Source organism: Paenibacillus cellulositrophicus, from assembly GCF_009363095.1.
In the GTDB taxonomy this organism is placed as follows: domain Bacteria; phylum Bacillota; class Bacilli; order Paenibacillales; family Paenibacillaceae; genus Paenibacillus_AQ; species Paenibacillus_AQ favisporus.
Window position 1 is genome coordinate 4,950,364 of the sequence record NZ_CP045295.1, and the last position, 461,373, is coordinate 5,411,736.

The 461,373-nt window shown below is 54.2% G+C and carries 423 protein-coding genes, 5 tRNA genes, 3 pseudogenes, 4 riboswitches and 2 other annotated features (2 of these 437 cut by a window edge); of the genes and pseudogenes, 302 read left to right on the forward strand and 129 right to left on the reverse strand.

The genetic code is table 11. The features are described 5' to 3' along the window. Positions 1-558, forward strand: partial view of a S8 family serine peptidase gene (locus tag GCU45_RS22630; RefSeq protein WP_167527196.1) — the final stretch only. 1,089 nt of this gene lie to the left of the window's left edge; 558 of the gene's 1,647 nt are visible here — the last part of the coding sequence; its start codon lies beyond the left edge, outside the window; it ends in the stop codon at positions 556-558. A 121-nt stretch (positions 559-679) separates the two neighbouring features. Here the strand turns inward: GCU45_RS22630 and GCU45_RS33870 are convergent, their stop codons facing one another. Then, positions 680-841: a hypothetical protein gene (locus GCU45_RS33870; protein ID WP_163878816.1), complete on the reverse strand. Its 162-nt coding sequence runs from the start codon at positions 839-841 to the stop codon at positions 680-682. A 137-nt stretch (positions 842-978) separates the two neighbouring features. On the opposite strand from GCU45_RS33870, the gene GCU45_RS22635 reads away from it, so the two are divergent. Both GCU45_RS22635 and GCU45_RS22640 read left to right on the forward strand, forming a co-directional pair. Next, positions 979-1,599: an NUDIX hydrolase gene (locus GCU45_RS22635; RefSeq protein WP_145136354.1), complete on the forward strand. Its 621-nt coding sequence runs from the start codon at positions 979-981 to the stop codon at positions 1,597-1,599. Between the two features lie 30 nt (positions 1,600-1,629). Further along, a complete protein-coding gene (locus tag GCU45_RS22640; protein ID WP_152400741.1) occupies positions 1,630-2,559 on the forward strand; it encodes an AEC family transporter in 930 nt (309 codons plus the stop codon). Between the two features lie 29 nt (positions 2,560-2,588). On the opposite strand, the gene GCU45_RS22645 is transcribed toward GCU45_RS22640, so the two are convergent. After that, the gene (locus tag GCU45_RS22645) at positions 2,589-2,861 is read right to left on the reverse strand and encodes a SemiSWEET family sugar transporter (protein ID WP_152400742.1); all 273 of its coding nucleotides are present in this window, start codon (positions 2,859-2,861) and stop codon (positions 2,589-2,591) included. Between the two features lie 115 nt (positions 2,862-2,976). On the opposite strand from GCU45_RS22645, the gene GCU45_RS22650 reads away from it, so the two are divergent. Beyond that, positions 2,977-3,273, forward strand: a complete 297-nt coding sequence (locus tag GCU45_RS22650) for a DUF6509 family protein (protein WP_116232126.1) — start codon at positions 2,977-2,979, stop codon at positions 3,271-3,273. 90 nt (positions 3,274-3,363) lie between these two features. Then, complete coding sequence (locus GCU45_RS22655; RefSeq protein ID WP_152400743.1) at positions 3,364-3,903, forward strand: hypothetical protein; 540 nt, start codon at positions 3,364-3,366, stop codon at positions 3,901-3,903. 43 nt (positions 3,904-3,946) lie between these two features. Here GCU45_RS22655 and GCU45_RS33875 read toward each other — a convergent pair whose 3' ends face one another. Both GCU45_RS33875 and GCU45_RS22660 read right to left on the reverse strand, forming a co-directional pair. Then, the gene (locus GCU45_RS33875; RefSeq protein WP_167527197.1) at positions 3,947-4,084 is read right to left on the reverse strand and encodes a hypothetical protein; all 138 of its coding nucleotides are present in this window, start codon (positions 4,082-4,084) and stop codon (positions 3,947-3,949) included. Next, a complete protein-coding gene (locus tag GCU45_RS22660) occupies positions 4,077-4,628 on the reverse strand; it encodes a hypothetical protein (RefSeq protein WP_152400745.1) in 552 nt (183 codons plus the stop codon). The genes GCU45_RS33875 and GCU45_RS22660 overlap by 8 nt, the downstream gene beginning before the upstream one ends. A gap of 319 nt (positions 4,629-4,947) precedes the next feature. Here GCU45_RS22660 and recQ point away from each other — a divergent pair, with 319 nt between their 5' ends. After that, on the forward strand, positions 4,948-6,804 hold the full coding sequence (gene recQ / locus GCU45_RS22665) for a DNA helicase RecQ (RefSeq protein ID WP_152400747.1): 1,857 nt from the start codon (positions 4,948-4,950) through the stop codon (positions 6,802-6,804). Between the two features lie 18 nt (positions 6,805-6,822). After that, positions 6,823-8,592: a B12-binding domain-containing radical SAM protein gene (locus tag GCU45_RS22670; protein ID WP_152400749.1), complete on the forward strand. Its 1,770-nt coding sequence runs from the start codon at positions 6,823-6,825 to the stop codon at positions 8,590-8,592. 143 nt (positions 8,593-8,735) lie between these two features. On the opposite strand, the gene GCU45_RS22675 is transcribed toward GCU45_RS22670, so the two are convergent. The 4 genes from GCU45_RS22675 to GCU45_RS22690 all read right to left on the reverse strand — a co-directional run bounded on the left by GCU45_RS22675 (position 8,736) and on the right by GCU45_RS22690 (position 12,454). Next, positions 8,736-9,659, reverse strand: a complete 924-nt coding sequence (locus GCU45_RS22675; RefSeq protein WP_208837061.1) for an alpha/beta hydrolase — start codon at positions 9,657-9,659, stop codon at positions 8,736-8,738. A gap of 72 nt (positions 9,660-9,731) precedes the next feature. Next, entirely contained in the window at positions 9,732-10,700 is a 969-nt protein-coding gene (locus GCU45_RS22680; protein ID WP_152400751.1) for a type I phosphomannose isomerase catalytic subunit, read from the reverse strand. Positions 10,701-10,917: 217 nt separating this feature from the next. After that, positions 10,918-11,499: a tRNA 5-(aminomethyl)-2-thiouridylate-methyltransferase MnmM gene (locus GCU45_RS22685; protein WP_152400753.1), complete on the reverse strand. Its 582-nt coding sequence runs from the start codon at positions 11,497-11,499 to the stop codon at positions 10,918-10,920. A 1-nt stretch (position 11,500) separates the two neighbouring features. After that, complete coding sequence (locus GCU45_RS22690; protein ID WP_152400755.1) at positions 11,501-12,454, reverse strand: tRNA modification radical SAM protein MnmL/YtqA; 954 nt, start codon at positions 12,452-12,454, stop codon at positions 11,501-11,503. Positions 12,455-12,834: 380 nt separating this feature from the next. On the opposite strand from GCU45_RS22690, the gene GCU45_RS22695 reads away from it, so the two are divergent. Together GCU45_RS22695 and trmB are read left to right on the forward strand one after the other, a co-directional pair. Further along, positions 12,835-13,032: a hypothetical protein gene (locus GCU45_RS22695; protein ID WP_076173251.1), complete on the forward strand. Its 198-nt coding sequence runs from the start codon at positions 12,835-12,837 to the stop codon at positions 13,030-13,032. Positions 13,033-13,230: 198 nt separating this feature from the next. Further along, positions 13,231-13,992, forward strand: coding sequence for a tRNA (guanosine(46)-N7)-methyltransferase TrmB (gene trmB, locus GCU45_RS22700; protein WP_152400757.1), 762 nt, complete (start codon positions 13,231-13,233; stop codon positions 13,990-13,992). A gap of 22 nt (positions 13,993-14,014) precedes the next feature. Here the strand turns inward: trmB and GCU45_RS22705 are convergent, their stop codons facing one another. Together GCU45_RS22705 and GCU45_RS22710 are read right to left on the reverse strand one after the other, a co-directional pair. Continuing rightward, entirely contained in the window at positions 14,015-15,148 is a 1,134-nt protein-coding gene (locus GCU45_RS22705; protein ID WP_152400759.1) for an MGDG synthase family glycosyltransferase, read from the reverse strand. 51 nt (positions 15,149-15,199) lie between these two features. Beyond that, positions 15,200-15,727: a phosphatase PAP2 family protein gene (locus tag GCU45_RS22710; protein WP_076173248.1), complete on the reverse strand. Its 528-nt coding sequence runs from the start codon at positions 15,725-15,727 to the stop codon at positions 15,200-15,202. Positions 15,728-16,533: 806 nt separating this feature from the next. Between GCU45_RS22710 and GCU45_RS22715 the strand changes: the two genes are divergently transcribed. From GCU45_RS22715 to GCU45_RS22755, 9 genes are all read left to right on the forward strand, one after another. Further along, complete coding sequence (locus GCU45_RS22715) at positions 16,534-17,772, forward strand: glycosyltransferase family 2 protein (protein WP_105445856.1); 1,239 nt, start codon at positions 16,534-16,536, stop codon at positions 17,770-17,772. Positions 17,773-18,042: 270 nt separating this feature from the next. Then, positions 18,043-18,540, forward strand: coding sequence for a translation initiation factor IF-3 (gene infC, locus GCU45_RS22720; protein WP_076173246.1), 498 nt, complete (start codon positions 18,043-18,045; stop codon positions 18,538-18,540). Positions 18,541-18,558: 18 nt separating this feature from the next. Next, positions 18,559-18,759, forward strand: a complete 201-nt coding sequence (gene rpmI, locus GCU45_RS22725; RefSeq protein ID WP_076173245.1) for a 50S ribosomal protein L35 — start codon at positions 18,559-18,561, stop codon at positions 18,757-18,759. Between the two features lie 30 nt (positions 18,760-18,789). Continuing rightward, positions 18,790-19,149 carry a 50S ribosomal protein L20 gene (gene rplT / locus GCU45_RS22730; RefSeq protein WP_094595540.1) on the forward strand — a complete coding sequence of 120 codons (360 nt, stop codon included), beginning with the start codon at positions 18,790-18,792 and terminating at the stop codon, positions 19,147-19,149. Between the two features lie 573 nt (positions 19,150-19,722). Then, entirely contained in the window at positions 19,723-20,760 is a 1,038-nt protein-coding gene (locus tag GCU45_RS22735) for a BMP family ABC transporter substrate-binding protein (protein WP_076173243.1), read from the forward strand. Between the two features lie 127 nt (positions 20,761-20,887). After that, on the forward strand, positions 20,888-22,423 hold the full coding sequence (locus tag GCU45_RS22740) for an ABC transporter ATP-binding protein (protein ID WP_152400760.1): 1,536 nt from the start codon (positions 20,888-20,890) through the stop codon (positions 22,421-22,423). Further along, entirely contained in the window at positions 22,423-23,502 is a 1,080-nt protein-coding gene (locus GCU45_RS22745; RefSeq protein ID WP_076173241.1) for an ABC transporter permease, read from the forward strand. The genes GCU45_RS22740 and GCU45_RS22745 overlap by 1 nt, the downstream gene beginning before the upstream one ends. Before the next feature lies 1 nt (position 23,503). Further along, complete coding sequence (locus tag GCU45_RS22750; RefSeq protein WP_076173240.1) at positions 23,504-24,466, forward strand: ABC transporter permease; 963 nt, start codon at positions 23,504-23,506, stop codon at positions 24,464-24,466. A 244-nt stretch (positions 24,467-24,710) separates the two neighbouring features. Next, positions 24,711-25,040, forward strand: coding sequence for a hypothetical protein (locus GCU45_RS22755; RefSeq protein WP_152400762.1), 330 nt, complete (start codon positions 24,711-24,713; stop codon positions 25,038-25,040). 55 nt (positions 25,041-25,095) lie between these two features. On the opposite strand, the gene GCU45_RS22760 is transcribed toward GCU45_RS22755, so the two are convergent. After that, positions 25,096-25,542 (reverse strand): GNAT family N-acetyltransferase, encoded by a 447-nt coding sequence (locus GCU45_RS22760; RefSeq protein WP_105445852.1) that lies wholly within the window; start codon positions 25,540-25,542, stop codon positions 25,096-25,098. Positions 25,543-26,130: 588 nt separating this feature from the next. Between GCU45_RS22760 and ilvB the strand changes: the two genes are divergently transcribed. The 3 genes from ilvB to ilvC all read left to right on the forward strand — a co-directional run bounded on the left by ilvB (position 26,131) and on the right by ilvC (position 29,507). Next, the gene (gene ilvB / locus GCU45_RS22765; protein ID WP_152400765.1) at positions 26,131-27,873 is read left to right on the forward strand and encodes a biosynthetic-type acetolactate synthase large subunit; all 1,743 of its coding nucleotides are present in this window, start codon (positions 26,131-26,133) and stop codon (positions 27,871-27,873) included. Between the two features lie 2 nt (positions 27,874-27,875). Further along, positions 27,876-28,361: an acetolactate synthase small subunit gene (ilvN, locus tag GCU45_RS22770; RefSeq protein ID WP_076173236.1), complete on the forward strand. Its 486-nt coding sequence runs from the start codon at positions 27,876-27,878 to the stop codon at positions 28,359-28,361. A 153-nt stretch (positions 28,362-28,514) separates the two neighbouring features. Continuing rightward, entirely contained in the window at positions 28,515-29,507 is a 993-nt protein-coding gene (gene ilvC / locus GCU45_RS22775; protein WP_076173235.1) for a ketol-acid reductoisomerase, read from the forward strand. 100 nt (positions 29,508-29,607) lie between these two features. Here ilvC and GCU45_RS22780 read toward each other — a convergent pair whose 3' ends face one another. Continuing rightward, complete coding sequence (locus GCU45_RS22780) at positions 29,608-30,588, reverse strand: aldo/keto reductase (RefSeq protein ID WP_152400767.1); 981 nt, start codon at positions 30,586-30,588, stop codon at positions 29,608-29,610. Positions 30,589-30,841: 253 nt separating this feature from the next. On the opposite strand from GCU45_RS22780, the gene leuB reads away from it, so the two are divergent. The 6 genes from leuB to GCU45_RS22810 all read left to right on the forward strand — a co-directional run bounded on the left by leuB (position 30,842) and on the right by GCU45_RS22810 (position 37,762). Next, positions 30,842-31,921 (forward strand): 3-isopropylmalate dehydrogenase, encoded by a 1,080-nt coding sequence (gene leuB / locus GCU45_RS22785; protein ID WP_076173233.1) that lies wholly within the window; start codon positions 30,842-30,844, stop codon positions 31,919-31,921. Positions 31,922-32,214: 293 nt separating this feature from the next. Then, complete coding sequence (locus GCU45_RS22790) at positions 32,215-32,763, forward strand: peroxiredoxin (RefSeq protein ID WP_152400769.1); 549 nt, start codon at positions 32,215-32,217, stop codon at positions 32,761-32,763. Between the two features lie 318 nt (positions 32,764-33,081). After that, a complete protein-coding gene (locus GCU45_RS22795; protein ID WP_076173231.1) occupies positions 33,082-33,489 on the forward strand; it encodes a hypothetical protein in 408 nt (135 codons plus the stop codon). A gap of 387 nt (positions 33,490-33,876) precedes the next feature. After that, positions 33,877-34,986, forward strand: a complete 1,110-nt coding sequence (locus tag GCU45_RS22800) for an ATP-binding protein (RefSeq protein WP_152400771.1) — start codon at positions 33,877-33,879, stop codon at positions 34,984-34,986. A gap of 105 nt (positions 34,987-35,091) precedes the next feature. Then, complete coding sequence (locus GCU45_RS22805) at positions 35,092-36,636, forward strand: leucyl aminopeptidase (protein ID WP_167527198.1); 1,545 nt, start codon at positions 35,092-35,094, stop codon at positions 36,634-36,636. A gap of 160 nt (positions 36,637-36,796) precedes the next feature. Further along, positions 36,797-37,762, forward strand: coding sequence for an aldolase catalytic domain-containing protein (locus tag GCU45_RS22810; protein ID WP_089545713.1), 966 nt, complete (start codon positions 36,797-36,799; stop codon positions 37,760-37,762). Positions 37,763-37,829: 67 nt separating this feature from the next. Here GCU45_RS22810 and GCU45_RS22815 read toward each other — a convergent pair whose 3' ends face one another. Beyond that, positions 37,830-38,072 carry a hypothetical protein gene (locus GCU45_RS22815; protein WP_076173228.1) on the reverse strand — a complete coding sequence of 81 codons (243 nt, stop codon included), beginning with the start codon at positions 38,070-38,072 and terminating at the stop codon, positions 37,830-37,832. Positions 38,073-38,080: 8 nt separating this feature from the next. Beyond that, complete coding sequence (locus GCU45_RS22820; RefSeq protein ID WP_105445850.1) at positions 38,081-38,404, reverse strand: YbjQ family protein; 324 nt, start codon at positions 38,402-38,404, stop codon at positions 38,081-38,083. 256 nt (positions 38,405-38,660) lie between these two features. Here GCU45_RS22820 and GCU45_RS22825 point away from each other — a divergent pair, with 256 nt between their 5' ends. From GCU45_RS22825 to GCU45_RS22835, 3 genes are all read left to right on the forward strand, one after another. Further along, on the forward strand, positions 38,661-40,718 hold the full coding sequence (locus GCU45_RS22825; protein ID WP_244364656.1) for a putative bifunctional diguanylate cyclase/phosphodiesterase: 2,058 nt from the start codon (positions 38,661-38,663) through the stop codon (positions 40,716-40,718). A gap of 74 nt (positions 40,719-40,792) precedes the next feature. Continuing rightward, positions 40,793-40,866: transfer RNA gene (locus GCU45_RS22830), tRNA-Pro, on the forward strand. 65 nt (positions 40,867-40,931) lie between these two features. Continuing rightward, positions 40,932-41,005, forward strand: a tRNA-Gly gene (locus tag GCU45_RS22835). Between the two features lie 409 nt (positions 41,006-41,414). Here GCU45_RS22835 and GCU45_RS22840 read toward each other — a convergent pair. Continuing rightward, positions 41,415-41,639 carry a hypothetical protein gene (locus GCU45_RS22840; RefSeq protein WP_244364222.1) on the reverse strand — a complete coding sequence of 75 codons (225 nt, stop codon included), beginning with the start codon at positions 41,637-41,639 and terminating at the stop codon, positions 41,415-41,417. A 229-nt stretch (positions 41,640-41,868) separates the two neighbouring features. Further along, positions 41,869-43,032 (reverse strand): ROK family protein, encoded by a 1,164-nt coding sequence (locus tag GCU45_RS22845; RefSeq protein WP_152400777.1) that lies wholly within the window; start codon positions 43,030-43,032, stop codon positions 41,869-41,871. A gap of 188 nt (positions 43,033-43,220) precedes the next feature. Between GCU45_RS22845 and xylA the strand changes: the two genes are divergently transcribed. The 4 genes from xylA (at position 43,221) to GCU45_RS22865 (ending at position 51,498) form a co-directional block, all read left to right on the forward strand. Further along, positions 43,221-44,537 (forward strand): xylose isomerase, encoded by a 1,317-nt coding sequence (gene xylA / locus GCU45_RS22850; RefSeq protein WP_116232147.1) that lies wholly within the window; start codon positions 43,221-43,223, stop codon positions 44,535-44,537. A 172-nt stretch (positions 44,538-44,709) separates the two neighbouring features. Next, the gene (gene xylB / locus GCU45_RS22855) at positions 44,710-46,206 is read left to right on the forward strand and encodes a xylulokinase (RefSeq protein ID WP_152400779.1); all 1,497 of its coding nucleotides are present in this window, start codon (positions 44,710-44,712) and stop codon (positions 46,204-46,206) included. Between the two features lie 629 nt (positions 46,207-46,835). Further along, a complete protein-coding gene (locus GCU45_RS22860) occupies positions 46,836-49,244 on the forward strand; it encodes a glycoside hydrolase family 95 protein (protein WP_152400781.1) in 2,409 nt (802 codons plus the stop codon). 220 nt (positions 49,245-49,464) lie between these two features. Beyond that, positions 49,465-51,498: a beta-galactosidase gene (locus GCU45_RS22865; protein ID WP_152400783.1), complete on the forward strand. Its 2,034-nt coding sequence runs from the start codon at positions 49,465-49,467 to the stop codon at positions 51,496-51,498. A 93-nt stretch (positions 51,499-51,591) separates the two neighbouring features. Here the strand turns inward: GCU45_RS22865 and GCU45_RS22870 are convergent, their stop codons facing one another. The 3 genes from GCU45_RS22870 to GCU45_RS22880 are packed head-to-tail and all read right to left on the reverse strand — an operon-like array spanning position 51,592 to position 53,991. Beyond that, positions 51,592-52,263, reverse strand: a complete 672-nt coding sequence (locus tag GCU45_RS22870; RefSeq protein ID WP_152400785.1) for a response regulator — start codon at positions 52,261-52,263, stop codon at positions 51,592-51,594. 8 nt (positions 52,264-52,271) lie between these two features. After that, positions 52,272-53,492, reverse strand: a complete 1,221-nt coding sequence (locus GCU45_RS22875; protein ID WP_152400787.1) for a sensor histidine kinase — start codon at positions 53,490-53,492, stop codon at positions 52,272-52,274. 46 nt (positions 53,493-53,538) lie between these two features. Further along, positions 53,539-53,991 (reverse strand): CcdC protein domain-containing protein, encoded by a 453-nt coding sequence (locus GCU45_RS22880; RefSeq protein WP_167527199.1) that lies wholly within the window; start codon positions 53,989-53,991, stop codon positions 53,539-53,541. Positions 53,992-54,590: 599 nt separating this feature from the next. Between GCU45_RS22880 and abc-f the strand changes: the two genes are divergently transcribed. From abc-f to zapA, 4 genes are all read left to right on the forward strand, one after another. Next, positions 54,591-56,432 (forward strand): ribosomal protection-like ABC-F family protein, encoded by a 1,842-nt coding sequence (abc-f, locus tag GCU45_RS22885; RefSeq protein WP_152400790.1) that lies wholly within the window; start codon positions 54,591-54,593, stop codon positions 56,430-56,432. A 189-nt stretch (positions 56,433-56,621) separates the two neighbouring features. Further along, positions 56,622-56,911 (forward strand) — a binding site (T-box leader). Between the two features lie 150 nt (positions 56,912-57,061). After that, on the forward strand, positions 57,062-58,096 hold the full coding sequence (gene pheS / locus GCU45_RS22890; protein ID WP_145025495.1) for a phenylalanine--tRNA ligase subunit alpha: 1,035 nt from the start codon (positions 57,062-57,064) through the stop codon (positions 58,094-58,096). 41 nt (positions 58,097-58,137) lie between these two features. Further along, positions 58,138-60,588 (forward strand): phenylalanine--tRNA ligase subunit beta, encoded by a 2,451-nt coding sequence (pheT, locus tag GCU45_RS22895; RefSeq protein ID WP_152400792.1) that lies wholly within the window; start codon positions 58,138-58,140, stop codon positions 60,586-60,588. Positions 60,589-60,702: 114 nt separating this feature from the next. Then, positions 60,703-64,176, forward strand: coding sequence for a cell division protein ZapA (gene zapA / locus GCU45_RS22900; RefSeq protein WP_152400795.1), 3,474 nt, complete (start codon positions 60,703-60,705; stop codon positions 64,174-64,176). Positions 64,177-64,306: 130 nt separating this feature from the next. Here the strand turns inward: zapA and GCU45_RS22905 are convergent, their stop codons facing one another. Next, positions 64,307-64,693, reverse strand: coding sequence for a cupredoxin domain-containing protein (locus GCU45_RS22905; RefSeq protein ID WP_076170696.1), 387 nt, complete (start codon positions 64,691-64,693; stop codon positions 64,307-64,309). Between the two features lie 254 nt (positions 64,694-64,947). On the opposite strand from GCU45_RS22905, the gene GCU45_RS22910 reads away from it, so the two are divergent. Further along, positions 64,948-66,063 carry a GGDEF domain-containing protein gene (locus tag GCU45_RS22910; RefSeq protein ID WP_152400797.1) on the forward strand — a complete coding sequence of 372 codons (1,116 nt, stop codon included), beginning with the start codon at positions 64,948-64,950 and terminating at the stop codon, positions 66,061-66,063. A gap of 50 nt (positions 66,064-66,113) precedes the next feature. On the opposite strand, the gene GCU45_RS22915 is transcribed toward GCU45_RS22910, so the two are convergent. Continuing rightward, the gene (locus tag GCU45_RS22915) at positions 66,114-66,467 is read right to left on the reverse strand and encodes a phage holin family protein (protein ID WP_076170692.1); all 354 of its coding nucleotides are present in this window, start codon (positions 66,465-66,467) and stop codon (positions 66,114-66,116) included. A gap of 159 nt (positions 66,468-66,626) precedes the next feature. Between GCU45_RS22915 and GCU45_RS22920 the strand changes: the two genes are divergently transcribed. From GCU45_RS22920 to GCU45_RS22935, 4 genes are all read left to right on the forward strand, one after another. After that, positions 66,627-68,993, forward strand: coding sequence for an endonuclease MutS2 (locus GCU45_RS22920; RefSeq protein ID WP_152400799.1), 2,367 nt, complete (start codon positions 66,627-66,629; stop codon positions 68,991-68,993). Between the two features lie 38 nt (positions 68,994-69,031). After that, on the forward strand, positions 69,032-69,460 hold the full coding sequence (locus GCU45_RS22925; RefSeq protein ID WP_105441850.1) for a DUF350 domain-containing protein: 429 nt from the start codon (positions 69,032-69,034) through the stop codon (positions 69,458-69,460). 103 nt (positions 69,461-69,563) lie between these two features. Continuing rightward, positions 69,564-70,142: a hypothetical protein gene (locus GCU45_RS22930; protein WP_152400800.1), complete on the forward strand. Its 579-nt coding sequence runs from the start codon at positions 69,564-69,566 to the stop codon at positions 70,140-70,142. A gap of 78 nt (positions 70,143-70,220) precedes the next feature. Beyond that, entirely contained in the window at positions 70,221-71,441 is a 1,221-nt protein-coding gene (locus GCU45_RS22935) for an MFS transporter (protein WP_145025479.1), read from the forward strand. A gap of 116 nt (positions 71,442-71,557) precedes the next feature. Here the strand turns inward: GCU45_RS22935 and GCU45_RS22940 are convergent, their stop codons facing one another. Next, complete coding sequence (locus tag GCU45_RS22940) at positions 71,558-72,799, reverse strand: NAD(P)/FAD-dependent oxidoreductase (RefSeq protein ID WP_152400802.1); 1,242 nt, start codon at positions 72,797-72,799, stop codon at positions 71,558-71,560. A gap of 155 nt (positions 72,800-72,954) precedes the next feature. Between GCU45_RS22940 and GCU45_RS22945 the strand changes: the two genes are divergently transcribed. The 9 genes from GCU45_RS22945 (at position 72,955) to GCU45_RS22985 (ending at position 78,629) form a co-directional block, all read left to right on the forward strand. Beyond that, positions 72,955-73,191 (forward strand): hypothetical protein, encoded by a 237-nt coding sequence (locus GCU45_RS22945; RefSeq protein ID WP_152400805.1) that lies wholly within the window; start codon positions 72,955-72,957, stop codon positions 73,189-73,191. Positions 73,192-73,213: 22 nt separating this feature from the next. After that, entirely contained in the window at positions 73,214-73,606 is a 393-nt protein-coding gene (locus tag GCU45_RS22950; RefSeq protein WP_152400807.1) for a spore coat protein, read from the forward strand. A 248-nt stretch (positions 73,607-73,854) separates the two neighbouring features. Beyond that, positions 73,855-74,355: an Lrp/AsnC family transcriptional regulator gene (locus GCU45_RS22955; RefSeq protein WP_152400809.1), complete on the forward strand. Its 501-nt coding sequence runs from the start codon at positions 73,855-73,857 to the stop codon at positions 74,353-74,355. Between the two features lie 13 nt (positions 74,356-74,368). Further along, a complete protein-coding gene (locus GCU45_RS22960) occupies positions 74,369-75,580 on the forward strand; it encodes an aminotransferase class I/II-fold pyridoxal phosphate-dependent enzyme (protein WP_076170674.1) in 1,212 nt (403 codons plus the stop codon). Between the two features lie 114 nt (positions 75,581-75,694). Then, positions 75,695-75,958, forward strand: coding sequence for an aspartyl-phosphate phosphatase Spo0E family protein (locus GCU45_RS22965; RefSeq protein ID WP_076170672.1), 264 nt, complete (start codon positions 75,695-75,697; stop codon positions 75,956-75,958). A 93-nt stretch (positions 75,959-76,051) separates the two neighbouring features. Beyond that, positions 76,052-76,594 carry a hypothetical protein gene (locus GCU45_RS22970; RefSeq protein WP_076170670.1) on the forward strand — a complete coding sequence of 181 codons (543 nt, stop codon included), beginning with the start codon at positions 76,052-76,054 and terminating at the stop codon, positions 76,592-76,594. A 77-nt stretch (positions 76,595-76,671) separates the two neighbouring features. After that, entirely contained in the window at positions 76,672-77,241 is a 570-nt protein-coding gene (locus GCU45_RS22975) for a cob(I)yrinic acid a,c-diamide adenosyltransferase (RefSeq protein ID WP_076170668.1), read from the forward strand. Continuing rightward, a complete protein-coding gene (locus GCU45_RS22980) occupies positions 77,238-78,254 on the forward strand; it encodes an RluA family pseudouridine synthase (RefSeq protein ID WP_152400810.1) in 1,017 nt (338 codons plus the stop codon). Before GCU45_RS22975 ends, GCU45_RS22980 begins: the two co-directional genes overlap by 4 nt. A gap of 15 nt (positions 78,255-78,269) precedes the next feature. Next, on the forward strand, positions 78,270-78,629 hold the full coding sequence (locus GCU45_RS22985) for an arsenate reductase family protein (RefSeq protein WP_116232167.1): 360 nt from the start codon (positions 78,270-78,272) through the stop codon (positions 78,627-78,629). A 95-nt stretch (positions 78,630-78,724) separates the two neighbouring features. On the opposite strand, the gene GCU45_RS22990 is transcribed toward GCU45_RS22985, so the two are convergent. Beyond that, entirely contained in the window at positions 78,725-79,567 is an 843-nt protein-coding gene (locus GCU45_RS22990; RefSeq protein ID WP_152400812.1) for a Gfo/Idh/MocA family oxidoreductase, read from the reverse strand. Between the two features lie 24 nt (positions 79,568-79,591). After that, the gene (locus GCU45_RS22995; RefSeq protein WP_152400814.1) at positions 79,592-80,653 is read right to left on the reverse strand and encodes a Gfo/Idh/MocA family protein; all 1,062 of its coding nucleotides are present in this window, start codon (positions 80,651-80,653) and stop codon (positions 79,592-79,594) included. Between the two features lie 313 nt (positions 80,654-80,966). Between GCU45_RS22995 and GCU45_RS23000 the strand changes: the two genes are divergently transcribed. Then, complete coding sequence (locus GCU45_RS23000) at positions 80,967-81,827, forward strand: 5'-3' exonuclease (RefSeq protein WP_089550059.1); 861 nt, start codon at positions 80,967-80,969, stop codon at positions 81,825-81,827. A 171-nt stretch (positions 81,828-81,998) separates the two neighbouring features. Continuing rightward, positions 81,999-82,880 (forward strand): ROK family protein, encoded by an 882-nt coding sequence (locus GCU45_RS23005; RefSeq protein WP_152400816.1) that lies wholly within the window; start codon positions 81,999-82,001, stop codon positions 82,878-82,880. A gap of 168 nt (positions 82,881-83,048) precedes the next feature. Here GCU45_RS23005 and GCU45_RS23010 read toward each other — a convergent pair whose 3' ends face one another. Continuing rightward, positions 83,049-83,843 (reverse strand): SDR family NAD(P)-dependent oxidoreductase, encoded by a 795-nt coding sequence (locus GCU45_RS23010; RefSeq protein ID WP_152400818.1) that lies wholly within the window; start codon positions 83,841-83,843, stop codon positions 83,049-83,051. Between the two features lie 185 nt (positions 83,844-84,028). Here GCU45_RS23010 and GCU45_RS23015 point away from each other — a divergent pair, with 185 nt between their 5' ends. Both GCU45_RS23015 and GCU45_RS23020 read left to right on the forward strand, forming a co-directional pair. Then, a complete protein-coding gene (locus tag GCU45_RS23015) occupies positions 84,029-84,862 on the forward strand; it encodes a helix-turn-helix transcriptional regulator (protein WP_152400819.1) in 834 nt (277 codons plus the stop codon). 177 nt (positions 84,863-85,039) lie between these two features. Next, complete coding sequence (locus tag GCU45_RS23020; RefSeq protein WP_152400821.1) at positions 85,040-86,047, forward strand: HRDC domain-containing protein; 1,008 nt, start codon at positions 85,040-85,042, stop codon at positions 86,045-86,047. A gap of 125 nt (positions 86,048-86,172) precedes the next feature. On the opposite strand, the gene corA is transcribed toward GCU45_RS23020, so the two are convergent. Beyond that, entirely contained in the window at positions 86,173-87,108 is a 936-nt protein-coding gene (gene corA / locus GCU45_RS23025; protein WP_152400823.1) for a magnesium/cobalt transporter CorA, read from the reverse strand. Positions 87,109-87,532: 424 nt separating this feature from the next. Beyond that, positions 87,533-87,659: riboswitch (SAM riboswitch) on the forward strand. Between the two features lie 122 nt (positions 87,660-87,781). Here corA and metA point away from each other — a divergent pair. The 20 genes from metA to GCU45_RS23120 all read left to right on the forward strand — a co-directional run bounded on the left by metA (position 87,782) and on the right by GCU45_RS23120 (position 111,664). Further along, a complete protein-coding gene (metA, locus tag GCU45_RS23030; RefSeq protein ID WP_105441839.1) occupies positions 87,782-88,717 on the forward strand; it encodes a homoserine O-acetyltransferase MetA in 936 nt (311 codons plus the stop codon). 24 nt (positions 88,718-88,741) lie between these two features. Continuing rightward, complete coding sequence (locus GCU45_RS23035; protein ID WP_152400825.1) at positions 88,742-89,926, forward strand: PLP-dependent transferase; 1,185 nt, start codon at positions 88,742-88,744, stop codon at positions 89,924-89,926. Beyond that, positions 89,923-91,104, forward strand: coding sequence for an aminotransferase class I/II-fold pyridoxal phosphate-dependent enzyme (locus GCU45_RS23040; RefSeq protein ID WP_105441838.1), 1,182 nt, complete (start codon positions 89,923-89,925; stop codon positions 91,102-91,104). Before GCU45_RS23035 ends, GCU45_RS23040 begins: the two co-directional genes overlap by 4 nt. A 186-nt stretch (positions 91,105-91,290) precedes the next feature. Next, positions 91,291-92,424 carry a cyclic dehypoxanthinyl futalosine synthase gene (gene mqnC / locus GCU45_RS23045; protein ID WP_089545734.1) on the forward strand — a complete coding sequence of 378 codons (1,134 nt, stop codon included), beginning with the start codon at positions 91,291-91,293 and terminating at the stop codon, positions 92,422-92,424. A gap of 429 nt (positions 92,425-92,853) precedes the next feature. Then, the gene (locus GCU45_RS23050) at positions 92,854-93,753 is read left to right on the forward strand and encodes a putative sporulation protein YtxC (RefSeq protein ID WP_152400826.1); all 900 of its coding nucleotides are present in this window, start codon (positions 92,854-92,856) and stop codon (positions 93,751-93,753) included. A gap of 410 nt (positions 93,754-94,163) precedes the next feature. Continuing rightward, a complete protein-coding gene (gene thrS / locus GCU45_RS23055; RefSeq protein ID WP_089545737.1) occupies positions 94,164-96,104 on the forward strand; it encodes a threonine--tRNA ligase in 1,941 nt (646 codons plus the stop codon). A gap of 395 nt (positions 96,105-96,499) precedes the next feature. Beyond that, on the forward strand, positions 96,500-97,045 hold the full coding sequence (locus GCU45_RS23060; RefSeq protein ID WP_116232664.1) for a 3D domain-containing protein: 546 nt from the start codon (positions 96,500-96,502) through the stop codon (positions 97,043-97,045). A gap of 196 nt (positions 97,046-97,241) precedes the next feature. Continuing rightward, positions 97,242-97,418 carry a hypothetical protein gene (locus tag GCU45_RS33880; protein ID WP_167527201.1) on the forward strand — a complete coding sequence of 59 codons (177 nt, stop codon included), beginning with the start codon at positions 97,242-97,244 and terminating at the stop codon, positions 97,416-97,418. Positions 97,419-97,634: 216 nt separating this feature from the next. Next, on the forward strand, positions 97,635-98,741 hold the full coding sequence (gene liaF, locus GCU45_RS23065; protein ID WP_152400828.1) for a cell wall-active antibiotics response protein LiaF: 1,107 nt from the start codon (positions 97,635-97,637) through the stop codon (positions 98,739-98,741). 4 nt (positions 98,742-98,745) lie between these two features. Then, positions 98,746-99,759, forward strand: a complete 1,014-nt coding sequence (locus GCU45_RS23070) for a sensor histidine kinase (protein WP_152400831.1) — start codon at positions 98,746-98,748, stop codon at positions 99,757-99,759. Positions 99,760-99,803: 44 nt separating this feature from the next. Further along, positions 99,804-100,460 carry a response regulator gene (locus GCU45_RS23075; protein ID WP_152400833.1) on the forward strand — a complete coding sequence of 219 codons (657 nt, stop codon included), beginning with the start codon at positions 99,804-99,806 and terminating at the stop codon, positions 100,458-100,460. A gap of 135 nt (positions 100,461-100,595) precedes the next feature. Next, positions 100,596-102,272, forward strand: coding sequence for a S1C family serine protease (locus GCU45_RS23080; protein ID WP_152400836.1), 1,677 nt, complete (start codon positions 100,596-100,598; stop codon positions 102,270-102,272). Between the two features lie 144 nt (positions 102,273-102,416). Next, on the forward strand, positions 102,417-103,106 hold the full coding sequence (locus GCU45_RS23085; protein WP_076170639.1) for a response regulator transcription factor: 690 nt from the start codon (positions 102,417-102,419) through the stop codon (positions 103,104-103,106). 3 nt (positions 103,107-103,109) lie between these two features. Then, positions 103,110-104,561, forward strand: coding sequence for a sensor histidine kinase (locus GCU45_RS23090; RefSeq protein ID WP_152400839.1), 1,452 nt, complete (start codon positions 103,110-103,112; stop codon positions 104,559-104,561). Between the two features lie 47 nt (positions 104,562-104,608). Further along, positions 104,609-105,553: a 4-hydroxy-3-methylbut-2-enyl diphosphate reductase gene (locus GCU45_RS23095; protein WP_152400841.1), complete on the forward strand. Its 945-nt coding sequence runs from the start codon at positions 104,609-104,611 to the stop codon at positions 105,551-105,553. A 349-nt stretch (positions 105,554-105,902) separates the two neighbouring features. Then, a complete protein-coding gene (gene aroF, locus GCU45_RS23100) occupies positions 105,903-106,961 on the forward strand; it encodes a 3-deoxy-7-phosphoheptulonate synthase (RefSeq protein WP_076170636.1) in 1,059 nt (352 codons plus the stop codon). Positions 106,962-107,221: 260 nt separating this feature from the next. Beyond that, the gene (gene glnA, locus GCU45_RS23105) at positions 107,222-108,646 is read left to right on the forward strand and encodes a type I glutamate--ammonia ligase (RefSeq protein ID WP_152400843.1); all 1,425 of its coding nucleotides are present in this window, start codon (positions 107,222-107,224) and stop codon (positions 108,644-108,646) included. Between the two features lie 848 nt (positions 108,647-109,494). Next, on the forward strand, positions 109,495-110,583 hold the full coding sequence (serC, locus tag GCU45_RS23110) for a 3-phosphoserine/phosphohydroxythreonine transaminase (protein ID WP_152400845.1): 1,089 nt from the start codon (positions 109,495-109,497) through the stop codon (positions 110,581-110,583). 158 nt (positions 110,584-110,741) lie between these two features. After that, positions 110,742-111,206, forward strand: a complete 465-nt coding sequence (trmL, locus tag GCU45_RS23115) for a tRNA (uridine(34)/cytosine(34)/5-carboxymethylaminomethyluridine(34)-2'-O)-methyltransferase TrmL (protein ID WP_076170633.1) — start codon at positions 110,742-110,744, stop codon at positions 111,204-111,206. Positions 111,207-111,409: 203 nt separating this feature from the next. Then, complete coding sequence (locus GCU45_RS23120; protein ID WP_076170632.1) at positions 111,410-111,664, forward strand: AbrB/MazE/SpoVT family DNA-binding domain-containing protein; 255 nt, start codon at positions 111,410-111,412, stop codon at positions 111,662-111,664. Between the two features lie 351 nt (positions 111,665-112,015). On the opposite strand, the gene GCU45_RS23125 is transcribed toward GCU45_RS23120, so the two are convergent. Further along, positions 112,016-113,083 (reverse strand): phosphodiester glycosidase family protein, encoded by a 1,068-nt coding sequence (locus GCU45_RS23125; RefSeq protein ID WP_152400847.1) that lies wholly within the window; start codon positions 113,081-113,083, stop codon positions 112,016-112,018. Further along, entirely contained in the window at positions 113,080-113,487 is a 408-nt protein-coding gene (locus GCU45_RS23130) for a hypothetical protein (RefSeq protein WP_234490003.1), read from the reverse strand. The genes GCU45_RS23125 and GCU45_RS23130 overlap by 4 nt, the downstream gene beginning before the upstream one ends. A gap of 297 nt (positions 113,488-113,784) precedes the next feature. Between GCU45_RS23130 and GCU45_RS23135 the strand changes: the two genes are divergently transcribed. Next, positions 113,785-114,441: a response regulator transcription factor gene (locus GCU45_RS23135; RefSeq protein ID WP_076170630.1), complete on the forward strand. Its 657-nt coding sequence runs from the start codon at positions 113,785-113,787 to the stop codon at positions 114,439-114,441. 97 nt (positions 114,442-114,538) lie between these two features. Then, positions 114,539-115,762 (forward strand): aminotransferase-like domain-containing protein, encoded by a 1,224-nt coding sequence (locus GCU45_RS23140; protein WP_152400849.1) that lies wholly within the window; start codon positions 114,539-114,541, stop codon positions 115,760-115,762. Here the strand turns inward: GCU45_RS23140 and GCU45_RS23145 are convergent. Then, positions 115,759-116,535: a DUF2161 domain-containing phosphodiesterase gene (locus GCU45_RS23145; protein WP_076170628.1), complete on the reverse strand. Its 777-nt coding sequence runs from the start codon at positions 116,533-116,535 to the stop codon at positions 115,759-115,761. The two genes, GCU45_RS23140 and GCU45_RS23145, sit on opposite strands and share 4 nt — an antisense overlap. A gap of 288 nt (positions 116,536-116,823) precedes the next feature. Here GCU45_RS23145 and GCU45_RS23150 point away from each other — a divergent pair, with 288 nt between their 5' ends. From GCU45_RS23150 to GCU45_RS23175, 6 genes are all read left to right on the forward strand, one after another. After that, the gene (locus tag GCU45_RS23150) at positions 116,824-118,719 is read left to right on the forward strand and encodes a PrkA family serine protein kinase (protein ID WP_145160279.1); all 1,896 of its coding nucleotides are present in this window, start codon (positions 116,824-116,826) and stop codon (positions 118,717-118,719) included. 284 nt (positions 118,720-119,003) lie between these two features. After that, complete coding sequence (locus GCU45_RS23155) at positions 119,004-120,011, forward strand: globin-coupled sensor protein (protein ID WP_152400851.1); 1,008 nt, start codon at positions 119,004-119,006, stop codon at positions 120,009-120,011. A 148-nt stretch (positions 120,012-120,159) separates the two neighbouring features. Further along, complete coding sequence (locus GCU45_RS23160) at positions 120,160-121,182, forward strand: LacI family DNA-binding transcriptional regulator (RefSeq protein WP_152400852.1); 1,023 nt, start codon at positions 120,160-120,162, stop codon at positions 121,180-121,182. A 198-nt stretch (positions 121,183-121,380) separates the two neighbouring features. Continuing rightward, the gene (locus GCU45_RS23165) at positions 121,381-122,079 is read left to right on the forward strand and encodes a response regulator transcription factor (protein ID WP_152400854.1); all 699 of its coding nucleotides are present in this window, start codon (positions 121,381-121,383) and stop codon (positions 122,077-122,079) included. Next, on the forward strand, positions 122,076-123,545 hold the full coding sequence (locus GCU45_RS23170; protein WP_152400856.1) for a sensor histidine kinase: 1,470 nt from the start codon (positions 122,076-122,078) through the stop codon (positions 123,543-123,545). The genes GCU45_RS23165 and GCU45_RS23170 overlap by 4 nt, the downstream gene beginning before the upstream one ends. A 152-nt stretch (positions 123,546-123,697) precedes the next feature. Further along, a complete protein-coding gene (locus tag GCU45_RS23175) occupies positions 123,698-124,804 on the forward strand; it encodes a TolB family protein (RefSeq protein WP_167527202.1) in 1,107 nt (368 codons plus the stop codon). A gap of 9 nt (positions 124,805-124,813) precedes the next feature. Here GCU45_RS23175 and GCU45_RS23180 read toward each other — a convergent pair whose 3' ends face one another. Further along, a complete protein-coding gene (locus GCU45_RS23180) occupies positions 124,814-125,236 on the reverse strand; it encodes a hypothetical protein (protein ID WP_152400860.1) in 423 nt (140 codons plus the stop codon). Between the two features lie 447 nt (positions 125,237-125,683). Between GCU45_RS23180 and GCU45_RS23185 the strand changes: the two genes are divergently transcribed. The 3 genes from GCU45_RS23185 (at position 125,684) to GCU45_RS23195 (ending at position 127,432) form a co-directional block, all read left to right on the forward strand. Beyond that, positions 125,684-126,157, forward strand: a complete 474-nt coding sequence (locus GCU45_RS23185; protein WP_152400863.1) for a MerR family transcriptional regulator — start codon at positions 125,684-125,686, stop codon at positions 126,155-126,157. Beyond that, positions 126,141-126,575, forward strand: coding sequence for a hypothetical protein (locus tag GCU45_RS23190; RefSeq protein ID WP_208837063.1), 435 nt, complete (start codon positions 126,141-126,143; stop codon positions 126,573-126,575). Before GCU45_RS23185 ends, GCU45_RS23190 begins: the two co-directional genes overlap by 17 nt. A 263-nt stretch (positions 126,576-126,838) precedes the next feature. Continuing rightward, a complete protein-coding gene (locus tag GCU45_RS23195) occupies positions 126,839-127,432 on the forward strand; it encodes a hypothetical protein (protein ID WP_152400864.1) in 594 nt (197 codons plus the stop codon). A 60-nt stretch (positions 127,433-127,492) separates the two neighbouring features. Here the strand turns inward: GCU45_RS23195 and GCU45_RS23200 are convergent, their stop codons facing one another. Next, positions 127,493-128,929, reverse strand: coding sequence for a SpoVR family protein (locus tag GCU45_RS23200; protein WP_152400866.1), 1,437 nt, complete (start codon positions 128,927-128,929; stop codon positions 127,493-127,495). A gap of 264 nt (positions 128,930-129,193) precedes the next feature. Here GCU45_RS23200 and GCU45_RS23205 point away from each other — a divergent pair, with 264 nt between their 5' ends. The 10 genes from GCU45_RS23205 to GCU45_RS33885 all read left to right on the forward strand — a co-directional run bounded on the left by GCU45_RS23205 (position 129,194) and on the right by GCU45_RS33885 (position 141,575). Next, positions 129,194-130,981: a sensor histidine kinase gene (locus tag GCU45_RS23205; protein ID WP_152400868.1), complete on the forward strand. Its 1,788-nt coding sequence runs from the start codon at positions 129,194-129,196 to the stop codon at positions 130,979-130,981. Then, positions 130,974-132,518 (forward strand): response regulator transcription factor, encoded by a 1,545-nt coding sequence (locus tag GCU45_RS23210; protein ID WP_152400870.1) that lies wholly within the window; start codon positions 130,974-130,976, stop codon positions 132,516-132,518. The genes GCU45_RS23205 and GCU45_RS23210 overlap by 8 nt, the downstream gene beginning before the upstream one ends. 244 nt (positions 132,519-132,762) lie before the next feature. After that, a complete protein-coding gene (locus GCU45_RS23215) occupies positions 132,763-133,746 on the forward strand; it encodes an ABC transporter permease (protein ID WP_116232201.1) in 984 nt (327 codons plus the stop codon). A 16-nt stretch (positions 133,747-133,762) separates the two neighbouring features. Further along, complete coding sequence (locus GCU45_RS23220) at positions 133,763-134,662, forward strand: carbohydrate ABC transporter permease (protein WP_076170554.1); 900 nt, start codon at positions 133,763-133,765, stop codon at positions 134,660-134,662. A 108-nt stretch (positions 134,663-134,770) separates the two neighbouring features. Next, on the forward strand, positions 134,771-136,468 hold the full coding sequence (locus GCU45_RS23225) for an ABC transporter substrate-binding protein (protein WP_152400873.1): 1,698 nt from the start codon (positions 134,771-134,773) through the stop codon (positions 136,466-136,468). A 502-nt stretch (positions 136,469-136,970) separates the two neighbouring features. Beyond that, a complete protein-coding gene (locus GCU45_RS23230) occupies positions 136,971-138,698 on the forward strand; it encodes an ABC transporter substrate-binding protein (protein WP_152400875.1) in 1,728 nt (575 codons plus the stop codon). A gap of 209 nt (positions 138,699-138,907) precedes the next feature. After that, positions 138,908-139,585, forward strand: a complete 678-nt coding sequence (gene pnuC, locus GCU45_RS23235) for a nicotinamide riboside transporter PnuC (protein ID WP_152400877.1) — start codon at positions 138,908-138,910, stop codon at positions 139,583-139,585. Further along, positions 139,582-140,589 carry an AAA family ATPase gene (locus GCU45_RS23240; protein ID WP_152400879.1) on the forward strand — a complete coding sequence of 336 codons (1,008 nt, stop codon included), beginning with the start codon at positions 139,582-139,584 and terminating at the stop codon, positions 140,587-140,589. The genes pnuC and GCU45_RS23240 overlap by 4 nt, the downstream gene beginning before the upstream one ends. Positions 140,590-140,819: 230 nt before the next feature. Beyond that, positions 140,820-141,374 (forward strand): riboflavin biosynthesis intermediates N-glycosidase, encoded by a 555-nt coding sequence (locus tag GCU45_RS23245; RefSeq protein ID WP_152400881.1) that lies wholly within the window; start codon positions 140,820-140,822, stop codon positions 141,372-141,374. A 54-nt stretch (positions 141,375-141,428) separates the two neighbouring features. Beyond that, on the forward strand, positions 141,429-141,575 hold the full coding sequence (locus GCU45_RS33885) for a hypothetical protein (RefSeq protein WP_167527203.1): 147 nt from the start codon (positions 141,429-141,431) through the stop codon (positions 141,573-141,575). A 106-nt stretch (positions 141,576-141,681) separates the two neighbouring features. On the opposite strand, the gene yhbH is transcribed toward GCU45_RS33885, so the two are convergent. Beyond that, a complete protein-coding gene (gene yhbH / locus GCU45_RS23250; protein WP_089545766.1) occupies positions 141,682-142,839 on the reverse strand; it encodes a sporulation protein YhbH in 1,158 nt (385 codons plus the stop codon). Between the two features lie 238 nt (positions 142,840-143,077). Beyond that, a riboswitch (TPP riboswitch) is annotated at positions 143,078-143,187 on the forward strand. Between the two features lie 143 nt (positions 143,188-143,330). Between yhbH and thiE the strand changes: the two genes are divergently transcribed. The 6 genes from thiE to GCU45_RS23280 all read left to right on the forward strand — a co-directional run bounded on the left by thiE (position 143,331) and on the right by GCU45_RS23280 (position 151,293). Continuing rightward, positions 143,331-143,978 (forward strand): thiamine phosphate synthase, encoded by a 648-nt coding sequence (gene thiE / locus GCU45_RS23255; RefSeq protein ID WP_145025390.1) that lies wholly within the window; start codon positions 143,331-143,333, stop codon positions 143,976-143,978. Continuing rightward, the gene (thiS, locus tag GCU45_RS23260) at positions 143,962-144,159 is read left to right on the forward strand and encodes a sulfur carrier protein ThiS (RefSeq protein WP_089545768.1); all 198 of its coding nucleotides are present in this window, start codon (positions 143,962-143,964) and stop codon (positions 144,157-144,159) included. The genes thiE and thiS overlap by 17 nt, the downstream gene beginning before the upstream one ends. An 8-nt stretch (positions 144,160-144,167) precedes the next feature. Then, positions 144,168-144,947, forward strand: a complete 780-nt coding sequence (locus tag GCU45_RS23265; protein WP_152400883.1) for a thiazole synthase — start codon at positions 144,168-144,170, stop codon at positions 144,945-144,947. Between the two features lie 26 nt (positions 144,948-144,973). Next, positions 144,974-146,119, forward strand: coding sequence for a glycine oxidase ThiO (thiO, locus tag GCU45_RS23270; RefSeq protein ID WP_152400885.1), 1,146 nt, complete (start codon positions 144,974-144,976; stop codon positions 146,117-146,119). A gap of 542 nt (positions 146,120-146,661) precedes the next feature. After that, the gene (locus GCU45_RS23275; protein ID WP_152400887.1) at positions 146,662-147,891 is read left to right on the forward strand and encodes an S-layer homology domain-containing protein; all 1,230 of its coding nucleotides are present in this window, start codon (positions 146,662-146,664) and stop codon (positions 147,889-147,891) included. Positions 147,892-148,416: 525 nt separating this feature from the next. Beyond that, positions 148,417-151,293 (forward strand): DUF5704 domain-containing protein, encoded by a 2,877-nt coding sequence (locus GCU45_RS23280; protein ID WP_152400889.1) that lies wholly within the window; start codon positions 148,417-148,419, stop codon positions 151,291-151,293. 80 nt (positions 151,294-151,373) lie between these two features. On the opposite strand, the gene GCU45_RS23285 is transcribed toward GCU45_RS23280, so the two are convergent. From GCU45_RS23285 to GCU45_RS23305, 5 genes are all read right to left on the reverse strand, one after another. Further along, entirely contained in the window at positions 151,374-152,219 is an 846-nt protein-coding gene (locus GCU45_RS23285; RefSeq protein ID WP_425281302.1) for a carbohydrate ABC transporter permease, read from the reverse strand. Positions 152,220-152,273: 54 nt separating this feature from the next. Continuing rightward, a complete protein-coding gene (locus GCU45_RS23290) occupies positions 152,274-153,155 on the reverse strand; it encodes a carbohydrate ABC transporter permease (RefSeq protein WP_076170538.1) in 882 nt (293 codons plus the stop codon). Positions 153,156-153,359: 204 nt separating this feature from the next. Next, positions 153,360-154,697, reverse strand: a complete 1,338-nt coding sequence (locus GCU45_RS23295; RefSeq protein ID WP_152400891.1) for an extracellular solute-binding protein — start codon at positions 154,695-154,697, stop codon at positions 153,360-153,362. A gap of 119 nt (positions 154,698-154,816) precedes the next feature. Next, positions 154,817-155,611, reverse strand: coding sequence for a response regulator transcription factor (locus GCU45_RS23300; RefSeq protein WP_152400894.1), 795 nt, complete (start codon positions 155,609-155,611; stop codon positions 154,817-154,819). Between the two features lie 2 nt (positions 155,612-155,613). Further along, the gene (locus GCU45_RS23305) at positions 155,614-157,389 is read right to left on the reverse strand and encodes a sensor histidine kinase (protein WP_152400896.1); all 1,776 of its coding nucleotides are present in this window, start codon (positions 157,387-157,389) and stop codon (positions 155,614-155,616) included. Between the two features lie 255 nt (positions 157,390-157,644). Here GCU45_RS23305 and GCU45_RS23310 point away from each other — a divergent pair, with 255 nt between their 5' ends. The 14 genes and pseudogenes from GCU45_RS23310 to GCU45_RS23375 form a co-directional block, all read left to right on the forward strand. Beyond that, entirely contained in the window at positions 157,645-159,207 is a 1,563-nt protein-coding gene (locus tag GCU45_RS23310) for a response regulator (protein WP_152400897.1), read from the forward strand. 4 nt (positions 159,208-159,211) lie between these two features. Continuing rightward, positions 159,212-161,014: a sensor histidine kinase gene (locus tag GCU45_RS23315; RefSeq protein ID WP_152403278.1), complete on the forward strand. Its 1,803-nt coding sequence runs from the start codon at positions 159,212-159,214 to the stop codon at positions 161,012-161,014. Between the two features lie 26 nt (positions 161,015-161,040). Continuing rightward, positions 161,041-162,585, forward strand: coding sequence for a response regulator transcription factor (locus tag GCU45_RS23320; protein ID WP_152400900.1), 1,545 nt, complete (start codon positions 161,041-161,043; stop codon positions 162,583-162,585). Positions 162,586-162,716: 131 nt separating this feature from the next. Next, positions 162,717-164,411, forward strand: coding sequence for an ABC transporter substrate-binding protein (locus GCU45_RS23325; RefSeq protein ID WP_105441796.1), 1,695 nt, complete (start codon positions 162,717-162,719; stop codon positions 164,409-164,411). A 90-nt stretch (positions 164,412-164,501) separates the two neighbouring features. Beyond that, entirely contained in the window at positions 164,502-165,461 is a 960-nt protein-coding gene (locus tag GCU45_RS23330; protein ID WP_152400901.1) for an ABC transporter permease, read from the forward strand. A gap of 2 nt (positions 165,462-165,463) precedes the next feature. Continuing rightward, positions 165,464-166,423 (forward strand): carbohydrate ABC transporter permease, encoded by a 960-nt coding sequence (locus tag GCU45_RS23335; protein WP_186320158.1) that lies wholly within the window; start codon positions 165,464-165,466, stop codon positions 166,421-166,423. A 157-nt stretch (positions 166,424-166,580) separates the two neighbouring features. Beyond that, positions 166,581-167,597 (forward strand): endo-1,4-beta-xylanase, encoded by a 1,017-nt coding sequence (locus GCU45_RS23340; RefSeq protein WP_152400903.1) that lies wholly within the window; start codon positions 166,581-166,583, stop codon positions 167,595-167,597. 465 nt (positions 167,598-168,062) lie between these two features. Then, on the forward strand, positions 168,063-169,349 hold the full coding sequence (locus GCU45_RS23345; protein ID WP_152403281.1) for a glucuronoarabinoxylan endo-1,4-beta-xylanase XynC: 1,287 nt from the start codon (positions 168,063-168,065) through the stop codon (positions 169,347-169,349). Positions 169,350-169,804: 455 nt separating this feature from the next. After that, entirely contained in the window at positions 169,805-170,302 is a 498-nt protein-coding gene (locus tag GCU45_RS23350) for a MarR family transcriptional regulator (RefSeq protein WP_152400905.1), read from the forward strand. Between the two features lie 2 nt (positions 170,303-170,304). Further along, a complete protein-coding gene (gene sufC, locus GCU45_RS23355) occupies positions 170,305-171,132 on the forward strand; it encodes a Fe-S cluster assembly ATPase SufC (protein ID WP_152400907.1) in 828 nt (275 codons plus the stop codon). A gap of 18 nt (positions 171,133-171,150) precedes the next feature. After that, the gene (gene sufD, locus GCU45_RS23360) at positions 171,151-172,443 is read left to right on the forward strand and encodes a Fe-S cluster assembly protein SufD (RefSeq protein ID WP_152400909.1); all 1,293 of its coding nucleotides are present in this window, start codon (positions 171,151-171,153) and stop codon (positions 172,441-172,443) included. A gap of 19 nt (positions 172,444-172,462) precedes the next feature. Beyond that, on the forward strand, positions 172,463-173,860 hold the full coding sequence (sufB, locus tag GCU45_RS23365; protein ID WP_152400911.1) for a Fe-S cluster assembly protein SufB: 1,398 nt from the start codon (positions 172,463-172,465) through the stop codon (positions 173,858-173,860). 13 nt (positions 173,861-173,873) lie between these two features. Then, a complete protein-coding gene (locus tag GCU45_RS23370) occupies positions 173,874-174,347 on the forward strand; it encodes a CBS domain-containing protein (RefSeq protein WP_152400913.1) in 474 nt (157 codons plus the stop codon). A gap of 62 nt (positions 174,348-174,409) precedes the next feature. Then, a pseudogene (locus GCU45_RS23375) lies at positions 174,410-174,547 on the forward strand (phosphodiester glycosidase family protein); the annotation flags it as partial. Between the two features lie 140 nt (positions 174,548-174,687). On the opposite strand, the gene GCU45_RS23380 reads toward GCU45_RS23375, so the two are convergent. Continuing rightward, positions 174,688-175,923, reverse strand: a complete 1,236-nt coding sequence (locus tag GCU45_RS23380) for an MFS transporter (RefSeq protein WP_152400914.1) — start codon at positions 175,921-175,923, stop codon at positions 174,688-174,690. A gap of 484 nt (positions 175,924-176,407) precedes the next feature. Here GCU45_RS23380 and GCU45_RS23385 point away from each other — a divergent pair, with 484 nt between their 5' ends. From GCU45_RS23385 to fba, 15 genes are all read left to right on the forward strand, one after another. Further along, positions 176,408-177,586, forward strand: coding sequence for an ROK family transcriptional regulator (locus tag GCU45_RS23385; RefSeq protein ID WP_152400916.1), 1,179 nt, complete (start codon positions 176,408-176,410; stop codon positions 177,584-177,586). A 24-nt stretch (positions 177,587-177,610) separates the two neighbouring features. Beyond that, a complete protein-coding gene (locus GCU45_RS23390; RefSeq protein ID WP_152400918.1) occupies positions 177,611-178,618 on the forward strand; it encodes an asparaginase in 1,008 nt (335 codons plus the stop codon). A 249-nt stretch (positions 178,619-178,867) separates the two neighbouring features. Next, a complete protein-coding gene (locus tag GCU45_RS23395; RefSeq protein WP_152400920.1) occupies positions 178,868-180,517 on the forward strand; it encodes a peptide ABC transporter substrate-binding protein in 1,650 nt (549 codons plus the stop codon). A gap of 124 nt (positions 180,518-180,641) precedes the next feature. Beyond that, positions 180,642-181,577: an ABC transporter permease gene (locus tag GCU45_RS23400; protein WP_076170525.1), complete on the forward strand. Its 936-nt coding sequence runs from the start codon at positions 180,642-180,644 to the stop codon at positions 181,575-181,577. Between the two features lie 13 nt (positions 181,578-181,590). Continuing rightward, the gene (locus GCU45_RS23405) at positions 181,591-182,505 is read left to right on the forward strand and encodes an ABC transporter permease (RefSeq protein ID WP_244364657.1); all 915 of its coding nucleotides are present in this window, start codon (positions 181,591-181,593) and stop codon (positions 182,503-182,505) included. Between the two features lie 12 nt (positions 182,506-182,517). Then, positions 182,518-183,528, forward strand: a complete 1,011-nt coding sequence (locus GCU45_RS23410; RefSeq protein WP_145160212.1) for an ABC transporter ATP-binding protein — start codon at positions 182,518-182,520, stop codon at positions 183,526-183,528. Further along, a complete protein-coding gene (locus GCU45_RS23415; protein WP_152400922.1) occupies positions 183,525-184,553 on the forward strand; it encodes an ABC transporter ATP-binding protein in 1,029 nt (342 codons plus the stop codon). The genes GCU45_RS23410 and GCU45_RS23415 overlap by 4 nt, the downstream gene beginning before the upstream one ends. After that, complete coding sequence (pepV, locus tag GCU45_RS23420; protein ID WP_152400924.1) at positions 184,540-185,973, forward strand: dipeptidase PepV; 1,434 nt, start codon at positions 184,540-184,542, stop codon at positions 185,971-185,973. Before GCU45_RS23415 ends, pepV begins: the two co-directional genes overlap by 14 nt. A gap of 42 nt (positions 185,974-186,015) precedes the next feature. After that, positions 186,016-187,473, forward strand: a complete 1,458-nt coding sequence (locus tag GCU45_RS23425) for a leucyl aminopeptidase family protein (RefSeq protein WP_152400926.1) — start codon at positions 186,016-186,018, stop codon at positions 187,471-187,473. Beyond that, positions 187,470-188,174, forward strand: a complete 705-nt coding sequence (locus tag GCU45_RS23430) for a copper homeostasis protein CutC (RefSeq protein ID WP_145160206.1) — start codon at positions 187,470-187,472, stop codon at positions 188,172-188,174. Before GCU45_RS23425 ends, GCU45_RS23430 begins: the two co-directional genes overlap by 4 nt. Positions 188,175-188,206: 32 nt before the next feature. Next, positions 188,207-189,163: an ROK family protein gene (locus GCU45_RS23435; RefSeq protein ID WP_425281220.1), complete on the forward strand. Its 957-nt coding sequence runs from the start codon at positions 188,207-188,209 to the stop codon at positions 189,161-189,163. 279 nt (positions 189,164-189,442) lie between these two features. Beyond that, on the forward strand, positions 189,443-190,504 hold the full coding sequence (locus tag GCU45_RS23440) for an SIS domain-containing protein (protein ID WP_152400930.1): 1,062 nt from the start codon (positions 189,443-189,445) through the stop codon (positions 190,502-190,504). A 20-nt stretch (positions 190,505-190,524) separates the two neighbouring features. Beyond that, the gene (locus GCU45_RS23445; protein ID WP_152400932.1) at positions 190,525-191,310 is read left to right on the forward strand and encodes a DeoR/GlpR family DNA-binding transcription regulator; all 786 of its coding nucleotides are present in this window, start codon (positions 190,525-190,527) and stop codon (positions 191,308-191,310) included. 30 nt (positions 191,311-191,340) lie between these two features. Further along, on the forward strand, positions 191,341-192,345 hold the full coding sequence (locus GCU45_RS23450; RefSeq protein ID WP_152400934.1) for an ROK family protein: 1,005 nt from the start codon (positions 191,341-191,343) through the stop codon (positions 192,343-192,345). Positions 192,346-192,367: 22 nt separating this feature from the next. Further along, positions 192,368-193,231, forward strand: coding sequence for a class II fructose-1,6-bisphosphate aldolase (gene fba / locus GCU45_RS23455; RefSeq protein ID WP_076170514.1), 864 nt, complete (start codon positions 192,368-192,370; stop codon positions 193,229-193,231). Between the two features lie 87 nt (positions 193,232-193,318). Here the strand turns inward: fba and GCU45_RS23460 are convergent, their stop codons facing one another. After that, positions 193,319-193,993: a TetR/AcrR family transcriptional regulator gene (locus GCU45_RS23460; protein WP_152400937.1), complete on the reverse strand. Its 675-nt coding sequence runs from the start codon at positions 193,991-193,993 to the stop codon at positions 193,319-193,321. Positions 193,994-194,277: 284 nt separating this feature from the next. Between GCU45_RS23460 and GCU45_RS23465 the strand changes: the two genes are divergently transcribed. The 6 genes from GCU45_RS23465 (at position 194,278) to GCU45_RS23490 (ending at position 199,889) form a co-directional block, all read left to right on the forward strand. After that, the gene (locus GCU45_RS23465) at positions 194,278-195,030 is read left to right on the forward strand and encodes an SDR family NAD(P)-dependent oxidoreductase (RefSeq protein WP_145136115.1); all 753 of its coding nucleotides are present in this window, start codon (positions 194,278-194,280) and stop codon (positions 195,028-195,030) included. Positions 195,031-195,189: 159 nt separating this feature from the next. Continuing rightward, complete coding sequence (locus tag GCU45_RS23470) at positions 195,190-196,359, forward strand: DUF4349 domain-containing protein (protein WP_152400938.1); 1,170 nt, start codon at positions 195,190-195,192, stop codon at positions 196,357-196,359. Between the two features lie 146 nt (positions 196,360-196,505). Continuing rightward, positions 196,506-197,186: a Na-translocating system protein MpsC family protein gene (locus tag GCU45_RS23475; protein ID WP_152400941.1), complete on the forward strand. Its 681-nt coding sequence runs from the start codon at positions 196,506-196,508 to the stop codon at positions 197,184-197,186. A gap of 114 nt (positions 197,187-197,300) precedes the next feature. Continuing rightward, positions 197,301-197,687: a response regulator gene (locus tag GCU45_RS23480; RefSeq protein ID WP_167527204.1), complete on the forward strand. Its 387-nt coding sequence runs from the start codon at positions 197,301-197,303 to the stop codon at positions 197,685-197,687. A gap of 85 nt (positions 197,688-197,772) precedes the next feature. Further along, positions 197,773-198,549, forward strand: coding sequence for a delta-lactam-biosynthetic de-N-acetylase (gene pdaA, locus GCU45_RS23485; protein WP_152400943.1), 777 nt, complete (start codon positions 197,773-197,775; stop codon positions 198,547-198,549). 182 nt (positions 198,550-198,731) lie between these two features. Beyond that, a complete protein-coding gene (locus GCU45_RS23490; protein ID WP_152400945.1) occupies positions 198,732-199,889 on the forward strand; it encodes a phosphodiester glycosidase family protein in 1,158 nt (385 codons plus the stop codon). Between the two features lie 36 nt (positions 199,890-199,925). Here the strand turns inward: GCU45_RS23490 and GCU45_RS23495 are convergent, their stop codons facing one another. Together GCU45_RS23495 and GCU45_RS23500 are read right to left on the reverse strand one after the other, a co-directional pair. After that, positions 199,926-200,777, reverse strand: a complete 852-nt coding sequence (locus GCU45_RS23495) for a DegV family protein (protein WP_152400947.1) — start codon at positions 200,775-200,777, stop codon at positions 199,926-199,928. Between the two features lie 49 nt (positions 200,778-200,826). Further along, complete coding sequence (locus GCU45_RS23500; protein WP_152400949.1) at positions 200,827-201,264, reverse strand: hypothetical protein; 438 nt, start codon at positions 201,262-201,264, stop codon at positions 200,827-200,829. Positions 201,265-201,495: 231 nt separating this feature from the next. Between GCU45_RS23500 and GCU45_RS23505 the strand changes: the two genes are divergently transcribed. Beyond that, a complete protein-coding gene (locus GCU45_RS23505) occupies positions 201,496-201,876 on the forward strand; it encodes a DUF423 domain-containing protein (RefSeq protein ID WP_152400951.1) in 381 nt (126 codons plus the stop codon). Between the two features lie 107 nt (positions 201,877-201,983). On the opposite strand, the gene GCU45_RS23510 is transcribed toward GCU45_RS23505, so the two are convergent. After that, positions 201,984-202,514, reverse strand: coding sequence for a hypothetical protein (locus tag GCU45_RS23510; RefSeq protein ID WP_152400953.1), 531 nt, complete (start codon positions 202,512-202,514; stop codon positions 201,984-201,986). Between the two features lie 216 nt (positions 202,515-202,730). Between GCU45_RS23510 and GCU45_RS23515 the strand changes: the two genes are divergently transcribed. After that, complete coding sequence (locus GCU45_RS23515; RefSeq protein ID WP_076170502.1) at positions 202,731-203,033, forward strand: YunC family protein; 303 nt, start codon at positions 202,731-202,733, stop codon at positions 203,031-203,033. 121 nt (positions 203,034-203,154) lie between these two features. Here GCU45_RS23515 and mtnA read toward each other — a convergent pair whose 3' ends face one another. Both mtnA and mtnK read right to left on the reverse strand, forming a co-directional pair. Then, positions 203,155-204,240 (reverse strand): S-methyl-5-thioribose-1-phosphate isomerase, encoded by a 1,086-nt coding sequence (gene mtnA, locus GCU45_RS23520; protein ID WP_145136099.1) that lies wholly within the window; start codon positions 204,238-204,240, stop codon positions 203,155-203,157. Continuing rightward, entirely contained in the window at positions 204,237-205,460 is a 1,224-nt protein-coding gene (mtnK, locus tag GCU45_RS23525; RefSeq protein ID WP_152400955.1) for an S-methyl-5-thioribose kinase, read from the reverse strand. Before mtnK ends, mtnA begins: the two co-directional genes overlap by 4 nt. 321 nt (positions 205,461-205,781) lie before the next feature. Here mtnK and GCU45_RS23530 point away from each other — a divergent pair, with 321 nt between their 5' ends. The 6 genes from GCU45_RS23530 to sufB (GCU45_RS23555) all read left to right on the forward strand — a co-directional run bounded on the left by GCU45_RS23530 (position 205,782) and on the right by sufB (GCU45_RS23555) (position 212,030). Continuing rightward, a complete protein-coding gene (locus GCU45_RS23530) occupies positions 205,782-206,243 on the forward strand; it encodes a Dps family protein (RefSeq protein WP_076170500.1) in 462 nt (153 codons plus the stop codon). A gap of 616 nt (positions 206,244-206,859) precedes the next feature. Further along, positions 206,860-207,642, forward strand: coding sequence for a Fe-S cluster assembly ATPase SufC (sufC, locus tag GCU45_RS23535; RefSeq protein ID WP_076170499.1), 783 nt, complete (start codon positions 206,860-206,862; stop codon positions 207,640-207,642). Between the two features lie 25 nt (positions 207,643-207,667). Further along, entirely contained in the window at positions 207,668-208,972 is a 1,305-nt protein-coding gene (gene sufD / locus GCU45_RS23540; RefSeq protein WP_152400957.1) for a Fe-S cluster assembly protein SufD, read from the forward strand. Next, a complete protein-coding gene (locus tag GCU45_RS23545; RefSeq protein ID WP_152400960.1) occupies positions 208,969-210,180 on the forward strand; it encodes a cysteine desulfurase in 1,212 nt (403 codons plus the stop codon). The genes sufD (GCU45_RS23540) and GCU45_RS23545 overlap by 4 nt, the downstream gene beginning before the upstream one ends. Further along, positions 210,180-210,611: a Fe-S cluster assembly sulfur transfer protein SufU gene (sufU, locus tag GCU45_RS23550; protein WP_116232670.1), complete on the forward strand. Its 432-nt coding sequence runs from the start codon at positions 210,180-210,182 to the stop codon at positions 210,609-210,611. The genes GCU45_RS23545 and sufU overlap by 1 nt, the downstream gene beginning before the upstream one ends. 21 nt (positions 210,612-210,632) lie before the next feature. Then, positions 210,633-212,030, forward strand: coding sequence for a Fe-S cluster assembly protein SufB (gene sufB, locus GCU45_RS23555; RefSeq protein ID WP_076170496.1), 1,398 nt, complete (start codon positions 210,633-210,635; stop codon positions 212,028-212,030). A gap of 189 nt (positions 212,031-212,219) precedes the next feature. Here the strand turns inward: sufB (GCU45_RS23555) and GCU45_RS23560 are convergent, their stop codons facing one another. Next, on the reverse strand, positions 212,220-213,269 hold the full coding sequence (locus tag GCU45_RS23560; protein ID WP_152400962.1) for an HD-GYP domain-containing protein: 1,050 nt from the start codon (positions 213,267-213,269) through the stop codon (positions 212,220-212,222). Positions 213,270-213,358: 89 nt separating this feature from the next. Further along, positions 213,359-214,087, reverse strand: a complete 729-nt coding sequence (gene moaD, locus GCU45_RS23565) for a molybdopterin converting factor subunit 1 (RefSeq protein WP_076170494.1) — start codon at positions 214,085-214,087, stop codon at positions 213,359-213,361. 130 nt (positions 214,088-214,217) lie between these two features. On the opposite strand from moaD, the gene GCU45_RS23570 reads away from it, so the two are divergent. From GCU45_RS23570 to GCU45_RS23615, 10 genes are all read left to right on the forward strand, one after another. Then, positions 214,218-215,654 (forward strand): bifunctional metallophosphatase/5'-nucleotidase, encoded by a 1,437-nt coding sequence (locus GCU45_RS23570; protein WP_425281303.1) that lies wholly within the window; start codon positions 214,218-214,220, stop codon positions 215,652-215,654. Positions 215,655-215,675: 21 nt separating this feature from the next. Further along, positions 215,676-216,503 carry an undecaprenyl-diphosphate phosphatase gene (locus tag GCU45_RS23575; protein WP_105441764.1) on the forward strand — a complete coding sequence of 276 codons (828 nt, stop codon included), beginning with the start codon at positions 215,676-215,678 and terminating at the stop codon, positions 216,501-216,503. A gap of 134 nt (positions 216,504-216,637) precedes the next feature. Then, entirely contained in the window at positions 216,638-217,720 is a 1,083-nt protein-coding gene (locus GCU45_RS23580; RefSeq protein ID WP_244364660.1) for an HD-GYP domain-containing protein, read from the forward strand. 298 nt (positions 217,721-218,018) lie between these two features. Beyond that, positions 218,019-219,152: a radical SAM/CxCxxxxC motif protein YfkAB gene (yfkAB, locus tag GCU45_RS23585; protein ID WP_152400966.1), complete on the forward strand. Its 1,134-nt coding sequence runs from the start codon at positions 218,019-218,021 to the stop codon at positions 219,150-219,152. Positions 219,153-219,186: 34 nt separating this feature from the next. Continuing rightward, entirely contained in the window at positions 219,187-220,530 is a 1,344-nt protein-coding gene (locus GCU45_RS23590) for a hemolysin family protein (protein ID WP_397351435.1), read from the forward strand. A gap of 10 nt (positions 220,531-220,540) precedes the next feature. Further along, positions 220,541-221,572: a sporulation integral membrane protein YtvI gene (gene ytvI, locus GCU45_RS23595; protein WP_076170488.1), complete on the forward strand. Its 1,032-nt coding sequence runs from the start codon at positions 220,541-220,543 to the stop codon at positions 221,570-221,572. Between the two features lie 246 nt (positions 221,573-221,818). Beyond that, complete coding sequence (locus GCU45_RS23600) at positions 221,819-222,061, forward strand: spore coat associated protein CotJA (RefSeq protein WP_145136083.1); 243 nt, start codon at positions 221,819-221,821, stop codon at positions 222,059-222,061. Continuing rightward, positions 222,045-222,320 carry a spore coat protein CotJB gene (locus GCU45_RS23605; RefSeq protein ID WP_145946985.1) on the forward strand — a complete coding sequence of 92 codons (276 nt, stop codon included), beginning with the start codon at positions 222,045-222,047 and terminating at the stop codon, positions 222,318-222,320. The genes GCU45_RS23600 and GCU45_RS23605 overlap by 17 nt, the downstream gene beginning before the upstream one ends. A gap of 35 nt (positions 222,321-222,355) precedes the next feature. Further along, positions 222,356-222,925 (forward strand): manganese catalase family protein, encoded by a 570-nt coding sequence (locus GCU45_RS23610; protein WP_145946986.1) that lies wholly within the window; start codon positions 222,356-222,358, stop codon positions 222,923-222,925. 123 nt (positions 222,926-223,048) lie between these two features. Next, positions 223,049-223,735 (forward strand): HAD family hydrolase, encoded by a 687-nt coding sequence (locus tag GCU45_RS23615; protein ID WP_152400968.1) that lies wholly within the window; start codon positions 223,049-223,051, stop codon positions 223,733-223,735. Positions 223,736-223,798: 63 nt separating this feature from the next. On the opposite strand, the gene GCU45_RS23620 is transcribed toward GCU45_RS23615, so the two are convergent. Genes GCU45_RS23620 through GCU45_RS23645 form a run of 6 tightly spaced genes read right to left on the reverse strand, consistent with a single transcriptional unit; the run spans position 223,799 to position 230,443 of the window. Further along, entirely contained in the window at positions 223,799-224,932 is a 1,134-nt protein-coding gene (locus tag GCU45_RS23620) for a YheC/YheD family endospore coat-associated protein (protein ID WP_116232255.1), read from the reverse strand. Then, the gene (locus GCU45_RS23625) at positions 224,914-225,435 is read right to left on the reverse strand and encodes a GNAT family N-acetyltransferase (RefSeq protein WP_089545810.1); all 522 of its coding nucleotides are present in this window, start codon (positions 225,433-225,435) and stop codon (positions 224,914-224,916) included. The genes GCU45_RS23620 and GCU45_RS23625 overlap by 19 nt, the downstream gene beginning before the upstream one ends. A gap of 22 nt (positions 225,436-225,457) precedes the next feature. After that, positions 225,458-226,564: a YheC/YheD family endospore coat-associated protein gene (locus tag GCU45_RS23630; protein WP_152403285.1), complete on the reverse strand. Its 1,107-nt coding sequence runs from the start codon at positions 226,562-226,564 to the stop codon at positions 225,458-225,460. Between the two features lie 2 nt (positions 226,565-226,566). Beyond that, on the reverse strand, positions 226,567-227,943 hold the full coding sequence (locus GCU45_RS23635) for a YheC/YheD family endospore coat-associated protein (RefSeq protein ID WP_145946989.1): 1,377 nt from the start codon (positions 227,941-227,943) through the stop codon (positions 226,567-226,569). Next, positions 227,943-229,064 (reverse strand): YheC/YheD family endospore coat-associated protein, encoded by a 1,122-nt coding sequence (locus GCU45_RS23640; RefSeq protein ID WP_152400970.1) that lies wholly within the window; start codon positions 229,062-229,064, stop codon positions 227,943-227,945. Before GCU45_RS23640 ends, GCU45_RS23635 begins: the two co-directional genes overlap by 1 nt. 11 nt (positions 229,065-229,075) lie before the next feature. Then, entirely contained in the window at positions 229,076-230,443 is a 1,368-nt protein-coding gene (locus GCU45_RS23645) for a YheC/YheD family endospore coat-associated protein (RefSeq protein ID WP_152400972.1), read from the reverse strand. Between the two features lie 290 nt (positions 230,444-230,733). Between GCU45_RS23645 and GCU45_RS23650 the strand changes: the two genes are divergently transcribed. The 3 genes from GCU45_RS23650 (at position 230,734) to GCU45_RS23660 (ending at position 232,916) form a co-directional block, all read left to right on the forward strand. Then, a complete protein-coding gene (locus GCU45_RS23650) occupies positions 230,734-231,081 on the forward strand; it encodes a YlbF/YmcA family competence regulator (protein ID WP_089545814.1) in 348 nt (115 codons plus the stop codon). A gap of 84 nt (positions 231,082-231,165) precedes the next feature. Then, positions 231,166-231,453 carry a hypothetical protein gene (locus tag GCU45_RS23655; RefSeq protein ID WP_076170477.1) on the forward strand — a complete coding sequence of 96 codons (288 nt, stop codon included), beginning with the start codon at positions 231,166-231,168 and terminating at the stop codon, positions 231,451-231,453. Between the two features lie 128 nt (positions 231,454-231,581). Beyond that, the gene (locus GCU45_RS23660) at positions 231,582-232,916 is read left to right on the forward strand and encodes a DRTGG domain-containing protein (protein WP_152400974.1); all 1,335 of its coding nucleotides are present in this window, start codon (positions 231,582-231,584) and stop codon (positions 232,914-232,916) included. Positions 232,917-233,103: 187 nt separating this feature from the next. Here the strand turns inward: GCU45_RS23660 and GCU45_RS23665 are convergent, their stop codons facing one another. The 3 genes from GCU45_RS23665 to GCU45_RS23675 are packed head-to-tail and all read right to left on the reverse strand — an operon-like array spanning position 233,104 to position 234,299. Next, positions 233,104-233,442, reverse strand: coding sequence for a YtpI family protein (locus GCU45_RS23665; RefSeq protein ID WP_306434115.1), 339 nt, complete (start codon positions 233,440-233,442; stop codon positions 233,104-233,106). 23 nt (positions 233,443-233,465) lie between these two features. Further along, positions 233,466-233,969, reverse strand: coding sequence for a sporulation membrane protein YtrI (locus GCU45_RS23670; protein WP_076170475.1), 504 nt, complete (start codon positions 233,967-233,969; stop codon positions 233,466-233,468). A 3-nt stretch (positions 233,970-233,972) separates the two neighbouring features. Further along, a complete protein-coding gene (locus GCU45_RS23675) occupies positions 233,973-234,299 on the reverse strand; it encodes a YtrH family sporulation protein (protein WP_076170474.1) in 327 nt (108 codons plus the stop codon). Between the two features lie 155 nt (positions 234,300-234,454). Between GCU45_RS23675 and GCU45_RS23680 the strand changes: the two genes are divergently transcribed. From GCU45_RS23680 to GCU45_RS23740, 13 genes are all read left to right on the forward strand, one after another. Next, positions 234,455-238,123: a DNA polymerase III subunit alpha gene (locus tag GCU45_RS23680; protein WP_152400976.1), complete on the forward strand. Its 3,669-nt coding sequence runs from the start codon at positions 234,455-234,457 to the stop codon at positions 238,121-238,123. Positions 238,124-238,344: 221 nt separating this feature from the next. Beyond that, positions 238,345-238,851 carry a phosphatidylglycerophosphatase A family protein gene (locus tag GCU45_RS23685; protein WP_152400978.1) on the forward strand — a complete coding sequence of 169 codons (507 nt, stop codon included), beginning with the start codon at positions 238,345-238,347 and terminating at the stop codon, positions 238,849-238,851. Between the two features lie 135 nt (positions 238,852-238,986). Further along, a complete protein-coding gene (locus tag GCU45_RS23690) occupies positions 238,987-239,175 on the forward strand; it encodes a glutamate decarboxylase (RefSeq protein ID WP_076170471.1) in 189 nt (62 codons plus the stop codon). A 78-nt stretch (positions 239,176-239,253) separates the two neighbouring features. After that, positions 239,254-240,144, forward strand: a complete 891-nt coding sequence (accD, locus tag GCU45_RS23695; RefSeq protein WP_076170470.1) for an acetyl-CoA carboxylase, carboxyltransferase subunit beta — start codon at positions 239,254-239,256, stop codon at positions 240,142-240,144. Beyond that, a complete protein-coding gene (locus GCU45_RS23700) occupies positions 240,145-241,128 on the forward strand; it encodes an acetyl-CoA carboxylase carboxyltransferase subunit alpha (protein WP_076170469.1) in 984 nt (327 codons plus the stop codon). Positions 241,129-241,264: 136 nt separating this feature from the next. Next, positions 241,265-242,689, forward strand: coding sequence for a pyruvate kinase (gene pyk, locus GCU45_RS23705; RefSeq protein ID WP_105441753.1), 1,425 nt, complete (start codon positions 241,265-241,267; stop codon positions 242,687-242,689). Positions 242,690-242,868: 179 nt separating this feature from the next. Beyond that, entirely contained in the window at positions 242,869-243,378 is a 510-nt protein-coding gene (locus GCU45_RS23710) for an acyl-CoA thioesterase (protein ID WP_076170467.1), read from the forward strand. After that, a complete protein-coding gene (locus GCU45_RS23715) occupies positions 243,375-243,776 on the forward strand; it encodes an FxsA family protein (RefSeq protein WP_076170466.1) in 402 nt (133 codons plus the stop codon). The genes GCU45_RS23710 and GCU45_RS23715 overlap by 4 nt, the downstream gene beginning before the upstream one ends. A gap of 339 nt (positions 243,777-244,115) precedes the next feature. Then, complete coding sequence (gene citZ, locus GCU45_RS23720; protein ID WP_152400980.1) at positions 244,116-245,231, forward strand: citrate synthase; 1,116 nt, start codon at positions 244,116-244,118, stop codon at positions 245,229-245,231. A gap of 124 nt (positions 245,232-245,355) precedes the next feature. Then, on the forward strand, positions 245,356-246,648 hold the full coding sequence (gene icd / locus GCU45_RS23725) for an NADP-dependent isocitrate dehydrogenase (RefSeq protein WP_152400982.1): 1,293 nt from the start codon (positions 245,356-245,358) through the stop codon (positions 246,646-246,648). A gap of 15 nt (positions 246,649-246,663) precedes the next feature. Continuing rightward, positions 246,664-247,605, forward strand: coding sequence for a malate dehydrogenase (gene mdh, locus GCU45_RS23730; protein ID WP_145946997.1), 942 nt, complete (start codon positions 246,664-246,666; stop codon positions 247,603-247,605). Positions 247,606-247,740: 135 nt separating this feature from the next. After that, positions 247,741-248,166 (forward strand): hypothetical protein, encoded by a 426-nt coding sequence (locus tag GCU45_RS23735; RefSeq protein ID WP_076170462.1) that lies wholly within the window; start codon positions 247,741-247,743, stop codon positions 248,164-248,166. Positions 248,167-248,401: 235 nt separating this feature from the next. After that, the gene (locus tag GCU45_RS23740) at positions 248,402-249,277 is read left to right on the forward strand and encodes an SDR family oxidoreductase (RefSeq protein WP_076170461.1); all 876 of its coding nucleotides are present in this window, start codon (positions 248,402-248,404) and stop codon (positions 249,275-249,277) included. A gap of 178 nt (positions 249,278-249,455) precedes the next feature. Here the strand turns inward: GCU45_RS23740 and yfbR are convergent, their stop codons facing one another. Beyond that, complete coding sequence (yfbR, locus tag GCU45_RS23745; protein WP_152400983.1) at positions 249,456-250,115, reverse strand: 5'-deoxynucleotidase; 660 nt, start codon at positions 250,113-250,115, stop codon at positions 249,456-249,458. A 244-nt stretch (positions 250,116-250,359) separates the two neighbouring features. On the opposite strand from yfbR, the gene pnpS reads away from it, so the two are divergent. From pnpS to GCU45_RS23795, 10 genes are all read left to right on the forward strand, one after another. Continuing rightward, a complete protein-coding gene (pnpS, locus tag GCU45_RS23750) occupies positions 250,360-252,165 on the forward strand; it encodes a two-component system histidine kinase PnpS (protein WP_152400985.1) in 1,806 nt (601 codons plus the stop codon). A gap of 165 nt (positions 252,166-252,330) precedes the next feature. After that, the gene (locus GCU45_RS23755; protein ID WP_076170458.1) at positions 252,331-253,065 is read left to right on the forward strand and encodes a response regulator transcription factor; all 735 of its coding nucleotides are present in this window, start codon (positions 252,331-252,333) and stop codon (positions 253,063-253,065) included. Positions 253,066-253,218: 153 nt separating this feature from the next. Beyond that, positions 253,219-254,409 (forward strand): methyl-accepting chemotaxis protein, encoded by a 1,191-nt coding sequence (locus GCU45_RS23760; protein ID WP_167527205.1) that lies wholly within the window; start codon positions 253,219-253,221, stop codon positions 254,407-254,409. A gap of 145 nt (positions 254,410-254,554) precedes the next feature. Then, positions 254,555-255,310 (forward strand): phosphate ABC transporter ATP-binding protein PstB, encoded by a 756-nt coding sequence (gene pstB, locus GCU45_RS23765; RefSeq protein WP_076170457.1) that lies wholly within the window; start codon positions 254,555-254,557, stop codon positions 255,308-255,310. 49 nt (positions 255,311-255,359) lie between these two features. Continuing rightward, positions 255,360-256,019: a phosphate signaling complex protein PhoU gene (gene phoU, locus GCU45_RS23770; RefSeq protein WP_145160147.1), complete on the forward strand. Its 660-nt coding sequence runs from the start codon at positions 255,360-255,362 to the stop codon at positions 256,017-256,019. Between the two features lie 179 nt (positions 256,020-256,198). Continuing rightward, positions 256,199-258,865, forward strand: coding sequence for a DNA polymerase I (polA, locus tag GCU45_RS23775; protein ID WP_152400990.1), 2,667 nt, complete (start codon positions 256,199-256,201; stop codon positions 258,863-258,865). A gap of 126 nt (positions 258,866-258,991) precedes the next feature. After that, positions 258,992-259,825: a DNA-formamidopyrimidine glycosylase gene (gene mutM, locus GCU45_RS23780; protein ID WP_152400992.1), complete on the forward strand. Its 834-nt coding sequence runs from the start codon at positions 258,992-258,994 to the stop codon at positions 259,823-259,825. Positions 259,826-259,966: 141 nt separating this feature from the next. Beyond that, positions 259,967-260,737 carry a manganese efflux pump gene (locus tag GCU45_RS23785; RefSeq protein WP_152400993.1) on the forward strand — a complete coding sequence of 257 codons (771 nt, stop codon included), beginning with the start codon at positions 259,967-259,969 and terminating at the stop codon, positions 260,735-260,737. Positions 260,738-260,751: 14 nt separating this feature from the next. After that, positions 260,752-261,348, forward strand: a complete 597-nt coding sequence (gene coaE, locus GCU45_RS23790) for a dephospho-CoA kinase (RefSeq protein WP_152400995.1) — start codon at positions 260,752-260,754, stop codon at positions 261,346-261,348. After that, positions 261,345-261,908 carry a lytic transglycosylase domain-containing protein gene (locus GCU45_RS23795; RefSeq protein WP_076170451.1) on the forward strand — a complete coding sequence of 188 codons (564 nt, stop codon included), beginning with the start codon at positions 261,345-261,347 and terminating at the stop codon, positions 261,906-261,908. The genes coaE and GCU45_RS23795 overlap by 4 nt, the downstream gene beginning before the upstream one ends. 91 nt (positions 261,909-261,999) lie before the next feature. Here the strand turns inward: GCU45_RS23795 and GCU45_RS23800 are convergent, their stop codons facing one another. Continuing rightward, positions 262,000-262,218, reverse strand: coding sequence for an alpha/beta-type small acid-soluble spore protein (locus GCU45_RS23800; RefSeq protein ID WP_076170450.1), 219 nt, complete (start codon positions 262,216-262,218; stop codon positions 262,000-262,002). Positions 262,219-262,432: 214 nt separating this feature from the next. Here GCU45_RS23800 and nrdR point away from each other — a divergent pair, with 214 nt between their 5' ends. Together nrdR and GCU45_RS23810 are read left to right on the forward strand one after the other, a co-directional pair. Next, positions 262,433-262,900 carry a transcriptional regulator NrdR gene (nrdR, locus tag GCU45_RS23805; RefSeq protein ID WP_076170449.1) on the forward strand — a complete coding sequence of 156 codons (468 nt, stop codon included), beginning with the start codon at positions 262,433-262,435 and terminating at the stop codon, positions 262,898-262,900. A 224-nt stretch (positions 262,901-263,124) separates the two neighbouring features. Next, positions 263,125-263,197, forward strand: a tRNA-Ala gene (locus GCU45_RS23810). A 50-nt stretch (positions 263,198-263,247) separates the two neighbouring features. On the opposite strand, the gene GCU45_RS23815 is transcribed toward GCU45_RS23810, so the two are convergent. Continuing rightward, positions 263,248-264,126 (reverse strand): AraC family transcriptional regulator, encoded by an 879-nt coding sequence (locus GCU45_RS23815; RefSeq protein WP_152400997.1) that lies wholly within the window; start codon positions 264,124-264,126, stop codon positions 263,248-263,250. 161 nt (positions 264,127-264,287) lie between these two features. Here GCU45_RS23815 and GCU45_RS23820 point away from each other — a divergent pair. Together GCU45_RS23820 and GCU45_RS23825 are read left to right on the forward strand one after the other, a co-directional pair. Continuing rightward, positions 264,288-265,471: pseudogene (locus GCU45_RS23820) on the forward strand (Gfo/Idh/MocA family protein). A gap of 49 nt (positions 265,472-265,520) precedes the next feature. Further along, positions 265,521-266,606 carry a Gfo/Idh/MocA family protein gene (locus tag GCU45_RS23825; protein ID WP_152400999.1) on the forward strand — a complete coding sequence of 362 codons (1,086 nt, stop codon included), beginning with the start codon at positions 265,521-265,523 and terminating at the stop codon, positions 266,604-266,606. Positions 266,607-266,711: 105 nt separating this feature from the next. Here GCU45_RS23825 and GCU45_RS23830 read toward each other — a convergent pair whose 3' ends face one another. Together GCU45_RS23830 and GCU45_RS23835 are read right to left on the reverse strand one after the other, a co-directional pair. Continuing rightward, positions 266,712-267,158, reverse strand: a complete 447-nt coding sequence (locus GCU45_RS23830) for a GNAT family N-acetyltransferase (protein ID WP_152401001.1) — start codon at positions 267,156-267,158, stop codon at positions 266,712-266,714. A gap of 197 nt (positions 267,159-267,355) precedes the next feature. Next, complete coding sequence (locus GCU45_RS23835; protein ID WP_152401003.1) at positions 267,356-267,934, reverse strand: TetR/AcrR family transcriptional regulator; 579 nt, start codon at positions 267,932-267,934, stop codon at positions 267,356-267,358. Between the two features lie 185 nt (positions 267,935-268,119). Between GCU45_RS23835 and lpdA the strand changes: the two genes are divergently transcribed. Further along, positions 268,120-269,508 (forward strand): dihydrolipoyl dehydrogenase, encoded by a 1,389-nt coding sequence (gene lpdA, locus GCU45_RS23840; RefSeq protein WP_152401005.1) that lies wholly within the window; start codon positions 268,120-268,122, stop codon positions 269,506-269,508. Between the two features lie 89 nt (positions 269,509-269,597). On the opposite strand, the gene GCU45_RS23845 is transcribed toward lpdA, so the two are convergent. Next, on the reverse strand, positions 269,598-270,095 hold the full coding sequence (locus GCU45_RS23845; protein WP_152401006.1) for a MarR family winged helix-turn-helix transcriptional regulator: 498 nt from the start codon (positions 270,093-270,095) through the stop codon (positions 269,598-269,600). Positions 270,096-270,342: 247 nt separating this feature from the next. Continuing rightward, on the reverse strand, positions 270,343-271,485 hold the full coding sequence (locus GCU45_RS23850; RefSeq protein WP_152401007.1) for a family 8 glycosyl hydrolase: 1,143 nt from the start codon (positions 271,483-271,485) through the stop codon (positions 270,343-270,345). 305 nt (positions 271,486-271,790) lie between these two features. Here GCU45_RS23850 and GCU45_RS23855 point away from each other — a divergent pair, with 305 nt between their 5' ends. The 5 genes from GCU45_RS23855 to gdhA all read left to right on the forward strand — a co-directional run bounded on the left by GCU45_RS23855 (position 271,791) and on the right by gdhA (position 276,447). Next, entirely contained in the window at positions 271,791-272,369 is a 579-nt protein-coding gene (locus GCU45_RS23855) for a TetR/AcrR family transcriptional regulator (protein WP_152401008.1), read from the forward strand. 125 nt (positions 272,370-272,494) lie between these two features. Then, positions 272,495-273,049 carry an NAD(P)H-dependent oxidoreductase gene (locus GCU45_RS23860; protein ID WP_152401009.1) on the forward strand — a complete coding sequence of 185 codons (555 nt, stop codon included), beginning with the start codon at positions 272,495-272,497 and terminating at the stop codon, positions 273,047-273,049. Between the two features lie 54 nt (positions 273,050-273,103). Then, positions 273,104-273,817, forward strand: coding sequence for an SDR family oxidoreductase (locus GCU45_RS23865; protein WP_152401010.1), 714 nt, complete (start codon positions 273,104-273,106; stop codon positions 273,815-273,817). 131 nt (positions 273,818-273,948) lie between these two features. Further along, positions 273,949-274,932, forward strand: a complete 984-nt coding sequence (locus GCU45_RS23870; protein WP_145947017.1) for a diaminopimelate dehydrogenase — start codon at positions 273,949-273,951, stop codon at positions 274,930-274,932. Positions 274,933-275,082: 150 nt separating this feature from the next. Further along, positions 275,083-276,447, forward strand: coding sequence for an NADP-specific glutamate dehydrogenase (gene gdhA / locus GCU45_RS23875; RefSeq protein ID WP_425281304.1), 1,365 nt, complete (start codon positions 275,083-275,085; stop codon positions 276,445-276,447). A gap of 190 nt (positions 276,448-276,637) precedes the next feature. Here the strand turns inward: gdhA and GCU45_RS23880 are convergent, their stop codons facing one another. Next, complete coding sequence (locus GCU45_RS23880; RefSeq protein WP_152401011.1) at positions 276,638-277,894, reverse strand: cytochrome P450 family protein; 1,257 nt, start codon at positions 277,892-277,894, stop codon at positions 276,638-276,640. 242 nt (positions 277,895-278,136) lie between these two features. Here GCU45_RS23880 and GCU45_RS23885 point away from each other — a divergent pair, with 242 nt between their 5' ends. After that, on the forward strand, positions 278,137-278,754 hold the full coding sequence (locus tag GCU45_RS23885; protein ID WP_152401012.1) for a TetR family transcriptional regulator: 618 nt from the start codon (positions 278,137-278,139) through the stop codon (positions 278,752-278,754). Positions 278,755-278,829: 75 nt separating this feature from the next. After that, on the forward strand, positions 278,830-278,973 hold the full coding sequence (locus GCU45_RS23890; protein WP_208837064.1) for a hypothetical protein: 144 nt from the start codon (positions 278,830-278,832) through the stop codon (positions 278,971-278,973). A gap of 180 nt (positions 278,974-279,153) precedes the next feature. On the opposite strand, the gene GCU45_RS23895 is transcribed toward GCU45_RS23890, so the two are convergent. Continuing rightward, entirely contained in the window at positions 279,154-280,131 is a 978-nt protein-coding gene (locus GCU45_RS23895; RefSeq protein ID WP_076170434.1) for an aldo/keto reductase, read from the reverse strand. 181 nt (positions 280,132-280,312) lie between these two features. Next, on the reverse strand, positions 280,313-280,930 hold the full coding sequence (locus GCU45_RS23900; RefSeq protein ID WP_152401013.1) for a LysE/ArgO family amino acid transporter: 618 nt from the start codon (positions 280,928-280,930) through the stop codon (positions 280,313-280,315). 126 nt (positions 280,931-281,056) lie between these two features. Between GCU45_RS23900 and GCU45_RS23905 the strand changes: the two genes are divergently transcribed. From GCU45_RS23905 to GCU45_RS23915, 3 genes are all read left to right on the forward strand, one after another. Next, a complete protein-coding gene (locus GCU45_RS23905) occupies positions 281,057-282,505 on the forward strand; it encodes an aminotransferase-like domain-containing protein (RefSeq protein WP_152401014.1) in 1,449 nt (482 codons plus the stop codon). Between the two features lie 161 nt (positions 282,506-282,666). After that, the gene (locus GCU45_RS23910; RefSeq protein ID WP_152401015.1) at positions 282,667-283,506 is read left to right on the forward strand and encodes an alpha/beta fold hydrolase; all 840 of its coding nucleotides are present in this window, start codon (positions 282,667-282,669) and stop codon (positions 283,504-283,506) included. Between the two features lies 1 nt (position 283,507). Next, positions 283,508-283,981, forward strand: coding sequence for a PAS domain S-box protein (locus tag GCU45_RS23915; RefSeq protein WP_152401017.1), 474 nt, complete (start codon positions 283,508-283,510; stop codon positions 283,979-283,981). A gap of 55 nt (positions 283,982-284,036) precedes the next feature. Here the strand turns inward: GCU45_RS23915 and shc are convergent, their stop codons facing one another. Then, complete coding sequence (shc, locus tag GCU45_RS23920) at positions 284,037-285,965, reverse strand: squalene--hopene cyclase (protein ID WP_152401020.1); 1,929 nt, start codon at positions 285,963-285,965, stop codon at positions 284,037-284,039. A gap of 77 nt (positions 285,966-286,042) precedes the next feature. Next, complete coding sequence (locus GCU45_RS23925; RefSeq protein WP_152401023.1) at positions 286,043-286,954, reverse strand: alpha/beta hydrolase; 912 nt, start codon at positions 286,952-286,954, stop codon at positions 286,043-286,045. A gap of 137 nt (positions 286,955-287,091) precedes the next feature. Here GCU45_RS23925 and GCU45_RS23930 point away from each other — a divergent pair, with 137 nt between their 5' ends. The 4 genes from GCU45_RS23930 (at position 287,092) to GCU45_RS23945 (ending at position 290,890) form a co-directional block, all read left to right on the forward strand. Continuing rightward, positions 287,092-287,943: a helix-turn-helix transcriptional regulator gene (locus GCU45_RS23930; protein ID WP_152401025.1), complete on the forward strand. Its 852-nt coding sequence runs from the start codon at positions 287,092-287,094 to the stop codon at positions 287,941-287,943. Between the two features lie 130 nt (positions 287,944-288,073). Continuing rightward, a complete protein-coding gene (locus GCU45_RS23935) occupies positions 288,074-289,303 on the forward strand; it encodes an MFS transporter (protein WP_152401027.1) in 1,230 nt (409 codons plus the stop codon). A 17-nt stretch (positions 289,304-289,320) separates the two neighbouring features. Then, positions 289,321-290,313 (forward strand): quinone oxidoreductase family protein, encoded by a 993-nt coding sequence (locus GCU45_RS23940; protein ID WP_152401030.1) that lies wholly within the window; start codon positions 289,321-289,323, stop codon positions 290,311-290,313. A 121-nt stretch (positions 290,314-290,434) separates the two neighbouring features. Further along, positions 290,435-290,890, forward strand: coding sequence for an SRPBCC domain-containing protein (locus GCU45_RS23945; RefSeq protein WP_152401031.1), 456 nt, complete (start codon positions 290,435-290,437; stop codon positions 290,888-290,890). Between the two features lie 138 nt (positions 290,891-291,028). On the opposite strand, the gene GCU45_RS23950 is transcribed toward GCU45_RS23945, so the two are convergent. The 3 genes from GCU45_RS23950 to GCU45_RS23960 form a co-directional block, all read right to left on the reverse strand. Continuing rightward, a complete protein-coding gene (locus tag GCU45_RS23950) occupies positions 291,029-292,012 on the reverse strand; it encodes a glycoside hydrolase family 43 protein (protein WP_152401033.1) in 984 nt (327 codons plus the stop codon). Between the two features lie 218 nt (positions 292,013-292,230). Next, on the reverse strand, positions 292,231-293,301 hold the full coding sequence (locus GCU45_RS23955; RefSeq protein ID WP_152401035.1) for a hypothetical protein: 1,071 nt from the start codon (positions 293,299-293,301) through the stop codon (positions 292,231-292,233). Continuing rightward, the gene (locus tag GCU45_RS23960; RefSeq protein ID WP_152401037.1) at positions 293,291-293,866 is read right to left on the reverse strand and encodes a sigma-70 family RNA polymerase sigma factor; all 576 of its coding nucleotides are present in this window, start codon (positions 293,864-293,866) and stop codon (positions 293,291-293,293) included. The genes GCU45_RS23955 and GCU45_RS23960 overlap by 11 nt, the downstream gene beginning before the upstream one ends. Before the next feature lie 268 nt (positions 293,867-294,134). On the opposite strand from GCU45_RS23960, the gene GCU45_RS23965 reads away from it, so the two are divergent. Beyond that, positions 294,135-294,341 carry a zinc ribbon domain-containing protein gene (locus GCU45_RS23965; protein ID WP_089545849.1) on the forward strand — a complete coding sequence of 69 codons (207 nt, stop codon included), beginning with the start codon at positions 294,135-294,137 and terminating at the stop codon, positions 294,339-294,341. Between the two features lie 74 nt (positions 294,342-294,415). Here the strand turns inward: GCU45_RS23965 and GCU45_RS23970 are convergent, their stop codons facing one another. Beyond that, positions 294,416-294,853: a GNAT family N-acetyltransferase gene (locus tag GCU45_RS23970; RefSeq protein ID WP_152401039.1), complete on the reverse strand. Its 438-nt coding sequence runs from the start codon at positions 294,851-294,853 to the stop codon at positions 294,416-294,418. Between the two features lie 189 nt (positions 294,854-295,042). On the opposite strand from GCU45_RS23970, the gene GCU45_RS23975 reads away from it, so the two are divergent. From GCU45_RS23975 to GCU45_RS24015, 9 genes are all read left to right on the forward strand, one after another. Next, positions 295,043-296,200: a YhgE/Pip domain-containing protein gene (locus tag GCU45_RS23975; protein ID WP_152401041.1), complete on the forward strand. Its 1,158-nt coding sequence runs from the start codon at positions 295,043-295,045 to the stop codon at positions 296,198-296,200. 69 nt (positions 296,201-296,269) lie between these two features. Continuing rightward, positions 296,270-296,797: a PadR family transcriptional regulator gene (locus tag GCU45_RS23980; RefSeq protein WP_152401043.1), complete on the forward strand. Its 528-nt coding sequence runs from the start codon at positions 296,270-296,272 to the stop codon at positions 296,795-296,797. An 82-nt stretch (positions 296,798-296,879) separates the two neighbouring features. Beyond that, positions 296,880-297,115, forward strand: a binding site (T-box leader). Positions 297,116-297,209: 94 nt separating this feature from the next. Next, entirely contained in the window at positions 297,210-298,772 is a 1,563-nt protein-coding gene (locus tag GCU45_RS23985) for a 2-isopropylmalate synthase (RefSeq protein WP_076170417.1), read from the forward strand. Positions 298,773-298,849: 77 nt separating this feature from the next. Further along, positions 298,850-299,323: a YbaK/EbsC family protein gene (locus GCU45_RS23990; protein WP_152401044.1), complete on the forward strand. Its 474-nt coding sequence runs from the start codon at positions 298,850-298,852 to the stop codon at positions 299,321-299,323. 268 nt (positions 299,324-299,591) lie between these two features. Beyond that, a complete protein-coding gene (locus GCU45_RS23995) occupies positions 299,592-300,260 on the forward strand; it encodes a helix-turn-helix transcriptional regulator (protein WP_105441721.1) in 669 nt (222 codons plus the stop codon). A 352-nt stretch (positions 300,261-300,612) separates the two neighbouring features. Next, a complete protein-coding gene (locus tag GCU45_RS24000; RefSeq protein WP_152401046.1) occupies positions 300,613-301,704 on the forward strand; it encodes an alanine racemase in 1,092 nt (363 codons plus the stop codon). Positions 301,705-301,730: 26 nt separating this feature from the next. After that, complete coding sequence (locus GCU45_RS24005; protein ID WP_152401048.1) at positions 301,731-302,942, forward strand: M20 family metallopeptidase; 1,212 nt, start codon at positions 301,731-301,733, stop codon at positions 302,940-302,942. Next, positions 302,942-303,403, forward strand: a complete 462-nt coding sequence (locus GCU45_RS24010; protein ID WP_152403286.1) for a RidA family protein — start codon at positions 302,942-302,944, stop codon at positions 303,401-303,403. Before GCU45_RS24005 ends, GCU45_RS24010 begins: the two co-directional genes overlap by 1 nt. Before the next feature lie 255 nt (positions 303,404-303,658). Next, the gene (locus tag GCU45_RS24015) at positions 303,659-304,864 is read left to right on the forward strand and encodes an acyltransferase (protein WP_152401051.1); all 1,206 of its coding nucleotides are present in this window, start codon (positions 303,659-303,661) and stop codon (positions 304,862-304,864) included. 121 nt (positions 304,865-304,985) lie between these two features. Here the strand turns inward: GCU45_RS24015 and GCU45_RS24020 are convergent, their stop codons facing one another. Further along, the gene (locus GCU45_RS24020) at positions 304,986-305,903 is read right to left on the reverse strand and encodes an NADP-dependent oxidoreductase (protein WP_152401053.1); all 918 of its coding nucleotides are present in this window, start codon (positions 305,901-305,903) and stop codon (positions 304,986-304,988) included. 144 nt (positions 305,904-306,047) lie between these two features. Here GCU45_RS24020 and GCU45_RS24025 point away from each other — a divergent pair, with 144 nt between their 5' ends. The 4 genes from GCU45_RS24025 to GCU45_RS24040 all read left to right on the forward strand — a co-directional run bounded on the left by GCU45_RS24025 (position 306,048) and on the right by GCU45_RS24040 (position 310,525). Continuing rightward, positions 306,048-306,920, forward strand: a complete 873-nt coding sequence (locus GCU45_RS24025) for a LysR family transcriptional regulator (protein ID WP_152401054.1) — start codon at positions 306,048-306,050, stop codon at positions 306,918-306,920. A 116-nt stretch (positions 306,921-307,036) separates the two neighbouring features. Beyond that, complete coding sequence (locus GCU45_RS24030) at positions 307,037-307,906, forward strand: LysR family transcriptional regulator (RefSeq protein WP_341874522.1); 870 nt, start codon at positions 307,037-307,039, stop codon at positions 307,904-307,906. 222 nt (positions 307,907-308,128) lie between these two features. Continuing rightward, entirely contained in the window at positions 308,129-309,028 is a 900-nt protein-coding gene (locus GCU45_RS24035; RefSeq protein ID WP_152401058.1) for an NAD-dependent epimerase/dehydratase family protein, read from the forward strand. Between the two features lie 426 nt (positions 309,029-309,454). Continuing rightward, positions 309,455-310,525: a bifunctional 3-deoxy-7-phosphoheptulonate synthase/chorismate mutase gene (locus GCU45_RS24040; protein WP_076170406.1), complete on the forward strand. Its 1,071-nt coding sequence runs from the start codon at positions 309,455-309,457 to the stop codon at positions 310,523-310,525. A 149-nt stretch (positions 310,526-310,674) separates the two neighbouring features. On the opposite strand, the gene GCU45_RS24045 is transcribed toward GCU45_RS24040, so the two are convergent. Then, on the reverse strand, positions 310,675-311,520 hold the full coding sequence (locus tag GCU45_RS24045) for a LysR family transcriptional regulator (protein ID WP_152401060.1): 846 nt from the start codon (positions 311,518-311,520) through the stop codon (positions 310,675-310,677). Positions 311,521-311,639: 119 nt separating this feature from the next. Between GCU45_RS24045 and GCU45_RS24050 the strand changes: the two genes are divergently transcribed. After that, on the forward strand, positions 311,640-312,761 hold the full coding sequence (locus GCU45_RS24050) for a Gfo/Idh/MocA family protein (protein WP_152401063.1): 1,122 nt from the start codon (positions 311,640-311,642) through the stop codon (positions 312,759-312,761). Between the two features lie 131 nt (positions 312,762-312,892). Here GCU45_RS24050 and GCU45_RS24055 read toward each other — a convergent pair whose 3' ends face one another. Then, positions 312,893-313,366 carry a MerR family transcriptional regulator gene (locus GCU45_RS24055; protein ID WP_152401065.1) on the reverse strand — a complete coding sequence of 158 codons (474 nt, stop codon included), beginning with the start codon at positions 313,364-313,366 and terminating at the stop codon, positions 312,893-312,895. Positions 313,367-313,557: 191 nt separating this feature from the next. Here GCU45_RS24055 and GCU45_RS24060 point away from each other — a divergent pair, with 191 nt between their 5' ends. Continuing rightward, complete coding sequence (locus GCU45_RS24060) at positions 313,558-314,694, forward strand: NADH-dependent flavin oxidoreductase (protein WP_152401067.1); 1,137 nt, start codon at positions 313,558-313,560, stop codon at positions 314,692-314,694. A gap of 85 nt (positions 314,695-314,779) precedes the next feature. Here the strand turns inward: GCU45_RS24060 and GCU45_RS24065 are convergent, their stop codons facing one another. After that, positions 314,780-315,637 carry an EamA family transporter gene (locus GCU45_RS24065; RefSeq protein WP_341874523.1) on the reverse strand — a complete coding sequence of 286 codons (858 nt, stop codon included), beginning with the start codon at positions 315,635-315,637 and terminating at the stop codon, positions 314,780-314,782. Positions 315,638-315,659: 22 nt separating this feature from the next. Continuing rightward, positions 315,660-316,622, reverse strand: a complete 963-nt coding sequence (locus GCU45_RS24070; protein WP_152401070.1) for a metallophosphoesterase family protein — start codon at positions 316,620-316,622, stop codon at positions 315,660-315,662. Positions 316,623-316,872: 250 nt separating this feature from the next. On the opposite strand from GCU45_RS24070, the gene GCU45_RS24075 reads away from it, so the two are divergent. Continuing rightward, positions 316,873-317,652: a DeoR/GlpR family DNA-binding transcription regulator gene (locus GCU45_RS24075; protein WP_152401072.1), complete on the forward strand. Its 780-nt coding sequence runs from the start codon at positions 316,873-316,875 to the stop codon at positions 317,650-317,652. A 286-nt stretch (positions 317,653-317,938) separates the two neighbouring features. Further along, positions 317,939-318,292 (forward strand): DUF2512 family protein, encoded by a 354-nt coding sequence (locus tag GCU45_RS24080; protein WP_076170396.1) that lies wholly within the window; start codon positions 317,939-317,941, stop codon positions 318,290-318,292. Positions 318,293-318,380: 88 nt separating this feature from the next. On the opposite strand, the gene GCU45_RS24085 is transcribed toward GCU45_RS24080, so the two are convergent. Then, complete coding sequence (locus GCU45_RS24085) at positions 318,381-318,593, reverse strand: hypothetical protein (protein ID WP_105441705.1); 213 nt, start codon at positions 318,591-318,593, stop codon at positions 318,381-318,383. A 249-nt stretch (positions 318,594-318,842) separates the two neighbouring features. Between GCU45_RS24085 and GCU45_RS24090 the strand changes: the two genes are divergently transcribed. The 9 genes from GCU45_RS24090 (at position 318,843) to ptsP (ending at position 327,723) form a co-directional block, all read left to right on the forward strand. Beyond that, entirely contained in the window at positions 318,843-320,978 is a 2,136-nt protein-coding gene (locus GCU45_RS24090; protein WP_244364225.1) for a BglG family transcription antiterminator, read from the forward strand. Between the two features lie 24 nt (positions 320,979-321,002). Continuing rightward, positions 321,003-321,446 carry a PTS sugar transporter subunit IIA gene (locus tag GCU45_RS24095; RefSeq protein WP_152401074.1) on the forward strand — a complete coding sequence of 148 codons (444 nt, stop codon included), beginning with the start codon at positions 321,003-321,005 and terminating at the stop codon, positions 321,444-321,446. Then, complete coding sequence (locus GCU45_RS24100) at positions 321,443-321,706, forward strand: PTS sugar transporter subunit IIB (RefSeq protein ID WP_152401076.1); 264 nt, start codon at positions 321,443-321,445, stop codon at positions 321,704-321,706. Before GCU45_RS24095 ends, GCU45_RS24100 begins: the two co-directional genes overlap by 4 nt. Before the next feature lie 35 nt (positions 321,707-321,741). Then, positions 321,742-323,040, forward strand: coding sequence for a PTS ascorbate transporter subunit IIC (locus GCU45_RS24105; RefSeq protein ID WP_089545874.1), 1,299 nt, complete (start codon positions 321,742-321,744; stop codon positions 323,038-323,040). Between the two features lie 138 nt (positions 323,041-323,178). Further along, on the forward strand, positions 323,179-324,171 hold the full coding sequence (locus GCU45_RS24110) for a phosphotriesterase family protein (RefSeq protein WP_152401078.1): 993 nt from the start codon (positions 323,179-323,181) through the stop codon (positions 324,169-324,171). Between the two features lie 12 nt (positions 324,172-324,183). Continuing rightward, a complete protein-coding gene (locus tag GCU45_RS24115; protein ID WP_152401080.1) occupies positions 324,184-324,942 on the forward strand; it encodes a creatininase family protein in 759 nt (252 codons plus the stop codon). Beyond that, positions 324,939-325,673, forward strand: coding sequence for an SIS domain-containing protein (locus GCU45_RS24120; protein ID WP_152403291.1), 735 nt, complete (start codon positions 324,939-324,941; stop codon positions 325,671-325,673). Before GCU45_RS24115 ends, GCU45_RS24120 begins: the two co-directional genes overlap by 4 nt. Before the next feature lie 26 nt (positions 325,674-325,699). Then, positions 325,700-325,969: an HPr family phosphocarrier protein gene (locus GCU45_RS24125; RefSeq protein ID WP_076170389.1), complete on the forward strand. Its 270-nt coding sequence runs from the start codon at positions 325,700-325,702 to the stop codon at positions 325,967-325,969. Then, positions 325,969-327,723 carry a phosphoenolpyruvate--protein phosphotransferase gene (gene ptsP, locus GCU45_RS24130; RefSeq protein WP_152401082.1) on the forward strand — a complete coding sequence of 585 codons (1,755 nt, stop codon included), beginning with the start codon at positions 325,969-325,971 and terminating at the stop codon, positions 327,721-327,723. Before GCU45_RS24125 ends, ptsP begins: the two co-directional genes overlap by 1 nt. 354 nt (positions 327,724-328,077) lie before the next feature. On the opposite strand, the gene GCU45_RS24135 is transcribed toward ptsP, so the two are convergent. Next, complete coding sequence (locus GCU45_RS24135; protein ID WP_152401084.1) at positions 328,078-328,833, reverse strand: YqjF family protein; 756 nt, start codon at positions 328,831-328,833, stop codon at positions 328,078-328,080. Between the two features lie 143 nt (positions 328,834-328,976). Between GCU45_RS24135 and GCU45_RS24140 the strand changes: the two genes are divergently transcribed. Further along, positions 328,977-329,318 carry a KGG domain-containing protein gene (locus GCU45_RS24140; protein WP_145135924.1) on the forward strand — a complete coding sequence of 114 codons (342 nt, stop codon included), beginning with the start codon at positions 328,977-328,979 and terminating at the stop codon, positions 329,316-329,318. 71 nt (positions 329,319-329,389) lie between these two features. On the opposite strand, the gene GCU45_RS24145 is transcribed toward GCU45_RS24140, so the two are convergent. The 5 genes from GCU45_RS24145 to GCU45_RS24165 form a co-directional block, all read right to left on the reverse strand. Then, positions 329,390-330,679 (reverse strand): phytoene desaturase family protein, encoded by a 1,290-nt coding sequence (locus GCU45_RS24145; protein WP_152401086.1) that lies wholly within the window; start codon positions 330,677-330,679, stop codon positions 329,390-329,392. 244 nt (positions 330,680-330,923) lie between these two features. Further along, positions 330,924-331,835, reverse strand: a complete 912-nt coding sequence (locus GCU45_RS24150; RefSeq protein ID WP_152401088.1) for an aldolase — start codon at positions 331,833-331,835, stop codon at positions 330,924-330,926. A 103-nt stretch (positions 331,836-331,938) separates the two neighbouring features. Next, positions 331,939-332,064 carry a paeninodin family lasso peptide gene (locus tag GCU45_RS24155; RefSeq protein WP_105441696.1) on the reverse strand — a complete coding sequence of 42 codons (126 nt, stop codon included), beginning with the start codon at positions 332,062-332,064 and terminating at the stop codon, positions 331,939-331,941. Between the two features lie 15 nt (positions 332,065-332,079). Next, entirely contained in the window at positions 332,080-334,029 is a 1,950-nt protein-coding gene (locus GCU45_RS24160; protein WP_152401090.1) for an asparagine synthase-related protein, read from the reverse strand. A gap of 140 nt (positions 334,030-334,169) precedes the next feature. Continuing rightward, positions 334,170-334,640: a VanZ family protein gene (locus tag GCU45_RS24165; RefSeq protein WP_167527206.1), complete on the reverse strand. Its 471-nt coding sequence runs from the start codon at positions 334,638-334,640 to the stop codon at positions 334,170-334,172. 374 nt (positions 334,641-335,014) lie between these two features. Between GCU45_RS24165 and GCU45_RS24170 the strand changes: the two genes are divergently transcribed. The 16 genes from GCU45_RS24170 to GCU45_RS24245 all read left to right on the forward strand — a co-directional run bounded on the left by GCU45_RS24170 (position 335,015) and on the right by GCU45_RS24245 (position 352,285). Then, positions 335,015-335,767 carry a YveK family protein gene (locus GCU45_RS24170; RefSeq protein WP_152401093.1) on the forward strand — a complete coding sequence of 251 codons (753 nt, stop codon included), beginning with the start codon at positions 335,015-335,017 and terminating at the stop codon, positions 335,765-335,767. After that, positions 335,748-336,437, forward strand: coding sequence for a CpsD/CapB family tyrosine-protein kinase (locus GCU45_RS24175; RefSeq protein ID WP_152401096.1), 690 nt, complete (start codon positions 335,748-335,750; stop codon positions 336,435-336,437). Before GCU45_RS24170 ends, GCU45_RS24175 begins: the two co-directional genes overlap by 20 nt. 251 nt (positions 336,438-336,688) lie before the next feature. Further along, the gene (gene galU / locus GCU45_RS24180) at positions 336,689-337,579 is read left to right on the forward strand and encodes a UTP--glucose-1-phosphate uridylyltransferase GalU (RefSeq protein WP_152401098.1); all 891 of its coding nucleotides are present in this window, start codon (positions 336,689-336,691) and stop codon (positions 337,577-337,579) included. Between the two features lie 17 nt (positions 337,580-337,596). Then, a complete protein-coding gene (locus GCU45_RS24185; protein WP_152403293.1) occupies positions 337,597-338,295 on the forward strand; it encodes a sugar transferase in 699 nt (232 codons plus the stop codon). 24 nt (positions 338,296-338,319) lie between these two features. Beyond that, positions 338,320-339,495: a glycosyltransferase gene (locus GCU45_RS24190; protein ID WP_167527207.1), complete on the forward strand. Its 1,176-nt coding sequence runs from the start codon at positions 338,320-338,322 to the stop codon at positions 339,493-339,495. Between the two features lie 28 nt (positions 339,496-339,523). Further along, complete coding sequence (locus GCU45_RS24195) at positions 339,524-340,897, forward strand: O-antigen polymerase (protein WP_152401102.1); 1,374 nt, start codon at positions 339,524-339,526, stop codon at positions 340,895-340,897. Positions 340,898-340,923: 26 nt separating this feature from the next. Beyond that, positions 340,924-341,982, forward strand: coding sequence for a glycosyltransferase family 4 protein (locus tag GCU45_RS24200; RefSeq protein ID WP_244364227.1), 1,059 nt, complete (start codon positions 340,924-340,926; stop codon positions 341,980-341,982). Next, positions 341,954-343,129: a glycosyltransferase family 4 protein gene (locus tag GCU45_RS24205; protein ID WP_152401104.1), complete on the forward strand. Its 1,176-nt coding sequence runs from the start codon at positions 341,954-341,956 to the stop codon at positions 343,127-343,129. Before GCU45_RS24200 ends, GCU45_RS24205 begins: the two co-directional genes overlap by 29 nt. A 38-nt stretch (positions 343,130-343,167) precedes the next feature. Then, positions 343,168-344,616 carry an oligosaccharide flippase family protein gene (locus tag GCU45_RS24210; RefSeq protein WP_152401105.1) on the forward strand — a complete coding sequence of 483 codons (1,449 nt, stop codon included), beginning with the start codon at positions 343,168-343,170 and terminating at the stop codon, positions 344,614-344,616. A gap of 44 nt (positions 344,617-344,660) precedes the next feature. Continuing rightward, positions 344,661-346,031 (forward strand): sugar phosphate nucleotidyltransferase, encoded by a 1,371-nt coding sequence (locus GCU45_RS24215; RefSeq protein WP_152401107.1) that lies wholly within the window; start codon positions 344,661-344,663, stop codon positions 346,029-346,031. A 31-nt stretch (positions 346,032-346,062) separates the two neighbouring features. Then, positions 346,063-347,406 carry a UDP-glucose dehydrogenase family protein gene (locus GCU45_RS24220; RefSeq protein WP_152401109.1) on the forward strand — a complete coding sequence of 448 codons (1,344 nt, stop codon included), beginning with the start codon at positions 346,063-346,065 and terminating at the stop codon, positions 347,404-347,406. A 15-nt stretch (positions 347,407-347,421) separates the two neighbouring features. Further along, positions 347,422-348,585, forward strand: a complete 1,164-nt coding sequence (locus GCU45_RS24225) for a nucleotidyltransferase domain-containing protein (protein WP_152401110.1) — start codon at positions 347,422-347,424, stop codon at positions 348,583-348,585. A gap of 35 nt (positions 348,586-348,620) precedes the next feature. Further along, positions 348,621-349,658, forward strand: a complete 1,038-nt coding sequence (rfbB, locus tag GCU45_RS24230) for a dTDP-glucose 4,6-dehydratase (RefSeq protein ID WP_244364229.1) — start codon at positions 348,621-348,623, stop codon at positions 349,656-349,658. 18 nt (positions 349,659-349,676) lie between these two features. After that, positions 349,677-349,982, forward strand: a complete 306-nt coding sequence (locus GCU45_RS24235) for a lasso peptide biosynthesis PqqD family chaperone (RefSeq protein ID WP_152401114.1) — start codon at positions 349,677-349,679, stop codon at positions 349,980-349,982. Further along, complete coding sequence (locus GCU45_RS24240; protein WP_152401116.1) at positions 349,969-350,463, forward strand: lasso peptide biosynthesis B2 protein; 495 nt, start codon at positions 349,969-349,971, stop codon at positions 350,461-350,463. Before GCU45_RS24235 ends, GCU45_RS24240 begins: the two co-directional genes overlap by 14 nt. A 13-nt stretch (positions 350,464-350,476) precedes the next feature. Next, on the forward strand, positions 350,477-352,285 hold the full coding sequence (locus tag GCU45_RS24245; RefSeq protein ID WP_152401119.1) for an ABC transporter ATP-binding protein: 1,809 nt from the start codon (positions 350,477-350,479) through the stop codon (positions 352,283-352,285). 140 nt (positions 352,286-352,425) lie between these two features. Here the strand turns inward: GCU45_RS24245 and GCU45_RS24250 are convergent, their stop codons facing one another. Continuing rightward, positions 352,426-353,253, reverse strand: coding sequence for an NAD(P)-dependent oxidoreductase (locus tag GCU45_RS24250; protein ID WP_244364231.1), 828 nt, complete (start codon positions 353,251-353,253; stop codon positions 352,426-352,428). A 64-nt stretch (positions 353,254-353,317) separates the two neighbouring features. Beyond that, entirely contained in the window at positions 353,318-353,707 is a 390-nt protein-coding gene (locus GCU45_RS24255) for a MerR family transcriptional regulator (protein ID WP_145947077.1), read from the reverse strand. Positions 353,708-354,103: 396 nt separating this feature from the next. Here GCU45_RS24255 and GCU45_RS24260 point away from each other — a divergent pair, with 396 nt between their 5' ends. Then, positions 354,104-355,324, forward strand: coding sequence for an acyl-CoA dehydrogenase family protein (locus tag GCU45_RS24260; protein ID WP_152401121.1), 1,221 nt, complete (start codon positions 354,104-354,106; stop codon positions 355,322-355,324). Between the two features lie 196 nt (positions 355,325-355,520). Here GCU45_RS24260 and GCU45_RS24265 read toward each other — a convergent pair whose 3' ends face one another. After that, the gene (locus GCU45_RS24265; protein ID WP_152401124.1) at positions 355,521-356,474 is read right to left on the reverse strand and encodes a substrate-binding domain-containing protein; all 954 of its coding nucleotides are present in this window, start codon (positions 356,472-356,474) and stop codon (positions 355,521-355,523) included. A gap of 223 nt (positions 356,475-356,697) precedes the next feature. On the opposite strand from GCU45_RS24265, the gene modA reads away from it, so the two are divergent. Continuing rightward, the gene (gene modA / locus GCU45_RS24270; RefSeq protein ID WP_152401126.1) at positions 356,698-357,555 is read left to right on the forward strand and encodes a molybdate ABC transporter substrate-binding protein; all 858 of its coding nucleotides are present in this window, start codon (positions 356,698-356,700) and stop codon (positions 357,553-357,555) included. Between the two features lie 3 nt (positions 357,556-357,558). After that, positions 357,559-358,272: a molybdate ABC transporter permease subunit gene (gene modB / locus GCU45_RS24275; protein ID WP_152401128.1), complete on the forward strand. Its 714-nt coding sequence runs from the start codon at positions 357,559-357,561 to the stop codon at positions 358,270-358,272. 33 nt (positions 358,273-358,305) lie between these two features. On the opposite strand, the gene GCU45_RS24280 is transcribed toward modB, so the two are convergent. The 9 genes from GCU45_RS24280 to GCU45_RS24320 all read right to left on the reverse strand — a co-directional run bounded on the left by GCU45_RS24280 (position 358,306) and on the right by GCU45_RS24320 (position 366,628). Continuing rightward, positions 358,306-358,593 (reverse strand): hypothetical protein, encoded by a 288-nt coding sequence (locus tag GCU45_RS24280; RefSeq protein ID WP_152401130.1) that lies wholly within the window; start codon positions 358,591-358,593, stop codon positions 358,306-358,308. 360 nt (positions 358,594-358,953) lie between these two features. Then, a complete protein-coding gene (locus GCU45_RS24285; protein ID WP_152401131.1) occupies positions 358,954-360,669 on the reverse strand; it encodes an adenine deaminase C-terminal domain-containing protein in 1,716 nt (571 codons plus the stop codon). 18 nt (positions 360,670-360,687) lie between these two features. Beyond that, positions 360,688-361,743, reverse strand: a complete 1,056-nt coding sequence (locus GCU45_RS24290) for an ABC transporter ATP-binding protein (protein WP_152401133.1) — start codon at positions 361,741-361,743, stop codon at positions 360,688-360,690. Positions 361,744-361,759: 16 nt separating this feature from the next. After that, on the reverse strand, positions 361,760-362,548 hold the full coding sequence (locus GCU45_RS24295; protein WP_116232370.1) for an ABC transporter permease: 789 nt from the start codon (positions 362,546-362,548) through the stop codon (positions 361,760-361,762). A gap of 4 nt (positions 362,549-362,552) precedes the next feature. Further along, positions 362,553-363,374, reverse strand: a complete 822-nt coding sequence (locus tag GCU45_RS24300; RefSeq protein ID WP_076170355.1) for an ABC transporter permease — start codon at positions 363,372-363,374, stop codon at positions 362,553-362,555. Between the two features lie 15 nt (positions 363,375-363,389). Next, positions 363,390-364,334 carry a nucleoside hydrolase gene (locus GCU45_RS24305; protein ID WP_152401135.1) on the reverse strand — a complete coding sequence of 315 codons (945 nt, stop codon included), beginning with the start codon at positions 364,332-364,334 and terminating at the stop codon, positions 363,390-363,392. A gap of 132 nt (positions 364,335-364,466) precedes the next feature. Next, positions 364,467-365,510 carry an ABC transporter substrate-binding protein gene (locus GCU45_RS24310; protein ID WP_145137863.1) on the reverse strand — a complete coding sequence of 348 codons (1,044 nt, stop codon included), beginning with the start codon at positions 365,508-365,510 and terminating at the stop codon, positions 364,467-364,469. A 363-nt stretch (positions 365,511-365,873) separates the two neighbouring features. Beyond that, complete coding sequence (locus tag GCU45_RS24315; RefSeq protein WP_152401136.1) at positions 365,874-366,221, reverse strand: Na-translocating system protein MpsC family protein; 348 nt, start codon at positions 366,219-366,221, stop codon at positions 365,874-365,876. A 221-nt stretch (positions 366,222-366,442) separates the two neighbouring features. Beyond that, positions 366,443-366,628, reverse strand: coding sequence for a hypothetical protein (locus tag GCU45_RS24320; RefSeq protein WP_152401138.1), 186 nt, complete (start codon positions 366,626-366,628; stop codon positions 366,443-366,445). Between the two features lie 156 nt (positions 366,629-366,784). Here GCU45_RS24320 and GCU45_RS24325 point away from each other — a divergent pair, with 156 nt between their 5' ends. Together GCU45_RS24325 and GCU45_RS24330 are read left to right on the forward strand one after the other, a co-directional pair. Next, positions 366,785-367,384: a phospholipase D-like domain-containing protein gene (locus GCU45_RS24325; protein ID WP_152401139.1), complete on the forward strand. Its 600-nt coding sequence runs from the start codon at positions 366,785-366,787 to the stop codon at positions 367,382-367,384. Between the two features lie 109 nt (positions 367,385-367,493). After that, positions 367,494-368,123 carry a nitroreductase family protein gene (locus GCU45_RS24330; RefSeq protein ID WP_116232374.1) on the forward strand — a complete coding sequence of 210 codons (630 nt, stop codon included), beginning with the start codon at positions 367,494-367,496 and terminating at the stop codon, positions 368,121-368,123. Positions 368,124-368,258: 135 nt separating this feature from the next. Here the strand turns inward: GCU45_RS24330 and GCU45_RS24335 are convergent, their stop codons facing one another. After that, on the reverse strand, positions 368,259-369,149 hold the full coding sequence (locus tag GCU45_RS24335) for a LysR family transcriptional regulator (RefSeq protein ID WP_152401141.1): 891 nt from the start codon (positions 369,147-369,149) through the stop codon (positions 368,259-368,261). 161 nt (positions 369,150-369,310) lie between these two features. Here GCU45_RS24335 and GCU45_RS24340 point away from each other — a divergent pair, with 161 nt between their 5' ends. The 3 genes from GCU45_RS24340 to GCU45_RS24350 all read left to right on the forward strand — a co-directional run bounded on the left by GCU45_RS24340 (position 369,311) and on the right by GCU45_RS24350 (position 372,979). After that, positions 369,311-370,534: an amidohydrolase gene (locus GCU45_RS24340; protein ID WP_208837066.1), complete on the forward strand. Its 1,224-nt coding sequence runs from the start codon at positions 369,311-369,313 to the stop codon at positions 370,532-370,534. 106 nt (positions 370,535-370,640) lie between these two features. Next, the gene (locus GCU45_RS24345; RefSeq protein ID WP_152401145.1) at positions 370,641-371,864 is read left to right on the forward strand and encodes an amidohydrolase; all 1,224 of its coding nucleotides are present in this window, start codon (positions 370,641-370,643) and stop codon (positions 371,862-371,864) included. 350 nt (positions 371,865-372,214) lie between these two features. After that, positions 372,215-372,979 carry a class I SAM-dependent methyltransferase gene (locus GCU45_RS24350; RefSeq protein ID WP_152401147.1) on the forward strand — a complete coding sequence of 255 codons (765 nt, stop codon included), beginning with the start codon at positions 372,215-372,217 and terminating at the stop codon, positions 372,977-372,979. 222 nt (positions 372,980-373,201) lie between these two features. Here the strand turns inward: GCU45_RS24350 and GCU45_RS24355 are convergent, their stop codons facing one another. After that, positions 373,202-374,221, reverse strand: a complete 1,020-nt coding sequence (locus tag GCU45_RS24355) for an aldo/keto reductase (RefSeq protein WP_152401148.1) — start codon at positions 374,219-374,221, stop codon at positions 373,202-373,204. A 605-nt stretch (positions 374,222-374,826) separates the two neighbouring features. Here GCU45_RS24355 and sigZ point away from each other — a divergent pair. The 6 genes and pseudogenes from sigZ to GCU45_RS24375 all read left to right on the forward strand — a co-directional run bounded on the left by sigZ (position 374,827) and on the right by GCU45_RS24375 (position 379,796). After that, positions 374,827-375,564, forward strand: a complete 738-nt coding sequence (gene sigZ / locus GCU45_RS24360; RefSeq protein WP_167527208.1) for an RNA polymerase sigma factor SigZ — start codon at positions 374,827-374,829, stop codon at positions 375,562-375,564. 161 nt (positions 375,565-375,725) lie between these two features. Beyond that, on the forward strand, positions 375,726-376,967 hold the full coding sequence (locus tag GCU45_RS34275; protein ID WP_244364233.1) for a hypothetical protein: 1,242 nt from the start codon (positions 375,726-375,728) through the stop codon (positions 376,965-376,967). A 3-nt stretch (positions 376,968-376,970) separates the two neighbouring features. Further along, a pseudogene (locus GCU45_RS34430) lies at positions 376,971-377,177 on the forward strand (stalk domain-containing protein); the annotation flags it as partial. 69 nt (positions 377,178-377,246) lie between these two features. Further along, positions 377,247-377,708: a hypothetical protein gene (locus tag GCU45_RS34285; protein WP_244364235.1), complete on the forward strand. Its 462-nt coding sequence runs from the start codon at positions 377,247-377,249 to the stop codon at positions 377,706-377,708. Between the two features lie 183 nt (positions 377,709-377,891). Next, the gene (locus GCU45_RS24370) at positions 377,892-378,503 is read left to right on the forward strand and encodes a TetR/AcrR family transcriptional regulator (RefSeq protein ID WP_152401151.1); all 612 of its coding nucleotides are present in this window, start codon (positions 377,892-377,894) and stop codon (positions 378,501-378,503) included. An 84-nt stretch (positions 378,504-378,587) separates the two neighbouring features. After that, entirely contained in the window at positions 378,588-379,796 is a 1,209-nt protein-coding gene (locus tag GCU45_RS24375; protein WP_152401153.1) for an MFS transporter, read from the forward strand. A 210-nt stretch (positions 379,797-380,006) separates the two neighbouring features. Here the strand turns inward: GCU45_RS24375 and GCU45_RS24380 are convergent, their stop codons facing one another. The 5 genes from GCU45_RS24380 to GCU45_RS24400 form a co-directional block, all read right to left on the reverse strand. Continuing rightward, the gene (locus tag GCU45_RS24380) at positions 380,007-380,711 is read right to left on the reverse strand and encodes a rhamnogalacturonan acetylesterase (RefSeq protein ID WP_244364237.1); all 705 of its coding nucleotides are present in this window, start codon (positions 380,709-380,711) and stop codon (positions 380,007-380,009) included. Positions 380,712-380,812: 101 nt separating this feature from the next. Next, entirely contained in the window at positions 380,813-382,234 is a 1,422-nt protein-coding gene (gene uxaC, locus GCU45_RS24385) for a glucuronate isomerase (RefSeq protein WP_152401155.1), read from the reverse strand. A gap of 52 nt (positions 382,235-382,286) precedes the next feature. Beyond that, positions 382,287-383,774: a UxaA family hydrolase gene (locus tag GCU45_RS24390; protein WP_152401157.1), complete on the reverse strand. Its 1,488-nt coding sequence runs from the start codon at positions 383,772-383,774 to the stop codon at positions 382,287-382,289. Between the two features lie 11 nt (positions 383,775-383,785). Further along, positions 383,786-385,195, reverse strand: coding sequence for a tagaturonate reductase (locus GCU45_RS24395; RefSeq protein ID WP_152401161.1), 1,410 nt, complete (start codon positions 385,193-385,195; stop codon positions 383,786-383,788). Between the two features lie 120 nt (positions 385,196-385,315). Further along, positions 385,316-386,314: a LacI family DNA-binding transcriptional regulator gene (locus tag GCU45_RS24400; protein WP_152401163.1), complete on the reverse strand. Its 999-nt coding sequence runs from the start codon at positions 386,312-386,314 to the stop codon at positions 385,316-385,318. Between the two features lie 160 nt (positions 386,315-386,474). Between GCU45_RS24400 and GCU45_RS24405 the strand changes: the two genes are divergently transcribed. After that, positions 386,475-388,718, forward strand: coding sequence for a helix-turn-helix domain-containing protein (locus GCU45_RS24405; protein ID WP_152401165.1), 2,244 nt, complete (start codon positions 386,475-386,477; stop codon positions 388,716-388,718). A gap of 66 nt (positions 388,719-388,784) precedes the next feature. On the opposite strand, the gene GCU45_RS24410 is transcribed toward GCU45_RS24405, so the two are convergent. After that, positions 388,785-389,675 (reverse strand): carbohydrate ABC transporter permease, encoded by an 891-nt coding sequence (locus GCU45_RS24410; RefSeq protein WP_105441654.1) that lies wholly within the window; start codon positions 389,673-389,675, stop codon positions 388,785-388,787. A 292-nt stretch (positions 389,676-389,967) separates the two neighbouring features. On the opposite strand from GCU45_RS24410, the gene GCU45_RS24415 reads away from it, so the two are divergent. The 7 genes from GCU45_RS24415 to GCU45_RS24445 all read left to right on the forward strand — a co-directional run bounded on the left by GCU45_RS24415 (position 389,968) and on the right by GCU45_RS24445 (position 398,721). Continuing rightward, entirely contained in the window at positions 389,968-390,933 is a 966-nt protein-coding gene (locus tag GCU45_RS24415) for an ABC transporter permease (protein WP_373309525.1), read from the forward strand. A gap of 77 nt (positions 390,934-391,010) precedes the next feature. After that, positions 391,011-392,540: an extracellular solute-binding protein gene (locus tag GCU45_RS24420; protein ID WP_152401167.1), complete on the forward strand. Its 1,530-nt coding sequence runs from the start codon at positions 391,011-391,013 to the stop codon at positions 392,538-392,540. Between the two features lie 162 nt (positions 392,541-392,702). Beyond that, positions 392,703-393,848: a glycoside hydrolase family 88/105 protein gene (locus tag GCU45_RS24425; protein ID WP_152401169.1), complete on the forward strand. Its 1,146-nt coding sequence runs from the start codon at positions 392,703-392,705 to the stop codon at positions 393,846-393,848. Continuing rightward, positions 393,845-395,215 carry a glycoside hydrolase family 28 protein gene (locus GCU45_RS24430; protein WP_152401171.1) on the forward strand — a complete coding sequence of 457 codons (1,371 nt, stop codon included), beginning with the start codon at positions 393,845-393,847 and terminating at the stop codon, positions 395,213-395,215. Before GCU45_RS24425 ends, GCU45_RS24430 begins: the two co-directional genes overlap by 4 nt. A 3-nt stretch (positions 395,216-395,218) precedes the next feature. Then, positions 395,219-396,109: a dienelactone hydrolase family protein gene (locus GCU45_RS24435; protein ID WP_152401174.1), complete on the forward strand. Its 891-nt coding sequence runs from the start codon at positions 395,219-395,221 to the stop codon at positions 396,107-396,109. A gap of 36 nt (positions 396,110-396,145) precedes the next feature. Next, the gene (locus GCU45_RS24440) at positions 396,146-397,129 is read left to right on the forward strand and encodes a pectinesterase family protein (RefSeq protein ID WP_152401176.1); all 984 of its coding nucleotides are present in this window, start codon (positions 396,146-396,148) and stop codon (positions 397,127-397,129) included. Beyond that, on the forward strand, positions 397,126-398,721 hold the full coding sequence (locus GCU45_RS24445) for a glycoside hydrolase family 43 protein (RefSeq protein WP_152401178.1): 1,596 nt from the start codon (positions 397,126-397,128) through the stop codon (positions 398,719-398,721). Before GCU45_RS24440 ends, GCU45_RS24445 begins: the two co-directional genes overlap by 4 nt. A 70-nt stretch (positions 398,722-398,791) precedes the next feature. Here GCU45_RS24445 and GCU45_RS24450 read toward each other — a convergent pair whose 3' ends face one another. From GCU45_RS24450 to GCU45_RS24475, 6 genes are all read right to left on the reverse strand, one after another. Further along, positions 398,792-399,901: a Ger(x)C family spore germination protein gene (locus tag GCU45_RS24450; protein WP_167527209.1), complete on the reverse strand. Its 1,110-nt coding sequence runs from the start codon at positions 399,899-399,901 to the stop codon at positions 398,792-398,794. Further along, on the reverse strand, positions 399,898-401,001 hold the full coding sequence (locus GCU45_RS24455) for a GerAB/ArcD/ProY family transporter (protein ID WP_152401181.1): 1,104 nt from the start codon (positions 400,999-401,001) through the stop codon (positions 399,898-399,900). Before GCU45_RS24455 ends, GCU45_RS24450 begins: the two co-directional genes overlap by 4 nt. Beyond that, positions 400,998-402,446 carry a spore germination protein gene (locus GCU45_RS24460; RefSeq protein WP_152401183.1) on the reverse strand — a complete coding sequence of 483 codons (1,449 nt, stop codon included), beginning with the start codon at positions 402,444-402,446 and terminating at the stop codon, positions 400,998-401,000. The genes GCU45_RS24455 and GCU45_RS24460 overlap by 4 nt, the downstream gene beginning before the upstream one ends. 87 nt (positions 402,447-402,533) lie before the next feature. Next, positions 402,534-403,526, reverse strand: a complete 993-nt coding sequence (locus GCU45_RS24465) for a helix-turn-helix transcriptional regulator (protein WP_152401185.1) — start codon at positions 403,524-403,526, stop codon at positions 402,534-402,536. A gap of 70 nt (positions 403,527-403,596) precedes the next feature. Next, entirely contained in the window at positions 403,597-404,097 is a 501-nt protein-coding gene (locus GCU45_RS24470) for a DinB family protein (RefSeq protein ID WP_341874524.1), read from the reverse strand. Positions 404,098-404,222: 125 nt separating this feature from the next. Continuing rightward, positions 404,223-404,795, reverse strand: a complete 573-nt coding sequence (locus GCU45_RS24475) for a TetR/AcrR family transcriptional regulator (RefSeq protein WP_152401187.1) — start codon at positions 404,793-404,795, stop codon at positions 404,223-404,225. Positions 404,796-404,953: 158 nt separating this feature from the next. Here GCU45_RS24475 and GCU45_RS24480 point away from each other — a divergent pair, with 158 nt between their 5' ends. Further along, entirely contained in the window at positions 404,954-405,919 is a 966-nt protein-coding gene (locus GCU45_RS24480; protein WP_152401189.1) for an NADP-dependent oxidoreductase, read from the forward strand. Between the two features lie 8 nt (positions 405,920-405,927). On the opposite strand, the gene GCU45_RS24485 is transcribed toward GCU45_RS24480, so the two are convergent. Beyond that, positions 405,928-407,388: an MFS transporter gene (locus GCU45_RS24485; RefSeq protein ID WP_208837067.1), complete on the reverse strand. Its 1,461-nt coding sequence runs from the start codon at positions 407,386-407,388 to the stop codon at positions 405,928-405,930. A gap of 89 nt (positions 407,389-407,477) precedes the next feature. On the opposite strand from GCU45_RS24485, the gene GCU45_RS24490 reads away from it, so the two are divergent. Beyond that, on the forward strand, positions 407,478-407,804 hold the full coding sequence (locus GCU45_RS24490; protein ID WP_167527210.1) for an ArsR/SmtB family transcription factor: 327 nt from the start codon (positions 407,478-407,480) through the stop codon (positions 407,802-407,804). 126 nt (positions 407,805-407,930) lie between these two features. Here GCU45_RS24490 and GCU45_RS24495 read toward each other — a convergent pair whose 3' ends face one another. Together GCU45_RS24495 and GCU45_RS24500 are read right to left on the reverse strand one after the other, a co-directional pair. Next, on the reverse strand, positions 407,931-409,292 hold the full coding sequence (locus tag GCU45_RS24495) for a sensor histidine kinase (RefSeq protein ID WP_152401193.1): 1,362 nt from the start codon (positions 409,290-409,292) through the stop codon (positions 407,931-407,933). Next, on the reverse strand, positions 409,282-409,971 hold the full coding sequence (locus GCU45_RS24500; protein WP_076170323.1) for a response regulator: 690 nt from the start codon (positions 409,969-409,971) through the stop codon (positions 409,282-409,284). Before GCU45_RS24500 ends, GCU45_RS24495 begins: the two co-directional genes overlap by 11 nt. Before the next feature lie 362 nt (positions 409,972-410,333). Between GCU45_RS24500 and GCU45_RS24505 the strand changes: the two genes are divergently transcribed. The 10 genes from GCU45_RS24505 (at position 410,334) to GCU45_RS24550 (ending at position 419,413) form a co-directional block, all read left to right on the forward strand. After that, complete coding sequence (locus tag GCU45_RS24505; protein WP_152401195.1) at positions 410,334-410,558, forward strand: DUF5957 family protein; 225 nt, start codon at positions 410,334-410,336, stop codon at positions 410,556-410,558. Beyond that, positions 410,539-410,937, forward strand: a complete 399-nt coding sequence (locus GCU45_RS24510; protein ID WP_152401197.1) for a DUF6220 domain-containing protein — start codon at positions 410,539-410,541, stop codon at positions 410,935-410,937. The genes GCU45_RS24505 and GCU45_RS24510 overlap by 20 nt, the downstream gene beginning before the upstream one ends. Before the next feature lie 101 nt (positions 410,938-411,038). Next, on the forward strand, positions 411,039-411,941 hold the full coding sequence (locus tag GCU45_RS24515) for a LysR family transcriptional regulator (protein WP_152401198.1): 903 nt from the start codon (positions 411,039-411,041) through the stop codon (positions 411,939-411,941). A 177-nt stretch (positions 411,942-412,118) separates the two neighbouring features. Beyond that, positions 412,119-412,913, forward strand: a complete 795-nt coding sequence (locus tag GCU45_RS24520; protein WP_152401200.1) for a DUF2935 domain-containing protein — start codon at positions 412,119-412,121, stop codon at positions 412,911-412,913. Positions 412,914-413,145: 232 nt separating this feature from the next. Beyond that, complete coding sequence (locus tag GCU45_RS24525) at positions 413,146-414,258, forward strand: Gfo/Idh/MocA family protein (protein ID WP_105441635.1); 1,113 nt, start codon at positions 413,146-413,148, stop codon at positions 414,256-414,258. A 55-nt stretch (positions 414,259-414,313) separates the two neighbouring features. Then, positions 414,314-415,066 (forward strand): sugar phosphate isomerase/epimerase family protein, encoded by a 753-nt coding sequence (locus GCU45_RS24530; protein ID WP_152401202.1) that lies wholly within the window; start codon positions 414,314-414,316, stop codon positions 415,064-415,066. Positions 415,067-415,157: 91 nt separating this feature from the next. Next, positions 415,158-416,093 (forward strand): AraC family transcriptional regulator, encoded by a 936-nt coding sequence (locus tag GCU45_RS24535; RefSeq protein WP_152401204.1) that lies wholly within the window; start codon positions 415,158-415,160, stop codon positions 416,091-416,093. 33 nt (positions 416,094-416,126) lie between these two features. Beyond that, complete coding sequence (locus GCU45_RS24540; RefSeq protein ID WP_152401206.1) at positions 416,127-417,182, forward strand: oxidoreductase; 1,056 nt, start codon at positions 416,127-416,129, stop codon at positions 417,180-417,182. 27 nt (positions 417,183-417,209) lie between these two features. Then, on the forward strand, positions 417,210-418,034 hold the full coding sequence (locus GCU45_RS24545; protein ID WP_152401208.1) for a sugar phosphate isomerase/epimerase family protein: 825 nt from the start codon (positions 417,210-417,212) through the stop codon (positions 418,032-418,034). After that, complete coding sequence (locus GCU45_RS24550; protein ID WP_089545972.1) at positions 418,034-419,413, forward strand: MATE family efflux transporter; 1,380 nt, start codon at positions 418,034-418,036, stop codon at positions 419,411-419,413. Before GCU45_RS24545 ends, GCU45_RS24550 begins: the two co-directional genes overlap by 1 nt. 40 nt (positions 419,414-419,453) lie before the next feature. On the opposite strand, the gene GCU45_RS24555 is transcribed toward GCU45_RS24550, so the two are convergent. Further along, complete coding sequence (locus GCU45_RS24555) at positions 419,454-420,083, reverse strand: hypothetical protein (RefSeq protein WP_152401210.1); 630 nt, start codon at positions 420,081-420,083, stop codon at positions 419,454-419,456. A 483-nt stretch (positions 420,084-420,566) separates the two neighbouring features. Continuing rightward, positions 420,567-420,754: riboswitch (cyclic di-AMP (ydaO/yuaA leader) on the forward strand. An 87-nt stretch (positions 420,755-420,841) separates the two neighbouring features. Further along, a riboswitch (cyclic di-AMP (ydaO/yuaA leader) is annotated at positions 420,842-421,006 on the forward strand. A gap of 183 nt (positions 421,007-421,189) precedes the next feature. Here GCU45_RS24555 and GCU45_RS24560 point away from each other — a divergent pair. Then, positions 421,190-422,005, forward strand: coding sequence for an alpha/beta fold hydrolase (locus tag GCU45_RS24560; protein WP_167527211.1), 816 nt, complete (start codon positions 421,190-421,192; stop codon positions 422,003-422,005). A gap of 161 nt (positions 422,006-422,166) precedes the next feature. Here the strand turns inward: GCU45_RS24560 and GCU45_RS24565 are convergent, their stop codons facing one another. After that, positions 422,167-423,012 carry an SDR family NAD(P)-dependent oxidoreductase gene (locus GCU45_RS24565; protein ID WP_425281223.1) on the reverse strand — a complete coding sequence of 282 codons (846 nt, stop codon included), beginning with the start codon at positions 423,010-423,012 and terminating at the stop codon, positions 422,167-422,169. Positions 423,013-423,287: 275 nt separating this feature from the next. On the opposite strand from GCU45_RS24565, the gene csaA reads away from it, so the two are divergent. Then, positions 423,288-423,617, forward strand: a complete 330-nt coding sequence (csaA, locus tag GCU45_RS24570) for a chaperone CsaA (RefSeq protein ID WP_076170310.1) — start codon at positions 423,288-423,290, stop codon at positions 423,615-423,617. A 30-nt stretch (positions 423,618-423,647) separates the two neighbouring features. Then, entirely contained in the window at positions 423,648-424,160 is a 513-nt protein-coding gene (locus tag GCU45_RS24575) for a DinB family protein (RefSeq protein WP_152401215.1), read from the forward strand. Positions 424,161-424,218: 58 nt separating this feature from the next. On the opposite strand, the gene GCU45_RS24580 is transcribed toward GCU45_RS24575, so the two are convergent. Next, a complete protein-coding gene (locus tag GCU45_RS24580; protein WP_152401217.1) occupies positions 424,219-425,097 on the reverse strand; it encodes a LysR family transcriptional regulator in 879 nt (292 codons plus the stop codon). 183 nt (positions 425,098-425,280) lie between these two features. On the opposite strand from GCU45_RS24580, the gene GCU45_RS24585 reads away from it, so the two are divergent. Continuing rightward, the gene (locus GCU45_RS24585; protein ID WP_167527212.1) at positions 425,281-426,501 is read left to right on the forward strand and encodes an MFS transporter; all 1,221 of its coding nucleotides are present in this window, start codon (positions 425,281-425,283) and stop codon (positions 426,499-426,501) included. A 68-nt stretch (positions 426,502-426,569) separates the two neighbouring features. Here GCU45_RS24585 and GCU45_RS24590 read toward each other — a convergent pair whose 3' ends face one another. Further along, positions 426,570-426,908: a VOC family protein gene (locus GCU45_RS24590; RefSeq protein WP_089550074.1), complete on the reverse strand. Its 339-nt coding sequence runs from the start codon at positions 426,906-426,908 to the stop codon at positions 426,570-426,572. A 150-nt stretch (positions 426,909-427,058) separates the two neighbouring features. Between GCU45_RS24590 and GCU45_RS24595 the strand changes: the two genes are divergently transcribed. Together GCU45_RS24595 and GCU45_RS24600 are read left to right on the forward strand one after the other, a co-directional pair. Continuing rightward, positions 427,059-427,526 carry a GNAT family N-acetyltransferase gene (locus GCU45_RS24595; RefSeq protein ID WP_152401221.1) on the forward strand — a complete coding sequence of 156 codons (468 nt, stop codon included), beginning with the start codon at positions 427,059-427,061 and terminating at the stop codon, positions 427,524-427,526. A gap of 473 nt (positions 427,527-427,999) precedes the next feature. Further along, the gene (locus GCU45_RS24600; RefSeq protein WP_089545987.1) at positions 428,000-429,022 is read left to right on the forward strand and encodes a methyltransferase domain-containing protein; all 1,023 of its coding nucleotides are present in this window, start codon (positions 428,000-428,002) and stop codon (positions 429,020-429,022) included. A gap of 77 nt (positions 429,023-429,099) precedes the next feature. On the opposite strand, the gene GCU45_RS24605 is transcribed toward GCU45_RS24600, so the two are convergent. Beyond that, positions 429,100-429,990, reverse strand: a complete 891-nt coding sequence (locus tag GCU45_RS24605) for a LysR family transcriptional regulator (RefSeq protein ID WP_116232418.1) — start codon at positions 429,988-429,990, stop codon at positions 429,100-429,102. Positions 429,991-430,136: 146 nt separating this feature from the next. On the opposite strand from GCU45_RS24605, the gene GCU45_RS24610 reads away from it, so the two are divergent. Further along, complete coding sequence (locus tag GCU45_RS24610) at positions 430,137-430,799, forward strand: O-methyltransferase (RefSeq protein WP_089545990.1); 663 nt, start codon at positions 430,137-430,139, stop codon at positions 430,797-430,799. Between the two features lie 3 nt (positions 430,800-430,802). Here GCU45_RS24610 and GCU45_RS24615 read toward each other — a convergent pair whose 3' ends face one another. Together GCU45_RS24615 and GCU45_RS24620 are read right to left on the reverse strand one after the other, a co-directional pair. After that, the gene (locus GCU45_RS24615; RefSeq protein ID WP_167527213.1) at positions 430,803-431,372 is read right to left on the reverse strand and encodes a TetR/AcrR family transcriptional regulator; all 570 of its coding nucleotides are present in this window, start codon (positions 431,370-431,372) and stop codon (positions 430,803-430,805) included. Between the two features lie 239 nt (positions 431,373-431,611). After that, positions 431,612-432,355 (reverse strand): SDR family NAD(P)-dependent oxidoreductase, encoded by a 744-nt coding sequence (locus GCU45_RS24620; RefSeq protein WP_152401225.1) that lies wholly within the window; start codon positions 432,353-432,355, stop codon positions 431,612-431,614. A gap of 310 nt (positions 432,356-432,665) precedes the next feature. On the opposite strand from GCU45_RS24620, the gene GCU45_RS24625 reads away from it, so the two are divergent. Further along, entirely contained in the window at positions 432,666-434,474 is a 1,809-nt protein-coding gene (locus GCU45_RS24625) for an Ig-like domain-containing protein (protein ID WP_152401227.1), read from the forward strand. Positions 434,475-434,649: 175 nt separating this feature from the next. On the opposite strand, the gene GCU45_RS24630 is transcribed toward GCU45_RS24625, so the two are convergent. Continuing rightward, positions 434,650-435,396, reverse strand: coding sequence for a MerR family transcriptional regulator (locus GCU45_RS24630; protein ID WP_152401230.1), 747 nt, complete (start codon positions 435,394-435,396; stop codon positions 434,650-434,652). Positions 435,397-435,559: 163 nt separating this feature from the next. Between GCU45_RS24630 and GCU45_RS24635 the strand changes: the two genes are divergently transcribed. Then, complete coding sequence (locus tag GCU45_RS24635; protein ID WP_152401232.1) at positions 435,560-436,789, forward strand: MFS transporter; 1,230 nt, start codon at positions 435,560-435,562, stop codon at positions 436,787-436,789. A 28-nt stretch (positions 436,790-436,817) separates the two neighbouring features. Here GCU45_RS24635 and GCU45_RS24640 read toward each other — a convergent pair whose 3' ends face one another. Next, on the reverse strand, positions 436,818-437,282 hold the full coding sequence (locus tag GCU45_RS24640) for a MarR family winged helix-turn-helix transcriptional regulator (protein ID WP_167527214.1): 465 nt from the start codon (positions 437,280-437,282) through the stop codon (positions 436,818-436,820). Between the two features lie 133 nt (positions 437,283-437,415). Here GCU45_RS24640 and GCU45_RS24645 point away from each other — a divergent pair, with 133 nt between their 5' ends. The 12 genes from GCU45_RS24645 to GCU45_RS24700 all read left to right on the forward strand — a co-directional run bounded on the left by GCU45_RS24645 (position 437,416) and on the right by GCU45_RS24700 (position 450,049). Beyond that, positions 437,416-438,495 carry a glycoside hydrolase family 113 protein gene (locus GCU45_RS24645; protein ID WP_208837068.1) on the forward strand — a complete coding sequence of 360 codons (1,080 nt, stop codon included), beginning with the start codon at positions 437,416-437,418 and terminating at the stop codon, positions 438,493-438,495. A gap of 129 nt (positions 438,496-438,624) precedes the next feature. Beyond that, positions 438,625-438,978: a winged helix-turn-helix transcriptional regulator gene (locus GCU45_RS24650; RefSeq protein ID WP_234489423.1), complete on the forward strand. Its 354-nt coding sequence runs from the start codon at positions 438,625-438,627 to the stop codon at positions 438,976-438,978. A gap of 155 nt (positions 438,979-439,133) precedes the next feature. Next, a complete protein-coding gene (locus GCU45_RS24655) occupies positions 439,134-439,901 on the forward strand; it encodes a MerR family transcriptional regulator (protein WP_152401239.1) in 768 nt (255 codons plus the stop codon). Between the two features lie 191 nt (positions 439,902-440,092). Then, positions 440,093-440,464, forward strand: a complete 372-nt coding sequence (locus GCU45_RS24660) for a GntR family transcriptional regulator (protein ID WP_152401241.1) — start codon at positions 440,093-440,095, stop codon at positions 440,462-440,464. Continuing rightward, positions 440,461-441,357, forward strand: coding sequence for an ABC transporter ATP-binding protein (locus GCU45_RS24665; protein WP_152401243.1), 897 nt, complete (start codon positions 440,461-440,463; stop codon positions 441,355-441,357). Before GCU45_RS24660 ends, GCU45_RS24665 begins: the two co-directional genes overlap by 4 nt. Beyond that, positions 441,354-442,040, forward strand: coding sequence for a hypothetical protein (locus GCU45_RS24670; RefSeq protein ID WP_152401245.1), 687 nt, complete (start codon positions 441,354-441,356; stop codon positions 442,038-442,040). The genes GCU45_RS24665 and GCU45_RS24670 overlap by 4 nt, the downstream gene beginning before the upstream one ends. Positions 442,041-442,289: 249 nt before the next feature. Further along, positions 442,290-443,294, forward strand: a complete 1,005-nt coding sequence (locus GCU45_RS24675; protein WP_152401246.1) for a LacI family DNA-binding transcriptional regulator — start codon at positions 442,290-442,292, stop codon at positions 443,292-443,294. A gap of 352 nt (positions 443,295-443,646) precedes the next feature. Then, positions 443,647-445,059 (forward strand): ABC transporter substrate-binding protein, encoded by a 1,413-nt coding sequence (locus GCU45_RS24680; protein ID WP_152401248.1) that lies wholly within the window; start codon positions 443,647-443,649, stop codon positions 445,057-445,059. 142 nt (positions 445,060-445,201) lie between these two features. Beyond that, positions 445,202-446,284 (forward strand): carbohydrate ABC transporter permease, encoded by a 1,083-nt coding sequence (locus tag GCU45_RS24685; RefSeq protein WP_152401250.1) that lies wholly within the window; start codon positions 445,202-445,204, stop codon positions 446,282-446,284. Position 446,285: 1 nt separating this feature from the next. After that, positions 446,286-447,377, forward strand: coding sequence for a carbohydrate ABC transporter permease (locus GCU45_RS24690; protein ID WP_152401252.1), 1,092 nt, complete (start codon positions 446,286-446,288; stop codon positions 447,375-447,377). Between the two features lie 64 nt (positions 447,378-447,441). Further along, entirely contained in the window at positions 447,442-449,781 is a 2,340-nt protein-coding gene (locus tag GCU45_RS24695; protein ID WP_244364239.1) for a glycoside hydrolase family 65 protein, read from the forward strand. A 183-nt stretch (positions 449,782-449,964) separates the two neighbouring features. Further along, a tRNA-Leu gene (locus tag GCU45_RS24700) sits at positions 449,965-450,049 on the forward strand. A gap of 127 nt (positions 450,050-450,176) precedes the next feature. On the opposite strand, the gene GCU45_RS24705 is transcribed toward GCU45_RS24700, so the two are convergent. Beyond that, entirely contained in the window at positions 450,177-451,106 is a 930-nt protein-coding gene (locus GCU45_RS24705) for an AraC family transcriptional regulator (protein WP_152401256.1), read from the reverse strand. Between the two features lie 158 nt (positions 451,107-451,264). Here GCU45_RS24705 and GCU45_RS24710 point away from each other — a divergent pair, with 158 nt between their 5' ends. Then, entirely contained in the window at positions 451,265-452,449 is a 1,185-nt protein-coding gene (locus GCU45_RS24710; RefSeq protein WP_152401258.1) for an MFS transporter, read from the forward strand. Positions 452,450-452,527: 78 nt separating this feature from the next. Here GCU45_RS24710 and GCU45_RS24715 read toward each other — a convergent pair whose 3' ends face one another. Further along, the gene (locus GCU45_RS24715; protein ID WP_152401260.1) at positions 452,528-453,214 is read right to left on the reverse strand and encodes a TetR/AcrR family transcriptional regulator; all 687 of its coding nucleotides are present in this window, start codon (positions 453,212-453,214) and stop codon (positions 452,528-452,530) included. Positions 453,215-453,372: 158 nt separating this feature from the next. Between GCU45_RS24715 and GCU45_RS24720 the strand changes: the two genes are divergently transcribed. Then, entirely contained in the window at positions 453,373-454,725 is a 1,353-nt protein-coding gene (locus GCU45_RS24720) for an MATE family efflux transporter (protein WP_152401262.1), read from the forward strand. Between the two features lie 183 nt (positions 454,726-454,908). Here the strand turns inward: GCU45_RS24720 and GCU45_RS24725 are convergent. From GCU45_RS24725 to GCU45_RS24750, 6 genes are all read right to left on the reverse strand, one after another. Then, positions 454,909-454,982 (reverse strand) — tRNA-Pro (locus GCU45_RS24725). Positions 454,983-455,162: 180 nt separating this feature from the next. Further along, the gene (locus GCU45_RS24730) at positions 455,163-457,214 is read right to left on the reverse strand and encodes a sulfatase-like hydrolase/transferase (RefSeq protein ID WP_341874525.1); all 2,052 of its coding nucleotides are present in this window, start codon (positions 457,212-457,214) and stop codon (positions 455,163-455,165) included. 581 nt (positions 457,215-457,795) lie between these two features. Beyond that, a complete protein-coding gene (locus tag GCU45_RS24735; protein WP_152401264.1) occupies positions 457,796-458,740 on the reverse strand; it encodes a metal ABC transporter substrate-binding protein in 945 nt (314 codons plus the stop codon). A 66-nt stretch (positions 458,741-458,806) separates the two neighbouring features. Further along, complete coding sequence (locus GCU45_RS24740; RefSeq protein ID WP_076170286.1) at positions 458,807-459,670, reverse strand: metal ABC transporter permease; 864 nt, start codon at positions 459,668-459,670, stop codon at positions 458,807-458,809. Then, positions 459,670-460,428, reverse strand: coding sequence for a metal ABC transporter ATP-binding protein (locus GCU45_RS24745; RefSeq protein WP_152401266.1), 759 nt, complete (start codon positions 460,426-460,428; stop codon positions 459,670-459,672). The genes GCU45_RS24740 and GCU45_RS24745 overlap by 1 nt, the downstream gene beginning before the upstream one ends. 248 nt (positions 460,429-460,676) lie before the next feature. Further along, positions 460,677-461,373, reverse strand: partial view of a LysR family transcriptional regulator gene (locus tag GCU45_RS24750; protein WP_167527215.1) — the 3' portion only. It continues 212 nt past the right edge of the window; only the last 697 of its 909 coding nucleotides appear in the window; the start codon falls outside the window, past its right edge; its stop codon occupies positions 460,677-460,679.

Sequence of the window (461,373 nt, forward strand, 5' to 3'; positions counted from 1 at the left end):
AAGTCGCTGCTCTCCTTTTACTCCGATGCCTCCCTAATCGAACTGAGACAACCACTGTATAAATGGCTTCAGCATCCCGATGAAAAAGTTCGCTGCGTGTCTGCCCTGCTGCTGTCAGAACATCCGGAGTGGTATACGACCGAGTTGGTACGGGACGTGCTGCGGGACCCAAGTCCCCATGTTCGCATGGCTGGGGTGTATGCGATCCAGAGGCACCCAGAATGGTGGGATAAAATCACAGAAGAACTCGTTCCATTGCTCGGGGATCCGAGCTTGGATATTCGGTATTGGGCTGTCCGTCTCGCTGCGAACATCAACGATTCACTGTTTGTCCGGCCCTTGATAGCGGGGTTAGCTGAGGAAGCGAATCATCAACGGGCTTCCACCTTTGGCGAGCGCTGCAGTGCACTGGAACGGATTACAGGGGTACAATTTCCACCCATACCGGAATGGAGGGAAGGACAAGGCACCTATTCCGAGCGAAGCACTGAGGCACGCTTGTCCATGACCCGCCGGTGGGAAAATTGGCTGAAGACGCAGCGTGATCAACACAAATAAAGCAGAAGCACCCTCTGGGGCACCCCTGCTCAAATACGCTCAAGGTATACTTTTGGAAAATATGTTCAGATTCCCCCGAAGGCATGGTACTATCAAAATACGCGCCCCGCGGTCTTCTATGTTAACAGGACAATGGATGGATCGATGTATTGTTGAGGCGTTCGAGCTTGCGGATAATTTCCTTCTGCCACCGGGTGTCTTGCAGCTGCTTCGCCAGGTTTAAAAGGTCAAGATAATCGTCAACCCGTAAGGAAGCGTATTTTTGATCAGGGGCTTTCACCATGGTCGTCGACTCCTTATGATATGTTAATGAATGATAACTCGAGATCATTGTATCACACATTCATTCTCAATGATAATCTTTCTCACTAATTTTTTATGAAAAAATGTTGAATTCGATTCACAAGAGGAGACCTGCCGATGAACAAACCGTTGAAATGGCTGGAGTGGGCCAAACAGATTCAAGCCGTGGCCCAGACAGGATTGGCATACTCGCGGGACGTATATGACCTGGAACGCTTTGAACAGCTTCGGGCGCTGAGCGTAGAGATTATGCGGGAGTACACCAATGTTGAGACCGAACTGCTGACGGCACTTTTTGCTGGGGAAGACGGATACGCCACACCGAAGGTGGATGTGCGAGGGGTGATTTTTCAGGAAAATCAAATTTTGCTTGTCCGCGAAAAGGCAGAAGGGGAATGGTCGCTGCCAGGCGGTTGGGCGGATATCGGGCTGTCCCCTTCCGAAATTGCCGTGAAGGAAGTACGGGAGGAGTCCGGATTTGTGGTTACACCGACCCGGCTCCTGGCCGTGCTCGACAACCTGAAGCATAATCCGCCGGGCCCGTATCATGTGTATAAAATATTCATCGCCTGCGAAATCACCGGCGGCGAAGCGGCTGAAGGGGTAGAGACGAGCGGCGTTCAGTTTTTTGCAGAGGACGACCTTCCCGCCCTGTCGCAAATCCGTAATACGGATGAGCAGATCAGGCTGATGTTTGAATTGATGCGGCATCCGGAGAAGGCCCCCGTCTGGGATTAAACATCGCATAAAGACAGGAAAGGATTACATATGCTGCAGACGTTTGTGACTACAGTGTACCAGGTGTTCCTCCCGATATCGCTGCCGGTAATCGGAGGGGCGCTGATCAAGCATTTTAAGCCGATCGATACCAAGCCAATCTCTACACTGTCCCTGTACCTGCTGAGTCCGGCTCTTATTTTCGAAACGCTGATTGGGGCTGACATCAGCTACGGTGAGATTACGGATACGGTTCTGTTCACGGTCCTTAATATGCTGCTGCTGTGGGGGATTGCCGTAGGGATTGGACAAGCTTGGTCGCTCCCGGCCGCCGAACGGTCAGGCCTCACGCTGACGGCGCTGTTTACGAACTGCGTCAATTATGGTCTGCCGCTGGTGCTGCTGGCCTTTGGTCAAGCGGGGCTGGATAAGGCATCAGTGTACGTTATTCTGCAGATCATCATCGTCAATACGCTGGGCGTGTATTTTGCCGCACGTTCGCAGTTTTCCGTAAAGCAGGCGGCGCTGTCGATCTTCAAGCTGCCGTCGATCTACGCGGCTGTGCTTGCCGTGATTTGCCGGACAGCGCATGTGGAGCTGCCGCAGGAGCTGAATCAAGGAATATCGATGATTTCGGGCGCGTATTCCTCGGTGGCTCTGTTTATTTTGGGGGCGCAGATGGTCAGTGTCAGGAGCGGGAAGACAGCTTATACGGCAGCGATGAACAAAGCCTTCTACGCCGGTTTGGCAATGCGCCTGGTGATCTCGCCGGTGGCGTCCGCGCTGCTCTTATACCTGCTCGGCATTCAGGGCGTATTGTTTAACGTTATGCTGGTGCTAAGCTCCATGCCGGCCGCAGTTAACGCGGTCATATTGGCCGAGCAGTTTGATGCGGCACCCAAAGTTGTGACCCGGTGCATATTATGGACGACGCTCGCTTCCTTTGTATTGCTGCCGCTGATGATCGGATGGCTGGGTTGATGGAGAAGATAGTATGCGTTAGTATTGCGCTACGGCCGCTTGCGGTATTTTAAAATGCAGCCGATCATAATCAGCATCAGCACCAGCGACAGCGTATTGGTGATCAGAAACGGAATGCCGACACCGTCCTGCGCGATATGAATGGCATAGACCTCCATCAGGCCGATGCCGGCTACGAGCGATCCGAACGTTTTCAGGCTCAAATCCGCGACCGATTTGGTCCGGATGACCTGAATAATTTGCGGAATCCAGCCGAACGCCAAAATAAATCCGCCGATGAGCTGCATGACTGCGTAAATCATGGCCAACGCCTCCCTTTATGAGGCTATTATATGCCCGGCGGGCTCGTGTCCGTGAATGGACCGGGACAGGTCTGGTACAATAAAGAATAGGATAGATGAATGAAAGGATGACAACATGCTGACGATAACGGAATACGAAGCGGAGAAGATCAAGGACCCGTTCCGCATTTTGCAGGGAACCCGCTATGAATTCAAGCTCGACATCGAGGTGCCTGATGACGATGAGCTTTATACGGAGAATGGACTATATGTCCGGGTCATTTACAAGGTCGACGAGGACCAATCCGCGATCGTGAAATACGAAATTTATGAAAAAACGACGGGGCAGTACCTCGATTTTGACCTGGAGGAGGACGAAGTGGAGCTGCTCGAAAACTTCTGCCGGGATCACCTGGACGAGGTCGACGAATAACTCTGCGAACCTCCGCAACTTGGAGTGGAGTGATCACGTCATCCGCTGCCGGGTACATTACATATAGGATGAGTCTGGGGAGTGATGAGGATGAAGCATACGGTACAGACGGTTCCCTACGGGTACGTGCCTCCGGTGCAGAAGCGTAAGGGGACGCTCATTTATTACGATACGTTTGAAGAGACTGATGAAGAAGGTCTGAATGAAGCGGAGTCGCTGGCCGGCGTGCTGTCCTTTTCCAAGCTGGTGCTGTATCCGCTGCATGAGGAGACGGTGCGGAGAATGACCAAGGAACCGGTCAGCCCGTTTTATAAACGGGAGAAACGGCTGGAAGCCTGGAGATCTGAAGGACACGGGAAGACGGTCATCGAGAACTGGGAGGGACGCCGAAAAAAATACACGCCGGTGGAAGCCGCCCTTCGCCATCTGACGGAGAAATATCCTGCGCCGCATTTTCTGCTGTTGACGCCGGATATGGCGAATCGGTTTGCCAGCTACAGTACCTTTGGGGAGTGGATCGTCAAGCTAAGGCTGCTGCTGACGGAGGAGCCGGAGGCGGTGCATCCAAAGCTTGAGCAGTACAGCCACCGCTGGGATACCGCTCAAGGAGCAGTCTCGAAGCAGCGCTGACCTGATTAGCCGCGCCGGATCCATCCGATGTTTAACGAACTTTTTACGAGGCGCAGCTCCACAAAAGCTGAATATCGCCGCTAAGCGGCAGTCCGCCGGTGCATATGGCCCCATCGATCATGGGAGGCGCCTGGCGGGCTGCCGACTTCTTTTCGGCCATGAACAAGCGTCCCTTAGTCATAACCGCCTTCAGCTGCCGGCAAGGCCTGATAGGCCTCTTTGGCGTTTACGATGGATTGAATGAAATTTCTTAATTCCAACAACGCGATTGCATCGTCGGACAGTTCGCAATTCCGGTCCGTCCACGAGAATGACTCCGTTTTACCATCGACGGTTACCGTCCACGCATCTTCATTGCTTGGCGACTGGGAGCAATTTCGGCTTGTAGCAAATTTCTTCGGTGCTATGATGTTTATTTCTCTCATTTTGCCGTAAATCTCCCGCATTTCATCTTGGGTGAATTTGAGATGAGCCGTTGCGGTACCTTTCGTAATTAAATCTTTCGTTACGGTCCCTTGAAAGGTGTTTATCTCATTTTTAGTGACATCGCCATAACCAAAACGGACAACGAAATTAAAATCATCCGGCATGTCTGCGGGCATACCATCTTCCTGATTTGCCATCTCTGCTGACGGTGCAGCGCTACCTTTATCCAAATCAGAATCCGGAGAGCACCCGGCCAGAAACGTCATAGCGATAAGCAGAGATAACAATCCTCTTTTCATTGCACTCCCTCCCCATGTATCTTTTATGACGAGAACCGGTCGGCAGGAGTTGCATCCCATTCTCCGCTTAAGCTGCAACCACTGCTGGCACATTCTGTTTTACCAACAAGAAATGCACTCCCAGCACGGGCAGAATCCCTTTACCACGGTTGCTCATTCCCGGAAACCCCGGTAAACTTATAATTGGACTGAATCAAGTCATTCTCGAAAGTCATCATGTATCTATTCCCTAAAGTCAAAGGTTGAGTTTACAAATGTGGCGCAGCCTTGGAAGCTGCTTGGTCCGCCGCTGAATTTGCATTGTTAGGAGTTCTTATTTATGAGTGTGGAGACCCTTTCTTTGGAACGGGCACAGGAAATGCTGCAAAAATATTACGGCTACCCAGACTTTCGGGAAGGCCAGAAACATATCGTAACCAGCCTCCTGAAGTATCAGGACACGCTGGGCATCATGCCGACGGGCGGGGGCAAGTCGATCTGCTATCAGATTCCGGCGCTGTTGCTGCCGGGCCTGACCTTGGTCGTATCGCCGCTGATCTCTCTGATGAAGGATCAGGTCGACGCGCTGACAGCGATGGGCATCGCCGCTGCATACATCAACAGTACGCTCACCGGCAAGGAAGTGAACGAGCGGATCCGCGCGGCCAAGCGGGGGGAGCTGAAGCTCCTGTACGTGGCGCCGGAGCGGCTTGAGCTCGACTGGTTCCGCGACGAAATGGCCCAGCTGGAAATTTCCTGCGTGGCCGTCGACGAGGCCCACTGCGTGTCGCAGTGGGGGCACGACTTCCGGACGAGCTACCTGTCGGTAGCTCCGTTCGTGGAAGGGCTGCCTGAGCGGCCTATCCTGGCAGCGTTCACTGCGACGGCTACCCCGGAAGTGACCGAAGACATGGTCCGCCTGCTGAGGCTCCAGGAGCCGGAAGTGTTCGTCACCGGGCTGGGCCGGGACAATCTGGCCATGTCGGTGCTGCGCGGGGAGAACAAGCGCGATTTTGTCATGAACTACGCCGAGGCGCATAACAGCCAGCCGGGAATTATTTACGCGGCGACGCGCAAGGACGTGGACGATTTGTACCAGCGTCTGAGCAGCGTGGGCTTGGCCGCAGGCCGCTATCATGCGGGGATGAGCGATGAAGAGCGCGCCGCCAACCAGGAGGCTTTTCTGTACGACGACATCCGGGTGATGGTTGCCACCAACGCGTTCGGAATGGGCATTGACAAGTCCAACGTCCGGTACGTCATTCACTACAACATGCCGAAAAACATGGAGGCTTACGTCCAGGAGGCCGGACGCGCCGGCCGGGACGGCGAGCCGAGCCAATGTATTCTGCTGTTCAGCCCGCAGGATATTATTACGCAGAAGTTTCTGATCGAGCAGAACCCGCAGGAAACGGACCGCAAATCGAACGAATACCGCAAGCTTCAGCAAATGGTCGATTACTGTTATACGACCCGCTGCCTGCGCAGCGCGATGCTGGACTATTTCGGCGAGTCTCATGAAGACAAGCCCTGCGGGATCTGCAGTTCCTGTACGGATGATCGCGAGCTGGTCGATATGACGGTCGATGCCCAGAAAATTTTCTCCTGCGTCCACCGGATGCGCGAACGCTTTGGCGTATCGCTGGTGGCGGCGGTGCTGAAGGGATCGAAGAATAAAAAGGTGCTGCAGTACGGCTTTGACAGCCTGTCCACTTACGGGACGATGGCGAACCGGACGGAGAAGGAAATTTCCGAGATCATTAACGTACTCGCCTCGGAGGGGTACCTGGCGCTTTCGGAAGGCCAGTACCCCGTGCTGCGGCTGCAACCGCTGGCGGCCGAAGTGCTGAAGGGCCAGCGGCAGGTGCTGCAGCGCACCGCGCGCCCGGCAGCGGCGCAAACGGGTGGCCGAAGCTCCCGCAGTCGCGACGTCTCGCCGTCGGCGGTCAACGAGACCGTGTTCGAGCAGCTGCGCCTGATCCGGCGCGAGCTCGCGGGCAAGGAGCATGTGCCGTCGTATATTATTTTCAACGATGCGACGCTGCGCGAGATGAGCGTGGTATGCCCGCAGACCGAAGATGAAATGCTGAATATTAAAGGCGTCGGCGAAGTGAAGTTCCGGAAGTACGGCAGACCGTTTCTTGATTTTTTCCAAAATCAGAGCGATGATGCCTACGCCGGCGGATATGATGAATAAGAAGAAGGTCGTGAACCGATGAAAGTCCTGTTATCCACCCTGAATGCCAAATACATCCATACCTGCCTGGCCATCCGCCTGCTCAAGGCATACAGCCAGCATGAATTTGATATCGAGCTGGCCGAGTATACGATCAAAGACCCGGTCATGAACATCGTGTCCGACCTGTTTCAACGGAAACCCGACGTCATCGGGTTCTCCTGCTATATTTGGAATATCGAAGAGACGCTGAAAGTGATTGAGATCGTGAAGAAGGTCATGCCGGAAGTCACGATCGTGCTCGGCGGACCGGAAGTGTCCTATGACACCCAGTACTGGATGGAGCGGATGCCGGCGGTCGATTTCATCGTCATGGGCGACGGCGAAGAGACCTTCCACCATTTGCTGCAGGTGATCGAAGGAGACCGCAAGTTCCATTTTGTCTATGGTGTTGCTTACCGGAAGGGCGACGAAGTGATCATCAACCCGCCGCGGCCGAAGAGCGATCTCAATACGCTGCCCACGCCGCACCGTTTTCCCGAGGATATCCCGAATTTGGGGAAGCGAATCGTCTACTTCGAGACGAGCCGCGGTTGTCCGTTCCAGTGCCAGTTCTGCCTGTCCAGCATCGAGAACGGCGTCCGGTATTACGACATCGAGCGGGTGAAGTCCGATATTACGTATTTGATCGACCACGGCGCAAAGATCATCAAGTTTCTGGACCGCACGTTTAACATTAACCATCAGTATGCGCTGGAGATGTTTGATTTTCTCATTAAAAATAACCGCGGCTGCGTGTTCCAGTTCGAAATTACGGCAGACATCATGCGTCCCGAAGTGCTGCAATATCTTGCCGACAACGCGCCCCCGGGGATTTTCCGGTTCGAAATCGGCGTACAGTCGACGAACGATCCGACCAACGTTATCGTCAAGCGGCGGCAAAATTTCGAGAAGCTGTCCCGGACCGTCAGCATCATTAAAAACAGCGGCAAAATCGACCAGCATTTGGATCTGATCGCCGGTCTGCCGGAAGAGGATTATGAAACGTTCCGCAAGACATTTAACGACGTGTTCGCCCTGGGACCGGAGGAGCTGCAGCTCGGTTTTCTGAAAATGCTGCGTGGCACCGGCCTGCGCCGCGATGCCGGCAAGTACGATTACACGTACATGGATCAGGCGCCTTACGAAATTCTTGGCAGCCACAAGCTGCCATTTGCCGACATCGTCCGGCTTAAGCGGCTGGAGGATGTGCTTGAGAAATACTGGAACGCGCACCGGATGGATCATACGCTGAACTATCTCATGACCCATGAATTTCCGTCACCGTTCGATTTCTTCCAGGAATTCGGCGACTATTGGGAAGGGCAGGGCTGGCAGAAGATCGGCCATCAGCTCGAGGACCTGTTCACGCGTCTGGCCGCCTTCCTGAAGCAGCGAGAGACGAAGCGCATGGATGTGATTCTGGGGCTGATGAAGCTGGATTATTTCCTCAACCATAAGTACAAGCCGCGTAAAATTTGGTGGGAGCAGCCGCTCGCCAAGGACGATTGGAGCAGCCTGATGCGAAAGGTCACGGAGCATCCGGAGCTCGTCTCGGGGAACTTCGCTTCCCTGGGCTTGTCCGAACGGGAGCTGCAAAAGCATGCAGTGCTTGAAGTGCTGCCGTTTGCGCTGGATGACTTGCTGGCCGGCAGAGACAACGGAGCGGAGGCTTCCGGGGGGACGGTGCTGATCGTGCTGTACCAGCAGAACGAGAGCGAGCTGCCTGTGTTCTACACGATGAAGCTGCAGCCGGCGGAGTTGCTGTAGTTGAACGCGTTAAGATCGGCAAATTTTGAGCGTCGATAATATGCACAGAAAAGCCGCTGCACGGGGTTATGACCACCGTGCAGCGGCTTTTGTTCATTCAGGCCTTGAACCTGCGGGTATTTCTTCGAAATAGGGGAAGGGCACTACACATGCCGCTCCAGCCAATCGAGCAGCTCGGTCATGACCTCGTCCCGGTTCATCTCGTTCAGCATTTCATGGCGTCCGTTCGGGTACAGCCTGCATTCCACATCCTTGATGCCGATGCTGCGATAAATGTCCTCCAGCCGCCGGACGCCCTTGCCTCGTTCCCCGACCGGATCGAGTTCCCCGCTGAAGAGGTACACCGGCTTATCCCGGGGAATGCCATCATAGCTGCCGGGATTCTGAATATCCTGCAGCAGGCTGAAGAAGTCGTAGAAGAATGAGGTCGTGCAAATGGCTCCGCAGTACGGATCTTCAATGTATTTATCGACTTCCTTCGGATCCCGGGAGAGCCAGTCAAACCGCGTCCGGGTCGGGGAAAAGCTGCGGTTGTAGCTGCCGAAGACCATTGCGTTCAGCAGGATGCTGCGGTGCGACTCCCCCTGGAGTGCTCCTTGCAGCCTGGCGACCGCTTTGCCGGCGTTCAGCATGCTCCGCGGCCCGTTCGTACCGGACAGAATAAAGCCAGTATACGGTCCGCCGTCCGTCTCCATCACCCGCTGCACGAGGAACGACCCCATGCTGTGCCCCATCAAAAAATGGGGAATATCCGGGTGCCGGTCACGAACGATGCCGCCGAGCTGCTGAATGTCCTGGAGCATATGCCGGAAGCCGTCCTTGCCGGTATGGCCGAGCCGCTCCACACTGCCGGCGGTCAGGCCGTGCCCGCGCTGGTCGTGGGCATATACGGCATAGCGGAACCGCGTCAGCAGCGCGGCGAGCCGTTTGTAGCGTTCGGCCGTTTCGCACATGCCGTGGGTGATCTGCAAGACGGCCTTCACTCCAGCCGGCTCGTCGGGAAGCCAGGCATAGATATGGATCTGCGTGCCCAGCGGATCCGTCATCGTAAACGTTTGTTCCCGCAATGGAGGTCACTCCTTCATTCTTTCGTGAATGACAGACCAATCAGAAGAAATGCCCCGTGCCTTATATCAGGCTTAAGGCAGGTAGGAACGGAGAACGGTAGCATTTCCTCTTAGCTCATATTGACCGAGATTAGCCGGTAGCAGGAAGCATTGGCCGGCTTTGTAGTCCTGTGAGCCGCCGTCCCAGGCGATGAAGCCGCTGCCGTCGCATACGACCAAGATGGTGAAGCTATCTGGAGTGGTGGAGAGGCTCCAGGATCCGTCCACAATTCCCTTTTCCACGATGAAATAAGGGGACTTCGCCAGCTGCAGCCATTCGCCCGCAGCGCTGCCGGCGGTCTTCATCGTTGTGGCCCCGGATCCTTCGTAGGCGATGACGTTCAGCGAATCTTCAATGTGCAGCTCCCGCGGCTTGCCGTCCAATCCCGGACGGTTGTAGTCGTAGAGGCGATATGTCGTATCGGAGTTCTGCTGGATTTCCGCTACGACTACACCGGCGCAAAGCGCATGCACCGTGCCGGCAGGGATGTAGAACGTGTCTCCGGCTTCGACGGAAACTTCCTGCAGGCTGTCCATGACGGTTCCGTTCTCGAGCGCTTCTTTCATTGCCTCGCGTGTAACGCCTTCCTTAAGGCCATAGATGATTTTGGCGTCCGGCTTGGCGTCCAGCACGTACCACATTTCCGTCTTGCCGAGCTCGCCTTTCGGCAGCCCCTCATAGTCGTCGGTCGGATGCACTTGGACCGACAGGTCGTCATTGCAGTCCAGCAGCTTGATCAGGAGTGGGAAGCGGCCGTTTTTCTCGGAAAATCCCTTGGCGCCGAACCACTCCTTGCCGAATTGTTCGCGGACTTGGTCCAGGCCTTGGCCTTTCAGCTCGCCGTTAATCACGGTTGTCGTGCCGTTCGGATGATCGGCGATCATCCAGCCCTCGCCGATATGTCCCTCCGGAATCTGCAGCCCGAACTGCTCGAGCGCTCGGCCTCCCCATACGCGTTCTTTAAACTCCGGCTGAAATAATAATGGATAAGGTTGTGTCATGTCTTCATCGTTCCTTTCTTGGGTTCGTGTGATCGCTTGGGATAAACCGCTACTATGTAAAACAATACCTTGGGCCGGGCTGATCCCCTTGGACCGGAATCCATCCGGATGAAGAGGGCGGCCGGGCCCCGGGCACAAACGGTTTCAATGTGTTCAGCATGCCGCGCCGCCTGGTGGGAGGAAGCTCGCGGCACGAGCCGCACAAGCGGCCAGCGCGCTATTTTTTCTCCAGCGCAATGACATAAGGGGCATCCGCGCGCTGCAGCTGCCTGTATATGACGGCCTGAGCCGACGACTGCGGCAGGGTGGTGGCCCAAGCCGTTACCTCCTGGGCCTCCAGATCGCCGCCGGCATGGCCCGGATACAGCACGGCCGTCATAATGCCCCGCCGTCTCAGCAGGGACAAGCCGGCTTCCAGCGCTTCAATCGTGCTGTCCGGCGTGGTGATGACGGCTTTGTCCGCCTCCTCGGCAGGCAGGTAGCCGAGGTTGAACATCACCGCCCCGACCCGGCCGTGCACGCCCTCCGGCAGCGCCTCCCGCATCGCGGCATGGCTCTGCAGGTACAGCGTCACCGGAGCGATCCGCTCCGGTGTTTCCTGCGCCAGCCGTTGCCGGGTCAGGGTCAGCGCCTGCTCCTGCACGTCAAAGCCGTAGACGTGCCCCTTGGGACCGACCGTCTTGGCCAGAAAGTGCGTATCGGCCCCTGTACCGATCGTGGCATCCACGGCAATATCCCCGGGACTCAGACGCTCGGCGATTTGTTTGTGGGCAAAGCTAAGAACGGAAAGAAACCCCATGCTATACTTTCCTCCAATACTTACCCTGCCAGCTGTCCCGTGCCTCGAGCTCGGCGTCGATGCCGTTCAGCACTTCCCATTTTTCCTGAGACCACATTGGGCCGATCAGCAGTTTCCGCGGAGCGTCGCCCGTCAGGCGGTGAACGATCATTTCGGGCGGCAGAAATTCAAGCGTGTCCGCAACCAGCTTAATATATTCATCCTGTTCCAGGAAGCGGAGCAGATCCGCTTCATACTGCCTGACCATCGGCGTACCCTTCATCAGGTGAAGCAGATGGATTTTGATGCCTTGAACGTCCATGTTCGCCACGGCACGCCCGGTCTCCAGCATCATTTCGTGGGTTTCCTGCGGCAGGCCATAAATGATATGCGCGCATACCCGGATGCCATGCCTCCGCAGCTTCTCCACGGCGTCGATGAAGCACTGGGTGTCATGCGCACGGTTGATCAGATGGGATGTCTCCTGGTGAATGGTCTGCAGCCCCATTTCGACCCATAGATAGGTCCGCTCGTTCAGCTCGGCCAAATACTCGATCACATCGTCCGGCAGGCAGTCCGGCCGCGTGGCGATGGACAAGCCAACAACGCCCGGCTGTTCCAAAATGACTTCATAATACTCGCGCAGCACATCGACGGGGGCGTACGTGTTGGTATAGGCCTGGAAATAACCGATATATCGGGCGTGCGGCCACTTCTCATGCTGTTTGTCCCGGATGCTGTTAAACTGGGTGATCAGGTCGTCGCGCCGGCTGCCGGCAAAGTCGCCCGAGCCCCGGGCGCTGCAGAAGGTGCAGCCGCCCCTCGCAATTGAACCGTCGCGGTTGGGGCAGGTGAATCCGGCATCCAGCATGACCTTGAACACTTTATCGTTAAACTGTTCCCGCATCTCGTAATTCCACGTATGGAATCTTTTATCGCCCCACAGCAGGGGAGAAGAAAGGGTTGGGCTGTTCATGGATGGTACTCCTTTATTGTGCATTGCAGCTTACGCTTGCTCTATTGTAACAAAAATCAGGCCTAAAGGGTATGAGGAGGCCCGTGGGAAACACTGAGACTTACGGGCTTTTCTCCCCTTGGATTTTGAGCCGTTATTTAATATAGAGGTTCTCCATGATTCGGGGCGAAATACCCGGATATTTCAGGTTCATAGACTGCAAAAAAATGTTTCAAAAACAGCGCCGCTATGCCGCTAATCAGGCGAATATTCCATTGATAAAACTTACATGAAGTGTTATATTTTAATTAGCGTCAGCACCCCGTTTTCGGGGTAAATATCTTATAGAATTCATAAAAGATTGACGTCATGGCCAACATATTAACCGTGAGGTGATAATGATGAATTCTTCAACTGCTGAGACACAAGGTAAAGGCAAGATTTCTGTAGAGCTGACTCCTGATGAGGCGCTTGCCCTGACAGGCGTAGAGTTTAACGGCAATCCGGAAGTGAAAGCGGCTGCCCGCCGCAAAATTCGCAACGCCTTCGAAAAGACATTTGATTTTCAGCATCAAGATGCGGTAGACTATCAACAATGAAACCGTTGGACCCCAATTCCAAATAGATAATGGAAAAGAATTCCGAATTCCTCGTGTTCGCATGAGAGAGACCGGGATTCTTTTTCTTTTGGGGCAAGTCAAGCTTTGCCTCTTTACATTTCGGCTTAAGTTCGGCACAATATTGCAGTAGCCGCAAGTGCCGCGGCAGGACGGAAGTATAACTAGCGGAGGTATGAGATGCGTTTACGCGGAAGAAAAGGAATCCGGGAAAGTCTGGAAGAACAGCAGGGCTTCGTTGTTCTGGACCCCCGGTCGTATAAAGGAAAATGGTCATCGCTCTTTGGCAACGACCGGCCGATCTACGTGGAGTTTGGCATGGGCAAAGGACAGTTTATCAGTCAGATGAGCTATCGCAACCCGGACATTAATTTTATAGGCATCGATATGTATGATGAACTCATTCGCCGGGCCAGCGAGAAAGCCAAGCTCGCCTGGGCCGAACGGGAGGTCGAATATCCGCCGAATCTGCGGCTGGCGCTGGCCAATGTCGAATATGCGGAGGAAGTGTTTGCGCCGGGAGAACTCGAGCGCATTTTCCTGAATTTCAGCGATCCTTGGCCGAAGGCCCGACATGCCCGCCGCCGTTTGACACATCCCCGTTTCCTCGACAAATACTGCGGTCTGCTCAACGATAACGGTGAAATTCATCTGAAGACCGACTCGCAGACGCTGTTTGAATTTTCGCTGAATTCCTTTGCGGATTACGGTCTGCAGATGACGAACATCTCGCTGAATCTGCACCGCGAGGGACCGAACGAAGAGCATGTCATGACCGAGTATGAGACTAAATTTGTAGGTCAGGGCATCAACATTCACCGCTGTGAGGTGATTGTGGGCAAGGAAGCGCTGAGCCGGTATCAGAAACAGCGGCTGGACAAATACGGACTGCGGCCGGACAAGCCGGGGCAGCCGGAAGAGGCTTTCAGCGACCAACCATAAATACAAAATAAGGTGCCTTCCCTCAGGAAGGCACCTTATTTGATTCCAGCATGTCGATGATGCTCTGGGCGCTTTGCATCGGCCGGTAGCGGTCAATGCTCTTCAGCTGCTCTTCGCGGCGCTGCTGGATCGAATCGTATTCGTGAATCAATTTGTTCATCCACTTCGTGATGACCTCCAGAGAGGAGATCGGCTCTCCAAGGCCCTGGGCTGTGAAGTACTGGCAGTTCTCTTCTTCCTGTCCGGGAAGCGGGTGATGGAAGAGCATCGGGATGCCCTTGGCCAAACCTTCCGTACAGGTCATGCCGCCAGGCTTCGTCACGAGCAGATCGGAAACTTCCATCAGCTTATCGACCTCGGGGGTAAACCCGATCAGCCGGATGTTGGGATGGTTGTAGCTCGGATCCTGTTCGAGCTTGCGGAGGACCTTCTCGTTGTTGCCGAGGCAGAACACGATTTGAATCTGGTCCCTCCAGCGGGTCAGGTAATTGTTGATGACTTCGTCATTCATAATGCCCCAGCCGCCGCCCATGACCATCACCGTGGGCATGTTCTTCAGCCCGAACTTCTCCCGGATCTCTTCCTTGACCGGATGCTCCCAGAAGTTCGGATGCACCGGAATACCGGTGACCTCGATTTTGGATGCGGCGACGCCCTGCTCCAGCATCTTCGATTTCACTTCCTGGGTGGAGACTAGGTAGCGGTCCACTTCCGGGCTGATCCAGGTGCCGTGGGCATCGTAATCCGTGATGACCGTGCACAGCGGGATCTTGGAGCCAAGCCTTTTCAAGCGGGAAATGACCGCGCTCGGAATCGGGTGCGTGCAGACGACGATGTCGGGCCGCAGCTGATTGACGATATTTTTTGTATGTGTATAAAAAATGCGGTGAAGCGCTAATGTCGTAAACCGGTTCAGTGACTTTTTATACTGGTGCCTGTACATCATTCCAACCAGCCTCGGCTGCGAAAGAACGGTCTTCTTGTAGGCGGTAATAATGAGCGGTGCGACCTTGGGATTCAGGAAGCTTCCGAGCTCAAGCACTTTGGTTTGCACACTCGGCGACAGCTTGCGCAGACTGCTTGAGAGTGCGTAAGCAGCTCGAGTATGTCCCGCACCGAAGCCTTCAGATAATAACAATACTCTTTTTTTCATCACTCTCAATTCACCTGTTCCTGCATGTTTTTCCTTATACCCACCATATCGACTTTAGGGCCACAATGCAACTGTTGCTGTAGCTACGGAAGTACCAATTACAGCTCCCGCAAGCACATCGGATGGGTAATGAAGTCCCAAATACATCCGGGAAAATCCGACCACGAGGCTTAAAGCCAAAAAAAGCGCGGTCCACTCAGGATGCCCGATCATCATAGGAACTGCCAAGGAAAATGCTGCCGTCGTATGCCCGGATGGAAACGAATGGTCCACCAGCGGCTTGCGAAAGGTGCGGGTTCCCGGCAGGGCGAGATGCGGCCTGACCCGGGGGTACATCTTCTTGGCTGCCGCCACCGGAATGTGGCTGACGGCCAGAGCGACGGCGGCCTGGGCGCCTTGGGTGCTCCATGACGGCGGGGCCAGGCCCCAGCACAGGAGGCAGGCACAGATCGTAAACGTAGCCCCTCCGAGATGCGTCAAATAATACAGCCAAAAATTGAAAAAACGATTATGAAGACGTCCGTTGATCCATTGGAAAAGACGCCGGTCCCATAATTGAAGTTTCTTGAACAAACGTCTCATTCCATCCCTCCGTGTACAGCCAATCTTCTATGAAATAATGGCAGATCATGGACAACTCATGCGATGTTTTTCTAAATTTTATCATATTTCCGAAGGGAGCAGAAACTATAACTTCGTAAGTCCCCTTCTTATAATATATAACCCAATTCAGGGTCGTTATTTGACACCGCCCGAGAACTTTGTCGGGAATCGGCCGATCTTGTCCAAAGCCATTTTTCGCGGAAAAATGGGGCCCGGCAAGGAATTGGCCAATTTTGACTTCCCCCTGAGGAACCTTTACAATGATTCAAACGGGTGCAATCCGTTTATAAAGAATTGATGTTTAAAGTATAACTTTTCTTGGCTTTATCTCGTTTATTTATAAAGTATGCCGATAATCATGGAAACTGATGACTAAAAAAAGGGGGGACCTGAGAAATAAAAACCCGGAAAAGAGATGAAAATAAGAACTAACAGTCATGAATAGGAGCCCGTAAGGGGCTGAACCGTCAGGAAACCGCCTCATTACCGTTTTTTTAGACGATTACGAGGTTTTACGGTTTTGACAAATGACTGAAAAGTGTGGAAAATCGATAGGGTCATCCGAAGCGTTAACAAAACGTAAAAGAATGTAAAAGGTCAAAAGGGTCATAAAGAATTAGAAAAGGGTAACGGCTTTACCGTAATCTATATAGAATGAACTAAAGAAATGAACATTACAGGGCCGTACTGGACCGTTATAACAGGAAGTTCAACAAACTTTAGTTCAATCTATCTACAGAGAGAAACATGATTATGAGGGGTAAAAAAGGGGGGTTCTGAGAGTCATGTTAGACGCCATTTTTATCGCGCTCCAGGTTTTGCTGGCCGCGATCGGTGTGTACCAGTTTGTATTTTCCGTTTTGGGACTGTACAGGAAAAAGAGGAAGCAGCATTTTGAACCGACCAAGTCCTTCGCTGTGCTCGTTGCAGCGCACAATGAAGAGCAGGTCGTCGGGGCTCTGATGGAGAACTTGAAGCAGCTGAATTATCCGAAGGAGCTGTACGACGTGTTTGTTATCTGTGACAACTGCACGGACGGTACGGCACGCATCGTGCGCGAGCATGGCATGAACGCCTGCGTACGCACCAACAACAACCTTCGCGGCAAGGGCTACGCCATCGAGTGGATGCTGAAGGAATTGTGGGCCATGCCCCGCCAGTACGATGCGGTCGTCATGTTTGACGCCGACAACCTGGCAGATACGAATTTCTTGAGAGAAATGAACGACGATTTGTGCTCCGGCGCACGCGTCATTCAAGGATATATCGACACCAAGAATCCTGAGGATTCCTGGATTACGGCTGCTTACGGGATTTCGTATTGGTACATCAACCGTTTGTGGCAGCTGTCGCGCCATAACATGAACATGGCCAACTTCCTCGGCGGTACGGGGATGTGTTTTGAAACCAACCTGCTGAAGGAAATGGGCTGGGGGGCCACCAGCTTGGTTGAAGACTTGGAGTTTACGATGCGCAGCGTGAAGCGCGGCGTCTATCCAAAATTCAACTACGACGCCAAGGTGTTCGACGAGAAGCCGCTGACGTTCAAGGCTTCCGCAAGACAGCGCCTGCGCTGGATGCAGGGACACTTTACGGTGGCGCGCCGCTATTTCTTCCCGCTGATCTGGCAAAGTATCAAGGAACGCAGCATCGTCAAGCTGGATTTGGCGCTGTACGGGGCGAACGTATACATCGTTCTCTTGACATTCCTGATGACGGCTACGATTTGGGTGGACAATACGTTCTTCGACGGTCCGAACATCGCCAACCTCTACGGCTATCTGCCGTTGTGGCTGAGCTTTGTGGCGATCGGTGCCAACGTCTTTACGTTCCTGGCTGCGATGATTTTGGAGAAGGTCACCTTCAAGAAGGTCTATTTGTACCTGGTGCTCTTCCCGATTTATCTGATCTCCTGGTATCCAATCACGTTCTATGCGTTCTTCACGCAGAACAACAAGCAGTGGAGCCATACCCAGCATACCCGCGTGGTAAGACTGGAAGAGGTGCAGAGCAAGCAGGGGTAAACGCATGGAACCGGGTTGACATTGTCCGGGCCCTGTGTTAAATTATTTGAGTGCTTTAAATACGAAATGGATTCAAAGCAGAAGCTCCAGCTTCTCACCTGACCGACGAAGGTTGGCGGGTTACTGATCCAATGATTTGTGAATGCGATATTTCATGAAGAGTTGATCATAGGGATGCTGGGTGCTGATACCCGCATCCCTTTTTATTTTGCTTCTGCACACGGAAATACCTATTAGATCTGGAGGTGGACGGTTATCAGTAAGGAACATATGATCAATGAGGAGATCCGGGCGAAGGAAGTTCGCTTGGTAGGCGCTGAAGGCGAACAGATTGGCATCAAGCCCCTTCGTGAGGCTCTGCAGATGGCAGCGGATTTGAATCTGGATTTGGTGAATGTGGCGCCGCAGGCGAAGCCGCCGGTGTGCCGCATCATGGATTACGGCAAGTTCCGCTACGAGCAGCAGAAGAAAGAGAAGGAAGCCCGGAAGAATCAGAAAATCGTTGATATTAAAGAAGTATGGTTCCGAGCAAACATTGATGAGCACGACTACCAGACTAAGCTCCGCAATGTCGTCAAGTTCCTGAAGGAAGGCGACAAGGTCAAATGCTCTGTTCGTTTCCGCGGACGCGAAATCGCGCATGCGAGCATCGGCCAGAAGATTCTGGAGCGTGTAAGGGAAGAAGTTGCCGAGCACTCCAGCGTTGAGCGTCAGCCGAAGCTGGAAGGACGCAGCATGATTATGATTTTGGCTCCAAAAGCCCAATGATCCTGAGGAGGAAGTACAATGCCTAAAATGAAAACACACAGCAGCCTTAAAGGCCGCTTCAAAGTTACCGGTTCCGGTAAAGTGACTCGCTACAAAGCTTACAGAAACCATTTGCTTTCCCACAAGTCCAAGCGCGCTAAACGCGTATTGGCAGGCAACCCAGAAATGGCGCCGGGGGACGTAAGACGCTTGAAACAAGGCTTGGCGAACTTGAAATAGTTAATCACACATTTTTGGGAGGTTTATATTATGGCAAGAGTAAAAGGCGGATTCGTCGTTCGTCGTAGACATAAAAAAGTATTGAAACTTGCAAAAGGTTATTTCGGTTCCAAACACCGCATTTTTAAAACAGCTAACGAGCAGGTTATGAAATCCCTCGTGTACGCATACCGTGACCGTCGTCAGACGAAACGGAACTTCCGCAGATTGTGGATCGTGCGTATCAACGCTGCAGCCCGCATGAACGGACTGTCTTACAACAAACTGATGCATGGTCTGAAACTGGCTGGCGTGGACATCAACCGCAAAATGCTGGCTGACCTGGCCGTTAACGACATCAACGCGTTCAACTCGATCGCATCGGTTGCCAAAGAGAAAGTCAACGCGTAATATACTTGTAATGCATATTAAAACCGCCCTAACCGGCGGTTTTTTTAAGATATAAGAAAGAAAATACATCAGAGACTAAACTACCTTATATCGCAAGAAAGACCTCCGCTAAAAGCGGTCTGGCTTCATAGAACGTACACCGATAGACGTGTTTCTTTAGATATAAGAATCATATCCCCAACAAGAAAAAGCCCCGCTTGCTAACATAAATCAGAACCTAGAGTCGCTGGTGCCGGGTGCCGCACTCATGAATGGGTATGAATGTTAATTTCACGCATCTTTTCATTCGAGAATCGACATCAGGTGAGCTTATAGACAGCTACTCTTCCATGGAAATAACAGGTTGTGTGATTTATGGCAAAATAAAGCGTTTTCCCTTGATTTTTCACTAAAAAAGTTTTATTTTCTGACGTAAATTTGCTGGATTTTGGCGTAGGTAAAATGTATAATCTGTTCTGTGGAATGTCCGACATTTGAACAAGCCTTCACAAGCAATTAATTGACCATAGATCAATTGCTGAAGGGCGAAGACAGGTGCAAGGATATAATTCATTCTAGGGGGACTATAAGTTAATGAAGAAAATGTTCAAATTGTCGCTGATTATGCTGCTTGCATTTTCAGTTGTACTGGCCGGCTGCGGTAAAAAGAACGAAGATACGAGCAGCTCGTCCGGCGGCAGCGAAGAAGGCGGCGCAGCAAAATCTAGCGTGAAGGTCGGTCTCGTGACTGACGTGGGCGGGGTTAACGACAAATCTTTTAACCAATCCGCTTGGGAAGCATTGGAAGCATTGAAGAAGGACAAAGGGATCGAAGCCCAGTATCTGCAAAGTAAGTCCAAAGAAGATTATGTTCCGAACCTGAACAAATATGTCAAAGGCAAATACGACCTCACTTGGGGGATCGGTTTTGACCTTGGCGTTGATATGAAAACGGTAGCCGATCAAAATCCGGATGCCAAAATGGCCATTATCGATGCTGAAGTCGATGCGCCTAACGTTCATTCCGTTACGTTTGCGGAGAACGAAGGGGCATTCCTCGTGGGTGTAGTAGCAGGCTCCATGACAAAAACGAACAAAATCGGTTTTGTCGGCGGTTCCGAAATTCCGGTTATCAAACGCTTTGAAGCCGGCTTTAAAGCTGGCGTTGCCGCAGCGAATCCGGATGCGAAAGTGATCATCAACTACACCGGCGCATTTGACAAGCCTGACCAAGGTAAAGCGGCTGCAGCCACGATGTACAACGACGGCGTTGACATTATTTTCCATGCTTCCGGTGCAACAGGTACAGGCGTGTTTAACGAAGCCATTGCCCGCAACAAAGCAGGCCAAAAAGTATGGGTTATCGGCGTAGACAAAGACCAATCCCTGGAATTTGGAGACGAAGTAACGCTGACATCTATGGTTAAAGGCGTAACGACAGCTGTAGACAAAGTAACAAGAGAAGTTATCGACGGCACGTTCAAAGGCGGTCATGAGACACTTGGCCTGAAGGAAAACGGCGTAGGTTTGGCCGACACTTCGAGCAAAAATGTCCCTGCAGATGTCCTGAAAAAAGTGGATGAGTTCAAGCAAAAAATCATCGACGGCGAGATCAAAGTTCCAGAAGAATAATTCCATAACGATAATTTGAACTGATATAATTCATGTGTACCAAACGGCAAGGCTGGTTATTATGACTAGCCTTGTCTTACGTTATGGCCCAAACAGAGGCCGCAAAATATGTGATAAGGGTGATCTCATGGATGCAGCGACCCCTGTCGTTGAGTTGAAGCAAATTACCAAACGCTTTCCCGGCATCGTTGCCAACGACTCGATCAGCTTGAAGCTGCACAAGGGCGAAATCCATGCACTGCTCGGTGAGAATGGTGCGGGGAAGTCGACCTTGATGAATATCGTGTTTGGCTTGTACCAGCCTGATGAGGGCAGTATCGAAGTGAACGGCAAGCCCGTCATCATTGACAGTCCTAATAAAGCGATCGAGCTGGGCATCGGCATGGTGCATCAGCATTTTAAATTGGTTCAGCCGTTTACGGTAACCGAAAATATCGTACTGGGGATGGAGCCCAAAATTGCCGGGGTGCATCTGAACTACAGAGCTTCGGTTGCCAAGATCAAAGCCCTCTCCGACCAGTATGGTTTGAGGGTTAATCCGCATGCCAAAATTCATGACATATCCGTCGGGATGCAGCAGCGCGTCGAGATCTTGAAGACGCTTTACCGCGGCGCTGACATTCTCATCTTTGACGAGCCTACGGCCGTGCTCACACCGCAGGAGATCGGCGAACTTATGGGCATTATGAAGCGGCTGGTTGCCGAAGGTAAATCGATTATTTTAATTACGCACAAGCTCAAGGAAATTATGCAAATTTCCGACACGGTGACGATCATCCGGCGGGGGAAAGTCATCGACACCTTGAAGACGTCCCTGACGAATCCGAACGAGCTTGCCGAGAAAATGGTGGGCCGCAGCGTCTCCTTTAAGGTGGACAAGCAGCCGTCTGTACCGAAGCAAACCGTGCTTAATGTAAAAAATCTGGTGTCCAAAAACAAAGAGGGGATTCCCGTTCTGAACGGGCTTGATCTTGAGGTGCGTGCAGGGGAAATTCTCGGCATCGCCGGCGTTGACGGGAACGGGCAGAGCGAGCTGATCGAAGCGCTGACGGGCCTGAGCAAGGTTGACAGCGGCCTGATCGAAATCAACGGCAAAGATATTACCAACAAACCACCGCGATTCATTTCGGAAAGCGGAGTGTCGCATATTCCGGAGGACCGTCATAAACACGGTCTTGTCCTTGATTTTTCCATGAGTGAAAATATGGTGCTGGAAACGTATTATAAAGCCCCTTACAACAAAGGCGGCTTCTTGAACAAAAGCGCCATTGACGACCAGGCGAAACGCCTGATCGAGCAATTTGACGTCAGAACGCCGAGCATTGAGACGAAGGCTCGTGCTTTATCCGGCGGTAATCAGCAGAAGGCGATTATAGCCCGGGAAATAGATAAAGATCCGGATCTGCTCATCGCAGCGCAGCCGACGCGGGGACTTGACGTCGGTGCGATAGAGTTTGTGCAGAAGCAGCTTGTTGCTCAGCGGGACAAGGGGAAAGCCGTGCTGCTGATCTCCTTCGAGCTGGACGAGATCATTAACGTGTCCGACCGGATTGCGGTTATTTACGAAGGACAGATCGTCGGCGAAGTGCGGCCGGAGGACACGAATGACCAGGAGCTGGGTCTGATGATGGCGGGCAGCAAGGTTGCGGGAGGTAAGGCCTAATGAATAAATTATTTAAAATTTTTACCGTCAACAGCCTGTTGACGCCTCTCGTATCGATTGTGCTTGGACTCATCGTAGGGGCCATCATTATGCTGATCGGGGGGTACGATCCGATTCTGGCGTACAGTTCCCTGTTCAGCACCGTATTTGGAAACCTGTACGATTTCGGGGAAACGATCCGCGAAATTACGCCGCTAATTATGACCGGTCTTGCTGTCGCATTTGCGTTTCGGGCAGGCCTGTTCAACATCGGGGCGGAAGGGCAGTACATCGTCGGTATGACCGCCGCGACAGCAGTCGGGATCAAGCTGACCGGGCTGCCGATCGTTTTGCATGCCATCGTCGCGATCATTGCCGGCGGATTGGCCGGAGGGATCTGGGCGGGAATTACCGGCTATCTCAAGGCCAAACGGGGCGTGAACGAAGTTATTATTTCGATCATGCTGAACTGGACCGGCCTGTATTTGAGTAACTATATCGTGAGAAACTTCCTGCTTCTCAAGGGCCAACAGCGCTCTGAGGACATCCAGGATACGGCGTCGATTTCGATCGGCTGGTTGTCCGACATGTTCAGCGATGCGCGTATGCACTGGGGAACCGTCATTGCGATTCTAGCAGCTGTGTTTTTCTATGTGTTCATGTGGAAGAGCAAGCAGGGGTATGAGCTGCGGGCCGTAGGACATAACGGGGATGCCGCGAAATATGCGGGCATGAACGTGAAGAGCAATATCGTGAAAGCCATGTTCATCAGCGGTATTTTCGCCGGATTGGGCGGTGCCTTTCAGGTGCTTGGCGTATTTCATTACCAGGCGATCTTCACGGGGTCTCCGGGCGTCGGCTTTGACGGAATCGCGGTCGCGCTGATCGGCATGAACCATCCATTCGGCATTCTGCTGTCCGCCGCCTTGTTCGGTACGCTGACTTACGGTTCCGCGGGCATGAGCTTTGGTGCGGACGTTCCGCCGGAAATTATCCGGATCGTTATCGGATCCATCATATTCTTTATTGCTGCACAAGGCATTGTGCGCTGGGTTCTGAAGCCCTTCTATCTGAAGCGCAAGAAAGAGAAGGTGTTGTAAAATGGATTGGATCACAACAATTGGCCAGCTGCTGAATACGACGCTCGTTTTTTCGACAGCGCTTATCTTTGCTGCCATGGGCGGCATCTTCTCTGAACGCTCCGGTGTAACGAACATCGGGATTGAGGGTTTGATGACCTTCGGTGCGTTTGCGGCCGGCGTCGCTTCCTATTACGCGGAAGATGCAGGCATGGGGGCAGCATCCCCCTATATCGGCATGCTCGCTGCGATCGTGATCGGGCTAGTCGCTTCGCTGATTCATGCCGTTGCCTCGATCACCTTTAAGGCGGATCAGGTGATCAGCGGCGTCGTGATCAACTTCCTGGCAACAGGAAGCACGCTGTATATGGTCAAGCTGATGTTTGAAGGTGCGGGAGAAACTCCACTGCTGATGGAGAGTCTCCAAAAGTGGAAGATTCCTCTCCTTTCCAAAATTCCGATTATCGGGGAAGGCATATTCAGCAATTACCCGACAACATATCTGGCTATTATTGTCGTCATCGTCGCTTCGTATATCTTGTACAAAACCTCCTTCGGCCTTCGTCTGCGCGCGGTCGGAGAGCATCCAAGCGCCGCCGACACGGTTGGCGTCAAAGTGCGCCGGATGCGGTATATCGGGGTCATGATCAGCGGTGCATTGGCTGCGCTTGGCGGAGCCACGGTTACGCTCACGACGACGAGCACGTTTTCGCATAATACGATTTCAGGCCAAGGTTTTATCGCGATCGCTGCGATGATTTTCGGGAAATGGAATCCGCTTGGTGCGTTCGGAGCAGCTGTTTTTTTCGGCTTCTCCCAGGCCATCGGAAACTACTTCCAGCTCTTCGATTGGGCGCATGACATTCCGCAGGAATTTATTTACATGCTCCCGTACGTACTCACCGTTATCGTTCTGGTGGCGGCCGTGGGACGCTCGTCTGCGCCGGCTGCGCTGGGGGAACCGTACGATCCGGGAAAAAGATAACGATCGAACCGCAAAAAAGCTGCATTCCATTCAACTGGAGTGCAGCTTTTTTTTGATTAGCATCCAGCAAAGCAGGGCGGCATGACATTGAAAGCAGCGGATTTCTCCGGACAGGTGTATATGCTACCAATGCTGGCACCCGCGATACCTGCTTCACCCATCTTCCCGGGAACCGGGCTATGGAACAAGCGCCGTGCGGGGCATTCGAATAGATTGATGTGAAGACCATTGGAGGAGGGATTACATGCAACAGTCTGTGACTCGTAAACACGCCCAGAAGTTTGTTGGTAAACATATTGTAGCTGCCAAAAAAGACGGAAGCTTGGTGACCGGAAAATTGCTGCGCATCTCGGGCAACCGCCTAATTATGCAGCGGGATAAAGGGAAAAAGGTTCACACCAAAGCGATCATTCCGCTCGTCTTGTTTGACCTGCTGGCGATCGGAACGGCTCCATACGCCTACGGCCCTTACGGGGGATACGGCGGGGTTCCTTATGGCGGCTACGGCCCTGGATACGGCCCTGGTTTCGGCCCGGCCGGATATCCGAAACCTTACGGCGGTGGATTCTGGTAAACCGTTATAATCGGCACGCATGTTAAAAGGGTTGTAGGGTATTTCCACCGCGATGCTAGGAAAGCCGCTTTTCCAATTCGTGGCACTGGTTTTTGGCGTGGTACTTGATGTTGAAATATCCCAATTTTTGGTAGAATATCATTCCATTCGCATTCCCGGAATCAACCATGACTTTCGACCGTTTGCACCCGCGTGACAACGCAAATCTTTCCGCATGGGCCATCAAGAGGTTTCCCCATCTTTTGCGTTGTGATTCGGGTGCAACGGCCAACATATCGATATAGAGCAGATCGCCGTGAAGCATAAAGTGGACAAATCCTACCGGATCCCCTTCGTAGTAGGGGGAAGCGATAAGTGTCACGCCGCGGTTCATGCGCCCGGGAAGATCCTTTCGCACCTGCTCCAATTGGCTTTTGGTCATATGGGACAGCGGGACAAGCTGGGTCTCGATTAAATGCATGATGACAGCATCGTCCTGCTTGGGTCTGCGGTATCTAATCATAGAGTCTGTCCTCCGTTCTGCTGCCCAATTCATCCATGAGCGACATACGTCATCATATGAAAATAGGGGTGGGCGGTGTGCCGAAAGTTCCCGGAAAAATGGAGGACAAAAGCGGACATGTATTTTTTTATCCGAATCTGGGTATTGACTATAGAATCGATGGGTCATATAATGTGTCTAAACATTTTATCGAGTATACAGTCATCGGCAATGAAGAGGACGAAGTTTAAAGGGCTCTTTTGAACAGAGAGTGAGAGGATCTGCTGCAACCTCCGCCAAAACCCCTTTTATACGAGCTCACCTCGGAGCTGTTCTCCTGAAAAGCGCTAAAGCCTATTAGGGAGAATCGTCAGGTCCACGTTACGGACTCAAGGTATGGAAACGGATGAGCCATCGATGATGAGGCACCGTTCCTGATTTTCTATACCTGCTGAGGCTGTGCACTGTGAAGTGCGGAGCAAATATGGGTGGTACCACGGAAGAACAACCTTTCGTCCCTCACACAAGAACATTGTGTGATGAGGGATGGAAGGTTTTTTTGTTTACCATCACAAAAAAATGAACGTATTCTTGAGAGGAGGATGACTGATGAGCGCGCAAATTCCTGAAGTGCGGTCTACAGAACAATTACGTGAGAAATGGATGAAGCCGGAAGTCATTTCCGGCTCGGAAATACTGCTTCGCAGCCTTCTGCTGGAAGGTGTCGAGTGTGTTTTCGGGTATCCGGGCGGGGCAGTGCTTTACATTTACGATGCGATGTATGGATTTAAGGATTTCAAGCATGTGCTGACTCGTCACGAGCAGGGAGCGATCCATGCAGCAGACGGTTACGCACGGGCAAGCGGCAAAGTCGGCGTGTGTATAGCAACATCGGGACCGGGGGCGACCAACCTGGTCACAGGAATTGCCACCGCTTATATGGATTCCGTCCCTCTGGTTGTTATCACGGGTAACGTCGCAACGAGCCTGATCGGAACGGATGCTTTTCAGGAGGCCGACATTACCGGTATCACGATGCCGATTACGAAGCACAGCTATCTCGTCAGAGATGTCAAAGATCTGCCGAGAATTATTCACGAAGCATTCCACATCGCTTCGACCGGCCGCAAAGGTCCGGTGCTGATCGACATTCCGAAGGACGTATCGGCGGCACTTACACTGTTCGAACCGGGAAACAGCATTAACCTTCGCGGATACAATCCGCGCCTGGTGCCTAACAAGCTTCAGCTCGACAAGCTGGTTGCAGCGATCGAAGAGAGCGAGCGCCCGATGATCATTGCCGGCGGCGGCGTGATCTACTCCGGCGGACATGAAGCACTGTACGAATTCGTGAAGCGGACCGAAATTCCGATCACGACCACGCTTCTCGGTCTGGGCGCATTCCCGAGCGGAAATGAGCTCTGGACGGGCATGCCAGGGATGCACGGAACTTACGCCTCCAACATGGCGATTCAGGAGTCGGACCTGCTGATCAACATCGGCGCGCGGTTCGATGACCGGGTAACAGGCAAACTGAACGGATTTGCCCCGAAAGCGAAAATCGTGCACATCGACATCGATCCGGCGGAAATCGGCAAAAACGTGCCGACGGACATTCCGATCGTAGGCGACTGCAAGACGGTGCTGGAAATGCTGAACAACGATGTGAAGCGGGCCGGCAAGGCTGAAGCCTGGAGAACCCAGGTTCAGCAGTGGAAGCTGGAGCATCCGCTCCGCTACGCTGATTCGGATACAGAGCTCAAGCCGCAATGGGTTATCGAGCTGCTGAACGATACGACGAAGGGCGAAGCGATCGTCACGACCGACGTAGGCCAGCATCAAATGTGGGCTGCACAGTACTATAAGTTCAATCAGCCGCGCTCCTGGGTGACCTCAGGCGGCCTCGGAACGATGGGATTTGGACTTCCTTCCGCTATCGGTGCCCAAATGGCCAATCCGGAAAGGCTCGTCATTTCGGTGAATGGTGACGGCGGCATGCAGATGTGCTCTCAGGAGCTTGCCATCTGCGCCATCAATAACATACCGGTGAAGGTCGTCATCATCAACAACCAGGTGCTCGGTATGGTTCGTCAGTGGCAGGAACTGATTTACGATAACCGTTACAGCCATATCGACCTGGAAGGAAGCCCGGATTTCGTCAAACTGGCCGAGGCTTACGGAGTGAAGGGACTTCGGGCGACGAACAAGGAAGAGGCCAGAACAGCCTGGAAAGAAGCGCTCGAAACACCGGGACCTGTCGTTGTGGAATTTGTGGTCAGCAAGGGTGAGAACGTGTATCCGATGGTAACTCAAGGCTCGACCATTGATCAAATGTTGATGGGGGATGCATAATTATGAGCATGAGACATACCATTGCCGTTCTAGTGAATGACCAGCCGGGCGTGCTGCAGCGGGTATCCGGACTGTTTGGACGCCGCGGGTTCAACATTGAGAGCATTACGGTCGGGCAGTCGGAAGAAGCGGGGCTCTCCCGCATGGTCATCGTCACGATCGGTGACGACATGACGCTGGAGCAAATCGAGAAGCAGCTGTACAAATTGATCGATGTCATCAAGGTTATCAACCTTAGCTCCAAGCCAATGGTAGCGCGGGAGCTGGCGCTGATCAAAGTCAGCGCGGAGCCGGCGGAACGTCCGGAAATCCTCGGCGTCGTGGAAACGTTCCGCGCTTCGGTCGTCGACATCGGAAGCGGCAGCATTATGGTTCAGGTTGTCGGGGATTCCTCGAAAATCGACGCCATGATCGAGCTCTTGAAGCCGTACGGAATCCGGGAGCTGTCTCGCACCGGAGTCACCGCCATGATTCGCGGAAATGCATAATCATACACAACAACATATTCATTAAATTCCCGCTAAAGAGCGGGGGTTTGAGAGGATCGTATCCCGAAAGCGGGACAAACCGGGTGCAGGGTCCTTTGAAACACCCGCTCTTTATGAAGGGTTCTTTTTAAAAACAAAGGAGGATTTATTCACATGCCAGTTACAACTTATTACGAGCAAGACGCAGAACTCAGCGCTTTAAAAGGAAAAACCGTTGCCGTTATCGGATACGGAAGCCAAGGCCACGCACAGGCGCAAAACCTGCGTGACAGCGGTGTCAAGGTCGTTATCGGTCTTCGCGAAGGCAAATCTTTCGATAAAGCCAAAAACGACGGTTTCGAAGTTCTGTCCGTTGCCGAAGCAACAAGCCAAGCGGACGTGGTACAAATCCTGATGCCGGACGAAACTCAAGCATCCGTGTATAAAAACGAAATCGAGCCTAATCTGAAAAAAGGCGCTGCGCTCATGTTCTCCCACGGCTTCAACGTCCATTTTGGACAAATCGTCGCTCCTAAAGATTCCGACGTGCTCCTGGTTGCTCCAAAATCCCCAGGTCACATGGTTCGCCGTACGTATGTCGAAGGCTTCGGTGTTCCTGGCTTGATCGCCATCGAGCAGGACGCTACTGGCAATGCGAAGCAAATCGGACTGGCCTATGCAAAAGGTATCGGCTGTACCCGCGCAGGGGTTATCGAAACCTCCTTCCGCGAAGAAACCGAAACCGATTTGTTCGGTGAGCAAGCCGTACTTTGCGGCGGCGTAACTGCGCTGATCAAAGCCGGATTCGAAACGCTGGTTGAAGCTGGATACGCTCCGGAAATGGCTTACTTCGAGTGCCTCCACGAAATGAAGCTGATCGTTGACCTGATCTATGAAGGAGGCATGGCTAACATGCGTGACTCCATCTCCAATACGGCTGAGTACGGTGACTATGTAACTGGACCTCGCATCGTAACGGAAGAAACGAAGAAAGCGATGAAGGAAGTGCTGTCCGACATCCAACAAGGTAAATTCGCCCGCGACTTTATCCTTGAGAACCAATCCAACCGTGCATTCCTGAATGCAACGCGCCGTAACGAAGCTAACCATCCGATCGAAGTTGTCGGCGGTCAGCTGCGTGAAATGATGCATTGGATCAAGAAATAACATACGGCACTCATCCATAAATATAAAAGGCGGATCCCCGGATATAGAGGGGATCCGCCTTTTGCATTTCGGGAGCAGCGATGTAAGCCGTTATGCCCGTTTACCAGGCATACGCCTCGGGAGCGGCGCCGCCCGGTCCCGGGAAAATTTCGTCCAGCCGCTTCAGCACGGCTTCATCCAGCTTGATTTCGAGCGCGCCGAGGGAGCTTTCGAACTGCTCCAATGTACGCGGCCCGATAATCGGCGCCGTCACCGCCGGATTGCTCAGCAGCCAGGCAAGCGCGACGTTGTCCTGCGGCTCGCCGAGCTCATTGCACAGTTCGGCAAACGCCTCGAGCTTGGCGCGATGCTTCTCGATGCGCTCCGCGCTTCCGCCGCTGCGCGTGCCTTCCAGCTTCTTCAGCGCGTTGCGTCCGAGCAATCCGCCGTCGAGCGGGCTCCACGGGATCACGCCGAGGCTGAGGCTTTGCGCAGCCGGCAGCACTTCCAGCTCCGGAAGGCGGCAGTTCAGGCTGTATTTATGCTGCTCAGACACCAGGCCGAGGAAATGGCGGTTCTTCGCTTCGCTTTGGGCGATGGCCAACTGCCAGGCAGCAAAGTTGCTGGAGCCCACGTAGCCGATTTTGCCCTGGTTCGCCGCGATTTCAAAAGCGCCCCACAGCTCGTCCCAAGTGACATTCGGGTCGACATGGTGCATTTGGTACAGCTCGATATGGTCGGTCTGCAGGCGCCGGAGTGATCCTTCCAGGTGTCTGCGGATTTTGTACGAGGACAGGCCGCGCGCTCCGTTCGGACCGTCCGCCGGGTCGCTCATGTCGCCATGAACCTTGGTGGCGAGGACCACCTTTTCGCGGCGGCCGCCGCCTTGGGCAAACCAGCGGCCGATAATGGTTTCGGTCAAGCCGGAATTTTCGCCCCAGCCGTAAATGTTAGCGGTATCAAAAAACTGAACGCCGGCGTCAAGCGCCGCGTCCATGATGCGGAACGCTTCCTTCTCGTCCGTCGCCGGACCGAAATTCATCGTTCCCAGGCACAAGCGGCTCACTTTTAAACCCGATTTTCCCAAATACGTATACTGCATGAATCCGTTCAACTCCTTTGCGATTGAAGAGTATAAGTCCAAACAATACCATTGTACCCGGATTAATCAGGAAAAGAAATGTGCCTTGTTAAGGCAGGTATAGAATAATTTAATCCATTCGGTCAGCTTATAGGAAAATACTATTAAGGTCATAGATTCTATATCTTGGTCAATGCTCTCCTTCATGTGTTACAACAGTATATAGAGAATTAGGACAGTGAAAACGCAGGTAACTGAAGGAGTGACTGAAATTATGGCAGAGGTTAAAAAGATTGCAGTAATCGCAGGGGACGGCATCGGGCCGGAGGTTGTCGCAGAAGCGGAGAAAGTGCTCAAGCGCACGGAGGAGCTGTTCGGCTATTCGTTTGAAACGGAGCATGCGCTGTTCGGGGGAATCGCAATCGACGAGAAGGGAACCCCGCTTCCGGAAGAGACGCTGGCGGTATGTAAAAATGCAGACGCGGTGCTGCTTGGAGCGGTAGGCGGACCGAAATGGGACAACAATCCGAAGGAACTCCGTCCGGAGACTGGCCTGCTCGGTATCCGCAAGGCGCTCGGATTGTTCTCCAACCTGCGTCCGGCCGTGGTGTTCGACTGCTTGAAGGACGCCTCGACGCTGAAGCCTGAGGTGCTGGAAGGCACGGACCTGATGGTTGTACGGGAGCTGACCGGCGGCATTTACTTCGGTGACAAGCTGAGACGTCAAGGCGAGCATGGCGAAGAAGCGGTGGACACTTGCGTGTACAATGTGGCGGAAGTGGAACGGATCGTGCGCCAAGCCTTTGAAATCGCCCAGAAGCGCCGCAAGAAGCTCGCTTCCGTCGATAAGGCGAACGTGCTCGAAACTTCCCGCCTGTGGCGTGAAGTGGTGAATCGGGTCGCTCCGGATTATCCGGATGTGGAGCTGGAGCATGTGCTTGTCGACAACTGCGCCATGCAGCTGCTGCGCCGGCCAGCCAGCTTCGACGTCATCGTGACGGAGAACATGTTTGGCGATATTTTGAGCGACGAAGCGGCCATGCTGACCGGGTCAATCGGTATGCTGTCGTCCGCTTCGATGGGAGAAGGCGCGTTCGGCTTGTATGAGCCGGTTCACGGCTCCGCACCGGATATCGCGGGTCAGAACCTGGCGAATCCGATCGCCACGATTCTGTCACTGGCGCTGATGTTCCGCCTCACGTTTGGATACGGCGATGCGGCAGACGCGATTGAAGCAGCTGTGGCTGACGTGCTGAATGCCGGACATCGCACAGGCGACATCGCTGTGGATAAGAGCAAGGCGATCGGCACACGGGAGATGGGCGACCTGATCGTGGCTGCGATGAAGAAGTAATTTTCAACATAATATTGAGGTCGTTTTAGCGCTATATAAATGAAGGGATTTTTTTGGAAAGGGTGCTGCCGGGTGATCGGCGGCCCCTTTTTTAACATCCGTCTGCTGAAGATTCGTTGAAAAGTTCACGATATTATCTTATTTATAATTATTATAAATAAATAACGTATATAATCTTGACTTTGATTTCGTCGAATGATACCATTTGAAATGTAGATTCCACTTGGGATGCAATACGATACTTAATCTAGAACAGAGCAGTTGTTCTTTATATTAAAGGAGGAATTTTTGACATGGCAGAACGTTTAGTAGGTAAACCGGCTCCTGAATTTACGATGGAAACTGTAACAGGTGACGGCGCGGATTTCAGCAAAGCAAGCCTGACTGACTATCGCGGTAAATGGCTCGTATTTTTCTTCTATCCACTCGATTTCACTTTCGTATGCCCTACGGAAATCACTGCGCTGAGCGATGCTTACGAGCAGTTCAAAGCGCTTGACGCTGAAATTCTGGGTGTGAGCACGGACTCCATCCACAGCCACAAGGCTTGGATCAACACACCGCGCGACTCGAACGGTCTTGGAAAAATCAACTTCCCGCTGGCTTCCGACATCACGAGATCCGTTGCAAAAGACTACGGCGTGTACATCGAAGAAGAGGGCGTTGCTCTTCGCGGTCTGTTCATCATCAACCCTGAAGGCGAGCTGAAATATCAAGTGGTTAATCACAACGATATCGGCCGCAGCGTTGAAGAAACCCTTCGCGTCCTCCAAGCGCTGCAATCCGGCGGATTGTGCGCAATGAACTGGAAACCAGGCGACAAAAATCTGGTAACCAACTAATTTTTAAATATTCGGACAAGCCCCCTTTGCCTTGCTTGATGCAGGCCAAGGGGGTTTTTCATCAACTGTGGTTTTGGGTTTAGAATGCCTCGGAGAAGTTGAAATATGGCTATGAGCGGCATAACGTCTTGTTTTGGCATTAATATAGAATGAACTCATCTATTTAGCAGGATTTGAACAGGGCGATATAGAAAACCAAAGAGCAGGCATACATGATAAAACTTGGGTCCCGTCAGGGTTGAAAAAAAGGAATTGTCGAGCTTGGAATCGAATACATTATGAAGAAATACGGTGGAATCCAGAGGAGGGTGAACTGGAATGAGTTATTGCTGCGGAGCAAGTATGGTTGGAACGAAAGGTACACTTAAACATTATCGCACTCAAGTCCATAATGTTCCCCTGTTGTTCTGTCCCGTGTGCCACCGGGTTGAGGTTCATTACAAGGTTGAGAATGAATACGAAATTTTGGCCGAATATGCGCATGGTGACGGGGCGGCAGAAATTGACTTTCAGGATTATGTGATCGAGGACGAAGAGACCATTTTTGAAAATGTGGTCAACTGTGAGAAGGAAGATCCGAAAGACATCATTCAGAGCCAGATTGACATGGCCCTTGATTTGTTGACGGTCGCCAAGCAAATTCAAGACGAGAAATGGCAGAGCGAGCTGAAGAAAAGACTCGCGGTCATGAGCCAGCGCCGGCTGCGTCTTCAGCATAAATCATAAAATTTCATCGGATACCCGGGCCTGCCGTCGAATCGGCGGAAATCGTCCCGGCTGAGCGCCCGGTCACGACATAGCATCAGGTACAAAAATAAATTTTTTGTGTCTGATGCTTTTGTTTTAAGATTCGCTTTCGCAAGAGACGACATCCTTATTTTTACAGGAGAAACTTCTGCATAAGCGGGGACTTTCGGCTAAGAAGGAGCACCGATTGACGGCCATCATTTTCAGGCTGGGACCATTTTTTCTTTTTTCGACAGTATCTCTTGTTGAGTTTTCCGGCGAGCTTGTCTATGATTAAACTAATCTTTATTACTGGCCAAAAGATGGAATATCTGCCTGCTAACGATTTGCCAATTCCGTCATTTCCTTATAAAGGGGGGGCATCGTGTGAGCGAAATCCAAGAGACGTTGTTGCAGTCCCTGGAGGCGTTTCAATCTACGCAGCTTGTGAAGAACAAGTACGAGAACATTTTGGAGCACTTGGACAGTGGGGTAATTCTTTTCGACAGTGAGGGCGTTTTGACCTTTATTAATGTGCAAATGGCGAGGTTGTTGGAAATTTCCCGTAAGTCGTTGACTGGCCTAACCTTGCTTCAAATTTTGCGTCATCCCCAGTTAAGCCGGTATAAGAAGAAGAAAATATTACGTATTTACCGCGAAACCATTTTTCACCGAAAAAGATACCATGAGCTAAGTGATGAAACCGGACGCCAGTGGCTTCTTACGGTCACCTACGGCGATCAAATGGACGGTGATTTTTTATTTAGTGTCAAGGATGTATCCGATTTCAAGCAGATCGAACAAACCGCCTACCGAAACGACAAGCTGGCGATGCTCGGCAAAATTTCAGCATCGATCGCCCACGAAATCCGCAACCCGCTCACGGCCATCCGTGGATTCATTCAGCTGCTGAGACCTCATTTGACCAAGCTCGGAAAAGACGAGTATGCCCGCATTATATTGACCGAGATCGACCGGGCGAACGACATTATTTATGAATTTTTGAATTCGTCCAAGCCATCTGCACCGCAAACGACCGTCATCCCGGTTTCGTCTTTGCTGAAGGAAGTTGTTCTCCTTACGGAGAGCGAAGCGCTGATGAATGGCTGCGAGGTTGTTTTGCTCGATGAGTCTACGCCCCTTCATATTTCCGTCGATGTGAAGCAGATTAAGCAGGTTATTCTCAACATCATTAAAAACGCCATGGATGCGATTGCTGATCAGGGACATGAGCATACCGGGAGGATTGAAATCCGCACGCGCAAGGACCATAAAAACGTGAATATATGTATTTCGGATAACGGAAAGGGTATGGATCATATCACGCTGAGCCATTTATTTGATCCTTTCTTTACGACCAAGGAAAGCGGGACAGGCCTTGGTCTGTCCGTCAGTTACCGGATCATCAAGAATCACCGGGGATATATCTCTGTGGACAGCAAAGTAGGGAAGGGAACAGAGTTTGTGATCTCGCTTCCGATCGTTGAAATGTCCTGATTCGGCACAGCAGGAACATTTTGTCTTTGGAGTTGCTTTGGACAACGGTGGAATAATATATATGACTATCGTCCGAAAACTTGAAGACAAAGGAAGATGACGCCGATGAATGGACATCCGTTTTCCGAAGGACAAGATATTACGGTCACATGGAAGGATCATACGGAAGCTACTCAGCTCAGTATGGATGCGCTTGTTGTTATGGTTTCCCAAAAGGACTTTGAGGATAACGCACTTTCTCCCAGTCTTGCACCCATTGTGCAGCAGCTCAGGGACAGCCGCCTGTTCGGTGCTGCCTTCAATCAAATCCACGCACTGCCTGTGCCTGATTCAAGCGGCCATCGCGCCGTTATTCTAGTCGGGATCGGCGAACGTTCGCTGACCTCCGAAGAACTCAGGCTTGCTGCCGCCCAGGCGGCTAAAACCGCGCTCAAAATCCAAGCCCACAGCCTGGCATGGGAAGTGCCGATGACCATGATGCGATTTACTGCGGAACAGAACACGATAACTGCGGCCCAGGCCCTGACCGAAGGGTTCATTCTGGGCGCATACCGGATCAAGCAGTACAAACGAAACCATCCGACGTACCTTGGAATTAAAGAGCTGGTGCTTTTTCGAAAAGGAAACGCAGATCCCCGGGAAGCTGAAGAATGGCGTCAAGGCATTGTCCGTGGGAAAGCGGCAGCCGAAGCTACCTGTTTGGCGCGGGATTTAACGAACCTCCCTGGAAATATGCTGGTTCCAGAAGATCTGGCGAAGCATGCGCAGCGGATTGCCCGGAAGCATGGCATGGAATCACACACGCTGGATGTCGAAGAGCAAAAGGCGCTCGGTATGGGTGGATTGCTCTCGGTTGGCCGGGGGAGCATTCAACCTCCGCGGATGATCGTGATGAAGTATCAAGGAAGGGACAGCTGGGATGACGTTATAGGGCTTGTCGGCAAAGGCATTACGTTCGATACTGGTGGCATCTCTCTGAAGAAGCGGCTCGGCATGGAAGAGATGATCAGCGATATGGCCGGAGCCGCTGCGGTGCTGGGTGTCATGAACGCACTTGGAACGCTGAAGCCGAAGGTAAACGTTGTGGCTGTCATTCCGAGTGCTGAGAACATGCCTGGAGGCGGTGCCTTTAAGCCGGGGGACGTGATCCGGTCGTTCAGCGGGCGGACGATCGAGGTGCTGAACACTGATGCGGAAGGCAGAGTGGTGCTCGCCGATGGCATGACTTATGCCAGGCAGCTCGGAGCGGTCCGTCTGATCGATGTGGCGACGCTCACAGGCGCCGTCGTGACGGCTTTAGGGGATGTGGCGACTGGAGCGGTAACGAACGATGACACTTTTCTCCAGGAGCTGATCCTCGCTTCGAAAAGATCCGGTGAAAAAGTATGGCCGCTTCCTGCTTACAAGGAATTTTGGGATATGCTCAAGAGCGACGTGGCGGACATTCGTAACAGCACCGGAGGCAGGGGGGCTGCGATTACGGCAGGCCTGTTTATCGGAACCTTTGCCGAAGGGCTGCCGTGGGTTCATCTCGATATCGCCGGAACGGCCTACGCCCAAAAAGAGCGGGGTGTGAATCCCAAGGGAGGCACCGGGGTGATGGTCCGGACCCTGCTGGAGTGGATTTTGTCTCAAGCAGCATCCTCATAATACCATGAACGTAAAGCGGAATCCTGAGCGGGATAGCCGCTTTATTTCGTATGCCGTCATTTTGCGGTCATAACTGTCAGGACAATTAACCTTTACTTTTCTGGTCACCTTCAAGTATGATGAAGGAATAAATTTTATGCCGGAAGGAGAAGCTTGTTGGATGAAAACGAACCCTTGTAAAATTGTCGATTGCACGATTCGCGATGGGGGACTGGTTAATAACTGGGACTTCAGCGTCGAGTTTGTACAAACTTTATACGCCGGACTGAATGAGGCCGGTGTTGACTATATGGAAATCGGCTACAAAAATTCACCCAAACTGCTGAAGGGCGCCGAATCTGCCGGACCTTGGCGCTTTTTGGACGATTCCTTCCTGCGTGAAGTGATCCCCCAGAAGGGCAAAACCAAGCTGTCCGCCCTCGTGGATATCGGCCGTGTCGATGAGAATGATATTTTGCCCCGCGAAGAGAGCATGCTGGATTTGATCCGTGTTGCTTGCTACATCAAGGACGTGGATAAAGCGCTGGAGCTGGTGCAGACGTTCCATGAACGTGGTTACGAAACGACGCTGAATATTATGGCTTTGTCCAACGTCATGGAGAACGAGCTGCTGGAAGCCTTCGAAATGATCCGGGAGAGCGTGGTCGATGTCGTCTACATCGTCGACTCCTATGGAAGCCTTGACCACAAAGACATGGAGTACTTGGTCGAGAAGTTCAAGAAGCACCTGCCGAACAAGCGCCTTGGCGTTCATACGCATAACAATATGCAGCTGGCCTTCTCCAACACGCTGACCGCCGCGGAGCTGGGCGTAGAGCTGCTGGATGCGTCTGTATACGGAATGGGCCGCGCGGCTGGCAACTGCCCGACCGAGCTGCTCGTCACTCATCTGAAAAATACCCATTACAACCTTCGTCCGGTGCTGGATTTGATCGAACGCCTGATGATTCCGCTTCGTGAGAAGGAGGAATGGGGCTACCTGATTCCTTACATGGTTACGGGAACGCTGGGGGAGCATCCACGTTCCGCCATGGCGCTCCGGGCATCGGAGGATAAGGACAAGTACGTGGATTTCTATGACAAGCTGACGACTCCGGAAGTCAACTTTGATCCGAAACACAAGTAAACCGCTTCATTTGATTCATTGGAAAAAGGGCTGCCCGTCACAAGTATCGGGCAGCCCTTTTTTGGCTTCAATCGAGTCTGATATATTCGCGTTCACCGGTACGGTGATTATAATAGACCTGGTATTTATGACCGTCTTTCGGGTCAATAAATACTTCCGAAGTCGGCGTAAACGATCCGTTCATGATGTCCCTGCTGCCCCCGCTGTCGTCCCGGCGGCGGTATCTCTTGTCGAAGAAGCGCCAGCTTACCCATAACAGCAGCAGAAAAGCGACCAGCTCCAAGGCGTATATGAGCAGAATAATGACCATACCTCCCATCAGCTAACAGGACGGGTTCTAACGACCGTGCCGTAGGCAACAATTTCGCTCATGTTATTGCCGATATCCCCGCTGTCAAAGCGCATCATCACGATGGCGTCACCGCCCATGGCATGCGCGTTCTGCACCATCCGGTCCACCGCCTGCCGCCGCGCATCCTCAATCATCTGGGTGTACTGCTTCACCTCGCCGCCGACAAGGCCCTTGAGGGAAGCCATAATGTCCCCGCCGATGCCTCTGGCTCTAACGACGACTCCAAACGTGGTGCCGAGTACCTCGATAATTTCATGATTGGCTACATTTTCGGTTGTTGTAATGATCATACAATGCCACACCCCTTAGGTATTATAATCTACAATACGGATGAAGGAGGATAAGGATTCATTTTTTTTGCAAAACGACTCATGTCGAACGATGGCCCCAATGCAAAATTATTGTCTAATGTTAGCAGGAATGTCGGCATAAACGTGGAATTATTTAGCATGAAATTCATATATAAATATTTCAGAAAAAGCCCGGGGGTCAGAGGACTGCATGCATACCAGAGTAGAGAAAAGACGAACAATCAGGACTGCCTTGGTGGGAATCTTGTTTTTTGTTGCGGTTCAGATCGTTCAAACTGCATTTTTATACAGTAATGATGGCGCCGGCTGGTTCAAGACGGTTTATGTCCTTGCCGGCTGGAGCAGCGTAGCTGTCAGCTTTGCCGTGTTCGCCCAAGGATGGCTGTTATTTTCGCACAAACTGTCGCGGCATAGGCTGTATACGGCTGCGCTGTTTTTGTCTCTGGCTGTGTTTGACTTTTTGCAGACGGTCAGCTTGCTCGGAATTCCTCTATTCGGCTATGCATTAAACCAGGACGATGCCATGTGGCTGCTTATCATCTCCAAGGGGGCGTGCGCCCTCGGGCTCCTGTCGATTTATAATCTGAAAGACACGATGGTGTCGATTACCCATAAACGCTTCGCATTTATGATCACGTCGGTCGTGATCGTATTTGGTGTGCTTGCCTTTTTCCTGTGGCATCAGAAACTTCCTTTGCTGATGAACCATGGTAGTATCAATTGGCTCAAAAAATATTTGGACCTGGCGATCATTGCGGTATGCCTGATTGGCATCGGATCGATTATGTACCGGGGCAGAAAGGACCGGGCCCCATCGCTGCTTATTATTATCCGGGCGCTGATATACTCCGCTCTCGGACAGGGGCTGATGATGACGGCGAATCATACATACCAGTGGAATTACCTGCTTGGCACCCTTTCCGGAGGTGTGGCTTACTATCTGATGCTCAAAGGGGTTTACCGCCTGACGATCGAGGATCCATTCCGGGAACAACAGCGGGTGGAGGCGCGGATGAACTATCTGGCGTTCCATGATGACCTGACGGGACTTCCGAACAAACGCCGGTTGACTCAGCGGATTTCCAGTAAGATCAAAAATGCAGGTCATGAAATGACAGGGGTCGTCGTTTTTAACGTCAACCGCTTCAAAAATATCAATGATTCTCTTGGGCATCAGGCGGGGGACCGGATTCTGCAGCTTGTCGGCAACCGTCTCAAACGGAATACCCGGTCCAGGGAGGAAGTGTTCAGTATGGGCGCCGATGAGTTCGCCATCATCCTGCCTGCGCTTGCCGGCGTGGAAGAGGGGATGGAGCGGACCCGCTATTTGCTGAAGCTCTTTGAAAAGCCCGTCGTCATCGAGGAAAATGATTATCATATCACGCTCTGCGCAGGGATGGCGGTCTTTCCGCAGGACGGAGACACGGCCGAGGAGCTGATTCAGCATGCGGACACCGCCGTTCATCATGCCAAAGACTATGGAGTCGACGTCCGTCACTTTGTCCCATCCATGCAGATGAAGGCGAAGGAGCGGCTCCGCTTGGAGAACGACCTGCGTAAAGCAATCGAGCGGGAAGAGTTTTACCTTGAGTACCAGCCGCTCGTTCATTTGGAGAGCAGCGAGATCGTCGGTATGGAGGCGCTGCTGCGCTGGCGGCATCCGAAACGGGGATTCGTTTCGCCGGCCGAATTCATTCCGCTGGCAGAGGAGAGCGGTCTGATCGTTCCTCTAGGCGAGTGGGTTCTCCGCACGGCTTGCATGCAGAATAAAAAATGGCAGCAGGCGGGGTATAAGCCGATCTGCGTATCGATTAATCTATCCATGCGCCAGTTTCTTCAGCCCCAGCTGGCTGAACGCATCGGGTCCATCCTGGAGGAAATCGGCTTGGATCCAAAGTACGTCGAGCTGGAAATTACGGAAAGCATGACGTTTGACAAGGAGACGGCCTTTGACCAGCTTCGGCGCTTGAAGCAGCTCGGCGTCTTCATCAGTATCGATGACTTCGGGACGGGGTACAGCTCGCTGCATTACTTGAAAAACATGCCGATCGACCGGCTGAAAATCGACCGTTCCTTCGTCCACGAAGTGATGAGCGACCATAACGATGCGGCGATCGTCTCCACGATCGCATCAATGGCGCATCATCTGCAGCTCAAGGTAACGGCCGAAGGCGTAGAGAATGAGGAGCAGCTCCATTTCTTGAAAGAACAGCGCTGCCACGAGGGACAAGGCTACTATTTCAGCAAGCCGATTTCGCCTGAGGATTTCGAACGGACCTTTCTGCTGAATTAAAAAAGTATTGCAATCCCGCGGCATCCGTGGTATATTATTTCTTGTCTTCACAAGATGATATATCTTGAATGCAACGGGATGTAGCTCAGCTTGGTAGAGCACCTGGTTTGGGACCAGGGGGTCGCATGTTCGAATCGTGTCATCCCGATACTAGACATTCACCCTGAGAAAGTACGAGATTCGCCTTGGCGGCTTTGCTTTTACAGGTGATATGCGGGTGTAGTTCAATGGTAGAACTTCAGCCTTCCAAGCTGATAGCGTGGGTTCGATTCCCATCACCCGCTCCATATTAGTTAAAACAAACAACGCCGATGGCGTTTTTTTATTTTGGAGCGGTTGTGTGGGAGAGAACCCACGCGCGTGGGTGCGACCGTCCGTGTAGGCATCTATGAAGGGACTGATCAGGACGCGCGTCAACATCTACCTTGAGGGCGAGCTGAAGGCTCGCTGTTGGATCGGGATGTTGAGTATTCCCATCACCCGCTCCATAAACAAAAAGGGTAACGCCGGAAGGCGTTTTTTTGTTGTTGAGCGGTTGTGTGGGAGAGAACCCACGTGCGTGGGTTCGACCGTCCGTGCAGGCATCTATGAAGGGACTGATCAGGACGCGCGTCAACATCTACCTTGAGGGCGAGCCGAAGGCTCGCTGTTGGATCGGGATGTTGAGTACCGTCCGTGCAGGCTCCCTTTTTTATGCTATATTTTTCCTTGCTTTATCCAAGTCCAAATTCGATATGAACCAAACAATGCCGCAAATAGTATAAGAAGCAGCATGAATACCCAAATGCCAAGTCGATTGATATCTCTTAGACCATCTGCATTAATAAGTATAAAGGTTCCAACACCTAAAAAAAGAAGATACATAAAAACGTTTGGAATAATCCAGCCAATCCTGAGTTTAATGTTTTTATTGTTCAACATATCCACCTCCATATGACACCATCTTACGAGCTTTTGAGTAATCTGGATATTATAAAAATTAGCATCTTACATGCCTCTACAGGACGCGCGTCAACTTCTAGTTGAGGGCGAGCTAAAGGCTCGCTGTTGGAACAGGATGTCGATTACCGTCCATGCGGACATTTACCCCGCACCATAGATGAAAAGGGCCGGAGATCCATGGATCTCCGGCCCTTTTTTATACCCTCGGTTACAGCGTGACGCGCGCGTGGCCGAGAAAATGCATGACGGCGGCGAAGCCTGCGCCGATCATCGTTCCCCGGCTGCCAAGCCGGGAGAAGGTGATCTCGAGCTGCTGCTTATGGTAAGGCAGCGTCCGCTCCGCGACGACCGCCTGCATCGGTCCGGCCAGCCAATCCCGGGCTTCGGACAGCGCCCCGCCGATCACGATGAGCTCGGGATTGAAGCTGTTGATGAGGTTGGTTACGCCGATGCCCAAATATTTGCCCATCTGGGCGAATTGTTTCCGGGCAGCCTCGTTTCCCTCGGAAGCCAGGCGCACCAGCTCCGGCGTATTGTGGGCCGGCAAGGCAGTGCCGGCCGTATCGTACGTTTTCTCCGAGGCGTAGAGCTCCCAGCAGCCCCGGCTTCCACAGGTGCAAGGCCTTCCGTCGGCTTCGATGCACATATGGCCGGTCTCGCCGGCGTACCCGCGCGCGCCTTTGTACAGCTCTCCTCCGATGATAATGCCGGAACCAATACCGGAGCCCGCACTGATGTAGAGCAGGTGGCGCACATCTTTTGCTGCCCCGAAATTCAGCTCGCCCTGCGCGCCGGCGTTCGCTTCGTTATCAATGGTGACAGGCACCGAAAAGGCTTCCTCCAGCAGCTGGCGCAAATGAACCATTTCCCAGCCGAGGTTGGGAGCAAATAAAACGATCCCGTTCTCATCCACCATGCCGGGCACACCCACCCCGATCCCAACGGTGCCGTATGGCGTGTCCGGAGCCGTTTCCATAAGATTGGAGATCACCTTCTTCATGGCTTCAAGCACATAAGACAAATCGTGACGCGCAAGCGTATGATCCCGCTCTTCCAGTACGTTGCCTCCCAGGTCGCACAGCACGGCCGTCAGCTGCTTCACCCGCAGCTCAATGCCGATGACGGTGCCGGCCATCGCGTTAAAATGCAGCAGCAGCGGCTTACGCCCACCGCTGGACTTGCCCGGCCCGACCTCGGTGACCAGCTGCTGTTCGCACAGCTCGGCTACCAAATTGGAGACGGTCGCCTTGTTCAGACCGGTCATTTCCGATACCCGGGCTCTGGAGAGGGTGGAGGAATGCTTGCGGATCGTGTGAAGCACAAGCGAGCGGTTTATTTTTTTGACCAGAGCCTGGTCGCCGGTGACTTTCATGTATATCGCACATCCTTCGAGTTATCCCATTAGCACATAATCAATTAGTCTAGAGCCATCCGCGGCAAAAAGCAACCCGAAATCACCTTTTCAAAAAAACTTTGTTTAACCAATATACAAAGTCAAACCGATGTGTTACTATGTTCCTGTAAACGTTTGCGACAAGCAAATTTTGAGGAGGATTATACATGGCATACTTTGAGAACGTTGGGAAGATCGCTTATGAAGGAAGCCGTTCGACCAATCCGTACGCGTTCAAATTTTATAACCCGCAAGAAGTGGTAGCAGGCAAAACGATGGAAGAGCATCTTCGCTTTGCGATGGCTTACTGGCATACGCTGACTGCCGGTGGTTCCGATCCGTTCGGCGTAGAGACCGCTGTCCGCAGCTGGGACAAATACGACGGCATGGACAAGGCCAAAGCCCGTGTGGAAGCCGCTTTTGAATTTTTGGACAAAATGAACCTGCAGTTTTTCTGCTTCCACGATATCGACATCGCACCGGAAGGAAGCAGCCTGCGTGAGTTCTACAGCAACATCGACACAATCGTCGACCTGATCAGCCAAGGCATGAAGACCTCTGGCAAGAAGCTGCTGTGGAACACCGCCAACATGTTCACAAACCCACGCTACATGCACGGTGCCGGTTCTACTTGCAACGCGGACGTGTATGCCCATGCTGCAGCCCAAGTCAAAAAAGGCCTCGAAGTCGGCAAACAGCTCGGTGCGGAAAACTACGTATTCTGGGGCGGACGCGAAGGGTATGAAACCCTGCTGAATACGGACCTCAAGCTTGAAATGGACAACATGGCCCGCCTGTTCCACATGGCTGTGGATTATGCGAAGGAAATCGGCTTTGACGCCCAGTTCCTGATCGAACCAAAACCGAAGGAGCCGACGAAGCATCAGTACGACTTTGATGCGGCGACGACGATTTCATTCCTGCAAAAATACGATCTCGACAAGCACTTCAAGCTGAACCTGGAAGCCAACCATGCAACGCTGGCCGGACACACGTTCGAGCACGAGCTTCGCGTAGCCCGTATCAACGGTATGCTCGGATCCCTGGACGCCAACCAGGGCGACATGCTGCTCGGTTGGGATACCGACGAGTTCCCGCTGAACATTTACGATTCCACGCTTACGCTGTATGAAGTGCTGAAGAACGACGGTCTCGGCAAAGGCGGCATTAACTTCGACGCCAAAGTACGCCGTCAGTCGTTTGAGCCGGAAGATCTGTTCCTGGCGCATATCGCAGGTATGGATACTTACGCAAAAGGCTTGAAGGTAGCCGCTAAGCTGATCGAAGATCGCGTGTTCGACGACTTCATCGACAAGCGCTACGCCAGCTTCAAGGAAGGTATCGGCGCAGACGTCGTATCCGGCAAAGCGACCCTGGCTTCCCTGGCCGAGTATGCGCTGAACAATGAAAATCCGCGCCGCAACGAGTCCAGCCGCCAAGAGCTGCTGAAAGCTCAGTTGAACCAGTACATCCTGGCTGAGTAGAAGCAAGCATCAGGCACAGCTGTTACAAAACCGATCATGAAATCTCTTTGAAATGCAACGAAGGTTGCCTGAAGAAAGCTTCTTCGGGCAGCCTTTTTTTGAACCGGATTTCCATGCGGAACATCCTTGGTTAGTCGTTGATATCCATTCGATCCATACAGGAGGAAAAAGTATGAAATACGTTATTGGTGTTGATTTGGGAACAAGCGCCGTCAAGACGGTACTGGTGAATCCCCAGGGAGAAGTCGTGCACGAGCACTCTGAAGCTTACCCGCTGAGCAGACCTGAGCCGGGCTGGAGCGAGCAGAATCCGGAGGATTGGGTGGACAAGACGCTGGTCAGTCTCCGCAGACTATTGGAAAAGTCGGGTGCCGACCCGCAGCAGGTGGAGGGCCTCAGCTTCTCCGGCCAAATGCACGGCCTCGTGCTGGTGGATGCGGAAGGCAAGGTGCTGCGTCCGGCCATTCTATGGAATGACACGCGCACGACAGCGCAGTGCCGCAAGATCGAGAACACGCTGGAATCAAAGCTCCTCGGTATTGCCAAAAACCGCGCCCTGGAAGGCTTTACGCTGCCTAAAATTTTGTGGGTGCAGGAAAACGAACCGGACGTTCTATCCCAAGCCAGCTTGTTCCTGCTGCCGAAGGATTACGTGAGATACCGGCTCACCGGCGAATATGCGATGGATTACTCCGACGCCGCGGGCACGCTTCTGCTGGATGTCTCGGGCAAAACATGGAGCCAGGACATTGCCGCAGCATTTGATCTGCCGCTGTCGCTCTGTCCTCCGCTCGTGGAATCCTTCGATCAAACGGGCACGCTGCTGCCTGACATCGCCGAGGCGTCCGGCCTGCTGCCGTCGACCAAGGTATTCGCGGGCGGAGCGGACAATGCTTGCGGCGCCATCGGTGCGGGCATTTTGCAGGAAGGGCAAACGATGTGCAGTATCGGCACATCAGGCGTCGTCCTCTCTTTTGAAAGCCGCAAGGAACTGGAGGTCGACGGCAAGCTGCATTTCTTTAATCACAGCGAAAAGGACGCGTACTATGTTATGGGCGTCACGCTTGCGGCCGGTCACAGCCTGACCTGGTTCAAGGAAACGTTCGCCAAGGAAAAAAGCTTCGATGAGCTGCTTGAAGGCATCGGGTCCATTCCTGCAGGCAGCAGCGGCTTGCTGTTCACACCGTACATTTCCGGGGAACGAACCCCGCATCCGGACGCGGATATCCGCGGAAGCTTTATCGGCATGGACTCCGGCCACACGCTTTCCCATTTTGCCAGAGCGGTGCTTGAAGGCATTACGTTCTCGCTGCGGGAATCGATCGACATCGTACGCGAATCCGGCAAAGAGATCCATGAGGTCGTGGCCATTGGCGGCGGTGCGCGGAACGAAACGTGGCTGCAGATGCAGGCGGATATTTTCAACGCGACGATCATCAAGCTCGAAAGCGAGCAAGGCCCGGCGATGGGAGCGGCGATGCTGGCTGCATACGGCTGCGACTGGTTCCCGTCGCTGACGGACTGTGCGAAGGCGTTCATCCGCCCGGCCAAAACGTACGCGCCAAATGCGGAGCGGGCCGAATTGTACAGCGGCTTGTTCAGCCTGTACCAGGAAGTATACAGTCAAACCCGCGAGCTGAACCGCAAGCTGGTTCCTTACCGAAACTAGGAAGCCGGTGCCTCCCTTGCGCGGATGAGATGCGGAAAGCCCTGCTTAATGTCTAATTTAGACATGATTTTTTATCGAATTTTCGGGGTACTGCAATCGCTTTCAGAACTTTAGAATAAGGTTAGATCATCAATACCTTGCCTATATGGCGGTAAAAATAGCGGGGAATACCCGAGACTGCGGACCGGAAGGCTCTGTTCGGCTTGGCGTGTGCTGCCAATAACGTTTTGACAGATCATTCAATTAAAATGCTGAAAAGCAAATAGGGCGGGAAGTCCGATCCAACACATCGGGCTTCCCGTAATTTCTTAAGAGATCAGAAAGTATAGACTCCAGAGCCATTGCTTCCTGATCTCGCAAGAAAAACCTCCTCTAGAAGCGGTCTGTCTCCTTTGAAGGTACGTCGATAGACGTTTTTCTTCAGAGATCAGAAAGTATAAGCTTCGGAGCTTCTGCTTTCTGATCTCGCAAGAAATACCTCTTCAAGAAGCGGTCTATCTTCTTTGAAGGTACGTCGATAGACGTTTTTCTTCAGGCAGCCTGATATACGAAAGCACACGCTTCGGCCGCCGGTCCGGCAAGGTACTCGACGAAACAACCGTTCATCGCGGATAAAGGGAGAGATAAGCGTGGAGCAGAGCAGCAAACGCACCGTCAATAAAAGGCTGTGGTACCGCAAGCCGGCCTCCGTATGGGAGGAAGCGCTGCCGATCGGAAACGGACGGCTGGGAGGCATGGTGTTCGGCGGGGCGGAAGAAGAGAAAATTCAATTGAACGAGGACACGCTGTGGTCCGGATTTCCCCGGGACACGGTTAATTATAATGCTCTGCGGCATCTGGAGCCGGCCAAGGCATGGGTCGCCGAGGGCCGGTATGCCGAAGCGGAGGCGCTGATCGAATCCGGGATGCTGGGACGACGCACGGAATCCTATCAGCCGCTCGGCGATTTGCATTTTGCGTTTGGCCGCATGGATCAAATTAACGATTACGTGCGGGAGCTGGATTTGGAGCATGCGGTCGCATCGGTTTCTTTTCAAACCGGCGGGGTGCGCGTCATCCGCGAAGCTTTTGTCAGCCGGCCGGATGAGGTTATCGTCGTCCATTTCCGGGCGGAGCCCGCAGAGAGCGGGGGTTCGGCCGGGAAGGCGGAGCTGCCGGAGTTGACGGCATGGCTCACCTCTCCGCATCTTAGCAATGTGAGCGCGGAGCCGGCGTCTTTGGTCCTGACAGGACAAGCTCCGTCGCATGTCGCGGACAATTACTTGGGGGATCATCCTCAGTCGGTTCTCTATGAAGAAGGACTGGGACTCCGGTTTGCAGCCGTGCTGACGGCGCGGACCGACGGAGAGGTGCAGACGGAAGAAGGGCGGCTGCGGATCGAAAAAGCGAGCACGGTCACCTTTGTGCTGGCTGCGGCGACCGATTTCGCAGGCTTTGACGTCATGCCGGGCGCATCCGGCATCGATCCGGTACGCTTGTGCCGGGAACATGCCGACGCGGCGGACAGTGATTATCTGCATCTGAAACAGCGGCATTTGGATGATTACCGCGCGCTGTTTGACCGGGTGGACCTGCAGGTGGGGCTGAGCCCACAGCTGCCGCAGGCTGAAGCGGAAATGCCGACGGACGAGCGCCTGCAGCTGTATCGCCAAGGAGGAGTCGATCTGGCCCTCGAAACGCTGCTGTTCCATTATGGACGCTATTTAATGATTGCCGGTTCGCGTCCGGGTACGCAGGCGCTGAATCTGCAGGGCATTTGGAATCCGCACAAGCAGCCGCCTTGGAACAGCAATTATACGACGAACATTAATGCCGAAATGAACTATTGGCCGGCCGAGGTGTGCGGTCTGGGAGAATGCCATGAGCCGCTCTTCGACCTGATCCGGGAATTGAGCGTCACCGGCAGCCGGACCGCGGCGATCCATTACGGTGCAAGAGGCTGGACGGTACATCACAACACCGATTTGTGGCGGATGTCGACGCCTTCGGATGGGCGGGCCATGTGGGCGTTCTGGCCGATGGGCGGCGTGTGGCTGTCCAGACATCTGTGGGAACGGTATGCGTTCCGGCCGGATGCGGCCTACCTGCAGGAGGTGGCGTATCCGCTGATGAAAGGAGCCGCCTTGTTCTGCTTGGACTGGCTTGTCCAGCTTCCAGACGGACGATGGACGACGGGTCTCTCGACTTCACCGGAGAACGTCTTCCTGACCGAATCGGGAGAGCCTTGCAGTACGGCTGCCGGATCGGCGATGGATATGGCGCTCATTGACGAGCTGTTCGGACACTGCATCAATGCAGCTGAAGTGCTTGGGATTGATGAGGATTTCCGGCAGGAGCTGTCTTCAAAACGGGAGCGGCTGGCACATCCCGGCATAGGTCCGGACGGGCGGATGCGGGAATGGGAGCGAGATTTCGGCGAGAATGAGCCGGGGCACCGCCATGTATCCCATCTGTACGGAGTGTACCCGGGAGACGCTGTAAACGAGAATACGCCGGAGCTGATGCAAGCCGCCTCCTTGTCGCTGAAGAAGCGGATTGAGGCGGGAAGCGGGCACACGGGCTGGAGTGCGGCCTGGATCTTTAACCTGTACGCGCGGCTTAAGGAGCCGGCGAACGTATACCGCTCCATCCGGCGGATTCTCAGCGACTCCAGCCTGCCGAACCTGTTCGGCAACCACCCGCCGTTTCAGATTGACGGCAATTTCGGTTATGCGGCCGGCGTTGCGGAAGCGCTGCTGCAAAGCCACCAGGGCGAGATCCGGATGCTGCCGGCTCTGCCGGAAGCCTGGAACGAAGGGGAAGCCAAAGGACTGCGGGCGCGAGGCGGCTTCGTGGTGGACATGAAGTGGAGCGCTGGAACGATCGAGGAAGCAGGAATAACCTCCACGCATGGCGGGACCTGCCGGATCGCGGACCATTCCCTGTACCGGGTGCAAGGACCAGATGGGCAGGAGCTACCGGCTGACGGATTTATTACGGCAGCAGGCGAAACATACCGCATTACACCACGGGACAAGGAAAAGGTATCGGTGAGTTGAAGCTGAGGCTGAAATGAAAGCTAAGGAAGCCGAAGGAAGCAGGAGATAACCGAATAAAACCGAAGAAAACCGAAGAAAGCCGAAAAAACCGTAGGAAATCTTCTACGGTACAAGAAGCCGGTGAAGACATTTTATTTGTTACGGGCTAAGAGTTACAGGCTAAGTCACGAGCCAAGGTTACGGGCTATCGACGAATCAACAAGAGAAAGGAAGTGGGTACGTGATTAACGATAAGCTGCCTAAGATTTGGTATGGCGGAGATTATAACCCTGAACAGTGGGGGCCTGAGGAATGGAAAGAGGACCAGCGGATGTTCAAGCTGGCCGGGATCGACGTGGCGACGATCAACGTCTTTTCCTGGGCGTTAAACCAGCCTGACGAGGACACTTACGATTTCGGGTGGCTCGACGAAACGATGGACCGTCTGCACAAGGACGGCGTTGGCGTCGTACTGGCGACGAGTACTGGGGCGCATCCGGCCTGGATGGCCAAGAGGCATCCGGATGTGACCCGTGTCGATTTTTACGGACGGAAAAGAAAGTTCGGCGGAAGGCATAACTCCTGCCCGAACAGCCCGACTTACCGAAAATACTCCCGCTTGATGGCGGGCAAGCTCGCCGAGCGCTACAAGGATCATCCGGCGCTGCTGCTTTGGCACGTATCCAATGAATACGGCGGTTTCTGTTACTGCGACAACTGTGCCGCCGAATTCCGCGTTTGGCTGCAAAAGCGTTACGGCACCCTTGATGCCGTCAACGAAGCATGGAACACCCGCTTCTGGGGCCACACTTTTTATGACTGGGACGAAATCGTGCTTCCGGACGGGCTGAGCGAAGAGGGGGAAGGCAACGTCAGCGCGTTCCAGGGCATTTCCCTGGATTACCGCCGGTTTATGTCCGATAGTCTGCTGGAATGCTACAACATCGAGGCGGAAGCGATCCGCGAGCATTCGAAGGACGTGCCGATCACGACCAACCTGATGGGTTTGTTCCCGCTGCTCAACTACTTCGACTGGGCGAAGCATATGGATATCGTCTCGTGGGATAACTATCCGTCTCTGACGACGCCGGTCAGTGAAACCGCCATGACGCATGACTTGATGCGCGGCCTGAAGCACGGGGCGCCGTTCATGCTGATGGAGCAGACGCCGAGCCAGCAGAACTGGCAGGCATACAACTCACTCAAGCGTCCCGGCGTGATGCGACTGTGGAGCTATCAGGCCGTTGCCCGCGGCGCGGATACGGTGATGTTCTTCCAAATGCGGCGCTCCAAGGGCGCCTGCGAGAAGTTCCACGGTGCTGTCATTGAGCATTCCGGTCATGAGAATACGCGGGTATTCCGTGAGGTGGCGCAGCTCGGTGAGGAGCTGGGCCGTCTTGGAGACACGCTGCTGGATGCTGTGACGGAAGCTAAGGTTGGCATCGTGTACGACTGGGAAAACCGGTGGGCCATGGAGCTCTCGAGCGGTCCGACCGTTGAGCTGAATTATGTGCGCGAGGTGCATAAGTTTTACGACGCCCTCTTCAAGCAGGGCATCGAGGCGGACATGATCAGCGCCCAAGCCGACTTCAGCAAATACGACATCGTGATCGCGCCGGTCATGTATATGGTCAAGCCGGGCTTTGCCGAGAAGTTGGAGGCTTTCACCGCTGCCGGCGGCACGTTTATTACGACGTTCTTCAGCGGCATCGTGAACGAGACCGATCTCGTGACCCTCGGCGGATATCCGGGCGAACTTCGCAAGCTGCTCGGCATCTGGGCGGAGGAAATCGACGCACTGCCGCTCGGACAGTACAATGAAATCGTCATGAAGCAGCCGTACGGCAAGCTCACGGGCAGCTATAAATGCGAGATGCTGTTTGATCTCATCCATGCCGAAGGCGCGGAAGTGCTGGCCGAGTATGGCTCGGACTTCTACAAAGGCATGCCTGCGCTCACAGTGAACCGCTTTGGCGAAGGTAAAGCGTACTATGTGGCGACCAGCGCGGACAGCGACTTCATGGAAGGTTTTCTCGGGGCCGTCTGCGCCGAGAAAGGCGTTCAGCCGCTGGTGCCGGAGCTTCCGGCCGGCGTAGAGGTTGCCCGCCGCGTGAAAGAAGGACGTTCGTTCCTGTTCGTGCTGAACCATAACGCGGAGAGTGCGACAGTCCGCACGGGGGACGTCAAACGCCGGGATCTTCTCAGCGGCGTAACCGTGGACGGGGTGGCCGAGGTACCGGGACGCGGCGTCCTGATTCTGGAGGAAGCAGAGTAAAGACAAGGTATCGCGGCTAAAATACGGTTCCACTCCAATACAAGCAGGCTTTGCGGGACATCCCGGCAAAGCCTGCTTTTTTGTAAGGGCAATTTACTGCACCCATTGATTGCGTATGGCCAGCACGACGGCCTGGGTGCGGTCCTCGGCCCCGATTTTTTGCAGGACGCGGTGAACGTGGGTTTTGACCGTGCTTTCGCTGATGTGGAGCTTGGCGGCGATATCTTCGTTTTTCAGGCCGTAGGCCATTTCCTGCAGCACTTCCAGCTCACGGTCAGTCAGCGGGTCCGGCAGGGACAGCCGCATGTCCTGCCGGTCTTGGAACGATTCCGTCTGGCGCAGCGCCTCCGAAATCATCCGGGCCGCGGCTCCCGTCCGGTAGATGGCTTCGCCGCGGCTCGCCGCTCTGATGGAATGGAGCAGCTCCTCCGGCGCCGCATCCTTCAGCAAATAGCCGACGGCTCCGGCCCGAATGCCTTCGTACACGTATTCCTCGAGATCGAAGGTGGTGAGGATGATGACTTTGCACTCCGGCACCTGCCGCCGGAGCTCCCGTGTCGCCTCGATCCCGTTCATGCCGGGCATTTGCACGTCCATCAGGGCGATATGCGGCCGCGTTCGGAGCGCAAGGTTTACGGCTTCGCGGCCGTCACCCGCCTCCCCGCACCATTCCATGTCCGGCTGCGCCTTAATAATAAACCCGATGCCGTGTCGGATCAGGGGCTGGTCATCCGCGATGATGGTGCGGATACGTTCTGGGTCCATATTAGCATTCATTCCCCTCTGTTATTGGGTGTCGCTGTGGAAAACGGCAGGCTTGCGGTAATCTCCAGGCCATGGGGAGCGAGGGAGGTGACCGTCAGGCGTCCGCCGGCTTTTGCACATCGCTCCCGCATGGCGGTCAGTCCGAATCCCGGCTGGATTGGACCTTGCGCCACGCCGTTATCCCGGATGGTCAAGACCAGGCCTTCCTTGTTACCTATAAGCCGGACCTCAGCTTGGGTGGCCTGGGCATGGCGCATCATGTTGGTCAGTGCCTCCTGAAGGATGCGGTAAAGGACGTACAGCTGCTCCGGGGCGATGGTGCCGGGGATATCCATGGTAAAGGCCACCGGAATCCCGCTTCGCTCACTGAAGGCGTCCGCCAGCTTCCTGAGCTCCTTCAGTCCTTCACCGGGCCGGACGAGCCCCATTTCGTGAACGACCGTTCTGACGTCCTGAAGGCATCCACGGGCCACATCCGTCACTTGCTTGAGCGTCGAGCGGGCTTCGTCCGGCGCCGCTTCGATCATATACGGCAGCGCCTGCAGCTGCACGATCACGGAGGTCAGGCCGTGACCGATGCTGTCATGGATATCGGCTGCGATCCGGCTGCGCTCCTCCAGTACCGCATAGCGCAGAGCCTGCTCGGAAGTCTCCTCCAGCTCTTCGTGAGCTTGGCGCAGGCTGCGGTAAGCCGCCTCCAGCTCCTGATGAGCGGACGTCAGCTCCTGCAGATGCGTTTCTTTCATCGTTCGGGTCGTTCTGCGTAGCCTGCCGGCCAAAAATAGAAGATAGACCGCCGCGAGAATCAGGCATTGGGTCATCACTGCTTCCAAAGTCTGATGCTGATCCAGCAGGATCCACGCTGCGGCAGCTATATTTAGAACGGTATATGAGGCCGAGTACGATGCCGGCAGCCGGTAGCTCACCCATCCCAGCAGAAAAAAGACGATAATATACAAGCTGCCGTCAAGCCCCAGGATGACCCCAATGGAAGAGATACCAAGCAAAGCACACACGGCAAAAGCGGGAGCCGGCCCCCGGCGGGTAAACCACCGGGAACGCCATTGCAGGCATAGCGCGGCCAACGTCAACAGCACGCCGGGAACGAACGCACGGGGCTCACCGTACATGCCGTTCTGAATCGCGGAATACACGATTAACAAACTCAGCAGCGCCCTTCTGGCCGGATTGGAAGACAGTATTGTTCGTTCATCGTTGCCTGTTTCCATAGCAGGTCTCCTTTAGCTGGCACATGGACGCCGGTGTTTCAGTTCTTTATGCCCGTTGTCCCATCATCGCCTGATATCTCCGGTAAATGACGTACCGGCGTGCGCAGATGGAACCGAGCGGCATGAACATCAGCGCATTGGCGATGTGGTAGAAGGCGTGTGACTGCCCCCAGGACTGTGCAAGCACCCGCAAAACCAGCACGGCGAGAAACAGCAGGATGCTAGCAATGGACCCCTGCACGGTAACTTGGCCGTCCGTTCCCATGCGCATTTTTTCCATTTTACCCCGGATGATACCTGTTGCCAAACCGGCAGCGGCAAACACGGCGAACAGCACGACTTCAACCGGACCTACCGATGCCCACGGGATGGACGAAAGGGCCATTCCTCCCCATAACAAGGGAACGATCCACATGCTGGAAGGGCGGAAGGTTCTTTCCCTTGCGGTAAGCCAAATGACAAGCAGAATGATAATAATATAAGTTGAGTATTGATCCATCGCTAACACCTCATTCATTTTTCGTGATGAGTCCAGCATACCAAGGAGGACCGGCCGCGTAATCGAACCGTGTGGTGATTTTTTTCTGCCGATGTACATCCGGAGATGTACATGACTACGGACGAACAGGTTTGGGCTTTTCTTTTTTCGATAATTTTGTTAAAATGGCAGCAAGCATTTCATCCTGAAGAAAACGAGGTAACCACACAGCCGATGGATAAACATGACTGATCTCTCTAATCTGCAAACCAACTTAATGTTGAAACCATGCAGTTTCTGCGCCTGCCGCAGGGAAGAGAATCGTTATGTCTATTTTCAGAGACTGGATACCTCACCGATGGATACGGATAATGCTTTTTTGTGCGTTTTTGACGTGTTCATGGGGTAATATCGTGCCCGGATCATCATGTTCGGGGCGATATTTCGAACGGGTAAACCCTTTTTTGACATAGACAATGATAACGAATTTCCTGCCGTAGGCGATGCTGCCTGCGGCTTTTTTGATTCGTGAAATGGATCAGAGGCCGGGGCTGGACTGAAACGGCTGGTTTGTCTGAAACGACGGAAATTCAAATTTATGTTTTAAAGGGTGATGCTTAATGTTGAATATCGTAAAAACGAAACATATAGCCAAAGAATTTAAAGGGAAGTCCGTTTTTGAAAATATAGACCTGGAAATCTATGAAGGCGAGAGGTTGGCGCTGTTCGGCGTCAATGGCGCGGGGAAGACGACGCTGCTGCAGATTCTGACCGGGCAGCTGGAGCCGGACCGGGGCACCGTGGAACGCGGGGTCCCGCTGGAGCAGTGGGGATACATGACGCAGACGTCGGAAGAGTTGATGCATCTGACCGCACTGGATGCGGCGGGGCGCGAAAGCGGTGAGCTGTGGCAGATCAAGCGCCGGCTGAAGGAACTGGAGCAGGGAATGGCGACGGGCGAAGTCGGTCCTGAGCTCCTGGAGGAATACGGCCAGCGGCTCGAGCAGTATGAGCTCAGCGGCGGTTTTGACTGGGAGACGGGGCTGGAGAAGCATTTGACCATGCTCCACATCGGTCCCGAGCTGTGGCAGGTCCCTTTTGCCGATCTGAGCGGCGGCCAGAAAACCAGGGTCAGGCTGGCGGCACTGCTGGTCAAAAGGCCGGAGGTGCTGCTCCTTGACGAACCGACCAACCATCTGGACGAGGAGAGCATGAACTGGCTGGAGGATTGGCTCCGTCACTACGAAGGCACCGTCATTGTCGTTTCCCATGACCGGACCTTTTTGGACCGGGTGGTGACAGGAGTCTGCGAACTGACCGAGAGCGGACTGAAAAAATATAAGGGCGGATACTCCGATTACCGGCGGGAAAAGGACCGCGAACTTCGGGAGCAGGAGGCGCTCTATAAGAAGCAGAAGCAGGCCCGGGAAGCGTTGGAGGAATCGATCCGCAAATACCAGGAATGGTTCCACCAGGCCGAGAAATCGGCGGATAAAAATACGGAAACGAAGGCGGCGCTGCCGTACTACAAAGCTAAAGCCAAGAAAAACATCTCCAGGTATCACGCCAAACAAAAAGAGCTGGAGCGGCTCGAGAGTGAAAGCGTGGAGAAGCCGAAAAGCGGACCGAAGGTCAACCTGCAGCTGGGCGAGGGCGGGTTCTCCGCCCGTGTGCTGGTGCGGCTAGAGCAGCTGTCCTTCGGCTACGGGACGAAGAGGCTGTTCGACAAGTTCAGCCTGATCCTCTCCCGCGGCGACCGGCTGGCCGTGCGGGGCCCGAACGGGGCGGGCAAATCAACCCTGCTCAAGCTGATTATGGGCGAGCTTGTGCCAAGCGAAGGAACGGTATGGCAGCATCCGGCCCTGAAGATTGGTTACTTCTCGCAGGAGCTGGAGGTGCTGAACGAAGAGGAGACGCTGCTGGACAGCCTGCTCCGCCTGCCTTCGATGACCGAGACGCATGCGCGGACGCTTCTGGGCTGCTTCTTGTTCAAGCGGGAGGACGTGTTCAAGCGAATCGGGGATTTAAGCATGGGGGAGAAATGCCGTGCGGCTTTCGTGCAGCTGTATTTCTCCGGGGCCAATCTGCTCGTGCTGGATGAGCCGACGAACTATTTGGACATCTCGACGCGGGAAGTGATCGAGGAGGCGTTATCCGCATATCCGGGTGCTCTGGTCGTCGTGTCCCATGACCGGATGCTGATCCGCAAGCTCGCGGACCGGCTGCTGACCGTCTCCCATACGGAAGAACCGCATCTGTTTGAGGGCACGGTTCAAGAAGAGGAGGAGCAGCTGGCCAGGCATAACGGAGCGTTGAAGGAGGATACTGACCGGGAAAACGCCCGGCTGGCACTGGAATGGGAGCTGACCCGGCTGCTGAACGAAGACGGCGGGAGCGACGAGGAGGCTGCGGCACGGATTACGAATATCCGCAGGCTCCGGAGCGAGCTGGAACAGCTCTAATTTGAGGAATGAAGTCTGGTTCCGCCAAAAATGGGCATGCTGAGAAGGGGAACGCCTATTGATTTAGGCGATTCGGACTTGTCAATACAGCTTTTTTTGCCTATAATTATTGACTATAGTCAACGGACTGATCCCGGTGAATGAATGACCCGTATGGATCAGCCATTGCAATCCAATTTATGTGTCAAGATAAATGCGTTGATGGAGATAAGTAAGCAGTGCCTCTTTACAGGGAGGGGACGCCGGAGATTGAGAGCGTCTCTACAGAAACAGGCTGCTGAAATTCCCTCCGGAGCAGTTCCTTGAACGAATCCACGCGCCAGCATGTTTGCTGACAGGATTCCGCGTAGGGGATAACGGTTTTCGATCCGTTACATCGAGTAAGAGTGAGATCAAGCTTGCCAGAGGTGCGCGTGTGCGTATCAAACGGCTTTTCGCTTGTCTAACAAGGGTGGTACCACGGTCTTTTCGTCCCTTTTCGGGAGAAAAGGCCTTTTTGTATTTCTTGGGAATTTTTTCTGAGGATCCCCGCCAAGTACCTGAGCAGTCACCCGGGGCAAAAGCCCTGCTTTGCGGGGCGTTGTTGGTCAAAAATGTATTGGCGATTTCAAGAAGGAGGCAGGAAGTTCATGAAAGAAAAGCTGGAAGCATTGCGGCAGGAAGCGATCGCGCAGCTGAATGACGTGGCTGACGTACAGACGCTGAACGATTTGCGCGTGAAGTATCTGGGAAAAAAAGGGGCGCTGACCGAGATTTTGCGGGGCATGGGCGCGCTTAGCGCGGAGGAACGTCCGCTGATCGGCCAGGTGGCCAATGATGTGCGCGGAGCGATCGAAGGACTGATCGAGTCCAAGCAGCAGGCTTTCCAAAAGGCCGAAACCGAGCAGCGCCTGCAGGCGGAGAAGGTTGACGTTACGCTCCCCGGCCGTAAAATGACCCAAGGCGGCACCCATCCGCTCAACAAAGTCATCCAGGAAATCGAGGAGATTTTCATCGGTATGGGCTACCACATTGCGGAAGGACCGGAAGTGGAGACTGACTATTATAACTTTGAAGCGCTGAACCTGCCGAAGAACCACCCGGCCCGCGACATGCAGGATACGTTCTACATTACCGAGGAGCTCTTGATGAGAACGCAGACGTCGCCGGTGCAGATCCGGACGATGGAGAGCATGCAGGGCAAGGTGCCGGTGAAGATCATCTGCCCGGGCAAAGTATACCGCAGAGACGACGACGACGCGACGCACTCGTTCCAGTTCTACCAAATTGAAGGCCTGGTGATCGGCGAAAACATCCGTATGAGCGATTTGAAAGGCACGCTGCTGCAATTCGTCCGCGAAATGTTTGGACCGAACACGCAGATCCGCCTTCGTCCAAGCTTCTTCCCGTTCACAGAGCCGAGCGCGGAGGTCGACGTAACCTGTGCCAGATGCGGCGGCAGCGGATGCCGGGTGTGCAAGCATACGGGATGGCTGGAAATTCTGGGCTGCGGCATGGTGCATCCGGAAGTGCTGCGCAAGGGCGGCTATGATCCGGAAGTGCACAGCGGCTTCGCGTTTGGCATGGGGCCGGACCGGATTGCGATGCTGAAGTACGGAATCGACGATATCCGTCATTTTTATGGCGGCGATGTGGCATTCTTGAAGCAGTTTGCCCGCATGTAAGCGTAAGGTTAGCGAATACGGGAAGAAGGAAGGGAACGTAAGTGAAAGTATCAACTGAATGGTTATCCGATTATGTATCACTGGAAAATGTAACGGCCGAAGAGCTGGCCGAGCAGATTACGCGCGCGGGCATCGAGATCGACGAGGTTGAGCACCGCAATCACGGCATTTCGAAAGTCGTCGTGGGTTTTGTAAAAAGCAAGGAGAAGCATCCCGATGCGGATAAGCTGAACGTCTGCGTCGTTGACGCGGGACAGGGCGAAGACCTGCAGATCGTCTGCGGCGCGAAAAACGTGGATGCCGGACAAAAAGTACCCGTTGCCCTGGTTGGCGCTCTGCTGCCCGGCGGGCTGGAGATCAAAAAAGCCAAGCTGCGCGGCGTCGCTTCTCAAGGCATGATCTGCTCCGCCAAAGAGCTGGGCATGAACGACAAGCTTCTGCCGAAGGAGCAGCAGGAAGGCATTCTCGTCCTGGAGGAGAACGCGGAGATCGGAACGCCGATCACCTCCGTGCTCGGCCTGGACGACAAGGTACTCGATTTTGACCTGACGCCGAACCGTTCCGACTGCCTCAGTATGCGCGGAGCGGCTTACGAAGTGGCGGCCATTTTGGGCCGTGACGTTAAGCTGCCTGATCCGGAAAGGGAACTGGTTGAGGTCGCTGACGCGGCAAGCAGCCATATCTCGGTCAAAATCAGCTCGCCTGAGCACTGCAGCCATTACACCGCGCGTTATATTACGGGCGTAAAGATCGCGCCGTCGCCGCAGTGGATGCAGAACCGCCTCATGGCTGCTGGCGTCCGTCCGATCAACAACATCGTGGACATCACCAACTATGTCATGCTTGAATACGGTCAGCCGCTGCATGCATTCGATGCGGACCGCCTGACAGGCGGGGCCGTTGACGTCCGCCTGGCCCGTGAAGGTGAGACGCTCGTGACGCTGGACGGCCAGGAACGCAAGCTGGAGCCGCATATGCTGCTCATTACCGACGGCGTGAAGCCGGTTGGATTAGCCGGCGTCATGGGCGGATTGGATTCCGAGGTTACGGACAGCACCGTGAACATTTTGCTCGAATCCGCCAAGTTTGACGGAGGCACCATCCGCAAGACTTCCCGCCAGCTCGGACTGCGCTCCGAAGCGAGCCAGCGCTTCGAGAAGGAAGTCGATCCGGGTGCGGTCATTCCGGCGCTGAACCGGGCTGCGTCGCTGATCGCCCGTTATTGCGCAGGAACGGTTCATAAGGGCATCGTCGAAGCCGGTGCCGCGCAGGCGGAAGAAAAGGTGATTGTTCTGTCCTTCGACAAGCTGAACCGGTTCCTTGGAACGGAGCTGTCGATGCTGGAAGTGAAGACGATTTTTGGCCGTCTGCATTTCCACGCTGCGGATACCGCCCAGGGCATCTTGGAAGTGCAGGTGCCGACGCGCCGCGGAGACATAACGAAAGACGTCGACCTGATCGAAGAAATCGCCCGCCTGTACGGATACGACAATATCCCGACGACGGCGATCGAAGGGCCTACAACGCCGGGGGGCTATACGAAGCCTCAGGCGATCCGCCGCGAAATCCGCAGACTGTTCACCCATGGCGGATGGCAGGAAGTGATCAGCTATTCCTTCACCCATCCGGAGCTGGCCGCGCTGTTCCCGGCCTTGACGGAAGGAAGCGTGCCGGTGAAGTTGTCGATGCCGATGAGCGAGGAGCGCAGCGTGCTGCGTACGAGCATTCTGCCGCAGCTGCTCGATATCGCGGTGCACAACGCGAACCGGAAGCAGTACGATCTGGCGCTGTTCGAAGTGGGCAACGTGTTCTTCTCGCAGGAGGAGACGCTGACGGTTCAGCCAAAAGAGCTGAACGTGCTGTCCTTGCTGCTGTGCGGCAGCCGCGGGCAGAAACAGTGGAACCATGCGCCGGAGAAAGTCGATTTCTTCGACCTGAAGGGTGCCCTGGAGACGCTGTTCGGGGATTTGGGTCTGGAGGGGGCGATCCGGTACGTGGCGAACCAGCCGGCCGGATATCATCCCGGACGTTCAGCTTCCGTCTACCTGATCAATGGCGGCGGAGAGCAGGTGCTGATCGGAACGCTCGGTCAGGTGCATCCCGAATTGCAGCAGGAGCGCGGACTCGGCGATGTGTACGTTGCCGAAATTCTGCTGCAGCCGCTGTACGATCACGCCGATTTCGATATCCGATATCAGGAGCTTCCGCGCTTCCCGGCTTCGGAGCGGGATATTGCAGTCGTGGTGGACAGCGCTGTGGAAGCGGGCTCCCTGCTTGAGACGATCCGCGAAGCCGCGGGCGAGCTCCTGCAGAACGTACAGGTATTCGATGTGTTTACCGGAAGCAAGCTCGGCGAAGGCAAGAAGAGCGTCGCGATTTCGCTCGTCTACCGCCACAATGAGCGCACGCTGACGGATGAGGAAGTCACCGCGGCGCATGCCGGAGTCGTCAGCGCCCTTGAGCAAAAGTTTCAAGCGGAATTAAGAAAATAGCAGGAATTGAATCCAATCACATCGAATCCTTAGACACAGAGATTCGATGTGATTTTTTTATTGGAGAGAACAAGACATCTTAGAGTCAACACACATATGAAGGAGGGCACAACTGTGACTACACCTGATCGTACACGCGTCTCCGTGGAAATCTACGGGACTTCTTATAAACTGGTCGGCAGCAGTGCCGATTATATGCGAAAGATTGCTAGTTATGTCGATGAACGGATGAATGCCATTTCCAAAAGCAATTCCCGGCTGGACACCCCTAGGATTGCCGTTCTGGCCGCGGTTCATATGGCTGAGGAAGCCGTGCAGATGCAGGATCTCCGCAACGAAGTGAAGATGCTGACTGGCGAGCGCAGCGAGCTGAGCTCGCAGCTCACCAGGCTGCAGTCCCAGCGGGACGAGCAGCTGGCGGAAGTCAACAAGCAGAAGGAAGAAGCGCAGCAGATCAAGAAGGAGAAGGAAGAGCTGCAAAAGCGGTTGGAGCAGGAGAAGGCTGCGCTTGCGAAAGAGCTGGAGCAGTCCAAGTCCGAGCTTACGGCGCGGCTCGAGCAGACCCGGAATTCTTTGACGAAGGAGCTGGATCAGCTACGCGCTTCGCTGAAGCGGGAGACGGAACAGAAGGAATCTTTGCTCCGCAAGGAGAAACAGGCCGCTGAGCAAATGCAGAAGGACAAGCAGGCTGTGGAGGAACGGCACAAAGCTGCCGTGCTGGAGCTGGAACGGAAGCATGCGGCAGCGCTGCAATCCGCCGAACAGAAGCGGGTCGGAGCGTTGAAAGAGGCGGAGGAGAACAACCGCGCAAAGATCACCGAGCTGGAGCAGAAGCATCAGGGAGCCGTCAAGGAGCTCGAAGAGAAGCATGCAGCCTTTATTCAGGAGCTGCAGGAGCAGCTGACCGAGCTTCGCGGCAGCAGCGGCGAGCTTCAGGAGAAGCTGCAGAACATGGAGCAGGAGCTGAAGAACGCCAAGGAGGCCTATTCCAGACTGCGGCAGCAGCATCAAGTCGTGCTGGTGCGCGAGGAGGAGGCCAAGGCGCAGGTGCAGGCTTTGACCGAGCAGGAGGAAGCGCTGAACGGACAGATCAGCAAGCTGAAGGACGAGGCGGCCGCTTCGGAAGAGGAACACCGCCGCATGCAGAAGCTGCTTGAGGATTACAGCGAGGCTTCCAAGAAAATGACCGGCGAAATCGCCCAGCTGACGGCCGAAGCCGAAACCCTTCAAGGCACGATCGAGAAGCAGAAGGAAGAGATCGGCGAATTGGAGCTGCAGGTGCTGGAAGCCGGCGAGCAGAACGAGACGCTGGAGACGGGCATGGCTTCGCTGCATGACGAGCTGAGCGTGCTGAAAGAGCAGGCGGACGGCGAGAGTAAGCTCCGCGAGGAAGCTGAGCAGCAGCGGGAAGTGCTCCGGCAGGAGCTGGCCGCGAAAGAGGAACGGCTGCAGCAGCTTGCTCAGGAGCTGGCAGATAAACAGCAGCAGCTCGTAGCCCAGGTGCAGAAGCTGCAGGCGCAGGAGCGTTCTTCCTCGGAACAGGGAGAGGAACTTCAGCGTTTGGAGAAGCAGCTGGAAGCCCAGCAGGAGATGCTGGCCGCGAAGGAGCAAGAGCTGGAATCGCTGAAGCAGGCGCTGCAAGGGCGGGAGCAGGATCTGCAGGATTACGGCCGGCAGATCGAGGCCAAAGAGGAGCAGATTGCAGGCCTGGAGCGGCAGTCGAGCCAATATGCGCAGCAGCTCAAGGACCTTCGGCTTCAATTGGAGGAACAGCAGGAAATGTATCTCGAGCTCGAAATCCAATCGGAGGAGCAGCAGGAGAACGTACAAAACCTGCAGCAGGAGCTGGAGAGAAGACGGGAAGTACAAGCGGAGCTGGAGCTTCAGGCGGAAGAGGAACGGAAACGTTATGCCGGCCTGAAGGAGCAGTGGGACGAGCAGCAGGCAAGGTATACCGAGCTGCAGAGCCGTTCAGGCGAATACGAGCAGCACTGCGGCGAGCTGCGGAAGCAGGTAGCTGAGCATGAGGAGCAGTACGAGCTCGCCCAGCTTCTGCTCGAAGAGCAGCAGGAGCAGTATGCGGCGCTGCAGCAGGAGCTGGAAGAGCAGCGTGAGCAGCAGCAGACAGCCGCTCGGGTGCTGAAGGAGCGCGAGGAGCAGAATGCAGCGCTGCAGCAGGAACTGGAAGAGCAGCGGAAGCAGCAGCAGACGGCCGCCCAGGCGCTGAAGGAGCGCGAGGAGCAGTACGCATTGCTGCAGCAGGAGCTGGAAGAGCAGCGTGAGCAGCAGCAGACAGCCGCCCAGGTGCTGAAGGAGCGCGAGGAGCAGTACGCATTGCTGCAGCAGGAACTGGAAGAGCAGCGTGAGCAGCAGCAGACGGCCGCCCAGGCGCTGAAGGAGCGCGAAGAGCAGTATCGAGCGGTACAGCGGCAGCTGGAAGAGCAGCGGCAGGAGCACCAAACGACCCGCCAGGCGCTGGAAGACCTCGAGAATCAGTACCTGGAGGTTCAGGAGCAGCTCGAGGAACAGCAGGCGGAGCATCGGACGGCCCGCCGGGCGCTGGAAGATCTCGAAGAGCAATATTTAACCTTGCAGCAGCAGAGCGAAGGTCATCAAGAGGAGTATCATGCGCTGCAGCTCCGGCTGGAAGAACGGCAGGAGCAGTATCACGAGCTTCGGATGGAATATGATGACCACCAGGAGCTGTATCAGGAACTGCAGCAGGCGCATGACGCCAGAGCAGAGCAGCTGGCGGATTTGGAGCAGCAGCTGGAGGACAGCCGGGAAATGATCGGGCGCCTGCGGCTGCAGTCCGAGGAATATGCCCGCGACAGCGGCACATTGCGCCAGCAGCAGGAGCAAGCTGAAGCACGGTTTGAAGAGCTGGAGCTTCAAGCCAAGGACGTTCAGGTTCAGTACGAAGAGCTGCAGCGGGTGAACCGGGCAGCTCAGGAGCAAAATGAACAGCTGCGGAGCCAAACCGAAGCCCAGCGCGAACAGTACAACAGCTTGAACCAGCAGTATCAGGGCTTGCAGCGGCAGTATGAGGAGCTGCAGCGCCAGGTGAAGGAGGCGCAGAGCCGCCAGGAGGATACCGAAATCGAATACCTGCTTCTGCTGGAGGAGAAAGAGGCCGCGGTGAAGAAGCTGGAGGAAGCATCGCTGCAGCTGGATGAAGCGGCCGACCGGGAGACCGAGCTGCGCGGACTGCTGCGCAGTGCCGAGCAATCCATGCAGTCTTATCAGGATAAGCTGAAGGATATGATGGACCAGCAGGAAGCGTGGGGCAGCCGGGAGCTGGAGCTGCAAGAGGAGCTTGAGGCTTGGCAGCAGCAGATCGCTGCCGGTGAGCAGCAGCTTACCCGGATCCAGAGCGAGAAGGAGTCGGTCGCGGATGAGCTTCGCCAGGTGGGCGAAAGCTTTGAGCTGGTGACGCATCAATACCGCCTGCTGCAGGCAGAGCATGAAATTCAGCTGGAGAAGACCGGCAAGCTGGAGGAAGAGTACCGCTTGCTCAAGGACGAGTATTCCAAGCTGCAGACCGAATATAACGAGTGGATCGAGCTGATAGAACAGGATCAGAGCTGACCTCTATAGACCACCCACATTTCACACTTAAATGAAAATCCCCTCGGAGTAAGCGGCAGGACGGATCATGCATCATCCTGAAGCATACTTCGAGGGGATTTTAACTTTTGGGTTCAAGTCTGCCTAACTTTTATTCCACAATGACTTTGGCAATCATGCCGGAATGTCCCGCTCCGCAGAACACTGAGCACGCCATTTCGAACGTGCCGGCTTTTTCCGGCGTGACGACCGCGGACTTGTTTTTACCGTCAAGCTGAAGCTCGAGACCCGGAATGAGAACGCCGTGGTTTCCCTCATCGTTTTCAAGCGTAATTTTGACAGGTACGCCCTTTTTGAGATGATATTCTTTTTGATCGAATGCATAGTTTGTCGCCTTGATCACCAATTCCTCGCTCGGGGCTACACCGGTTTCGGTGACTCCGCTGCCCGATGCGGAATCGCCGCTCTTGGATTGTCCGCAAGCAGCCAGCACCAGAAGCAGCACGCAGGAAAGGACGACAGCCAGGGTCTTCTTCACTTGTGATCCTCCTTTATGTATACCTTCATCATTTTAATTGGTTCCATGCCTTATCATACCTTAAATTGGATATGTCTGGGCGAGGCTCATTTGAAAAATTGGTGAACGCAGCACCCGCTGATTTTGCCGCGCCCAGGAAAAGGATCAGCTGGAAAAAAGATAGTGCTTATCTTGGATTTAAGATATAATGAGCATTGACGATGTACGAAACCCGCAAATATTCTTGTTTAGAAGATTAGGGGAATGACATTCCAATGAATCGCACGGGGTTGATTTTGGAAGATTTATGGCATCGCAAAATATTGAACGCCTATTGGATTGTGACGCTGATGTTTTTCGCGGCAGAGGTGGTTCTGCTGCTGCTGGGCTGCATTCCTTCCGTGACCGCCGGGGACGGGCCGGAGGACTGGCTGCGTCTGGGCATCCCGGACGGCTGCATCCTGCTGCTCATGCTGGCGGCACAGACCTGGCTGCGATTCGAACCTAAATACCGGAAGCAGGTTGTGGTCGGCTGCGGATTTTTGCTCTCCTACCTGTTCTATTTCATCATTCAGCCGATCGTGGACGGGGCACAGATGGCGCTCCTTCTGCCCGTTCTGATTTCCGTCGTTTATTTTGACCGCAAACTTCTATATGGCTTTGGCTCGTTAACGATCCTCCTTTACTGTCTCATCTATCTCACCGAACGCTCCCTTTATCAGAAACCCATTCAGGAATTCATCCAAATCCAAAGCGTGTTTATTGTCAGCATCATGATTGGTCATACGATTTTGGTCCGGGTCAAGGAATTTATGCGCCATCTGGAATCGGTCATGAAGTCGGAGCAGCAGCTCCTGGTGGAAAGAACGATATCGGACAAGCTGCTCAAAATCGATGCACTGACCGGGCTATACAATCACAAGGCGTTTCACGAATACCTGGAGGCTTTGCTGGAGCAATGCGAGAAGTATCAGCTTCCGCTGCAGCTGGCAATTATCGATATCGATAATTTTAAAAAGGTCAACGATAATTACGGGCATCGGGTGGGCGATATCGTGCTGAAAGAGGTTGCTTCGAAGGTGATGTCGACGATGACGCCGAATGATTTTGCCGCCCGCTATGGCGGAGAAGAATTTGCCATTATTATGGCGGATAAGACATTGGAAGAAGCAGAACGCATGGCTGAGCAGCTGCGTGAACGGATCGCCAGAACCGAGCTGCCGCATACGGTGAAGCCGGTTACGGTGAGCATCGGACTTTGCAATTTTCAGCAGGGGGATGACAAGGAATCATTATTTCGAAAAGCAGACATGGCGCTGTACCAGGCCAAACGGACGGGAAAAAATAAAGTGGTAACCGCGGGTGAAGACGCAGCCGATTATGCCGGATAAAAAAGGAAAGACCCCTGTCCTTAGGCAGGGGTTTTCATTCGGGAAACGGTTTACCGCTTGTCCCTTCCGGCATTAAATGCGGACACCGGGATAAACAGGTCGATAATACCGATGACGAGGGCGGCGAGAATGGCGCCAAGGATGGTAACTTCAACGCCGCTGACAATAAATTGGGCGATGTATATGACGAGGGCACTGACGATGAAACCGACGATCCCGCGTCCAAAGGGAGTAACCCTTTTGCCGAAGATTCCTTCAATAATCCACCCCAGCAGTGCGATAACCAAAGCGAGCAGCAGAGCGCTCCAGAACCCTCCGACGGAAAACTGGGGAACGATCCAGCCTACGATCAGCAGGACGATGGCAGACACGATAAAGCGAACGACATGACCCAGAAAATGCATGCAACTGGCCTCCTTTACACATGGTTACTGTGTTATGCAAACCTTATTGTATTCAATTTTCGCCATGTTATGTATGGAATGATTTAGCGCTGCAAATGGCGAAGCGGCAAACATTTCGTATATAATAAAGGCATTGCACGAGAGGAGTAGTGAATACTGTTGGACGACAAGATTTTGCATACGCTCGAATACCGCAAGATTTTAGATAAATGCGCTGCCTATACCCAAACCTCGATGGGGAGGGAAGCGGCCGAATCGTTGAAGCCCGATACCGATCTGGAATCGGTAAAGCGTTTGCTTCAGGCAACCGACGAAGCGTATACCGTGGACCGGCTGAAGGGAAATCCGTCCTTCGGCGGCATCACGGACATCGCCGCTCCGCTGAAGCGCGCCAGAATCGGCGGCACCTTAAGCCCGCATGAGCTGCTGGCCATCGGCAACACCGTGAACGGTTCGAGACGGATCAAGCGGTTCATCGCGAATGTTCACGAAGACGAGCCGATTCCCCTGCTGGAGGGGATCAGTGAAAATTTATCCGAGCAGAAGCCGCTGGAAGATGCTATTAAAGCATGCATCGACGAAAGCGCCGAAGTGCTTGATTCTGCCAGTCCGGGGCTAGCCCAGGTTCGGCGGGAGCTGAGATCCGGCGAGGTGCGGATCCGGGAGAAGCTCGATTCGATGATCCGTTCCTCCAGCGTGGCCAAAATGCTGCAGGACCAGCTTATTACGATCCGGGGGGACCGGTTTGTCATTCCGGTTAAAGCGGAATACCGTTCGTATTTCGGCGGAATCGTGCATGATCAGTCCGGTTCGGGGGCGACGCTCTTTATTGAGCCGGAATCGATCGTGGCGATGAACAACAAGCTGCGCGAAACCCGGATGAAGGAAGAACGCGAAATTGAAATTATTTTGCAAAAGCTGACGGCGCTCGTCGGTGAACAAGCGGATCTTCTTCTGCTCGATATCGATCTGCTGGGACAGCTCGACTTTATTTTTGCCAAGGGGCGTCTGGCGCATGTCATGAAGGCCAGCCAGCCGAGAATGAACGACCGTGGATACTTGAAGCTGAAGAAAGGACGGCATCCGCTGATCGACATGGAGAAGGTTGTGCCGATCGACGTGGAATTGGGCAACTCGTATACTTCCATTATCGTGACCGGGCCGAATACCGGCGGTAAGACCGTCACGCTGAAGACGATCGGATTGCTGAGCCTGATGGCGATGTCCGGCCTGTTTGTTCCCGCGGAGGAAGGAAGCCAGCTCTGCGTGTTCGACGCCATTTACGCCGATATCGGGGACGAGCAGAGCATCGAACAGAGCTTGAGTACGTTCTCAAGCCATATGACCAATATTATCCGTATTTTGAACCATATGACGCCGAAGAGCCTGGTGCTGCTTGACGAAGTGGGGGCCGGAACCGATCCGGCCGAAGGCTCGGCGCTGGCCATTTCCATTCTGGAGCATATTCACAGCCTGGGCTGCCGGATGGTGGCTACTACCCACTACAGCGAACTCAAGGCTTATGCCTATGAACGCAAAGGCGTCATCAACGCCAGCATGGAATTTGACGTCAACACGCTGAGTCCGACTTACCGGCTCCTCGTCGGCGTTCCCGGACGAAGCAACGCGTTTGCGATTGCGGAGCGGCTCGGACTTCCGCATGTGATCCTGGATTATGCCCGCGGGGAAGTGAAAGAAGAAGATCAGCGCGTCGAGCATATGATCGCCTCTCTGGAGGAAAACCGGCTGGGCGCCGAAAGCGAACGCGAGAAGGCCGAGAAACTGCGCCAGGAGATGGAGCAGCTCCGGAGCCGGCATCAGCAGGAACTCGAGAAGCTCGAGGAGCAGCGCGACCGGCTGATCGAGAAGGCCCGGGGCGAGGCCAAGGAAGTCATTGCCAAAGCCCGCCGCGAAGCGGAGCAGATCATCGCCGATCTGCGGCAGCTGGCCAAAGAGGAAGGGGCTTCGGTCAAGGAACATAAGCTGATCGCCGCCCGCCGCCAGCTGGATGAGGCTGAACCGCAGCAGCGTAAGAAGGGAGCGGCCAAACCGAAGGCCAAGGCCCCGCGCCAGATCGAGCCCGGCGATGAAGTCATGGTCTACAGCCTGAACCAGAAGGGCCATGTCGTGGAGCTGTCCGGCGCGAAGGAGGCCGTGGTGCAGCTCGGCATCATGAAGATGAAGGTCAGCCTGGACGACCTCGAGCTGGTGAATGCGAACAAACCGGCCGAGAAGCAGGTGCAGCGGCATGCGACTACGGTCAAGCGCACGCGGGATGACAACATCCGCAGCGAGCTGGATCTGCGGGGTGCGAATCTGGATGAGGCGCTGATCGAAGTCGACCGTTTTATCGACGAAGCGTTTTTGGGCAACCTCGGCCAAGTATACCTGATTCACGGGAAAGGCACGGGAATTTTGAGACAGGGAATCTCGGAATATCTCCGCAAGCACAAGCATATTAAAAGTTACCGTCTGGGAAATTACGGCGAAGGCGGAACCGGCGTGACGGTGGTTGAGCTTAAATAATATGGGTGTGAGCCTGAATTTCGGCCGGGAACAGGGGGATGTTGGGAGTGAAGAACGGGGCTGATCTGTTGTTGGCCTATCCGATCGGTACGCTGATTGGTTATTTTTCCGTAGCGATTCTGGGCTTGATCGTCTTTCTGTACTGTTTTGAAATCGTGGCGAGGTACAAATGCTGGGATGAAATCGGACGAGGCAATATTGCCGCCGCTTTGGCTACCGGAGGCAAAATATTCGGCCTTTGCAATGTGCTGAGGTACAGCATCGAGTCCAAAACGTCGATCTATGACATGATGAAGTGGGCCTTCTACGGCTTTCTGCTGCTGTTTATCGCCTACCTGCTGTACGAATTTTTAACCCCGGTGTTTTCCGTGGACGAAGAAATTAAACGGGATAACCGGGCGGTCGGCCTGATCTCTATGCTGATCCCGGTGTCCCTTTCATATGTGATTGGAGCCTGTTTAATGTAGGAGGAACACATGAAAAATTTGGCGAGGATTTTGTTCGTCGCTGCGGTCGCCTTCTTTGTTGTGGGCGTCGTATATTTGATGAAACATTAAGGAGATGGATCATATGGAAACCACGGTTTGCCCTTGGTGCCAGACGGAAATCGTATGGGACGAGGAACTGGGCCCCGAGGATGAATGCCCTTACTGCCACAATGAGCTGAAAGGTTACCGGACGCTGAGCATCCAGCTGGGTGCGGATGAAGAGGAAGCGGACGTAGACGAAGAGCATGAGGGAATCGAAGGTACGGATTGGGAGCTCCCTGAGGATGACGATAAAGCCGTTCCTTTTTGGAATGAGGAAGACATGCAGCAGCTGCCGCCGTCGATCCGGACGCTCGATAAGTATGAGGACAGCCATGACCTCATGAACTACGAGGAGACAGTGGAGCAAATTCTGGATGAGCAGGAGGAAGTGCCGGAATGCCCGAAATGCCGGGATTACATGGTGCTTGCCGGCACGCATCAGGTGGGGGACCCATTTCAGCCCGCGGCTTTCGGCGTGCTCCAAGGTCCGGTATTGACTCCGCCTTTTCAAGTTCAAATGTATATTTGCACGGGATGCTTCCATGTCGAATACAATCTGGCCGAGGAAGACCGGCTGCGGATGGTCGACCACTTGAGCCAAGAGAAGAAGAATTCGTAAAAAAAGCAAACCGATCGATGATTTGCCCCCTTTTAGGGAACTACTAATGAGGTAGACCCGGATATGAAGGGGGTAATTATGAAATCAAAATCATCTGCGCGGCTGAATCGGCAAACGATACTGCTGCTTGCCGTTAACGGGCTGATCGTTTTATCCGGCGCCTTGTCGGGCACGTTTCTCAACGTATATTTATGGAAAAGCAAACAGGATTACGCGATGATCGGATGGTTTACCGTCGCCCAGCAGCTGGCCGTCGGGCTCACCTTTTGGCTGGCAGGCAAATGGGTGAAGGAGTATAACAAAATGAACGCCCTCAGGCTGGGGATCGGGCTGACGGGCCTTTTTTATTTGCTGGTTCTGTGGGTTGGGGAAAAGGCAATTTATTATATATGGCCGCTCGGAATACTGCTTGGGATTGCGATCGGGCTGTTCTGGATTGCTTTTAACGTGGTGTATTTCGAAGTCACCGATCCTGAGAACCGGGACCTGTTTAACGGGTGGGTCGGCCTGCTCGGCTCCATTACGGGCATTGTCGGGCCCTGGTTTTCCGGCCTGCTGATTTCCATGCTGAAGGGCGACCGGGGATATCGGATCATTTTTACGACGTCCCTGATCATTTATGCGCTCGGCGTGGTGCTGAGCTTCTTTTTGAAAAAGAGAAAAAAGGGCGGAACCTATGCCTGGCTCGAGCCTGTGAAGCAGCTGAAGGACAAAGGCAGCCCCTGGCGGCTTATGGCCCCCGGTCTAGCGGCGCAGGGGATTCGGGAAGGGGTGTTCGCCTTTCTGATCAATCTCCTTGTGTTTGTTGCCACGAAACAGGAGTCGAAGCTGGGTCAGTTCTCGCTCATTACGTCCGCAGTCTCCCTGGCCACGTACTGGCTGGCGGGCAAATGGTTCAAACCGGCCTACCGGAGCGCGGGCATGCTGGTGGGCGCCCTGCTGCTGTGGGTGGTCATGGTGCCGCTTATCTGGAAGGTCAATTATTTCACCCTGCTGTTGCTCGGCATAGGTACGGCTATCTTTATGCCGCTGTACATCCTGCCGATGGTCTCATCCGGCTTCGACTTGATGGGGACCAGCGACGAAAACGTGGAAAAGCGGGTCGAGCTGGTCGTTCTACGTGAGCTCAGTCTGATGGTCGGCCGCCTTCTCGGTACGATGATATTCATCATTGTGCTGTCCTTCAGTAAAGACCAGAGCACTATTACCGTGCTGATGCTCGTGCTCGGCGCATCACCGATCCTCAGCTGGATCTGCGTGAGACGGCTGCTTAAGCCGGGGAAATCGGCACGCACTTGAACAATCGCGTTACACAACAAATCCCCTGATTCCTTCATTCGGAGTCAGGGGATTTTTCTGTAGGGAAGAGATCCAACTTCTGGAAGCCCAGACTGGCTGCGTGGTTAACCCGCCAATCAGGAGCCGGGAACCTGAGCATTGGGGGACGGTTTGGAGGTCCGCTCCAATGAGAAAATTTCCAGCTCGGGGCGCGTTTTCCCGCAAAGAACATCGCTTAGCAGATCCGCCGCAATCATGCAGTAGACGGTCCCGTTGCCGCCATAGGCTTCTATAAAATAACTATGAGGAAACCGGGAATGTGGACCGATCATGGGCAGTCCGTCGTGGGTGAGCCCGAACAGGGAAGCCCATGCATAGTCGGCTTGGATGCCGGCGTAACGGGGAAAAAGGGCTTTAATCTCGTTCAGCAGCATTTCGCTTTTATGCCGGATCCGGCCTTCCCTCTCCTCCGGAGCGACCGGGTGCTCGTCCAGGCCCCCTGCCACGATGCGGTTGTCCACGGTGGTCCGCATGTAGAGATACGGCCGGGCCGTCTCCCAGATCAGGCAGCGCTCGTGCCATCCGGTAAAATCGGGTACAGGGCTCGTGACGATCGCATAGGTCGTCTGAAGCAGCGCATTGCGGTCCGGTTTCTCTTCCTGTGTTTCATAGCCGCTCGCATGGACGACTTTACGGGCGAAGATCCGGCCGGTGCGTGTATAACAAACCACGCCGTCTTCTTCATATTCCAAATGAATGACCGGGCTGTTTTCGTACACCCGTACCCCATGATCCGCCGCGTATTGAACGAGGCCATGAACGAACCGGAACGGGTTGACTTCGGCATCGCCGGTCATATACAACGCCGCGGGTTTGGAGAAGGGAAAGCGTGACGCGATATCGGATGAATTCCAATAAGTCGGTTCAAAACCGTGCTCGCGAAGGGTTTCATATTCCTCTTTCAGGTAAGGCATGTCCTCGACGCTGCTGGCATAATATAGGCTGCTGCGCGGAATTAGCTCGGGTTCCAGCTTGAGCCCGCCGGCTGCTTCCTTGAGCTTACGCATCGCGTCCCTGCACATTTGGTAAAAGGTGATGCCGGTCTGTTCGCCAAACGTATGGATAATGGAGGTCAGCGATTTATCGTTGGAGCTTTGAAGCAGTCCGGTGTTGGCTGAAGAGCTTCCTTCAGCGATCCGTCCCTTCTCGAGCAGAACCACCTGAAGATTGGTCCCGGACAGCTTGTGGGCGAGAAGGGCTCCACCCATCCCGCCGCCAATGATCAGTACGTCGCAGGTGAGATCCTCCGCAAGCTCCGGATAAGCGGGTGCCGGCTTCAATGTAGACGGCCATGCCAAGTTCCCTTTATTCAGAATCATATGTTTGTTTCGCCCCTTATCGGTAGTATTCAAAGTATTTGCTCCGCATGCACAATTTATAGCTGAGTGGAAGAGGCCATGCCTGACAATACATAGAAAAGCTTTCCCGGGACATAATACGGATGGAGTTAGAGATATCCAGAGGAGGAATACCGATGCAGTCCAATCAAATGCAGGCGATTACCGGCAAGGAGCTGGAATATATCGTCGATTCGATTTCCAATGAGGATCTGCTGATCAAGCAGTGTGCGGCAACGGCCGCTGCTACGCAGAACCCGACGATTCAGCAGGTGTGCCAGCAATACATCCGGTCGATGGACCACCATATCGATTTGCTCGTACAGGCCATTCAGCAGCACCAGCCGCTGGCACCGACGAGTCCCCAACAATGATAGCTTAGGAGGCATTTGCGCAATGTATTATCAAACTTCCAATAACTCGCAGTTCATGCAGGACGAGGACCTCTTGTACACAATCCTGGCCGATCTGAAAAGAACGGTCCGCGAATACACCACGGCAACGACGGAATCCTCCTGTCCGACCGTGCGGCAGATGTTTACGCAGCTGACGAACGATACGCTCCGCATGCAGGGAGATTTGTACAATCTGATGAGGCAGCTGAATATGTACTCCACGTCATCCAAGGCGCTTCGCCAAGATGTGGACAAGTCGATTCAGGATGCGCGAAATTTACAGCAAAAGAACCGTCAGTTCGTGCAGCAAAAAACAAGCAGCATGGGCCAATATGCCCAGGCATCCAATCCGTACCAGCAGCAGCAAAGCTCCCAAAACCCGTATTACATGTAATTTGCCGGAGGTGAAGGCGCCGTTTAGTTCTCATGTGTGGCGTCACCAAGCGGATAACAATAAGTACCCAAAATCCTGCTTCTATGAAGCATGGACCCATTTTGCCGTCTCCATTTCGGCCCACGCCGGGGAGACGGTTTTGCTTTGCATGCATGATAATTTCATGTAATATTAGTATTAATCTCGAACCCGGGTCCTTTGTCGTAATAGTGAAGAAGGCCCGTGGAACAAGCGCTGGAGGATGCTGTATGAAACAACTGACGGATTTGAAACTGAAGGTCCTCGACCTGTTGAACGAAGACGCGAGACGGTCCCCGGCCCTGCTGGCAACACTCATCGGTGTTGAAGAGGAAGCGGTCAAGGAAGCGATCGCGGAGCTGGAACAAGACCATGTCATCGTAAAATATGCGGCGGTCGTGAACTGGAGCAAGATTGAAGACGAGACGGTAACCGCCTTGATCGAAGTGCAGATTACGCCCGAGCGCGGGCGGGGCTTTGAAGGGATCGCGGAGCGGATCTATTTGTATCCGCAGGTCAAATCCGTGTATCTCATGTCGGGAGCCTACGACCTTCTTGTGGAAGTGGAAGGGCGCAACCTGCGGGAAGTGGCCAACTTCGTTTCCGAGAAGCTGTCGCCGATTGATTCGGTATTGTCGACGAAGACAAATTTCATTTTGAAGAAATATAAGCAGGACGGAATTATTTTTGATGACCGTGAAGAAGATAACCGTCTCATGATCTCACCGTAAAGGAAGATGTGTCATGATCGTGAATGAAGAAACGAAGAAACAGCAGAATTCGAAATCGATGCAATCGTATTTGGCTCCTTTGGTCCGCGATATTCCGCCATCCGGAATCCGCCGATTTTTTGACCTGGCCGAAGGAAGCAAAGACATTATTACGCTGGGCGTAGGGGAACCGGACTTCACGACTCCATGGCATGTGAGAGAAGCCTGTGTGTATTCCCTTGAGCGGGGGCGCACGGCCTACACCTCCAATGCCGGGATGATCGAGCTCCGGGAAGCTATCGCCCAGTATTTGTATGACAGCTTTCAGGTCTCCTATCAGCCGTCCAACCAAATTCTAGTGACGGTCGGCGGCAGCGAGGCGATTGATCTGGCGCTGCGTGCGCTGATCGTGCCTGGGGACGAGATTCTCATCCCCGAGCCCTGCTACGTATCCTACTCCCCTATCACCTCGATCGGCGGCGGGGTTCCGGTTGGCATCGAGACGTTCGCAGAGAACGACTTCAAGCTGACGGCAGAGGCGCTTGAGGCCAAAATCACGCCGAAGTCCAAGGTGCTGATTTTATGCTACCCGAGCAATCCGACCGGCGCCATCATGACGTATGAGGACTGGCTGCCGATCGCCAAAGTGGTGGAGAAGCATGATTTGATCGTCATTTCCGACGAGATCTATGCCGAACTAACGTACACGCAGAAGCATGTCAGCTTCGCCTCGATTCCGGGCATGATGGACCGGACGGTTCTGGTCAGCGGCTTTTCCAAGGCGTTCGCCATGACCGGCTGGCGTATGGGCTATGCTTGTGCCCATCCCGACCTGATCGCCGCCATGCTGAAGATTCACCAGTACACAGTGATGTGTGCACCGGTGATGGGGCAGGTGGCTGCGCTGGAGGCGCTGACCAACGGGCTGGAAGAGAAGGACCGGATGATCGAGTCCTACAACCAGCGGCGCCGTTTGATCGTGCAGGGCTTCGTCGATATCGGACTGCCGTGTCATGAGCCGCAAGGTGCCTTTTATGCCTTCCCTAGCATCGCTGAGACCGGGCTGTCCTCGGATGAGTTTGCCCAGCGCCTGCTGATGGAAGCAAAGGTTGCCGCAGTGCCTGGAACGGCATTCGGACAAGGGGGAGAAGGCTTTCTCCGCTGCTCGTACGCCACCTCCGTCGCCCAGCTGACTGAGGCTCTGGAGCGTATTGGAGAATTTGTCCACAAACTGAAAACCAGCTGAACAATAATTCCCTGTTTCTAGTAGAATTTAACATAAATTTCACTTTTATTTATTTATTTGTATGTTATAATTCTATTTTGGGAGCAAAAATTGACTTGCCAAGGAGGGATGACCTTGTTTTGCGCTGAATACGATTTGCCTGCATTCCGCGGACATTACGCAGCTGAAGGCAGCAATAATGTAAAATGGTCAACCAAAACGACAGATCAGACGAAAACTTTATCCTTGGAAGACGAAATCATGATGCTCCGCAAAAAAATGGAACAGATCTTTATGCAGGAACAGTCTTTTACATCGGAAATCGTAATCGAAATCAGCAGTTTGCTGGATTTGAAAATAAACGAATATATGAAAAGCTGCCCGAAGAAGAAGTCTTAATCGGCAGGCGGAAGACCCCGGAACGGGGTCTTCTTTTTTTCTCTCATCAGGTTGTGATATATTGAACCTATCGGAGAAAAGGGGGAGCAGGAGTTGAAGGTATACGGGAAGCTGGCGCTGCTGGTTGTCTTTGCCGTTTTATTGCTGACGGGCTGCGGCAAGGGAGATAAAAACGCGTTATCGGTCTTTATGATTGACAATCAATCCGATCCGTCTCAGGTGTATGAGAAGGTGCAGGACAAGCTTCAGGAAGTGATGGGGCCCGACCTGAAGGTCAAAGTATCGGCAAGTCCGATTTATAACCCGGAGAAGCTGATGGTTGAATATGCTGCCGGCGGGCATGACATCATTTTTCTGCCGGAGGACGATATGAAGAATTACGCCAAAATGGGCGGCCATACCGTGCTCGATTCGTATTTTGACCCGAAAAAATATCCGGACGGCGTGTTCGCGAGCAACGAGGAAAAAGAAGACGGCACGACGGATACGACCGAGCACCTATACGGCATTCCTGTCCGCGAAATGAAGTTTTTCAAAGACCAGAAGTACGTTCCGGAAAAGCTGTACGCCACGATCCCGATCTCGGCCAAGTCGGTCGACAATGCGGTAAAGGCGCTCAAGGCATTGACGGAGTAAAGAAGCCAGCACAGGGGACGCGGCTTCCGCGATTCCTTTGATGTATGATAATACGCGATAAAGGGGAGAAGAAGCCCGTGAGAATCTACACACGCACAGGCGATGAAGGCGAAACGTCCGTCATTGGCGGGCGCGTTCTGAAGGACGACCTGCAGGTCGAGGCCTACGGCACGATTGACGAGCTGAACTGCTTTGTGGGCCAGGCGATCAGCCTGATGGAAGCGGAGTCATTGCAGGACCTGAAAGAAAATATGATCGAGATTCAGCATGAGCTGTTTGACTGCGGCTCCGATCTGGCATTTGTGAAGCTGAGCGAGAGCAAATACAAGGTCGGTCCCGACAAAGTGACGCGGCTCGAGCAGTGGATGGATGCTTACATGGAGGAGACGCCGGAGCTGGAGCGCTTTATTTTGCCTGGGGGCACCCTGCTGGCATCCACGCTGCACGTATGCCGCACGGTCTGCCGCCGCGCAGAGCGCAGAGTCGTGACGCTGGGGCGGGAGAAAGAAATTAATCCCGACGTACGCAGGTATTTGAACCGTCTGTCGGACTACTTCTTCGTTGTGGCCCGGACGGCCAACGCCCGCAGCGGCGTGGCGGATATCGAATACGTGCGCAGCAAAAAGGTATTCGGACGAAAAAAATGAGCGAATACTATCCCCCGATTTCATATACCGTCCCGCCTTCGGAAGACGGGTGGCTGCTGAAGACGATTCTGCAGAAGAGACTCCACGTATCCCGCAAGCTGCAGTCCCGCCTGAAGCTGACGGAACAGGGGATTACCGTGAATGGCCAAAGAGTGTACATCAGCGTTCCGGTCAGGGATGGGGATGTGGTGGAAATCCGGATGGAGAAAGAAATTTCGGATGATATTCTGCCAGAGCCCATTCCTTTTCGCATTTTGTACGAGGATGAGCACCTGCTGATCGTGAACAAGGAAGCCGGCATCATCGTGCATCCGACGCACGGACACTATACGGGAACCTTGGCGAACGGCGTGGTTCACTATTGGCGGGACAAGGGCGAGGCGTTCCGCTTCCGAGCCGTGCACCGGCTGGACCAGGAAACGTCGGGCGTCATCGCTATCGCCAAAAATCCGTATGTCCACCAGCATATTTCAGAGCAAATGATCGCAAACGAGGTGGACAAAAGGTACCTGGCCCTCGTTCATGGCGTTCCGTCTCCGGAAGAAGGGGAGGTGGACGGACCGATCGACCGCGACCCGGAGGAGCCGCATCGGCGTATCGTCACGCCTGACGGGTATCCGTCGCTGACGCGGTATAAGGTTGTTGAGGCGTACGGCTCGTCTTCTTCGCTCGTTCAGCTGAAGCTGGAAACGGGCAGAACCCACCAGATCCGCGTCCATATGACCAGCATCGGCTGCCCGCTGATCGGCGATAAGCTGTATCGGCATCCGGTTTACCAGGTACTTCCGCCTGAGGAAGAGGGGGCACCGGAGACCGTTCTGCCGCAGGGATTAACCCCATCCGAGCGGACCGTGGTGCTGCTGGATCACAGCATTTCGCGGCAGGCGCTCCACGCTTGGGAGTTATCCTTCCAGCATCCCGTCACCCGGGAGCGGATGACCTTTCAGGCACCGCTGCCGCCCGACATGACCCGTCTGATTGCCGAGGCGAAGCAACATGAACTTGATCAATGAAAAGAGTGAGTAACGATGAGCAAATTGAAAGTATACCATTATCCCAAATGCGGTACGTGCCGCAGTGCGGTTAAATGGCTGGAAGCGCACGGCCACGAGCTGGAGCTCCAGCATTTATGGGAGGAGCCGCCGGCTCCGGACGAGCTGTCCCGCTTGGTCGAGAAGAGCGGGCTGGATTTGAAGAAGTTTTTTAATACCAGCGGAGAGGCGTACAAGGAGCTGGGTCTGAAGGACAAGCTGCCGGCCATGAGCCGGGAAGAGCAGATCAAGCTGCTGTCCAGTAACGGCCGGTTGATCAAACGTCCGATCGTAACCGACGGCAGCAAGGTGACGGTCGGCTTTAAAGAGGACATGTACGAGGAGAACTGGGCGTAGCCTGGGATTCCGTAAAAAACGGTGGCATGACCGACAGGGGAGGGTCCTAGCATTTCCCTGAGGCTTTGCCACCGTTTTGTTTGTTGTTCGGGGATCTATTCCGAAGGGAGCTCTACCCATTGATAGGGAGTTTCCTTCGCCTTGAAGCCCTGTTCGATGATCGTGATGACTGCTACCGTCTCGGCCGGATCGACAGGCGGAACGCCGGTTTCGAAGAAGCGGACGAGCGCTTCAGCGAACAGCCCGAAATAATCGGAGTCCGCTTTCAGCATGTTCGTCTCACCGGATGTATAGCTGACCGTCAGCGAAAAGGGACATTCCCCGCCGAGATGATGGATCTCGGCCTGGCGGCCCCCGCTGAATCCGATCAGCCACGATGGGGCGTTAGGCGTTCCGGTATACATCATCCGGCGGACGCCGGGGCCCAGCAGCGAGACGATCGGTTCGATCTGGTGGATCGAATAGTTGTCGTATCGCCCCGGCCCGAAGCTGATGATGTTTTCGATGCGGGCGCGCTCGGCCCCGGCGTACTCCGCGGCGAAACGAAGCGCCGAGCTGGAGAACAGCGGCGTCCCGTGCTGCTCAGCTAGGTTGAACAGGCGCCGAGCGGTCTGGCGGTCCGGGGCAAAGGTTTTGTCAATATAGGTAGGCTTGCCGGATTGAAGCGGAAGCTGGGCGAGCGGCTCGTGGTATTGCGGATGGTCGGGCGAAAGGACAATGATGTAATCGCTTCGATCCACGACCTCGGCAATCGAAGGAAGCAGCTCGACCCCTTTGTCTTCACTCCACTGTACGTTGGTGCGCCCGGAAGGCGAATCAGCCATTCCATAGGCATAGGCCACCTCCATGGTGCCGCCCGATGCCTGTTCAATCCACTTCGGATAATGCTCGGCATGCCATTCATCGAGGTAATAATCGATAAAACCGATCGTTTTCAAGCAGCAATCCCCCTCAGTCGCTTATTACAGCTCGATCTCCCTGCGCTGCTCGGAAGAGTCGTAGATTGCCTGAATCATCTTGGAGGTGACGATGACGGTATCGATATGGGACGGCAGCTTTACGCCGGTCTGGATGCATTCGAGAAAGCCGTTGATTTCGTTTTCGAAATGGTCGCTCGATGAATACTTGGGCTTCGTTTCCAGCAAAGCTCCGTCCTTGGCCCCATAAATGGTGAAGTCGCCTCCGTATTGTAGGCGGATCCCTGCTTTGTCGCCCAGAAAATCGATGTAGGTTTCGGGCGTGCCGATGTTCTGCGCCCAGGCGCCGTTGATCGTAATGCCCGGCCCTTCGGTGCGGATCATGGCCGTGACAAAGTCGTCGACATCATACGTACCGGCGTAATTCGGGGGTCCTGCCCACATGTTCAGGTAGGCGTAATTCGGCAGGTCCCGCCCCAGCTTGGAGTAGGCCTGGCCGGATACCGTCAACGGACGCGGATCTCCGGCGCAGTACATGACGATGTCCAGATAATGGACGCCCCAATCGATAAGGACGCCCCCGCCGGCAATTGATTTGGTGGTAAACGCGCCGCCAAGTCCCGGGATGGAGCGGTGAGCGCGGAAGCTTGCATAGATATGGTACAGTTCGCCAAGCTCGCCGCTTTCGATCAGGTTTTTGATCATGTTCACGCTTTTGTTGAACCGGTTCACGACCCCGATATTCAGCACTTTGCCCGTTTCGTGCTGTACTTTCTGCATCTCCAGCGCTTCCGCGTAGGTGCGGGCCGCAGGCTTTTCGCACAGGACATGCTTGCCCGCCCGCAAAAAATCGATGGAGATGGCGGCATGAGCATCGTTAGGGGTACATACGGAGACGGCATCGATCTCGGGATCGTCCAGAATGTCACGGTAATTTTCCACGGCGGTGCCGCATTCATAATCCTTGACCGCCTGCTCCGCCTTCTTCTTGTCCGAGTCGCAAAAATATTTGATTTCGGCGTCCGGATGTTTCAAATAGTTGGGGATATGCGCCGCTCTGGCAATGGTCCCGCAGCCGATGACAGCAACCTTGATCGTTTTTCCCATATTCATTCCTCCTGCTTGTTAGGTGGGTTTATCCTTTTCAAGATTCGATATTTGGAGAATAACTCCTGCCGGATAGTTCAGGATGAAGGGAGATCTTCTTCACAAATTTTATGTTACAGGCTGTCTGGTTTATGACTTGAACGGGCGGGACAAAAAGCAGGAATAAGCCGGGAATGGTGATATCAGGAAGGGCCTCATGCCCTGGCGGATATGCTATACTAGAGGAAGCAGTGCCGAACCTTGGAATCCAGGGGAAACAGGCAGACAAGGGGAGAAACAAGAAGTGACAGCAAATGAACAACGCCAATCCGTGATGCTCGTGGATGGCATGGCCTTATTATTCAGAGCTTATTTCGCTACCGCGTCCAGCGGCTACATTCGCCGAACGAAGGCGGGAGTTCCGACAAACGCGATCTACGGCTTTATTCGTTATTTTTGGGATGCAGTGCAAACGTTTAATCCGACCCATGTGGTCTGCTGCTGGGATCTCGGCGGCGGTACGTTCCGCGGACAGCAGTTTGCCGCTTATAAGGGCAACCGTCCGGACGCCCCGGACGATCTGATTCCGCAGTTTTCGATGATCCGCGATGTGATGGACAGCCTCGGCGTTCCGAATATCAGCGCGGAAGGGTATGAAGCGGACGACTGCATCGGGACGCTGGCCGACCAGTTCGGACGGGAGATGGATGTGATGGTCCTGTCCGGCGATAACGATTTGCTGCAGCTCGTCAGCGATCGGACGACGGTCATTATTATGAAAAAAGGGCACGGCAATTACAAAGTGTATACACCGGAATCCCTGTATGAAGAGAAGCAGCTGCGCCCGCGGCAAATTATCGACGTGAAGGCGCTCATGGGCGATACGAGCGACAATTACCCCGGCGTGAAGGGCATCGGCGAGAAGACGGCGATCAAGCTTGTGCAGGAATACGAATCGGTTGAAGGGATTCTCGAAAATCTGGACCAACTGTCCAAGAGTGTCCGCGCCAAGATCGAGGCTGACCTCGACATGCTGCACCTTTCGCGCAAGCTTGCCGAGATTCACTGCTGCGTGCCCGTCGCCTGCTCGCTGGATGTGTGCCAGCTGTCTCTCGATCACCATCAGGTGATCAGCAAGTTTGAAGAACTGGAAATGAAGAGCCTGTGTTCTCTTATGGGACTGGCCATCAGCTAAATGGGTACAGAGTGCTGGCGTTTTTGGAGCGCCGGTTCTTTTGTGCTCTATTCGATTGACTTTCAAGGATTAACTGGGCTATAATGCCCGTGATTGTTTTGATATAAAGATAGAAGGTATATGGCATTTATACAGGGCTTGGGAGGCCCGCTGCAGGAGGGAACGACTACGATGAGTCTATTAGGAGCAATTGAAGCAGGGGGAACGAAATTCGTATGCGGAATCGGCCAAGAGGACGGTACCGTTGTGGAACGGATCAGCTTCCCGACAACGACACCGGAGGAAACGATGGCCCAGGTGGTCGATTTCTTTAAGGGCAAAGACATCGCGGCGATCGGAGCAGGTTCATTCGGGCCGATTGACCCGGTGAAGGGAAGTCCTACATACGGACGGATTACGACGACGCCGAAACCTTATTGGAGCAATTTCGATATGGTAGGACATTTGCGCTCTCACTTCGATCTGCCGATCGAATTTGATACCGATGTGAACGGGGCCGCCTTGGGCGAAGCGACTTGGGGAGCAGCCCAGGGGCTCGAAAGCTGCCTGTACATTACCGTTGGCACGGGCATCGGCGCCGGTGCGGTTGTGGGCGGCGAGCTGATCCATGGCCTGTCCCATCCGGAAATGGGACATATTCTGGTCCGCCGTCATCCGGAGGACAAGTTCGAAGGCTTCTGCCCATATCATGGCGATTGCCTGGAGGGGCTGGCAGCCGGACCATCCTTATCCAAACGCTGGGGCGTTCCGGGTGTGGAATTGACGCCGGACCATCCGGCTTGGGCGATGGAAGCTTACTATCTCGCTCAGGCGCTGATGAACTACATTTTGATCCTGTCTCCGCAAAAAATCGTCATGGGCGGCGGCGTCATGAAACAGCTGCAGCTGTTCCCGCTGATTCATGCCGAGCTGCGCAAACAGCTGAACGGCTACGTACAGGTTCCAGCCATCATGGACGATATCGAGAATTACATCGTTCCGCCTCAGCTTGGCGACAACGCCGGCCTGTGCGGCGCGCTCGCGCTCGCCAAGAAGGCGCTGGCTGCGGGTTAAGCCGAAGGCTTGATCGACTGACGGGTTTTCATGAGATGGTGAATAGAAATAAGAAAAGAGGGCTGAAAGGCCCTCTTTTTTTGCGTTTATGCTGAAGTTTGCACCTAACCTGAAAATAGCAAACGCAGCAGCTTGCTCTATGCTGTGTCTAAGGGGAATTTCGTAGACTTAAGCGCTTAGCCCCCCGTCAACCGGCAGTATCACCCCGGTAACATAAGCTGCGCGGTCGCTTAGGAGCCACGCGGCGGCCTCTGCAATTTCTTCCGGCTCCGCAGCCCGGCGCAGCGGCGTCCGGGCATTCAGATGATCGATGACCCCAGGCTGCTCCGATTCCCATCCCTGAATCATTTCGGTCATCGTCGTACCTGGAGCGATCGCATTGACCCGGATGCCTTCCGGGCCGTATTCGATCGCAGCCGTTTGCGTAAGGCTGTTGACCGCACGCTTCGCCGCACCGTAAAGGGATAACGCGGGGTTCCCCTGCAAGCTGCCGACGCTGCTGGTATTCACGATCGCCCCACGGCCTGAGGTGCTGCGGATCGCCCGAATTTCGGCAACCATAGCCCGCCATATGGCTTTGTAGTTTACGTCCTGAATAAAATCAAAGCCTTGCTCCTCCGTCTCGGCGAGCGGTCCCGGAGGAATGGCAGCTCCGGCATTATTAAAGGCGATGTCGAGGCGGCCGTAACGGTCAAGCGTCGTCTGCACTGCGTGCTCGATGCTGCCGGCTTCCGCGAGGTTCGCAGTGACGTAATCCGCTTGTCCGCCTGCAGCCCGGATCTCCTCCGTCAAGGCCGCGAGGTTGGACTCGGTTCTGGCGATCAAGGTTACGGTTGCTCCTTCCCTGGCGAACAGCCTGGCGGCTGCGGCGCCGATCCCGCGGCTGGCCCCTGTAATGATCGCCACTTTATCGTGGAGCAAACCCTGCCGGTTTTGAAGATGCTGAGAAGTGATCTGATTCATGTTTTTGCCTCCTTGGATTGATCCAGAGCTCTTTTTCAATGGCCCCATGCTGTCTTAACGGCAGTTAGATGACACGGCTCTGAAATTGACTCACGTTCTAAGGCTGAGTATACTTTGGGTGAATTGGCGTGAGAAGAGGCGGCTTGAACATAGGTTTCGGAACACCACGATGAGGAGTGATCGATATGAACGACCAAGATCGTCGCACAGCGCTCGGCCAGTTTTTACGGGGCAAAAGGGAGAGCCTGTCCCCGGAGGATTATGGGCTGTCCACCGGTTCGCAGCGGCGCACCCCTGGGCTGAGGCGGGAGGAAGTGGCGCTCCTGGCCAATATGGGGACATCGTGGTATATATGGCTGGAGCAGGGCCGGGATGTACACCCTTCCGTACAAATTTTGGACAGCTTGTCCCGGGCGCTCCGGCTCAGCGCGAATGAACGCCGTCATCTGTTTCTTCTCGCGGGCGAATCCCTGCCGCCGCTTGCCCTGCCGGAAGAAGTCGTGAGCCCGACGCTGCAGACCGTGCTGGACGACCTGAATCCGATCCCGGCCTACGTCATGGGCAGACGGTGGGACTTTCTGGCCTGGAACGCGATGGCCGGCGACATTTTTGCGATGGATATCCCGGCTCCGCCGCATCATTACAACTTGGTATGGAGGCTGTTTACGCTCCCTATAGCGAGGCAGCGTTACCTCGATTGGGAGTGGGTGGCCAGAAGCGTCATATCGGAATTCCATACGGCGAGAGCCCGTTATATGGAGGATGAAGGAATGGATGCACTGATCCGGGACCTGAAGGAGGCAAGCCCGGATTTTTCCCGGCTTTGGCTTCAGCACGATCCAGCAGAAAAAATGGAAGGCCATAAAGAAATCGAGCATTCGGTCATGGGACACCTGGAATTCGAGCATATTACGCTCCAGGCGCCCGAAGATCCGGATTTGAAAGTCATGATTTACAGCCCTTCCCCGGAGACCCGGGTAAAGCTGCAGGAATATCATTCCGCGCTGAGCCGCAGCTGAGCGGCTGCTCGGCTATTTCGGAAATTTGGCGAAAAACCCATTGACCATTTTACATAATATGGTATGATCAACTATAACAGCACATCTGCACGAATGGGGAAGCACCTCTCTTAATTTAAGAGAGGTGCTTTTTTGCGTTGTGCTGATTACCCTACGTGGATGGAGGAATTGGTGAACATGCAAATCGTTTTTATGAACCGGCTTGTGAAGGATGCGGGAAGCGAGGGAGAAAAGCTCGCGCAGGTATGGATCGGCGAAGAGGAGGGAACCTGGCATCTCGGATGGAGAGATCTGGATATGACTGGGGAAGCCATAGATACCGCTTGGTATGAAGGCGGATCCTGGAATGAGATGCTGTACATTTACAGACACGGCCTGGCGGTCAAGCTCGGCGAAGGATTCCGCCCGCTGATCGACGGCACGTTCCATGAGGAGGAGGAGCTGAAGGGCCGCAGCCATGCTGTACAGAAGCTGTACTGCTATAGCGAACTGCACAACAACGAGGAGCTGTACGCCGAACTCACCGCCTGGCGGAGAAGGAAGGCGGCCAGCGAACGCAAGGCTCCTTATTTTATCGCCAGCAACCGGGTGCTCCGTCTGATCAGCGCCTTCGTGCCGCATACGATCGAAGAGCTGCTGCAGCTTCCGGGCGTGGGAGAGAGCAAGGCGTCGGAGTACGGAGCCGACCTGATCGAGATTGCGGGAACGGTGCAGCGCAGCCACGAATTTCCGCTGGATTGGGTAAATGACGCCCTGGATGACCAGTCATATCTATCGTGGACCTACAAGCAGAAGGAGCATAAGTACAAGCAGGACCTGGATAAATACCGTACCCGGCGCACCATGCTGAAGGGAATTTATGAAGGGATGAACCTGCAGCAGCTGGAACAGGAATGCGGTCTGCCGCGCAGAGATTTGGTGGAGGCGCTGGAGCAGCTGGAGAAGGAAGGGTATGATACCGAGCGGCTGATCCAAAGCGAGCTGGAGGAGGTGCCGAACGAGGAGCAGGAGCGGGTATGGGCCGCGTTGGAGGAGCTGGGCGATGCGCTCTTGAAGCCGGTGCTGCTGCAAGTATACGGCGAGGATGCCGCCGCGGGAAGCGGCATGGAGCAGCGTTATGAGCGGATCCGTCTGATCCGCATCCGGTTCCGCCGGCAGCCCGGCAGCCGTAGAAGCGTGGGGTGAACGGGATGCTTCCCGGCCGGAGTTACGGATGGTGAATATGCAAAAAGGACGAAGGCTCTAACCGCATGCGGCCGTCTCCTTCGTCCTGTTTTCCAATGCATGATGATGGGGTGATGCGCTGACTTTCAAATCCAGTCTTTTTTCTTGAAAATGACAACCATGCCGAGACCAAGGACGAGCATGATGCCGAGGATCATGAAATAACCGTATTTCCAATGAATTTCCGGAATGTTATCGAAGTTCATGCCATAGATTCCTGTAATGATCGTTAATGGCATGAAGATCACGGTCATGGCCGTAAACACTCTCATGATCTCGTTCGCGCGGTTGGCGATACTTGACTGGTAGGCCTCGCGCAAGTTGCTCATCAGATCGCGGTACGTATCGAATGTTTCGGAAATTTTGACCGCATTTTCGTAAATGTCGCTGAAATATTTTTGCAGCTGATCGTCAATCAGCCGGAGGTCTTTTTTATTTAACGTATTGATGACATCCTTTTGCGGACCCAGCACTTTTTTCAGCCACAGAATCTCGCTTCGCAGACCGATAATTTCGTTCAAATGGGACTTTTTCGTGTGCATGAGAATGTCTTCTTCGAGCTTCTCGATTTTGGCTTCGATCCGGTCGCCGACCACAAAGTAGTTGTCAACCACGAGGTCGATCAACAGGTACAGAAAACGGTCCGGTCCGCTGACTTCCTGTTCCCACAGGATCGGCTTCAGCGACCGCAGCTCGTTGATTTTCTGTTTCGTCACCGTAATGATGAAGTGTCTTCCGAGGAAAACGTTCAGTGCGCGCAGAAAAATCTCCTCGTCGTCAAACCGGATGCTGTTGACCACGATAAAATAGTGGTTTTCGTAAATTTCGATCTTCGGGCGCTGCTCCTCGTCGCTGAGACAGTCTTCAACCGCCAGATCATGCAGCGAAAACAGCGGCTGCAGCTCCACGAGGTCGTCGACGTCGGCGTCGATCCAGTAAAAGCCGGCCAAAGGCGGGGTTAGTACAGTTTGCAGGTCATCGATCGGAGTAAATACTCCTTCGTTTACCAACCGGATTTTCATATGACTTCACTCCTTGCTCAAGATGTTTGAGCATAGAAAAGAAATCAGCGCTGCCGGTCAGCGGGATTTGGGGGAGTACTGAATAAACGTACGGGCATGAAAACGAAAACTTCCCTCTGCCGGCAAGCTGATCTCAGGTCTATGCAGTTGTGTTTTCCATGCATTCAGCTTCGGGCTCGGGTCGCCTTCCATCTTTCATGTCACCTCAGTCATATCGGGGTATGAAACACTTGTCTAGTATAACGCCGGGTTTTATTCCTTTCAAGAACAAAATGGCGGCCGGCAGGTCCCGATAACAGGGTATGGAAGCGACCTTCGATCGGTGCACGAAATGCTGCCGAAAATGACAAATCCGCGTCTTGACGAAGGATGGGCTTATGATTTAAAGTAAGGAACAAGGCAATGTAAAATTGAATACAGCGAAATCTTATCAAGAGCAGGTGGAGGGACTAGCCCGATGAAACCCGGCAACCGGCGGTATTTACGCACGGTGCTAATTCTTGCAGGAACATGGCAGCGGCCTTTAGGCGTTGTCTCCTGACAGATGAGAGAGGCGCGGTAATGAGCGTGTAATGACCTTTCTCTTTTGTGTGGGAAAGGTCATTTTTGTATACTCGGCTTCTTCTCAAGCTACGATTTTCGCGGTCTTCAGAAAAAAGGAGAGATGATAACGATGCCGATCAAGATTCCCGACACTTTACCGGCGAAAGAAGTTCTTACCCGGGAAAATATTTTCGTCATGGACGATACCAAAGCGTATCACCAGGACATCCGTCCGCTGCGCATCGCGATTCTCAATCTGATGCCGACTAAGGAAACGACAGAAACCCAGCTTCTCCGCCTGCTTGGGAACTCGCCGCTGCAGGTCGACATTGTGCTGCTTCATCCCGGCTCTCATATTTCCAAGAACACGCCTTCGGAGCACCTGAAGTCGTTCTACAAAACGTTCGAGGAAGTGAAGCACCGCCGTTTTGACGGTATGATCATCACCGGCGCACCGGTCGAAAAAATGGATTTTGAAGATGTGAACTATTGGGATGAGCTCCGCGAGATTATGGACTGGACCAAAACGAACGTCACTTCGACGATGCATATCTGTTGGGCCTCCCAGGCCGGATTGTTCCACCACTACGGCATTCCGAAGTGGGACCTGAAGGAGAAATGCTTCGGCGTATTCCCGCACCGGGTGATGAAGAACAACGTGAAGCTTCTCCGCGGCTTCGACGATGTATTCTATGTACCGCACTCCCGCCACACCGAGGTGCGGCGCGAGGATATCGAGCATGTTGAAGAACTGGAGATCCTCTCGGAGTCAGAGGAAGCCGGCATTCATATGGTAGCAAGCAAGGACGGCAAGCAGATCTTTGTGGCAGGCCACTCCGAATACGATCCGGATTCGCTGAAATGGGAGTATGAGCGCGATATCGCGAAAGGCATGGACATGAAAATTCCGGTCAACTACTACCCGAACGACGATCCGAATCAGGCTCCGCTCGCCATCTGGCGTTCGCATGCCAACTTATTATTCGCAAATTGGCTGAATTACTATGTATATCAGGAGACTCCTTATGATATCGGGGAGAGTCTTGAAGTCTGGCCGCAAATTTAGTCGACCCTACAGGAGGATACGCACATGGAAAAGGAACCATGGAAAATTGAAAGCAGATTGGCCCAAATCGGCTCCGTCGAAGAACCCGTGACCGGAGCGGTAAACTTCCCGATTTATCAGGCAACCGCCTTCCGCCATCCGAAGCTTGGGCAAAGCACCGGTTTTGATTACGCCCGGACCGCCAGCCCGACCCGCAAAGTGCTCGAAGCCGCGGCAGCGAAGCTGGAATCCGGGGACGCCGGCTTTGCCTGCAGCTCAGGCATGGCTGCGCTGCAAACCATCTTCACCCTATTCAGCCAGGGCGATCACCTGATCGTTTCGCTGGACCTGTACGGTGGTACATACCGCCTGCTGGAAAGAATTCTTTCCAAATACGGGGTTACCGCGACGTATGTCGACACCAACAATCTGGACGAGCTGGAACAGTCCAGACGCCCGAACACGAAAGCGGTGTTTATCGAGACGCCGACGAATCCGCTCATGATGATTACTGACATCGAGGCCGTCTCCAATTGGGCCCACCGCCACGGATTGCTGTCCATCGTGGACAACACGCTCCTCACGCCGTTCTTCCAGCGTCCGATCGAGCTCGGCGCGGATATCGTCGTGCACAGCGCAACCAAATACCTGGGCGGACATAACGACGTCCTTGCAGGCCTGATCGTGACCAAAGGCAAAGAGCTGTCCGAGGAAATAGCGTTTCTGCACAATTCCATCGGGGCAGTGCTCGGGCCGACGGATTCCTATCAGCTCATGAAAGGAATGAAGACGCTGGCCCTGCGGATGGAGCGCCATGAAAGCAACGCCACAGCGATGGCCAAGTACCTCCGGACGCATCCTGCGGTTGCTGAAGTATTCTATCCGGCGCTTCCGGACCATCCGGGACATGACATCCAAAGCCGGCAGTCCCGGGGGAATACGGGGATCTTCTCTTTTAAAGTGAAGGATGCCCGTTACGTAGAGCCCGTGCTTCGCCACATCCAGCTGATCGCCTTTGCGGAAAGCCTTGGCGGCGTCGAGTCGCTGATGACCTATCCAGCCGTGCAGACGCATGCCGATATACCGGAAGAAATCCGCAAAGCCGTCGGCGTCGACGACCGCCTGCTCCGTTTCTCGGTGGGCATCGAGCATATCGATGACCTGATTGCGGATCTGGGCGGCGCATTGGATGCCGCGATCAAGGAAGTGGAAGGGAGCAGCCAAGGATGAGTGATTTGGGCAAAGGACATCAGGACAAAGGCAAGCAGGAGCGGAAATTCGCGACCAAGCTGCTCCATTTCGGCTCGGAAATCGATGGTGCGACGGGAGCCTCCAGCGTGCCAATCTATCAGGCGTCTACGTTCCACCATGCAGATATCTTCAATCCGCCGGTGCATGATTACAGCCGTTCGGGCAATCCGACGCGCCAGGCACTGGAGGACTATATCGCCCTGCTCGAAGGCGGGGTGCGCGGGTTCGCCTATTCGTCGGGCATGGCGGCCATTTCGAGCACGTTTATGCTTCTGTCGGCCGGCGACCACATGATCGTGACCGAGGACGTATACGGCGGAACCTACCGCCTGCTTACAAGCATTTTGAACCGGCACGGCATTGAGAGCACTTTCGTCGACATGACCGACCTGGATCAGGTGAAGGCTGCATTGAAGCCGAACACGAAGGCTGTATATATGGAAACCCCGTCGAACCCGACGCTGAAAATTACCGATATCGAAGCCGTCACCAAGTGGGCCAAGGAGCATGATCTGCTCACCATGGTGGATAACACGTTTATGACGCCGTATTACCAGCGTCCAATCGAGGTGGGTGTGGATATCGTACTGCACAGCGCCACGAAGTTCCTTGGCGGACACAGCGACGTGCTGGCCGGTCTGGCCGTCGCCCGTACCGAGGAAATCGGCCGCCAGCTGAAGCAGCTGCAGAACGGCCTGGGAACGGTGCTGGGCGTACAGGAGAGCTGGCTGCTGATGCGGGGCATGAAAACATTGCAGGCACGCATGAAGCACAGCGAAGAGAGCGCGGCCGTACTGGCCGCTTGGCTCAAAGGGCGCCAGGATATTACGCAGGTCTTTTACCCGGGGCTCATCGATCATCCCGGCAGAGAAATTCACGAGAAGCAGTCCACCGGCTACGGGGCCGTCGTCTCGTTTGACGTGGGCTCCGGCGAGCGGGCCAAGCAGGTGCTGAACCGCGCGCAGATCCCGCTCGTGGCCGTCAGTCTGGGCGCGGTGGAGAGCATTTTGTCCTATCCGGCGATGATGTCCCATGCGGCAATGCCGGCAGAGGTTCGGCTGGAGCGCGGCATTACCGACGGGCTGCTCCGCTTCTCGGTCGGCCTCGAAGACGTCGACGATCTGATCGCCGATCTGGATCAGGCGCTTCAAGGTTAAATCATCAAGCAGGCACCGCTTCGGCGGTGCCTTTCCTTCGTCCAGCCCGGGACGCCCGCGTCAGCCCGCGTTCGGCCAACGGATTCTATGAATTTCGTTTGCCCTGTGCGCCAATTGTGTTAAGATGGTATTGGTCATGTTTTAATTTATGTTACAAAATTCACATATGATAGGAGGCTGCCAAATATGAGTGCGGTTGACCGTATTCTGGATAAAGCACTGCGGGGCGAACGCCTGAATTTGGAAGACAGCGTGACATTGTTCGAAAGCAATGAAGTGGAGAAAATGGGTCATGCTGCCGATATCATGATGAAGAGGGTTCATCCCGATCCAATTACGACTTTCGTCATCGGACGGAACGTCAATTATACAAACGTGTGCGATACATACTGCACATTTTGCGCATTTTACCGTGTTCCTGGGCACAAAGAAGGGTATACCTTGCCGGACGAAGTGATTTTCCAAAAAATCAAGGAAACCGAAGACGTGGGCGGCACGGAAATTCTAATGCAGGGCGGAACGAACCCGTACCTGCCGTTCGATTACTACACGAACCTGCTGAAGGGCATCAAGCAGCGGTTCCCGAACATCACGATGCACTCCTTCTCGCCGGCGGAAATCCGCAAAATGGTGGAAGTGTCGGGGCTGTCTCTGGAACAAGTCATGCGCGAGCTGAAAGCGGCGGGACTGGATTCCCTGCCGGGCGGCGGCGCCGAAATCCTCGACGACCGGATCCGCTCCAAGATCAGCCGGCATAAAGGAACCTGGCGCGACTGGATGGACGTTATGCAAATGGCGCACAAAATCGGCATGAACACGACGGCCACGATGGTCATCGGCTTCGGTGAATCGATGGAAGAGCGCGCCTTGCACATGCTGCGCATCCGCGACGCGCAGGACGAATGCATCGCGAACGGCTACGACTCCAAAGGCTTCCTCGCCTTTATTCCGTTCACGTTCCAGCCGGACAATACGGGCTTGAAGCGGGAACGCGAGACGCCGGAAGCGTATTTGAAGACGGTGGCGATCGGCCGCCTGGTGCTGGACAACGTGCCGAATTTGCAGTCCTCCTGGGTCACGATGGGACCGGAAGTGGGCAAATTGTCGCTCAGCTACGGCTGCAACGACTTCGGCAGCACCATGATGGAAGAGAACGTCGTGTCCTCCGCCGGTGCGGTGCACAAGGTTAACATCACTTCCATCCTGCAGCTCATCCGCGAAGCAGGTAAAATCCCGGCGCAGCGGAACACGAGATACGAGACGCTTCGCGTCTTTGAAGAAGGTTCCCAGGTGGAACGCGACTTCGTCATGCAGAACTAGAACGGATCTCATATATTTCTTGATACGACCGGCCGCCTCGTTTATGCGAGGCGGTTTTTTGTTGTTGTACAAAAGGCCAAGGGTACGTACCGGTGCAGGGTTCCATTTATTCTTCCTGAGGATTCTTATAAAAAAGCCCTGCCGGGCAACGCACTGCTCGTAAAGGTCAAGGCTGCGGGCCGGCTGGCTTGACAACCCATCGATTTCAGATATGAATAGGGGCTTCTTCCTTTGTTGTTCAAAGGGGGAGGCCCTTTATTATTTCCCGGCAAAAGGCACCTTTTTTATTCAGCGGAAACGCCCGTTTACCAAGCATTTCATGTCGATTTTAACTGAGAAATGTTAGCCTGTTTTCCATCGATCCCTCCCGTATATCCCCCCGGCTAAAACATATACTTTGTAAGAAGGAATTTGAAAGGAGTGTTCTCCATGGAACTGTTCAGCATAGCAGCCCGAACCTTTAGTCCGCGGGAAGCGGAGGAATATAAGCGCATGGTTTCGGAAGCGAACCAGGTTTTACATAACAAGTACAAATCACTCGCAATCAGCTGTACGGTCCATGAGGAGATGATGCTGTGGAGCTGCCGGGAGGACGATCCGCGGTTCTTTAAGGAGCATCATCTGCAGCAGGTGTACGCCGCTGCCGCCAAGACGGTGGCCCATTACATTTTGCAGGAAAAGGAGCAGCGGCTGATCGAGAAGATTCTGGCCGATGATTTCGATTTTCCCGATCCGGAGGAAAAAGAGCAGATTTTGAAGCACTGCCGGATGAGCCTGGAAAAAAGTTCCGAAGGGGGCGCATGGTCCCGTCGTTACGATATGCTCGTTCGCGGCATCAAGCAGTGCCTGAGCGAACGGCCGCTGCTCCATGTCGACGGATTTCTGACCTTTCGTGCCGCTGCTTACATTAAAGAGCTGAAGGAAGTCGTGGAGTACGCGGTGGATGAGTTTTTGATGGACCGGCAGTATGAGGAGTTTGTCAGCATTCTGAAATACTTCGTCTATTTCCAGCAGCCGCAGGTGCCGATCGCCCATGTCATTCATAAGGGAGGCCAGGATTTGCTCGTGCTGGACGGTGACTTAAGACCGCTGGAGTACCGTCATGACGAAGGTGTTGTGGTAGAGCGACTGGATCAGCAGGATCTGCAAATGGAGGATACGGTCGTCACGACGCTGATTTCCGTGTCCCCTGCCAAAATCGTCATTCATACGCGGGAACCGCATATGACCGTCGTTCGCACGCTGATGCAGATTTTCGATGAGCGGGTGGAAATTTGCCGTTACTGCCCGGACTGCCACGCCTATTTCCGCGAAACAGGGAAGATATAGCTTGACTCGCCGCTGGACAGGGATTTATAATTACACATAATTCGATAAAAGCGTCGACAGAGACATGGACCTGAAGATACGGACGGTCAGAGAGAGGGAACTTGGCTGAAATTTCCTCACGAATTCCGGCTTCGGTCTACCCCTCTACAGCTGCGGTTTGGAACCTGTTTACCCGGATTCTTGATCAGTCGGGGAAGCTCAGTATAAGCCGCCGGGTCATTCCGTTATCTGATGCTGAAGGACAGCAATCTCGTATTCACCTGGAACAGGGAATATGGAGGGCTGTCGAAGTTGGGTGGAACCACGGGTACAAACACTCGTCCCTTGTATAGGGATGGGTGTTTTTTTGCGTTGCCTGTACGATTTTGAAAAGGGCGGCTGTCCGCCGAAATGCCAAGGAGGAATACAACGTGTCAGTAAGCATCAAACTGCCAGACGGCTCGGTTCGCGAATATGCGGACGGAAGCACCATTGAAGACGTCGCCGCTTCGATCAGCAGCGGCCTGAAGAAAAATGCGGCCGCAGGGAAATTGAACGGCATCGTGGTCGATTTGTCCACCCCGCTCGTGGAAGGAGCCGCGGTGGAAATCGTTACGCTCGATTCGCCGGAAGGCCTCGAAGTGATGCGCCACAGTACGGCGCACTTGACGGCCCAAGCCGTGAAGCGCCTATTCGGGGCCAAAGAGGTCAAGCTCGGCGTCGGACCTGTCATCGAGGACGGATACTACTACGACATGGATTTGGAGCATCCGCTCAATCCGGAAGATCTGCAGAAGATCGAAAAAGAAATGGAGCGTATCGTAGGCGAAAACCTGCCGATCGTCCGCAAGGAAGTCAGCCGCAAGGAGGCGCTGGACATTTTCGGCGAGCTCGGGGATCCCTACAAGCTCGAACTGATCAACGCGCTGCCTGAAGACAGTGTCATCACCATCTATGAGCAGGGCGAATTTTTCGACCTGTGTCGCGGACCGCATTTGCCTTCCACCGGCAAAATCAAGGTGTTCAAGCTGATGAGCGTGGCCGGTGCCTATTGGCGCGGTGACAGCAAGAACAAAATGCTGCAGCGGGTCTACGGAACCGCTTTTGTCAAGAAAGCGCAGCTGGATGAGCATCTTCACTTCCTTGAAGAAGCCAAGAAGCGCGACCACCGCAAGCTCGGTAAAGAGCTCGACATCTTCACTTTCTCCCAGTTAGTGGGACAAGGCCTGCCGATGTGGCTGCCGAAAGGCGCCAAGCTGCGCCGCACCCTCGAGCGCTACATCGTGGATCTTGAGGAAAGCCTGGGGTACCAGCATGTCTACACGCCGGTTCTCGGTAACGTAGAACTGTACAAGACCTCCGGCCACTGGGAGCATTACCAAGAGGACATGTTCCCTAAGATGGAGCTCGACAACGAAGAGCTGGTGCTCCGTCCGATGAACTGTCCGCACCATATGATGGTGTACAAGAGCGAAATGCACAGCTACCGCGATCTGCCGATCCGGATCGCCGAGCTTGGCATGCAGCATCGTTACGAGATGTCCGGGGCACTGACAGGATTGCACCGCGTACGCGCGATGACGCTGAACGATTCCCACATTTTCTGCCGTCCGGATCAGATCAAGGAAGAATTCCTGCGTGTTATTCAGCTGATCACGAAGGTGTATGAAGACTTCGGCATCCACGATTTCCGTTTCCGCCTGTCCTACCGCGATCCGGAGGATACGGAGAAGTACTTCCCGAACGATGCCATGTGGGAAATGTCCCAGCGGATGCTGCGCGAGGTTGTGGAAGAAACAGGCATCCCGTTCTTCGAGGCCGAAGGCGAAGCCGCTTTCTATGGTCCGAAGCTCGACGTGCAGATCCGCACCGCCCTTGGCAAGGAAGAAACGCTGTCCACCGTACAGCTTGACTTCCTGCTGCCTGAGCGCTTCGAACTGGAATACGTCGGCGACGACGGGCAGAAGCACCGTCCGGTGGTTATCCACCGCGGCATTCTGGGCACGATGGAACGCTTTACGGCCTTCCTGCTGGAGAATTTCGCGGGCAACCTTCCGCTGTGGCTGTCTCCGGTGCAGGTCAAGGTCATTCCGGTCTCCATCGCTTTCGAAGGCTATGCCAAGGAAGTGGCTGAGAAGTTGAAGCTTCAGGGCGTATCCGTGGAAGCGGACGTGCGCAACGAGAAGCTCGGCTACAAAATCCGCGAAGGCCAGCTTGAGAAAGTACCGTACATGTTCATCGTCGGCGATAACGAAATGAACGCGGGAACCGTGTCGATCCGCAAACGCGGCGAAGGCGACATCGGGGCCAAAACCGTGGATGAGGCGATTTCGCTGCTCCGTGAACAAATCGCGAAACGCGAAATTTTCTAAGACACAAACTCGTGTAAAACGATAACTTGATAAGCTTGCACAATCCTCTGCAAAGTGAGACGACTTCACTTTTACATGTATAAACGCCGAAACATATGGACATCCTCGCAAGTAAAGGGGGAGGATTTTATATGAACAAGGTGAAAACATGGCAGAGGATTTTGTGTTGTATGTTTCTGTTTGGCATGCTTGCAGGGGCGCCCAAGATGTATGCGGCATCCTTCTCGCTGCTGGAGAGTGACGGGGTTACGGGGAATGAAAGTGCAAAGAGTCCGATGCTGGCGGCGAATGACTATTATCAAAAGCCGTTAAAATATGCAACGAAGCCGGAAATGTTTCAGGTGGTTGATTTGAAAAAGCGGGCGGAGCAGAACGTATTTAAGCAAAATGAGTTCATGCCCAAATATACGGCCAAGGCGGCTGTTCCCGCGATCGGCAAAGCCGAGGTTAAGCCGCAGCAGGAGGCAGGTGCCGTTAAGGAGCCGTCCATGCCGGTCTTGATGCCGCGTCAAGAGCAGGTCATCCGCAAGGTCAAAGTCACGGCGACTGGATACACCGCGGGTTATGAATCCACGGGCAAACATCCGAGCCATCCGTCATACGGCATTACGTATTCCGGCGTAAAGGTGCGCAGGGACAAAAATACGATTTCGACGATCGCGGCCGACCCGAAATGGTTCCCGCTCGGAACGATCCTTTATGTGCCAGGCTATGGTTATGGTGTTGTTGCGGATACCGGTTCGGCCATTAAGGGCCGTAAGATCGACCTGTATTTCTCCACGACCAAGCAGGTGTATAAGGAGTGGGGAAAAAAAGAGGTGGACGTGTTTGTGATCAAGCGGGGGAACGGCAAATGCAGCGAGGAAATGCTGCAGACGTTGGGGAAAGCGATCCAGACGTATAAGACCGTCCCGGCTTCGCTGCTGGATGAAGCGGTTTAAACTTAATAAGGAAGCCCTGGGCCCGAAATTCGGCGCTCCAGGGCTTTTATTGTTTTTCGGTGCCATACATGTATCGTTTTCCATTCTTCAAATTTGCCGTAGAACGGTATAAATTCCAGGAGGCTTCACATACTACGACAGGGGTAAAGCGATGCTTGGATCCCCGGCCAGACAAGCTACAGGGAGGTGAAACCAAATGCAAAAGAAACAAAGCAGCAACTTTAAAACGCCAAACCAAAAGTTTGACGAGGAGTTTGCCGAAATCGGAAACGAAAGCGCAACTTCCACGCAAAAGCAAAAAGTACAAAGCAGCAACTTCAAAACACCTAACCAAAAGTTTGACGAAGAATTCAAACAAAACGATCAACAATAATCATTCTTTCGTCAATTTTTCTAAAGCACCCGCTGAAAAGCGGGTGTTTTATTTTTATATGGAAAAAAAAGTAATGCGCCTCGGTCTGGGGACCGAGAACAGGATCATTCCGCCGCCGCTGTCGGCCTGGCCGCCATTATTGTACACTGATATCAGATTCGCAAGCGAAGCGAAACTTTATAGGATATGAACAATGGAGTTAAAGGAGATACGGTTATGCAAAAAAAATGGGTGGACCGCCTTTTTGGAGGCCTGGTGCTGATCGCGATCGGAGTTGTGTTTTTGTTGAATCAGCTCGGATATATCGACGTCAGCTTCTGGGGACTGGTCGGAGACTACTGGCCGGTGATTCTGGTTGTTTTGGGGCTCAAAGAGCTGGCCAAGGGCCGGCGCTCATTCTTTGGCGGGGCGATCCTGCTCCTGATCGGGGCTTATTTCCTGGGCCGTAATCTGGGATGGCTCTGGATCTCGCCAGGCAATCTGTTTAAAATCATCATTCCTGCGCTGCTGATTATCGGCGGGCTGTATGTCATTTTCAAACCGAATGACCGGACCCCTCCGCCAGCCGACAAGCGCCGTCCCGAGGAGCCCGTGTTTACGCCGGAACCTCCGGTGCCGCCGGAGCCGGTAGAGCTTGACGGTTCGTCCCTGGACCGGCAGTTCGAGGAAAAATTCGGCATTCCGTACAGCAAGGAGAAGGGACCGCAGGGCGTTCCGCCGAAATCCTCCTATGAGGAAGACGTTGATATGGACGATTTTGATTCGGAAGATGACGACGAAATGGACCGGATGAAGAAGCACTACAAGAACAAGTACAAGCGGCACTACAAAAGATACTACAAGCACTACGCCAGAGAGGAAGCCCGCCGGGGCGGACCATTCCGTGAACCGGATGATCATGATTGGGACCACCACGGTCCTTTCAGCGAATCCGACCACGACGGGAAAATCAACAAGTCCTCTTTTATCGGGGATATTTATCTCGGACACGATTCCTTCCAGCTGAAGCCGACCAACTTGTCCCAATTTATCGGAGACACGGTACTGGACCTGACCCGGGCGCATATTCCTTATGGGGAGACTAAAATCAACATCTCCGCGTTTATCGGCGATATCAAGGTGTACATCCCGGACGATACCGATCTGGGCGTCACGGTGAACACAAGCTCCTTTATCGGGGATATGTCGGTGCTGAACGAATCGCGGAGCGGATTTGCGGGCAACATTTCGACCCGTACGCCGTATTACAAGGAAGCGCGCAAAAAAATCAAAATTAACGTCAGCGCGTTTATCGGTGATATTAAAGTAAACAAAGTGGGTTGATCGTATGAAAAGTATCATGAAAAATACTAAATGGATGCTGCTGTTTTACTTTCTGCTGACCGGCCTTCTGATGACGGCGATTTTCTATATCGGCAGCGACAGCGGATATCTCGTTATTAAAGGAACCTGGGTATGGATTTATTCCTGCCTGGGGTTTCTGCTGTTGTCGATCATCATCGGATACATGGCCGGACAGCGGATCCAGAGGCGCATCGATGTGCTGGAGTTTAACATGCTTCAGGTTTCCAAAGGAAATCTGTCGGTGCGGATCGGCGAAACCGATGACCCGACGTTTGCCCGGCTCTATCATGAGTTCAACAATGTGATGGATTCCATTGAAAAGAAAATGGAGCTGCTGCAGCGGATGGGCGAGCAGGAAGTCATCGAAAAGGAAAAAGCCTCGGAATCGGCTGTTATCGAGGAGCGCCGGCGGATGGCCCGGGATCTGCACGATACCGTCAGCCAGCAGCTGTTCGCTATTCATATGTCGGCGTCGTCGCTGCCGAGGGTGCTTGAACGGAACGAGGAGCAGGGCAAAGTCGTTATGGAGCAGCTCATCACGATGTCCCAGATGGCCCAGAAGCAGATGCGGGCGCTGATTGCGCAGCTCCGCCCCGTCGAGTTGGAGGGCAAGAGCCTGGCTGAAGCGCTGGAAGTGTGGTTTCCGGACTATTGCCGGCAGAACGGCCTCAAGGGCATGAAGGAGGTCGAACTGAGGGGCAGCCTATCGGAAGCGATCGAGCATCAGCTGTTTCTGATCATTCAGGAAGCGGTGGCGAATATTGTGAAGCATGCCCATGCCAGACTGGTCAGCATGTCGCTTCGCGAAGAGAGCCGGCAGGTGGTGCTCAGCATCAGCGACGACGGCCAGGGGTTTGACTCGATTCCGCACAGACCGGGATCGTATGGACTTTCAACGATGCGGGAGCGGGCCGAGAAGCTGGGCGGACAGGTCGAAATTATGAGCCGCCAAGGCTCAGGCACGACCATCCGTGTACATATACCGAAGTTTACATAAGTTTATCTTGAACGGTTCATCAATACAGGCAGGGGGAAATCGAAATGGCAGAGAGCGTGAAGGTGGTCATCGTGGATGATCACGATATGGTCAGAATGGGACTGAAAACATATTTGATGCTGGAGCCTTCCTTTGAAGTGATCGGGGAAGCAGGCAATGGCAAAGAGCTGCTGGACTGGCTGGACCAGCGGCCGCAGGAGGAGCATCCCGATTTGGTTCTGATGGATCTGATGATGCCGGTGATGAACGGTGCCGAAACGACGCGGGCCGTTCTGACGAAATACCCTTCGATCAAAATCGTCATTTTGACGAGCTTTCTCGAAGACGACCTGGTGGTGGACGCGGTGGAAGCCGGAGCTGTCAGCTACGTGCTGAAGACCGTCTCGGCCGACGAACTGATCTATGCGCTGCAAGGGGCCAACCGGGGCATGCCGGTCATGACGGGGGATGTGTCCCAGGCGCTGACTAGAGGCATCCGCCAGCGGACCGTTCAGGGGGATTCCACCGGGATGACCGAACGCGAGAAGGAAGTGCTGCTGCTCGTCGCCGAAGGCAAAAGCAACAAGGATATCGCTGAGGAGCTGCATATCAGCATCAAAACGGTTAAGACCCATGTGAGCAACCTGCTGATGAAATGCGAGCTGGAAGACCGGACGCAGCTGGCCATCTACGCCCACCGCAAAGGATGGGTGCAGTCATAGCCTTTCCCGACATGTTTTATCTGCTTTTTAATTGTTTTTAATCTGTCATTAAGGTTTATAGTACATGATATAAACAGTTAAACAATATCCCTTACGGAACGCTATAAATCAGGGAAAGCAGGAGGCATGAATCACATGGACGAAAGAAACAGATTTGGCCAGCCGGAAGATTCGTTTGATCAAGAGCCAACAAAGCGTGAACAGCCGTCTTCCGATTCGAATAATTCATCTTATTACTATTCCTACGGGCCGTTTAAGTCCCTTGGAAAAGACAACAATACAGAGCATCCAGGCAGTGAGTCCTCCGACAGGCCGCACTCGGAGGAAGTGGAGATCACTCCTCCGAATCCGGTCAGACAGCTTCCGGTAACCTCCAGCCAGTACCACAGCTCCGGCGAGTCCGGCAGCCCCGGACGCAGTGGAGGTTCAGGTGGCGGTGGCGGTAACAATGGCGGCGGTAACGGCAGTAACTGGCAGTTTAACCAGCGTCCGAAGACATCGGTTAAAACAGTGCTGATTTCCTTCCTCGCCGGCATGGTTGTCATCACCGGGCTGATGTTTACGGCGGATCGCATGAATCTATTTACGCCTAACACGTCGCTCACGTCCGAACAGGCTGCCACGACAGTATCGGCTGCAGCCGACAACAGCGAGACTACCGGCAAGGCGAATACGACTTCGCTGCCGCTTTCGAAGCCGACGGATGTATCCGGGGTAGTACAAGAAGCGGGCCCGGCGGTCGTTAAAATTGAAACGCTCGTTAAACAGAGCAGCCGCACCAATTCTCAAAGTAATCCTTATCTGAACGATCCGTTCTCCTACTTCTTCGGAGACCAGTTCGGCGGCGATTCGGGTTATGGCGGATCGGGGTCGGATTCCCAATCCCAAGGCTCGGGTTCAGGTTCGGGTTCGAATTCTTCGCAGCTCGTTCCTTACGGCATCGGTTCCGGCTTTATCTACAACAAGGAAGGTTATATCCTGACCAATCAGCACGTGGTCGAGAACGCCGACGTCATTCAGGTAACCATCGAGAACGATGAGAAAACCTACGAAGCGAAGCTTCTGGGCAGCAGCAAAGATCTCGACCTTGCCGTTCTGAAAATCGAAGGCAACAACAACTTCCCGACAGTACCGCTCGGCGATTCTTCGAGCCTGAAAGTCGGTGAGCCGGTTGTAGCGATCGGTAACCCGCAGGGCTTTGACCATACGGTAACGACAGGTGTACTGAGCGCCCGCGAACGTTCCATCGATATCAGCGAGGAATCGGGCAGCGGCACACGCAAATATCAGCATCTGCTGCAAACCGACGCTTCGATCAACCCGGGTAACTCCGGCGGACCGCTGCTCAACCTGAGCGGCCAAGTCATCGGCATGAACGTAGCCGTCAGCGCCGATTCCCAAGGCATTGGTTTCGCGATTCCGACAAGCACGATCAAGAATGTCGTCGACAAGCTGGAGAAAAACCAGGAAATTCCGAAGGATCCGGTTCCGTTTATCGGTGCGTCCTTGATGACGATGACTGAAGAAGTGGCTAAGCAAATGGATTCCGATGTTAAAGAGGGCTCTGTCGTCGCCGAGGTTGTTTACAAATCCCCGGCTTACGAAGCGGACCTCCGCCCTTACGACATTATTACCGGCGTGAACGGTACGGCTTATAAAACCAATTCCGATCTGACCACATTTATCCAGAAGCAAAAGGTCGGCACGAAAGTGACGCTGAACATCGTCCGCAACAACAAGAAGATGGACCTGCAGGTCACCATCGGCGACAAAAATAAATTCACGGACAACAGCGCGGTCAGCGGCCAGTAAACCATACGCTACGAGATGACAGCGGAAGGGAACTCCCTTCCGCTGTTGTCGTACCATGGTGCAAAGGAAAATATTCACTGCTACAATAAGAAGCAGAGGCTTGTGCCATGATACAAGATAAAGAGATAAAGGAGTAGTCCGTTGATGCGATCGAAAATTTTGATTATTGACGATGATGAAAAGATCATTTCCATGCTGCGCAGGGGGCTGGCATTTGAAGGGTACGACGTCATTACCGCTAACAATGGGGCAGAGGGACTGAAGGTCATTTTGAACGGGGAGCCCGATATCGTCGTGCTGGACGTCATGATGCCGCAGGTGGACGGATTTGAAGTGTGCCGCAGGCTTCGGGAAGGCGGAAGCCAGGTGCCGATCCTGATGCTCACCGCCAAGGATGAAATCGAGCACCGGGTCAAAGGGCTTGATCTCGGGGCGGACGATTACCTCGTCAAGCCGTTTGCGCTGGAAGAACTGCTGGCCAGGGTGCGCGCGCTGCTGCGCCGGAAACCGGGGCAGGAGGAAGCCGGCGACCACCGGTTGACCTATGAGGACATCGTGCTGGACGTCGACTCCCGGGAAGTGCTGCGGGGCGGCAAGCGCCTGGAGCTGACGGCCAAGGAATTTGAGCTTCTTCATTTGTTTATGCAAAATCCGAAACGGGTTCTGTCCCGCGACTTAATAATGGATAAAATCTGGGGTTACGATTACAGCGGTGAGTCCAACGTGCTGGAAGTGTACATTGCGATGCTCCGTCAGAAGACGGAAGAACACGGAGGGAAGCGTGTCATTCAAACGATCCGCGGCGCAGGTTATATCCTGAGAGGGGATTCATAAGAGATGTCCATAAGATTGCGCTTGACCGCCTGGTACACCGCCATCCTGGCCGTAACGCTGATCGTGTTCGGTTCGGCGGTGTATGGGGTCGTCCATTTTAATACGTATAATTCCGTGAGGGAGCGGCTGGTTCAGCAATTTGATAAAATCAAGCCGGGAGTGGTTTTGAACTGGAATGATAATTATTTCAGTTTCCAAGCGACCTCCGATTTGACCTCGCAGACTTACGTGCAGATGATTGATTACGTCAATAATAAATTATCCGTGTCCGAAAACCTCGGGGACCTGAACATTAAATTTCCTTATCCCGATTACAAGCATGCGGTGAAACAACAGGGTTTTAAACCTGTGTATATCCAAGGAAATCCTTTTTATCTATACCAGCGTACCATTACGGAAAGCAATACCGGCCAGATTATCGCATTACTCCAGGTAGCCATTTATACGGGACATGAAGTGGAGCTGCTGACCCTGCTGCGGAATATTCTGGTCATCAGCGCAACAATCATGATCATTGTGGCCTCCTCGCTTGGCCTGTTCCTGGCCCGTAAATCGATGAGCCCCATCGGCAACGTCATCGAAGCCGCGAGTCAGATTCAGAACGGCCAGGATCTCAGCGTCCGCATTGATTACGACGGGCCCCAGGATGAAGTCGGGCAGTTGATCGACACGGTCAACAGCATGCTGGGGCGCATGGAGGGCTTTTATAAAAATCTCGAGGAATCTTACGCGACGCAGCGCCGGTTTGTATCCGATGCTTCGCATGAGCTGCGGACACCGCTGACGACAATCCGCGGCAACGTGGATCTTCTTGAGAAAATGTGGTCAGACGAGGAAGGAGACCGTCCGAAGCTGGACGAAACGACACTGAAGCAGATGACCCGGGAGGCCATCAGCGACATTGCCGACGAATCCAAGCGGATGAGCCGGCTGGTCGGCGACATGCTCTCTCTGGCCCGGGCCGACACGGGACGGACGTTTGACAAGCAGCCGATTCCGCTCGAAATTCTCGTGGAGGAAGTGGCCAGAAGGGCCCAATTCCTGGCGCGGCAGGCCGATTGGATTACCGGTGACTTTTCGATCCTGAACGGCGTCTATGTCAACGGCAATAAGGACTATATGCAGCAGATGCTGTTCATTTTTATTGAAAACGCATTTAAGTATACACCTGAAGGCCAAGTGACGTTTGACGCTTTGCTGTATGAAGATCAGGTGGGCATCCGGATTGCCGATACGGGCATCGGCATGGACAAGGACGAGGTGCCGTATATCTTTGACCGGTTCTACCGTGCGGATCAGTCCCGCGGTATGACGGAGGGCATCGGGCTGGGCCTGTCCATCGCCAAATGGATTATCGACGAGCTGAACGGCTCGGTCGAGGTCGTTACTCGTCAAGGAGAAGGTACGACCTTCATTATCTGGCTGCCGGTCGTCTTTCCCGTCCCTTTGGAATAGGGTATAATGGTTAGGTTAAGGCATGCCAGAGAAAGCAGGTGAAAGTCATGGAAGTGATTAAAATTTCGCCCCGGGGGTACTGCTACGGTGTGGTCGATGCCATGGTGCTGGCGCGCCAGGCGGCCCAGAACCTGGACCTTCCCCGGCCGATTTATATATTGGGCATGATCGTGCACAATAGTCATGTCACGAATTCTTTTGAAGACGAAGGGATTATCACGCTCGACGGACCGAACCGGATGGAGATCCTGAACCAGGTGGACAGCGGCACGGTTATCTTCACCGCGCATGGCGTTTCGCCGGAAGTCCGGAAGCTGGCCCGGGACAAAGGTCTTACGACCGTTGATGCGACTTGTCCGGACGTCACCAAGACTCATGACCTGATCCGCGAGAAGGTGGCGGAAGGGTATGAGGTGATTTATATCGGCAAGAAGGGCCATCCCGAACCCGAAGGCGCCATCGGCATTGCGCCGGATCACGTTCATCTGATCGAGAAGGAAGACGAGGTTGCCAATTTGCGCATATCCGCCTCCCGCATCATTATTACGAACCAGACGACGATGAGCCAATGGGACATTAAGGCCATTATGAAAAAGCTGCTGGAGCTGTACCCGTCCGCCGAGGTTCACAATGAGATCTGCCTGGCCACTCAGGTACGGCAGGAAGCGGTCGCGGAGCAGGCTGGACAAGCGGATCTGGTGATCGTTGTCGGCGACCCGCGGAGCAACAACTCCAACCGGCTGGCTCAGGTCTCCGAAGAAATTGCCAACGTCAAAGCTTACCGGATTGCCGACATTACCGAGCTGAGACGTGAATGGCTTGAAGGCATATCCAAAGTCGCTGTTACTTCCGGCGCTTCCACGCCGACCCCGATCACCAAGGAAGTGATCGCATATTTGGAACAATACGATCCGGAGAATCCGGATACGTGGGAAACCAAGCGCACGGTCAATATGAAGAAACTGCTTCCGCCGGTAAAAAGCGGCAGGTAGCACCAAGGCGTAATTACGAATGAGATGAAGCAGGCTTCCTTTAATGGAAGCCTGCTTCTTTTTTGTTTCTAGACCATGATGATTTGCTGTGACTGATATGAACTGGCCCTACAGAAGAAAATAGACCAGATCGGTAGGGGATGATGCCTATTTTAGATTTAGGGTTGACGGAAAGGTAGATTTCCGATATAGTTGCTTTAGCAGATAAAAGCTTAAAAGCGAAAACGCGTTTAAGCGTATTAGTGAAGTGAGAGGCGAGAACGGTAGACCAGATAAAGATACCGAATCATTTGAAAATATACGAGAAGCGTACGCTGAAGCGAGGCGCTTCACAGGAGGAATGATAGCCATGATCGTAATTACATCCAATACGACTCCGGAAGAACAAATTGCGGATATTGTGCGTGTGATTGAGAAGGAAGGACTGCAGGCTTCTGTTTCCAAAGGCGCAGACCGGACGGTCATTGGGCTGATCGGTCAGGTCAACCCGCAGCTTGCTGAGCACCTGCGTCAAATGAAGGGAGTAGAGAATGTAGTGAAGATTACCAAATCGTACAAATTGGCAAGCCGTGATTTTCATCCGGAGAACACGGTGATCAAGATAAAAGGTGTGGAAATCGGCGGCGATGAGCTTGTCGTCATGGGAGGACCCTGTGCGGTTGAATCCCCCGAGCAGATTGATGAAATTGCGGGGCTGGTGAAGGCTGCCGGCGGACAGGTGCTGAGAGGCGGGGCTTTCAAGCCACGGACAGGACCATACAGCTTCCAGGGGATCGGTGTCGAAGGTCTTATTATGATGGCTGAAGCCGGACAAAAGCACGGCCTGCTGACTATTACGGAAGTCATGACACCGGAATACGTGGATATCTGCGCCGAATATGCTGATATTTTGCAGGTGGGTACGCGGAATATGCAGAATTTTGACCTGCTGCGCAAGCTGGGAACTTGCGGTAAACCGGTACTGCTCAAGCGCGGGTTCAGCGCCACATACGATGAGCTGCTGAATGCGGCTGAGTACATCCTTGCGGGCGGCAACCCTGACGTCATGCTCTGTGAGCGCGGAATCCGTACATTCGAAAGCTATACCCGCAATACGCTGGACTTGTCGGCTATTCCTGTCCTGCAGCAGCTGAGCCATCTGCCTGTCATTTCCGACCCGAGTCATGGCACGGGCCGCAGAGAGCTGGTTGAGCCTATGTCCAAAGCCTCGGTTGCGGCTGGTGCTAACGGACTGATTATTGAGATGCATACAGATCCGGACAACTCGATGACAGGTGACGGCGTGCAGTCGCTGTTCCCGGACCAGTTTGCCGCGCTTCTTAAAGACCTGGAGAAGCTGGCTCCGCTCGTCGGGCGTACATTCAGTACGTCCAAGGCGCCTGCTGAAGCCTTTAAAGTAGGGGTATAATATTTCCCCGGTAATACCGGATAGACATCGAAGCCTGCCGGCTGATTTTCCCCTGAAAATCAGTCCGTGCAGGCTATTTGCAATTAGTGCAAATAATGTGTTGAAAAGTGTAAGGATACCTCACACCATTTTTAAAAATACCTTACATACATATTGACGATGTCAGGTTTGAAGTTTTATAATGACGACATAAATCATTAGATACTGAACGTTTACGTTTTAAATGCGGGGAAATGTTCGGAAATTGGGAGGAAGAGAGCATGTCGGTTGAAAACGTATTAAAAACAATTCAGGAGAAAGCAATTGAGTGGGTGGATTTCCGTTTCGTAGATTTGGCTGGCCGTGCGCATCACATTTCTTTGCCTGCCACTGAAGTGGATGAAGAAACGTTCGTGAACGGGGTTGCGTTCGACGGCTCTTCCATCGCCGGTTTCCGTGGAATCGAAGAATCGGATATGGTTATGATGCCAGATCCGGAATCGATTTTTGTCGATCCATTCACCGCTCATCCGACACTGAACATCATGTGTAACATCAACACGCCGGACGGAGAGCGCTATGAGCGCGATCCGCGCAGCATTGCAGCCAAGGCCGAAGAGTATCTGCAACAGTGCGGCGTTGGTACGGCAGCCTTCTTTGCACCTGAATCCGAATTTTTTATTTTTGACGACGTCCGTTACGAAAGCGGCATGAACAGTTCTTCTTACTTCGTGGATTCCGAAGAAGCTTCGTGGAACACGAACCGTAAAGAAGAAGGCGGCAACCTTGGCTTCAAAGTACGCGTGAAAGGCGGATACGTTCCTGTTGCACCAGTCGACACCCAACAAGACATCCGCAGCGAAATGTGTCGTTTGCTGGAAGAAGCCGGCCTTCGCATCGAGCGTCATCACCATGAAGTGGCCACTGCTGGCCAAGCGGAAATCAATTTCCGTTTCGATACCCTGAAGAAAACAGCGGATAACCTCTTGCTGTACAAATACATCGTTCATAACACAGCCCGTCAATACGGTAAAGTGGCTACTTTCATGCCAAAACCGATCTTTGGCGACAACGGAAGCGGCATGCACGTTCACCAGTCCATCTTCAACGGCGACGAGCCTTTGTTCTATGAAAAAGGCGCTTATGCGAACCTGAGCGAAATGGCGCTGAACTACATCGGCGGTATCCTGTACCATGCTCCAGCCTTGATTGCCATCACGAACCCGTCGACAAACTCCTTCAAGCGTCTGGTTCCTGGCTACGAAGCACCGGTTAACCTCGTGTTCTCGAAAGGTAACCGTTCGGCAGCGATCCGTATTCCAGTCGCCGCTGTTACGCCTAAAGGCTGCCGCATCGAGTTCCGTACGCCGGACTCCACGGCGAACCCTTACCTGGCCTTCTCGGCTATGCTGATGGCCGGTCTGGACGGTATCAAGCGCAAAATCAATCCGGTTGAGCTCGGATATGGACCGATGGACAAAAACATCTATGAGCTCTCCGACGATCAAAAAGCGGAAATCCGCAGCGTACCGGGCACCCTGGACGAAGCATTGGACGCTCTGGAAGCTGATTACGACTTCCTTCTGGAAGGCGGCGTATTCACCAAAGAATTCATTGATAACTTCGTTAGCCTGAAGCGTGCTGAAGCGAAAGCCGTTTCGATCCGCGTGCATCCGCACGAGTACGGTCTGTACTTCGACTGCTAATTCGTATCAAGAAATGGCTGCCCTCTCCGGTCAGGGATGACTGGAGGGGCAGCCTCTTTGTTTGGGGGAGGGACGCTGCGCGTCCACCGCATTCCTCCACTCGCGTGTTGGTGGGGGGACGCTGCGCGTACTCCGCATTCCTCCACTCGCGTGTTGTTTTCCCGTTTCCTGAATTTAGCCGCTGTCCGCGGTAGAAACGGGAAAACAAAGGCGACCGCTGCGCTGTTCCGGAATTGCGGTGTCCGCTCCGCTAAGCAGGGGAGTAAGTGTGGGCGGCTCAGGGAAGTAGTTGTGCTGGTGCTCAGGGAGAAAACACGTCAGCAGCCTCTACGAAGAGGGTGATGTGTCTGCCAAGGGGAGCCAAGCCTGCCTGCGGCAGCATATGCAATGCCGTGCCAGCGTGCCGTACACCCGCATTCTGGGGGAGCGCTCCGCGTCCACCGCATTCCTCCACTCGCTGTTGTTTTCCCGTTTCTTGAACTAGCCGCTGTTTGCGGTAGAAATGGGAAAACAAAGGCGACCGCTGCGCTGCTTACGGAATTGCGGTGTCCGCTCCGCTGGGCGGGGAAGTAAGTGTGGGTAGTTCGGGGGCAGCGAGCAGGAGTAGGACTGTTGGGAAAACTCCGGTGATGACGGCTATCGAGCTGGTTCTGCCGAATGCTGGCGACTTTTGATCTGCATTTCCTGCAGTGCTTTACTCCGTTAAATAAATTGTGTTAAAGTAATAGATAAAAACAAACGTCCACAAGGCGTCATACTATGTGCTTTTTTGTACTTGATGGCCCTTGGGAATACTGCTATCATTGCCATATTATCATTCGCTATAAGAGAGAGGATGGGGAGTTGTTTTGACAAAGAGAGCATACAATTTTAACGCCGGCCCTGCTGCATTGCCGCTGGAAGTGCTGGAACGCGCACAAGCTGAATTCGTGGATTTCCGGGGGACAGGGATGTCCATCATGGAGATGTCGCACCGCGGCAAGGTCTACGAGGAAGTCCATAACGAAGCGCAAAGCCGTCTGCTGTCCCTCCTGGGCAATCCTTCGGGATACAAGGTGCTGTTTCTGCAGGGGGGTGCCAGCACCCAGTTTGCGATGGTGCCGATGAACTTTCTGACAGCCGGCAAGACCGGAAGCTATGTCTTGACAGGCAGCTGGGCCAGCAAAGCGGAGAAGGAAGCGCGTTTGATCGGGGAGACACATATTGCCGCTTCTTCGGAGAACAATAAGTTTATGTCGATTCCGGATCTGAGCAGCATCGAAATTCCGGAAAATGCCGCATACCTGCACGTAACGTCGAATGAAACGATCGAAGGCAGCCAGTACCATCAGTACCCGGATACAGGCAGCGTACCGCTGATTGCGGACATGTCCAGCGACATCCTGTGCCGCGAGTTCGACGTGAATCAGTTCGACTTTATCTATGCAGGAGCGCAAAAGAACCTGGGACCTTCCGGCGTAACGGTCGTCATCGCCCGGGAAGAGCTGCTGGCTGAGTCGCCGAAGCATATTCCGACGATGCTGCGCTACAGCACGCATGCGGCGAATAACTCTCTTTACAACACCCCACCATCCTTTTCGGTATACATGGTCAACGAAGTGCTGAAGTGGATCGAAGAACAAGGCTCTCTAGCCGGAGTGGAGAAGAACAACCGGGAGAAAGCCGGCTTGATTTATGATACAATAGACAGCAGCGAAGGCTTCTACCGCGGACCGGTAGAGGCGGGCAGCCGCTCGATTATGAATATTACATTCCGTCTTCCTTCCGAAGAGCTGGAGAAGCAGTTTATTAAGGAATCGGAACAGGAAGGTTTTATAGGTCTGAAGGGACACCGCAGCGTCGGCGGTCTGCGCGCTTCGATTTACAACGCCGTTCCTTACGAGAATGTTAAAGCACTGGCTGATTTTATGAACCATTTTCAAAAGAATCATGGGTAATAAAGCCTGAAGCCAGAACATCCATGAGTGAGCGCCTTTCGCCGTTTTTCGGCGAGAGGCTTTTTAAACTTTAACAATATAATTTGAACTAAACAGAAGAAGCAAGATTAAACGTTAGTTCATTTTGTATAGAAAATGAATGGAGTGGAAAACGATCTATGGCATTGCACATCGTACTTGTTGAACCTGAAATTCCCGCTAATACCGGCAATATCGCCAGAACCTGCGCAGCGACGGGAGCTCACCTGCATCTCGTGAAGCCGCTTGGTTTTCGCACCGATGACGCGACGTTGAAGCGCGCGGGCCTGGATTACTGGTATGCGGTTCATATTGAATACCATGAATCTTTTGCAGAGGTGCAGGAGATGTACGCCGGCCGGCGTTTCTTCTATGCAACGACAAAAGCCGACAAACGATACACGGACTTTCAGTTCCAGGATGAGGATTTTCTCGTGTTCGGCAAGGAAACGAAGGGACTTCCGGAGGAACTGCTTGCCGCCAACCCTGATACGTGTATGCGCATGCCGATGACGGATAAGGTCCGGTCATTGAACCTGTCCAATTCGGCGGCGATCATCGTGTACGAAGCGCTGCGGCAGCTCGATTATCCGGGGATGGAATAAGGACTGTATTTAGATACAATACACGGAAAAATTCAGCTTCTAAAATAAAGTAATAAAATTTTAATCCGGAGCAGGATTCGACATCGTCACATCGAACTATTAGAAAAGACCCATATTTCTGGATTGGAAAGTATGAATAATGATCACAGGGGGTACTTTCTAATCACTTTACATTTGATTAGTCATAGGGAGAGGTGTTGAACATGAAACCTGCCGGTGTTGTACGCAAGGTAGATCAGCTCGGAAGAATCGTCCTGCCGAAGTCGCTTAGAAAACGTTATCAGATGAACGAAGGAGATCCTGTCGAGATTCTGGTGCAGGGGGACCACATCATTCTGGAACGTTACCGTCCGAAATGCGTGTTTTGCGGATCGATGGACGAAGTGACGGAATTCAAAGAGCGGTATATTTGCGGCCAGTGTCAATCCGACATGCTGCAATTGCAAAAGCATGCATAACTTTCATTTGGGCATCACGAGTTTTCGTGGTGTTTTTCTTTTATAGCCAGGTCTGTTTATAACCTGGTTTGCTTTTATGGATCAGGTTTCCAAGAAAAAAGGCTTCCTATACAGGAAGCCTCTTCGGCCTTACAGTCCTTTAGTTTTATCATCGTTATAAGCTGCGGTTAGGATGCCGACCAGGAACATTAGCAGCACCACCATACAAATCCAAAAAGTTAATGAGAACGACATTTAAGGCCACCTCCCGCTGAACTACCATTGCTCAATAAGCCTATTATACCCACACTTGCTGGAAAAATAAATGAATTCGTCATTTTGTTCATAATTTTTTTGCAGCTTAAGGATACATTATTTATAAAATAAAAAGTTGGTCGGGACCGGGCGCATGCTGCCGTCCGACGGGTGGTTGACCACCCTGCCGTTCAGCACCAGGGTCGAAGAGCCCCCGCCATCTAGATTATAGGCATCGATGACGCCGAGATGGAACATTTTACTCTGCAGCTCTTGGAGGGTGGCTCCCGAGCTGCCGTTTTCGTTGCGTCCGTCCACGACGATGATCAGCAGCTGATCGTCTTTGTATTTGCCGATCACGGTCCGCGGCGCACGGTTGGGAGACTGCTTCCATTTGAGCGGGATTTCAACGGGCTGGCCGTTTTTTAGCAGCATCGGCACGAAGGTCGCCCCGAATTTGGGCTGCAGGCGGTCCAGTTCGGATTGATTCTGGAACTTGCCGCCGATGAGCTTGCCGGATTTGTTCAGCCCCACGAAGAAGAGATCCTTGAAGCTGGACTGGAATCCCGTAAGATACTCTCCGTTCATGACGGTGGTGCTGAGCGGATAACGCTTGCCGCTGTTGTCGGCAAATCCTCCACCATTGATCCCGGCCACGGCGCCATGCCGGCTTACGGCCTGCAGCGTCGTTTCGGAGCTTCCCAGCTTGTCCTTGGCAAGGCTCATCCCCATGGCAGAGGGATCCTTGAGCTTCACCTTCATGGCATATCCATTATACACACCCGGGTTGACCTTGTAGAGCTCGATCCGGATTCGGTCGCTATCGACGCGTTCAATAGGGACGCCGAGCTTGGACGTAATCCGTTTATTGTAGATGAACTCGGGACGTCCGGCTTGTGTCTTGGCCGTTGCCTCGATCGCATTCATCGCTGAAGTCGTCTGCTTGTACAGCCTGGACGTCTTGCTGATGGACGAAATGGTTACTTTCACGGTTTTGTCGGCCTTGTCCAGCTCCTTCAGCAGCGAGTCGGTATGCGGCTTGAGCGTATCTTCCGGAACGTACGCTGCGGTATCGACCTGGATATGTAGGGAACCTAGGCTGAACAGCAAATAGATGAACAATCCAACGAACGGAGCGGTCACGAGCAGAAAAAAACGGTTGATCTGTTTGATGCTTACATTCATTTGAGCAGATCCATCTTTTTCTGCAGCGTGTCCAGCTGTTTCTTCACTTCGTTCAGCTGGGTGTACAGCTTGTTGCTGTTATCGGTTTTGCTCGTGGCGTTATCCTTGGTGAACGTCAGCAGTTCGTTAAAGGACTGCACCTTGCTCTCCAGCTCCTTAACTTGCCCCGCCAGTTCGTTAAACTGAGCCTCGTAACTCTTTTTTAAATCGTTCATCTGGTTTTCCGTACTTGCCTGAAGCTGCTTTATCATTTCCTGTTTCACATGATTGCTATATAAATAGGCAGCGCCGATGCCCAGTACAATCAGCAGTATCCATATCAGGAGCACGAACTTGACGGAGGGTTGCTTCTCCCTCTTGGGCTGGTTTCCGAATGGTGCGGAAGGCCCTGTCGAAGTTTGCAATGTCATCACCTCGGTTTTCGTAGAATTTTTTCCAGTCCCCATTCTATCATTACCCTATTATTTTCGCAAAAATGAATACAAGTCATAAAAATACCTAAAAATAGATTGCACGAAATAATAGGGGTGCGATACAATCTGTTTAAGACTGATAGATTTATATTATACATAACCGTTTAGCGAGCCTTGATATGAAAATAGAAACGTCTTAAAACAAGCGTTTAACGCGCTTGTGAGCGGAGGAGAAACGCTGCTGTACTTTATATTCAATACGATCAGTACCAGGAGGTTACCATTGAAATGACGAGAGTTTGGCGGGTTGTGATTATCGATAGCCACCCCACAAGTATGCTGGGCACCAAGTTGATACTGGAGGAACGGGAGAATCTGAAGGTAACGGGGATGGCCTCAACCTGGGACGAAGGATTGGTGCTGGTGATCGAGCACCAGCCCGATCTGGTTCTGTTGGACTACCAGATGCCCGAGGGAACAGCGGAACCGCTGCTGGAAAAACTGAAGAGCAGTTCTCCGGAGAGCCATGTCCTCATCTTGACGGATCATGACGGTTTGAAGCTGCTGCATCCGATCATTCATCACGGGGGGAGCGGGATTTTGTCGAAACAGGCCTCGGCCTCCCAGCTCATGCTGATGATCGACGGGCTGCGCGAAGGCTTTGCCGCCCTGCCGATTGAATGGCTGAAGCAGGGGATCTGGCAGATGCAGGCGGCTCCCTCGGCGGAAGGGATGTTTGATCTGACCGAGACGGAGATTTTTATTATGGAACGGATCGTACAGGGGATTACCTACGATAAGATCGCAACGGAAATTACCGTCAGCCGAAGATCCATCGATAACTACCTGCGCAAAATTTACGTCAAGCTAGGGGTGTCCACACGGGCCCAGGCCATCGAAAAATTTGCGCTTCATTCACGCCAGAAGCGAGCGATGTACATTTGAATACGGCATAATTCCATGCGTCTCGGAATACATACTTTAGGGTTGTAAATTATATAGAGAGACCGAACCCAATAAGAGATAAATGGGAGGAGAGACCATGCAGTATTCCTTTGCAGCCCGTACGGAGGTCATGCTGTCGTCACCGCTTCATCTCATCCGGTCCTTGGCAAATCGGGAATCCTTCATTTCTTTTGCAGAGGAGCTTCCGGCCGAAGAGTTATTTCCCGTATCTTCCCTGGAGGCAGCAGCGGCAGCAGTGATTTCGAATAGTCCTACGGCACTTCAGTATGGGGAGCCGCAGGGCTTTTTGCCGTTGCGCGAATGGTTGTCGGAGGACTGGAAGCGCACCAAGCGTATTGATGTGGGTCCGGATCAAATTTTGCTGACGACCGGCGTGCAGCAGGCAATGGATCTGCTGGCCCGCGTCTATGTGGAGCCGGGGGACCGCGTGCTTGTGGAAAGTCCGGCTTCGCCGGGATACTTGCAAGTGTTCAAGATGCAGGGGGCCGTCGTCATTCCGGTGGACAGCGACCAGAATGGCCTGCTTCCGGAACGTTTGCTGGAACAGATTGAGCGGACGCAGCCGAAGCTGCTGGTAGCCTCACCGAATTTCTCCAATCCGACGGGGGTCCTTTGGAGCTTAGACCGGCGCAAGGAAGTGCTTGACCTGTGCAGGGAGCACAGTATCCTCATTATAGAAGACAATTCATACGGGGATCTTCATTTTGAAAAGTTATCGCAGCGGGAATTCACCAGTCTGTATCCCTCCCTGTTTGCGCTGGACGGCTCGGGTAGCGGACAGGGGGTGCTCTACATCGGTTCGTTCAGCAAAACGATCGCCCCGGCGCTGCGTACGGGCTGGGCCGCCGGGAGCCGGCCGCTGATCGACATGCTGGCCGCCGCCAAGCAGCTGGCCGATTGGCAGTCCAGCACGCTGAACCAGCGCTTCCTGCACAACATGCTGGAGTCCTCCGCTTTCGATATTCATGAGCATATCAAAATGCTGAACCGCGAATACGACACCCGCCTGAAGCTGATGAACGGGCTGCTGCAGCGGCCGGCATGGCAGGATGCCAGCTACGTCATCCCCAAGGGGGGGATGTTTATCTGGCTTCAGCTGCCGGATGGGCTGGACAGTCTGGCCCTCTTGAAATGCGCCTTGGGTAAGGGCGCAGCTTTTCTCCCCGGCACGCTGTGCTACCCGGACGGGCGGGGAAGCGGCTGGATTCGGCTGAATTTCACCCACCCCGGCCGTGATGAGCTGCTGCTGGGCATGAGTCTGATCGGCGAAGCGATCGGCGAATTTACGGCGCGCAGCTAAGTCTTTTTGCGGCGTGAGGCGCGCGCCGGCGTGGCCGTTTCCACAAGAGCGGGCAAACTGGATGCCCCCGTCTCCAGGATGCCGGCATAGCGCTCCAGATCGGCGGTGCCTGCCGGCGTCAGGAGGTAGCGGCCGCGGGAGATCCGCTGGAACCAGCCGTAATAGTTGTTCTGCAGGATGGCCGCTGCATTCGGCACGCCGCTTTTCTCCCTTAAATGCGCGGGCGACAGGCCGCCTTCCGGTGCGCCTGCGAGGGCGCCGGCGACGCGAAGCGCTTTTTCCCGGTAAGCCGTCATCAGCTTCGCCCGGGTGGTGCCGCCGACGTTATAATCGCCGCTGCGTTCGCGGAATTCGTAGAGCAGCCGGGACTTGCGGACTTTCATCCTGCGGGTTGGCACGTAAGGCGTTCCCGGCTCGCAGAGCACCTCCACCAGCGGCTTCTTGGTTTTATAGAAGGTGACGGTGATCAGACCGACGCCCAGCCTGCGGCATAAACCGGTGATGTCATCCCAGCGCTGGTTCACGGCACCCCGCTTGCTGCGGTTGCGCTCCACCGCCAAATATACATGAGGGCTCAGCTTGAGACGTTCGACTCCCTGCAGCAGCAGGGAGAGGTTGAACGTCTTTTTCATTTCGACGATCAGCGGCTCTTCCTCGTCCGGATGCAAGCCCACCAGGTCGCAGTGGCGAACTTCGCCTTTGACCTCGTAGCCCTGCCGCTCAAAAAAAGCCTTCAATGGCTCGTAAAGTTCGGTTTCATGCTGGACGGACATGTTCAGGCTCTCCTTCTGCGGTGATCCGCTTCTGAATTCTTTGTTCATTATATCATTTCAAATGAAGAACCCGAATCCTAAGGGGCAGATATCCGCCGGGAAAGTCGCAGCGCCCTTGCTTTTATAGAAAAAGACAATCTGACATGGGCGAAAAAAGAGGTCAACTAATCCCACGGTCCCGCATAGGTATGTAATACACTTTTTAAGAATCGATGGGAGCAGTTGACCCTTGACGCATTTTGTAGGAGTAGCTTGCGATTTCATAACCGAGTCATAGGAGGTACTTGCATGGATATTTTCGAACGCGTAGCGGCATATCGGGCAGAGAGCGATCAACTGGCATGGAATGGCACCTTTAAAGAATACATCGACCTTCTTCGTCAGGACCCATCACCGGCGATGACGGCGCATGCCCGCGTCTATGACATGATCAAATCATACGGCGTGGAAGAGGTCAACGGCCATAAACGTTATAAATTTTTTGAGCAGGAAATTTTCGGCCTGGATCGTGCCATTGAAAAGCTGGTGGAGGAGTATTTCCACTCCTCGGCCCGCAGGCTCGACGTCCGTAAACGGATTCTGCTGCTGATGGGGCCAGTCAGCGGCGGGAAATCGACGATTGTAACCCTGCTGAAGCGGGGACTTGAGAAATTTTCGAGAACGCCGCAAGGCGCTGTATATGCCATTGACGGCTGCCCGATGCATGAGGAGCCGCTTCATCTCATTCCGCTGGAGCTGAGGGCAGAAGTAGAAAAAGAACTGGGCGTGCGGATCGAAGGTAATTTATGCCCTTCCTGCCAGATGCGCCTGAGAACCGAATACGACGGCGATATCGAGAAAATGCCCGTTACCCGGGTGCAGATCTCGGAAGACAGCCGTGTCGGTATCGGTACATTCAGCCCTTCGGATCCGAAGTCCCAGGATATCGCCGACCTGACTGGCAGCATCGACTTTTCTACCATTACGGAATACGGTTCGGAATCTGACCCCCGCGCCTACCGTTTTGATGGAGAGCTGAACAAGGCCAACCGCGGCCTGATGGAATTTCAGGAAATGCTCAAATGCGACGAGAAGTTTCTGTGGAACCTGCTCTCGCTCACGCAGGAAGGCAATTTCAAGGCAGGCCGGTTCGCGCTTATTTCCGCCGACGAGCTCATCGTTGCCCACACGAACGAATCCGAGTACAAAGCCTTTATCGCCAACAAGAAAAACGAAGCACTACAGTCCCGGATGATCGTCATGCCGATTCCTTATAACCTGAAGGTATCGGATGAAGAGAAGATTTACGGCAAGCTCATTTCGCAAAGCGACATGAAGCATATCCATATTGCGCCGCATGCGCTGCGTTCGGCTGCGATTTTCTCCATTCTGACCCGTCTCAAGGAGACGAAGAAGCAGGGAATGGACCTCGTCAAAAAGATGAGAATGTACGATGGAGAGGAGATCGAAGGCTATAAAGAAGCCGATTTGAAGGAAATGCAGTCTGAATATTTGGAAGAAGGCATGTCCGGCGTCGATCCGCGGTATGTCATCAACCGGATTTCCAGTGCTTTGATTAAGCAGGACCTTCAATGCATTAACGCGCTGGATGTGCTGCGGGCCATCAAAGACGGGCTTGATCAGCATGCCTCCATTACGAAGGACGAACGGGAGCGTTATTTGAACTTCATCGCGGTGGCCCGGAAAGAATACGACGAGCTGGCGAAAAAAGAAGTGCAGAAAGCCTTTGTTTATTCCTTTGAGGAGTCGGCCAAAACGCTGTTTGAGAATTACCTCGACAACATCGAGGCGTTCTGCAACTGGACGAAAATCCGCGATCCGCTCACCGACGAAGAGATGAATCCGGACGAAAGGCTGATGCGTTCCATCGAGGAGCAGATCGGCGTTTCCGAAAATGCCAAAAAAGCGTTCCGCGAAGAAATCCTCATCCGGATTTCGTCTTATTCCCGCAAGGGGAAAAAGTTCGAATACCATAATCATGACCGTCTGCGCGAAGCGATCGAGAAGAAACTGTTTACAGACCTCAAGGATATCGTAAAAATAACGACGTCGACCAAAACGCCGGATGCCGCCCAGCTCAAGCGGATTAACGAAGTAAGCAAACGACTGATCGACGAGCACGGCTACTGCCCGGTATGCGCGAACGAGCTGCTGCGCTATGTAGGAAGCTTACTGAACCGGTAATCAGCCGAAACTCCAATTATTCCAGCGTCAAATGGCTCCCGATTCATTTCGGGGGCCTTTTTTTCTGCTTTTTTCCTTTTCGGGTCTTGAACCTCACGTAATGTAAAGGTTCTTCATTTTAGAATGGACCGCGAGTTATACCCATTCATTCGTAAAGCTGTACTAAAAATATAAGTCGGATGCACTATATTTTAGTTGTTTAGTCGTCGATATAGACTATAATAGACAAAGTTAGATTGTTTAAAATTGGTATAATCAGGGAAATTCTAAAGGAGCCATTCTACATGATTCAAGTATCGGAAGCGCGGCATAAGCAGCTGAAATTTATTGGACTGACGGAAAAGGATTTGGAGATTCTGCGGACGCACCAGCCTGTATTCAGCAAGGTGGTCGATGAAGTCGTGGACCATTTTTATCGGCATATCACTTCGGAGCCGGAGCTCATGCGCATCATTGAACGGAAAACGACGATCGACAGGCTGAAGACGACCCAGCGGGAATACTGGATGTCGCTGGCTGAAGGTGTAATTGACGAGCCGTTTCTGGAGAAAAGAATCGCCATCGGACTGGTACATTCGCGCGTTGGCTTAAATACGGATTATTATCTCGGCAGCTACATGGTTTATTTGGACATCGCCGTTGAGCTGTTCAAGAAGGCCATTCCGGACCGCTGGATTGAGGTGATCCATCCCCTGACCAAGATGTTCAACCTCGATTCGCAATTGGTTCTGGAAGCTTATGATATGAAGGAAAAGGAAAAGATCCAAGAGCTTGCCGACGGGCGGGAGCAGGTGCTCCGTGCTGTAACCGAAGTCGTTCAGCAGCTGACCGGCATGATTGCCGAGCTGAACGAGAGTGCCGGCCAAATCGCCGAGACGGCGAAAGTGACCGCGGCTTCCCAGGACCTGGCCCATTCGCTGATGGACGAGCTGCAGGAGGATGTCACCCAAATCGAGAATATGGGCGGCTTGATCAAGGGCATCGCCGACCAGACGCATCTGCTCGGACTGAACGCGGCAATCGAGGCGGCGCATGCCGGGGATTCCGGCAGAGGTTTTGCCGTCGTGGCCGGCGAGGTGCGCAAGCTCGCAGCCCATTCGCGGGAAGCGCTGGAGACGATCCAGGATAAAGTGTCGGGCATCATGGTCCGGCTGGAGAGCGTGCAGCAGGAAACCCGGCAGACATCGGTCCATGCCCGGGCACAGGCGGAGAGCTCCCAGGAGCTGGCGGCTTTCGTGAAGACGATCGAGAAGCTGACGCTGGATCTGGCGGAGATTCAGAATCACCATTAAACGCCGACGAGGAGCGTCAAGGAAGCTTCATTTGTTCCAGTACCTCATCATTCGCCATTCAGGTATAATAGATTCGTCATCATGAATATTAGAAATCGTAAATTTTTGAATTGATCGGCAACTGATTTGTATTTGAGGTGATTGTATAGTGGCTTCCATTCATGATGTGGCGAAAGAGGCTGGAGTATCTGTCGCAACCGTTTCCAAAGTCATTAACCATTATCCGGACGTCAGCGATAAAACAAGGAAAAAAGTAAGATCGGCGATCGAGCTTCTTCGTTACCGGCCCAATGCCATTGCACGCGGACTCGTCACCGGGAGATCGTGGACCGTGGGTGTGCTGATCAACATTCCCTTTACGAACCCTTATGTGGCCGAGCTGCTGGAAGGCATCAAAACGGCGCTGGAGAACAGCGGCTATGATCTCATGCGCCTCTCTGCCCGGCTTAACGACGAAAGCTATTCTTTTATCGACCACTGCGAGAGCAGGAACCTGGATGGGGTCGTCATCTTCGGCGTGGAACGGGACCATCGGATTATCGGCGAGCTGATCCGCTCCGATATTCCTACCATGTTTGTGGATACGGACGTCATGGGAAACCGGGTCGGAAATATTACGTCGGATAACGTGAACGGCGTTCATATGGCCGTCTCCCATCTGTACGGGCTGGGTCACCGGGATATCGCCTATATCGCCGGTACCCTCGGCCATACGGTAGCCGAACGGCGGCTTCAGGGATACAAGCAGGGCCTTGCGGACTGTTCCATCGAATACAGGGACAAGTATCTGGAAGTGTGTGATTATTCTTTTGAAGGCGGCATGGTCGCCATGAGGAAGCTCCTTCATCTTCAGTCTCCCCCGACGGCTGTCGTGTGTACTTCGGATATGGCTGCGATGGGGGCGATTCATGAAATTGAAGCATGGGGATTTTCCGTTCCCGGGGATGTTTCGGTTGTCGGCTTTGACAACATTTTTGAGGCCAAGGTGTTTAAGCCAAGCCTGACGACTGTGAACCAGAACATACACAATATCGGCGCAAAGTCGATTGAGCATCTGATCTCCATGATCGAAAATCCGGAATACTCGCCACCGGAAATTATGGAGCCGGCCAGCCTGGTTATCCGCCAATCGACCGGCAAAGTGAAGGTTTCTGAAGATCAATCGCGTTAAAATAGGGGGAAGGGATGTGCCGGGCAGGCATGTCCCTTTTTGCGTCCTGTCTGGTCATTTAAGATCGCATTTAATTTCCGCGTGTTGCAAAGGGCAGGTGCTTAGGTCAAGAAATGTTGTGAATGGTGCACAATATCTTATAATGATAGAAAATCAGGCACCGCTTATAATCAACGGATGAAAGTGACGTGATAGTCGATGGAGGAAAAAAGAGTTCTGGTGGCCGACGATGAGCCGAGCATCCGCAGCGCGATTTCCTATGCGCTCAAACGGGAGGGGTTCGCCGTTGAAACGGCCGCGGACGGTGAGGAGGCGCTGCAGCAGGCGGATGCCTTCCGCCCGGATATGCTGGTGCTGGACGTCATGATGCCCAAGGCTAACGGCTATGAGGTGCTGCGCCGGCTGGAAAACCGAAAGGGACTCGGCATATTGATGCTGACCGTTAAAAACGATATCGTCGACAAGGTTCTGGGGCTGGAGCTTGGGGCCGACGATTTTATGACCAAACCGTTCGATATCCGCGAGCTGGTCGCACGGGTGAAATCGATCGTCCGCCGGCTGGATAAAGTGGAAGAACCCGCGCCTGCGCCGGACGGGAAAAAGGCCGTGCTTGGACAGCTCACCGTTCATGCGGCCAAGCGCACGGCGGAAATCAGCGGCCGGCTGCTGGAGCTGACGCCGAAGGAATTCGATCTGCTGTCGCTGCTCGTATTTCACCCCGGGCGGGTGTACACCCGCGAGGATCTGCTGGATCTCGTATGGGGCATGGAGTATGCGGGAGGCACCCGAACGGTGGACATTCATATCCAGCGGCTGCGGAAAAAGCTGGGCGACGCCCACTATATGCTGCAGACGGTATACGGGATCGGCTATAAGGCGCTGGAGGAGGGCACATGAGCCTCGGCCTGAAATGGAAGTTTCCGCTGTTCCTGGCGGTGCTGCTGGTGTTTACGACCAGCGTGCTCAGCTGGCTTGTTCTCAGCGGAATCAAGACCAATCAGCGCGAGCAGATGGAAGAGAGCCTGCAGCGGCAGGCCGACGTAGCCGAAATGAGGGTCAAGCAGGATTATTTGACGGGAGAACGGCTGAAACCGGTGGATTTTATGGGAAAACAGGGGCAGGAGCTGTCCGTGGACCTTGGCATTTCCACCAACATGCGGGTGATCCTGTATGACGCCAAGGGCCAAGAGGTGGGCAATTCCCTGCCGCTGGCGGAAAAACCGGATGTCGGAGATGCCCTGTCTTATGCGCTGAAAGGTAAAATCGCCTACATTACCGAAGCGGATTCCCTGATCTATCTTGCGCCGATGCAGGGGCCTGACGGCATGCTGGGGGTTGTTCAGCTCCATACGTCGCTGAAGTCGCAGCATGAATTTTATAACCGGATGGCGTATCGGCTGGTCTGGACAGGCGGCATCGTATTGCTGCTGAGCTTTATTCTGGGATTTATTTATGTATACCGTCAGGTCAGGGACATTGTGAAGCTGAAGGCGGAGGCGGACCGGATCTCCCGCGGGGAGTATCCGGAGCGGTCCCCGCTGCGGCGGAAAGACGAGCTCGGGCAGCTCGGAACCGGCATTCTGCATATGAGCCGTGACATCAAGGGGCACATGGCTGCGCTCCAGGAGGAAAAGCACCATCTGCAATTGGCCGTGGAGAAGCTGCAGGCGCTCGAGCAGCAGCAGAAGCAGTTTATCAATAACGTGAGCCACGAGTTTAAAACGCCGCTGACGTCGATCCAGGCTTATACGGATTTGCTGGGCATGTACGGCGACGATCCGCAGCTGATCGAGGAAGCGCGCAGTGCGATTGCCAAAGAGTCCGAGCGGTTGTATCAATTGGTCGAGGACGTGCTGCGCTTGTCGCTGCTGGAGAAGTACGATTTTGAATCCCAGGCGGAAGAAGTGGAGCTTGCGGATCTACTGCAGGATGTCGTATCCCGGATCAGCGCCAAGGCCACCAAATACGATTTAACGATACAGACCGACTTCGTACCTGCCCGGGTGTGGGGAGACCGGGACCATTTCATTCATATTTTTATGAATCTGCTGGATAATGCGATCAAATACAATCAGCCCGGCGGCCGGATTGTCATTCAAAGCAGGGTTTCGGGAGACGAAGTAAGCGTATCGGTCCGCAACACGGGACGGATCATTCCGCGGGAATGGTGGGCGCATCTGTTCGAGCCGTTCTCCACGCTGCACCAAGACCGTGCCCGCTCTACCGGCGGAACCGGCCTGGGCCTGCCGCTGGCGTCCCAGCTCGCGGAGAAGCAGGGGGGCCGGCTTGAGCTCGTCCGTTCGGATGCGGAGGAGACCGAATTTACCGTTTCGTTTCCGCGGCACTCCAGCCGGGAGAATTAGGAAGGTATAGCCTATGTTTTTCTAAAGGGAATGAACTGAGCTTTAGCTGATGCTTTTTTCAATAAAAGTTTACAACTTGGAAACATTTCGACGTATGCCGGATATCATTGGCGTGTAGGATGGGGGTAAGAAATCAGGAAGGGATGAAACTCATGATGAAACGACATAAACTACTTCCTCCAGTGATCGGCGTGATGATGGCAGGTGCGCTTTTGGCGGGCTGCGGTTCGCCGCAGAGCAATGCAAGCCGGGAGGTCATCGACAAGCCGGGCAAGCAGATCACCGTTATAGATACGGCCGCCGAAGGCCGGAAAAATACCGGAGAAATCCAGGTAGAGCAAATCGAAAAACTTAAAGACGTGTACGGCCGGACCTGGCTGTCGGACCACGAAGCCATCGTGGAACGAAATCATGTGCTGATGATCCATGACTTTGCATCCAATATCGAACGCAAGTTGACGGAAAATCCGGCCACGGCCGGTCAATATCTGGCCGCCGCGTCGCCGGATGGGGAGCATGTCTTTTTTACGGGGGGCAACCCGAAAGACAAGTATGATATCGGGGGTTATCTCCTGGATGCGGCTTCCGGAACCGTAACGAAAACAGGCGCATTCTCCATGCTGTCCGATATGTTCTGGGCCGATCCGCAGCATGTCCTCGTCAGCACGGATGACAGCAAGCTTCAATTGATCGACCTGCAGGGTAAACGGACCCCGGTCCAATTCTCGGATCCGGAGCTGTCCGACAACGTGCCTCGCATGGCGAGCAAGGCGGGCGACCGTTATTACTATTTGGGCGTCCACGAAGGCTACACCGTGTTGAAGTCGTTTACGGCATCAGCACCTGAAGCCCAGACGATCCAGGAAGGCGTCGTCACATTCAGCTTGTCGCCGGACGGCAGCGCGATCGCCCTGGAGAAACGCGAGTGGAACACGACCAAGGACGCCGAGCTTCAGCTCATCGATGCCAGCGGCAAGAAGCTGGGAACCGTGGCCAAAGGAACGCTCCTCGGCCGGCCGAGCTGGTCGCCGGACGGCAGCAAAATCGCCTTCTCGGTGTACACCGAGGGCGAGCAGGGCATGAAAGGCATGTACGTGTTCGACAAGGCGAGCGGCAAAACGACGCCGTTGTCCACGGAGATCCAGGCCTACGACTCCCCGGCCGTCTGGAGCCCGGACGGCAAGTCGCTGATGGTGTACCAGACCGTGTACGAAGGCGAGAATTCGAACAATGTGACGTATGTGGTCCATCTGAAGTGATCGCCGCGGTCAGCGGCGGAGCGTGTGCTGTGCGTGCTTGGGAAGCCCGCTGCGCGTGCGGATCATGCCTCCGATCGCTGTTGCCCCCGAATTTTTTGGGAATGGAATCGAAGGTAAAAATTCGGGGACAAAGGCGACCGCTGCCGCTTCTCCGGCATGATTCCGCCCGCTCCGCTGCTGCCAGCGGCGAGTGGGGGAATAAGGTCCTTGCGGTGGCTGTGCAGCACCGCAAGGACGGGAGTGGGTGCGGGCTGTGCTTCGATGCAAAGCATTCGGCTGGCGCGTGCTCTGCGTGCTGCTGAGCAGGCTTCGTGTGGGCGACGGTGAGCGCGGGCCGTGCTTCGAGCGTTGGCGCTTCGGAGCAGGTTGCGCGTAGAGTGTTTGACGGATGAGCGCATGTGTGCGGGGAAGCCCGCTCCGCGTGCGGATCATGCCTCCGATCGCTGTTGCCCCCGAATTTTTTGGGAATGGAATCGAAGGTAAAAATTCGGGGACAAAGGCGCCCGCTGCCGCTTCTCCGGCATGATTCCGCCCGCTCCGCTGCTGCCTGCGGCGAGTGGGGAGTAAGGTCCTTGCGGTGGCTGTGCAGCACCGCAAGGACGGGGGCAGGCAAGGGGCAGTGCTTTGTAGCGGGCATGTTAGCAGGGGAAACTTGGAACGTGCCGATCAGGCTTTATGCTCGAGGCTAAGGCGGTCATATTTAGAAAATAAGTCACCACTCAATGTGGTGGCTTTTTTGTATAGTTAGCGAGCCCCGGCGATCAGTCCGCCTGGACAACTTCAACGAATGGAGGTAGAGGGCGATTCTTGATTTTTTATAAGAAAAAAATGTAAAAACCGACTTGACCTTGGAGTCTGCTCCAATGTTATTGTGAACTCATGGAAAAACATTATTCTATACAAGAAGCTTCACGGATGCTGGGGATCCCGAAGGATACACTCCGCTATTATGACCGTACCGGAATTGTTTCGCCGACCCGGGAAAACAATCGGTACCGCAGGTACTCGAAGAACGACCTCATCGATTTGATGAACATTCAAATTATGCAGTATGCGGACTTTTCTCTTGACGAAATCAAGGGGAAGTTTGGGTTTCACAGGATGGAGAAGGTAGACCCTGCTTACTGCCAGGAGGTTGCTGAGTTCCTCAATGCCAAGAATGCCGAGACACGCAAAAAGATTGACCATCTTCAGAAGGTCAGTCAGCTGCTCGACGTAGCCGCCGATACGTTAAGAGACTTCAATTCAGAAAAAGACCAGCGGCTGGCGGAGATCGTGCGCGAAATTTATCAGGATATCCGTAAGAAGGAAGCGGGAATTTTCGAGGAGGGATGTGATGATCATCAAGGTTAGCAATTTTTATTACCTGATCGCAGGCATTTTTGCAGTACTGTTTGCCGCTACGCACGCATGGAACGGGCAATCCGCTGTTCTTCCAGAGCTCCAGGTAGGTGCGATCACGATGGAGACCCGGACGGTATTCATGTATGTTTGGCACATCATCACGGCGGAAAATCTGGTTTTCGGGGTCATGTTTATTTGGATGTCATTCCAAAGCGATCGATCGAAGGTCCGGTTTGCCGCTTGGATGGTTGTGTCGCTTCTGATCGTACGGCTGATGGTCATTCTTGGCGTAACCGCATTTCAAGACGCTGCGTCCCTTATGGATACGTTAGTCGACTCGATTGCGATCGTCATTTATGTGGCCTTTATCATTTTGGGTATCAGGATGAAATCTAAAAAAGCAGGGACGTCAGAAGCTACATTTTAATAGGAGGAATGAAGGTCATCAATGGGGGTTAGTGATCGAGTTGTCGGTTGTTCGGGCTTTTCCTTACCAAACCAAGAACCTCTCAAGCGTGCATAGGGTTACCCATGCAGCTCGGGAGGTTCTTTTGACGTAGAGCTTTCTTTTGGTCCTGAGGTATTTGATGTTAATTACACGTAACAGGATTGCACGCACCCGCGGAGAAGACGGAATCTTTCTGGAGAAGCGGGCAGCGGTCGCCTTTGTCCCCGGATTTCCACTTAGGCATGTTACCGATCAGGAAATCTGGGGGCAACAGCGATCGGAAGAACGATCCGGCATCGGAGCGGTCATCGAAGCTCAACATTTACATGATCTGCACCAATGAGGGGCTTCAAGGCTCATCGTATGCATTTACGAGATCTGCTCCTAAGAGCAGCTTAGAGGCAGGGGTCAGCGGAGAGGACGGAATCGTTCTGGAGAAGCGTCAGCGGTCGCCTTTGTCCCCGGATTTCCACTTAGGCATGTTACCGATCAGGAAATCTGGGGGCAACAGCGATCGGAAGAACGATCCGGCATCGGAGCGGTCATCGAAGCTCAACATTTACATGATCTGCACCAATGAGGGGCTTCAAGGCTCATCGTATGCATTTACGAGATCTGCTCCTAAGAGCAGCTTAGAGGCAGTGGTCAGCGGAGAGGACGGAATCGTTCTGGAGAAGCGGGCAGCGGTCGCCTTTGTCCCCGGATTTCCACCTTGGCATGTTACCGATCAGGAAATCTGGGGGCAACAGCGATCGGAAGAACGATCCGGCATCGGAGCGGTCATCGAAGCTCAACATTTAGCATCGGTAAGATCCGCTTCTTTGATCATGCAATAAGAAGACAGCTACGAGTAAAGTGTCCAACGGAGTATGCTGCAACGGGCGAGAGAACCTCCCTCACACGAACCGCCGATGCAGCTTCTTGCCGTCGTAGGAGAACATTACCTTTTTGTCCTCGACGATGGTCTCGAGATGCACGGTGCGGCCCCACAGCTGGTATACATAAGGCAGCGTGCGCTCCATGTACTTCAGGTCGAGCTCGATGCCCTCGTACATATGCTTGATCACCATCTCGCCGGTCCGCAGGTAATCGCCGTCCTCGACGACGAGGTAAGGGCTGCCGCCGTTGACTCGGGCGAAGACGAGCTGGTCGCGGATGTTCTCCCAGCTTTTATCGGTGATTTTCCACTCAGGGCCCTTTTTCTCGAAGACGTACAGGTCCAGATCCTCAGTCAGCTGCTTCGTCATATAGTTGCGGATAAAGGAAATGTCCGAATCGAATTCGCGCACTTCGAAGATTTTCTCACGGCCTTGGCCGGGTTTGCGGCCGCCGAACTCGATTTCCTCCTGGGTCGGATGGTCCCAGCGGCGCTCGATGTCCTCAAAGATTTTCAGACCCAAATAGTATGGATTCAGGCTGTGCCGGGACGGCTGCACGACGGAAGAGTTGAGCTTGGCGAATTCGATCGTCTCGTCGCTCGTCAGATCCAGCTCGCGGATGATCCGCTGATGCCAGTACGAAGCCCAGCCTTCGTTCATGATTTTGGTCTCCATCTGCGGCCAGAAATAGAGCATTTCGTCGCGGAGCATCGTCATAATGTCGCGCTGCCAGTCCTCCAGCACTTCGGAAAATTCCTGGATGAACCAGACGATGTCCTTTTCCGGTTCAGGCGGGAATTTACGGTTAGCCGCGCTTTCCTTGGCCTCCGGCTCGGGTGTGTGATCGAGACTCCACAAGTCGTCGTACTCGCCGGGCTGGGTTTGCATCTTGCCGGACTCCTTCTGCGCTTTCAGCTTCATTTCCATGTAGCGCTGTTTATCCAGGTGCTGCGGCTTGATCAGCTGGGGATCAACATGCTCCTGGACGGCCAGTACGGCATCGATGAAGCGCTCCACAACTTCGGTGCCATGCTCGAGTTCGTATTGGCTGATCCGCTCCGCGGTGGCCGACATGCTCTCGACCATGTTGCGGTTGGTGGCGGAGAAGCGGTAGTTGTTTTTGAAAAAGTCGCAGTGCGCCAAGACGTGAGCCACGATGAGCTTGTTCTGGATCAGGGAGTTGCCGTCGAGCAGAAAGGCGTAGCACGGATTGGAGTTGATGACCAGCTCATAGATTTTGCTCAGGCCGAAGTCGTACTGCATTTTCATCTTATTGAACGTCTTGCCGAAGCTCCAGTGCGAAAAACGGGTAGGCATCCCGTAAGCACCGAAGGTGTAAATAATGTCCGCCGGACAAATTTCGTAACGCATCGGATAATAATCCAGGCCGAAGCCGTCAGCGATCTCCATAATTTCACTAATGGCGTATTCCAGCTGTTTGATCTCGTCGCTCATTCGTTCATTGCTCCTTCCTTCTGCGGAAGAATAAAATATGATATCGGGACTATATTTCAATATATTCAGCAGCACCTCAAGTATGAACTGACATGGCTGGCCGAAAGTCCGGATTCTGTCCCGGATCATGTTGTTGGCAAATCCCAGCAGCCCGGAAATTAATGCAGTCTTCATGTCGATTTATGTTAGAATATAAGAGCATGACTCTAAGGTTTCCTATTTACGAAAGCGTTTTATATTTTTGCGGGCGGTGACTGCGTTACCATGTGGAAGTACTTTGTGCAAGCAACCAACAACATGAGGATCCGGAATAAATTGATCTTTTCCTACCTGTTCGTCGTCATGATCCCCGTGCTGATCGTGGGGGGCATCATTACCGCCTATTTCAGACAGGATGCACTGGACAACGCCATAGAGCAGACTTCCAACGATGTGGATAAAATCAAAAGCCAGCTGTCCACCATGCTGTCCGTGCCAATCTCGATTTCCAACAAGCTGTATTTGGACGATAACCTGAAGGACCTGGTCAATACAAATTACACGACTATTCTCCAAATGGTGCAGGCCTATTCGAAATACAACGATTTTGAAGAGCTTCCGCGGCTCTATAACGAAATCAGCAACGTCCGCTTCTACCATTACAACAGGACGATGATCAACAACACCCAGTTTATTAACGTTACCGCCAAGATTGAGGGGGAGGAATGGTTCCAAACGGCCATGAACAACCCGCGGATCGGCTGGTTCTTTATGGAAGGCAGCGACATCGGCACCGAAAAGAAGCTGAGCCTGGTGCGCCGGATCAAGTTCAAGGATTACCGAACCCCGGGAGTGCTGGTCATTACGCTCAATCAGAGCATGCTAAACTCGATCCTGAGCAAGGAAACGTTCAACACGCTCATTGCGGATGACAGCGGATACATTGTGGCCGCCAAAAATCCGCAGAACGTCGGTAAAACGCTGAAACAGCTGGATTTGAACATCGATATGCATCAAGGACAGGAACAGACGATCAGCCGGCGCGTAAATGGGGTGTCCTCCAACATTATCGTGGACAAGCTGACGCCGCAAACGAGCTTGAATGGCCTCAGCGTCGTGTCGGTCTTTTCAACCCAGGGAATTGTCCAAGACGCCAAAAAGGTCGGATGGATCGGCATGGCGCTGGTGATCGGTGTGCTGATCCTGGCGCTTACGCTGATATTCGTCGTATCCAAGCTGACGACCAACCGGCTTCTGCATTTGAGCAGACAGCTGAACAAGGTGGCCCGGGGGAACTTCGATACGATTTCCTTCTTGGATGGCAATGACGAAATTGGGCAGCTCTCCCGCCAGTTCAACTATATGGTCCGTAGCATCAACGACCTGCTGAACCAGGTGTATGAGAGCAATGAGAAGAACACCAAGCTTGAGGTTGCGCAAAAAGAAATCAAGCTCAAAATGATGGCCAGCCAGATCAACCCGCACTTTTTGTTCAATGCCCTGGAATCGATCCGGATGAAGGCTCATCTGAACGGGGAGAAGGAGATCGCCAATATCGTGCGGCTGCTTGGCAAGCTGATGCGCAAAAACCTCGAAATCGGCAGTGTGAAAAAAACGCTGAAAGAGGAAATGGACATTGTCCGCGCGTATTTGGAAATCCAGAAGTTCCGCTATGAGGACCGCTTGAGCTACGAACTGATCGTCGAGCCGGAAACCGAACGGGTGCTGCTTCCGCCGCTGATCATTCAGCCGCTGGTGGAGAATGCGATTATCCATGGCCTGGAAGGCAAGGAAGTGGACGGGATGCTGCGCGTCCGCTGCTCGATGAAGGAAGATATGCTGCATGTCGAGGTTATCGATAACGGGGCCGGCATGTCGGAGGAACGCAGGCAATTCGTTCTGGCGACGCTGGATGCGGAAGAAGGGGAAGGCAACCGCATCGGCTTGCGGAACATCCATCAGCGAATTAAGCTGACGTATGGAGACGACTTCGGACTGCATATTACGAGTATCCCGGGACAGGGAACCAAGATGGAATTCATGATACCAACAGGGGGAGAAATGCATGTTTAACGTTTTGATTGTGGATGACGAACCGATGATCCGCGAAGGTCTCAAGACGATCATCGACTGGGAGAGCTTCGGGTTTACGGTGGTGGATACGGCGGCCAACGGCCGGGATGGGCTGGATAAAATCAAAGAGCTGAAGCCCGATCTGACTATCATCGATATCCGCATGCCGGGCATGACCGGTCTCGACGTCATTGAAGAGGCCCGGGCCGCCATGATCTCGACGCATTTTCTAATTTTGAGCGGATATGCCGATTTTGATTATGCCAAGCGGGCGATCGGTTACGGCGTGAACGGATACCTGCTGAAGCCGCTGGATGAGGAGGAGCTCGGAGAGGAGCTGCAGCGGATCGGCGCGATTCTGACCCGGGAGAAGCAATCGCACCGTTCCGCGGAAGAGGACCATGTCTTCCGTGAGCACCTGCTTGAATCCTTTTTGCTGCAGGAAGAATCGCTTCGGGATCCGGCGATGGTCATGCAGCTGGGGCTGGACTGGCCGAGGTATCAGATCGTCCTGCTCGAAATCCATGGATCGGCGGACGATGCACCTTTAGCCGCCTTAAGACGAAAGCTGTCGGTCCATTTTGAAAGTGCGGAGCGTGTCATTGTGTTTTCGGCGGGGCCGTTTGCGGCCGTGCTGTGGGACCGGGGCATGTCCCGGGAAGACGATGCTGCCCGCTATTACGCGGAATGGGGTGCGCTGCTGCCGGATAACAAGGGATGGTTTGCCGCCGCCGGGGGAGCGGTCACCGATATTTCGCTCATCGGACAATCGTATGCGGAGGCCGCCGAGCTGCTGCACCATCGTTTTCTGTTCCATGAAGAGCGTTTGATGCTGCCCGGGGATTTGACCCTAATGGCAGAAGCTTACCCGGAGAAGGCGCCGCTCGATCCAACCGGAGAAATCGAACTGTCGGATATGCTGTATTATGCGCTGGACATCCGCAGCATGGAAGCGGTCGGCCGCTTTTTTGACGAGCTGGAGGAGCGGGTTGTCGGTTTCGGGCAGGCCGAGCAGGCGGTGAAGTCGGCGGTGACCCATATTTTGACCATGGCCATCAACAAGCTGTCGGGACAGAACCAGGCATTGTATCCACTGCTGCAGGATGCGCCGCTCTTCTTTACGGAGGCGTTCCGCCAGCCGACATGGGAGCAGCTGAAAGCGGTGGCGGCCGCCCATTTAAGCAGCCTGATCGAGAGGATCGGCGGCGGGAGCAAGGATGCCGTGCTGAAGCAGATGATCGATTTTATTCACCGGAACTACAAGGAGAACCTGAAGCTGGAGCTTCTGGCCCAGGTGTTTAATTACAACAGCGCTTACCTGGGGAAAATGTTCAAAAACTATACGGGTGAGAATTTCAACGCGTTCCTGGACAACGTGCGGATTGAGCACGCGAAGGAGCTGTTATCCCAGGGATTCAAGGTGCATCAAGTGGCGGCATGTGTCGGGTATGCAAACGTGGACTATTTTCACAGCAAATTCAAGAAATATGTCGGGGCATCCCCGTCGTCATTCCGGAAAAAGGAGCCTTCCGAGTAGTCTCTTGACTTTCGCTGATCCTGCGGGATGATTTTGGCTATACCGTCTTTCAAAAACGTTTTCGAGGCGAAATTCCCCCTGAAAATTAGATTTTTGGGGGAATTTTTGTGTAAAGTCATGTCAAATTTCGACTATGAAAGCGTTATATCTAATTTTTATATGATTTTAGGTGAAATCCGATGGGTATTTTTATAAGCGCTTCATTTAGTAAGATTGAGTTATCAATTAGAGGAGGGGTTATTGAATGGAAGCGCTCACACCTAACACCATTCCCCGCAGCGGTCAAGATACTGCTAAAGCACCAAAGCGTAAACGAAAGGGTGGCTTCTGGAGTACGGTGCTCCAGCAAAAATATTTATATTTAATGTCGCTCCCTTTTGTCATTTGGGTGTTCGTGTTCAGTTACCTGCCGCTTTGGGGCTGGACGATGGCCTTTCAAAACTACAAACCGGCAAGGTCATTCTCCGAGCAAAAATGGGTAGGATTTAAATATTTCCACGAGCTGTTCCAAGACGACCGGTTTTATCTGGTGCTGCGGAACACGCTGGCGATGAGCTTCATGGGCCTCATTCTGGGATTCGTGGTTCCGATCTTCTTCGCGATTCTCCTTAATGAGCTGCGGGGCATGTTCTTCAAGCGGTTCGTGCAGACGGTTTCTTACCTGCCGCACTTTGTATCCTGGGTCGTTGTGGCAGGCATTATTACGAAAATGCTTTCAATTGACGGTGGTGCGGTCAACCAGATTTTGATGGCGCTCCACCTCACGGACGAACCTATACAGTTCATGGCGAAGGGTAACTGGTTCTGGTACATTGTAACCGGTTCCGATGTCTGGAAGGAAACAGGCTGGAATACGATCATCTATTTGGCAGCAATCACAGGGATTGACCCGGAGCTGTACGAAGCATCCCGCGTCGACGGTGCGAGCCGCTGGAGACAGATGTGGCACATTACGCTGCCGGGCATCCGCTCGACGATCTCGGTTCTCTTGATTATGTCGATTGGCCACTTGATCAGCATCGGCTTCGAGAAACAATTCCTGCTCGGCAACAACCTGGTGACGGATTACTCGGAGGTTCTCGATCTGTACGCACTGAATTACGGTCTGAATATGGGCAGGTTCTCATACGGTACCGCCATCGGCATATTCAACTCCGTAGTCAGCATCATCCTGTTGTTTACGGCTAACGGCATTTTCAAAAAGGTTACGAAAGAAAGCATTATGTAGGAGGCGAGAAATCGAGATGCCAAACAAAGCGTTTAATGCGACCAGATCCGATAAGATCTTCGATATATGCAACATCATCTTCATGGCGATCGTGCTGATCGTTACGCTGTATCCGTTTCTGAACGTGCTCGCCATATCGCTGAACGATTCCATCGATACGGTGCGCGGAGGCATCACTATCTGGCCGCGTGCGTTCACATTTGAAAACTATAAGACGATATTTGCTTATGACACTTTGCTTCAAGGCTTGAAAATTTCCATTTTGCGTACGATCGTCGGTGCTGTTCTGGGGCTGCTCAGCGCATCGATGCTGGCCTATACGCTCAGCCGGCCTGATTTCCAGGCCCGGAAGTTCGTATCGACATTCCTGGCGATGACGATGTACTTCTCCGGCGGCCTGATCCCGGGATACATCCTGATGCGCGACCTGAACCTGATCGGCACGTTCTGGGTCTATGTTCTGCCGGGTCTCGTCAGTGCATTCAACGTATTTATCGTCCGCTCCTTTATCGACGGCTTGCCTTATGCGCTTCAGGAATCGGCCAAGCTGGACGGAGCCAACGATTTTACGGTATACTGGCGCATTATCCTGCCGCTCTGTAAACCGGTTCTTGCTACGATCGCGCTGTTCCTTGCCGTAGGTCAGTGGAACTCCTGGTTCGATACGTACCTGTATAACGGCAGCAACGCCACCTGGACCACCCTGCAGTACGAGCTGATGAAGGTGCTTCAGAGCACGCAGCAGGGCGGCGGAGCGATCAACGCCAATGATATGGCCAAGCAAATGGCCCAGATTTCGCCGGAATCGATCAAGATGGCCATTACCATCGTCGTGACCGTGCCGATCCTGATCGTCTATCCGTTCCTGCAGAAATATTTTGTCAGCGGCATGACGCTGGGCGCGGTCAAATCGTAAAAAACGCTTTTTCAGAAGTTACATTCTTATATAGAGGTATCAGCAGGCTAGCCTGTTATACAAAATAGATAAAGAAAAAGATTAGACATCATGGGGAGGGTTTACGCAATGCCAAAGAAAGCGTTCAAGGTAACCGCGATTTCTCTGATCATCGCATCAATGCTAGCGGTTGCGGGCTGCGGCGGAGGCAAGGAGGATACCGCGGCCAAAGATACAGGCGATACGACATCGCCGATCACCTTCAGTTTTTTCGGTGCGGATGCGAGTCCAAACTGGAACAAAATGCAGGATGAAGTCGGCAAGGAAATCACTGCGAAGACAGGCGTTACGATCAATGCGGAGTACGCTGTATCCGGCGGAGGGCAGGATAAGATTTCCCTGATGGCCGCAAGCGGCGACTATCCGGATCTTATTTTCGCTAAAGGTGACGTTAACAAGCTGGTGGATGCCGGCGCAATGCTCGACCTGACTGATCTGATCGACAAGTACGCGCCAAACCTGAAGAAGGTATATGGCGACTACATGGATCGTCTGAAGTACAGCAATGATGACCAAGCCATCTATGTGCTGCCGACCAATGCGGCGGTGAACCAGCAGTATTTTGACGCCGGCGGCGGATTTGAAATCCAGAATGCCGTGCTGAAAGAGCTGGGCTATCCGGAAGTAAAAACCGTCAAGGATTTTGAGAACGTGCTGAAGGCTTATAAAGAGAAGCATCCGACGATTGACGGCCAGCCAACCATTCCGTTGACACTGGATGCGGACGACTGGAGAATCATGATTACCGTTACCAACCCGGCGTTCCTCGCAACAGGAGCACCGGACGACGGCGAATATTTTATCAATCCGCAAACCTATGAGGCTCAGCTGCACTACAAGCGTCCGGAGGAAAAAGAGTACTTCCGCTGGCTGAACCATATGTACAACGAAGGCTTGCTGGATAAGGAAACGTTTGTACAGAAGAGCGACCAGTACAAGTCCAAAATTTCGAGCGGACGCGTGCTTGGCCTGATCGACCAGGAATGGGGTTATTCCGACGCAGAGAACGCGCTGAAATCTGCGGGCAAGGATGAAAGAACTTACGCTCACCTGCCGGTAACCTTGTCGGAAGAATATAAGGATCACTCCTTCCAGGATACAGGCTTTACATCCGGATGGGGCATCGGCATCACGAACAACTGTAAAGATCCGGTCCGGGCGATTAAATTCATGGATTGGCTCGCTTCCGACGAAGGGCAAGTATTGATCAACTGGGGTATCGAAGGCAAGCACTACAATGTCGAGGATGGCAAACGCGTCATTCCTCAAGAAATTCAAGATAAGAAAATCAACGACGCTTCCAACTTTACGAAAACATCGGGTATCGGCCTGTACACGATCTTCTCCGCTCACTATGGTGACGGCGTGAAGGATCCATCCGGCAACTACTATACGACGAACTTCCCGGATCAAATCGTAGCCAGCTACACGCCAGCCGAGAAAGAAACACTGAAAGCTTACGGCGCTACGACCTGGAAAGACCTGTTCCCATCGGAAAAGGATTTCCCGGTTAAGCCTTGGGGAGCAGCGTACAACATTTCGGTTGAAGAAGGCTCTGATTACACCGTAACGTACCAGAAAACGCAGGACATTATCCGCAAGCGTATTCCGGAAGCAATCCTGACGACGCCGGACAAATTCGACGCAGTCTATGACAACATGATCAAGGAACTGAATGCCGCCGGTGCGGAAAAAATGGAACAGCAATACACCGAGCTGGTGAAGGACCGTGTCGAGTTGTGGGGCGGAACGACCGAAGCGAAGTAATCCGAATTTTTAAAAAAGTGCAATAAGTTCATCAGGTAGGGCCTGCTCATAGCAGTAGGTCCTATTTGCGATGGATTTTTATGACTTTATTCAACTTCATACCTTATATAATATAAAGGTGTTTATTCACTGTTTTATCAACGTTTTTTTAGAGAATTATTGATCGTAAACGCATCAAAAATTAAATTTAAAAATATGTATTAAAATGACTTGACAGTCGTTTTTAAATCTTTTATGATTCAAATATGAAAGCACTTTCATTACACATTTTCCCTGCAGGCTGTTTTCGAAAACGTTTTAAACAAAGAGGTGGAGTCGAACAAGAAACCAGAGATGTGAAGTGAGGAAGTTTAGTTATCTGAGTTTTGTAAACGTATTCAATTCATCTAGGTTTCGGCACAACATGCGGCAGTGCCCAGCGTCCGTACGATGTTGATGCAATGCCGGCTCTTGAATGCAGCACGAAGTAATTCCATTAGTAATGAAGGGGGATATGATTCACATGAAGGGAAACACAAAGAAGAAGTTTGGAATGCTGCTCCTCGCTAGTGTGCTGCTCGTTTCCGCAGGCTGCAGCAGCTCAGGGGGCGACAGCAAATCCGCCGATTCCGGCAGCTCGTCTTCCAATGCGGCGCAGGATGCGAAGGCTGACGATACGAGCCCGATCACGTTCTCGTTTTTTGGCGCTGACGCCAGCCCGAATTGGAACAAGATGCAGGATGAAGTCGGTAAAGAAATTACGAAGAGAACTGGCGTGACTATCAATGCGGAGTATGCCGTATCCGGCGCAGGCACCGATAAAATATCCCTGATGGCTGCGAGCGGAGAATATCCTGATTTTATCTTTGCCAAAGGCGACGTCGACAAGCTGGTGGAAGCCGGCGCGATGATCGACCTGACCGATTTGATCGACAAGTACGGCCCGAACCTCAAGAAGGTATACGGCAAGTACATGAACCGTCTGCCGTACAGCAACGATGATAAAGCCATCTATGTGCTTCCGACGAACGGGGCGGTGGATCAGCAGTACTTTGACGCCGGCGGCGGATTTGAAATCCAGAATGCCGTCCTGAAAGAGCTCGGCTATCCGGAAGTAAAAACCGTTAAGGATTTTGAAAACGTTCTCCAGCAGTATAAAGACAAACATCCGACGATCGACGGCAAGCCGACGATTCCGCTGACACTGGACGCGGATGACTGGAGAATCATGATCACCGTAACGAACCCGGCCTTCTTGACGACAGGCGCTCCGGATGACGGCGAATACTTCATTAACCCTGAAACCAACGAAGCTCAGCTGCACTACAAGCGTCCGGAAGAGAAAGAATACTTCCGCTGGCTGAACCATATGTACAATGTGGGGCTGCTGGATAAGGATACGTTTGTGCAAAAGAGCGACCAATATAAATCCAAAATCGCCAGCGGCCGCGTCCTGGGTCTGATCGATCAAGAGTGGGGCTATTCCGACGCCGAGAATGCGCTCAAGACCGCCGGCAAAGCGGAGCGCACTTATGCTCACTTCCCTGTAACGCTGTCGGATGAATACAAAGACCATTCCTTCCAGGATACCGGATTCGTAGCTGGTTGGGGCGTAGGCATTACAACGGCATGTAAGGATCCGGTCCGCTTGATCAAGTTCCTGGACTTCCTTGCATCCGACGAAGGCCAAGTGCTGCTCAACTGGGGGATCGAAGGCAAACACTACAACATGGTGGACGGCAAGCGCGTTATTCCTGATGACGTACAGGACAAGAAAGTCAACGATAACGCCAACTTTACGAAAACGTCCGGCATCGGTCTGTACACCACCTTCTCCGCTCACTACGGCGACGGCGTGAAAGATCCATCCGGCAACTACTACACGACGAACTTCCCGGATCAAATCGTAGCTTCCTATACGCAGCCGGAGAAAGATACCTTGAAAGCGTATGGCGCAACAACCTGGAAAGACCTGTTCCCGTCTGAAAAGGACTTCCCGGTCAAACCTTGGGGCGCAGCCTACAACATGGCCACTCCTCAGGACGGCAATTATAATGTTATCTATCAAAAAACGCAGGATATTATCCGCAAGCGGATTCCGGAAGCCATCCTGGCGAAGCCGGAACAGTTCGACAGCATTTATGACAATATGCTGAAAGAGCTGGATGCTGCAGGTGCTAAAGAAATCGAAAAACAATATACGGAACTGATCAAGGAAAGAGTCGAGCTCTGGGGCGGAAGCGCTCAATAAGCCGGTCTGATCAGAGGAAGGGTCCCGGGATGTATCCCGGGGCCCTTTTTTGTTTTTTTTTCAAAAAACCATTGCTTCCGGGAGAACATCCTGCTAAGATGTAAACAACAAATTGATAATATCAAATTGATATTATCGATATCTCATCATTATTCTCATCGGTTACGGTGATCTGTGAAGGCGTAATGGAGCAGCTGGAGGGAACGGACATGGGAAAATGGTTTAAAGGATGGAGCGCCTACGAGCTGGTATGGCTCGGCGTATTTTGCGGAATTGCGGTCGGGCTTACGGCGATCATGAAGGATAGCCTGTTCGGGTTTACCGTGTTTCTGACCGGCGTGCTGTGCGTGGTGCTGGCGGCGAAGGGCAACCTGATGAGTTATGTATTCGGGATGTACAACACGTTCGGGTACGCGTACCTGGCTTATACGAACGGGATTTACGGGGAGATGCTGCTGAATCTGCTGTTCTTCGTTCCGATGAACGTGGTCGGCTTCTTCTTGTGGCGGAAGCATCAGGACGGCGGTAAGCTTGAGATGCGCCGCATGAACCTTCGAGGGATTCTGTGGACCGGAGCGGCCTGCGTGCTGGGCAGCGTGATGATCGGTTTTTTCCTGTCGCTGATACCGACGCAGAACTCGCCGTACATCGATGCGATCACCAACGTGCTGTCGGTTGTAGCAACCTTCCTGATGGTATGGCGTTATAAGGAACAATGGCTGGTGTATATCGTGCTGAATGCTTTTACCGTGCTGCTGTGGGTGCTGCGTACCTTGGACGGCAGTCCTGACGGGCTGCTCATGATCGTCATGTGGAGCGCGTATCTCATCAATGCGGCATACGGTTATTACACTTGGAACAAAGGGGCAAAGGAGGCTTACCGATGAAAAAGCTGGGACTGACGTTGGGTAAATTCGCCCCTTTTCATAAAGGGCATCAATACATGGTGGAGACGGCGCTGAAGGAAGTGGATGAACTGATCGTGGTCATTTACGATACGACGGTCACGACCATTCCGCTGCATATCCGCGCCGGCTGGATCCGGAAGCTGTATCCGGGCGTCAGGGTGATCGAAGCGTGGGACGGTCCGGACGGCTATTCGAATGACCGGGAGCATGAAATCCGGGAGGAGCAGTATATTTTGGGCCTGCTTGACGGCGAGCAGGTTACGCATTTTTATTCGAGCGAGTTTTACGGCGAGCACATGAGCAAGGCGCTTGGCGCCGTGGACCGCCGCGTCGATGAGGCGAGGGGCGTGGTGCCGATTTCGGCGACGATGATCCGGGAGGACCCGTATAAGCATCGTCAATTTGTAAGTGACATCGTATACCGTGATCTCATTACGAAGGTGGTCTTCGTCGGGGCGATGTCAACCGGCAAGTCAACGCTGACGGAGGCGCTGGCCGGCAAATACAACACAACTTATGCCAGCGAGTACGGCCGGGATTATTGGACGGAGCATCAGGTGGACCGGCGGATCAGCTTCGAGGCTTTTGACGAGATTGCGGCGGGGCACATCGAGCGCGAAGAGAAGGCGCTGCTGGAAGCGAACCGGTATCTGTTCGTGGACACGAACGCCATCACGACGTATATGTTCGCGCTGGATTATCACGGCCGGGCTCCGGAGCTGCTGGCCCGGCTGGCGCTGGAGAACGCCGGCAGATACGATCTCTTTTTCCTGTGCGAGGACGATATCCCATATGACGATACGTGGGACCGCAGCGGGGACCAGAAGCGGCATGTATTCCACAAGCAGATTATCGCCGATTTGAAGGAGCGCCGGATTCCTTACATCCCATTGAGGGGATCGCTGGAAGAGCGGATCAAGCGGGTCGAGGAGGTACTGAAGGCGTTTGTTCCGTACAGCAACTATTTTGGAAGCCTTGTTTAAGCCAGTCCATTTATTGGATTAAAGAGGGGGCTGCTGGTAGAATAGAGAACGGATTGCTAGATTGGCCTGGAGCCTAAGGCTCGGGCTGGCTAATGAATAGGCAACATTCAACAGGAAAAGGGATCGGCCAGTCTGGATACCTGAGACGGTGATCAACGGGCATGCGGGTCACAGGGCCTTTAGATTGCAGGGCTTAAGTACACGGGATCTCTTATATAGGGGGGAATTGGATGTATACCTTGGAAGAACTCCGGAAGGCATTCCGGAAAGGGACCAAGCTGAAATATGTTTTTTTCTGGGGGCACCAGCCCGCGGCGGATGGATCTATTACGAAGAGCTGCTTCAGCCAGTGGTGGGAAGCGAAGTTTACCGTGGACGGCGTGGAATATGTAAGTGCCGAGCATTATATGATGGCCGAGAAAGCAAGGCTGTTCGGTGACGAAGAGATCCGGGAACAGATTCTCGCAGCCAAGCATCCGAAGCAGGCCAAAGATCTGGGGCGGAAGGTGAGAGGATTCGATCCGGCCGTTTGGGACCGGGAAGGGTACTCCATTGTGGTCCGAGGAAACGAAGCGAAGTTTTCCCAAAACGACGATTTGAAGCAATTTCTGCTGGGCACCGGGCAGCGGGTGCTGGTAGAGGCAAGTCCCGTGGATTCGATCTGGGGCGTGGGGTTGGCCGCGGACGACGAGGCGGTTCTTAACCCGCTGCTGTGGAAAGGGAAGAACCTGCTTGGCTTTGCCTTGATGGAGGTTCGGGACCGTCTGCAGGCGGAAGAAGCCTAGCGGAAGTACGAAACATGCGTGTCGTGCGTGCGGTACCTAGCGGGAGTGAAGAACTTGGCAGCAGTAAGGAGCACGCTGGCAATGATGAGCACGTTGGAGCATGCTGGCAATGATAAGCATGCCGTCAGTGAGGAGCCTGGCAGGAGTCAGGATCAGTCGATTGTGGGAAAAAGGCTGCAAATCGAGGGTCATGCTATATAGAGGTCACCCGGCCATGCAAAAAGGTCGTTGACGGTTACTCAGCGTAACCGGACAGCGACCTTTTTTATATGCCATAATTTTGCGTTCCAGGAGACGATCCTTCGGCTTAGGTCAGTGCGCCTTCCTGCTTTTTAAAGAACGTACGCAGCGCTTGGTAGACCTCGCCCTTTTCCTTGATGACGTAATACATGAACTGGTCGAGTTTGATATTACGGTACGCGGACATCAGCGTGCTGCTCCGGTTGTACTGGTTGACTTCCCCGTAGCCGAACATGTTGCTGACTTTAAGCAGCTCGCCGATCAGCCGCACGCAGCGTTCGTTATCGGAAGTCAAGTTGTCGCCGTCCGAGAAATGGAACGGATAAATATTGTACTTGGCGGGCGGGTAGCGCCGGTCGATGATTTCCAGCGCCTTCTGGTAGGCGGACGAGCAGATCGTGCCCCCGCTTTCGCCACGGGTAAAGAAATCCTCTTCGGTGACTTCTTTGGCCTCCGTATGGTGGGCCACAAAGACGATATCGACCTTTTCGTACTGGCGGCGCAGGAAGCGGGTCATCCAGAAGAAGAAGCTGCGCGCGCAGTATTTTTCAAACGTACCCATCGACCCGGAAGTATCCATCATCGCAATGATGACCGCGCTGGAATGGGGAACGACGACGTCCTCCCACGTTTTATAACGCAGATCGTCGGGGCTGATATGGTGAATTCCCGGCTTGCCGCTGGTGGCGTTGCGCCGCAGATTTTCCAGGATCGTCCGCTTCTTGTCGATGTTGGACTGCATGCCTTTTTTGCGGATATCGTTGAACGTGATCGATTCAGTTTCGACTTCCTGCTGCTCTTTCGGCTTCATATTCGGCAGCTCCAGCTGATCGAACAGCATGTTCTCCAAGTCTTCGAGGCTGATCTCGGCTTCCATAATGTCCTGGCCTGGCTGGTCGCCGGCTTTTTCGCCTTGACCCGGCTTTTGCACCGGATCCCTGCCCAGCACGTCTCCCACCTGGCTGTCGCCGTCGCCCTGACCGACATGCTTTTGCTTCTGGTAGTTATAAATGAAACGGTATTCATCGAGGCTCCGGATGGGTACCTTGATGATTTGCTTACCGTCCGACATCACGATGTTTTCTTCTGTGATCAGGTCGGGCAGGTTCTGCTTGATGATTTCCTTAACCTTCTCCTGATGGCGGACCTGATCCTGGTACCCTTTCCGGTGCAGTGACCAGTCCTCCTTGGACACCACAAACAGCGAATGATCGTCTGATGGCATGTTCAGGCACCTCCCATGTTCCCATACTCAGCACAAACTTTGGCTTGTTAAACATTTATATTCACGGGCGGGGACGATATGTGATGACGCAAGAGATAAAATAAGAAGTTCGCCGCACCCAAATATATGAAATTTTGCGAGAATCGCTGCTATGGATGAGATAAGCGTTCCGATGCCGGTGATCTCACTCTGGCTATTGCCAAAAGTCAGCAGTTTGGGCTATAGTGGTTGTGAAATTAAATAGGAATGCGGGTGCTGGATGAAGTCCGGCTGAGATGGCAGCCTTATGCTGCGGACCGTTAATCTGATCCAGGTAATGCTGGCGTAGAGAATATCATTCGAATTGCGGTGCCATTCGTGTATTTCTCGAATGGTTTTTTTGTGTTAACCGGGTAAGAGGGCGCTTTCGCAAAATGAGGGCTTACCCTTCGCGATGATAGAAGCCGGCATGAAATGGAGGGAAAGGTAAAGGGAAGAGAGGAGAAGCAGTCATGGTTGATTTTCGTCTGTATGCGATTACCGGCGAGACGTTCCATCCGGGACGCCGGCTGGTGGACGTGATGGAGCAAGCCATTCGGGGAGGCGCGGACATCGTTCAATTCCGCGACAAAACAAGCGGCAGGGAAGAGCTGCTGCGCAAGGCGGCGGAGCTGCGGGAGCTGACCCGCCGCTACGGCGTCCCTTTTATCGTGAACGATCACGTTGATATCGCGATGGAGGTGGACGCGGACGGGATTCACCTCGGTCAAGGCGATATGCCGATCGCGGAAGCCAGAAAGCTTGTCGGCTCCAAGATCATCGGCATATCCACCCATGCAATTTCGGAAGCGCAGCTCGCCGAAGCGGAAGGGGCGGATTATATCGGCGTCGGGCCGATCTATGCGACGGCTACGAAAGCCGATGTGGTGGATCCGGTCGGTCTTTCGTACATTCGGGAAGTCGCCGGCGTCATCCAGATCCCTTTTGTGGCGATTGGCGGCATCAAGCTGGGCAACGTGGACGAAGTGATCCGGGCCGGTGCGAGCCGCGTCTGCGCGGTGAGCGAAATCGTCGGCAGCCCTGACCCGGAAGCGGTATGCCGGGCGTTCATTCACAAACTTGAAGGTAGAGGAGGAGCGGCGGATGGAACTGGTCATTAACGGAACAAAGCGGGAGCTGGCGGCCGAGACAGTAGCCGATGTCCTCCGCCTGCTGGGGCTGTCCGGCAGGCCGGTCATGGTGGAAGCGGACGGACAGGTGCTGAAGATCGAGCAGTGGGAGACGACTCCGGTTGTACCTGGAATGAAGCTGGAGCTGGTCCATTTCGTAGCGGGAGGTTGAGGGGGAAAATGAACAGAGATAATTGGCAGGTTGGCGGACAGGAACTGTCGTCGCGGTTGTTTTTGGGGACCGGGCTGTTCCCCGATCCTTATGTGCAGATGGAGGCGATCAAAGCTTCGGGAACCGAGGTGCTGACGTTCGCTATTCGCCGGATCCATCTCGATTCGGTGGAGGATGACTCCATTCTGCAACATGTGGAGCCCCAGAAATACATCTATCTTCCCAACACGTCCGGGGCGACAACGGCCGATGAGGCTGTCCGGATAGCCCGCCTGGCGCGGGCGTCGGGACTCAGCGACTGGGTTAAGGTGGAGATTAGCGCCAATAAGCGGACGCTCCTGCCCGATCCGATTGAAACGTTAAGGGCAACGGAAATATTGGTCAAGGAAGGCTTTACGGTACTGCCGTATATCTCTGACGATCCGGTGATCTGCAAAAAGCTGGAGGAAGCCGGGGCAGCCGCGGTTATGCCCGGCGCAGCGCCTATCGGAACCGGCCTCGGGATTCTGAATCCGTACCATCTCGGATTGATCGTGGAGGAGCTGTCGGTCCCTGTCATCGTGGATGCGGGGCTGGGGACAGCCAGCGATGTGGCACTGGCGATGGAGCTGGGGGTCTCCGGCATTCTGATGAATACCCCGGTGGCCAAAGCCAAAGATCCCGTGATGATGGCCCGGTCGATGAGGCTGGCGATTGAGGCGGGGCGTTTGGCTTACTTGTCCGGGCGGATTCCGAAGAAGAAATATGCTTCGGCCAGCAGCGGCCTGGAATCGCTCGTCATCGAATAAAGATGGATGGACAGGGGGCTGTAACAATGAGCGGAGACATCATCGTCATGGGAGGCGGCATTATCGGATTATCCTGCGCGCTGGAGCTGCGCCGCCGCGGCCTGAACGTCGCGCTGCTTGAAAAGGGACCTTGCGGCGGGCAGGCCTCCGGCGCGGCGGCAGGGATGCTCGCTCCGTATTCGGAGAACGTGGAGTCGCCGGACGAATTCTTCCGGTTGTGCCGTGAGAGCTTGTCGCTGTATCCGCAGTGGCAACAGGCGGTGAAGGACATCTCCGGCGTTCCTTTTGAATATGCCGAAACCGGCAGCCTATACGTGGTGAGGCATGAGGCGGATCTGCTGGCACTGGAGAGCCGGCTGGAATGGCAGCGGAGCTGGGGCTCCGGTGGCGAAATATTAACGGGAAGCGCGCTGTTCGATGCCGAGCCGGGACTGACCCGCGAAGCAGTAGCCGCCCTGCGGACACCGGTGGAGAGCCATGTGTATGCCCCGGATTTGACGGAAGCGGTCAAGCGGGCCTGCCTGGCCTCCGGCGTGCAGATTCATGAGCATCTTGGCCGGATCGAGCTGGCTGAATGGCGGGAGCGGGTTGCGCTGTGGGCGCAGAATGGCGAGCGGTTTGAAGCGGACCGGCTGCTGATCAGCACCGGTGCGTGGGTACAGGAGATGTCGGAACCCCTCGGCATCCGGATTCCTGTACATCCGATCCGGGGACAAATTTGCGCCTACACTTGGAACGAGGAGCGCGAGCGGCTTCGGCATCTGGTGTTCACCAGCCAGGGGTACCTGGTCCAAAAAGCAAACGGAACGCTCGTGTGCGGAGCCTCGGAGGATATCGCCGGGTTCGATACGTCCGTCACGGAAAAAGGGATCCGGCGGCTGACGGAGTGGAACAAACAGGTGCTGCCGGTCCTTGGCGAGGTGCAGCCGTTCCACCGCTGGGCGGGACTGCGCCCGGCGGTGCTGGACGGCCGGCCGCTGATCGGGCGGCTGGACGATGCCGGCCATATTTTTGTGGCCGCGGGTCATTACCGCAACGGCATCCTGCTCAGCCCGGTCACGGCCGCGCTGATCGCCGATAGCGTGGAGGGCAAGCCGCTGCCGGAGTGGTGTGGAGCGTTCCGGCCGAACCGGTTCGGTGAGGTGCAGGCGGGCGCTTTTTCGGGAAAATAAAGGATTGACGTCGTTAAACATTGCTTGTTCTAGCTGATAAAATTACGGACAATATAAAGTTATTCATTTGGCATGAGGCACATGGCAAAGCAGGAATGCATTCCTGCTTTGTTTTTTTTGTGTCGGGCGTCGCAGAAGCTATTTGCAGCATGTGCATCTTATATATCCATTAAACCCATATAATTGAAGTGATGATGCATAGTGACAATTAATGACAAATTTTGCGAAAATCCTGTAGTATACTGCAAGTAGTCCTATGCTAAATAGGAAAGAAGTTTCACAGGAATACATAAGGAGGTGTGGCTGCTTAGGGCCACGCGTGGGCAAGCAGTCCCGTCGGTTAAGAAAACATATTTTTTAGCAAGAGAGTTTAGGTTTAGAGCTACAAAGGGAACAGCAGCACCAGACGGTCGGGGAAGAAGTAGAAAGTTAGATTGTACCAGAATGTCAGGGAGGATAAGGAAGTTAGAGGATCAGTGAATTTATGAGGTAATAGGAAATTCAAGAAGCTGCATATTTTAAAAGATTGGAGCGGAAGAAGTATGTTCAAAGCGATGTTGATGACCATTTTTGCCGGGGCGATGATTCTTGGGACGGCAGGAGCAATCGAGCAGCCGGTGCCGGCCGCAGCGGCGGCGGCTTTTAAGGACGTGTCTGTGTCCCACTGGGCGTATCAGGCCATTAACGATGCGGTATCCAAAGGTTATCTCAAAGGTGACGGCAGCGGAAAATTCAGACCAAACGACCCGGTTACACGGGCTGAATTTGCGGCGATTTTGGCCAGGGTGTCGACGAACGAAAACGCTGGCGGAGCAGCGGCATTTTCCGATTTGACCGGGCACTGGAGCGAAAAGGAAGTGAGCGAGGCAGCGGGGAAGGGCTTTTTCAGTCCGTCCGATTACACAAACGGCTTTAAGCCGGGCACTCCGCTGACGCGGGTGGAAATGGCGAAGTGGATGGCCTCGGGACTGGCGGCCCGCGACGGAGAGTACAAGCAGGCGATCGAGGATACGAAGGACACCATCGTTCCGGTGACGGAGTATTACAAAGGCGGTTTGAACAAGGCCGACTATCCGTATGTGTCGGTCATGCTGGGAACGGGGCTGATGTCCGGGTATCCGGACGACAGCTTCGGCGGCGGCAAAACGACCACGCGTGCGGAGGTGGCGGTGATTATTCAGCGTTACGAGACGACGCAGACGAAGGCGCCAAAAGCGTTCAAGGGATTGAACGAGCTGCGGGAAGTGGGGACGACGGGGACGAATCTCCGGGCGGTGATCCCGGCGTATCAGTATACGGAGGGGCATGATTTAAAATCAATTCTTGGGAAAAGCTCGAGCCTAAGGAATGGAGAAGGTAAAGTTAAAGTTTATCATTATATTTTTATGAGTGGTTTGAGTGCAGAACAAACCGGGAGTATTTATGGCAGAATGTTTGTAGATAAGGCGACTAAGTTCTATAACGATTATTATCTGGTATTTATAGATACTTCTGTCGAAAGGATTAGCAAGAATTTTAATAATCGTAGCTACTCCAATGGAATTAATGCCTCACTTCAAGGTGGCTATAGAGTATTCGGAGAGAGTCCTAAAAAGTTTGGATATAAGACCCTTTTGACTGATTTTGGAGACACATTCTTTTTAATAAATAAAGAAACAAGATTTTGGACTACTTCAACTGTTCCTAGATTTATAACGAACGGCTATAGCGCGGGTGAGAGTTTTTTTGCTGATGATGGCTCATACGGCGGAATCCTTATGAAGAAAGAGTAAGGGGCTGTTGTAGTGAGAGGATATCGAAATAAAACTATTAATATTGCCTTCCTGGCAATGCTTTATTTAGTTGGAAATATTATTGCCTTTGATGCAGATACGGTGGTTGCAGAGAGCTATCCATCTGACAGCACTGTTGCTCCAACTGGGCCACAGATTAGACAGGTAGTAACTAAAAAAGTATCAGGAAGTGCAAAACCACACCCGGGTGTTTATTGGTATCAAGTAGATGATGGTTCGTTTCAAGCAGACATTATTGAAGAAGGTTTACATTATACAACAGACAATGCAGGTGATAATTTTAATAATCCGTATCCAATGGAGAAAGAAACAGCAACAAAAATTAACTCATTAGATTATAAGCCTAGTGATTTTCTAGATATGGATAAGGTGAAAGTACCATCCGAGGCGGTAGAGGAGATTAAGTTAGTAAAAGATCAAATTTCCTTTGGACCACAGACTAATTTTATGCCAGGAAAAACTCTTCCGAATTTAATTGTTCTCCCTGATAATTTAAGCATTAAGATGTATACGATAACTGGTGGTCCCAATTTCACAAATCGTAAAGAACTCGACATCAAGCACCGACCAAATGGCTTCCCTAAATACCTGGTCGAGTACGACATCAACCTTAACCTCACCTGGGAAGGCACCGCCAAAGAAATCAAGGAAATGCGGGTGACTCCCGCGAGTGCATCGATGAAACCCGGGGAGAAGAAGAACTTTAAGGCCGAGGTGCGCACGAAGCCTTTCAGCGTGAAGGGCGATACGAGCTTCGGCGATTTCGTTGACGTGACCACGCGCTCCGAAACGGTGTGGAGCTCCGACAAAAGCGCGGTGGCGACGGTGGACAGCAGCGGGAACGTGACCGCCGTAGGCAAAGGCACGGCCAAAATCACGGCCGTATGGAAAAGCGGCCTCTACTACCTGTACGGCACAGCCACCGTGACCGTCGGCGATGGGGGCGGGGACGGACCGCCGCCGGTCGATCCCCCGGATCCCGCGGTAAGCTGCACCGAGCCGGCGCCGGGTCAATCGATGACCGGCAAATACATGGACCCCGTCGTGACAGCCAAAATCAAAGCTGATGCCCGCGGTAGCGAGCGGTTTGACGTGCTTCAGGGCATTCCGACCTCCGAGAGCTTATACGGCAATGTGCTCGCCCGGAATCACCTGTACCAGGACAAGTTCGTACAGATGACCGGGACGTGTACATATACGGTTAACGTAACCAAGGAGTACACGCTGAAGTGGGATCCGGGCAAGGAAGTGCCGAACGCCGACGGCAAAGGAACGCATATCGAGCCGGACCCGCAGAGCGAGACCGAAAGCAAAACGTATACCTACCAAATTGAGCGGCGGTATGCTTTCTGGAAAATTGATAACCTGGAAGTCTACCAAATCCGCGAGGCGATTCTAGACAATTACGCCCTGCCGGGCGGCCGGATTGCCATCCAGCCGAGTGGGTACAGTCCACCGTATTATGCCGCTGCGACGACTGGAAATTACGATCCGCCTGCTCCGCCCGGAGAGCTTACGGCTGCCGGACAGACGCTGACCGGGGGCAAGTCCAAGCCGTCGGTGCCGAATGACGAAAGCGCCCTGAAAGGGGAAGCGGAGAAAGCCGTCGGCAAAATCCAGGTGACGAATGACTCGCTGGTCTTTAACGGACAGACGATGATGAACAACCAGAAGGTTGAGGAATCGGGCCCGACACCGTCACAGATTCCCGAGCCGCCTCAGATCGGCGATAACGTGCTGTACAGCCCGGGAAATCTGATCGACCGAAGCAAAACCAATAAAAAGGATACGCCGAGCGCGGGCAAAATCGAATATGACCTGATGCCGGGAAATATAAACGGCGGGCAGAATCAGGAGTTTCCGATCTACGGCATCAACACCGTGACGGTCCATACGCCTGTGGTCAACTATTCCTCCGTGTCGGACGATGCGGCGCACAACCAGAAAACGAATCCGGACGCCGACCGGTCCGCCCTGATTCTGGAACGCCCGTTCACGGTCCGTATTCCGACGAGCGGCCAGCATGTCAACTATCCAGGTTACGGCAACCGGGATTATGCCAAGTATTTCCGCACTAAGCAGGTCAAGTTCCCTTTTGACGTCTATGATGGGAACCGGACCACCTTTATTCCGAAAAATACTTGGGTGGACATTCCGGTCGGCCAGCTGGACACGACCTTTTATTTGCCGGTATGGGTGGACGAAGGTCCATATCAGATCGCGTTTCGCAATATTGCCGAAAATGCCCCGGCCGACTATACGCAGCAAGATGACGCCAATACGAGCCTGGTGTATCATGCCGCATACGATGAGGTGGCGGTTGATGTCATTGGACGGCTGTATGACTTTCATGTGACCGATATTGCCGATTACAATTGGGAGACCGTGTTCCGGTCTCAGAAGGGCAGCGCGATCCAGACGGGCGTCTCTTATTGGGTTGGTCAGAAAGGGATCGATGGCGATCCGCGGGGCAATGCAGCCGTCTTTACGCTGCCGATCCGTCCGGGAAGCAGCCCGCTGCAGGGTTTCAAGAACGTGTCCGTCAAGACCGGATACCACTTCAAGTTTGATTTTAAAACGAAAGGGAATATGTTCGGCCCGCTGGACGGCATCCGCATCACGCCAACCTTCTATTATGTCAGAAAAGACGGGAAGGCCGTCAACGGCCGCGGGGATACGCGGATTCCGGTGGATCTGTACTACAGCACCAGCTCGAAGCATTTTGTGAAAATCGGCTCGTCTGCGGATCAGGTCCAGCGTTACGTCATCTTAAATGACCGGCTCCGGAACGTGCCCGCGCAGGAGCTGCGGGATACGGCAGGCTACAAGTTTAATCATGGCGGCACAGCCGGGGGGATGAACCGGAACGAATACATCAACAGCTATGTAAACAAGTATACGAAGCAAAAGACGCCGGTCGGAAGCTACAGCCTGCTGATGCTGCCTGAGCAGCTGCGGACGTTTCTCAGCCTGAAGGACCCCGTACCTGAATCGGTGAACCGCGAACGGGCGGACGTATCGATCCAGAAATGGTACGGCGAGTACAGCCTGCCGGCCGATCCCTATGTGGTCGAAGCGGGCACGAATGTGGCGGAATACGGGCGCACGCACGGCGGGCTGGACGACAAGTCCCCGATTTTTCTGAAGAACGGCTACATCGTCGTGAACTTCAATATCGAGTCTATTCAGGCGGGCGACTTGAAAAATCCGCATTTGCAGTACATTTACGCCCCGCTGATGAATCAGTGGCAGATGGAGGGCTTTAACCGGAACATCCAGGATGCCTACGGGAACCGGTTTGCGCTAAAAGACGGCGACGTCGTCTTTTACCAGACCGATCAATCCAGCAGGGATGACTTCAGCGGCCAGGTGCCGCATTAACGGGAAATCAGTAAAAAAGGGCTGCCCTTAGGTCAGTTTTGACCTTTGGGGACAGCCCTTTTTTTTGTGCGCTAAATGTATCAGCCTTTGACCGACCCGGCGGCGATGCCCTCCACGATCCGGTTGCTGAGCACCAGGAAGATGACGAGAATCGGCAGAATGCTGATCATCAGCGTCGCCCCGATGGCGCCCCAGTCGGTCGTGTACTGTCCGACGAAGTTCTGGACGCCGACCGTCAAGGTCTTCAGGTTGTCCGAGCTGATGAAGGTGTTGACGAAAATAAACTCGTTCCAGTTATAAATCATGTTGATGATCGCAGCCGTGGCAATAACCGAGAACGTCATCGGCATCACGATCCGGAAGAACATGCGGTTCACGGAGCAGCCGTCCATAATGGCGGCCTCTTCCACTTCCCGCGGCAGCGCGTAATAGAAGCCGAGCAGGATCATGATCGTAATCGGCAGGTTAAAGGCGGTGTAGGACAGGATGATGCTGAGCTGGTTGTCCGTCAGCCCCACTTTTTGAAACAGGATGAACAAGGGAATCAGGGTCGAATGCACCGGGATCATCATGCCCACCATGAACAGGCCGAGGACGAACGAGCTGAGCTTCCAGCGCATCCGGGTGATCGCAAAGGTCACGAAGCTGGCGAGCAGAATCGTCAGCACGACGGCAATGACGGTGATCAGGACACTGTTTATAAAATAACGGCCGATATTTCCCTGCTGCCATACGTTTTCATAGTTCTCCCATTTGGGATGGCTGGGGAGGGCGAAAGGAGGAAGATTGAATACCTCCTGGTTATTCTTCAAGGAAAACAAAAGCAGCCATACCAGCGGCAAAATTTGCAGGACCGCTCCCGCAATCAGCACGACATAGAGCAGGCCGGAGCCGATTCTGGCGCCGACAGGCCGGGAAGACCGCATCACGGGAACGGATACGGCCGGACTTGCGGTTCTCATCATAAGCACCTCCTCTTATCAGGAATATTGAATCGTGTCTTTGGAGGCGGTTGCCTTACGGATCGCCCAGGTGGCGACCATGCAGATGATCAGCAGGAAGAAGCCGATCGCACTGCCGTAGCCGAAATCGAATCCGCGGAACGCCTTTTGATACATATATGACGCCATCACTTCGCTGGCCCCGTTCGGCCCGCCGTCTGTCATGACGTAGATCAAATCGAAATATTTCAGCGAGCCGACGACAGCCAGCACAATCGTGACTTTGACGACCTCGGAAACGAGCGGCAGCTTGATTCGGAGGGCAATCTGCCACGGATTGGCTCCGTCGATCCGGGCTGCTTCAATGAGCGATGCCGGAATGTTTTTCAGGGCGGCGTAGTAGATCAGGATATAGAAACCGGCGTACTGCCATAGAATCGGAATGAACAAGGCGTACAGCACGAGCTTCGGATCCGACAGCCACGCAGGGGGATCCTCCACGCCAAGCGACACGAGAAACGTATTGAGGATGCCGTTTGTCGGATGGTAGATTTTCAGCCACAGCTGGGCAATGGCTACCGAAGAGAGCAGCATCGGAATCAAATAGATTTTCCGGAGGAGTCCCGCCCCCTTGATGTTCCCGGCCAGGATCAGTGCAACGATCATATAAACGGCCAGGCTCACCGTCGATAGTACCGCGAATAATAATGAATGGTACACGCTGTTCCAGAATGCGCTGTCCTTCATCAGGTTGGCGTAGTTCTCCATCCCGATAAAACTCATGCTGCTGACGCCATCCCATTTCATCAGGCCGTAGTATCCGGTAAGAACGATGGGAATATAAATGATAGCCATAATCAGAAGCAGGGACGGCAGCACGTATAGGGCGATGATCTTTTTGTTCGACATCACTTTGTCCATAACTAGGAAGCCTCCTTACGATGCTAGTCGGAGAAGAAAAACGTCTATCGACGTAAATTCACAGAAGACAGACCGCCATTAGAGGAAGTTTTTCTTGCGATATAAGGAAGCCGAGTCTCCGAAGCTTATACTTTCTTATATCTTAGAGAAAAGGACGCCCCGTCGGAGCTCGCCGGTTCGTCCTTTCATCCCCTACTATGACGGTTACTTTCCGGTCTTTAACGCCTCTTCCTGCTTTTTGGCGAATTCCTCCGGTGTGATGGCATTGCCGAGCAGTGCCTGAATCAGGTTGTAATGTTCTTCTGCGGCACCCGGTTTCATTTGTACGTCCAGATAGAGAATGACTTTGCTGGCGTTATTCAGTTCGTTCAAGACGTCAATGAACATTTGTGGCAGCTTGACACTGGAGGTGTCGACCTTTGTTCCCGGGATAATGCCTGCGTCAACCACGGACAGCTCACCCCATCTTTTGACGAAGTAGTTGACGAACTTCTTGGCATCCTCTTTGACCTTGGAGTTTTCGGAGACGAACATGCCGACGCCGACGCCGCCGACCCAGTCGTTAATGTTCCCCTTGCCGCCTTCGATCGTCGGGAATTTGAAAAAGCCGATCTTGTCCTTGAATTCCTGCGGGATATCCGGATTGGTCGTATAGTTTGGCACTTCCCACGTTCCCATAGCGTACATGGCCGCTTTCTCGTTCATAAATTCGGATTTGGCCTCGTCGTTGGACAGCCCGTTAAAGCCTTTTACAAAGGCATTGCTTTTCACCAAATCCTGGGCTTCCTTGGCGGCCTGGATCAGGCTTGGATCGCTGAATGTGCTGCTGGCTACCGCCTGATCCTGCACGTCCGGACCACCGAGCCGGTCAGCCAGGTACATGTACCAGAAGGAGCCGGTCCAGGCGTCTTTCGATCCTAGCGCGATCGGGGTAACTTTGTTGTCGTTCAGCGTTTTGATGATAATTTTGAATTCTTCATAAGTTTTCGGCGGCTGCAGATTGTATTTGGCAAAAATCTCTTTGTTGTAATAAACAGGCACGATGTTCAGCTCGACAGGCAGCGCGTATGTTTTACCGTCCACGGCGTAGGCTTCGGTCGTTCCCGCCACAAATTTGTCTTTCAGGTCGCCTTGAAGCAGGTCGTCCAGCGGGGCGAACATGTTGCCTTTAACGTACGGCTCCAAAAATCCAGCAGCCCATGTAAAGCCGACGTCCGGCAGGCTGTTGGAAGCGGAGAGGACCTTCAGTTTATTTTTATACTGCTCGTTCTCAAGCACTTCCGTTTCGATTTTGACGTTCGGGTTGGCCTGCTCGTATTCGCTGATGATTTGCTTCGCCAGCTTGTTCTGGGCGGAATTGCTGCCGTCCGGCCACAGGTGCATCATTTTGATCGTGACTTTATCACCGGAACCACCGGATGAACTCCCGCCGCCGGCGGCCGTCTTGCCGTCGTCCGAACTGTTTTTACTTCCGCCGCAGGCCGACAGCACGAGTGTCAATGCCAGCAGCAGCATGGATGCGGATAACCATTTCTTTTTCATAAATGCCCGTTTCCCCCTTCGTATCATCGCGAGAGATGTATGCGCTTTCCCTCTGAAGCCAAGTGTAGCATCCCGTATTAGGAGGACATAAGGGCACAGCGTTTGGGTATAGTTCCACTTTATTTGGGTGCTGCCTGACCGCCTTTGCGGTAGGCGCCAGGGCTTGCGCCTTCGTAGTCCTTGAAGACCTTGTTAAAATACTTGGTTGTCTGATAGCCGACGCGTTCGGCGATTTCCGAGACCGGCAGCTTCGTCTGCAGGAGAAGCTCCTTGGCCTTCTGGATTCGGAGTCGGGTGACATATTCGATGAAGGTCATTTCCATCTGCTCCTTAAAAAGGACGCTGAAATAGCTGGGGTTTAAATGGACGTGATCGGCCACTTCCCGCAGACCGAAGCCTTGATCCAAATGCTGCGACACGTATTGAAGCGCTTCCTGGACCGGCTCTGCCAGCGTATTCACATCCCCGGTGGCGTCAAGGAGCTTGCTGTCGACCATGCGCTGGATTTTGCTCATCCGCGAGCGTTCCTCCTGAACCTGGAGTGCCTTCTCTACAGCATCGAACAGCTTGTCCTTGCGGATCGGCTTGAGCAAATAATTGACAACGCCTAACTGGATCGCCTGCTGCGCATACTCGAATTCGGCGTAGCCGGAAATCAGAATAATGGCCAGCTGGGCGGCCGGTGATCCGGATTCCAGCTGCTGCACCAGATTGAGTCCGCTGATCTCCGGCATGCGGATATCGGTAATAAGCAGATCGACCGCCTCGCGCTCCAGCAGGTCCAGGGCGTCGCGGCCGTTGTCGGCCGAAATGACGCTACATGCGCCGTTCCCCCAGGTTTCCAGCATGCGGGTCAATCCTTGCCTCGTTCGGGGTTCGTCATCTACGACTAAAATCGTTTTCGATTTAACCATCGTTACATCTCTCCTGTCTGGATCCCTGTCTGGATCGGAATGGTTAAGCTTACCCGGGTTCCCCTGTGGATTTGGCTGTCGATCGCCAGCCCGGATTCATCCGGCCGGTCCCCGCCGTAGTAGAGCTTGATCCGCTGCTGGACGTTAAAAATCCCCATGCCGGAGCCTTTGAAGGGCGGCGTTATTCCGGTCTGGAGCGCCGTGACGATCCGGCGGAGGTTATCCTCGTCGATGCCTTTTCCGTCGTCGGTCACCGTGACGACCAGATGCATCTGATCCGCGGACAGGGAGACGCCGACCGACACCTTGCCAGGGCCGATCCGGCCCTCAATGCCGTGCAGGATGGCGTTCTCCACCAGGGGCTGGATCAGGAGCTTTGGCATCGGCACCGATGCCAAGGCCGGTGGCGACGAGATCGACCAGGACAGCCGGTCGCCAAGCCGCATTTTCATGATAAGCAGGTAGCGCTCGATATGCTCGAGCTCATCTTCGAGCCGGACCCATTCCTCCTTGCCCGGCCCGGTGATCGTATAGCGGAACAGATCGGCCATCGCCACGACATATTCGGCCAGCTCGTCTTCGTCTTTTTCCATGAGAGACCAGTACAGCGCTTCAAGCGTGTTAAACAGAAAATGTGGATGGATTTGGGCCTGCAGCGCTTTCAATTCCGTGCGGCTCTGCAAAATCTCCTTCTCGTAAACGAGCCCGATCAGCTCGTTCATATGCTCAACCATTTGGTTGTAGGAGTGATTCAGCTCGTTAATTTCGATGGTGGACGAAATTTGCACCGTCGGCTTGAGGCCGCTGAGCCGGGCGCTGCGCATCGTCTTGATCAGGCGGAAGACCGGCCGCGTGATCAGGGTCGACAGCAGGAAGGACAGCAGGATGAACAGGATGCTGCCGATGCCCGCGGAGACCAGGATCGCGGTGCGCAGTACCGAAATGCCGCTTGTGATCGCGCTGATTGGCGTCAGGATCAGCAGTGTCCATCCGGTCAAGGCGGACTGCTGCTTGACGAGCATGTACTTTTGTCCGTCGATGGCGACGACCGCGTCGTTCGTATCCACCAGGGACTTGATGCGCCAGGGCGTGACCTGGTCGTCGTTCACAGCGATGAGGCTGTAGTTCCGGTCGGCAAGCAGCATCGTTTCGCGGCCGCCATCCTCGTTCAGCGCCTCGTCGATTTGAAAAATCTCACGGTTCATCCGGATGAGGAGATACCCGCCCGGCCTGAACCATTGGTCCATCAGACTGACGCTGCGGATCGCCAGCACGGAATTCGGATCCAGCGGATCGATCCCGATCCAGACGATGCGCCCCTTCTCCTCGCGGGCGTTATCGATCCACTTCTGGCTGATCCTGCTGTTCAGATGGCCTTCATCCAGCGGGAACAGCCTGCGTTTGCTGCCGCTGTACAGCTCGACCGAGTTGACGCCGTCGGCATAGGTCTGAACGATTTTGATGCTGTTCAGCAAGGACTGGCGTTCCGAGAACGTGGCGTGCCTGCCTGCCGACTCGTTCAGCAGAACCTGCTGAACGTAGGTATTGGTGGCGACCTGAGTGGTCAGGGAATCGATTTGGTTCAGAACGGCCTCAAGCCTTCCGCTCGCCTGAATGGCCGTTTGTTGAATGTGCTTCTCCGCGTTGTTTTTCAGCAGCCTGGAGACTGTATCGAAGTTCACGATCCCAACGACCGACAAAATAATGAGCATCACAAACAGAAAGCCGAAGAGCATTTGATTCCGGAGCGTGTTGAACCGGTTCAGTTTCGTTCGCATCAGGGTCAACCTTTCTGAACGGAGAGTGGTATGGAAGAGGAATGACATAGTTGAAATGTAACCTAAGTCAGCGGTTTCTGTCATTATCCTTTTTCAGGCGGGTATGGCGTAAAGATGCAGAAAGAGAACGGTTTCTTTTTTACAACTCTTTTGCTAAAATCAGGCTAACTTAGAAGGTAATAGAGGGAAACCTGCCATACACACCTTTGTGAATGCGCTTACAACGGGTGGGTCAACGAGTAAGGAGCGAGGATCATGTTGAACGTACTTTTGGTGGACGATGAGCCGTGGGTTCTTGAGGGCCTCCGGACGATGATCGACTGGAACAAATACGGTTTTCAGGTTTGCGGGGAGGCACAGAGCGGACCGGATGCGCTGCGGTTCATTCAGGAGCATCGTCCCGAGCTGGTGGTCACCGACATCAACATGCCGGTGCTGAGCGGCATTGAATTGATCGAGCAGTCGAATCAGCTGCTGGCCAAACCACCCAAATTCGTTGTGCTGAGCGGCTATGACGACTTTTCGTACGCCCAGGCAGCGATGCGGCAGCGGGTGGCTGAATACCTGCTTAAACCGGTGGATGACGAGGAGATAGGCGAACTGCTCGTCAAGCTCAGCCGGAAGATCGGCGATGAAATTGAAGCAGAGCATCATCAGGCGAAAAAGGAGCTGCTGGCCGTCAGCCATATGATGAACAGGCTGATACAGGGAGAGTACGGCGAAGCCATGGAGGAGCAGATCAAGCGCTCCCTGAAGCTGGAGGGCAATTCAGAATTGCAATGCTTGCTGGTATGGATAGAAAACGTATTCGATCCCGCTGAGATAAGTCCGCTGCTGACTCGAGAATTTGAAGGAGAAACAGGCTGTCTTTTTCAGGACGGATGCGGAAGAATGGGATTTGTCGTGCAGTCCGGCGCCTCAGTTTCGGGCCGTCTGCAGGACGCCGCAATCCAGATTCACCGGGAGCTGACTGAACGGCTGGACGGGCCGGTCATTATCGCTGTCAGCGAGCCGAAACGCAGTCTGCGCTCGATCCGGGAGTTGTATGCCCAAACGGTGGAAGTCGTGGAGCGGAAGCGCTGTCTGGGGAAAAGCGGAGTGTTTTTCTACCAGGAGTGCATCCGTCCGGTAAACCGGGAGCGGCTCCTGCAAACATTCAAAACGCTTCTGGAAACGGTGCAGGAAGGGGATCCGGAAGGCATCACCGCTTGTGTAAAGGAATCCTTCGCATGGATTGCCGCGGGTCCTGTGGAGCTGGAATGGGTGAAAACCCATGTGGCGGATATAGAATGGTCCGTCTGCGGCCTGATCAAGGACCTGAACGGCGACCCGGCCGCTTTGATGAGGGCGCAGGAAAGGCAGCTTGGCACGCTTGGTGAAATCAGGGATTACCGGGCACTTCAGGCCTATGTAGAGCGTTTCTGCCTTCAGGCGGGGGCCCTTCTGTCCGAGCTGAAGCTGAGCAGCGAGAGCAACACCGTTTACCAGGTCGTGCAATACGTCGACCGCGAGTTCCGCGGAAAGCTGCAGCTGCAGGATTTAGCCCGGCATTTTCATATGAATGCGACTTACTTGGGCCAGCTGTTCAAGAAAACGACGGGGAAGCCGTTTAACGAATACCTCAATGACAAGCGGATCGAAGAGGCGAAAAGGCTGCTCAAGCGCTCCCCGCTCAAAATCTCCGACGTGGCGCTTCAGGTGGGCTACCCGAACACGGACTATTTTATTAACAAATTCAAGCTGAAAACCGGCATGCTGCCTTCGGCCTACAAGCAGGATGCCGGAAATTCGCCGGATGGACCGATGGGGGAGCGATGAAATGATGTCCACGCGCAAATTCAAGCTCCGGAAGATCGTCAACGATATTCCGCTGAATTATAAATTTCTGCTCATCTTTATCGTCGGCGTGCTGCTCCCGGTGATCGTCATCAACCTGGTGGTGACGGACCGCCTGTCGGATCTGATCAAAGCGCGGGAGGAGCAGAACCTTGATATCTCGATCGAGCGGGCGAGAAAGGATATTCACGATTTCATCGACGGCGGGGTAGCGGTCAGCCATGCCTTAAGCAGCGATAAGACGCTGTATGAAATACTCGACCGGAAATATGCGAGCCAGATCGATTTTTATGACGCCTTTGACGAGCAGCTGCGCAACCGGGTGACCAGCTACATTCCGGTGAACAACCAAATCGAGCGCATCAGCATTTTCACGGATAATCCGACGATCGTCGACGGAGGGAACTACCACGTCATCGATGACGAGGTCCGGGCGAGCGACTGGTATAAATTGTGGAAGGACTCGCAGAATCCGGTGTTCGTCGCGGCGTACCGAGCCAACCAAGCCAGCAGCAGCGTGTTTATGGCTCCTTATTTGAGCGTGATCGAGCGGATGGATTATTTTGATAACTACGACCACTATCAGAAGCTGCTGCGAATCGACATCGACCTGAACAAAATTTATGACGTGATTGTCCGGGAAAAAGATTACCTGGATCTTTACCTGGTCAATGAGCGGAACCAAATCATTATGTCGGCCCAGAGCGGATACCAGACCGGCACGACGGACGCGTACCCGGTGTTCAAACTGTCTGCTGAGGACAAGGAACAGGACGTTCATTCGGTCAATATCGGCACCGCCAAATACGTCAAGGGATGGCGGCTGATCGGGATCACCAAGGGTGTGCGCATCACCAATGCGATGAACGAAATGAGATTGTACGTCGGAATCGTTGCAGCGGGGATTACCCTGTTCACGACGGGATTTATTTTCATTATGCTGAGATCCTACAATTACCGCGTGAAGCGGCTGGCACGGCATATGCAGAAGGTGACGAATGAGAAGTTCGACCTGATCCAGATCGACGAGGGGCGCGATGAAATCGGCGGACTCATCCGCAATTTCAACAAGATGACCGGCCGGATCAAGTTCCTGATCAACAACGTCTACAAGCTGGAAATCCAGCAGAAAAACCTGGAGATGGAGCGGGTGCGGGCCGAACTGAACTTTTTGCAGAGCCAGATGAATCCCCATTTTCTGTTCAATACGCTGAATGCGATCCTCGTCGTCTGTACGAAAAACCACTACACGGACGTAACCGACATCGTCAAAAGCCTGTCCAAGCTGCTGCGGCGGCTCCTTAGCTGGAAGGAAGACATCGTGACGCTGGAGGAAGAAATGGTGTTTATCGACATGTATCTCAAAATCGAGAAGTTCCGGTTCCGTGACAAATTCGAATACCGCTTCGATATCGATCCGGACGCGCTGCAGTACAAAATTCCGAAAATGAGCATTCAGCCGCTCGTGGAAAATGCCTGCAAACACGGGCTTCAGGCGATCGACGGACAGGGCATCGTAACGGTCAGCGCTTACGTTACCGAAGAGCGTCTGCGCATCGTTATTGCGGATAATGGCAAAGGCATGGAGCTGGAGCGGCTCAAGGAAATTAAAAAGGCGGTACAAACCGAAGACGAGTCCGGCGCCAATATCGGCATCCGCAACGTGTACCGGAGACTTGAGCTGTACTATCACGATCAGGTGCGCTTTGATATCGTAAGCAGCCCGCAGCAGGGCACGACCGTATTTTTTGAAATTCCGATCAAGTTTCTAAGCGGTATGGCAGGCTGATCGATCCGTAATACAGGAGGGGAACCATGACATTTAAAGTGTTGTTGATCGATGACGAACCCGCTGCCCTGGAGGGGCTGGAGCTGTGGATCGACTGGGAGGAGCTGGGCTTTGAGGTGTGCGGCCGCGCAAGCAACGGAAAGGAAGGGCTGCATTTAATCCGGGAGCTGGCGCCGGACCTGGTCATCACCGACGTCCGGATGCCGCTGATGGACGGGCTTGAAATGATCGAGGCGTGGAGCCGGGAGGGGACAGTGCCGGTCAAATTCGCCATTGTCAGCGGATATGGCGAATTTAAATACGCCCAGAAGGCGCTGCGATACGGCGTCAATGCGTACCTGCTCAAACCGGTCATTCCGGAGGAGGCGGCTGAGCAGATCCGGGACATTCGGCGGGAGCTGGTGCGGGAGCGGGAGGAACAGAGCCTGACGAGGATGGCTTCATACGAAGAGGCGGTTTCAATGATTAAAGATCTGCTGAATGGCGGCGCGAACGCCTTGGACGGCAGGGAGAATGAGGTCACCCGCCTGTCAGATGCCATGCCGGCATGGAACATGTGCCTGGTGCAGGCTGCGCCGGATGCTCTTGCCAGGCTACGGGCGAAGGCTGCTGCAATGGCAGAGGTGGGCGAATACATATATCTGGTCGATCTGGAGCCTAGCAGCTTCGGGATCGTGTACGGTTGGAACTCGGCAGAGGATAACGATAAGGCAGCTTACGCGATGGCGGAGGAGCTGCTGGCGGATTGCGCGAACGGACAACGGGTGTTTATGGCATCAGGGCAGGCGGAGAACAGCCTGCACCGGATCGGCTGCTGCTGCAAGGCGGCGAAGAAGGCCATACAATATGCTTTTTACCTTGATCACGCTCCGGGCTTAATCCTCTACGAGCAGGTGCGGCACATCAAGTTTGAAGATCAGTTTGAGCGGCTCGATCTATTTGAAGATATGCTCCAGGCCGTATCGCTGCTGGACAAGCCGGCTTTGCGAAAGGCGGTACAGTTAGCGGATTCCAGTCTGCGGGAGTCCATGCCGAATCCGGACATCGTCAAAAAACTCGCCATCCATGTCATGTATCAAATCATGAGCCATATGCGCGAAGCAGCCGGCCAGGCAGCGGAGCCCTGGATCGAAAAGTACAACATTCCCCGGATATCCGGCACTGTGATGACACTTGGCGACGTGATGGGCGATCTGCTGTCCTGCGCCGAGGGCTGCATTGACTTTTTTATGCGGGAACAGCAGCGGCAGTCCCAGGGCATTGCCCAGGAAATTATCGACTACGTCCGCGAGCACTACCGGGAGCCGCTAACGATCCGCAAGCTGGCTGAGGTCTTCTACCTGCATCCCGTTTATCTCGGCCAGCTGCTGCTGAAGAAGAACGGCATCGGCTTTAACGAAATGCTGCATAATCTGCGGATTGAAGAGGCTGTACGCCTGCTGGAAAACAGCAGTTTGAAGAACAGCGAAATTGCGGAGCGCGTCGGGTACGGCCATTACGGCCAATTCCTCAAGCAGTTCGAAGCGAGGCATGCGATGTCCCCCAATGAATACAAAAAAAGGATGTTCTAAAGTTTTGAAGGTGACTCCTTTAATTCCGATATAGTTTCGGCTATGGCAGCGCTTTTACAATAAAGACAGTTACATGAAAAGGCTTACAATAAAAAGCTTGGTGTGGCTAAAATTTGACGGAGGTGCTTTACATGGGGGGAAGATTTAAACCGCTGGTTCGTCTTGGCATACTCATGGCGATGACGTTCAGCGTAGTCCTGTCCGGCTGCGGCGGCAGCAAAGACAACAGCGCAGACAACGGCAGCAGCTCTACAGGGCAGACAGCGACGGGCAGCAGCAGCGACGGAAAGGTGGAGCCGTTCAACGTGAGCGTTTTCATCGGGGAAGCCGGGCAGCAGCCCACTCCGGACAACAAGATTTACAAAAAAATCAAGGATGAGACGGGAGCCACGTTTAATTTCGAGTTTTTGGCAGGCGACATTAACCAGAAGCTGGGCGTCATGATTGCCGGCTCCGACTACCCGGATCTGATGACCGGTAACACGAAGCTGACGGCGGCTGGAGCCTATATTCCGCTGGAGGATTTGATCGAGAAGTACGCGCCAAATTTGAAGAAGCATTATGAAAAATACTGGAACATGATGAAGGACCCGAACGACGGGCACATTTATATTCTGCCGAACTATGGAGTATACAACGGCAAGCTGAACAGCACCTGGTATTCCGGGCCGGCGTTCTGGGTTCAGAAGGACGTGCTGGCTGAGGCCGGCTATCCGAAAGTGAAGACGCTGGACGAGTACTTCGACCTGATCGCCAAGTATAAGGCGAAGCATCCGACCATCGACGGCAGCCCGACGATCGGTTTTGAGATTTTGAACTATGACTGGAAAAACTGGGGTCTCTTTAACCCGCCTCAGCATCTGATTGGTCATCCGAACGACGGCGGCGTTGTTGTGAACAACGGCGTAGCCGAAATTTTTGCCGATAAGGATTATGCCAAGCAATATTACCAGAAGCTGAATCAAATGAACGAGCAGGGGCTGATCGACAAAGAGACGTTTGTACAGAACTTTGACCAGTACCTGGCCAAACTGTCCAGCGGCACGGTGCTCGGCATGTTCGACCAGCACTGGAACTTCCAGAATGCCGAGAACTCCCTGATTACCCAGAAGAAGTTTAACCGGACGTATGTGGGACTTCCGCTCGTATATGATACAAGCACGAAGGACTATTATCGCGACCGGGCTGTGCTTAACCTAAACAACGGCTTCGGAATCAGCGTGAACGCCAAGGATCCGGTCAAGATCATTAAGCTGCTGGATACGCTGATCACCGAAGACTGGCAGAAAACATTTTCTTGGGGCATTGAAGGCGAGGATTATATCGTTAATGACCAAGGCCGGTTCATGAGAACGCAGGAACAGCGCGATAAGCAGTCGGACGGAACATGGAAGCTGGCGAACAAAGCTGACGCCCTTTTCGGAAACCTGCCGAAAATCGAGGGAAGCTTCAGCGACGGCAACTCCACCGACGCCGCTGCACAGCCGGAAGAATACAAAGCGGGCCTGAACGATTACGACAAAAAATTCCTGGAAGCCTACGGCTTTGACAGCTACGTCGATTTCTTCAGCGAGCCGCCGGAGAATCCGATTTACTACCCGGCCTGGTCCATCGATCTGGTCGAAGGATCGCCAGCCAAAGTAGCGAACACGAAGCTGAACGATCTGTCCACCAAGTATTTGCCGAAAGCAGTTTTGGCGAACCCGTCCGATTTTGATTCGGTCTGGAATGAGTACACGTCACAAATTCACAAGGTCGATGTCAAGGCGTACGAAGACAAGATCAACGAGCAAATCAAGTGGAGAATCGACAATTGGAGCAAATAAGGGTTCACAGAAAGTGGGAGGCGCGAATGAGCGCCTTCCGCTTTATAGATACCCGCTCCGGAATTTGAATATGGTGAGGAGAGCAAACGTATGGCTGTGACTGTAACCAATAAGAAAGCTGTCCGGAAACCAGAGAAGAAACGGAAGCTGACCTGGGCTGTGCTGAAGAGCCAGCAGCAGTTGATCTGGATGTCCGTGCCCTTGACGCTGTATATCATTTTATTTGCCTACGTTCCGGTCTGGGGCTGGACGATGGCATTTCAGAACTACAAACCGGCGCGTTCCTTCAGCCAGCAGGACTGGGTCGGATTCAAGCAGTTTAAATTTTTGTTTACCGATGACGATTTTATGCGGGTGCTGCGCAATACGCTCGGTATGAGCATTATCAATCTCGTGCTTGGTTTCGTAACGGCAATCGTGCTCGCGCTGCTGCTCAACGAAATTCGAAAGGTCATTTGGAAAAGGACGGTACAAACGATTTCTTACCTTCCGCACTTTTTGTCCTGGGTTATCGTGACTGGGATCGTAGCCACCTCGCTGGCTTCCGACGGCATTGTCAACGATATTTTGATGAAGCTGCATTTGATCAAGGAACCGATTTTATGGCTTAGCGAAGGAAAGTATTTCTGGGGCATCGTCGGTGCTTCCCATGTGTGGAAAGAAGTGGGCTGGAATACGATCATCTATCTGGCCGCCATGGCGTCGATCGATCCCGCGCTGTACGAAGCGGCGGAGATGGACGGAGCCAGCCGCTACCGGAAGATGCTTCATGTAACCCTGCCGGGGATCAAATCCACGATTGTCATTTTGCTCATCATGTCCATCGGCCATATTTTGGACGCTGGCTTTGAGGTTCAGTACCTGCTCGGCAACGGGCTGGTCGTGGACTGGGCCGAAACGATCGATATCTTTGTCTTGAAATACGGGATTGCTCAAGGAAACTATTCACTTGCCACAGCCGGCGGGATCTTTAAAACGGTCGTGAGCGTCGCCCTGTTACTGGTGGCCAACTGGACCGCAAAGCGGCTTGGGGAAGAGAGGCTGTTATGAGTATGGAAAATCATCAAATCAGCCCGCAGGGAGCGGCTGGTGTTACGATAAGAAAAAGCATGCGCTCGAGCAAGGTTGAGCCGGTGCTGTTCAATACGTTTAATGCGATTTTTATGATCTTTTTGGTGGTTGTCACGCTGTATCCGTTTTTGAACACGATCGCCGTGTCGCTGAATGCGGGTAACGATACGATCCGCGGAGGCATTTATTTATGGCCACGGCAATGGACGCTGCAGAACTACAAGGCGGTGTTCGCATCGGGCACGATTTATGACGCATTCTGGATCTCTGTGGCACGGACCGTGCTGTCCACGGTGCTGAACATCTTCCTGACAACGATGCTGTCGTATACGCTGAGCCGGAAGGAATACGTCTTCCGCAAGCCGATCACCGTCATTTTCGTGCTGACGATGTACTTCAGCGCCGGCCTGATCCCGGGATACTTCCTGATCAAGGATTTGCACCTGCTGAACAGCTTCTGGGTGTACATTTTCCCGTCCATGATCAGCGCGTTCAACATGATCGTCATACGCACCTATATCGGAACGATTCCGGACAGCCTGGTCGAATCGGCCAAGATCGACGGCGCCGGAGATTTCAAAATTTTCCTGCGGATCATTTTCCCGCTGTGTACACCGGTGCTGGCCACCATCGCACTGTTTGTGGCCGTAGGCGCATGGAACTCCTGGTTTGACGCATTCCTGTACACGTCCTCCAGACAGGAGCTCAGTACACTGCAGTATGAGCTGATGAAGCTGCTCTCGTCGAGTATGAACTCCAACAGCAATCCGAACGTGGCGGCAGGCGTCGGCGTGAACCAGGAAACCGCGGTATCGATGGTGACGCCGCTCTCGATCCGCGCAGCTATAACGATTGTTGCCTCCGTTCCGATTCTGGTGGTCTATCCGTTCCTGCAAAAGTATTTTGTGGTCGGGCTCAATGTCGGCAGCGTGAAAGAGTAACCGAGTCAAAGAACGGACAAGCGCAGTGGATAGCGGTTTTTCGAACCCTAAGGGAACCGCATAGGGGCCTTTTAGTGGCCTCCCAAGCAGTCATGGTAGCGGCCGCCGGATTTCACTAAAGTCCAAATTAACACCCATAGGCAGGAGGGAGTCTGTCATGAATTCAACGGGTACGCATACCGAGCAGACGCTGAAGGATCTTTTCGCGCAGTTTTTCCGGATCGGAGCGGCGGTCAATCCGCGGACGATCCGGTCGCAAGAGCAGCTGTTGGCACACCATTTTAACAGCATTACCGCGGAAAACGAAATGAAGTTCGTCAGCGTTCATCCAGAGGAAGATGTGTATACGTTTGAGGACGCTGATCTGCTGGCCGATTTCGCCGGCAGGCACCAAATGGCGATGCGCGGGCACACGCTTGTCTGGCATAATCAGACCCCGGACTGGCTGTTCGAGGACGGCCAGGGACGGCCGGTAGGCAAGGACCTATTGCTTGAACGGCTGCGCTCGCACATCGATACGGTGGTGGGGCGGTACAAGGGCCGCCTCTATGCCTGGGACGTGGTCAACGAGGTTATCGCCGACGAAGGTGACGCGCTTCTGCGTCCGTCGAAGTGGCTGGACATCGCCGGGCCGGAGTTTATCGCCAGGGCGTTCGAATACGCCCATGACGCCGATCCGGAAGCTCTGCTCTTTTACAATGACTACAACGAATCGCATCCCGCCAAGCGGGATAAAATCTATGCGCTGGTGAAGTCCTTGCTGGAGCAAGGCGCGCCGATTCACGGCATCGGCCTGCAAGCCCATTGGAACCTCTTCGATCCGTCCTTGGACGATATCCGCGCGGCGATCGAGAAGTATGCTTCGCTCGGCTTGCAGCTGCAGCTCACCGAGCTGGACGTGTCGGTCTTCCGCTTCGATGACAGGCGGGCCGATCTGACTTCGCCGGAGCCGGGCATGCTCGAGCGTCAGGCGGAGCTGTACGAGGGTGTGTTCGGTCTGCTTAAGGAGTACCGCGACGTCATCAGCGGGGTGACCTTCTGGGGGGCGGCCGACAACTATACATGGCTGGACGATTTCCCGGTGCGCGGCCGCAAAAACTGGCCGATGCTGTTCGATGCGCAGCACCGTCCGAAGCCGGCTTATGACCGGATCGCTGCGTTGTTTGCGGAGTAGGCGGAAACGCAAAATAGCGAAGAAGCGGAATCTTGCAGCTTGCAGCAAGCAACCTGGTATTCGATGATGCCGTTCTCCTATGATCTACGGGGGACGGCTCATTCCTTTACCAATTGGATGTTCTAAATCGGAATACATTCGTTGCATGGAAACTTCGATGGGGTTCGGGCAGAAACGTCATGCGCCTTACCGACAGGGAAGCGTTGATATCAAAGAGCGGCTGGCTGAGTAAGGGATTGGGGTCTCGCCCATCGATGGTTATCCGAATCTGAGATGAAGGGGAAATCAAGACTTGAACAGGGGGGTGAGAGGAAACCGAATTTTTGATCCGGCAATATAGAATGAACTAAACAAAGAATGTTATAGGCCGTATTGGGCCGTGATAACAGGAAGTTTTAGTGCAACCCTTTTGTTCAATCTATATAGCTAAATGATTCTATCAAGAGAATGGAGGTATTGATGGAAATGCACGCAGCGTGGTCACGTTTGAAAAAATCGGTTTGCGGATTGTTAGCCGGTATAACGGCCCTGTCGATCGTACTGGCCGTGCCGGGGCCGGCTCAGGTGTCGGCTTCAAGTAACGCCACCATCAACTTATCGGCGGAAAAACAGGTCATTCGCGGTTTTGGGGGAATCAACCACCCCGTCTGGATCGGAGATTTGACGGAAGCCCAAAGAGAAACGGCCTTCGGCAATGGGGACAACCAGCTGGGCTTTTCCATCCTCAGAATTCATGTGGATGAAGATCGGAACAATTGGAGCAAGGAAGTCGAAACGGCCAAGAGTGCGATTGCACACGGAGCCATTGTGTTTGCATCTCCATGGAATCCGCCGAGCGATATGACAGAGACGTTCAACCGGAACGGAGATACGTCGGCCAAACGCCTAAGATACGACAAGTATGCCGACTACGCCCAGTATCTTAACGATTTCGTTACTTTCATGAAGAACAACGGTGTGGATCTATATGCGATATCCGTGCAGAATGAGCCTGATTATGCCCATACCTGGACGTGGTGGACCCCTGAAGAGATGCTTCGTTTTATGAAGGAAAATGCAGGCTCCATTAACTGCCGGGTTATCGCGCCCGAATCGTTTCAATACCTGAAAAACATGTCCGACCCTATTCTGAACGATCCGCAGGCCCTGGCCAATATGGATATTTTGGGTGCCCACCTGTACGGGACGCAGATCAGCGATTTCGCGTATCCTCTCTTTAAGCAAAAGGGAGCGGGCAAAGAACTGTGGATGACGGAAGTATACTATCCGAACAGCGATGCAAACTCTGCAGATCGGTGGCCCGAGGCGCTTGACGTGTCCTATCATATTCATAATGCGATGGTAGAGGGAGATTTCGAGGCTTACGTATGGTGGTATATCCGCAGGCAGTATGGTCCTATGAAAGAGGACGGTACGATAAGCAAGCGCGGATATAATATGGCTCATTTCTCCAAATTTGTCCGCCCCGGTTATGTCAGGGTCGATGCAACGAAGAACCCCGATACCAACGTCTACACTTCTGCATATAAAGGCAACAACAAGGTCGTGATTGTGGCCATTAACAAAGGCACCTCAGCGGTAAGCCAAACCTTCACCTTGCAAAACGGCAAGGCGTCGAAGGTCGCCCCATGGGTAACGGACGCCAGCAGAAATATGACCGCCGGATCTTCGATTAAAGTAAAGGGCGGTTCTTTTACGGCCCAGCTTCCTGCCCAAAGCGTGACAACCTTCGTAGGCGAATTGGCGCATTAAACGGTGTAAATTAAACGTATGGCGGACATTCCCCGGCAACTTTTCACGGTAAGGGCAGCAACGGAGCAAATGAGGCAGACAACCGCGAAAAAAGCAAATTTATTCAGAAGAAAGCCGTTAATAGCGCCGTGTGCGCCGTTAGCGGCTTTTTCGTTTCTTGCTGCAGCTAGGGACAGGGTAAAGCTAAAGGAATAACGCGAGGTTAAGGTGGGGCGGAGATATGATTTATTTGATAATGATTATCAATTTCGTTAAATGGGGATGGATGATAACGAAAATATCCTTGTAAACTAAGGAAAAATGATTATTTTTAAAAAAACATCATTGATATTGATAATCATTATCAATGATGTTAAACTGAAATCGTTACCTGGTAAACAATATTTTGATGAAATTGGAAAACGGGCAAAAATGGCGCGGGGTGGATTTGACCAAGGAAAGGAGCCGTAGTGAAAGTGGAGCATGCCGATGATCTTAAAAAGGCCATTTTCGGACTGCACTGGAAATTCATTCATTTGACGGAAGAATACGAAAGCCAGGAACATGCCAATTTGGCCGAACAAGCCCGGGCGTGCGGGATTACGGATTGCCCGGACAGCGTCACGAGCATTCACGTCGTCGACTGCATCGGCAAACATGAACCCATTAACAATACCGCGATTGCGGAACGCATGGAATTGTCCAAGGCGAGCATTACCAAGATCAGCGCCAAGCTGGTGGACCACGGTTTCATTACGCGGGCGCGCATGCCCGACAACAAGAAGGAAATTTATTTTCACCTGACGCCGAAAGGGAAAAAGCTTTATGTATTGCATGATAAGATGCACCGCGCCGGGGAAGATCGGTTTAACCGTTTTCTTAGCCGTTATTCCGGAGCCGAGCTCGATTTCATCAAAACATTTTTTGAAGACGCCGTAAACGAAGTGGAAAACGCCATTCAGAAGGAGATGTAAATATGAACACGACACTGCGAATTGATCAGCTGCGGGCATCCGTTGAGGGAAAGGAAATTTTGAAGGGACTGAGCCTCGAAGTGCGGGGCGGCGAAATCCATGCGGTCATGGGACCGAACGGAACCGGGAAAAGCACGCTGGCTTCGACGCTGATGGGGCATCCCAAATATGAGGTGTTGGGCGGATCAGTAACTTTCAACGGGGAGGATTTGCTCGAAATGGACGTCGATGAGCGCGGACGGGCAGGTTTGTTTCTCGCCATGCAGTATCCAAGCGAAATTACGGGCGTGACCAACTCCGATTTCATGCGCAGCGCCATCAATGCAGGGCGCGGGGAGGGAATTGAGATTTCCCTGTTGAAGTTCATCCGCCTGATGGAAGCGAACATGAAGACGTTGGAGATGAACCCCGAGTTTATGCACCGGTATTTGAACGAGGGGTTCTCCGGCGGCGAGAAAAAACGGAACGAGATTTTGCAGATGATGATGCTGCAGCCGAAAATCACGATTCTCGACGAAATCGATTCGGGTCTGGACATCGATGCGCTCCGCATCGTGGCCCAGGGCGTCAATTCGCTGCGCAGCGCCGACCGCGGGTTTCTGATCATCACGCATTACCAGCGGCTTCTGGATTATATCACACCCGATTTTGTCCATATCATGATGCAAGGCAGAATCGTCAAATCCGGCGGGCCCGAGCTGGCGCAGCGGCTGGAAGCGGAAGGTTACGAATGGGTGAAGGAGGAGCTCGGCATCGAAAACGAGACGGTCGGGCAAGACGAAGACGCGTTTCAAATGCCGATGAACACGACGGGCCCAAAAATCCGATAGATGCTGGAGGAATCGAAAATGAATACGATCATGATGTCTGTGGACAGGAATCAGGTGCTTGAATCCTTCCGCGCGGACCAGGAGCCGGAATGGGTGACGGTGCTTCGGGAGCAAGGTTTTCGGCTGGCGGAGGAGCTGCCGCTCCCTAAGCTTGAGAAAACGAACATCGAAAGATGGAATTTGGGAACGTTCGGCGAGATCAGACGCCCGGCGCAACGCGATTCCTTGAAGGACGCAGGGGGAGCGACTTCGGAATGGATCGATTCGGATAACGCGCTTGTGCAGCGCAACTCCGGGATCGAGTTCCATCGGCTCACCGAGGAGCTTAGGGGACAAGGCGTTATTTTTACCGGCCTCGAACAGGCGGTGCGGGAAAATCCGGAGCTTGTCAAGCCGTATTTGATGCAGGCCGTCCGGGCGGACGAAAACCGGATGACGGCCATTCATGCCGCGCTGTGGAGCGGAGGGGCATTCCTTTACGTTCCGAAAAACGTCCAAGTCGCGCAGCCGCTGCAGGCGCTGTTCCTGTTGGATGACGAAGAAGCCTGCTTTATGCCGCATGTGTTGATCGTGGCGGAAGAAAACAGTTCGGTGACCTTCGTGGAAAACGCGGTGTCCGCGGTGAGCCGCAAGCATGACCAATTCGGGATCATGGAGGTGTTCGTCAAACGCGGAGCCGAGGTCCATGTCGCGTCCGTGAGGGGCCTTGGCAAGCAAATAACGGACATGACCTACCGCCGTGCGCATGTCGAAGCGGACGGCCGCATCCGCTGGGTCGTCGGCGAGATGAACGCCGGCAATGCCATGGCGGACACCGCGTCGATTCTTCAAGGGGACGGCGCGGATTCGGACGCCAAAGTGATCTGCGTCGGAGCGGGCGAGCAGCACATGAATTTGACTACCCGCGCGGTGCATATCGGGCAATTTTCCACGAGCGACATGGTGACCCGCGCCGTGATGCGCGAAGACGCGACGGCGATCATTAACGGCATCACGAAAATCGAAAAAGGGGCGAGCGGCACCAACGGCCAGCAGACCGAAAAAGTGCTGATGCTGAGTCCGAAGGCACGTGGCGACGCCAATCCGATTTTGCTGATCGACGAAGACGACGTGCAGGCAGGGCATGCCGCCAGCGTCGGGCAGGTGAATCCGGAACAGATCTTTTATTTGATGTCCCGCGGCATTGCCCGGGCGGAAGCCGAGCGGCTGATCGTTTATGGATTCCTCGCTCCCGTCATTTCGGAAATTCCGAACGACCGTTTGCGGGATCGGCTGCAGTCGCTGGCGGAACGCAAGCTTGGACAGGCTTGAACAAAGGAGGGAATGGAATATGGCTAAACAAATGCCTGAATTGGATGATTATAAATACGGCTTCAAGGATGCGCACCAATCCGTCTTTCAAACGGCCAAAGGGCTCAGCCGCGACGTCGTCGCCGCCATTTCGGAGATGAAAGGAGAGCCTGCGTGGATGCGCGATTTCCGCTTGAAGGCGCTGGAGCAATTTTTGGCGATGCCCGTGCCGCAATGGGGAGGGAACCTGAACGACCTGGATTTCGACGATATCCATTATTACGTGAAACCGGCCGAGCGCCAGGGGAAAACCTGGGAGGAGGTTCCTTCCGAAATCAAGGAGACCTTCGACAAGCTGGGGATTCCCGAAGCGGAGCAAAAATACCTTGCGGGCGTATCCGCGCAATACGAATCCGAAGTGGTGTATCACAGCATGAAAAAGGAACTGGAAGAGCAGGGCGTCATTTTTACGGATACCGATACCGCGCTGCGTGAGCACCCCGAGCTGTTCAAAACGTATTTTGCGACGGTCGTTCCTCCAAGCGACAACAAATTCGCAGCGCTGAACAGCGCCGTCTGGTCCGGCGGCAGCTTCGTTTACGTGCCGAAAGGCGTGAAATGCGAGGTGCCGTTGCAGGCTTATTTCCGGATCAACTCGGAAAACATGGGACAATTCGAACGCACGCTGATCATCGCGGACGAAGACAGCTTCGTGCACTACGTGGAAGGCTGCACCGCGCCGATCTACAGCACGAATTCTTTGCACAGCGCCGTGGTGGAAATCATCTGCCGGAAAAATTCGCGCGCGCGGTATACGACGATCCAGAACTGGGCGCCGAACATTTACAACCTGGTGACGAAACGCGCCGTTGCGGAAGAAAATGCGAATATGGAATGGGTGGACGGCAACATCGGCTCCAAGCTGACGATGAAGTACCCGTCGGTGCTTCTGAAAGGCCGCGGCGCGAAAGGTTCCGTGCTGTCGATCGCCGTTGCGGGCAAAAACCAGCATCAGGACGCCGGAGCGAAAATGTACCATCTTGCGCCGGACACCACGTCGACCATCATTTCCAAATCGATCAGCAAACACGGCGGCAAAGTGACCTACCGGGGCCTTGCTTCCTTCGGCCGCAACAGCGAGGGTGCCAAATCGAACGTTAAATGCGATACGTTGATCCTGGACAAAGAGTCGACTTCCGACACGATCCCGTACAACGAAATCAAAAACGACAATATTACGCTTGAGCATGAGGCAACCGTATCCAAGGTTTCCGAGGACCAGCTGTTCTATTTGATGAGCCGGGGCCTCAACGAAGCCGAGGCGACGCAGATGATCGTCATGGGCTTCATCGAGCCGTTCACGAAGGAGCTGCCGATGGAATACGCGGTGGAAATGAATCGGCTGATCAAATTTGAGATGGAAGGTTCTATCGGGTAAAAGAGGGCGGCCTATGTTGGTATCGGATATTATCGTTCGGGATGTTGTGAAAGTGAAGGAGAGCGAACGGATCAGAGACGTTCTGGAACGTTTTTTGCTCTATCAAATAGGCGAGCTTCCGGTCGTGAACGACCGCAATGAAATCGTCGGATGGATCACCGCGCGGGAGATTATGAAGCGGATCGGCAGAACGGGCCCGGTGATCGTGCCGGCGATGATGTGCAACGTTTTGTTCCCTTATGCGGCGCTGCTCGACAATGAGGACATGGACCGGAAGCTGCATCGATTAATGGATTGCAACGTCATGGATATCGCTGCCCGCAAAGCGCCGGTCATCCGGTTCGGCTCGGAGCTTGACGAAGCGGCTGCCCTCCTGGGCCGGGTTCATGCCCATTCGCTGCTCGTCGAAAAAAACGGCATTCTGGCAGGGAAGGTAAGTCCGTACGATATCCTTCGTTGCACATGCGTCGAGCCGCCAGACTTATAAACATCGATAAAGGAATGAAAACCGATGGCAAGAATAAGTATTTCGGAGATCATCAAAGACGTGTGAACCGGCCTTCGTCCGAATACGGGGAGCGGTATTTGCCGACCGCTTTTCTTGTGTTCGAGCATCCGGAAGAAGCGAACAACCCGAACATTTGGGCCAGTTTGAATCCGAAGGACATCGATCCCGGGAAAAAGTAAGCCGTTGCTGCATGCGGCCCCAGCCTGGTATTGTTGAACGGCAAAATAAAGGACAGCCTGAGGGCTAGAACACCTCCCTTCCAAGGGAGGTGTTCTTTGGTTTATCACTATAATCTCCGGTATATGCTCAAAGTCCGGTCTTACTTGCTAACCGTCCCCGCCACCGGAACCGTCTGCCGTCTGCGCTCCTGCATATAGACGGCCAGCACAATCAGGAAGGCGAGCCCGACGAGCAGGGCGCCGATCCAAGGCAGGGAGGTGAGCCCCATCTCGTCGATGACCCATCCGCCGAAGAAGGCGCCGAACGCGTTGCCGAGGTTGCCGGCCGAGTGATTGGAGGTCGAGGCGAGCGCGGGCGCCTCCTGCGCCAGGTTCATGATTTTCACCTGAATGCCCGGCATGACCGCAAACGAAGCGGCTCCCCACAGGAAGATAGTAACGACTGCACCAACTGGGTTTTTGACGGTAAATGTGAAAATCGTCAGCAGCACACAGATGGAGAGAAAGATGCCCAGGATCGCGGGCATCAGCTTCCAGTCGGCGAGCTTGCCGCCCAGCATGTTGCCGACCGTGACCCCGATGCCGAACAGGACGAGAATCCAGGTGACGCTGCTTTCATGGAATCCGGTCACCTGCTCCAGCAGCGGGGCGATATACGTAAAGACGGCGAACAAGCTTGAGTTGCCGACGGCGCAGGCCAGGAGGATGATCAGCAGCTTGGGCTGGGCTACCGCCCTGAACTGCTTGCCCAGGCTGGCCGACTCATCGCGGCGGATCCGCGGGATGAACAGGACGATGCCGATCAGGGCCACGATCCCCATCACCATGATCGCGCCGAAGGAAGCGCGCCAGCCCAGGTGCTGACCGACAAAGGTGCCCACCGGTACGCCGATAATGTTGGCGATCGTCAGGCCCGCCATCATGATGGATACTGCGCCGGCTCGTTTATGCGGCTTGACGAGGCCGGAAGCGATGACGGCGCCGACGCCGAAGAAGGTGCCGTGGCACAGCGCCGTTATGAGGCGGGCTGCCATCAGCACGGTATAGTTCGGTGCGATGACGGCAATGCCGTTGCCGAGAATGAACAGCGCCATCAGCAGGCAGAGCAGCAGCTTCTGCGGAAGCCGGTGAGTTAAGATGGTCAGGATCGGGGCGCCGACCGCCACGCCCAGCGCGTAGCTGGTGATCAGCTGCCCGGCTGTGGAGATGCTTACGTTCAGATCATCGGCTACATTTGGCAGAATGCCCATGATCACGAATTCGGTCATGCCGATCGCAAAGGCGCCCACCGTCAGCGACAGAAGGGAGACAGGGAAGGGTTCCTTGCCCTTTGCCGCCGTACGGGGATGCAAATCTGGAGTAGAAGTAGAATTCATGCTGCAGCTTCAACCTTTCTGAAACCAGACGTTCGCCGTCCGGATCATGTTCTTCCTCCATAGTAACAGGAAAACAAGAGATTTTCAGAAAAAGTTTCACGGTTACTGGTTAGACAGGGTGCTTGTAAAGGGCTGAAACGTTCTAATCTTTGAAAGAAAAAGTTGACACAAAGTGTTATAGTAAGCGGTTTAATTGGTATTTTCATTGAAAACCCAAATCTGAAAATTTGCATTTCATTTGATGAAATTTCCTCAAAAACGGAAAATCAGACGAATTTCGACAAAAACATGACATATATATTGACACGAAATCTCAATTCTATTAAAGTTCAATTAATAACATCACTGGAGAAATTATAAGACCAAAGTCGGACGCCAATTCGGGTAATTATCCCTAAATGCCGAGTTTCAATCCACTATGTTCCATTTTCCTACCAAGATTTTCTCCATAGGTGAAATTAATTAAAATGGAGGACCGTCTCCGATGCAGAAGCACGATCAGGATTATATCCGGAGGAAAAACAGAAGTACGGTGTTTGAACTGATCCGTAAACACTCGCCCCTGTCCCGTGCTGAGATCGCCAGACTGACAGGAATGAGTCCCACGACAGTCAGCCGGATCGTTTCCGAGCTGTACCAGCAGGACTTTATGCATGAGATCGAGCAGACGACGACCGGCGTCGGACGGAAAGCTGTGATGCTGCACGTGAATCCCGGCTCGGTGCTCTCCGTGGGTGTTGAAATCGACCGCAGCGGCATCCGGATCGGCATTGTGGACCTGGATGGGAAGGTGGTCCACAGTACGCAGGTGACGCGCGATTCCCGCGAAACGCCGGAAGCAACGCTGGGGCGTATCGCCTCGGCTATAGAGGAGCTGATCCAGGCGGAGGACATCGACCGCCGCAAGGTGGTCGGTATCGGCGTCGGACTGCCGGGCATTGTCGACTACGCCGGGGGCAGCGTGGTACTGTCCGCGCAGCTTGGCTGGAAGCAGACCGACATCGCCGGGGAGCTCCGGCGGCTGACCGGATTTGAGGTCGCCGTGGATAACGAGCTGAAAGTCCGTGCTCTTGCCGAACACCAATATGGCTCGGCGAGAGGATCGAGCCGCTCGGTGCTGATCGGCTTCGGCAGCGGGGTCGGCTCCTCCCTGATCATCGATGGGGAAATCTATCGCGGGGAGACGAACAGTGCCGGGGAAATCGGGCATACGGTAGTAGACCCGGGAGGCCTTCTGTGCGAGTGCGGCAAGGTCGGCTGCCTGCAGACCTATATCGCCGAAGCATCGCTTGTTGAGCAGGCCAACAAAATCAAACCGATCGGATCGCTGGAGGAATTGTTCCAGGCGAGGAAGGACGGAGAGTATTGGGCGGCGAGCATTGTGGACCGGGCCATGACTTTCGTAGCGGTCACGGTCAGCAACATCGCCTGCGTATACAACCCGGATACGGTGATTCTGACCGGCAAGCTGGTGGAAAGCTTCCCTGAAGTCCGGGACTTCATTTCGGACAAATGCATGGATCAATTTGTGTGGGAGCCGCTGCGCGGAACCTTCCAGATCGTCTACTCGGCTCTGGAGAGCGACGGCGTGGTGATCGGATCGGGCATACTGGCCCAAAACCTGTTCCTGGACATCGACAGACAGATGGAGCAGGCAGACTAAATTTAACGAAGCGGGTGTTGACGTATGAAATTGGAACCGTTGGTGGAGGAATACCGCGGCGGCGTGCTGGAGAACGTGCATCTCGGTGTGCTGTGCGGCGTATCGGATCAAGGAGAAGTCATCTATGAGGTGGGCGATGCGGAGCATATGACCTTCCTGCGTTCGGCGGCCAAGCCGTTCCAGGCGATCCCGGTCATGAAGCAGAACATCGCCGAAAAGTACGGGCTGACGGATGCGGAAGCCGCCATGTTCGCCGCCTCCCACCGGGGCGAAACGTATCATATCGAAGCATTGGAATCCATTATGGCCAAAACCGGTCTAAAAGAAGAGCAGCTGCTGTGCTGCCCGACCTATCCGCTGAACGATGAGCCGAAGTTCGCCCTCATGCGGGAAAATAAACCGCCGCGCAAGCTGTATCATAACTGCTCCGGCAAGCATCTCGGCATTCTGGCTGCGGCGAGGGAGATGGGCTTGCCGACCGAGACTTACTGGCAGCCATCGCATCCGCTGCAGCAGGACATTCTTCACACACTCGCAGACATGGCCGAATATCCGGTCGATCAGATTAAAGTAGGCGTTGACGGCTGCGGATTTCCGATCTTTGCGCTGCCGCTGAAATCGATCGCCACGGCATACCTGAAGCTGGCCTGCCCTGAGCTGATCCGTGATGCCGGGACGCGGGAAGCTGTGCAGCGTATGGTCCGCTATATGCACGCGGCGCCGGACAGTATCGCGAGCCATCAGTTTATCTGCTCGGAGCTGCTGCGGGACGACAACATCGTCGCCAAGGGAGGAGCCAAAGGCGTCTACTGCTTCTCTTTAATTCGGGAACGCGTCGCTTTTGCGCTGAAAGTGATCGACGGCTCGGAGACACCGTGGCCGATCGCCGTTGCTTCGATCCTCGAGCAAATCGGATACAGCAACCAGGCCACGATTGACCGTCTGTATACGGTCGTTCCGAAGGAAATCAAGAACGACAACCACATTGTAGTCGGCGAGCGCAGAGCCGCTTTTACCCTGGCAGGTAAGTAAACGCAAACTTCTAATTGAAGTAATACTCTCCTTTTTCGAAAAATTCTTCGATCTACGAAACTAGCATTTCTTGGCAGTAACGAATAGAGGAAGCAGGAGAGACCGAGCACCTGATTGCCATTGACACGCAGTACCGGAAGTTCTTCAGCATGAATGAGCACAAGAGATTCGGATTCACCCGCGGCTTCCTTCGGAAACGGCGGTGCAATCATACATTCACAAAGGGGACATAAAGGAGTGGGACATGCAATGAAAAGGAAAAAGGTAAGCTTGCTGGCGACGCTGCTTGTCGTATCGGCCATTTTCACAGGATGCTCGTTCAGCGGCGGCGACAGTAAAGGCGCGAGCTCGGGCACAACGGGGGACACGGGCAATACCGCACAGACGGCGTCCAAAGAGCTGAGACTGTCCGTAGAAAGCGAAATTAAAGACCTGAATCAATGGGCGGCATCCGACGACGTATCGTTTACGGTGCTGAACAATATCGGAGAAGGGCTGTACCGCCTCGATCCGAAGAACGAGCCCCAGCCGGCCATGGCAGAGAGCTCGGAGCTGTCCGAAGACAAGCTGACGTATACGTTCAAGCTGCGCGCTGACGCCAAATGGAGCGACGGATCGCCGGTAACGGCAGCCGATTTCAAGTTCGCCTGGCTGCGTGAAATGGATCCGAAAACCGGAACCAACGGCTATTCCTTTATTATGACGGACTACATCGTTGGTGCAGCCGAGTACGCAGAAGGCGGATCGGCGGACAAAGTCGGCATCGAAGCGAAGGATGACAAGACGCTGGTCGTTCATTTGAAACAGCCGACGCCTTACTTCCTGAGACTGACTTCGCTGGCTCCGTACTTCCCGATGAAAGAGGAATTCGTGAAGTCCCAGGGCGAAAGCTATGCGCTGAGCCCGCAAAACATGCTGTTCAACGGTCCTTATACGCTGACTTCGGTCGATGCCGCCAGCGGTGCGGTGCTCGAGAAGAATGCCGGCTACTGGGACGCTGCGAACGTCAAGGTGGACAAAGTGGACCTGAAAGTCATCAAGGAAAAGAGCACGGCGCTGAACGCTTACAAAGCCGGACAGCTTGACCGCGTGCTGCTGCAGTCTTCCGATGTCAATGCATCCAAGTCCGACCCTGGATTCGGAACAGGCATCAACTTTAGAACGACGTACTTGCAGTTCAACCTGAAGGCGGACGGCGTGAGCAACATCAACATCCGCAAAGCGCTGGAATACAGCTTCGACTCCAAGCTGCTGGCGGACCAAGTGCTGAACAACGGTTCCAAAGCCGCTACAGGATTGATTCCGGACCAAATGAGCGCAACGGGAGGCAAAAGCTTCCGCGAAATGCAGGGCGACCTGATCACGCCGGATGCGGCCAAAGCCAAATCCTATTGGGAGCAAGGGGTTAAAGAGCTGGGTAAAGCGCCTAAAATTACGATGCTCGTAGCGGACACCTCCGAAACGAAGGACGTCGCTACCTTTATGCAGAGCGAGTTCAAGAAAAACCTCGGCATCGACGTGGCCATCGACACCAAAACGGCGAAAGCCCGCGGACAGCTGATGGACAATAGCCAATATCAAATGGCGATTACCGCATGGGGCGCCGATTATGATGATGCCATGACGTATCTGGATCTGTGGGCAAATCACACACCGTACCGCGGTAACTATGAAAATCCGAAGTACGACAAGCTGATCACTGACGCCAAGAAAGAAACGGACGAAGCAAGACGGATCGACATGCTGCTGGCTGCCGAAAAAATCCTGACGGCAGAAGATGTCGTGGTCGTTCCAATCTACTTCGGCGGATACTCCTACCTGCTGAGCGATAAAGTCGAAGGACTGGACTACCATCCATACGGCAACCCGGTTGACTTTAAATATGCAAGCATCAAGTAATGCCGCTTCACATGGGCATGTATCGGGAGAGGAGAGAAGCGCGGCTTCTCTCTTTCCCTTTCCTGGATCAAGCTCCGGGACGTAATGAAAATTTTGAAGGCCCCGCGTATTGGGAGGTGCAACATTGAAACGGTATATCGGCATCCGGATCGTATACTTACTGCTGACGTTGTTTATTATTACGACCGCCACCTTTTTCCTGATGAAAGCACTGCCTGGCACTCCGTTCGATGAAGAGAAGCTTCAGCAGCTGCCGCAGGAACAAAGACAGATGATTTATGCCAGCTACGGCTTGGACAAGCCCGTTGGTGTGCAGTACGTGAACTATTTAAAAAATATTGTCAAAGGCGATTTGGGAACGTCGTTTTTCTACACCGGTCAACCTGTAAAGGACATCATTATGAGCCGGATCGGACCTTCGGCCTTGATCGGTCTGCAAGCGGTTCTGCTGGGACTGGCCATCGGCATGATCCTCGGGATCATCGCCGCTTACCGCCATAACTCCGGCTGGGACTACGCCACCATGATTATCGCCGTTCTCGGCGTGTCGGTGCCGAATTTCGTGCTTGCGGCGCTGCTGCAGTATTTTGTCGGGCTCAAATGGGGGCTTCTGCCGGTCGCATTCTGGGAGAGCTATCCCAGCTCCATCCTGCCGTCCATTGCGCTCTGCGTCGGCGTCATCGCCTTGATCGCCCGGTTTGTACGGACAGAGATGCTGGAGGTGCTTGAGCAGGATTATGTCACGACGGCTAAGGCAAAAGGGCTCGGGTTCGCGCGCATCATGTTCCAGCATGTGATCCGCAACTCGCTCATTTCGGTCATTACGATTCTTGGTCCGATCGTAGTCAATTTGCTGACAGGTTCGCTCGTCATTGAGAATATTTTTGGGATTCCGGGGATCGGGAGCCTGTTCGTCGACTCGATCAAAATGAACGATTATTCCACGATTATGGGGATCACGATTTTTTACAGCGCCTTCTATGTATTCGTCATGCTGATCGTGGATCTGCTGTACGGCCTGGTGGATCCGCGGATCCGTCTGGCATCGGGAAAGGAGTGAGGACATGACGCAAATGGATAACGTGGATGCGCTGTTTAAGCCGGCCGCCGCAAGGCCGGACGAACGGGAGAAGATTTCGGGCAAATCCTTGACTGCTTTTCAGGACAGCTGGAGACGGCTGAGACAAAACAAAGCAGCGATCGTCAGCTTGGTCATCCTGGTCATCATGCTGCTGCTTGCGATCGTTGGTCCGTGGATCGGACATCACGACTATTACTCTACCGATTATAATGCCGTCTATCAAAAACCGAACGCCGATCATTGGTTCGGCACCGATAAATTCGGCCGGGACCAATGGGCCCGCGTATGGCAGGGAACGCGCGTGTCGCTCCTGATCGCCGTGCTCGCCGCCGCGCTCGACCTCGTCATCGGGGTTGCCTACGGCGCCATTTCCGCCCTGTTCGGCGGAAGAGTCGATAACGTGATGCAGCGGATCGTCGAAATTTTGACCGGGATTCCGAGCCTGATCATTATCATCCTGCTGATGATGGTGATGAAGCCGGGGATCGTGACCATCATGGTCGCGATGTCCATTACGGGCTGGGTCAACATGGCCCGGCTGGTCCGGGCACACATTATGAAGCTGAAGTCGCAGGAATTCGTCCTGGCGGCCCGTACGCTGGGCACGTCCACCGGGCGCATCATTACAAAGCATTTGATTCCGAACACGATCGGCATCATCGTCATCAACACGATGTTCACGATTCCGTCGGCGATCTTTACCGAAGCGTTCCTGAGCTTTATCGGCCTTGGACTTCAGTCGCCGATGTCTTCGCTCGGGGTGCTGATTAACGACGGATTCGCATCCTTGAATACGCAGGCATACCTGCTGCTGTACCCTTCGATTGTCATCGTCCTCATTATGGTAACGTTCAATATTCTGGGTGACGGGCTGCGGGATGCGCTGGATCCGAGAATGCGGAAATAGGGGGAAGAGAGAATGGACAACTTGCTCGAAGTGCAGGATTTGCAGGTCAGCTTTTTCACATATGCGGGCGAAGTGCAGGCCGTGCGCGGCGTCGGCTTTTCCCTGGGCCGGGGCGAGACGCTGGCGATTGTGGGGGAATCCGGCTCCGGCAAATCGGTGACTTCCAAAAGCATCATGAGGCTGCTGGCGAAGTCCGCAAAAATTAAACACGGCTCGATCCGTTTTGAAGGCAAGGACATCGCGTCGCTGCCGGAAAAGCAGATGCAGGATATCCGGGGCCGGGACATCTCGATGATCTTTCAGGACCCGATGACGTCGCTGAACCCGACGATGACGATCGGCAAGCAGATCACCGAGGTGCTGAAGAAGCACCGCAAGCTCGGCGGCGCGGAAGCCAACCGGCGGGCGGTGGAGCTTCTGGACCAGGTCGGCATTCCGAATCCGGACAAGCGGCTGAAGCAGTACCCGCACCAACTGTCCGGAGGCATGCGTCAACGCGTGGTCATCGCGATTGCACTGGCGTGCAACCCGAAGGTGCTGATTGCTGACGAGCCGACGACCGCGCTCGACGTGACGATCCAGGCGCAAATTCTGGAGCTGATGAAGAAGCTTCAGCAGGAGCTGGACACGTCCATCGTGCTGATCACGCACGATCTGGGCGTAGTCGCGAATATGGCGTCGCGCGTAGCGGTCATGTACGCCGGTAAAATCGTGGAAACCGGTACGGTAGACGAAATCTTTTACGAAGGCAAGCATCCGTATACCTGGGGTCTGCTTGCTTCCATGCCGAAGCTGAATGAGAAATCGGAGGAGCTGACGGCTATTCCCGGCACGCCGCCGGACCTCAGCGACCCGCCCAAGGGATGCCCGTTTGCGGCACGCTGTCCGTACGCCATGGAAATTTGCCACGAATATATGCCAGAATATACAGAGCACTCGGAGACGCACCGCGCGGCCTGCTGGCTGCAGGACAGCCGGGCGCCGAAAGTACAGAGTCCGCTTGCGGGAGGTGATCGGCCATGAAGCACGAGAAGGGGACAAAACCGCTGGTCGAAGTCAAGCATTTGAAGAAGCATTTTGACGTGGGCCGCGGACAGATTCTGAAAGCGGTGGACGATGTCTCGTTCGACATTTATCCGGGGGAGACTTTCGGTCTTGTCGGCGAGTCGGGCTGCGGCAAGTCGACGCTGGGCCGCACGCTGATCCGTCTCTATGAAGCGACGGAGGGGACGGTCAGCTTTGACGGCGAGGCGGTGCACGGCCGTAAATCCAATGCCGAGCGGAAGAAGCTGAGCCGGAGCATCCAGATGATCTTCCAGGATCCGTATGCGTCGCTGAACCAGCGGATGACGGTGACCGACATCATCGCCGAAGGCATTGACGCCCACGGCATCGCCAAGAACCGCAAGGAGCGCCAGCAGATGGTCTACGACCTGCTGGAGACGGTCGGACTTAACCGCAGCCACGCTGAGCGGTTCCCGCACGAATTCTCCGGCGGCCAGCGCCAGCGGATCGGCATCGCCCGGGCGCTTGCGGTTCATCCGCGGTTCGTGATCGCCGATGAGCCGATTTCGGCGCTGGACGTATCGATCCAGGCACAGGTCGTGAATCTGATGAAGAAGCTGCAGCAGGAACTGGGATTAACGTATTTGTTCATCGCTCATGACCTGTCGATGGTGAAGCATATCAGCGACCGCATCGGGGTGATGTACCTCGGGGGCATGGTGGAGCTTACGAGCAGCGACGAGCTGTTTGAGAATCCGCTGCATCCATACACCAAAACGCTGCTTTCGGCGATCCCGATCCCCGATCCGAAGCTGGAGCGCGGCCGGGAACGCATGGTGCTGCAGGGAGACCTGCCAAGCCCGATCAACCCGCCGAGCGGATGCCGATTCCGGACGCGCTGCCCGTTTGCCACGGAGCTGTGCGCTGCGGAAACGCCGGTATGGCAGGAAGCGGAAAAAGGGCACTGGGTAGCCTGCCATCTGTATGATCCAAGTAAAAATATGACTGTAAATAAGGAGGGAGCCGGCCATGAGCTGGTATGAAATGGCCGAAGAGCGGGAAGAGGCCTTGATTGAAGATCTGTCCGGACTTCTGAGAATCGACAGTGTGTATGATCCGGACACCAGCGGCCCCGGGCAGCCGATGGGCCAAGGTGTTGCGGAGGCACTGCAATATATGCTGGACCTGTGCGCGGCCGAAGGCTTCCGTGTCCGGAACCTGGACGGATATGTTGGATACGCCGAATTCGGCCCGGAATCGGCCGAGAACTATGTGGCCGTTCTGAGCCATCTGGACGTCGTTCCGGCATCCGGGAAGTGGACGACCCCTCCGTTCGAGCCGTCCGTCCGGGGCGGCAAAATTTTTGCCCGCGGCGCCGAGGACGATAAAGGCCCGGCGATGGCTGCGTTTTACGGACTCAAAATTGTCAAAGACATGGGGCTTCCGCTGAAGCACCGGATCCGCCTTATTTTTGGAACGGACGAGGAGCGGACAGGGAAGTGCATGCAGAAATATAACGAGCTGGAGCCGGCACCGATTTGCGGATTTACGCCGGATGCCGATTTTCCGATCGTTCGGGCCGAGAAGGGACAGATCAATACCCGGCTGCTCTTTAAGCCGATCGAGGAGAGCGATTCGTCCGGCTACGAGTACCGGCTGCGGTTGTTCACGGCCGGCGAGGTGGCCAACAGCGTGCCAGAAGGGGCGCGCGCCGAGGTAGCCGGAGATGCAGGCAGCCTGAGTGCGATGCAGAAGGCTTATGAGGACTACTGCGCGTCGGAAGGGCTGAAGGGAAGCTTTGAGATCGATGCGGACGGGCAGACCGCGAGCCTGTCGCTAACCGGTAAGACGGCCCATGGCATGGAGCCGCAGCTCGGCATTAATGCGGGCCTCAAGCTGATCCATTTTCTGAAGGAGTTCTCGTTCCCTTCGGGTGCGGAGCATTATCTCCATACGGTCGATGTGCTGATGTACGGCGATATCCACGGGCGTGCCTTCGGCATTGCAATGGAAGACCAGATCACCGGACCGCTGACGGTCAACACAGGGCTGCTGCAGTATGATCCGGAAGGAGAATCGTATTTTCACATCAACCTGAGATATCCGGTTTGCGGAAATCAAGCGGATATTCTGGAGAACATCGGGGTCCGGGCCTCGGCCTGCGGCCTTGAGATCGAACCGCCGAGCTTGAAACATCCGCACTGCGTGCCGGACGATCATCCGATGATTGAAGCGCTGCAGCGGGTCTACGAGGCGGAGACGGGGCGGCCGGCCGAGCTGCTGTCCACCGGCGGCGGAACTTATGCGGCGTATATCGCAAACGGCGTCGCTTTTGGCCCGGTATTTCCGGGTATGGCCAATTCGGCACATCAAAGGAACGAACATATCGACATCGATGCACTGATTCGCTCGACGGCAATCTATGCCCGGGCGATGCATGAGCTGGCCAATCTGAACCTATAATCTGCGGCTTAACCAAAATTCTTGTAAAGGAATGTACAGCTGATGGAATTGATATCAGGAACAGGGCAACCGGCGGATGTAACGATCTTTCCGGTGTTTGAGGACAGCGAAGGCGAACCCGCCGGGCTCACCCTTCGCGAAGGGATGGGCGGCCGCGGCGCCGTCCATTGGTTTTACGGACGGCACGGGGAGCAGGATATTCTCGTCGTCGGTCTGGGCAGACGGGACAAATTCGGCATGGAGGCGCTGCGGGAAGCCGCCGGCGGGGCGGGCCGCGAAATCCGTAAAGCGTCCTTGAGAACCGCGTCGATCGACGGTACAGCCCTCCGTGACATTTTCGGGGAAGGCGAATGGCCCGAACAGGCGGCTGTCGCCTGGGTCGAAGGATGGCTTCTGGGCACATATGTGTTCGATAAATATACATCCCGCTTCAAGAAGGGGCAGGTGGATTGGATTCGGATCGAGTCCGCCGCCGAGCGGAGCTATGCGGAGGCGGCCTGGCTCGGACGGGCGCGGGCCGAGGCGGTCGCCTTTGCCCGGGACCTGTGCAACGAGGCGCCGAATGATCTTCATCCGGCCAGCTTCGTGCAGCGGATCAAGACGGTCTTCGCCGGCCGGAACGTGAAGCTTCACGTGTACCAGGGCGAGGAGCTGAAGCAGCGGCAGATGAACGGCCTGCTGGCTGTCGGAAGCGGAAGCAAGCATCCGCCAGCCATGGTGGAGATCGAATACTTCGGCGATTCTAACGCCCCGCATCTTGCGCTGATCGGCAAGGGGATCACGTTTGACATGGGCGGCATGAACCTGAAGGTCGCCCGGGATCTGAGCGACGCCCGCTTTGACATGGGCGGGGCCGCGGCCGTTCTTGGCGCGATGGATCTGCTCACCCGGCTGGAAGTGAAAGCGAAAATCACGGCGCTCATTCCGATCGCGGAAAACGTGCCAGATGGGGACGCCATCCTGCCGTCGCATGTGATCCGCTATCCGAACGGATTGTCCGTTCAGGTGGTCAACACGGATGCCGAAGGACGGCTGATCCTGGCTGACGCCATCCTGCACGCCGCCCGGAACGGGGCCGAGCGGATCATCGACATTGCGACGCTGACCGGTGCGGTTGGACACGCGCTGGGGCTGCGGGTGGCCGGCATCTGGGGCGATGCCGGGTTTGCCGAGCAGCTGATGCGGATCGGCAGCAAGAACGGCGACCCGATTTGGCGCCTGCCGCTCGTCGATGAGGACGAGGAGCTCCTGGGCAGCCCGTACGCCGACTTGGCGAACCTGGCCTCCAGCCCTTATGGGGGAGCCAACATGGCGGCCTTGTTCCTGCGGCGGTTTGTGCCCTCTAAGGCGCGCTGGTGCCATATCGACATGGCTAATACGTCCCAGGTCCCGGCGGACCGGGGGTATAAAGCTGCCGGGGCTACCGGTTACGGAGTCCGGCTGCTGGCCGATTTTGTGACGGAACAGGCCAATTCTGGAAATGGAGGCACTGCAGAGTGAAGCTGGAAGTGATCGCAACCAATTTGTACGACGCGCTCGTCGCCGAGAACGCCGGGGCGGACCGCCTGGAGCTGGTGACGGGCATTATGGAAGGCGGATTGACGCCGGGTCCGGGCATGATCCGCAAGGTCGTCGGCTTGATGAGCATTCCGGTCCATGTCATGGTCCGGCCGCACAGCCAGTCGTTCGTCTACGACCAATACGACCTGCTGACGATGCGTGAGGATATCGCCTTTATCAAAGAGTGCGGGGCGGCGGGAATCGTGCTTGGAACGCTAAAACCGGACCGCACGGTGGATATCGAAGCGCTGGAAATGCTGCTGAAGGAGGCCGACGGTCTGAACGTGACGTTCCACCGGGCCTTCGACGAAATCGACGATCAGCTCGGCGCGCTCCGGACGTTATCGGCATATCCGCAGATTAACCGGATTCTGACTTCCGGAGGGCCGCGGCCCGCGCCGGAGTCGACGGACCGCATCCAAGCACTGGTCGAGGCATCAGCCGGAACCGGCATCCGTATCTTGGCTGGATACGGTTTGACCGTACCTGGGCTATCGGAGTTCGTCCAGAAGACGGGCGTGCCTGAGGTCCATTTCGGCTCGGCGCTGAGAGCGGAAGGGAATTACCTGCTGCCGCTCGATTCCGAACGGGTGAAGGCGGCGGCACAGACGGTGAAATCCATCGCAAAGTCAGCAGGGTAACAACAAAATACTCGATTACTGTGGTGAAATCATTGGACAAACAACCTAAGATGATCGTCGGGGTTGATCTCGGCGGAACGAAAATCGCAACAGGGCTTTTGGACGCCAGCGGACGAATGCTGGCCCGGAGCCAGAAGGCGACCGCAGGGCTGAAAAGCTCGGAAGAGGTCATTCAGGCGATCGTAGATACGATAACGGAAGTGAGTGGAGAACACGAAATCGCCGGTGTCGGCTTGGCCTCCCCGGGGGCGGTCGACACCGGCCGGGGAATCATCCGCAACGGGGTGAACCTGCCCGGATGGAACGGCATTTCGCTGCAGGCGGAGCTGGAGAAGCGGCTGCAAGTGCCGGCCAAGCTGATCAATGACGCGAACGCGGCGGCATGGGGAGAATACGTGTACGGTGCAGGACGCGGGGCACAGAGCATGGTTTACGTCACCCTGAGCACCGGCATCGGCTCGGGCCTGGTTCTTGACGGGAAGCTGTACCTGGGGACAAGCTCCTTTGCGGGCGAGCTCGGCCATACGGTGGTCGACCCGAACGGGGCGCTGTGCGGCTGCGGCCAGCGGGGCTGCTGGGAGACCTACGCTTCGGGGACGGCCATCGCCCGCCAGGCATCCGAGGCGGCTGCAGCGGCGGCGGAAGGCATGACGCAGATGACTGTGCTGGCTGAAGCGGAAGGCGTGCCGCTGAGCGCCAAGCATGTGTTTCAAGCTGCGGCGATGAACGATAAGCTGGCCCAAGAGACGCTGGAGCAGGTTATACATTACACGGGCCTTGGACTCATGAACATCATTCACAGCTTCAATCCGGATTGCATCGTCATTGGCGGCGGCGTCAGCCGCGCCGGGGCTGCCTTCTTCGAACCGCTCCGTGGGAAGACCGGGGAGCTGGTCATGGAGCCTTATCGGGGCACTTACGCCATCAAACCCGCTGAGCTCAAAGACGATGTGGGCATTATCGGGGCTGCAGCGCTGTTCGTGGAATAGATGGCTGAAAAATTAGCTGCCATCTTATGCATTATGCGTGCATTTTAAAGAGGCAGCATGGATATGAGTTAAAAGGGAAGGGCAAATCCATCATGTTATGGATTTGCCCTTTTTTTGTTGGAGCTGCTGAGTTTTGAAGAGGGTGCGTCGATCCTAATTGGGAGCTAATTTTGAAATTTTACATCAATTTAATGATTGAATATTTCAATGTATTGCAATATAATGCCAATAGAAACAACCGCAATACTACCAATATGATGAGATCGGGGTGGATATTCATTGGCACAGACTCAAGGCGTACTGACGTATCCAGAGATCGGCGGACAATCCGACGCGCTGGCGGCTGCCTGGAAGCAGCTAGAGGCGCAGCAGGAATGGATCTCCCAGTTTATCGGCAATTCTTCGTTTGATGAAGTGATTTTTATCGGGTCGGGGACTTCCTATTATTTGGCGCAGACCGCCGCATCCACGTTCCGCAAATGGACGGGGCGCAGCGGTGCGGCCTATCCGTCATCCGAAATCTTCTTGTTCCGGGAGCAGGCTGTTCCGCCCGGAAAACGTGTGCTGCTCGTCGGGATTTCCCGTTCGGGAGAGTCGACGGAGGTTATTCTCGCACTGGAATCGGTGAAGGATTTGCCGGATTGGACGATCTGCAGCATCACCTGCGATGAGGAAAGCACAATGGCTAAGCTCGCTCCATACTTACTGTCACCGCTCGGCAAGGAGAAAAGCACCGTCATGACGAAATCTTTTAGCAGCATGACTTTTATGCTCCAAGCGGCGATGGCTCGCGCTGCCGGCAAGACGGAGCAGCTCAAGGAACTTCAGGAAGCCGTGGAACTCAGCGCAGGCGTGGTATCCAAGGCGGACGAAACTGCCAAGGAATTGATTTCCGGCCATCCGGAGCTGAACAAATTCATATATTTGGGCATGGGATCCTATTACGGGCTGGCGCAGGAGGCCTGCCTGAAGATCAAAGAAATGTCCTGCGTATGGACGGAAAGCTTCGGCACGATGGAATTCCGGCACGGACCGAAATCGGTCGTCGAGCCGGGAACGATGGTCTGCCTGCTGCTGTCGGAAACGGCAAGGGACTATGAGATCAAGGTAGCGCAGGAGATGAAAGAATACGGCGCGCATGTTGTCATCATAACCGCGGACAAGGGCGGAGACACCCGCTTTGCCGATCTCGTGTTCGAGACCGGAGGCCGGGCGCTGTCCGATGAGGCGAGAGCGGTGCTGTACATGCCGCTGGTTCAATATATCGGGTATTACACCGCACTGCGGGAGGGGAGAAATCCGGACAGCCCGCGGAATTTGACCCAGGTGGTCAAAATTTAAACCATAAGGAGAGAATCGCTTTGAGTGAACGAAATGGATCGAAAGAAGAACGCCGGGAACAGATATTGGACTACATCCTGCAGCACGGCTCTATTTCCCTTCAGGAGGTGACGGCCCGCTTCAAATGCTCTGAGGCTACGGCACGCCGGGATCTGGAGGCGCTTGAGAAATCGGGACGGGTCATTCGCACGATGGGCGGAGGCGCCAAATCCGCGGGAATCACCGCCGGAAGGGAAATTCCATTTCACGAGAAGCAGAACAAGCTGTACCAGGAAAAGGAAAAAATCGCCGCCATGGCGGCTTCCCTCGTGCAAGAGGGGGACGTGGTCGGCCTGACGGGCGGGACCACGACGTATCTCATTGCGAGGGCACTTAAGAACCGCCGCAATATTACGGTGGTGACCAATGCCGTCAATATTGCGATGGAGCTGTCGGAGAACGAAGACCTTCAGGTTGTGCTGACTGGCGGCATGCTGCGCAGCAAAAACTTCGAGCTGTGCGGACCGCTTGCCGAGCGGACGCTGGAGGCGATCAACATTCACACGATGTTTATGGGGATCGACGGTTTTTCGGCGGAACAGGGGGCCAGCACTTATTCCGAGCTTGAAGCGAATACGGCGATGATCATGATGAAGCGCACCAACCGCACCATCGCCGTATTTGACCATACGAAGAACGGCCGCAATTCCCTGTTCCAGGTGGCGCCCGTGGCGGCCCTGCACGGAATCATTACGGATGAGGACCCCGGAGAGGAGCTCCGCAGCCGGTTGAAAGAATCCGGGGTGCAGGTGCATGTCGCGCAATAACATTCTGTGAAATAAGGGCAGGTGCTCAGCATGGAAGTATTTGCGGGAGTCGATGTCGGCGGAACGAATATCGTATGCGGTCTGGTATCTTCCGCCGGACAAGTGGTTCATAAGCTGAAGCGGCCGACGGAAGCCGGACGCGGTCCGGATGCGGTACTGGAGCGAATCGCCGCAATGATCGAGGAAGCGGTCGCCTCGTACCGCGGGGAAGACGGACAGCCTGTAACGCTCGCGGCAGCGGGAATCGGACTGCCGGGACTGGTCGATCCCGAGGAAGGCATCGCCAAGTTTGCCGGCAACCTCGGCTGGCGTGACCTTCCGGCCGCCAGCCGCCTGAAGGCCAGGCTGCAGCTGCCGGTATTTATCGATAACGATGTCAGAACGTATGTGTTTGGCGAGGCGCTGTATGGGGCCGGTGCTGGCACCGGCCACGTCATCGGCGTGACGATCGGCACGGGCATCGCCTCGGCCATGGTGAATGAGGGGAGCCTGTTCTACGGCTTCCGCCATATGTCCGGGGAGCTGGGGCATATCGTCATGGAGGGGCTCAGTGATCCGTGTCCATGCGGCTTGACGGGCTGCCTGGAGACTTACGCCTCCGCCTCCGGTATGGTGCGGCAGGCCCGGAAAGCGATAGAGTCCGGCGAGCCGACGGTGCTCCGCAGCTGGTTTCCGGGCGAACGCCTCGCGGAGCTGACCGCGGCGGATTTGTCGCGGGCGTACGATCAGGGTGATGCGCTGGCCGTTTCCATTCTGGAACGGGCGGGTTCGCTGCTCGGCCAGGCGCTGTCCTATGCCGTTTCGCTGAACAGCCCGGAGATGATCATTATCGGTGGCGGCGGGGCGCTGGCGGGAGACCGCATTTTGAAGCCGCTGGAGCGGGAGCTGATGAGCCGGATCCTGCCCGATTACCGCGATCAGCTCAAGATCGTTCCTGCCATGCATAACGACGATGCGGGCGTGACCGGAAGCGCTATGTACGCAAAGCATAAATATACCGCATTGAGCGGATTGATACAGGACAGCAAGGCATAACAAACGGGAAGGGGAAAACACCATGTCACTCGTTTCGTCTACGTCTTTACTGCAAGAAGCAAGGGCCAAACATTACGCCATTGGGGCCTTTAACGTGCATACACTGGAAATGCTGCAGGCTGTGGTCGAGGCGGCCGAAGAAGCACAGTCGCCGCTCATTATCCAGTCTACGGTGGGGACCGTCAAGCATCTGGGGGCCGATTATATCGCTGCTGCCGCCCGGGTGGCGGCGGACCGCGCCAGCGTGCCCATCGCACTTCATTTGGATCATTGCAACGAATTTTCCGTCATTATCAGCTGTATCCGGGCGGGCTATACGTCCGTCATGATCGATGCGTCCCATTCCCCATTTGAGGAAAATGTGGCCATGACCCAGAAGGTGGTCGAAGCCGCCAACGCCGTTGGCATCAACGTGGAGGCGGAGCTCGGCAAGGTCGGCGGCGTCGAGGACGACATCGTCGTCGACGAACGCGACGCCTTGCTCGCCGATCCGAAAGAATGCGCCGAATTCGTAGAGCGCACCGGCGTGCATACGCTCGCCCCTGCGATCGGCACCGCCCACGGCATCTACAAGGGGACGCCGAATATCGATTTCGACCGGATCGGGCGCATTGCCGAAGCGGTTGATGTTCCGCTCGTTCTGCATGGAGGCTCCGGCATTCCGGAGGAGCAGGTGAAGCGGGCGGTCAGTCTCGGCATGGCCAAGATGAACGTGGCTACCGAACTGCGCATCCTGTTCTCCGACGCCATCAAGCATGTCTTTGCCGAGAACCCGGATGAGAACGACCCGCGGAAATACATGGTTCCTGCCAAGAAGGCGCTGAAAGCGGCGGTCATTGAGAAAATGCAGCTGTGCGGCTGCGCCGGACGGGCGGGGGACTTTTAAACGCCAACGCCATTCACAAAATAAATGAAACAAGCCTGCTTAGGGCCCGGGGAGCCGGGGAAGCAGGCTTTTTAAATTCATGGGATGTTATAAATCTGAACTGGCGGATCCCGGGTTGCGCAAATAGTCGAGAAACATCCGTTTCAGCAGGTCCAACTGGACGTCCGCGCTGACGATGGACTCAAACATGACGATGCTGCGCTGCAGCGACAGCTTTTTCGAAAAAATGCCGAACGTATTAACCACGGTCGACAGGGTTTCCTCTATGGGGAGATCGGAGCGGACAGAACCGTCCCGGGTGCAGCTATCAATGATTTCGGCGAACGCATCGGATACCTTGCGGTGGACGTCGTTGTACTGCTGGATATCCTCCAGCGGCTCGGCCTGCTGGGCGGCATAGCTCTCAAACGCCTCAAGGAACCGGCTCCTGCTGCTCAATTCCGGCAGTTGGAGATTCAGGAAATGATCCAGCAGCGCTTCAAGCTTCTCGATGCCTGTCACCGGCGTAGCGGCAATTGCCCGGAATGCCTCTTCCTCCAGGCTGATCAAATGCGTGGCGACCGCCACGATCAGCTTGTCTTTTTTGGGGAAATACCGGAACACCGTAGCAATGCCCACATTATCTTCCGCAGCGATATCCCGCATCGTCGCCTTGTCGATCCCTTTGCGGTTAAAAACCCGTTCCGCTGCCTCGATAATGCTGCTCTCTCTCGCTTTTTTACCTTCCAGCCGTTCCTGTTCCCATCTTGTCTTCGGATCCATAATTGTGAGTCAACTCGCCTTCCGGGTGTAAAGATAAAATCGTAAAAAATGCTATCAAAACCACCCGGAGAAGTCAACGCTGTCCAGGTGCAGGGTCCGGGAATCCATGGGATGACCGCGGGAAAGATTGAAGGGAAAAACAAACGGTGATATAATTGGTCTTGTCATGATAGTTCAACTATCACGACTTCCGATTTTACAAGGTCATGCCCGCCCAACATGGGCTGGATGTTGCCTCGTTCGTAATCATCTTGGAGCAAATAGGGGAAGGGAGTCTTAACAATATGGGCAGAGTACAGGGGAAAGTAGCGATCGTCACCGGCGCAGCCGGAGGCATGGGCAAGGCGGACGCCGTTCTGTTGGCGCAGGAAGGCGCCAAGGTGGTCGTCACCGACATTCAGGAGGACAAAATCCAGGCTGTCGTGGAAGAGATCAAACAGCAGGGCGGAGAGGCTATTGGCTTCCGTCATAACGTTACCTCCGAGGAGGAGTGGCAGCATATCGTGGACGAAACGGTCAAAGCGTTCGGCACGATCGACGTTCTCGTCAATAATGCCGGCATCTCGCTGGCCAAATCACTCGTGGACACGTCCATGCAGGATTGGGACAAGGTCATGTCCATCAACCTGACAGGCAGCTTTCTCGGTTTGAAATACGTGGTACCGGTGATGCAGCGCGGGGGCGGAGGCTCCATCATCAACATTTCTTCGATTGCCGGGCTCACGGGAAGCAACGGAGCAGGACCTTACACCGCGAGTAAGGGCGCTGTCCGGATGCTGACGAAGGCGGTGGCTGTGGATTACGGCAAGGACAATATCCGCTGTAATTCGATCCATCCGGGTTACATTGAAACACCGATGACCGAAGGATTGTTTGCCAACGACCAGATGACGGGCTGGTTCCGCTCCAAAACGCCGCTGCCTCGCTTGGGCAAACCGGAGAACATTGCGGCCGGCGTGCTGTTCCTGGCATCCGATGAATCCTCTTTTATTACCGGGGCCGAGCTGGCCATCGACGGCGGCGTATCCGCGACCTGATTTTTTGATCTATCGAATCCATACACATGAATGAAGCATAGAAGCCTTTCGGGGTACACCCGAGGGCTTTTTTTCTTTTTGGAGCCGCAACCTTCGGAGTCTTCCTGACGTTAGATAGGAAAATATAAAATATTTTCCATTTCTGAGGAGGAATGAAGTATGCGCACTTGGGGGTCATGGCTTGCTGCATTCATGTTTGTCATTCTGTTGGTAACCGGCTGCTCGTCCGGGAGTTCAAAGGACAGCGCCAGCAGCGCCGGCGGGACCGTGGAAAGCTCCGCCGTATCAGACCATGCGGCGAACACCGCAGCGGATCAGGACCAGCAAGCATCTACAGCATCAACGGCTGATGAGAAGTCATTGCAGGCAGCGGAGCCGGAGCAGCAGGCCGGTGCCGTTAAGGCTTCCGAGGCAGACACTGCGCCTGAAGCCGGGTTCACCGCCCAGGACTTGGCCGGCGGGCTAAACAAGAAGCTCATCTATAAGGCGCATCTGGTAATGGAGATTCAGGACTATGCCAAGGCGCAGACCGAAGTGAGAAATATGGTGACGCTGTCGGGCGGTTATATCGTCAATTTTTCCGAAACGGATTCGGCCAGCGAGCGGGGTGGTACCTTTATCCTCAAGGTTCCTGCATCGGGCTTCTCGTCCTTTTTGAATCGGCTTGAGCAGATCAAGCACGATTCGCTTCAGCGCAGCATTGAGGGCCAGGACGTGTCCGAGGAATACGTGGATCTGCAGGCGAGATTGAAGGCTAAGCAGGTGATGGAGGAGCAGTATATCGCTTTTATGAAAAAGGCGACAAAGACGAGCGACCTCGTGGCGTTTGCCAAAGAGCTGGAGAGGGTTCAGGAAGAAATCGAGCAGATCAAGGGCCGCATGCGTTATATCGATCAGAATGTAGCTTATTCCACGGTGGAGCTGCGCATTTACCAGCCGGAGAAGACGCTGCCCAAAGCCGAGCCTGATCGCCAGCAGGCCCCCCTTGGCAAGCGTGCGGGAGATGCGCTGCAGGGAAGCATGGACGTGCTGACGCAGATTGTCCAGTGGATCATCGTCATCCTGTCGGGAGCCGTTCCTGTTCTGATTCTTGCTGCGATCGTGCTTCTGATCGTCTGGTTGGTCCGCAAAGGCCGGAAGCAGCAGCGGGCTGAAGCCGCCGAGCGGAGGAAGACATGGAAAGAGGAGCGCCACAGACCTGCCGGTCCTACAGACGGTCCTATAGAACAGCAGCAGGAAGAATCGGATCCTACACGGGCGGAACGAAGCGAGCAAGCTCCCAAGCAACCTGATCCCGACTCTGACCCCGATTCCGACCCCCATAAATAAGGCCCTCCCATGGATGGAAAGAATGAGCCGGACGCACCTGATTGCGCCCGGTATCTTTTTGGGTATATACCTCTTAATAATGACGCAAGATGAAATCAATTGAATTAACGTAAGCGTTGCACTATGATGAGAAGGAGAGAGCTGTCATGTTGTATACAGCCAATCACACCAACCAAATCGCGGCATTTACCGGCAAGCTGTTAAGGGACAGGTTCGGCAAAGGACCGGAATCGGTGCACGTCTCCGTCGGGAACTATGCGATCGCACTCCATATCCGCAATTTCATCGGGCCGGTCGAGAAGTTCCTGTTAAACAAGGAAGAGGAGAAAGCTTTCCGATATACCCGCGAACTGCTGATGGAATCTTTGCTTCCCGAACTGAAGGCGTATTTGGAGAAGGAAATGGACATCCGTTTGGAAGAGGTATACTACGACTGGGGATTACATAACGCTTCGGGGATCATTGTCGGACTTAAGGCAGACCAGACCATCGAAGCCGAGGATTATGCGGGTCGTGAAGCTCTACATAACGAAGTTAACCGGATCACCGGTATCGTCCAGAAGGTTCCCAGGAAGGTGTACTCCTGGTGGATGAACCCCAAAACTTTAATTGTCGTGCGGGAAGGATTATTGCTGCTGATCGAGAAGGAATTAATAGATACCGGTTTTGATGAAGTATTGCGGACAACGAAGAGAAAGCTTGAGAAGAGGTATTTTGAGGAAGAAACCCAGCTGGGGGGAATTTTGGGCCGGACCCTGGCCGATTTTTACGTGGACTGGGATTTTAATAGGGATAAAAGCGTGATCGCCTGCACATTCCAGGATTAGGCGGTCACCAGGCGGTAATGGGTCAGACATGATTGGAACATGAGCTGAACATAAGCCAAAGAAGGAGCGGGAACGCTCTTTCTTTGGCTTTTTTTCATGGTAGGAGGTTTAAAGATGAAGAGCAATTATGACATTTTATGTGTGGAGGACGACGGAATTAATATGTCTCTCATGCGGCATATTTTCAAAAAAATTCCTAACGCCACCATGTGGGAGGCCTGTACGGGGGAAGAAGCGGTAGAGATCGCCACGGCCAGATGCCCCGATCTGATCATCATGGACATCCAGCTGCCCGGAATGAGTGGATACGATGCTCTAGCTTGCCTCCAGGCCAATGAGAAGACAAAGGCAATCCCGGTGGTGGCCGTCAGCTCTTATGCGATGGCGTCGGATATCGCCAAGGGGAGACAGGCAGGTTTTATCGAATACATTACGAAGCCATTCTACATTAAGCACTTTATTCAGGTGATCGATTCCATTCTCCGGCCGCTGCCATTTTGACAATATCACATAACTTTGCATCGGATGTGGCATATTACGTTATAGCTTTTAGTGCCTATAATCCAACGCAGGGGGAAATTTCAAGATGAAGCGTTTTGCGTTTGCTGCGGTTGCCGCACTGTTACTGTGCTGCGGATTTTTCCAGGAGACAGCGGCTGCGGACAGCCCTTATCATTTTGGCTTTAAGAAAAGCAGGAACGGTCAGCTTCCTTCCATCAACGAAGAAGGGTTTAAAGACATTCTGCAGAAGAACGGCGCGATTTTCCTGGGGGATACAACCCAGAAAGAGCTGTATTTGACGTTTGACAACGGGTATGAAAACGGGTTCACCCCTAGAATACTGGATGTTTTGAAAGATAAGAAAGTGCCGGCGATCTTTTTCCTGACGGGACATTATGTAAAGGACAAGCCGGAGCTCGTAACCCGGATGGTCACCGAGGGACATCTGGTGGGCAATCATTCCTGGACGCATCCGGATATGACCCAGATTTCCAACGCGCAGCTCAAGGAAGAGCTGGATAAGGTCAAGCAGAGCGTAACCGGGACGACCCGCCAGAAGGAGATGGCATACGTGCGTCCTCCCCGGGGGATTTTCAGCGACCGCACGCTTGCGGCATCACGCGCAGAAGGTTATACGACGGTATTCTGGTCCGTAGCGTACAAGGACTGGGACGTGAACGATCAGAAGGGGGCTGACTATGCCTACCGTCAAGTGATGGCGCAGCTGCATCCGGGGGCGGTCATTCTGCTGCACTCCATTTCGAAGGATAACACGGAGGCGCTGGCCCGGATCATCGACGATGCCCGTAAGCAGGGCTATGAGTTCAAAAGCTTGGACCAACTGAAGCGGCCAACTTACTAATCCGAATAGGAAGACGCCAGGCCAATGGGGCTTGGCGTTTTTTGTGCTTTACGGCAGCGGTAATGGAAAATATTTGTATAAAATTGTTGATAATGCCCGAATATATGAAACCTTCCTCCCTGATTTCGCGTCTATTCTACGTGGGACTTAGGACCCGAGTTTATGAGATGGGGGAAGTAACCATGGAGCAAGCATCGCTGCCCAAACGTTCAAGCGTAAGAAACCAACGGTCCGCTCCAAAAGGGACAAAGAAAAGGAAAAAGAAAAAGGGAGGTTTCCTGCGATTCAGTATACGCTTGTTCTGGAGCCTGGTTCTGGTCGGTGCCGCGGCAGCCGTGTGGTTGTTCCTGACGGTATCCGGCAATCATTTTCGTTACCTGATAGCGGACACGCTCATAACGACACAGCATCGCTATTTGGCGAAATATATTATTGGGCAGGACGAGCTGAACAAGCGCGTAGCGGAATACAACAAGCGGTTTGAAGCCATGGGCGTCGAAAAAGATACGCACCAAATCAAGCTGCCGGTGCAAACCCAAACGGCTTCCGCCGAAGCTGGCAAGGAGACGGAGAAGCCGCCCCTTGTGGAGATTGAGGAAGTTTCGGGTAAAGGGTATCACGGGTACGTAATGACCGTTCACGATCCGAAAAAAATCCGTCTGGGCGTTCCCTCAAAGCGCGGCAAAGGCGAGAAGGTCTCGAGCATGGTCAAGCGCTATGGCGCGATCGCCGGCGTGAACGGAGGCGGATTCGCCGACCCGAACTGGAAAGGGAATGGCTTTAAGCCGATCGGCATCGTCATATCGCAGGGGAAGCTGTATTACAACGGATTGGGAAAAAATGCGACCACCCAGGTGGTAGGCATTGACCGGGACGGCAAAATGATCGCCGGCAACTATTCGCTAAAGGAATTGGACCGGATGGGGGTTCAGGAAGCGGTGACGTTTCAGCCGCGGATCATCGTCAACGGCAAAGGACTCATAAAGAATGCCGCCGAAGGCTGGGGCATCGCGCCGCGGACCGCCATGGGCCAGCGTGAGGACGGGGCCATCCTGTTTGTCGTCATTGACGGAAGACAGCCGACGTACAGCGTCGGAGCCAATTTATACGATGTCCAGCAGATCATGCTGAAGCACGGGGCGGTGATCGCTGCCAATCTGGACGGAGGATCCTCCACCGTCCTCGTCAAAGATAATGAAATTGTGAACAAACCGTCATCGGAATACGGGGAACGGTATTTGCCTACCGCGTTTCTGGTGTTTGAACACCCCGAGCAGGCGGACATCCCGAATATATGGGCGGGCCTCAATCCGAGGGATATCGACCCTTCGAAGAAATAGGAATCGTTTATATGTAAAAGAAAAAAAGCCTGAAAATCAGGCTTTTTTGGAATAAATGATTCCGATCGTTTTGGCACCGCAGTGGGAGCTAATGACGCAGCCGGCATCCGAGAGGGCAACCTTGCGGGCGCCGGTTTTTTGTTCCAGCAGCCTTTTGATCGCTTCCGCGTCCTCAGCCGCCATGGAATGGGTGACGAAGATGAGGTCGTTGTCCATCTCGTCCTTCTTGTCCAGCGCATTGTTGACCATCTGCTCCAAGGCTTTTTCCCGCTTGCCGCGGACCTTGTAGGCCGGAGTCATCTTACCGTCGATCACCTTGATGACCGGCCGGATCTTGAGCAGGCTGCTCATGAGGTTCTGCATGCCTGTGCAGCGTCCGCCCTTGTACAGATATTCCAGCGAATCAATGACGAATTCGGTCTCTACGAGCGGCTTAACGGTCTCCACGATGCCGGCGATTTCACGGGCGCTTTTCCCCTGTTCTGCCGCGGCCACCGCTTTCATGACCAGCAGGCCGATGCCGGTGGTCAGATTCCGTGAATCCACGACCGTGATTCGTCCCTCCGGGAACTCCTCACCTGCGATCAGCGCGTTCTGATAAGTCGAGGATAGCTCGGACGACAGGCTGATATAAACGATATCCCGTCCTTCTTCCACAAACGGGGTGAATGCCGCGATAAAATCGGACGGAGACGGAGCGGCCGTCTTGGGAAGGCTGCCCGTCTGCTCCACCTTGGCATACAATTCGGGTGTCGTTAAGTCGACGCCGTCCCTGTAATTCTGGTCCCCGAACGTAACGTACAGCGGAATAATGCCGATGTCATGGGCTTTGATCCAATCGTGAGGAAGGTCGCATGTGCTGTCGGCAAATATTTTGACTTGAGACATAAGATCACCTTTTTCTTCTAATAGACTGCTGGACTGCGGGTAAAGACCGCTAGACTGCGGCAGAGGCCATGAAGTATATAAAGAACAAGCCGATACTGAGCACGATGACGGCATTCACAATAAGCCCGATGATGGCAAAGATCTTTTTGCGGTTCTTGATGGCCGTCCCCACGATGCCCAGAATCGTTCCGACCACGTTGATGACAACCAGTGCGATCATCAGCAGACCGACGACGCCGAGGCTAAGGACCGCATTGGAATTCGGACCGTCCAGCATGCCTTCTTCGAGATAAGGAGCCATAATGGCGCCTGCTGCCGCGGCACTGATGATATAACCCAGCAAACTGACCAGGCCCATGACAAAGGATGCGATGCCGGGCCCGGAATGCTTCAGCGCAGCAGCGGGAACGAACTGAGCATGGGGCGAATGGGGCCCCGGGTTCTGCTGGAATCCGTCCGGCTGGTGCGGAGGCTGGTTTGAATCCATGAAATCACTCTCTCCTTCGAATCGATAGATATGCTTCTTACTTTTTCATAAGATCCCGTAAAAATCAAGCTGATTTGGGCAGTCTTGTGCCATGGTGGTGGAAAAGGCGGCGTCCGATCGGTTAAAATAGTTAACAGTTTGTTAGTAGATAGAATGAACTAAAGAAAATCATATTCTAACGGGCTTTAGTTCAATCTATATAGATTAGGAACATCCAAAGGAGTTGTCGATGTGCAGCGCAAATTTATATTGACCGGCGCCCTGATGGCGATGCTGTCCGTGGTGATCGGAGCATTCGGAGCCCACATGCTGGAACCTATCGTCGGAGAGTCGGCGATGAAGGTTTATGAAACAGGGGTTCAATATCATATGGCGCACGCCTTGGGGATCATACTGATTGGGGTCGTTGCGGGGTTATGGGGGGATTCGCGCAAGCTGGCCTGGGCGGGATGGCTGCTGCTGGTCGGGATCATTCTGTTTTCCGGAAGTCTGTATGTTCTCGCCATCACTGGGATCAAAGTGCTTGGCGCCATTACGCCGCTTGGAGGCGTTGCCTTCATCATCGGCTGGATCTGCCTGATTGCGGAAGCCGCATCGCGCAGACGAGCCTGACCCCTCCATATCGGAGGAGAACAGAAGAAAGCCCGTCTTCGGCTTAGTGAGCCGGGACGGGCTTGTTTTAGTGTTATACGCTTCGGAGAAACGGCATCCTTATCCTATTAGATGACCTCGTCCACTTCGTTCAGCTTAAAGGTATAAACCTGTTTCTCATCCACGTGATATACGTTCAGCATCTGCTGTTCCTCATCATAATTCAGGATCCGGCACGGCATATGAATGTGCTGCCCGCTCCGGTTGGCCGTCAGCCGGATCAGCCGGTTGTCACGGATGTATACCTGAATCCAATCATAAATGTCCGAACCGCCATGCACCGGGTTTCGGGGCGGCTGGCTTTTTGCATTTTTCCCTACGGCCGCTGTACGCAGTTCCGCTTCCTTGATCGGAGCAGGGGGAACGGACGGGCGGGGAGGCTCTTCTTTGGAAAGGAGAGATTTGCGCTTGTCCTGAAGCATCGATTCAATCATCCGCCCCAGTTCAATTCCCGATTTGATGCGAAAATCCGCAATATGCCCGTTGCCGTTCAGCATGCCGAGGAGTTCTTGAAGCGCCAGGGCATTAGAGGGACTTTTCACTAAGATGTCGACGTTGAATAAAAAACCAGATTCGTCATTGGATTGATTGTTGTCCATGGATCCCCCAAACTATACGTTCAAATTAGATATGAAAGTGACTAAATAATATCATGAATGTGAATAGAATCATAGTCCTAATGTCGGAGTGGAAAGCAACTTTCTTCCTATTTATTTCGGCGCATTTTGGTTATGGACGTACGCACAGTCACCCATTCCCCAGGGCGAATACAATGATGCTGGATGGATATCACGCCTGGGGAGGTGTACAGCTGAATGGTGACTATGGTACCGATTACCGTCGGGGGCCACAGCTTTGTCGGGGTAGAGGTCAAGCTGCCCAAGACGACGCTGCTCACGATCAACTCGCCGAAAGGGTACATTATGTGCGGGGCGCTGGACGTAGGCCTGCTTAACACGAGACTGGCGGAGCGAAAAATCATTGCGGGCCGGGCTGTCGGCGTCAAAACGCTGCAGGAGCTGCTTGAAGCGCCGCTGGAGTCGGTGACGACCGAGGCCGAGGCGCTCGGAATCGTTCCGGGCATGCCAGGGCATGAAGCTCTGTTAAAAATGGTGTAATGGCCTCACGGCCGCCGACTGGAAAGCAATAAAAAGCCAGCCCTGCCAGGGCTGGCTGAGCCGGTGGCATTTCGGCGATTAGAGACACTAGCCCGAAACGAAGCCACATTGGCCAAGTTCATTAAGCTTGGAAGAGGGCGGCGAGGTTCTCGGCGAATGGCGCCTTGACGATCCCCTTTTCCGTGATGATGGCTGTTACATATTCGTGAGGCGTGACATCAAACGCCGGATTGTAGACCTTGATGCCTTCGGGAGCGGTTCTCTTCCCGAAGCCCTCGGTGACTTCCTCAGCCGGCCGCTCTTCAATCGGGATGTTGTCCCCTGTAGGGGTGTTCAGATCGATGGTCGACAACGGGCAGGCGACGTAGAACGGAATGCCATGGGCCTTGGCCAGCACGGCCAGGCTGTAGGTGCCGATCTTGTTGGCGACGTCGCCGTTGGCGGCCACCCGGTCGGTGCCGACGATCACCGCCTGCACCCATCCCTTGGACATGACCATGCCTGCCATGTTATCGCAGAGCAGCGTCACGTCAATTCCGGCCTGCTGGAGCTCGAAGGCCGTCAGCCGCGCGCCCTGCAGCACAGGGCGCGTCTCATCGGCATACACTTTCAGCTGTATGCCCTGTTCCTGGGCCAAATACATCGGCGCGGTCGCCGTTCCGTATTTGGCCGTAGCCAGCCCGCCTGCATTGCAGTGGGTGAGCACGCCCATGCCGTCCCGGAACAGGGGCAGTGCATTCTCCCCGATGCGGCGGCACACTTCCTCGTCCTCCGCTTGAATCGCGTTGGCCTCGGCGAGCAGGGCCTCGTTCAGGTCGGCAACGCTGCCTCCCCGGCCGGCCAGCTCATGCGCTTTCCCTTTCATCCGGTCCAGCGCCCAGAACAGATTGACCGCCGTCGGCCGCGAGGTGGCCAGATAGGCGCTGACCTTGACGACATGGTCGTCCCAGGCGGCGGCATCGACGCCTCCATACTGGCGCGCCCCGAGCACCACGCCGTAAGCGGCGGCGATGCCGATGGCCGGTGCGCCCCGGACTTTCATCGCATGGATGGATTCCCACACTTCTTCCGGCGTGTATAAATCCAGATAGACGATGGCGTCCGGAAGCAGGCGCTGATCCAGCAGGATCAGCTTGTCGCCGCCCCATTGGACGGAAGTTAACGGTTCACTGCGTCGTTGTGTTTGTTCTTGGTTGTCATTACTCATTTTACGGCTCCTTTAAGCGGCTCGGCTTCCTTCACCAGCCGGACGATGTCTTCGCCGGACTGGATGGTCCGGTTGAATAGAACGAGCTGTTTGCCGATAGCCAGCGCCGTACGCTGCGCCTTCTCCCGCAGCTTTACGTCCGCGATCGTGTCGATGTCGGCCACATGGGACAAGCCGACGATGCGCCGGATCATTTTGCAGCCGGCGAATCCGCAGGCATCCCGCAGTACTTTGGCCACGTAGGCGTCCTGGTAGCCGGGTGCTTTCGCAAGCGGGTCCCTGGCATCCTCATCCCACAGCTTGCGGAAGCGGATTTCAAATTCGGACCATACGTCCGAAGCCATGCGCAGAAGACGCTCTTGATTGCCGAGAACCTCCGATTCTGCGGCATCCCAGCCTGGCCGGGAAGCGTAGTTCAGCAGCAGGTTGCCGATGATGGCGCCGAGGTCGAAGCCCATCGGCCCGTAGTAGGCAAACTCGGGATCGATCACTTTGGTCGATTCCGGTGTGACGAAAATGCTGCCGGTATGCAGGTCGCCGTGAACCAGCGCTTCGGTCCGGGTCAGGAAGGCTTCCCGGAGCAGGGCGACTTCCAGATGGAGCTTGCCGTTCTCCCGCAGCTCCTTCGCCTGATCCTCCAGATAGTCCGGATAGTTGTTGTTATCGGAAAACCGGTATGGATCGTCAAAGATCAAATCCTCGGTAATTTTGCACAGATCCGGATTGATGAATTTACGTACCTGTTCTTTCTTTTCCTGCGGGTTCAGGAACAGCTCCGAGGTATAGAACAGCGTTCTTGCCGTAAATTCGCCGATATGGCGGGCAAACAACGGATAGGCTTGTCCTTCGATCAGCCCTTTGCGCATAATCGTATGGTCGCTCAGGTCTTCCATGACGGTTATCGCCAGGTCATCGTCGTAGGAGAACACCTGCGGTGCCAGTCCGGGACACAGGCGGTACTGCACTTGAAGCGCCTCGCGTTCAATGCGTGCCCGGTCCAGGGACAACGGCCAGGATTCCCCGACCACCTTCGCATAAGGAAGGGCTTGTTTGACAATGATACTTTTATCGCTGTTCCGGTCCGTAATATGGAACACTAAGTTCAGGTTGCCGTCCCCGATTTCTTTGCATTCCAGCTGCGCATCAGGCGTGAAATGCCCCGGAATGCCGCGGACGAGAGAAATGGCGTCTTGGACGGTGAGCGGGTGATATGTGGACATGGAAGTCACCTCCGTATAATAAGGAAACGCGAATAAAGCCAACTTGTTCACTTGGTTATAAAACAGTATATCGGATTGCCGACCTCTTTTGAATCTTTTTTTCAGTGAGAGCGTTTGAAAACGAAAGACCCTGCCATTTATGGGCAATTGTTTCGTGCAGCGGGTTGAAGGGTAAGATAAGGGCAGGGAGGCACGCAGCCCAGATTACTCTCGGAAGAGCCTCCCCATACTTATACGAAAACTCCAGCCGGACCCCGAAGCTGCCGTTGTATGCGGCAATGGAGAGGGAAGGCCATATACTTAAAAAAGGAAGGGATATTCATGGCAAAAACGTCATCCAAATCAAAAACATCCACTTTGGAGCAAATCCTAAACCAACAAGTTGCGAACCTGAACGTCCTGTATGTCAAAATCCATAATTACCATTGGTATGTAAAGGGTGAGCATTTCTTTACCCTCCACGTAAAATTTGAAGAGCTGTACGACGATATTACGCTGAAAATGGACGAAGTGGCTGAACGGCTGCTTACGATTAAAGGAAGCCCGGCTGCGACGATGAAGGAGTACCTGGACATCGCAACCATTCAGGAAGCTTCCGGTAATGAAGACCAGCGCAAAATGGTGCAGACCCTGATCGAGGACTTTGCCACCGTTGCCGAGGAAATGAGCGAAGGAATCAGCCTGGCGGAGGAAGCCGGCGACCATCCAACGGCCGATATGTTTATCAAGATCAAGAGCGATCTCGAAAAGCATATGTGGATGCTCCGTTCTTACCTGGGATAAGGGATGCTTCTTTCGCGAAAGCCCGGAAGTGCGCTGGCCGCCAGCGCACTTTTTGTGTCCCGGATCAACCTTTGACGGCATAACGTATAAGACCGCGTTGCCTTTTTGATTAATCAGACATGAATCGGACGTACGGGAAATTGAGAAATGGGATCCGGTCTCTGGCGGCTGTTCCCGGTCATGAATCCGAGCGTCTGCGCGGTTGTCAGGATCCTCCATGCTGCTGTTCCTTGGATGTGAAAATGCAATCCATAACATATCGCAGAATGTTCACGAAATGCCAGCCGGTGGTGAGAACGATAGCTCCGTTGCCGGATGCTGCAGAACTTCCGCGAAACCGTTCGTCATGAACAGCATCCATGGAAAAATTTGATATTGTAAGGAAACAGGCTTGGCTGCAACCGCGGCGAAGCCTGTTTCTGTAATGAAACACCAGGTTTACTCCGACGGGCGGTTGATATGATTCGCCATTTATTATAAAATTGTGATAATCATTGAGAATCAATTTAGACTCATTACAAATTGATAATAATGATTGATTGAAATCGGGGAGCGCGTCCCTGTTGAAATAGACTTTCTGATTTCGGCAAAACATTTAACGGAGGGAAAAACGAATATGGCTACTAATTTCACCATTGAAGGACTTAAAGCGACAATCGAGGGCAAGGAAATCCTGAAAGGCATCAACCTGGAAATGAAGGGCGGAGAAATCCACGCCATCATGGGACCTAACGGTACCGGTAAAAGTACACTTGCTTCCGCTTTGATGGGACATCCTAAATACGAAGTAACGGACGGCAGCGTAACCCTGAACGGCGAAGACGTTCTGGAAATGGGCGTTGACGAGCGTGCGCGGGCCGGCCTGTTCCTGGCTATGCAGTACCCGAGCGAAATTACGGGCGTGACCAATTCCGACTTCCTTCGCAGTGCCATCAATGCACGCCGTGAAGAGGGCAATGAAATTTCGCTGATTCGTTTCATCCGTCAAATGGAAGCGAAGATGAAAGAACTCGATATGAACCCTGAGTTTGCCCATCGTTATTTGAACGAAGGCTTCTCCGGCGGTGAGAAGAAGCGGAACGAAATTTTGCAAATGATGATGATCGAACCAAGCATCGTCATCCTGGACGAAATCGACTCCGGTCTGGATATCGACGCTTTGAAAATTGTTGCCAGCGGTGTAAACGCGATGCGCAGCGACGACCGCGGTTTCTTGATTATTACCCACTATCAGCGCCTGCTTAACTATGTGAAGCCTGATTTTGTACATGTTATGATGCAGGGCCGCATCGTGAAATCCGGTGGTCCTGAACTGGCGGAGCGCCTGGAAGCGGAAGGTTACGATTGGGTGAAGGAAGAGCTCGGCATCGAAGACGAAACTGTAGGTCAAGAAGCGTAAAGATAACGGAAGGAGGAGAACGAAGATGACAACACAAACCATTCTTCCGGTTAACGCTGAAGGCCTGAGCGCGCTGTCGAAGGGCAGCAACGAGCCGGCCTGGCTCACGGAAAATCGTCTGAAAGCATTGGAACTCGCGGCAACCCTCGAGCTGCCGAAACTCGAAAAAACGAGAATCGAACGCTGGGACATTCAAAACTACGGAAGCTTCAAATCGGTAAGCCCGATTGCATCCCTGGCTGAAGCTCCTGAATCGATTCAGGAACTGATCAAGGACCAGGAAGCGGGCAACCTGATTATCCAGCGCAATTCCGGAACCGTGTATACGAAGCTGTCCCCTGAGCTTGCTGCTCAAGGCGTCATTTTCACCGATCTGGCGACGGCGGTGAAGGAGCACGAGGATCTCGTTAAGGCTCACCTTCATACGGCTGTTACAGCGGATGAGAGCTCCGTAGCCGCACTGCATGCCGCATTGTGGAACGGCGGGGTGTTCCTGTATGTTCCAAAAAATGTGGAGGTATCCGTACCGCTGCAGGCCGTTCTGCTGACAGATGACGAGGAAGCTACTTTTGCTCCTCATATTCTGGTCATTGCCGATTCGAACAGTTCTGTAACCTATGTAGATAACTATGTATCCGGAACATCCGGTAAACCGGTCACTCATAACGGCGCCGTTGAGGTATTCGCCAAATCGGGAGCGAAAGTCCGGTTTGCGACCATTCATCAAATGGGCACGAACGTGACGGACATCAGCTACCGCCGTGCCGTGATCGAGAACGACGCGTCCATGGAATGGATCGTCGGCGAAATGAACAGCGGCGATACCGCCAGCGATACTTACTCGATTCTGAAAGGAAACGGATCGACGTCCGATTCCAAGATCATCGCCGTCGGCTCCGGTTCTCAGAAGCTGAACTACACGACTCGTGCGAACCACTTCGGCAAGAGTTCCGAGAGCCAAATGATTACCCGTGCGGTCATGCGTGAAGAAGCACAGGCCATCATCAACGGCATCACCAAGATCGAGAAGGGCGCGACCAAATCCGACGGACAGCAGACGGAGAAAGTGCTGATGCTGAGTCCGAAAGCACGCGGTGACGCCAACCCGATCCTGCTGATCGACGAGGACGACGTTAAGGCAGGTCATGCAGCATCCGTCGGCCAGGTCAACCCTGAACAAATTTACTACCTGATGTCCCGCGGGATTTCCCGCGAAGTTGCCGAATCCCTGATCATTTATGGATTCCTGGCACCGGTCGTATCTCAGATTCCGCTTGAAGGCCTGCGCACGCAGCTTCAATCGGTCATCGAAGGGAAGTTGGGACAATGAACCGCGACATTCTCGAGCAGTTTCCCATCCTGAATCAGGAAATAAACGGCCACCCGTTGGTATATCTTGATAATGCGGCGACTTCCCAGAAACCGCTCGCTGTGATCGAGGCTGTCAAACGCTATTACGAGCATGACAACGCCAACGTGCACCGCGGGGTGCATACGCTTGGAAGCCGTGCAACGGATGCTTATGAAGGCGCGCGCGAGAAGGTAGCTAAGTTCATTAATGCGAAGAGCACGAAGGAAATTATTTTTACGCGGGGAACGACGACAGCCCTGAACCTGGTGGCTTCCTCGTTCGGGCGCTCGATTTGCCAGGAAGGCGATGAAATCGTCCTGACCCCGTTGGAACACCACAGTAATCTAATTCCTTGGCAGCAGGTGGCAAAAGCCACCGGCGCCACTTTGAAATATGTTAAACTACAAGAAGACGGTTCAGTCACTTTGGCCGAAGTCGAGAAAGTCGTCACCGAGAAAACCAAGATCATCGCGATGGGCTATGTGTCCAACGTCATGGGCGTGGTTAACCCGGTGAAGGAAGTTGCCGAGCTGGCGCACCGCCACGGCGCGTATATGGTCGTGGACGGCGCCCAGAGCACGCCTCACATGAAGATCGATGTTCAGAATCTGGATTGCGACTTCTACGCATTCTCCGGCCACAAGATGTGCGGTCCTACCGGCATCGGTGTACTGTACGGCAAAAAGGCGCTGCTCGAATCCATGGAACCGGTGGAATTCGGCGGTGAAATGATTGACGATGTCGGACTATACGATTCTTCCTGGAAGGAGCTGCCCTGGAAGTTTGAAGGGGGCACCCCGATTATCGCCGGAGCGGTTGGGCTTGCTGCAGCCATCGATTTTCTCGAGGAAATCGGCATGGATCAAATCGAGGAGCATGAGCAGAAGCTCGCGAAGTATGCGATCGAGCGGTTATCGGAAATTGAAGGCCTGAAGCTTTATGGTCCGCGTGTGCGTAAAGTGGGCTTGGTCACCTTCAATTTGGGAGATGTGCATCCGCATGATGTGGCTACGGTTCTGGATGCCAGCGGGGTTGCGATCCGCGCAGGCCATCACTGCTGCCAGCCGCTCATGCGTTGGCTTGAGGCCAGTGCCACCGCCCGTGCAAGCTTTTATCTATACAATACCGAACAAGATGTAGATCGTCTGATCAGCGCCTTAATCCAGACAAAGGAGTATTTTGGATGATGGAACTTGACGACTTGTACCGGCGTGTCATAATGGATCATTATAAAAACCCCCGCAATCGGGGCAAATTTGAAAATGAAGCCGTGACGGTGGATCTGAACAACCCGACCTGCGGCGACAAAATTTCGCTTCAGCTTATTGTCGATAATGGCATGGTCAAAGATGCCAGATACACAGGAGAGGGCTGCTCCATCAGCATGTCCTCTGCCTCGATGATGACCGAAGCGGTCAAAGGCAAGACGCTCGAGGAAGCGAAGGAAATGGCTTCACGCTTTTCTTCGCTGATGCAGGGTGAGGACGTTCATTTTGACGATTACGAAGATATCGAAGCCCTGTCCGGAGTTAACAAGTTCCCGGCCCGCATTAAATGCGCAACGCTCGCTTGGAATGCACTGCGGAAAGGTATTGACGAGGAACGCATTAACCACTAACGATAGGGAGGCTGAATACTCATGGCCAAAAAAGCGCCTGAAATAGAAGAGTATAAATACGGATTCCGCGACGAACATAAAGCGGTATTCCAAACCGGTAAAGGACTTACCCGTGAGATTGTTACCGAAATTTCCAAAATCAAAAACGAGCCGGAATGGATGCTTGAATTCCGTCTGAAATCATTGGAGCAGTTCGAGAAAATGCCAATGCCTCGCTGGGGCGGCGACCTGGATGAACTGGACTTCAACGATATCCAGTACTACGTAAGACCTTCCGAGAAGCAAGGAAAGACGTGGGAAGAAGTACCGGCTGAGATCAAAGAAACCTTTGACAAGCTGGGTATTCCGGAAGCCGAGCAGAAATTCCTGGCCGGTGTATCCGCCCAGTATGAATCCGAAGTTGTGTATCACAACATGCAGAAAGACCTGGAAGACCAAGGGGTTATCTTCATGGATACCGACACGGCGCTGAAAGAGCATCCTGAAATTTTCAGAGAGCACTTTGCGACTGTCGTTCCTCCTACCGATAACAAATTTGCTGCACTGAACAGTGCGGTATGGTCCGGCGGAAGCTTCATTTACGTTCCAAAAGGCGTTAAATGTGAAATCCCGCTGCAGGCTTACTTCCGGATCAATTCCGAGAACATGGGCCAATTCGAACGTACGCTGATCATTGCGGACGAAGACAGCTTCGTGCATTATGTCGAAGGCTGTACCGCACCAATCTACAGCACGAACTCGCTGCACAGTGCGGTTGTTGAGATCATCTGTAAGAAAAACGCACGCGTGCGTTACACGACGATCCAAAACTGGGCGCCGAACATCTACAACCTCGTTACCAAACGGGCGGTAGCTGAAGAGAACGCCACGATGGAATGGGTAGACGGCAACATCGGCTCCAAGCTGACGATGAAATATCCGGCAGTGCTGCTGAAAGGACGCGGCGCGAAAGGCATGGTGCTGTCCATTGCGGTTGCAGGCAAAGGCCAGCATCAGGATGCAGGCGCCAAGATGATCCACTTGGCTCCGGATACGACGTCCACGATCGTATCGAAGTCGATCAGTAAGCACGGCGGCAAGGTCACCTACCGTGGTCTCGCTTCCTTCGGCCGCAACGCGGAAGGCGCGAAAGCCAACATCAAGTGCGATACGCTGATCCTGGATAACGAGTCCACTTCGGATACGATTCCGTACAACGAGATCAAGAACGACAACATCGTTCTGGAGCACGAAGCGACGGTATCCAAGGTATCGGAAGATCAGCTCTTCTACTTGATGAGCCGCGGACTCACTGAAGCCGAGGCGACGCAAATGATCGTTATGGGCTTCATCGAGCCGTTCACGAAGGAGCTCCCAATGGAATATGCGGTCGAAATGAACCGCCTGATCAAATTCGAGATGGAAGGCTCCATCGGTTAATAGTAAGCATACAAAGCGTGTTCCGCGCAGCCGTTACGGCGGCTTCGCGGGGCGCGCTTTTTAGATATAAGGAGAAAGGTATAAGCTTCTGAGACGTCTATCTTCTATGAAAGTACGTCGATAGACGGTTTTTTCTGGCCACATTCAAAAAGAAGCCCTCAACCGAGGGCTTCTTTTGCATTGAACGGGTTACATATAAATTTGATCGATGGCAATATTCCGGTCAGAGGACAGATCGATGAACCGGTCCTCGGTCTTCACAAGCGGACGGAAGAAATCCGCCGGATTGGTCATGATAATGGTGCCGGTTTCCCCGGAAGTCAGGGTGACCCGTTTGCCGATAAAGTTCGGGAGCATATGGCTGATAAACGCCTGAGTTGCCCGGGGGCTCAGCTTACCGAAGCTGAGGCTGTACAGTTCGCGGAGCACGGTCAGCAGTTCCTGCTTCGTCTGATACACACGGTTCGTTGTCATCGCGCTAAACACGTCGGCCACCGCGGTAATCCGCGAAAAAGGATGGACTTCAAGCTCGCCGCACTGGTGGGGATAGCCGCTCCCGTCGTCACGTTCATGATGCTGCAGCGCGACCAGCGCGGGAATTTCATCGTTGGTGGAGCTTCGGATGATATCGTAACCGTAGACGGTATGACGCTTCATTTCTTCGAATTCTTCCGGCGTAAGCTTGCCGGGTTTGTACAACAGCTCGGCGGGGACGAGGCATTTGCCGATGTCATGCAAAAAACCCGCTTTTCCGGCTGCGAAGGCCTCCTCGGGAGCATACCCGAGCCAGGTAGATATGTAGTAGGAAAGAATGCCGACCTGAACGGAATGTTGGTATGTATATTCGTCTTCCGGATTGATGGACAAGAGGAGGGAGACCACGTCGGTATGGGTGCTGAGCCGGTCCACCAGCGGCTCCATAATGTCATTGACGACGGTCGTGTTGATCCGGCCTGTCGAAAGGGCTTCCAGATACAGCGACTCAAACCCTTCCACCGCTTGTCCAACCTGTTCTTCCACCTTGGATGCAGGTTGACCGGAAAGGAACGGTGATGAAGCGGTCGGCTCAACCGGCCGGGAGGGGTCAACCTCCACATAAGCGATGCCATGTTGAATCAGCTTGCTGATCTCTTCAAGCTTCAGTTCCTTCCCTTTGTGGAGCACATGAAGCCCGATATCGTTAAACGTATCGGCTTGAAGCCGATCACCGGGCCGTAATTCCGTGACATGAACTCTCAAAACTGATCGTCACCTCATTGTTCAGATTGGAACCTATTGTTTTGAAATCTATATTAGCAAGAAAAATATGGATTATCAACGAACTCTTCTTAGACGGAGGGGGGGAGCGTCGGGTCCCATGGCCCCTTTTGATGTCCCTTCCATTCCGACCCGTCCTCCCAAATTTCCTTCTTCCAAATGGGCACGGACTGCTTGAGCTTCTCAATCGCATACCTGCTCGCTTCATAACAAGCCTCCCGGTGCCCGGTCGATACCGCGATGATGACGCTGATCTCTTTCACATCGACTGTACCGATCCGGTGTGAAATCGCACAGCGCGTGCCCGGCCAACGTTCGGCGATTTCACGGCCGATCAATTCAAGCTGCGCCAGTGCCATCGGGATATACGCATCGTACTCCAAGTGAACGGTGCGCTGCTCACCCGTCATCTCCCGGGTTGTCCCGACAAAAGACAGCGTGGCGCCATGGTTGTCGTCCAGCACCTTGGACGTCACCTCATCAACGGACAGCGGCTGATCGGTAATACAGTATAAGCCGTCTGCTGATGCTTCCTGTACTGAGCTACTTCCGTCTCCGCCCGATACGGGCGGAATCAAGGCGACTTCGTCACCTTCCGTAATAAGCGCGTCACCCGGCGCATAATTCTGATTAACGGCAACAAAAGAAACGGAGATCTGCGCGGCAGCCTCCGGGTACAATTCGGTCAGCTTTTGTTTCAAGCCGTCGGCTGTGATGGATTCCCCTTCGACGGACAAAGGTAAAACAGAGGTTTGGAGCCGTTCTGCAAGACCGGCAAACAATCGAATATCAAGCTGCATTTCTTTCTCTCCTCGGGCGTGGTAGTTCATGTCTTCAATATACCATATCCACCTTGAAAATGTTATGCTTATCCCTAGGAGCATTTGGGCCTAACAAGGCGAGAACAGTGAAAGGGGAGGTTACCCAATGATGCTGCAGAACCAGGCAAAATCGATTACAATCCTGCATACGAATGATATACACAGCCACTTTGAAACGGTTAGTTCCATTGCAGCCCTGGCTGCCGCCGAACGCGCTCAGGCGGCGGAGAGTCCTCTTTTACTGGTGGATATAGGAGATCATATGGACCGGACGGCCGTCGAAACCGAGGGGACGATGGGCCAGACGAACATCGACATATTGAATTTAACGGGATATGAGGCGGTGACGATCGGGAACAATGAGGGGCTGACATTTACCCCGGACGTGCTGGAACGCCTATATGCGGGCCTGCAGTCCCCGGTTATTTGCTGCAACATCCATGAGCAGCTCAGCTCGGCGCCGCCCGCATGGATGAAGAAACGCGTCATTCTGGACAAGGACGGGATCCGGATCGGGCTGACGGGAGCTACGGCCCCGTTCGCCGACTTCTACAAACTGCTCGGCTGGGATGCCCTGGAGCCGCTGCAAGCGTTGCAGGAGCAGGTGGAGGCGCTGCGTCCGGAGGCCGACATCGTGATCGTTTTATCCCACCTCGGGCTGACTACCGACCGGCTGATGGCAGAACGGATTCAGGGTATTGACCTGATTCTCGGCGGGCATACCCACCATCTGCTGGAAGAGCCGCTGCGGATTGGTGATACGGTGCTGTGCGCAGCGGGAAAGTACGGTCAATACGTCGGTAAGGTCGTCATGACTCAACAGGATGACGGCCGTTTCCGTGTCATCGAGGGAGGATGCCAGCCGGTTGATACCGGCCTTTTGGATGAAACCGTGTCCCGGGCCCTTGGAATTCATCGCGAGCGGGCCGAAGAAGCCCTGAAAGAGCCTGTGGCGGTTACGGACCGGCCGCTGTCCCTGACGCATACGGGAGAGTCGCCGTTCGGCAATTTGCTGGCGCAGTCGGTCCGTCAGTTTACCGACGCGGAGCTGTCGCTTGTCAACACGGGGCAGCTGCTGGGCGATCTGCCGGAAGGGGAAATTACGGCGGGACTCCTTCACGAGCTCTGCCCATCTCCGATTAACCCCTGCGTGATCAGCCTCAAAGGGGAGCATATCCGGCGAAGCCTGGAGGAGAGCCTCCTGCCGGAATATTGGAGCAAGGAAATTCGGGGATTCGGGTTCCGCGGCAATGTACTCGGCAATATCGCGGTGGACGGAATTGAAGTCTTGTACGATCCAAGCCGCATCCCTTATGATAGGATTGTTCAAATTTCGCTTCAGGGGGAGCCGCTGCGGGACGACCGGATGTACACTGTTGGAACGTTGGACATGTTTACATTCGGGACGGGATATGAGCAGATTTCTCGGGGGGAAGATCCGAAATATTTGCTTCCCGAGTTTTTGCGGGACCTGCTGAGACTTGAGCTCCAGCGTCCCGGAAGTCTGGATACCTGCGGCAAGCACCGTTGGATCGAGGTTGTTTAAGAAGGACCAGAGGAGGAAGAAATGGATACCATTACTGCAATTATCTTGGGGATTGTGGAGGGGGTTACGGAATTTATTCCGGTCTCTTCAACGGGGCACATGATATTGACGTCCAAGCTCTTGGGCTATGATGAACAGGACCCCATCATGAAAACCTTTGAAATCGTTATTCAGCTGGGGGCCATTCTGGCGATCGCCCTCGTCTATTGGAGACGGATTCTGGATCTGCTAGGCATCAAGCGGACCATGCCTGAATCCGGAAGTCTGCGATCCGGCAAGAAACTGAATCTGCTGCATGTTATCATCGGGATCGCCCCTGCGCTCATTGTGGCCTTTTTTGCCAGGGACTTTATCAAGAGCCTGTTCAGCGCAAATACGGTAATCTGGGCGCTGATTGTGGGCGGGATTTTCATGATTTTTGCCGAGTGGTTTAACAAGTCCAAAGCCAGAATCACCGCCGAAACGATGGATGACCTGTCGTACAAGCAGGTGCTGTTGATCGGGCTTTATCAAATTTTATCTGTCGTATGGCCGGGATTTTCGCGTTCGGGATCCACGATTTCCGGAGGGATGCTGAGCGGGGCAAGCTACAAGGCGTCGGCCGATTTCTCGTTTCTGATCGCCATTCCGATCATGTGCGCCGCTTCCGGCTATGAGATGCTGGATTCGTACAAGTATATGACCAAGGATACGATCGGCATGTTCGTCATCGGATTTATCATAGCTTTTGTGGTGGCCTATGTCGTTGTGCTTGCTTTTATGAAATTAATTCAAAAAATTCGTCTGACCCATTTCGCCATTTACCGGTTTGTGCTTGCCGCCGTGTTCTGGCTGTTCGTTATGCGCTGATCCAAGAACCGTAATGTGATGGACTAATTCCGCATAGCGTGAATGGGCTACATAGGATGGCATGGGGAAACTAGGTAAACGGACCTGGGAAGCAATAACCGGGCGGCCGTGATTTTAGGCAGGAGTGGATCGTGTTGCGTTTGGTACCCGTTCCGATGCTGCAGCAGGGAATGAAAATCGGCAAAAAGATATACAGCGACGAGGGTGTTGTGCTTCTCGCGGAAGGCGTGGAGCTCACCTCCTTGCTGATCAGCCGCCTGCAAAAGCTGGACATCGGTTATATTTATGTGGAAGATCATCTGACGGAAGGCATCGATATTCCCGAAATGCTCCGGGAGGAAACGAGGCGTCAGGCTCTTCAGAAGATTCGCGTCAATTTTCAGCGGTTATCCGAAGCCTCTCCGATTACTGGAGGGTATCACCATCTCGGAAAGCAGTTCTCCAAGGTGATGGAGTCCATTCTTGAGGATGTCAGTTCCCAGGAGGACTGCATGATCATGCTGATGGACATGAACACCGCAGATCATTACTTATATAAGCATTCCTTAAATGTGTGCGTATATTCACTTGTGCTGGGGATTGCGAGCGGTTATACGCAGGACCAGCTGATGGTGCTGGGGCTGGGTTCGCTGCTGCATGACATCGGAAAAACCCAAATTCCCCAAAAAGTGCTGTTCAAGCCGCAAAAGCTGGATGATGAGGAATTCCGCCTCATGCAGGCGCATGCCCAAATCGGCTTTAAAATCCTGAAGGACGAGCCGAATATTCCGCTCCTGGCCGCGCACTGCGCCTTTCAGCATCATGAAAGGATTAACGGATCAGGTTATCCGCGCGGAATCAAGGGCGATGATATCCACGAATATGCCCAGTGGGTGGCGCTCGCCGACTCCTACGATGCGATGACCTCGCACAGGGTGTACCGGCCTGCGATGCTTCCGCATCAGGCCGCTGAAGTGCTGTACGGCGGGGCAGGTACCTTGTACGACCAAAAGAAGCTGGAGCTGTTCCGGGATAAAGTGGCGATCTATCCGCCCGGCTTGTCGGTCAAGCTGAGTACCGGGGAGACTGGAGTGGTGTCGAAAATTCACGCCCATATGCCCCATCGTCCCGTGGTCCGCATCTTGCAGGATCCGGAAGGGGTGCCGCTTAAGGCACCTTACGAGGTGGATCTGTCCCAGTCGCTGTCCGTTATTATTGACGGCGTTCTCGGGGATTAGAGAGAGCAGAAATTAGGATTTGTCATGACCGGAAGACCCATAAAGCGAGCGGTATCGGGCGGTAATGGATGCGGTGGAAATTCGATTTCCCTGCTGCCCGCAGGAGCCGCCGGTTTAGGGGTCTTTTTTCTTCTTGTCCCGGCATACCTATTCAGACAGAGAGATTTTTCGCGCTTCATGGTATGATAGAAGGAATGACATATTCATCCTGAGACAACCGGACTGCTCTCGGTCTGGAAAATAAAGGTTACACAAAAACCGTGTTTTGGGTTAAATAAAGAAATAAGGTGAGTAAATAATGAATACTGTAAATACCCGGGGAGCACTTGCCCCCTTATCTCCGAGCAATGACCCATGGGATCCGATTGAATCCCTTCGTACATATGGCCGGCATGTGCTGACCAGTGTCGAAATGACGGTGACGCATTTGTGCAATATGCGCTGCGAGCACTGTGCGGTCGGCGATATGCTCGTTATGAAAGAGGCAGAATTTCTTCCGCTGGATTTGATGCTGCGGCGTCTGGACGAGGTAGAGCATCTGCAGACGATCAGCCTGACCGGAGGCGAGCCCTCCTTCCGGGAGAAGACGGTGAAAGAGGTCATCGTCCCTCTGCTCAAATATGCTCAGGAACGGGGAGTCCGCACGCAGATCAACTCCAATTTGACGCTGGATATCAGCAGATATGAAGCGATGCTGCCATACCTTGACGTGATGCATATTTCGTTCAACTATTTGAACGGAGACGATTTCCATGAGGTGGGCTTCGCCAACAGCAACCATCCGGTTCCGAAGGAAACCGCCTACCGCATGTATGACAAAATGATGGAGAACGCCCTGAAGCTGAGCGAAGCGGGCATGTTCATTTCGGCAGAATCCATGATTAATTACCGGACGCATACAAAGCTTGCAGGAATTCACAAACTAATAGGGCAAATGGGCTGCCGCCGCCATGAAGTGCATCCGATGTATGCCTCCAATTTTGCCACGGAGCTTCCGGTGCTTTCTTTGGATGAGACGCGCAGGGCGGTCCACAGCTTGCTGGACGTTCGCGATCCGCAGATGTGGATGCTGTTCGGAACGCTCCCGTTCTTCGCGTGCAGCGATATTCACGAGGATCTGAAGCTGATCCGCAGGCTTGCGGATGCGCCGAACGTTACCGTGCGCAACGATCCTGACGGACGCAACCGCGTCAACGTCAATTTGTTCTCGGGCGACGTCTACGTCACCGACTTTTCCGATATCCCGGCGTTTGGCAATATTCAAACCGGCCGTCTCGACGACATCTTTAATGCGTGGCAGACCGGGCATCCGCTGAACAAGACGGTGAACTGCCATTGCGACGCTGTGGGCTGCTGCGGTCCGAATCTGCTCGTGAAGGACATGTATTATAAAGATACCGATTTTACCGTGAAAAAAGCGAACTTATTATAGAAATGGGGCGTTGTCATTGGACGGGGAGTTAGAAATAGGCAAATTGCTTTTAAACCTCTTTTTTGTTCTGCTGCTGGTATTTTTTAACGGCGTGTTTGTGGCCGCCGAATTTTCGCTTGTAAAAATGAGGCAGTCCCGGCTGACGCAGCTGGTCAGCGAAGGCAACCGGCTGGCCGGCTATGCGCTCCGGGTGAACAACAAACTGGACGCTTATTTGTCCGCTACCCAATTCGGCATTACGCTGGCATCCCTCGGTCTCGGCTGGATCGGGGAGCCGGCCATTTCGGAACTACTGGTAGAGCCCTTGATGTATAAAATGGGAATTACCGACAGAACGCTCATCGCCACCGTATCCGTGGTACTCGGGTTCTGTGTCATTACTTTCTTACATATCGTGCTTGGGGAACTGGCTCCCAAGTCGCTTGCCATTCAGAAAACGGAAGGAGCCGCACTGCTGCTGTCCGCACCGCTGATGGCCTTTTATAAAATATTTTTTCCTTTCATTTGGCTGCTCAACGCTTCCGCCAACGGATTGCTTCGCTTGTTCGGCGTTCATCCGGCCAGCGAAGCAGAAGCTGCGCATTCTGAAGAGGAAATCCGCATATTAATGAATCAGAGCGCCAAAAGCGGGGTCATCGATAAGGACGAGATGAAGCTGATGGACAACATCTTCGAGTTCTCCGACCTGCTGGCGCGCGAAATTATGCTCCCACGGACGGATATGGACTGCCTGTACACGACGAATACGCTGGAAGAGAACCTGCAGATCATCAGTGATACGAAGCATTCCCGTTATCCTGTCGCCGTGGAGGACAAGGACCAGATTATCGGATTTGTGCATATTACCGATTTTCTCCTGGCCGACGCCGAGCACCAGAAGGAGCTGACCTCGCTGGTCCGTCCGATTCTGAACGTGCCGGAGTCGATGGAAATCAGCCATGTGCTGCGCCTTATGCAGAAGAAGCATGCCCAGCTGACGCTGGTGGTCGACGAATACGGCGGCACAGCCGGCATGCTGACGGCCGAAGAGATCCTCGAAGAAATCGTCGGGGAGCTCTATGACGAATTTGAGGACGAGCGTCCCGATGTCGAAATCCAGGAGGATGTCATCTCGGTTGACGGGCGGATGCTGATCGAGGATGTCAACGATCTGACCGGCGTCATCATTGAGGATGACGAGGTTGATTCGATCGGCGGCTGGCTGTTCAAGGAACTGGAAGGCAACCCGGTAAAAGGCAAAAAGGTCCAGGTGAGCAATTTCGTGTTTGAGGTCGAGGAATCGACCAAGCTCCGGATTACCCGGGTTAACATTCACCGCGTTGCCGATACGGAAGTCATCGACGAGGAGGAACAGGAAGGGACGGATAACGGGGATTAAGGAGTGAAGCATGACTGGCAAACAGCTGGTGTTCGTCGGTGTGGGACTGCTCCTGCTGTATTTGCTGTTTACAGCAGGCGCCCCTTTTGTACTGGCTGCGCTCGTGGCCGTTTCACTGGAGCCGATCAACCGGATGCTGATCGGGAGGCTGAAATGGAATCGTGTCGCTGCCGCTTCGCTTACATGTACGTTGTTTATGCTCATGATTCTTCTTTTGGTGTACATGCTGGGTTTTCAGGTTTTCGCCCAGCTGCTGGAATACTGGAAGAATGCGCCGGCATATTTTGCTTCGGCCGACGATTTCGTGCAGACGACGCTGATCCAGGCGAGAGGGCTGTTTGACCGGTTTCAGCCGGAGCTGGCCGAGAGCCTGAGGGAAATGCTGACCAATCTGACGTCATACGCCGAGTCGCTCATCAACTCGTTGTCGTCAACCTTTTTATCTTTTGCCAAGGGCATCCCGGGCACGTTCGTGTTTTTGGTGGTTTTCTTTGTCGCCGTCTATCTGTTCAGCTTTGGACTGGAGACGATCAAGGCAGGGATTCTATCCCTGTTCGAGGAGGAGACCCAAGACCAGATCAACGAGGTGCTGCACAGCCTGAAGCGGTCCATCTTCGGCTTTATTCAGGCCCAGATGATCCTGAGCGCTTTTACCTATGTATTGACGCTCACGGGGCTGCTCATCCTCGACATTCATTACCCGCTGGCGATCGCCCTGCTGATCATGGTCGTCGATATTTTGCCGATTCTGGGGGTCGGTTCGGTCCTGATTCCCTGGGCAGTATACCTGTTTATCGTGGGCGACTCTTATACCGGCTTTGGGCTGATGCTGCTGTTTGGGGTCATTACGATTGCCCGCCGGGTGGTCGAGCCCAAAATCATCGGCGATTCGGTCGGCATCGGCGCCTTGTCGGCTCTGGTGAGCATGTATATCGGCTTCAAGCTCGTCGGCGTGATCGGCGTATTTATCGGCCCGCTGGTGGTCATTATTTATTCGGCGGTCCGGAAAGCGGGACTGTTCCAGATCAAGATCAGATTTTAAAAGTTCATCATCTTATTGAAGGCTCGCGCTTCATCCAGTGCCTCGACAGGAGCTGCTAGAGTCCTTTACACTGACCCCTTGGCGGTAAATCGACCGCAAATCAGGGGTCTTTTTGTTGTCCCATGAACTTTTTTGTTCAGATTCCGCGGATGGGTCATATGTTTAATTACGAAGAGTGTCTGATTTTTCGCCTTCTCGAGGGAAATCAGCGACTTTAGTATGGACAACAAAAAGGAGGAGCAAGTGGTGAACTCACAGGTACGAGTGTATAAGCCTTTCATTGGCCCGTTTGATCCGTGCCCGCCGCTGCCTTACAGGACGTACGTCGTCCCACCCAACCAGTATATCGTGTTCCAGCCTCTGGACTGGCCGCAATTCAGCCTCGCCGAGGCGCTGAAGCTGGGAACGCTTTGGCCGAACCTTTACAGCCCTTATGAATCTAAAAGCAAAAGAGTGGAGGAGGTGGGGAGTGATGGAGAACCAGTCTAAACCGGCGGTGGATCAGCGCTATTACGAGCTGCTTGAAAAGCTGCAGATGATCGATTTTGCCTTGATTGAGCTGAATTTGTTCCTGGATACGCATCCGGACGATTTAAAAAGCATCGAGCAGTACAACCGGCTCGCCCAGGAGCGGATCCCGATCGTCCGGGAGTTTCAGGAATCCTATGGACCGTTAATGCATTTCGGCCATGCCTATTCAAAGTTCCCGTTTGAATGGCCGCAGGCCCCGTGGCCATGGCAGGTGTAACCGGCAAAAGAATCTAAAGGAGGCGAATGTCCCGCATGTGGATATATGAAAAAAAGCTGCAGTATCCGGTCAGGGTCGGCAAGTGTGATCCATATATGGCCCGGTTGCTGCTGGAACAGTACGGCGGTGCCGACGGGGAATTGGCCGCTGCCTTGAGATATTTGAATCAACGGTACACCATCCCGGATAAGGTCATCGGCATTCTCAACGACATCGGCACCGAGGAATTTGCCCACCTAGAAATGATTGCCACCATGGTTTATAAATTGACAAAAGATGCGACGCCAGATCAGCTGAAGGCGGCCGGACTCGCAGACCACTATGTCAGCCATGACAAAGCTTTGTTTTACCAAAATGCAGCCGGGGTCCCATGGACGGCGGCGTACATTCAGGCCAAAGGCGATCCGCTCGCCGATTTATATGAGGACATCGCCGCAGAAGAAAAGGCCAGGGCTACATACCAGTGGCTGATTGACATGACGGACGACGTCGACCTGCAGGATGGACTGAAGTTCCTTCGGGAGCGGGAAATCGTCCATTCGACCCGGTTCCGGGAGGCCGTGGAGATCATTAAAGATGACCGGGGTAAAAAACGGTTCTTCTAAAGGTTAACCTTTTTTATGAATGACCGAAGTTTACAAGGCTTGGCACTTCCCTTATCATAGGCATGTAATTGGGTGATACTGAGTATTACGCATTAAAGCAGGCAATGAAAGGGAAGATAACCGATGGACAAAGAGAAGACATTGAACAAGCCGCAGGCGATATTGTTCGACATGGACGGCACGCTGTTCAAAACGGAATCGCTGCTGCTGCCGGCCCATCAGCGGTTGTTCGACAAGCTGCGGGAGGAGGGGCTGTATACTGCACCGACGCCCCCGGCGGAACGGATGATGGGCAGTCTCGGGATGCTGCTGGAAGACATTTGGAAAGTGGTCATGCCGGACGGCAGCGAACGTGCCCATGCGCGTGCTAACGAGCTCCTTCTCCAGCTGGAATTGGAGGGGCTCAAGGCAGGGAACACCGAGCTCTATCCCGGCGTGAAGGATACGCTGGCACGGTTGAAGGAGCAGGGCGTGCGCCTGTATGTAGCAAGCAACGGGCTGGAGCATTACGTAAAGGGGATCGCGGAGGCCCACGGCATTCTGGACCTTTTTGACGGCCTGTATAGTGCCGGGGAGCACGGAACCAAATCGAAGGTGCATCTGGTGGAATTACTGCTTCAGCGCGAAGGGGTAAGCACAGCCTGGATGGTGGGCGACCGATCTTCGGATGTGGAAGCCGGCCGGAAGAACGGCCTCGCCGTCATCGGATGCCAATACGCCGGGTTTGGAAACCCTGATGAACTGGCAGGGTCCGACGTCCTCATCAGCTCGTTTGACGAACTTCTGGGGCTGTATGCCTCATCGGTGTAAGTCGGCGATGAGCCGCCTAAGAAGGAAATAATCATAGCTGCATATAAAGAAAAACAAACCGCGCTAGAGCTGCGGTTTGTTTTCTTTAGTGTCGGCGGTTTCCGTCTTCTGCTTGTAAACCCACAGGGCGTACTCCAACGGTCTGGTGATGGCCGTGCGGTACAGTTCGGGCTCGCCGATCTGGGAGAATACTTCCCTCGCGGGCTTAGGATTGACTTCGAGCAGGTAAATCCGGCCTTTCCGGTTGATGGCGAGATCGAGCGCCAGCTCGCACAGCGGCCCGTACTGGTGCTCAAGATAGGCGGCGATGTCCACGCCCATCTTGCCTGCCGTCGAGATGACTTCCTGCCGCTGCTCCTCATCCGTGATCCAAGAAGACAGCATTTGATGAGCGGGCACGGCTCTTCCGCCGCCGTGCAGGTTGGAGGTGACGCTTCGCGGCGCCCCCACCCGGCCGGCAATGCCAGTCAGCTGCCAATGCCCCTCCTTGTTTTTCTGCACCAGCATGCGGTAGTCATGAACCCGGCCGTCAGGAAGCTCCACGGCGATGCCTTCCTGGATCAAATACCGGTCCTTCATATTCCAGCCGCTCAGAATGGCGCCGAGCCGGGAAGCGTGGATTTTTTGCGGAGAGATGATTTTCCGCTGCTGATTCCGTCCTTGAATGTAGTACTGGGAAGCAGCCTTCAATTTTTCAATCCGTAAAATACCCCGCCCGCCGGTTCCGTTGATCGGTTTTAAAAACACGACAGACCTGTTCTTCAGCATTTGGTGGACGTCTGTCAGTCCATGATACAGGCGCGTTTCCGGCAGAAACTTCCGGAATTCCGCCTTTTTGGACAGCACCTCGTGAATGGTCCATTTGTTGCGGAGCGGTTTGTTCAGAAACAGCATTTTGCTGTACCGGCTCCGGAACTGCAGAAGCTGGGCAAAGCGGGGGCTCTTCTGGATGCGGCACCGGTCGTAAATCATATCCGGGAAGTTTCTCCATCGCCGGGTCCACTTCTTTTGCTTTGCGTCGTATTCCATGGCAAAGATTTTTTTCTTGCTGTCGCTGACGTCCATCGGGGTAAACACAAATACGTCAAGTCCCAGCTTGCCGCCTTCAACGATCATTTTCTGATAGATCGGTTTTTCCTCCAAATGCTTATGCTCGTTCAGATACAGCGTCAAGATGCCTAACACGGGTAGCGGCACAGGGGATCACCTTCTTGGGTCAGAGTAATGGATGCACCATCCGGATCTCCACACGGCCCCTCCATGACCAGGGCAGGCTCTCCGGCAGCCCCCTGGTGGACGGCGACGGCGTGAAGTCCGGCGCGAAAGCACATTTTAACAAAAGGAAGCCGGCTCAGAAGAGCCTCGCATCGCATGGTGCCTAACTGCCGCAGCTGCGAGGCCAGAAGGGAGGTGCCGATCCCTCTTCCGCGGTACAGCGGATGGACGACGACGAGACACCCCTCGGTCCCGTAGCCCGATACAAAGCTGACACCGGCCAGACGTTCCCCGTCTTCGCACCGGACGGTTGCGGCCATAAGCGAGGTTCCCGGCGCAGCAAGCTGTTCCGCCGTCAATCGGGCAAGAAGAATGAACTCCGCGCGCGCCGCCTGATTTCCGCCGTGTTCAAACACAAATTTGAGAATTTTGGCGTGCTGGCGCAGCCAATCTTCACGGGTCGGGGTTATCGTTAAGATCTGCACCTGTCAATCACTTCCCTTGCAATTACATTTTAGGTTGATTGGAGAGATATTCGCTGTATTGGAAAATTCGCTTGAGAGACCGCTTCCGGATATGCGGTTCATCGAATTTCATCGGCTTGGCGTTTGCCTCAAAGAACCAGATATTTCCTAACTCGTCAATCCCGAGGTCCATCGACATCTCTCCATGTTCGTAGCCGGAAGCCTTCTCAATCTGGCGGGCGATGATGATCGCCGTCGTTCGGACGCGGTTCAGAATTACGGCCGACATCTCGGATCCGAATACATCGGACAGGAGCTTGCTGGGATCCTCGATCGTGCCGCCTCTTGGCACATGGGTCGTAATGCTCTTAGAACCCGCCATTCTGGCTCCGACACCGGTAACGCCCCATAAGCCTTTGTTGTTTTTTTGCAGCAGCGCCCTTAGGTCAAAGTGCCGGTTGTTGACGGATGCGAGCTCGATGCCCTGTTGAATAATGTAGCGTGCGCTGCCGGTTTCGCTTTTGATCCGTGCCCAGAGGCGGTACAGATTCCGCGTTTTGTACGTGGTGCTGGATCGGTGGTGCTGAACTTTGAGCCGGTACGGAAGCAGTTTGTCCCTCTGGTATCTCAGCATCATAATGCCTTTTCCGGCTTTTCCGCTTTCGGGCTTGAGGTAGAGGCAGGGATAACGCTCAAGCATTTTCTGCAGCGTGCTCACGTTTGTGAAGCGTTTGGTTTTCGGTACCAGATGCTCCGTCGCTTTGGAGCTTCTGAGCCATTCGAACAGATGCCATTTGTTAAAAAAGTGCGGATTGAACAGCGAAATGGATGGATGTTTCATGCATTCCTTGATTTTCTGGCGCACAGCGGGCCGGAGTTCGTCTTCACGCTGCGGAATCCGGTTATAGATGACCTGGGGCAGCGGAAAATACTGCTGTTCCCAGGTCTCCTCGTCATTCAGCGTAAATCCCTTGATCCGATCCTCCGTCAGCTTCAGATCTTTAGCTGTGACTACATAGACAGGAAATCCCATTTTCTGTCCTGTCTTGACAATATCTTCAAAGTTCTGCTGATTTCCCCGGAAATAACCGTGGGAATCCGACATGGTCAGGATGGCCACTACGGGTTTGTTGTCGGTATGACTCCGGATGTTCACTCCACATCCCTCCTGCGGAACTTGCTCAAATACAGGCAGTGTTCAAGAATATGCTCTACAGATGCCTTGCCTTCCGCCTTGAGGGAAGGATGGCTGAAAATGGAACGGCCCGGCTTGGCGTTCGCTTCAAACATCCACACTTTCTCGTCTTGGTCGATACCCAGGTCAAAACCGATTTCTCCAAGGAGGTGCTGGTGATGGAACTCAATCGCTTCGGCCAGGGTAATCGCGACTTTTTTGGCGTTTTGCAGCACCTCGTCGGATCTGTCGCCAAAAGTCCGGCTCAATGCCTGTTCAGGAGTAAGGAGGGAGCCGCCATTCTTCAGGTGGGTCGTTACGCTGCCGCGGCCGGCCTTTTTGGCGCCGACACCGACAACAACCCATTTGTTATTGCCGTTCTTATGCATATGGAAGCGGAAGTCGATCGGGCAGTTGTCGATTTCGACCAGCCGGATCCCCTGCTGAATGACATACGTTTCCAAGGTGCGGCCATGTCTGGATTTAAGCATCCGCATCAAGCTGTTGAAGTTGCTGAAACGAAGCAGGACGTTGCCGCCTCCCTTGCGGTAACGGGCGAAATATCCCCTTTTCGGGAGGTAAGTCAAACGATAGATGCCTTTTCCCAAACTTCCTGCGGAAGGCTTATAGTACAGAAATTGATGCCTTTCAAGCATATCCTTGATCCGTTCCGGGGAAGGATTGATATGGGATTCGGGCACGTACCGGTTCACCGTGTTGTCGTCTTCAAGCAGCCGGTAGATGTCGGATTTGTTGAAGAAGCTCCAGTTAAAAAACGGGATTCTCTTGCGTGTCAGCCGCTCTCTGAGCTGATTGATGGAAGAGGAGGTTTCCGCTTTCCGGCTCGGGAGGCGGTTGTAGACGACATCGGGCAGCGGAACGGTTTTGCGGTAAAAAGTGCCGTTGTCGTTCAGAAAATAGCCCCGGACCGTCTCCTGCTGCCAGTTGATGTCCTTGGGCGTAAAGGCGAAAATATACGATTTCCTTTTTCCCTCGCGGAGAAGCTGTTTGATAAAAGTCGTCCGGGAAGCGAACGGCTGCGATGGCGACGTGCTGGGGCCATCCGAGAGCACGCCGATCAGAGGACCGAGTTGGACTTCGTCCTCCTGGAGGTTTCTCAGCATGACCCCGCCGGCGTTTGGAACATGGATGCCGCTTCGGACACCGGAGCTGAGGAACAGATGCTTACCCGTCTTTTTAATGGGCTTAACGGTTGCATTAACCATGTCTTTTCCCAGACGGAGCTGAATATTCTTTTTGCCGGACAGCTTGAGGCTTTTCATCAGCGAATTCGAAATGTAGACGACTTTCTCGGGCTGCTGCGAAAAATGAACATTACAAAATGTCAAACTCATCAATTTACCCTCCTAAGTTGTCGAAGCAATAAATAGCGGGCATAACGGAGCGGATTTTCCGTAGCGAGAACATCGCTGCCTGGTTCCCCAATGTGCCGGAAGGAGGTGCGCCCCGGTTTGGAATTGACTTCAAGCAGCCAGATTCTCCCTTTCGTATCAATGCCAAAATCGATACCCAGTTCTCCGAGCCGGCCATAACGGCTTTCCAGAATCGGCGGAATCTTCTCCGACAGATTATGAAGACGATCCCTTATGTGTTCTGCCCGGTCAGCCCGGAATTGTTCGGTCAGAAAAGGCAGGACAGACAGAGGTTTTCCTCCGCCGTGAAGGTTTGAGGTAATGCTGTCCGGGTTGCCCAGGCGCAGCGCCATGCCGGTATGCATCCACGAACCCGTTTCATTTTTTTGCATCAGCACTCTAACGTCAAAAGGGGCGCCGTCTGCGCTGTACAAATGCAGGAAGGGCTGAATCAGGTACGAACGCTCCCCGGTAAACCGCCGGATCCATGCCAGGCCGCATCGCGTATCGTCGAAATGCTTCACAAACGGCAGGTTGCTTGCGCTTCTTCCCCGGATCGTCAGAGATCCGTCTGCAGCATGGCGTGTGACGCGAAGCGTATTTTTTCCCTGGGATCCGCTCATCGGCTTCATGAACAGCTCGCCGTCATATTTCTCCAAGGAGCGCAGCAATTGGCTGCTCCCGCGATAGACGGCAGTCGGGGGAAGAAACGGCAGCAGGCCGGGCTCCTTCCGGAGCACTTGGTCCACCTGCCCTTTCCCGGGAAGTCCGCGGGACCACAGGATCCACCTCTTCCCTGAAGGGGCGTCCGCCAACAGCCTCGCCGCTGCCCGGTATTCGCTGCCTCGCTGCGGAAAACAGCGGTCGTAGACGATATCCGGAAAGGGGACCGTGGTTGCGTGCCACGCCCCATTGCTGAAGATATATCCCTGGATGTTCTCCTGTCCCTCGGGCACGCCGTCAGGGCAAAAAACGACGACCTGAATACCGTATTTCCTGCCGGCCAGAGCCAATCGGCGGGCGTATCCTTCTCCCGAGAAGGGAGGGGAGCCCGGTGTGGAGGAACTTAGGATCCCAATGGTTCCGATTGTGGTTGTTTTCATCGCGGCACCTCCTAAAACCCTGACAAGAAGGCGCAGTATTCCAGCAGGCGTTTGACGGAAGGCCTTATTTTCTGTTCATGGAGCGGCGTATTGTCGTTTTTGGAAGGCTTGGAATTGACCTCGAGCAGCCATATTTTACCGGAGGTATCCATGGCCAGGTCGATGCCGAGTTCGCCGAAATGGGCGGGCAGCAGCGCATCCAGGCCTTTGGCAATGTCCAGCGAAGCCCGCTGCAGCTTGGCGTGTGCGGTGCTTTTCACGGCCGACGGGAGAGCGCAGCGGTTCACAGCTTCCTTTACGCTGCTGAGGGTTCCCCCTCTGGCGAGGTTCGAGACAAAATGATTCCCGCCCGCGATCCTGGCCACGACCGAGGTCACGCTCCATTTACCCAGTCCGTTCTTCTGGACGAGCGCACGGAAATCGATGGGCCGTTTGCTGTGGTCGATGAGCGTCAAGCCCTGCTGAATTTGGTAGCGGGTGCTTTTCATCTTTCCGGAGACGTTGGTAAACAGTTTGTTAAGGTTGGGATAGCTTTGTTTTTTGGGTCCGCCCACCGATGTTTCCAAAGTTTGGTAGGTGCCGTCAGACTGCCTGGAGATCCGGATGATCCCTTTGCCGAGGCTGCCCCGCACCGGTTTCAGAAAAACAACCGGATACTGGCTGCACATCTTCTTCAGGATGGAATAGCCGGTCAGCAGGTGCGATTCCGGCATGAGCCGGGATAAGGAGGAGTCCTGCTTCAGCGTGTCGAACACTTCATTTTTGTCCAAAAACTTTTCGTTGAATATGTGGCTCCCGTAGCGGGATTTTACTTCTTTCATAAAATGCTGTACGCTAGGTTTATTCTCCATTTTGCGTGTCGTCAGGCGGTTATTGATGACATCTGCGATAGGCATCGTTGTCTGGCGCCATCCGCCGTCATAGATCCAGCCCTGTATGCTGCTTGCACTCTCGGTGATGTGATTCGGAGTGAAGAAGTATACGTATGCACCCTGCTTGCGGCAGGCGTTGACGAGTTCCCTGCAGAACATGGAAATGGAACCGAACGGCTTTTCCGGTGTGTCAGGATAATCCCGGCTGATCAGGACACTGATGAGCGGACCCAGCCTGAGCGTTTTGCTGGATGAGCTGTATGCCGCTCGGAGCACGGGACGGGACGCTAAGCCCATTTTGCGGGCCAGTGGCTCGCTGATGCGCAGGCCGGAATATTTTGCTGCGGAAATAACGGTGATCTCTTGTCTAAAGGAACCAAAGGACAGCTGCAGAGGCCGGTCGGTGGGAATCTTCCACTGTTTGATCAGTCTCTCGCCGAGCATGACGGTGTTTTCTTTCACAATGCCCGGGCTGAACGTTTGGACCGGTAGCTTTTTTTTGGACATCGTGGATCTCCTTCCAACAACAACTTGATGTCTACAGGGCAGATAAGGAGCATCTGCAATATTGCATGTAATGCATCATATGAGGACATATATCCCTTGGTGATTGACCCACTTTTATAAAAACCGGGATTTCAGCCCTTCATTTTTCCGGAGACGGTCGGATTGATAAGCTGTGAGCGAAGCAAAAGCTTGCGATTATCGCAGGATTCACTTCCGCGGGAGCCAGCGGTCCGTCTTCCATAAACACGTCGATTGGTGACTGCCCAAATTTAAGGAGGAAATGACAACCTATGAACATTTATGACAAAGCGCACGATTTGGCCAAAGCCCTAAAGGAAAGCTCGGAGGTCCAGGAAATCAGCTCGGCGATGAGCCTGATTGAAGCGGATCCGGAAAGCAAACAAATGCTTGAGGATTTCCGCCAGCGGCAGATGGAAATTCAGCAGCGGATGATGTCCGGGGATATGCCATCCCAGGAGGAGATGGAGAAGATGGAGAAGCTCTTCGACGTGCTCAGCCTGAACCTGAACATCCGCCGGTTGTTTGAAGCGGAGCGCCGCCTCAGCACGATCATTGAGGACGTGAATAAAATCATTTCGGACAGCCTCCAGCATCTGTATGGTGGACAGAGTCTGTAGGTTGTACAAAACTTTTCTCATATTTTTGCAGACCCCTTCATAGAGTAGAAATATAGAGTTACCAAATGAAGGAGCTGCGATGAGATGAAAAAAAGAAGCAAACTGAAGCATTCCATTTACCTACTTCTCGCTCTGGCGATGCTGGTGTACGCTCTGCCCCGGATCAACTTCAGCGGCGGATGGACCTGGGCTTCCGGGTTCGGAGCGGCCTGGGCCGTGTTTGCCTTCCTGATAATCGGCTCGCACCTGCATTATTTGCTTGGGGTGGACGAAGAGAAGCAAAGAGCGCTGGAGCGCATCCGCAAGGCCAAGCTGCAGCAGTGGCAGCTGAAATGGCCGGAGGAAACACAGCAGCGTCAGGAAAATGTATAAATGCGATAAAAAGCTGTCTTGCGCAATGTTAATGCGTGGAGGCAGCTTTTTTTGCGTTGTTATTTTCCGGCCTCAACCATGATATAATAGTACAGTATGGTACAGATAGAAACGTGGGGGTGTAACAGTTGGAGGGCCGCGATGAAACGATTACGAAACATGAGCAGCTGCTGCAGCATATCGAAGGGCTGAAAATTGGCACCAAGATTTCGGTCCGCAAGCTGGCGAAGGAAATGTCCGTTAGCGAAGGGACTGCTTACCGGGCGGTAAAGGACGCCGAAAACCTGGGCATCGTTGTGACCAAGGAGAGGATCGGCACCGTCCGGGTCGAGAAGAAGCCGCGGAATATTTCCGAGCAGCTCACCTTCGCCGACGTGGTCGAGATCGTGGAAGGCCACATGATCGGCGGAGCCGATGGACTTAATAAACATCTGCATAAATACGTTATCGGCGCCATGGAGGTGGACGCCATGGCCCGTTACATCGACGCGGGCAGCCTGCTCATCGTCGGCAACCGCTCCGACGCGCATTCGCTGGCGCTGGAGCAGGGAGCGGGCGTGCTCATCACCGGCGGATTCGGAACGAGCCGGGAGGTCAAGGAGCTGGCCGACACGCTCGACCTGCCGATTTTTTCATCGCGCCACGACACGTTTACGGTGGCGTCGCTGATCAACCGGGCCATTTTCGACCGCCTGATCAAGAAGAAAATTATGATCGTCGAGGACATCGTCAACACCCGGGCCAAAATCCACGCCCTCAAGCTGTCGAGCACCGTGGCGGATTGCAAGGCGCTGGCGGATCAGACCGGACAGCTGCGGCTGCCGGTCATCGACGAGTGGAACCGGGTGCTCGGGATCGTGAACCGGAGCGATATGAAGGACCTGCCCGATGGGCAGAGCATCGAGAAGCTGCTGGTCCGCAATCCGGTCACGGCCGGACTACAAACCTCGCTCGCGTCCGCAGCGCAGCTCATGATGTGGGAAGGCGTGGACTTTCTGCCGATCGTGGACCGCAACCGCAAGCTGGTAGCTACCGTGTCGCGGAAAGAAGTGCTACAGGCCATGCGCGACGCCCGCAAGCAGCCGCAGCTCGGCGAGACGTTCGACCATTTGATCTGGAACGGATTTGCGGATGAGCGGGATGAGGAGGGAAGGCTCTTTTTCCACGGCTTTATTACGCCGCAGATGGCGACGGATCTCGGTACGATTTCGGAAGGCATCCTGACCACGGTGATGACGCAGGCGGCGCTGCGGGCGGCGAAGGATATGACGGGGAACGACTTTGTCCTGGATAACATGTCAACGTATTTCGTCCGCCCGGTGCAGATCGAGGACCCGGTGACCGTCATGCCGCGGCTGCTGGAGGCGAGTCGGCGGACGTGCAAGATCGAAATCGAAATGCTGCATGACGACAGCCTGGTGGCCAAAGCCGTGCTGACGCTTCATTCTATCGAGCATGGATAACAGGTAACGGGCATGGCTGGATTGGCCATGGTCTTAGCCAGACATAAATATAACCGGCAGCATCTTTGATCAAAGATACGGCCGGTTATTTGTTGTGTGTGGCCCCGATTATCTCCTGCACATTAAAGTTTGGGTCTTGTCCACGCTTGGAAGATTCAGATTACTCTGCGCAATTGCAGCATCAGGTTCAAGCTTTCGTATCTGAGGATTTCATGCGGCTGAAATGGCCCCGATTGCGGATGCCCGCGAAAATATTGAACGCCCCGAGGACGAGGAACAGCCCCTCGATAACGACCGCGGCGGTCGATCCATGGAAAATAAACATGCAGATCAGCGCAAGCACGATCAGCATTATTCCAAGGCAGATATTCATATTCGAGCCGTACAAGCCCCGGTCACGGACATCGGCGGAACGCCGGGCGCGGTAGCTGTAGTAAGCGGAACATAAACAGGTAATCACCAGCAGCGCAAATAGGCAATAGCGGATGACGGAAATCATCGAATGCTGCAGCTCCTTTACTGTCAATAACTTCAATATTCCTCATTGTATCACGATTTGCCGACCGAAGCGACACTTTGAGGCTCGATGTCGATCCAGATCTGGAGCACACCCTCCGCCACCAGCATCGTCTTGATTTCGATGGAATATTCCTTATCGCGCACCCTGTAAATTTTGCGATTGAGGAGGTTCCGGGCGATTTTGCTGTCCTCGTCGATATCGAAAATGTTCCGTCCCCGCAGCACCTCCAGATCCTCGCCGAGCTTGCGGATCACTTCCTTGACGATGACCGGATCGAGAGGCGGGTCCTGCTGCTCCGCGCGGATTTTAATTTCCTTGATCACGGTCTGCTGATTGTTGTACTTTTTCAGCGTTTTGATGTCGTCCTCGTACTGCTGGATCCGAAGCTCCAGGTCCTGATTGGACGCCCAAAGCATGTCAAAGCTGGAGTGGAACACCGAATTATACACGACGCTTCCGATAACGGCGCCCAAGACGAAGACGGCGGTCAGTTGGGAGAAATGGCGGTATCGGCTGAACGGAGGAATTCGCATCGGCTACTCCCTGCCGCCGCAAACCCATTTGACCAGCTCGCTGCCCATGTGAGCGCCGAGGAAGGCGAAGAGGAGGAAGAGAACCTGCTTGATGGCGGGGGAAAGATTGCCCCCCATAAAATTGCTCTCGATGACCCGCATCGGATCGATCGTGCCGCCGATCGCAGCCGCCATCGCCCATATTTTAATCCGATCGGCCACCTCGAGCATGGTGTGTGTCGGTGATTGCAGCGAGATGACCGCACCGATCCCGCCGACCATCGCACCGCCCAGCACGATGCCGAAAGCGATAAAGAAATCCAGTATGGCTTTGGATAAAAACACGCTCATGATTCCCAGTCCTTTCCCAAGGAGGTCGGAAACGCCTTGTCCAGCGGTTTCCTTATTCCATTCTATGGGCGGTCCTAGGCGGATTATGATAAAATAATAAATAGTGCATGAAACGTTAAAAACCAGTGATCACTGCGGCGAAAAGGAGACGAGACATGAGTTCATTTGTGCATCTTCACGTGCATAGCGAATACAGCCTTCTGGATGGAGCGGCACGGATCTCGGACCTTGTCCGGCGAGCCGCGGAGAACGGAATGAAGGCGCTGGCGCTGACTGACCACGGGGTCATGTACGGCGCGGTGCCATTTTATAAAGCCTGTGTGGCGGAAGGCATCAAGCCGATCATCGGCTGCGAGGCCTACCTGACGGCCGGTTCCCGCAAAGAGCGCGGCAGCCGCAAGGATCAGCCGATCTATCACCTGATCCTGCTGGCCAAGAACGAGACGGGTTACCGCAATCTGATGAAGCTGTGCTCCATCGGGCATTTGGAAGGTTTTCACTATAAACCGCGCATCGACATGGATGCGCTCGCGAAACATCATGAGGGTATCATCTGCCTGAGCGCCTGCCTCGGCGGGGAGGTACCCCAGCATCTGCTGCACGGCCGTACCGAGGAGGCTCGCCGGGCGGCGCTCCGGTACCGGGACATTTTCGGCGAAGATTTTTACCTGGAGCTGCAGGACCACGGGCTGCCCGAACAGAAGCGGGTCAATCCGCAGCTGATCGAGCTCGCCCGGGAGCTGGACGTTCCGCTCGTGGCGACCAACGACGTCCACTATCTCGTCCGTGAGGATGCCTCCATGCAGGACGTGCTAATCTGTATCGGTACAGGAAAAACGGTAGAGGACGAGGACCGGCTGCAGATTCAGACCGACCAGCTGTACCTGAAGAGCGGCGACGAAATGGCCCGCTTGTTCCCGCATGTCCGGGAAGCCCTGGACAATACGCTCCTCATCGCGGACAAATGCAGCCTGGAGCTCGAATTCGGCCGGTCCATTCTGCCGGAATACCGCCCGCTTCCCGAGGGGCAGACAGCTGCCGAATACTTGCGGGCCCTATGCCTGGAAGGACTGGAGAGCCGCTACAGCACGACCGGCCTGTGGGACACCGAAGAAGGAAAAAGAGAGCTACTCCAGCGCCTCGACTATGAGCTCGGCGTGATCGGGAGCATGGGGTTCAGCGATTACTTCCTCATCGTATGGGATTTTATCGCCTATGCACACCGGCGGGGAATCGTGACCGGTCCCGGACGGGGTTCGTCCGCGGGCAGTCTCGTCGCATACGTGCTCCGCATCACGAACGTCGATCCGATCAAGTACAACCTGCTGTTCGAACGTTTCCTGAACCCGGAACGGGTGACCATGCCGGATATCGATATCGACTTCAGCGATGAGCGCCGTGACGAAGTAATCGAGTATGTGGCGGATAAATACGGCAGCGAACACGTCGCACAGATCATCACCTTCGGGACGATGGCTGCCCGCGCGGCGGTACGCGACGTGGGACGCGCCCTGAACGTATCGTACGGCGAGGTGGACAAGGCGGCCAAGCTCATTCCGAACGCGCACGGGATCAACATCCGCCGGGCGATGGAAATCAGCGACGAGTTGAAAAAGCTGTACGAGCAGAGCCCCAAAACCCGCGAGATGCTTGACATGGCCATGAAGGTCGAAGGCATGCCGCGGCACGCGTCGACCCACGCCGCGGGCGTGGTCATATCGCGCGACCCGCTGACCGATGCGGTTCCGCTGCAGGAGGGCAGCGAGCGAACCGCACTGACCCAATATCCGATGGAGCAGCTGGAAAGCATCGGCCTGCTCAAAATGGACTTTCTCGGTCTGCGCACCCTGTCGATCATCGAGCGGTCCATGCGCTGGATCGGGGAAATGACCGGCAGCGCGCCGGACTTCGCGCAGGTTCCGGACGATGATCCGCTGACCTATGAGATGCTGGGGAGCGGAGATACGACCGGCGTGTTCCAGCTGGAGTCCGCAGGCATGCGGCGGGTGCTCAAAGAGCTGAAGCCAAGCGTATTCGAGGACGTCATCTCGGTCGTGGCGCTGTACCGCCCGGGTCCGATGGAGTTTATCCCGAATTTCATTCAGGCGAAGCATGGTACCATCCAGGTCGACTACCCGCATGACGATTTGAAGCCGATCCTGGCCGACACCTACGGTATCATTGTGTACCAGGAGCAGATCATGAAAATCGCCTCACTGATGGCGGGCTTCTCACTCGGAGAAGCCGATCTGCTGCGGCGCGCCGTGTCCAAGAAAAAGCGGGAAGTGCTCGACCGTGAGCGCAGCCACTTCGTGGAGGGCAGCCTGAAGCAGGGATATACCGAAGAGGATGCGAACAAGGTATACGACATGATCGTGCGCTTTGCCGATTACGGTTTTCCGAGAGCCCACGCGGCAGCGTACGCCGTTCTGGCATTCCAGACCGCTTATCTCAAGGCGCACTATCCGGTGCAGTTCATGGCCTCGATGCTGACGGCCGTCATGGGCAGCCACCGGAAGGTCGCGGAATATGTGGTGGAGTGCCGCCGGATGAACATCAAGGTGCTGCCGCCCGACGTCAACGAGAGCGGTGTGCTGTTTACACCGGTGGCGGTAAGCGACGAGAACGGGCAGCCGGCCGAAGGGCCGGGGCATATCCGTTTCGGGCTGGGGGCCATCAAGAACGTGGGTACCCAGGCGGTGGAAAACATGATGCGCGTCCGGGAAGAGAAGCCGTTCGAAAGCCTGCTCGACTTCTGCCGCCGGATCGATCTGCGCGTCTGCAACAAACGGGTGATCGAGTCGCTGATCCAGGCGGGCGCCTTCGATTCGCTGCCGGGCCACCGCGCGCAGCTGCTTGCCATGCTGGACGAGACCGTCGATGCCGCCGTCAAATGGCGCAAGGAACGTGAGGATCTGCAGATCCAGCTGTTTGATTTTGTCGAAACGCCGAATTGGGAGATCGAATATCCCGACATTCCGCCGTTTTCCGTTTCCCAGCAGCTGGAGCACGAGCGCGATCTGCTCGGTCTATATCTGTCCGGCCACCCCCTGGACGACTTTGATGAAGTATTGGACGAACCGGGCGTGGAGCGGCTGATGAACCTGGCCGAGGCGGCGGATGAAGCGAAGGCGGTCGTCGCGGGCATGGTCGTGTCGGTCAAGTCGATCACGACCAAGCAGGGCAAAGCGATGGCCTTCATGGAGCTGGAAGACCAGATCGAACGCTGCGAAGTGGTGCTGTTCCCTGAAGTTTGGAAGCGAAGCTCGAGCTATGTCGGCAAGGGCGAGCTGCTGGCACTGCGCGCCAAGGTGCAGCAGCAGGACGAGGGCTTCAAGCTCCTCGCCGAGGAAGTGCTGCCGCTGGCCGGGGCCCCGCTTGCCCAGATGGTCAAGCGGAACCAGGCGCCAGCCGGCGGCAGATCCTTCGCCGCGGGGCCGGGGCCCTCGCGGCGGCAGGGCGCGGCTGCGGGCCGCCCCGCTCCGCAGGCAGCCGCCGGCGATGCTGCCGCGCCGGCCGACGCACCGGCGCGCAAGGAGCAGGGCGGCGGCGCACCCGCCCCGGCGAAGGAACAAGCGCGCCGCCCCACAACGGCGGAGCAGCGCGTCTTCGTTAAGATTACGCCGGAAGCGGAGAACCCGGACCTGCTCGCCAGGCTGAAGCAGCTGCTTCAGGAGCATCCGGGTCCGGTGGCCACGGTGCTCTTTTACGAGCAAAGCCAAAAGCTCCTTGCGCTCAGCGACAACTATCGGATCAAACCGTCGCCCGAATTTTTCGAAATGATCGAAAACATGCTCGGCAAAGGGACGGTCCGGATTAAATAGAAGCAAAGGGCGGTTGGCACAACCGCCGGCAACAGCTCAATAGTTCAATGACCCTCCGGGCTTCTGCGGAAATGACACAGATTTTACGAACGTTTCCCGAGCCTCCCGCATACACTTAGGAACACCTAGGGACAACATTATCATGTGCCGCCCGGCTGCCTTGGGCAGACGCATCTTTTCGAAGGAACCGGGCGCGGGCGTGCCGTGCGGGAGGAATAAACATGTCATATGATGCAGCGATTGCCATGCTGAGCCGCAGGGGAGTCAAAGTCGGGGACATTGCCGATATCGTGTATAAACTGCAAATCCCGTACCATCCGGAACTGGAGATCGACGAATGCGTGGAGAGCGTGAACGCCGTCCTCGGCAAAAGGGAAGTACAGTACACGCTGATGACCGGGATGGCGCTTGACGAACTGGCGGAGAAAAAGCTTCTTCCCGAGCCTTTGCAGGCGATCATGGAGGCGGACGAACCGCTGTACGGAGTGGACGAGACGTTGGCGCTCGGCATTACGAGCGTGTACGGCATGATCGGACTGACAAGTTTTGGTTTTTTGGATAAAGAAAAAATCGGTATTATCGATACCCTGAACAATAAAAAGGACGAGATCCACGTTTTTCTCGATGATCTGGTCGCCGGGCTCGCCGCCGCGGCATCCGCGAGGATCGCCCACCGGTACAAGGGAGCCAAGCAGTATCCGTCCACTTCCGGAAATTCCGGGTTGTAACACCCGAAGGCCTTGAACGAACCCTCTGATCGGCCAGCCCGCGTCCCATCACTTTGTTGCGGGAAAAAACGGAGTTATGTTATCATTACTCTATTATACGTGCTCAGAACATGAGATTAGGGGGTTCTGCAAGGAATGTGGACGGTCATCTATATCGCACCTACCGCCAAGGTAGCGGAAATGATCACGACCAAATTAACGGAAGAGGGATTTTTGGTTAAAAGCCGTCCGATCAATTTATCCAAGCAGCAGTTCGAGATTTTGGTTCCCTCTGGTGAGCTGGAGGAAGTCCAGGAAGTGCTTAATTCCATTTTGCATCCTTAATTTTTAAGGAAACAAAGTGACGTTTATAGAGGCAGAGTGAAGAGCGGCTGGGCAAATTAACGGCTGAGAGGTGTAGTTGTGTTTAAAGACTTGTTCCAGAAAAAAAGAAAATACGCGACCATTCCTTCAGAACGTGTAGGAAGAGGCAGCGAGCCGGGTGAAGAAAGACCGCGCCGGGAAATTCCCGAAGGCTTGATGAATAAATGTCCAAAATGCGGCAGCATTCAATACAGCAAAGAGCTGGAGAAAAATCTGAAGGTTTGCCCCAACTGCGGACACCACATGCGTCTGAATGCGTTGGAACGGATCCAAATGACGCTGGACGATGCAGGGTTTGAAGAGTTCGACAGCGGTATGGTATCGGTCGATCCGCTCCAATTTCCGGGATATGCCAACAAGCTGGAGCAGCAGGCGCTCAAGTCGGGTCTGCGCGAAGCGGTTGTTACCGGACAAGGCACCATTGAAGGACTCCCGGTTGTCGTGGCTGTCATGAGCTTCGATTTCTTTACGGGAAGCATGGGTTCGGTCGTCGGCGAGAAAATTACCCGGGCGATCGAAATTGCGACCGAAAGGGATCTCCCGCTCATTATTTTCTCGACCTCCGGCGGAGCGCGTATGCAGGAAAGTATTCTGAGTTTGATGCAAATGGCGAAGACAAGCGCTGCCTTGTCTCGTTTTAACGAAAAAGGCGGCCTTTACATTTCGGTCATTACCGATCCGACGACAGGCGGGGTTTCGGCCAGCTTTGCTACGCTCGGCGATATTAACATCGCGGAGCCGGGGGCTGTGTTCGGTTTTGCCGGACGGATCGTTATCGAGCAGACCATCCGCCAGAAGCTCCCGGATGATTTCCAGACGGCGGAGTTCAATTTGGCGCACGGACAGCTGGATTTGGTCGTCCACCGGAAAGAGCTGCGCCAAATGCTGTACAAGCTGATCGAGATGCATACCGTGAAAGGGGGATATTAAGTGGCAGGAGAATTGCCTTTTGAAAAGCCCCTTGTGGAAATGCGGCAGAAGATCAATGAGCTGAAGCAGTTCGGAGCGGACAAGGGTATTGATTTTAGCGACGAGATTGCGAGATTGGAAGAAAGATACGCCCAGTTGGAAGAAGAGGTGTATTCAAATATTACGGCCGCCCAGAAAATGCATTTGGCTCGGCATCATCAGCGTCCCACTTCGCTCGATTTGATCCAGCTGATTTTCAGCGATTTCATCGAGCTGCACGGGGACCGTCTATTTGGTGATGACCTCGCGGTCATTGGCGGGCTGGCCAAGCTGAACGGGACTCCGGTCACCGTGATCGGCCAACAGCGCGGGAAGGATACGAAGGACAACATTGCCCGTTTCTTCGGCAGCGCGCATCCGGAAGGCTTTCGCAAAGCGCTGCGGCTGATGCATCAGGCGGACAAATTTAAACGCCCGATTATCACTTTTATTGATACAAAAGGTGCGTATCCGGGTAATACAGCAGAAGAGAGGGGACAATCCGAGGCAATCGCCCGCAATTTACGGGAGATGGCCGCGCTGGGTGTTCCTGTTATTTGTGTGGTCATCGGCGAAGGTGGAAGCGGCGGTGCTCTTGCGATGGCCGTCGGCAACCGTGTGCTGATGCTGGAGCATGCGATCTATTCAGCGATTTCGCCAAACGGAGCGGCTTCGATCCTCTGGAAGGACGCGTCCAAAGCGGATCAGGCGGCCGAGGCCATGAAGATTACGGCCAAAGACCTGCTTGAATTCGAAGTGATCGAAGAGATCGTGCCGGAACCGAAAGGCGGAGCGCACCGGGACTACGAAGCGACGGCTGCTGCCATTAAGGACAGCCTGGTACGCCATCTGGGCGAACTGTCGGGACTCGACAGCGCCGCCTTGAAGGAAGACCGGTATCAGAAGTTCCGCAAGATCGGCAAGTTTGCCTATGAACAATCTTCGCATGTCGGTGTGATAGATTAGTTCCATCTGGGCAATGATGTATTATGACAAACTTTCAAACTTCCTATACAAAACTTTCGTTTTGTAGTAAATTTAATCTTTGGATAAAGATATGTAGGGTAGAGAGACTTAAAAGAATAAAACGGAGGAAACCCAAATGCGTAAAACAAAAATCGTATGTACCATCGGTCCTTCCAGTGAATCGTTGGAAAACACCAAAAAATTGATTATGGCCGGCATGAACGTTGCCCGTTTGAACTTCTCGCACGGCGATTTCGAGGAGCATGGACGCCGGATCAACAACATCCGCGAAGCCTGCCGCGAGCTGAACAAAACCGTTGCCATCCTGCTTGACACCAAGGGACCGGAAATCCGCACAGGCAAGCTTGCCGTGGAGCCGATCGAGCTGGTACAGGATGAGTACATCACGCTGACGACCGAAGAAATTCTGGGCGACAAAGACCGGATTTCGATCACGTACAAAGATCTTCCTAGTGATGTGCAGCCGGGTTCGACGATCCTGATCGATGACGGATTGATCGGCCTGACGGTTGTGGAAGTCGAGGGCACTGAAATTAAATGCCGTATTGTCAATGGCGGTACGATCAAGAGCAAAAAAGGCGTGAACGTACCGGGTGTGGCGATTTCTCTGCCGGGCATCACAGAGAAAGACGCGAACGATATCGTATTCGGGATCGAACAGGGCATCGATTTTATCGCAGCTTCCTTCGTACGCAAAGCAAGTGACGTTCAAGAAATCCGCGAGCTGCTCGCCAAGCACAACGCAGAGCACATCCAGATCATTTCCAAGATCGAGAACCAGCAAGGCGTGGACAACCTCGATGAAATTTTGGAAGCGTCCGACGGTCTGATGGTTGCCCGTGGCGACCTCGGCGTGGAAATTCCGGCCGAAGAAGTACCGCTGGTACAAAAGCGCATGATCGAAAAATGTAATGTTGCCGGCAAACCGGTTATTACGGCGACGCAAATGCTGGATTCCATGCAGCGCAACCCGCGTCCGACACGCGCCGAAGCGAGTGACGTAGCGAACGCGATCTTCGACGGCACGGATGCAATCATGCTGTCCGGGGAAACGGCTGCCGGTAAATATCCGGTGGAATCCGTTCTGACGATGTCCCGCATCGCCGAGAAGGCTGAATCCGCGCTGAACTACCGCGAAATTTTCCTGAAGCAGCGGATTGCCCAGGAAACGACAATTACCGAAGCGATCAGCCAATCGGTGGCGATTTCCGCACTGGATCTGAACGCTAAGGCGATCATTTCTTCAACGGAATCCGGCCATACGGCACGCATGGTATCCAAGTACCGTCCGGAAGCTCCGATCATCGCAGTGACTACGCAGGAGCGCACGCTGCGCCGTCTGGCTCTGACTTGGGGCGTTACGCCGGTCCCAGGCAAGACTGCTACATCGACGGATGAAATGTTCGAGAATTCCTTGAAGGGCGGCCTGGAGTCCGGTCTCGTAAAACCGGGCGATCTGGTTGTGATTACTGCAGGGGTTCCGCTGGGACAATCCGGTTCGACGAACCTGGTGAAAGTCAGCCAAATTCCAAACGAATAAGAGGACTGCGGCGCAGACCGCCGCGGGCCTACCGATAGATCCATTTCATAGAAAAGCCTGTCAGGATTCACTCCTGGCAGGCTTTTTTGCTGATACCGGGCAAATTTCAGAAGCAGGCATCCCTTATGTTATACTAAATTGAAGGACATTAATTACAGCAAGAAAGGGAACAGTGGAGGATGGGAAAAGATAACGGCATTCAGCTCAGCCGCTGGTTTACGACGTCACTCCGGGTACGCTATCAGGAAAGCGACAAAATGGCTGTCGTCTACCATGCGAATTATTTAAACTGGTTTGAAATCGGCCGGACCGAAATGATCCGCGAATTGGGCATTACTTACCGCAGTATGGAGGATGAGGGCTTGTTTCTGCCCGTCACGGAGCTTGACATGAAGTTTGTGCAGCCGGCGCGCTATGACGACATGATTACGATTTTTACGAGAATGACGCGGTTCACCAAACTGCGGATTGACTATATCTATGAAATCCGAAGACGATCCGAACAGGAGCAGGCGACGTTTGCCGGCAGCGGGTATAAGATCGGCGAAGAACTGCCTGGAGAAGTGCTCGTCACGGGTTCGACGCAGCATGTGTGGCTGAACCGGGACTGGCAGCCCGTAAGGCTCGACAAGCACTCGCCTGCGCTGTATACGGCCCTGTCCAAGTCGATTACAGGAGGAGAAGCATGACCGCGTTCAGAAAATGGCTGCTGGCCCTGATCATTATCGTTCCGGTGGTCGAAATATTCGGCTTCGAATGGGTGGCTACCCGGGTAGGAGCGGCCAATACGCTTCTGCTGACCATCGTCACTTCCGGAATCGGCATGCTGATGATGCGCTTTGAGGGGCGCAAGGTGCTGGAAGATTCGCGGGCCAAAATGAATTCGGGCCAGGTTCCCGGCCGGAGCATGGTGGATGGCTTATGCGTGTTTATCGGAGGGATGCTGCTTGTCCTTCCTGGCTTTGTAACGGACCTGATCGGGTTTACGATGGTATTTCCGCTGACTCGGCCCTTGTACCGCTATGTCATTTTGAAGTGGATCGAGCGGAAGATGAAAGACGGAAACATTAAGATTTACCGCCGTTAGCGGAAGGAAGCGTATGCCCGATAAAAAATTGTTTATTCGGCTGATAAAACAATTTGATGTTTTCTGTCACCGTGTAATTGTTCACATAGACGTCAAAATACTTTATGATAATATATGGTTCCATTACTTGGCGATTGGTGTCAGGTAGAGTAGCGGACAACGGTTTTGCGGGATCCGAACAGGAGAGTACAGCCCGCCCGGTTCCGCGTTAACGGCATTATGGCACGGCCTGTCTGCTGTGGATTGCGTCGATGGACGTTTTTCTTTTCAGTAAAATGTAACTGTTTTCACGGTTCATGCATGTTGTTAAAATTCCGTTATACGAAGGAGAGATGTACGATGACAGCTACCAAAGGTCTGGAAGGAATTGTTGCCGCAGCTTCTTCCATCAGCTCGATTGTCGACGGTGTGCTCACATACCGCGGTTATAACATTGATGACCTGGCAGCGAACGCGAGCTTCGAAGAAGTGGCTTTCCTGCTCTGGTTCGGAAAACTGCCGAATCAGGACGAATTGAGTCGTCTTCAGCAAGAACTCAGCGACTATGCTGCAATTCCGGATGCTTTGATCGAACAAATGAAATTGTACCCTAAAGATATGAGCACGATGGCAGCTCTCCGTTCCGCCGTATCGGCCTTGGCGCTGTACGATGCGGAAGCCGACGATATGAGCCGTGAAGCCAATGAGCGCAAGGCGATCCGTCTCCAGGCGCAGCTCCCTACGATTATTGCGGCCATGGCCCGCCTCCGCAAAGGCCAGGAGCCTGTCGCACCGAAAGCAGGCTTGTCGGTTGCCGAAAACTTCCTGTATATGCTCAGAGGTGACACGCCTGAAGAGACTTCGGTGAAGGCTCTCGACCAGGCGCTCGTGCTGCATGCCGACCATGAGCTGAACGCTTCGACGTTTGCTGCGCGCGTAACGGTGGCGACGCTTTCGGACATCTACTCCGGCGTTACATCGGCGATCGGCGCTCTGAAAGGCCCACTGCACGGCGGTGCCAACGAAGCGGTCATGAAGATGCTGAACGAAATCGGAAGCATCGACAAAGTTGAGCCTTACATTCAAGAGAAGCTCGACAATAAAGACAAAATTATGGGTTTTGGCCACCGCGTATACAAAAACGGGGATCCCCGCGCCAAGCATCTGCAGAAGATGTCCCGCGAACTGGGTGAAATGAAAGGGGATACAAGCCTGTACGAAATGTCCGTCAAAGTGGAGGACATCGTGACCGGCCAGAAGGGACTGAAGCCGAATGTGGACTTCTACTCCGCTTCCGTATATACTCAGCTTGGCATCGAGCAGGAGCTCTTCACGCCGATCTTTGCGATCAGCCGCGTGTCGGGATGGACGGCGCACATTCTGGAACAATATGAAAACAACCGCATCATCCGTCCGCGTGCCGAATATGTCGGCCAAACGGATCAAAAATATGTTCCGATTGAGCAGCGTTCTTAAGGTATAATAGAAAAAGGGGGAACACCGTGAACGATCAACCCGGGCACGGGCGGTTCCCTCTGGCTTTGTGCTTGTCCCGGCAGAAATCTGATGCCCGACGAAAACTATAAGGAGGAATTTATTCATGAAACTCGAGAAATTTGCACTCCCTACCGAAGGTGAAAAGATTGAAATAACGAACGGCAAGCTGCAGGTTCCGAACAATCCAGTTATTCCGTTCATCGAAGGCGACGGCACCGGCCGCGACATTTGGAGAGCTTCCAAGCGTGTTCTGGATGCGGCTGTTGAGAAAGCTTACAACGGCGAGAAAAAAATCGCCTGGTATGAAGTATTTGCCGGTGAAAAAGCCTACAATACATACGGGGAGTGGCTGCCGAACGATACACTCGAAGCTATCCGCGAGTACATTGTAGCAATCAAGGGACCTTTGACTACGCCGATCGGCGGCGGTATCCGCTCCCTGAACGTAGCCCTGCGCCAAGAGCTCGATCTGTACGTCTGCCTGCGTCCTGTGCGCTACTTCAACGGCGTGCCATCTCCGGTTAAGCACCCTGAGCTGGTCGACATGGTCATCTTCCGCGAGAATACGGAAGACATCTATGCAGGTATCGAGTACAAGGAAGGCTCGGAGGAAGTGAAGAAGGTCATCAAATTCCTCCAGGAAGAAATGGGCGTTAACAAAATCCGTTTCCCTGAAACTTCCGGTATCGGAATCAAGCCGGTATCTTCCGAAGGCTCCAAGCGCCTCGTTCGCGCTGCAGTAGAATACGCCATCAAGCATGGCCGTAAGAGCGTGACGCTCGTTCACAAAGGCAACATCATGAAATTCACCGAAGGCGCCTTCAAAAACTGGGGTTACGAAGTGGCTGAACAGGAGTTTGGCGATAAAGTGTTCACTTGGGCGCAATATGACGTCATCAAGGAAAAAGACGGCGTAGACGCTGCGAATGCCGCCCAAAAAGCCGCTGAAGCCGAAGGCAAAATCATCATCAAGGATGCGATTGCCGACATCGCTCTCCAGCAGGTGCTGACTCGTCCGACGGACTTCGACGTGATTGCAACCCTGAACCTGAACGGTGACTATCTGTCCGACGCCCTTGCTGCCCAAATCGGCGGTATTGGTATCGCTCCAGGAGCGAACATCAACTATGTGACAGGACACGCGATCTTTGAAGCAACGCACGGAACAGCTCCGAAATATGCGGACAAAGACGTTGTGAACCCGGGTTCGGTCATCCTGTCCGGCGTTATGCTGCTTGAGCACCTGGGATGGAAGGAAGCGGCTGATCTGATCTACAAAGGCATGGAAACGTCGATTAACAATAAGACGGTAACTTACGATTTCGCCCGTCTGATGGAAGGCGCGACGGAAGTCAAATGCTCCGAGTTTGCTGACGAAGTTATCAAAAACATGTAGGGGAGAGATCCGATCATGGCCTTGACTCGTAAAAAGATTACCGTTGTGGGTGCCGGTTTTACCGGTGCCACGACGGCGCTGATGCTCGCGCAAAAGGAACTTGGCAACGTGGTGCTGCTGGATATTCCTCAACTGGAGAACCCAACCAAGGGCAAGGCGCTGGACATGCTGGAAGCGAGTCCTGTTCAAGGCTTTGACAGTCAGATCATCGGTACCTCGAATTACGATGATGCGGCTGGCTCCGACATCGTGATCATTACGGCCGGCGTTGCCCGCAAGCCGGGCATGAGCCGTGACGACCTCGTGAACACCAATGCAGGCATCGTTAAATCGGTCTGCGACAACGTAAAACGCGTCGCGCCGGAATCCATCGTGATCATCTTGAGCAATCCGGTGGACGCCATGACGCATGTCGCTTACAAGACACTCGGTTTCCCTAAGAACCGCGTGATCGGCCAATCCGGCGTCCTTGATACGGCTCGCTACTGCACGTTCATCGCGCAGGAGCTGAACGTCTCCGTCGAGGATGTGCGCGGCTTTGTGCTTGGCGGACATGGCGACGACATGGTGCCTCTCGTGCGGTATTCCAGCGTCGGCGGTATTCCGATCGACACGCTGATATCGCCGGAGCGCATTCAGGAAATTGTGCAGCGCACCCGCGTCGGCGGCGGCGAAATCGTCAATCTGCTCGGCAACGGCAGTGCGTATTACGCCCCGGCGGCCTCATTGGTGCAAATGGCGGAAGCCATCCTCAAGGACAAGAAACGAATTATTCCGGTCATCGCGCGCCTTGACGGCGAATACGGCTACCATGACATTTTCCTAGGCGTACCGACGATTCTAGGCGGCAGCGGCATCGAGAAAGTATTCGAGCTGGAGCTGACGGCCGAAGAAAAAGCGGCGCTGGATCAATCGGCCGATTCCGTCCGCAATGTCATCGCTGTAGTGAATGTATAAGCGGGACCATTCGTGTCCAAACTTTGAACAAGAAAACCTCTAATGTGTGACAACCATGGAGGTTTTCTTTTCTTTTCAAAGGTTTATAAGTATAATGAATGTTATGGAAACACAAGCACGCGGGGAGGAAATGGAATGACCACTGTGATGTTTTTCGTACATATTTTGGGAGCGCTGGCTCTCGGATTCTATCTGGTTCTGCCATTCGTTGTAGGTAAAGTGGCCGGTTTGTCACTCCCTGCTCAGGAAGGCAGCGCGGCAGCCATCCGCAGCCTCAATACGTTTGCTCAGGTAGGCCTTGTAATCCAGCTGCTGACAGGCGGCTATCTGATGAGCCAAGGCGACTATTCCGTACCGTGGATGATCATTATTGTCATCCTGCTGCTGGCGCTCGGCGCAATCAGCGGAATCATGGGCAAGCCGCTCCGTCTGGCGATCAAGGGCATTCAGGAAAAAAGGGATATTTCCGTAGAAATGGGAAAAATCCGTACGCTTAGCGCCCTGCTGGCGATCTGCCTGTTGATCATGACCTTCTTCATGGTCTACAACCACATTATTTAAGCTAGAAGGTATCTATCGTTTGCAGATGACTCCGCATTGCGGGGTCATCTTTTTTTTGCAATAATGATCCATGGGCTGCTTTTTCTTGATGGAGAGCGGTCTTCTTCTGTTTAACTCCGGGAGCGATGTGGTAAGTATCAACGGTAGAGAATAATCCATCCGTCATATGCCATCCTAATACGGAATGTGATGGCATGTGCACCGATGAAACCCATCCGTGAAAGGAGAATGAATGATGTCAGGAAATTCGCAATCGCAATCTAAACAAACTCTGCCTCCTCAGCATCAGAATCATCAGCCGGGGACGGAATCGGAAATGAACCCTCTACCGAAATACGAGCCCAAGGATTACAAAGCCGCGGGCAAGCTGCAGGGCAAAAAGGCGATCATCACCGGCGGCGACAGTGGAATCGGCCGTGCGGTGGCCGTAGCTTTCGCCAAAGAAGGTGCCGATATCGCGATCGTATACCTGAATGAGCATGGGGACGCCGAAGAAACGAAGCGCCAGATCGAGCAGGAAGGACGCAAATGCCTGCTGATCCCTGGCGATATCGGAGACGAGTCCTTCTGCAAAAACGCCGTCAACCAGTCGGTACAGGAGCTGGGCGGACTGGATATTCTAATCAACAACGCGGCGGAGCAGCATCCGCAGCAGAAAATTGAGGACATTACGAAGGAGCAGCTCGAAAAGACGTTCCGTACGAACATTTTCGGCATGTTCTTTATGACCAAGATGGCGATGCCGTATCTGAAGAATGGCAGCGCGATCGTCAACACGGCCTCTATTACGGCCTATAAAGGCAACCCGACGCTGATCGATTACTCCTCGACGAAGGGCGCAATCGTCAGCTTCACGCGCGCGCTGTCCATGAACGTGGTGGAGAAGGGCATCCGCGTGAACGCGGTCGCTCCGGGGCCGATCTGGACCCCGCTCATTCCGTCCACGTTCGACGCCCAGCAGGTGAGCCAGTTTGGCGCATCGCAGCCGATGAAGCGTCCGGGTCAGCCGGAAGAGCTGGCGCCGGCCTATGTCTATCTGGCGTCGGATGACTCGTCCTATGTCAGCGGACAGGTGATCCACGTGAACGGCGGCGAAGTCGTAAACGGCTAAGCCGAGCGGAACGTTAAAAAAGGGCAGCGATGCCTTGTAACGTCTGGCAGCCGCAGCCCATATTTGGATCGGTTGTTATCCATAGGGATGGACTTCAAGCATCCCTTGAATAAAAGGTTGTACCCGGAAGAAGGAACCCGGGTACAACCTTTTTTGGTGGTGGCGTCAGAGGGCTGCTTCATTCCGGATTGCTACCGTGATTTCCAGCGTCGGCAGTGTCAGCTGGATTACTGCCGACTTCATCGTCGGCGGACAGCTCATCCAGCGACATTTCGAAGCTCGGCGCCATATTTTCCAGGAAATAATCCGCCTCGGCGAGCTTCATCTGGCGGATCTTCGCCAGTGTCTGCTCCTTGGCGGCGGCGAATTCCCGGTTGCCTGCGGCAACCTCGCGCGTGCACTTCAGGTACGCGTCCAGCCGGTCGGCGGCTTTGACATAGAGCAGCAGCTCGGACTCCTGTTCATCCACCTTATCCGGATGAAGGAGGGGGCCGTAAACCGCCTGCAGCTCCGGAGGTACCATGCCGGCGAGGCGCTCCGCGGCGATCTGCTCCATTTCGCGAAAGCTTCCGAGGAGCCGCGGGTTGTTATGCTTCACCGGCGTGGCGATGTCGCCGGTGAACACCTCCGCCGCGTCGTGAAACAAGGCGAGGGACGCGGCACGGTCCGCGTTGAGCCGGCGCCCGAAGAAGACGTTGCCGATATGGCAGAGCATATGTGCGAGCAGAGCGACGTGATACGAGTGCTCCGCCACGTTTTCCGGCGAGGTGCTGCGCATCAGGCTCCAGCGCTGGATATACTGCAGACGGTACATGTACGCGGAAAAATGATAGTTCAACGTTCGGTTCTCCTTTCGAAGCTGGATAGATTGAACTCAAGATTTGCATTAGACTTCCTGTTGTAAAGGCCCAGCAGAGGCCTATAATTTCATTTCTTTTGTTCATCCTATCTGGATAATCCTATTATATCCGGGAAGAGGCACCCCGGAACAGGGCTGTCCATTTTCCACTGGTCAAAGGGCCGGATTCACGTTAGGATTAGGAATAGAAAAAGAGGAAACTTGAGGATAAAGGAAGGGACCCATGAAACCTTTTCGGATCAGATTGACGCTGATTCTTATGGTGATGATCGGCGTATCCATGCTCGGGGCAGGCATCACGATGGCCCAGGTGTTCAAGAAATCGCATATTACAGGACTTGAAGAGAATATGGTCCGCGAAATAAAGCTGCTCAGCACCACGTTTGACTTCATACCGATGCAGGAGGCGGATGCGGTCAGCTATTATACCGGCGAAGCCGGGAAGCTCGGCAAGCTGACGGAAGCGCGGGTGACCTTTATTAAAAGGGATGGCACCGTGGTCGGTGATTCGGAGAGCAATCCGCTGGAAATGGACAACCACAGCAGGCGGGAGGAGGTTGTAACGGCTTCGAAAGAAGGCGTGGGGCACGCCATCCGTTACAGTGATACGCTCCGTCAGAATATGCTGTATGTGGCGGTGCCGGTGACTTCCGGCGCGAATTTCGACGGCTTCATCCGGCTGTCGGTCAGCCTGAAATCCGTCGATGAGGGTGTCCGGAACGGCTGGATGGTCATGGCCGTCGGCCTAGTGATCCTGTTTGCCGCGGCTGCCTTGATCAGCTACCGCATCGCATCCGGGATGACGTCGCCGCTGGAGAAGATCACCCGGGTGGCCAGACGCATTTCGCAGCAGGATTACGACGCCCGCGTGGATCTGCGCAGAAAGGACGAAATCGGCCTTCTGGGCAACGCGATCAACGGGATGGCCGACAGCCTGCAGACACAGCTGAAAACGATCCAGGACAATGAGGATCTGCTGCAGAGCGTGCTCGACAATATGACCGGAGGCATTCTGCTTGTGGATGCCGAAGGGAAGATCGCGCTGGTGAATCCGGCTGCCGAGAATATGCTGAGCGTGAATGCCCAACACATTACCGGCCGCTCTTATGATGAGCTGAAGCAGTACTACGAACTGACGAAGCTGATCAAGGAAGGGATCTCCGAGCGCATCGAAATCCACGAAGAGCGGAAGGTCTACATTCCGCAGGAAACGATCCTCCGCATGGACGGGGTCCCGATGTTCCGGGAGCAGAGCGGCAAAGAGTTCAGCGGCATGCTATTTCTGCTGCAGGACGTTACGGCGATCCGCAGGCTGGAGAATATGCGCAGCGAATTTGTGGCCAATGTGTCCCATGAGCTCAAGACGCCGGTGGCAGCGGTCAAGGGCTTTGCCGAAACCCTGCTGAATGGCGGCGTCCATGACGAGAAAACGGCCAAGTCGTTTTTACAGATCATTTTCGATGAAAGCGAGCGGCTGAACCGTCTGATCAGCGATATTTTGGATTTGTCCAAAATCGAATCCAAGCAGTCGCCGATGGATTACGCTCCCGTCGACGTGTCCACGTTTTTTGGGACGATGATGGAGACGCTCGGCACGGTCGCCAGGAAAAAACGGATCACGCTGCAGACGGACATTCCGGATGAATTGTTTATCGAAGCGGATGAGGACAAGCTGCGGCAGATTTTTATCAATCTGCTCTCGAACGCGATCAGCTATACCCAGGATGGCGGCAGAGTCGAGCTGTCCGTACGCGATCAGCAGGACGCCGACGGGAACGAACAAGTCGTATTCGCCGTTTCCGATACCGGCATCGGCATTCCGAAGAAGGACCTGCCGCGGATCTTCGAACGCTTTTACCGGGTGGATAAGGCAAGATCGAGAAGCTCGGGAGGAACCGGGCTGGGGCTTTCGATCGTGAAGCATCTGGTTGAACTCCATCACGGAGCGATTTCCGTGGAAAGCGAGCTCGGCATTGGCACCACGTTTACCGTTAAGCTTCCGATGCTTCAGGAGCAGGACGGTGTGTAAACGGGGGAAATGGAATATCCCCCCTTTTCGTTAGAGACAATAGGCTTATCTTTTCGAAAAAGGTAAACATCATGTATTCTTTTACACAGCGTTAACAATCAGGTGATAAGATGTTGCTTGTCAGCATTCATTCATTTGATACAAGAAACAGGGGGACCGGTGAATATGACTCAACGATTGTTGGTAATCGAGGATGAGCCCACGCTCGCCAGATTGCTTTCGTACAACTTGACGCAGGAAGGCTACGATGTCACGATTGAAGACCACGGCACGTCCGGGTACGAGCGGGCCGCCCATGAGCCTTACGACCTCATTATTTTGGATTTGATGCTGCCGGGAATGAATGGATTTGACATTTTGAGCAAACTCCGCAGCAAGGGAATGGAGACGCCGGTGATTATTTTGACGGCCAAAAACGCGGAGGAAGAGGTCGTGCAAGGCCTTAAGCTGGGTGCCGACGACTACATTACAAAACCGTTCGGGGTTTCGGAGCTGCTGGCGCGCGTAAGCACCGTGCTTCGCAGAGTGTCCGGTCCCGGAGAGGAAGCGGCGGCCGTTCCGGAATCGCCTACCTCGGCCATCACGCTCGGACAGCTGGAGATTTATCCGGAGAAATACGAGGTGATGCTGGGCAGTACCAGCATTAATCTGCGGCCGAAGGAATTTGAAGTGCTGCTGTACCTCGCCCGCAAACCCGGCGTTGTCCTGACCCGGGATGATTTGATGAACGCGGTGTGGGGCTTTGATTACATCGGGGGTCAGCGGACGGTGGATGTGCATGTCAGCTCCCTGCGCAAGAAGCTGGAACTCGACCCCGAATCCGTTCATATCGATTCCATCCGCGGCGTTGGCTATAAGCTGGTCGTCAATAAAAAAAGAAGCTCTCATCCTGTGGAATAAGGAGAGAGCTTCTTTTTTTGCATGCATTAGACCTAAGGAACTAGTTCTTTGATCATAGGTTTACATACAATTTACATTGTCCGCATATTCTCTTAACGCTCGGGAGGTATGATGCGGCTAAAGACTAGAGAGCCGAAGAGGGGGAGGGCCATATTGTCCACACTGTACGCCGATCTGGAACAAAGCATTCGTGCAAATGGAAACCCAGCTCAAGAAGGTAACGCTTCCGCGCAAGGCCATACTGAAGCCAGCACGCTAGAGGTAGGGGATTCCGGGGATCGCCCCACGCCGGCGGAATACTGCCGGATGGTTCCGCTGCTGGACGCTCAGACGAGCTGCCGTGAAGTTCTGGAGCTGATCAAGGAGCAGCCGGATCTTCCCTGCGTGGTCATCGGAGGGAAAGAGGGCGAGCCGTTTGGGCTGGTCATGCGGGACACCTTTTACCGGAAGCTGACCGGCCGGTTCGGCGCCGATTTGTACTTTGGCCGTCCTGTAGAGAAATTTGCGGATATGCAGCCCCTGATCGCCGACATTGGAGCCGATCCCGGACTGCTGATCCAGCAGGCGCTGGACCGCCCCGAATCCCAATTTTATGACTGCGTCATTTTGACGGATCACGGGCAACTGGCAGGCGTATTGACGGTCCTGGATTTGATGATCATGTCGGGCCTGCTTCAGACGGGGGCTGAGCAGCGGCGCAAGCAGACGGTAGCGGAGAGCTTCAGGCATGTCACCGGGATGGAGGAATCGCTGCAGCAGGTAGCGGAGGCGGCGAACGCCACGCTGATAGAATGCCGCCAGATGAAAGAATGGTCGCTGAACGGACGCAGCAAACTGGATGAGGTCAGTCAGTCCTATTCTAATGTGGTGGAACGGATGAACGAGAATCAGCAGCAGGTGGCCCGGCTTATCCAGGATGTCGACACGATCTCGGCATTAACCCGGACCATTTCGGAGCTGGCGGATAAAAGCAATCTGCTGGCCATGAACGCATCGATCGAGGCGGCGCATGCCGGTGAGCACGGACGCGGCTTTCAGGTCGTCGCTGCTGAAGTCAGATCGCTCGCAGGACAGACCCGGCAGCTGGCGGCGGATATTTCCGGACTGCTCGGAAGCATCAGCCGGCTGGCGAAGGAAACGGGGGCTTTAACTACGGCCGGAGTGGGCGAGATCACGGCCAGCGCGGAGCTGCTAGGTGAAGGAAGCCGGATGTTCGGTGAGCTGGAAAAGGCGGTCGAGCACGTGGCGGGGACCGGTGAAACCGTGAACCGGTTGGCGGGAGATACGGCCATACGGGCCGCCGTCATCAGACAGGAACTGGAAAAGGGAAGTTCTTTTGCTTAATATTGGATCTGCTAGTTTACACATTTTACACTGCGTTTACAATTGTGGGACACAGCATTTACATAACGGCATTACTATAGATAGGTGCCATATAGATGAATTGAACTTCATAGACCCTTTTTGAAAAAAGGAGAAGCGATTGTAAATGGAAGATATTATCGATATTGAGCAGTTGAATTTGTACTACGAGCAGTTTCATGCGCTTAAAAATATAGACCTGGACATTCCCGAGAAAACGATCACTGCCTTTATCGGCCCTTCCGGATGCGGCAAGTCGACCCTGCTGCGGACGCTGAACCGGATGAATGACATGATCACAGGCACGCATATCGAAGGCTCCGTCAAGATCGGCGGCAAAGATATTTACGGCAATGACGTGCACGTGGAAGCTCTTCGCAAGCAGGTGGGCATGGTGTTCCAGCAGCCGAATCCGTTCCCCAAATCGATTTACGACAATATTGCCTACGGCCCTCGTCTGCACGGCACACGCGATAAGAAGGTCCTCGACGAAATTGTGGAGCAGAGCCTGCGCCAGGCCGCGCTGTGGGAAGAGGTTAAGGATTACTTGAAGCGTTCGGCTCTCAGCCTCTCGGGCGGACAGCAGCAGCGTTTGTGCATTGCCAGAGCATTGGCGGTTCAGCCGGACATTCTTCTGATGGATGAGGCGACCTCTGCGCTCGATCCGATTTCGACGCTAAAGATTGAGGAATTGGTGCAGGAGCTCAAGGAGACCTATACCATCGTTATGGTGACTCACAATATGCATCAAGCTGCCCGGATTTCCGGCCGCACGGTATTTTTCCTGAACGGGGAAGTCGTCGAAGCCGACGATACCAAGGAGTTGTTTACCAACCCGAGGGACTCCCGTACCGAAGATTATATTTCCGGGCGTTTCGGGTAACCGGCAGCAAGATGAGCATTAAATATATCCTAGGGGGAACAGGGCAGCGATGATTCGGAGAAAAGAGTTGGATCAGGATTTAGAGGTACTGCGCACATTGCTTCGCCAGATGGGCGCGCATGTGGTTCATGCTTTGGAAGAGGCGGTTGTCAGCCTGAAAACGCTCGATGCGGTGAAGGCACAGCAAATCGTCAAGGATGACGCCAAGCTGAACGCGATGGAAGAGGAGATCATGGACATCGGCTCTCGCCTGATCGTCACCCAGCAGCCGGTAGCCAAGGATTTGCGGAGAATTCTTGTAGCCTTTAAAATTTCGAGCGATCTGGAGCGCATGGGAGACCTTGCCCTTGATGTTGCCAAGGTGACGCTGCGGCTGCAGGGGCAGGAGCTGATCAAGCCGCTGATCGACATTCCGCAAATGGCTGAGCTGGTGCAAGTGATGATCGAGGAGTCCATTACGTCTTATTTGGACGAAAATACCGACCTTGCTTATAAAATGGCCAAGGACGACGATCAGGTGGACCAATTCTACAGCCGGATCATCACGGAATTGTACGGCTATATCGCCTCGAATCCCGAAACGCTGTCGCAAGCGATGCTGCTCACACTGGTTGCCCGGTACATCGAGCGGATCGCCGATCACGCCACGAATATCGGGGAGAGCACGGTGTATCTCGTCACCGGCCGGCGTCCTGATTTGAATCAATAACATCATCATACATGAGATCAAGGAGCTGACCCGCACAGGCGGGAAGCTCCTTTTTTGCCGTGAAGGAATTGACAGAAATTACGCTTAGGAGATTTGCGGTAAAACGGCCTAATTTTTTCTCGAAAAGGGGCGTGTATGGTATCATAAATGAAGGACGTTTGATAAAGGGAAGGTGCCCAATGAACAAGCTGATTTTGATAGATGGAAACAGTATTATTTACCGCGCATTTTTCGCAATGCCCCCGCTGACGAACACCAAGGGTCTGCATACGAATGCTGTGTACGGATTTACGAATATGCTTCTGCGTTTAATCGAAGACCATAAGCCGACGCACATGATGGTTGCGTTTGACGCCGGAAAAATGACGTTCCGCCACGAAGGCTACCAGGAATACAAGGGCGGAAGGGAAAAGACGCCGCCGGAGCTGTCGGAACAGTTCCCGCTGCTCAAAGAGCTGCTGCAGAGCTTTGGCATCGCTCAATATGAGCTGAGCGGTTACGAGGCGGATGATATCATCGGGACCGTTTCCCGCATCGCCGAGGAGGAGGGGCAGCAAATTCTCGTCGTGACCGGGGACAAGGATATGCTGCAGCTGGCTTCGGACCATGTTCAGGTGGGCCTGACACGCAAAGGGGTAACGGAAATCGAAACCTACGCACCTGAGCAAATCAAGGAGCGGTACGGACTGACCCCGCTTCAAATCATTGACCTGAAGGGTCTCATGGGGGACCCGTCGGATAACATTCCGGGAATTCCGGGCGTCGGCGAGAAGACGGCGCTCAAGCTGCTGCACCAATTTGGATCGGTCGAGGAAGTGCTGGCCAATACGGCCGAGCTGAAGGGGAAGATGAAGGAAAAGATCGAAACCCATTCCGATGACGCGGTTCTCAGCAAGAAGCTGGCGACCATTTACCGCGAGGTGCCGCTGGACAAGTCGTTTAACGAGATGGTATTCCCGGGCTTGAAGGAAGAAACGGCAGGCCCTGCCCTCGCCAAGCTGGAATTCAAATCGCTGCTGGAGCGGTTGTCCTTCCATGCGGACGGTAACACGCACTCGGATGAGGAGCAGGCCAAGGCTGCCGAACGGGAGATCGAGGTCACCGTCGTTGACGGCGAAAATGCGGACGAGCTGATCGCTGCATTGGACGCCGTGCAGCTTATTCATGTCGAGACCAGCGGGGAGAACCCGCATCACGCCGACGTGATCGGGGTCATGTTCTCCACCGAGCCGAAGCATTACTACGTTCCGTTCGAGCGAATGAACGAGTCTTGGGCGGAGCCGCTGCGGACGTGGCTGGGGAACCCGGATGTTCCGAAACGGGGATATGACCTGCACCGCACGGATCTGGCGCTTCACTGGAAGGGCATCGCGTTTGCCGGGGCGTCGTTTGACGTGCAGCTGGCCGCGTATTTGCTCGATCCGACGGAAGCCAACCAGAATGTCAACGCGCTTGCTTCCAAATACGGGCTGCCGGTGCTGGCGGCGGATGAGGACGTATTCGGCAAGGGCGCCAAATACAAGGTGCCGGAGCAGGACGTGCTGAGCGGGCATCTGGCCCGGAAGAGCGCCGCGCTGCTGGAGATCATTCCGCTTCAGGAGAAGGAGCTTGCGGACAATGAGATGAGCTCTCTGTTCCATGACCTGGAGATGCCGCTGTCGCGGATTCTGGCGGACATGGAGAAGCAGGGCATCGCAGTCAACAAGGACGATTTGAAGGCGCTCGGAACGGAATTCGAGTCCCAGATCAAGTCGCTGGTCGAGCAGATATATGAAATTGCAGGCACCGAGTTCAACCTCAACTCGCCGAAGCAGCTGGGAGAGATTCTGTTCGTCAAGCTGGGCCTGCCTGTTGTGAAAAAGACCAAGACCGGCTATTCTACTGACGCCGAAGTGCTGGAGAAACTGGCACCGTATCACGATGTCGTACGCCTGATTTTGCAGTACCGGACCATCGCCAAGCTTCAGTCGACGTATGTGGAAGGCCTGCTGAAGGAAATTTCGGAGGAAACGGGCAAAGTGCACACGTATTACCGCCAGACGATTGCGGCTACAGGACGTCTCAGCAGCCAGTTCCCGAACCTGCAGAACATTCCGATCCGTCTGGAAGAAGGACGGAAAATCCGCAAGGTGTTCGTGCCATCCGAACCGGGCTGGTACATTCTGGCCGCCGACTACTCTCAGATCGAGCTGCGGGTGCTGGCCCATATCTCGGGGGATGAAGGCCTGAAGGAAGCCTTCCTGCACGATATGGACATCCATACGAAGACGGCCATGGACGTGTTTGGTGTCAAAGCCGAAGACGTTGACGCCAATATGCGCCGGTCCGCCAAAGCGGTTAACTTCGGTATCGTGTACGGCATCAGCGACTATGGTTTGTCCCAGAACCTGAACATTACCCGGAAGGAAGCAGCCCAATTTATCGATCAATACTTCGACGCCTTCCAGGGTGTTCGCAAATATATGGACGATATCGTCAGAGACGCCAAGCGCGACGGTTATGTCACCACGCTGCTGGAGCGCAGACGGTATCTGCCGGAAATCAATGCGAGCAACTTCAATCTGCGTTCCTTCGCCGAGCGGACGGCGATGAATACGCCGATCCAAGGCACCGCCGCCGACATCATCAAGCTGGCTATGGTTCAGATGGATGCGGCGCTGGCCAAAGAGAAGCTGAAGAGCCGTATGCTGCTTCAGGTGCATGACGAATTGGTATTCGAAGTCCCTGAGGACGAGCTGGAGCTTATGAAAAAACTGGTGCCGGAGACGATGGAGCATGCGCTGGCCCTGTCCGTACCGCTCAAAGCCGAAGTGAGCTACGGAGTCAATTGGTACGAGGCGAAATAAAGGGCTCCGTAAGCGCCCGTATTCAGATTTACGGGATCCCCGCGAGGTACTTGAGCAGGCTTCGAAGAAAAAGCGCCGCTTTGTGGGGTTGTCTTACGCTATAATAGAGGTTGAGGTGAAGTCATCATGCCGGAATTGCCGGAAGTCGAAACAGTCAAAAGAACACTCAATCAGCTCGTGAAGGGCAAGGTGATTGACCGCGTTAGTGTGAACTTGGCGCGGATCATTCAGCGCCCCGATGATATAGATCAGTTTGCGTGGATGCTGGCCGGACACACCATTGAAGGTGTGGAGCGGCGCGGCAAATTTTTGCGGATCCTGCTGGACGGGCTCGTGCTCGTCTCCCATTTGCGGATGGAGGGACGGTACGGGGTATACCAGAGCAGTGATCCGGTGGAAAAGCATACGCATGTCATTTTCCACTTTACCGACGGCACCGAGCTGCGGTACAAGGATGTGCGGCAGTTCGGAACGATGCATTTGTTCCAGCCCGGAGAGGAATTCCAGCTTCCCCCGCTCTCCAAGCTGGGATTGGAGCCGCTGGATCCGGCGTTTACGCTGGAACGTTTCAAAGAAACGCTGAATGGGAAGAAGACCAAAATCAAGGCTGTCCTGCTCAACCAGGCATATATCGTCGGCATCGGGAATATTTATGTGGATGAGTCGCTGTTTCGGGCGGGCATTCACCCCGAGCAGCCGGCCGATACGCTGACGGATGGGCAGCTCGAAGCGCTCCATCAGGCGATCGTAGCCACGCTTGCCGAGTCGGTTGAGGTAGGGGGATCTTCCATCAAGTCTTATGTCAATGGACAAGGTGAGATGGGCATGTTCCAGCACCAGCTGAAGATTTACGGCCGGCAGAGCCAGCCGTGCGTAAATTGCGGCACCGCCGTGGAGAAGACGGTCGTGGGCGGGCGCGGAACCCATTTCTGCCCGTCCTGCCAAACCCTGAAATCGTAACAATTCGAACTGGGCGTGCACCCCTTTTTTGTACCCTCCATATACTGAGGTAGAGATATCTTATGAAGCGGGGCTTCCGAATGCCTGATCCATACTGCAGGCTTTTTCGGGGCACCGCTTCTGTCACAGGGAGGGAACGGGGTGCTCAGTCATGTTCTTGCACTGCTGCTGCTTGCGTTAGCATTAAGTTTGGACAGTTTTGGTGTCGGCATTACATACGGCCTTCGTCAAATGAGGATTTCGCCGTTATCGATAGCGATTATTTCTTTATGCTCCGGGGTCATCATCTATGTGTCCATGCAGGTGGGCGTGCTGCTGGCCCAATTCGTATCCCCTTCGATCGCCTCCATCATTGGAGCGGTCATCCTGATCATTATGGGCTCGTGGTCGCTGGTACAGATGTGGATCCAGAAGGAGAAAAGCGGGGAAAGCAAAGAAGTCTTGGAAGCCAAAGACGCAGATGTCGCCAAGCAGGCTAAAGACGCCCAAACCAGCGGGATAGGGGGGCATGGCTTGCAAAGCTCCGGCGGAGAAGGTACACTGGACCCTGCCCAGCATGAAGCACCTGAACAAACGGTGTTTTCACTGGAAATCCGGAAGCTGGGCGTCGTGATCCGCATTTTGCGGACGCCATCTTCCGCGGATATGGATAAGTCGGGCAGCATCTCCGGATGGGAGGCTATGTGGCTTGGTATCGCCTTATCCCTTGATGCGTTCGGCGCGGGTCTAGGCGCGGCATTGCTCGGATTTTCGCCGCTGCTGACCGCCGTCGTGATCGCTCTCTTCAGCGGCACCTTTTTGGTCGTCGGAATGAAGACGGGACTGCGCTTTGCGTCCCGAACGTGGATGCGCCGGTTTACGGTGCTGCCGGCAATATTATTAATTGTAATGGGAATAATGAAGCTGTTATGAGGTGAGTTAAGGATATGAACATCGGGTTAACCGGAGGAATAGCGACAGGAAAAAGTACCGTATCCGCCCTCTTAGTCAGCAAGGGGGCGCTGCTTGTTGACGCCGACGTCATTGCCCGGGAAGTCATGCTCCCGGGTCATCCGGTTTTGGCTGCGGCCGTCGAGCATTTTGGACAAGTCATCCTCCTTCCGGACGGAACGCTGGACCGCAGACGCCTGGGGGATATCGTGTTTCACGATCCAGGCGAGCGCAAAGCTCTGAACGATATTACGCATCCTGCGATCCGTCAGGAGATCCGGGAGCAGATGCAGACCTTTGAACGGGAGCACCCGGACCGCCTGGTGGTGGTGGACATCCCGCTTCTGTTTGAATCGGGTCTGGAAGCGATGTTTGAGCAGGTCCTGCTGGTCTATGCCCCGTTTGAGGTACAGGTGGAACGCCTGATGGAGAGAAACCGGCTGACGAAGGACGAAGCGGTCGCGCGGATTCGTTCCCAAATGGATATCGAAGAGAAGAAGAAGCGGGCCGACGTTGTGATCGACAACAGTGGACAACCTTCCGAGACGGAGCGCCAAGTGGATGAATTTTGGAACCGGAAGGGCCTGCTATGAAGTTTTTACGCAAAAAAAGAGTGCTTCTTCTGTTGTTTTTAGGATTTGTCGTCATCCTGTTTTTTAATACGAACTGGATGTCGTGGTTTTACCCGATTCATTATAAAGAGAATATTCGTGAGCAGGCTGAGCGTTATGACGTCGACCCGTTCCTGGTGGCTTCGATTATCCGGGTGGAATCCAATTACAAGCTGGGCAAGGAGTCCAAGAAGGGGGCTCTCGGCTTGATGCAGTTAATGCCGGATACGGCCAATTGGGCGATGGAAAAGGCCAAGCTTCCCGAGGTGACGCTGGACCATATTAAGCATGAGCCGGAGGCCAGCATCGAAATCGGCACCTGGTATCTCAAAACGCTGTCGGAGCAGTTTAAAGGAAACCGGATTGCCGTGATCGCCGCATACAACGCGGGGCCTGGTAAAGTGGACGGTTGGCTGAAAAGGGGCGTATGGGACGGCACCTACGACTCGGTCAAAAATATTCCCATCGGGGAAACCCGGCACTACGTCCAGCGGGTCATTTATTACTACAATCAGTACACGCGGATATACAGCGAGTTTTAAAGGGAGTACTGTTCTGTCGCTAAACATAACAAAAGAAGCATTGGAGAAGCTAGGTTAGCGTCTCCAACACTTCTTCGGGTATCAAACCGAATTAGAATTGACCAGCCAGTTGTTGTTCAGCCAGGGTCACCAAACGTTTAGTGATAAGTCCCCCGATCGAACCGTTCTCATATGCAGTCATGTTGCCTTGGTATCCGTCTTGTGGGATGCTGATACCCAGTTCTTGAGCGACTTCATATTTCAATTGGTTCAGGGCTGCGGTAGCTTTAGGTACTACCAGGTTGTTGGAGCTGTTGTTGTTGGAAGCCATTGTTGTTCACCTCCTCGCTGTTTGTAAATGTATTATGTCTCGAAGCTCAAAAGTTCATTACTCTTTTTGAAAAGTTTTTGTTGGAAATTTAATACATTTCGGCGAGGCGGCAAGCTAATCCCTGACGGGATAAGGGTTCGCGATATTCGGACCCTGTGAATGTTCGTGATTTTGTTCTATATACACCGTGATTTGCAAAGGAAGGGAGTTTACCATGAAATGTCCGTACTGTGATTATGCCGGCACGAAAGTGCTGGACTCACGGCCCGCTAACGAAAATAAATCGATCCGCCGCAGGCGTGAGTGCGAGAAGTGCAGCCGGCGCTTTACAACGTTTGAGATGGTGGAGGAAACGCCGCTGATGGTCATCAAGAAGGATGGAAGCAGGGAAGAGTTCAGCCGGGATAAAATCCTCCGCGGCCTGATTCGCGCCTGCGAGAAGCGCCCGGTATCTGTGGAGCAGCTCGACATGATTGTCTCTGAGGTGGAGAAGTCGCTGCGCAACACCGCCGTGGCGGAGGTGGAGAGCCGCCAGATCGGCGAGCTGGTGATGGAGCAGTTGTATCCCGTGGACGAGGTGGCTTATGTCCGTTTTGCGTCGGTTTACCGCCAATTTAAAGATATCAACATGTTCATGAAAGAGCTGAAGGGGCTGCTGTCCAAAAATACGGTGGAGGACTAACCGTAAGGGAGCATGCTGCTTTGCCGGTCCGGCAACCATCTTAAAGAGCAAAAGGGCCTTCCAGGGTCTCTTTTGCTTTTGGCGGTGGTCATGTCATGAGAGCATAAGGCTGAACACTTGCATGAGCTCCAAAATCTTTTTTGAATTTTTTTGTTGACACATGCATAAATCTTTGATAAATTATAAGAGTCGCTGATACATAATAAATCAGTAGAAAATGATAAGGGGCCTTAGCTCAGCTGGGAGAGCGCATCGCTGGCAGCGATGAGGTCAGGGGTTCGATCCCCCTAGGCTCCATAGAAGAAAACCCTTGGGAATCAAGGGTTTTTTGTTTTGTCTTTTTGATATTAAGTCCTGGCCCACTTCTTCCGATACTGGTGGGGCGTAGTGCCCATACGCTGTTTGAACAATTTACAAAAATAAGAGCTGTTCGCCAAGCCAATCTCCTCAGCAATGAGCAAGATTGGTTTTTTCGTGGTCGTTAACAGCAGAACGGATTGATGGACCCGGCGGGCCATGATGTATTCGGAGATGCTGATGCCTGTCGCCTCTTTGAAGAGATGCGATACATGATAGGGAGATAAATGAAGCGACTTGGCCATGTCGTCCAGCCGAAACGGTAACGTATAGTTGGCCTCGATCCATGTCAATATGTGCTCCACCTGATGATTTTGGCGAAGGGCCGGTTTGGGCGGCCCGGCTTCGGTCCGCTGATCCCATACGTGTCTAATCGAACGGTACAGCATAACGAGAAATAAAGAAAATTCCTCATATCTTTCTGCCTCTGAAAGCGCGGGTAATTGATCATCCAAGCTTTTGTAGACAGCGTCCAGGATGTGAAGTTCATCGCTGGTGTCATACAAGCACGGAACAGGAAGTTCACCTAAATACATGAATCGATAAAAGGTATGAAGCGAAGGCCATTTTTCAAAATAAGACTCAAACATCGTCGGTTCAAAGGTCACAAGGGAACGTTCGAAGCATTGGCCTTCGTCGTATTCGAGCTTGAGATGATGAAGCTGATAAGGCTGAAAAATGCAGAGCATGCCCGGTTTGATGGGGTAGCGGTTGTTATTGACGATCATCGTCCCTTTCCCTTGATGGATCAACAATATTTCCACCCCGAGGTGGGAATGGAAGGTTTCTTTATGCTCATAGTTGACGCTTTTTCGTTTATAGGCAAAATGCAGGGGCACCTCGCTATAGTTACCCGCTACAAAAGACATGGCCGCTGCCTCCTTCTTCCCCGTATGTACTCGCTTCCGAATCTATTCTATCGCAGAACCGCAACCCAGTGTTATTTTTTCCCCCACAGCGAAGCACAATGTTCTCGCAGCTTCAGTTAATATCCTTATATACCAATGAAGAAAGCTAGGAGGTTAAATGGATGATCAAGGTTGCGATTATAGGGACCGGGGCGATTTCGTCCGCTCATATCGAAGGTTATCTGAAGTTGAAGGACCGCTGTCAAATTGTCGCGTTATGCGATCTTTATCCCGAGAAAGCCGAAAGCAAGCGGGATCAATACGGTTTGGACGCTGTCATCGTCAAGGATTACAAGGAACTGCTTGATCAGGAGATCGACCTGGTTTCCGTTTGTATGCCTCCGTTTGTTCATGCGCCTGTTACTATTGATTTCCTGAGTGCAGGCAGTCATGTGATCGTGGAAAAACCCATGGCTTCCTCTCTTGAAGAATGCGACGCCATGATCAAAGCTGCGGAACAAAGCGGAAAAGTATTATCCGTCATTGCCCAAAATCGCTTCAGAAATCCGATTATGAAGCTGAAGCACATTGTGGACAGCGGATTGGCCGGCAGAATTCTTCATGCCCAGGTGGATTCGTTCTGGTGGCGGGGCCATTGCTATTACGATCTATGGTGGCGCGGCACGTGGGAGAAGGAGGGAGGCGGTCCGACGCTGAATCATGCGGTTCATCATATCGACGCCCTGCTCTGGATGCTGGGTCAGCCCAGCGAGCTTCAGGCTTATATGAGCAACGTCGCGCATGACAATGCTGAAGTGGAGGATCTGTCCATCGCGATTTTGAAATATCCGAACGGCAGCTTAGGGCAAATTACAAGCTCCGTCGTTCATCATGGTGAAGAACAGCAGTTTATTTTCCAGGGTGAGCATGCCCGGATCTCGGCGCCGTGGCGGGTCACGGCTTCCAGGTCACTGCCGAACGGCTTCCCGGAGCGGGAACCCTCTCTCGAGGAGAGAATCCAGCAATACTACAGCGAGCTGCCGGATCTGCCGTACGAAGGCCATACGGCGCAGATCGATAATGTGCTGAATGCGATTGAGACGGGCGCGCCGGTACTGATTGACGGAGTCAGCGGACGGAATACGCTGGAACTTATTATGAGTATTTACAAATCCGCAAGCACCGGGGAAAGGTTAAGCTTCCCCTGCAGCAGGACGATCCTTTTTATACGCGGGAGGGTCTGATGAAGAATGCACCTCATTTTTACGAAAAGGGCAGCAGCATTGAAAATTTTGCGGATCTGAAAATAACGACAGGAAGCCGTTACGGCGGCGTAACGAACGGACAAACGTCAGGCGAACAGTAAACCCCAATCATCGGGATGGAGAACCTTATACGCGAAAGGGATGAAGGAGATGCAGAAGAACGACGGGATGAATTATGCCCCGAAAGGCAAACCCAATCCGGTGGTCAAGCCGGGTGAATTTGTGATCGCCGCGGTGGCGCTCGATCATGGGCACATCTATGGAATGGTCAACGGACTGATCGAGGCAGGAGCTACATTAAAGTGGGTTTATGACCGTGACCGGGCCAAAGCGGAAGCATTCGCACGAACCTATCCTCAAGTAACGATTGCAGCCTCCGAGGAAGAGATTTTGGCAGATCCGCAGGTTCAGCTTGTTGCAGGAGCAGCCATTACTTCGGAACGCTGTGCGCTGGGGCTTCGGGTGATGGACGCAGGCAAAGATTATTTTACGGATAAAGCTCCCTTTACCACGCTTGAGCAGCTGGAGTCGGCCCGCGCCAAAGTGCGTGAAACCGGAAGAAAGTATATGGTTTATTACAGCGAAAGGCTGCATGTCGAATCGGCGGTTTATGCCGGGCAGCTCATTGAGCAGGGCGCGATCGGGCGGGTGCTGCAGGTGACGGGCTTCGGACCGCATCGGTTAAACGCTTCGTCCCGGCCGGAGTGGTTTTTTCAAAAGAAGCAATACGGAGGAATTCTATGCGATATTGGCAGCCACCAGGTCGAGCAGTTTCTTTTTTATGCGGGTTGTAAACAAGCGGAGGTTCTGCACAGCAAAGTGGCAAACTACAACAACCCTGAATATCCGGAGCTTGAGGATTTTGGCGATGCCACCCTGCTAGGGGACAACGGGGCCACGCAATATTTCCGGGTGGACTGGTTTACGCCGGACGGCTTAGGTTCATGGGGAGACGGACGCACCCTGATACTGGGAACCGAAGGTTATATTGAGCTAAGAAAATATATCGATATCGCCCGCGACCGGACCGGCAATCATGTCTACCTGGTCAATCAGGAAGGTGAATATCATTTTCATGTTGACGGACAGGTTGGATATCCGTTCTTTGGAGAACTCATTCTTGACTGTCTGAACCGGACCGAAAATGCCATGACGCAGGAGCATGCGTTTATGGCGGCGGAATTGTGTTTGAAAGCGCAGGAAATGGCGATGGACGTGACCCGAAGCCGCAGCTGATTGCATGAGTAGTCCATGAAGTTAATGGAGCAGCTGCTTATAATGCATCTGTTAAAAATAACCTGGGGAGGGCCTCGTATGTATCATACATCCCTCCCTTATTCGTTATTTAGGTTGATTTGTCAGTTGTTTGACCATGAGGATATGAGGTATGCCATCTTCCATAAATTCCTCCGAAGAAGTTTGATACCCAAGTTTCTTATAGAACCCTTCCGCCTGACTTTGCCCGTGCAATTTAACCTGCTGTACCCCTTTGTCTTTAGCGATTTCTTCTAACGATGCAATGATCCTTCTCCCGATTCCAAATTTGCGGTAAGGCTGCAGGATGCAAATCCGCTCCAGCTTTCCGGATCCTTCGTGAATTCGTACCCGCCCCGTTCCTACGGGCTGCTCATCATAATAGGCGATGATGTGCTCACATGGTCCACCCAAAGTATCAAACTCATCGAATTCATCATGCAGCGGCACGCCCTGTTCCTCAACAAATACGTTCCTCCGGATAGCAAATGCAGCCTCTAACTCTTCAGGCAGATTAATTCTTTGGGTTTTCAATCGTTTTCGTCCCTTTCATGATGTATTCAATGATCGTTATTCAAATTATGGGATGAATTATGTTGTAAATGCAATAAAAATAAATCTCTGCGGTTGAAAACACCAACGAGGAGCAAAAAAGCCCCAAATAACGGGGCTTGAAAAAATCATATTGGTTGGTCTGAGGACAAAAATGCTGTGACCATCTCAAGCTCAATTTAGCTCTGTGCGCTTGTCTTGATAAGATCTTTGGCATGCTGCCTTCCTGTCGATAATAGACTGTCACTCAGCTCGGCATCACTAACGGAACGCGCCAGTACAATCGTGCCAACCATAAGGCTCAGCAAAGCTTGGCCTGTCATTGGATCGACTTCTGCCAGGTCGGAGATAAAATCAATCATACGCTGCAGCTCCTCGGTAAAGACTTGGCGCACCTCTTCGGACATTCGGGATACTTCAGCGGAAAGGGCGGGAAGAATGCAGCCCACATCGATTTGGTCGCGATGCTGCGGACTCAAATAAAAATGAATGACCGCGTGGATTTTGGGCGCTTCCTTTTCCTGGTCCGCCGCCTTCTGCAGCAGGGCAATGGTCTCGCTGATCGCAAAGCGGCAAGTTTCAGCGACCAATTGCTCTTTATTGTCAAAATGTGAATAGAACCCCCCGTGCGTCAGACCGGCACCTTTCATAATAAAGGGAACGCTGATGCCCTGTACTCCGCTGGCTCGAATTGCTTTGGCTGCACTTTCAATAATACGGCCGCGAACCTTTAATTTGTGACCTTCCGGATAAGGCAAAGCAATCACTCCTACTGGCAAAATACGCATTTTAAAATATTATAGGTATCATAATAAAACCTGTCAATTTCACTCGGTCCAATCGTTAGGTTTTGCGGCAAATGAGCAGAGAATATTGACTGTTCTAAAATATGATGATTATAATATATTACGTTCATCATATTTTATTTCGGAGGTGCAAAGTTATGAATGACCTTAAATCGGTAGACACCCTGGTAATAGGATCGGGTCCAGGAGGTTATGTGGCGGCGCTTCGGTCAGCACAGCTTGGAATGACAACGGCTGTCGTTGAGCGCGGCCGGATCGGTGGAGTGTGCACCAACATAGGCTGCATTCCTTCCAAAGCGTTGATTGGGGAAGCGCATCGCTTCAAGCAGCGTAAGCAATGGAATCAGGCAGTTGCTGCTGCTGCTTCCTTTGAGGATGCTCAGGCCTTCAAACAAGCCGTCGTGAACAAGCAAGCCGGTGGAGTTCAATATTTGTTAAAGACGGCCGGAGTATCGGTTCTTGAAGGAGAGGCCCGCTTAATCGACGAGCACACCGCTTCCATTCATCAAGCGGGAGCCGAACAAAGGATTTCTTTTAAACACGCCATCTTAGCAACCGGTTCTCGTCCAATTGAGCTTGCGGCTTTGCCCTACGGCGGACGTATTATGTCTTCCACGGAAGCGTTGTCCCTTTCACAAATTCCATCGACCCTGGTCGTAATCGGCGGCGGTTATATCGGCGTTGAACTGGGGCAAATGTATGCCAAATTCGGAACAAAAGTTACGATTCTGGAGGGAGGAGGACAGGTGCTGCCCGGATTTGAGGCGGACCTTGTGGCTCCGGTTGTACGGCAGTTAAAAGAAGACGGTGTAACTATCATTACGGAGGCTATAGCCGTCCATGCAGAACAGGATGCGGACGGGCTGACGCTCCGCTATATGTGTCAAGATGAGCAGCGTACTGTTAGAGCAGAATATGCGCTGGTCACTGTCGGAAGAAGACCGAATACGGACGGCGGATTAGGGCTCGAGAACATCGGCTTGCAGACAACGGGCAGGGGGCTGATCGAAACGGACGCTCAGTGCAGAACGGCAGTTCCGCATATATTTGCGATCGGTGATATTACGGAAGGTCCGGCTCTGGCCCATAAAGCTTCTTACGAAGCTAAAGTCGCGGCAGAAGCTATCGCCAGCAAACCTTCTATCGTGGATTACAGAGCCATTCCGCTTGTTGTATTTTCCGAACCTGAATTGGCCAGCGTTGGTCTGACAGAGACAGCATGCAAGGAGCAAGGCATCCCGGTTATCGTGGGCAAGTCCTCCTTTAGTATTAATGGCAGAGCTTTGGCGCTGAAAGAAGAGCCAGGATTTGTGAAAATCATTGCGGATCAAGCGTCGGGGATCGTTAGAGGAGCGCAAATCGTAGGCATAGAGGCGTCAACCCTCATATCGGAGCTTGCCTTGGCGATCGAGATGGGGGCGACCGTAGAGGATCTGGCGATGACGATTCATCCCCATCCTACGTTAGGGGAAGTCATTATGGAGGCGGCCGAGAACGCGGTGAGAAAAATGAGGATTGTAAAATAAATAATGAGAATGGCAAAATAAATTCGGACTTTTGCCCAAAAGAAAAGCCATTTGCGTGAGCAAACGGCTTTCACGACGGCGATTCATACTCAGCTCATCCTGTCTTTCTCGTTCTTCATCTTATTCATCTCGGTTAAAGTCATCTCATTGCACTGCCGAATGAAGTTCAAAATCAGCTGCAGTTCCTGCTCCGTATACTGCGAGATGATCTCGAGCGTCGACTGCATGATCGATTGGAACAAGGGAGAGATGGATGCCGAGCCTTCCGGCACCGGTTTGACGACGACACGTCTGCGATCGTTCGGATCCTTATCCCGGATGACATAACCCGCTTGTTCGAGCCGGTCGATGACACTGGTCACAGCACCGGTTGTAAGCCCGGTTAACTGGGCCAGCTGGCCGGCCGTGACAGGTCCGGCTTGATTCAAGTAATCCAGGCATTTGTGGTCGGTGGCGTTCAAACCCAATCGTTCCGAAATGAGCTGATGGAACATCACGGCACGGGTGCTGTTCTGGCGCAGCTCGTGCACCATTTCCTGCTGTAAGGAAGCGAGTTCGGGTGACACGCGGTCCTTTTCTTTTGACATCTTGATTCCTCCGCGTATGCGACTTATGTCTTTTCTCGTTAAGATAAACATTATATTAAGATGATTTGCCGATCAAGACTTATTTACTCTGCATAGTGACATTAAGGCGTCTACTTTGACCCAATCCACGAAAAGGACGGGTTTTACGCAATGTGAAGGAGGATTAAAGATCAGCAGCGGAGGAACTGCAATTAAACAGAAAGAAAACCCTTGATAAACAAGGGTTTTCTGGTTTCTCTCTGCATGTTTAATAAATACGATATTTTCCGCTTAGCCCGAGGAGGCTAAAGAAATAAAGGCAGTTGTCGTAATATCGGCGAATGCCGGTTCTAAGCGGCGTGCTCCAGAAGTTGTGAACAAAGGGGAGCGCATCTTCACCGTCGGCGGCCAGCGATGCCATCGCGTTGGTAGCCAACAGCCCAATGGGGTGCAAGGCAGGCTCTTCGAAAGGGCTCCCGCCGATGCGGTATCTTCGGTATTCGGAAGGCTCGATCTCCCGGAAAAACCGCTGAATCCGGTTGGACTGCCCGACCTGCCATGGATCCTGGCGGAACCATTCCCAGTCGAGGGCAATGTTGGCCGCCACCCGGTACGCATCGCTGAAGAAATGGCGGTAATCGCCATGGGGCTGCGGTTCAGCCGGCGTGCCGTCATAATTCGCATACTCCGGAGACAGTCCTGTTTCGGGGTGACAGGCCAGATGCAGATAAGCCCGGCTGGCGACGGCAGCTTCTTTCCAAAAAGTCCGATCCCGTTCGTCGGCACGCTCGGCGAACAGCTCATAGAAATGGGGAAGGTGATAGGATGGATCGCTGAAGGGAGACTCCGGGATGAACTTGATCAGCTTGGTTGCAGGGTCCCACATCGGATCTCCTTCCTGGTCCCGGCCTTTATGGACGCAAGCGCGAAGAATCGTCCTCGCCTGCTCGGAGTAATCGTACGGCGGCAGTCCGTCGCCCCATCGGCTTGAAGCAAAGAACAGGGCCATTGCGAAATATTCTTCCCCGTCAGGAGCGGGTCCAGGAGACAGGCGGGTGCCGTCCGGCTTGCAGTGCCAGGCGAAATAATCCTTGTAGCGTCCTTCCTTATGCTGCATATACGATTTGGAAAAATTCCAGAGCCGGTCGAAGATGTCTTTCTTATCCATCTGAACGGCCATCATCATGCCGTATGACATGCCTTCGGTGCGGACGTCCGAGTTGCCTGTATCCAGAACATATCCTTTATCCTCGCCAAGAGGAAAGTAGATTCGAACCTCAGGTCCACCGTCAAACAGGTCGTTCCACGCCTGGTCAAGCCTGGCGTCGATCTCCTCTGGCGAATAACCCGCTTCCAGGAATACATTCCGATATTGGCCGGTATAAAACGCTCCTTGCATCGTTAGAGCCATAATCAACCTCCAGCTGTTAGTTTAAGCTTATCGTACCATAAGCGGTACTCTAAAAATTAAAGCGTTTACCCTTCAAATTATAGATGTTCGTGTTACGATGTATAAAAATAATACTTTACCGATCGTTCCCGAAATGTTATGCTGAATTCGTAAAGCAGAGGGTTCACATCGTTCAAAGTAGAATGTGCATTCTCAAAATAGGCAAAGCTGTTCTAAGATAAGCGAAGGGAAAGGGAAGCGGAAAGGACAGATTTTCTATACCGATGATTCCCGAAATGATGATATAACGGAAGGAGGTGTTCGGGGTGGCCAGAAGCAAAGAATTTGAGGAAAGCGCCGTTCTCGAGAAAGCGATGAAGCTGTTCTGGGAACAGGGCTATGAGAAAACATCCATGAACGACCTTGTCGAGCATATGGGCATACACCGCAGAAGCCTGTATGATACGTTCACCGATAAGCATACGTTGTTCCTGAGAGCGATCGACCGCTTTGGGGAACGGTTCAACGCCAGAATGTCCGCAGGGGTTAAGCAGTCGGAAACGGCCGAACAAGCGCTGAAGTTTGTTTTCCAATACATGATCCATGGGGATGAAGACGTGCCGCCAGGCTGCATGGTCGTGAACTCGGCCGTGGAATTGGGAATCCGTGATGAAGAGGTGGACGCAAAGGCGACGGAGGCATTTGCCAAGGCCGAGCAGCTGCTGAGGGAAATCGTGTTTTGGGGGCAGCAGAACGGCGAGTTTACAAGGGAATACGGAGCGGAAGAACTGGCGGAGTACCTTCATAACGCTCTGGTGGGAATTCGAGTGATGAAACGGACGTCCCTTCCCCAAGAAAAACTGGAGCGGATCGCAGACGTATCGATACGCTTCGTCAAAAAATAAAAACATATTTTTTTTAATAATAAAAGAATGATCGTTCTCAAAATGACCGTGCTAAAACTTTTTAATGAGCTTAGCATGACGCATTGTTAATAGAACAATCATTCCCGAAAAAGGAGACGATCATTATGAAGACGTTAATTATTGCTGCACATCCCGATTTGCAGGCCTCCCGGATCAACCGGGCCTGGACCGAAACGGCACAAAAGCAAGCAGAGACGACCGTACACCTGCTGTATGAAGCCTATCCGGACAAAAAGATCGACGTCGCACGGGAGCAAAGTCTGCTGGAGAGCCATGACCGCATTATTTTTCAATACCCGCTGTACTGGTACAGCACGCCGCCGCTCCTCAAACAGTGGTTTGATGAGGTTCTCACATACGGCTGGGCTTTCGGTCCTGGAGGGGACCGCATGAAGGGGAAAGAAATCGGTATTGCCATATCGACTTCAGGCACCGCGGCTTCGTATCAACCGGGAGGATACAACCTGTTTACAATCAGGGATATCGCAAAGCCGGTGGAAGCGCTGGCCAACTATGTCAGCGCCCGCTATCTCCCGCCCTTTGTACTGCATAACGCGCATCATGTGACGGATGAGCAGATCGCCGACAGCCAGGCCGCGTATGTCAAGCACTTGGTTGAGGCGCAGCCTGTACGATACGAAGCACTTGAAATCCATTGACCATTTCATAACAATGACCATTTTCTTCAAAACAATAACAGGGAGGAAATAAAGATGAACAACAGCAAAATTGCACTTGTGACGGGGGCCAGCAAAGGAATCGGATTTGAGGTGGCCAAACAATTGGGGCAGCAGGGCATTACGGTATTAACAGCAGCACGGACGAAGGAAGCGGCGGATCAGGCGGCGTCGGAGCTGCGTCAGCAGGGGATCGAAGCGGTCGGCGTTCAGCTGGAGGTGACGAATGAAGCCCATATCGCGGAGCTTGCGAAGTGGATTGAAACGGAATACGGGCGGCTCGATATCCTGGTCAACAATGCAGGCGTTTCGTTGGAAAAGCCCGGATATGAAGGGGATGCTTTCAGAGATACGTTTGAAGTGAACACGTTTGCGCCTTATTTTATTACGGAGGCACTGCTGCCATTGCTGCTGAAGAGTGAGGCGGGGCGGATCGTGAACCAAAGCAGCGCGCTCGGCTCGATTCAATTCATCCTGACGAACGAGCTGGCGCAGCGTATTGCGACTCCGGCCTATTCGGCCTCGAAAGCGGCGCTGAATATGCTGACAGCCTATTGGGCGCAAAAGACCGGCGGGACGAACCTGAAAGTTAACGCGGTGCATCCGGGGCTGGTTAAGACCCGCATGGGCGGTGACAAGGCCGAACTGACGGCCGAAGAAGGCGCGGTAACGGCTGTTCGGCTGGCAACGATACCTGAGGACGGCCCGACCGGCGGATTTTTCTACATGGATGACAAGCTTCCGTGGTAAATACTTCTATATATCGGACAAAGCCCTTGGAGATCAAGGGCTTTTTCTCATTCTTTCGTATTTTCGCTTTGCATATGACATCTCATGTCATATAATCAAAAGGATAATCAGAATAAGTGGAGGGACATAAAATGGCATCGAAAATCAGAATTGGAATTGTAGGCTATGGTAACCTTGGACGAGGCGTCCAGCAATCCATCGCGCAGAACGAAGATATGGAATTGGTGGCGGTATTCACACGGCGTGACCCGTCGCAGATGCCTGCGGAAGCAGGCGTCAAATTTGAGCATGTATCGACGGTGGAACAATATAAAGGATCGATCGATGTCATGATTCTGTGCGGAGGATCCGCAACCGATCTTCCCGAGCAAACACCGGCCATTGCCGCTCTGTTTAACACAGTGGACAGCTTTGATACGCATGCCAAGATTCCTGAGTTTTTTGCAAGCGTGGATGCAGCGGCTAAAAACGGACAAACCGTCAGCGTCATTTCGACCGGCTGGGATCCGGGCCTGTTCTCCATGAACAGACTGCTCGCTGAGTCGATTCTCCCGCAGGGTAAGGAATACACATTCTGGGGTAAAGGCGTCAGCCAGGGCCACTCGGATGCCATTCGCCGCGTTCCGGGCGTCAAAGCAGGAGTGCAGTATACCGTCCCAGTAGAAAGCGTCATCGAACAAATCCGCAGCGGCGAAACGCCAGAACTGGCAACCCGCGAGAAGCACGAACGGATTTGCTATGTCGTTGCTGAAGAGGGTGCGGACCGTGCCGAGATTGAAAAGACGATCGTGGACATGCCTAACTATTTTGCAGACTATGACACAACGGTCCATTTCATTACGGAAGAAGAGCTGAAATCCGAGCACAGCGGGATGCCGCACGGCGGATTTGTGATCCGCAGCGGAGTGACCGGCCAAGGAACGAAGCAAATCGTCGAATTTAGCCTGAAGCTGGAGAGCAACCCGGAATTCACCGCAAGCGTATTGACCGCTTATGCCAGAGCAGCCGTCCGGTTGGCCAAAGAAGGAGCCGTTGGCGCCAAAACGGTATTTGATATCCCGCTCGGTTATCTATCCGCGAAAAGTGATGCGGAGCTGCGCCAGCAATTGCTGTAATTTTGCACCGATAAATGCATTTAATCGACTAAAAAAATATTTTTTATTGGAAAAAACCCCTAAACCTGCATTAGAATTTAGTGAAGCAAAGCGTTATAGTGCAAAAAAATGTGCGAATTGTGCAAAAGGGGTTGGGTTATGAATAGTGTAATGGATACGAAGGGTTTAAATACAGCCGAAAAGTATGTTAACGATGTGTATAATTTAGTCGTTTCCCGGAATCCTTCCGAGGATGAGTTCCACCAGGCCGTTAAGGAAATTTTTGACTCGCTGGTACCTGTTCTTGCAAAACATCCGGAGTACATGGAAGAGGGCATTCTAGAGCGCATAGTCGAACCTGAGCGTCTCATCACATTCCGCGTGCCTTGGGTGGACGATAACAACAAGATTCAGGTCAACCGGGGATTTCGGGTACAATTCAACAGTGCACTCGGTCCATATAAGGGAGGACTCCGGTTCCATCCTTCCGTCAATGCAAGCATCATCAAGTTTTTGGGTTTTGAGCAAATCTTGAAAAACGCATTGACCGGCCAGCCGATCGGCGGAGGCAAGGGCGGCTCCGATTTTGATCCAAAGGGCAAGTCGGACCGGGAAATCATGCGGTTTACCCAAAGCTTCATGACGGAGCTGTATAAGTATATCGGACCCGATGCGGACGTCCCTGCCGGCGACATCGGCGTAGGAGCCCGGGAGATCGGGTACATGTTCGGGCAGTATAAGCGGATCCGGGGCGGCAACGAAGCCGGCGTGCTTACAGGCAAGGGCATCGGATACGGCGGAAGCCTGGCGCGTACGGAAGCGACCGGCTATGGATGCGTGTATTTCGTGGATGAAATGCTGAAAGACAACGATCTGTCCTTTGAGGGAAGCAAAGTCGTCGTATCCGGTTCCGGAAACGTATCCATTTATGCTATGCGCAAAGCGAAAGAGCTCGGTGCTACGGTCGTCGCGTGCAGCGATTCCAACGGCTATATCTATGACGAAAAGGGACTGGACATCGATACGGTTCAGCGCCTGAAAGAAGTAGAGCGGAAACGGATTAAAGAGTACGTCAATGAACATCCGGATGCCGTTTATGTCGAGGGCTGCCGCGACATTTGGACCGTTCCATGCGATATCGCGCTGCCTTGCGCCACGCAAAACGAAATCGACGAGGAATCGGCCGCTCTGCTCGTTAAGAATGGCGTGAAGGCGATCGGTGAGGGAGCAAACATGCCGTCCACTCTTCAGGCGATCGAAATTTTCCAGAAGAACGGTGTCCTGTTTGCACCGGCCAAAGCAGCGAACGCAGGCGGTGTGGCCGTATCCGCGCTGGAAATGGCTCAAAACAGCATGAGAATGTCCTGGAGCTTTGAAGAGGTTGACGCAAAGCTGAATGATATCATGAAAAATATTTATGCGAGCTGCGTTCAGGCAGCCGATGAATACGGATATCATGGCAATCTCGTCGTAGGCGCCAATGCTGCCGGATTCCGGAAAGTAGCGGACGCTATGATTGCACAGGGGATCGTCTAAGTCCTCCCCGCAGTTTGGTAAACCAATCGAAATGAACTCATATCACGATAAAAACCACGGATAAAAGATGGGATGCCCATCCTTTTCCGTGGTTTTCTTTTTTATACGTTACGAACCAATCGGAGTACCGCGGCTTCATCCCGCATATGAAAAAGCCCTTGGGTCCCAAGGGCTTCACATGAATATAGATTTAAAAGGCCACAGGCAGGGCAGCCAGCCCTTGGGAGCTGAGCGTAAAGTTCCAAGGGACCTCATCTCGGGGAATGCTCAGCCGCAGGTTCGGCATGCGCTTCAGCAGCGTAGTAAAGGCGATGTCCCCTTCGATGCGGGCCAGCGGCGCTCCCAGGCACATATGGATGCCGTGGCCAAAGGCGAGATGCCGGTTGATCTGGCGCGTAATGTCCAGCTCTTCGGGCTGGTCGAACTGGCGCTTGTCCCGATTGGCCGATTTCAGCACGGGGATCACGGCATCGCCTTTCTTGATGGACTGCCCGGCGAACACGATGTCCTCCGTGGCAAAGCGGGGTCCGGCAATGGTGGCCGGCCCGTTGAAGCGCAGCAGCTCCTCAACGGCGGAAGGCACCAGGCTCGGCTCGGCCTTGAGCTTCTCCAGCTGCTCCGGATGATCCAGCAGCATCAGGCTGCCGGTGGCGATCAGGTTCGAGGTCGTTTCGTGGCCGGCAAAGATGAGCAGGGTGATCATCGACACGAGTTCGGTTTCCGTTAGCCGGTCCCCTGCCTCTTCGATCGCGATCAGCTGGCTGATGAGGTCGTCCGCAGGCTGCCGACGTTTGGAAGCCACCAGCCGGGCGGTATACTCGCCGAAGGCGCGCATATTCTCTTCAACGCCCGGCTCGCGTCTTCCCAGTCCCAGCCCATGGGCGAGAGCGGCCGACCAGGTATGTATCTGCTCCCGGTCTTCCTGGGGAACGCCCAACATTTCGGAAATGACGTTGATCGGGAGCGGGTAGGCGTAGTCCTTGACGAGGTCCATCTCGCCTTGTGCCTCGACATGGTCCAGCAGTTCGTCGGCGATTTCCTGCACGCGGGGACGAAGGCTCTCCATGTATCGCGGCGAGAACGCCTTGGATACGAGGCTCCGCAGCCGCCGATGGTCCGGGTCATCGACCGTGAGCATGGAGTGTCCGGTGAAAAAGGTGGGAGGTGCGGACGGATCCGTACCGCCGGCCAAGCTCTTTCTGAAATCTTCATTCCCGTCGATCGAAGCGGGGTCCACCGTGAAATGGGCATGGTCTTTGAGCACCTGCATCGCTTCCTCCATCCGGGTGACCATCCACGCTTGACGATCCGGCCCGCCCATCGGAAACGGGATCGGAATGACGGCATTCAATTCTCTCATCTGGGCGAATACAGGGAACGGATTGTCCCCGCTGGCACCGCTGAATAGATTCAGCGCTTCCGGGGCAATGGGATCTGACGGATTCATCAGCAAACCATCCTTTCATAAGCAGAGTATTTTGGCCTTGCCGTAGCAGGACGGAGCTGTCTTTAGGGATGATCGAATGATTGAAATAAGCTGTGATCTCAGGTGGAATCATGAAATGGCCCGTCCCGAAAGGCTTGGGCGTACGTCTTCGCGCTGCTGTGTTCGTATTTTGCATTGTGGATTGCGCTTAAATTTAATATAATGTCACTGAGTGACAAAAGTCAATGAAGGAAGAATTCGAGATGAATCCTAAAGAAAACATACATCCCATAGAAGCGCCGGCAGGTTTAAGGGAGCGAAAGAAGCGTCTGGCCCAGGCGGCGATTGAGGAAGCGGCGCTGCGGCTTTTTCAGCAGAAGGGCTATGAGCAGACCTCGATTCAGGACATTGCCGATGCGGTCACGATGTCGTCGCGCACGTTCTTCCGGTATTATGCATCCAAGGAGGAAGTGCTGTCGGGACCGATCCGCAGCACGCAGCTGGATGGCATCCGATACCTGCTGGAAGCGGAGCCTCCGGCATCACCCCATGCCGCCTTACAGTCGGTCTTCGGTTACCTGGCCAGCCAATACGAGAAGCAGCGCCCGGGTCTTGTGCTCCGGTACCGCATAGCCGGGCAGACGCCCTCTATCGCGTCCTTATTTTTGTATACGCTGATGGAGGCGGAGCCGGCTCTCTGCGATGCGCTGTGCTCGAGGCTCGAAACCGGGGCGGACCGTGATGAAGTCCGGTTTCTGGTGGCCGTCTATATGGCGGCTCTGCGTGTCTCCATCGAGGAATGGCTGGAGCAGGGGGACGATGCGGATCTGGTGAATGTGCTGCATCGCCATATGGACCGGCTTTCATCTATGCCGGATTGAAGTCATACAGGTAAGCGAAAAGATTCCGCGGCTTCAGCGGAATCTTTTTTTGTTGATATAACTGAAAAACGGGGTTTGCCGGTCCGCCAGATTGCCGAGCGCCAGTACACCGTCGTGTATTGGTCGGAGATCGACCGGGGCGGCCATTTCGCCGCCATGGAGGTACCGGATCAGCTTGCCGAAGATCTGCGCTCCTTCTTCCGGCAGTTCAGAGACTAATCAATAAACAGCAAGAACACACCTTGAAGCCTCAAGGTGTGTTCTCTATTGAAGGCATAAGAGCATATAGGATTTTTCTTTTCAGACTGGCGCTTATTTTCAGCACTCGGAACATGTCCGGAAGGCCAAGCGCAACTGAATAGGATGAGTTCGATCAAACAAGCTTTCTTTTACTGCGGGTTACCAAGCGTAAGCCCGAGGGGCCTCTCCGCCGGGACCCGGGAAAATTTCGTCCAGACGCGCCAGCACGTCTTCGCTCAGCTCAACCTCAACAACCCGGAGCGTCTGCTCGAACTGCTCCAGCGTCCGCGGTCCGATGATCGGGGCCGTCATCGCCGGATGCACGAGCGTCCAGGCGAGCGCCACCGTCGCTTCGGATTCGCCCAGCTCCTTGCACAGCTTCGAGAACTGCTCCAGCTGCGGGCGCAGCTTCTCAAGCCGCTCGGTCTGGCGCGCAGTCCGCGATCCTTCCTTCGGGTTCAGGTTGCCGCCAAGCACGCCGCCGTCCAGCGGGCTCCAGGCGATGACGCCGATGCCATGCTCTTCCGCAGCAGGGAGCACTTCAAGCTCCGGCAGCCGGCAGAGCAGGCTGTATTTGTGCTGCTCGGACACAAGGCCGAGCAGGCCGCGCTTCTCCGCTTCGTACTGCGCTTTCACCAGGTCGCGGCCGGCAAAGTTGCTGGCGCCGACGTATCCGATTTTCCCCTGGTTCTGATGAGTTTGGAAAGCGTTCCAGAGCTCATCCCAGGACACGTTCCGGTCCACATGGTGCATTTGATAGAGCTCGATATGGTCCGTCTGCAGCCTGCGGAGTGAGCCTTCCAGGTGGCGGCGGATCTTGTACGCGGAAAGTCCCCCTTGCTCATTGGGATCCACGATAGGATGTTCCATGTTGCCGTATACTTTCGTGGCGAGCACGACTTTTTCCCGTCTTCCGCCGCCTTGGGCGAACCAGCGGCCGATGATTTCCTCGGTCCATCCGCGGTGCTCATTACCGCCGTAGACGTTGGCCGTATCGAAGAAATTGACACCTGCGTCGAGGGCTGCATCCATAATCTTGAAGGCTTCCTTCTCCTCGGTGCTTGGACCAAAATTCATCGTACCGAGGCAGAGACGACTGACCTTTAATCCTGTTTTTCCCAAATAGGTATACTTCACGTTTCAATTTCCTCCTTTTCCTGGTGGATTCGGTAACATTATAATTCTTCTTTCGGTTTCTGGTAAGCACTGAAAAAAAGTATACTAAGTGAATCTCGTGTTACTTGAGCCTGTTTGGACCTTATTTGTACTAACCTGCGTTGACCTCATTGGACCCTCCGGATCCTTCACCTCTTCGTCGTCATCCCCTAAACAGGCTGTAAGCCAAATAAGCAGCCGTAACCCACATAATAACGGCGGACAGCAGGTTCATCCACGATCTGAGCCTGCCTGTCGAATCGAGTTTTCTGGCGGCCCGCCCCGCCGCGGCGAGTCCGGCGAACCATACCCAGGAGACGATGACGCATGCCGCGCCGAACGCCAGCTTTTCCCAGCCGGCATAGTTTAACGAGCTTGTGCCTACCACGCCGACGGTGTCCAGAATCGCATGGGGATTGAGCAGGGATACCGATACGGCAAAAGCGATTTGCTTTCGAGTCGATAAAGACCGGGTGTCCTCTTCGTTATGGACGGTCGGTTTGCTGGTTAACGTGACGTAGCCCATGTACAGCAGGAAAGGAATCCCCAGCCCCAATAGGACCGTTCTGATCCAGGCATATTCGAGCACGACGACGGAAACGCCCATGATCGCCAGGGATATCAGCAGCGTATCGCAAAGGGAGGCGGCAATGACAGCCGGCAGTGCCCGGCTCAAGCGGGTGTGGGCGGCGCCTTGACCGAACACAAACAGGTTTTGAACGCCGAGCGGCAAAATCAGCCCAAAGGCCAATATAAATCCGTTAAATAGGGCGTGTATCATATCATTCCTCCTGTAATGTCCCTATTTTATCGAAGGCGCCACTGCAGGTCTCCATCCAATTGGTTGGTTAAAGACCCAACCAATCTGTTAGAATAAACGAAATCAATCATGATAGGAAGAGGGTCTATGCGTTACGAGGAATGGCATTTGGACAAGTCGTCTCCGGTGCCGCTTCACCGGCAGATTTACGAATATATGCAAGGGAAAATCATGAACGGGGAATGGCCTGTCGGCACGAGAATCCCTCCACAGCGGGAACTGGCTGCCCGGTTTCAAGTGAACCGCAGCACGGTGGTCTATGCGCTCGGAGAGCTTGCGGCCAATGGGCTCATCGAATCCAAGGTTGGACAAGGAACCGTGGTGGTCAACAATACGTGGAATCTGCTTGCGGCTGGTCCGGCTCCCGACTGGAACCGCTACGTCCGGGCAGGGGCTTATCCGCCCAACATCCAGCTGATTCAGCGAATTAACCAGGCCGAGGCCAGGGCGGACATCATCCGGCTTGGAACGGGGGAGCTGTCGCCTGAGCTTCTCCCTGCAGCCCATATGCAGGAAGTCATCGGGAAGGGGAGCGGCGGGCATTTGTCGCTGGGTTATTCCGAGCCGAAAGGAAGCCGGTTTCTCCGGGAAACGCTCAGCGAATATTTACGGTCCAAGGGAATCTCCGCTTCCCCGTCGTCGATTCTGATCGTGTCGGGTGCGCTTCAAGGATTGCAGCTGATATCGGTCGGTCTGCTCCAGCCCGGTTCGACCGTTCTGACGGAAACTCCGTCCTATCTGAACTCGATCCACGTGTTTCAGTCGGCAGGGATCCGGCTCGCCGGCGTTCCGATGGACCTGGAAGGGATTCGTCCGGATGCGGTGGGACCTGCCAAGCGTCAGCATCAGGCGGGGCTGCTTTATACGATCCCGAGCTTCCATAACCCAACCGGACGGGTCATGTCAGGGAAGCGCCGGGAAGAGCTGATGAAGGCTGCGGCCTTGGAGCGGCTGCCGGTAATCGAGGATGACGTATACGGAGATTTGTGGCTGGACGCGCCGCCGCCCCCGCCGCTCAAGTCGGCCGATCCGCAGGGCCTTGTCCTCTATATGGGCAGCATGTCCAAAACGCTTGGCCCGGGACTGCGGATCGGCTGGGTGGCCGGGCCGGAACCGGTCATCGACCGGCTGGCCGACATCAAAATGCAAACCGACTACGGCGCCAGCTCGCTGTCCCAATATGCTGTAGCGGAGTGGCTGAGCACAGGCCGGTACGAGCTGCATCTTGCCGATATCCGGCAGAAGCTGAAGCTGCGCAGAGATTTTGCCCTCTCGATCCTTCAGCAATATTTTCAAGATATGGCAACGTGGGAGATACCCGGAGGCGGGTTTTACATTTGGCTGCGGCTGCATGCTCCCATCCCGGTTCACCAGCTGTTCGAGCAGGCGCTGAAAGAGGGGATCCTCTTAAACCCGGGGCAAATTTATGACCGGCATGACCGGCAGCATCTGCGCTTATCGTATGTATATGCGTCCCTTCACGACCTGGAGCGGGGATTGATTCGACTGGCCGGAATGATTCGAGCGTATAGGTGAGGGTTCACCCTTGCGGTCCTGGATTTTGATTCCATCTTTCGAAAGGAATGGTTAATCTCTTGTCCCGAGGGATGAGTTTAGTAGTATAATGAAGTTTAGTGTCGAACGATCATCTTTCAAATTTAATTGAAAATAACTCTGTGTATACGGGAGGAAGCAACATGGACCATCAACAGATTCTCGTCCGTAACAACGTTCAAGTCACCGGGAGCGGCACGCAGTATTTGATTTTTGCCCATGGGTTCGGCTGCGACCAAAACATGTGGCGTTTTGTCGCACCTGCATTCGAAGATCATTACAAAGTGGTCTTGTTTGATTTTGTCGGATCCGGCAGGTCAGACATTCGGGCGTATAATCCGGTCCGCTACAGCGGTCTGGACGGCTATGCCCAGGATGTGCTGGATATATGCGAGGCTCTGGGGATAAGGGACGCGATTTTCGTAGGTCATTCCGTAGGTGCCATGATCGGCATTCTCGCTTCCATCCGCAGACCCGAATATTTTGAACGGCTGATTCTGCTAGGCCCTTCCGCACGGTATTTAAACGACCTTCCCGATTATATCGGAGGCTTTGAACGCGAGGATTTGCTCGCTCTAATGGATATGATGGACAAAAACTATCAGGGTTGGGCCAGTTATCTGGCCCCTGTCATCATGGGCAATCCCGGTCGTCCCGAGTTGTCCGGCGAGCTCGAGCAGAGCTTCTGCGCAACCGATCCGAAGGTGGCCCGGCGGTTTGCCGAAGCGACGTTTCTCTCGGATTACCGGGATGCGCTTGGAAAGGTAACCGTGCCTTCCTTGATTCTCCAATGCGCCGAGGACGTGATCGCGCCTCTGGAAGCAGGGGCTTATATCCATACTCACATGCCGGGTAGCGAATTTCAGCTCATGGATGCTACCGGCCATTGTCCGCACATGAGCCATCCCGATGAAACGATTCAGCTGATTCAAGCCTACTTGACTTCGGCCAAAGCCGGTCAGACAAGCGAGTCCAAACGGTAGTATGGACGAACGATTGGATCAGGCGCCTTGCGGGTATGTGTCCATGGCCGATAATCGCGTTATCCAGGACGTCAACGCCACGCTGTGCCGCATGCTGGGATATGAGAAACGGGGAATGTGCGGGAGCAGTTTTGAATCGCTGTTGACCCGTTCCAGCCGGATTTTTTTTCAAATCTATTTTCTTCCGCTTATAAAGCTGAACCGGAGCGTCGAGGAGATGTATTTGACGTTTAAAACGAGCAGCGGCGAAGCCCTTCCCGTGCTTCTTAACGCTTCGGCAGTGGAACGGGATGGCGAATGGGTCTACGATTGCATGCTGATGCCCATGCGCCGGCGGATGGAATATGAACAGCAGATCCAGCAAGCCGAGAGCGCTTCAAACCGGGCGCGGGAAGAGCTTGAGCGGACCGAAAACCTTCTCCGGCAGAAACGCGATGAGCTGGAGCGAATACAGGGAACGTCTTCAATGGAATAAGAACAATACTTCATATTTCAGTAAAAACGGTTTGAAAAAAGCCGCCGGACTCTTGTCAGAGATCCGGCGGCTTTGGTGTTTCCGGGGCGGCATGGCCGTATTTGCGCTTGTAATGACTCAGCGTGAGAAGCGGCCAAATGTACCGGTAGCTGTGGTAACGAGAGTAGAAGGTGCCGGGAAGGCCGGCCCCCGTCGGATAGGTCGTCATGCCGCCGTCCTGCTGCAGCAGGGAAGTCAGCCTTTGGACGCCCCGGTCCACGGAAGGCGACGGCTGCTCCTGCACGGCGATGAGCGAGTCCAAAGCCCAGGCCGTTTGCGACGGTGTGCTAGCTCCGAGGGGGACATAGCGCATGATCCGGTCGCTCCGGCAGGATTCGCCCCATCCGCCGTCCGGGTTTTGGATCTGCTCAAGCCAACGGACGCCTTTTTGGATCGCATCATGACTGGCCGGTACACCGGCAGCCGCCAGTCCTGTTAATGCCGCCCAGGTGCCGTAGATGTAGCATACTCCCCAGCGCCCGTACCACGAGCCGTCCTTTTCCTGGTGCCGGATCAGCCAGTTTGCGCCCCGCCGGATGAACTCATGCCGCTGCGTCAAACCCGCAAAATGGCCGAGATACTCCAGCGTCCGGCCCGTCAGATCCGCCTCGGAGGGATCGATGGCCGCGGACTTGGCCCCTTCGATTGCGAGCCAGGTCAGAATGTGTTTGTCGGTATCCTTCTCGAACGCCGGCCAGCCTCCGTCCCGGTTCTGCATCGACAGCACCCAATTCAGCCCGCGGTTCCATGCTTCCCGGTACAGCGGGTCTGTTTCCGTTAGGCGGGATATCGCGCGCAGCGCCGCCGTTGTGTCATCCACATCCGGGTTGATCGTGTTCGACTCGGAGAATCCCCAGCCTCCGGGAGCCGTATCCGGGTTATGGAGGCTCCAATCGGCCGGTTTGTCCTGCTGCCGGGACAGCAGGTAGGAGGCGGCCTGACGGATGGCCGGATGATTCTCCGCAACCCCGGCCTCCTGCAGGGCATCGGCGATCAGGGCGGTGTCCCAGACGGTGGAGGGCGAATTCTGGATCGTAGTCGTCCCGTCCGCCTGACACTGCAAGGCAGTCAGCCCTCTGACGGCATCGCTAATGACGGGATGCTCCCGCTCATAGCCCAAGGCAAGCAGCGCCAGAACCATCAGAATCGTGCTGCTTGCGTAGCTGTACTGGGTGCCGTCCGGCTCAATTCGATCCAGCATAAACCGCTCGGCCCGTTCCACGGCGGCTTCATGGATGAAACGCGGCGTCCCGATCAGCCTATTCATCCCCTGGCGGAGTTCCGCCTGCAGGTTCTCGTACTCCCGCGGCAGCGGATCATCTTCGTCGGCATCCAGGCGCGGGGAGGCAAGGTCGGAAAGGTCGGGAGCATCCGGCGGAGAAACCGAAAACTTCCGGTCCGCCATGATCAGCAGCGGCGTGAGATGGACCCTGGAATAGCCCGAAAATTCGAAAAAGTTGATCGGAAAATACGAGGGGAACAGCAGCACCTCCAGCGGGATCATGGAGATCGATCGGGGCCAGGGGCGCTGGCCCGTCGCTGCCAGGATCGCCTTGGTCAAAATGCTGTCGACCTTACCGATTCCTCCACGCGAAAGGATATACCGCTTGGCGCGCTGCATATGCTCCTCCTCCGGCCGGCTGTAACCGGAGCAAAGCAGGGCGTAGTAAGCCTCCACCGAAGCGGATAAGCTGCCCTCTTCCTCATCGGGATACAGCCTCCAGCATCCGTCAGGCTGCTGCTCTTTGCAGATCCGGTCGTGAAGCTGCCGGATGAGACCTTCCGGATCCGCCTCCAGAATACGAAAGAGGATGATAACGAAGGCGTCGATGCCGATTCCGTTTTCAAAGCAAAAACGCCAGGATCCGTCAGGCTGCTGCGTCTTCAGGAGATAGGTCGTCAAACGCCCGATCTCCTCATCTACCGTACTTAGCCTATTGCTCATTTTGCCGCTTCCCTTCGTTTGTTGACCATTGATAGCAATATATGTCGGCAGGGAAGGAGAAATGAGAAAGCCGCTGATTATACCAGGGTTTGCAGAAATCTGCGGATATCCTCGTAAACAAGGCGGCCGTCGTCGAACAGGTCGGTCATGGCGTAAAAACCGTGGATCATGCCGGGATAACGCCTGAATGTGACTAAGACCCCGGCCTCCGTAAGCCGTCTGCCATACGCTTCCCCTTCGTCGCGGACCGGATCATACTCGGCCGTGATGATTAGTGTCTGCGGCAGGCCTTCAAGCCGGCCCAGCATCGGCGATGCGAGCGGGTTCGAAAGGTCGGTGCCCTCCTTTAAGTAATGCTTCCTGAAGTAATCCAGCACGTTACGGTTTAGAAAATAGCCTTCGGCAAATCGATCTTCCGATTCATAGCATTGCGAATAATCCGTGAGGGGACAAATTAATATTTGCCCAGCAACATCGACTTGTCCCAAATCGCGCAGCTGTTGGGCAACCACGGCGGCCAGATTTCCACCGGCGCTGTCCCCCGCTAGGGTCAGCTTGGAGGGGGTAAATCCGAGCTCCCCGGCATGATCCGCCACCCACTTGGCGGCGAAGACGGCCTCTGTCGGGGCGACGGGAAAAGGATGTTCAGGAGCCAGCCTGTAATCTACGGATACGACGGCACAACGGGTTACTGCCGCCAGCATGCGGCACATCGGGTCATACTTCTGCACATCGCATATGACGAAGCCTCCGCCGTGATAGAATACGATAACGGGCAGCGCGCCTTCCCGCTCTGGCCGGTAGATCCGCAGCGGCAGATCACCGTAAGGCCCCTCGATGCTCTTATCTTGAACCGATGCCAGCTCGAACGTATCTGAAATGACGGTTCCTGCGGCTATTTTGCGCAGCTCCACAGGATCCAGTGTGTGGGAGGGCGGCAGGGATGCCGTATCCTGTATAAATTTTTCGGCTTGTGCATGCAGTGTCATAGAATTCGTTCCTTTCTTTCCTGATATTTGGTTAGGGGACATCATGGCTTGAAGCGAGATTAACATGCCGTTTATACTGAAGGCAGTAGCAAACGTAACTAGCATAAAAACTACCTGGATAGGAGTGAACTCGACCGATGGAAGCCGGTTTGAACCGAAAAGCGATCGGAGATTTCCTGAAAGCCCGACGAGCGCAGCTGACACCGGAGCAGTTTGGGCTGCCGCAGGGACATACGCGCCGCAGAACGCCAGGACTCCGCCGGGAGGAAGTGGCGCAGCTGGCCGACTTAAGCATTACTTGGTACACGTGGTTAGAGCAGGGCCGGGAAGTATCCGCATCGCCCGAGGTACTGGAACGCCTGTCTTCTGCGCTCCAGCTGAGCCCTACGGAGCGTGAATATTTGTATCTTCTTGCCGGGAGGTATCCTGTACCATCCAGGGATATGTCGGCATACAAGCTGTCGCCCGCCTTTATGAATTTGGTGACGAGCACGCCGTATCCCTTTTTCGTCATCGGACCGGAAAATCGCCTCATCGCCTGGAACGAGCTCGCCTGCGAAATTTTGACGGATTTTTCAGCGATACCTCCCGAGGACATGCAGATGCTCCGCCTTACTTTTATGCACCCCGCATTTCGGACCAAAATTATCAATTGGGAGCACTCAACCAAAATTGCGCTTTCTTTCTACAGGAAGCTGTACGACCGCTCGGCCGGTCAGCCTTGGTATACCCGGCTCATTGAGGAACTGACCACTAGCAGCAAAGAATTTGCCGAATGGTGGCCTCTTCATGAAGTAGCCGAAAAGAACGGCCTGCGAATCGAAGTGAAGCACCCGGCAATGGGGCACCTGCACTTTGAAATCATTACGTTTACCCAAATCAATGATCTTGAAAATCTGATGTGCTGCATCTATATGCCGCTGCCGGAGACACGTACGCCCGAAAAGCTGGAGGCATGGTTGAAGACTCGCCCGGCTGCCCGCATGTAAGCGAATTTTTTCGCCGAAGTGCGGTTTTTTTGCCCTGAATGTTCCTGTTAGTTTTTATACTAGTTAAAAATTTGATCTGGTTCCCTCTGCCTCCTTAACGTAATGTGATTTACCGAAAGGAGGCGTCTGTATGAAACCATCACCTGAAGTTCCCCGGCCTTTATCTTCTCCGTTACGCCCTCTATTGGTGCTTTCCTTGTGCGCATTTGCCATCGGCATGGCTGAATTCGTCATCATGGGCATACTGCCCGACATCGCTTCGGACCTGCAGGTCACGATATCGGATGCCGGGCTGCTCATTTCAGGCTATTCGCTTGGCGTTGCCATTACTGCTCCGCTCATCATGATCTTGACGGGACGTTTGCCCCGGAAAACGCTGCTTCTCCTCCTTATGCTGCTGTTTGTCATCAGCAACGCTTTGGCCGTATCCGCTCAAGACTTCTCCGTGCTGATGACAGCGAGGATCTTGATGTCCTTGACGCACGGCTCGTTTTTCGGCGTGGCGACGGTCATGGCGGCTGAGATGGTGACCGCTGATAAGAGGGCCTGGGCGATATCCGTTCTCGTCAGCGGCTCTTCCATAGCGAACATCGCCGGCGTTCCCTTTGGTACGTGGGTTGGCCATGCCCTTGGCTGGCGTTATACGTTTGCAGCGATTGCCGTCATCGGGGCCGCGGCGCTGGCGGGACTCTTCCGGCTGCTTCCCGACCATCTGAGCACCCGGACTGAACCGCTGAAACGGGAGATCGGCGTTCTGGGCAAACCGGAAGTATTACTCGCGCTGCTGGTGAGTGCTATATGTTTTGGCGGCGTGTTTATGACCTTTACGTACGTAGCTCCGCTGCTGGAGCAGTTGGCCATGTTTGACGGCCGCTCCGTTTCGTGGATTCTGATTTTGTTCGGCATTGGCGTAACCTTTGGGAATGTTGCGGGAGGGAGGTTGGCCGATTGGCGCTTGAGACCTGCGCTGATCGGAATCACCGCGGGGCTCGCAGTATGCCTCTTTGCCTTTACCGTGACGCTGGAAAGCAAGATTTTTGCCGTGGCGGATATTTTTCTTCTGGGGGTGTTCAGCTTCGGCATTCTTCCCTGTCTTACCGTCCTCGTAATGAGCAAGGCAAAGGAAGCGCCAAATCTGGCCACCACCATGAACGTATCTGCGCTGCATATCAGCAACGCAGTGGGGGCCTGGCTGGGAGGAATGGTCATCGACAGCCGGTTTGGGCTTCGAGCAGTACCGCTCTTTTCCGGAGGGGTTACGCTATTGGGATTGACGCTGATCGTCTTCATGATCCTGCTGGAAACGAGGCGCAGAAGGATTAGGCGAAAACAGCAGCAGGCGATTCCAGTGAAAAATTAGGAAGGGGAGTACACCTGATGAAAGCTCTAATCGTAGAACAACCGGGGGAGGCGCTGGCCTTTCACCTGAAAGAATTGGAGGATCCGGCAGCAGCACCGGGCAGATTGACTATCGACGTCGCGTATGCCGGCGTAGGCTTCGTGGATGTGATGCTGGCCAGAGGGGAATTTAACCACGTTCAGCCGCCTTATGTCCCCGGTTTAGAGGTTGCCGGCTATGTACGGGAGATAGGCGAAGGCGTCAAGGGCTTCCGTGTAGGCGAGCCGGTTGCGGCGATGACGCTGTCTGAGATTGGGGGATTTGCTACGGTGGTATCGGTCAGACCCGAACTGACCGTACGGCTTGCAGAACTCGATTCCACTCTGGATCTGGCAGTGGCTGCCGCTTCCATCGTCAATTTGACTACGGCTCTGATCGTGATGAAAGACGTGATCCGCCTGCAGACAGGCGGAAGCCTGCTGGTCCATGCCGCCGCCGGAGGGCTGGGAAGTTTCCTTGGCCAGGTCGCCCGCCGGCTGGGTGCCGGCTTGGTGTTGGGCACAGTTGGGTCGGAAAGTAAAAAGAGCCTCGCCTCCTCCCTTGGGTACGATGAATTATTTATCCGCTCCGGATTCGTCGAAGAGACGATGAGGGCTACTGGCGGCCAAGGCGTTGATGCCGTACTGGATCCCGTAGGAGGTACCATGAGAAGGGCGAGCCTTGACGTCATAAAGCCGTTAGGTCAGCTCGTTGTGCTTGGTAACGCCGGTGGGGAGCCGGATACACTGCAATCGACCCAAGAGTTGTGGTTTAAAAATCTGTCCGTCGCCGGATTTCAGCTGGGTACATACAGCGATGCTAACCCCGAGAGGGCAGGCCAAAGGGCCAATGAAGCGCTGCAAATGCTGGCCAAAGGAGAAGTCCATGCCGACATTCTCGGGATTTACCCGGCACATGAAGCCAATGAAGCGCTTCGTCTTCTGGAGACCGGATCCACGCGCGGGAAGCTGCTGCTTAAGATGGATGAGTGAACATGCGTTTCGTTTAAGCAAAAAAATAGATTGGCTTCAACCAGCCTGCATGCTAAAGTGAAAAAATGGATGAAACGATCCAGCAACACCAGTTCCTATCAAGCAATGGAAGGTGAATGAAATGGCAGTCAATCCATCAAGCAGCAGCTTGACGTACGAAGTCTTGATCGCAGCTCCGCCCGAGCGGGTGTGGGCGGCCATTGCCACATCGGAAGGAACACGCGCCACGTTGTTCGGGTCCAGCATCGAATCGACCTTTGAGCCGGGAGCTCGCGTTGAATTCCGGGGACCGGGGCCGGATGGGGACCGGACGCTTCATGTGTACGGATTCGTGAAGTCGTACGAGCCGAACCGAGAATTTTCGTATGAACAGCATCCCGCTCCGGCTTACAATGAACAGCATGAATCCGTATTTTGTGATATGACTTATCAATTGACGCCGGTGGGGGATCAGACCAAGCTGGAGCTCACCTGTGCATGGTCCGAGGGCAATCCGGGATACGAGCACGCCAAGCAAGAGTATCCGGCCTCGTCCTATATGGACACGATCCGGAATTTTGCCGAAGGGACAGCGTAGACCCTGACGGCAGGGACACCGCCGGCTGATCTGTCTCTCCATTTCGTGATTTCGGGACGGCGCTGCAAATCAAAAAAGGCTTATCTCCATTTGGTGGAGGTAAGCCTTTTCATTTTGCCTCGAGCGTGTCACATGCAATTACTTCCCGTACGGATCGATCGTTTCGATCGTACCGTCTTCGTGGATCGTCAGCTCGGTGAATTTGACGCAGCGTTTGTTGTCCGCGCCGCCTGACAGGGAGCTGTCGTGATAGAACAAATACCATTTATCCTGGAACTGCACGATCGAGTGGTGGGTCGTCCAGCCGATGACCGGCGTCAGGATTTTTCCTTTGTACGTAAAAGGACCCTGCGGGTTCTCGCTCACAGCGTATACGATGTTATGGGTCGTGCCGGTCGAGTAGGACAGATAATACAGTCCGTTATGCTTATGTACCCACGGTCCTTCAAAATATCTCCGTTCCTCGTCTCCTGCCAAAATCGGCTGGCCGTTCTCGTCGAGAATGGAAATTTCGCGTGGCGCCTCCTTGAAGGTCAGCAGGTCGTCGCTCAGCTCGGCCACTCTTGGCCCCAGTGCAGGTTCGTCGGCCGCCGGACCTTCTGCATTCGGATCAAAGGTGCCCGTCTGCCATTTTTCCAACTGGCCGCCCCACAACCCGCCGAAGTACATAAAAGCGATTCCGTCATCATCCATAAGAACGGCCGGGTCAATGCTGAAGCTGCCCGGAATATATTCCGGCTGCGGAGTGAACGGCCCTGCGGGCGAGGAACTGGTGGCTACGCCGATCCGGAAAATGTCATCGTGATCCCGTGCCGGAAAGAAGAGGTAGTACGTATTGTTCTTATAAGCCGCATCCGGAGCCCAGAGCTGCTGCTTGGCCCAAGGGATATCGCGGAGATGCAGCGCCTCGCCGTGGTCCTGGCATGGGGAGTTCGCATCGTCCATGGACAGGATGTGGTAGTCCTCCATATCGTACTGGTCCCCGTTATCGTTGGACGTGTGCTCATGGTCCAGGTCGTGGGAAGGGTAAATATACAATTTGCCTTCAAACACGTGAGCCGAAGGGTCGGCGGTATAGATGTGGGTGACCAAAGGCTCGCGCTGCGTCACAGGCTGAGTCATCTCGTTTCCTCCTTAATCAGTGGTTGGATGGATGCTGCAATAGGTGCTCCTTTCCATTTTAACAAACAAACCGGGTCAAAAACCTACAAGATTTATAGGTCTTTTCCTCAAAATTTTAGGTTTTTAAGAGAATGGATGGTTCCCTTATTGAGACGATCAGTTCTATGGGGGCACCTAAATAAAAACAGGCGCCATTTCTGGCGCCTGTACTGCTCTTTCTACCAAGGCGTTTCCGTTTTATGTTCAATCACTTGCGATACTTTGGGTTCAACCATTTGTTTCAATTGTTCCAGCGCACGCTCGTCATCGGAAGCTCCTCCGTACGAATCGGCCTGGATTTGTTTTTTAGCCTGAGTACTTGCAATGACGTCTATGACTTGTTGCTTGGAGATCTTTTTGGATGCTGCGATCTCGATGACAGATGCACCTTTTGCCAATTCTTGTTTCAATTCTGCTGGGCTCATGTGAAGCAAAGCAAAGAGCTTTTCATCGTTTAAAAAGGCATCCGCAGTATAGTCAGGCTTGCCGTTTGTAGTGAAGAAGCCTTCCACAGTTGCGGCAGGGCCGCCTCCGATCAGCGAAACGCTGATCGTATTCCCTTGAACCATTGCCTGATAGAACGGCGTTGCTGATCCCTTTTCCGTATAGTTCAATATCAACGTTTTTGAGTCCGAATTCTGCATCGGCTCCATGCTGTATTCGTACTTACCGGTGCTGCCGTACAGTTTGTTAATGAGATCATCGACCTTCGACTTGATTTCTTGATCGGTTAAGGAGATGACCGGCTTCTCCTGAGGCTGCCAGTTTTCTTGGTTTACATGTTCGATTTCACCCGTAATCCCGTTCAGATCAAGCCGGATCTTTTTGCCGTGAGCTCCCTTTTCCTGCAGCACGATGCTGATTTGGATAGCTTTCCCCTGACTTGCATTCGCGGGATTTCCTCCAAGCTGGCTGGCGTCGACGATTTCAAACGACTTGGTTTCCGGGTAAGAGCGATACAGCTTGTCAAGCACTGCCTGGCCAACCGCATCCACCTTGACTTGTTCAGCCGTCATCGGTGTTCTCGTCGCCATTTCAATCAGGGGAGGGGCCGCGAATGCCGCGGTTGGAATCATAATTGCGGCAGCAACGATGCCGCCGATCCATCTTTTTTTCATCGTTTTTTTGCTCCTTTGTCGTTGTACGTATTGTGAATAGGATTGCTCGATTCGTTTGGAAACAGCCGGGGGGCATTCCATGGTCTCTGCCTCTCGGGTCAGGTATTCACGGATTTGGCTTTCAATAGGCATTGTTCTTTTCCATCCTTTCCAGGGGGAGGTTTCCCAAGTGTTTTCGAAGCGACTGCAGGCCGGCATGATATCTGGACTTGACGGTTCCCAGCGGAATATCGAGTAATGTTGCAATCTCCTCCAGCGTATAGTCGTGGTAAAAGCGGAGAATGATCACCGTTCGCTGTTTATCGGTCAGCTTGTGCATGGCCTTTGATATCTCGGGGTCTGTCCCATCCGTCGTCACCGCGGGCTGATCCCAGTGATGCTCTTCCCGGGAAAAGACACGGATGCGTTCGAAAATTCGAAACCTCCTCCAGCTTTTCATCCGGAATCTCTGCACTTGGCGGATGACCAAGCCGTGCAGCCAGAAGTGGAAAGGACGATCCGGATCATAATTGGGAAGCGAGGTCCACATTTGCATGTAAATCTCATTCATGATATCTTCGCGATCCTGCGGATGATCCACCAGAAAAGAGACGGTCCGGTAGACGTCCCGATAGGTGGCATCATACAATGTGTGAAACGCCTGCTGATCTCCTTCGATCATTTTTGTGAGCACGTGGTACATGGATTCGTTTTGCATTCAGAGGGCCCTCCTGGGTAAGCAGCTTACACCCTATATTGTCGCTCGATGGAAAAAAGGTTCGGTTTTTATATCATCCTATAAAAAAATATTTGGGCAGTATAGGAGGTGGTGCTTTTACAAAGCGCTGAATTACAACGTCGCCTTGGAGGAATTATACCAATATAAGGGCTGGGGAAGTATCCGGAAAAGTAACGGTTTGCAACCATGCGCTACACGAACCGTATTAGGATACAAAACGCGAACGCGAATATGGAGGTAATGAGAGATGAATGAACAACAGGGATGCGTGAAATGCGGCAGCCGCAACGCCAAAACGAAAGAGGTGGCCATGACAGGCACAGGCCTGTCCAAAATGTTTGATATCCAGCACAACCAATTTGTCGTCGTCTATTGCGAAAATTGCGGCTATTCCGAATTTTACAATAAGCAGTCGTCGACGGGATCGAATATTCTCGACCTGTTCTTTGGCTAAGCCGTGGAGGGGCGTCCTCCACAGGCTTAGATAAAAGATCGCCTTTTCCAGGGCGGTCTTTGTTGAATACATCGTCAGTCTCCTATTTTTTTCGTCAACAGCAGCTCATCGTCTTTAACATAATGGCAGTGTTCATACGTTTTAATGGCAGCGTCATTCCTCTTGCCAGTCAACAATTTTACGCTTTTTACGCCACGTTTCCTAAGATTTTCTTCCAGACATGAAATGATTGCACCCGCAATTCCTCTTCTTCGTACGGCTTTTTCAACATACAGTTCCGTAATTTCTCCCTGCGGCTCTTCGTAACAAAATGAATGAAAACTTTGGGCACAACCAAAACCAACGAGTTTGCCCCTTATTTCCGCCACGGCAATCAATTCGTTGTTGATCTTCAGGCTCTCCATGATTTGCTGGGGAGGCCGCTTGTCACCTCCGTTAAACGCTTGGTTTAGCCTCGAGAGTTCCTCTGCATCGGTTACTGATGCCAGCCTTACCTTGATATCCGCATTCATTCTTTTCACCTGACCTAACAAGTAATATGATTACATATTCTACCATAATGATGCGGTTCACGGGTGAAGATAACAGGCGTTTAGCCCCTTAACTCCAGTCAGCCGCGCCTCGATTTGACATCTAACTCTAAATTTATTACTCTAATTAAAGTATATAAAACAAAGTAAAGAGAAAAGGTGGAGTGGAGTTTGAAAGCATATTTTAAAAATAAAGCCGTCCTCGGCGGCATTTTCATGATGATTTTTTATCAAATTATCATGATCGGAATCTTCATGTCCGGTTACAGCGCGCTTCCGAAAAACGTGGACCGCTTGACGATGGCGATCGTGAATGAAGACCAGCAGTCGGGCGCACAATTTGTAGAGCAGCTGCAGAAGCAGCTGCCGCTGCATGTCGTCACGGACGAATCGCTTGAGCAGGCGCAGAAGGACCTGGATAACCGCGATATTCAGTTCATCATGCATATCCCGCAGGATTTTACGCAGAAGCTGGCCGCCCAGGGCGAACAGGTGAAGCTGGACTTTTTCATCAACGAATCCAATCCGGCCTCGGTCAACAGCACGATGCAGAGCATTGCGACACAGGTTTCCTCCAAGATCAGCACGCAGATTCAGACACAGAGCTTTGAAGCCATGCTGCAGGGCATGAAGGTGCCCGCGGAACAATCCAAGCAGATGGTCGAAGGCGTGATGTCGAAGGTGACGCCGAATATCGTGTCCACGAACACACCGCCTGCCGGCATGCATAATCAGATGGCACCGATGTTCCTGACGATGGCGTCCTACGTAGGTGCGATGATTTATTCGATGATCAGCTCCGGCGCGCTGAACCAGCTGAAAGCCAAAGTAGGCAAATGGAGAGCGTTCCTGTCCCTGCAGGGCGTCCATGTGGTGCTGTCCGTGATCGCGCCGCTGGTCGGTTTGGCCATTTACTTCGGCTTCCACAACTACGGGGCGGAGACGTTTCTGAAAATGTGGATGGTGCACTCCCTGGAAATGCTCGTCGCCATCGAGTTCACCAGCATTTGCGTGCTGCTGCTCGGCCAGGCCGGCATGATGCTGAATCTGCCGCTGCTGCTGTCGCAGACAGTTGCGGGCGGAGCCGTACTGCCGCAAGAGATGATGCCGGGATTCTTCAAGGCTTTCAGCCACATTTCGCCGATGTTCTACACCATTCATCTGGATTACAACCTGCTCTTTGGAGGCGGGAAAACGGCGGAATACGTCCTCGGTTTGGCCCTGGTGGGTGCAGGTGCGCTCGTCATCAACCTGTTCATTCACCAGTTTAAGCCGGTCAAAACGGCCAAGGCGGAAAAGGAGCCTGCAGCGGAACCGCAATTCATGTAAAATAAGATCGGATGGGCTGACAGGAAAAGGTCCTGTCGGCCCTTTTTTCATATGATGAGGAGGATCGCAATGTCGCTTCAGATCTTTATTCTCGGCTTGCTCAGCGAGGGGGAGCACCATCCGTACGACATCAAAAAACAGGTGTTCAAGCCTCTGGAAAATACGATCACAATTAACGACGGGACGCTGTATTACAATTTTGAGGTCCTGCTGAAAAAGGGCTACATCCGCAAAATCAAAGTCGTCCAATCCGAAAACCGTCCGGAGAAAACGACATATGGCATTACCGACGAGGGCCGCAAGGCGCTGGAAGAGGAAATTTACACGGTATTTCAAAATTTCACGAGCATCACGAGCCTGTATTCATCCCTGTTGTTTCTGGATAAAGTAGATAAGCATAAGCTGGCTTACATCATCGAAGAGTCCATCGCCCGTCTGGAGAAAAAAATCCGGCTGATCGAGGAGCGGCCCGGCTTTTCCGAGGTTCCGGACAGGTACCGGGATTCAGCCCTTTTTATTAGCGAGCACGCCTACCACGCCCTGTCGAATGACGCCAACTGGCTCCGGAAGCTGATGGAACATCTCCGTTCTGCTTAACCTCCTGGCTTCAACTTTTTGGGAAATCCAGGGTTGACAAAAGCAAATGGATGCCATAATATAATTAACAATTTCATACCTCATAAAGGTTTCGATTAGAAATAGTAGAAGTGAAGTGACTTTTCAGAGAGCCGCTGGGTGGTGCGAAGCGGTATGGTCGATCATTTCGAACTCGTCTATGAACCGCCACCTGACAATGTAGGGTCTGCCGGAGTTCCACCGTTACAGGGATAGATGGTGATTGCCATCGAAGAAGATCATTTTTGCTTTGCTGAAAATGAATTAGAGTGGTACCGCGGGTTAAACCTCGTCTCTAGCGTAGAGACGGGGTTTTTTTGTTGGCCAAATTCCGGGTTTGGCCGGCACCGCTTTTATATATATATAAACTACACTCATTTGGGAGGAATAGCAGATGAACCGCAAAATTATCGTTTTGGACACGACGTTACGCGACGGAGAGCAGGTGCCTGGCGCCAAGCTCAACACGCAGCAGAAGGTTGAATTCGCGCAGCAGCTGAAGCGCCTCAATGTAGATATCATCGAGGCGGGCTTCCCTGCGTCGTCGGCGGGGGATTTTCAAGCTGTGCAGGAAATCGTCAGAACCGTGGGGGACAGCGTCTCTGTGACCGCGCTCGCCCGCGCAGTGAAAAGCGACATCGAAAGCGTGTATGAAAGCATCAAGCTGGCACAAAATCCGTTTATCCATATCGTGCTGGGCACGTCCAACATCCATGTGGAGAAAAAGTTCAGCCGCTCGAAAGACGCCGTCATGCAGATGGGGGTGGATGCGGTCAAATTTGCGAAGACGCTGCTGCCAGAGGTGCAGTACTCCACGGAGGATGCGTCCCGGTCAGAATTCGAGTACCTGTGGCAGACGATCGAAGCGGTGGTCAAAGCCGGCGCGACGATCATTAACGTTCCAGACACGGTAGGCTATGCCGTTCCGGAAGAGTTCGGAGAGCTGATCCGCAAAATCAACGACCGGTTGAAAAACCTGAACGACAAGGTCGTCCTGAGCGTGCACTGCCATAACGATCTGGGGCTGGCCACGGCAAACACACTGGCCGCAATCAAGAACGGGGCCGAGAAGGTGGAGTGCACCATCAACGGGCTTGGTGAACGCGCCGGCAACACCTCGCTCGAGGAAGTGGTGATGGGGCTGAAGGTGCGGGAGAACTATTTTAACTGCCATACCCAGATCCAGCTGAAGGAAATACTGCGCACCTCCCGGCTGCTGACGCATTTGACGGGCCTGGACGTGCAGGTCAACAAGGCGATTACGGGCGAAAACGCCTTTGCCCACTCGTCCGGCATTCATCAGGATGGACTGCTGAAAGATAAAAACGTGTACGAAATCATGTCGCCGGAAGAAGTCGGGGCTGAGAGCATGGAATTGATCCTGACCGCGCGTTCCGGACGGCATGCGTTCAGAAATGCGGTGGAAAAGATCGGCTTCGACACGAGCAATCCAAACGATTTTGAGGAGCTGTTTGCGAAATTTCTGCAGCTGGCCGACGCCAAAAAGGAAGTGTACGACCATGACGTATTCTACCTGGTGACCGAGCACCGCAAGATCGATCAGGGCACCAGCCATCTGTATGAGCTGGAATCCTTCCAGGTCGTGACCAACGACCTTGTGCCGACGGCGACCGTCCAGCTGAAAAAAGGCGGCGAAAGCTATACGGACAGCAAGGTCGGGGACGGACCGATCGATGCGCTGTACAGCGCGATCAAGGCCTTGGTCGGACTTGACGTGCAGCTGAGGGATTATAAGATCAACAGCCTGTCGCGGGGCAAAGAGGCGATTGGCCGCGTCAACATCCGGCTGGAATATCAGGGCAAAACTTATTCGGGACGGGCGATGGATACCGACATTATCAAGGCGAGCGCGCTGGCGTTCCTCAACGGCATCAACGCCGCCGTTCTGGACGCGCCGGGCGAGCCGCAGGCGGCTGTGCAGGGTGCAAGCGAGTAAGGAAAGACAGACGGCAGCTGGACTCAGCCGAATGCGAGTATAGTAATGAACTTTTCCGAAAGAAGGGGGCATATATCATGCCATTAAAAGAGAGTGCAGAGCGGGTGCAGGCCCATCTCCGTGATATGGGTTTTGATCATCGGGTGGTGGAACTGCCGGACAGCACTCGCACCGCGGAAGAAGCCGCGGCGGCGATTGGCTGCGAAGTGGCACAAATTGCGAAGTCCATTATTTTCCGTCTGAGCGGTTCAAATGAACCTGTACTTGTTGTAGCAAGCGGCGTAAACCGCGTCAATGAAAAGCTTGTTTCCTCCTCGCTTAACGTCAAGCTGAAGAAGGCGGACGCAGATTTCGTGCGGGAACACACCGGTTTTGTCATCGGAGGTGTAGCGCCGATTGGTCACTTGGAGAGAATCACGACGATTATTGATGAAGACTTGTTAAAATTCGGCACCATTTGGGCGGCGGCCGGTCATCCGAAGGCGGTATTTTCTTGCACACCGGAGGAGCTGATTGCAATGACAGCCGGACAGGTAATGACCATTAAATAAGGTATGGGGCCGAGGTTATGGGTAGAGCCGGAGACGAACGTATTTATGCGGTTGGGAACCAGTTCGGGCTCCGCATTTAAGGTCCGTACCCAGAAGAAGCAGCAGGATGTGCTGCTTCTTCTGTTCTTATCATTTTTCGTATAGTCCTGCCGCGGATCTGCCGTCATGCCTTGACAAAAGGAACGATTTTGATGAAACTAGTGATATATGAAAGTTTTTTTGATGTTCAAAATTATTTTTAGATGACAGATTAAAGAGAGTGGGATCTATGGAACATATCAAGGAAGAGCTGAATGTGCTGCTGCCTGTTATCCGGGCCATCGCCGCCCAGTTTGGGGAGAAATGCGAAGTGGTGCTTCACGATTTGACGCAAGGGTACGAAAGTACGATCGTGGCGATTGAGAACGGCCACATTACCGGGCGGAAGGTCGGGGACTGCGGCAGCAATCTCGGGCTGGAGGTGCTGCGCGGAACCGTGACGGAGGGAGACCGCTACAACTACATCACCCAGACGAAGGACGGCAAAATATTGCGTTCCTCCTCAACCTACTTTAAGAACAGCAAGGGTGAGACGATCGGAGCGCTCTGCATGAACCTGGATATTTCCGATCTGCTCGTTGCGGAGAATACGATCCGCTCGCTGACGATGCACAGCCTCGATCAGGAAGTGAAAGAGGTATTCGTCAACGACGTGAACGATCTGCTTGATTACCTGCTGCAGGAATGCCAGAAGGAAATCGGCAAGCCGGTCTCGCATATGAGCAAGGAAGACAAGGTGAAGGCGGTGCAGTTTCTGGATATGCGCGGTGCTTTTCTCGTGAAAAAGGCGGGAGATAAAGTATGCCAGTTCCTCGATATTTCCAAGTTTACACTGTATAACTATCTCGACGAAATTCGGGCAAACCAGGACAAAGGCATGCCGAAAAACAGGGTATAGCTAGAAGAAGCCGCCGGACCAGGGCCGGATGGATTTTCGAATAGCAAAGTGACAGACAAGGGCAGAAGGAGTCCGCGCAATCACATGAATATGAGTAGAAACGGTGCTGCATAGGAGTAGGCCTGTGTTTTGGGCTTTTCTTTGTCATGAGTTGAAAGCGTATTCAGATTTGTGATGAATTATAGAAATGATATTGACATTGCGCAGCAACGGGATTCATAATGTGAACAATCAAAAAAATATTTTTTTGATCTAATTATTTTTTTGTAGTTATGGAGTTTGATTGTCTCAGCGGGCCTATCACAAGGGCATACCCATGCCCCAGATCTGTGTCATTCAAGGAGGGAGCAAGATGGTTCAAACCGTATCAACGCCTGCCGTCATCGTCGATTTGGACATTGCCGAACGCAACATCCGCAGCATGGCGGAGGAAGCGAGAAAGGCCGGAATCCGGCACCGTCCCCACATCAAATCGCACAAGTCGGTTTATTTTGCCCGCAAGCAGCTGGAGGCCGGAAGCACCGGCATCACCTGCGCCAAGCTGGGGGAAGCGGAAGTGATGGCTGAAGCGGGGATCGACGATATTTTGATCGCTTTTCCCATCATTGGCGAAGACAAGCAAGAGCGGCTGTATCAGCTGGCGCAAAAGGTGAAAGTAACGACGGTCGCCGACAGCATCGAAGGCGCCACGGCCGTGTCGGTGGTGGGCGAGCGTCTCGGCCGCCGCATACCGCTCTACATCGAGGTTGACGGAGGGATCGGGCGCTGCGGCCGCCAGCCGGGGGAGGACACGCTGCAATTTGCGCGGCGGATCCAAAGCCTGCCGGGGATTGAAATTACCGGACTGCTGTCCTACGCGGGGCAGATTTACGGCGAAGAGAGCCGGGAAGGGATCCGCAGCATGGCACGCCAGGAGGCGGCTACCCTGAAGAATACCGCCGATCTGCTGAGGGAAGCGGGGATCGACGTTCCGGTCGTCAGCGGCGGTTCGTCGCTGTCGTCCAAGTTCGCAGGGGAGCTGGAGGGTGTAACCGAGATCCGCGCCGGAAATTACATATTCCACGACGTGGGCCAATTGTCGATGGGCATGATCACGGTGGACGATTGCGCGCTGCGGGTGATCACGACGGTCGTCAGCGTTCCGGCTCCGGGCCGTGCGATCATTGACGCGGGATCCAAAACGCTCACCACGGACACGATGCCGTTCTCTAAAGGTTTCGGCTACATCGTGGAGCATCCCGACATCGAAATTTTCAAGCTGAATGAAGAGCACGGGTTCCTCAGCTATGATCCGGCTTCCGTATCGCTTCACATCGGCCAGCACCTGACGATTATCCCGAACCATGCCTGCGTCCTTCCGAATCTGTGCGATGAAATCGTCGGCTTCCGCGGAGGAGTGCCGGTTGAGAAGATCCGGATCGACGCAAGGGGCAAGAACAGCTAAGCGCTACAGGGAGGAGGCTGGGATTCATGGGAAAGGACCTTGATTCATTTCACGAGCAGGAGCTGCTGGATATCGTCTGCGGACTGATCCGCATCCCGAGCGAAAATCCGCCGGGGCGCGAAGAAACGGCGGCCCGGTACGTCTTGCAGCTCCTCCGGGACGAGGGGATCGAAGCCGAGCTGCAGTGTGCCGCGCCGCAGCGGCCGAATGTGGTCGCCCGATTGAAGGGCACGGCGGAGGGGCCGTCGCTCCTGTACAACGGCCATCTCGACGTTGTCCCGGCCGGGGAAGGCTGGAGCGAGGACCCGTTTGCCGCCGTCATCCGGGGCGGCGAGCTGATCGGCCGGGGTGCGGCCGATATGAAGTCGGGCGTCGCGGCCATGCTGTACGCGGCCATCCTGCTGCACCGGCGCGGCTGCCCGTTCGCCGGGGAGCTGATCCTGCTCTTCAACGTGGACGAAGAGCGGGAGAATGTCGGCATGCGCCACTTTATGCGCAGCGGCGTACACGCCGATTTCGCCGTTATCGGCGAGCCGACCGATCTCGGCATCTGCACCGCCCATAAAGGCGTCGGCCGCTACCGGATCCGTACGGCGGGCGTCGCCGGCCATGCGGCGAAGGTGCTGGAGCCCGACAACGCCATTCCGAAGATGGCGGCGCTCATCTCGGCGCTGGAGCCGCTTCGTAGCCGCCTCAAAGCGAACGCCGATCCGCTCCTCGGATACGCGACGCTGAACGTCACGCAGATCAAGGGCGGGACGGCGCCGAACATCGTGCCGCAGCACTGCGAGATCGAGGTCGACCGCCGGGTTATTCCCGGCGAGACGGCGGCGCAGGTGCTGGAGCAGCTGAAGGAGGCGCTAAATGCGGCTGCAGGCACAAGCTCAGGCGAAGGCTTAAGTGCCGGAACTGGTGAAGTCACCTATGAAGTGGACGACTACTTGTTTATACCGGCGTCGACCCTCCCGCAGGACCATGAGCTTGTGCAGGCGCTGGTGGAGGTCACCGGTAATGTTCTCGGGAACCCGTCATCCATCGGTATTTTCGAAGCGACCTGCGAGGCGCCGTTTCTGTCCGTTGACTTGGGCATACCGACGGTTATATTCGGACCAGGATCGCTGGACCAAGCCCATGTGAAGGATGAGCGTGTTTCTGTCCGTCAGATCACGGACGCAGCCGAGGTATATATGCAGCTCGCCATGCGGCTGCTTCAACAACAACCATTACAGGAGGAATGATGATGAGCATTCAAGAGAGATTGAAAGAACTGAACATCGAGCTGGAGCCGGTTGGCGAGCCGAAGTTCTCGTACGTTCCCGTAAATCAGGTAGGAAATCTGCTGTACACTTCGGGTCATGATTGCCGCAAGAATGGGGAGCTGATTCTAAAAGGCAAGCTTGGAGAAGATCTGACGATCGAACAGGGGCAAGAGGCGGCGCGCCGGTGCATCGTGAACATTTTATCGTCGCTGCAGGCCCATCTGGGCAGCTTGGACCGGGTGAAAAAAGTGGTGAAGATGCTCGGCTTCATCCAAAGCGCTCCGGGATTTAAAGATCAGCCTTACGTGCTGAACGGGGCGTCGGATCTGCTGATCGAGGTGTTCGGGGAGAAGGGCAAACATGCGCGTTCCGCGATCGGGACAAACGAGCTGCCGTTTGATACGCCGGTCGAGGTGGAGATCATCGTCGAGATCGAATAACGGCGGTAGAGCAGGATCTTGGGGCTATTTCATTATACACGGCGCTTCGTGCCGGGAACGTCCAGAAGATGGACTTCCCGGTTTTTTTATATGTATTGGGAGGTTATTAGAACCTGGAGAATCATGAACCTGTACGGGGCAAAAAGAATGACCTTTTGGATGAAATAAAATCTGTTAATTCCGCCTGCTTTAAGGTTCATTTAATATTGACCGGGTATACTGGCCCTGACCAAGAAGAAGGAGGACCTCATGCTCATGGGCAAACCGCGAATCGAAGAATGGACGCAGCTGCGTGGCCTCGCCTTTCTGGCGATCGTGATGCAGCATTCCATTGCCGAGTACATCTACAGGCCCGACATTGTGGCCGCGGATTCTACCATGCTGACGATGATCTACCACCTGACCCGTTTCGGAACGCCGACCTTTGTATTTTTGTCCGCCGTGCTGCTGTTCTACAACTATGGTGAACGGTTTCGGTACGGTCCGTTTATCCGCAAACGGTTCGGGGATGTGTATGTCCCTTTCCTGTGCTGGACGGTGATTTATTGGCTGTATGTCCACGTATTTACCCCATCCTTCTGGCAAAAAGGAGGACAGGACTGGGGAGCGCTGCTGAAAGAGATGTTCGTTCCTCAGACGGGATACCAGCTGTGGTTTATCCTGATGATCTTTCAGTTCTACCTGCTGTTTCCGCTGTTTGCCTGGGCGTTCCGGGCGGCGCGGCGCGTGATCGGTCCTATGGAGGCGAAGAAGCGGGCAGGGGTGCTGTCCGCGATCCTGGGCGGTTCTTTTATGATCTACGCTGCTCTGCTATATCTCTCCTATTACCGGATGGGGAGCTGGGCCGAAGGGCTTGACGGACTCTGGTCCGTTTTGCTGCAGTACCGCAGCTATTCGTTTGTGATGTACGGTTTTTATTTTGTGGCCGGTGCGGTATGCGCGGCATCCGTCTCCAACTGGCGGAAGTGGTGCACACGGCTGCTGCCTTGGACCGGACTCCTGTTCCTGGCTATGTACATCAAGCTGGGCTATGACGTGCTGCAGGGGTCGGGCGAGGTCGTGAATTTAAATATATCCACTTACCTGCGGCCATCGACCTTTGTCATCATCGTCGCGCAGATGCTCCTGCTGTACGGGCTGCTCATCATGATGCAGGGGCGGAGCCAGGCTTTCCTGCGGCTGCTGACCTGGATCGGCCGATATTCATTTGGTGGCTATCTTGTGCACGCCCTGATCATTTACGTGATCGCCTTTTTTACGCGACCGATGGATCTGGCCGGCAGCCACGTGTCTTTTACGCTCCTGACCTTCGGCCTGACTGTGCTCGCTTCGCTCGGCATCAGCTACACGCTGTCGCATCTGCCGGGCTCGCGCTGGATCATTGGCGCAAAGCGCCGTGACGTGAAGCAGGGCAAGCCGGACGAGACCGGTTTCCGCAAGGAGTCCCCGACGGTGTCTTGATGCCGTGATGCCTAGATGAAAGTCCATTAGAACAAACCAATGATGCTCCAATTATCCCGCAGCGAAAAAGGGTGCCATCAATCCAATGATTGATGGCACCCTTTTTGATTTCGAAGGTAAATTAGACCGAGAGGACGATCTTTCCGCGGCCATGGCCGGATTCGATCTCCCGGTGGGCTTCCCGGGCCTGATCCAGCGGCAGCACTTTGCGGATATGGATGTCGACCTTTCCTTCGTTGTAGATGCGGACAAGCTCGGCAAGGCGTTCTTTGCTGCGCGTGCCGGTCAGCTGCCGGATGCCGAGTGTTTGGGCCTGAACACTGGGGACCATTGCTACAATTCGGCTGAGGTCCTGGACCAGGTCCACGGATGCCTGCAGGGCGAGGTCATCTCCGCCGCCGGCATGCAAGGCGGCGTCCACTCCAGCGGGAGCGATGGCGCGTACGCGGGCGGCGAGCCCATCCCCGTAGCCGAGCGGAATGGCGCCCAAACGCTGGAGATGATCGTGATTGGCCTCGCTGGCCGTGCCGATCACCCTGCCGGCGCCCCAGGCCAGCGCGAGTTGCACGGCAAAGGTGCCCAGCCCCCCGGCCGCCCCGTGGATCAGCACGGTATCCCCGGGCTGAATCCGGATCGCTTCCAGTCCCATATGGGCGCCCTGTCCGTTGCCGGTAAAGCCTCCGGCGGTCTCCCAAGGCATGCCCGCCGGTTTGCGGACCAACTGGTCGCTGCTGACGACGACATATTCGGCATAACCGCCAAACATCGTAAAGCCGATCACTTCGTCCCCGCGGACGAATTCGCTGACGCCGTCTCCCACCTCGTCGATGATCCCGGCAAATTCATTGCCCGGGATGATCGGAAAAGGGTGGGACTGCGCGTACGGAACGTTTCCGCTGCGGACCTTGGCGTCGATTGGCATGACGCCGGCCGTTTTGACGCGTACCCGGGCGGTTCCCGGTCCGGCTGACGGGACGGGCAGCTCAGTCAGCTGCAGCACATCGGGCGGCCCCAGACGGTTGAACGTTATGGCTTTCATTGGACTCACTCCTTGAATTATCCTGAATTGTAGATCCCATTGATTTCCTTTTCAAGTTATTTTATAATCAGGCTGCGATAAACGGAAATATATATTTAATTATGACTCTATATATTCAAGTATATAGAAAACGGAGGGAGAGCTATGGAGCTGCTGCAGCTTCAATATTTCAGGACGGTCGCCAGGCTGGAGCATATGACAAAAGCGTCGCAGGAGCTGCGGATCGCCCAGCCGGCGCTCAGCAAGACGATTTCCCGGCTGGAGGAGGATATCGGCGTTCCGCTGTTTGACAGGCAAGCGGGTAGAATTCGGCTGAATTCCTATGGGAAGGCGTTTCTGACAAAAGCTGAGGAAGCGCTTCGCCTGCTGGAGGAAGGAAAGCGGGAAGTAGCGGATCTTGCCGGGCTGGAGCGTGGCAGCATCCGTCTGGTCACGGCGACGCTGGAGCGGATGACGGGGCCAATCACCGAATTTATATCGGCTCATCCGGAAGTGAACTTTCAAATTTCCCAGGCTCCCATTGAGCAGATGAGCGAATTTCTTACTTCGGGTGAGGCCGATCTCGGCTTTACGCCGCTGCCGCTGGATCAAGCGGGATATGCCTATAAGGCGGTGCTGAGCGAGGAATTGTACTTGGCCGTGCCCTCGGCGCATCCGCTTGCCGGCCGCCGTCAGGTTTCTTTGAAAGAAGCGGCGGCGGAGCCGTTTATCGGATATCGGGAGGACTTTGTCTTCCAGCAAATTAATGACGGCTTCTTTGAGCAGGCCGGGGCGGCTCCCCGGTACATTTGCCGGGTCGACGAACCGCCGGCGATCCTAAGCCTCGTACGCGCGCGCGTCGGGGTAGCGCTGTCCGGCTGCAAAAAAGGAGATAAAGAAATACCCGGTGTCACTCTAGTGCCCGTGTCCGATCAAGCGTGCCGGCGCCAATATTACCTCGTATGGAGCGAGCAGCGCTATTTGTCGGCCGCCGCGTGCGAATTTAGGGACCACGTGGCCGCATATTTTGCTGAGTAGACGTGGCCTAGGAAAAGTAATTACAGCCGCTGTACTTGCCAGCAAGCAGGAGACGTCTGCAATCTTTGCCGGATGGAAATCAAATAGTAAGGAGCAAAAGGAGGCTTGTGGATTTGGTGGATTTTGAATGGTACCGCAGCTTCTGTGCGATTTATAAGCATCTTTCGCTGTCGGAAGCCGCCAAGAGCCGCATCATGACACAGCCGGCGATGAGCCAGCATCTGGCCGCGCTGGAGGCGGAAGTGGGCGAAGCATTGTTTATTCGAACGTCCAGAAAAATCGTGCCGACGGAGCGGGGGAAAGAGTTGTATTCCCGGGTTGCTCCCTTGATCGAATCGCTGGAATCGACAACGCATGATTTTAAATCGGCATCTTTGCCTTCGATGGCGGTGACGAAGATCGGGACAGCCCATGAATTTTTTAAAGAAAAGATACTTCCCACACTTCGAGATTTCCCTACCTGTACGGTCACCCGTTTCGGGACAGCCGATGTCCTGTTGGACCAGTTGAAGGATGAACAGCTGGATATTGTCGTCACGCCAAAAAAATACCCGATTCCAGGCATTGGATTTACGAAATCCATGGTCGAGGAATTTGTCATCGTTGCGCCAGCGGCTTTAGACGTTCCGGAAGTGCGGAATCCGGAAGAAGCCGAACGGTGGCTTTCCGCGCAGCCCTGGCTCAGCTACGGCCTGGAGCTGCCGATCATCCGCCGGATCTGGCGGGAGCATTTTCATAAACGCCCACTGATCCGACCCATTCATGTCATCCCCAATCTGCATATGATTCTGAGCGCGGTCGCGAGTGGAGCAGGTATCAGTGTGGTGCCCACGTATATGCTAACGCATGAGCCTGAATCACCGGGCTATCGAATACTGTGGGAAGAATTGAAAGTAAGCAACGACATTTTCTTGGCTTACCAGCTAAAGCATAAACATGTGCCTCACATTCAGGAAACGTTGTCCCTTCTGCAAGGGGTTGTTTGAGCGCCGCTTTCAAGTGGATGTTCCCTCTTCTATTGATAAATAAATTTATGATGTATTAGATAATTCATAATTTGTTTTCTGGATAAGTCCGTGTTTACAATGGAATAAAGAATCCTCGATCAGCCGTATAGCACGGGGATTTAGGACTGTGATCGTGCCCGGGTTCAGCCCGTTCGCAGGATCTGGTTCGCAAAAGGAATCCAGAGAGATGGGGGAGAGTTGATGAAGATTTTTATCACAGGAGCATCTGGTTATATAGGCGGATCCGTAAGCAAGACGTTTGTAGATCAAGGGCATATCGTCTACGGTTTGGTCCGAAATCCGGACAAGATGGAGCCACTCCGGCAGCTCGGTATTGAACCGGTGCTGGGCACGCTGGACGACGCACAGCTGCTGACAGACTATGCCCAATCCAGCGATGCGGTCGTGCATACGGCCGACTCGGACCATCATTTTGCGGTTGGGACTTTGATCGCGTCTTTGCGCGGCACCGGCAAGGCGTTCATTCACACCTCCGGTTCCAGCGTGGTGGGAGACGACGCCAGAGGAGATCATCTCAGCAGCCATATTTACGATGAGGAAACGCCCTTTGTCCCGATGGACATCCGGGCGGACCGTGTGAACATTAACAAGCGGGTTCGCCGGGCCGGCGTAGATGAAGATGTAAGAAGCATTGTTATCGTCCCGTCCATGATCTATGGGGATGCGCTTGGGCTCCCGGTCGAAAGTGATCAGCTGCCGCAAATCATCCGCAAATCCCGGGAATTGGGAGCGGGCGTACATGTCGGCAAGGGTGTGAACCGTTGGTCTAATGTGCATATCAGAGATTTGGCGCAGCTCTATGTGCTTGCACTGGAAAAGGCTCCGTCGGCCTCTTATTTCTACGCTTCAGACGGGGAGGAATCCTACGGGGATATTGCCCGGGCGGTGAGTGACGCTTTAGGTTTCGGCGGCAAAACAATCAGCTGGCCGGCGGAAGAGGCGATAGAGGAGCTGGGAGACTGGGCGCGATTCGCTATTGCCTCCAACAGCCGGGTGCGTTCGGTTCATGCCCGGAATTTGTTAGGCTGGCAGCCCAAGGAAGAGGGGCTTCTCAGCTGGATTCGGCATCATTTGAAATGAGGAAAGGCGTTGAATTTCACCATTTCACTACATTAACGCGTTACCTTGTGATCTTGCATCCCTTCCACCGATTGTAATACAATGCTTTTAAATTTTAGTTCGAGCTAATTCATAGGACACAAGCTGTGAAGGAAAGAGTAAGCGGAGAAAGCTCCTGCCAGGGACGGTATGCCGATAGACTGGAAGCATCCGAGGGACACTGCCCGCCGAAGTTCATTCCTGAGCCGGTATTTTGATTCCCTGCATGAGTAATGCAGGACGTAGGAATACCCGTTTCCCTTGCGTTAAAAGGTTCAAGTGAGATGTGCAGCCTACACGTGTGCATGTCTAATAAGGGTGGTACCACGACTCCTCGTCCCTTGGCGGACAGGGGTCTTTTTTGTTTGATTTTTATATTTTTTAACACTAGGTGAGGAGAGATGAGAGATGAGTCAAGGGCGCTTGGAAGAACTGCGCAATCAATTGGATGAGGTGAATCTTCAGCTGCTGTCACTGCTGTCCGAACGGGCACGGATCGCACAGGAGCTTGGTGTAGAGAAGGAAAAACAGGGCGTGCCGAAGTTTGATCCGGTCCGTGAAAAGGAAATGCTAGAGAAGCTCGTGGCCAGCAACGAAGGACCGTTCGACCATGAGACGGTTCGGCATCTGTTCAAGCAAATTTTTCAAGCGACGCTGACGCTGCAGCAGGTCGATCATAAGAAGCACCTGCTCGTCAGCCGCAAGAAAAAGGCGGAGGATACCGTCATTCAGCTGGGCGATGTGACGATCGGCGGCGGCAAGCCGGTCATGATCGCAGGGCCATGCTCGGTTGAGAGCTATGAGCAGGTCCGCACCGTGGCGGCCGCTTTGAAGGAAGCGGGCATCACGGTGATGCGCGGCGGCGCCTTCAAGCCGAGAACCTCGCCTTATGATTTCCAGGGGCTTGGCATCGAAGGCCTGAAAATTCTGAAGGAAGTAGCGAGCGAATTCGGGCTGAAGACGATCAGCGAAATCGTGGATCCGGCTCATATCGAGCTGGCATGCGATTACATCGACGTCATCCAGATCGGGGCGAGAAACATGCAGAACTTCGAGCTGCTGAAGGCGGCTGGCGACGTCCGGACGCCGATTCTGCTCAAGCGCGGGCTGGCAGCGACCATCGACGAATTCGTGCACGCGGCCGAGTACATTTTATCCCGGGGCAACACGCAGATCATGCTGATTGAGCGGGGTATCCGCACGTACGAAAAAGCGACGCGCAACACGCTCGACATTTCGGCCGTACCGATCCTAAAGCAGGAAACGCATCTGCCGGTACTGGTCGACGTGACCCATTCCACCGGCCGCAAAGACATCATGGCTCCTTGTGCTAAAGCGGCTCTGGCTGCCGGCGCGGACGGCGTGATGGTCGAGGTTCATCCGGATCCAGCTACGGCGTTGTCCGACGCGGCCCAGCAGTTCAACATTCCGCAGTTCCAGGAATTCTACAACCAAGTTAAAGGTTCGGGACTGCTGTAAGCACCGGATTCCATGATCACTTTGCCTGAATAAATGACGTTAGCAAGGCACAACAAAAGCCGGGTCTCCTCTAGAGCTGCATGAGAGGGGATCCGGTTTTTTAGATATTGCAGTCTGTCTGCGATGAGTTTAGACCGATAGTCATTTCTTTATAAAAAATGACTCGTTTCCACAAAGCTTTTTTCCAGGGGGGACATCTCATATCCCGTTCGAGTCACCAAATATTTGTCCACATAGCGGAACGGCTCGGGCAACTGGGCATATGCCGAAAATCCGTGCTGCATCACGATGTTTTTGGAAATCAAGGAGATGCCCATCCCAAGGGAGGTCAGCTGAAGGAGGGTGTCCAGAATCCCCACTTCGGTGCTTTCTCCTTTTTCCAGGCCAAGCTCGGCGTAAAGCCGCTCCAGAATCGCAGCGTACAGGCAGTCTCGGGTCAAAATGATCCAGTTCTCCCCGTGGAGGGCGCATTCCAGGCTTTGTCCGCCGGCGAACTTTTTGCCGATGAGCACCATCTCCTCCGTACCCAGTTTTTTGTAACTCAGCTGCGGCGAATCGGTCCTGCCGATCGTAAAGGCCAAATCGATGTTTCCTTGGAGCAATTCGTGCTCCATCGACTGCGTCGTCCCGGTCTTTAGCGTGACGGACAGATCGGCGTGATTTTCATATAAACGGGTCAGTGCATCCGTGAGCTCTTTGCCAAAGACGGACTGCATGGTGCCGATCCGCAGCTTCATCTCCCTATAGCTCATATCCAGCTCGGTTTCTTCCCATAAAACAAGCATTTTTTTATATTGGCGGTAGAGCTTCCGCCCCTCCGACGTCAGCTCCATGCCTTTGGCACTCCGGATGAAAAGCTGCTGTCCGTAATGGGCTTCGATTTTTTTGATCTTGGCCGTCATGTTGGACTGGAGATGGTTCAGCTTGACGGCTGCGGCCGACAGGCTTTTAAGCTCGGCAACGCTGACAAAGGCTTTCATATTATCGATATCCATGTCGACCTCCAAGGTATCAAAAATGATGATGACTCTATTGATAACATGCATTATTCATGATGTCTTAATCCCAGTATACTGGAACCGTACAGAATCATAAAGCGAGGAGGAGAAGAGAAATGGAGATAAAGGGTTCTGAAAAAATACGCACCGGGATCATTGGGGGGTCGTTAAACAATCAGTGGGCCAGCAAAACACACATTCCGGCTTTGACGCGGAGCACAAGCCATGAAATTACAGCCATTGCCACCTCGAATATGGCTAGCGCCCGGGAAAGCGCGGCCAAGCTGGGTGTCGCCCATGCTTTCGACGACTATCGTGAACTGGTGCAGTCCGGGAATGTGGATTTGGTGGTGGTCAGCGTCAAGGTTCCCCATCATTACGAAATGATCAAGGAGGCCATCGCCGCGGGGAAACATGTGTACAGCGAATGGCCGCTTACCGTCACGCCAGAAGAGGCGGAGGAATTGGCGGACCTGGCTTCTAAGCAAGGGATTCATCATGCCGTTGGCCTTCAGGCCAGGCAGTCTCCTGCCCTGATCGATGCGAGGAACCGCATTTCGCGCGGAGACATCGGCCGGGTGTTATCCGCCAGCATGTCGGTGTCTACGCCGGGCAAGGGAGGGTACACGGAACGGAACAACATTTATCTGCTTCAGGAGAAGTATGGAGCAACGCTGCTGGCGATTAACGGGGGACACTCGCTCGACGCGTTTGGATTTGTGCTGGGAGATCTGAAAGAAGTCTACGCAACCATGCACAGCAATTATTCGGAGGCCAAGGTACTGGGAACCGGGGAGACGGTACCCAAAGATACAGCCGACCAGATTATGGTTCATGGCACGCTCGAGAACGGCGCGTCGGTTTCAATCCATATTCAAGGCGGAACCTATCCGAAATTTGAATTGGAGATTCAAGGGGAGAAAGGGGTCATCTGCATTTCCCAGCCCCAGTCGCAAGGACATGTCCAGTTTGGTGGACTGGTGGTCGAGCAGGCGCTGTACCCGTCAGGACATATTGAGGGTTACGGAGATCAGGAGACGTTTCAAAAGGTGTACGACGAGACGGAAGAACCTTCAGTCATCGTGAATCACGTGATGAAGGCACATCAGGTCATGGCAGAGGATATTCGTCTCGGGACGTTCCAGGCCCCTGATTTTTACGAAGCCGCCCGCCTGCACCGGCTGCTGGAAACGATCCGGCAGTCTGCCTTAACCGGCAAACGGCTAAGCGTAAACTAATCGGAACAAGCATGGCGGTGTGGTAGGACTGAGACCTAAAAAACGGCGGCAGCTAGGACAGAAAAAAGGTCCTGGGCTGTTGCCGTTTTTTGAACCAAGCGTGGGCACTTCATGAAGCAGCGCTGCTTGCCTCATCGGATTCGGCGGTTTGCCCGTTTTCGCAGTTGTGGAAAATAGCTCATCTCCTCGACGGAAATGGGCTTTGCACCGTCGTCCGGGTTTTGGTCCGAATATTCTCCGCTTGGGAACCCATCTTCCAGTCTAACGTCAATGAAATCAACGAGCTGCTGAAGTGAGGAAATTTGCTCGACGATCTGTTCACGGTGGTTTTTTAAAGTCCGGGTCAGCTCAATATATTCGGCGGGATCAGGGTTACCGGATGCCTTCAGGAACGGCTTCATGGCCTCCAGGGAAATCCCCGTTTTTTTCAGGCAGGATATTAATTTGGTTGTATGGATATCCTTCCGGCGGTAGACGCGATGCCCGTTGTCCTTTCTGTCCGGCGGAGGGAGCAGCTTGATTTTTTCATAATAACGGATCGTGTCCTCGGAAAGTCCAGTCAGCTCCGCGGTTTGCTTGATCGTGAACGTTTGCTCGATCATCATCCTGCACCTCCTGTAATGGAAACTTAAAAGCATTATACATCTTGGAGCCGACTCCAAGTCAAACGGGGTCAGCTCATCTTTTTTTCGGACAACGGCTTTGTCCACATTGCCTTGACTTCGATTCGACTCCAACTTTTACAATGGGCTCTATCAGGGAGACATATCCCTGGCATATGAAGGAGGAGACGCACATGAACCCTAAATATCAACCTATAATGGAGCCCTATCGTTTCAAAAATGGCGTCGAAGTCAAGAACCGTGTCGTTCTTGCGCCCATGACGATTTCTTATTCCCGGCAAGACGGTACGATATCGGATGATGTCATCGCGTATTATGAAAGCCGTTCGAACAGTGTTGGAATGGCGGTCACGGGAAGCGCGATCGTCACATCGAGCGGCAAAGTATTCGGAGGAGAAATCGCGGCGGACCATGACGATCGGATTCCCAGCTTGCAGCGCCTGGCTGCAGCCATGAAGAAACGCGGGGCCAAAGCCATCTTGCAAATCTTTCATGGGGGACGGGAAGCTCTACCGGAGGCGGTACCCAACGGTGAGATCGTAAGTGCGAGCGCGATTGCAAAGGAAGGCCAGAGCTTGATCCCCCGGGCGCTTGAAGAGCAGGAAATTTTAGAGATCATCCGAGCGTTCGGCGCCAGCACCCGGAGGGCGATCGAGGCGGGCTTCGACGGGGTAGAGATTCACGGGGCCAACCGGTTTCTGATCCAGCAGTTTTTTTCGCCATACACCAACCGGCGCGATGATCGTTGGGGAGGAGATCTAGACAAGCGTATGGCGTTTCCGCTTGCTGTGGTCGACGAAGTGAACAGAGTAGTAGCTGAACATGCTAAACGGCCGTTTCTCGTAGGATACCGGTTTTCGCCGGAAGAAGAAATGACGCCTGGCATTACGATGGCGGATACACTAAGGCTGGTGGATGCCCTCGCCAATAAAAACCTGGATTATTTGCATGTTTCTTTAATGGACTTCTGGTCTAAGCCTAGACGTGGAGTAGAGGACAATCGCTCCAGGATGGAGATGATTGATGAGCTCGCCGGGCAAAGAGTTCCCGTGATCGGTGTAGGATCGATCCGCACACCTGATGAGGCGCTTAGAGCGCTGCAATCGGGAGTCCCGCTCATAGCACTGGGACGTGAGCTGATTATCGACCCGGATTGGGTTGAAAAGGTAACGCAGGGCAGGGAAAACGAAATCCGCACAGAGATCACATTACGCGATCAAGAAAAACTGGGGATTGCCGATCCGTTATGGCACAAAATCGTCCATACGCCAGGGTGGTTCCCGATCGCGGGCCAGGGTGTAACCGGCTAAAACGGGATTATGGTTATGCGAAAAAGCGCGCCCAAGGCGCGCTTTTTCATTCGTATTGGAACAGTTCCCCTGCTGCGCCAGCTGTTCAGCCCAGCATGCCGATCAGAACAATGCCGCCAAAAATAATGACGGAGCACAGCATCCGCCGCAATCCCTGCTGCTCCTTCAGAAGCAGGACGCCGAGGAAAGTGGCGAAGATGGTGCCGATTTCCCGCAGCGGGCTGATATGGGCCATCGGCGCTTGAGACATGGCGAACAGAAATAGCAGATAGGAGCCCGGGTTTAAAACGGCCCCAAGCAGCAGCGTAGTTTTGTTGGCCTTCCATTCCTCAACAATTTTTCCGGAGGCGATCACGGCCGGGGTCAGACCGAGCACAAATCCGATGTTGGTCACCTCCAGCAGCCCGATAGGAGAGACATGCTCCAAATTCAGCTTGTCGACGAAGACGTAGCAGGTGGTACACAGCCCGACGCACAAAGCCATCAGCACGGGCTTCAAGCCTTGGGCCTGCTGCCCGCCGCTGCGGCTGTTGGAGCCGATGCCGCTCAGCACGGCGAATCCGCCGAGCATGCAGAGGATGCCGAGCCAGCCGAAGACGGACAGCGATTCGTTCAGAAAAAGGACGCCGATCACAGGGACGAGCAGCGTGCTGGTGCCCCGCATGATCGGATAGATTTGCGACAGGTCGCCCAGCTCATAGGTTTTCGACAAAAGCCAGGAATAGACGGCCTGAAGCAGCATCGACAGCAGCAGCAGGCCGTAGGAAGCGGCGTTCATCGGATGTTTCCAGAGCTCGGTGATCAGCACCGGCAGCAGCAGAATGGTCGCGACCATCATGATAGACCACAGAAAGACGCTTTTGCTGCGGCTCCGCTTGGTGAACATGCTCCACACGGCATGGGCCATGCCGGAAGCAATAACAAGGACAATCGGTAATAACAAAATGAGTCAGCCCCTTGGTTGTTTAGTTGGTTCCTTGGGTATCGGGTTCATGAATCGGCTGTTCCAGAGCGGCGGACCCGTCCTCCAGCCGGAGCCAGGTATCGAAGCCCTTCTCGCCAAGGGACAGGCGGATGACGCGGGCACCCCGCATAAATCCTTCTTTGCCGTATGTGTTGCAGCCGGTGGCCCGCCCGTAACTCAGGCGGATCCCGTGCAGCGTTCCGCTGTAATCGTTGATATGATCGTGTCCGCAGAACGTGCCGATGACGTCGCCCATTTCGACCAGTGCTGCAAACAGTCCGGAGTTGACCGGAGGGCTGCAGACCCGTTCGTATTTATGCCCATAGCAGACTTGGGTGTCCCATACTTCCTGATATTCGGGAATCGGGATATGGAAGAATGCCAGCGCAGGCAGCTTCTCCGCCTGCCCGTTCGGATTCAGCCTGGCGGATTCAGCGGCGAGCCAGTTGATTTGGTCCCGCTGGATCCAGTTGTACCCGGGAACCTGGTCGAGGCTCGAATAATCCCCGGAATCGAGGAAATACAGGTTGGCGGCCGGACGCCCCTCCGCGTCAACCAGCTCCAGCGTGTAATTGCCCGACCCGCTTAAGTGCGCCGGACCGGGCTCCGTTACCGTATGCCGGTGCTCCAGCACGGTCTGCATCAGCTCTTCCCGGCTGATCCGGTTTTCCGTATCATGATTGCCGAAGACGACCGCCCACGGGATACCGCGTTCTTCAACGGCAGCGACCGCATCCCGGAAGGCTTCCCGGGGATTCTCGCATTCTTTATTTCCCGGGGACACAGGTCCGGTATAAATGACGTCTCCGGTGATAACGACCAAATCCGGTTTCTCAGCATCCATGACCCGTTCCATGATTTCCCGTGTGCGCTGGTCCTCAGGTCTGCCGTCCATCCAATGCAAATCGGTAAACTGTACAATCGTAAAAGTGCCGTCCTTTCGAAAAGACAAGCTCTTGCTCATCTCACGTGTCCTCCTCGTTATTTTACGTTAATTTAACAAACCACATATATGTATGTTGTATTATGTGTATTTATGTGGTTTTAGTTGATTTTAGTCCTGGTCAAAGCTGCTGTCAATTCATTTTTTCGATGTTTGACATTCCTCTCCATCGCCAACTACACTTATAAGAAACAACAACAAAACACATGTAAGCGATGAAAAACCACATGTGTCCAATACTAAGCCTTTTGGTATAAAGGGGGGGTTCGATATGTCCTTAACCTATGAGGAACGGCGGGAGACCATTCTCGGCCAATTGGGGATGGAAGGGAAAGTCCGCGTGCACATGCTGGCGGAGATGTTTGGCGTTTCGACAGAGACGATCCGCAGGGACCTCGACCGCCTGGAGAAGGAAGGCAAGCTTCGGAAAGTTTACGGCGGCGCGGTCCGGGTCCGTTCCGGCTTCACGGAGCCGACGTTTACGAACCGTTCCCTGATGCACCGCAGCGAAAAGCAGGAGATCGGCAAACTGGCGGCGTCCCTGATTGAAGACGGGGAGACAGTGCTGCTGGACAACGGCACCACGACACTGGAAATTATGCGGAATGTGATGGAGCGCCCCCAGGTCACGGTCATCACCAACTCCGTGCCGATATTAAACCTTGCCCTTGAGGGGTTCCGGGGGAAAATCGTGTTTGCTGGGGGCGAGATCAATCCGGAGCATCAGGCGGCTACGGGGATGATCAGTCATGAACTGCTCGATCGCTTCAAGGTGAATAAGGCGTTTATTTCCGCAGGGGGCATCTCGCTGGCCGACGGGATCACTGATTATCATCTGGAAGAAGCGCTGCTGTCCCGCAAAATGATCGAGCGTACAGAAGAGGCCATTCTCGTCGCGGACCATTCTAAGTTCGGGGTCACCACCTTCGCCCAGATCGCACCGCTTACGCAGATCTCGATGGTCGTCACCGATGCGGGCTGCTCCAGGGAATGGATCGACGCCTTGAAGCAGCTGGACATTGAAATCATTTCGGGAGAGGCCCGGCTTTAAGAGGATTCTAAGTGGCGGGTTCCTCTACGGAACTGCCTTTAAATAAAGGGGCGATCCGGTCGATGCGGTTCGTCCAGATGCCGCCGCTGTAGTGGGCGCGGTTCTGTTAGCGCTACTAATGATTTCTTTTGGGATCTCCTTCTACGGATGCGCATATAAACAGCCCTTTTGGCGCATGGTAATAAAAATGAACGATATTCTGCAAGGCAGTTAATAGTTTTAAAGCACCGAACCTGTTTAAAGCTTACATGCAAAACAATCCAAATGAGGAAAGGAGGTCAGGGATATGGGGAAATTTGCCGTTAAATTGGTGGCTCATTTGGTTGTGATCACGGCGATGCTGTTGGTACTCTCTACGGCAACGATCTGGGGGGCATTGGCCACGGCGCTGGCGATCGGCGTCATTTCCTATTTGGTCGGCGACCTGCTGATTCTCCGCGCTTCCCAGAACAATATCGTTTCCACGCTGTGCGATGCTGTTCTGGTTTTTCTCATGCTTTGGGCGGTGCGTGCATCGAATCTGTGGTCCTTGTCTTATACGGATATGCTGGTTATCACCATCGTGGCGGGGATTTTCGAATACTTCTACCACATGTGGCTGCTGAGCGACGACCGTTCGGCCAGAAGACAGCGGGCCTAATGAGCCTTTCTGCTTATCTTTGATTTAAAATGAATAGATGAAACGATGGAACCCTAAGACCCTCTGCCAACAGGCAGAGGGTCTTCTTTTAGCGGTTCTGCTTCAGCTCGGCAAGCCCGACCAGGAACATGAGTACGCCGATAAGAAGCGGGGAGAGCAGGGTGCAGTACAGCAGCGTCTCGTATTCGCCGGTCAAATTCATATTGTAAAAAAATATATTCCTGAAGAAGAAGTAACCCATCGGCGCACTGAAAAAAATGAACACAAACGATAATGCGAACCATGCCGTCGACCTTTTCACAGATGTATCATCCCTTCCTGATATCTATTCTCCTTTTTACCATTCTTTACATAGATTGTCATCCAAAAAATCCACTTCGTCGTGGACGGATCCGAAAGAAAGCCGATAAATGCAGTGCTGGAAATCGATAGTATTCATTTTTGCACAAACCGGACTTCCAGGAATTGAACTGTCATTCGCAGCAGGGCCATAGGTATAATCGAGTCACAAGGAACGACATATTTCGTCAATGACAGGAGGGATGCCGGAATGCTTGATGAACGCAGTACCGAAATACTGAAGCTGCTGGTGCAGACGGACGATTACGTGACGCTGGATGAACTGACGCAGAGGCTCGGCATCTCCCGAAGAACCGTGTATTACGATATGAACAAAATCAATGACTGGCTGGAGACTTTGGAGCTGCCCCCTGTCGAGTACGTGCGCACGGCCGGTTATTCTCTGCCGGAGGCCAGCCGCCGGGGGATCCCGGACACGGCAGGAGCAGAGAGCTCTGCGGCCCAGCAGTATTATTTGTCCCAGCGAGAGCGGCTTGCCTGGATCGCGATCCGGCTGCTCACGGCAAAGAGTCCCGTCTTTATCCACCGACTAACCGAGTTGCTCCAAGTCAGCCGGGGGACGGTACTGAAGGATTTGAATGCGGTTCGCGCGCAGCTGGAGACGGCCGGCCTCGAGGTGGTGTATGACCGGAAGCGGGGCTACGAAGTGCACGGCGAAGAGGCGAGGATCAGGAGAGAGCTGACCCGCTGCTGCGATCAGCTTGCCGGCAGCGTCAGCTGGGAGCAGGCGGTCAGCCGTACGGGCTACTGGGGAGAGCAGGATCCGCTGCGGGACATCATGCCGGAGAATACGGACGAAGGCATCCGGCGTCAGATCTACCTGCTGATCGCGGCCAGCGAGCGGATGCTGAACGTGGAGCTCACCGACGAGATGCTCTTTCATTTGACTACCCGATTTTTGCTGTTTATCCGCCGGATTCAGTCCGGCCGGGTGATCCGCGTGGATGAGGACGAGCGGGAAGTGCTGCGGCAGACGCCCGAATATGACGCGGCTTCCCGAATTGCGGACGGCCTTGGCCGCTTGTTCGGCAGTCCGGTACCGGAAGAAGAAAACGCTTACCTTACGATGCATCTGCTTGGGGCAAGGGCGAACCGGATGGAGCAGCTGACAGGCTCGGATGAAATTATCGGACGCCTGCGGGACGCGGCCCGGGAGATGACGGATGCGTTCCAGCGCAGCGCCTGCGTCTGGCTTGGCGGCCGGGAAGCCGTGGAGGAGGACCTGCTGGTTCACCTGAAGCCGGCGTATTACCGGATCATATACGGTTTGGAGCTGGTCAATCCTCTTCTGGAGGACATCCGCAGTAAATACGGCGATTTATTTGAGCTCACCCGGCGCTCGGCATATGCTTTCGAGGAGCTGGTAGGCCGGAAGCTGAGCGACGTCGAGATCAGCTATCTGGCCATGCATTTCGGCGGATGGCTGCGCCGGGAGGAAGTGGAGCCGGCGGCCCGGCGGAGGGCGGCGATCGTCTGCGTGAACGGGATCTCGGCATCGAGAATGCTGAAGGCCCAGCTGGAGGGGCTTTTCTCCACTCTGGACATTATCGCGATGCTTTCCCTGCGGGAATACGAGCAGTTCCAGGAGCGGGTCGATTTAATTTTCTCAACAGTCCCGCTGCCGGACAGCAAAGTGCCCGTATATGTCGTCCGTTCGATCCTCAGCGACAAGGACAAAGAGAATCTGCTCGGCAGGGTGAACAAGGCGGGCGGCAGAGGCCAGAGGACACAGGCGAGCTCGGTGCAGGCACTGCTCGATATCGTCCGTAAGCACGCCGACGTGACCGACGAAGCGGGCCTCGCCGACGAGCTCGGCCGCTACCTGTCCGGCGGCCGGAGCAAAGTATGGCTGGGCGAGCGGCCCAAGCCTTCCCTGGCCGAGCTGCTGCCCGCGCCGATGATCCGCCTGCAGCGGGAGAGCGCGAGCTGGCGTGAAGCGATCCGGGAAGCAGCCCAGCCGCTGCTGGCGGAAGAATACATCGACAAAGGCTACATCGACGCCATGATCGGCAAAGTCGAGTCCCTCGGCCCATACATTGTGGTCGCGCCCGGAATCGCCATCGCGCACGGCCGGCCAGAGGATGGCGTGAAGCGTCTGGGGATGAGCCTTCTGCAATTAGAGCGGCCCGTGGCTTTTTCCGGGGAAGCGCGCCACCAGGTGAAGGTCGTTCTGGTGCTGGCGGCCATCGACGGAGAGTCGCATCTAAAGGCATTGTCCGAGCTGACGGGCATGCTGAAGGACGCAGCCGGCCTGAACCGGCTGAAGGAGGCGCATACGAAGGAGCAGATTCTGAAGCAGATCGGGACGGCTTCAAGTTCCGGCTAAACTATCCGAACGGGAGAGATGAACATGAAATTTCTTGAACCTCCGCTCATTGCGCTGGATGCGGAAGCGGCATCCGCCGAGGAGGCAATCCGGCTGGCAGGTGCGCTGCTGACGGAGGCGGGTGCTGCAGAAGCACGCTACGCCGACGCAATGGTAGATTCCTACCGGGAGAGGGGCCCATATTTCGTCCTTGCCCCGAGTATTGCCCTGCCGCACGCCCGGGCGCAGGACGGCGTGATTGAGGCTGCGGTGTCTTTTGTCCGGCTGAAGGAACCGGTCGTCTTCGGCCACAGCGCCAACGATCCGGTGCAGCTGGTATTCGCCCTTGGCGGGTCTGACAGCGGCGAGCATATCGCCCTGCTGCGCCAGCTGACGACGCTGCTGAGCAATCCGGCGCATCTGGAACAGTTCAAACAGGCGGCCGATGTGGAAGCTATCCAACAAATCATTAGGGGGAATGAGCAATGAAAGTATTATGCGTATGCGGTTTGGGACAAGGAACGAGTCTGATTCTGCGGATGAATGTGGAAAATGTGCTGAGTGCGATGGGCGTCAGCGCCGACGTTGAGCATACGGATGTCTCCACGGCTTCGGGTACGGCGGCCGACTATATTATCACTAGCCATGAGCTGGCGCAAAGCCTGGAGGGCCATTCCGCCCGGATCATCGTCGTCAATAACTACTTCGACAATGACGAAATCAAGCAAAAGCTGGGGGAAGCCTTGTAAGCCCTATCTTGACCTAACCGAGGAGGTGTCCATCCATGGACGTGCTTTATTGGATCGCAACCAATATTTTCGGAACACCTGCCATACTGCTCGGCTTCATCGTTCTGGTCGGCCTCATGCTTCAGAAAAAATCGACCAGCCAGCTGGTGAGCGGGACGTTCAAGGCGATCATCGGCTTCCTCATCATCGGAGCGGGTTCTGACGTCATCGTGAATGCGCTGAACGTGTTCGAACCGATGTGGAAGGAAGTGTTTGGCCTGAAGACCAGCTCGCTCGGCAGCTTCATGGGCCAGGAAGCCTTCAACGCCAAATTCGGCAGCGCCGTCACGCTGGCCATGCTGGTCGGCTTTCTGATCAACGTGGCGCTGGCCCGGTTTACCCGGTTCAAATACATTTACCTGACCGGACACATGATGTTCTGGACCTCGACGATCTTTGCGGGCGTCATCGTCCATGCGGCAGGCACCGGCGTTCCGGTCTGGAAACTCGTGATCGTCATCGCCGTCATTCTGGGCCTGTACTGGACCTTCCAGCCAGCCCTGGTCCAGCCGTTCCTGAGAAAGGTTACCGGGAATGATAACATCGCTCTGGGCCATACCTCAGCCTCCGTCGCCCTGCTGGCGGCGCTGCTGGGCAAGGTGCTCGGTAACAAAAAGAACGATTCCGAGAAGATCAAAGTGCCGAAGGGATTCGAATTTCTTCGCGACTCCAACGTTATTACGGCGCTCAGCATGGGCGTGCTGTTCCTGATCGGAGCGATCATTCTGTCGACCAAGGGGACTCCCGAGGCTGCTGCCCTGATCGCTAAGGCAGGAGACCAGAACTTTATCATTTATTCCATTATCCAGTCATTTACGTTCGCCGGCGGCATTGCTATCGTGCTGATGGGGGTGCGGATGTTTGTCGGCGAGCTCGTGCCGGCCTTTAACGGGATTGCGACCAAGCTGGTGCCCGGGGCCAAGCCGGCGCTGGATGCCCCGGTTGTGTATCCTTACGCGCCGAACGCCGTTGTGCTTGGTTTCCTCGGCGCCTTCGCCGGAGCTATCATCTGGCTGCTCGTGCTCGGCAGCACGGTGTCCTACATTTTCGTACCGACGATGATCGTGCTGTTCTTCCATGGGGCGACGGCCGGCGTATTCGGCAACTCGACGGGCGGCGTGCGCGGAGCGGTAATCGGGGGCTTTGTAACATCGACGATTGTAGCCTGGGGGCAGTTTGTCATGGTAAGCTTCCTGATCTCTTCAACCGTGCCGGACACGGCCATGTGGGCCGCTGACTCGGATATGTTCATCATCGGTCCGATTTTGCACTTTATCGCCAAGCTGCTCTTTTAAAATGGATATTTGAAACCGGCCAAACGGAAGACGGCGAGCGGTCGGAGCGCCGTCTTTCCTGGGCCGTAGCGGGTCTTGTATGCAGCCGGATCTTACCAACGACACCAACCACTCACCAAGAATGGAGGAGAAACGATTATGGGCTTTATTCGCACACTTCACGGGGACATGGATCCGAAGGAGCTCGGGTTTACGTACTCCCATGAGCATATCGTATGCCGCCCGGCCTATTGGCAGGAGCGGAGGGAAGACGATCTGCTGCTGGACGACAAGGAGAAGTCGAAGCTGGACGTGCTGGATTTCAAACGGTACGGCGGGCAGTCGATCGTGGATGCAACGGCGGTCGACTATGGCCGGGATGTTCATGCCGTAGAGGAGATCGCCCGCGAGACGGGCATCCGGATCGTCGGGACGGCCGGATTCAACAAAAGCTTTTTGTGGGACGCGGGCATCAAGGAAGAGCTGAAGCCCCTTATCGGGCCCTATGATACTTACGCCCAGTGGATTGAGGCGAAGACGATCAACGAGCTGGCCGATTTCGTCATTCGCGAGGTCGAGGAAGGGCTGGAAGGGACGCCGTTCAAGGCAGGCCAGGTCAAGTTCGGAACGGGCTACAACCGGATCACGCCCTTGGAGGAAAAGACGCTGCGGGCCGTGGCAAGGGCGCATCACGAAACGAAAGCTCCCGTCCATTCCCATACGGAGGTCGGCACGATGGCGCTGGAGCAGATTGAGCTCTTGAGAAGCGAAGGCGTAAACCTGTCTTATTTGAGCCTCGGACACATGGACCGGAATCCGGATCCATATTACCACGAGCAAATCGCCGCAACCGGCGCGTTCCTTAGCTTTGACGGCATCGGCAAGATCAAATACGCGCCTGAAAGCACGCGGATCGCGCTGATTCTGAATCTCGTACGCAAAGGGTACGAAGACCAAATTCTGATCAGCGGGGACACCGCCCGCAAAACCTACTACAAGCATTACGATCATGGACTGGGGCTGGAATATATCATTGCCAAATGGGTTCCCCGATTCATCGACGAGGCGGATCAAGCAGGGTTTGACGGCAAAAAGCTGATCGAGAAGTTTTTTGTCGCCAACCCGGCCCGCTGCTTTACATTCAAAAAGTAAGGGGGCAGGGTCATGAAATTCGAGCATGAAAACTCGGCTGACGTCATGGACAAGATCCGCCTGCACCGCACGGCCATACTGCCGGTTGGCGCCGTGGAAGCACACGGCCCGCATCTTCCCCTCGGCACGGACAATCTGCTTGCCGAACGGCTCGCGGACAAACTGGCTGCGCGCACCGGCGGATTCGTGCTGCCGACGCTGCCTTACGGGCAGGTGTGGAGCCTGCGTCATTTTCCGGGGAGCATAAACGTGTCTAACGAGGCGTTGATTCGGCTCCTTGCCGATATCGGGGAAAGTCTGCACACCCAGGGCTTCCGCATTCTGGCTATGGTCAACGGCCATTTGGGAAATGCCGTCGCCCTGAAGGAGGCCGCGAGGGTGCTGTATGAACGGGTGCCGGACCTGAAGGTATTCTATTTCTTCTATCCCGGAACGAAGGAAGTGACCGCAGAAGTCCGGGAAACGCCTGCGGTTCATGGCACCTACATGCATGCTGACGAAATCGAAACGTCCTACATGCTGTATTTGGCTGAAGAGCATGTGGACATGGACCGTGCGATCGACGGGAAACCGCATATCCCGGCCGACGCAGACTGCACCCCCACACCATGGGAAGAGATGACGTCTTCGGCGGTGCTGGGCGACGCCACCCGTGCCAGCCGGGCGAAAGGGGAAAAGATCATCGAACGCAGCCTGGACGCGATGGCGGACATGGTGCTGCAGGCCAGAAGGAAGCTGGATTTTGAAGCGAAGGGGGAGGAATTATGCTGATGAACGCGTATTTCAACATTATCGGCGAGCTGCTGCATAAGGTACGGACGAAGCAGGCAGAGGAGATCCGGAGAGCTGCCGTCAAGGTCGCGGATTGCATAGAGCAGGGTGGCATCATCCATTTATTCGGCTGCGGGCATTCGCATATCCTCACCGAAGAAGTGTTCTATCGGGCCGGCGGGCTTGCTCCTATCCGTCCCATCTTCGTGGAGAAGCTGATGCTGCACGAAGGCGCAGTGCGCTCATCCGAGCTGGAGCGGCAGAACGGCCTTGCGGCAGACTTCATGGATGAGCAGGATATCCGGGAAGGCGAAGTGGTATTCGTGCTGTCTACCTCCGGGCGTAATCCGGTACCGGTGGATGTTGCGCTAATGGCCGGGCAGAAAGGTGCCTTTACCATCGGCATAACTTCCCTGGCGTATTCCAAGAGCCAACCATCCCGCCATGAGAGCGGCCGGCATCTGGCCGATGCCGTCGATCTGGTCATCGACAACTTTTCCGTTAAAGGGGATGCGGTGCTTCGGTATCCAGGCATGGAGGTCGCCTTTGCGCCCAGCTCGACGGTGATTGGCGCGGCGATTCTGAACGCCGTATTCGCGGAGTCGATCGGGATCATGTTCGACAAGGGGCTTACGCCGCCGGTATTTTTGAGCGGCAACATCGATGGGGCCGACGCGCATAACGAGGCATTGATCGAAGCTTATAAGGGCCGGATCGCGCTGCTGGCGTGACCGGCTTCATAAAGGGGAGGAGCAACATGATTACACAAACGGTGACCATACGGAATAAACAGGGCTTTCATGTGCGGCCGGCTCAGCAGTTCTCGGACCGTGCGGGACAATATGAAGCACAGGTGGCGGTCGTAACGGAAGATGGGCGCCGGGCCGACGGCAAAAGCATGCTGGAGCTGATGACGCTTGGGCTCGAAGCGGGATCGGTCGTCACGATCGAAGCCGCCGGACCGGGAGACGAAGAAGCGGTCCGCGCTTTGGCGGAGCTCGTGGACGGCAAGTTCGGTGAGGACTGATGGACACGCTGTATGTTCAAGGCATCGGCGTGTCGGAAGGGGTACGGATCGCGCCGGCCTTCATCTACCGGCGGAAAGAGGCCGGTGGTGCGCCGGCTCCCGCGGAGCTTCCCGCCGACCCGGAGGCGATTCGGGCTGAGCTCTCCAGGCTGGGCGAGGCGAAGCGCCGGTGTGCCCGGCAGCTGGAGGATCTGTCGGCAAAGGCGGCGGAGACGCTCGGCGAAGACCAGGCCGGGATCGTGACGGGTCAGCGCAGGCTGCTGGATGACCCGGCCTTCTATCCGAAGATGGAGGCCTGGGTGCAGGAGAAGCGGGTGCCCGCGGAGCAGGCCGTTGCCGGCATCGTGGAACAGGTAGCCGGCGTGTTCGAGGCCATGAGCAGCGACTATATGAAAGAGCGGGCCGCGGATATCCGCGACATTGGCGGACGTCTGCTGAACGCTTTGGCGGCGAAAGAGGACCGCGGGTTAACCGCGATTACGGAGCGGGTCATCCTCGTGGCGGACGACTTGGCGCCGTCGGACACGATCCAGCTGGACCCGGAGCGGGTGATGGGGCTGATCACCCGCGCCGGCGGTGCGACGTCGCACACGGCGATCCTGGCGCGCTCGCTCGGCATTGCCGCCGTCGTCGGCGCCGGCAGCGCCATCGACGGCATCGCGGACGGCGATCTGATCGCCGTCGACGGGGCGGCCGGACGCTGCATCGTCCGGCCCAGCGAGGCGGAGGCGGAGCAGAGCCGCCTCCGGATGGAGGAGGGCGAGCGGGAGCGCGCCGCGCTCGCCCGTTACGCCGCGCGTCCGGCGGTAACCGCCGACGGGACGCGCGTGGAGCTGGCGGCCAACATCGGGACGGCCGCCGAAGCGAAGGCCGCCGCCGCGCAGGGCGCCGGCGGCGTGGGGCTGTTCCGCACGGAGTTTCTGTTCATGAACGCCCCGGCGATGCCGGGCGAGGAGGAGCAGTTCCGTGCGTACCGGGAGGCGGCGGCCGCCATGGATGGCCGCCCAGTGATCATCCGCACGATGGACATCGGCGGTGATAAGGCGCTGCCGTATCTGGATCTGCCGCGGGAGGACAATCCGTTCCTCGGCTATCGGGCGATCCGGATCGGCCTGGGCAGGCAGGATCTCCTGAAGGTCCAGCTGCGCGCGGTGCTGCGGGCCAGCGCATTCGGGAACGTCAAGGTGATGTTCCCGATGATTTCCGGGTTGCAGGAGTGGCGGGAAGCCAAGGGCGTGCTGGAGGAGGCGAAGGAAGAACTGAGGCGCAGCGGGGCGGCATTCGACGAGCACATCGAGGCGGGAATCATGGTCGAGGTGCCCTCGGCAGCCGTCATGGCAGGGGCATTTGCCCGTGAGGTCGATTTCTTCAGCATCGGTACGAACGACCTGGTTCAGTACACGCTGGCTGTGGACCGGATGAACGATAAGGTCGCTTACCTGTACGATTATTTCCACCCGGCGGTGCTGCAGCTGATCCGCCAGGTCATCGAAGCTTCCCATCGGGCGGGCAAATGGACCGGTATGTGCGGCGGGATGGCCGGCGATCCGTTGGCCGCCCCGCTGCTGCTTGGGCTCGGCCTGGACGAGTGGAGCATGGAGGCAGGACGACTGGGCGTCATCAAAAAAGAACTGTCAACTCTCGACCGGGAAGCCTGCCGCTCGCTGGCCGACAGCGTTCTGACGCTGGATACGCCCCATGCGGTTCGTCAGGCGCTTGAAGAGTTTCGCCGCGCCATCGGGCATACGCTATAGGTATAACGTTTAAGCATCCGACCGCTGAATTTGCAGGAAAAGGCAGAGCGTCCTCTCTGAGAGGATTCTCTGCCTTTTGGATTTGCGGCATGGCGGATTGCGATATTGCTGGAACTGCTGAATTGCTGTAATTGCTGTAATTGCTGAATTGTAGTAATTGCGCAATACGGTAATGTGCAATACGGTAATGCACAATATGGTAGTGCGCAATGCGGTGATGCACATTACGGTATTGCGCACTACGGCACAGCGCATTATAGCATTGCCATATGAAGAATATCGCCTTACTGCGGTCAGCCGGAGTGCCTTTTGTTTTTGCTGGCTCCTATTCTCGTACTCACTGTTAAGGGCCATTTATATTTTCAGCACGGGCCACAGCAGCACCTCCAGCCGCGGGGTATACGTCAGCAGCGCCGGCTCCGGGTCGTGGACCAAGCCGAACGAGGCCGTCAGGCTGTTCTCCTCGATCCACAGTCCGGCCTCCTGAAGCGGCCAGGGAAGGTGGTGAATCTCCCCGATTCGGAGCTCACCGTCGGTTCCCGCGGAATACAGACAATACCGCTCGGTCAGCCAATGGACAAGGGTCCCGGGCTCGGCATGATAGACCTTCGGATTTACCGCACGATACCGGCTTTTCCATACCGCTGGGGACTCTCCGAGCCCGCGATCCCTTTCGCTGACATATTGGATGAATCCTTCTTGATGGCCCTTTTGCATTCGGGCGTAGCGGTAGGGCAGGCGGGCCAGCATGCGGGCTCCCGCGACCGCGAGCGGATTCGAAGCCTCCAGCGTCAAAAACCAAATGCCGGGTTTCCCGCTGCAGTTCACGTACGTTCTAACGTTCAGCTCCAGGAACTTCCGGGTCCCCGGTGCGGGCGGCATCCCCCGCAAACGGAGCGGATCCAGCAGAAACGGGGCGACGCTGATCCACGGCCTTCCTTCCCATCGCTCAAGTTCAAGGCCGGGGGGAATATGGGGAAGCAGGCTGTGTTCTTCTACCGGCCAATGGGCGAAAAGCAGGTCGTTCCAACCCTGCTTCATGACCCAAGGCCCGTCAGGCATAGGTATAGGTCGATGGCTCGTTTGTTCCAGGATGCTGCGGTTTTTCATGGGTCTCTCCTCTCGGCGGTTTGGGCAGGGGCTACGTATCGTTATTACCCATCTATGCACAAATACGATGTTTCATAACCTGGGGCACGGGTAAGTAATGAATGCAAGCGCAACACTCAAAACCCTAGAAGGAGTGATTCGAAATGGCAAATAACAAAGATAACCGTAAGATGACCGTCGAAGAAGCCGGACGTATGGGTGGCGAGAAAACCGCCAAAACGCATGACAAGGAATTTTATCAAGAAATCGGCAGAAAAGGCGGCGAAGCGACGGCTGATTCCCATGACCGTGAGTTCTATGAGGAAATCGGCCGTAAGGGCGGCGAGGCGACATCAGACTCGCATGACCGCGAATTTTATCAGGAAATCGGCCGGCAAGGCGGAGAAGCGAGAAACGATAGCGATGGCAGGGACGGCAAAATGAGCCGTGAGGAAGCCGGCCGCAAGGGCGGAGAGGCCCGGGCCCGTCAAAGAGACAACTCTTAATCAGTCGATACGATAGATGACCACAATAAAAAGGACCTTCCTTCAGGGAGGTTCTTTTTACTGCATGGGCGTCAATCTATGCCAGCGGCCGTCAGACCGGCGAGTTTGGCACTTGTCATCGCGGTATCGGCAAGGCGCCCTTCGCGTCCCACCCAGTCGCCGGCGACGTACAGCCCGCGAATTTCCGGAACGGCCGGCCCCGGTGCGGGAGCATCCCCGCTTCGCAGCGCAGGCCGGGATGCATGAGCGGCAAGCAGATTCGGTGAGAAACGGACGGCGGCGGCTTCCCGCTTCCAGCCTGGCTGAATGGCTTCAAGCCTTTCCTTCAGCCGCCCCAGGACCAACTCGGGATCACGGGAAGGACTGGAGCCGTGGTATGTCATCACATGGATCACTTGGGAACCGTCCTCCGTGAGCGGAATCGCTGCCGAATGGTTCGAATAATAGAACGGCTCATCCAGTCCGAGTACAAACGCCCGATCCGGATGGGACACCTGTTTCAAAGCGACGTCCAGGCAGGAAACGTACAGCGGGTGAGCGTGCTCTATCCAGGCGTCCAGCGAATGGCTGTGCAAGCCGGAACCCTCGAGCCATCTGCTGACCGCATGAGGACCGGCTGCAGCGATAATGCCGCCTGCTCTGAGGAGGGTCCCTTCGGACAGAAGGATACCGGTGACCGCTCCCTGCTCATGCACAATTTGTGCAGCTTCGGCACCTGCGGCGATGACGACGCCGGCACGGACGGCTTCCCGCTGCAGGCTGTCGATGACCGTCTGCCAGCCCCCAAGCACATACCGGACGCCTTGACTGGCGAGCTGTCCTTGTTCCAAAACGTAGCCTGCGCTTAACCGCTCCATGTCGTCATCGTAGGCCCACTGTCTGCACATGGCGTAAAAGAATTGGCGGACGCGGTCGGAGCGGACATGCCCCAAAGCCCATTCCTTCATGCTGATCGAGCGGACCGGCTCCGGATCGATCCGGTTCAGATTTCCCATGAGCGTACTCCATTCCGTCTGCTCTTCGGGACTCAGCTCTTCGGTGGCATGGATCAGCTTCCCGTCTAGAATGCCGTACATGGCATTTTTCGTCCCGCTGCCCAAGGAAGGTTTGCAGCCGAGCTCATCCAAGATCCGCAGCGCAGCGCTGCCTTCGTACATGGCACGGGGGCCGTAATTAAACAAGGCTCCCCCAATTCTGGCGGTTTGGGCCAAGCCGCCAAGGCGGCTTTCTTTTTCAAGCAGTATGACGGATCGCCCGGACCGAGCTGCATAAATCGCTGCGGTCAGACCGGTCAGCCCGCCGCCGATCACGACAATATCATAAAATGGGTGTTCCCTAGTCATGTTCATATTTAGTTTCATATAGAGTACGCTCCCTTCAAATACGTTACTTATTAGTCACATATAATATATGTTACTTTATGGTAACGTGTCAATAGGGTCAAGGGGATTTTTGAAAAGCCTCAGCAAGTATGGTACGGCTTATCGGTTGAAAGGATAGAGGGGACGATAGCATTTCTGCAGCATAAAAAACCCTGCTTCCAGCAATGGAACAGGGCTTGGTCATGGATCGGCGATGGCGATACCCGGTATGAATTTGGATTGCTCAGCCTCCAATAACACCCAGAACCATCTCGGTCAATCTGCCGATCGTAGGCTGATCCAGGGGACGCTGCAGCTGATACATGTTCACGGATCCCGACAGGCGGGTTGTGCATTCAAAATGCCACGGGGTTAGACCGCTCTCCGCGAGGAGCGAGCTGCGGTAGGTATGGCGGTAGAGAAGCGGAAGGCGCTCCAAGCCCCCGATTTCCCGGATCTCGGGCTGTTCGCAGTCCGTTTTGACCAATTCGAACACGCCGGCCAGCGGAATCGGTCTGGATGCAAACTTGGCGAGAACCGGGACCGCATACTTCGTTTCCCGGTCGAACAGAGGACGAAGACCGCCCGCGTCCATGCCAAACGTGTCAAGGCTGTCCTGCCATAGCTTCTGCTGCGGATAGGCGGGGGCAACAAGTGGAAGCTGAACTGAATCCATCGTAACGGCGATGACATCGTCGGTCAGCAGTTGGCATCCCTGCTGCAGCAGGGCGGAAGCCAGCGTAGACTTGCCGTGTCCGGAATGGCCGACCAGGGCGTAAGCCTTGCCGTTCATGACGACGGCGCTTCCGTGCAGGGGCAAAATTCTTCTCTGCATCAGAATAGCTCCCATGCAGGTCCCTAGGACATACAGCCGGATCTGATCCTCGTCCGCGTCTGCCTCCGGCGAGACGTAAATGTCGGTTCCGTTCTCTGCGCTGAACACGGCCAGCTTCGGAATCCGGAACATCACCTGCTGCTCACTTACAGCGAATTTGTTGACGGGTGTTTCCCGCTGTGCCCAGGCATCGTCAAGGTCGGCGAAGCCGATCCGTACCTGGATATCTTGGCCGAAATGCAAGGCCGGCCGGAGCTCGGGCAGCGGGATTTCACTTTCTATCGTAAGCCAGAAGGCTGTATATATCGCTGGTTTGATCATATATTTTCTCCGCTTCGTCAAAAGAATGTGGATATAAGAACAGCCCTTACCCCATATCATTGGGACCAAGGGCTGCTCCTGATCGCTCGGTTATGAATTGGAATTAGCTGTAGAAGACAGGATCATCCGGGTCCGGTTGGAAAGAGTCCGGTTTGCCTTTTCCGGGGCCAGCCATCGTCATGCTGACTTCCAATACTTCCAGTTCAGGTGTAGTCCATTCTTTTTTCATCGATTTCACCTCCTTTCAAAAGTTTCGCTCCAGAAAGCGGCACACGATCAAGCTTCGCATCAGCACCTTGATGGCCGGGCTGTAGGCCTGGCTTGGGTGCATCCCGTTTCTGGCTTCGTCAAGCGCTTTGCGGACGACAGGAATGTTCAGCACCTGCTGCATGCGGGAATCCCGGCACAGTTGGTCCAGCTCTTGGATCATTTGCGACCAGTGCGGAGCCATCCGGTGGAGGATATCGGCCGCCTGGATCCCCTTGAGCCGCTGATTCAGCCGGACGTTGTCGGGAAGGTAGCCTTGGGCAGAGCGTCTGATCAACGCGCGGTCGAGGCCGTTCTGCACATACTGCTCCATCGGTACCGACAAGCAGAACCGGATGACGCGCAGGTCGTTGGTCGGATCATGCGCCCAGAGGGGATACTGCAGCGACAGCTTGCTGAAGCTCGTTCCTGTCGTGCTCCAAACGTTATAGCTGTCAAAATGATACTTTCTCGCCTCCACCGGGTCGGAGGGAAGGTCTTCGCCCGATCCGATTTCAGTGAACTGCCTGTCCGTCAGCTTGTCGTAAACGCCGGCCTGTCTGGCGAATGCCGGGTTAACCAGCTGCGGAAATTCATTGGCGGACGAGGCGGCATGCCTGCGCTTCAGAAGCGGAAAAGCCTGCTTGCACAGCTCGGCTATGATGCGCTTGCGTCCTACGCCAATGTTCATACTGTATTGATTAATCTCCCCGCGCAGGCGGACCCAAGCCAATTTCTTCATCAGCTTGGCGTAATAGTCCAACGCGTTGCCCCAGGAGATGCTGTAATTTCCTCTTGCGCCATTCAGCAGAATGCCCACCCCGCGCTCATGCGCCTGTTCGTAAATTCCCCGAAGCCAGAATGAATTTTCGAAAAATTTGTAGGGTGTCTCCATAATATCCAGCCAGTGATCGATATCCGTATACGGGCTTCGGCCGTTAAAGCTGAGGTAGCTGTCCTCGATGTTGCCCGCATGCTGGACGGTCTGACGGATGAGCGGCCTTTCGTCAGCGAGTCTTCGCTTGGGGGTCCAATCCTCAAAGCCGTCTTCGGGTACGTAGCTGAACGTATGCAGTTTCCGGTGATCACGCTCCAGCGCTTTGGCCGCAAAGCCGGCAACCGAACCGGAATCCAGTCCCCCGCTTAAATGAGCCCCCACCATCCGGCTTGTCCGCTGCAGCCTTGAGGTAACGGCCCGGTTAAACACGTCGCGGAAAGCTTCCTGATATTCTTCTGAAGATTTAAGCTGCAGGGGGGAAGTCTCCGTCAAGCTGTAGTATCTGGAGACGGACACCTGGCGGCTGCGGACCGTGAGCGTATGCGAAGGCGGCAGCTGCTCGATATGCCGGTAAACCGTCGCAGATAAGTCCGGCGGCTCAAAAACCCCGCTGATGGCCAGAAACTCGGCCAGCCAAGCTTCGTTCAGCTCCTGGTGAACATACGGCAGGGCTAACAGCGGGCGAATGGCCGTGCAGAAGGACAACTGTTCCCCGTTCCGGTGGTAATAAAGCGTTCGTGCACCCGAGAAATCCCGGGCTCCGAACAGCATTTGCTTGTTCCCGTCCCAGATCATAAAAGCAAAGTCGCCGACTAAACGCTCCGGCATCGACTCTCCCCATTTTTCGTAAGCGAGCAGCAGAATTTCCCCGTCCGTCATAGCTTGTCTTGCACGGGAAGGGACCTGCAGCCCATCCATCAGCTCATCCCGGTTATCGATGATGGCGTCGGCGGTAATGGCCAGCCTGCGTTCTGCGCAATAGAAAGGCAACAATTCGTGGGCAGACTGCTGCGTGATCCACTGGGCGTGACAGCCGAACCACACATGGCCCTGCTGCCATCCCGAACTCCGGTCTGCCGGATACCGTTTCAGCGACTCCATAATGGGCGCTCCGGCGCTGACGTCTAAGGGGTCTTGGCTAAACCGGTAAATCCCCGCAATTGCGCTCATGACATCTTCCTCCGTTATGTACCGTTCAAACAATTTGCGACAATATGTATCTAGTTCTTCTGTATCATACTACATGTATACATATTGTATCAACATTTTTTTTCAGTGTGCGAAATTTAGTGAATTTGGATGAGGAAAGATTACCTGGTTTGCTTTTTGTCGGATGGGAGAGCTGAACGCGGAGGCCGCGCTTCCCTTCTGGCACGGTTTGTCCGCTTGATATAAGCCTGGAGCATAAGGCAGAACAGGTAAGCGCAGAGGATGCCGAACGTATCGTTCACGATGTCGTAAATCCGTCCGCTTCGAAAAAAATACAGCTGAAGAACCTCGGTTAACGCTGCGTACAAGATCGCCGTCATGACAGCAAGCTTCGAGCCGCGCAAATTGGACAAGAGCAGCTCCAATAGAAAGAAACCGATAAAATGCCCGATTTTTCGGTTGATCCAGGCCTCGCTCGACCATTGTAAATCAAGCTTGAGCAGCTCACTCCAATCGGGTGAGGGGTTCAGCCGGAAATCCGCCTGGTGATGGTGGAGAAGGGCGTTGAAATCGAAAGAACAAGTAAAGACGAACAGGCAGACCGCCCACGTCACGGTGAGAAAAATGCGCATAATTCCTCCTTCATTTAAAGCGCTTCCATTATATATGTGTTTGTTCTGAGATGAGAGAAGGCGTGTTTTCGATACAAAGTGTAACTTTTTTCGGCAAGTATATAGCAGCATTTTTCGGATTTCAAGTTTGCAGGCCGTCAATTTTTTTAACGCCAGAAAGGGAATGCGGATTTTAACTGTCTGAATATGCATGGAAATGCGGATGAAAGCGGTTTTTCGCTGCAAAATCATGTCGCTTTTCGAAAAAAATTAGAGTCATTTGCTTGACATGATACATTTTGTATCTTAAAGTGTAGGATGAATAATACATATTGTATCGGTAAGGTATGACCCACAACTGCAGTTGAAAAATGATTAGCGGGGGTAGCGTGTTTATGGAGCTTAAACAGTATTTTCGAATCATTGTAAAAAAGTGGTGGTTAATCGCGGCGATTGTCGTTATTGCCGTTGCGGCTACCGGAGTCAAAAGCCTCTACCTCACGACGCCGGTCTATGAGGCCAACGCCAAACTGATCGTTAACCAATCCGCCTCCGCGGACGGCGGGGCCAGCTTGAATGCCGGAACGATCCAGACCAGCATTTTCCTCATTAACTCCTATAAAGAAATTATCAAGTCGTCCGCCATTATGAACAAAGTCGTGCAAAAATACCCCGACCTGAAAGCATCGCCCGGTGAACTTGCAGCGATGATCTCGGTCACTTCAGCCAATGATTCGCAGGTCATGAACCTGGTGTATCAGGATCCGTCCTATACCCGGGCGGCCAAAATCGTTAATGCCGTCTCCATGGTGTTTAAGGAACAGATTCCCCGCATTATGAACGTGGACAACATTACGATTCTTAGCGAAGCCGACACCAAGGCCTCCCCTGGACCGATCAACATTAATCCGGTCATGAACATGCTGATCAGCTTTGTCGTTTCCCTGATGCTCGCCATCGGACTGGTTTTCCTGCTTGACTATCTGGACGATACGGTGAGAACGGAGGCCGAGGCTGCGGAAATTTTGGACATGCCGGTGCTTGCAGTCATCAGCAAAATGAACCGGGCGGATTTGAAAACCCGAAGCGGCACAAGTATACCAAATCAAAAAGTAGGTGAAGGCAAGTATGCGACGCTCAATCAATAAAGAAGCCCTGGTTGTATCCGGGAATCCAACCTCCCGGGTATCCGAGGCATACCGGCTGCTCCGGACCAAAATTCATTTTTCCCCCAAAGATGCGGCGCATCAGGTCATCATGGTCACATCGACGCGCTCTTCCGAAGGTAAGACCACAACGGTCAGCAATTTGGCAGTGACTTATGCGATGGAAGGCCGGAAGGTGCTCCTGATTGATGCCGATATGCGCAAGCCGGTACTGCATGACATCTATTCCCTTTCCAACCGACACGGGCTGAGTACGGTGCTAGCCGGGGACGTGCTGGTGCAGCAGGCCGTTCAGGAGACGGGCATCAACCATTTATCCCTGCTGACGGCCGGCCCCGTGCCAGCCAATCCGGCGGAGTTGATGGACTCGGCCGCCATGCAGGACATGCTGTTGCAGCTTCGGCAGGAGTACGACGTCATCCTTATCGATACGCCGCCGGTGCTTGCGGTATCGGACGGCGTCATCACGAGTGCGTTATGCGACGGTGTCATCATGGTGGTTGCCGCGGGCAAGGTCAAACGGAGCCACCTGAGGGCGGCCAAGGAACAGCTGGATCATGTGAAGGCCAACATGCTGGGGCTGGTGCTTAACCGAAGCGGCCGCGACCAGCAGGCCTTTGCTGCGGACCATTACGGTATGCAGGCCCAATAAAGACATGGTTTTCAAGAAGGTAATGCCTACTGCACCTTTATCACTGGAGGCACTCGGTCACGCTGTGGGTCCTATGGACCTTAGACATTCATTGTCGAGGGTGTGATGTGAGGACGGGTTGAATGCCCTGTTTTTAGAAAATGGAGCTATGGTCTTTTCCCTGTTTGCGAAGAGCATATAGCTAGGTTTTCTACATACACAGCATGCATCTGGGGTACAAAGAAAAATATAAAAGATGGGTAGTGAATGAGATGAGGAAAGTGAAAAAAGCGATTATTCCCGCCGCGGGGCTTGGAACCCGGTTCTTACCCGCGACCAAAGCGATGCCGAAGGAAATGCTGCCGATCGTCGACAAGCCGACGATTCAGTACATCGTAGAAGAAGCGGTGGCGTCCGGAATCGAGGACATTATTATCGTGACCGGCAAAGGCAAGCGCTCCATCGAGGACCATTTCGATCATGCGTTTGAGCTGGAGAACAATCTGTTCAGCAAGGGGAAGTTTGACCTTTTGGACGAAGTCCGCCGGTCCTCCAACGTGGAGATTCACTACATACGCCAGAAGGAAGCCAAAGGGCTGGGGCATGCCGTGTGGTGCGCCCGCAACTTTATTGGCAATGAGCCCTTTGCAGTGCTGCTTGGGGATGACATCGTGCAGTCTGAGGTGCCCTGCATCCGCCAGTTGGTGGAGCAGTACGAGCAAGTTGAAAAGTCCGTCATCGGCGTGCAGACCGTTCCGAGCGAGCAGACGCACCGGTATGGGGTGGTTGCGCCCTTGGAGAAGCTCGGACGTTTACACGAAGTGAGCTATTTTGTGGAGAAACCGCCGGCAGGACAGGCTCCGTCGAACCTGGCCATTATGGGCAGGTATGTTCTGACGCCGGAAATTTTCAGCTACCTGGAGCTGCAGGAAGAAGGAGCCGGCGGGGAAATTCAGCTGACTGACGCCATTCAAAAGCTTAACGAGAGCCAGGGTGTCTATGCTTACGATTTCGAAGGCACGCGTTACGATGTCGGCGAGAAGCTGGGCTTCATCATGACGACACTGGATTTTGCGCTGCAGTATGAAGAACTGCGCAACCCGCTGCTGCAGGGGATGGAGCATATTCTCGAGCGGGAACAGCTCGGCAAAATAAATCGCTAGTGAGGTGATAGGTGGTGATCTCTCCCACACCGCAAAGAAACGAGTCGGATGTCGCATTCGAGGGTACGCCGGCGTACTCGCCATATGTTCTGGAGAACGACAATCCCCGGGTCATCTATCAAGCGTTTAAAAGAGCGACGGATATCGTCCTTGCGCTGATCGGCCTTGTCGTGCTCTCACCGCTGTTTCTGATCGTTGCGATACTGATTAAACTGGAGGACCCGAAAGGGTCCGTTTTTTTTGGACAAACCCGTATCGGTAAAGACGAAAAGCCGTTCCGGATGTACAAGTTCCGCTCCATGGTATCCAATGCCGAACAGCTGCTGGATGGACTTCTGGAGCAAAACGAAATCAGTGGCGCCATGTTCAAAATGAAAAAGGACCCGCGCATCACCCGGGTGGGCGCCTTCATCCGCAAAACGAGCATCGACGAGCTGCCGCAGCTCTGGAACGTGGTGCGCGGTGACATGTCGCTCGTCGGTCCCCGGCCGGCCCTTCCCCGGGAAGTGGCGGAATACAGCAGCTACGATAAGCTGCGCCTGAGGGTCATCCCGGGATGCACCGGCCTCTGGCAGGTGAGCGGGCGAAATGAGCTGAGCTTCAGCGAGATGGTGGAGTTGGATTTGCGGTATATCAAAGATCAAAGCTTTACGTTCGATTTTAAAATCATGATTAAAACAGTCATGATGATGATCAGAAGTAAAGGGGCTTATTAGACTTAATCCATGGGAGTAATTAAAATGGCTGAGAAATTAAAGATCATTTTTGTTAGTCATACCTATATGGGAGGTACGTACGTTGTAGGTTCCCACCATTTGGCATCTCAATTGCGGAAGATGGGGCATGATGTATTGCATATTAGCACACCTGTCACCCCGTTTCATTGGCTGAATAAAAAAACGAGAAAAGAAAATCAAGATCGATTTCAACTTTGGCGCAAATGGAAAAGCTTTAACCGGGATGAGGTGAAAAATATCGTTCCATTATCCCTGCTTCCATGGAAAATCTCAAATAAAATTTATCGGAAGTTCAAAATTAACTTGACGACCGAAATGATATGTTTTCCCAGCTTAAAAACTATAACGGATTATTATGAGTTTCGTGATGCAGATGTTGTTTTTATAGATCAGCCTAATTTTGTTGGCATTGAAAAGAAACTCGAAGGTAAAGTGAAAATTTATCGTGCAACGGATCTTTACAGCCAGATGTCAGAAGATGACTCGATTACTATAGCTGAATCACAAGTTCTCAGCCGGATGCATGGATTAATAGGGACTTCAATGCCCGTTCTTGAACATCTGCAATCTTTAAGTCTGAATTTACCTGGACTATTAATGGAAAATGGAGTTGAATATTCGCATTTTAATGTTCAATCAGAAGAGCCGGAGGACATGAAAGCAATTCCTCATCCCCGCGCTATTTACATTGGGGCGATGGACAAGCGGCTGGATGTTGATTCGTTGATACGATTAGCATCTGCCAAGCCCGACCTCAGCATTATTTTGATTGGTCGCGATCATCTAAATTTTGCAGAACGAGTTTCAAATATAAAAAATATATATTTCTTAGGGCAGCGCTCCTATCAGCATATCCCATATTATTTGAATGCCTGCGAGATAGGCTTGCTCCCTTTATCATCTCATGAATCCAACCATGGCAGAAGTCCCATGAAGTTATATGAATATGGGGCAGCTGGGTTGGCTGTTGTTTCTAAAAAATCTGCTGAAATCGAACGCCGTAAAGAGGAGTTTATATTCCTTTATGATAATGACACAGAGTTCAATCGTAAAATATCTGAAGCATTGGTATATCAAAAAAAACACAGGAAGATTATTAAGACAATGGTCTCGAAACACTCATGGGAATATAAGACAGAAGAGCTCATGCAATTTGTGGAACAAATAAGCTATGGGTGAATTACTTAAAGAATGAATCGGGGATTCTATGAAAAAAACGATATGGTGGTTAAATCCTGGCGTTGTCTTTACATTTATGATTGTCCCTAATGTTGTAATAGCTAATCACTTGTCCTCAAATTCTTTCGTAAATAACTGGGGAACACCCAAATACTTAAGTAAGGAACTTTTTCAAGTTTCTATATTTTCAGTCTTGTTATTTTTAATAGGTTCGGCCTTTATGGTAATTGTTTTAAAGGGAATTTACGACAAGAGAAGTATACCTCGGCCTCAATCAATTAGAAGAAGAGAAAAAGATTATTCATTCTTGATGTTTTTTTTAAATGTTTCCTATTTATTTACTTTCTTCGGGTATATCTATTGGTTTTACGTTGCATTGACTCGAGGATTAAGTTTTTCCGTATTGATTGGAATGCTACAAGGAAGCAAGGGGGCCATGTATGATTTAAAGCATTTGTTCAGCACGGTATCCGGCATTACAACATTTACCCAGTTTGGAATCGTTGCATCAATTTTAAGCGTATATGTGGGGCTGAACTATGGCTGGTCCAAAATCAAAAGTAAAATGATCATCCTTTTAGTTATTACTTTTTTCAGAGCCTTTTTTCTTTCTGAACGATTGGCTGCCTTGGAGCTAGTTATCCCGATTATTGTTTGCTGGTTGGGGATCAAGGCTCAATCTGGACTAAGTGGAAAGACAAGGGTTATGGTAAACCTTTCCCCGTTAATTGGTTTAGTTGTGTTCGCAGTCTATTTTTCTGTTTCCGAATACTTCCGTTCTTGGAGTAACTACTATGCTCTGAAGGAGAGTTCATTCATAGAATTTTGTGTTACACGTATCACTGGCTATTATGTGACTGGATTAAATAACGGTTCTATGCTAATCGATGTATTTAGAAAGCCGTTATCTTTTCCCTACTTTACGACGACATGGTTGTGGGACTTTCCTATTCTAGGTTCTTATCTTGATGCAAATAAATTAACTGGGGTTCCAAGCGATTTTAACTTTGCTGGGACATTAGCTAGCATGGGTAACCCTGAGTTCAATAATCCGAGTGGACTTTTTCTTCCTTACATCGATTTTGGCCACGTGGGTGGCTTCTTTTTTTGGCTCATCGCAGGAATGGGATGCGGCTTTATCTATCACTTGTTTTCTTATAATAATATTTACGGCTACTTGTATTACCCTATTATTTTTGTAGGCTTACTAGAATCTCCAAGGGTTCTTTACTGGTCAGAGGGCAGGGCTTTTCCAGCGTGGTTACTGGTATTTTTTATTTCATTCTTTCTATTTATTAGTAGCAAGCACGGCTTATTATCTAATAACAACAGTTATAGAATGCGCAGCGGGAAAATGGAGGGATCGTTACGAAAACGATATACATCAATGGAAGATTTTTAGGTCAGGTAACCACTGGAGTACAGAGGGTGGCTACGGAAGTTTTGAAATCATTTGACGAACTAGCATTATCATCCCAATACAGATTTGTCGTGCTCACACCTGGTAAAACAGATGTTCCAAAGTTAAATTTGAAGAATATTGAAATTAGACAGGTTGGTTTTCTAAATGGGCATGCCTGGGAACAAATTACTTTGCCATTCATCGTTAAAGGTTCCTTACTTATTAATCTTTGCGGACCGGCTCCAATCCTTAAATCCAATCAAATGGTCATGATTCATGATGCTGCCGTCTACACAAATCAAAAAAATTTCTCAAAGACTTTTTTGATTTGGTATCGAATAATGTTTAAATTCATTAAATCGTTCACGAAAAGAATTTTGACGGTTTCACACTTTTCCAGAAGTGAATTGATTAAATACTGCAGAATGAAAGATTCGAAAATTACTGTAGTGTATTTGGGGACCGAACATATCGTGAACAAAGAATCTAATGAATCAATCTTGGATCGTTTTGATTTGCGGGGGAAGAAATACTTACTAGCAGTTAGTAGTAAAAGTCCAAATAAAAACTTCAGTGCCATCGTGGAAAGTCTGAAATATTTACAAAATAATGAGCAACTTGAGATCGTGATCGTTGGTATGCAAAATAGCCAAGTTTTCAAAACAGATACGGTTTCGAATACAAATAATCAAGTTAAATTTACAGGCTATATTACTGACGAAGAACTCAAATCACTTTATGAGAACGCGGCATGCTTCGTGTACCCTTCAATATACGAAGGTTTCGGATTACCCCCAGTTGAAGCGATGGTATGCCGCTGCCCGGTAGTTGTTTCTTATACCTCCTCACTTAAGGAGGTTTGCGGTGAACATGCTGTTTACTGCGATCCCTTTGATCCCGTTGATATTGCGAATAAGATAGAATCAGTTATTAAAAATACTGATCAAAAGACCATGAGAGACAACAACTTTGAACATTCGTTAAAGTACAGCTGGGGAAAAACCGCGCAAGATATTATGGTGCAGATTGACTCAATGGTGAGGAGGTCAAAGAACCATGAAGAAGAAAGTTCTGTATATTTGTGAAGCAACTGCTGGTGGGGTCAGGAAGCATATTATTGATGTTCTAGATCATATCGACACGTCCAAATATGATATGTCAATCATCTACAGTGAAATTGGTGCAGATGAAGTGTTTAAGGCTAATATTGATACATTTAAAAAAAAAGGAATTCAACTTTACTCAGTAAATAATTTCGTTAATCATATCTCCTTGTTTGATGATCTGAAGGCTCTTTACCAAATTGTTAAAATTATCAAAAAAGTGCAGCCAGAAATTGTCCATTGCCACAGTTCAAAGGCAGGGGCTATTGGAAGATTAGCTGCAAAAATCTGCAGGATTAATCAGGTAATCTATACACCACATGCATATTCCTTTCAAAATCAAACCTTGAACAAAAATAAAAGGAATGCCTACATATTCATTGAGAAATTTTTAGGCAAAATAACTACACTAACCATCAATGTATCAGAAGGGGAAAGACAATATGCTATCGAGAAAAACATCGTAAAAGAAGATAACTCGGTTGTGATTTTTAATGGAATTACATCAAACTCTATTTCAGTAAACCCCATTCAAAATAAAACTATTCGAATTGGGACTACCATGAGAATGGAAATTCAAAAGGATCCTCTGACTTTCGTAGAGATTGCTAAAAGAATTGTTGAAAAATATTCAAATGTAGAATTCATATTCGTGGGCGATGGACAATTGAAAGAGGAACTATACAAGCGAATTCGTATGTACAAATTGGAGGGAAAAGTTAAGCTGTTAGGCTTTAAAAAAGACGTTATCGATATAGTCAGTACATTTGATGTTTACTTAATTACCTCTCTATACGAGGGATTGCCCTATTCCGTAATTGAAGCCCTGAGTCTTGAAAAGCCTATTATCGCAACGAATGTGACTGGTAACAATGAGATTGTTATCGATGGCTATAATGGACTTTTGTTTGAACCGATGAATCCGGAAAAAGGTGCAGAGAAGATCGAAATCCTTATTAATAACCGAACATTAATGAGACATTATGGTATAAATAGCGGGAAATTATACGAAGAGTATTTCATAATAGAAAACATGCTGGATGCACTGGATAAAATCTACCACAATGTAAAGCCCAGCAGCAAAAGGATTGAACCGGTTTTTACTCAAGCGGTTCAATCCTTTTTTTAATAGTTTTATTATTAAACGTAAAGCCGGGATGAAAAAACATGATAAAGCATGGGTTGATTTACTTTGTAGCAAAGCTGTTTGCCGGAGCAGTCGGTTTCTTGTCTATCGTGTTCTATACCCGATTGCTTGTACCGGAAGAGTACGGCCGATATGCGTTGATTCTTGTTTATGTTAACCTGATCAATTCCTTGTTGTACCAATGGTTCCGGCTGGGTTTGATTCGATACATTCCGAGATACCACGATGATAAGAACAAATATAACAAACTTCTCAGTACTGTGATCGTCTGTTACCTCGGATGCTGCCTGTTCACTCTTTTAGCAGGAGGCGTCCTTGTGCTCGTGGGCATCCAATCCGCAGTGCAGATGGCAGTGACGCTGTTTTTCCTGTGGGCGGCGGCCTGGTTTGAGCTGTCGCAAGCCGTGCAGCGCTCCAATTTAAAACCGGTCCGCTTTACGTTGATGACTGGGTTGAAATCGGCGGCAAGCCTCGGCTTTGGGGTGCTCGCCTTGGCGATGGGATACGGCGAAGTGGGCCTGCTGATTGGGATTTCACTTGGAACCCTTGTGGCTAATGTAGTATTCATCCGGGAATGGGACATTCGAGCAGGATGGTCGGTAGACCGCTCCATTCTGGTAGAGCTGGTGAAGTATGGGCTTCCGCTGATCATTAGCGGTGGAATGGCCTACATCATGCAGTCGATTGACCGAGTGATGATTGGTTGGTTAGAAGGTGAGTCCGCTGCCGGGATCTACTCCGTCACATTCGATTTTGCACTGCAGACTGTGGGAATGCTGATGATGATTGTGAATCTGAGCGCGCTTCCATTAGTCATACGACGGTTGGAGACTGAGGGATATGAATCTGCGCAAGGGCAGTTGACACAAAATTATCAGCTGCTGCTAGGTATTTCCCTTCCGGCGGTGCTGGGATTAACGATCCTATCGAATAATATTACAAGCGTGGTATTTGGTATAGATTACGCTCTAGAGGCCACTGTCATTTTACCTCTCATCTCGTTTGCCATGCTCTTTCAAGGTTTAAAAGCATACTACACTGACAACTCCTTTCAATTAGGAAGAACAACCTATATGCAGGCCATCCCCGTATTAATAGGCATCGTGCTCAACGTCATTTTTAATATTATACTCATTCCCCGACTTGGGCTCACTGGAGCAGCGATATCCTCATTTACGGCGTATTTATGTTCGTTCCTGGCGAATTGGTTTGTGGCCAGGAGCGTTTTTTATTTACCGCTCCCCCTTGCGGAAAGCGCGAAAATTATTGGATCTTCTCTCGTGATGGGGCTAGTCCTTTTCCTGCTGAAGGGACAGACCGGATTGCTGGCTTTAATCTGCCAAATCGCCGTAGGAGCTGTCGTATATGCGGCCATGTTCGTCATCTTGAATATCATGAATGCTCGCACGCTCCTGATGCGAAAGCTGTCAGTTGTAAGACAGAAACGGCTGGCCAAGTCGGATACTTGAACGAAACGAAATGGGACCAATTTGGAAAAGGGGTGTGAATGAGTATGAAAATCGTACTGTTGTCCGGCGGCAGCGGCAAGCGGCTGTGGCCCTTGTCCAATGACGCCAGATCGAAGCAGTTTTTGAGAGTGCTGGAAACCGGATCCGGGGAGCGAATTTCCATGCTGCAGCGAGTATGGGAACAGTTAGCGGCTGAAGGTTTGAGACAGGACTCCTGCATTGCGACAAGCAAAGGGCAGGTCGACATGATCCAAAGCCAAATTGGAAGCGAGGCTGAGATCGTGATCGAACCGGAGAAAAGAGACACGTTTCCGGCGATTGCTCTTGCGGCGTCTTACTTATATTCGATGAAGGATATGCCGCTGGATGAAGTCATGATCGTTATGCCTGTGGACCCCTTCGTGGAGCAACCCTTCTTTAATCGGCTCCGGAAGCTGGAGAGAGTGGTACAAACCTCGGGTGCAGATCTGGCGTTACTTGGAGTTCTTCCAACGTACCCATCCGAAAAATACGGGTATATCGTTCCTGGGAGCATAGAAGACAACACTTCTGAATATTTACAGGTACACAGCTTTCGGGAAAAGCCCCGCGAAGAAGAAGCCGCTGATATGATCCGCCAAGGCGCGCTTTGGAATTGCGGGGTTTTTGCTTTCCGGCTCGGATTTATCATCGACATGTTAATCGAGAGAAAGCTGCCAATTCACTACGAGGAAGCTGTTAGGCAATATGGCCGTTTCCTGAAGACGAGCTTTGATTATGAAGTGGTGGAAAAAACGGAACAGATCGTGGTCATGCCTTATGACGGTGAGTGGAAGGACTTGGGGACTTGGAATACGCTGACAGAAGAAATCGCCTCTCCACTGATCGGGAAAGGAACGCTGTCACCGGATTCCCAAAATACTCATGTTATTAATGAGTTGGACATTCCCGTCACAGCGATCGGTGTATCCAACCTTATCATCGCGGCTAGTCCAGACGGCATTCTTGTATCCGATAAAGAGGCAAGCCCGAGAATAAAAGAATTGGTGAGCTCGGACGAGCTCCGGCCAATGGTTGAGGAACGACGCTGGGGTAGATATCGCGTATTAGACTTTTTGAAATACGAGGACGGACAGGAAGTACTGACGAAGCGTATTTGTATTCAGGCCGGAAAAAATTTGAGCTATCAATACCATCACAAGCGGAAGGAAGTATGGACTGTCATTGCCGGTTCCGGTGAAATGATACTGGACGGACAATATCGGCGGATTACCACTGGCGATGTCATTGTCATACCGGCTCAGAGCAAACACAGCCTGAAGGCCGCAACCGATATGGAGATTATTGAGGTGCAAACGGGAACAGAGCTGGTGGAGGAAGATATCGTAAGGCTGGCAATGCGATGGGAGGAAATTCTTCAGTTTTGTTTTATCTGACGAAGAATTCATTAAGAGTGAGGTGTATGAAATGAAAATTACAGTCGTCGGGACGGGATATGTCGGCCTGGTCTCCGGGGTTTGCTATGCGGAACTTGGTCACGATGTCATTTGCGTGGACAAGGACGCAGAGAAAATTCGAAAGTTGGATAAAGGGGAAATTCCCATTTACGAGCCTGGGCTCCAGCCGCTCGTTATCCGGAATTCTGCCGAAGGCCGACTGCGTTTCCAAACCGAGTTGAGAGAGGCAGTTACCGCTTCAGATATTATCATTATTGCTGTTGGCACCCCGTCATTACCGAATGGGGAGGCCAACCTTTTTTATATTGAGCAAGTGGCTCGTGAAGTCGCAGAGGTCATTGACTGTTATAAGGTCATCTGCATTAAGAGCACCGTTCCCGTTGGGACTAACGAGCGCATCCGGTATTTGATTCAGAGCCAGTCGCCGGTTCATTTCGACAGTGTCTCGCTGCCTGAATTTCTTAGAGAAGGAACAGCTGTTCAGGATACGCTTCATCCTGACCGAATTGTCATAGGCGCGGAGAGTGAGCAGGCAGCTGAGATTATGCGGAAACTTCACCAGGGGCTGACCGAACATATTCTCGTGACCGATATCCGCAGCGCGGAGATGATCAAGTATGCCTCCAATGCTTTTCTTGCGACGAAGATTTCCTTTATCAACGAAATCGCGAACATTTGCGAAAAAGTTGGAGCGGATATCACCAAAGTGACGGAAGGCATGGGATACGACAACCGCATCGGCTCCTCCTTTTTGAAAGCGGGGATCGGATACGGAGGCTCTTGTTTCCCAAAAGACACCCAAGCTCTGATTCAGATTGCTGGGCAAATGAATTACGACTTCAAGCTGCTGAAATCGGTAGTTGAGGTCAACCGGGGGCAGCGCTTTAACGTGATCCGTAAGCTGGAACAGCTGCTTGGCGATCTCTCCGGAAAAACCATTGGCATTTGGGGGCTCGCCTTCAAACCGGAAACAGATGATGTTCGTGATGCGCCTTCTATCGAAATTATCCAATCGCTGATTGATCGAGGGGCAGTCGTCAAGGCTTACGATCCAATTGCGACCAATAACTTTAGAAGCGTGCTCGGCTACGCCAACGTGAAATATTGCGAAACAGCGAGAGAGGCAGCTCTGGAGACGGATGCCCTGTGCATTCTGACAGAATGGCAGGAATTTAGGCAGATCTCGCTTTATGAGCTTGAAACCTGGATGAAAACTCCGAACCTCATTGATGGACGGAATATTTACTCGGAAGAAGAGATTGCAAAGACACAATTTGCTTATTACTCCATTGGCCGGCCCAACCTGAACAAAGGGATTCGCGAGCAGAGCCCGGTCTTTATGATGCAGGGATGAGAGGAAGAAATGTGAATGAATAACTCGCTGAATACGAGTGATTTTTCCAGGGAATTGTCGCTGCTTCTCCGAATTATTGGGTCTGGACCATGGGAGGAAGAAGATTTAGAAGGGATAGACTGGAAAGAATGGATCCGCCTTGCTTATCATCACCGGGTCTATCCGTTGTTGTACATGCGCTTAAAGGAACGGGGCTATGAGGGTATTCCGAGCTCCGTAATGGATTCGCTGTATTCCAAATATTCCGCCAATGTGATCAGCATGCTGCGTCTTAGCTCTGAAATGGAGAAAATCAACTCTGCATTGATGGAACATCAGGTTGAAGCGATTTTTCTGAAAGGACCAGTGCTAGCACAACAGCTATACGGGGACTTGTCGCTTCGGACCTCCAAAGATCTCGATGTTTTGGTTTCCCCCAAACACTTGGAAAAAGCGGAAGGGATTTTGTCTGAGTTAGGCTATGTTACAGAGGACGAGAAAACTTTGGGCTCCTGGAAACGGAAAAAGCACCATATCAGTTACGTACATCCGCTCTATTTTACTCAGGTGGAGTTACACTGGCGGATGAGCGCGGAACTGCCCGGGGCCTCTTTCAGAACACTGTGGGATCGGCGAACAACGGTCTCCTTCTCCGGGCGGCCCATTCATTACTTAAGCGACGGAGATCTGTTTATGTACTTGGTGTCGCATGGCGCAAGACATGGCTGGTTCCGCCTTCGCTGGTTATGTGATATAGACCGGATGATTCAAAAAAAATCATTCAATGTACAAAAGCTAATGGAACACTACCGTCAGCGGAAGGAGCCGGATCTAGCAGGGCAGGCTGCCATTTTAACGAATCGGCTGTTGTCAACGCCATTAGGCGTTGAGCTAGAAGAGCTATCCCGTAATATGTACGCAGAGGAGCTTGCAAGAGCATCGCTGTATTTCATCAAGAACCCTGTTGACTTATCCCCTAATGGTGATAAGGACACATTGGCATACTACAAGCGCTATTTACATTCTTTAATGTCGAGAAGAGAAAAGCTGTCGTTGATCATGGATTATCTTTACCCCAGCACAAAGGATGTTTCGCTGCTGCCACTGCCTAAATTACTGCATTTCCTCTATTTTCCCCTTCGTCCGTTTCTGTGGTTTTGGCGCTATGTATTCAGTAAAGAGCCCGTGAACAACGGCTGATCCCAAAACCGATAGAAAAGAGGAGAGGCATGCAAGTGAATCGACGGTTTAAGGACAACCCCGCCATTTTGGTTACAGGCGGTGCGGGGTTCGTAGGGGGGAACTTTCTGAGGCTGATGCTTCCGAAGTATCCTTCATACCGCTTCATTAATCTCGATAAGTTGACCTATTCGGGGAATATACAAAATATTGCCGCCTTGTCAGACTATGACCACTATACCTTTATTCAAGGCGATATTTGCGACCGGGATCTGGTAGATGCCGTCACAAGGGAGCACCAGATCGATGTTATCATCAATTTTGCCGGCGAATCCCACGTGGACCGGAGTATAGTGGATCCGGTGACATTCGTCGCCACGAATATCAATGGAACGCAATCTCTGCTTGACGCCGCAGTCCGCTACGACATTGGGCTGTTTCTGCAGATCTCAACCGACGAAGTCTATGGTTCTTTGAATGACACGGGCTATTTTACGGAAAACTCCCCGATCGCTCCTAACAATCCGTATTCGGCCAGTAAAGCTGGAGCCGATATGCTGATTCATTCCTACAGCAATACGTATGGATTACCGTTCAATATCGTCCGGTTCGGCAACACATACGGCCCTGCACAGCACCCGGAGAAGCTCATTCCTATGGTCATCATGAACGCTTTGCAGGACAGGAAGATTCCGATCCACGGCGAGGGTCTCAGCATTCGCGATTGGGTCTATGTCCGCGATAACAATACGGCAATCGACCGTGTTCTGCACCTGGGGCGCAGTGGAGAGGTATACAACATTGGTTCACATCAGGAAGTGAAAACGATTGACGTCACGCATTTTATTCTGGATATGCTCGGAAAGCCCCGAAGCCTCATTGAGTTCATCCCGGACAGGCCGGGGCAGGATTACCGATATGCCAACAATCCGGCAAAAATTATGAATGAGCTCGGATGGAGGCCCGAATACAGGTTTACCGAAGGGTTGAAACAAACCGTGGAATGGTACGTCGAGCACGCAGATTGGTGGCAAGAGCCGAATAGTCGTAGCTATGAATCTAACATCCCGATGGGTTCTCAACAAATTATATGAGAAAGAGGTAGGTCAATCATGAGTACAGCAGAAATCGACGCAGCCAACATCATCTCCCAATCCCCCGGCTATCTCGTCAGCGACATGGATGGGGAGAAAGTCATGCTGAGTATCGAGACCGGAAAGTATTACAACCTGGGGCAGATCGGTGGGCGGATCTGGGAGCTGATTGCTGCGCCGACCAGCCTGACGGATCTGGTGGGCCAATTGGTCGAAGAGTATGATATCGGGCCGGAAGCGTGCGAGCAGCAGGTGCATCCGTTTCTGAACAAGCTTGCGGCTGAGGGTCTAATCCAGGTGAGAAGCGGGCATGAGCTGGATTAGGCAACTGCGCGCGTTTGTCCGATTTCCATGGGCCCAGAAGACGATGTACGCCGAAGCCTACGTGCTCCTGGCATGGGGAAGAGTGCTGAAGGCACTCCCGTTCGCCAAAGTCGCCCCTTCCCTGGGGAGCTATATGAAGGAGACTCCGGAGGAGGAGCTTAGCCGACAGGAACTGCTGACCATCCGTCAAGTCTCCAAAGCCGTTCACGGGATGAGCCGGTACACGTGGTGGGAGAGCCAATGCCTGGTCAAGGCGATCGCCGCCATGAAAATGTTGGAGCGCCGCGGCCTGTCGAGCACGCTGTATTTGGGAAGCGGCAGGGACGAGCAGGGGCGGCTGGCGGCTCACGCCTGGCTGCGCTGCGGGTCGTACATCGTGACGGGAAGGGAAGGGCACGAGAAGTATACGGTTGTGGGCATTTTCGGCAACGGAGCGGCAGCGGACCGAGAGGCCGGGCTCATGACGCGGCAATCCGGATAAGGAGCTACGTACAATGAAGGATTTATTCTACTATATTCGCAAAATCCAGCGGGTCGCCGGAGGCAAACTGTACTTGAACATGTCCATGACCCTTTTCATCAGCCTGTTGGACGGCATCGGCATGTATTTGATCGTTCCGCTGCTGGGCATGATCGGCCTGCTGCAAATGGATTCGGGGAGCCTGCCGTTTTTGGCCCCGCTTACCGGGCTGATCCATTCCTGGTCCCTGCAGCTCAGCCTGCCGCTGGTCCTGGCGGTTTATGTCCTCATCCTGGGTGGACAAGCGCTGCTGCAGCGGAGCCAGACCCTCCTGAACGCAAGGATTATTCAATCCTTTATCCGGACGCTGCGGACCGAGACGTATGAAGGGCTGCTGCGGGCAAAGTGGGAGTTTTACCTGCGCAAACGCCGGTCGGATTTCAACCACGTGATGTCCAACGAGCTGGGGCGGGTCAATTACGGCACGACTTTATTTTTACAGATGGTGACGTCGCTGATCTTTACCGTGCTTCAAATTGCCCTGGCCCTGTGGCTGTCGCCGGCATTGACAGTGATGGTGCTGATCAGCGGGGGGCTGCTTGCTCTGTTCGCACGGAGGTTTGTGCGCAGGTCCAAGCGGATCGGGGAGGAGACGACCGAGCTGTCCAAGCATTATTTTGCGGGCATCAGCGACCATTTCGGCGGCATTAAGGATATCAAAAGCAACCGGCTGGAAGCGTCCCACATCCATTGGTTCCGTAAGCTGACCGACCAAATGGAGCATAACTTCCTCGAGTTTGGCCGGGTGAACTCCATGTCGCAGGTTATTTACCGCCTGTCCTCCGTCGTGCTGATCGCGGCATTTATGTACGTGGCGATCGCGGTACTGCATACTCCGCCGGAGCAGCTGATTACGGTCGTGCTCATTTTTACCCGGCTGTGGCCGAGGTTTATCGGCATTCAGTCAAATATGGAGCAGCTCAGCTCGAATCTGCCCGCGTTTCATGACATGCGGAAGCTGCAGCAGGAATACGAAGCGGAGCAGGAGCTGATCAGCCCGGAAGAAGTGGGGGCTTCGAAGCTTGCCTTGGTAGACGGAATCAGCTGCACCCATGTCAGCTACCGGTACAACCCCAAGGAGCCGCAGTACGCGCTGCGCGATATCAATGTCCATATTCCGGCTAACCGCATGACCGCTATCGTCGGCAAATCCGGCGCTGGGAAAAGCACCCTGGTCGACCTGCTGATGGGGCTGATCCATCCCGAAGAGGGCGAGGTGCGGGCGGACGGCGTTTCGCTCCAGCGCGAACGCCAGCTGCTGGCGCTGCGCGGCTCGATCGGATACGTGGCGCAGGATCCGTTCCTGTTCAACGAGAGCATCCGCTACAATTTGCAGCTGGTGGACCCCAATGCGCAGGATGACGATCTATGGCAGGCGCTGGAGTTCTCGGCCTCGGCCGAATTCGTCCGCAAGCTGCCGCAGGGATTGGACACGGTCATCGGGGACCGGGGCGTTCGCTTGTCGGGTGGAGAGCGCCAGCGGCTGGTGCTGGCCCGCGCGATTTTGAAGCGGCCGAGCATCCTTGTTCTGGATGAAGCGACCAGCGCGCTCGACAGCGAAAATGAGCTTCTGATCCAGCAGGCGTTGGAACGCCTCAAAGGAAGCATGACGATGATCGTGATCGCCCACCGGCTGTCCACCATCCGGAACGCGGACCATGTGATCGTGATGGAGCAGGGCGAGGTGATTCAGCAGGGCGGTTATTTGCAGCTCTCTCAGGAGAGCAAAGGTTCCTTCAGCAAACTGCTGAGCTACCAGAGCGGGGCTCAAATGCAGGTATGATTCGGATGAAAAGCAGCCCTCGGGAGGCGTTCGCGCTTCTGCGGGGGCTGCTGTTTTATTTCATGTGAGATGGTTTCGAACGGAACCGCATGCATACTCCTTTTTCTCATGAACAGTATATGGGTACGATATTATCGATATTAGCCTTGTTTATGCTCGCTGCTTAACAGGTCATACAACAGATTTGACAAAGGTGCGGGGGCCCCGGCCCGCTGTGATGCTTGTTTAAAAATGCCCACGTCCTTTAACGGAATGTGGCTTTGAGTAAAGAGATGAGCCATGTTCTCGGCAGCCATCTGGCCGTAACGCTTATAAATCGGGGCGTTAAACAGCGTTTGGGTCAGCATATCCATCACGGGCTTGGGATCGCCACCGCTCTTTTCGACCATCGAGAGAGCTTCCCGAATGGTGTACACGGCGGAAGTAATCATGAAGTTTCCGACCAGTTTCACTTGATTCGCTGCCCCGGCTTTTTCACCAAAATCGAAAATATTCAGCCCTCCCATAGCCTCCAACACCGGGCGGACGCGGTCTTTAGCCTGCTGCGGCCCAGCCATGGGGATGGAGAGCTGACGTGCTGCTGCAGCCTCCGGGACTCCAAAGATGGGGGCTTCGACCAGGGTGCTGCCATGCTCTGCGTGGACAGCTGCAAGCTTTTTGGATGTATCCGGCGATATCGTGCTCATCGAGATATGAATCCCCCCTTTACCAAGCTTCTCTAAAAAGCTATCGCTCATGACGATGCTCTCCACGGACGCATCATCCCACAAAATGGTGACGACGATTCCGCCAGCGGTAACGGCCTCGTCGGGTCTGGATGCCAGCCGGGCGCCTTGGGCAATCAAAGGTTCGGCTTTGCTGGCCGTCCTGTTATGCACCACCAAAGGATACCCTGCATCGAGGAGATTGTTAGCCAGCGGCAGACCTAGGCTGCCAAGTCCGATAAATCCGATCGTCTCGTTCATCATGTTAATCCTCCTGAAATATAAATGTACAAACATTACGTTAACGTCATGTTTTCGGCAAAAAAAATTAATGCTGCTCTGCGTCCTTGAGCCATTGCTCAAAGCGGTCGATATGGTTCAGCAAATCGGTCCGGAATTGTTGTAACCCCTCGATCTTCTGATCCGTCTCTGCGAGGTGCTGCTTCAAGATGCCGAGCACTTTCTGTTTAGGTTGTACACCACTGGGGTCCATGAAATAGAGATCGATCACGTCCCGTATTTCCTCCAAGCTGAGTCCAAGCTTCTTTAATTGGTCGATTTTGCGCAGCCGGGCAACGGTCTCATCTGTATAGTAATGCTGCCCATTGCCTTCACGCTCGCCTGGAGGGATCAGCCCCATTTTTTCGTAATATCGAACCGTACGCTGAGTAACCCCCGCTCGTTCCGATAAATCCCCTATGCGCATGCGATCCTTCATATCTTGCCCTCCAAACATGACGTTAACGTCGTGTTTATAAAATACCATCTTAATCCGGCTTTGTAAAGCCGGTACGCATATTGTACCAGCTGCATCCCATGCGGTGTTGAGCAAAATGATCGCAAAACAAACGCAAAATAGGTCACAGGTTGCTTTTAACCGCCCTATGAGGCACCAAAGCTTATTCGTTCAGTCTTTATAAAAAAGAAACAAGTTCTGCTTTGGACAACACAGCCCCTGCATTATACAATGAAGAAAACATCTTTCGAAATAACCTGACAGAAGACAGACCGCGTTTGGCGGGTTCGTTTTCTTGGGAAGTCAGAATACAGGTGTCCATTTTGATGCTTACTGATTTCGTTAGGAGAAAAGATGCAGGCGAGGGGAGAGTGCAGGATGAATTCCATGCAAACGGATCCGTTTATACGCAATAATCGGGAGGCCGAGATCGCGTCCAGGTCCGAGCGGCTTGCGGCGGTATTTGCGGAGAGGGCTGCGGAACATGACCGGGAAGGATCGTTCCCGTTTGAAAATTTTGCTGACCTGAAGGAGTCGGGTTATTTAAAGCTGACGGTGCCGGCGGAGTTTGGCGGTGAGGAAGCGTCGCTGTACGAAATGATCCTTGCCCAGGAACGGCTGGGAAAAGGGGACGGCTCGACGACGCTCGCGGTCGGCTGGCATGTGAGCCAGGTGCTGCAGATGCGCATCGGCCAGTCGTGGCCGCGCGAACTGTATGCCAACTTCTGCAGGCAAATTGTCCGTGACGGGGCGATGATCAACCAGTTTGCCAGCGAACCGTCGACCGGCAGTCCGAGCCGGGGCGGCCGTCCGGGAACGAAAGCGGAGCGTACGGAAGGGGGCTGGCTGCTGACTGGCCGCAAAACGTTCAGCTCGCTCATTCCGGTGCTGGATCAGTTTACGGTCACTGCATTTGTGGAGGAAGAAGACAAGACCGGAACGTTTTTGGTGCGGAAGGGTCCAGGTGTCAGCATTGACGAAACGTGGAATACGATGGGCATGCGGGCGACCGGCAGCCACGACCTGGTGATGGAAGAGGTGTTCGTGCCGGACGGGGAACGGATCGATAGTGAGGATCCTTTAGGAGGACAGCCGGCAGGTAAGATGTCCGATCACGGAGGGGCGCTGCTGCATATCCCGGCATGTTATATCGGCATCGCCTGGGCTGCCCGGGATTTTGCGGTGCGTTACGCCGCCAATTACCGGCCAAACAGCCTGCCGGGGCCCATTGCCGACCTGCCGCATATTCAGCAGAAGATCGGGGAGATGGAGTCCGAGCTGATCACCGCCCGCACGCTCATGTACAGTGTGGCGGACCACTGGGACCGCCACCCGGAGCTGCGGCCGGGCATGAGGCCCGATCTCGGGCTCGTGAAGACGACGGCGACCCATGCGGCCCTGCGCATCGTCGATCTGGCGATGCGGATTGTGGGCGGGGCCAGCCTGTCGCGCCAGCTTCCTCTGGAGCGGATGTACCGCGACGTGCGGGCGGGTCTGCACAACCCGCCGATGGACGATACGGTCACATCGATGCTCGCCCGCCGGGCGATCGCGGACGTATCCGGGGCCGGAGAAGGGAACTTGGGAACTAACCGGTAAGATCGGTTCGTAGGCTCGTGCTCGCAGGATCGCAGGACTTCGAAACAGCAGAAAAGGCAGTCGGAATGATTCCGGCTGCCTTTTTCTTTTTTTGTGAGATTGAACTTCTACCCTCTAATGAACGGCAACGGCGATGGGTGCGCTCCCCGATTTGAGGGGGCACCGGGTGTTACGGAGCCGTTTCCGCAATATACGTCTATGTCTCAAGCAAGATCTCCCCGGTACGGGACAGATCATACCCTGCGATGCTCTGCAGCTCGCGGCGGAACTCCTCCGAACGTAAAATGCCCATCAGCGACTCGATCCAAGGCATATTTTCCGCCGATTTGAGCACAACCAGGTCGTAGCGTTCCTCGATTAGCGGGATAAAATCCACGCCGCCTACGATTGCCGCCGCCTTTTCGATGCCAACCCCGACATCAGCCTCCCCGGCGGCGACAGTGCCGGCGACCGCAATATGGTTGGTCTGCTCCTCGCCGTAGCCCTGCAGCTGATCCCGCCGGATCCCGTGCAGCCGCAGCTGTTCATCCAGCAGAACGCGGGCACCCGACCCTTTTTCGCGGTTGACGAGCCGCAGCCCTGGACGGGAAAGATCGGCCCAGTCCTTGAGCCCGAGCGGGTTCCCCTTTTGGACATAGAGTCCTGCTTTTCTCGAGAGCAGGTTGACGACCAGATATGGAAAGCCGACTAAAATCCGCTTAATGTACGGCAAATTGTATTCGCCCGTATCGCCGTCGAGCAGATGGGTGCTCACGATGTCGGACTCTCCGCGGTACATCGCAATCAGACTGTCCAGACTCCCGACATATGCGCGGAGCGGACGGATGCCGGGCTTATGCTTTTCCATATGCTTAACGAGAATGTCAAGGCTGATATCCTGCCCCGTAATGACAACCGAACGGGTTCCGCCGGCTCCGACAGCGGCAGGTTGAAAGGAAACCGGCTCCGCCGGAGCCGGGCGGTGTTCGGCCGCCTGCAGTCCTTTAGCCCTTTGCTTGTAGGCTTCCAAATCTGCGGCATCAACGCGCATTTGCTTGCCCACCCGATACGAGGGCAGCTCGCCTTTTTTGATCAGGTCGTAGACGGTGAGCTTGGATATTTTCAGGAGCTTGGCAATCTCCTCGGTCGTATACGAAATGTCGCTGGACATGAGCTTCCTCCTTGTACGTCGTATGTTTCGCTGAACGTTTCGTTATATGTTATCTTTTCTTGTAATGGCTTAGGTCTTAACCCTGTGAACACAGTGTCTTCTATTGTATCACACCCGGATGTGAAATTTGTGCAAACCGTATTTACAACCTCGCGGCCCACTGGATATAATCAATTATATCTAATTATAACTAAATATAACGATTTAGGATTGGAGATTACGGATGATCAAAAGGGGTATGAAACCAGGTGTCTGGCTGATCCTCGCCGCCTTCGTTCTGATGCTGGCAGGCTGTGGATCGAATTCCGGTTCGGCTGCAGACCCGAAGTCGGCCGACTCAGGAGCCGCTGCGGAAACTTCTAATAGAGAGGCTGCGCAGCAGGTAGAACTGACCATCTCCGCTGCGGCCAGCATGACGGATGCGCTCAAGGAGATTCAACAAGCGTACGAGGCGGAGCATGCCAACGTCAAACTGAACTTTAACTTTGGCGCTTCGGGGGCGCTGCAGCAGCAGATCGAGCAGGGCGCACCGACGGATTTGTTCCTGTCGGCTGCCGTGAAGAACATGAAGGCGCTGGAGGACAAGCAGCTCATCGATTCTTCGCATGAGAAAGACCTTCTCGCCAATGAGCTTGTGGCCGTGGTGAACGCCAAAGAACCGGCTCAAGTCTCAGGCATGGAGGACCTGAAAGGAACCGGCTTGAAAAAAATCGCCATCGGCATTCCGGAAAGCGTTCCGGCAGGGAATTACGCCAAGGAAGCACTGACGAACGCCAAGCTGTGGGACACGCTTCAGTCGAAGCTGGTGCAGGCCAAGGATGTGCGGCAGGTGCTGCAGTACGTGGAAACTGGCAATGCGGATGCGGGTTTTGTGTATAAAACGGATGCATTGACTTCGGATCAGGTCAAAGTGGCGTTTACTGTCGACCCGTCTGCCTATACGCCGATCGTTTACCCGGTCGGAATCGTCAAGGCGACGAAGCACAGCCAGGAGGCGGTGGATTTATACGAGTACCTCCAGACGGATTCGGCCTTGGACATTTTTAAAAAATACGGATTTTCCGCGCCGCAGCAGGGTTAACAGATGATGGACTGGCAGGCGTTTTGGGATCCGGTCAGACTGTCCTTACAGGTTGCCCTGCTCTCGAGTCTGATCGTGATCATCCTGGGTACGGGAGCGGCCTGGTGGATAGCAAGGCATCATTTCCCGGGAAAAATCGTTCTGGAGACGTTGTTCATGCTGCCGCTGGTCCTGCCGCCGACCGTGGTGGGGTTTTTGCTGCTGATGCTGCTCGGCCGCCGCAGTTGGGTGGGGCAGCTGATCGAATGGCTGTGGGATGCGCCGATTATTTTTTCCTGGTGGGCTGCTGTTGTGGCGACCATCGTCGTGGCATTCCCGCTCGTCTATCAGACGATGAAGAACGGCTTTGCCGCCGTTGATCCGGATCTGGAAAAGGCAGCCCGCTCCGACGGGGCAGGCGAGTGGAGGGTGTTCCGTTCCATTACGCTGCCGCTCACTTATTCCTCGCTGCTGACCGCGCTCGTGCTTGGGTTTGCCAGGGCGCTCGGCGAGTTCGGCGCTACGCTTATGGTTGCCGGGAACATTCCCGGCAAGACGCAGACGGTCCCGACGGCCATTTACGTGGCGGTCGACGCCGGCAACATGCCGATGGCCTGGGCGTGGACGCTGGCGATCGTCGCGATGTCTTTTGTCATGCTGCTGCTGACCGGAAGGAAAGCGCCGGAAGCGGAGCGGCCGCGAGCGGGCACAGAGGTATCGAGGGAAAGCCGGGGATAACGGGAGAGTACTGGTATTGGGGCCGTTTGTTGATCATGAATTGATAAGAATATGCAGCCCCAGGCAAAACAGTATAGCTGATATCAAATAGAGGGCTGTTTTTCTCAGCCACCATGGAAAATGCTTATAGATCAACCCTGCAATAAAGCTGCAGATTATTGCTGCGATATTTCCTGATATCGTATCGGCAAGTGGCCATACATTCATCACATCCGTAACACTGCCCTTAGATTTTCCACGTTTAATGGCAAGGCCAGATCTAATCGCCATAAAAGATACAATCCATATGAGGACAACGAGTATAAGCTTCCACCACTTCATGTGCAATTCCTTTCTATGTAGCAGGATATTGTAGCAGTATATATAAACGGGCGGATTACGCCGAGACTAATGTTTGTACGGTATATCGCCTAAAGTCCGTAGGATATTGTATAGCATAGGTCGTTATATGCCTATAGAAATAATCTGGAATAAGTGATGTGATTTTGGCCCATAAAGCGGCTTTAGGGCGAAGATAGGTATACTTGTGCTTTGTTCGATTTTGTCATACAAAAAAAGGGCTGTCCCACGCCAAAATGGCGGGGACAGCCCTTTGTGATATATACGGCAAGGCTATTTATAAAAGGTCACACCTTACGGCATGCCAAGCCTAACGGTTAAATGTTATACCTGGCCAGTAACTTACACCTGCTCAATAATAAGAGGTACGACTTTGCCTGCATTGACGTCAATCAGCCCGTGATCGGTGATTTTGAGGTACGGACTCACCGGCAGGGAATGCGTGGCGATCGACATGATCGGGTTGTAGTGCTTATACCCGAGCTCTTCCATCGCCTCGCGAACCTGCTGGACGGATTCGGCGGCCAGATCGAGCGGATCCTCGGTCAGGATGCCGCCGACCGGCAGGTGCATGTTGGCTTTGATCTCGCCGTCCAGGGTAACGCAGAAGCCGCCCTGCTGGCGGATGACCGTGTTTGCGGCGAGGACCATGTCCTCGACGTTGTGGCCGATCACGAGCAGGTTGTGGTTGTCGTGGGAGTAGGTCGTCGCCACGGCGCCGCGCTGGATCGTATCGCCCGCGATAAAGCCGAACGCTTTTTGGCGTCCTTTGCCGTACCGTTCAAATGTGGCGATCATTCCGCAGCCGCTGTCCTCCCACAGCAGCCGGCCATTCGCGGCCGGCACATCCACCTGGCTCTCCTTGGTGAAGGTCGAGCCGTCCTGGATCGTCATCACCCGGCACCGGTAGATGCCGTCCTCCACGCCGGCCGCCGCTTCAAAATCGGCGGCGCTCAGCTCGTCCAGCTGGACGCTGTGGTAGAAGTGCTCCGGGAACCGGTAGCCGCTCGACTGCGGCTCAAAGGCTTTGGCAGCGGAGTACACCTCCGCGCCGTTTTTGTACACCGATTCCAGCTTCAGCTCGGACAAATCCGAGATCAGCTGGAAGTCGGCGATTTTGCCCGGTGCGATGGAGCCCCGATCGTACATCCGCATGCGGCGGGACGGGGAGAACGTCGCGGCGTAGATCGCCCGCTCCGGAGACATCCCCATGCCGATGGCCTTGCGGACGATCTGGTTCAGATGGCCGCGGGCGCGGAACGAATCCGCCATGACGTCGTCGGTCACGAAGCAGAAATGCTCGGAAACGTCGTGGCGGATCAGGTAGTCCATCACTTCCGGCGTCATCGACTTCTCCTGGATTTCAATAAACATGCCGGCCGCAATCCGCTCCTCCAGACCCTGCAGCGTCTGATGCGTATGGTCCGAGTTGACACCAGCGTAAATGACGCGCTGCAGGTCCAGATCCAGCAGCTTCGGCACATGGCCTTCAATGACGAGCTCAGGATAATGCGAGCGGATATGCTCCAGGATGCGGTTCGTTTTGCAGTCCGGGTCGGTAATGATGTCGACGTAGTTCATGATCTCGCCGAGGCAGATGACGTCCCCTGTGGACAGGAGGGCATCCATGTCCTCGATTTCGATCGATCCGCCCGTCGTTTCCATCGAGGTGGACGGGACCGAGCTTGGAATGGCGTAGAACATGTCCACCGGACAGTTCCGGCTCGCCTTGATCATCTCAAGAACGCCATCGAGGCCGAACACGTTGGCCATCTCATGCGGCTCGGGTACGATCGTGGTGACGCCGTTTCGTAGGAGACCCGCCGAGAAGGATTCAGGCGTCACCATGGTGCTTTCGATGTGCAGATGGATGTCGATGAAGCCGGGGACCATATAGAGTCCCTCCGCGTTAATGACCTGCTTGGCCTGGAACGTATCTTCGCCCCTCAGGCCGATATAGAAAAACTTGCCGTCCTTGACGGCGACGTTGTTGGTAGACCACTGCTTAAAGTAACTGTTGTACACCTTGGCTTGAAGAAATAGCAAATCTGCATGCATACGTTGTTCCCCCTATGGTTATTCGACAAGAACGAGCTTATCCGATGGAAACAACAGACGGATTTCCTGCCCGTTCGCATAGGGCTGCTGCATTTCCTGGTTGACAGTAAATTCCCCCAGCGGCGTATCGACGACGTATTGGTAGCTGCGTCCAAGATACGTGCTGACTTTGACCTTCCCGGTCAGTACGTTGTCGCCGGGATTGATCTCCTGCAGCGTACCGGCAATGAGGTCGTCGGGGCGGATGGCGCCCTTCATAGTGACAGGCATGCCATCGGCCTTGGCGGCATGAAAATGGTAGTTTCCCTTGCGCAGGGTGAAGAAGGAGCCTTCGCTGTCCCGCTCGTCAAAATGGATGAAGTTGTTGAAGCCGATGAAGCGGGCGACGAATTCGGATTTCGGATACTGGAAAATGACCGACGGCTGATCCAACTGCTCGATGATCCCTTTGTTCATGACGGCGACCCGGTCCGAAATGGAGAAGCACTCCTCCTGGTCGTGGGATACGTAGACGGTCGTGATGCCGAGCTCCTGCTGGATGCGGCGGATCTCCACGCGCATGTTCACCCTGAGGTTGGCGTCCAGATTGGAGAGCGGCTCATCGAACAGGAGCAGATCCGGCTCAATGACAAGGGCCCGTGCGATGGCGACGCGCTGCTTCTGGCCGCCGGAAAGCGCCTGCGGGAATCTTTTTTCAAATCCGCCGAGGTTGACGATCTCCAGCATGTTCATGACCCGCTTCTTGATCTCGTCTTCCTTGACTTTGCGCTGGCGCAGTCCGAAGGCGACGTTGTCAAACACGGACAGGTGCGGGAACAAGGCGTAGCTCTGGAAAACGAAGCCGAAATTCCGCTTGTTGATCGGCACGCGCGTATAGTCCTTGCCGCTGAATTTGAAGGCTCCGTCCGTCGCTTCGAGGAAGCCGGCGATGAGCCGAAGGGTGGTCGTTTTGCCGCATCCGCTGGGACCCAGCAGGGAGATCAGGTGGCCTTTCTCAATGGAAAGGTTGAAGTCTTTTAAAATATACTGCTGGTCATAGGCGACCGATACGTTTTCAAGTTGTAGTAGTGCCATCGTCTCACGCCTTTCGTTATTGTTTGGTGAAATAGGTTAGTCCGAGCAGCCTTTCGATGACGAACATGAACACGGCCGTGATCAGCATGAGCAGGACCGAGATGGCTGCGATGGTCGGGTCAAAATAGTTTTCGACGTAGGTCAGCATTTGGATCGGCAGCGTGCTGACGCCCGGACCGGTCATAAACAGCGAAATATCCACGTTGTTGAACGATTCGAGGAACGCGAGCAGCACCGAAGCGATGATGCCGGATTTAATGTTCGGCAGGACGACTTTGAAAAAGGTCGCAAGCCGGCTGGATCCAAGGCTGAGCGCCGCTTCCTCGACCGCGAAATCGAAGTTGGCGAGGCTGGAGCCGATGACCCGGATAATAAACGGCAGCATAATGATCGTATGGCCGATCAGGAGCGACGTATAAATCGGGAAGTGGAATGTGATGACGACGTACTTGAGCAGCGTAAAGCCCAGCACGATCCCCGGAATGAGCAGGGGGGACAGGAACACCGCATTCAGCGTGTCTTTGCCCCGGAACGTCACCCGGTTCAAGGCGTAAGCGGCCGGAACGCCGAGCAGAATCGCGATCACGTTGCCGAGCAGCGAGACGATGATCGACGTTTTGAAGGTCGACATGAACATCTCCACGTCAAAAATATTCTGGTACCATTTCAGCGAAAAACCGGTCGGCGGAAATTTCAGCACCGTTCCCGGCTCGAAGGACGTCACCGCGATGATCAGGAGCGGCCCGAGCAGGAACAAGTAAACGATAAAGGAAAAGAGGGCGAGCCCCGGATTTTTGGTCTTCATAGTTCTACCCCTTCGGATTGAATTTGGCCGCTGCTTTATTCATCAGCCCGATGACGATGAACGTAATGATCATCATGATGGTGGCAATGGCCGAAGCCGCCTGCCAGTCATTCAGCGTAATGGCGTTCTGGTAAAGGAAGGTCGCGACGACGCGCTTTTTCCCGCCCAGCAGGGCAGGCGTGGTGTAAGCGGTCAGGCTGCCCACGAACACGAGAATGCTGCCGACGATTAATCCCGGTATACTGAGCGGGATGACGATTTTGCGGAAAGCCGTCAGCTTGGACGCTCCCAGGCTCTGCGCCGCCCGGACCAGATCGTGGTCAATGGACTCCAGCACCCCGACCAGCGTAATCAGAATCAAGGGAAGGAACAGATGGACCAGACCGATAATCATCGCCGTCGGTGTATAGAGAATGCTGAGCGGATCGTGAATGATCCCCAGCTTGATCAGCACATTGTTGACCAGACCGTTTTTGCCGAGAATGATCATCCAGCTGAAGGAGCGGACGACCGAGCTCGTGAGCAGCGGGAAAATCGCCAGAGCCAGCAGAATGCCCTTTTTGCGCGGAGGCATCATGGACAAATAGTAGGCGACCGGGAATCCGATCAGGATGCACAGCAGGGTGGTCGCGACGCTGACGAGCAGCGTCGTTCCCAAAATATCAAGGAAATACGAGTCCTTGAAAAATTGCAAGTAGATGCCGAACGTGAAGCTCCCGTCCTTGAACAGCGTCGAGCCGACCGTGAGGATCAGCGGAACGATCATGAACAAGGTCAGAAACAGCAGCCCGGGTGCGAGCAGCAGGTACAAGTATCGCTTTTTCATGAATGTAATCTCCTGTTATTGGTAGGATCCACCGCGCAGCACGGCGATAAAGCGGTTCAAAAAGGCGTCTGAATCGGCATCGAGGCATACGTTCAGGTTCGGCTGGTGCTGCAAACGGTTTTGGAAATCGCACACCGTCTGCCCGTCGCACAGCTCGCTCCGGGTCTCCACATCGACGTATAGACGCTCCGTCCGAACCAGTTCGGGCCAAATGGCGGCGCCGACCGCCAAAGGGTCGTGCATGGCGCAGGCCCGGACCCCGTTGCGCTCATAGTAGCGCTCCATGTAATCCGATGTGCTCTGGCGCACGTAACCCGCGATCTCCGAGGAGCCGAGCGCGTCGATGTGCGCGCTGGTCAGCAGTGCCTTGCGCGTCACGTCGAGTCCGACCAGCGTCAGGGACGGGAATCCGGCCTGAAAGACCAGGCGCGCCGCTTCCGGATCGACATGGATGTTGTATTCTGCTGTCGGCGTAATGTTGCCGTGCGTACGGACCGCACCGCCCATGACGACCAGCTCCTTGATATCGTCGACCAGGCCCGGATGCTTGGCGAGGGCTAGAGCCACATTCGTCAGCGGCCCGGTAGCGATCAGCGTGATTTCTCCAGGATAGCGCTTGGCCTGCTCCACGATGAAATCGGGCCCGAACGTATTCGGGTCGGTCCGGTCGGCAGGCTGCATGTCCAAGAGGGCGCCGCCCAATCCGTCCTCGCCGTGCACGCGGTGCTCAAACAGACGGTCCCGCAGGAGCGGCCGGGATGCCCCGGGATAGACCGAGATGGACGCCGGCGCCTTGATGAAGTCCAATATTTTGCAAGTGTTCAGGGTTGCAGTCGTCAGTGACACGTTGCCGTTGACTGTCGAGATCCCGAGTACGTCCAGCTCGCCGCTGCGGACAGCCAGCATAATTCCGAGTGCGTCGTCAATGCCGGTATCGACATCCAGGATGGCTTTCTTCACATGGATTCCCCTTTCAAAATGAAGGATGTGCCGCCTTGTATCCAGGCAGTGGTGAATAAAAAGCAGGGGCGGGCAGCCCCTGCTGAATCATAACCCCGTAAGGCTGCTTATATTTACAAAAAAGGCTTGGCGTTACTTCGTCACTTCACGGTTGAAACGGTCCGTCCAGCTCTTCAGGTTTTTGTTGACGAACGCCATGTCCAGCTTTTGCAGCTTCTCAACGACACTGGAGCCGTACGTTACGGCTGCAGCCTCCTCTGCGCTGAGGCTGACATTGCGGTTGGCAGGAGAATCGACCTTGGCTTTAGCCGCTTTTTCCTGAACTTCCTGGCTAAGCTGCCAGTTGATGAAGTCTTCGGCAAGTTCTTTGTTTTTGCTTCCTTTGACGACGTTCAGCGTATTGACGATGGCGTACGCGCCTTCCGACGGCGTTACGAATTCGACGTTCGGGTCGGCCTTCTTCAGGTCGCCGAGATACATTTGCATGATCGGTCCTGCAGCGGCTTCGCCTTGCGTGAACATGTTGATGAACTCGGACGTCTGGCTGTAGTATTTCACGACGCTCGGATTGAGCTCGGCCAGTTTGCCAAATGCCTTGTCTTCATTGAATTCCGTGCTTCCAGCTACCTTGGAGGCGGCGTCGACCATCATCGGACCGCTGGTGGACGTAATGCTCGGCATCGTCACTTTGCCTTTCAGCTCCGGCTTCCACAAGTCAGCCCAGGAGGATATCGTCGTTCCGGCTGCCTTCTGGTCATAAGCGATACCCAATTGGCCAATCGTGTAGGCCGGACCGTAATCTTCACCGTTTGGCGCTTTGGCGATATCATAGAGCGAGTCAAGATTGCTCAGCCGGCTGCGGTCGATCTTTTCGAAGGCTCCCGCTTCAATGCCTTGCTGTGCGTAGTAATCCGACAGGTAGACGACATCGACGTCGGAGCTGCCCTGCAAAATTTTGCTCAGGCGGTCGGCGTTGTTGCCGGTCTCCAGGACGATTTTCACATTATGCTCTTTTTCGAATGGGGCATACACTTCTTTATTGTAGAAATCCTCAGCAAATCCCCAGGTCGAAACGACCAGCTTCTTCTGACCGCCGGAAGATCCGCCGGAGCTGCTGTCTTCGCTTCCTCCGTTTCCGCATCCCGCAAGTACCAGCGCTGCCAGCGTACAAGTCATGAGTCCCTTAATCCATGGTTTCTTCACAATCGATTCACTCCTGTAATGGTTTATTTTTTATTTGTTTTTCTGCTGCAGGCCGTATGCCGGGCTTCCGCCGCCGGGAAATTTTTTTCTCTGCTGTATATGATTGTTTTTCCCTGCAGGACGGTTGTTGTATCCCCCTTTTGAATAGACATTTTGGCATGTCACAAGAAAAATCAAACAAATTCTATAACTAAATCTATAAACAAAAAAGAAAAGCACCCTAGATAGAAGAAAATCTCTAACTAGAGCGCTTTTCAATGTAAACAAAGAATAGCGGCATCCGTTCTTGTTACGGTTCGGCCAGTCCTTAAGATAAATCAAAAGAAAAGGGCCGTGTTATTCAGGTTGTGACAATATGATGTTCGTGACTGCCCACTGCGTGGCGGGATCATAATCCCGAAGGAGAACCTCGATGTTCAGTCCCAGTTCCTCTTCCAGCCGAGATTTCAGCTTCTTCTTATAAATCATCGACATGTAAAAATCGACCTCGTATTTCAATGCCGGAACCTCGCCCTCCAGTGCAGTGGAGCGGGGAGACCGACGGTGTCTGGCATACAAGGCAATCGCATCGGACTGAATGCTTGTCTTCAATAAAGAAGTACCAAAGCCGAACAGCTCCTTGGAAACTTCATTATATACCTGACTCAGCTTCTGCTTGAATTCGTTGGAATCTAAATGAACCATTGGTCACCTACAAACGGTTGATTATTTTGGTGATGAGGAGTTCAGATAGGACTATATTACATAAAAAACGAGTTTTTTGCAATACCATCGTTCGGGTTTTGTCGATTTTTGATGATAAATTAATGTCATAAATGATTTGAATTGAATCCATTCACGAACTTTTCAACCGATGTCAGGTTTGATTGAATGCTCCGAAACGAAAAATACGGTTAAAAAAAGCATCAATTATAATACGGCCAGCCGCTGAAATCCCAATACAGATCGCTGATCAGCAGCTTGGGAGCGCCGTTCTCGGCTGCGCTGTAAGCGTGGCGAGCGATGATGCTGATGCCTTCGATGTCCTGTCCGCCAGGACCAGCCCAGGCGCTGTTTCCGCTGTCGATGACCGACGCGCCGCCGTTTTTCATGTCGGTTCCGTTTTTGTCAACCTAAGGCCCGGGAATGCTCTTCGAGCGATGAAATCAGGCTACGTGCCGCACTTGCTCAGCAAATTTTGAATCGATGGAAAAGAATGTTATTCTACCTGTACGCCAAAATTTCCATGTTTTGAAGGAGGTCATCCGATGAAAGTCATCAACAGCTCTGTGTCCGCCATTCTGCTGTGTGCTGCCGTTACCGGCTGCTCCGCTGCGTCGGATGAACAACAAGGGCAAGGAAGCTCTGCTCATAACGGTGCAGTAACAGAAGGCTCTGCTGCTGACGTTCAAGCCCTGTTCACGAGCGAAGGCGAACGTCCGGAGAAAGCGATCGTACAGCTCATCAAGGAGGCCAAATCCTCGCTGGATATTGCCGTATACAGCATCAGCTACGAGCCGGTTGTGACGGCCATCATCGATGCGGCGGACCGCGGGGTTCAGGTACGGCTTATTACGGACCGGGCGCATGCGGAAGAAAAAGGGAAACAGAAGAAAGCGCTGAAGCGGATCCGGGAAGCCGGCGTTCCGGTCAAGGTGAATGCGCATGAAGGGAAGATGCATCTGAAAATGCTGATTGCGGATCAAAGCCGGGTGGAGGCTGGATCGATGAATTATTTGGAGTCCTCTGCCCAGGAAAATGACGACGTCGTGCTGATTATCAAGGATGCGGCCGTTGCCGCCAAGTTTGAGCAGGCGTTCAGCCATCTGTGGGACGATGCCGATCGTTTCACGGACTGGAGCGGGTGATATGTCAGAGATCAGAACATTTTTTAAATTGTAACTTACTTTTTTACAGTTAGTATGATATGATAACTTCGTAGCCAGTTGGAAATTTATACATATGGAGGCGAACAGCATGACGTCCTTTACAGACCTTGTCAAAGCAAGAAGATCCGCTAATAAATTCGACCCGAGCGTAACCATCAGCCCGCAGGAGCTGGACGACATGTTCAACCTCGTCAAATTTGCACCCTCGGCCTTCAATCTGCAGCACGCTCACTACGTTCCCGTCATCGATCCAACGAAGAAGGAACAGGTGCATGAAGCAGCATTCAAGCAGTACAAAGTGTTAACGAGCTCGGCCGTCATCGCCGTATTGGGCGATCTTGAAGCCTACCACAATGTGGGACCGATCAACGAAGGGCTGCTCAGCCTTGGTGTTATCGACCAGCGCGAATTTGAGGAGACGGTCAGCAGCGTAACAGACATGTATGAAAGCAGGGGCGACACGTTCAAGCGGGATGAGGCCATCCGGAACGCCAGCTTGTCCGCGATGCTGTTTATGCTGATCGCCAAGGACCGGGGCTGGGACACCTGCCCGATGATCGGATTTGATCCGGAAGCGCTGCGGAAGGTGCTGAACATTCCGGACCGGTATGTGCCCGCCATGCTGATTACGATCGGCAAGGAGGATACGGGCAGACAGAGACCGCGCGGCTACCGGAAGCCCGTGGCGGAGTTTGTGACATACGACGGGTTTAACTGATTAAAAAAGAAGCGGCGGCCGTTCCAACGTTTTTTACGGTAAGTCCATGCAATTATTCATAAAGTAGTGTCAAGCCAAAGCCCTCTCCGATATGCGGGAGGGCTTTTTCGTTTGCAATCCTTTGTTTATACACTGTCATTCCCTTGATGCAGGCGGGGAGATCATGTCGATAAAATGCCGCGCCGCCTGGGACAGGTGGTGCTCTTTCAGCCAGATCAAAGCATACGGCGATGACAAGTCCGGGTCCGCGATTCTCGCAACCTTGACATCATGGCTGGCATGAAGCTTTACGATCGTCTCAGGGACGACCGCCGCCCCAAAGCCGCTCGACACCAAAGATAGCAGCAGGGGAATGTCCGAGCATTCGGCGATGATCCTGGGCTCAAAACGGTGCTTCGCGCAGGCCATCAGGACGGTGTAGTGGACGCCGAGTCCTTCCGTGCTCGGAAGGATCAGGGGGTAGTTTCGAATCTGCTCAAGCGGGATCTCCGGAGCAAGAGGCTCAGGGATAAGCTGCCTGGATGCCATCAGATAAAAGGGCTCTGTATTCAAATGAAGCACCGAGAACTCGTCCAGCGCAAGCGGAAGGCGGATGATCGCAAGCTCAAGCACCCTGCTCTTGACCATGCTGCACAGCTGGGCGGATTCGTTCTGCTGGATTTTGTAGGTGACCTGCGGATAGTTCTCCTTGAACCGCATCAGCGTATCGGGGAGGTCCACCGACGACAGGGTGTTGATGCCGATGCGGAGCACCCCTTTAAAGCCGCTGCCGATCTCCTGAACCTCGGTCTTTGCTTCGTCCATCAGCTGCAGCAGCTTCAGGGCGTAGCTGTATAGTGCCTTGCCCGCTTCGGTAAGCTCCAGATGCTTGCCACTCCGCTCCACAAGAGCCGATCCAAGCTCGTCCTCCAGTGCTTTTAACTGCTGGCTCAGCGGAGGCTGCGACATGTGCAGCCTTCGGGCTGCGGCAGAAATCTGCTTTTCCTCTACGATGATCGTAAAATACCTCAGCTGTCTGACATCCATGGGTCATCCCTCCAGTCAATTCTGCTCAATGTATATATAAAACCTTTGTATTTCAAATATTATAAATATTTTTCATATATCAAATCCCATGTTAGCATACGGGATATGAGGCAGGGAAGTCTGCGCTTCTATCGAAGGACCACCAAAGGAGGAAGGGCTTGATGGAACATTCATCATTATGGCTGACCCATGTCCGGCTGGAGACCGGCTGGCGTTACGAAGGAGACGCCGTCAGCGGCACGGAAACCGCATTGTACCATATCCGCATTTCGGAGGGGAGCATCGCCGAAATCCGGCCGGCGGATACGCTGCCGGAGGACGGCTTCCCCCAAACGGACATGGGCGGGGCTTTGATGCTTCCGGCGATGCGGGACATGCATATTCATTTGGACAAAACGTATTACGGCGGCCCATGGAAAGCACCGGGACCTGCGCCCAAAGGCATCTTTTCCCGGATCGAGGAGGAGGAGGCGCTGCTGCCCAAGCTGCTGCCGACGGCGCAGCACCGAGCGGAGCGGCTTATCGAGCTGCTGCTTGCGTCCGGGACGACGCATTTTCGCACCCACTGCAATATCGATCCGGTTGTCGGGCTGAACAATCTGGAAGCGACGCTGCGTGCGGCCGAGACCTATAAGGACCGCGCCACCTTCGAGATCGTGGCGTTTCCGCAGCACGGGCTGCTGCGCAGCCAAGCGGCCGGCCTGGTGCGGGAGGCGCTGCGCAGCGGGGCTTCCCTGGCAGGCGGCGTCGATCCGGCCACGGTGGACGGCGACATCGAGAAGTCGCTGAACACGATGATGGAGCTTGCCGTAGAGGCGGACGCCGGGGTCGACCTGCATCTGCACGATCCGGGCCACCTGGGCGTGTTTACGATCCAGCGCCTCGCGGATCTGACCGAGCAGGCCGGATGGCAGGGCAGAGTCACGGTCAGCCACGCCCTGGCGCTGGCGGACATTCCGCCGGAGGAGGCGGCTGCGGTAGCCGCCCGGATGGCGGGCCTTGGCATCTCGGTCACGTCGTCCGTACCGCTCGGGCGGACGATTCCGATCCCGATGCTGGCGAAGCAGGGGGTTCGGGTGGAGCTGGGGCATGACAGCATCACCGATCATTGGTCCCCGTTCGGCAAAGGGGACAGCCTGGAGAAGGCCGGAACGCTTGCCGAGCGTTTCGGCTGGGGCAGTGAGGCGGCGCTTGGCGCCAGCCTCGGCTTTGTGACCGGCGGACGGACCCCGCTGGACGGGGAAGGCCGCCGGGTGTGGCCGATGCCGGGGGACGAGGCCAGCGCCGTCTTTGTGGACGCCAGCTGCTCGGCGGAAGCCGTGGCAAGGCGGGCAGCGCGGAAAGCTCTTCTGCATCGGGGCAAGCCCGTTTTCGGTATGAAATAGACATGAGGGCATAACTTCTTTTGAATTTCTTTTACCCCATAGAATGAACTAAATACAATGTGAAACTTTTAGTTCAATCTATAGAATAGAAAGGATGTTGATATCGATGCAATCAACTCTTTGGCTAACCAATGTCCGCCTGGAGAGCGGACTCCAAACCGACAACGGCGTGGTGACCGGTACGGAAACAGAGCTGTGCCATCTCCTGATCCGGGACGGCAAGATCGCGAATAAAATTCCGGCGAATCAGGCGATTACGGACGATCTGCCGCGACTGGACGCCAAGTCGAATCTGGCGCTTCCTTCTTTTATCGAGAAGCACTGCCATCTGGACAAGACGCTGCTCGGTTCCAAGTGGCGGCCGGTTACGCCGGCAAAGCATATTTTTGACCGGCTGGATGAGGAAAAGCGCCTGCATGCGGAGCATGCCGTTTCCATCGCCGAGCGGGCCTCCCTGTATCTGGAGACGGCATTGCGATCCGGAGTCACTCACGTCCGGACCCATGTGGACATTTACCCGGAGGCCGGCCTCAAGCAAATGGAAGAGGTACAGAAGGCGCTGCAGGCGTTTGAAGGCAAGCTGACGTATGAAATCGTCGCTTTTCCGCAGCAGGGGCTTCTGCGCTCGCAGTCTGCCGAGCTGGTGCGGGAAGCGCTGCGCAGCGGGGCGTCGCTCGTCGGCGGGGTCGATCCGGCGACGGTCGACGGGGATGTGGAACAATCCCTGCGGACGATGGTGGAGCTTGCGGCCTCCGAAGGCGCGGGGATCGACCTGCATCTGCACGACCCGGATCATCTCGGGTTGTTTACGCTGAAGCGTCTGGCCAGCCTCACCCGGGATGCCGGTCTGGCGGGCAAGGTCGCTGTCAGCCATGCGTTCTGCCTCGGCGACATTCCCGCCGGGCAGGCCGAAGCGGCCGCAGACATGCTGGCGGAAGCCGGGATCGGCATCATCACGAGCGTGCCGATGAACCGCAAGTTTCCGCCCGTACGCCTGCTGCAAGGCAGGGGCGTATCCGTGTCGGTCGGCTGCGACAACGTCTTTGACGTATGGTCGCCGTTTGGCACCGGCGACATTCTTGAGCGCGCCGGCCGCCTGGCCGAAATCTCCGGCTGGGTGAACGAGCAGGCGCTCGCGCAGGGCCTGCAGTACATCACGGGCGGAGTTACGCCGCTTGATGCCGAAGGCCGCCAGGCTTGGCCGCGGATCGGCGACGAGGCGAGCCTTGCGCTGGTCGACGCGTCGTGCTCGGCCGAAGCGGTCGCCCGCAAATCACCCCGGGTGGCTACATTGTTCCGGGGGAGCGTCGTAGCCGGAGCGCTGGACTGAAGCAGTAGGTCGGGCCGGTCCTTGCCGTGTCGCTGGACTAACTGAAGCCAACTAGACAGCCGGGCTCTCCGGGCCGGGGGACAAACAAGAAAGCCGTCAGCCTCTGTTATGCAGGGTTGACGGCTTTTTTGTGCTTGCGGTTGGCGCTTGAAGGGATCTGCCAACAGTGAGATGACTTCGCTTATCTAAATTAGGTCTTGCAACAAAACGCAGGGTTTTCTATAATCAAGACAGTAATTAATGGAACTGTGTTTCATTCTGTGAAACATATCATCGAGAAAGTACAGCAGGATGCAGGTTCGTGATTCGATGCGAGGGCATGATCTAACGATGCTAAAGGAGCGTGAAGCATGATGAGCAGTGACAGCAAGGCAAGATTTTCAAACCGGGTGGAGAACTACGTCAAGTACCGCCCAAGCTACCCTGCGGAGGCGGTGGATTACCTCTATTCCGTAGTCGGCATGACGGCCGATTCGGTGGTTGCCGATATCGGCGCGGGTACGGGCATTTTCTCCAAGCTGCTGCTGGAGCGGGGCAGCAAGGTTATCGCCGTAGAGCCCAACGCAGCCATGCGGGAAGCGGCGGAGCAAGAGCTCGGCGGGTCGTCGAATTACCGCTCGCACGCCAGCGCTGCCGAAGATACCGGGCTGCCTGCGGACGCGGTCGATTTCATCGTTTGCGCCCAATCGTTTCATTGGTTTGACCGTCCGGCCGCGCAGGCGGAGTTTCACCGGATCCTGAAGCCCGGCGGCAAAGCCGTCCTGATCTGGAACTCCCGGCTCACGAGCGGTACGCCTTTTCTGGAGGGATACGAGCAGCTGCTGAAGCAGTTCAGTAAGGATTATGAGAAAATGACCCACAAAAACATTTCCGGAGCGCAGCTGCAGCCATTTTTCCGGGATGGGAATATGCATACCGCCGTATTTGCCAACCGCCAGCTGTTTAATGTGGAGGAGCTGATCGGCAGGGCTATGTCGTCTTCCTATGTGCCGGCCGAGGGCGAGCCGAACCATGAGCGCATGAAGCAGGGACTGCAGGAGCTGTTTGAGCGGACCCAGGTGGACGGAATGGTCAGCTTCGATTACGAAACGGAATTGTACTGGGGTGAAGTGTAGCATACGATCGATCCAGTCCGGAAATGTGAAATGCCGCGGGTACCTGGCTAACTGCAGGGCTCCGCGGCTTTTTGCTATATTTAGAGGCTGTTCAAGATCATGAGAAATTAATAAATATCTTAGTCAGGCTGAACCATTTCTGCTTGCAGGAAAGTCTCCCGCTGAACGCGAACGCGTGCCCGCCTCATGTAAACCCAGCTCGATGGCATATGGCTCAAAGCCTCAAGGATGCTTACGGATAATCGAATCATCCTCTTCCATAAAGGGCCACGCCGGATATTCAATCGGCAGCCGGCTCACCTCATCCAGACGGGCCAGCTCGTCATCTGTCAGCACGATGCCGCTGGCTTCGAGGTTATCCTGCAGCTGATCTGGGCGCTTGGCGCCGACGATTACGCTGGTTACCGCCGGCTGGTTCAGCACCCAGGCGAGGGCGATGCGGGCCACGGTGGACTCACGATTCTTTGCGATGTCCTCCAGCACGTCGATGATGGAGTACGCCTTTTCCAGATCTACCGGTGGAAAAGCAAACTTGGTGTGCCGGTCCTCGCTGTTTCCGGTACGCGTGCGCGCGTATTTACCGGACAGGAAGCCGCCGGCAAGCGGGCTCCATACGAGCAGTCCCATGTTCTGATCCTTCAGGACAGGAATGATCTCCCTTTCGATGTCACGGCCGGCCAGCGAATAGTAGGACTGGCTGCTTTTGAAGGCGTGCAGGCCGAGTTCCCTGGAAATGCCCCGGGCTTTCATCAGCTCCCAGCCGGTCATATTGGAAGAGCCAATGTAGCGGACTTTGCCGCTGCTGACCAGGTCGTCCAGTGCCCGTAGCGTTTCTTCCCAATCGGTCAGCTGGTCCGGGTTATGGATTTGATACAGGTCGATGTAGTCCGTGCCGAGCCGTTTCAGGCTTTCTTCAACCTGGCGCATGATATGCAGTCTGGACAAACCGAGGTCGTTCGGGCCACTGCCCGTACGCCCCCTCACCTTGGTGGCAATAATGACGTCCTGCCGCTTCGCCCCAAGCGCTTTGCCGAGAATTTCCTCTGAGCGTCCGCCGGCGTAAATGTTGGAGGTATCAAAAAAGTTGACCCCAGCGTCGAGCGCCTGCCACACAAGCTGTGCAGCGTCCTGCTCTCCCAGTCCGCCGAAAACGCCCCATTGTCCGCCGCCGCCAAAGGTCATGGCTCCCAGCCCGATCTCCGATACCAGCACGCCTGTATTTCCCAACAAATTGTATTTCATTTTTTATCCCTCCAGGTTTTGTTTTAAGAGATCAAAATGATAAGCTTCAGTGGTCATACCATCTTGATCTCGCAAGAAAAACTTCCACCAAACGCGTTCTTTCTTTTGCAAACGCGGTCTGTCTTCTGAGATGTACGTCGGTAGATGTTTTTGTTAAGAGATTAGAAATGATAAACCTCTGAGGCCAAGCATCCTGATCTCGCAAGGAAAACTTCCACCAAACGCGGTCTGTCTTTTACGAATGTACGTCGATGAATGTTTTTGTTAAGAGATCAGAATGTAAGCTTCAGTGGCCAAACATCCTGATCTCGCAAGAAAAACTTCCGCTAAACGCGGTCTGTCTTCTGTGAATGTACGTCGATGAATGTTTTTGTTAAGAGATCAGAATGTAAGCTTCAGTGGCCAAACATCCTGATCTCGCAAGAAAAACTTCCGCTAAAGGCGGTCTGTCTTCTCAGATGTACGTCGATGAATGTTTTTGTTATATTGATGGAGACGGGGAAACCCGATCAAAGACGCAAAAGTGCGGGAATTTTTTAAAAAATTTATATTCAACGCAGGATAAATATAAAAAAGCCGTGTACTACGGGGAAGGAGATGTCATAATGCAGGATAGACCAGCACAGGAAAAGGGATATGAACCGAAGCAGGTACACACAGCCGTGAACCATTCCGTGATGACGGAAGATCAGGCCGGATATACGGATGCTGCAGGATGGAAGGCCAATGGCTGCCGGCCGGCGATCACGCCGGAAATGCTGTGGGATCAATATCACGAGCCGATTTCCGCTTTCGTCGCGCGCCGAACGAATCGCCACCCCGATACCGAAGACATCGTGCAGACGGTATTCATGAAGGCTTACCTGCACCTGCCGGAACTGCAGGACCTGGATCGGCTTCGGGCCTGGCTGTATCAGATTGCCCGGAATGCGGTGACAGATCACTTCCGTAAGGAGAGACGGTTGGATGAACTTCCGGAGCAGCTGCCAAGCATGGTAGAAGAGGAAGGCGAAGTTTTCTCGCAGGAGGCGATCTGCGGGATGAAAGGCGTCATTCCCTACCTGCCGGATAAGTACCGGGAGGCCGTCGAGCTCTCCGAACTGAAGGGGATGTCGCAGAAGGAACTGAGCGAGCGGCTCGGCATTTCTTATTCGGGCGCCAAATCCAGGGTCCAGCGGGGTCGGGAAATGGTGCGGGAGCTGATGAACAGCTGCTGCACGATCCGGACTGACAAGTACGGCAGCATCATCGATTACCGCGTGAACCTGCCCAAGCCGGTCGTCTACGGAAGGGTTGCCAAGAAGCCGGCACGGCGAAAAGCATCGACCCGGGCGGAGCGTTAACGTATTTGAGTGGGTCAGCGAATGTTGTTATTCCTTTCATTTGTAAGGAACACGTCACAATAATGAGTGGCGTGTTTTTTGATTTGAAGGGATATTTTACCATGGTGTCGAATCATACAAGGATTTGCCTAAATATGACATGACAAAGAGGGGTTATGAACTTGAACGTAACATGGAAAAGAAGGCTGTCCACGATTGCGCTAGGTGCCTTAATGATGGGTGCCGTCCCGACTTTCGGCCATCAGACGGCTTTTGCCGACGGGGCTCAGCAGTTGCAGATTAAAGACATCGCCGGCAAAAATACGTATCTGATGAGTGACGGCTCGATGTGGTCTATGGTCGACGGAAACCGGACCATCTATACGAAAGGCTCGGTCGAAGAGATTTCGGGGAACACGTACGAAGGCTTGGGCATTACGCGTGACGGCCGGTTGGTTGAATGGGATATCGGCATGAAGCCGCATGTGGTTGAGGGGAAAAGCGGAATCAAGCAGGTGTCCGGGCCATACCGGCTTCAGGCCGATGGTACCGTCTGGGACGGTGACAGCAAGCTGAAGAATCTTAGCGGAATAACGCTGATTGGCTACGGGGAACAGGATTTTGCCGCGTTGACCCAGAGCGGAGAGCTGTTGTTCAAGGATCCGTACAAGACCGATCAATACAAAAAAGTCGGAACCGTAAACAATGCCGCATCGGTCAAGTCGATGGCCGTGCATGATGACCGCGTCGCTCTGCTGTACACAGGTGGAGAAGTCGTGGTCTATCAAATGTCGAACTTTGACGACAATGGCCGGGTTATCCCGGTAACCATCGCTACTGATGCGATACATATTTCTTATGTTTCCGCAGAACCAACCGACGTGCTGATCGTGACTCGCAAGGATGGAACCGTATGGCAGACGGGAGAATACTCCAACCGCTGGAAGCTGACCACACAGGTTCAGGGGCTGAGCAACGTGGTTAAGACGGCGGTAGATGCGTATAAGGATGACTTGGCCGAAGGCATTTACGCGCAGCGTACCGACGGGACATGGGTCATCAGCAAGGACGGCGAGGTCCAGCCGGTGGAGGTGCCTGCCGTTAAGGCGGTGTCCATGTCCGTATCCGATAAGAAGCCGTATGTTGGCGATACGGTACAGGTCGATATTCAAGAGACGTATACCAACGGGGCCAAGCTGAAGGTGCCTCTGAAGGAAGCGCAGCTTGAGATGGACAAGCCTTACCTGCTGAAAGTGCAGCCTGACGGCAAGCTGAAAGCGGCCGGTGTAGGCGAGACGAAGCTGACGGTGACTTCTGGCAGCGTCTCCTCCAGCGTGACGGTGACAGTCAGCCTCCGCGATCCGTTGAAATATGCCAAACAGGTCAAGGGAACCGTATATCTTCCAGCCAAGACGTTGTTCTAGGCGCTGGGAGGTACGGCTGAGGTATCGGGCGGAAATTGGAACGCTGCTCTCGGGGATGCGAAGCTGTCATTTAAGGCCGGCAGTCAGGCAGCCCAATTTAACGGCAGTAATCTGACATTAAAAGCATCGCCAATCATCGACAAAGGCGAAACGTACATCCCTGCCTCCCTGCTTGCCGATACGCTGGGGGCCAAGGTAACCTGGGATGCCAAATGGCGGCAGGCCGAAGTTGCAATCGGTCAGGGCAAGATGACGATCGTCTCCCAAGACACTGCGGGCTTGATCAAGAAAGCAATGCAGGGCAGTCTGGCCAAATTCATCGGGAAAACGTATTGGGTGAACGACTTTGATGGCTGGGAACGGTTCTCCAAAGTCACGGTGACGGATGTTCTTCCCACGGACACCGGAAGCTTTGTCGTCGTTTTTAAATCGGCTGCTGGAAAAACGCTGAAGAGCTACGCCATGAATACGTCGGAAGTGACGCAGTTGTTTGCCGATTCGACCTACTTTTTGAAATATGATCCCTATACGAAGTATAAATGGTCATCTTCGGTCTGGAGCCAGATTAAGGCGGGCAATGTAACGCTCGGTATGACCAAGGAGCAGGTGCTGCTGTCCTGGGGAAATCCCGCCGCCAAGGATATCCAGTCCGTGAACGGAACGAAAATCGAGACCTGGGGCTGGTCCAATTACGATGTTGTCTCTTTCATTGATGGCAAGGTTACATTAATAATCATGTAACGGCAGGCATAGCAATCATATGAGCCGCCAGACCATTTACGCAAACCGGCACCGGGTATACCCCGGTGACCGGTTTTTTTAGATCGTGTCACAGGAAAAATAAACTGCGGCTTGCCATGAAAAAAATGCCGTGCTACAATACTGACTGAACGTTCGGTATATATATGTATTGGAGTGAGCGTCATGAACCAGAAGCAGCTGCAAAGCGAACAGACCAAGAGGAAGATTGCAGATGCCGCCCGCGCGCTGTTTATTCAAAAGGGATATAAGGCGACTTCGATCGAAGATATCGTGGCCGCGACCGGGAGCAGCAAAGGCAACATCTACTATCACTTCAAGAGCAAAGAAGGATTATTCCTTCACCTGCTCGAAGAATGGGACCGCGAATGGGAACTGAACTGGGAGCAAAACGAGCACTTGTATAAGACCACTACCGAGAAGCTGTATGCTGTGGCGGAACAGTTGGCGGCTGACGACTTGAACCATCCGCTCACGAAGGCAGCCGATGAATTTTTTCATAACGAAGAAAAGACATCCGAAGTGGAATCCCGTATGGCCGAGATGAAGGTCAAGCATTTGGCGTTTAATCAGAACCTGCTGCAGGAAGGAATTGACCGCGGCGAATTCATGCCGGGGGATGCGGAGCGGCTCGCTGCCGTGCTGGAGGCGATCTTTTTCGGCGCCAATCAGCTGTCGCGCAGATTAAACCCTGAGAAGACGACCCTGCTGTACTGGGATGCCGTCACTGTTTTTTTGAACGGAGTGGCGACGGATAAGCAAGCAAAAGAACGATAGCGGAGAATGGTCTTCGTTATCTCACGCCATAATACATAACGAACGTTCAGTATACATGCTGAATTTGCTTACGGAGGCTTTTTTATGTCGCTGCTAGTTAGAAACCGGGGAGCTATTCTGCTCCTCATGCTCAACAACTTCATTATTTTTACGGGCATTGGACTTATCATTCCAATTATGCCGAGTTATATGAATCTGCTGCACATTAACGGAAGCGTGCTGGGCCTGCTGGTCGCGGCCTTTTCCATTACGCAGCTCGTCTTTTCGCCGATCGCCGGAAGGCTGTCGGACTCCATCGGCCGCAAAAAGGTCATCCTGGCCGGACTGCTGCTGTTCGCCGTGTCGGAATGGTTGTTTGGCGCTTCCAGCACGCTGCCATTTCTGTTCCTGGCGAGAATGCTGGGCGGGGTGAGTGCGGCTCTGGTTATGCCGGCCGTCATGGCCTATACCGCTGACGTCACAAGCGAGGAAGAGCGCGGGAAAGGGATGGGCTTCATCAACGCTGCCATTACGACCGGTTTTATCATCGGACCCGGCATCGGCGGCTATCTTGCCGAATATGGCATTCGGGTTCCTTTCTACGCTGCCGCGGTCGGCGGGCTGCTGGCCATGGCGGTTACCGCGTTCTTCCTGCGGGAGGTGCCGAAGGCGGCACAGACCAGCGACGGATCGGATAGCAAGATGGCACCGGCCGGATTGCTGCGCCAGCTCGCAGGTGCCTACCGGGCCCCTTATTTTATCAGTCTGATCGTCGTGTTTGTCGCTTCGTTCGGACTTGCCAATTTCGAGACGGTGTTTGGGCTGTTTGTCGATCATAAATTCGGCTTTACGCCTAAGGATATCGCCTTTATCATTACGTTCGGCTCGGTCTGCGGGGCGGTGGTGCAGATAACCATCTTCGGCTGGATCCTGAACCGGTTCGGAGAGAAAAGAGTCATCACGCTCAGCATTTTCGTATCAATCCTCTTTATTATTTTCACGCTGCTTGTGCATACGTTCTGGCTTATGGTCGCCGTGACCTTCGTTCTGTTTCTGGCGATGGATATTTTGCGCCCGGCCATCGGGACGCAGATGTCCAAGTTTGCCAATGAGGAGCAGGGTTATGTGGCGGGGCTGAACTCCGCGTTTACGAGCCTTGGCAACATTATCGGCCCGATCATTGCGGGGGCGCTGTTTGACATGAATGTGAATTATCCGTACATTCTCGCGAGCATCGTGCTGGTGTTTGGATTCCTGCTGTCCTTCAAGTCCCGGGAAACGCAGTATGAGATGGAGTCCAGATCGGTGCGTTAATTCAGAAACAGGTTAGAATGATGAATAAATAAATACCGGAATATTATGATGAAAAATCCTCCGAGCCCTATGGGCCCGGAGGATTCTTTTTGCGTCTATTAGCGGAATAAAGCCGCAAGTCATGGCCATGGTCCCTGTGAATCCGCGACGGCTTTAAGCTTGCGGACAGACAACGGCCATCATAAGCAGGCAAGGCAGCCACTCGCCGCATCAGCTTGTCGGGGCAAGGTTGCGCAGCAGCGGGTGCAGTCCGGGCAGCGATTCGCACTGCCGGATCGCTTCCGCTGCCAGTGCGGCGATTTCCCGGGCACCCCGATCCGAGAAGTGCGTGTCGTCGGCGATCCCATCGGGATAATTGGGATGGGACCCGGCGGGCAGATGCATAAACAGATGCTTCGTCTCCTCCTGGCCCATCCGGAGATACAGCTGCTGGGAAGCCGCGAACAGGTCAAGCAGCGGCGCGCCGGCCTCCCGGGCGGTTTCGCGCATCGCCTCGGGGTAAGGACCGACAGCGTCGGGATCCGGCAATCCTTCCGCCGTAAAACGGCGGCGGCTGACCGAAGTCAACAGCACGGGGATGGCGCCGCGCGAGCGGGCCGATTCGATAAACCGCTTCAGGTTGGCGCGGTATTCCCCGCCGGGAGCAGGATCCGCGAAGCGCGACGGATCTTCCTGCTTCTGATCGTTGTGGCCGAACTGGATGAACACGTAGTCGCCGGGCTGAAGCTCGTTCTCCACGGCGGCCCAGCGGCCTTCGGCGATAAAAGAGCGGGTGCTGCGCCCGTTGATCGCCCGGTTGTCTACCCGGATCGCCGGATCCAGGTGCTGCTGGAGGTATTCGCCCCAGCCGGTCATGGGCTTCTCGATGGCGCCCTTCAGGGCGGCCGTGGAATCGCCGACGATATACAGCGTCATGGTCATAGAACGGAGTCCTCCCTTTCTTTTACCAGAGACCAAAAAGTGGCCTGGCGGCAGGCTTGGGGTGGTTATCGTTCAGCATTGCCTCACGCTCATGCCTAGGAACGAAGCGCTTCGGGAATGCCAAGCTCTTTGAAGCCGAAATACCGCTCCGCGTTGCCGTAGGCGATATCTTCCACGATTTGTCCGAGCAGCGCCTCATCGTCAGGCGCTTCCCCGCGCTCGGCCCACTCGCCGATCAGCTCGCACAGCACGCGGCGGAAGTATTCGTGCCGGGTATAGGAAAGGAAGCTGCGGGAGTCGGTCAGCATGCCGACGAAGTTGGCCAGCAGGCTGTTGTCGGCGAGCAGGGTGAGCTGATGACGCATGCCGCTGCGCGTGTCGTTGTACCACCATCCGGAACCGAGCTGGAATTTGCCGGCCGTTTCCTTTTGATAGCAGCCCATCAGGGTCAGCAGGACGGGATAGTCGTTCGGGTTGAGCGAATACAGAATCGTCTTCGGCAGGCCCTGGCCGCATTCGGCACGGTCGAGCAGCCGGGACAGCGGGCCGGCCAGCGGCAGGTCGTTCAGGGCGTCATACCCGGTGTCAGGCCCCAGACGCTTGAACATCGGCGTATTGTTGTTGCGGAAGGCATGGATATGCAGCTGCATCGTCCAGTTTTTGCTGTGGTACAGTCCGATCAGCGCGCTCAGCAGTTCCGTGCGGTAAACGGTGATTTCCTCCAGGGAGAGCGTCTCGCCGGCCACCCTTTTCGCAAAAATCCGCTCCAGCTCTTCGGCGCTGCCCTCCTGATAGCGCAGCACATCGATCGCATGGTCCGAGAGGCGGCAGTCCTGCTCATGGAAAAAGTCGATCCGCTGCTTCAGAGCATCCAGCAGTTCGGCATACGTCGTGACCTGCTGGCCTGCGGCTTGCGCAAGGCGCTCCAGCCAATCGGTAAAACCGGGAGCGTCGATGTTCAGCGCCTTATCGGGGCGGAAGGCCGGGAACACGCGGAAGCCGGTGTCCTCTTTATTCAGCAGCTGGTGATATTCCAGCGAATCGGTCGGATCATCGGTCGTGCAGACGACCTTGACGCCCGAATTCTTGATGATATTCCGCCGCCTGAAATCGTCCGTCGCCAGTTTGGCGTTCACCTGTTCCCAAATCCGCGGGGCGGATTCTTCGTTCAGCAGTTCGGTAATGCCAAAAAAGCGGCGCAGCTCCAGATGGGTCCAGCTGTACAGGGGATTGCCTGCCGTTTTCGGGACAGTCCGGGCCCATGCCAGAAACTTGTCGTAATCGGAAGCGTCACCGGTAATATGGGATTCCGGGATGCCGTTCGCCCGCATTAACCGCCATTTGTAATGGTCCCCGGCGAGCCAGGCTTCGGTCAGGTTGCGGAAGTTCTGGTTGTCATAGATTTCCTTGGGATCGAGGTGGCAGTGATAGTCGATGATCGGCATGTCTTTGGCATGCTGATGAAACAGCTTGCGGGCGGTATCGGTCGTCAGCAGAAAATCGTCGTTCAAGAACATGGTCCACAGCTCCTTTGGATAAAATCGAAATGGATTTAAGAGTCCAGCGACATCACAGGGTAACCCCGGTTTTAAAAATGGCCAGCTCCCGTACGTCGTTTTGCTCGTTCCGCGTTTGTTGGCCGCTCGCTACCTGGATCAGGTAGGCGATGAATTCCTCCAGCACTTCCTGCATCGGACGGTCCAGCAGCGACCCGGCGTTAAAATCCATCCAGTGCTTTTTCTTGTTGTAAAGGTCATGGTTGGTGGCGATTTTGACGGTCGGGACAAAGCTGCCGAACGGCGTGCCCCGTCCGGTCGTGAACAGCACGAGCTGGCAGTCCGCGGCGGCGAGTGCGGAGGACGCAACCAGATCGTTGCCCGGCGCCTGCAGCAGGCTGAGGCCCTTCTTGCGCAGCTTCTCGCCGTACTGCAGCACGTCGACGACCGGGGCGGTGCCGGCCTTCTGCGTACAGCCGAGCGATTTGTCCTCCAGCGTGCTGATGCCGCCGGCCTTGTTGCCGGGAGAAGGATTCTCGTAGACCGGCTCCCCGTAGGACATGAAATACTGCTTGAAGTCGTTGATCAGCGAGGTGATGCTTTCGAATACCTCGCGGCTCTCGGCGCGGGCCATCAGCATGCGCTCGGCGCCGAACATCTCCGGCACCTCGGTCAGGATCGTGGATCCGCCCTGCGAGATGAGAAAATCGGAGAAGGCACCGAGCAGCGGGTTAGCCGTAATGCCGGAGAAGCCGTCGGAGCCGCCGCATTTGAGGCCGACGTTCAGCTCGCTGAGCGGGATCGGCTCGCGCTTGTCGAGGCTTGCGGCTTCATACAGCTCTTCGAGCAGGGCCATGCCGGCTTCAACCTCGTCGCCAACCTCCTGCGCCACGAGGAATTTGACGCGGGACTCGTCGTAGTCTCCTAGCAGCTCACGGAACTCGGTGACGATGTTGTTCTCGCACCCGAGACCGAATACGAGCACGCCGCCGGCATTGGGATGATGGACCGCGTCCAGCAGGATGCTGCGGGTCTGGCGGTGGTCGTCGCCCAGCTGTGAGCAGCCGTACGGGTGCTTCAGGATCGTGACGTTGTCAAAGGGACCGAGGTCCGGGTGAACGGCTTTGAATTCCTGCAGGATCAGCTCGGCCACGCCGTTCACGCAGCCGACGGTCGGAACGATGTACAGGTCGTTGCGGATCCCTGCCTTGCCATTAGCCCGCCGGTATCCTTCAAAAGTGAGGCCCCGGTTCGGGTAGGAAATCGGGTGAAGGTCCGGCTGATATTCGTATTCCTCCTCACCGTCCAGGTTGGTCCGGAGGTTATGCGTATGCACCCAATCGCCAGGAGCGATCGCGGAAACCGCATGGCCGATCGGATACCCGTATTTGATCACCATATCGCCCGGGGGAATCGCCGTCAGGGCGATTTTGTGGCCCTGCGGGATCTCCTGGAGTGCCTCGAGCTTCACGCCGTCCACTTCCAGCGGTTCCCCGGCCTGAATCGGCCGGAGGGCAACGGCGACGCTGTCCCGCGGGTTCAGTTTCATCAATGATTTCATGTCAATCCTCCTCAGGTCAGTTGATGGAGCGAGGCCCGGACGCCTTCGCGTTCCAGCAGGCCGATATGCTCCTCAAGCAGCGCTTTAAGACCCGGAACTGCCGTTAAATCCATGCCCCACAGCCGTTCTTCCTTCAGAATGCCGGTAACGAACGATTCCGGGTCGATCCAGTTCCGGTCAAATGCCTCCAGCACTTCCGGCACATCGCGGCGGGCGACCTGGTCGCCGCGGTAGGTCAGGAGGAGTGCGGCGAAGGAGAGGACGAGCAGGCGGGGAAGCTTCCCCTGGGCCTGCTGGTAACGGATCAGCACCGGCAGCAGGCGTGCCGTGAATTTCGAAATGCTGTTCAGCGAAATCGATGCCAGCTCATGCCGGATCAGCGGGTTGTTGAACCGCTCGCGGATAGCCGCCGCGTATTCGAGCAGCTCGGCCCGCGGCAGCTTCAGCACCGGCAGGATTTCGTCTTCCATCAGCTCCTCGACGAAGCGGCCCAAATCGCTATCCTTCATCACGTCCTCGACCGTTTCAAGTCCGGCAAGGAGGCCCAGGGGCACCATAGCCGTATGCGGGCCGTTGAGAAGGTGAACCTTGCGCTCGCGGTAAGGCGACAGGTCATCCGTGACGATGACGTTCAGCCCGGCTTCGGCAAGAGGGAGCTTCTCCCGCTGCCACGCCGGCCCTTCGATCACCCACAGATGATAGGGCTCGGCACTGACCATGAAGGGGTCTTCATAGCCGAGCTTCTGCTCCAGGTCGTCCGCCTGATCCCGCGGGTACCCCGGAACGATGCGGTCGACCAGGCAGGAGCAGAACGTGTTGGCTTCCGTAACCCAGGCGGCAAATGCATCGCCAAGCTGCCAATCGGCGGCATGCTGCAGCACGAAGCGGCGCAGCTTCTCGCCGCTGTCCTCGATCAGCTCGCAGGGGAGGATGATAAAGCCGGCTTTGCCGAGCTGGAACCGCCTGTAGAGCAGCTCCGTCAATTTGGCGGGAAAGCTGGAATGCGGAGCGTCCTCCCGGCGCAGGCCGGCCTCATACACAATGCCGGCTTCGGTCGTGTTGGAGGTAATGAACTCGAGTTCGTCCTGTTCGGCCAGTTTCAAGTAGGCCTCATAATCCGTGTAGGGATTGATGACCCGGCTGACGGTGGCGATAACTTCGCTTGAGTTGACCAGCTGTCCTTGAAGCCGCCCTTTAAGCAGCACGGTGTACAATCCGTCCTGCTCCATGAGCGCAGTGCTTTTGCCGTGTGCGGTCGGCTGCACGACGACGGCGCTTCCGTTAAATAATCCCTTCAAATTCATCTGCTGCATCTGCCAGTTCACGAAAGCCCGCATAAAGTTGCCGCCGCCAAACTGGATCATGCGCTCGGGCAGGGCGGGGAGTTCGGGAAACAGGCTGCGGGAAAGACGTGATGTCATACGTATTTCAAGCCTCCTTTAGAGATGATAAACATTATGCACACGTTAACATTTTGGTGTAAAAAAATCATGTTTGAAATGACGGCCTCGAAAAAATCGAGGGCATTACAGCTGCCCCTCCTATGTGACAGCCGCAACACTTTGCCGCACGATCAGCTCCGTCTGGACAAACAGCTGTTCCGGCGCCGAGTCCGGCTGCTCGAGCCGCTCGATCAGCTTGGTGGTGCCGAGCTTGCTGATATCGGCAATCGGCTTGCGGATCGTTGTCAGCGGCGGGTACGTATACTGCGAGAACAAAATATCGTCGAACCCGATCAGCGACAGCTGTCCGGGAAGCGCGACGCCCCGCGCGTAACAGGCATTCAGCGCGCCGATGGCCATATCGTCGTTCGAGCAGAAGACCAGGGTCGGCGGATCGGACAGGGAGAGCAGCGACATCATGGCGTTATAGCCGCTTTCGACCCCGTAGTCCCCGGCGGTGAAATAGTCCGGAACCAGCGGGAGGCGGTGGGAGATCAGACTGTCCATAAATCCCTGCTTCCGCTCCGTTGTCGACTTGAAGCCGGCCTTGCCTTCAATGATGGCGATCTTCCGGTGACCGAGGCCGATGCCGTAATCCAGCGCCTCCCGGACGCCTTCGCGGTCATTGGCGACCACGTTCAGAATGCCGGGGTCATCCAGCTGGCGGTTCAGGACGACGAAGGGGATGCCGGTCTGCTTCAGGTGATAAATGAAAGCATTGTCCGCTTCGCTCTGGCTCATGACGAGCACGCCGTCGAAACGCCTTGGCGTTATAGCATCATAGTGCCGGATGCTGTCGATCCCATGGACCGTCAGGCTGTAGTTCTCGTCGAGCACCTGATGAATGCCCTTGATGGCGTCCACGAGAAAGCTGGCCGAAGTTCCCTGGTCGATGCTGGAGAAGAACAGGCCGATCGTGTAGGACTTCTTCATCACCAGGCTCTTGGCGCTGTAATTGGGAATGTAGTTAAGTTCGGCGGCGATGCGTTCAATGCGGTCGCGGGTTTCCTTCTTGATGAGCGGGTTGCCGTTCAGCGCCCTGGAAACGGTCGTATGCGATACCCCCGCAACGCGCGCGATGTCTTTAATCGTAATCATATGACCTCGTGACATGAAATATTTGTTAACGGTTTCAGTTTAAGTTCAGACAGGGTTCAAGTCAATATGATTCCGGAAAAATGCACACGTGAATCATATTGTCAACCCAATCATGAAAACGCTATAATTGGAAACAAGAACGGGCTAAAGGAGCATCACAATGAAAAAAGGCCGCATGTTTTATAAAACGTTTATTCCCATTCTGGTCCTTGGGATCGGACTGGTCGTCAGTTTTGGCAGCTACATTTATATCAATACGACCCACTCGGTGATCGACCGGGTGGCGGGCAGCAAGCAGAGCTTTATTACCCAGACCAAAAATTCGCTTGAGCAGAAAATCCAGACAATCGAATACGCCTTTAATACATATAGCACGACGAGCTCGTTTGATGCCGTCGTAAAAAGGCCGATCACGGAACAGGATTTCGAAGAATACCGGAACGTCAATACACAGCTGAACTATATCGCCACGATGGGACTGGAAGGGACCGAGTATTCGCTCATCAGCCTCGTACAGAATTGGCAGATTACGAGCGGAAAGCTGTCCTATTTGACGGATGCCGACCGGCGCAAGCTGTACGAGGCCTACATCGATAACAAAGACAAAGGGCTGTTCTGGATCAAAACGGATGACGGCATCCGTTTCGTGAACACGCTGCCGGTCTTTTCCAAGCAAAAGCAGGCGATCGCCCTTTCGGATATTTCCCGGTCCACGCTCGACCGGATCCTGAAGACCGAGGACAATGCACCGGTCATCATTTTAAACAAGCAGGGAGAGCTGATGTACGAGACCGATCCCGACAAGCAGCTGCTGTCCGCTGACCAGCTTGGACGCATCGTCCAGTCGGCCGGGGAAGATCATCGTGCCGGCAGGCTGAAGGTGACCGCATCCGGGCGCCAGTCGGCCGAAGCGATCTATGCCAAATCCAGCTACAACAATTGGATCTATGTGACGCTGCTGGATCAGAAGGAAATTTCCGGCGCGCTCAAGACGACCAAATACGGAATCATGCTGATGGTGGCTGTCATTACGCTGCTGATCATCGTGGTGGCTTACGGCATCTCCGTTTATTTCACGAAGCCGATCCGTCAAATCCAGCGCAGCCTGCCGCGCAGCTCCCATTTGCCGTATAAGAACGAAATCGAAGGCATCCTTCATTCCATCGACACGATCGTCACCGAGAAGGAAAACCTGGAGAGCATGATGGAAGCCGAATTGCCCCAGCTGGAAACGCAGCTGATCCTGAACCTGTTCCGGAACCGGGTGTCCCCGGAGGAACTGGAGCGGATGCTGCCGCGGTTCGGTTATCCGGAACTGACGCAGCCGTCGTTCGTCGCGATGCTGATCCAGATGGACAGTTACGGCGGCCGGGAGGCGTCGGACCGGGATATGCTGCTGCTCGCCATCAACAAAATGGTCGAGGAAGTCGTGCCGAAGGAAGGGCGCATGCTGCCGATTATTTTAAACGACAACACGCAGGCGACCATCCTGACGTTTACAGACCAGGAGGAGCAGGATATTCGCAGGCAGGTGCTCTCCTTTTCGAAAACGATTATGATGACGGCGCGCGACTATTTGAACTGCTCCGTCAGCTTTGGCATCAGCAAGACGTACCGGCATCTGTGGGAGAGCAAGGAGGCTTGCGAAATGAGCAAGCAGGCGCTCCGGCACCGGCTCAATCTGGGCAAAGAATCGATCATCTTCTATGAAGACATCGAGACGGTCGTCTCGGGACCGGTGCTTCTGCATTATCCGACGGAGCTGGAAACCCAACTGTTCGACGCGATCCGGCTGGGCGACGAAGAGCAGGTTCCCCGGGCGCTGTATCCGCTGCTGGCCGAGATGATGAAGAAGAACAAAAACTCGATGAATTTTGAAGTGGCCCTGGTGCGTTTCGTCAATAATCTAATCCAGCTGGAGCAGCTGCTCGGCGTGGAGGTGCTGCTGACGCAGGATAATCACGCGCTATACCACCGCCTGCTCGATATTCGCAACCCGGAAGAGATCGAGCGGATCCTCGTGGAGGAGGTCATCTCGCCGATGGTGCGCAGCATGAAGGAGAAGACCAACCGCCAGTTCCGCTCCCTCGCCGAGAAGATCGCCACGATCGTCCGCACGGAGTACGACCAGGAATTGTCCCTGGAATGGATCAGCGACCGGCTTCATTATAATCCGAACTATTTAAGCAGCATTTTTAAAAAGGAGTTTGGCATGACGTTCAGCGAATACCTGATGAATTACCGGCTGGAGATGGCCAAGAAATGGCTGGTTGAAACGGACATGACAATCAAGGAAATCGCCGAGCGGCTCCAGTACCACAATCCGCAAAACTTCATCCGGTCCTTCCGCAAGAAGGAACTCGTGACGCCGGGAAATTACCGCAAAGTCAAACAGGCTCAGTAAAAAAACAAAGTCTTGTAATTCCGTCCGGGCTGCTTTCTTGAGCGGAATGCAAGACTTTGCTGTTCGTTACCCTTTGACCGAGCCGAGCAGCGCCCCTTTGACAAAATGCTTCTGCACGAACGGATACGCGATCAGCATCGGTACAGTCGCGATGACGATCACCGCCATTTTGATGGTCTGCGCCGGCGGAACGACATCCACGGACGTCCCTTCGGCCTGCATGCCGCTGGAGACGATGACGATCTGGCGGAGCAGCACCTGGATCGGCCACTTGGTCGAATCCGTCATGTACAGGATCGCATTCATATAGGTGTTCCAGTAAGCTACCGCATAGAACAGCGAAATGGTAGCAATGGATGGCAGGGCGAGCGGAAGCATAATTTTGAAGAAAACGCCAAAATCGTTGCATCCGTCAATTTTGGCCGATTCCTCGAGCGCGTCCGGAAGCGCCTGAAAAAAGTTTCTCATAATAATCAGGTTAAACGCGTTAATAGCGACCGGAAGGATGAGCGACCAGTAGGAGTCGATCAGTCCGAGGCTTTTGACGACGAGGAACGTCGGGATCATGCCGCCGCTGAACAGCATGGAGAATACGACGATGAAGTTGACGAAGCCCCGGCCGTAGAGATATCTCCTGGACAGGCCATAGGCCATGAGCGCCGTCAGGATCATGCTGACGATCGTGCCTACTACGGTGATCCCGATTGATACCCCCAGCCCTTTAAAAATCGTAGGCGTCGATAAAATGTACTTATAAGCATCGAGAGAGAACGTCGTCGGAAACAGAATGAATTTTTTGGCCACGACTTCCTGGGTGGAAGCGAAGGAGCTCGCAATCACGTTTACAAAAGGCAGCAGGCAAATGAGGGAAATCAGAATGAGCAGGAGGCTGTTTACGACGGTAAACAGGCGGCTGCCGAAAGACTCTTTTCTACGCAAAGCTGTGGATGGTGTCATACGCGGGTATCCTCCTTGTAATCGTTTACAGTTAGACTGTACCAAGCGCACCAGGTTACGTATATAATCAGCTCCTGAGGTGTTGTCCGGCAGGGGGGAGAGCGGGGAATCCGCGGCTGTCACCCGGATAATCATCAGCTTCAATCCGTAATCATCAGCTGAGATGCGGAAGGCGGAAATGGCGCCGTTATGCGGTTTTATGGCCGGTGTCAATGAAATGATTATGTACGGAATTCCCAAAACGGCCTAAGCTGGAGTCGTAACAGGAAACGCTTACAAGGAGGTCGACCTGGTGAAGGACTCGAACACGGCCGTCATGAACATGAATGTCAAACCGGCCAGGAAGGTACGGACGGACACCGCTCTGGACCGTATCAAACGTCACAAGCTGCTGTACCTGATGATTTTGCCCGGCGTGTTGTATTTCATCATCTTTAAGTATCTGCCGATGGGCGGTCTCGTCATTGCCTTTCAGGATTACCAGCCTTTCAAGGGGATCACGGGCAGCCCTTGGGTCGGAATGAAGCACTTTGTCCGCTTGTTTACAGAACCGACGTTCTTCATGCTTCTGCGCAACACGCTGATTCTGTTTGCACTCAACATCGTGATCTTTTTTCCGCTTCCCATTATATTGGCGCTGATGCTGAATGAGGTCAGGCACCGGCTGTTCAAAAACTGGGTACAGACCATCATCTACATCCCGCACTTTATGTCCTGGGTCATCATCGTCTCCATTACCTACGTATTCCTCACCGTGGACGGAGGCGTGCTGAATGAGCTGATCGCCAGGCTGGGCGGGCACAAAATCAGCTTCCTGACCGCTCCCGAATGGCTGCGCACCGTGTACATCGGGCAGATCATCTGGAAGGAGCTCGGCTGGTCCACCATTATTTATCTGTCTGCGATCACGGTGGTGGACACTCAGCTGTACGAAGCAGCCGAAATGGACGGAGCCGGACGGTTCCGCAAAACGTGGCACGTGACGCTGCCGGCGATCCGACCGGTCATCATCACCCTGCTCATTCTCAAGATCGGCAGCACGCTTGATCTGGGGTTCGAGCATATGTACCTGCTGCTCAATTCGCTGAACCGCGAGGTGGCCGAAATTTTCGACACCTACATCTATACGGCGGGACTGAAGAACGGACAGCTGAGCTTCAGTACAACGGTAGGCTTGTTCAAGGGCTTGGTGGGACTTGTGCTGGTCATGGCATCCAACCGGCTGGCGAAGAAGTTCGGCGAGGACGGCGTGTACTAATCAAGGCACGGCGGGTGTGGGATCCATCCACGGATGTGGGATCAATCCAAAGGATAATAGAAAAGGGGAAATGGCACATGAAACCAATGGTAAGCAAGATGGCTGCGTTTACGCTGGTCTGCGGGCTGCTGCTCTCGGCCTGCGGCGGGGGAGGCGGCAAGGGGGAAACGGCCCAGGGCTCGGGAGGCAGCGCTGCGGCAGGTGACGAGAAGACGACGATTACGTGGCTGAACATTTTGCACACGGCGTCGCCGCCGACCGATACGGTGCTGAACAAAATTGAGGAGAAGACCGGGACGGATATCAAATTTTCGTGGATTCCGGATGCTTCCAAGGAAGAACGCATCAATACGTCGCTGGCGTCCGATTCCCTGGCGGATATCGTTACGCTCACCATTCTCGACAATTCCTCCGTGCGCAACGCCCTGAAGTCTGGCATGTTCTGGGAGGTTGAACCGTTCCTGGACGAGTTCCCGAACCTGGCGAAAATTTCGCAGGATATGCGGAGATCGGCTTCGATCGACGGCAAGCTGTACGGCGTGCCTTTCCAGAAGGATCTCGCCCGCAACGGCGTCGTCATCCGCAAGGACTGGCTCGATAAGCTTGGACTGTCCGTGCCGAAGACGACCGATGAGCTGATGAACGTCGCCAAAGCGTTCACCGAGCAGGACCCGGACGGCAACGGACAGAAGGATACGACGGGCTTCATGGACCGGAGCGATCTGATCTACGGCGCCTTTAAGACGCTGGGGTCATACTTCGGCACGCCGAATAACTGGCAGGTGACGGATGACGGGAAAATGATCCCCGAATTCGAAACCGAAGGGTACGTCAAAACGATGGATTACATGAAGACACTGTACGAAAAAGGATATATCAATCAAGACTTTGCGGTGACCGCCAAGACCGACCAACAGCAAAAATTCGCCCAGGGCAAAGCCGGAATTTACGTCGGCGCCCTGTTTGACGGGAAGAACCTCTTGAATATGGCCAAGGGCGTTCAGGATAACATGCAGCTCGCCCTGGTCAACAACATTACATCGACAGGCAACGAAAGCGACCGCGCGATTTGGGCGGCGAACAACGGAATCGGCGGACTGCTGGCTTTCCCGAAATCCGAAGTGAAGGATGAAGCCGAGCTGAAGCGCGTTCTGAAATTCGTCAACGACCTGATGGACGACGATGTGTACGCCCTCATGACTTACGGAATCGAAGGCGTCCATTATACCGTGGATGCGAATGACGCGGTTACGATTACCAATACCGATTTGTGGCAGCAGGAAGTGCAGCCGTTTGCCTCTTCCCGTCCGAGCGAAACGGGCTACAAAATCCATGACGCCGATCCGCTGAAGGCCGAGGCCGACAAGCTGATCAAGGAAAATGCAAAATACGGGGTGCTGAACCCGGCATATTCCCTGGAATCCGAAACGTACACGACACAGGGCTCTGAGCTGCAAAAGATCATCACCGATGCGACTTACAAATACATTCTCGGCAAAATCAACCTGGACGAATTCAAAGCTGCGGTGGAGAACTGGAAGAAATCCGGCGGCAGCAAAATTATCGAGGAATATGAGGCCGCTTACAAAGCCACTCAGCAAAAATAACGGCTGAGCCATACGCTAGGAGACGGCAACAGGTCCTATCCCGCCTGCATGGGGGTTAGGACTGTGTTTTTTCCAAGACGGCAGGGTGTAAAAAAAGCAATCCCCGGCGAAGATGGAAATTTTATCAGAGAAAGCCGGAAATTTTATCCGAGGAGGATCAGCATGCAGACATTCAACGCGGCGCAGCGCATGGCCGAGTCCATCATGGCACGGACGCCGAAGCTGTACGAGGGTAAGGGATATGAAGGCAAGTGGTCGTATGATTACGGCGTGGTGCTCAAGGGCTTCGAGCTGCTCTGGAAGCAGACGGGAGACCGCCGGTATTGGGATTATATCCGGGACAACATGGACCATTTTATTCAGGAAGACGGGAGCATCCGCGGGTACAGCCCCGAAGAATACAACATCGACCATATCAACAACGGCAAGCTGCTGTTCACCCTGTACCGGGAGACGGGGGAGGAAAAGTACAAGCAGGCCGCCGGGCTGCTGCGATCCCAGCTGGCTTCCCATCCCCGGACGTCGGAAGGGGCATTCTGGCATAAAGAAATTTATCCTTACCAGATTTGGCTGGACGGCCTGTATATGGGCTCGCCTTTCTACTTGGAATATTTGCTGACGTTTGAAGACGGGACGGGACTGGACGACGTGACGAAGCAGTTCAAGCTGTGCGAGCTCCATACGAAGGATGAGGCCACCGGGCTCTTGTATCACGCCTGGGACGAGAAAAAAGCCCAGCCGTGGTGCGACCCGGCCACCGGCTTATCTCCAAATTTCTGGGGAAGATCCCTTGGCTGGTTCGTCATGGCGCTGGCGGACAGCCTGGAACTGCTGCCGGCAAGCCATCCCGATTATCCGGAGCTGAAGCGCATGCTGAGCGATACGCTGCGTGCGCTGAGATCCTATCAGGATCCGGGCAGCGGCGTCTGGTACCAGGTGGTCAATGAGGGCGGCCGCAAGGGGAATTACTTGGAGGCCTCGGCTTCCAGCATGATCACCTATGCCATCGCGAAAGGGCTTCGCCTCGGCGTGCTTGCACCGCAGGAATGGCAGGACAGCCTAGACAGAGCGTATCGGGGGCTGCTGGAGGAGTTTGTGCTGGAGACGAAGGAAGGCTGGCTGAACCTGAACAAAAACTGCCAGGTGGCCGGGCTGGGCGGAGCCGACCGGCGCGACGGCACGTACGCCTATTACATCAGCGAGCCGATCATCACCAACGACCAGAAGGGGCTGGGGGCGTTTCTGCAGGCCTGCGGCGAATACGAGGCCAGGATTCCGGCCGCTGCGGCGAAAGGAGAACAGCCATGAGCGGGTACAGCATCACCGAGTTCGGGGCGGTGCCCGGCGGCGCCGAGCCGGCGACCCGGGCCATCGCTGCGGCGATCGAGGCAGCGGATGCCGCGGGCGGCGGGACTGTGTTCGTCCCCGCAGGCACGTACCTGACCGGGGCCATCCTCCTGCGCAGCAACATCGAGCTGAGGCTGGACCCGGGGGCGGTCCTGTCCTTCAGCACCGATCCGGCGGATTATCCGGTCGTGACTTCCCGCTGGGAAGGGGTGCTGCGTGAGGTGCACGCCTCCTGTGTGTACGGACACGGGCTGAAGAACGTGTCCATTACCGGCAGCGGCACGCTGGATGGCAACGGCCAGCCCTGGTGGGACAAGATGCGCAGCCGCCCGGAGGAGCTGACCCACCCCCGGCCGAAGTTGATCAGCCTCGACCGCTGCACCCGGGTGACAATCCGCGACGTCACGCTGATCAACTCCCCGAGCTGGACGGTCAATCCGATTCTCTGCGACAACGTGACGATCGACAACGTCTCGATTTACAATCCCGCGGATTCACCGAATACTGACGGCATCGACCCGGAGTCGTGCCAGAACGTGCGGATCAGCGGCTGCCACATCGACGTCGGCGATGACTGCATCGCCATCAAGGCCGGTACGGAGGACACGGCGCAGCGGGTACCATGCGAGAACATCACGATCACGAACTGTACGATGATCCACGGCCACGGCGGCGTCGTGCTTGGCAGCGAAATGAGCGGGGACATCCGGAATGTCGTGATCAGCAACTGCATCTTTAAGCACACCGACCGCGGCATCCGGCTGAAATCGCGGCGGGGGCGCGGAGGAACGGTGGAGGATATCCGGGTCAGCGGCATCGTCATGGAGGAAGTCATCTGCCCGTTCATTTTGAACCTGTATTATTTTTGCGGACCGCGGGGCAAGGACAAGTACGTCTGGGATAAGCGGCCTTATCCGGTCACCCTGGAAACGCCGACGTTCCGGCGGATTCACTTTTCGAATATTACCGCAAGAAACGTACATGCGGCGGCAGGGTTTGTTTATGGTCTTGCGGAAAGGTATATTTCGGAATTAACGTTTGCCGACATCGATATTTCCATGGCGGAGAACCCCGTTCCGGGGCGTCCGGCCATGATGTCCGGCATCCAGGATATGAAAGCGCGCGGCTTTTATTTAGGCAATGTGAGGGACATTCGGTTTGACCGGGTCACGGTTGGCGGCCACGAAGGGCCGGCTTTCTACGTCGAGAACGGTGAAGATGTGGAATGGCAGCAGTGCCGGTCAAAGGATACGAAGGTGCCGGAACAGCTTGTAAAACAGGTAAGCGTAGTTCCGCAAGAGGAGGATCTCAGCGAAGAGGAGGTTTAACCAATGATGAGGGAACGGTTGAAGAAGCTGCTGGGCGATATGCCGGAGGACCGGCCTATCCAGGCGGAGCTGCTCAAGCAGGAAGAGAAGGACGGGTACAGGCTGGAGACGCTGCTGCTGGATTTAAACGGACTGGAACGGGTGCCCGCCTATGTCGCACTTCCTATCGACGGAGAGGGTCCCTATCCTCTCGTCGTTTTCAATCACTCGCATGGCGGCAATTACACAAACGGACGCAGGGAGCTGATCAGCGGCAGCTCGTATTTGCAGCAGCCGTCTTTTGCCAGCACACTGACAGGTATGGGTTATGCCGTTTGCTGTATCGACATGTGGGGCTTCCATGAGCGGTCGGGTAAGACGGAGAGCGAAATCGTCAAGGAAATGTTATGGCAGGGGCGCGTCATGTGGGGCATGATGCTGTATGACAACCGGCGGATGCTGGATTACATGTGCTCCAGGGAAGATATCGATGCCTCGCGGGTCGCGACCCTCGGCATGTCCATGGGCGGGATGATGGCTTGGTGGCTGGCGGCGCTGGACGAGCGGATCAAGGTGACCGTGGACATCTGCGGACAGGTGGATGCGCATACCTTGATGAAGAAGCGCGGGCTGGATCACCACGGCTTCTACTACTACGTTCCGGGCTTGCTGAAGCACTTCACGACGCTGGAAATCCAAGCCATGATCGCCCCGCGGCCAAGGATGAGCCTGACCGGGCGCACCGACCGGCTGACACCGGAGGAAGGCGTCGTGCTGCTGGCCGAAGGCCTGCGGGAGGTATACCGGGCCGCCGGACAGGAGGAGCATTGGCAGACGGTCATGACCGGCGGCGGCCATATGGAGACGGCTGAAATGCGGGCCCGCTGGCAGGGATTTTTGGCGGAACACTTGTAAGCAATGGCCGCAGCCCGAAACGAAAGGGGGAAGGTCATGATTGTAGGAAAGCTGGACCACTGCGATTATCCGACGATTCAGGAAGCGGTGGATGCGTTGGAGAAGCAAGATCCGCAGCGGCCCGAAACCCTGTACATCCTGTCGGGTGTCTATGAGGAAGCGGTACGGATATACCGGTCCGATCTGGCCGTGATCGGCATCGGATATGTGGAAATCACGAAGGGCCGGTATGCCAAGGAACTGGACGAGGACGGGAATGAGATTGGCACATTTGCAACGCCGACGCTGTTCCTTGGCGGCCGACGGCTGCTGATCGAGAATTTGGTCGTGACCAATTCGGCCGGGCAGGGCGAGGACATCGGCCAGGCCGTGGCGGTCTACGCGCACTGCGACGAAACGGTTTTTCGCTACTGCACCTTTAAAGGGCACCAGGACACGCTGTTTACCGGACCGCTTCCGCCTGCGCCCAAGCATGGCGGCGTGTTTGGAGGAATCCCGCTCCGGGAGTATCACCGAGAGTACCGCCAGGTGTACGAATACTGCCGTATCGAAGGGACGGTGGATTTTATATTCGGCGGCGCGGCCGCCTTCTTTGACCGCTGCGAGATTCGCAGCCTGCGCCATTCGGGCGGGCATGCCGGTTATATCGCCGCGGCTTCTACTCCCGCGGGGCAGGAATACGGGTATGTCTTTAACCTCTGTTATTTGACGGCAGAGCCCGGCGTATCGGGCGTGTATCTGGGAAGGCCGTGGCGCGAATATGCACGCACTGACTACGTCGACTGCCGGATGGGCGGACATATCGAACCGCTGGGCTGGGACGACTGGAACGATCCGGGGCGGCGGCTGACGGCCAGGTACCGGGAATTCGGCACCCGCTTTGATCCGGCAGCACCGGCTCCGGGAGGACAGCGGGCCGGGTGGGCGGTCTATCAGGAGACGCTGGAAGGGGCTCCGCAGAAGGAGCAAGTTTTTGCCGGAACGGACTTTTGGAAGCGAAAAGGAGAGGGAAGAGCATGACCATATCCACCCAAACGGGAACCATTCGAAACCCGGTGCTGCCGGGCTTTAATCCGGATCCGTGCATCGTGCGGGCAAAGGACACTTATTATATCGCGGTGTCTTCCTTCGAGTGGCTCCCTGGCGTAAGGGTATATGCCTCCAAGGATTTGGCGGTATGGGAGCACTGCACCGACGTGCTGACCGATCAGGTCGACCTGCGGGGAAATCCGAAGAACTGCAGCATCTGGGCGCCTCAGCTCAGCTACCATGACGGGTTGTTTTACCTCATTTATACCGATGTGAAAAGCACCAAACGCCCATTTAAAGACGTTCACAATTATTTGATTACGGCGCCTTCGATTCACGGGCCTTGGTCCGAGCCGGTCTATCTGAACAGCAGCGGCTTCGATCCGAGCCTGTATCATGACGAAGATGGGCGGAAATGGCTGCTGAACGAAATCTGGGATTACCGTATTCCGGAAGGGAATAAATCGAGCGGCATCGTTATTCAGCAGTATGATCCGCAGCAGCAGAAGCTAGTTGGTAAACCGTTCAAGCTGTTTGACGGGACGGATCTGAAGAAGACCGAAGCGCCGCATATCTATAAGCATCAAGGCTATTACTACCTGGTTACGGCCGAAGGCGGCACCGGGAGCGGCCATGCCGTGACGGTAGCCCGTTCCCGCAGCTTGATGGGCCCTTACGAAGTGGACCCCCGCAATCCGATGCTGACCTCCCGGGACAACCCGGAGCTCCTGCTGCAGTGTGCCGGCCACGGCAGCCTGATCCAGACGCCGCAAGGGGAATGGTACATGGCCCATTTGTGCACGCGTCCGGTTGAAGGCCAGTACGCGCTCCTTGGCCGGGAAACGGCACTGCAGCAGGTGTACTGGGACGAGGAAGGCTGGCTTCGCCTGACCGCCGGTGGGAATTCCCCGCAGATGGAGGTCCCGCGTCCGAAAGGGATCACGCCGGCAGAGGTCAAGACGGCCGCTGAACGGAGCTTGTTTGAGGATACCTTTGACGGACCGGAGCTTGCCAAAGCCTGGAATACGCTCCGCATACCGGCGGACCCATCCTGGTGCTCGCTGTCGGAGCGCCGGGGGTATCTCCGCCTGCATTCCGGGGAATCGCCGCAAAGCCTGTTTCATCACCACATTGTGGCCGTCCGGCAGGCGGATATCCATTTCCGGGCCGAGACGTCGCTGGAGTTCGAGCCAGCAAGCTATTTGCAGATGGCCGGGCTGATGCTTTATTTGAACGATGAAAATTATTTGTATGCTTATGTGACGCAGGACGAAGAGCTGGGCAAGGTGATCCGGCTCATGCGCTGCGCGGATGATGCGTTCACCGTTATTCCGGACATGATTCCGGTGAATGCCGGGGAAACCGTTCAATTGGCCGTGGAAGTCCAAGGCATCCGCGGACGGTTCTATGGCCGGTTCAGCCCGGGGCAGGATTGGGTCCCGCTGTTTGAAGAACAGGACATCCGCTTCCTCTGCGGCGGCTTCACCGGCAACTTTGTCGGTATCGCTGTCCATGATATGCAGACCTTTGGGGGAAGCTATGCGGACTTTTCCCATTTTCGCTATACGGGAATTGAAGCATAGAAGAGCAGGGATGATCGGTAATGATAAAACAGGGGTTGCTTCTATTGTGAAGCAGCCCCTGTTTCGTTTCCTACTTTTCCTTGGACGGATTAATGAACGGCCTGCGTCTCAGCTGAAGGCCCGTGTTTTTCAGCTCGGAATCCAGCTTGAACTCCAGGGTCGCTTTCGAGTACAGCTTGGACCACCGGTCGTATTGGCTGGGCGGGACCTTTCCTCTGAAGCGGTTGCCAAGCCCAAAAATGTCGGATTCCTGCGCCTGCGTCATCCGGAATACAGCGGCTGCCCGCTGCTCAATCAGGCGGTTAATGGAAGCTTCCAGATGCTTTGCCTTGATGTCGATCCCGCGGGCGGAATCCATGAGGGTCATCGAGAGCTTGGCATGAATGCGGATGACGGGCTTGCCATTGTTCATGTCCGTGTCGATATCGGCACTCGAATTCAGAATTTTAAGGTTCATTTTATCCGCGGTTTCGATTTCGAAGGGGGACATCTTGCTCGTAACGATTTCGTAAATCAGGGTTTCCTCCGGAGAGATCATGCCGACCATGGCGTCATTTCTAAAGAATGCATTGCCCGCGACTCGGAATATCGTTTCGGAATCCGTCACCAATACAGGCACGAGGCATTCCTCGAGCGGATCATAGTAACCTCTGAAAATTTCCCATAGCGATACGACGTTTTTTTGTGAGGTTCCGCCGGCATAGCGTTCAAAAAACAGCTTCGTGTAGATACCCGAGAGCTCGCCCGTCGGGTTGGGACGTTCAAATATCGACTTCATGCCGCCTGTCGTAATCGCAATTAACGAATCCAGAGGAACGGTCCGGTCCCTGATCGTGAATTCCAAATAGGGCATGAATCCTTTCTTAGCCAGTGCCTGATCCAGAAAGATCGACTGGTTCTGCGACATATCCAGGCTTTTGGGCAGCCTTAACCGGAGCTGGTCTATGGCTTCAATCACGGTGCTGCCTTCCTGCTTGATGACGAAAAAATCCTTATGGGCTCCGTCCTGCGACTGAGGGAGTGGGAACCTCATCCAGACCCGCACCCGGTCACCGTCGGCCGGCTCGATACCGATCGCGGTCTCGAGGAGCCGGTTGTCGACATCTTTGACATCCCAGCAGCCGGGGAGGAAGAGAAGCAGGCATAAGATGGCCAGGCATCGGGCTGCGCGTCTGCTCATTGGCGGGCCCTCATCTTGTTGGAAATGAAGGACTTGACCAGCACAGCCATAGGAAAGCCATACATTAAGTAGAGGCGTAGAACCGTATCCCACTCCACGGCTCTTTCGACCCATTCCCATGAAGGAATAAGCCGGATGGCGGCGTATGCCGTGACTCCTGCCAGCACATACAGCAGCTTTTCGTTCCAGCTGGGAAATACCGCCTTGATTGCCGTTACGATGCAGTTCAGGATCAGGGCAAGCAATAAAAACAAATAGAGGATGGAGCTGACGATAAATACGGCGGTTAAATTTTCGATCACCAACCAGTAATAGCTTACCGAGTCCATTTTGCTGATATAAGGAAGCGTCAAAATTCTTGACATCTCCGGACTAAACGTCAGCGCCGGCTGATAGACGGAGGCGGCCAGTAAAGGCAGAAAACAGAGCGCAGCCACGGTATAAGGCCGCCACAGCTTCTTCGGCTGTTTGGCGTATCTGCCGCAAGCCGCATAGTAAAGATAGCCGGCCCAAATGAAGGATGTCGTGTAGAATTTCGGGCTGGTCAGAAAATCCCCATTGGTATAGAGCCACGGTTTGCCCAGATTAAAATCGAGATCACCAAATCCCAGCAACACGAGCCCGACGGACAGCGGAAAGCTGACAAGCAGAAACAGGACGGAAGCGCGGATAATCGAACCGATTCCCCCGAAAGCCAGAAAGACGCCAATAAAGATCATCCCGTCCAAAAACCACTGCGGCGTGCTGTGAAGGATCGTCATCGAGATGATCTCGCTGTGAGCCCGGACGATGATCACCATGGCGCTCCACATAAACCAAAGCAGCGGAACGATAAAAAGAATGACCCCCGGCCACCCAAGTACGCGCTTTGTAATCGTATAAGCGTCTTTTCCTTGATGCAGCGCGAGGACCCGGCTGAACAGCCAGGCTCCCAGCAGTCCGAGCAGCATCCAGATCAGGATTGGGATCCAGTAGCTCTGGGTGGTGGATTGCAGGACGAGCCAAGGGTACACATGAAAAGAGATCGCCCCGAATACCATCATCTGCAGGACGAAGTATTGGGGCATGGAGATCTTCAGTTCCTCGTTCGATGGATTCATTGTCTCGACCCTCTTCCGAAGGTAATCCAGTAGCTGAGTGAAAATTTGCGGGAACCGCCGATCAGCCCAAGACTCATAGACCGGATCCGGGCACCGGGACCGATCGGAGTCAAATAGGAGACGCCGAACGATTGGATGCGGGAAAGGCAGATGACCAGAATGGCAAAGCAGATGAATATGCCGAGAATTCCGATGACGCTGGCCCCGGCGAGCGTGAAATATTTCAAAATCCGCTGAACCAGGCCCATCTGATAATCCACGACGATAAAATTGGTCAGCGCCGTCGTTGCGACGATGATCACCAGCAAATTGCTCACAATATTCGCTTGAATGATCGCCTGTCCCAGCACCACCCCGCCAACCATCGTAACGGTGGAGCTGATCGACCTTGGCAGGCGTATGCCGGCCTCAACGATGCAGTCCAGAAGAAACAGCATGATGAGGGACTCGATCCACACGGGATAAGGGACCCCTTCCCTGCTGCCGGCCGCGGCCAGACTGATCTCCAGACGGTTGAGATCAATGTTTACCGAAGTGACCGCCACGTAGAAGGCGGGCAAAAACAGGTTGATCATGAGTGCGATGAACCGCAGCCACCTTAAAAATAATGCGATCAGCGGCGTCAAATATTGATCTTCGGGGGATTCCCAGAAATCAAAGAAGGACCCCGGGGCGATGATCGAAAACGGCGTTCCGTCCATCAAGACGACAATCTTGCCGTTTAACAGGGAGGCCGTTACCCGGTCCGGGCGTTCCGTCGTGACGGCGGCAGGGAAGAGGCGGGAGGATCCGGGGTTCATGAACCGCAGCAGTTCGCCGGATTCCTGGATCCCGTCTGCTTGGATGGCGCTGATTTGACCGCAGGTGTATTGGACGAGACCCGGATCGGTCACCCCTTCCAGGTAAACCACGCCCACCTTCGTATTGGTCAGATCTCCGACGCTGGTCTCCCAAATTTTCAAACGGGAGGTTTGCATCCGCTGGCGTATGAGGGAGATATTGGTTTGATAGTTCTCGATAAAACCGTACATCGGCCCCTGAATTACGTTCTCCGTCTGCGGCTGTTGCAGCCCCCGCTGCTGCGGATTTTCTGTTGCCAGAATCAGGCCGTTGGCAGACTCCGCAGTGCACAGCACGGTTTTGCCGGCACATACCGCTTTTTCGCAAGCGGAAAAATCACCAGCCGAATAGCTGGTGCCATAATAACTGTGCAGTGTGGTCAGGACACCATCCTGCGGCTGCCGGTTCACATTGAATATGAAATGATCGGAGCCGACAAGCGTCGTAAGGTACAGCAAATACAGCTTGCCGGCGTCCGATTCACCGATGCAGACGGCCTGGAAGTCGGCCGCGTGCTGAAAAGCCTCCTGGAGCCGGGGAAGAAGAAATTCAGAGGACGTATGCTGGAGATGCTGAAGCATCGTTGCACCTTTGCTGAGTTCCACGGTCGATCATCCTTTGCATGACACTTTGCCTTCGATCACCCTAATTATTCCAATTACTGCATCAAATTATGCAGGAGGATGGTGAGGTTACTCTGAAGGCAATCCTGACAGCATCGATCCGTAGTGTTCCGCGATTCCCCGGCTGACTTCGGCCATACGCAGCACCAGCGATTCCGGTTCGGCGATGGTCAGCGCTTTTCCGTAGGGAAGAAGAAAGTAGGGGACGTATGAATGCAGGGAGGAGGAATCAAGCCGGTATACCGCCTCCCCTGGGCTTCGCTCAATCAGTGCATGTCCGAGCAGCCAGTGCTGCTTCAGTTCGTTCAGGACGTGATCGTGAGCCTGAATCCGGACCGTAACCAGGGAAGGATCGCCAGCCGGGTCCGGCAGCAGCTGTTCCAGCAGAACGTCCTTGGCCGAAAAGTTCTCGGGGCGCTCAAAATGCCGATCCGTCACGTCCAGGCTCACAATCCGGTCAACGCGGAAGTTCCGCAAATCCTTGCGGAGATGGCAGTATCCGGTGGTGTACCATTGCCCTTTCCAATGGATGATGCTGTAAGGATCGAACTCCCGTACCGACCCGGTTCCGGAATCTCCATTGGAGCCGCCGTACACCATCCGGAGGGTCTGCCTTTGTCCAGCGGCTTCCTCAAGGCATTGCAGCCGCCCTTTTTGCTCCGAATCGATGGGCGGCTGAAGGACGGACAGCCCGCTGCTGTGGCGTTCAATTTGCGTGAGCTGCTTCTCGTTCGTATACCGTTTCAGTTTATCCACGGCCCTGCCAAGGGCATCGGTGTGAGGATACCCTGCCTCCTGGGCAAACACCGAAGCATGGACGAGGGCTTTCTGCTCCTCCGCATCGAACATGAGCGGCGAGTCGGCAAAGGTCCCAAGGATTTGGAATCCTCCGTTCGGGCCGGAATCCGCAATGATCGGGACGCCGCTTGCGCAGAGCGAATCAATGCACCGGTACACTGTGCGGACATGGATCTCCAGCTCGTCGGCAAGCTGCTGCGCCGTCATTTTTTTGCCGGACCGGAGCATCCAGAGGATCGAGAGCATGTTATCAGCTTTGGACATCGGAGAAATCCTTTCGTAAAAGAGAGTTACCCGGGATACGATCCCGGGTATCAGCTCCATTGTAACGCGTCTAGGCGAGCGGTTCCATTCCTTGTTCCACCCATGAATCGTAAGTCGGACCGTACAAATCCGGCAGCTTCAATCCAGCCTGCCGCATCAGGACGGTCATCTGTCCGCGGTGGTGGGCTTGGTGCATGAGGGTAAAGCGCAGCGAACCTCCGTTGTTCCACTCCTGGCCGGCGATGGTTTGCGTCTCCAGAAGCTTGGCGTCCGTCCACTGCGTCTCGACCGCTTGGAGAATGGCCCGGCTGACCCGCTCGTACTGGCCGGCAAGCGCAGCGGCCGATTTTTTCACTTCGTCACTGTTATCGGGTGCATCAAACGCCAGCCCGAGCGATGTCATATAATGAACGGATTCCACGAGATGCCATGCCAGCCCGCCCAGGGTCCGGTGCTTGTCCGTTATGGCCTGCCCGAGCGATTCATCGGTCAGCGCGTTCATGATCTTCTGGGTCATTTCCGCTTCGTTGGTCCATTCCGCTGCAAAATCTTTAATGCTTGTAAACATCATGCATTCCTCCATTTTTTTGAAGTTTTGTTCGGTTTATTAGCAGTATACACAAAAATCACTGACAGTCTCGGTCAGTGATTTTTTGGAATGCTGCTGTATGTATTTATTTTTAATGTGGGCAACCACTAAGCCGTTCCTCGAAGGATCAACTGGACAATATAACTGGCCGTTTCTTCTGCGGGGCACGCAGCTGTTCCTCTGCTCCATTCGAGGGCGGCGCCGTAAAGGGTCCAACTGGCCGCAAGGGCTACGGTATCCAATGGAACGTTCCAGCCGAAATCCTCCGGTTTGAGCCGCTGCAGCCAGGCCGTGAGCAGTGATTTGATTTCCTGCTGCATCGTTCGTTCAAAGACAGGATTGATCGTTTCCACCGGACTGCAGCGACCGTGAAGGGACCGGAAATGCTCAAGGAGGTTCACGGCCAGCATCTGAAGATGATCGCTGTTCCATCCGGCATCCGGGGACAGATGCTGCTGCAGGCGGGTATGGAGCTTATCACGGATCGATTGTTCCAGCAGGGCGTATTTGTCTGGATAATGCGAATAAAAGGTGCCCCTATTGACATCCGCACGTTCGGCAATATTTCCAACCGTCATGGCGGTAAAGCCCTTTTCTTTCATCAGCTCAGCGAACGACTGCTTCAGCAGATTCTCCGAGCGCCTGCTTCGCCGGTCTTGCGGAACGCCTCTGTTTTCCATGCATGTGCCGCCTCCTTTATACCTATGTAATATTCAACAATGAGGCTCAGATGTCGGATAACGGTCAAATGCGAATGATTGACGATTTTCTCCGGCCCGTGTTTTCCCTATTGTAGGGGGTGGCAGGAAAAGAATCAATCCATGGAGGTAAGGTGAACATGCCTGGTTATCAGCGAAAAGAAACCATGAAAGCGATCCGGTATCACCGGCACGGAGGGCCGGAAGTGCTGCAGTATGAAGATGTTCCGGTTCCGTTAGTCAACGAGCGCGAAGTGTTGGTCCGCGTGCATGCGGCATCGATCAATCCGGGAGATTGGCAGATCCGCTCGGGGATGGCGGGAGACCGTTTTCCGCTGCCGTATATTCCCGGGTGGGATATTTCCGGCACCGTCGAAGAGGTCGGAGCGGGCGTCACGTCTCTGCGGGTCGGTGACGAGGTTTTTGGCATGACGGCGAACAGCGGCGCGTGTGCGGAATATGCTGTCCTGCCTGCAGCGCAGCTTGCACGAAAGCCCCGCAGCATCAGCCATGAAGCGGCGGCTGCCCTTCCGCAGTCGGCCTGTGCGGCCTGGAACGCGCTGTTCGTTCAAGGAGGCCTGAAGGCTGGCCAAAGGGTGCTGATCAACGGTGCATCCGGCGGCGTCGGCCACTTCGCCGTGCAGCTCGCCAAATGGAAGGGAGCCGAGGTGATCGGCGTGGCTTCCGGGAGAAATGAAGCATTTTTGCGTGAGCTTGGGGCAGATCAATTTGCTGATTATTTGTCTGGATCATGGACTCGGGCTGTTGATCCGGTCCGGCTTGTGGTCGACACGGTCGGCGGAACCGAAGGAAACCGGCTCTTGGAGGTGATCACGCCCGGAGGATCACTGGTTCCGGTCACATGGGGGAATTATGACACCGATCAGGCAGCCGCCGGGCAGATTGACGTTCATGAAGTTGCGATGCTGCCGGTCACGACAGCGGATTTGGACCGGATATCCCGTTTAGTGGAGGAAGGGCAGCTTCGAGCGGTCATCGACCGGATGTTTCCTTTAAAAGAGACCGCCCTGGCTCATGAGCTCAGCGAAAGCCGGCGAGCCAGGGGGAAGATCATTATTCGTGTAAGCAGCGCGGCGGATCGATAAAAACACCCTTATTTTTTTCGCGGAAGGAACAAGGCTGCGACTCCCCCGATGATCATCCCGGCGGCAGCCAGATACATGGCGGTGCGGACGCCTGCTGCCTGCGCGACCAGAAGCGAGCCGCCGCTTTGACCGGCGATACCGGAATTGGCGATGAAGATCAGGAAGGCCATGCCGATGGCGTTGCCGATATTCAGCGTCGTCGAGGCCATACCCGAGGCCACGCCCTGCTCCGATGGAGCCACGCCCGCGGAAGCGGTGATCCACATGCCGGTCCATACGACGCCCTGGCCGAGGCCGGAAATGATCAATCCGGGCACGATAAGCAGATATCCGGAGTCGGCATACGCCCCCAGCGGGATGAGGGCGGTGCCCGCGATGCCGATCATGATGCCGGTCAGAATCGTGCTGCGCATGCCGTAGCGCGTGGCAAGCCTTTCGCCCCATTGGGTTCCAAGGGCAATGGATAGCGATGGCACGATAAAGGCAAGTCCGGTTTGCAGGGCATTGAATTGATGCACATTCTGGAACAGTACCGTCAGGAAGTAGGGGATGGCTCCGAAGGTACCCATGTAAAGAAAGGTAATGATCATGCCTGTGACCAGGCTCCGTCTCCGGAGAAGACGCGGCGGCATCAGCGGATTGGAGGTGCGGTTTTCGATCCAGGCAAAAGTGAGAAATAACACCAGGGACAGAAGGGCGCATATCAGGATGCCGGCGGAGCCCCACCCTGCCTCAGGTCCTTGAACGAGGCAATACACGAGCAAAGTCGCAGCGCCGGTAAAGCTCAGCGCACCGGGCAGATCGAAGCTGCCTTTTCCGGATTGGACGGAGTCCCGCGGAATGGCAGCGAGTGCCGCCAGAGCTGCACCTCCGGCAAACAATACGTTAACGAAGAAGACGGCTTCCCACCCTATGGCGTTCGTCAGAATGCCGCCGAGGAGAGAGCCCAAGGTCAATCCGCTGGCTCCCGCTCCGCCCCAGACTGCGAGGGCTCGGTTGCGCTTAGGTCCTTCTTCATACAGCCGGTTGATAAGGGATAGGGTCGCCGGAAAAAGAAAAGCGGCTCCGATACCTTGCAGCGCTCGGGCCAGGATAATGACCAGCGGACTCCATGCCAGCCCTCCAAGCAAGGAGGCCAGCGCGAACAGGAGCAGTGCTGATATGAACATCCTTTTTTGCCCGAGCTGGTCTGCGGCACGTCCGCCAAGAAGGAGGAAGCCGCCGCAGAAAATCGTATAGGCGCTGACGACCCACTGAAGGGATTGTTCCGAAAAGCCCAGTGCTCGGCCCACTTCGGGGAGCGCAACAAAGACGATATTAATGTCAAGAGAGTAGATCAGCTGGGCGAAAGCAAGGATGGCCAGGCTCCAGCCCAAGGCTTTCTTTGACATCGCCGGTGTGGCCGCAGAATGGGCAGCGGTAATGACCTCGCCCCTTGGACTTGCTGACAACGGGTCTCGTGATGACACGCGAAAAGCACCTCATTTCAAAATGTTTTGAAATGATTATATTTCAACAAAAATTGAAATGTCAATACAGAGCGTGTATAATATTTTCTATGAGATCCCATTACGAAACCGAGATGGCCAAAGCGGCCAAAGCACTCAGCGACCCGATCCGGATGAAAATTTTGGTGATGATTAAAATGGGCAGGCAGCCGGATTTCCAGTCTCCTGTCTGTACGTTCGAGCCTGGGGCCGTATGCCCCGCGGACCTGCAGCTTAAGCTGGGAGACGTGTCGCCGTCCAAGCTGTCCTACCATTTGAAAGAGCTTAAGGATGAGGGGTATATCAAGGAATGCAGGGAGGGAAAACGGCATTATTATTCACTTCAGCCGGAACGGCTGAAACAGTTCACGAAAGATTTAAGCTGGCTGTATGAATAGGAAAGCGGAGCGGGGGTTTGGAAACAGATCAGCTGGTGCCTGCCCCTTATCCGTAAGCACCAACAACCCCCGACAGTGTCGGGGGTTGTTTCGATTTGAGGCAAGACAGAGAGCAGTCAGTTGCGTTCAGGCGTCCCCCTCCCGCCTGTATGGCAGCCGGACCCGGAACGTGGTCCCTTCGCCCGGTGAGCTCTCGGCATCGATGGTGCCTTGATGCGCCGCAACGAATTCCTTGGCGATGGCGAGCCCAAGCCCCATTCCGCCGCTGTGCCGCGAGCGGGAAGCATCGGCCCGGTAGAAGCGGTCGAAGAGGTTCGGGAGATGCTCGGGGGCGATGCCGGTGCCGGTGTCCTTCACCGCGATCTCCAGCCATGGCCGTCCGTTTGCATCCTGTGTCTCCGACAGGATCACTTGGATCGAACCGCCATGCGGCGTATGCCGGACGGCATTGGTCAGCAGGTTGAGAAAGACCTGGGTTATCCGGCCGGAGTCTACCGGGATTTCCGTGGAGCCGGCTTGGCTCACCAGCGTCATGGCAATGCCGGCATCCTGCGCGCGGGGCAGAAGCCGCTCGAGCGTCTGCTCCAGCAGGGCACGGGCGTCCGTCCGGCTGAACTCAAACGACAGCTTGCCTGCCTCAGCCAGTGAGAGCTGATGCAGGTCGTCCACGAGCCGGGTGAGCCGGATCAGTTCATCCTGCAGCGGAAGCAGCTGCTCGGGTTCGATCGCTTCGCCTTGCTGCTGCAGCATATCCATCTTTCCCCTCATGATGGAGAGGGGAGTTCGCAGCTCATGCGCGACGTCAGCCACGAGATTGCGCCTCGCATCCTCGGCCCGGCCCAGCTGCAGGGACATCCGGTTGAAGGCGGATGCGACCTCGCCATACTCATCTTTAGTCGTGACCGGAACCTGTACCCCATGCCGGCCTTCCTTAATCTGCTCGATCGCAGAAACCAGCCGGCGAAGCGGGGAAGTCAGACGGCGGGAGATCCAATAGGCAGCCAGCAGGGCATCAACAATGAATACCACCGCGCTGACGATCAGCAGAAAGCCAACGCCATGTGATATGCCCAGCTTCACCTTGGAGATCACGCTGATTTCTGGATCGTAGTATCGGAAAGACCCGACGTCCCGTCCATTCGTCTCGATGCGGTATTCTACCCCGAGCCCCCTGATCATGGGCTCGGCCACGCTGCCGAAGATGGCAAGCTTCCTGTCGTGGACGTCGTACAAGATCAGGCCGCTGTCCTGAACTTCTTCCAGTAAGTCGCCAGGGGCCAGCTTCTCAACACCGTTCCAGGAACCACCGTGCCGATCATAATATTCGGCGAGCGTATGCGACAGGCGGCTGATTTGCTCTTGGTCGGAGGACGGTGTCAGCTCGCCTAGCAGCCCGTGCACGACTGCGTTTGTGATCAGCATAAACGTCAGGCTCATGACCAGGATAAAGGCGGCCATGGCCCAAAACAGTTTCCGGCTAACGTTCACGGCGGTCACCGAACCGGTATCCGAATCCGTACACGGTGTTAATAAACACCGGGTTGGACGGATCGTCCTCGATCTTTTTGCGGATCCGGCTGATGTGGGCGTCCGCGGTCCGCTCGTCGTTCAGCAGGTCGTCATCGACCGCAGCCAGCAACTGCAGGCGGCTGTATACGATGCCCGGCCGCGAAGCCAGGGTGGCGAGCATTTTGAATTCGGTCGGGGTCAGCAGAACTTCCTCCCCGCGTTTCCACACCCGGCACTGCGCCTCGGATATCGTTAAATCTCCCCGCACGATCCGGTCATCCGGAGTCTCGTCCCCATGGATTCTCCGGAGGACCGAGCGTATTCGTGCGACCAGCTCCCGGAGGGAGAAGGGCTTCGTCAAATAATCGTCGGCGCCGACCTCCAGCCCGATGATTTTATCCGTTTCTTCCACTCTGGCGGTCAGCATGATGATTCCCAGCTTCGGCAGCTTCCGCAGCTCCCGGCACACGTCAATGCCGCTCATTCCCGGCATCATCCAGTCGAGGACGACCAGGGACGGCTTCCGTTCGCCAGCGATCCGGAGCGCTTCCCGGCCGGATAAAGCCGTGATCGTCTCGTATCCCTCCTGCTGGAGAAACGGCTCCATAAAGGCCAGCACTTCCTTTTCATCATCGACAAGCAGCAGAGTATGCGTCATGTGTTCATTCTCCTTTATCTCGAGAGCCTTGGGCCGTTGCAGCCTTTCCGGCTTTTATCCCCCTCATTATATACCGGTTCCCGCGGATGCGGGGACAATTCACCAAAGCCGTAAGGAACCGCAACAAGTTCGCAACATTCCTGAAGGACAACCCCCGACAACCCCACCATAGACCCGGGAAAAAGCCGCAAATATCCGGATGCATTTTCATCGCAACAGCAAGAGAACTTCACAGGTTCACAACAAGTCGCTGCTACAATAAACTCCAGGCGGCAAAACACGGGTGCGCCGCAGACCATCGCAATTCATTGCCTTCATTGCGGTCAATGCAATGGAAGCAATTCAACGGGGGAGGGGTGATTATGCTGAAGCAGCGCCATGTGATCAAAGTACTGCTGGCTGCCGTCGGCGGCGCTGCCTGCGGCATCTTTCTGTCAACCATTATTGCCGCTCTCGGTTATCTGATCCATGACCGGCCGGCCGGGACACCTTATCTTCCGCTGATCATGGCTGCGTTGTTTGCGGGGATCGCCGCGTTGACGTCCGATTATAAGGGAGGAAAACCACATGACAAGCATCGATCTTAATCCATCTAAAGATAAAATTTCAGGGGGCAGACGGATTTCCCGGGGCATCTTTATGGGGCTGTCCTGGATATTGGTCGCATGTATCACGATTCAGGTGTACATCGCAGGGTCGGCTGTGTTCCAAAATCCGGTGAACTGGCGGCTCCACGAAAACTTTGTTCATTTTTTTGGGTTTGCCCCGCTTCTGATGATCATTTTTGCCATTACGGGAAAATGCTTTAAAGGCAGCGCGTGGCTCAGTTTGGCCATGTTTGTTCTGATCGACTTGCAGTACATGACGGCGCATGTGCCTGCGCTGGGCGCCATCCATCCGGTGATGGCCCTCGTGCTTATCCTGCTGTCGTTGTACACCGCACTGCGAAGCACACGGCGGCAGTAATGCGGAATTTATGCCAGAACAGTTGTGGAGGGGACCGGTGCCCGGGTATACTTTGAAATAAACGAAGATCATATCGTTGTTTCAAAGAGAGGGCTGTAGCATTGACCTTACAACAGTTAAAATACGTCATCGAAGTCGCCAACCGCGGGTCCATGAATGAAGCGGCCAAACGGCTGTTTATTTCGCAGCCAAGCCTGTCGAATGCGATCAAGGATCTGGAGGAAGAGCTGAACATTACGATTTTTGAACGGACGAACAAAGGGATTACCCTGTCCAAGGAAGGCGCCGAATTTCTCGGCTATGCCCGGCAGGTGACCGAGCAGGCAGAGCTGCTGGAGAGCCGCTATATGAACGCCAAGCCGTCACCGCAGCATTTTTCCTTATCGACCCAGCACTATGCGTTTGCCGTCAATGCGTTCGTGCATTTGGTCAACGAGTATGGGCAGGACGAATACGAGCTGGCGCTGAGGGAAACGAAGACCCATGAAATTATCCAGGATGTCAAAAGCCAGCGGAGCGAAATCGGCATTCTGTACCTCAATGAATTCAACAGCAAGGTCATCAACCGCCTGCTGAAGGACGCCAATTTGAAATTCACGAGCCTGTTTACGGCCCGGCCTCATATTTTTATCAGCGTCCATAACCCGCTCGCCAAGCAGTCTATTGTGACGATCGACCAGCTGCAGGATTATCCCTACCTGTCGTTTGAGCAGGGGGAGTACAACTCCTTTCACTTCTCCGAGGAAATTCTGAGCACACTGACGCATCCGAAAAGCATCCGGGTCAACGACCGCGCCACGCTGTTCAACCTGCTGATCGGACTGAACGGTTATACGATCTCAACCGGTGTTCTCAGCGCCGACCTGAACGGGAACGAGATTATTCCTGTGCCGCTCGACTGCGACGAGACGATCAATGTCGGCTGGATCTGCCATCAGAATGCGGCGTTGTCCAAGCTGGCGCTGGAGTATATCGAAGCGCTGCACCAGGCGATTTCCGATTGATCCCTAATTTTGAAAATATGGATGAAGCGCCGGGACGTAGTCTCAAGGTATGATTTTTTGCAGCCACGCTTGCCGCTGTATGCGGCGGGGGTGGTTTTTTGTAACGCATAAGTTGGGTGCTCCATCTCATATATTGTCCAGTGACGGATGGTTATTGATGGGAGGGATACGCCTGCAATGAATGAAGAGGCGCTCTTTGAGCACAGGTTTTGGCTGCAGATTTTGGGGGATCATGCCCGTTTTATCTACAACGCGCTGGCTTCGAAGGAAGTCAAGGACGTACAGACGGCGGCTTCGTTCGTCCAATGGTTCGACCGGCTGCTGGGACAGGCGCGCTCGTTCCCTGAGGGACAGCCGCTGACGGAGCTGAACGAACAGGCGAATCAGGCGGTTCATGAACTGCGGGCGTTTAAGCTGGATCTTCTCGACCGGGTGCTGCAGCGCAAAGTGGTCATCGGGTTGTCGCCAACATTTATCAATCATATGGTGAACGAGCTGGAGGAATATGAGCGCATTCTCGCTGAGCTGTTAAAGGGAAATCCGGTTCCCCGTTATCACCCGCTGCATCACGATCTGCTGTGGCTGCCTGACGCGGCTTTTCACTCGGCATCGATCGCTTCGGATCTCGACGGGGTGGAGCGGAGGCTGATCCAGAGGAGCAAGGAATTTGAGCAGCATTTCAACGAATTTTATTTGAAGGCGCTTGAGCTTGTAGGATACTTGCGTACGCTTCGGACGACCTACCCGGCGGTGAAAAAGTTCCACAGCGACGTGGACCTGGAAATGTCGGCGTTTATGAACTTTCTGCTGGAGGTCGAGGAGCTGGACATCAGCGCCGAGCTGCTGAGCAGGCTGAACAGGCTGGTGCCGGACCATATGTTCCGGGAAGAATGCTATTATTTGCAGAAGCTGTCCCAATTCGGTGAGGTGCCGCGTCCTGATTGCGACCCGGCAAAGCCGAGGGTGGAGTAACGCCCCAAGGGATTGATCATAAAACCACTTTAGAATGCCTCTTTGCTCTTCGGGTATGTCCCTGGTGCCGGGAGGTTTTTACTCCTGAACACAAACCGGCTAGCTGCGGACAGGGATGGATAATATCAAATAAATCCAGTTTATTTGCGCTGCAGTCCATTGAGTTCGACCGGGCGATGCGTGATAATGAGGGCACAAGATCACTACCAAACGAAGAGAGGTTGATGTATTCGTGCGTAAAGTCAAGGTTGGCGTCATCGGTACCGGCATGATCAGCACCGTATATCTGAAAAATTTGACCGGCATGCTCGACCATATCGTCGAGGTCAAAGCCGTAGCGGATATGGTTCCGGAGCTCGCGCAGAAAAAAGCGGAAGAGTTCGGCGTTCCAAATGTGTACACTGTGGAGGAGCTGCTGGCCGATCCGGAAATTGAAATCGTTCTCAATTTGACGGCCCCCGCCGCGCATGCCCCGCTGAACCTGCGGGCACTTGAGGCCGGGAAGCATGTGTACACGGAGAAGCCGTTTGCCCTCAACCGCGAGGATGCCGATGAGGTTCTGGCTCTGGCCGAGTCCAAAAACCTGCTTGTCGGCTGCGCGCCGGACACCTTCCTCGGCGCCGGCATCCAGACCTGCGTCAAGCTGATCAATGACGGATGGATCGGCACGCCTTATGGTGCAAGCGCTACGATTATCATGGGGAACGCCGCGGGCGGCATGCATCCGAACTTCCGCAACTTCCTGAAGCTGGGCGGCGATCCGATCATGGATATGGGGCCTTACTATTTGACGGCGCTGATCGCGCTGCTCGGACCCGTACAGAGGGTAACGGGATCCGCCCGCCAGCTGCATCAGGAGGTCGTGGTGGACAATCCGAAATCGCCGGCATTCGGCCAGACGGTGCCGGTGGAAGCGCCGACGAACGTATCGGCGGTGCTGGACTTCCACAGCGGCGCGGTGGCTACCCTTCAGGCGGCCAAAGAGGCATTCGGCTATTCGCCGCGGCTGGAAGTGTACGGCACGGAAGGCATTCTGTACGTTCCGGATCCGAACTTCTTCGGAGGCGCCGTATCCATCCAGTTCCCGAACGGGCAGACGAAAGAGATCCCGCATTCCCATCCGTATGCCGAGGAAGGACGCGGCATGGGCGTAGCCGACATGGCTTATGCAATCCAGTCGGGACGTCCGAACCGGGCAAGCGGCAAGCTGGCGCGCCATGTGCTGGACATCTCGCTCGGCATCTTCGAAGCGTCACAGCAGGAGCGCCACATTCACTTGGAATCCACGGTGGAACGTCCGGCTCCGCTGCCGCTCGGCCTGAAATACAACATGCTGGATCTGTAATAATCACCGCACGGAGAGCCTGTCCCATTTCAAACCAAGAGAGGATGCATAGATCATGACCAAATTTCCCGTCGCCGTACAGCCATATACGGTTCGCGAACAATTAAGCAAGGATTACATAGGCACGCTGGAGAAAATCGCCGCCATCGGTTATCAGGGCATTGAGCTCGGACGCCCGCCGGAAGGCATCACCGTGGCGGAGCAGAAGGCGCTGCTGGACCGGATCGGCCTCAAGGTCATCGGAACCCATGCCGGATTCGATACGTTTGATTTCAATCCGGACGACATCGCGGATTATCTCGAGGAGGTGGACGGCGGTAAATTCGTGGCGCTCTCGCTGCGTTTTGCGTCCCGGGACGAGGTGCTGGCGAAGGCCGCCAAGCTGAACGAAGCGGGCGAGAAGTTCCGCCGGCGCGGGGTTCAGCTGCTGTACCATAACCACGACTGGGAGTTCGCCAAATTCGACGGCGAATACGCGCTCGATATTTTGCTCCGCGAAACCGATCCTTCCTTGGTTCAGATGGAGCTGGATACGTATTGGGTCAAGCGGGGCGGTGAAGATCCGGTGTCGTACCTCGCCAAGCTTCAGAACCGGTGCCCACTGCTCCATATCAAAGATGTGGAAGCCGGCGAGGAGCAGTTTTTCGCCGAAATCGGGGAGGGGATTCTCGATTTCAAGGCCATCGCCCAAACGGCGCGGGAGGTAGGAACCGGCTGGCTCGTCGTCGAACAGGATCAGAGCCGGCGCGATCCGCTGGAGAGCCTGGCGATCAGCTACCGCAATTTGCAGGGACTCGGACTGATTTAATCATTTATTTTCTTAGAACGAACATCGAATGGGCCTGAAAAGGAACCGAAGCTAAGACTCCACTTCGTGGGGGATGAGGAAGGGAACTGCCATGAATATAACGGAAAGCCAATCCAGCCGGGCGGCCTCGCATCTTGTGCACCTCCCGAGGATCCATATCGTCGGGGACATCGTCAAGAAGCCCGGCACCTCCCTCGGCCCGCGGCGGATTCACGATTACGAGCTGCTGTATTTTCCGGATGGGACGCGCAGCGTCTACAGGGTGGAGGGGGAGGCATACGTCCTGCAGGAACCGAGCTTTATCGTGACCAGACCGGGCGAATACCACGCCTATGAATACGACCCGCAGCAGCCGGCGCGGCATCTGTTCATTCATTTCGGATTTCCGGAAAATGCCGGGACGGAGGCGGCGCTTCCACTCCTTGCGCCCAGCGGCCCGAGCTGTATTCCGCTGGACGAGGAGCTTCCGGTCGGCATGATGAAGCAAATCATGCATATCGCCCATGCCCATACGGACCGGATGCAGAGCCGCGGGAGCTCGCTTCTATGGTCGCTGCTGACGGAAATCAGCGGCCACCTCTTCGACGAGCCGCTGACGACGCCGGCCAACCGGATTCCTCCCCAAATCGTCAAGGCGCTCGATTATATCGACAAGCATTTGGGAGAGGCCATTTCGGTGGAAATGCTGGCGAGGCGGATCGGCTGGTCGCATGAGCATTTCTCCAGGTCTTTTGTGCAGTATATGGGCCGCACGCCGCGCGATGCGATTATTCAGAGGCGGATCGAGCGCGCCTGCCAGCTCCTGCTGTACGAGGAGCACAGCATCAAGGAGGTCGCCTTTGCGGTCGGATTCTCGGATGAAAATTACTTCAGCAGGGTGTTCAAAGCCGTGAAGGGACTCACCGCCAGCCAGTACCGTAAAAAGTATTACAATCCGATGTACCGGGATTTGGTTCCGGTCAAGGAGTCGGAATCACTGTATCCGGTCAACCGGATTCTGTATAACATCGGGGCCGGCGAAGGTTAAACATTCGCCTGGCTATATAGGAGAGTGATGCGAATGAAGGAGAAGGTGAGGACAGCGGTGGTCGGTTACGGATTCGCCGCCAGGACGTTTCACTGCCCGGTCATCACGGCCGTACCGGAGCTGGAGCTGGCGATGATCGTCCAGCGCAGCGGCCATTCGTGCCTGCAGGCTTACCCGTCCGTCCGGGCTGTACAGGACGTCCGGGAAGCCTATGAGGATCCGGACATCGACTTGATCGTCATTACGACGCCGAGCACGGCGCACTATTCGTTTGTCAAGGACGCCCTGCTGGCCGGCAAGCATGTCGTCGTAGAGAAGCCGTTCACGCCGACGACGGAGGAAGCGGACGAACTGATCGCGCTGGCCCAAGATAAGGGGCTGGTGCTCAGCGTGTTCCATAACCGCCGGTGGGACGGCGATTACCTGACGCTGCAGGAGGTTGTCCGCCGCGGTCTGGTCGGCCGGATCACCGAAGCGGAATTCCGCTGGGACCGGTTCAGCCCGAATGCCGATCCCAGCCGCTGGCGGGATGCGGGGGCCGAAGGGTCCGGGACGTTCTATGACCTGGGCGTCCACCTGATCGACCAGGCGCTGACGCTGTTCGGGCTTCCGGACAGCGTGCAGGCGGAGGTGCAGACGCAGCGGGAGCGGACGCTGGCCCCGGACTATTTTGACGTATCGCTTGGGTATCCGGATGGGCTGAAGGTGTCGGTAAAATCGACCCTGCTGGCCCGGGATCCGGCTCCGAGATACCGGTTGTACGGGACGGAGGGTTCGTTTGTCAAGTATGGAGAAGATCCTCAGGAAAATCTGCTGAAGGCCGGCAGGCTGCCGGGATCGCCCGGATGGGGCGAAGAGCCGCAGGAGATGTGGGGAAGCCTCGTGGCAAACCGGGACGGCCTGCAGTTTACGGGGCGTCTGAAGACGATTCCGGGATGTTACGACGCCTATTACCGCAACGTGGCGGAGGCTATCCATGGTGTGTCAGAGCTTAGCGTAAAGCCCGAGCAGGCCCGGATGGCGATCCGTGTCATCGAGCTGGGCATGCAGAGCCATGCCGAGCAGAGAAGGGTGCCATTTACCCCTTAACTACTTACGGAAAGAAGGAGATCAAGCTTGTTTCCTTTTAAATTGTCATTGAATACATCTACACTCCTGCCTTACGGACTCGGCGTCAAAGAGCAGGTCCGCGTGGCGGCGGAAGCAGGCTATGAGGGCATCGAGCTGTGGGTACGGGACATTGAAGCTTACCTTGCAGAGGGCGGCGAGCTGCAGGAGCTTAGACGGTATATCGAAGACCATGGACTGAAGGTGGCGAACGCCATCGCCTTCTGGGCTTGGGCCGACCGTGATCCTGAAGCGAGACAGCGCGGTTTCGATCAAGCGGAGAAGGAAATGGAGATGCTGGCGGAGCTGGGCTGTCTCGCGGCGGCGGCGCCCCCCTTCGGACAGGTTGACCACGTCACGCTGGACGAATTTGCCGCTTCCTTTGCCAAGCTGGCCGAGTTGGCCCGCCGGATCGGCATAGAGCCCTATCTTGAATTTTGGGGAAAAGCGGCCCGGCTGAACAGCCTGAAGGATGCGATTTACGTAGCTCAAGCCAGCGGGGTGGCGGACGCCAAAATTCTTATCGATCCGTTCCACATGTACACCGGCGGCAGCGAGCTTCGGGACCTTGAAGGCTTGCCTGGGAACCGGATCGGCATCGTCCACGTGAACGATTATCCGGCGGCGCCGTCCCGCTCCGAGATCCAGGACGCCCACCGGGTATTTCCGGGAGACGGCATCGCTCCGTCCGGAGCGCTCGCCAGAACGCTGGCAGATGCGGGATATGAGGGCTACCTGTCGCTGGAGCTGTTTATGGATAGCTACGGCGGGTTGACCGCCCTGGAGACCGCGAAGCTTGGCATTGCCAAGATCCGGGAGGCTTACGGCCTGTAATGTCCAGATCCATCGCGGGAGACAACCCCGTTAGCAAGCTGTCGCTGCTTGCGATTACGTGGCCGATTTTTGTGGAATCGGCCCTTCAAATGTTTCTCAGGACATCGGACACGTTCATGCTGAGCAAGGTGTCCGACGGCGCGGTTGCGGCGGTCGGCGTCGCGAACCAGATCATCATGTTTGCGGTGCTGATGTTCAATTTCGTGGCGCTCGGCTCTGCGGTGGTCATCTCGCAGTATTTGGGTGCACGCAGGCAGCATGAAATCGGCCGGCTGGCCGGGTCCTCGCTGGCGCTTAACTTCCTGTTCGGCCTGGTTGTGAGCGTCATCGTCATGATGCTCAGCGGGCCGCTGCTGCGGATATTCGACCTCGACCCTTCTCTGTTCGGGCAGGCGGAGAAGTATTTGCTCATCGCCGGTGGCGCCCTGGTCATTCAGGCGCTGCTGACCGCCGTCACGGCCATGATTCAATCTCATGGATTAACCCGGCAGACGATGGTCGTCACGATCGGCATGAACGTGCTGAATATTTTCGGGAATTACCTGTTTATTTACGGCCCCGGCGGCTTTCCGAAGCTGGGCGTCGTCGGGGTGGCGATATCCACCGCCTTTGCCCAGTGCGTCGGTCTGGCCGTCAATCTGGTGCTGCTACGCAAGGCGGCGGGCGTCTACATCCGCTGGAACGACCTGTTCGTGTGGAGCCGTGAGCATATCGGGAAGGTGCTTCGCGTCGGCGTGCCGTCCTCGGCGGTGTCCTTGTCGTACTCCGCCAACCAGTTTGTGACCACGGCCTTTATTTCGTCGCTTGGGGCCAGCGTGCTTGCAACGAAAATTTACACGCAGAACATCATGTTCTTCGTCATGATTCTGGCCGTCTCGCTGGGCCGGGGCGGGCAGATCATCGTCGGGCAGCTGGTCGGCGCGGGCCAGAGGGAAGAGGCCTACAAGCAGGTGATCCGGAATCTGATCCGCAGCGAGCTGATCACGCTGGCGGCCGTCGCCGTGCTGACGCTGTTCCGGCAGCCGCTGATGAAGCTGTTCACGACCGACCCGGACATTATCGCGATGGGAGCGGCCTTGCTGCTGCTGAGCTTTCTGCTGGAGCCGGGGCGCAACTTCAACGTTATCCTGGAACGGTCGCTGCAGGCCGCCGGCGACGCACGGTCCGCCATGATCGTGTCCATCACGGTGACCTGGCTCTTCAGCGTGCCGCTGACGTATCTGCTCGGCATTTATTGGGGATACGGCCTGTACGGCATCTGGGCGGCGTTTATTGCCGACGAATGGCTGCGGGGCATCCTGCTCTGGGTCCGCTGGAGGAGCAAGGCCTGGCAGCGAAAAGCGCTGGTGCAGCTTCGCAGCGAGGAGCAGGCGCTGTAGCTGCCCGTGCAGGCAGTACAAAAGAACCGCCACTCGGGGATTATCCGGGGTGGCGGTTCTTTGTGCTGGCGCCGAACAGGGACAGGTATGCCGAGGAGCGGCGGATCAAGGCGCGGGTATCCGTCGGGAACTCCCGGCCGAGCAGCGGGAGGCGGTTGACGGGAGCATTCGCCTGGACTTCCGTATCAAGGTCAACCGTCAGGCCGGAGATCGCAAGCGACGTTCCTCCCCCGATGCGCAGCGATGCTGCGGCTCCTTTGGCGTAAGCCGTACGGTTTATCTCGATAAGGCCGGCATCAAGGGATCTTCCCATGTGTTCGGCTGTTATGCGCGCGGTATGCTGCTCCAGGCGTGATCTGACATCAAGCAGCGCCATCAGCGCGAGCGGGTATTGATTGTGGTCCGGCTGCTTCAGAATGTTCATGGCCGTCGCGGTGATGGCTTCTTCCAGCGTTAGGCCGCAAATATAACGCAGGCAGCAGCCCCACCGTACCAAGTCGAAGGCTTGCTTGCCTGAGCACAGCAGGCCCTCGGCAAGCCCTTCTTCTCCCGAGTAAGGCAGCTTTACAATGCCGATCCGGCAATTTTCCAGCCAGCCCAGGCTGTGGTGCTGGTACCTTGGAAGATCGATTTCAAACAGTTCGATGGTGGAGATTAAAGCCCGGTTCATCGTGACATCCTCCTTGACCGTGATTTCATGGATACTCCCTGCCGCCTTGTTCCGGATCGACACGGCCAGTAGGGTTCCATACATGTGTCCGATTGGTAAACTATCCGCATCATACGTCCAAGGGATATCTTTGGCAAGAAGACGAGGCGGATTTTTCGGATCAAAACCAGCATCTTTCCAGCGCAAAGTCCAAAATTCCGGCAAAAAGCCGCTTTTTTTCAGCCTAGCGGCTTCAGCCCTATTCCGGCATTATATTCCGATCCAATGGGCGGGTTCAGCCATTTGAATGGCTTTCAGCCTTCAGTTATCCAGCAAAGCTAAGGAAAGCGGTAGGAAAGGCCGTAAAACAATGATTCCTACGGATTAGGACCCGTTTTCCCATCAGATCCCCAAATAAAGCAGGGAATCGTATCGTTTCCCTGCTTTACAGTTCGCCGTCCCAGGCGTATATTCATTTCATCATCCAATAGAGTAAGATTTGCGACTTGATGAACGCTGAATTTTCCGATGAAAAGCGGGGGAACCAATCGCAGTCCTCGTCCCACGGAGCTTTATGCTGGGGCTTGCGGCTTGCAGGGGTGAATCGGAGGCAGGATAATGCCTGTTTCCGTAGGGCTACTCTCACGGCCCGAATCCGTCAGCTAACCTCGTAAGCGTAGTTGAGAGCGGAGGAAACTGTGATTTGACGCATCAACACAGGGTATCTGCTCTGTGTTTTTCTGTGCGCTCATTTTGAAGGATGAAGCGTGTACATGGAATATGTCTATTCGCTGAATTTCCGCCGGAGGGCGGAAAGCGGGGGAACCGGTCGTGTCTGCAGCATCCGCTGCGGCCATATGGGGTGAATCTCGAAAGTGATGAGTAGGGCTACTCTTTGGCCCGAATCCGTCAGCTAACCACGCAAGCGTGTTAAGAGAGGCAGCTGTTATTCATGCAGATGGCAAGGCTTATTCGGCCTTGGATTTGGAAGCATGGAAGAGTGTCCTCTTTCCGGTGCTTCTTTTTTGTTGTTTAAACAAAGAGAAGCATCGATTCCCAAGCGGGCGGCGCCCGCGATTTTGCACAAACAGAGAAAACAGGTTATTTGGGAGAGAGGAGAACATGAAGTGCCTCAGATACAAGTAAACGGAACCACGTTATATTATGAAATTCACGGCAGCGGCACGCCCATCGTGTTCATTCACGGGCATTTGTCGTCCCATCATATGTTTGAGCCCCAGGTCGAATATTTCAGCAAGCGGGCAAAGGTGATTGTACTGGACCTCCGGGGTTACGGCAATTCGGGGAAGCTTGACGTGGAGGTCGGGCACATTATGGAAACCCAATGCAGCGATTTGTGCGAGCTGCTCAATAAGCTGCATATTTCGCAGGCGACGCTTGTCGGCTGTTCCAGCGGAAGCGTGCTCGCCCAGACGTTTGCCGCCCTTCATCCGGACCGGGTCAGCGCCCTGGTACTCGTAGACAGCTACTTCGCCGGATGCTTCGGGAAAAAGAACCATTTGCTGAATATTTGCGAGGCGTGCAGTTGGCTGTCTTATTATTTGCCTGCGGAGTTTTTCCTAAGGTCGCTGCGGGTGACGTATAACCGGTGGAGACCGGTCTACAGCATCCTCCGCAAGGAACTGTACCACAAGCGGCCGACAGAGTCGATCAAGCAGCGCATGGAGCTGCTGCGTATGGAGATGCCGGCCAATTTGGCACGGCTGCCGATGCCTGTGCTGTGCGTCGCAGGCAGCCAAAGCGAGTGGTTCGTCAAGCAAATGCAGCGGGCGGCCACCCTGTTCCGGCATGTGCAGCTGGCGACGATCGAGGATGCGATGTACCCGACCCATTTATGCCAGCCCCATGCATTCAACCGCATGCTGCTGGACTTTTTGATGGACCAGCATATTTACCGGACCCGGGAAGCCTATGGAGGATAGCCCGCGTTCATGGGATTTGCCTCGTGGGAAGAAAATCGCATCTTGAATCGCACTGGCCCTAACCAAACGATCTACTCGCTGTATTAGGCAGCAAGTTAACCGCCCGTTAAGAAGGCGGTTAACTGAGCTCTAGCGAGTATTCGTTTTTTCAATGAGACTGATTATATTAAAAAAGGAGGGATGAACCGTCCATCAATATCGGTGAATCCGTATTCCTGGGCAAGATCACCAACTTGTAGTACCAGTCCGTTTTTCTGTTTCACTTCATCATCCCCAGCCAGGGCTGACACCGCTCGCCCTACGTAATACGGCGACTCCGTGTGTTTCAGAGCATCAAACTCCTTCCAATGAGCTTCATCTGTACCGAAGTTCCTTAATACCAGTTCTGTTCTCATCCAGCCAGGGGAGACCGCTACCACGGTTATTTCAGTGCTTTTGAGATCATGAGCTAATCCGAGCACTGAGCGGTTAATGGTATTCTTGGCGAGGTCGTAATAGAAAGTTCCTAAATACTTATCCTGATCCTGAAACGTGGTATGTACGATCAATCCAGAATCAGCTTCCAGCATAAGCGGAATCGCATAATGGTTTGTCGCTATTTGAAGGCGTACTCCACTCTGAAACATAGCATCCCACATGTTCAGCGGATATTCCCAGAATGGTTTGGATTGTAAATTCACTTCCAAGTCATGCAGTCCCCAGACGTTATTCACAAGGATATGGAGCCGTCCTTGTTCCTGTCGGATTCTCTCGATCAAAGCTTGTGTATCCTCATCACGGGTATGATCGCAACGACATGCGTACGCCTCTCCTCCATGACTTCGAATCTCCTCCACAGTTTCATCGATACTGCCTGGAAAACCGTGTGTAGTCGTCCCTCGTAAACTTCTTCCGGATACATAAACTACTGCTCCGGCTTTCCCAAGTTCAACGGCAATCCCTCGTCCTGCTCCCCGGCTTCCTCCGGTTACGAGAGCGATTTTCCCAGCGAGTCTTTTCAAGTTCATCTACTCCTTCGCAGTTATTTATTTCATCATACTAAAGTAATATGTCATTAACTGTCGTATTTGAGGATAACGATTGATTATTGGAATAAATGAAAAGGCAAGCTTGAAAGTTAGGCTTTGGCTAATTTGTTATTTGCGGCTATATCGATAAAATACGTTATGGGAATCTGGGCTGCGGTGTGCAGCCTTTTTTAGGTTGGTGAAAGTGCTTGTGCCATCGACAGGCAGGGATATAATGGAGAGATACAATCATGGCATATGAAGGAGGAAAAGTTGTGGCAACCATCGAAGATTTGATGAAGCTGGACATTCGCATCGGAACGGTGGTCAAGGCGGAGCCTTTTCCGGAGGCGCGCAAGCCGGCGATCAAGCTGAGCATTGATTTCGGGGAGCTTGGGGTCAAGCGTTCCTCGGCCCAGATTACGAGAAGGTATACCCCGGAGCAGCTGGTCGGCCGCCAGGTGGCCGCCGTCGTTAATTTTCCCGTGCGGCGGATTGCCGGATATGAATCGGAAGTGCTCGTTCTCGGCGGAGTTCCGGAAGAGGGCGATGTGGTGCTGCTGGCCCCTGATGTGCCTGTCGGCAACGGCACGCCCATTGCTTGAACATTTTACAAAACGAAAGGATGGATACCGATGATTCTGCGCCCAGCGAAGGAAGACTACAACGAAGGTTTTGCCAAGTATGTCTCTCTCGTACCTGAGGGGAACCTCGAGGAGATTCTGAACGGGTCTCTGAACCGGACGACCGCGTTTTTTTCTGCACTGACGGAAGAAAAGGGGAACTATCGCTATGCGCCAGGCAAATGGAGCTTGAAAGAGGTGCTCGGCCATATTACGGATAATGAGCGCATCATGTGCTACAGGCTGCTCCGCATCGCCAGGGGGGACATCACGCCTTTGACCGGCTATGACGAGGAAGTGCTGATGGAAGGCGCAGCCTTCGACCGTTTCTCCATCGCCGAGCTTCTCGAGGATTTCGCCGCGGTTCGCCGATCCACGCTGACGCTGCTGCGGAGCATTCCGGACGAGGCCTGGACCCGCAAAGGTATCGTGAACGGTTATGATTCCACCGCCGCCGCTTGGGCGTATATTCTGACCGGACATGAAATCCACCATTATAACGTGATCCAGGAAAGATACATATAACTTCCCAAGGGTCAAAATTGGGCCGATTGCCGGCCATGCTGCGCGCCTCCAGCTCGCACTATGATTTGAGGCGCTCCTCGGCAAGATGAATAAAAGCCTGCGCAGCATGGCCCAAATATTTATCCGCCCGGTAAATGATGCTCATTTCCCTGTAGGGCGGATCATCATGGATGGGGAGTAACCGCAGCTTCGGATCGCCGATGGCTTCGACGAGCGTGGGCGTCTGAACGGTAACCCCCATGTTTTCCCGGACAAAGCGGAAGAGCGAAGGGTTGGACGTCGTTTCCACGACGATGTCCAGGTTAAACCCGTTCTTCCGGCAGTATTGCTCAACGAGCTCCCTTCCCCAGAACCCCTTGGGATACATAATGATCGGCAGGCCGTTCAGTTCAGTTAGGGAGACCGACTCCCTTCCGGCCAGCTCGTGTTCGGCAGATACTACCACGCCGTACTCCTCCCGGGGCAGGGACCGGACCACCAGCCGGTTGTCGTAAAGCGGCTTGAGCGAGATGCCGATATCGATTTCTGTACTAAGGACGAGGTCCGCCACATCGACGGCCGAGACGATCTTCAGCCGGACGTTCGGATACCGGTTGCGGAAATCGATGAACATCGGGGTCAGGCGGAAATCGAGCTCGGAAGGCAGCACGCCGACGCCGAGCGTACCGCCCTGGTGATGGCGAAGTTCGCCGATCTCCAGCTTGGCGTTCTGCAAATTTTGAAAAATTCCCCTTGCCTGCTTAAGCAGGACTGAGCCCGCATCGGTCACCGCAATCCGTTTGCCGATGCGGTCAAACAGAGGCATACCGACCTCCTCCTCCAAGGCTTTAATCTGCAGGCTTAAATTCGGCTGGGAGATGCCGAGCTTATCTGCAGCCCTCGTAAAATGCAGCTCCTCGCAAACGGCCACGAAATACTCCAGTTGTCTCAGTTCCAAGTTATTTCCTCCTGTTCATGAACAATAGATCACGGCGCACCGAAGTATAAGTAAACCCTAGAATGTGTGAAAACACGGATTTATCATTTGTATAACAAATTATTATTATAATTTCAATATAATTGATAAATGATCCCGCTCCCATTAAGATGTGATCAAATCGATCTGAGGGAGAGAGAAATAATGAGAAAACCTTCACTGTTTATGATGGCTGTCGCCTTCATTTTGGCCTCTTTAAATATGCGGCCCGCAATGAATTCCATCTCGCCCATGCTGCAAGCCATCCAGCGGGATTTGGGCATGAGCGCGTTGTCGGCAAGTCTGCTTACGTCCATTCCGGTGCTGTGCATGGGGATATTTCCGGCTTTTGCGGTCAAACTGGGCCAGCGTGCCGGGCTGGAGCGCGTCATCGGCTGGTCGATTGCGGTCATCGGCGCCGGTACGGTGCTGAGATGGTTCACCGGGTCGTCAGCATACCTGCTGCTAACCACCGTTCTGTCCGGGCTCGGGATCGCTGCGGCAGGTCCGCTGCTGTCCGGGTTCATTAAGCAGCATTTTCCCGCCAAGGTGCCCGTCATGATTTCGCTCTATACCGTCTCCATGGCGGTCGGAGCCGCGCTCGCATCGGGATTGTCCCTGCCTTTATCGGTCCGGGCCCATTCGTGGCAGGAATCGCTGGCGGTTTGGGCTATCCTCGCTGCCGTCGCCCTGCCGGTATGGTGGTGGTCGGTTCTCCGTCATACCCGTCGGCCTGCCCGTGCGGAGCGCTCGGCAAGGGCGGCCGGACTTCCCTGGAACAGCGCCAAAGCATGGGCTCTCACGCTGTCCTTTGGCCTGCTCGCTGTTCTGTTCTTTTCGGTCACGGCTTGGCTGCCGCCGGTCGTGGAACATATGGGATACGGCAAAGACTATGCGGCGAACATGCTTGTCCTGTTCTCCCTGACACAGATCCCCGTCGGCCTCCTGTTTCCGCACTTGCTCCGGCGTCTGCCTTCCCGACGCTTCTGGCTGGCGCTGGGCGCACTGTCGATGGCTGCTGGCTTCCTGATGCTCTGGATGTCCGTGACGCCGTGGCTGGCGGCGATTCTGATCGGCATCGGCCCCGGCGTGCTGTTCCCGGTCAATCTGATGATGCCGATCGAAGCGGTAGGCGATGCTCAGCAGGCGACGGCCTGGTCGGCCATGACCCAATCGGTGGGATACGTGATTGGCGCGATGGGACCGATGCTGCTTGGCGTGATCCACGACGCTGCCGGCAGCTATACGCTGCTCATCCCGGTGCTGCTGGCCGTCACGCTGGCCATGGCGGGGGTTCAGCAGCTGGCTGCGAAACCCGGAGCGGCGAAGGTGCTAAACAAGCAGCGGGCGAAGGAAAAGGAAACAGCCCTTCCCTTGGCAGAGTAAGGAAAGGGCCGTCGATGACGGAGCATCAGCCTGCCGGCTGGCAGTATAGATCGGGACGGGGGCAGGCTTTAGCAGAGGACCTCGACCGTAAACCCGCCCGGTGCCTCGACGTAGAACGTATACCCGTGCGCATGCTGCGGAGGCTTGACATCGTATCCGTCCTCCAGCAGCTTTTGGTTGATGCGGTCGACCTGCTCCTCGGTCTGCTGGGGAAAGCCAACGTGGAACGTTTTGGGGTACTGCACCTCACGACCCTTCATCAGCGTCAGCACAAACCCGTCATCATCGAAGAGCACCGCGAAGTTGTCGCCGCGGGCCGCCCGGCACTCCAGTCCGAAATAAGTTTCCAGAAAGGCCCGTGACGCCGCCACATCGGTCACCGTTAAATTCAAATGGTTGATTTTCATCATTACCGCCGTCCTTTCAAAATGGGATGACTTTCTTTGCTTACCCCCTTATTATATGACCTTTATGCAAGTGATAAGGTTTCGGTATAATGGGGGTTAAAAGAGGTGGGGTTCACGATAAAAACCCGTCACCTGGCAGGAGGCATCGGTATGGATATTCAGCTTCAAAAGGTGACAAGGGAAAATTGGGAGGAAGCCATTTCCCTCCAGGTTGCGGAGGAACAGGCCGGCTTCACCCCGCCGGTTGCAGTTTCGCTGGCCAAAGTCTACGTTAAACCCGATGGGGACAACGTCGACTATATCCCTTTCGCCATATACGATGGGCCGCGAATGGTCGGCTTTATAATGCACGCATGTGAAGAGAACACGGCGGATATGTACTGGATTAACGGCTTTTTGATTGATGAGCGCTACCAGGGCCAAGGGTACGGCCGGGCCGCCTTGACGGAGATGATCCGTTGGATCGTAAGCCGGTGGGACCGCTGCCGGGAAATCCGCCTGACCGTCCATGGGGACAACAGAATCGCCAAGCGTCTGTACGAGTCGGCAGGCTTTACGCCAACCGGGGCGGTATATGGGGAAGAAGAGGTATGGAGCCTGCCGGTCGCAAAAGGCTGATTCATCAGCCTGAATTTCATGAGGGCCGCAAGGTGGATAGGCTTGCTGGCGCGCAGATCTCTTGCCCCAGCCGGCAGTCTGTAATATAATGGGGAAAATTTCGTAATTGATGGAGGCTGGAACGATGATGATGATGACCGTTTTCTTGACCATTCATTCAGTGAACTAAACTGAATAGCATACCGGAAGCATGAAGTATCCAAGCCCAACAGGGGCTGGGCATATTTGACATGCAGCTTCCGGGGATGCAGTGAGTGGTCTTGAAACGGAATTCCTTAATCACGTTCTTATGCAGGCAGCCTTAGAGGCAGCCTGTGCCTTTTTGCATAGAAGACGCGAATGGACTTTGGTTCATTCGCGTTTTTTTGTTTCCGGGGCAGATGTTTGAAACACATTTAACCGGCCGCCGGGGCAAAAACCGCGCTCTGCGGGCTTCATTCTATGCTTACCATCAATGACGAGGTGATCGATGTATGCCACGCTACTTTTTTACTGTACTGCCTGGGCTGGAAGAAATTATCGCCGATGAAATGCAGGCAAAAATTTCCGGGGTACGTATTGGTGACAAGGCCAGGGGAAAGGTTTATTTTGACTCTGACTTGCCAGTAGAGTATTTTCTGACGCTGCGGACTGCCGACAATCTGTATCGTTTCATCCACCGGTTCCCGGTGGGTCCTCATAAATTGCATTTACACCATATCGAACAAGAAATCTCCCGTTTGGATTTATCCATGATCGGCCCGGATTCTTCCGAAAAGATTAGCTTTAAGGTCAATGCCAGCCGAGCGGGAAACCATACCTACAGCAGGTTTGATGCGGCAGAGGCTGCGGAATTGGGAATCATGCGGCGCTATCGGCATTTTAGACAAGATCACAGCGGCGGGCATCAGCTCGAGTTTCGGCTCGATCTGGTTCAGGAAGAGGCTGTCTTTGCCATCAGGATAACCGATGCGGCGTTCAGGTATAGGGGAAAGACGCGGGAATTTACGCCGGCCGCCCTGCGGCCGACCGTTGCGCACGCGCTCGTGTGGGTGTCCCGTCCGGAGAAGGACGACATCTTCGTTGACCCCTGCTGCGGATCAGGGACTGTGCTGTCCGAGCGCTGTGCGTATCCTCACGCCGGCATTTACGGAGGAGACCTCTCCGAGGTAGCCGTCACAACCGCCCGTGCCAATGTGGGACACACTTCCGGTGTACATCTTAAGGAATGGGATGCGCAGCGCCTGCCGCTGGATTCGGGATATGCCGGCAAAGTGGTGACCAATCTTCCTTTTGGAAGGCAAATTTCGTCGATAGCATGCATTCCCGTGTTGTATGAAGGAGTGCTTAGAGAAATGAAGCGGGTGCTGAAATCGGGAGGCCAGATCGTCTGTTTAACCGATGCGGAGGGTCCTCTGCTGGCGGCTGCCGAGAAAGCCGATCTCCGTTTGGCCACGGTAGCTGACCTCCGGCTGAAGGGACTGCATCCGTCCATTTATTTGCTGCAAAAAGATTAATCCGGCGCGGTCGCACGGCTGAAACGGATTTCAGGCAAGATGCAGCGGAATGCAGCGTGCCGGCAGTGCTTGCCGCATTACACCGGGCTGCTGCGGATCAGCTCGACCAGGTTTGCGGCCGCCGGAGACAGAGGCTCATCCTTGCGGGTACAGATGGCGATGACGTTCGTCAAACTGACGTCGTCTACATAGACCCGGCATAGCTCCCCCCGGGCTACATATTCGCGTACGACCAGTGAGGAGACAAAGTTCGCGCCGTATCCGGCAATGACGGCGGTGATCGCCTCGTGCAGACCGTTAAATTGCAGCGCTACTTTGGGGGCCGGGGCGTTGTAGGTGCGGCATAGCGCGAACAGCCGCTCCCGCGTGGAACTGCCTTCCTCACGCATGACAAACGGCTCACTCATCATTTCGGCAAGCGACAGGTGGCGGTTCGCAAACTTATGATTCGGCGCGACGACGAACCACAGCTCGTCCTGGAACAGCTCCTCGGTCTGAATCGTGTCCGGATATTCTTCCGGCAGCCCGCCATAGATGGCCAGGTCGGCTTCGACGCTCAGCAGCTGCCGGAGCGCCCCGCTGGAGTTGGTCGTGGTGATGCTCATCTCGACCTGCTCATACTGCTGCTTGAACCTTGCCAGCCAGGTCGGGAGGAGAAAGTGCGCAGGCAGGTAGGTCGCCGCCAGGCGGATGTGGCCGGCCGTACCCTGCCCGTAATCCCGCGCCAGCTGCTCGATTTGCTGCTCGACGGCGAACAGCCTCTTGGCGAGCGCAGCTATTTTGTCCCCCGCATCGGTCAGCCGTATGCCCCTTCCTTGCGGTTCGAGCAGGATCAGGGACAGCTCCTTCTCGAATTTCTTGATCTGGGCGGTAATCGCAGGCTGGCTGATCTTCAGCAGCTCAGATGCCCGGGTCACGCTTCCGGTGGAAGCAATCACATGAAATAAGCGCAGGGCGTGCAGGTTCAAGGTGTATCAACTCCTCATCCACTCATATCTTTAATGTATGAAAATCGGCGAAAGATATATTATTCATATCATTATAGACGATCTACAATAGAACCAGAAGCGCTTCTATCCTAAAGATGAAACCAAATGATAAGGAGTGACGGGGAATGAATCCTGTATGGGAACAAGTAGATGAGTATATTGTCGACCGACTTTGCCCGAATGACCGGGTGTTGGACGAAGTGATCGTGGCGAACCGGAAGGCGGACCTCCCGGAAATCGATGTGACGGCGAATCAGGGGAAGTTTTTGCAGCTGCTCGTTCAGATCAAAGGGGCGAAACGGATCCTGGAAATCGGGACGCTGGGGGCCTACAGCACGATATGGATGGCTAGAGGCTTAAGTGAAGGCGGGCGGATCATTACACTGGAGCTGAGTCCGCATCATGCCGAAGTCGCCAAGAAGAACATCGCGCGGGCGGGGCTGAAACAGACGATCGAAGTACGCACCGGGGACGCGCTTGAACAGCTGGCCCAAATGGAGAAAGAGGGGGTGGAGCCGTTTGACCTCATTTTTATCGATGCGGATAAGCCGAACAATCCGAACTATCTCCGCTGGGCGCTGCATTTTTCCCGGCCGGGAACGGTCATTGTCGGGGACAACGTTATCCGCAACGGAGAAATTGCCGATCGGCACAGCACTGACCCGCGGGTGCAGGGTGTCCGAACGTTCTACGATATGCTCAGCGGGCATCCGAATGTTTCGGCCACGGCGCTGCAGACGGTGGGGAGCAAGGGGTACGACGGGTTTATGATTGGCATCGTGAAATAAGTGTTACTTATTCCATAAAATCTGGTTTTTGTATGGCCCGTGGAAGGAGATTTCGAGCAGCTTGGACGCCATGGTGACGGCGGAATATTTATAGTTGCTGCGAACCCACCAGACGATGCTTTCCAAATAAGCGCCCGTTGTGTAGGCAATGACGAAGGACATCTCCATGCGGAGCCCTTCTTCGGACGTTTGGGATACGCGAATGCCGTCTTCTACGTAATGCCTGATGATGTTTTTGACTTCCTGAATAAATAAGTCGTCCGGTTTATACACGAGCATGACTTCATAGGCTAGCTGGTTCTGAATGATATGCTCAAACAGGGCGACCATGTTTTCCGGAAGGTCTTCGGAACGCAGCTCGTCAATCCTTTTGGGATGGGTAATGGTCAAGGACTGCCTTAAATCGTTTAAAATCGCATTATGCAGGTCGACGCGCAATTCCAGGATATCTTTATACAATTTATAAAACGTAGGCCGCGTTACATGAGCTTCCTGACAGATGCGCTGAATGGTGATGCTCTTTTCGTTTTCCTTCAGCATCAGCGACAAATAAGCCCGTTGTATTTTTTTCATCGAATGCACTTGCCTTGGATCTTTTCTTTCCACCCACATCACACCTATCTTTTGGTAACTCTATACTAGCATAAAAAACGTCATTCGACGTATATTCAAGGCAGTCAGACGTCACCTGCCGATGATCTATCTTGCGATAAAAGGATACGGAATAGCCGAGAAAAAAAGGGACTGCCTCAAAGGTTCGAACCATTTGAGAAGCAGTCCCTGTTTTTTTGCGATAGAAAAAAATGCTCTTGTTACAGCGCCGTCCAGCCGCCATCAATGACGAGTTCCGCACCCGTCATAAATCTGGACTCGTCACTGGCCAGGAATACGACGCCATAAGCAACGTCCTCCGGCTCGCCCATGTAAGGAAGCTGGGTGTGCGCCTCATAATAAGGCATGGCGGATGCCATCGAAGGAGCGGTCATCGGCGTGACGATGATGCCAGGATGGACGGAGTTGACGCGGATCCGATCCTTGCCGTACTCGACGGCAGCGGATTTGGACAACGCGCGCAGCGCCCCTTTGGCAGCCGTATAAGGGCTAGAGCCTGCCATGCCCACAATGCCGCCGATGGATGAAATATTAATAACCGATCCGGCGCCTGCCTTTTTCATTTCAGGGATGCAGTATTTCATGCCAAGCACGCAGCCGTTCAGATTAATGTCCATGACTTTGTTCCACTCGTCCATCTCCATATCGGCCATCGTTTTGGGACTTGCGACGCCTGCATTATTCACCAATACATCCACTTTACCGTAGAGCTCAACCGTTTTCGCAACGATCGCCTTCCATTCCTCTTCCGAGGTGACGTTCTGCTTCAGCGCCACTGCTTCGCCGCCGTTTGCGGTAATTTCGGCAACGATTTCATTGAGCTTCGCCTCGTTTAAGTCGGTTGCGACGACCTTTGCGCCTTCTTTGGCAAACAATTTCGCTTCCGCCGCACCCATTCCGTTTGCTGCCCCGGTGATGATCGCCACTTTACCTTGTAATCTCATGCCAGATTGCCTCCCCAATATCAAGTGTAAACGAATCCTGTTTTAGAGAATTTCGTTTACATCGTGTAAAATAGTTCATACAATTATTAGCACACTTTCATGTCGAATGCAATGGCGCTATATGCGGGCTCATTCCATCGAACTAGGTCCAGAGGGTTGCAGATCGCCTTGATCGGCGAACGGAAAACCGTTCATACGACACAGGGATTTAAGAGATTAGGGGGATACCCACCTGGATGATTTGAACCCATAATTAGAGCAGATTGAAATATTATGGAATTTAATCAGACGAGACGTGAGGGGTGCGCATATGTCCAGGTTTTTACTGCGATTTACAAGCATGATGTTGGTATTGTTGATTATGATGCCAGGCGGAAAGGCGGGGGTGGCCCGCGCCGAAAGCGACAGCCAGACGCATATCGAATGGTCGCGGGAATACGGCAGCTGGTCTGCCGGTGAAGGCGTTCTTCCCACTTCGGACGGCGGATATCTGGCTTTGGGTAGTTATACGGAAGTCGTGCCAGCCGGGGAGTGGGACGATTATGAGCAACAAGCGTATATCATGAAGCTCAGCCCGGAGGGAGAAGTGAAATGGGAGCAAAGATTGGCCTACGGCGGTTCGAGCACCAATGAAGCGCTGTCCGCGATTGAAACCCGGGACGGCGGGTATCTCGTGTACGGAACATCCACCAATCAGGCCGGTGAACCTTACAGTCAGATGTACCTGGCCAAACTGGATGCCGACGGCGGTCTGAAGTGGGACCGGACCCAGGATGATCCTTATATTTACAGCACACCGAAGGCAGCGGTGGAGCTGGAGGATGGAAGCTTCGTTATCGGCGGCAAGGGCATCTCCAAGATGGGATACGAGACCGCTTACGCGCTTAAGGTCGATGGGCAGGGCAAGGAGCTGTGGTATAACAAATACCGTTATGCGGAGAGTCAGTATTTTGACGATTTGATTCCGGCGGTCGACGGCGGGCTGATCGCAGTGGGCGCGGTGAATACTCCGGAATACGAGGCAGGGGATCCGGACGCGCTGCTGATCGTCAAATTGAATGCGGATGGGCAGGAGGTTTGGTCTAAGCAGATCAGCGATCCCCACACGGACCGGGGCGCTTTTGCGGTCATCCCCGCGGGTGACGACGGTTATTTGATCGGCAGCCAGCGGGTGGTAGACCAGCAGCGCATTACGATTCTGACGAAGACGGATCTGAACGGGGAGCCGCAGTGGGAGAAGACGTTCAAAACGGAGGGCTCGGACTATGAGGTGTTTAACAATTTGATTCCGTTGGGCGACGGATACGCTCTGCTGGGGGGCCACTATTCGGGAAGCCCTTCAAACCGGAAAATCCAGTACGATGTGCTGACCGTGGACAGGGACGGTAACCTTCTGAACCGCCATTTGTTCAAGGAGGCTGCTTTATCCCGCTACGGCATCGGTGCCGCCGGTCCGGACGGAGGCGTCATCGTTCCAGGCACGGTACTGCGCGAGGAAACGACGAAGTTCCAGCTCATTAAGGTTGCCCCTTTTCAGGAGCAGGGGCCAGCAGGTGACCGCAAGCCGACAAGCATTGCTTTTTCCGGAAAGGAACTGAAGCTCAAAGAAGGGGAAACCGTTCCTTCCGTGCTTGAGGCGGTATACGAGGATGGATCGCACAGCGATCTGTCCACAGCGGCGGTGTACAGCATCGAAGATGCGTCCATTGCCGAGGCGGACCCTTCCGGGCGTGTCATCGGTGTCTCGCGGGGGAAAACCTATCTGCTTGCGGAATTCCAGGGACTGAGCGCTAGGATCAAGGTCCAGGTGCTGCCTAAGGACAGCGACGAATTCGATAAGGTCAAAGGTCGGCTTCAACTGGATTCGGACGAGTATTCTTTGGCCGCCGGCACGCAGATCGATATCCGTCTGACGGTGCTGGATTACTTGACCGGCAAGGAAACCGACGTAACCAAGCAGGCGAAGTTCCGCAGCGAGAACCCTGATATCGCGGATATCGATGCGGAAGGAAATCTGGTCGGGAAGCGGGCAGGGAACACGACGATTTATGCTTTTTATAAAGGCAGCCATGTCATGGCAGACGTTCAGGTGATGCGCTCGGCCGGTTCGGAGCGTTAAAGAAAAATTGGCCGAAGTCAGCGGCACCAAAGGGGGAAGCAGGAATTCTCCAATCGCCCCCTCCATAGAATAAACCCTGGAAATAGGAAAAAAGACGGACCAGCTGCAGCTGATCCGTCTTTTTGCGTCCTTCGATCCTGATGACACTAGATCTTGATGGCTTCCGATACGCCTGTTAAGCGTTCTGCGCAAACGCCTCGGCTGCGGTGCACAGATAGTAGGACAGGCCGGTTTGCTGGGACTCTAGCATGTTCCGGTGAAAGTCGTCCTGCAGGAAAAAACGTGCCTGCGCGGCAAATGCGTCCGGTCCGGTGTCATGTCCATGCTTCTTCAAAACCTCCAGATGCGATGCGATCAGCTGCCGGATCTGCCCGTCGTCGTATTTGACGCCATCCTTCAGCGCCTGCGCCATTCCGTTCATAAAGCGCACCGCCTCCGCGGCCTGCTCGTTCATCTCGACCGGATCCACCCGGTTTTCTTCCAGCATGTCGTATCCGTAATTCTCCTGGATATGGCGGTTCTGCTCCGCCAACGCTTCCTTCCATCCCTCTTCGCTCTGAAATCCTTGGAACATATCCTTCGTATTCATCGCTTTTCCCTCCCGTGTATGTTGAATGGACTCATCCAGCGTATGGACAAGCTGCTCGAGCCGGCTCATCCGGCCAAGGAGGAGTTCCCTTTGACCGGACAAAATCTCGGCTCTGCCCGGCTGATCCTCCAGCAGCTGCTTGATTTGCTCCAGCGGAAAATCGAGCTCCCTATAGAACAAAATGTGCTGCAGACGCTCCAGTTCTTCCATGCCGTATAACCGATATCCCGCCTCAGTAATCTCCCTCGGCATCAGGAGGCCGATCTTGTGGTAGTGGTGGAGCGTCTTGATGGTGACATTCGACAGCTCCGATACTTCTTTCACGGTGTACACCTGGTCATTTCCTCCTTTCGCGGTTAGTGTATAGCCTCCCCTAAGGTCAGAGTCAAGCAGGGAACCCGAAAAAATGAGTCATTGACTCTCCCCTTGGAGGAGGCTGCATCATGGAATCCGAAACGCACATGATGAAATCCAAACCAAGAAGGGAGTCTAAAATATGTTCGCTTCGTTAAAGCTGTTACATCATCCATGGATTCGCATCGTCCTCATTTCCAATCTGCTGACGCAAACCGGCATTTGGGTCCGGAACTTCGCGGTGCTGCTCTATGTGGTTAACAAGACTGGCGGCGACGCCTTCGCCGTCTCTATGATCTCGGTTGCCGAGTACGCTCCGATGTTGGTATTTGCCTTGATCGGAGGCGTGTTCGCCGACCGGTGGCCGCCGCGCAGAACGCTGATCTGGTGCGATGCGCTCGCCGCCGTCTCCATCTGGATCGTCCTTGCGGCCATGAAATCGGGTGCCTGGGAAGCCGTGTTCTTCCCGACGCTGGTATCCGCCGTGCTGTCCCAATTGTCGCAGCCATCAGGAATGAGGCTGTTTCAAGAACGGGCCGCAGCGGACTTGATCCAGCCGGCGATGTCCGTGCTGCAGACGATGTTTGCCATGTTTATGGTGCTCGGCCCCGTTCTGGGGACATGGGTGTACCAAACCTTCGGCATCGGGGTTTCCATGGGCTTGACCGGGACTGTTTTTCTGCTGTCCGCCGCCGTGCTGGGATGGATTCCAGCCGATTCCAAGTCCGAAGGGGGCGGCCGAAGAAAAGGAACCTCAGTATTCCGGGAGATGAAGGATGGCATCCGTTATGTCACTTCAAACCGCGTACTGGGTCGGCTCAGTCTCTGTTTTGCGGCTGTCGGTCTGGGGATCGGCCTCATTTCGCCGCTAAGCGTCTTCATTGTGACCGACAAGCTCGGTCTTCCCGCCGATCACCTGAAATGGCTGTCCATCCCGTATGGCGCCGGGGAGATTGCCGGCGGGATCGCCGCGTTTGCGCTGGCCGGCCGCATGGCTCCCCAGACGCTGCTGATGCTCGGCCTGATCGTCAATGCAGCCGGGATTGCCGTCACCGGATGGTCCGGTATGCTGTGGCTCACGATGCTGGCCCAGTTCGTTATTGCCCTGCTGCAGCCGGCGATATTCATCGGTAACCAAACGCTCGTCATGCAGCATACGGAGCCCGAATACATCGGACGGGTGAGCGGAATCCGCACGCCGCTTATGACGGGTGCCATGCTCTTGATGATGAGCCTGTCCGGCGTGCTCGCCGGCCGCTTACCGCTCGGAATTATCTACAGCTTGGCAGGGTTGTGCCTGCTGATAGGCCTGCTGACCGTGCTCCCACTGTACCGGCAGCGGGAATCCGCTCCCGCAAGCCGGCCCGAGTAACGGATCAAGCCCGGCCGGACAGGCCGGGCTAATCCGCCTTAGCCGTATCCGGATCCAACCGGTGCAGGATTCGGGTCATCTTCTCAAGGCAGAAGCCGAGATCGCTTCGGTCCTCCTCGCTAAGACGGTCCAGCTGCTGGCTCAGCTCGTGGTGGAAGGACTCCCACCGGCTGCTTACGATTCGCCGGCCTTTCTCGGTCAAGGACAGTCCGATCTGACGCTTATCCTGAGGGTCCGGCTGCTTGGTGAGGCACTCCTTTTCTTCAAGCTTGGCGATCAGAGGCGTAAGCTGCTGCTTGGATATATGCAAATGTTTGGCCAGAAGGCTCATCGAATAACAATCCGGTTGGTGATATAAGGCTTCGAGCACGTGGTACTGCAGATGCGTCAGCTCAGGCATCAATTGCCGCGCCGAAGGCATGTCAAAGCCGCGGTGAAGCAGCGGGATCAGCTGAATATAAGCTGCGGCAAGCCTGGAGTTGTCTGAATTCATGGCGTGTTCTCCTTCATCCCTATCCATTTGACAGGTAGTAAATATTTATTTATATTATTCACGTATTAACGCAAAATATCAACAGTAATAGTAAATAAATATTAATTAAAAACGAGACAGAGGAGGAACCCTAATGACCCGCAGCATGACCAATAATTCAATAAATCGCAAGGGCGGCGGTCCTCGCCGGAGGGGAATCAACTATGATGTCGGAACGTACACCCGCGGACCGGATCAGCCCTCCTCAAGAGAACTTTTTGATCCGGAGACCGTCCGGAAGGAAATGGAGATCATCCAGAGCGAACTGCACTGCACCAGTATCCGAATTTCGGGCAGGGATGTGGACAGGCTGGTGGCCGCTTCGGAATACGCTCTCCATCAGGGGCTTGAGGTGTGGTTCTCCCCGGCTATGATCGATGAGGAAGAACAAGCGATGCTCGAGTACTACAGGGAATGTGCAATCGCGGCGGAGACGCTGCGGCGAAAAAGAGCGGACGTCGTGTTTGTGGCCGGATGCGAGCTGAGCCTGTTCATGAAAGGGATATTGGAAGGAGCTACGTCCTTCGACCGGATCAGGGTGCTGATGAGCCCTTGGCGGCTGCTCAAACACACTATTCGAAAGGGATCTTTTCATAAGCGCCTGAACACTTTTCTCAGCAAAGCCGTAAACGTGATCCGGGAGCATTTCCACGGGCAAGTCACCTATGCTTCCGGTACGTGGGAAAATGTGAATTGGGGTCCCTTTGACATCGTTTCGGCCGATCATTACCGCGATGCGTATAACGATAAGCGCTACCGGGAGCAGCTGCGCGCCTATTTCAAGCACGGGAAACCTGTGGTCATCACGGAATTCGGATGCTGCACCTACGAAGGGGCGCAGGACCGGGGAGGTTTTGGCTGGAACGTCGTAGATCATGGACATTCGCCCAAGCGGCTGGGGGAGGGCATCGTGAGGGACGAACAGGTGCAGGTCCGGTACATGAGGGAGCTTTTCGATATTTTTCAGGAAGAAGGAGTGGATGGAGCCTTTTGGTTTACGTTTGCCATGCCAAGCTATCCGTATGACGAAGAGCCGGCCTTTAATTTGGATACGGCGAGCTACAGTGTCGTGCGCACGTTTGAGGACGGGCGGACAGGGGCGGCCTATCCCGGGATGCCGTGGGACACGAAGGCTTCCTTTGCGGCACTGGGCGAGCTTTATGATCGGCCGTAGGAATCCGGCAAGCGTACCATCTGCTCATTGACACGGGCATTCTGAAGCTATATATTCAGGGCAGCATCCTGCCGGCCAGGCGGGATAACGTCGGTACTTTTTTTCTCGAACATGAGGGAGGTGAAGCGCTTGGAAGATCATGCTTTGAAATATGATCCCGAAGAGTCGGGCTCGAAAATTTGCGAGGTTTTGCAAATCCTGAAGACCAAATGGGCGTTCCTCGTACTGGATGAACTGCTGAAGGGCCCGCAGCGGTTTAATCAGCTTCAGCGCAATGCGTCCGTGATCAAAACCCAGTCGCTGACGGATACGCTCCGGCATCTCGAACGGATGGGACTTGTCAACCGCGAGGTGTTCCCCACGGTCCCGGTGACCGTCGAATATTCGCTGACGGAGAAGGGCGCCGATTTTCAGCTCGCCTTAAAGGAAATGGAGCGATGGGTGGATAAATGGGGCGGGCGGAACCCGGCTTCAGCGGAGTAACCGAACAAAGCAATAGGTCAAATGTTACTTCAAGGGCTGCACGGCATGGCTTTCGTCTGAGGGTCGGCCTGGTAAGCCCTTTTTGTTGTGTACAAAATAGGTTTGACATTGACGTTACGTAAAAGTGTACAGTGAAACCGTCAGGAGGTGACCCCATGGAATACACCGTGCAGAAGCTGGGAAGGCTCGCGGGCGTCAGCACCCGGACCCTGAGGTACTATGATGAAATCGGTCTTCTTAAGCCGGCTAGGATCAATTCGTCAGGGTACCGGATTTATGGAGAGGATGAGGTGAACAGGCTGCAGCAAATTTTATTTTTCAGAGAGCTGGACGTAAGCCTGGACCGCATCAAGGAGCTGATGTCCTCACCTTCTTTTAACAGCAGCGAAGCTCTGAAGGAACATCGTGAGAAGCTTCTTGACAAACGCAGGCAGCTGGACCGGCTGATTGCCAACGTGGAACGGACGATCCAGTATCAGGAAGGGAGAACGAACATGACGGATCAGCAGAAATTTGAAGGCTTCAAACAACAACTCATTGACGATAACGAACAGAAGTACGGCAAGGAAATCCGTGAGAAGTACGGGGATGCGGCCATTGAGCGTTCCAACGCCAAGGTGAAAAACATGACCAAGGAGCAGTATGAAGAGGTGTCCCGCCTGGCCGATGAGGTGCTGTCCACGCTTGGGCAGGCTTATCAAACGGGGGATCCTGCCGGTGAGCTCGCCCAGAAGACGGCTGACCTCCACAAGCAGTGGCTGACGTACTACTGGAGCGATTACAGCAAAGAGGCGCATGCCGGGCTGGCCCAAATGTATGTGGACGACGAGCGCTTCAAGGCTTACTATGATGCGAAGCAGCCGGGAGCGGCGGAGTTTCTGCGGGACGCAATTCTGGTCTACACAGGGATGGCGAAGTCCTGAACCGGGACTGCGAAGTGACAATGGTAAAAAAATCAAGTAAGGAATAAGACCGCCCAATCGGCCTGGGAAAACCAGACGGAAGGCGGTCTTATTTTTTTGTAAAATATGGATTCGCCCGTTGACAAGGAACAGGGTAATCTCATATAGTGAGGTTAGTTACTAGAGTAATTAACCAGTTAGGTGGTGAAGATATGGGGCCGATAATCGATGACGGCCGTCCGATCTTTATGCAAATCGCAGAAAAGATCGAAGATGACATCATTGGAGGCGGGCTGCCGGAAGAATCCCAGGTCCCGTCCACAAACCAGTTCGCATCCTTTTATCAAATCAACCCGGCGACAGCCGCAAAGGGAGTCAATCTGCTGGTGGACCAGGGGATTTTGTATAAGAAGAGGGGGATCGGCATGTTCGTAGCGACAGGGGCGAAGGAGAAGCTTGTCGAGAAGAGGAAGGAACAGTTTTACGAGCAATACGTCATCACGATGATCCATGAAGCGAAGAAGCTTGGTATCACGATAGAACAGTTAACCGATATGGTGCGGAGAGAGGATGAGTGGTCATGAACCGGATTGTCGAAGTCAACCGGCTTACCAAGGAATATGGTCGGGACGCCGCAGTGAAGGATGTTACCTTTGCGGTGGAGGAAGGAAAAATCTACGGCCTGCTGGGCAGAAATGGTGCTGGCAAAACGACGATTATGCATATGCTTACCGCCCAGCTGTTTCCGTCAAGCGGCGAGCTGAAAGTGTTCGGGGAGAACCCGTATGAGAACAACCGCGTGCTGAGCCAGCTCTGCTTCATCAAGGAAAGTCAGAGATATCCGGACAGCTACCGCGTGCTCGATGTGCTGAAGGTGGCGGCTTCCATTTACCCGAACTGGGACCGGGATCTTGCCGCACAGCTGCTCGAGGATTTCCGGCTGCCGCTGAAGCGGAGAATGAAGAAGCTGTCGAGAGGGATGCTGTCCTCCGTCGGCATTATCATCGGGCTGGCGAGCCGGGCGCCGCTGACGATTTTTGACGAGCCTTACCTGGGGCTGGATGCCGTTGCTCGCAGCCTGTTCTACGAACGATTGATGCAGGACTATGCGGAGAATCCGCGAACGATTATGCTGTCCACGCACTTGATCGACGAAGTCAGCAATATGCTGGAGCATGTGCTTGTGATTGATCAAGGCCGGCTCCTGATCGACGAGGAAGCGGAAGATCTCCGCGGCAAGGCGTATACGGTTCTTGGCCCTAGGGCGGCAGTCGAATCGTTTACGGCCGGCAAGAATACGATTCATCAGGAATCGATCGGAGGCATGATGTCGGTAACGCTGCTTGAGCGTCTGGACCCCGGGGACAAACGCCGGGCAGAAGCGCAGGGGCTGGAGATGATTCCGATATCGATGCAGCAGCTGATCGTGCATTTAACCCAAAGCAAGTCAAACGGAAAGGTGGCGGAATTTCAATGAACCGAACTGCAGGCGTCATGAAAATCCATTGGCGGGATAAGTGGGTATGGATGTACGTACCTTGGGTGGTCATGCTGTTCAGCTTTGCCGTGAATTTGGTGATCGGCATTCTGACCAGGGGAGAAGAGCCGATCAATTCAGGTGGGGTCGTCACCATTTACGTGTATATGTTCGTCGCGATCCTGATCGTGCAGGCGCAGACGTTCCCGTTTGCGCTAGGGCTTAATATAAGAAGGACCGATTACTTCGTGGGAACCTCCGCGATGGCGCTGCTGGTCAGTGCGGTTTCTTCCGTGCTTCTATTCGCGCTGGGCATGATCGAACAATTCACGAATGCCTGGGGAGTGCAGCTTCATTATTTTCACCTGCCGTTTCTGAAAGAAGTATCCCCTCTGGGCAGGCTCGGCATTTATTTTATCGTGATGATCCACATGTTTTTTATGGGCTTTGTCATCTCGAGCATTCATCGACGGTTTGGGCGCACCGGCATGTTCGTTTTCTTCATCGCCTTGATTGTCCTCTCCAGCATCTGCAGTTTCGCGATGACGTACTACGGACTCTGGCTGGACTTCTTCCGCTGGATCGGAGCGCATTATATGGACCTGTTCCTGTGGATGATTCCTTTGACGGTGATCTACGCGCTGCTGTCTTACGTCCTGCTTCGCAGAGCAACGGTGTCCTGACATAGAGAATCGGTTTGGTTCGAATGCTGGATACCGCAGACGTTTGGCGCATTACCTAAAAGCCCTGATGGGGCTTTTTTTGCTGAGAGAACGAAGAACCTTTCCCTATGCAGCTATAGGCACCTTAAATGAGTAAAAACGTTTCGGCATAAAAAGGTAATTGTAAGCGCTTAAAAAAGTTATTGCCAACTCGAAATACCCTTGCTATAATCGCCTTGAAAAGGTTTTCTTAAAAAGGAAGTTGCCTACATGAAACCAACAATCAGAGATGTTGCTAAGATGGCCGGTGTCTCCATCAGTACGGTCTCGCGGGTCATGAACTCGCCCGAATCGGTGGTGGAGGCCAAGCGCTCACGCGTACTCGAAGCGATCGAGAAGCTCCAGTATCAGCCGAATGCCTTTGCCAGGGGACTGATCTACAGAAAGTCCTTTACCCTCGGGCTCCTCATCCCGGATATCGAGAACATGTACTTTGCTGGGATCATCCGGGGGATGCAGGACGCCTGCGTCAAACTCGGATACAGCTTGATGATCTGCAACACCGACCGCGACAAGGACCGTCTGCTGTCGTACATCGACGCCTTCCGCGAGAAGCAGGTGGACGGCATCGTCTTCGCCAGCGATATCCTGTATCCGGAGTACTATGAGAAGCTCACCGCATGCCGCATCCCGTTCGTGCTGCTGTCCTCGCATTCGGACGAATTCGAGGTACCGAGCGTCGAGGTCGACGACGAGGAGGCCGCCTATGAGGCCGTGAAGTTCCTCATTGAGCTGGGCCACCGGGAGATCGGTATGATCGGCTTCAACCATGTGAACTCGGTATCGGGGCCGCCGCGGTATGAAGGCTTCATCCGGGCCATGAAGGAAGGCGGGCTTACCCACAACATCGAAAAGGTGGCGTACGCGGAACATCGGTTCGAGCAGGCTTATCATGCGACGCACGAGCTTTTTTCCGCCCATCCGGACATTACGGCTGTATTCTGCGTGGCGGACGAATTCGCCATGGGGACGATCTCGTATCTGAAGGACCGGAATATTCTCGTGCCGGGTCAGGTGTCGGTCGTCGGGTTCGACAATCTGCGGATGGCGAATATGTTCATTCCGAAGCTGACGACGGTGGCCCAGCCGATTTACGAGCTCGGATACCGCGCAGCGGAGAAGCTTCATGAACTGCTTACGACAGGCAGTGTGAAGGTCCCAAAGGAGATGATGAAGCATAAGCTGATCGTAAGGGAGTCATCCCGCCAGAGATAAGCAGATCTTTTTTTTAGAGATCAGAAAGTAAAAGCTTTGGAGCGTCCGCTTCCAGATCTCGCGATAAACTTCCGCTAAAAGCGGTCTGTCTGCTGTGAAGACACGTCGATAGATCTTTTTTTTACACGATATTGAAAAGCTTTTCAGAGGGAGATTTCCTCCCGAATTCATGTAAGCGTTGTATTTGGCCAATATGTTCATTGGTGTATGAGCTGGATGTTTCAGGAGGGCGCCGAATTCAATTCTGTGAAGGGGGTGAGCGGCCGCTAAGCTATGAACCCGTGATGGCATCCGTAACCTGAATCAGGAATCATGAATCGTTTTCTAAATGAAGAAAAGGGGATGTTCCAAAATGAAAAAAACATCAAAGCCCAAACTATCGCTGCTGATGGTGCTGGGACTGTCGTTTACAATGGTGATGAGCGCCTGCGGAAGCAGCAAGGATGCAGGACCTTCGGCAGAACCTGCCGGTACGGCGTCTAACAACGGAGGTTCGACAGCGACGGCAAACGAGCCTGCGGCCACACCGGGTTCGCCGCTGGAGGAGGCGCTTCAGGGCAAATATAAAGGCACCAAAGTGACGATGTTCGGGCCGTTTGTGGATGCGGACCAGAAGAAATTCGAGTCCAGCATCAAAGACTTTGAGGATAAAACGGGCATCGATATTCAATATGAAGGCTCCAAGGAGTTCGAGGCGACCATCAACGTCCGCGTGGACGGCGGCAACGCGCCGGATATCGCCGACTTCCCGCAGCCAGGCCTGCTGGCCTCGATCGCCAAGACCGGCAAAGTGGTGGATCTGACCAAAGTTCTTGACCAGGAGAAACTGAAGAAGAACTACAATCAAAGCTGGCTCGACATGGGGACGATGGATGGCAAGGACGGCAAAATTATGGCTGGCATCTGGAACCGCAGCAACGTGAAGAGCTTGGTCTGGTATCCGAAAAAGCAGTTTGAGGAAGCCGGCTACAAAGTTCCGGAAACTTGGGACGAAATGATGGCTCTGACCGAGCAGATCGCCAAGGACGGCGACCCGGCATGGACGATCGGCATCGAGAGCGGCGCGGCTACCGGCTGGCCGGGAACCGACTGGATCGAAAACATTATGCTGCGCACGACAACACCTGAAAACTACGACAAATGGGTCAAAGGTGAGCTGCCTTTCACCTCGCCTGAAGTGAAAAACGCGTTTGAGCTCATGTCCAAAATCTGGATGAACAAGGACTATGTGTATGGCGGCACCAAATCGATCGTGACGACCGCTTTCGGCGATGCGCCGAAACCGATGTTCGAGAATCCTCCGAAAGCCTGGTTCAACCTGACAGGCAACTTTATTACCAGCTTCTTCCCTGAAACGGCTAAGGTCGACCAGGACTACGACTGGTTCTACCTGCCGCCGATCGATTCGAAATACGGCAAACCGGTGCTTGTGGCCGGAGACATCTATGCCATGTTCAACGACCGTCCGGAAGTCCGCGCGGTGATGGAGTTCTTCACGACCGGCGAATCGATCAAGTCGTGGGTGCAGTCCGGCGGCGTGATCGCTCCGATGAACGACGCTTCGCTCGACTGGTACACATCCGAGTCCGACCGCCGCATGGCGAAGCTGGTCCAGGATGCGACGACCCTCCGCTTTGACGGTTCCGACCTGATGCCGGGCAAAGTGGGCGCCGGCACGTTCTGGAAGGGCATGACCGACTATGTCAGCGGCACCGCGACGCTGGATGAGGCGCTGAAGCAAATTCAGGCCGGCTGGAACAACTAACCGCAGCTGCTTAGCTTTTTGGCAGCGGAGAGGCAGGGATGGGGCAACCAAAGAGGCTGATCGGGTTTAGCGATCCGTCGGCCTCTCTTTTTCCTCCCCGCGTTTGATCTACTCATGAAGTCGTCTGTTTAGGAGGATACCTATGAATACGCAAACGAAACCGGGATTCAGCATCAAGGCGCTGCTCATCTTTCTGGGCGTCCTGATCGCCAATATCGCCGTCAACGGCGTGATTTTCATCTTTTTCCGGGATTCGTCCCTGAACCCGCTGCTTACCGCAGTGCTAGCCGTTCTATGGGGCGTTCTGGGCGTTTACTTGATTTACTATACGTTTACCTGGGCGGTGGAGAAGTTTCCCGACCGGATCAGCCGCAGCGTGCTCCCGTATGTGTTTATCGGGCCGGCGGTTCTGGTGCTGGGCTGGCTGCTCGTGCTGCCGGCGCTGCGTACGCTGTACCTGAGCTTTTTCAATGCGTCTTCTGATAAGTTCGTCGGTCTGGGCAACTATATCGCCATTTTCAGCGACCGGCTGCTCGCGACCGCGCTGCGCAACAACCTGCTGTGGGTTTTCGTCGGAACACTGGCGTGTGTCGCCTTTGGGCTGCTGATTGCCATTCTTGCAGACCGGAGCAGTTATGAGCGGATCGCAAAATCGATCATTTTTATGCCGATGGCCATTTCCTTCGTGGCGGCCGGCGTCATCTGGAAGTTTGTGTACTATTACCAGCCGGGAGACGAGCAGATCGGCCTCCTGAACGCCATCGTCATGGCGCTCGGCGGTGAGCCCCAGGCTTGGGTCAGCATGCTCCAGCCGTGGAACAACTTCTTCCTGATTATCATCCTGATCTGGATGCAGACGGGCTTCGCCATGGTCATCTTCTCGGCGGCCATCAAGGGCGTGCCGGACGATATTCTGGAAGCCTCCCGCGTCGACGGAGCCGGCGAAATCCGCATTTTCTTCCGCATCATCATTCCGTTTATCTCGACGACGATTCTGACCGTTACGACGACGATCATCGTGTTTACCCTGAAAATTTTCGATGTGGTCATGGTCATGACGGGCGGACAGTACGGCACGGAAGTGGTGGCGACCCAGTTCTACCGGCAGTTCTTCATGTACCGGAACTTCGGCTACGGCTCAACGCTGGCCATCGTGCTCCTGATCGCCGTCCTGCCGGTCATCATCATCAATTTGCGCCAGTTCCGCAAGCAGGGGGGATTCTGACATGGCAGGCAAAAAGAAAAGAAGAAGCAAAAAGTGGATCGTCAACATCGTGCTCGGTATCATCTGTTTCGTATGGCTGCTGCCGACGCTGGGGCTGCTGATTTCGTCCTTCCGTCCGGCTGCGGATATTTTGGAGACCGGATGGTGGAAGGTATTCCCTCACCAGGAATGGAAAACGAAGGACACGATTCAGCTGTCCAAGGATGTCGACCTGCGCGGGCCGATCGAAGTGAACGGCCAGACGTATACGGACGACCAGCTTAAGAGCGGCGTCATGCAGGACGGAAAGCGGCTGACCTGGGAAAACCGCCGCGCGCGCGAAATCAGCGTGCAGGATCAGGGCTGGGTCGGCTCGCCCAAACTGACGCTCGATAACTATAAAAACGTGATCACAGGCAAGGAATATACGATCAAAAATGCAGACGGCAGCGAGTCGAAGGAGAAGGGAACCGGCTTATCCCAGGCGTTCTGGAACACGCTGACGATTGCGGTTCCGGCGACGGTCATTCCGGTCCTGATCGCTTCCTTCGCCGCCTACGCCTTCGCTTGGCTGCGGTTTCCGGGGCGCAGGACGCTGTTCGTCGTCATTATCGCGATGCTGGTCATTCCGATTCAGGTGGCGCTGATCCCCGTGCTGAAGGATTATACTTCGCTCGGCCTGAACGGCAGCTACCTCGGCATCTGGCTGGCGCATACGGCGTTCGGCTTGCCGCTGGTTACGTACTTTATGTACAACTTCATCAGCCAGCTGCCAAAAGACTTGTTCGAATCGGCCTTTATGGACGGGGCTACCCACTTCACGATTTTCAGCCGCCTGATCCTGCCCTTGTCGGTCCCGGCGCTTGCTTCCATCGGCATCTTCCAGTTTCTGTGGGTATGGAACGACTACCTCGTCTCGCTGATCTTTATCGGCAACCAGCCGGAAGTGCAGGTCATGTCGATGAAAATCGCCGATCTGGTCGGCTCCCGCGGCAACGACTGGCACCTGCTGACGTCCGCCGCCTTCATCTCGATGCTGATGCCGCTTGCGATCTTCTTCCTGCTCCAGAAGTACTTCGTCAGAGGACTGATGGGCGGATCGGTGAAAGGTTAACGGTACCGCTGGGTAACATGAACATATAATGAAGCCCTTGCGGCGTAAGGAGCTGAAGTCGAAGATGAGAATGGAAACGTATGTGAGGCCGCAGCCGCTGTACCCTTATGAGGCATGGAGTCTGTCCGAGGAAACGTATGACGAGGCAAACAACCAGCGCAGCGAAAGCCTGTTTGCCATCGGCAACGGATATATCGGCATGCGCGGCAATTTCGAGGAAGGCTTTTATGGCATGTTGGGCACCTCCGTCACCGGCAACTATCTGAACGGGTTCTATGACTCTGAGCCGATCGTGTATCCCGAAGGGGCGTACGGGTATCCGGAGCGGAATCACGCGATGCTGAACGTGACCAACGCGCAGCGGGTGGAGCTGCGGCTCGAGGGCCAGCTGTTCCATCTGAACAGCGGCGTCGTCCACGACTACCGGCGGGAGCTGGACATGAAAAAGGGGATGCTGACGCGCGAGATCGAGTGGGAAGCACCCGGCGGGCAGCGTGCCCGGATCCAGATCCGACGGTTCGCCGCCCTCCAGCACAAGCATTTGGCGGCGATCCATTATGAAGTCACCGCCCTGAATTTCAGCGGGGCCATCAGCCTGACCTCCGCGCTGGACGGTAAGATCGCATCGCAGAACAACAACGGCGATCCCCGTCTGGGCACCGCCAAGGCTGAGCCGAGCTTGCTGCTCGAAGATACGGGCCGTGACGGAGAGCTGTCCTGGATGAGACAGCGTACCCGGCATTCGGGATTTGTGCTGCTGACGGCCATGAGCCATGATCTGCAGACGAATCAGCCCTCCCAGACGTCGGCGTGGTCGGAGAACGAGTATGCGGCATCCGAATTTACCGTATCACTCCGGCAGGGGGAGAGCGCAGCCCTCACCAAATACGTCACGTACCATACGTCCAAGGATTATGCCGAAGGGGAGCTGCTTCTCGGTGCTGAAGAGGTTCAGCGGATGGCTCGGCAGTCGGGGTTTGAGGTGCTTGCCCAAGAGCAGCAGTCTTTTCTCGAAAAGTTCTGGAAAACCGCCGACGTGGAAATCGCCGGCGACCCTGCATTGCAGCAGGGCATCCGCTTCAATGCGTTTCAGCTGCTGCAGTCCGTCGGCCGGGACGGCGTGACCAACATCGGCGCCAAGGGTCTCACAGGCGAAGGATATGAAGGCCATTACTTCTGGGATACGGAAATGTACATGCTGCCATTCTTCACCTATACCCGGCCGGATATTGCCAGGGCGCTGCTGCATTTCCGCTACGCCACGCTGGACAAAGCCCGCGAACGGGCCCGGGTCATGTCGCAGAAGGGAGCTTTGTTCCCTTGGCGGACCATCGACGGGGAAGAGAACTCGTCGTATTATCCCGCCGGTACGGCCCAGGCTCACATCAACGCGGACATTGCCTACGGGATCAAGCAGTATGTGTCCGCCACCGGAGATTCCGATTTTCTGCTGAATGAGGGAGCCGAAATATTGTTTGAGACGTCGAGGTTCTGGCTGGACCTTGGACACTTCAACCCTGCCCGCGACGGAAAGTTCTGCATCGACGGCGTGACCGGACCTGACGAGTATACGGCCATCGTCAACAATAACGCCTATACGAACCTTATGGTGCAGGATCAGCTGCGCTACGCGGTGCAGTTGGCCGGCTGGCTGGCGGAATCACATCCGGCGGAAGATCAGCGCCTGCGGGCGGCGATCGGCCTGACGGACGAGGAAATCGCGCTTTGGGGCAGGGCCGCGGAGAACATGTTCGTGCCGTATGATGCCGAACTCGGCATCTATGCGCAGGACGATACGTTCCTGATGAAGGCTAAATGGGATTTTCAGAACACGCCGGCCGACAAGTACCCGCTGCTCCTGCATTTTCATCCGCTCGTCATCTACCGCCACCAGGTGCTGAAGCAGGCCGATCTGGTGCTGGCGCTGTTCCTGCTCGGCGAACGGTTCACGATGGAGGAGAAAGTCCGGAACTACCGCTACTATGAGCCTTTGACGACGCATGATTCCTCACTGTCGCCGTGCATTCACAGCATCGTCTCGGCCGAGATCGGCGAACTCGAAGAAGCGTATGCTTATTTCGACCGGACGGTGCGTATGGATCTGGACGACATCAACCGGAATGCCAAGGACGGGCTGCACACGGCGGCCATGGCCGGGTCCTGGATGTCCATCGTATACGGGTTTGCGGGCATGCGCTTGGTAGACGGCATGCTGGAATTTGCGCCGGCGCTGCCGGGGCAGTGGGACAGCTACCGCTTCCGGATCATGAACCAGGGCCGGCTTCTGGAGGTGCTTGTCGACGCGGGAGGGACGGGATATGGACTTCTGGAGGGTGAACCGCTGCAGATCCGCCACAAGGGGGAAGAGCTGACCCTTGAGGCAGGGAAGAAGGTCAGAAGGTAACAAAACACGGCGGAGTTTTGGAACGAGAGAGACCGGGGAATCACCCGGCAGATTCGTCCCGGAACTCCGTTTTTTAACTTTATAAAAAAAGTTTGGCGAAACGCTTGACGATGATAATGGATCCATGGTAAGATCTATCTTGTCGCTAAGAAAAAAACATTTCGAACGTGACCAAATGAATATGCGGTCGTGGCGGAATTGGCAGACGCGCACGGTTCAGGTCCGTGTGGGCTAACCCCCCGTGGAGGTTCGAGTCCTCTCGACCGCATCGTTGATAGGATCATGTGATTGCTGAAAGGCAATGCATGATCCTATTTTTATGTTTATTTACGCCGATAGGCGTTTTTTTTTATTCTCTTCAGGATTGTGATTACAGACCGCCGGGGGCCCTTGGATCAGGGCACCCGGCCTAACTGCTCCCGAAGCCGCGTGATGTCGCTGATCGGCGGAAGGCCGTAAAGCCGGGCGTATTCGCGGCTGAATTGGGACGGGCTTTCGTAACCGACTCGAAAAGCAACATCCGCTGCATCGGCAGATTCGGATAACAAGAGACGGCGGGCCTCCTGCAGCCGCAGCTGCTTTTGGTACTGCAGCGGGCTCATGGCCGTGACCTCCTTAAAATGACGGTGCAGGGAGGAGGGGGCCATATGGGCAGCGGCCGCCAGCTCATCGATTCGAAGCGGCTCCATGTACTCCCGCTTCAGCTGCTCTACCACCCCGGCAATCCGGTTCGAGCTGCTTCCCCTCAAGGCCATTTGCCTTAATACGTCTCCTTGCTCTCCCTGCAAAACCCGGTATAAGATTTCGCGCAATATGAGCGGGGCTAGCACCGGCACATCCTCTGGGTTGTCGAGTAGGCGGACAAGCCTGACAGCCGCGTCCAGCAGAGGAGCAGTCGATTGTTCCACGAATAACCCCCGTTTCGAACGGAGCTTCTTCCGGGATGCCGGTTTCGCCTCGTTTACTAAGTCCAACGCATCTTTTAGGTTAAGTTTAAGCCTGAAGCACAAATAAGGCACATCAGGCGTTGCTTCAATAATCTGTGCGGAGACGGGCAAATCCAGGGAGATGACCAGATAGCTGGACGGCCCATACGTAAAGCTCTCGTCTGCAAGCATGACCACTTTCGAACCTTGGGAGACGATGCACAGCTCCGGTTCATGGACCGAAAACGAAGGGAACGTCGTTTTCGAACTGCGAATCAGGGAAAGGGAAGGGATGAGCGTCTCGTGAATGCCGTCTCCGTCCGTATGTCTTTCCATCAATAGGGACAATTCCTTCTGATACGAAACCAAGGAATTGGCGTGGTTGGATAAATCCCGCATGAATTGTTTTCCCCTCCTTATCTAGGTCCATTATAAGCCCTGTTGGGTCCAGCGATGAATCGTTTTGAGAGAATCAGGCAATCATTTGCGATTTTTAGACTACCTCTGCTTTTTTCGGCTGGTTCATAATCAGGTTGAAAGAAAGGAGAGGAAGAGGAATGGATAAGCGCATTTTCATTTTGGCGCTGGCTGCCTTTACAGTAGGCTCAGTTGAACTGGTCATTGCCGGGATTTTGGATATGATCGCCCGGGATCTGCGCGTTTCCGTCGGTGTGGCCGGCCAACTGGTTTCGGTGTATTCTCTGGTTTTCGCCTTAGGATCCCCCGTCTTGATCGCTTTAACTACGAAGGTTGAGCGCCGAAGGCTGCTGGTCATTGCCATGCTGGTGTTTACGGCTGGAAATATCATGTCTATGTTAAGTCCGAGTTTTACGATGCTGTTGCTATCCAGGGTTATTCTGGCGGCAAGCTGCTCCATTGTTGTCGTTCTGTCGATCACCCTGGCTTCGGGGATTGTGACACCTGAAGCAAAAGGGCGTGCGATTGGAATGATCTTTATGGGGATCAGCGGCGCCCTCGTGCTCGGCGTTCCGCTGGGGACATTGATCGGCGAGGCTTGGGGCTGGCGGGCAACCTTTGCTTTTATTGGCGTACTTTCGTTAATTGTGACGCTATGCATCATGAAATTTCTGCCCCAAGCGGCGTCTCCGCCTAAGCTTCCGATGCGGGAACAGCTGCGTACGTTGGGAAATTCTAAAATTGTGTTCGCCCATCTCGTCTCCATTCTGCAAATGACGGGCCAGTTTACGATCTATGCCTATATCACGCCGTTTTTACAGACCATGTTGAACCTGTCTCCCGGTCAAATCAGCTTCGTCTTGCTGGTTTATGGGCTCGCCGGCATTGCAGGGGGGTGGATTGGAGGGTGGGCGGCCGACCGCTTTGGGGCAGCCCGGACAATGATCGTCACGCTGCTGCTCCACGCCATGGCAATCCTGCTTCTGCCCTGGGCAGCTGCCTCCATGCTGCGCTTGCTGCCCGTCGTCATCGTCTGGTGTGCGTTTAACATGGCGCCAAGTCCGGCTATTCAAAGCTATTTGGTGCGGCTTGCACCAAAGTCGGCGGACATCCAACTCTCTCTAAATACCTCCTCGCTGCATCTCGGCGTAGCTGCGGGATCTGTCATCGGCGGCGTGGTGATCAGCCGTTATGAGGTTACGGCCAATGCCTGGATCGGAGGTCTGTTTGTCATCCTGGCTATTGTTTCAGCAATCGTTACTCTGTACAGAGGCAGGGTGATTCATAGTAAAAAAGATAACTCCCTTCAGGAGAATCCCTCCTGAGAAAGCAGTCTTTACGATGTAAACGGTAACCCTATTGAAACCGCCCATCCGATAACCGGATGGGCGGTTTTTTGCGTTCTATTTCTCCTGCTCCTGGATCACCTGCTCAATCCCGAGCAGAATCAGCTTCAGTCCGAACTCGAACGCCTTGTCTGTCCCCATCAGCTCGAACAGCCCGTTCGTGAACATCCTCCGGAACAGTCCGGCATCCGTCTCGCTCATGGAGTCCAGCAGGCGAATCATCTCCTCACCCGGAAGCGCTCCTTCTCCGTGCTCCTTAACAATCGCGGAGACATTGCGCTGGTGCTCGTAATCGTCCAGAACGAAGTTGAAAATATAATTCATAAGCGTAAGAACCACTTGCATTTTCTGCTCCTGCTCGAGCGGCGTCGATTCCACGCAGAGCAGCATCCGGTTGGTGAACCGGATGATGTCCGGTTCGTGGGGCAGCGTCAACATCATGAGCTGTGTGGAGCAGGGATACCGGCCGAGCACGCTTCGCACCGTTACCGCTAGCCCCTTCAGCTGCTCCTTCCAATCTCCCTCGGCGTGGTACTCCTCCAGAATGATTTTCGATACCTGGTTGGCCAGACGCTGGTAGAGATTTTGTTTGCTCTTGAAGTACCAGTATATCGAGGGAGCCTGTATCCCCAGCCGGTCGGCCAATCGTCTCATGCTGAACTTTTCGATACCTTCCTCGCCAAGAAGCTCCCATGAGGCTTCCAAAATCCGATCCTCCGAAATCTGAGGCTGCTGTTTTTTCATCGGGAATCCATCCTTTTACCTAACAGTGTAAGTTTATGCTTTACATGTTCATAAGACCATGATATCATCTAACACTGTAAGGTTCAAACTAACACTGTAAGATAAAATCTGCACTGTTAGACGGTTGACCTAAAACAATATAGAAAGCAGGGACCCGCATGGATACGGAAAACCTTTATTACTTTGAAAAGGCACCGGTCGCCAAAGCCGTAGCTCATTTCGCTGTACCGATGATGCTGGGCACGTCAATGAGTGTCATCTATTCCATATTGAATGCCTATTTCCTTGGCACACTCCACAATACGGCGATGTTAACCGCTCTCGCGTTAACCTTGCCGTTGTTCGCCATCATCATGGCACTGGGCAACTTGATTGGCATCGGGGGCGGTACCTTCATTTCCCGTTTGCTGGGAGAGAAAAAATTGGATGATGTCAAGCATGTGTCTTCATTCGCTTTTTACAGCAGTTTAGTTATTGGTCTTATCGTGATGGCCGTAGGTATCCCGCTGATTGATCCCATTGTCCATGGATTGGGGGCAACGCCCGACTCCTTCGGCTTTACGAAGGACTATGTCACGATGATGCTTATTGGTTCACCATTCGTCATCTTATTTTTCACACTGGAAAACATCGTACGCTCGGAGGGTGCGGCAATGACGTCGATGATGGGTATGATTCTGAGTGTTGTCGTGAATATTATTCTCGATGCGCTGGTCATCTTCGTTTTCCATTGGGACGTGATCGGCGTGGCATCCGCTACGGTCGTTTCCAACCTGGTCGCCAGCGTATTCTACGCCTACCAGATGGGATACAAGAGCTCATTTCTAACCATCTCCGTTAAATGGTTTAAGGCGTCCAAAGAGATTTTGAGCAATGTCATCAAAATTGGAGTTCCCGTCTTTATCATGAGTATTTTTTTGGGGGCCATGTCGCTCATCTTTAATCGTTTTCTTGTAGAATATGGGGATCCGGCCGTTGCAGCTTACGGAATTTCATCGCGTTTATTACAGTTTCCCGAGTTTATTCTGATGGGTTTATGTGAGGGAGTCGTGCCATTGATTGCTTTCTCTTTTACAGCGAATAAATTGCGTATGAAGCAAACGATCGGATTTACGATCAAAACGATTGTAGCGTTAGCCGTCGCGTTCGGCATCATCGTTTATTTGATTTCCGACCACTTAATTGGTTTATTTACGAATGATCCGCAATTAATCGAAATGGGCAGCTATATCCTGCATGTGACGTTCTTATCCTTGTTCATTACAGGCATGACCACGTTGTTTACGGGGATCTTCCAAGCGACCGCACAAGGAACCGCTGCGTTTATTATGTCAATTATTCAAGGAGTTACTCTGATTCCTGTACTCTATATCGCCAATCGAATGAACGGCTTCCACGGAGTAGTCTGGTCGCTCGTCATCGCGGATGCCGTCGCGTTCCTGGTTGGGGCAATCATGCTGTATGCTTTGCGGACCAAATTGCAGCCGGATTTGGAGAGTTTGGTACAGTAGAAAACAGAGGGTCATCGTTCGTAAGGAGATTACATTGACGAAGGGGAAAAGGGGAGAAGGGCTTACCACGAAAAGCGGCCGATGATCTTTTGACGGATAGGATTTTGATAAGTAGACATTGGGTGTTTTTGAACACAAAAAAGCTGCGGTCAGACACCCCGCAACCGTTGATTGTATAAAGGATCGAGACGACAGGATTTGAACCTGCGACCTCTTGCTCCCGAAGCAAGCGCTCTACCAAGCTGAGCCACGTCTCGTTAAGAGAAAGCTTATACTATAAAATTTACTCCGATTTTACATTTTGTAAAGGGGGTAAAAGAAAAATTCACAATTCGTTTAACGATTGGGCAAAATGATCCTGTGCTGCCAGCAAATGAAAAGACCGGGGGAATCGCAAAGATTCCTTCCGGTCTTGTTTGGTTTCTAAAGCGTAAGTTTTATTTGCCTGCAGCATCGCCTGGCTTGGACGGCTTTTCCGAATCATTCGCAGGGGTGGTATTGCCTGGCTTGCTGCCCGCTGGTGTATTGCCAGCCTGGGTATCTGTTGGAGTGCTGCTAGCTTTGGCATCTGCCGGTTTGGTTCCATCTGTCTTGGCATCAGCGGGTTTGGTTTTGGTGCTGTTCGTTTTATCATCTGCCGGGGAAGTCCCTGCTCCGGATCCGGCCGGAGGAGAAGTCGCCTCCGTGTTTGCATCCGTATTCGCATCCGTATTCGCATCCGTATTCGCATCCGTATTCGCATGCTCCTTCTCCTGATCCTTCCACTCCGGCAGCGCCGCTACATAAGCATCCGACATGCTGATCAGCTTGTGCGCCCGCTCGTACGTTTCCTTCGAATCCAGCGGCTTGGTGACCTTGCCTCCGTTCAGCGGATAGGTCACCCCGTCGGCGTAACCGGAGCCCGGTACGAACGCTCCCTTAGCCGAAATAAACGAGCCCGACGGGAGGTAATACCGCTGCGGCAGCACGGGACTGTTCTGGTTGAGCAGATCCTGGCCGAAGTGCACCTGGTTCTTCAGCGAGACGCCGATCAGATTGGCCAGCGTCGGGAAAATATCCGACTGCCCGCCGACCTGCTCCAGCGTCTGGGCTTTTTGGTTCGGCACGGAGAGGACGAGCGGGATGTTCATCATATCGGGGAGGGTGTACTCCCGTCCGTAAATTTCCTTCATCAGCTTTTTCTCTTTGTTATTGAGTGAATATATCGGAAGTCCCTGATGATCACCGTACAGGACGATGACGCTGTTGTCCCAAACGCCGTTTTTCTTCAGCTTGTCCACGAACTGGCCGAGGGCGTAGTCGGCATAGTTCTGGGACTGGATATAATCCCCGACAAGGGTTCCCTTATAACGGTCGGGAAGCTCCATCTTGAACTTGCGTTCCGGGATGCGGAACGGGTGATGGCCCGACATGGAAATGACCTGCACGTAGAACGGCTTGCCGGTTCCCTGCATCCGTGCCAGCTCGTCGGCCGTCTTGGCATATAGCAGCTCGTCCGATGAACCGAACGAAACGAGGTCATTTTTGCCGAAAAACTTGTCGTCGTAATATTTTTCCCAACCTAGCGCCTTATACAGCTGATCCCGGTTCCAGAACACGACGCTGTTCGTATGGAACGTCGCCGTCTGATAGCCGCTCGCGGCGAACGTTTTGGGGGCACTCGGCAGCGCCTTGTCCGCATACACCTCGGAAGCAGCCCCGTTGGACGGAACGTAGAGGGAGGTGTTCACGACGAATTCGGCATCCGCCGTGTTTCCCTGACCGACCTGCTGGAAGAAATGCGGGAAATACATATGATCTTTGACCAGCTTGTTCATGTTCGGGGTAATTTCCTTGCCGTCGATCTTCAGGTTGATGAGGAAATTCTGGAACGCTTCGAGCTGAATGACGATGACGTTTTTGCCCTTGGCGGCACCCCAGTATGCCGGCTGCGCCGGCTCGGCCGTTCCTTTCACCTGGGCAACCGCCTCAGGCGTGACCGACTTGGCGTCGACCTTGATGTTCTTGGAAGGGGCAAAGCCGACATACGCTTCATAGTTGAGAATCCCCATATCCCGGGCCTGCTGGAATTCGTTCATTCCGCTCCGGAACGGAAAAATGCACGCGGCACAGGCGATCAGTGCCAGGACGGCTCCCCCCGCAAACCACGGGCGGCCCGTTCGGACGGACAAGCTGCGGCCAAAGGCGCGGAACCGCCGGCTGGAACTGATAAGGATGAACAGCACGACGATATCGGTGAAAATGAACAAGTAATACGGATCCATGAGCGAAAAGACGCTGCTGTTCACCTCCGACACCTGGTTTACTTGGCGAAGCTCATGATAAGTAACGATAACTCCGAAATACTTATAGTACATAATGACGGCAAAATAAATAATGGTCAGAACCAGGTCCACAATCAGGTAGGTGACCAGCTTCTTGCGGTAGGCCAGCGTTTCGATCAGGCAGAAGAGCAGCCATACGGGCGGTATGCCCGTCAGCAGCATCATGCCGAAGCCTCCGGCATTTTCCCTGAACACGACCGTCCAGACCAAAAGCATTTTTAAAATCATGACAATGGAGAAGAAGATAAAAGGTTTACCTATCAGCGCTCTCCATGAAAAACGGTTATGCAAAATCAATCGACGCCCCTTTCGTAATTTCCACACAGATCGCTAAGCCCATCCAAGGGCGTATAGGAATTAGCAGCGTACGGTCTGTCATCCGCAGGTTGTCCTGCCGGCGGGCCGCCCGCGTTCCCTCTTCAGCATCATAGATTACCCCTTATCAAAAACGCCATCAGGCCACAGCAAACACAAGGCTTGGACACCTGTGCTAAGCCGGGCCATACGCGGGACAATGAAGTTAATAGTAACTATTACACTATTGCAATTTAAGCACAGGGCCCAGGGAATTGCAAGAATCGCCCGGGATGCGAAAGAGGGGGTGGACCCGGCTGGGCATAGCCTCCCGAACCGGGCTGATGATTGATGAAGAAGGATGTCATCACTCTATTATATATAGGAAGAGACAGGATCATTCCATCGGTGAGAAGGGGAGATGCTGTGTGGAAAAAAGGCGGCCGGACCAGTTACTTCGTCAATCCGGAATGAATCGTATCGAGGTTCCATTTCATCATGGCGAGGTAGCTGTCTCCCTCTTCCCCGGGCTTGCCGGTGGAATCGGTGAACACCTTGCCGAATATCCGAACCCCGGTCTCCTTGGAGACGCTCTCCATGCTACGCGGATCCACGCTGGTCTCCACAAACAATGCAGGCACCTGCTCCGCCTTCACGATATCGATAATCCGCTTCATCTGCTCAGGGGTGCCCTGGTTCTCTGTATTGATCTCCCAAATGTATTGGGCCTTCAGCCCGTAAGCCGCGGAAAAATATTTAAAAGCCCCTTCGCTCGTAACGAGAACCCGGCGTTCCTCCGGGATGTCGGCAAAGCGTGTCACGGCATCATCGTGCAGCTTCTTCAATTCCTCGATATAGCTCATGGCATTCTGCTCATAATATTCACGGTTGGCCGGGTCCGCTTTCGTCAGAGCCGCAAGGGCGTTCTCTGCATAACGGATCCCGTTCTCAATGCTCAGCCAGGCATGCGGATCCTGCTCGGATTCCTTGCCGGCGGAGGTCAGGTACATCGGCTCCACGCCTTCGCTCAGTGCATAGACAGGGGCGTCTTCCCCCGCTTTTCCCGACGTCTCCAGCAGTTTGGCGAACCAGCCGTTCCCCGTCTCCAGATTAAGCCCGTTATAGAAAATGACATCGGCATCGCTGGCATGCTTGAGATCCGCAGGCAGCGGATCATATTCATGGGGGTCCGTGCCGACCGGCACGATCGAATACAGCTCTACGCGGTCCCCTGCAACCTGCTTCACGATATCGTACAGGATCGAATACGTGGTCAGCACGACCGGCTTCTCCCCGGAAGAGCCGGCTTTATTCCCGGTTTGACCGGAGCAGCCGGCGGCAAGTGCCAGGACCAGCATAAGTACGGCTCCGAGCCAAACCTTCCTTTTATGTTTCATACGATTCCCTCCTATTTAAAAAGAATCATTGCGGCGCGAACCCTGCTGCCTTCCGGGCAGACGGCGTCAAAGTCCTTTCAGCGCCGCCTTTTTGCGCCGGGAACGGAAATGCCGCCACAGGACGCCCTGTTTTGGTGAAAAGGCCAATGCCAGCATGAACCAAATAGCTGACGCAAGCACGATGGCTGCACCGGAGGCCAGATTGTATTTGACGCTGAAATACAGCCCCACCACGGCTGATAACGCGCCGAAGCCGGCGGCCAGATAAATCATCACCCACAGCCGGTTGGTCAGCAAATAAGCGGTGGAGGCGGGGGTGATCAGCATGGCGACGACGAGGATGATGCCGACAGTCTGCAGGGAGGCGACGGTCACGAGGGTGAGCAGGGTCATCAGCAGGTAATGGATAAGCCGCCCGGGCAGCCCGTATGCCGCGGACATAACCGGATCGAACGAGCTGACGAGCAGCTCTTTGTAGAACAAGTAGACGACCGCGGCGATCACGATGCCAATGATCAGCGTGATCCACATGTCGGAGGCGCGGACCGCAAGCACGTTGCCGAACAGGATGTGGTACAGGTCGGTCGAGCTTTTCGCAAAGGTAATCAGGATGATGCCGACAGCAAAAAAGGACGTAAACACGATGCCGATAGCCGAGTCGTTCTTGATCCGGCTGTTTTGGCTGACGTATCCGATGCCAAGGGCCGTCAGCACGCCCGTGACCACGGCGCCGAAAAAGAAGTTGATGCCCAGCATGTAGGACAGGGCGACGCCGGGCAGGACCGCATGGGAAATCGCGTCGCCCATGAGCGCCATGCCGCGCAGAATGATAAAGCAGCCGATAATGCCGCAGATCATTCCGACCATGACCGAGGTCAGCAGCGCTTTTTGCAAAAAGCCGTATTCCAGGATTCCGCTCAGGAATTCCATTACACACCCACTCCGTTCTTTTCAAGAAAGGTCAGCTGCGCCGCATAGGCCTGGCTGAGAATGTCCGGACGGCAGACTTCACGGGCCGGACCTGCCTTTACCAGCTCGCCGTTAAGCAGCACAAGCCCGTCGAAATACGCTTCAGCCTTGCTCAAATCGTGATGGACCACGAGCACCGTGCGGTTCTGATCCCGAAGCTCTTTCAAAATGGCGACGATCGTCTCCTCGCTGGCGGCGTCCACGCCGACGAAGGGCTCATCCAGGCAGAACAGCTCCGCCTCCTGAGCGAGCGCCCGGGCAAGAAATACGCGCTGCTGCTGTCCGCCGGACAGCTCGCCGATCTGCCGGGAGCCGAAATCCTCCATGCCGACCTTCTCCAGGCAGTGGTAGGCCAGCTCTTTATGCTGCCGCCGCGGCCTCTTGAGCAGGCCGAGCTTCGGGTAGGTGCCGAGCAGGACGGTATCGATTACCGTAATCGGGAACGTCATGTCAATTTCGCTGCGCTGCGGAACATAGGCGATGCGGGTCCGGGCTTCCTTGACGCTGCCGCCGAGGATGCGAACCTCGCCGTGATCCCGTGGAATCAGCTCAAGGAGAGACTTCATCAGCGTGGATTTGCCGGCCCCGTTGGGTCCGATAATACCGGTCATACTGCCGGGAAGCAGCGTGAAACTGACGTCGCGAAGGGCATCCTTGCCGTGATAGGAGACGAATAGGCTGTCGACGGACACCGAAGGGTCGCGGTGACGGGGGAGCATAGCATAAACCTCCTTTGGATTATGAAAACTTTGACATAAGTTTCCCTTGGGACAAATTAATGCATATATATAAAAGTTTTTACCTAGGGAAACTTTATTGAGTATAGGCTAAAACAGATGGGGAGAATTGTAAAGTGTTTTTTTAGCTGGGTTGTCCGTTTTTCGTGAGGTAAAACGAGGTAGAAACAGCGTTAGTATGCGGGGCGATCATAGGGGGCGAAGCCAAGAAAAGCCCCGATTCCGTGGAATCAGGGCTTCATATCCTGCTCGGTGATTTGCTGTTTGACGAACTGCTTGAACTGCTCCCTGAGCGGTGAATAGGGCTGATCGGCATGATAGGCCATATAGGCCTTGACCGATTTGCCTGCCGGACCGGGGGCGGGCAAGTATTGGAGACTTCCGGCGGCGAGCTCGCTTGCGATGCCGGACAAGGGGAAGAAGGAGATGAAATCCCCATCCTCTACCGTATGCTTGACCGACTCCGGCGAATTGATGATCATGCGCTCCCACAAATGGATTCCGCTCTCGATCGCGTAGGTCCGGGTGAAGTCCCGCATAAAAGAGCCTTCGGCATGCTGGATGAAGAAGTGTTGGGCGACCAGCTGGTCGCTCAGCGATTTCAGGCTGGAGAAAGGGTGTCCCGGCGCAAAAATGACGACAAGCTCATCTTCCAGCAGCAGGTCTTCCTTGATGCCGGCAGCTGCAACGTCCTGCGAATAATAAAAGGCAAGGTCCACCTCATGGTTGTAGTGCAGCTCCTGAACGGTCCGGCTGGGCTGAACGGTCAGCTCGATCTGGATGCCGGGATACTGCCGGCAGAACCGGTTGACGAGTTTGGGCAGGTGAATCGTCCCCATCAGGCTGTCGGCGCCGATATGAAGAATGCCTTTGCCCAAATCGGCGTAGTCCTGCACGGCCTTCCGGGCCTCGGCGGCCAGCCCCGTC

What these genes read in the sequence shown, in the direction of transcription:
- GCU45_RS24480 (WP_152401189.1), top strand. Translation starts at nt 404,954, where the DNA reads ATGCCTGGTTATCAGCGAAAAGAAACCATGAAAGCGATCCGGTATCAC.
- GCU45_RS23390 (WP_152400918.1), top strand. Translation starts at nt 177,611, where the DNA reads ATGAAATTGGAACCGTTGGTGGAGGAATACCGCGGCGGCGTGCTGGAG.
- GCU45_RS23140 (WP_152400849.1), top strand. Translation starts at nt 114,539, where the DNA reads ATGCAGTATTCCTTTGCAGCCCGTACGGAGGTCATGCTGTCGTCACCG.
- GCU45_RS24615 (WP_167527213.1), bottom strand. Translation starts at nt 431,372, where the DNA reads ATGAAAAAAATACAACGGGCTTATTTGTCGCTGATGCTGAAGGAAAAC.
- yhbH (WP_089545766.1), bottom strand. Translation starts at nt 142,839, where the DNA reads ATGCCATCAGACGATCATTCGCTGTTTGTGGTGTCCAAGGAGGACTGG.
- GCU45_RS23210 (WP_152400870.1), top strand. Translation starts at nt 130,974, where the DNA reads ATGTTTAACGTTTTGATTGTGGATGACGAACCGATGATCCGCGAAGGT.
- GCU45_RS23755 (WP_076170458.1), top strand. Translation starts at nt 252,331, where the DNA reads ATGACTCAACGATTGTTGGTAATCGAGGATGAGCCCACGCTCGCCAGA.
- GCU45_RS23070 (WP_152400831.1), top strand. Translation starts at nt 98,746, where the DNA reads ATGAAAAGTATCATGAAAAATACTAAATGGATGCTGCTGTTTTACTTT.
- GCU45_RS24730 (WP_341874525.1), bottom strand. Translation starts at nt 457,214, where the DNA reads ATGATGCTGCTGACGGGCATACCGCCCGTATGGCTGCTCTTCTGCCTG.
- GCU45_RS23715 (WP_076170466.1), top strand. Translation starts at nt 243,375, where the DNA reads ATGACCGCGTTCAGAAAATGGCTGCTGGCCCTGATCATTATCGTTCCG.
- GCU45_RS23050 (WP_152400826.1), top strand. Translation starts at nt 92,854, where the DNA reads ATGGAACTGTTCAGCATAGCAGCCCGAACCTTTAGTCCGCGGGAAGCG.
- GCU45_RS23900 (WP_152401013.1), bottom strand. Translation starts at nt 280,930, where the DNA reads ATGATACACGCCCTATTTAACGGATTTATATTGGCCTTTGGGCTGATT.
- GCU45_RS24235 (WP_152401114.1), top strand. Translation starts at nt 349,677, where the DNA reads ATGAGTACAGCAGAAATCGACGCAGCCAACATCATCTCCCAATCCCCC.
- GCU45_RS24645 (WP_208837068.1), top strand. Translation starts at nt 437,416, where the DNA reads ATGACCCGCAGCATGACCAATAATTCAATAAATCGCAAGGGCGGCGGT.
- abc-f (WP_152400790.1), top strand. Translation starts at nt 54,591, where the DNA reads ATGTTGAATATCGTAAAAACGAAACATATAGCCAAAGAATTTAAAGGG.
- GCU45_RS22820 (WP_105445850.1), bottom strand. Translation starts at nt 38,404, where the DNA reads ATGATCATTACAACAACCGAAAATGTAGCCAATCATGAAATTATCGAG.
- shc (WP_152401020.1), bottom strand. Translation starts at nt 285,965, where the DNA reads ATGAGCAATAGGCTAAGTACGGTAGATGAGGAGATCGGGCGTTTGACG.
- GCU45_RS23385 (WP_152400916.1), top strand. Translation starts at nt 176,408, where the DNA reads ATGCAGAAGCACGATCAGGATTATATCCGGAGGAAAAACAGAAGTACG.
- yfkAB (WP_152400966.1), top strand. Translation starts at nt 218,019, where the DNA reads ATGAATACTGTAAATACCCGGGGAGCACTTGCCCCCTTATCTCCGAGC.
- GCU45_RS24165 (WP_167527206.1), bottom strand. Translation starts at nt 334,640, where the DNA reads ATGCGCATTTTTCTCACCGTGACGTGGGCGGTCTGCCTGTTCGTCTTT.
- GCU45_RS23905 (WP_152401014.1), top strand. Translation starts at nt 281,057, where the DNA reads ATGCGTTACGAGGAATGGCATTTGGACAAGTCGTCTCCGGTGCCGCTT.
- GCU45_RS24195 (WP_152401102.1), top strand. Translation starts at nt 339,524, where the DNA reads ATGAAAAAAACGATATGGTGGTTAAATCCTGGCGTTGTCTTTACATTT.
- GCU45_RS24680 (WP_152401248.1), top strand. Translation starts at nt 443,647, where the DNA reads ATGAAAAAAACATCAAAGCCCAAACTATCGCTGCTGATGGTGCTGGGA.
- GCU45_RS23345 (WP_152403281.1), top strand. Translation starts at nt 168,063, where the DNA reads ATGCACGCAGCGTGGTCACGTTTGAAAAAATCGGTTTGCGGATTGTTA.
- GCU45_RS24530 (WP_152401202.1), top strand. Translation starts at nt 414,314, where the DNA reads ATGACCAAATTTCCCGTCGCCGTACAGCCATATACGGTTCGCGAACAA.
- moaD (WP_076170494.1), bottom strand. Translation starts at nt 214,087, where the DNA reads ATGCAGCTTGATATTCGATTGTTTGCCGGTCTTGCAGAACGGCTCCAA.
- GCU45_RS24550 (WP_089545972.1), top strand. Translation starts at nt 418,034, where the DNA reads ATGTCCAGATCCATCGCGGGAGACAACCCCGTTAGCAAGCTGTCGCTG.
- GCU45_RS23460 (WP_152400937.1), bottom strand. Translation starts at nt 193,993, where the DNA reads ATGGATCCGAAGACAAGATGGGAACAGGAACGGCTGGAAGGTAAAAAA.
- GCU45_RS24025 (WP_152401054.1), top strand. Translation starts at nt 306,048, where the DNA reads ATGGAGCTGCTGCAGCTTCAATATTTCAGGACGGTCGCCAGGCTGGAG.
- coaE (WP_152400995.1), top strand. Translation starts at nt 260,752, where the DNA reads ATGAACATCGGGTTAACCGGAGGAATAGCGACAGGAAAAAGTACCGTA.
- GCU45_RS23425 (WP_152400926.1), top strand. Translation starts at nt 186,016, where the DNA reads ATGGAATTGATATCAGGAACAGGGCAACCGGCGGATGTAACGATCTTT.
- GCU45_RS24040 (WP_076170406.1), top strand. Translation starts at nt 309,455, where the DNA reads ATGAGTCAAGGGCGCTTGGAAGAACTGCGCAATCAATTGGATGAGGTG.
- GCU45_RS24685 (WP_152401250.1), top strand. Translation starts at nt 445,202, where the DNA reads ATGAATACGCAAACGAAACCGGGATTCAGCATCAAGGCGCTGCTCATC.
- GCU45_RS23515 (WP_076170502.1), top strand. Translation starts at nt 202,731, where the DNA reads ATGGTGACTATGGTACCGATTACCGTCGGGGGCCACAGCTTTGTCGGG.
- GCU45_RS24335 (WP_152401141.1), bottom strand. Translation starts at nt 369,149, where the DNA reads ATGGATGTCAGACAGCTGAGGTATTTTACGATCATCGTAGAGGAAAAG.
- GCU45_RS24745 (WP_152401266.1), bottom strand. Translation starts at nt 460,428, where the DNA reads ATGCTCCCCCGTCACCGCGACCCTTCGGTGTCCGTCGACAGCCTATTC.
- GCU45_RS23980 (WP_152401043.1), top strand. Translation starts at nt 296,270, where the DNA reads ATGTCGCTTCAGATCTTTATTCTCGGCTTGCTCAGCGAGGGGGAGCAC.
- GCU45_RS23575 (WP_105441764.1), top strand. Translation starts at nt 215,676, where the DNA reads ATGGATACCATTACTGCAATTATCTTGGGGATTGTGGAGGGGGTTACG.
- GCU45_RS24470 (WP_341874524.1), bottom strand. Translation starts at nt 404,097, where the DNA reads ATGATGTTTACAAGCATTAAAGATTTTGCAGCGGAATGGACCAACGAA.
- GCU45_RS23010 (WP_152400818.1), bottom strand. Translation starts at nt 83,843, where the DNA reads ATGAATCAGATCACTTCTCAGCATCTTCAAAACCGGCAGGGTTTGCTC.
- GCU45_RS24055 (WP_152401065.1), bottom strand. Translation starts at nt 313,366, where the DNA reads ATGATGATCGAGCAAACGTTCACGATCAAGCAAACCGCGGAGCTGACT.
- GCU45_RS23490 (WP_152400945.1), top strand. Translation starts at nt 198,732, where the DNA reads ATGGAGCAAGCATCGCTGCCCAAACGTTCAAGCGTAAGAAACCAACGG.
- sufD (WP_152400909.1), top strand. Translation starts at nt 171,151, where the DNA reads ATGAATACGATCATGATGTCTGTGGACAGGAATCAGGTGCTTGAATCC.
- GCU45_RS24340 (WP_208837066.1), top strand. Translation starts at nt 369,311, where the DNA reads ATGGAACATTCATCATTATGGCTGACCCATGTCCGGCTGGAGACCGGC.
- GCU45_RS23245 (WP_152400881.1), top strand. Translation starts at nt 140,820, where the DNA reads ATGTATACCTTGGAAGAACTCCGGAAGGCATTCCGGAAAGGGACCAAG.
- GCU45_RS22755 (WP_152400762.1), top strand. Translation starts at nt 24,711, where the DNA reads ATGCAACAGTCTGTGACTCGTAAACACGCCCAGAAGTTTGTTGGTAAA.
- GCU45_RS33875 (WP_167527197.1), bottom strand. Translation starts at nt 4,084, where the DNA reads ATGACTAAGGGACGCTTGTTCATGGCCGAAAAGAAGTCGGCAGCCCGC.
- trmL (WP_076170633.1), top strand. Translation starts at nt 110,742, where the DNA reads ATGGCATTGCACATCGTACTTGTTGAACCTGAAATTCCCGCTAATACC.
- GCU45_RS24670 (WP_152401245.1), top strand. Translation starts at nt 441,354, where the DNA reads ATGAACCGAACTGCAGGCGTCATGAAAATCCATTGGCGGGATAAGTGG.
- GCU45_RS23825 (WP_152400999.1), top strand. Translation starts at nt 265,521, where the DNA reads ATGCAGAAGAACGACGGGATGAATTATGCCCCGAAAGGCAAACCCAAT.
- GCU45_RS23500 (WP_152400949.1), bottom strand. Translation starts at nt 201,264, where the DNA reads ATGGATTCAAACCAGCCTCCGCACCAGCCGGACGGATTCCAGCAGAAC.
- GCU45_RS24000 (WP_152401046.1), top strand. Translation starts at nt 300,613, where the DNA reads ATGGTTCAAACCGTATCAACGCCTGCCGTCATCGTCGATTTGGACATT.
- GCU45_RS24350 (WP_152401147.1), top strand. Translation starts at nt 372,215, where the DNA reads ATGATGAGCAGTGACAGCAAGGCAAGATTTTCAAACCGGGTGGAGAAC.
- GCU45_RS22680 (WP_152400751.1), bottom strand. Translation starts at nt 10,700, where the DNA reads ATGACACAACCTTATCCATTATTATTTCAGCCGGAGTTTAAAGAACGC.
- GCU45_RS24070 (WP_152401070.1), bottom strand. Translation starts at nt 316,622, where the DNA reads ATGAGCAAGAGCTTGTCTTTTCGAAAGGACGGCACTTTTACGATTGTA.
- galU (WP_152401098.1), top strand. Translation starts at nt 336,689, where the DNA reads ATGAGGAAAGTGAAAAAAGCGATTATTCCCGCCGCGGGGCTTGGAACC.
- ilvB (WP_152400765.1), top strand. Translation starts at nt 26,131, where the DNA reads ATGAGCGCGCAAATTCCTGAAGTGCGGTCTACAGAACAATTACGTGAG.
- GCU45_RS23865 (WP_152401010.1), top strand. Translation starts at nt 273,104, where the DNA reads ATGAACAACAGCAAAATTGCACTTGTGACGGGGGCCAGCAAAGGAATC.
- pheS (WP_145025495.1), top strand. Translation starts at nt 57,062, where the DNA reads ATGAAAGAAAAGCTGGAAGCATTGCGGCAGGAAGCGATCGCGCAGCTG.
- GCU45_RS24720 (WP_152401262.1), top strand. Translation starts at nt 453,373, where the DNA reads ATGGATACGGAAAACCTTTATTACTTTGAAAAGGCACCGGTCGCCAAA.
- GCU45_RS22930 (WP_152400800.1), top strand. Translation starts at nt 69,564, where the DNA reads ATGGAAACCACGGTTTGCCCTTGGTGCCAGACGGAAATCGTATGGGAC.
- GCU45_RS24045 (WP_152401060.1), bottom strand. Translation starts at nt 311,520, where the DNA reads ATGGATATCGATAATATGAAAGCCTTTGTCAGCGTTGCCGAGCTTAAA.
- GCU45_RS23610 (WP_145946986.1), top strand. Translation starts at nt 222,356, where the DNA reads ATGTGGATATATGAAAAAAAGCTGCAGTATCCGGTCAGGGTCGGCAAG.
- GCU45_RS23335 (WP_186320158.1), top strand. Translation starts at nt 165,464, where the DNA reads ATGGAAAATCATCAAATCAGCCCGCAGGGAGCGGCTGGTGTTACGATA.
- GCU45_RS23645 (WP_152400972.1), bottom strand. Translation starts at nt 230,443, where the DNA reads ATGTCCAAAAAAAAGCTACCGGTCCAAACGTTCAGCCCGGGCATTGTG.
- GCU45_RS23945 (WP_152401031.1), top strand. Translation starts at nt 290,435, where the DNA reads ATGGCAGTCAATCCATCAAGCAGCAGCTTGACGTACGAAGTCTTGATC.
- GCU45_RS24115 (WP_152401080.1), top strand. Translation starts at nt 324,184, where the DNA reads ATGAAATTCGAGCATGAAAACTCGGCTGACGTCATGGACAAGATCCGC.
- ptsP (WP_152401082.1), top strand. Translation starts at nt 325,969, where the DNA reads ATGGACACGCTGTATGTTCAAGGCATCGGCGTGTCGGAAGGGGTACGG.
- GCU45_RS24140 (WP_145135924.1), top strand. Translation starts at nt 328,977, where the DNA reads ATGGCAAATAACAAAGATAACCGTAAGATGACCGTCGAAGAAGCCGGA.
- GCU45_RS23670 (WP_076170475.1), bottom strand. Translation starts at nt 233,969, where the DNA reads ATGCGAATTCCTCCGTTCAGCCGATACCGCCATTTCTCCCAACTGACC.
- GCU45_RS24035 (WP_152401058.1), top strand. Translation starts at nt 308,129, where the DNA reads ATGAAGATTTTTATCACAGGAGCATCTGGTTATATAGGCGGATCCGTA.
- GCU45_RS24405 (WP_152401165.1), top strand. Translation starts at nt 386,475, where the DNA reads ATGAAAAAAGGCCGCATGTTTTATAAAACGTTTATTCCCATTCTGGTC.
- GCU45_RS24075 (WP_152401072.1), top strand. Translation starts at nt 316,873, where the DNA reads ATGTCCTTAACCTATGAGGAACGGCGGGAGACCATTCTCGGCCAATTG.
- GCU45_RS24175 (WP_152401096.1), top strand. Translation starts at nt 335,748, where the DNA reads ATGCGACGCTCAATCAATAAAGAAGCCCTGGTTGTATCCGGGAATCCA.
- GCU45_RS24505 (WP_152401195.1), top strand. Translation starts at nt 410,334, where the DNA reads ATGCTGAAGCAGCGCCATGTGATCAAAGTACTGCTGGCTGCCGTCGGC.
- GCU45_RS24475 (WP_152401187.1), bottom strand. Translation starts at nt 404,795, where the DNA reads ATGGAAAACAGAGGCGTTCCGCAAGACCGGCGAAGCAGGCGCTCGGAG.
- GCU45_RS22750 (WP_076173240.1), top strand. Translation starts at nt 23,504, where the DNA reads ATGGATTGGATCACAACAATTGGCCAGCTGCTGAATACGACGCTCGTT.
- GCU45_RS24250 (WP_244364231.1), bottom strand. Translation starts at nt 353,253, where the DNA reads ATGATGAACGAGACGATCGGATTTATCGGACTTGGCAGCCTAGGTCTG.
- GCU45_RS24135 (WP_152401084.1), bottom strand. Translation starts at nt 328,833, where the DNA reads ATGAAAAACCGCAGCATCCTGGAACAAACGAGCCATCGACCTATACCT.
- thiS (WP_089545768.1), top strand. Translation starts at nt 143,962, where the DNA reads ATGGAACTGGTCATTAACGGAACAAAGCGGGAGCTGGCGGCCGAGACA.
- GCU45_RS24705 (WP_152401256.1), bottom strand. Translation starts at nt 451,106, where the DNA reads ATGCGGGATTTATCCAACCACGCCAATTCCTTGGTTTCGTATCAGAAG.
- GCU45_RS24090 (WP_244364225.1), top strand. Translation starts at nt 318,843, where the DNA reads ATGCTTGATGAACGCAGTACCGAAATACTGAAGCTGCTGGTGCAGACG.
- GCU45_RS23800 (WP_076170450.1), bottom strand. Translation starts at nt 262,218, where the DNA reads ATGGCTTCCAACAACAACAGCTCCAACAACCTGGTAGTACCTAAAGCT.
- sufB (WP_152400911.1), top strand. Translation starts at nt 172,463, where the DNA reads ATGGCTAAACAAATGCCTGAATTGGATGATTATAAATACGGCTTCAAG.
- sufC (WP_152400907.1), top strand. Translation starts at nt 170,305, where the DNA reads ATGAACACGACACTGCGAATTGATCAGCTGCGGGCATCCGTTGAGGGA.
- GCU45_RS23285 (WP_425281302.1), bottom strand. Translation starts at nt 152,219, where the DNA reads ATGCGGTCTTCCCGGCCTGTCGGCGCCAGAATCGGCTCCGGCCTGCTC.
- GCU45_RS24695 (WP_244364239.1), top strand. Translation starts at nt 447,442, where the DNA reads ATGAGAATGGAAACGTATGTGAGGCCGCAGCCGCTGTACCCTTATGAG.
- GCU45_RS23215 (WP_116232201.1), top strand. Translation starts at nt 132,763, where the DNA reads ATGGAAGCGCTCACACCTAACACCATTCCCCGCAGCGGTCAAGATACT.
- GCU45_RS24660 (WP_152401241.1), top strand. Translation starts at nt 440,093, where the DNA reads ATGGGGCCGATAATCGATGACGGCCGTCCGATCTTTATGCAAATCGCA.
- GCU45_RS24565 (WP_425281223.1), bottom strand. Translation starts at nt 423,012, where the DNA reads ATGAACTTGAAAAGACTCGCTGGGAAAATCGCTCTCGTAACCGGAGGA.
- GCU45_RS23930 (WP_152401025.1), top strand. Translation starts at nt 287,092, where the DNA reads ATGGAAGCCGGTTTGAACCGAAAAGCGATCGGAGATTTCCTGAAAGCC.
- GCU45_RS24395 (WP_152401161.1), bottom strand. Translation starts at nt 385,195, where the DNA reads ATGACATCACGTCTTTCCCGCAGCCTGTTTCCCGAACTCCCCGCCCTG.
- GCU45_RS24125 (WP_076170389.1), top strand. Translation starts at nt 325,700, where the DNA reads ATGATTACACAAACGGTGACCATACGGAATAAACAGGGCTTTCATGTG.
- fba (WP_076170514.1), top strand. Translation starts at nt 192,368, where the DNA reads ATGTCACTCGTTTCGTCTACGTCTTTACTGCAAGAAGCAAGGGCCAAA.
- GCU45_RS23545 (WP_152400960.1), top strand. Translation starts at nt 208,969, where the DNA reads ATGAACCGCGACATTCTCGAGCAGTTTCCCATCCTGAATCAGGAAATA.
- citZ (WP_152400980.1), top strand. Translation starts at nt 244,116, where the DNA reads ATGACAGCTACCAAAGGTCTGGAAGGAATTGTTGCCGCAGCTTCTTCC.
- GCU45_RS23530 (WP_076170500.1), top strand. Translation starts at nt 205,782, where the DNA reads ATGGCAAAAACGTCATCCAAATCAAAAACATCCACTTTGGAGCAAATC.
- GCU45_RS22880 (WP_167527199.1), bottom strand. Translation starts at nt 53,991, where the DNA reads ATGGATCAATACTCAACTTATATTATTATCATTCTGCTTGTCATTTGG.
- GCU45_RS23040 (WP_105441838.1), top strand. Translation starts at nt 89,923, where the DNA reads ATGAGTGATTTGGGCAAAGGACATCAGGACAAAGGCAAGCAGGAGCGG.
- GCU45_RS23315 (WP_152403278.1), top strand. Translation starts at nt 159,212, where the DNA reads ATGTCCACGCGCAAATTCAAGCTCCGGAAGATCGTCAACGATATTCCG.
- GCU45_RS22955 (WP_152400809.1), top strand. Translation starts at nt 73,855, where the DNA reads ATGAAACAACTGACGGATTTGAAACTGAAGGTCCTCGACCTGTTGAAC.
- GCU45_RS22740 (WP_152400760.1), top strand. Translation starts at nt 20,888, where the DNA reads ATGGATGCAGCGACCCCTGTCGTTGAGTTGAAGCAAATTACCAAACGC.
- GCU45_RS23405 (WP_244364657.1), top strand. Translation starts at nt 181,591, where the DNA reads ATGGATAACGTGGATGCGCTGTTTAAGCCGGCCGCCGCAAGGCCGGAC.
- GCU45_RS22660 (WP_152400745.1), bottom strand. Translation starts at nt 4,628, where the DNA reads ATGAAAAGAGGATTGTTATCTCTGCTTATCGCTATGACGTTTCTGGCC.
- GCU45_RS22635 (WP_145136354.1), top strand. Translation starts at nt 979, where the DNA reads ATGAACAAACCGTTGAAATGGCTGGAGTGGGCCAAACAGATTCAAGCC.
- GCU45_RS24010 (WP_152403286.1), top strand. Translation starts at nt 302,942, where the DNA reads ATGATGAGCATTCAAGAGAGATTGAAAGAACTGAACATCGAGCTGGAG.
- GCU45_RS23200 (WP_152400866.1), bottom strand. Translation starts at nt 128,929, where the DNA reads ATGAGCGACGAGATCAAACAGCTGGAATACGCCATTAGTGAAATTATG.
- xylA (WP_116232147.1), top strand. Translation starts at nt 43,221, where the DNA reads ATGGCATACTTTGAGAACGTTGGGAAGATCGCTTATGAAGGAAGCCGT.
- GCU45_RS24295 (WP_116232370.1), bottom strand. Translation starts at nt 362,548, where the DNA reads ATGAAGACCAAAAATCCGGGGCTCGCCCTCTTTTCCTTTATCGTTTAC.
- GCU45_RS24320 (WP_152401138.1), bottom strand. Translation starts at nt 366,628, where the DNA reads ATGAAAAACGGCGGCGCGTCGGTCATCGACAGCGGAAACAGCGCCTGG.
- GCU45_RS23230 (WP_152400875.1), top strand. Translation starts at nt 136,971, where the DNA reads ATGAAGGGAAACACAAAGAAGAAGTTTGGAATGCTGCTCCTCGCTAGT.
- GCU45_RS24420 (WP_152401167.1), top strand. Translation starts at nt 391,011, where the DNA reads ATGAAACCAATGGTAAGCAAGATGGCTGCGTTTACGCTGGTCTGCGGG.
- GCU45_RS22780 (WP_152400767.1), bottom strand. Translation starts at nt 30,588, where the DNA reads ATGCAGTATACGTATTTGGGAAAATCGGGTTTAAAAGTGAGCCGCTTG.
- recQ (WP_152400747.1), top strand. Translation starts at nt 4,948, where the DNA reads ATGAGTGTGGAGACCCTTTCTTTGGAACGGGCACAGGAAATGCTGCAA.
- GCU45_RS23690 (WP_076170471.1), top strand. Translation starts at nt 238,987, where the DNA reads ATGTGGACGGTCATCTATATCGCACCTACCGCCAAGGTAGCGGAAATG.
- GCU45_RS24310 (WP_145137863.1), bottom strand. Translation starts at nt 365,510, where the DNA reads ATGACTTGTACGCTGGCAGCGCTGGTACTTGCGGGATGCGGAAACGGA.
- GCU45_RS23950 (WP_152401033.1), bottom strand. Translation starts at nt 292,012, where the DNA reads ATGACTCAGCCTGTGACGCAGCGCGAGCCTTTGGTCACCCACATCTAT.
- GCU45_RS22995 (WP_152400814.1), bottom strand. Translation starts at nt 80,653, where the DNA reads ATGGGAAAAACGATCAAGGTTGCTGTCATCGGCTGCGGGACCATTGCC.
- GCU45_RS24095 (WP_152401074.1), top strand. Translation starts at nt 321,003, where the DNA reads ATGAAATTTCTTGAACCTCCGCTCATTGCGCTGGATGCGGAAGCGGCA.
- thiO (WP_152400885.1), top strand. Translation starts at nt 144,974, where the DNA reads ATGAGCGGAGACATCATCGTCATGGGAGGCGGCATTATCGGATTATCC.
- GCU45_RS23470 (WP_152400938.1), top strand. Translation starts at nt 195,190, where the DNA reads ATGCGCACTTGGGGGTCATGGCTTGCTGCATTCATGTTTGTCATTCTG.
- pyk (WP_105441753.1), top strand. Translation starts at nt 241,265, where the DNA reads ATGCGTAAAACAAAAATCGTATGTACCATCGGTCCTTCCAGTGAATCG.
- sufU (WP_116232670.1), top strand. Translation starts at nt 210,180, where the DNA reads ATGGAACTTGACGACTTGTACCGGCGTGTCATAATGGATCATTATAAA.
- GCU45_RS23075 (WP_152400833.1), top strand. Translation starts at nt 99,804, where the DNA reads ATGGCAGAGAGCGTGAAGGTGGTCATCGTGGATGATCACGATATGGTC.
- GCU45_RS24635 (WP_152401232.1), top strand. Translation starts at nt 435,560, where the DNA reads ATGTTCGCTTCGTTAAAGCTGTTACATCATCCATGGATTCGCATCGTC.
- GCU45_RS23475 (WP_152400941.1), top strand. Translation starts at nt 196,506, where the DNA reads ATGTTGTATACAGCCAATCACACCAACCAAATCGCGGCATTTACCGGC.
- GCU45_RS23910 (WP_152401015.1), top strand. Translation starts at nt 282,667, where the DNA reads ATGGACCATCAACAGATTCTCGTCCGTAACAACGTTCAAGTCACCGGG.
- GCU45_RS23205 (WP_152400868.1), top strand. Translation starts at nt 129,194, where the DNA reads ATGTGGAAGTACTTTGTGCAAGCAACCAACAACATGAGGATCCGGAAT.
- GCU45_RS23220 (WP_076170554.1), top strand. Translation starts at nt 133,763, where the DNA reads ATGCCAAACAAAGCGTTTAATGCGACCAGATCCGATAAGATCTTCGAT.
- pnpS (WP_152400985.1), top strand. Translation starts at nt 250,360, where the DNA reads ATGAAACCTTTTCGGATCAGATTGACGCTGATTCTTATGGTGATGATC.
- aroF (WP_076170636.1), top strand. Translation starts at nt 105,903, where the DNA reads ATGATCGTAATTACATCCAATACGACTCCGGAAGAACAAATTGCGGAT.
- pdaA (WP_152400943.1), top strand. Translation starts at nt 197,773, where the DNA reads ATGAAGCGTTTTGCGTTTGCTGCGGTTGCCGCACTGTTACTGTGCTGC.
- GCU45_RS24110 (WP_152401078.1), top strand. Translation starts at nt 323,179, where the DNA reads ATGGGCTTTATTCGCACACTTCACGGGGACATGGATCCGAAGGAGCTC.
- GCU45_RS22915 (WP_076170692.1), bottom strand. Translation starts at nt 66,467, where the DNA reads ATGCATTTTCTGGGTCATGTCGTTCGCTTTATCGTGTCTGCCATCGTC.
- GCU45_RS23190 (WP_208837063.1), top strand. Translation starts at nt 126,141, where the DNA reads ATGATCATCAAGGTTAGCAATTTTTATTACCTGATCGCAGGCATTTTT.
- GCU45_RS24675 (WP_152401246.1), top strand. Translation starts at nt 442,290, where the DNA reads ATGAAACCAACAATCAGAGATGTTGCTAAGATGGCCGGTGTCTCCATC.
- GCU45_RS23815 (WP_152400997.1), bottom strand. Translation starts at nt 264,126, where the DNA reads ATGTCTTTTGTAGCGGGTAACTATAGCGAGGTGCCCCTGCATTTTGCC.
- GCU45_RS23860 (WP_152401009.1), top strand. Translation starts at nt 272,495, where the DNA reads ATGAAGACGTTAATTATTGCTGCACATCCCGATTTGCAGGCCTCCCGG.
- GCU45_RS23085 (WP_076170639.1), top strand. Translation starts at nt 102,417, where the DNA reads ATGCGATCGAAAATTTTGATTATTGACGATGATGAAAAGATCATTTCC.
- GCU45_RS24400 (WP_152401163.1), bottom strand. Translation starts at nt 386,314, where the DNA reads ATGATTACGATTAAAGACATCGCGCGCGTTGCGGGGGTATCGCATACG.
- GCU45_RS23175 (WP_167527202.1), top strand. Translation starts at nt 123,698, where the DNA reads ATGATGAAACGACATAAACTACTTCCTCCAGTGATCGGCGTGATGATG.
- GCU45_RS22670 (WP_152400749.1), top strand. Translation starts at nt 6,823, where the DNA reads ATGAAAGTCCTGTTATCCACCCTGAATGCCAAATACATCCATACCTGC.
- ytvI (WP_076170488.1), top strand. Translation starts at nt 220,541, where the DNA reads ATGACTGGCAAACAGCTGGTGTTCGTCGGTGTGGGACTGCTCCTGCTG.
- GCU45_RS23965 (WP_089545849.1), top strand. Translation starts at nt 294,135, where the DNA reads ATGAATGAACAACAGGGATGCGTGAAATGCGGCAGCCGCAACGCCAAA.
- GCU45_RS23150 (WP_145160279.1), top strand. Translation starts at nt 116,824, where the DNA reads ATGGATATTTTCGAACGCGTAGCGGCATATCGGGCAGAGAGCGATCAA.
- GCU45_RS24655 (WP_152401239.1), top strand. Translation starts at nt 439,134, where the DNA reads ATGGAATACACCGTGCAGAAGCTGGGAAGGCTCGCGGGCGTCAGCACC.
- GCU45_RS23675 (WP_076170474.1), bottom strand. Translation starts at nt 234,299, where the DNA reads ATGAGCGTGTTTTTATCCAAAGCCATACTGGATTTCTTTATCGCTTTC.
- GCU45_RS22875 (WP_152400787.1), bottom strand. Translation starts at nt 53,492, where the DNA reads ATGGAAACAGGCAACGATGAACGAACAATACTGTCTTCCAATCCGGCC.
- GCU45_RS24330 (WP_116232374.1), top strand. Translation starts at nt 367,494, where the DNA reads ATGACGTCCTTTACAGACCTTGTCAAAGCAAGAAGATCCGCTAATAAA.
- GCU45_RS24715 (WP_152401260.1), bottom strand. Translation starts at nt 453,214, where the DNA reads ATGAAAAAACAGCAGCCTCAGATTTCGGAGGATCGGATTTTGGAAGCC.
- GCU45_RS24100 (WP_152401076.1), top strand. Translation starts at nt 321,443, where the DNA reads ATGAAAGTATTATGCGTATGCGGTTTGGGACAAGGAACGAGTCTGATT.
- GCU45_RS23495 (WP_152400947.1), bottom strand. Translation starts at nt 200,777, where the DNA reads ATGTCTCAAGTCAAAATATTTGCCGACAGCACATGCGACCTTCCTCAC.
- GCU45_RS23000 (WP_089550059.1), top strand. Translation starts at nt 80,967, where the DNA reads ATGCTCGTGGATGGCATGGCCTTATTATTCAGAGCTTATTTCGCTACC.
- GCU45_RS23605 (WP_145946985.1), top strand. Translation starts at nt 222,045, where the DNA reads ATGGAGAACCAGTCTAAACCGGCGGTGGATCAGCGCTATTACGAGCTG.
- GCU45_RS24315 (WP_152401136.1), bottom strand. Translation starts at nt 366,221, where the DNA reads ATGGTTCATTTAGATTCCAACGAATTCAAGCAGAAGCTGAGTCAGGTA.
- GCU45_RS24575 (WP_152401215.1), top strand. Translation starts at nt 423,648, where the DNA reads ATGATTCTGCGCCCAGCGAAGGAAGACTACAACGAAGGTTTTGCCAAG.
- GCU45_RS22715 (WP_105445856.1), top strand. Translation starts at nt 16,534, where the DNA reads ATGTTAGACGCCATTTTTATCGCGCTCCAGGTTTTGCTGGCCGCGATC.
- GCU45_RS23450 (WP_152400934.1), top strand. Translation starts at nt 191,341, where the DNA reads ATGGAAGTATTTGCGGGAGTCGATGTCGGCGGAACGAATATCGTATGC.
- icd (WP_152400982.1), top strand. Translation starts at nt 245,356, where the DNA reads ATGAAACTCGAGAAATTTGCACTCCCTACCGAAGGTGAAAAGATTGAA.
- GCU45_RS24155 (WP_105441696.1), bottom strand. Translation starts at nt 332,064, where the DNA reads ATGAAAAAAGAATGGACTACACCTGAACTGGAAGTATTGGAAGTCAGC.
- GCU45_RS23330 (WP_152400901.1), top strand. Translation starts at nt 164,502, where the DNA reads ATGGCTGTGACTGTAACCAATAAGAAAGCTGTCCGGAAACCAGAGAAG.
- GCU45_RS22640 (WP_152400741.1), top strand. Translation starts at nt 1,630, where the DNA reads ATGCTGCAGACGTTTGTGACTACAGTGTACCAGGTGTTCCTCCCGATA.
- GCU45_RS24445 (WP_152401178.1), top strand. Translation starts at nt 397,126, where the DNA reads ATGACCATATCCACCCAAACGGGAACCATTCGAAACCCGGTGCTGCCG.
- GCU45_RS22685 (WP_152400753.1), bottom strand. Translation starts at nt 11,499, where the DNA reads ATGGGGTTTCTTTCCGTTCTTAGCTTTGCCCACAAACAAATCGCCGAG.
- GCU45_RS22910 (WP_152400797.1), top strand. Translation starts at nt 64,948, where the DNA reads ATGAATCGCACGGGGTTGATTTTGGAAGATTTATGGCATCGCAAAATA.
- GCU45_RS23380 (WP_152400914.1), bottom strand. Translation starts at nt 175,923, where the DNA reads ATGAATTCTACTTCTACTCCAGATTTGCATCCCCGTACGGCGGCAAAG.
- lpdA (WP_152401005.1), top strand. Translation starts at nt 268,120, where the DNA reads ATGAATGACCTTAAATCGGTAGACACCCTGGTAATAGGATCGGGTCCA.
- GCU45_RS24435 (WP_152401174.1), top strand. Translation starts at nt 395,219, where the DNA reads ATGATGAGGGAACGGTTGAAGAAGCTGCTGGGCGATATGCCGGAGGAC.
- GCU45_RS24325 (WP_152401139.1), top strand. Translation starts at nt 366,785, where the DNA reads ATGAAAGTCATCAACAGCTCTGTGTCCGCCATTCTGCTGTGTGCTGCC.
- GCU45_RS23935 (WP_152401027.1), top strand. Translation starts at nt 288,074, where the DNA reads ATGAAACCATCACCTGAAGTTCCCCGGCCTTTATCTTCTCCGTTACGC.
- GCU45_RS23305 (WP_152400896.1), bottom strand. Translation starts at nt 157,389, where the DNA reads ATGCGAACGAAACTGAACCGGTTCAACACGCTCCGGAATCAAATGCTC.
- GCU45_RS23395 (WP_152400920.1), top strand. Translation starts at nt 178,868, where the DNA reads ATGAAAAGGAAAAAGGTAAGCTTGCTGGCGACGCTGCTTGTCGTATCG.
- GCU45_RS24375 (WP_152401153.1), top strand. Translation starts at nt 378,588, where the DNA reads ATGTCGCTGCTAGTTAGAAACCGGGGAGCTATTCTGCTCCTCATGCTC.
- GCU45_RS22695 (WP_076173251.1), top strand. Translation starts at nt 12,835, where the DNA reads ATGAATTCTTCAACTGCTGAGACACAAGGTAAAGGCAAGATTTCTGTA.
- GCU45_RS24455 (WP_152401181.1), bottom strand. Translation starts at nt 401,001, where the DNA reads ATGAATCCATCGAACGAGGAACTGAAGATCTCCATGCCCCAATACTTC.
- GCU45_RS22815 (WP_076173228.1), bottom strand. Translation starts at nt 38,072, where the DNA reads ATGGTCATTATTCTGCTCATATACGCCTTGGAGCTGGTCGCTTTTCTG.
- GCU45_RS24520 (WP_152401200.1), top strand. Translation starts at nt 412,119, where the DNA reads ATGAATGAAGAGGCGCTCTTTGAGCACAGGTTTTGGCTGCAGATTTTG.
- GCU45_RS22690 (WP_152400755.1), bottom strand. Translation starts at nt 12,454, where the DNA reads ATGAACAGCCCAACCCTTTCTTCTCCCCTGCTGTGGGGCGATAAAAGA.
- uxaC (WP_152401155.1), bottom strand. Translation starts at nt 382,234, where the DNA reads ATGTTCTTGAACGACGATTTTCTGCTGACGACCGATACCGCCCGCAAG.
- GCU45_RS23120 (WP_076170632.1), top strand. Translation starts at nt 111,410, where the DNA reads ATGAAACCTGCCGGTGTTGTACGCAAGGTAGATCAGCTCGGAAGAATC.
- GCU45_RS23325 (WP_105441796.1), top strand. Translation starts at nt 162,717, where the DNA reads ATGGGGGGAAGATTTAAACCGCTGGTTCGTCTTGGCATACTCATGGCG.
- GCU45_RS24740 (WP_076170286.1), bottom strand. Translation starts at nt 459,670, where the DNA reads ATGGAATTCCTGAGCGGAATCCTGGAATACGGCTTTTTGCAAAAAGCG.
- GCU45_RS23970 (WP_152401039.1), bottom strand. Translation starts at nt 294,853, where the DNA reads ATGAATGCGGATATCAAGGTAAGGCTGGCATCAGTAACCGATGCAGAG.
- GCU45_RS23940 (WP_152401030.1), top strand. Translation starts at nt 289,321, where the DNA reads ATGAAAGCTCTAATCGTAGAACAACCGGGGGAGGCGCTGGCCTTTCAC.
- GCU45_RS24255 (WP_145947077.1), bottom strand. Translation starts at nt 353,707, where the DNA reads ATGAAGGATCGCATGCGCATAGGGGATTTATCGGAACGAGCGGGGGTT.
- GCU45_RS24620 (WP_152401225.1), bottom strand. Translation starts at nt 432,355, where the DNA reads ATGAGATTACAAGGTAAAGTGGCGATCATCACCGGGGCAGCAAACGGA.
- GCU45_RS22840 (WP_244364222.1), bottom strand. Translation starts at nt 41,639, where the DNA reads ATGTTGAACAATAAAAACATTAAACTCAGGATTGGCTGGATTATTCCA.
- GCU45_RS23340 (WP_152400903.1), top strand. Translation starts at nt 166,581, where the DNA reads ATGAATTCAACGGGTACGCATACCGAGCAGACGCTGAAGGATCTTTTC.
- GCU45_RS24080 (WP_076170396.1), top strand. Translation starts at nt 317,939, where the DNA reads ATGGGGAAATTTGCCGTTAAATTGGTGGCTCATTTGGTTGTGATCACG.
- GCU45_RS23185 (WP_152400863.1), top strand. Translation starts at nt 125,684, where the DNA reads ATGGAAAAACATTATTCTATACAAGAAGCTTCACGGATGCTGGGGATC.
- GCU45_RS24245 (WP_152401119.1), top strand. Translation starts at nt 350,477, where the DNA reads ATGAAGGATTTATTCTACTATATTCGCAAAATCCAGCGGGTCGCCGGA.
- GCU45_RS23180 (WP_152400860.1), bottom strand. Translation starts at nt 125,236, where the DNA reads ATGATCCGCACGCGGAGCGGGCTTCCCCGCACACATGCGCTCATCCGT.
- liaF (WP_152400828.1), top strand. Translation starts at nt 97,635, where the DNA reads ATGCAAAAAAAATGGGTGGACCGCCTTTTTGGAGGCCTGGTGCTGATC.
- GCU45_RS24710 (WP_152401258.1), top strand. Translation starts at nt 451,265, where the DNA reads ATGGATAAGCGCATTTTCATTTTGGCGCTGGCTGCCTTTACAGTAGGC.
- GCU45_RS23990 (WP_152401044.1), top strand. Translation starts at nt 298,850, where the DNA reads ATGCCATTAAAAGAGAGTGCAGAGCGGGTGCAGGCCCATCTCCGTGAT.
- GCU45_RS24585 (WP_167527212.1), top strand. Translation starts at nt 425,281, where the DNA reads ATGAGAAAACCTTCACTGTTTATGATGGCTGTCGCCTTCATTTTGGCC.
- GCU45_RS24410 (WP_105441654.1), bottom strand. Translation starts at nt 389,675, where the DNA reads ATGACACCATCCACAGCTTTGCGTAGAAAAGAGTCTTTCGGCAGCCGC.
- GCU45_RS24050 (WP_152401063.1), top strand. Translation starts at nt 311,640, where the DNA reads ATGGAGATAAAGGGTTCTGAAAAAATACGCACCGGGATCATTGGGGGG.
- mdh (WP_145946997.1), top strand. Translation starts at nt 246,664, where the DNA reads ATGGCCTTGACTCGTAAAAAGATTACCGTTGTGGGTGCCGGTTTTACC.
- GCU45_RS23925 (WP_152401023.1), bottom strand. Translation starts at nt 286,954, where the DNA reads ATGACACTGCATGCACAAGCCGAAAAATTTATACAGGATACGGCATCC.
- modA (WP_152401126.1), top strand. Translation starts at nt 356,698, where the DNA reads ATGATCAAAAGGGGTATGAAACCAGGTGTCTGGCTGATCCTCGCCGCC.
- GCU45_RS23410 (WP_145160212.1), top strand. Translation starts at nt 182,518, where the DNA reads ATGGACAACTTGCTCGAAGTGCAGGATTTGCAGGTCAGCTTTTTCACA.
- GCU45_RS23135 (WP_076170630.1), top strand. Translation starts at nt 113,785, where the DNA reads ATGACGAGAGTTTGGCGGGTTGTGATTATCGATAGCCACCCCACAAGT.
- GCU45_RS24595 (WP_152401221.1), top strand. Translation starts at nt 427,059, where the DNA reads ATGGATATTCAGCTTCAAAAGGTGACAAGGGAAAATTGGGAGGAAGCC.
- GCU45_RS23095 (WP_152400841.1), top strand. Translation starts at nt 104,609, where the DNA reads ATGGAAGTGATTAAAATTTCGCCCCGGGGGTACTGCTACGGTGTGGTC.
- GCU45_RS22735 (WP_076173243.1), top strand. Translation starts at nt 19,723, where the DNA reads ATGAAGAAAATGTTCAAATTGTCGCTGATTATGCTGCTTGCATTTTCA.
- GCU45_RS23415 (WP_152400922.1), top strand. Translation starts at nt 183,525, where the DNA reads ATGAAGCACGAGAAGGGGACAAAACCGCTGGTCGAAGTCAAGCATTTG.
- GCU45_RS23870 (WP_145947017.1), top strand. Translation starts at nt 273,949, where the DNA reads ATGGCATCGAAAATCAGAATTGGAATTGTAGGCTATGGTAACCTTGGA.
- GCU45_RS24150 (WP_152401088.1), bottom strand. Translation starts at nt 331,835, where the DNA reads ATGATCAAACCAGCGATATATACAGCCTTCTGGCTTACGATAGAAAGT.
- infC (WP_076173246.1), top strand. Translation starts at nt 18,043, where the DNA reads ATGATCAATGAGGAGATCCGGGCGAAGGAAGTTCGCTTGGTAGGCGCT.
- GCU45_RS23850 (WP_152401007.1), bottom strand. Translation starts at nt 271,485, where the DNA reads ATGGCTCTAACGATGCAAGGAGCGTTTTATACCGGCCAATATCGGAAT.
- GCU45_RS23035 (WP_152400825.1), top strand. Translation starts at nt 88,742, where the DNA reads ATGGAAAAGGAACCATGGAAAATTGAAAGCAGATTGGCCCAAATCGGC.
- GCU45_RS23015 (WP_152400819.1), top strand. Translation starts at nt 84,029, where the DNA reads ATGAACGACCAAGATCGTCGCACAGCGCTCGGCCAGTTTTTACGGGGC.
- GCU45_RS24355 (WP_152401148.1), bottom strand. Translation starts at nt 374,221, where the DNA reads ATGAAATACAATTTGTTGGGAAATACAGGCGTGCTGGTATCGGAGATC.
- sufB (WP_076170496.1), top strand. Translation starts at nt 210,633, where the DNA reads ATGGCCAAAAAAGCGCCTGAAATAGAAGAGTATAAATACGGATTCCGC.
- GCU45_RS23880 (WP_152401011.1), bottom strand. Translation starts at nt 277,894, where the DNA reads ATGAATCCGTCAGATCCCATTGCCCCGGAAGCGCTGAATCTATTCAGC.
- GCU45_RS24735 (WP_152401264.1), bottom strand. Translation starts at nt 458,740, where the DNA reads ATGAAACATAAAAGGAAGGTTTGGCTCGGAGCCGTACTTATGCTGGTC.
- GCU45_RS22985 (WP_116232167.1), top strand. Translation starts at nt 78,270, where the DNA reads ATGAGCAAATTGAAAGTATACCATTATCCCAAATGCGGTACGTGCCGC.
- trmB (WP_152400757.1), top strand. Translation starts at nt 13,231, where the DNA reads ATGCGTTTACGCGGAAGAAAAGGAATCCGGGAAAGTCTGGAAGAACAG.
- GCU45_RS23740 (WP_076170461.1), top strand. Translation starts at nt 248,402, where the DNA reads ATGTCAGGAAATTCGCAATCGCAATCTAAACAAACTCTGCCTCCTCAG.
- GCU45_RS24465 (WP_152401185.1), bottom strand. Translation starts at nt 403,526, where the DNA reads ATGTCCAAAGCTGATAACATGCTCTCGATCCTCTGGATGCTCCGGTCC.
- GCU45_RS23710 (WP_076170467.1), top strand. Translation starts at nt 242,869, where the DNA reads ATGGGAAAAGATAACGGCATTCAGCTCAGCCGCTGGTTTACGACGTCA.
- GCU45_RS22795 (WP_076173231.1), top strand. Translation starts at nt 33,082, where the DNA reads ATGAGTTATTGCTGCGGAGCAAGTATGGTTGGAACGAAAGGTACACTT.
- modB (WP_152401128.1), top strand. Translation starts at nt 357,559, where the DNA reads ATGATGGACTGGCAGGCGTTTTGGGATCCGGTCAGACTGTCCTTACAG.
- GCU45_RS23060 (WP_116232664.1), top strand. Translation starts at nt 96,500, where the DNA reads ATGCCCAAATATACGGCCAAGGCGGCTGTTCCCGCGATCGGCAAAGCC.
- GCU45_RS23195 (WP_152400864.1), top strand. Translation starts at nt 126,839, where the DNA reads ATGTTACCGATCAGGAAATCTGGGGGCAACAGCGATCGGAAGAACGAT.
- GCU45_RS22950 (WP_152400807.1), top strand. Translation starts at nt 73,214, where the DNA reads ATGTATTATCAAACTTCCAATAACTCGCAGTTCATGCAGGACGAGGAC.
- rplT (WP_094595540.1), top strand. Translation starts at nt 18,790, where the DNA reads ATGGCAAGAGTAAAAGGCGGATTCGTCGTTCGTCGTAGACATAAAAAA.
- GCU45_RS24490 (WP_167527210.1), top strand. Translation starts at nt 407,478, where the DNA reads ATGAGATCCCATTACGAAACCGAGATGGCCAAAGCGGCCAAAGCACTC.
- GCU45_RS24590 (WP_089550074.1), bottom strand. Translation starts at nt 426,908, where the DNA reads ATGAAAATCAACCATTTGAATTTAACGGTGACCGATGTGGCGGCGTCA.
- GCU45_RS23845 (WP_152401006.1), bottom strand. Translation starts at nt 270,095, where the DNA reads ATGTCAAAAGAAAAGGACCGCGTGTCACCCGAACTCGCTTCCTTACAG.
- GCU45_RS24380 (WP_244364237.1), bottom strand. Translation starts at nt 380,711, where the DNA reads ATGACGCTGTATATCGTCGGCGATTCCACGGCCGCCCTGAAGGGCGCC.
- GCU45_RS22805 (WP_167527198.1), top strand. Translation starts at nt 35,092, where the DNA reads ATGAATGGACATCCGTTTTCCGAAGGACAAGATATTACGGTCACATGG.
- GCU45_RS22870 (WP_152400785.1), bottom strand. Translation starts at nt 52,263, where the DNA reads ATGGACCCAGAACGTATCCGCACCATCATCGCGGATGACCAGCCCCTG.
- GCU45_RS24240 (WP_152401116.1), top strand. Translation starts at nt 349,969, where the DNA reads ATGAGCTGGATTAGGCAACTGCGCGCGTTTGTCCGATTTCCATGGGCC.
- GCU45_RS23570 (WP_425281303.1), top strand. Translation starts at nt 214,218, where the DNA reads ATGCTGCAGAACCAGGCAAAATCGATTACAATCCTGCATACGAATGAT.
- mqnC (WP_089545734.1), top strand. Translation starts at nt 91,291, where the DNA reads ATGAGTGCGGTTGACCGTATTCTGGATAAAGCACTGCGGGGCGAACGC.
- GCU45_RS24555 (WP_152401210.1), bottom strand. Translation starts at nt 420,083, where the DNA reads ATGAACCGGGCTTTAATCTCCACCATCGAACTGTTTGAAATCGATCTT.
- GCU45_RS24170 (WP_152401093.1), top strand. Translation starts at nt 335,015, where the DNA reads ATGGAGCTTAAACAGTATTTTCGAATCATTGTAAAAAAGTGGTGGTTA.
- GCU45_RS24060 (WP_152401067.1), top strand. Translation starts at nt 313,558, where the DNA reads ATGAACCCTAAATATCAACCTATAATGGAGCCCTATCGTTTCAAAAAT.
- GCU45_RS24015 (WP_152401051.1), top strand. Translation starts at nt 303,659, where the DNA reads ATGGGCAAACCGCGAATCGAAGAATGGACGCAGCTGCGTGGCCTCGCC.
- GCU45_RS23080 (WP_152400836.1), top strand. Translation starts at nt 100,596, where the DNA reads ATGGACGAAAGAAACAGATTTGGCCAGCCGGAAGATTCGTTTGATCAA.
- GCU45_RS24265 (WP_152401124.1), bottom strand. Translation starts at nt 356,474, where the DNA reads ATGTCCAGCGACATTTCGTATACGACCGAGGAGATTGCCAAGCTCCTG.
- pepV (WP_152400924.1), top strand. Translation starts at nt 184,540, where the DNA reads ATGAGCTGGTATGAAATGGCCGAAGAGCGGGAAGAGGCCTTGATTGAA.
- GCU45_RS24005 (WP_152401048.1), top strand. Translation starts at nt 301,731, where the DNA reads ATGGGAAAGGACCTTGATTCATTTCACGAGCAGGAGCTGCTGGATATC.
- GCU45_RS23650 (WP_089545814.1), top strand. Translation starts at nt 230,734, where the DNA reads ATGAACATTTATGACAAAGCGCACGATTTGGCCAAAGCCCTAAAGGAA.
- GCU45_RS22655 (WP_152400743.1), top strand. Translation starts at nt 3,364, where the DNA reads ATGAAGCATACGGTACAGACGGTTCCCTACGGGTACGTGCCTCCGGTG.
- GCU45_RS23170 (WP_152400856.1), top strand. Translation starts at nt 122,076, where the DNA reads ATGAGCCTCGGCCTGAAATGGAAGTTTCCGCTGTTCCTGGCGGTGCTG.
- GCU45_RS24225 (WP_152401110.1), top strand. Translation starts at nt 347,422, where the DNA reads ATGAATAACTCGCTGAATACGAGTGATTTTTCCAGGGAATTGTCGCTG.
- mutM (WP_152400992.1), top strand. Translation starts at nt 258,992, where the DNA reads ATGCCGGAATTGCCGGAAGTCGAAACAGTCAAAAGAACACTCAATCAG.
- GCU45_RS24290 (WP_152401133.1), bottom strand. Translation starts at nt 361,743, where the DNA reads ATGGCACTACTACAACTTGAAAACGTATCGGTCGCCTATGACCAGCAG.
- GCU45_RS23370 (WP_152400913.1), top strand. Translation starts at nt 173,874, where the DNA reads ATGTTGGTATCGGATATTATCGTTCGGGATGTTGTGAAAGTGAAGGAG.
- GCU45_RS24440 (WP_152401176.1), top strand. Translation starts at nt 396,146, where the DNA reads ATGATTGTAGGAAAGCTGGACCACTGCGATTATCCGACGATTCAGGAA.
- GCU45_RS24210 (WP_152401105.1), top strand. Translation starts at nt 343,168, where the DNA reads ATGATAAAGCATGGGTTGATTTACTTTGTAGCAAAGCTGTTTGCCGGA.
- GCU45_RS24020 (WP_152401053.1), bottom strand. Translation starts at nt 305,903, where the DNA reads ATGAAAGCCATAACGTTCAACCGTCTGGGGCCGCCCGATGTGCTGCAG.
- GCU45_RS23795 (WP_076170451.1), top strand. Translation starts at nt 261,345, where the DNA reads ATGAAGTTTTTACGCAAAAAAAGAGTGCTTCTTCTGTTGTTTTTAGGA.
- GCU45_RS24610 (WP_089545990.1), top strand. Translation starts at nt 430,137, where the DNA reads ATGAATCCTGTATGGGAACAAGTAGATGAGTATATTGTCGACCGACTT.
- GCU45_RS24215 (WP_152401107.1), top strand. Translation starts at nt 344,661, where the DNA reads ATGAAAATCGTACTGTTGTCCGGCGGCAGCGGCAAGCGGCTGTGGCCC.
- GCU45_RS24390 (WP_152401157.1), bottom strand. Translation starts at nt 383,774, where the DNA reads ATGAAATCATTGATGAAACTGAACCCGCGGGACAGCGTCGCCGTTGCC.
- GCU45_RS24665 (WP_152401243.1), top strand. Translation starts at nt 440,461, where the DNA reads ATGAACCGGATTGTCGAAGTCAACCGGCTTACCAAGGAATATGGTCGG.
- GCU45_RS24190 (WP_167527207.1), top strand. Translation starts at nt 338,320, where the DNA reads ATGGCTGAGAAATTAAAGATCATTTTTGTTAGTCATACCTATATGGGA.
- GCU45_RS24430 (WP_152401171.1), top strand. Translation starts at nt 393,845, where the DNA reads ATGAGCGGGTACAGCATCACCGAGTTCGGGGCGGTGCCCGGCGGCGCC.
- GCU45_RS24105 (WP_089545874.1), top strand. Translation starts at nt 321,742, where the DNA reads ATGGACGTGCTTTATTGGATCGCAACCAATATTTTCGGAACACCTGCC.
- GCU45_RS24510 (WP_152401197.1), top strand. Translation starts at nt 410,539, where the DNA reads ATGACAAGCATCGATCTTAATCCATCTAAAGATAAAATTTCAGGGGGC.
- GCU45_RS23310 (WP_152400897.1), top strand. Translation starts at nt 157,645, where the DNA reads ATGTTGAACGTACTTTTGGTGGACGATGAGCCGTGGGTTCTTGAGGGC.
- GCU45_RS22710 (WP_076173248.1), bottom strand. Translation starts at nt 15,727, where the DNA reads ATGAGACGTTTGTTCAAGAAACTTCAATTATGGGACCGGCGTCTTTTC.
- GCU45_RS23090 (WP_152400839.1), top strand. Translation starts at nt 103,110, where the DNA reads ATGTCCATAAGATTGCGCTTGACCGCCTGGTACACCGCCATCCTGGCC.
- GCU45_RS23680 (WP_152400976.1), top strand. Translation starts at nt 234,455, where the DNA reads ATGAGTTCATTTGTGCATCTTCACGTGCATAGCGAATACAGCCTTCTG.
- GCU45_RS23020 (WP_152400821.1), top strand. Translation starts at nt 85,040, where the DNA reads ATGCAAATCGTTTTTATGAACCGGCTTGTGAAGGATGCGGGAAGCGAG.
- GCU45_RS23145 (WP_076170628.1), bottom strand. Translation starts at nt 116,535, where the DNA reads ATGTCCGTCCAGCATGAAACCGAACTTTACGAGCCATTGAAGGCTTTT.
- GCU45_RS22790 (WP_152400769.1), top strand. Translation starts at nt 32,215, where the DNA reads ATGGCAGAACGTTTAGTAGGTAAACCGGCTCCTGAATTTACGATGGAA.
- GCU45_RS24640 (WP_167527214.1), bottom strand. Translation starts at nt 437,282, where the DNA reads ATGAATTCAGACAACTCCAGGCTTGCCGCAGCTTATATTCAGCTGATC.
- GCU45_RS24300 (WP_076170355.1), bottom strand. Translation starts at nt 363,374, where the DNA reads ATGAAAAAGCGATACTTGTACCTGCTGCTCGCACCCGGGCTGCTGTTT.
- GCU45_RS23225 (WP_152400873.1), top strand. Translation starts at nt 134,771, where the DNA reads ATGCCAAAGAAAGCGTTCAAGGTAACCGCGATTTCTCTGATCATCGCA.
- phoU (WP_145160147.1), top strand. Translation starts at nt 255,360, where the DNA reads ATGATTCGGAGAAAAGAGTTGGATCAGGATTTAGAGGTACTGCGCACA.
- GCU45_RS23275 (WP_152400887.1), top strand. Translation starts at nt 146,662, where the DNA reads ATGTTCAAAGCGATGTTGATGACCATTTTTGCCGGGGCGATGATTCTT.
- GCU45_RS23960 (WP_152401037.1), bottom strand. Translation starts at nt 293,866, where the DNA reads ATGCAAAACGAATCCATGTACCACGTGCTCACAAAAATGATCGAAGGA.
- GCU45_RS24625 (WP_152401227.1), top strand. Translation starts at nt 432,666, where the DNA reads ATGTCCAGGTTTTTACTGCGATTTACAAGCATGATGTTGGTATTGTTG.
- GCU45_RS24600 (WP_089545987.1), top strand. Translation starts at nt 428,000, where the DNA reads ATGCCACGCTACTTTTTTACTGTACTGCCTGGGCTGGAAGAAATTATC.
- GCU45_RS23615 (WP_152400968.1), top strand. Translation starts at nt 223,049, where the DNA reads ATGGACAAAGAGAAGACATTGAACAAGCCGCAGGCGATATTGTTCGAC.
- GCU45_RS23320 (WP_152400900.1), top strand. Translation starts at nt 161,041, where the DNA reads ATGACATTTAAAGTGTTGTTGATCGATGACGAACCCGCTGCCCTGGAG.
- rpmI (WP_076173245.1), top strand. Translation starts at nt 18,559, where the DNA reads ATGCCTAAAATGAAAACACACAGCAGCCTTAAAGGCCGCTTCAAAGTT.
- xylB (WP_152400779.1), top strand. Translation starts at nt 44,710, where the DNA reads ATGAAATACGTTATTGGTGTTGATTTGGGAACAAGCGCCGTCAAGACG.
- GCU45_RS22810 (WP_089545713.1), top strand. Translation starts at nt 36,797, where the DNA reads ATGAAAACGAACCCTTGTAAAATTGTCGATTGCACGATTCGCGATGGG.
- pnuC (WP_152400877.1), top strand. Translation starts at nt 138,908, where the DNA reads ATGGGAAAATGGTTTAAAGGATGGAGCGCCTACGAGCTGGTATGGCTC.
- GCU45_RS23735 (WP_076170462.1), top strand. Translation starts at nt 247,741, where the DNA reads ATGACCACTGTGATGTTTTTCGTACATATTTTGGGAGCGCTGGCTCTC.
- GCU45_RS23995 (WP_105441721.1), top strand. Translation starts at nt 299,592, where the DNA reads ATGGAACATATCAAGGAAGAGCTGAATGTGCTGCTGCCTGTTATCCGG.
- GCU45_RS22745 (WP_076173241.1), top strand. Translation starts at nt 22,423, where the DNA reads ATGAATAAATTATTTAAAATTTTTACCGTCAACAGCCTGTTGACGCCT.
- metA (WP_105441839.1), top strand. Translation starts at nt 87,782, where the DNA reads ATGCCGATCAAGATTCCCGACACTTTACCGGCGAAAGAAGTTCTTACC.
- gdhA (WP_425281304.1), top strand. Translation starts at nt 275,083, where the DNA reads ATGGATACGAAGGGTTTAAATACAGCCGAAAAGTATGTTAACGATGTG.
- GCU45_RS24260 (WP_152401121.1), top strand. Translation starts at nt 354,104, where the DNA reads ATGAATTCCATGCAAACGGATCCGTTTATACGCAATAATCGGGAGGCC.
- GCU45_RS23295 (WP_152400891.1), bottom strand. Translation starts at nt 154,697, where the DNA reads ATGAAAAAGAAATGGTTATCCGCATCCATGCTGCTGCTGGCATTGACA.
- GCU45_RS23465 (WP_145136115.1), top strand. Translation starts at nt 194,278, where the DNA reads ATGGGCAGAGTACAGGGGAAAGTAGCGATCGTCACCGGCGCAGCCGGA.
- GCU45_RS23640 (WP_152400970.1), bottom strand. Translation starts at nt 229,064, where the DNA reads ATGAAAACAACCACAATCGGAACCATTGGGATCCTAAGTTCCTCCACA.
- GCU45_RS23240 (WP_152400879.1), top strand. Translation starts at nt 139,582, where the DNA reads ATGAAAAAGCTGGGACTGACGTTGGGTAAATTCGCCCCTTTTCATAAA.
- GCU45_RS23885 (WP_152401012.1), top strand. Translation starts at nt 278,137, where the DNA reads ATGAATCCTAAAGAAAACATACATCCCATAGAAGCGCCGGCAGGTTTA.
- GCU45_RS23300 (WP_152400894.1), bottom strand. Translation starts at nt 155,611, where the DNA reads ATGGTTAAATCGAAAACGATTTTAGTCGTAGATGACGAACCCCGAACG.
- corA (WP_152400823.1), bottom strand. Translation starts at nt 87,108, where the DNA reads ATGAAAATCCGGTTGGTAAACGAAGGAGTATTTACTCCGATCGATGAC.
- GCU45_RS24540 (WP_152401206.1), top strand. Translation starts at nt 416,127, where the DNA reads ATGAAGGAGAAGGTGAGGACAGCGGTGGTCGGTTACGGATTCGCCGCC.
- GCU45_RS22945 (WP_152400805.1), top strand. Translation starts at nt 72,955, where the DNA reads ATGCAGTCCAATCAAATGCAGGCGATTACCGGCAAGGAGCTGGAATAT.
- nrdR (WP_076170449.1), top strand. Translation starts at nt 262,433, where the DNA reads ATGAAATGTCCGTACTGTGATTATGCCGGCACGAAAGTGCTGGACTCA.
- GCU45_RS24370 (WP_152401151.1), top strand. Translation starts at nt 377,892, where the DNA reads ATGAACCAGAAGCAGCTGCAAAGCGAACAGACCAAGAGGAAGATTGCA.
- GCU45_RS24160 (WP_152401090.1), bottom strand. Translation starts at nt 334,029, where the DNA reads ATGAGCGCAATTGCGGGGATTTACCGGTTTAGCCAAGACCCCTTAGAC.
- GCU45_RS24205 (WP_152401104.1), top strand. Translation starts at nt 341,954, where the DNA reads ATGAAGAAGAAAGTTCTGTATATTTGTGAAGCAACTGCTGGTGGGGTC.
- GCU45_RS23985 (WP_076170417.1), top strand. Translation starts at nt 297,210, where the DNA reads ATGAACCGCAAAATTATCGTTTTGGACACGACGTTACGCGACGGAGAG.
- GCU45_RS22940 (WP_152400802.1), bottom strand. Translation starts at nt 72,799, where the DNA reads ATGATTCTGAATAAAGGGAACTTGGCATGGCCGTCTACATTGAAGCCG.
- GCU45_RS23155 (WP_152400851.1), top strand. Translation starts at nt 119,004, where the DNA reads ATGATTCAAGTATCGGAAGCGCGGCATAAGCAGCTGAAATTTATTGGA.
- GCU45_RS33870 (WP_163878816.1), bottom strand. Translation starts at nt 841, where the DNA reads ATGGTGAAAGCCCCTGATCAAAAATACGCTTCCTTACGGGTTGACGAT.
- GCU45_RS23655 (WP_076170477.1), top strand. Translation starts at nt 231,166, where the DNA reads ATGAAAAAAAGAAGCAAACTGAAGCATTCCATTTACCTACTTCTCGCT.
- pstB (WP_076170457.1), top strand. Translation starts at nt 254,555, where the DNA reads ATGGAAGATATTATCGATATTGAGCAGTTGAATTTGTACTACGAGCAG.
- GCU45_RS22925 (WP_105441850.1), top strand. Translation starts at nt 69,032, where the DNA reads ATGTTGGGAGTGAAGAACGGGGCTGATCTGTTGTTGGCCTATCCGATC.
- GCU45_RS24345 (WP_152401145.1), top strand. Translation starts at nt 370,641, where the DNA reads ATGCAATCAACTCTTTGGCTAACCAATGTCCGCCTGGAGAGCGGACTC.
- GCU45_RS24425 (WP_152401169.1), top strand. Translation starts at nt 392,703, where the DNA reads ATGCAGACATTCAACGCGGCGCAGCGCATGGCCGAGTCCATCATGGCA.
- sufD (WP_152400957.1), top strand. Translation starts at nt 207,668, where the DNA reads ATGACAACACAAACCATTCTTCCGGTTAACGCTGAAGGCCTGAGCGCG.
- GCU45_RS24690 (WP_152401252.1), top strand. Translation starts at nt 446,286, where the DNA reads ATGGCAGGCAAAAAGAAAAGAAGAAGCAAAAAGTGGATCGTCAACATC.
- GCU45_RS22760 (WP_105445852.1), bottom strand. Translation starts at nt 25,542, where the DNA reads ATGATTAGATACCGCAGACCCAAGCAGGACGATGCTGTCATCATGCAT.
- GCU45_RS23510 (WP_152400953.1), bottom strand. Translation starts at nt 202,514, where the DNA reads ATGGACAACAATCAATCCAATGACGAATCTGGTTTTTTATTCAACGTC.
- GCU45_RS23480 (WP_167527204.1), top strand. Translation starts at nt 197,301, where the DNA reads ATGAAGAGCAATTATGACATTTTATGTGTGGAGGACGACGGAATTAAT.
- GCU45_RS22845 (WP_152400777.1), bottom strand. Translation starts at nt 43,032, where the DNA reads ATGAAAGTCACCGGCGACCAGGCTCTGGTCAAAAAAATAAACCGCTCG.
- GCU45_RS22960 (WP_076170674.1), top strand. Translation starts at nt 74,369, where the DNA reads ATGATCGTGAATGAAGAAACGAAGAAACAGCAGAATTCGAAATCGATG.
- GCU45_RS23125 (WP_152400847.1), bottom strand. Translation starts at nt 113,083, where the DNA reads ATGAATGTAAGCATCAAACAGATCAACCGTTTTTTTCTGCTCGTGACC.
- GCU45_RS23280 (WP_152400889.1), top strand. Translation starts at nt 148,417, where the DNA reads ATGTATACGATAACTGGTGGTCCCAATTTCACAAATCGTAAAGAACTC.
- GCU45_RS24280 (WP_152401130.1), bottom strand. Translation starts at nt 358,593, where the DNA reads ATGAAGTGGTGGAAGCTTATACTCGTTGTCCTCATATGGATTGTATCT.
- GCU45_RS23915 (WP_152401017.1), top strand. Translation starts at nt 283,508, where the DNA reads ATGGACGAACGATTGGATCAGGCGCCTTGCGGGTATGTGTCCATGGCC.
- sigZ (WP_167527208.1), top strand. Translation starts at nt 374,827, where the DNA reads ATGCAGGATAGACCAGCACAGGAAAAGGGATATGAACCGAAGCAGGTA.
- ilvC (WP_076173235.1), top strand. Translation starts at nt 28,515, where the DNA reads ATGCCAGTTACAACTTATTACGAGCAAGACGCAGAACTCAGCGCTTTA.
- ilvN (WP_076173236.1), top strand. Translation starts at nt 27,876, where the DNA reads ATGAGCATGAGACATACCATTGCCGTTCTAGTGAATGACCAGCCGGGC.
- sufC (WP_076170499.1), top strand. Translation starts at nt 206,860, where the DNA reads ATGGCTACTAATTTCACCATTGAAGGACTTAAAGCGACAATCGAGGGC.
- mtnK (WP_152400955.1), bottom strand. Translation starts at nt 205,460, where the DNA reads ATGTCCACATATCACCCGCTCACCGTCCAAGACGCCATTTCTCTCGTC.
- leuB (WP_076173233.1), top strand. Translation starts at nt 30,842, where the DNA reads ATGGCAGAGGTTAAAAAGATTGCAGTAATCGCAGGGGACGGCATCGGG.
- GCU45_RS23165 (WP_152400854.1), top strand. Translation starts at nt 121,381, where the DNA reads ATGGAGGAAAAAAGAGTTCTGGTGGCCGACGATGAGCCGAGCATCCGC.
- GCU45_RS23685 (WP_152400978.1), top strand. Translation starts at nt 238,345, where the DNA reads ATGTCATATGATGCAGCGATTGCCATGCTGAGCCGCAGGGGAGTCAAA.
- GCU45_RS24220 (WP_152401109.1), top strand. Translation starts at nt 346,063, where the DNA reads ATGAAAATTACAGTCGTCGGGACGGGATATGTCGGCCTGGTCTCCGGG.
- GCU45_RS24500 (WP_076170323.1), bottom strand. Translation starts at nt 409,971, where the DNA reads ATGACGCATACTCTGCTGCTTGTCGATGATGAAAAGGAAGTGCTGGCC.
- GCU45_RS23635 (WP_145946989.1), bottom strand. Translation starts at nt 227,943, where the DNA reads ATGAGTTTGACATTTTGTAATGTTCATTTTTCGCAGCAGCCCGAGAAA.
- GCU45_RS22980 (WP_152400810.1), top strand. Translation starts at nt 77,238, where the DNA reads ATGAGCGAATACTATCCCCCGATTTCATATACCGTCCCGCCTTCGGAA.
- GCU45_RS24450 (WP_167527209.1), bottom strand. Translation starts at nt 399,901, where the DNA reads ATGAGCAGACGCGCAGCCCGATGCCTGGCCATCTTATGCCTGCTTCTC.
- GCU45_RS24145 (WP_152401086.1), bottom strand. Translation starts at nt 330,679, where the DNA reads ATGAAACTAAATATGAACATGACTAGGGAACACCCATTTTATGATATT.
- GCU45_RS23005 (WP_152400816.1), top strand. Translation starts at nt 81,999, where the DNA reads ATGAGTCTATTAGGAGCAATTGAAGCAGGGGGAACGAAATTCGTATGC.
- polA (WP_152400990.1), top strand. Translation starts at nt 256,199, where the DNA reads ATGAACAAGCTGATTTTGATAGATGGAAACAGTATTATTTACCGCGCA.
- GCU45_RS22935 (WP_145025479.1), top strand. Translation starts at nt 70,221, where the DNA reads ATGAAATCAAAATCATCTGCGCGGCTGAATCGGCAAACGATACTGCTG.
- GCU45_RS23955 (WP_152401035.1), bottom strand. Translation starts at nt 293,301, where the DNA reads ATGCCTATTGAAAGCCAAATCCGTGAATACCTGACCCGAGAGGCAGAG.
- GCU45_RS22645 (WP_152400742.1), bottom strand. Translation starts at nt 2,861, where the DNA reads ATGATTTACGCAGTCATGCAGCTCATCGGCGGATTTATTTTGGCGTTC.
- glnA (WP_152400843.1), top strand. Translation starts at nt 107,222, where the DNA reads ATGTCGGTTGAAAACGTATTAAAAACAATTCAGGAGAAAGCAATTGAG.
- GCU45_RS33880 (WP_167527201.1), top strand. Translation starts at nt 97,242, where the DNA reads ATGCAAAAGAAACAAAGCAGCAACTTTAAAACGCCAAACCAAAAGTTT.
- GCU45_RS23290 (WP_076170538.1), bottom strand. Translation starts at nt 153,155, where the DNA reads ATGGACAAAGTGATGTCGAACAAAAAGATCATCGCCCTATACGTGCTG.
- GCU45_RS24285 (WP_152401131.1), bottom strand. Translation starts at nt 360,669, where the DNA reads ATGCATGCAGATTTGCTATTTCTTCAAGCCAAGGTGTACAACAGTTAC.
- thiE (WP_145025390.1), top strand. Translation starts at nt 143,331, where the DNA reads ATGGTTGATTTTCGTCTGTATGCGATTACCGGCGAGACGTTCCATCCG.
- GCU45_RS22650 (WP_116232126.1), top strand. Translation starts at nt 2,977, where the DNA reads ATGCTGACGATAACGGAATACGAAGCGGAGAAGATCAAGGACCCGTTC.
- GCU45_RS24535 (WP_152401204.1), top strand. Translation starts at nt 415,158, where the DNA reads ATGAATATAACGGAAAGCCAATCCAGCCGGGCGGCCTCGCATCTTGTG.
- GCU45_RS23265 (WP_152400883.1), top strand. Translation starts at nt 144,168, where the DNA reads ATGAACAGAGATAATTGGCAGGTTGGCGGACAGGAACTGTCGTCGCGG.
- mtnA (WP_145136099.1), bottom strand. Translation starts at nt 204,240, where the DNA reads ATGAGTAATGACAACCAAGAACAAACACAACGACGCAGTGAACCGTTA.